At 37.9% G+C, this 461,373-nt stretch carries 467 protein-coding genes, 2 tRNA genes, 1 other RNA gene, 11 pseudogenes, 2 riboswitches and 1 other annotated feature (2 of these 484 cut by a window edge); of the genes and pseudogenes, 63 read left to right on the top strand and 418 right to left on the bottom strand.

The window, feature by feature from the left end; genetic code table 11:
* From H9L19_RS07975 to H9L19_RS07925, 11 genes are all read left to right on the top strand, one after another.
* Window positions 1–233, top strand: partial view of a polysaccharide deacetylase family protein gene (locus H9L19_RS07975; protein WP_187529121.1) — the end only. The gene continues 643 nt to the left of window position 1, outside the view; the window shows 233 of its 876 coding nt (coding positions 644–876); its start codon lies beyond the left edge, outside the window; it ends in the stop codon at window positions 231–233.
* Window positions 234–276: 43 nt separating this feature from the next.
* On the top strand, window positions 277–633 hold the full coding sequence (locus H9L19_RS07970; RefSeq protein ID WP_187529120.1) for a hypothetical protein: 357 nt from the start codon (window positions 277–279) through the stop codon (window positions 631–633).
* An 8-nt stretch (window positions 634–641) separates the two neighbouring features.
* Window positions 642–1,730, top strand: a complete 1,089-nt coding sequence (locus tag H9L19_RS07965) for a hypothetical protein (RefSeq protein ID WP_187529119.1) — start codon at window positions 642–644, stop codon at window positions 1,728–1,730.
* Complete coding sequence (locus H9L19_RS07960) at window positions 1,720–2,985, top strand: lectin-like domain-containing protein (protein WP_187529118.1); 1,266 nt, start codon at window positions 1,720–1,722, stop codon at window positions 2,983–2,985. The genes H9L19_RS07965 and H9L19_RS07960 overlap by 11 nt, the downstream gene beginning before the upstream one ends.
* Before the next feature lie 29 nt (window positions 2,986–3,014).
* Complete coding sequence (locus H9L19_RS07955) at window positions 3,015–4,460, top strand: collagen binding domain-containing protein (protein WP_187529117.1); 1,446 nt, start codon at window positions 3,015–3,017, stop codon at window positions 4,458–4,460.
* Between the two features lie 101 nt (window positions 4,461–4,561).
* A complete protein-coding gene (locus tag H9L19_RS07950) occupies window positions 4,562–5,224 on the top strand; it encodes a Pr6Pr family membrane protein (RefSeq protein WP_187529116.1) in 663 nt (220 codons plus the stop codon).
* A gap of 248 nt (window positions 5,225–5,472) precedes the next feature.
* The gene (locus tag H9L19_RS07945; RefSeq protein WP_187529115.1) at window positions 5,473–6,540 is read left to right on the top strand and encodes an ABC transporter permease; all 1,068 of its coding nucleotides are present in this window, start codon (window positions 5,473–5,475) and stop codon (window positions 6,538–6,540) included.
* A 4-nt stretch (window positions 6,541–6,544) separates the two neighbouring features.
* On the top strand, window positions 6,545–7,216 hold the full coding sequence (locus tag H9L19_RS07940) for an ABC transporter ATP-binding protein (RefSeq protein ID WP_187529114.1): 672 nt from the start codon (window positions 6,545–6,547) through the stop codon (window positions 7,214–7,216).
* Window positions 7,217–7,292: 76 nt separating this feature from the next.
* Entirely contained in the window at window positions 7,293–8,432 is a 1,140-nt protein-coding gene (locus H9L19_RS07935; RefSeq protein WP_187529113.1) for a DUF3114 domain-containing protein, read from the top strand.
* 64 nt (window positions 8,433–8,496) lie between these two features.
* Complete coding sequence (locus H9L19_RS07930; RefSeq protein WP_187529112.1) at window positions 8,497–8,964, top strand: NAD(P)H-dependent oxidoreductase; 468 nt, start codon at window positions 8,497–8,499, stop codon at window positions 8,962–8,964.
* A 106-nt stretch (window positions 8,965–9,070) separates the two neighbouring features.
* The gene (locus H9L19_RS07925) at window positions 9,071–9,313 is read left to right on the top strand and encodes a GlsB/YeaQ/YmgE family stress response membrane protein (protein WP_187529111.1); all 243 of its coding nucleotides are present in this window, start codon (window positions 9,071–9,073) and stop codon (window positions 9,311–9,313) included.
* A gap of 249 nt (window positions 9,314–9,562) precedes the next feature.
* Here the strand turns inward: H9L19_RS07925 and H9L19_RS07920 are convergent, their stop codons facing one another.
* A complete protein-coding gene (locus tag H9L19_RS07920) occupies window positions 9,563–10,435 on the bottom strand; it encodes a helix-turn-helix domain-containing protein (RefSeq protein WP_187529110.1) in 873 nt (290 codons plus the stop codon).
* Window positions 10,436–10,586: 151 nt separating this feature from the next.
* Here H9L19_RS07920 and H9L19_RS07915 point away from each other — a divergent pair, with 151 nt between their 5' ends.
* The 11 genes from H9L19_RS07915 to H9L19_RS07865 all read left to right on the top strand — a co-directional run bounded on the left by H9L19_RS07915 (window position 10,587) and on the right by H9L19_RS07865 (window position 21,481).
* Window positions 10,587–10,757: a type II toxin-antitoxin system RelB/DinJ family antitoxin gene (locus tag H9L19_RS07915; RefSeq protein WP_243198175.1), complete on the top strand. Its 171-nt coding sequence runs from the start codon at window positions 10,587–10,589 to the stop codon at window positions 10,755–10,757.
* A 333-nt stretch (window positions 10,758–11,090) separates the two neighbouring features.
* A complete protein-coding gene (locus H9L19_RS07910; RefSeq protein WP_187529109.1) occupies window positions 11,091–11,813 on the top strand; it encodes an ABC transporter ATP-binding protein in 723 nt (240 codons plus the stop codon).
* The gene (locus H9L19_RS07905; protein WP_187529108.1) at window positions 11,813–12,901 is read left to right on the top strand and encodes an ABC transporter permease; all 1,089 of its coding nucleotides are present in this window, start codon (window positions 11,813–11,815) and stop codon (window positions 12,899–12,901) included. The genes H9L19_RS07910 and H9L19_RS07905 overlap by 1 nt, the downstream gene beginning before the upstream one ends.
* A gap of 27 nt (window positions 12,902–12,928) precedes the next feature.
* Window positions 12,929–13,558 (top strand): TetR/AcrR family transcriptional regulator, encoded by a 630-nt coding sequence (locus H9L19_RS07900; protein WP_187529107.1) that lies wholly within the window; start codon window positions 12,929–12,931, stop codon window positions 13,556–13,558.
* Between the two features lie 254 nt (window positions 13,559–13,812).
* On the top strand, window positions 13,813–14,157 hold the full coding sequence (locus H9L19_RS07895) for a hypothetical protein (protein ID WP_187529106.1): 345 nt from the start codon (window positions 13,813–13,815) through the stop codon (window positions 14,155–14,157).
* 308 nt (window positions 14,158–14,465) lie between these two features.
* Entirely contained in the window at window positions 14,466–15,041 is a 576-nt protein-coding gene (locus tag H9L19_RS07890; protein ID WP_187529105.1) for an NAD-dependent epimerase/dehydratase family protein, read from the top strand.
* On the top strand, window positions 15,038–15,493 hold the full coding sequence (locus H9L19_RS07885; protein ID WP_187529104.1) for an RrF2 family transcriptional regulator: 456 nt from the start codon (window positions 15,038–15,040) through the stop codon (window positions 15,491–15,493). The genes H9L19_RS07890 and H9L19_RS07885 overlap by 4 nt, the downstream gene beginning before the upstream one ends.
* A gap of 239 nt (window positions 15,494–15,732) precedes the next feature.
* The gene (locus H9L19_RS07880) at window positions 15,733–17,943 is read left to right on the top strand and encodes a hypothetical protein (RefSeq protein ID WP_243198174.1); all 2,211 of its coding nucleotides are present in this window, start codon (window positions 15,733–15,735) and stop codon (window positions 17,941–17,943) included.
* 179 nt (window positions 17,944–18,122) lie between these two features.
* The gene (locus H9L19_RS07875; protein ID WP_187529103.1) at window positions 18,123–18,992 is read left to right on the top strand and encodes a helix-turn-helix transcriptional regulator; all 870 of its coding nucleotides are present in this window, start codon (window positions 18,123–18,125) and stop codon (window positions 18,990–18,992) included.
* 14 nt (window positions 18,993–19,006) lie between these two features.
* A complete protein-coding gene (locus tag H9L19_RS07870) occupies window positions 19,007–20,341 on the top strand; it encodes a glycoside-pentoside-hexuronide (GPH):cation symporter (RefSeq protein WP_187529102.1) in 1,335 nt (444 codons plus the stop codon).
* A 402-nt stretch (window positions 20,342–20,743) separates the two neighbouring features.
* Complete coding sequence (locus H9L19_RS07865) at window positions 20,744–21,481, top strand: class I SAM-dependent methyltransferase (RefSeq protein ID WP_187529101.1); 738 nt, start codon at window positions 20,744–20,746, stop codon at window positions 21,479–21,481.
* Between the two features lie 178 nt (window positions 21,482–21,659).
* Here the strand turns inward: H9L19_RS07865 and H9L19_RS07860 are convergent, their stop codons facing one another.
* Window positions 21,660–22,421, bottom strand: a complete 762-nt coding sequence (locus H9L19_RS07860) for a (S)-acetoin forming diacetyl reductase (protein ID WP_187529100.1) — start codon at window positions 22,419–22,421, stop codon at window positions 21,660–21,662.
* A 317-nt stretch (window positions 22,422–22,738) separates the two neighbouring features.
* Window positions 22,739–23,380 carry a phosphoribosylglycinamide synthetase gene (locus H9L19_RS07855; RefSeq protein ID WP_187529099.1) on the bottom strand — a complete coding sequence of 214 codons (642 nt, stop codon included), beginning with the start codon at window positions 23,378–23,380 and terminating at the stop codon, window positions 22,739–22,741.
* Between the two features lie 672 nt (window positions 23,381–24,052).
* On the opposite strand from H9L19_RS07855, the gene H9L19_RS07850 reads away from it, so the two are divergent.
* Window positions 24,053–24,610, top strand: a complete 558-nt coding sequence (locus H9L19_RS07850; protein WP_205160211.1) for a Crp/Fnr family transcriptional regulator — start codon at window positions 24,053–24,055, stop codon at window positions 24,608–24,610.
* A gap of 88 nt (window positions 24,611–24,698) precedes the next feature.
* Window positions 24,699–25,286, top strand: coding sequence for an NAD(P)H-dependent oxidoreductase (locus tag H9L19_RS07845; protein ID WP_187529098.1), 588 nt, complete (start codon window positions 24,699–24,701; stop codon window positions 25,284–25,286).
* A 598-nt stretch (window positions 25,287–25,884) separates the two neighbouring features.
* On the opposite strand, the gene H9L19_RS07840 is transcribed toward H9L19_RS07845, so the two are convergent.
* The 3 genes from H9L19_RS07840 to H9L19_RS07830 all read right to left on the bottom strand — a co-directional run bounded on the left by H9L19_RS07840 (window position 25,885) and on the right by H9L19_RS07830 (window position 29,623).
* Window positions 25,885–26,169, bottom strand: coding sequence for a hypothetical protein (locus H9L19_RS07840; protein ID WP_187529097.1), 285 nt, complete (start codon window positions 26,167–26,169; stop codon window positions 25,885–25,887).
* Window positions 26,170–27,911: 1,742 nt separating this feature from the next.
* The gene (locus tag H9L19_RS07835) at window positions 27,912–28,181 is read right to left on the bottom strand and encodes a TMEM175 family protein (RefSeq protein ID WP_243198173.1); all 270 of its coding nucleotides are present in this window, start codon (window positions 28,179–28,181) and stop codon (window positions 27,912–27,914) included.
* Between the two features lie 575 nt (window positions 28,182–28,756).
* Window positions 28,757–29,623, bottom strand: a complete 867-nt coding sequence (locus H9L19_RS07830) for a hypothetical protein (RefSeq protein WP_187529095.1) — start codon at window positions 29,621–29,623, stop codon at window positions 28,757–28,759.
* Window positions 29,624–30,334: 711 nt separating this feature from the next.
* Here H9L19_RS07830 and H9L19_RS07825 point away from each other — a divergent pair.
* Entirely contained in the window at window positions 30,335–31,492 is a 1,158-nt protein-coding gene (locus H9L19_RS07825) for a DUF2075 domain-containing protein (protein ID WP_187529094.1), read from the top strand.
* Between the two features lie 297 nt (window positions 31,493–31,789).
* Window positions 31,790–33,940 (top strand): cation:proton antiporter, encoded by a 2,151-nt coding sequence (locus tag H9L19_RS07820; protein ID WP_187529093.1) that lies wholly within the window; start codon window positions 31,790–31,792, stop codon window positions 33,938–33,940.
* Window positions 33,941–34,137: 197 nt separating this feature from the next.
* Here the strand turns inward: H9L19_RS07820 and H9L19_RS07815 are convergent, their stop codons facing one another.
* The 4 genes from H9L19_RS07815 to H9L19_RS07800 all read right to left on the bottom strand — a co-directional run bounded on the left by H9L19_RS07815 (window position 34,138) and on the right by H9L19_RS07800 (window position 37,731).
* Window positions 34,138–34,785 (bottom strand): hypothetical protein, encoded by a 648-nt coding sequence (locus H9L19_RS07815; RefSeq protein WP_187529092.1) that lies wholly within the window; start codon window positions 34,783–34,785, stop codon window positions 34,138–34,140.
* Between the two features lie 90 nt (window positions 34,786–34,875).
* Complete coding sequence (locus H9L19_RS07810) at window positions 34,876–35,268, bottom strand: MucBP domain-containing protein (protein WP_187529091.1); 393 nt, start codon at window positions 35,266–35,268, stop codon at window positions 34,876–34,878.
* A gap of 31 nt (window positions 35,269–35,299) precedes the next feature.
* Entirely contained in the window at window positions 35,300–36,520 is a 1,221-nt protein-coding gene (locus tag H9L19_RS07805) for a MucBP domain-containing protein (RefSeq protein ID WP_187529090.1), read from the bottom strand.
* 281 nt (window positions 36,521–36,801) lie between these two features.
* Complete coding sequence (locus H9L19_RS07800) at window positions 36,802–37,731, bottom strand: helix-turn-helix transcriptional regulator (protein WP_187529089.1); 930 nt, start codon at window positions 37,729–37,731, stop codon at window positions 36,802–36,804.
* A gap of 84 nt (window positions 37,732–37,815) precedes the next feature.
* Between H9L19_RS07800 and H9L19_RS07795 the strand changes: the two genes are divergently transcribed.
* On the top strand, window positions 37,816–38,445 hold the full coding sequence (locus tag H9L19_RS07795) for an FMN-dependent NADH-azoreductase (RefSeq protein ID WP_187529088.1): 630 nt from the start codon (window positions 37,816–37,818) through the stop codon (window positions 38,443–38,445).
* Window positions 38,446–38,595: 150 nt separating this feature from the next.
* Here the strand turns inward: H9L19_RS07795 and H9L19_RS07790 are convergent, their stop codons facing one another.
* The 16 genes and pseudogenes from H9L19_RS07790 to H9L19_RS07720 form a co-directional block, all read right to left on the bottom strand.
* Window positions 38,596–39,777: an iron-containing alcohol dehydrogenase gene (locus H9L19_RS07790; RefSeq protein WP_187529087.1), complete on the bottom strand. Its 1,182-nt coding sequence runs from the start codon at window positions 39,775–39,777 to the stop codon at window positions 38,596–38,598.
* A 212-nt stretch (window positions 39,778–39,989) separates the two neighbouring features.
* A complete protein-coding gene (locus H9L19_RS07785) occupies window positions 39,990–40,223 on the bottom strand; it encodes an SDR family oxidoreductase (protein WP_187529086.1) in 234 nt (77 codons plus the stop codon).
* 35 nt (window positions 40,224–40,258) lie between these two features.
* Window positions 40,259–40,342: pseudogene (locus H9L19_RS08345) on the bottom strand (oxidoreductase); the annotation flags it as partial.
* Between the two features lie 19 nt (window positions 40,343–40,361).
* Window positions 40,362–40,766 (bottom strand): cupin domain-containing protein, encoded by a 405-nt coding sequence (locus H9L19_RS07775; RefSeq protein ID WP_187529085.1) that lies wholly within the window; start codon window positions 40,764–40,766, stop codon window positions 40,362–40,364.
* Window positions 40,753–41,091 (bottom strand): carboxymuconolactone decarboxylase family protein, encoded by a 339-nt coding sequence (locus tag H9L19_RS07770; protein WP_187529084.1) that lies wholly within the window; start codon window positions 41,089–41,091, stop codon window positions 40,753–40,755. Before H9L19_RS07770 ends, H9L19_RS07775 begins: the two co-directional genes overlap by 14 nt.
* Before the next feature lie 189 nt (window positions 41,092–41,280).
* On the bottom strand, window positions 41,281–41,721 hold the full coding sequence (locus H9L19_RS07765; protein WP_187529083.1) for a MerR family transcriptional regulator: 441 nt from the start codon (window positions 41,719–41,721) through the stop codon (window positions 41,281–41,283).
* A gap of 9 nt (window positions 41,722–41,730) precedes the next feature.
* A complete protein-coding gene (locus H9L19_RS07760) occupies window positions 41,731–42,375 on the bottom strand; it encodes an NAD(P)H-binding protein (RefSeq protein ID WP_187529082.1) in 645 nt (214 codons plus the stop codon).
* A gap of 40 nt (window positions 42,376–42,415) precedes the next feature.
* Window positions 42,416–43,261: an MFS transporter gene (locus H9L19_RS08470; protein WP_338061929.1), complete on the bottom strand. Its 846-nt coding sequence runs from the start codon at window positions 43,259–43,261 to the stop codon at window positions 42,416–42,418.
* Window positions 43,194–43,733, bottom strand: coding sequence for an MFS transporter (locus tag H9L19_RS08465; protein WP_338061917.1), 540 nt, complete (start codon window positions 43,731–43,733; stop codon window positions 43,194–43,196). The genes H9L19_RS08470 and H9L19_RS08465 overlap by 68 nt, the downstream gene beginning before the upstream one ends.
* Before the next feature lie 18 nt (window positions 43,734–43,751).
* Window positions 43,752–44,621 (bottom strand): aldo/keto reductase, encoded by an 870-nt coding sequence (locus H9L19_RS07750; RefSeq protein WP_187529081.1) that lies wholly within the window; start codon window positions 44,619–44,621, stop codon window positions 43,752–43,754.
* A gap of 173 nt (window positions 44,622–44,794) precedes the next feature.
* Window positions 44,795–45,781, bottom strand: a complete 987-nt coding sequence (locus tag H9L19_RS07745; protein WP_187529080.1) for a mucin-binding protein — start codon at window positions 45,779–45,781, stop codon at window positions 44,795–44,797.
* Between the two features lie 302 nt (window positions 45,782–46,083).
* Entirely contained in the window at window positions 46,084–46,800 is a 717-nt protein-coding gene (locus tag H9L19_RS07740; RefSeq protein WP_187529079.1) for a glycerophosphodiester phosphodiesterase family protein, read from the bottom strand.
* 2 nt (window positions 46,801–46,802) lie between these two features.
* Window positions 46,803–48,134 carry an ABC transporter substrate-binding protein gene (locus H9L19_RS07735; RefSeq protein ID WP_187529078.1) on the bottom strand — a complete coding sequence of 444 codons (1,332 nt, stop codon included), beginning with the start codon at window positions 48,132–48,134 and terminating at the stop codon, window positions 46,803–46,805.
* Window positions 48,135–48,170: 36 nt separating this feature from the next.
* Window positions 48,171–48,989, bottom strand: coding sequence for a carbohydrate ABC transporter permease (locus H9L19_RS07730; RefSeq protein ID WP_187529077.1), 819 nt, complete (start codon window positions 48,987–48,989; stop codon window positions 48,171–48,173).
* A complete protein-coding gene (locus H9L19_RS07725) occupies window positions 48,986–49,867 on the bottom strand; it encodes a carbohydrate ABC transporter permease (RefSeq protein ID WP_187529076.1) in 882 nt (293 codons plus the stop codon). The genes H9L19_RS07730 and H9L19_RS07725 overlap by 4 nt, the downstream gene beginning before the upstream one ends.
* A 3-nt stretch (window positions 49,868–49,870) precedes the next feature.
* Window positions 49,871–50,971, bottom strand: a complete 1,101-nt coding sequence (locus H9L19_RS07720; RefSeq protein ID WP_187529075.1) for an ABC transporter ATP-binding protein — start codon at window positions 50,969–50,971, stop codon at window positions 49,871–49,873.
* A gap of 319 nt (window positions 50,972–51,290) precedes the next feature.
* On the opposite strand from H9L19_RS07720, the gene H9L19_RS07715 reads away from it, so the two are divergent.
* Window positions 51,291–52,544, top strand: a complete 1,254-nt coding sequence (locus H9L19_RS07715) for an acetate/propionate family kinase (protein WP_187529074.1) — start codon at window positions 51,291–51,293, stop codon at window positions 52,542–52,544.
* A 67-nt stretch (window positions 52,545–52,611) separates the two neighbouring features.
* Here the strand turns inward: H9L19_RS07715 and H9L19_RS07710 are convergent, their stop codons facing one another.
* The 4 genes from H9L19_RS07710 to H9L19_RS07695 all read right to left on the bottom strand — a co-directional run bounded on the left by H9L19_RS07710 (window position 52,612) and on the right by H9L19_RS07695 (window position 57,387).
* Window positions 52,612–53,520 carry a GRP family sugar transporter gene (locus tag H9L19_RS07710; RefSeq protein ID WP_187529073.1) on the bottom strand — a complete coding sequence of 303 codons (909 nt, stop codon included), beginning with the start codon at window positions 53,518–53,520 and terminating at the stop codon, window positions 52,612–52,614.
* A 21-nt stretch (window positions 53,521–53,541) separates the two neighbouring features.
* On the bottom strand, window positions 53,542–53,964 hold the full coding sequence (gene rbsD, locus H9L19_RS07705; RefSeq protein ID WP_187529072.1) for a D-ribose pyranase: 423 nt from the start codon (window positions 53,962–53,964) through the stop codon (window positions 53,542–53,544).
* A 10-nt stretch (window positions 53,965–53,974) separates the two neighbouring features.
* A complete protein-coding gene (gene rbsK / locus H9L19_RS07700; protein ID WP_187529071.1) occupies window positions 53,975–54,907 on the bottom strand; it encodes a ribokinase in 933 nt (310 codons plus the stop codon).
* A gap of 707 nt (window positions 54,908–55,614) precedes the next feature.
* A complete protein-coding gene (locus H9L19_RS07695; protein WP_187529070.1) occupies window positions 55,615–57,387 on the bottom strand; it encodes an oleate hydratase in 1,773 nt (590 codons plus the stop codon).
* Between the two features lie 276 nt (window positions 57,388–57,663).
* On the opposite strand from H9L19_RS07695, the gene H9L19_RS07690 reads away from it, so the two are divergent.
* Both H9L19_RS07690 and H9L19_RS07685 read left to right on the top strand, forming a co-directional pair.
* A complete protein-coding gene (locus tag H9L19_RS07690; protein ID WP_187529069.1) occupies window positions 57,664–58,371 on the top strand; it encodes an AzlC family ABC transporter permease in 708 nt (235 codons plus the stop codon).
* The gene (locus H9L19_RS07685) at window positions 58,358–58,684 is read left to right on the top strand and encodes an AzlD domain-containing protein (RefSeq protein WP_187529068.1); all 327 of its coding nucleotides are present in this window, start codon (window positions 58,358–58,360) and stop codon (window positions 58,682–58,684) included. Before H9L19_RS07690 ends, H9L19_RS07685 begins: the two co-directional genes overlap by 14 nt.
* A gap of 156 nt (window positions 58,685–58,840) precedes the next feature.
* On the opposite strand, the gene H9L19_RS07680 is transcribed toward H9L19_RS07685, so the two are convergent.
* The 115 genes and pseudogenes from H9L19_RS07680 to H9L19_RS07110 form a co-directional block, all read right to left on the bottom strand.
* Entirely contained in the window at window positions 58,841–60,694 is a 1,854-nt protein-coding gene (locus tag H9L19_RS07680) for a Cna B-type domain-containing protein (RefSeq protein ID WP_187529067.1), read from the bottom strand.
* Window positions 60,695–60,872: 178 nt separating this feature from the next.
* Window positions 60,873–61,313 (bottom strand): GtrA family protein, encoded by a 441-nt coding sequence (locus H9L19_RS07675; RefSeq protein ID WP_187529066.1) that lies wholly within the window; start codon window positions 61,311–61,313, stop codon window positions 60,873–60,875.
* Window positions 61,314–61,498: 185 nt separating this feature from the next.
* Complete coding sequence (locus H9L19_RS07670) at window positions 61,499–62,329, bottom strand: Cof-type HAD-IIB family hydrolase (RefSeq protein WP_187529065.1); 831 nt, start codon at window positions 62,327–62,329, stop codon at window positions 61,499–61,501.
* A gap of 100 nt (window positions 62,330–62,429) precedes the next feature.
* Window positions 62,430–62,576 (bottom strand): annotated as a pseudogene (locus H9L19_RS07665) (pyrroline-5-carboxylate reductase dimerization domain-containing protein); the annotation flags it as partial.
* A 55-nt stretch (window positions 62,577–62,631) separates the two neighbouring features.
* Window positions 62,632–63,474: a C40 family peptidase gene (locus H9L19_RS07660; RefSeq protein ID WP_187529064.1), complete on the bottom strand. Its 843-nt coding sequence runs from the start codon at window positions 63,472–63,474 to the stop codon at window positions 62,632–62,634.
* Window positions 63,475–63,584: 110 nt separating this feature from the next.
* Window positions 63,585–64,196, bottom strand: coding sequence for a sugar O-acetyltransferase (locus H9L19_RS07655; RefSeq protein WP_187529966.1), 612 nt, complete (start codon window positions 64,194–64,196; stop codon window positions 63,585–63,587).
* Window positions 64,197–64,385: 189 nt separating this feature from the next.
* On the bottom strand, window positions 64,386–65,315 hold the full coding sequence (locus tag H9L19_RS07650) for a glycosyltransferase family 2 protein (RefSeq protein WP_187529063.1): 930 nt from the start codon (window positions 65,313–65,315) through the stop codon (window positions 64,386–64,388).
* Between the two features lie 176 nt (window positions 65,316–65,491).
* On the bottom strand, window positions 65,492–65,641 hold the full coding sequence (locus tag H9L19_RS07645) for a hypothetical protein (protein ID WP_187529062.1): 150 nt from the start codon (window positions 65,639–65,641) through the stop codon (window positions 65,492–65,494).
* Between the two features lie 427 nt (window positions 65,642–66,068).
* Entirely contained in the window at window positions 66,069–66,809 is a 741-nt protein-coding gene (gene trmD, locus H9L19_RS07640; protein WP_187529061.1) for a tRNA (guanosine(37)-N1)-methyltransferase TrmD, read from the bottom strand.
* Window positions 66,799–67,317, bottom strand: a complete 519-nt coding sequence (rimM, locus tag H9L19_RS07635) for a ribosome maturation factor RimM (RefSeq protein ID WP_187529060.1) — start codon at window positions 67,315–67,317, stop codon at window positions 66,799–66,801. Before rimM ends, trmD begins: the two co-directional genes overlap by 11 nt.
* A 23-nt stretch (window positions 67,318–67,340) precedes the next feature.
* Entirely contained in the window at window positions 67,341–69,575 is a 2,235-nt protein-coding gene (locus H9L19_RS07630) for a YhgE/Pip domain-containing protein (RefSeq protein WP_187529059.1), read from the bottom strand.
* Window positions 69,576–69,805: 230 nt separating this feature from the next.
* Window positions 69,806–70,135 (bottom strand): DUF7671 family protein, encoded by a 330-nt coding sequence (locus H9L19_RS07625; protein ID WP_187529058.1) that lies wholly within the window; start codon window positions 70,133–70,135, stop codon window positions 69,806–69,808.
* Window positions 70,136–70,197: 62 nt separating this feature from the next.
* Window positions 70,198–70,470 (bottom strand): 30S ribosomal protein S16, encoded by a 273-nt coding sequence (gene rpsP, locus H9L19_RS07620; RefSeq protein WP_187529057.1) that lies wholly within the window; start codon window positions 70,468–70,470, stop codon window positions 70,198–70,200.
* A gap of 127 nt (window positions 70,471–70,597) precedes the next feature.
* A complete protein-coding gene (locus H9L19_RS07615) occupies window positions 70,598–71,206 on the bottom strand; it encodes a non-canonical purine NTP pyrophosphatase (protein ID WP_187529056.1) in 609 nt (202 codons plus the stop codon).
* 128 nt (window positions 71,207–71,334) lie between these two features.
* Window positions 71,335–72,798 carry a signal recognition particle protein gene (ffh, locus tag H9L19_RS07610; protein WP_187529055.1) on the bottom strand — a complete coding sequence of 488 codons (1,464 nt, stop codon included), beginning with the start codon at window positions 72,796–72,798 and terminating at the stop codon, window positions 71,335–71,337.
* Window positions 72,799–72,802: 4 nt separating this feature from the next.
* Window positions 72,803–73,144, bottom strand: coding sequence for a putative DNA-binding protein (locus tag H9L19_RS07605; RefSeq protein WP_187529054.1), 342 nt, complete (start codon window positions 73,142–73,144; stop codon window positions 72,803–72,805).
* On the bottom strand, window positions 73,134–74,372 hold the full coding sequence (gene ftsY, locus H9L19_RS07600; RefSeq protein ID WP_187529053.1) for a signal recognition particle-docking protein FtsY: 1,239 nt from the start codon (window positions 74,370–74,372) through the stop codon (window positions 73,134–73,136). Before ftsY ends, H9L19_RS07605 begins: the two co-directional genes overlap by 11 nt.
* Before the next feature lie 27 nt (window positions 74,373–74,399).
* Entirely contained in the window at window positions 74,400–77,942 is a 3,543-nt protein-coding gene (gene smc / locus H9L19_RS07595) for a chromosome segregation protein SMC (protein WP_187529052.1), read from the bottom strand.
* A 13-nt stretch (window positions 77,943–77,955) separates the two neighbouring features.
* Window positions 77,956–78,651 carry a ribonuclease III gene (rnc, locus tag H9L19_RS07590; RefSeq protein ID WP_187529051.1) on the bottom strand — a complete coding sequence of 232 codons (696 nt, stop codon included), beginning with the start codon at window positions 78,649–78,651 and terminating at the stop codon, window positions 77,956–77,958.
* A 300-nt stretch (window positions 78,652–78,951) separates the two neighbouring features.
* Entirely contained in the window at window positions 78,952–79,161 is a 210-nt protein-coding gene (locus tag H9L19_RS07585; RefSeq protein ID WP_420855811.1) for an acyl carrier protein, read from the bottom strand.
* Window positions 79,162–79,218: 57 nt separating this feature from the next.
* A complete protein-coding gene (plsX, locus tag H9L19_RS07580; protein ID WP_187529050.1) occupies window positions 79,219–80,259 on the bottom strand; it encodes a phosphate acyltransferase PlsX in 1,041 nt (346 codons plus the stop codon).
* Window positions 80,260–80,440: 181 nt separating this feature from the next.
* Entirely contained in the window at window positions 80,441–81,685 is a 1,245-nt protein-coding gene (locus H9L19_RS07575) for an oligosaccharide MFS transporter (protein ID WP_187529049.1), read from the bottom strand.
* A 12-nt stretch (window positions 81,686–81,697) separates the two neighbouring features.
* Window positions 81,698–82,666, bottom strand: coding sequence for a glycoside hydrolase family 43 protein (locus H9L19_RS07570; RefSeq protein ID WP_187529048.1), 969 nt, complete (start codon window positions 82,664–82,666; stop codon window positions 81,698–81,700).
* A 189-nt stretch (window positions 82,667–82,855) separates the two neighbouring features.
* The gene (gene recG, locus H9L19_RS07565) at window positions 82,856–84,889 is read right to left on the bottom strand and encodes an ATP-dependent DNA helicase RecG (RefSeq protein WP_187529047.1); all 2,034 of its coding nucleotides are present in this window, start codon (window positions 84,887–84,889) and stop codon (window positions 82,856–82,858) included.
* Window positions 84,890–85,402: 513 nt separating this feature from the next.
* Complete coding sequence (locus H9L19_RS07560) at window positions 85,403–86,782, bottom strand: NCS2 family permease (RefSeq protein ID WP_243198170.1); 1,380 nt, start codon at window positions 86,780–86,782, stop codon at window positions 85,403–85,405.
* A 470-nt stretch (window positions 86,783–87,252) separates the two neighbouring features.
* Window positions 87,253–87,894, bottom strand: a complete 642-nt coding sequence (locus H9L19_RS07555) for an ABC transporter permease (RefSeq protein ID WP_187529046.1) — start codon at window positions 87,892–87,894, stop codon at window positions 87,253–87,255.
* Entirely contained in the window at window positions 87,895–88,827 is a 933-nt protein-coding gene (locus tag H9L19_RS07550; protein ID WP_187529045.1) for an osmoprotectant ABC transporter substrate-binding protein, read from the bottom strand. It abuts the gene before it with no gap.
* Window positions 88,824–89,462: an ABC transporter permease gene (locus tag H9L19_RS07545; RefSeq protein WP_187529044.1), complete on the bottom strand. Its 639-nt coding sequence runs from the start codon at window positions 89,460–89,462 to the stop codon at window positions 88,824–88,826. The genes H9L19_RS07550 and H9L19_RS07545 overlap by 4 nt, the downstream gene beginning before the upstream one ends.
* Entirely contained in the window at window positions 89,459–90,610 is a 1,152-nt protein-coding gene (locus H9L19_RS07540; RefSeq protein WP_243198169.1) for an ABC transporter ATP-binding protein, read from the bottom strand. Before H9L19_RS07540 ends, H9L19_RS07545 begins: the two co-directional genes overlap by 4 nt.
* Before the next feature lie 183 nt (window positions 90,611–90,793).
* A complete protein-coding gene (argS, locus tag H9L19_RS07535) occupies window positions 90,794–92,479 on the bottom strand; it encodes an arginine--tRNA ligase (protein WP_187529042.1) in 1,686 nt (561 codons plus the stop codon).
* Window positions 92,479–92,820: a hypothetical protein gene (locus H9L19_RS07530; protein WP_187529041.1), complete on the bottom strand. Its 342-nt coding sequence runs from the start codon at window positions 92,818–92,820 to the stop codon at window positions 92,479–92,481. Before H9L19_RS07530 ends, argS begins: the two co-directional genes overlap by 1 nt.
* An 89-nt stretch (window positions 92,821–92,909) precedes the next feature.
* Entirely contained in the window at window positions 92,910–94,442 is a 1,533-nt protein-coding gene (murE, locus tag H9L19_RS07525; protein WP_187529040.1) for a UDP-N-acetylmuramyl-tripeptide synthetase, read from the bottom strand.
* Between the two features lie 7 nt (window positions 94,443–94,449).
* Window positions 94,450–95,688: a bifunctional folylpolyglutamate synthase/dihydrofolate synthase gene (locus H9L19_RS07520; protein WP_243198168.1), complete on the bottom strand. Its 1,239-nt coding sequence runs from the start codon at window positions 95,686–95,688 to the stop codon at window positions 94,450–94,452.
* Between the two features lie 237 nt (window positions 95,689–95,925).
* Window positions 95,926–97,500, bottom strand: a complete 1,575-nt coding sequence (locus tag H9L19_RS07515) for a hypothetical protein (protein ID WP_187529039.1) — start codon at window positions 97,498–97,500, stop codon at window positions 95,926–95,928.
* Window positions 97,501–97,812: 312 nt separating this feature from the next.
* Window positions 97,813–98,706, bottom strand: coding sequence for a zinc metalloprotease HtpX (htpX, locus tag H9L19_RS07510; protein ID WP_187529038.1), 894 nt, complete (start codon window positions 98,704–98,706; stop codon window positions 97,813–97,815).
* Between the two features lie 13 nt (window positions 98,707–98,719).
* Window positions 98,720–99,289: a LemA family protein gene (locus H9L19_RS07505; protein ID WP_187529037.1), complete on the bottom strand. Its 570-nt coding sequence runs from the start codon at window positions 99,287–99,289 to the stop codon at window positions 98,720–98,722.
* A gap of 46 nt (window positions 99,290–99,335) precedes the next feature.
* Complete coding sequence (locus H9L19_RS07500) at window positions 99,336–101,063, bottom strand: phospho-sugar mutase (RefSeq protein ID WP_187529036.1); 1,728 nt, start codon at window positions 101,061–101,063, stop codon at window positions 99,336–99,338.
* Window positions 101,064–101,188: 125 nt separating this feature from the next.
* A complete protein-coding gene (locus tag H9L19_RS07495) occupies window positions 101,189–103,786 on the bottom strand; it encodes a GW dipeptide domain-containing protein (protein WP_187529035.1) in 2,598 nt (865 codons plus the stop codon).
* 134 nt (window positions 103,787–103,920) lie between these two features.
* A complete protein-coding gene (locus H9L19_RS07490) occupies window positions 103,921–105,612 on the bottom strand; it encodes a GW dipeptide domain-containing protein (protein ID WP_187529034.1) in 1,692 nt (563 codons plus the stop codon).
* Between the two features lie 41 nt (window positions 105,613–105,653).
* Window positions 105,654–106,103, bottom strand: coding sequence for a hypothetical protein (locus H9L19_RS07485; protein ID WP_187529033.1), 450 nt, complete (start codon window positions 106,101–106,103; stop codon window positions 105,654–105,656).
* 229 nt (window positions 106,104–106,332) lie between these two features.
* On the bottom strand, window positions 106,333–107,262 hold the full coding sequence (locus tag H9L19_RS07480; protein ID WP_187529032.1) for an aldo/keto reductase: 930 nt from the start codon (window positions 107,260–107,262) through the stop codon (window positions 106,333–106,335).
* Between the two features lie 14 nt (window positions 107,263–107,276).
* Window positions 107,277–108,671 carry an NDP-hexose 2,3-dehydratase family protein gene (locus H9L19_RS07475; RefSeq protein WP_187529031.1) on the bottom strand — a complete coding sequence of 465 codons (1,395 nt, stop codon included), beginning with the start codon at window positions 108,669–108,671 and terminating at the stop codon, window positions 107,277–107,279.
* 56 nt (window positions 108,672–108,727) lie between these two features.
* Complete coding sequence (gene rfbC, locus H9L19_RS07470) at window positions 108,728–109,303, bottom strand: dTDP-4-dehydrorhamnose 3,5-epimerase (RefSeq protein ID WP_187529030.1); 576 nt, start codon at window positions 109,301–109,303, stop codon at window positions 108,728–108,730.
* A 2-nt stretch (window positions 109,304–109,305) separates the two neighbouring features.
* A complete protein-coding gene (locus H9L19_RS07465) occupies window positions 109,306–110,136 on the bottom strand; it encodes an NAD-dependent epimerase/dehydratase family protein (protein ID WP_187529029.1) in 831 nt (276 codons plus the stop codon).
* A gap of 45 nt (window positions 110,137–110,181) precedes the next feature.
* Window positions 110,182–111,222 carry a dTDP-glucose 4,6-dehydratase gene (rfbB, locus tag H9L19_RS07460; protein ID WP_187529028.1) on the bottom strand — a complete coding sequence of 347 codons (1,041 nt, stop codon included), beginning with the start codon at window positions 111,220–111,222 and terminating at the stop codon, window positions 110,182–110,184.
* Between the two features lie 25 nt (window positions 111,223–111,247).
* Complete coding sequence (locus tag H9L19_RS07455; protein WP_187529027.1) at window positions 111,248–112,198, bottom strand: glycosyltransferase family 2 protein; 951 nt, start codon at window positions 112,196–112,198, stop codon at window positions 111,248–111,250.
* A gap of 10 nt (window positions 112,199–112,208) precedes the next feature.
* Window positions 112,209–114,425: a hypothetical protein gene (locus H9L19_RS07450; RefSeq protein ID WP_187529026.1), complete on the bottom strand. Its 2,217-nt coding sequence runs from the start codon at window positions 114,423–114,425 to the stop codon at window positions 112,209–112,211.
* Window positions 114,425–115,246: a glycosyltransferase family 2 protein gene (locus tag H9L19_RS07445; RefSeq protein WP_187529025.1), complete on the bottom strand. Its 822-nt coding sequence runs from the start codon at window positions 115,244–115,246 to the stop codon at window positions 114,425–114,427. Before H9L19_RS07445 ends, H9L19_RS07450 begins: the two co-directional genes overlap by 1 nt.
* Window positions 115,239–115,643, bottom strand: coding sequence for a GtrA family protein (locus tag H9L19_RS07440; protein ID WP_187529024.1), 405 nt, complete (start codon window positions 115,641–115,643; stop codon window positions 115,239–115,241). The genes H9L19_RS07445 and H9L19_RS07440 overlap by 8 nt, the downstream gene beginning before the upstream one ends.
* Before the next feature lie 36 nt (window positions 115,644–115,679).
* The gene (gene rfbA, locus H9L19_RS07435; RefSeq protein WP_187529023.1) at window positions 115,680–116,561 is read right to left on the bottom strand and encodes a glucose-1-phosphate thymidylyltransferase RfbA; all 882 of its coding nucleotides are present in this window, start codon (window positions 116,559–116,561) and stop codon (window positions 115,680–115,682) included.
* Between the two features lie 54 nt (window positions 116,562–116,615).
* Window positions 116,616–118,304, bottom strand: coding sequence for a DAK2 domain-containing protein (locus tag H9L19_RS07430; protein ID WP_187529022.1), 1,689 nt, complete (start codon window positions 118,302–118,304; stop codon window positions 116,616–116,618).
* 34 nt (window positions 118,305–118,338) lie between these two features.
* On the bottom strand, window positions 118,339–118,701 hold the full coding sequence (locus H9L19_RS07425; protein WP_187529021.1) for an Asp23/Gls24 family envelope stress response protein: 363 nt from the start codon (window positions 118,699–118,701) through the stop codon (window positions 118,339–118,341).
* A gap of 158 nt (window positions 118,702–118,859) precedes the next feature.
* Complete coding sequence (gene rpmB / locus H9L19_RS07420) at window positions 118,860–119,060, bottom strand: 50S ribosomal protein L28 (RefSeq protein WP_006845517.1); 201 nt, start codon at window positions 119,058–119,060, stop codon at window positions 118,860–118,862.
* A gap of 104 nt (window positions 119,061–119,164) precedes the next feature.
* Entirely contained in the window at window positions 119,165–119,866 is a 702-nt protein-coding gene (locus H9L19_RS07415) for a thiamine diphosphokinase (protein WP_243198165.1), read from the bottom strand.
* 37 nt (window positions 119,867–119,903) lie between these two features.
* Window positions 119,904–120,560: a ribulose-phosphate 3-epimerase gene (gene rpe, locus H9L19_RS07410; protein ID WP_187529020.1), complete on the bottom strand. Its 657-nt coding sequence runs from the start codon at window positions 120,558–120,560 to the stop codon at window positions 119,904–119,906.
* 77 nt (window positions 120,561–120,637) lie between these two features.
* Window positions 120,638–121,552, bottom strand: coding sequence for a ribosome small subunit-dependent GTPase A (rsgA, locus tag H9L19_RS07405; protein ID WP_187529019.1), 915 nt, complete (start codon window positions 121,550–121,552; stop codon window positions 120,638–120,640).
* Between the two features lie 8 nt (window positions 121,553–121,560).
* The gene (pknB, locus tag H9L19_RS07400) at window positions 121,561–123,534 is read right to left on the bottom strand and encodes a Stk1 family PASTA domain-containing Ser/Thr kinase (RefSeq protein WP_187529018.1); all 1,974 of its coding nucleotides are present in this window, start codon (window positions 123,532–123,534) and stop codon (window positions 121,561–121,563) included.
* Window positions 123,534–124,277, bottom strand: coding sequence for a Stp1/IreP family PP2C-type Ser/Thr phosphatase (locus H9L19_RS07395; RefSeq protein WP_187529017.1), 744 nt, complete (start codon window positions 124,275–124,277; stop codon window positions 123,534–123,536). The genes pknB and H9L19_RS07395 overlap by 1 nt, the downstream gene beginning before the upstream one ends.
* A gap of 35 nt (window positions 124,278–124,312) precedes the next feature.
* Window positions 124,313–125,680: a 16S rRNA (cytosine(967)-C(5))-methyltransferase RsmB gene (gene rsmB / locus H9L19_RS07390; protein WP_187529016.1), complete on the bottom strand. Its 1,368-nt coding sequence runs from the start codon at window positions 125,678–125,680 to the stop codon at window positions 124,313–124,315.
* Window positions 125,673–126,626, bottom strand: coding sequence for a methionyl-tRNA formyltransferase (gene fmt, locus H9L19_RS07385; RefSeq protein ID WP_187529015.1), 954 nt, complete (start codon window positions 126,624–126,626; stop codon window positions 125,673–125,675). The genes rsmB and fmt overlap by 8 nt, the downstream gene beginning before the upstream one ends.
* 9 nt (window positions 126,627–126,635) lie before the next feature.
* Window positions 126,636–129,056, bottom strand: coding sequence for a primosomal protein N' (gene priA / locus H9L19_RS07380; RefSeq protein WP_187529014.1), 2,421 nt, complete (start codon window positions 129,054–129,056; stop codon window positions 126,636–126,638).
* A 114-nt stretch (window positions 129,057–129,170) separates the two neighbouring features.
* On the bottom strand, window positions 129,171–130,361 hold the full coding sequence (locus tag H9L19_RS07375; protein WP_187529013.1) for an acetate/propionate family kinase: 1,191 nt from the start codon (window positions 130,359–130,361) through the stop codon (window positions 129,171–129,173).
* A gap of 102 nt (window positions 130,362–130,463) precedes the next feature.
* Complete coding sequence (locus tag H9L19_RS07370; protein ID WP_187529012.1) at window positions 130,464–131,468, bottom strand: class I SAM-dependent methyltransferase; 1,005 nt, start codon at window positions 131,466–131,468, stop codon at window positions 130,464–130,466.
* A 252-nt stretch (window positions 131,469–131,720) separates the two neighbouring features.
* Window positions 131,721–132,230, bottom strand: a complete 510-nt coding sequence (locus H9L19_RS07365; protein WP_187529011.1) for a prepilin-type N-terminal cleavage/methylation domain-containing protein — start codon at window positions 132,228–132,230, stop codon at window positions 131,721–131,723.
* A 176-nt stretch (window positions 132,231–132,406) separates the two neighbouring features.
* Window positions 132,407–132,820: a prepilin-type N-terminal cleavage/methylation domain-containing protein gene (locus H9L19_RS07360; RefSeq protein ID WP_187529010.1), complete on the bottom strand. Its 414-nt coding sequence runs from the start codon at window positions 132,818–132,820 to the stop codon at window positions 132,407–132,409.
* The gene (locus tag H9L19_RS07355; RefSeq protein WP_187529009.1) at window positions 132,807–133,130 is read right to left on the bottom strand and encodes a competence type IV pilus major pilin ComGC; all 324 of its coding nucleotides are present in this window, start codon (window positions 133,128–133,130) and stop codon (window positions 132,807–132,809) included. Before H9L19_RS07355 ends, H9L19_RS07360 begins: the two co-directional genes overlap by 14 nt.
* Window positions 133,124–134,134, bottom strand: coding sequence for a type II secretion system F family protein (locus H9L19_RS07350; RefSeq protein WP_187529008.1), 1,011 nt, complete (start codon window positions 134,132–134,134; stop codon window positions 133,124–133,126). Before H9L19_RS07350 ends, H9L19_RS07355 begins: the two co-directional genes overlap by 7 nt.
* Window positions 134,134–135,027, bottom strand: coding sequence for a competence type IV pilus ATPase ComGA (gene comGA, locus H9L19_RS07345; protein WP_187529007.1), 894 nt, complete (start codon window positions 135,025–135,027; stop codon window positions 134,134–134,136). The genes H9L19_RS07350 and comGA overlap by 1 nt, the downstream gene beginning before the upstream one ends.
* A gap of 128 nt (window positions 135,028–135,155) precedes the next feature.
* The gene (locus tag H9L19_RS07340; protein ID WP_187529006.1) at window positions 135,156–135,881 is read right to left on the bottom strand and encodes a YebC/PmpR family DNA-binding transcriptional regulator; all 726 of its coding nucleotides are present in this window, start codon (window positions 135,879–135,881) and stop codon (window positions 135,156–135,158) included.
* A 128-nt stretch (window positions 135,882–136,009) separates the two neighbouring features.
* Complete coding sequence (locus tag H9L19_RS07335; RefSeq protein ID WP_187529005.1) at window positions 136,010–137,122, bottom strand: CAP domain-containing protein; 1,113 nt, start codon at window positions 137,120–137,122, stop codon at window positions 136,010–136,012.
* 328 nt (window positions 137,123–137,450) lie between these two features.
* The gene (glpK, locus tag H9L19_RS07330; protein ID WP_187529004.1) at window positions 137,451–138,941 is read right to left on the bottom strand and encodes a glycerol kinase GlpK; all 1,491 of its coding nucleotides are present in this window, start codon (window positions 138,939–138,941) and stop codon (window positions 137,451–137,453) included.
* A 61-nt stretch (window positions 138,942–139,002) separates the two neighbouring features.
* Window positions 139,003–139,191 (bottom strand): 2-hydroxymuconate tautomerase, encoded by a 189-nt coding sequence (locus H9L19_RS07325; protein WP_187529003.1) that lies wholly within the window; start codon window positions 139,189–139,191, stop codon window positions 139,003–139,005.
* 47 nt (window positions 139,192–139,238) lie between these two features.
* Window positions 139,239–140,162, bottom strand: a complete 924-nt coding sequence (locus H9L19_RS07320) for a YitT family protein (protein WP_187529002.1) — start codon at window positions 140,160–140,162, stop codon at window positions 139,239–139,241.
* A gap of 25 nt (window positions 140,163–140,187) precedes the next feature.
* Entirely contained in the window at window positions 140,188–141,558 is a 1,371-nt protein-coding gene (locus H9L19_RS07315; protein ID WP_187529001.1) for a DEAD/DEAH box helicase, read from the bottom strand.
* Between the two features lie 9 nt (window positions 141,559–141,567).
* Window positions 141,568–142,509, bottom strand: a complete 942-nt coding sequence (locus tag H9L19_RS07310; protein WP_187529000.1) for a DHH family phosphoesterase — start codon at window positions 142,507–142,509, stop codon at window positions 141,568–141,570.
* Window positions 142,510–142,587: 78 nt separating this feature from the next.
* Window positions 142,588–143,709: a DNA polymerase IV gene (gene dinB, locus H9L19_RS07305; protein ID WP_187528999.1), complete on the bottom strand. Its 1,122-nt coding sequence runs from the start codon at window positions 143,707–143,709 to the stop codon at window positions 142,588–142,590.
* A gap of 58 nt (window positions 143,710–143,767) precedes the next feature.
* Window positions 143,768–144,106 (bottom strand): preprotein translocase subunit YajC, encoded by a 339-nt coding sequence (gene yajC / locus H9L19_RS07300; RefSeq protein ID WP_187528998.1) that lies wholly within the window; start codon window positions 144,104–144,106, stop codon window positions 143,768–143,770.
* A gap of 20 nt (window positions 144,107–144,126) precedes the next feature.
* Entirely contained in the window at window positions 144,127–145,278 is a 1,152-nt protein-coding gene (gene tgt, locus H9L19_RS07295) for a tRNA guanosine(34) transglycosylase Tgt (protein WP_243198240.1), read from the bottom strand.
* 72 nt (window positions 145,279–145,350) lie between these two features.
* A complete protein-coding gene (queA, locus tag H9L19_RS07290; protein WP_187528996.1) occupies window positions 145,351–146,397 on the bottom strand; it encodes a tRNA preQ1(34) S-adenosylmethionine ribosyltransferase-isomerase QueA in 1,047 nt (348 codons plus the stop codon).
* Entirely contained in the window at window positions 146,394–147,413 is a 1,020-nt protein-coding gene (gene ruvB / locus H9L19_RS07285) for a Holliday junction branch migration DNA helicase RuvB (protein WP_420832609.1), read from the bottom strand. The genes queA and ruvB overlap by 4 nt, the downstream gene beginning before the upstream one ends.
* A 12-nt stretch (window positions 147,414–147,425) precedes the next feature.
* The gene (gene ruvA, locus H9L19_RS07280) at window positions 147,426–148,019 is read right to left on the bottom strand and encodes a Holliday junction branch migration protein RuvA (protein WP_187528995.1); all 594 of its coding nucleotides are present in this window, start codon (window positions 148,017–148,019) and stop codon (window positions 147,426–147,428) included.
* A 70-nt stretch (window positions 148,020–148,089) separates the two neighbouring features.
* Window positions 148,090–149,445, bottom strand: a complete 1,356-nt coding sequence (locus H9L19_RS07275) for a Na+/H+ antiporter NhaC family protein (protein WP_187529961.1) — start codon at window positions 149,443–149,445, stop codon at window positions 148,090–148,092.
* Window positions 149,446–149,736: 291 nt separating this feature from the next.
* Window positions 149,737–151,254 carry a hypothetical protein gene (locus tag H9L19_RS07270; RefSeq protein ID WP_187528994.1) on the bottom strand — a complete coding sequence of 506 codons (1,518 nt, stop codon included), beginning with the start codon at window positions 151,252–151,254 and terminating at the stop codon, window positions 149,737–149,739.
* Between the two features lie 401 nt (window positions 151,255–151,655).
* Complete coding sequence (gene dprA, locus H9L19_RS07265) at window positions 151,656–152,531, bottom strand: DNA-processing protein DprA (protein ID WP_187528993.1); 876 nt, start codon at window positions 152,529–152,531, stop codon at window positions 151,656–151,658.
* A 47-nt stretch (window positions 152,532–152,578) separates the two neighbouring features.
* Window positions 152,579–153,340 (bottom strand): ribonuclease HII, encoded by a 762-nt coding sequence (locus H9L19_RS07260; RefSeq protein WP_187528992.1) that lies wholly within the window; start codon window positions 153,338–153,340, stop codon window positions 152,579–152,581.
* The gene (ylqF, locus tag H9L19_RS07255; protein WP_187528991.1) at window positions 153,327–154,205 is read right to left on the bottom strand and encodes a ribosome biogenesis GTPase YlqF; all 879 of its coding nucleotides are present in this window, start codon (window positions 154,203–154,205) and stop codon (window positions 153,327–153,329) included. The genes H9L19_RS07260 and ylqF overlap by 14 nt, the downstream gene beginning before the upstream one ends.
* A 14-nt stretch (window positions 154,206–154,219) precedes the next feature.
* Window positions 154,220–154,441: a YozE family protein gene (locus tag H9L19_RS07250; protein ID WP_187528990.1), complete on the bottom strand. Its 222-nt coding sequence runs from the start codon at window positions 154,439–154,441 to the stop codon at window positions 154,220–154,222.
* Window positions 154,441–155,040 carry a YpmS family protein gene (locus tag H9L19_RS07245; protein WP_243198164.1) on the bottom strand — a complete coding sequence of 200 codons (600 nt, stop codon included), beginning with the start codon at window positions 155,038–155,040 and terminating at the stop codon, window positions 154,441–154,443. The genes H9L19_RS07250 and H9L19_RS07245 overlap by 1 nt, the downstream gene beginning before the upstream one ends.
* Entirely contained in the window at window positions 155,040–155,909 is an 870-nt protein-coding gene (locus H9L19_RS07240) for a GDSL-type esterase/lipase family protein (RefSeq protein ID WP_187528989.1), read from the bottom strand. Before H9L19_RS07240 ends, H9L19_RS07245 begins: the two co-directional genes overlap by 1 nt.
* A 121-nt stretch (window positions 155,910–156,030) precedes the next feature.
* On the bottom strand, window positions 156,031–156,879 hold the full coding sequence (locus tag H9L19_RS07235) for a DegV family protein (protein ID WP_187528988.1): 849 nt from the start codon (window positions 156,877–156,879) through the stop codon (window positions 156,031–156,033).
* A gap of 21 nt (window positions 156,880–156,900) precedes the next feature.
* On the bottom strand, window positions 156,901–157,767 hold the full coding sequence (locus H9L19_RS07230; protein WP_187529959.1) for a DegV family protein: 867 nt from the start codon (window positions 157,765–157,767) through the stop codon (window positions 156,901–156,903).
* Window positions 157,768–158,056: 289 nt separating this feature from the next.
* Window positions 158,057–159,349 (bottom strand): alkaline phosphatase family protein, encoded by a 1,293-nt coding sequence (locus tag H9L19_RS07225; RefSeq protein ID WP_187528987.1) that lies wholly within the window; start codon window positions 159,347–159,349, stop codon window positions 158,057–158,059.
* A gap of 22 nt (window positions 159,350–159,371) precedes the next feature.
* Window positions 159,372–159,788, bottom strand: coding sequence for a MarR family winged helix-turn-helix transcriptional regulator (locus H9L19_RS07220; protein ID WP_187528986.1), 417 nt, complete (start codon window positions 159,786–159,788; stop codon window positions 159,372–159,374).
* A gap of 152 nt (window positions 159,789–159,940) precedes the next feature.
* A complete protein-coding gene (locus tag H9L19_RS07215) occupies window positions 159,941–160,540 on the bottom strand; it encodes a hypothetical protein (protein WP_243198163.1) in 600 nt (199 codons plus the stop codon).
* 325 nt (window positions 160,541–160,865) lie between these two features.
* The gene (locus tag H9L19_RS07210) at window positions 160,866–161,168 is read right to left on the bottom strand and encodes a metal-sulfur cluster assembly factor (protein WP_187528985.1); all 303 of its coding nucleotides are present in this window, start codon (window positions 161,166–161,168) and stop codon (window positions 160,866–160,868) included.
* A 45-nt stretch (window positions 161,169–161,213) separates the two neighbouring features.
* Window positions 161,214–162,647: a Fe-S cluster assembly protein SufB gene (sufB, locus tag H9L19_RS07205; RefSeq protein WP_187528984.1), complete on the bottom strand. Its 1,434-nt coding sequence runs from the start codon at window positions 162,645–162,647 to the stop codon at window positions 161,214–161,216.
* 23 nt (window positions 162,648–162,670) lie between these two features.
* Complete coding sequence (gene sufU / locus H9L19_RS07200; protein WP_187528983.1) at window positions 162,671–163,099, bottom strand: Fe-S cluster assembly sulfur transfer protein SufU; 429 nt, start codon at window positions 163,097–163,099, stop codon at window positions 162,671–162,673.
* Window positions 163,086–164,315 carry an aminotransferase class V-fold PLP-dependent enzyme gene (locus H9L19_RS07195; RefSeq protein WP_187528982.1) on the bottom strand — a complete coding sequence of 410 codons (1,230 nt, stop codon included), beginning with the start codon at window positions 164,313–164,315 and terminating at the stop codon, window positions 163,086–163,088. Before H9L19_RS07195 ends, sufU begins: the two co-directional genes overlap by 14 nt.
* Complete coding sequence (locus tag H9L19_RS07190) at window positions 164,308–165,102, bottom strand: SufD family Fe-S cluster assembly protein (protein WP_187528981.1); 795 nt, start codon at window positions 165,100–165,102, stop codon at window positions 164,308–164,310. The genes H9L19_RS07195 and H9L19_RS07190 overlap by 8 nt, the downstream gene beginning before the upstream one ends.
* On the bottom strand, window positions 165,103–165,882 hold the full coding sequence (gene sufC, locus H9L19_RS07185) for a Fe-S cluster assembly ATPase SufC (RefSeq protein ID WP_187528980.1): 780 nt from the start codon (window positions 165,880–165,882) through the stop codon (window positions 165,103–165,105).
* A 372-nt stretch (window positions 165,883–166,254) separates the two neighbouring features.
* On the bottom strand, window positions 166,255–167,589 hold the full coding sequence (locus H9L19_RS07180; RefSeq protein ID WP_187528979.1) for an FAD-dependent oxidoreductase: 1,335 nt from the start codon (window positions 167,587–167,589) through the stop codon (window positions 166,255–166,257).
* 136 nt (window positions 167,590–167,725) lie between these two features.
* Entirely contained in the window at window positions 167,726–169,195 is a 1,470-nt protein-coding gene (locus H9L19_RS07175; RefSeq protein ID WP_187528978.1) for a HAMP domain-containing sensor histidine kinase, read from the bottom strand.
* Window positions 169,196–169,212: 17 nt separating this feature from the next.
* Entirely contained in the window at window positions 169,213–169,902 is a 690-nt protein-coding gene (locus tag H9L19_RS07170; protein ID WP_187528977.1) for a response regulator transcription factor, read from the bottom strand.
* Between the two features lie 248 nt (window positions 169,903–170,150).
* Window positions 170,151–170,912 carry a YibE/F family protein gene (locus tag H9L19_RS07165; RefSeq protein ID WP_187528976.1) on the bottom strand — a complete coding sequence of 254 codons (762 nt, stop codon included), beginning with the start codon at window positions 170,910–170,912 and terminating at the stop codon, window positions 170,151–170,153.
* Window positions 170,909–172,045, bottom strand: coding sequence for a YibE/F family protein (locus H9L19_RS07160; RefSeq protein WP_187528975.1), 1,137 nt, complete (start codon window positions 172,043–172,045; stop codon window positions 170,909–170,911). The genes H9L19_RS07165 and H9L19_RS07160 overlap by 4 nt, the downstream gene beginning before the upstream one ends.
* Window positions 172,014–172,988, bottom strand: coding sequence for a primosomal protein DnaI (gene dnaI / locus H9L19_RS07155; protein ID WP_243198162.1), 975 nt, complete (start codon window positions 172,986–172,988; stop codon window positions 172,014–172,016). The genes H9L19_RS07160 and dnaI overlap by 32 nt, the downstream gene beginning before the upstream one ends.
* Entirely contained in the window at window positions 172,989–174,296 is a 1,308-nt protein-coding gene (locus H9L19_RS07150; protein ID WP_187528974.1) for a DnaD domain protein, read from the bottom strand.
* A 27-nt stretch (window positions 174,297–174,323) separates the two neighbouring features.
* Window positions 174,324–174,914, bottom strand: coding sequence for a dephospho-CoA kinase (gene coaE / locus H9L19_RS07145; RefSeq protein ID WP_187528973.1), 591 nt, complete (start codon window positions 174,912–174,914; stop codon window positions 174,324–174,326).
* Window positions 174,915–174,931: 17 nt separating this feature from the next.
* A complete protein-coding gene (gene mutM / locus H9L19_RS07140) occupies window positions 174,932–175,756 on the bottom strand; it encodes a bifunctional DNA-formamidopyrimidine glycosylase/DNA-(apurinic or apyrimidinic site) lyase (protein WP_187528972.1) in 825 nt (274 codons plus the stop codon).
* Between the two features lie 238 nt (window positions 175,757–175,994).
* Entirely contained in the window at window positions 175,995–176,876 is an 882-nt protein-coding gene (locus tag H9L19_RS07135) for an aldose 1-epimerase family protein (protein WP_243198161.1), read from the bottom strand.
* Window positions 176,877–177,151: 275 nt separating this feature from the next.
* On the bottom strand, window positions 177,152–178,054 hold the full coding sequence (gene xerC, locus H9L19_RS07130) for a tyrosine recombinase XerC (protein ID WP_187528971.1): 903 nt from the start codon (window positions 178,052–178,054) through the stop codon (window positions 177,152–177,154).
* Window positions 178,051–180,198 carry a type I DNA topoisomerase gene (gene topA, locus H9L19_RS07125; protein ID WP_187528970.1) on the bottom strand — a complete coding sequence of 716 codons (2,148 nt, stop codon included), beginning with the start codon at window positions 180,196–180,198 and terminating at the stop codon, window positions 178,051–178,053. The genes xerC and topA overlap by 4 nt, the downstream gene beginning before the upstream one ends.
* Window positions 180,199–180,559: 361 nt before the next feature.
* Window positions 180,560–181,222 carry a tRNA (guanosine(46)-N7)-methyltransferase TrmB gene (gene trmB / locus H9L19_RS07120; protein ID WP_187528969.1) on the bottom strand — a complete coding sequence of 221 codons (663 nt, stop codon included), beginning with the start codon at window positions 181,220–181,222 and terminating at the stop codon, window positions 180,560–180,562.
* The gene (locus H9L19_RS07115) at window positions 181,206–182,273 is read right to left on the bottom strand and encodes an ABC transporter permease (protein ID WP_187528968.1); all 1,068 of its coding nucleotides are present in this window, start codon (window positions 182,271–182,273) and stop codon (window positions 181,206–181,208) included. The genes trmB and H9L19_RS07115 overlap by 17 nt, the downstream gene beginning before the upstream one ends.
* Window positions 182,274–182,275: 2 nt before the next feature.
* The gene (locus tag H9L19_RS07110; protein ID WP_187528967.1) at window positions 182,276–182,971 is read right to left on the bottom strand and encodes an ABC transporter ATP-binding protein; all 696 of its coding nucleotides are present in this window, start codon (window positions 182,969–182,971) and stop codon (window positions 182,276–182,278) included.
* Window positions 182,972–183,104: 133 nt separating this feature from the next.
* Between H9L19_RS07110 and H9L19_RS07105 the strand changes: the two genes are divergently transcribed.
* Window positions 183,105–183,539: an HIT family protein gene (locus H9L19_RS07105; RefSeq protein ID WP_187528966.1), complete on the top strand. Its 435-nt coding sequence runs from the start codon at window positions 183,105–183,107 to the stop codon at window positions 183,537–183,539.
* Window positions 183,532–183,783 carry a hypothetical protein gene (locus H9L19_RS07100; protein WP_187528965.1) on the top strand — a complete coding sequence of 84 codons (252 nt, stop codon included), beginning with the start codon at window positions 183,532–183,534 and terminating at the stop codon, window positions 183,781–183,783. The genes H9L19_RS07105 and H9L19_RS07100 overlap by 8 nt, the downstream gene beginning before the upstream one ends.
* Window positions 183,784–183,931: 148 nt before the next feature.
* On the opposite strand, the gene uvrB is transcribed toward H9L19_RS07100, so the two are convergent.
* From uvrB to H9L19_RS07045, 11 genes are all read right to left on the bottom strand, one after another.
* On the bottom strand, window positions 183,932–185,944 hold the full coding sequence (uvrB, locus tag H9L19_RS07095) for an excinuclease ABC subunit UvrB (RefSeq protein ID WP_187528964.1): 2,013 nt from the start codon (window positions 185,942–185,944) through the stop codon (window positions 183,932–183,934).
* Window positions 185,945–186,032: 88 nt separating this feature from the next.
* On the bottom strand, window positions 186,033–187,802 hold the full coding sequence (locus H9L19_RS07090; protein WP_187528963.1) for an ABC transporter ATP-binding protein: 1,770 nt from the start codon (window positions 187,800–187,802) through the stop codon (window positions 186,033–186,035).
* 15 nt (window positions 187,803–187,817) lie between these two features.
* Window positions 187,818–188,432, bottom strand: a complete 615-nt coding sequence (locus H9L19_RS07085; protein WP_187528962.1) for a MarR family winged helix-turn-helix transcriptional regulator — start codon at window positions 188,430–188,432, stop codon at window positions 187,818–187,820.
* Window positions 188,433–188,560: 128 nt separating this feature from the next.
* On the bottom strand, window positions 188,561–189,196 hold the full coding sequence (locus tag H9L19_RS07080) for a YfbR-like 5'-deoxynucleotidase (protein WP_187528961.1): 636 nt from the start codon (window positions 189,194–189,196) through the stop codon (window positions 188,561–188,563).
* Between the two features lie 113 nt (window positions 189,197–189,309).
* Window positions 189,310–190,500, bottom strand: a complete 1,191-nt coding sequence (locus H9L19_RS07075) for a CamS family sex pheromone protein (RefSeq protein WP_187528960.1) — start codon at window positions 190,498–190,500, stop codon at window positions 189,310–189,312.
* A 78-nt stretch (window positions 190,501–190,578) separates the two neighbouring features.
* Window positions 190,579–192,588, bottom strand: a complete 2,010-nt coding sequence (gene ligA / locus H9L19_RS07070) for an NAD-dependent DNA ligase LigA (protein ID WP_187528959.1) — start codon at window positions 192,586–192,588, stop codon at window positions 190,579–190,581.
* Between the two features lie 22 nt (window positions 192,589–192,610).
* Window positions 192,611–194,899, bottom strand: a complete 2,289-nt coding sequence (gene pcrA / locus H9L19_RS07065) for a DNA helicase PcrA (protein WP_187528958.1) — start codon at window positions 194,897–194,899, stop codon at window positions 192,611–192,613.
* Window position 194,900: 1 nt separating this feature from the next.
* Window positions 194,901–196,034 carry a THUMP domain-containing class I SAM-dependent RNA methyltransferase gene (locus tag H9L19_RS07060; protein ID WP_187528957.1) on the bottom strand — a complete coding sequence of 378 codons (1,134 nt, stop codon included), beginning with the start codon at window positions 196,032–196,034 and terminating at the stop codon, window positions 194,901–194,903.
* A 138-nt stretch (window positions 196,035–196,172) separates the two neighbouring features.
* Window positions 196,173–196,541: RNase P RNA component class B (gene rnpB, locus H9L19_RS07055), an RNA gene on the bottom strand.
* Between the two features lie 22 nt (window positions 196,542–196,563).
* Complete coding sequence (gene gpsB, locus H9L19_RS07050; RefSeq protein ID WP_243198160.1) at window positions 196,564–196,923, bottom strand: cell division regulator GpsB; 360 nt, start codon at window positions 196,921–196,923, stop codon at window positions 196,564–196,566.
* An 86-nt stretch (window positions 196,924–197,009) separates the two neighbouring features.
* Window positions 197,010–197,579 (bottom strand): SLOG family protein, encoded by a 570-nt coding sequence (locus tag H9L19_RS07045; RefSeq protein ID WP_338061915.1) that lies wholly within the window; start codon window positions 197,577–197,579, stop codon window positions 197,010–197,012.
* 73 nt (window positions 197,580–197,652) lie between these two features.
* Here H9L19_RS07045 and recU point away from each other — a divergent pair, with 73 nt between their 5' ends.
* Window positions 197,653–198,264, top strand: coding sequence for a Holliday junction resolvase RecU (gene recU, locus H9L19_RS07040; RefSeq protein WP_187528956.1), 612 nt, complete (start codon window positions 197,653–197,655; stop codon window positions 198,262–198,264).
* 14 nt (window positions 198,265–198,278) lie between these two features.
* Window positions 198,279–200,561, top strand: coding sequence for a transglycosylase domain-containing protein (locus H9L19_RS07035; RefSeq protein WP_187528955.1), 2,283 nt, complete (start codon window positions 198,279–198,281; stop codon window positions 200,559–200,561).
* Window positions 200,562–200,651: 90 nt separating this feature from the next.
* On the opposite strand, the gene H9L19_RS07030 is transcribed toward H9L19_RS07035, so the two are convergent.
* From H9L19_RS07030 to H9L19_RS06690, 69 genes are all read right to left on the bottom strand, one after another.
* Window positions 200,652–201,845 carry an MFS transporter gene (locus tag H9L19_RS07030; protein ID WP_187528954.1) on the bottom strand — a complete coding sequence of 398 codons (1,194 nt, stop codon included), beginning with the start codon at window positions 201,843–201,845 and terminating at the stop codon, window positions 200,652–200,654.
* A gap of 67 nt (window positions 201,846–201,912) precedes the next feature.
* Complete coding sequence (locus tag H9L19_RS07025) at window positions 201,913–202,731, bottom strand: amino acid ABC transporter substrate-binding protein (RefSeq protein ID WP_187528953.1); 819 nt, start codon at window positions 202,729–202,731, stop codon at window positions 201,913–201,915.
* Window positions 202,728–203,369: an amino acid ABC transporter ATP-binding protein gene (locus H9L19_RS07020; RefSeq protein ID WP_187528952.1), complete on the bottom strand. Its 642-nt coding sequence runs from the start codon at window positions 203,367–203,369 to the stop codon at window positions 202,728–202,730. Before H9L19_RS07020 ends, H9L19_RS07025 begins: the two co-directional genes overlap by 4 nt.
* A gap of 15 nt (window positions 203,370–203,384) precedes the next feature.
* The gene (locus H9L19_RS07015) at window positions 203,385–204,029 is read right to left on the bottom strand and encodes an amino acid ABC transporter permease (protein WP_187529953.1); all 645 of its coding nucleotides are present in this window, start codon (window positions 204,027–204,029) and stop codon (window positions 203,385–203,387) included.
* Window positions 204,030–204,590: 561 nt separating this feature from the next.
* Window positions 204,591–204,824: a hypothetical protein gene (locus tag H9L19_RS07010; protein ID WP_187528951.1), complete on the bottom strand. Its 234-nt coding sequence runs from the start codon at window positions 204,822–204,824 to the stop codon at window positions 204,591–204,593.
* 363 nt (window positions 204,825–205,187) lie between these two features.
* Window positions 205,188–205,820: a hypothetical protein gene (locus tag H9L19_RS07005; protein WP_187528950.1), complete on the bottom strand. Its 633-nt coding sequence runs from the start codon at window positions 205,818–205,820 to the stop codon at window positions 205,188–205,190.
* A 128-nt stretch (window positions 205,821–205,948) separates the two neighbouring features.
* On the bottom strand, window positions 205,949–206,332 hold the full coding sequence (locus H9L19_RS07000) for a hypothetical protein (RefSeq protein ID WP_187528949.1): 384 nt from the start codon (window positions 206,330–206,332) through the stop codon (window positions 205,949–205,951).
* A 931-nt stretch (window positions 206,333–207,263) separates the two neighbouring features.
* On the bottom strand, window positions 207,264–207,881 hold the full coding sequence (mreD, locus tag H9L19_RS06995) for a rod shape-determining protein MreD (protein ID WP_187528948.1): 618 nt from the start codon (window positions 207,879–207,881) through the stop codon (window positions 207,264–207,266).
* A 173-nt stretch (window positions 207,882–208,054) separates the two neighbouring features.
* Window positions 208,055–209,218, bottom strand: coding sequence for an IMP dehydrogenase (guaB, locus tag H9L19_RS06990; protein WP_187528947.1), 1,164 nt, complete (start codon window positions 209,216–209,218; stop codon window positions 208,055–208,057).
* A 91-nt stretch (window positions 209,219–209,309) separates the two neighbouring features.
* Window positions 209,310–209,407, bottom strand: a riboswitch (purine riboswitch).
* 167 nt (window positions 209,408–209,574) lie between these two features.
* Window positions 209,575–210,795, bottom strand: a complete 1,221-nt coding sequence (locus tag H9L19_RS06985) for an MFS transporter (RefSeq protein ID WP_187528946.1) — start codon at window positions 210,793–210,795, stop codon at window positions 209,575–209,577.
* Between the two features lie 63 nt (window positions 210,796–210,858).
* A complete protein-coding gene (gene glyS / locus H9L19_RS06980; RefSeq protein ID WP_187528945.1) occupies window positions 210,859–212,928 on the bottom strand; it encodes a glycine--tRNA ligase subunit beta in 2,070 nt (689 codons plus the stop codon).
* Between the two features lies 1 nt (window position 212,929).
* Window positions 212,930–213,856, bottom strand: coding sequence for a glycine--tRNA ligase subunit alpha (gene glyQ / locus H9L19_RS06975; protein WP_187528944.1), 927 nt, complete (start codon window positions 213,854–213,856; stop codon window positions 212,930–212,932).
* Window positions 213,857–214,669: 813 nt separating this feature from the next.
* On the bottom strand, window positions 214,670–215,440 hold the full coding sequence (locus tag H9L19_RS06970; protein WP_187528943.1) for a hypothetical protein: 771 nt from the start codon (window positions 215,438–215,440) through the stop codon (window positions 214,670–214,672).
* Between the two features lie 599 nt (window positions 215,441–216,039).
* Window positions 216,040–216,150 carry a replication initiator protein A gene (locus H9L19_RS08520; RefSeq protein ID WP_187528942.1) on the bottom strand — a complete coding sequence of 37 codons (111 nt, stop codon included), beginning with the start codon at window positions 216,148–216,150 and terminating at the stop codon, window positions 216,040–216,042.
* 416 nt (window positions 216,151–216,566) lie between these two features.
* Complete coding sequence (gene pepF / locus H9L19_RS06960) at window positions 216,567–218,375, bottom strand: oligoendopeptidase F (protein ID WP_187528941.1); 1,809 nt, start codon at window positions 218,373–218,375, stop codon at window positions 216,567–216,569.
* Window positions 218,376–218,432: 57 nt separating this feature from the next.
* On the bottom strand, window positions 218,433–218,900 hold the full coding sequence (locus H9L19_RS06955; RefSeq protein WP_187528940.1) for a hypothetical protein: 468 nt from the start codon (window positions 218,898–218,900) through the stop codon (window positions 218,433–218,435).
* Entirely contained in the window at window positions 218,897–219,475 is a 579-nt protein-coding gene (locus H9L19_RS06950; RefSeq protein WP_187528939.1) for a competence protein CoiA, read from the bottom strand. Before H9L19_RS06950 ends, H9L19_RS06955 begins: the two co-directional genes overlap by 4 nt.
* A 230-nt stretch (window positions 219,476–219,705) precedes the next feature.
* A complete protein-coding gene (locus tag H9L19_RS06945; RefSeq protein ID WP_420832608.1) occupies window positions 219,706–220,098 on the bottom strand; it encodes a PTS lactose/cellobiose transporter subunit IIA in 393 nt (130 codons plus the stop codon).
* A 36-nt stretch (window positions 220,099–220,134) separates the two neighbouring features.
* Window positions 220,135–220,452 carry a PTS sugar transporter subunit IIB gene (locus tag H9L19_RS06940; RefSeq protein WP_187528938.1) on the bottom strand — a complete coding sequence of 106 codons (318 nt, stop codon included), beginning with the start codon at window positions 220,450–220,452 and terminating at the stop codon, window positions 220,135–220,137.
* 195 nt (window positions 220,453–220,647) lie between these two features.
* Window positions 220,648–221,370 carry an adaptor protein MecA gene (locus H9L19_RS06935; protein ID WP_187528937.1) on the bottom strand — a complete coding sequence of 241 codons (723 nt, stop codon included), beginning with the start codon at window positions 221,368–221,370 and terminating at the stop codon, window positions 220,648–220,650.
* A 155-nt stretch (window positions 221,371–221,525) separates the two neighbouring features.
* A complete protein-coding gene (gene spx / locus H9L19_RS06930) occupies window positions 221,526–221,918 on the bottom strand; it encodes a transcriptional regulator Spx (RefSeq protein ID WP_187528936.1) in 393 nt (130 codons plus the stop codon).
* A 186-nt stretch (window positions 221,919–222,104) separates the two neighbouring features.
* The gene (locus H9L19_RS06925) at window positions 222,105–222,242 is read right to left on the bottom strand and encodes a hypothetical protein (protein WP_187528935.1); all 138 of its coding nucleotides are present in this window, start codon (window positions 222,240–222,242) and stop codon (window positions 222,105–222,107) included.
* 37 nt (window positions 222,243–222,279) lie between these two features.
* A complete protein-coding gene (locus tag H9L19_RS06920; RefSeq protein ID WP_243198159.1) occupies window positions 222,280–222,819 on the bottom strand; it encodes an MscL family protein in 540 nt (179 codons plus the stop codon).
* Window positions 222,809–223,285 carry a methylated-DNA--[protein]-cysteine S-methyltransferase gene (locus tag H9L19_RS06915; protein WP_187528934.1) on the bottom strand — a complete coding sequence of 159 codons (477 nt, stop codon included), beginning with the start codon at window positions 223,283–223,285 and terminating at the stop codon, window positions 222,809–222,811. The genes H9L19_RS06920 and H9L19_RS06915 overlap by 11 nt, the downstream gene beginning before the upstream one ends.
* 2 nt (window positions 223,286–223,287) lie before the next feature.
* Window positions 223,288–224,031, bottom strand: coding sequence for a DnaD domain-containing protein (locus H9L19_RS06910; RefSeq protein ID WP_187528933.1), 744 nt, complete (start codon window positions 224,029–224,031; stop codon window positions 223,288–223,290).
* Window positions 224,032–224,140: 109 nt separating this feature from the next.
* A complete protein-coding gene (locus H9L19_RS06905) occupies window positions 224,141–224,980 on the bottom strand; it encodes a YitT family protein (protein WP_187528932.1) in 840 nt (279 codons plus the stop codon).
* Window positions 224,981–225,149: 169 nt separating this feature from the next.
* Window positions 225,150–226,109 carry an L-lactate dehydrogenase gene (locus H9L19_RS06900; protein ID WP_187528931.1) on the bottom strand — a complete coding sequence of 320 codons (960 nt, stop codon included), beginning with the start codon at window positions 226,107–226,109 and terminating at the stop codon, window positions 225,150–225,152.
* Between the two features lie 194 nt (window positions 226,110–226,303).
* On the bottom strand, window positions 226,304–227,035 hold the full coding sequence (locus H9L19_RS06895) for a CPBP family glutamic-type intramembrane protease (protein ID WP_187528930.1): 732 nt from the start codon (window positions 227,033–227,035) through the stop codon (window positions 226,304–226,306).
* Between the two features lie 856 nt (window positions 227,036–227,891).
* Entirely contained in the window at window positions 227,892–228,299 is a 408-nt protein-coding gene (locus H9L19_RS06890) for a protein-export chaperone SecB (RefSeq protein ID WP_187528929.1), read from the bottom strand.
* Entirely contained in the window at window positions 228,299–228,607 is a 309-nt protein-coding gene (locus H9L19_RS06885; protein WP_187528928.1) for a hypothetical protein, read from the bottom strand. The genes H9L19_RS06890 and H9L19_RS06885 overlap by 1 nt, the downstream gene beginning before the upstream one ends.
* A gap of 47 nt (window positions 228,608–228,654) precedes the next feature.
* Window positions 228,655–229,239 carry a hypothetical protein gene (locus H9L19_RS06880; protein WP_187528927.1) on the bottom strand — a complete coding sequence of 195 codons (585 nt, stop codon included), beginning with the start codon at window positions 229,237–229,239 and terminating at the stop codon, window positions 228,655–228,657.
* 93 nt (window positions 229,240–229,332) lie between these two features.
* Entirely contained in the window at window positions 229,333–229,713 is a 381-nt protein-coding gene (locus tag H9L19_RS06875) for a hypothetical protein (RefSeq protein ID WP_187528926.1), read from the bottom strand.
* Window positions 229,714–229,828: 115 nt separating this feature from the next.
* Entirely contained in the window at window positions 229,829–231,064 is a 1,236-nt protein-coding gene (locus H9L19_RS06870) for a GH25 family lysozyme (RefSeq protein ID WP_187528925.1), read from the bottom strand.
* A gap of 4 nt (window positions 231,065–231,068) precedes the next feature.
* The gene (locus H9L19_RS06865; RefSeq protein ID WP_187528924.1) at window positions 231,069–231,323 is read right to left on the bottom strand and encodes a hypothetical protein; all 255 of its coding nucleotides are present in this window, start codon (window positions 231,321–231,323) and stop codon (window positions 231,069–231,071) included.
* The gene (locus tag H9L19_RS06860; RefSeq protein WP_187528923.1) at window positions 231,320–232,339 is read right to left on the bottom strand and encodes a hypothetical protein; all 1,020 of its coding nucleotides are present in this window, start codon (window positions 232,337–232,339) and stop codon (window positions 231,320–231,322) included. Before H9L19_RS06860 ends, H9L19_RS06865 begins: the two co-directional genes overlap by 4 nt.
* Window positions 232,339–233,394 (bottom strand): hypothetical protein, encoded by a 1,056-nt coding sequence (locus tag H9L19_RS06855; protein WP_187528922.1) that lies wholly within the window; start codon window positions 233,392–233,394, stop codon window positions 232,339–232,341. The genes H9L19_RS06860 and H9L19_RS06855 overlap by 1 nt, the downstream gene beginning before the upstream one ends.
* Entirely contained in the window at window positions 233,394–234,290 is an 897-nt protein-coding gene (locus tag H9L19_RS06850; RefSeq protein WP_187528921.1) for a phage distal tail protein domain-containing protein, read from the bottom strand. The genes H9L19_RS06855 and H9L19_RS06850 overlap by 1 nt, the downstream gene beginning before the upstream one ends.
* Window positions 234,287–236,875 (bottom strand): tape measure protein, encoded by a 2,589-nt coding sequence (locus H9L19_RS06845; RefSeq protein WP_187528920.1) that lies wholly within the window; start codon window positions 236,873–236,875, stop codon window positions 234,287–234,289. The genes H9L19_RS06850 and H9L19_RS06845 overlap by 4 nt, the downstream gene beginning before the upstream one ends.
* Window positions 236,876–237,097: 222 nt before the next feature.
* The gene (locus H9L19_RS06840) at window positions 237,098–237,580 is read right to left on the bottom strand and encodes a hypothetical protein (RefSeq protein WP_187528919.1); all 483 of its coding nucleotides are present in this window, start codon (window positions 237,578–237,580) and stop codon (window positions 237,098–237,100) included.
* Window positions 237,581–237,583: 3 nt separating this feature from the next.
* Window positions 237,584–238,243, bottom strand: coding sequence for a major tail protein (locus H9L19_RS06835; protein WP_187528918.1), 660 nt, complete (start codon window positions 238,241–238,243; stop codon window positions 237,584–237,586).
* Between the two features lie 11 nt (window positions 238,244–238,254).
* Window positions 238,255–238,632 (bottom strand): HK97 gp10 family phage protein, encoded by a 378-nt coding sequence (locus H9L19_RS06830; RefSeq protein ID WP_187528917.1) that lies wholly within the window; start codon window positions 238,630–238,632, stop codon window positions 238,255–238,257.
* Window positions 238,626–238,970 (bottom strand): hypothetical protein, encoded by a 345-nt coding sequence (locus tag H9L19_RS06825; RefSeq protein ID WP_187528916.1) that lies wholly within the window; start codon window positions 238,968–238,970, stop codon window positions 238,626–238,628. Before H9L19_RS06825 ends, H9L19_RS06830 begins: the two co-directional genes overlap by 7 nt.
* Window positions 238,971–238,977: 7 nt before the next feature.
* On the bottom strand, window positions 238,978–239,280 hold the full coding sequence (locus H9L19_RS06820; protein ID WP_187528915.1) for a phage head-tail adapter protein: 303 nt from the start codon (window positions 239,278–239,280) through the stop codon (window positions 238,978–238,980).
* Window positions 239,277–239,609: a phage head-tail connector protein gene (locus H9L19_RS06815; protein WP_243198158.1), complete on the bottom strand. Its 333-nt coding sequence runs from the start codon at window positions 239,607–239,609 to the stop codon at window positions 239,277–239,279. The genes H9L19_RS06820 and H9L19_RS06815 overlap by 4 nt, the downstream gene beginning before the upstream one ends.
* A gap of 63 nt (window positions 239,610–239,672) precedes the next feature.
* Window positions 239,673–239,849, bottom strand: coding sequence for a hypothetical protein (locus H9L19_RS06810; protein ID WP_187528914.1), 177 nt, complete (start codon window positions 239,847–239,849; stop codon window positions 239,673–239,675).
* A 12-nt stretch (window positions 239,850–239,861) separates the two neighbouring features.
* A complete protein-coding gene (locus tag H9L19_RS06805; protein ID WP_187528913.1) occupies window positions 239,862–241,187 on the bottom strand; it encodes a phage major capsid family protein in 1,326 nt (441 codons plus the stop codon).
* 15 nt (window positions 241,188–241,202) lie between these two features.
* Window positions 241,203–241,754: an HK97 family phage prohead protease gene (locus H9L19_RS06800; RefSeq protein WP_243198157.1), complete on the bottom strand. Its 552-nt coding sequence runs from the start codon at window positions 241,752–241,754 to the stop codon at window positions 241,203–241,205.
* A 1-nt stretch (window position 241,755) separates the two neighbouring features.
* Complete coding sequence (locus H9L19_RS06795; RefSeq protein WP_243198155.1) at window positions 241,756–242,901, bottom strand: phage portal protein; 1,146 nt, start codon at window positions 242,899–242,901, stop codon at window positions 241,756–241,758.
* A gap of 14 nt (window positions 242,902–242,915) precedes the next feature.
* Window positions 242,916–244,619 (bottom strand): terminase TerL endonuclease subunit, encoded by a 1,704-nt coding sequence (locus tag H9L19_RS06790; protein WP_187528912.1) that lies wholly within the window; start codon window positions 244,617–244,619, stop codon window positions 242,916–242,918.
* A gap of 154 nt (window positions 244,620–244,773) precedes the next feature.
* Window positions 244,774–245,097 carry an HNH endonuclease signature motif containing protein gene (locus H9L19_RS06785; protein ID WP_243198154.1) on the bottom strand — a complete coding sequence of 108 codons (324 nt, stop codon included), beginning with the start codon at window positions 245,095–245,097 and terminating at the stop codon, window positions 244,774–244,776.
* Complete coding sequence (locus tag H9L19_RS06780) at window positions 245,090–245,581, bottom strand: helix-turn-helix domain-containing protein (protein ID WP_187528911.1); 492 nt, start codon at window positions 245,579–245,581, stop codon at window positions 245,090–245,092. Before H9L19_RS06780 ends, H9L19_RS06785 begins: the two co-directional genes overlap by 8 nt.
* Window positions 245,582–245,845: 264 nt before the next feature.
* Window positions 245,846–247,354 (bottom strand): collagen-like protein, encoded by a 1,509-nt coding sequence (locus H9L19_RS08420; protein WP_187528910.1) that lies wholly within the window; start codon window positions 247,352–247,354, stop codon window positions 245,846–245,848.
* A gap of 18 nt (window positions 247,355–247,372) precedes the next feature.
* Complete coding sequence (locus H9L19_RS06770; protein WP_187528909.1) at window positions 247,373–247,969, bottom strand: hypothetical protein; 597 nt, start codon at window positions 247,967–247,969, stop codon at window positions 247,373–247,375.
* Between the two features lie 305 nt (window positions 247,970–248,274).
* Complete coding sequence (locus H9L19_RS06765) at window positions 248,275–248,682, bottom strand: DUF722 domain-containing protein (RefSeq protein WP_187528908.1); 408 nt, start codon at window positions 248,680–248,682, stop codon at window positions 248,275–248,277.
* Window positions 248,683–248,692: 10 nt separating this feature from the next.
* On the bottom strand, window positions 248,693–248,911 hold the full coding sequence (locus tag H9L19_RS06760) for a hypothetical protein (protein WP_187528907.1): 219 nt from the start codon (window positions 248,909–248,911) through the stop codon (window positions 248,693–248,695).
* Window positions 248,911–249,369, bottom strand: a complete 459-nt coding sequence (locus tag H9L19_RS06755) for a hypothetical protein (RefSeq protein ID WP_187528906.1) — start codon at window positions 249,367–249,369, stop codon at window positions 248,911–248,913. The genes H9L19_RS06760 and H9L19_RS06755 overlap by 1 nt, the downstream gene beginning before the upstream one ends.
* 32 nt (window positions 249,370–249,401) lie before the next feature.
* On the bottom strand, window positions 249,402–250,310 hold the full coding sequence (locus tag H9L19_RS06750; RefSeq protein WP_187528905.1) for a DNA-methyltransferase: 909 nt from the start codon (window positions 250,308–250,310) through the stop codon (window positions 249,402–249,404).
* A complete protein-coding gene (locus H9L19_RS06745; RefSeq protein ID WP_187528904.1) occupies window positions 250,310–250,510 on the bottom strand; it encodes a hypothetical protein in 201 nt (66 codons plus the stop codon). The genes H9L19_RS06750 and H9L19_RS06745 overlap by 1 nt, the downstream gene beginning before the upstream one ends.
* A 9-nt stretch (window positions 250,511–250,519) precedes the next feature.
* The gene (locus tag H9L19_RS06740; RefSeq protein ID WP_187528903.1) at window positions 250,520–250,987 is read right to left on the bottom strand and encodes a DNA N-6-adenine-methyltransferase; all 468 of its coding nucleotides are present in this window, start codon (window positions 250,985–250,987) and stop codon (window positions 250,520–250,522) included.
* Window positions 250,988–250,989: 2 nt separating this feature from the next.
* Entirely contained in the window at window positions 250,990–251,226 is a 237-nt protein-coding gene (locus H9L19_RS06735) for a hypothetical protein (RefSeq protein WP_187528902.1), read from the bottom strand.
* Window positions 251,220–251,357, bottom strand: a complete 138-nt coding sequence (locus tag H9L19_RS06730; protein WP_187528901.1) for a hypothetical protein — start codon at window positions 251,355–251,357, stop codon at window positions 251,220–251,222. The genes H9L19_RS06735 and H9L19_RS06730 overlap by 7 nt, the downstream gene beginning before the upstream one ends.
* 207 nt (window positions 251,358–251,564) lie before the next feature.
* Window positions 251,565–251,849, bottom strand: coding sequence for a hypothetical protein (locus tag H9L19_RS06725; protein ID WP_187528900.1), 285 nt, complete (start codon window positions 251,847–251,849; stop codon window positions 251,565–251,567).
* On the bottom strand, window positions 251,849–252,697 hold the full coding sequence (locus tag H9L19_RS08335; protein WP_243198151.1) for a DNA replication protein: 849 nt from the start codon (window positions 252,695–252,697) through the stop codon (window positions 251,849–251,851). Before H9L19_RS08335 ends, H9L19_RS06725 begins: the two co-directional genes overlap by 1 nt.
* 11 nt (window positions 252,698–252,708) lie before the next feature.
* Window positions 252,709–253,146 (bottom strand): single-stranded DNA-binding protein, encoded by a 438-nt coding sequence (gene ssb, locus H9L19_RS06715; protein WP_187528899.1) that lies wholly within the window; start codon window positions 253,144–253,146, stop codon window positions 252,709–252,711.
* Window positions 253,112–253,822 carry a putative HNHc nuclease gene (locus H9L19_RS06710; RefSeq protein ID WP_187528898.1) on the bottom strand — a complete coding sequence of 237 codons (711 nt, stop codon included), beginning with the start codon at window positions 253,820–253,822 and terminating at the stop codon, window positions 253,112–253,114. Before H9L19_RS06710 ends, ssb (H9L19_RS06715) begins: the two co-directional genes overlap by 35 nt.
* Window positions 253,823–253,831: 9 nt before the next feature.
* On the bottom strand, window positions 253,832–254,473 hold the full coding sequence (locus H9L19_RS06705; protein ID WP_187528897.1) for an ERF family protein: 642 nt from the start codon (window positions 254,471–254,473) through the stop codon (window positions 253,832–253,834).
* A complete protein-coding gene (locus H9L19_RS06700; RefSeq protein ID WP_187528896.1) occupies window positions 254,470–255,135 on the bottom strand; it encodes a hypothetical protein in 666 nt (221 codons plus the stop codon). The genes H9L19_RS06705 and H9L19_RS06700 overlap by 4 nt, the downstream gene beginning before the upstream one ends.
* Window positions 255,136–255,166: 31 nt before the next feature.
* A complete protein-coding gene (locus tag H9L19_RS06695) occupies window positions 255,167–255,418 on the bottom strand; it encodes a hypothetical protein (RefSeq protein ID WP_187528895.1) in 252 nt (83 codons plus the stop codon).
* Window positions 255,415–255,633, bottom strand: a complete 219-nt coding sequence (locus H9L19_RS06690; RefSeq protein ID WP_187528894.1) for a helix-turn-helix domain-containing protein — start codon at window positions 255,631–255,633, stop codon at window positions 255,415–255,417. The genes H9L19_RS06695 and H9L19_RS06690 overlap by 4 nt, the downstream gene beginning before the upstream one ends.
* Window positions 255,634–255,775: 142 nt before the next feature.
* Here H9L19_RS06690 and H9L19_RS06685 point away from each other — a divergent pair, with 142 nt between their 5' ends.
* Complete coding sequence (locus tag H9L19_RS06685; RefSeq protein WP_187528893.1) at window positions 255,776–255,940, top strand: YjzC family protein; 165 nt, start codon at window positions 255,776–255,778, stop codon at window positions 255,938–255,940.
* A 24-nt stretch (window positions 255,941–255,964) separates the two neighbouring features.
* Here the strand turns inward: H9L19_RS06685 and H9L19_RS06680 are convergent, their stop codons facing one another.
* The 3 genes and pseudogenes from H9L19_RS06680 to H9L19_RS06670 all read right to left on the bottom strand — a co-directional run bounded on the left by H9L19_RS06680 (window position 255,965) and on the right by H9L19_RS06670 (window position 257,217).
* Window positions 255,965–256,114 carry a hypothetical protein gene (locus tag H9L19_RS06680; RefSeq protein ID WP_187529971.1) on the bottom strand — a complete coding sequence of 50 codons (150 nt, stop codon included), beginning with the start codon at window positions 256,112–256,114 and terminating at the stop codon, window positions 255,965–255,967.
* 4 nt (window positions 256,115–256,118) lie between these two features.
* A complete protein-coding gene (locus H9L19_RS06675) occupies window positions 256,119–256,304 on the bottom strand; it encodes a hypothetical protein (protein WP_187528892.1) in 186 nt (61 codons plus the stop codon).
* A 221-nt stretch (window positions 256,305–256,525) separates the two neighbouring features.
* Window positions 256,526–257,217 (bottom strand): annotated as a pseudogene (locus H9L19_RS06670) (BRO family protein).
* Between the two features lie 90 nt (window positions 257,218–257,307).
* Between H9L19_RS06670 and H9L19_RS06665 the strand changes: the two are divergent.
* Entirely contained in the window at window positions 257,308–257,583 is a 276-nt protein-coding gene (locus H9L19_RS06665) for a hypothetical protein (protein ID WP_187528891.1), read from the top strand.
* Here H9L19_RS06665 and H9L19_RS08415 read toward each other — a convergent pair.
* Complete coding sequence (locus H9L19_RS08415; RefSeq protein WP_276509295.1) at window positions 257,580–257,702, bottom strand: hypothetical protein; 123 nt, start codon at window positions 257,700–257,702, stop codon at window positions 257,580–257,582. The genes H9L19_RS06665 and H9L19_RS08415 overlap by 4 nt on opposite strands.
* A gap of 11 nt (window positions 257,703–257,713) precedes the next feature.
* The gene (locus H9L19_RS06660; RefSeq protein ID WP_187528890.1) at window positions 257,714–257,935 is read right to left on the bottom strand and encodes a hypothetical protein; all 222 of its coding nucleotides are present in this window, start codon (window positions 257,933–257,935) and stop codon (window positions 257,714–257,716) included.
* 286 nt (window positions 257,936–258,221) lie between these two features.
* Here H9L19_RS06660 and H9L19_RS08330 point away from each other — a divergent pair, with 286 nt between their 5' ends.
* From H9L19_RS08330 to H9L19_RS06640, 4 genes are all read left to right on the top strand, one after another.
* Window positions 258,222–258,416, top strand: coding sequence for a helix-turn-helix domain-containing protein (locus H9L19_RS08330; RefSeq protein WP_243198150.1), 195 nt, complete (start codon window positions 258,222–258,224; stop codon window positions 258,414–258,416).
* Between the two features lie 138 nt (window positions 258,417–258,554).
* Complete coding sequence (locus H9L19_RS06650; protein ID WP_187528889.1) at window positions 258,555–258,965, top strand: hypothetical protein; 411 nt, start codon at window positions 258,555–258,557, stop codon at window positions 258,963–258,965.
* Between the two features lie 56 nt (window positions 258,966–259,021).
* Window positions 259,022–259,699, top strand: a complete 678-nt coding sequence (locus tag H9L19_RS06645) for a putative holin-like toxin (RefSeq protein WP_187528888.1) — start codon at window positions 259,022–259,024, stop codon at window positions 259,697–259,699.
* Window positions 259,700–259,851: 152 nt separating this feature from the next.
* Window positions 259,852–260,949, top strand: a complete 1,098-nt coding sequence (locus H9L19_RS06640; protein ID WP_187528887.1) for a site-specific integrase — start codon at window positions 259,852–259,854, stop codon at window positions 260,947–260,949.
* Window positions 260,950–261,110: 161 nt separating this feature from the next.
* On the opposite strand, the gene asnS is transcribed toward H9L19_RS06640, so the two are convergent.
* From asnS to H9L19_RS06625, 3 genes are all read right to left on the bottom strand, one after another.
* A complete protein-coding gene (gene asnS, locus H9L19_RS06635) occupies window positions 261,111–262,406 on the bottom strand; it encodes an asparagine--tRNA ligase (RefSeq protein ID WP_187528886.1) in 1,296 nt (431 codons plus the stop codon).
* Between the two features lie 45 nt (window positions 262,407–262,451).
* The gene (locus H9L19_RS06630; RefSeq protein ID WP_187528885.1) at window positions 262,452–262,964 is read right to left on the bottom strand and encodes a cell wall elongation regulator TseB-like domain-containing protein; all 513 of its coding nucleotides are present in this window, start codon (window positions 262,962–262,964) and stop codon (window positions 262,452–262,454) included.
* A 104-nt stretch (window positions 262,965–263,068) separates the two neighbouring features.
* Entirely contained in the window at window positions 263,069–265,918 is a 2,850-nt protein-coding gene (locus H9L19_RS06625) for a helicase C-terminal domain-containing protein (protein WP_243198149.1), read from the bottom strand.
* Window positions 265,919–266,091: 173 nt separating this feature from the next.
* Between H9L19_RS06625 and mvk the strand changes: the two genes are divergently transcribed.
* The 5 genes from mvk (at window position 266,092) to H9L19_RS06600 (ending at window position 270,810) form a co-directional block, all read left to right on the top strand.
* Window positions 266,092–267,048, top strand: coding sequence for a mevalonate kinase (gene mvk, locus H9L19_RS06620; RefSeq protein ID WP_243198148.1), 957 nt, complete (start codon window positions 266,092–266,094; stop codon window positions 267,046–267,048).
* 2 nt (window positions 267,049–267,050) lie between these two features.
* On the top strand, window positions 267,051–268,040 hold the full coding sequence (gene mvaD / locus H9L19_RS06615; RefSeq protein WP_187528884.1) for a diphosphomevalonate decarboxylase: 990 nt from the start codon (window positions 267,051–267,053) through the stop codon (window positions 268,038–268,040).
* Window positions 268,037–269,095 (top strand): phosphomevalonate kinase, encoded by a 1,059-nt coding sequence (locus H9L19_RS06610; RefSeq protein ID WP_187528883.1) that lies wholly within the window; start codon window positions 268,037–268,039, stop codon window positions 269,093–269,095. The genes mvaD and H9L19_RS06610 overlap by 4 nt, the downstream gene beginning before the upstream one ends.
* A gap of 1 nt (window position 269,096) precedes the next feature.
* A complete protein-coding gene (fni, locus tag H9L19_RS06605; RefSeq protein WP_187528882.1) occupies window positions 269,097–270,143 on the top strand; it encodes a type 2 isopentenyl-diphosphate Delta-isomerase in 1,047 nt (348 codons plus the stop codon).
* A 115-nt stretch (window positions 270,144–270,258) separates the two neighbouring features.
* Window positions 270,259–270,810 (top strand): TetR/AcrR family transcriptional regulator, encoded by a 552-nt coding sequence (locus H9L19_RS06600; RefSeq protein WP_187528881.1) that lies wholly within the window; start codon window positions 270,259–270,261, stop codon window positions 270,808–270,810.
* Window positions 270,811–270,881: 71 nt separating this feature from the next.
* On the opposite strand, the gene H9L19_RS06595 is transcribed toward H9L19_RS06600, so the two are convergent.
* The 7 genes from H9L19_RS06595 to H9L19_RS06565 form a co-directional block, all read right to left on the bottom strand.
* Window positions 270,882–271,775 carry a YitT family protein gene (locus H9L19_RS06595; protein ID WP_187529944.1) on the bottom strand — a complete coding sequence of 298 codons (894 nt, stop codon included), beginning with the start codon at window positions 271,773–271,775 and terminating at the stop codon, window positions 270,882–270,884.
* A gap of 83 nt (window positions 271,776–271,858) precedes the next feature.
* The gene (locus H9L19_RS06590; RefSeq protein WP_243198147.1) at window positions 271,859–272,839 is read right to left on the bottom strand and encodes a peptidylprolyl isomerase; all 981 of its coding nucleotides are present in this window, start codon (window positions 272,837–272,839) and stop codon (window positions 271,859–271,861) included.
* Between the two features lie 154 nt (window positions 272,840–272,993).
* Window positions 272,994–275,465 carry a carbamoyl phosphate synthase preATP-grasp domain-containing protein gene (locus H9L19_RS06585; RefSeq protein WP_187528880.1) on the bottom strand — a complete coding sequence of 824 codons (2,472 nt, stop codon included), beginning with the start codon at window positions 275,463–275,465 and terminating at the stop codon, window positions 272,994–272,996.
* Window positions 275,462–276,547, bottom strand: coding sequence for a carbamoyl phosphate synthase small subunit (locus tag H9L19_RS06580; RefSeq protein WP_187528879.1), 1,086 nt, complete (start codon window positions 276,545–276,547; stop codon window positions 275,462–275,464). The genes H9L19_RS06585 and H9L19_RS06580 overlap by 4 nt, the downstream gene beginning before the upstream one ends.
* Window positions 276,548–276,612: 65 nt before the next feature.
* The gene (pyrR, locus tag H9L19_RS06575; RefSeq protein WP_187528878.1) at window positions 276,613–277,128 is read right to left on the bottom strand and encodes a bifunctional pyr operon transcriptional regulator/uracil phosphoribosyltransferase PyrR; all 516 of its coding nucleotides are present in this window, start codon (window positions 277,126–277,128) and stop codon (window positions 276,613–276,615) included.
* Between the two features lie 4 nt (window positions 277,129–277,132).
* Entirely contained in the window at window positions 277,133–278,053 is a 921-nt protein-coding gene (locus tag H9L19_RS06570; RefSeq protein WP_187528877.1) for an RluA family pseudouridine synthase, read from the bottom strand.
* Window positions 278,043–278,423 carry an EbsA family protein gene (locus H9L19_RS06565; RefSeq protein WP_187528876.1) on the bottom strand — a complete coding sequence of 127 codons (381 nt, stop codon included), beginning with the start codon at window positions 278,421–278,423 and terminating at the stop codon, window positions 278,043–278,045. The genes H9L19_RS06570 and H9L19_RS06565 overlap by 11 nt, the downstream gene beginning before the upstream one ends.
* 82 nt (window positions 278,424–278,505) lie before the next feature.
* Between H9L19_RS06565 and H9L19_RS06560 the strand changes: the two genes are divergently transcribed.
* A complete protein-coding gene (locus H9L19_RS06560) occupies window positions 278,506–278,892 on the top strand; it encodes a ribonuclease HI family protein (RefSeq protein WP_243198146.1) in 387 nt (128 codons plus the stop codon).
* 52 nt (window positions 278,893–278,944) lie between these two features.
* On the opposite strand, the gene H9L19_RS06555 is transcribed toward H9L19_RS06560, so the two are convergent.
* Both H9L19_RS06555 and H9L19_RS06550 read right to left on the bottom strand, forming a co-directional pair.
* Window positions 278,945–279,592: a DNA alkylation repair protein gene (locus tag H9L19_RS06555; protein ID WP_187528875.1), complete on the bottom strand. Its 648-nt coding sequence runs from the start codon at window positions 279,590–279,592 to the stop codon at window positions 278,945–278,947.
* Window positions 279,593–279,894: 302 nt separating this feature from the next.
* A pseudogene (locus H9L19_RS06550) lies at window positions 279,895–280,706 on the bottom strand (alpha/beta hydrolase).
* Window positions 280,707–281,011: 305 nt separating this feature from the next.
* On the opposite strand from H9L19_RS06550, the gene H9L19_RS06545 reads away from it, so the two are divergent.
* Window positions 281,012–281,269 (top strand): zinc ribbon domain-containing protein, encoded by a 258-nt coding sequence (locus tag H9L19_RS06545; protein WP_187528874.1) that lies wholly within the window; start codon window positions 281,012–281,014, stop codon window positions 281,267–281,269.
* A 211-nt stretch (window positions 281,270–281,480) separates the two neighbouring features.
* On the opposite strand, the gene H9L19_RS06540 is transcribed toward H9L19_RS06545, so the two are convergent.
* From H9L19_RS06540 to H9L19_RS06515, 6 genes are all read right to left on the bottom strand, one after another.
* Window positions 281,481–281,708, bottom strand: a complete 228-nt coding sequence (locus tag H9L19_RS06540) for a hypothetical protein (protein WP_187528873.1) — start codon at window positions 281,706–281,708, stop codon at window positions 281,481–281,483.
* A gap of 156 nt (window positions 281,709–281,864) precedes the next feature.
* Window positions 281,865–282,500, bottom strand: a complete 636-nt coding sequence (locus tag H9L19_RS06535; protein ID WP_243198145.1) for a TSUP family transporter — start codon at window positions 282,498–282,500, stop codon at window positions 281,865–281,867.
* Window positions 282,501–282,834: 334 nt separating this feature from the next.
* A complete protein-coding gene (locus H9L19_RS06530; RefSeq protein WP_187528871.1) occupies window positions 282,835–284,379 on the bottom strand; it encodes a glycoside hydrolase family 43 protein in 1,545 nt (514 codons plus the stop codon).
* Between the two features lie 11 nt (window positions 284,380–284,390).
* Window positions 284,391–285,764 carry an MFS transporter gene (locus H9L19_RS06525; protein ID WP_187528870.1) on the bottom strand — a complete coding sequence of 458 codons (1,374 nt, stop codon included), beginning with the start codon at window positions 285,762–285,764 and terminating at the stop codon, window positions 284,391–284,393.
* Between the two features lie 440 nt (window positions 285,765–286,204).
* Window positions 286,205–286,288: transfer RNA gene (locus H9L19_RS06520), tRNA-Leu, on the bottom strand.
* Window positions 286,289–286,377: 89 nt separating this feature from the next.
* Entirely contained in the window at window positions 286,378–287,751 is a 1,374-nt protein-coding gene (locus H9L19_RS06515) for a DUF2130 domain-containing protein (protein WP_187528869.1), read from the bottom strand.
* Window positions 287,752–287,995: 244 nt separating this feature from the next.
* On the opposite strand from H9L19_RS06515, the gene H9L19_RS06510 reads away from it, so the two are divergent.
* On the top strand, window positions 287,996–288,697 hold the full coding sequence (locus H9L19_RS06510) for an IspD/TarI family cytidylyltransferase (RefSeq protein ID WP_187528868.1): 702 nt from the start codon (window positions 287,996–287,998) through the stop codon (window positions 288,695–288,697).
* 7 nt (window positions 288,698–288,704) lie between these two features.
* Entirely contained in the window at window positions 288,705–289,757 is a 1,053-nt protein-coding gene (locus tag H9L19_RS06505) for an NAD-dependent epimerase/dehydratase family protein (RefSeq protein WP_187528867.1), read from the top strand.
* Between the two features lie 78 nt (window positions 289,758–289,835).
* Here the strand turns inward: H9L19_RS06505 and H9L19_RS06500 are convergent, their stop codons facing one another.
* From H9L19_RS06500 to H9L19_RS06455, 11 genes are all read right to left on the bottom strand, one after another.
* Window positions 289,836–290,342: an antibiotic biosynthesis monooxygenase gene (locus tag H9L19_RS06500; protein WP_187528866.1), complete on the bottom strand. Its 507-nt coding sequence runs from the start codon at window positions 290,340–290,342 to the stop codon at window positions 289,836–289,838.
* 21 nt (window positions 290,343–290,363) lie between these two features.
* Window positions 290,364–291,098, bottom strand: coding sequence for a CPBP family intramembrane glutamic endopeptidase (locus H9L19_RS06495; RefSeq protein WP_243198144.1), 735 nt, complete (start codon window positions 291,096–291,098; stop codon window positions 290,364–290,366).
* Between the two features lie 194 nt (window positions 291,099–291,292).
* Complete coding sequence (locus tag H9L19_RS06490) at window positions 291,293–292,135, bottom strand: Cof-type HAD-IIB family hydrolase (protein WP_187528864.1); 843 nt, start codon at window positions 292,133–292,135, stop codon at window positions 291,293–291,295.
* Window positions 292,136–292,221: 86 nt separating this feature from the next.
* Window positions 292,222–292,923, bottom strand: a complete 702-nt coding sequence (locus tag H9L19_RS06485) for a glucosamine-6-phosphate deaminase (protein ID WP_187528863.1) — start codon at window positions 292,921–292,923, stop codon at window positions 292,222–292,224.
* Between the two features lie 290 nt (window positions 292,924–293,213).
* Window positions 293,214–293,348, bottom strand: coding sequence for a YdcF family protein (locus tag H9L19_RS08410; RefSeq protein WP_276509294.1), 135 nt, complete (start codon window positions 293,346–293,348; stop codon window positions 293,214–293,216).
* A gap of 129 nt (window positions 293,349–293,477) precedes the next feature.
* Window positions 293,478–293,798: a hypothetical protein gene (locus H9L19_RS06480; RefSeq protein ID WP_187528862.1), complete on the bottom strand. Its 321-nt coding sequence runs from the start codon at window positions 293,796–293,798 to the stop codon at window positions 293,478–293,480.
* A gap of 116 nt (window positions 293,799–293,914) precedes the next feature.
* A complete protein-coding gene (locus tag H9L19_RS06475; RefSeq protein ID WP_187528861.1) occupies window positions 293,915–295,321 on the bottom strand; it encodes a PTS sugar transporter subunit IIC in 1,407 nt (468 codons plus the stop codon).
* Window positions 295,322–295,487: 166 nt separating this feature from the next.
* Window positions 295,488–296,873, bottom strand: coding sequence for a glycoside hydrolase family 1 protein (locus H9L19_RS06470; RefSeq protein WP_187528860.1), 1,386 nt, complete (start codon window positions 296,871–296,873; stop codon window positions 295,488–295,490).
* A gap of 25 nt (window positions 296,874–296,898) precedes the next feature.
* Window positions 296,899–298,353 (bottom strand): 6-phospho-beta-glucosidase, encoded by a 1,455-nt coding sequence (locus H9L19_RS06465; protein WP_187528859.1) that lies wholly within the window; start codon window positions 298,351–298,353, stop codon window positions 296,899–296,901.
* 130 nt (window positions 298,354–298,483) lie between these two features.
* Complete coding sequence (locus H9L19_RS06460; RefSeq protein ID WP_187528858.1) at window positions 298,484–299,581, bottom strand: DUF871 domain-containing protein; 1,098 nt, start codon at window positions 299,579–299,581, stop codon at window positions 298,484–298,486.
* 52 nt (window positions 299,582–299,633) lie between these two features.
* Window positions 299,634–300,911 carry a PTS sugar transporter subunit IIC gene (locus H9L19_RS06455; RefSeq protein WP_187528857.1) on the bottom strand — a complete coding sequence of 426 codons (1,278 nt, stop codon included), beginning with the start codon at window positions 300,909–300,911 and terminating at the stop codon, window positions 299,634–299,636.
* 277 nt (window positions 300,912–301,188) lie between these two features.
* Here H9L19_RS06455 and H9L19_RS06450 point away from each other — a divergent pair, with 277 nt between their 5' ends.
* Window positions 301,189–302,070 carry an AraC family transcriptional regulator gene (locus H9L19_RS06450; RefSeq protein WP_187528856.1) on the top strand — a complete coding sequence of 294 codons (882 nt, stop codon included), beginning with the start codon at window positions 301,189–301,191 and terminating at the stop codon, window positions 302,068–302,070.
* Between the two features lie 148 nt (window positions 302,071–302,218).
* Here H9L19_RS06450 and gloA2 read toward each other — a convergent pair whose 3' ends face one another.
* Window positions 302,219–302,599, bottom strand: coding sequence for an SMU1112c/YaeR family gloxylase I-like metalloprotein (gene gloA2 / locus H9L19_RS06445; RefSeq protein ID WP_187528855.1), 381 nt, complete (start codon window positions 302,597–302,599; stop codon window positions 302,219–302,221).
* A 969-nt stretch (window positions 302,600–303,568) separates the two neighbouring features.
* On the opposite strand from gloA2, the pseudogene H9L19_RS08530 reads away from it, so the two are divergent.
* Both H9L19_RS08530 and H9L19_RS08320 read left to right on the top strand, forming a co-directional pair.
* Window positions 303,569–303,634, top strand: a pseudogene (locus H9L19_RS08530) (hypothetical protein); the annotation flags it as partial.
* 177 nt (window positions 303,635–303,811) lie between these two features.
* On the top strand, window positions 303,812–304,168 hold the full coding sequence (locus tag H9L19_RS08320) for a ribonuclease G (RefSeq protein ID WP_243198238.1): 357 nt from the start codon (window positions 303,812–303,814) through the stop codon (window positions 304,166–304,168).
* Window positions 304,169–304,971: 803 nt separating this feature from the next.
* On the opposite strand, the gene H9L19_RS06435 is transcribed toward H9L19_RS08320, so the two are convergent.
* From H9L19_RS06435 to H9L19_RS06365, 15 genes are all read right to left on the bottom strand, one after another.
* Window positions 304,972–305,295: a DUF2255 family protein gene (locus H9L19_RS06435; protein ID WP_205160248.1), complete on the bottom strand. Its 324-nt coding sequence runs from the start codon at window positions 305,293–305,295 to the stop codon at window positions 304,972–304,974.
* A gap of 119 nt (window positions 305,296–305,414) precedes the next feature.
* Complete coding sequence (locus tag H9L19_RS06430; protein ID WP_187528853.1) at window positions 305,415–306,002, bottom strand: TMEM175 family protein; 588 nt, start codon at window positions 306,000–306,002, stop codon at window positions 305,415–305,417.
* A 557-nt stretch (window positions 306,003–306,559) separates the two neighbouring features.
* Window positions 306,560–306,793 carry a hypothetical protein gene (locus tag H9L19_RS06425; protein WP_187528852.1) on the bottom strand — a complete coding sequence of 78 codons (234 nt, stop codon included), beginning with the start codon at window positions 306,791–306,793 and terminating at the stop codon, window positions 306,560–306,562.
* A 359-nt stretch (window positions 306,794–307,152) separates the two neighbouring features.
* Window positions 307,153–307,368, bottom strand: coding sequence for a hypothetical protein (locus H9L19_RS06420; RefSeq protein ID WP_187528851.1), 216 nt, complete (start codon window positions 307,366–307,368; stop codon window positions 307,153–307,155).
* 449 nt (window positions 307,369–307,817) lie between these two features.
* Complete coding sequence (locus tag H9L19_RS06415) at window positions 307,818–307,979, bottom strand: hypothetical protein (RefSeq protein WP_187528850.1); 162 nt, start codon at window positions 307,977–307,979, stop codon at window positions 307,818–307,820.
* An 18-nt stretch (window positions 307,980–307,997) separates the two neighbouring features.
* Window positions 307,998–308,747, bottom strand: a complete 750-nt coding sequence (locus tag H9L19_RS06410; RefSeq protein WP_187528849.1) for a type II toxin-antitoxin system death-on-curing family toxin — start codon at window positions 308,745–308,747, stop codon at window positions 307,998–308,000.
* A 193-nt stretch (window positions 308,748–308,940) separates the two neighbouring features.
* The gene (locus H9L19_RS06405; protein WP_187528848.1) at window positions 308,941–309,420 is read right to left on the bottom strand and encodes a GNAT family N-acetyltransferase; all 480 of its coding nucleotides are present in this window, start codon (window positions 309,418–309,420) and stop codon (window positions 308,941–308,943) included.
* A gap of 167 nt (window positions 309,421–309,587) precedes the next feature.
* Window positions 309,588–312,200 carry a DEAD/DEAH box helicase family protein gene (locus tag H9L19_RS06400; RefSeq protein WP_187528847.1) on the bottom strand — a complete coding sequence of 871 codons (2,613 nt, stop codon included), beginning with the start codon at window positions 312,198–312,200 and terminating at the stop codon, window positions 309,588–309,590.
* A complete protein-coding gene (locus tag H9L19_RS06395; protein WP_243198142.1) occupies window positions 312,200–313,942 on the bottom strand; it encodes a site-specific DNA-methyltransferase in 1,743 nt (580 codons plus the stop codon). The genes H9L19_RS06400 and H9L19_RS06395 overlap by 1 nt, the downstream gene beginning before the upstream one ends.
* Window positions 313,943–314,360: 418 nt before the next feature.
* Window positions 314,361–315,134, bottom strand: coding sequence for a GH25 family lysozyme (locus tag H9L19_RS06390; RefSeq protein WP_243198237.1), 774 nt, complete (start codon window positions 315,132–315,134; stop codon window positions 314,361–314,363).
* A 67-nt stretch (window positions 315,135–315,201) separates the two neighbouring features.
* Window positions 315,202–315,735 (bottom strand): hypothetical protein, encoded by a 534-nt coding sequence (locus H9L19_RS06385; RefSeq protein ID WP_187528845.1) that lies wholly within the window; start codon window positions 315,733–315,735, stop codon window positions 315,202–315,204.
* A 309-nt stretch (window positions 315,736–316,044) separates the two neighbouring features.
* Window positions 316,045–316,590, bottom strand: coding sequence for a hypothetical protein (locus H9L19_RS06380; protein ID WP_187528844.1), 546 nt, complete (start codon window positions 316,588–316,590; stop codon window positions 316,045–316,047).
* Between the two features lie 132 nt (window positions 316,591–316,722).
* On the bottom strand, window positions 316,723–317,307 hold the full coding sequence (locus tag H9L19_RS06375; protein ID WP_187528843.1) for a hypothetical protein: 585 nt from the start codon (window positions 317,305–317,307) through the stop codon (window positions 316,723–316,725).
* A gap of 32 nt (window positions 317,308–317,339) precedes the next feature.
* Window positions 317,340–318,182, bottom strand: coding sequence for a hypothetical protein (locus tag H9L19_RS06370; RefSeq protein WP_187528842.1), 843 nt, complete (start codon window positions 318,180–318,182; stop codon window positions 317,340–317,342).
* 389 nt (window positions 318,183–318,571) lie between these two features.
* Window positions 318,572–319,213: a hypothetical protein gene (locus tag H9L19_RS06365; protein WP_187528841.1), complete on the bottom strand. Its 642-nt coding sequence runs from the start codon at window positions 319,211–319,213 to the stop codon at window positions 318,572–318,574.
* Window positions 319,214–319,670: 457 nt separating this feature from the next.
* Here H9L19_RS06365 and H9L19_RS06360 point away from each other — a divergent pair, with 457 nt between their 5' ends.
* Entirely contained in the window at window positions 319,671–320,321 is a 651-nt protein-coding gene (locus tag H9L19_RS06360; RefSeq protein ID WP_187528840.1) for an MrcB family domain-containing protein, read from the top strand.
* A gap of 266 nt (window positions 320,322–320,587) precedes the next feature.
* Here the strand turns inward: H9L19_RS06360 and H9L19_RS06355 are convergent, their stop codons facing one another.
* The 22 genes and pseudogenes from H9L19_RS06355 to H9L19_RS06255 all read right to left on the bottom strand — a co-directional run bounded on the left by H9L19_RS06355 (window position 320,588) and on the right by H9L19_RS06255 (window position 331,174).
* Window positions 320,588–322,420 (bottom strand): retron Ec67 family RNA-directed DNA polymerase/endonuclease, encoded by a 1,833-nt coding sequence (locus H9L19_RS06355; protein ID WP_187528839.1) that lies wholly within the window; start codon window positions 322,418–322,420, stop codon window positions 320,588–320,590.
* Between the two features lie 256 nt (window positions 322,421–322,676).
* The gene (locus tag H9L19_RS06350) at window positions 322,677–323,090 is read right to left on the bottom strand and encodes an ArpU family phage packaging/lysis transcriptional regulator (protein WP_187528838.1); all 414 of its coding nucleotides are present in this window, start codon (window positions 323,088–323,090) and stop codon (window positions 322,677–322,679) included.
* Between the two features lie 360 nt (window positions 323,091–323,450).
* Window positions 323,451–324,020, bottom strand: a complete 570-nt coding sequence (locus H9L19_RS06345) for a hypothetical protein (RefSeq protein WP_187528837.1) — start codon at window positions 324,018–324,020, stop codon at window positions 323,451–323,453.
* A gap of 236 nt (window positions 324,021–324,256) precedes the next feature.
* Entirely contained in the window at window positions 324,257–324,772 is a 516-nt protein-coding gene (locus H9L19_RS06340) for a DUF722 domain-containing protein (RefSeq protein WP_187528836.1), read from the bottom strand.
* Between the two features lie 126 nt (window positions 324,773–324,898).
* Window positions 324,899–325,096: a hypothetical protein gene (locus H9L19_RS06335; protein WP_187528835.1), complete on the bottom strand. Its 198-nt coding sequence runs from the start codon at window positions 325,094–325,096 to the stop codon at window positions 324,899–324,901.
* 2 nt (window positions 325,097–325,098) lie between these two features.
* Window positions 325,099–325,317, bottom strand: a complete 219-nt coding sequence (locus H9L19_RS06330) for a hypothetical protein (protein WP_187528834.1) — start codon at window positions 325,315–325,317, stop codon at window positions 325,099–325,101.
* Window positions 325,314–325,658, bottom strand: coding sequence for a hypothetical protein (locus H9L19_RS06325; protein ID WP_187528833.1), 345 nt, complete (start codon window positions 325,656–325,658; stop codon window positions 325,314–325,316). Before H9L19_RS06325 ends, H9L19_RS06330 begins: the two co-directional genes overlap by 4 nt.
* A gap of 11 nt (window positions 325,659–325,669) precedes the next feature.
* On the bottom strand, window positions 325,670–325,825 hold the full coding sequence (locus H9L19_RS06320) for a hypothetical protein (protein WP_187528832.1): 156 nt from the start codon (window positions 325,823–325,825) through the stop codon (window positions 325,670–325,672).
* A pseudogene (locus H9L19_RS08315) lies at window positions 325,818–326,432 on the bottom strand (RusA family crossover junction endodeoxyribonuclease). The gene H9L19_RS06320 and the pseudogene H9L19_RS08315 overlap by 8 nt, the downstream one beginning before the upstream one ends.
* Window positions 326,419–327,273, bottom strand: a complete 855-nt coding sequence (locus H9L19_RS08310) for a DNA replication protein (RefSeq protein ID WP_243198140.1) — start codon at window positions 327,271–327,273, stop codon at window positions 326,419–326,421. Before H9L19_RS08310 ends, H9L19_RS08315 begins: the two are co-directional and overlap by 14 nt.
* An 11-nt stretch (window positions 327,274–327,284) precedes the next feature.
* The gene (gene ssb, locus H9L19_RS06300; protein ID WP_187528830.1) at window positions 327,285–327,716 is read right to left on the bottom strand and encodes a single-stranded DNA-binding protein; all 432 of its coding nucleotides are present in this window, start codon (window positions 327,714–327,716) and stop codon (window positions 327,285–327,287) included.
* Complete coding sequence (locus H9L19_RS08405) at window positions 327,682–327,990, bottom strand: putative HNHc nuclease (RefSeq protein WP_476756212.1); 309 nt, start codon at window positions 327,988–327,990, stop codon at window positions 327,682–327,684. The genes ssb (H9L19_RS06300) and H9L19_RS08405 overlap by 35 nt, the downstream gene beginning before the upstream one ends.
* 22 nt (window positions 327,991–328,012) lie before the next feature.
* Window positions 328,013–328,393 carry a putative HNHc nuclease gene (locus H9L19_RS08400; protein ID WP_250779590.1) on the bottom strand — a complete coding sequence of 127 codons (381 nt, stop codon included), beginning with the start codon at window positions 328,391–328,393 and terminating at the stop codon, window positions 328,013–328,015.
* A 9-nt stretch (window positions 328,394–328,402) separates the two neighbouring features.
* A complete protein-coding gene (locus tag H9L19_RS08450) occupies window positions 328,403–328,867 on the bottom strand; it encodes an ERF family protein (protein WP_338061912.1) in 465 nt (154 codons plus the stop codon).
* A complete protein-coding gene (locus H9L19_RS08445; RefSeq protein ID WP_338061911.1) occupies window positions 328,860–329,030 on the bottom strand; it encodes an ERF family protein in 171 nt (56 codons plus the stop codon). The genes H9L19_RS08450 and H9L19_RS08445 overlap by 8 nt, the downstream gene beginning before the upstream one ends.
* A complete protein-coding gene (locus tag H9L19_RS06285; protein ID WP_187528829.1) occupies window positions 329,027–329,473 on the bottom strand; it encodes a hypothetical protein in 447 nt (148 codons plus the stop codon). The genes H9L19_RS08445 and H9L19_RS06285 overlap by 4 nt, the downstream gene beginning before the upstream one ends.
* 9 nt (window positions 329,474–329,482) lie before the next feature.
* Window positions 329,483–329,692, bottom strand: a complete 210-nt coding sequence (locus H9L19_RS06280; RefSeq protein ID WP_187528828.1) for a hypothetical protein — start codon at window positions 329,690–329,692, stop codon at window positions 329,483–329,485.
* Window positions 329,693–329,724: 32 nt separating this feature from the next.
* Complete coding sequence (locus H9L19_RS06275; protein WP_187528827.1) at window positions 329,725–329,976, bottom strand: hypothetical protein; 252 nt, start codon at window positions 329,974–329,976, stop codon at window positions 329,725–329,727.
* On the bottom strand, window positions 329,954–330,187 hold the full coding sequence (locus tag H9L19_RS06270; RefSeq protein ID WP_187528826.1) for a helix-turn-helix domain-containing protein: 234 nt from the start codon (window positions 330,185–330,187) through the stop codon (window positions 329,954–329,956). The genes H9L19_RS06275 and H9L19_RS06270 overlap by 23 nt, the downstream gene beginning before the upstream one ends.
* A 271-nt stretch (window positions 330,188–330,458) precedes the next feature.
* Complete coding sequence (locus H9L19_RS06265) at window positions 330,459–330,728, bottom strand: ImmA/IrrE family metallo-endopeptidase (protein ID WP_187528825.1); 270 nt, start codon at window positions 330,726–330,728, stop codon at window positions 330,459–330,461.
* A gap of 32 nt (window positions 330,729–330,760) precedes the next feature.
* Window positions 330,761–330,952 carry a hypothetical protein gene (locus tag H9L19_RS06260; protein ID WP_187528824.1) on the bottom strand — a complete coding sequence of 64 codons (192 nt, stop codon included), beginning with the start codon at window positions 330,950–330,952 and terminating at the stop codon, window positions 330,761–330,763.
* A 9-nt stretch (window positions 330,953–330,961) separates the two neighbouring features.
* Window positions 330,962–331,174, bottom strand: a complete 213-nt coding sequence (locus H9L19_RS06255; RefSeq protein ID WP_187528823.1) for a hypothetical protein — start codon at window positions 331,172–331,174, stop codon at window positions 330,962–330,964.
* A gap of 98 nt (window positions 331,175–331,272) precedes the next feature.
* Here H9L19_RS06255 and H9L19_RS06250 point away from each other — a divergent pair, with 98 nt between their 5' ends.
* A complete protein-coding gene (locus tag H9L19_RS06250; RefSeq protein ID WP_187528822.1) occupies window positions 331,273–331,605 on the top strand; it encodes a hypothetical protein in 333 nt (110 codons plus the stop codon).
* Here H9L19_RS06250 and H9L19_RS06245 read toward each other — a convergent pair.
* From H9L19_RS06245 to H9L19_RS06235, 3 genes are read right to left on the bottom strand one after another with little or no spacing between them, the layout of a single operon-like run.
* Window positions 331,595–331,849: a hypothetical protein gene (locus tag H9L19_RS06245; protein ID WP_187528821.1), complete on the bottom strand. Its 255-nt coding sequence runs from the start codon at window positions 331,847–331,849 to the stop codon at window positions 331,595–331,597. The genes H9L19_RS06250 and H9L19_RS06245 overlap by 11 nt on opposite strands.
* A gap of 43 nt (window positions 331,850–331,892) precedes the next feature.
* Entirely contained in the window at window positions 331,893–332,669 is a 777-nt protein-coding gene (locus tag H9L19_RS06240; RefSeq protein ID WP_187528820.1) for a phage antirepressor, read from the bottom strand.
* A 12-nt stretch (window positions 332,670–332,681) separates the two neighbouring features.
* Window positions 332,682–332,885, bottom strand: a complete 204-nt coding sequence (locus H9L19_RS06235) for a helix-turn-helix domain-containing protein (protein WP_187528819.1) — start codon at window positions 332,883–332,885, stop codon at window positions 332,682–332,684.
* Between the two features lie 248 nt (window positions 332,886–333,133).
* Between H9L19_RS06235 and H9L19_RS06230 the strand changes: the two genes are divergently transcribed.
* Together H9L19_RS06230 and H9L19_RS06225 are read left to right on the top strand one after the other, a co-directional pair.
* The gene (locus tag H9L19_RS06230) at window positions 333,134–333,478 is read left to right on the top strand and encodes a helix-turn-helix domain-containing protein (RefSeq protein ID WP_187528818.1); all 345 of its coding nucleotides are present in this window, start codon (window positions 333,134–333,136) and stop codon (window positions 333,476–333,478) included.
* 1,215 nt (window positions 333,479–334,693) lie between these two features.
* Entirely contained in the window at window positions 334,694–335,059 is a 366-nt protein-coding gene (locus tag H9L19_RS06225) for a DUF805 domain-containing protein (RefSeq protein WP_187528817.1), read from the top strand.
* Between the two features lie 320 nt (window positions 335,060–335,379).
* Here H9L19_RS06225 and H9L19_RS06220 read toward each other — a convergent pair whose 3' ends face one another.
* Window positions 335,380–335,724, bottom strand: a complete 345-nt coding sequence (locus H9L19_RS06220) for a hypothetical protein (protein WP_187528816.1) — start codon at window positions 335,722–335,724, stop codon at window positions 335,380–335,382.
* A 539-nt stretch (window positions 335,725–336,263) separates the two neighbouring features.
* On the opposite strand from H9L19_RS06220, the gene H9L19_RS06215 reads away from it, so the two are divergent.
* The 4 genes and pseudogenes from H9L19_RS06215 (at window position 336,264) to H9L19_RS06200 (ending at window position 339,260) form a co-directional block, all read left to right on the top strand.
* Window positions 336,264–336,944, top strand: coding sequence for a hypothetical protein (locus H9L19_RS06215; RefSeq protein ID WP_187528815.1), 681 nt, complete (start codon window positions 336,264–336,266; stop codon window positions 336,942–336,944).
* Window positions 336,945–337,028: 84 nt separating this feature from the next.
* Window positions 337,029–337,763 carry a DUF4236 domain-containing protein gene (locus H9L19_RS06210; RefSeq protein ID WP_187528814.1) on the top strand — a complete coding sequence of 245 codons (735 nt, stop codon included), beginning with the start codon at window positions 337,029–337,031 and terminating at the stop codon, window positions 337,761–337,763.
* Window positions 337,764–338,186: 423 nt separating this feature from the next.
* Window positions 338,187–338,276: pseudogene (locus H9L19_RS08515) on the top strand (hypothetical protein); the annotation flags it as partial.
* A gap of 57 nt (window positions 338,277–338,333) precedes the next feature.
* Window positions 338,334–339,260 (top strand): tyrosine-type recombinase/integrase, encoded by a 927-nt coding sequence (locus H9L19_RS06200; RefSeq protein WP_187528813.1) that lies wholly within the window; start codon window positions 338,334–338,336, stop codon window positions 339,258–339,260.
* Window positions 339,261–339,455: 195 nt separating this feature from the next.
* Here the strand turns inward: H9L19_RS06200 and H9L19_RS06195 are convergent, their stop codons facing one another.
* From H9L19_RS06195 to H9L19_RS08505, 56 genes and pseudogenes are all read right to left on the bottom strand, one after another.
* Complete coding sequence (locus H9L19_RS06195) at window positions 339,456–339,698, bottom strand: type B 50S ribosomal protein L31 (RefSeq protein WP_187528812.1); 243 nt, start codon at window positions 339,696–339,698, stop codon at window positions 339,456–339,458.
* A 130-nt stretch (window positions 339,699–339,828) separates the two neighbouring features.
* Window positions 339,829–341,664 (bottom strand): translation elongation factor 4, encoded by a 1,836-nt coding sequence (lepA, locus tag H9L19_RS06190; protein WP_187528811.1) that lies wholly within the window; start codon window positions 341,662–341,664, stop codon window positions 339,829–339,831.
* Between the two features lie 143 nt (window positions 341,665–341,807).
* Window positions 341,808–342,164: a 50S ribosomal protein L19 gene (rplS, locus tag H9L19_RS06185; RefSeq protein WP_187528810.1), complete on the bottom strand. Its 357-nt coding sequence runs from the start codon at window positions 342,162–342,164 to the stop codon at window positions 341,808–341,810.
* A 156-nt stretch (window positions 342,165–342,320) separates the two neighbouring features.
* Entirely contained in the window at window positions 342,321–342,929 is a 609-nt protein-coding gene (locus H9L19_RS06180) for a nitroreductase family protein (protein WP_187528809.1), read from the bottom strand.
* An 84-nt stretch (window positions 342,930–343,013) separates the two neighbouring features.
* Complete coding sequence (locus tag H9L19_RS06175; protein WP_187528808.1) at window positions 343,014–344,534, bottom strand: carboxypeptidase M32; 1,521 nt, start codon at window positions 344,532–344,534, stop codon at window positions 343,014–343,016.
* Between the two features lie 10 nt (window positions 344,535–344,544).
* Window positions 344,545–345,498 (bottom strand): 3'-5' exoribonuclease YhaM family protein, encoded by a 954-nt coding sequence (locus tag H9L19_RS06170; protein WP_187528807.1) that lies wholly within the window; start codon window positions 345,496–345,498, stop codon window positions 344,545–344,547.
* A gap of 38 nt (window positions 345,499–345,536) precedes the next feature.
* The gene (locus H9L19_RS06165; RefSeq protein WP_187528806.1) at window positions 345,537–347,828 is read right to left on the bottom strand and encodes an ATP-binding protein; all 2,292 of its coding nucleotides are present in this window, start codon (window positions 347,826–347,828) and stop codon (window positions 345,537–345,539) included.
* Entirely contained in the window at window positions 347,818–349,020 is a 1,203-nt protein-coding gene (locus tag H9L19_RS06160; protein ID WP_187528805.1) for a metallophosphoesterase family protein, read from the bottom strand. Before H9L19_RS06160 ends, H9L19_RS06165 begins: the two co-directional genes overlap by 11 nt.
* A gap of 72 nt (window positions 349,021–349,092) precedes the next feature.
* Entirely contained in the window at window positions 349,093–349,431 is a 339-nt protein-coding gene (locus H9L19_RS06155) for a YlbF family regulator (RefSeq protein WP_187528804.1), read from the bottom strand.
* Window positions 349,432–349,448: 17 nt separating this feature from the next.
* On the bottom strand, window positions 349,449–351,539 hold the full coding sequence (locus H9L19_RS06150; protein WP_187528803.1) for a transglycosylase domain-containing protein: 2,091 nt from the start codon (window positions 351,537–351,539) through the stop codon (window positions 349,449–349,451).
* On the bottom strand, window positions 351,539–351,997 hold the full coding sequence (locus H9L19_RS06145; protein ID WP_187528802.1) for an arginine repressor: 459 nt from the start codon (window positions 351,995–351,997) through the stop codon (window positions 351,539–351,541). Before H9L19_RS06145 ends, H9L19_RS06150 begins: the two co-directional genes overlap by 1 nt.
* 105 nt (window positions 351,998–352,102) lie before the next feature.
* Window positions 352,103–353,905 (bottom strand): FtsX-like permease family protein, encoded by a 1,803-nt coding sequence (locus H9L19_RS06140; protein WP_187528801.1) that lies wholly within the window; start codon window positions 353,903–353,905, stop codon window positions 352,103–352,105.
* A gap of 19 nt (window positions 353,906–353,924) precedes the next feature.
* Window positions 353,925–354,680: an ABC transporter ATP-binding protein gene (locus H9L19_RS06135; RefSeq protein ID WP_187528800.1), complete on the bottom strand. Its 756-nt coding sequence runs from the start codon at window positions 354,678–354,680 to the stop codon at window positions 353,925–353,927.
* 169 nt (window positions 354,681–354,849) lie between these two features.
* Window positions 354,850–355,104, bottom strand: a complete 255-nt coding sequence (rpsT, locus tag H9L19_RS06130; protein WP_187528799.1) for a 30S ribosomal protein S20 — start codon at window positions 355,102–355,104, stop codon at window positions 354,850–354,852.
* 49 nt (window positions 355,105–355,153) lie between these two features.
* A complete protein-coding gene (gene rpsO / locus H9L19_RS06125; RefSeq protein WP_187528798.1) occupies window positions 355,154–355,423 on the bottom strand; it encodes a 30S ribosomal protein S15 in 270 nt (89 codons plus the stop codon).
* Window positions 355,424–355,775: 352 nt separating this feature from the next.
* On the bottom strand, window positions 355,776–356,798 hold the full coding sequence (gene holA, locus H9L19_RS06120; protein WP_187528797.1) for a DNA polymerase III subunit delta: 1,023 nt from the start codon (window positions 356,796–356,798) through the stop codon (window positions 355,776–355,778).
* Window positions 356,767–359,028, bottom strand: coding sequence for a ComEC/Rec2 family competence protein (locus H9L19_RS06115; protein WP_187528796.1), 2,262 nt, complete (start codon window positions 359,026–359,028; stop codon window positions 356,767–356,769). The genes holA and H9L19_RS06115 overlap by 32 nt, the downstream gene beginning before the upstream one ends.
* Complete coding sequence (locus H9L19_RS06110) at window positions 359,025–359,459, bottom strand: helix-hairpin-helix domain-containing protein (protein ID WP_187528795.1); 435 nt, start codon at window positions 359,457–359,459, stop codon at window positions 359,025–359,027. Before H9L19_RS06110 ends, H9L19_RS06115 begins: the two co-directional genes overlap by 4 nt.
* Window positions 359,456–359,707 (bottom strand): hypothetical protein, encoded by a 252-nt coding sequence (locus tag H9L19_RS06105; RefSeq protein ID WP_187528794.1) that lies wholly within the window; start codon window positions 359,705–359,707, stop codon window positions 359,456–359,458. The genes H9L19_RS06110 and H9L19_RS06105 overlap by 4 nt, the downstream gene beginning before the upstream one ends.
* A 70-nt stretch (window positions 359,708–359,777) precedes the next feature.
* Entirely contained in the window at window positions 359,778–360,659 is an 882-nt protein-coding gene (locus tag H9L19_RS06100) for a DUF4097 family beta strand repeat-containing protein (RefSeq protein ID WP_187528793.1), read from the bottom strand.
* A gap of 12 nt (window positions 360,660–360,671) precedes the next feature.
* Window positions 360,672–361,313 carry a DUF1700 domain-containing protein gene (locus H9L19_RS06095; RefSeq protein ID WP_187528792.1) on the bottom strand — a complete coding sequence of 214 codons (642 nt, stop codon included), beginning with the start codon at window positions 361,311–361,313 and terminating at the stop codon, window positions 360,672–360,674.
* The gene (locus tag H9L19_RS06090; protein WP_187528791.1) at window positions 361,306–361,650 is read right to left on the bottom strand and encodes a PadR family transcriptional regulator; all 345 of its coding nucleotides are present in this window, start codon (window positions 361,648–361,650) and stop codon (window positions 361,306–361,308) included. The genes H9L19_RS06095 and H9L19_RS06090 overlap by 8 nt, the downstream gene beginning before the upstream one ends.
* Window positions 361,651–361,777: 127 nt before the next feature.
* Complete coding sequence (locus H9L19_RS06085) at window positions 361,778–362,083, bottom strand: DUF1292 domain-containing protein (RefSeq protein WP_187528790.1); 306 nt, start codon at window positions 362,081–362,083, stop codon at window positions 361,778–361,780.
* 1 nt (window position 362,084) lies between these two features.
* A complete protein-coding gene (locus tag H9L19_RS06080; protein ID WP_187528789.1) occupies window positions 362,085–362,375 on the bottom strand; it encodes a DUF1292 domain-containing protein in 291 nt (96 codons plus the stop codon).
* Between the two features lie 16 nt (window positions 362,376–362,391).
* Window positions 362,392–362,850 carry a Holliday junction resolvase RuvX gene (ruvX, locus tag H9L19_RS06075; protein WP_187528788.1) on the bottom strand — a complete coding sequence of 153 codons (459 nt, stop codon included), beginning with the start codon at window positions 362,848–362,850 and terminating at the stop codon, window positions 362,392–362,394.
* Window positions 362,847–363,098: an IreB family regulatory phosphoprotein gene (locus H9L19_RS06070; protein ID WP_187528787.1), complete on the bottom strand. Its 252-nt coding sequence runs from the start codon at window positions 363,096–363,098 to the stop codon at window positions 362,847–362,849. The genes ruvX and H9L19_RS06070 overlap by 4 nt, the downstream gene beginning before the upstream one ends.
* 33 nt (window positions 363,099–363,131) lie before the next feature.
* A complete protein-coding gene (gene alaS, locus H9L19_RS06065; protein WP_187528786.1) occupies window positions 363,132–365,780 on the bottom strand; it encodes an alanine--tRNA ligase in 2,649 nt (882 codons plus the stop codon).
* A gap of 295 nt (window positions 365,781–366,075) precedes the next feature.
* Window positions 366,076–367,263 (bottom strand): multidrug effflux MFS transporter, encoded by a 1,188-nt coding sequence (locus H9L19_RS06060; protein ID WP_187528785.1) that lies wholly within the window; start codon window positions 367,261–367,263, stop codon window positions 366,076–366,078.
* Window positions 367,264–367,310: 47 nt separating this feature from the next.
* Window positions 367,311–368,684 carry a magnesium transporter gene (gene mgtE / locus H9L19_RS06055; protein WP_187528784.1) on the bottom strand — a complete coding sequence of 458 codons (1,374 nt, stop codon included), beginning with the start codon at window positions 368,682–368,684 and terminating at the stop codon, window positions 367,311–367,313.
* Between the two features lie 12 nt (window positions 368,685–368,696).
* Entirely contained in the window at window positions 368,697–369,602 is a 906-nt protein-coding gene (locus H9L19_RS06050; protein ID WP_187528783.1) for an RluA family pseudouridine synthase, read from the bottom strand.
* Window positions 369,602–370,413: pseudogene (locus H9L19_RS06045) on the bottom strand (NAD kinase). Before H9L19_RS06045 ends, H9L19_RS06050 begins: the two are co-directional and overlap by 1 nt.
* Complete coding sequence (locus tag H9L19_RS06040; protein ID WP_187528782.1) at window positions 370,394–371,047, bottom strand: GTP pyrophosphokinase; 654 nt, start codon at window positions 371,045–371,047, stop codon at window positions 370,394–370,396. The pseudogene H9L19_RS06045 and the gene H9L19_RS06040 overlap by 20 nt, the downstream one beginning before the upstream one ends.
* Before the next feature lie 131 nt (window positions 371,048–371,178).
* Window positions 371,179–371,742, bottom strand: a complete 564-nt coding sequence (locus H9L19_RS06035; RefSeq protein WP_187528781.1) for a DsbA family protein — start codon at window positions 371,740–371,742, stop codon at window positions 371,179–371,181.
* Between the two features lie 253 nt (window positions 371,743–371,995).
* Window positions 371,996–373,177: a UDP-galactopyranose mutase gene (glf, locus tag H9L19_RS06030; RefSeq protein WP_187528780.1), complete on the bottom strand. Its 1,182-nt coding sequence runs from the start codon at window positions 373,175–373,177 to the stop codon at window positions 371,996–371,998.
* A 47-nt stretch (window positions 373,178–373,224) separates the two neighbouring features.
* Window positions 373,225–374,124, bottom strand: a complete 900-nt coding sequence (locus tag H9L19_RS06025; protein WP_187528779.1) for a glycosyltransferase family 2 protein — start codon at window positions 374,122–374,124, stop codon at window positions 373,225–373,227.
* 12 nt (window positions 374,125–374,136) lie between these two features.
* Window positions 374,137–374,916 carry a DUF4422 domain-containing protein gene (locus H9L19_RS06020; protein ID WP_276521765.1) on the bottom strand — a complete coding sequence of 260 codons (780 nt, stop codon included), beginning with the start codon at window positions 374,914–374,916 and terminating at the stop codon, window positions 374,137–374,139.
* 93 nt (window positions 374,917–375,009) lie between these two features.
* Entirely contained in the window at window positions 375,010–375,222 is a 213-nt protein-coding gene (rpoZ, locus tag H9L19_RS06015) for a DNA-directed RNA polymerase subunit omega (RefSeq protein WP_187528778.1), read from the bottom strand.
* Window positions 375,219–375,836: a guanylate kinase gene (gene gmk / locus H9L19_RS06010; protein ID WP_187528777.1), complete on the bottom strand. Its 618-nt coding sequence runs from the start codon at window positions 375,834–375,836 to the stop codon at window positions 375,219–375,221. The genes rpoZ and gmk overlap by 4 nt, the downstream gene beginning before the upstream one ends.
* A gap of 74 nt (window positions 375,837–375,910) precedes the next feature.
* Entirely contained in the window at window positions 375,911–377,593 is a 1,683-nt protein-coding gene (gene recN, locus H9L19_RS06005) for a DNA repair protein RecN (RefSeq protein WP_187528776.1), read from the bottom strand.
* 15 nt (window positions 377,594–377,608) lie between these two features.
* A complete protein-coding gene (locus H9L19_RS06000) occupies window positions 377,609–378,058 on the bottom strand; it encodes an arginine repressor (protein ID WP_187528775.1) in 450 nt (149 codons plus the stop codon).
* Window positions 378,045–378,893, bottom strand: coding sequence for a TlyA family RNA methyltransferase (locus tag H9L19_RS05995; protein WP_187528774.1), 849 nt, complete (start codon window positions 378,891–378,893; stop codon window positions 378,045–378,047). Before H9L19_RS05995 ends, H9L19_RS06000 begins: the two co-directional genes overlap by 14 nt.
* Window positions 378,894–378,895: 2 nt before the next feature.
* Window positions 378,896–379,756, bottom strand: coding sequence for a polyprenyl synthetase family protein (locus H9L19_RS05990; protein ID WP_243198137.1), 861 nt, complete (start codon window positions 379,754–379,756; stop codon window positions 378,896–378,898).
* Between the two features lie 2 nt (window positions 379,757–379,758).
* On the bottom strand, window positions 379,759–379,977 hold the full coding sequence (locus H9L19_RS05985; protein ID WP_276521764.1) for an exodeoxyribonuclease VII small subunit: 219 nt from the start codon (window positions 379,975–379,977) through the stop codon (window positions 379,759–379,761).
* Window positions 379,967–381,235 carry an exodeoxyribonuclease VII large subunit gene (xseA, locus tag H9L19_RS05980; RefSeq protein ID WP_187528773.1) on the bottom strand — a complete coding sequence of 423 codons (1,269 nt, stop codon included), beginning with the start codon at window positions 381,233–381,235 and terminating at the stop codon, window positions 379,967–379,969. Before xseA ends, H9L19_RS05985 begins: the two co-directional genes overlap by 11 nt.
* A complete protein-coding gene (locus tag H9L19_RS05975) occupies window positions 381,220–382,110 on the bottom strand; it encodes a bifunctional 5,10-methylenetetrahydrofolate dehydrogenase/5,10-methenyltetrahydrofolate cyclohydrolase (protein ID WP_187528772.1) in 891 nt (296 codons plus the stop codon). Before H9L19_RS05975 ends, xseA begins: the two co-directional genes overlap by 16 nt.
* 121 nt (window positions 382,111–382,231) lie before the next feature.
* A complete protein-coding gene (locus H9L19_RS05970) occupies window positions 382,232–383,587 on the bottom strand; it encodes a DEAD/DEAH box helicase (RefSeq protein WP_187528771.1) in 1,356 nt (451 codons plus the stop codon).
* A gap of 38 nt (window positions 383,588–383,625) precedes the next feature.
* On the bottom strand, window positions 383,626–384,618 hold the full coding sequence (locus H9L19_RS05965) for a Gfo/Idh/MocA family protein (RefSeq protein WP_187528770.1): 993 nt from the start codon (window positions 384,616–384,618) through the stop codon (window positions 383,626–383,628).
* A 248-nt stretch (window positions 384,619–384,866) separates the two neighbouring features.
* On the bottom strand, window positions 384,867–386,237 hold the full coding sequence (rlmD, locus tag H9L19_RS05960; protein WP_187528769.1) for a 23S rRNA (uracil(1939)-C(5))-methyltransferase RlmD: 1,371 nt from the start codon (window positions 386,235–386,237) through the stop codon (window positions 384,867–384,869).
* A gap of 100 nt (window positions 386,238–386,337) precedes the next feature.
* Window positions 386,338–387,648 (bottom strand): bifunctional folylpolyglutamate synthase/dihydrofolate synthase, encoded by a 1,311-nt coding sequence (locus tag H9L19_RS05955; RefSeq protein ID WP_187528768.1) that lies wholly within the window; start codon window positions 387,646–387,648, stop codon window positions 386,338–386,340.
* A gap of 189 nt (window positions 387,649–387,837) precedes the next feature.
* Window positions 387,838–388,326 (bottom strand): ATP-binding cassette domain-containing protein, encoded by a 489-nt coding sequence (locus H9L19_RS05950; protein ID WP_187528767.1) that lies wholly within the window; start codon window positions 388,324–388,326, stop codon window positions 387,838–387,840.
* 3 nt (window positions 388,327–388,329) lie between these two features.
* Window positions 388,330–388,695: an ATP-binding cassette domain-containing protein gene (locus H9L19_RS05945; protein WP_187528766.1), complete on the bottom strand. Its 366-nt coding sequence runs from the start codon at window positions 388,693–388,695 to the stop codon at window positions 388,330–388,332.
* Window positions 388,696–388,697: 2 nt separating this feature from the next.
* Entirely contained in the window at window positions 388,698–389,378 is a 681-nt protein-coding gene (locus tag H9L19_RS05940; RefSeq protein ID WP_187528765.1) for a hypothetical protein, read from the bottom strand.
* A gap of 3 nt (window positions 389,379–389,381) precedes the next feature.
* Window positions 389,382–390,344 (bottom strand): YdbT family protein, encoded by a 963-nt coding sequence (locus H9L19_RS05935; RefSeq protein WP_243198134.1) that lies wholly within the window; start codon window positions 390,342–390,344, stop codon window positions 389,382–389,384.
* Between the two features lie 12 nt (window positions 390,345–390,356).
* Window positions 390,357–390,482 (bottom strand): annotated as a pseudogene (locus tag H9L19_RS08510) (hypothetical protein); the annotation flags it as partial.
* A gap of 210 nt (window positions 390,483–390,692) precedes the next feature.
* A complete protein-coding gene (locus H9L19_RS05930; RefSeq protein ID WP_187528764.1) occupies window positions 390,693–391,130 on the bottom strand; it encodes a PH domain-containing protein in 438 nt (145 codons plus the stop codon).
* Window positions 391,127–391,315 carry a helix-turn-helix domain-containing protein gene (locus tag H9L19_RS08505; RefSeq protein ID WP_187528763.1) on the bottom strand — a complete coding sequence of 63 codons (189 nt, stop codon included), beginning with the start codon at window positions 391,313–391,315 and terminating at the stop codon, window positions 391,127–391,129. Before H9L19_RS08505 ends, H9L19_RS05930 begins: the two co-directional genes overlap by 4 nt.
* A gap of 246 nt (window positions 391,316–391,561) precedes the next feature.
* Between H9L19_RS08505 and H9L19_RS05920 the strand changes: the two genes are divergently transcribed.
* Entirely contained in the window at window positions 391,562–391,714 is a 153-nt protein-coding gene (locus tag H9L19_RS05920; RefSeq protein WP_187528762.1) for an aureocin A53 family class IId bacteriocin, read from the top strand.
* A 139-nt stretch (window positions 391,715–391,853) separates the two neighbouring features.
* Here the strand turns inward: H9L19_RS05920 and H9L19_RS05915 are convergent, their stop codons facing one another.
* Together H9L19_RS05915 and trhA are read right to left on the bottom strand one after the other, a co-directional pair.
* Entirely contained in the window at window positions 391,854–394,511 is a 2,658-nt protein-coding gene (locus H9L19_RS05915) for a valine--tRNA ligase (protein WP_276509292.1), read from the bottom strand.
* A 65-nt stretch (window positions 394,512–394,576) separates the two neighbouring features.
* Window positions 394,577–394,783 (bottom strand) — a binding site (T-box leader).
* A gap of 240 nt (window positions 394,784–395,023) precedes the next feature.
* On the bottom strand, window positions 395,024–395,680 hold the full coding sequence (gene trhA / locus H9L19_RS05910) for a PAQR family membrane homeostasis protein TrhA (protein ID WP_187528760.1): 657 nt from the start codon (window positions 395,678–395,680) through the stop codon (window positions 395,024–395,026).
* A 335-nt stretch (window positions 395,681–396,015) separates the two neighbouring features.
* Here trhA and H9L19_RS05905 point away from each other — a divergent pair, with 335 nt between their 5' ends.
* Entirely contained in the window at window positions 396,016–396,777 is a 762-nt protein-coding gene (locus H9L19_RS05905; RefSeq protein ID WP_187528759.1) for a hypothetical protein, read from the top strand.
* A 60-nt stretch (window positions 396,778–396,837) separates the two neighbouring features.
* Here the strand turns inward: H9L19_RS05905 and H9L19_RS05900 are convergent, their stop codons facing one another.
* The 19 genes and pseudogenes from H9L19_RS05900 to alr all read right to left on the bottom strand — a co-directional run bounded on the left by H9L19_RS05900 (window position 396,838) and on the right by alr (window position 414,518).
* A complete protein-coding gene (locus H9L19_RS05900) occupies window positions 396,838–397,761 on the bottom strand; it encodes a hypothetical protein (protein WP_187528758.1) in 924 nt (307 codons plus the stop codon).
* 143 nt (window positions 397,762–397,904) lie between these two features.
* Window positions 397,905–398,351: a universal stress protein gene (locus tag H9L19_RS05895; protein ID WP_187528757.1), complete on the bottom strand. Its 447-nt coding sequence runs from the start codon at window positions 398,349–398,351 to the stop codon at window positions 397,905–397,907.
* A gap of 90 nt (window positions 398,352–398,441) precedes the next feature.
* Window positions 398,442–398,717, bottom strand: a complete 276-nt coding sequence (locus tag H9L19_RS05890) for a hypothetical protein (protein WP_187528756.1) — start codon at window positions 398,715–398,717, stop codon at window positions 398,442–398,444.
* A 380-nt stretch (window positions 398,718–399,097) separates the two neighbouring features.
* Complete coding sequence (locus H9L19_RS05885) at window positions 399,098–400,093, bottom strand: acyltransferase family protein (RefSeq protein WP_187528755.1); 996 nt, start codon at window positions 400,091–400,093, stop codon at window positions 399,098–399,100.
* 13 nt (window positions 400,094–400,106) lie between these two features.
* A pseudogene (locus tag H9L19_RS05880) lies at window positions 400,107–401,392 on the bottom strand (replication-associated recombination protein A).
* Between the two features lie 98 nt (window positions 401,393–401,490).
* The gene (locus H9L19_RS05875; RefSeq protein ID WP_187528754.1) at window positions 401,491–401,712 is read right to left on the bottom strand and encodes a hypothetical protein; all 222 of its coding nucleotides are present in this window, start codon (window positions 401,710–401,712) and stop codon (window positions 401,491–401,493) included.
* Entirely contained in the window at window positions 401,712–403,283 is a 1,572-nt protein-coding gene (locus tag H9L19_RS05870) for a peptide chain release factor 3 (protein ID WP_187528753.1), read from the bottom strand. Before H9L19_RS05870 ends, H9L19_RS05875 begins: the two co-directional genes overlap by 1 nt.
* 360 nt (window positions 403,284–403,643) lie before the next feature.
* Window positions 403,644–404,354, bottom strand: a complete 711-nt coding sequence (locus tag H9L19_RS05865) for a hypothetical protein (protein WP_187528752.1) — start codon at window positions 404,352–404,354, stop codon at window positions 403,644–403,646.
* Between the two features lie 66 nt (window positions 404,355–404,420).
* On the bottom strand, window positions 404,421–404,888 hold the full coding sequence (locus tag H9L19_RS05860; protein ID WP_187528751.1) for a low molecular weight protein-tyrosine-phosphatase: 468 nt from the start codon (window positions 404,886–404,888) through the stop codon (window positions 404,421–404,423).
* A gap of 224 nt (window positions 404,889–405,112) precedes the next feature.
* Window positions 405,113–406,297, bottom strand: a complete 1,185-nt coding sequence (locus H9L19_RS05855; protein ID WP_187528750.1) for an aminotransferase class I/II-fold pyridoxal phosphate-dependent enzyme — start codon at window positions 406,295–406,297, stop codon at window positions 405,113–405,115.
* Window positions 406,298–406,427: 130 nt separating this feature from the next.
* Complete coding sequence (locus H9L19_RS05850) at window positions 406,428–407,297, bottom strand: NAD(P)-dependent oxidoreductase (RefSeq protein WP_187529935.1); 870 nt, start codon at window positions 407,295–407,297, stop codon at window positions 406,428–406,430.
* A gap of 74 nt (window positions 407,298–407,371) precedes the next feature.
* The gene (locus tag H9L19_RS05845) at window positions 407,372–408,451 is read right to left on the bottom strand and encodes an aspartate-semialdehyde dehydrogenase (RefSeq protein WP_187528749.1); all 1,080 of its coding nucleotides are present in this window, start codon (window positions 408,449–408,451) and stop codon (window positions 407,372–407,374) included.
* A 78-nt stretch (window positions 408,452–408,529) separates the two neighbouring features.
* Window positions 408,530–408,706: a dihydrodipicolinate reductase C-terminal domain-containing protein gene (locus H9L19_RS08395; RefSeq protein WP_338061909.1), complete on the bottom strand. Its 177-nt coding sequence runs from the start codon at window positions 408,704–408,706 to the stop codon at window positions 408,530–408,532.
* Complete coding sequence (locus H9L19_RS05840; RefSeq protein ID WP_276509291.1) at window positions 408,670–409,275, bottom strand: 4-hydroxy-tetrahydrodipicolinate reductase; 606 nt, start codon at window positions 409,273–409,275, stop codon at window positions 408,670–408,672. The genes H9L19_RS08395 and H9L19_RS05840 overlap by 37 nt, the downstream gene beginning before the upstream one ends.
* A complete protein-coding gene (gene dapA / locus H9L19_RS05835) occupies window positions 409,268–410,146 on the bottom strand; it encodes a 4-hydroxy-tetrahydrodipicolinate synthase (protein WP_187528748.1) in 879 nt (292 codons plus the stop codon). The genes H9L19_RS05840 and dapA overlap by 8 nt, the downstream gene beginning before the upstream one ends.
* Window positions 410,139–411,299, bottom strand: a complete 1,161-nt coding sequence (locus tag H9L19_RS05830) for an N-acetyldiaminopimelate deacetylase (RefSeq protein WP_187528747.1) — start codon at window positions 411,297–411,299, stop codon at window positions 410,139–410,141. Before H9L19_RS05830 ends, dapA begins: the two co-directional genes overlap by 8 nt.
* 34 nt (window positions 411,300–411,333) lie before the next feature.
* A pseudogene (gene dapD / locus H9L19_RS05825) lies at window positions 411,334–412,043 on the bottom strand (2,3,4,5-tetrahydropyridine-2,6-dicarboxylate N-acetyltransferase).
* Between the two features lie 67 nt (window positions 412,044–412,110).
* Window positions 412,111–413,397, bottom strand: coding sequence for a diaminopimelate decarboxylase (lysA, locus tag H9L19_RS05820; protein WP_187528746.1), 1,287 nt, complete (start codon window positions 413,395–413,397; stop codon window positions 412,111–412,113).
* A gap of 8 nt (window positions 413,398–413,405) precedes the next feature.
* Complete coding sequence (gene alr / locus H9L19_RS05815) at window positions 413,406–414,518, bottom strand: alanine racemase (RefSeq protein WP_187528745.1); 1,113 nt, start codon at window positions 414,516–414,518, stop codon at window positions 413,406–413,408.
* A 165-nt stretch (window positions 414,519–414,683) separates the two neighbouring features.
* On the opposite strand from alr, the gene H9L19_RS05810 reads away from it, so the two are divergent.
* On the top strand, window positions 414,684–416,048 hold the full coding sequence (locus H9L19_RS05810; protein ID WP_187528744.1) for an aspartate kinase: 1,365 nt from the start codon (window positions 414,684–414,686) through the stop codon (window positions 416,046–416,048).
* Window positions 416,049–416,144: 96 nt separating this feature from the next.
* Here H9L19_RS05810 and H9L19_RS05805 read toward each other — a convergent pair whose 3' ends face one another.
* The 40 genes from H9L19_RS05805 to H9L19_RS05610 all read right to left on the bottom strand — a co-directional run.
* Complete coding sequence (locus H9L19_RS05805) at window positions 416,145–416,993, bottom strand: aldo/keto reductase (protein ID WP_187528743.1); 849 nt, start codon at window positions 416,991–416,993, stop codon at window positions 416,145–416,147.
* 96 nt (window positions 416,994–417,089) lie between these two features.
* Window positions 417,090–418,469 carry a sugar porter family MFS transporter gene (locus H9L19_RS05800; RefSeq protein WP_187528742.1) on the bottom strand — a complete coding sequence of 460 codons (1,380 nt, stop codon included), beginning with the start codon at window positions 418,467–418,469 and terminating at the stop codon, window positions 417,090–417,092.
* Between the two features lie 9 nt (window positions 418,470–418,478).
* Complete coding sequence (gene araA / locus H9L19_RS05795) at window positions 418,479–419,903, bottom strand: L-arabinose isomerase (RefSeq protein ID WP_187528741.1); 1,425 nt, start codon at window positions 419,901–419,903, stop codon at window positions 418,479–418,481.
* A 38-nt stretch (window positions 419,904–419,941) separates the two neighbouring features.
* The gene (locus H9L19_RS05790) at window positions 419,942–420,643 is read right to left on the bottom strand and encodes an L-ribulose-5-phosphate 4-epimerase (protein WP_243198132.1); all 702 of its coding nucleotides are present in this window, start codon (window positions 420,641–420,643) and stop codon (window positions 419,942–419,944) included.
* A 24-nt stretch (window positions 420,644–420,667) separates the two neighbouring features.
* Window positions 420,668–422,266, bottom strand: a complete 1,599-nt coding sequence (locus H9L19_RS05785; protein WP_187528740.1) for a xylulokinase — start codon at window positions 422,264–422,266, stop codon at window positions 420,668–420,670.
* Between the two features lie 185 nt (window positions 422,267–422,451).
* Window positions 422,452–423,531: a GntR family transcriptional regulator gene (locus H9L19_RS05780; RefSeq protein ID WP_187528739.1), complete on the bottom strand. Its 1,080-nt coding sequence runs from the start codon at window positions 423,529–423,531 to the stop codon at window positions 422,452–422,454.
* A gap of 197 nt (window positions 423,532–423,728) precedes the next feature.
* Window positions 423,729–423,801: transfer RNA gene (locus H9L19_RS05775), tRNA-Lys, on the bottom strand.
* A 309-nt stretch (window positions 423,802–424,110) separates the two neighbouring features.
* On the bottom strand, window positions 424,111–424,251 hold the full coding sequence (locus H9L19_RS05770; RefSeq protein WP_187528738.1) for a hypothetical protein: 141 nt from the start codon (window positions 424,249–424,251) through the stop codon (window positions 424,111–424,113).
* Between the two features lie 214 nt (window positions 424,252–424,465).
* Window positions 424,466–425,881, bottom strand: coding sequence for a pyruvate kinase (gene pyk / locus H9L19_RS05765; protein WP_187528737.1), 1,416 nt, complete (start codon window positions 425,879–425,881; stop codon window positions 424,466–424,468).
* 236 nt (window positions 425,882–426,117) lie between these two features.
* Complete coding sequence (locus tag H9L19_RS05760; RefSeq protein ID WP_187528736.1) at window positions 426,118–426,888, bottom strand: ABC transporter ATP-binding protein; 771 nt, start codon at window positions 426,886–426,888, stop codon at window positions 426,118–426,120.
* Window positions 426,878–427,783 (bottom strand): ABC transporter permease, encoded by a 906-nt coding sequence (locus H9L19_RS05755; RefSeq protein ID WP_187528735.1) that lies wholly within the window; start codon window positions 427,781–427,783, stop codon window positions 426,878–426,880. The genes H9L19_RS05760 and H9L19_RS05755 overlap by 11 nt, the downstream gene beginning before the upstream one ends.
* Before the next feature lie 3 nt (window positions 427,784–427,786).
* On the bottom strand, window positions 427,787–428,788 hold the full coding sequence (gene trpX / locus H9L19_RS05750; RefSeq protein ID WP_187528734.1) for a tryptophan ABC transporter substrate-binding protein: 1,002 nt from the start codon (window positions 428,786–428,788) through the stop codon (window positions 427,787–427,789).
* A 268-nt stretch (window positions 428,789–429,056) separates the two neighbouring features.
* The gene (locus H9L19_RS05745) at window positions 429,057–429,611 is read right to left on the bottom strand and encodes a folate family ECF transporter S component (RefSeq protein ID WP_187528733.1); all 555 of its coding nucleotides are present in this window, start codon (window positions 429,609–429,611) and stop codon (window positions 429,057–429,059) included.
* Window positions 429,612–429,652: 41 nt separating this feature from the next.
* A riboswitch (THF riboswitch) is annotated at window positions 429,653–429,808 on the bottom strand.
* 259 nt (window positions 429,809–430,067) lie between these two features.
* Window positions 430,068–430,742, bottom strand: coding sequence for a beta-phosphoglucomutase (gene pgmB, locus H9L19_RS05740; protein ID WP_187528732.1), 675 nt, complete (start codon window positions 430,740–430,742; stop codon window positions 430,068–430,070).
* A complete protein-coding gene (locus H9L19_RS05735; protein ID WP_187529933.1) occupies window positions 430,729–431,757 on the bottom strand; it encodes an aldose epimerase family protein in 1,029 nt (342 codons plus the stop codon). Before H9L19_RS05735 ends, pgmB begins: the two co-directional genes overlap by 14 nt.
* 63 nt (window positions 431,758–431,820) lie before the next feature.
* Window positions 431,821–434,076, bottom strand: coding sequence for a glycoside hydrolase family 65 protein (locus H9L19_RS05730; protein ID WP_187528731.1), 2,256 nt, complete (start codon window positions 434,074–434,076; stop codon window positions 431,821–431,823).
* Window positions 434,077–434,114: 38 nt separating this feature from the next.
* Entirely contained in the window at window positions 434,115–435,881 is a 1,767-nt protein-coding gene (locus H9L19_RS05725) for a glycoside hydrolase family 13 protein (protein ID WP_187528730.1), read from the bottom strand.
* A 27-nt stretch (window positions 435,882–435,908) separates the two neighbouring features.
* Window positions 435,909–437,273: an SLC45 family MFS transporter gene (locus H9L19_RS05720; protein WP_187528729.1), complete on the bottom strand. Its 1,365-nt coding sequence runs from the start codon at window positions 437,271–437,273 to the stop codon at window positions 435,909–435,911.
* Between the two features lie 518 nt (window positions 437,274–437,791).
* Entirely contained in the window at window positions 437,792–438,772 is a 981-nt protein-coding gene (locus H9L19_RS05715; protein ID WP_243198130.1) for a LacI family DNA-binding transcriptional regulator, read from the bottom strand.
* A 144-nt stretch (window positions 438,773–438,916) separates the two neighbouring features.
* Window positions 438,917–440,863 carry a threonine--tRNA ligase gene (gene thrS, locus H9L19_RS05710; RefSeq protein ID WP_187528728.1) on the bottom strand — a complete coding sequence of 649 codons (1,947 nt, stop codon included), beginning with the start codon at window positions 440,861–440,863 and terminating at the stop codon, window positions 438,917–438,919.
* A gap of 406 nt (window positions 440,864–441,269) precedes the next feature.
* Window positions 441,270–441,719, bottom strand: a complete 450-nt coding sequence (locus H9L19_RS05705; RefSeq protein WP_187528727.1) for a flavodoxin — start codon at window positions 441,717–441,719, stop codon at window positions 441,270–441,272.
* Window positions 441,720–441,781: 62 nt separating this feature from the next.
* On the bottom strand, window positions 441,782–442,339 hold the full coding sequence (locus H9L19_RS05700) for a YehS family protein (protein WP_187528726.1): 558 nt from the start codon (window positions 442,337–442,339) through the stop codon (window positions 441,782–441,784).
* Window positions 442,340–442,367: 28 nt separating this feature from the next.
* Window positions 442,368–444,308 (bottom strand): DNA mismatch repair endonuclease MutL, encoded by a 1,941-nt coding sequence (gene mutL / locus H9L19_RS05695; RefSeq protein WP_187528725.1) that lies wholly within the window; start codon window positions 444,306–444,308, stop codon window positions 442,368–442,370.
* 45 nt (window positions 444,309–444,353) lie between these two features.
* The gene (locus tag H9L19_RS05690; RefSeq protein ID WP_187528724.1) at window positions 444,354–444,884 is read right to left on the bottom strand and encodes an ECF-type riboflavin transporter substrate-binding protein; all 531 of its coding nucleotides are present in this window, start codon (window positions 444,882–444,884) and stop codon (window positions 444,354–444,356) included.
* Window positions 444,885–444,947: 63 nt separating this feature from the next.
* Window positions 444,948–445,826 carry a matrixin family metalloprotease gene (locus H9L19_RS05685; RefSeq protein ID WP_187528723.1) on the bottom strand — a complete coding sequence of 293 codons (879 nt, stop codon included), beginning with the start codon at window positions 445,824–445,826 and terminating at the stop codon, window positions 444,948–444,950.
* Window positions 445,827–445,872: 46 nt separating this feature from the next.
* On the bottom strand, window positions 445,873–446,343 hold the full coding sequence (locus H9L19_RS05680) for a hypothetical protein (protein ID WP_187528722.1): 471 nt from the start codon (window positions 446,341–446,343) through the stop codon (window positions 445,873–445,875).
* Window positions 446,344–446,638: 295 nt separating this feature from the next.
* Complete coding sequence (locus tag H9L19_RS05675; RefSeq protein ID WP_187528721.1) at window positions 446,639–447,013, bottom strand: DUF1093 domain-containing protein; 375 nt, start codon at window positions 447,011–447,013, stop codon at window positions 446,639–446,641.
* 165 nt (window positions 447,014–447,178) lie between these two features.
* Complete coding sequence (gene groL / locus H9L19_RS05670; protein WP_187528720.1) at window positions 447,179–448,801, bottom strand: chaperonin GroEL; 1,623 nt, start codon at window positions 448,799–448,801, stop codon at window positions 447,179–447,181.
* A 48-nt stretch (window positions 448,802–448,849) separates the two neighbouring features.
* Entirely contained in the window at window positions 448,850–449,125 is a 276-nt protein-coding gene (locus tag H9L19_RS05665) for a co-chaperone GroES (protein ID WP_187528719.1), read from the bottom strand.
* Between the two features lie 119 nt (window positions 449,126–449,244).
* Window positions 449,245–449,883, bottom strand: a complete 639-nt coding sequence (locus H9L19_RS05660) for an HD domain-containing protein (RefSeq protein WP_187528718.1) — start codon at window positions 449,881–449,883, stop codon at window positions 449,245–449,247.
* A gap of 137 nt (window positions 449,884–450,020) precedes the next feature.
* A complete protein-coding gene (locus H9L19_RS05655; protein ID WP_187529931.1) occupies window positions 450,021–451,685 on the bottom strand; it encodes a formate--tetrahydrofolate ligase in 1,665 nt (554 codons plus the stop codon).
* Between the two features lie 138 nt (window positions 451,686–451,823).
* Window positions 451,824–453,092, bottom strand: a complete 1,269-nt coding sequence (gene purD, locus H9L19_RS05650) for a phosphoribosylamine--glycine ligase (RefSeq protein ID WP_187528717.1) — start codon at window positions 453,090–453,092, stop codon at window positions 451,824–451,826.
* A 53-nt stretch (window positions 453,093–453,145) separates the two neighbouring features.
* A complete protein-coding gene (gene purH / locus H9L19_RS05645) occupies window positions 453,146–454,675 on the bottom strand; it encodes a bifunctional phosphoribosylaminoimidazolecarboxamide formyltransferase/IMP cyclohydrolase (protein WP_187528716.1) in 1,530 nt (509 codons plus the stop codon).
* Entirely contained in the window at window positions 454,672–455,262 is a 591-nt protein-coding gene (purN, locus tag H9L19_RS05640) for a phosphoribosylglycinamide formyltransferase (RefSeq protein ID WP_187528715.1), read from the bottom strand. Before purN ends, purH begins: the two co-directional genes overlap by 4 nt.
* Window positions 455,250–456,335, bottom strand: coding sequence for a phosphoribosylformylglycinamidine cyclo-ligase (purM, locus tag H9L19_RS05635; protein WP_420855806.1), 1,086 nt, complete (start codon window positions 456,333–456,335; stop codon window positions 455,250–455,252). The genes purN and purM overlap by 13 nt, the downstream gene beginning before the upstream one ends.
* Window positions 456,336–456,347: 12 nt before the next feature.
* Window positions 456,348–457,862, bottom strand: coding sequence for an amidophosphoribosyltransferase (gene purF / locus H9L19_RS05630; RefSeq protein ID WP_187528714.1), 1,515 nt, complete (start codon window positions 457,860–457,862; stop codon window positions 456,348–456,350).
* Window positions 457,847–460,078, bottom strand: a complete 2,232-nt coding sequence (gene purL, locus H9L19_RS05625; protein ID WP_187528713.1) for a phosphoribosylformylglycinamidine synthase subunit PurL — start codon at window positions 460,076–460,078, stop codon at window positions 457,847–457,849. The genes purF and purL overlap by 16 nt, the downstream gene beginning before the upstream one ends.
* A gap of 1 nt (window position 460,079) precedes the next feature.
* The gene (gene purQ, locus H9L19_RS05620) at window positions 460,080–460,760 is read right to left on the bottom strand and encodes a phosphoribosylformylglycinamidine synthase subunit PurQ (RefSeq protein ID WP_187528712.1); all 681 of its coding nucleotides are present in this window, start codon (window positions 460,758–460,760) and stop codon (window positions 460,080–460,082) included.
* A gap of 2 nt (window positions 460,761–460,762) precedes the next feature.
* Window positions 460,763–461,011: a phosphoribosylformylglycinamidine synthase subunit PurS gene (purS, locus tag H9L19_RS05615; RefSeq protein ID WP_187529929.1), complete on the bottom strand. Its 249-nt coding sequence runs from the start codon at window positions 461,009–461,011 to the stop codon at window positions 460,763–460,765.
* 43 nt (window positions 461,012–461,054) lie between these two features.
* Window positions 461,055–461,373 carry the 3' portion of a phosphoribosylaminoimidazolesuccinocarboxamide synthase gene (locus H9L19_RS05610; RefSeq protein ID WP_187528711.1) on the bottom strand. 401 nt of this gene lie beyond the right edge of the window, so only the last 319 of its 720 coding nucleotides appear in the window; its start codon lies off the right edge, out of view; its stop codon occupies window positions 461,055–461,057.

Here is a 461,373-nt window from a genome sequence, read left to right as displayed (position 1 = left end):
GCCAGGATGCCATGTTATTACATCTTGGGCGTAAAGCTGACATTTTTGCGTATCCATATGGCGCACCGAATCAGTATTTGTCTAACTATATGGCGGATCATGGCATTGTATCGATGGTGACATTAGATGCAGGTATTGTTATTTCAGGAAGTAATCCTAAAATGCCACCTCGGGTTTTAGTAAACGATCAATCATGGCCAAATTTTGAAAAATGGATAAGTGATGATAAATAGTGATACTATTGAAACAGTATGCAAAATAAATACTTAAACAAAAATGAATGGAGAAATTATGGAAATTGACAATTTTTTTCTAAATAGTCGCGACATCGAAAAAGTTCAATTAATTGAGTTTCTTCTTAAAATAAATGAAAGCATTATCGAATTTGACACCATTGCAACTGAGATGTTCTTATCTGATTATTTGATTAAACAGGCGGTTAAAGACATTAATCTGGATGCACTCAGTATAAATTTACCTGTACTGTTAGAGGTTAAGAAACGCACAATTATTAAAAAACCATTTTTATCACGATTCATCAATTTACAATTACGAAAACTGTATTTTGAGCACTCTGAGAATGCTATTTTTTCCTCACATCAATCATTGCTGAAGAAAAAATTACGCCTGTAAACTTCCAAGTGGAGTACGGGTGGAGCGAAAGCTATTTCTTCACAGTTAAAAAACAATTAAAAGATTTCTTGAAGGTCAATCAAATTGATTTTAGTGATGATATTTCCAATGAACAGAAGGTACGTAACGTTTATTTTGTTTATGAAATATTACGATCTTATGATTTTAATTTAAATTCATGGGCCGACATTAAAACTAGTCAAAAAATTAAATCTCGTGCTTTTGTGACATATTTAATTCAAAATCAGCTCATCGACGCACATTTTGAACGGCAAGTTGAATCAATGTTGATGATCATTGATCTGTGCCAATATCAACAAATTGGTGTTGATGAACTCTTAATAAATTTAGATGCATCCAGTGTTTGGCATGATGTAGCAAAGCACTTAGAGCATTCCAACAGCATTCAATTCATTATTTTCTTCTTGCTCTCAGAAGATTTCTTACAAATTGATCGGATGAATGAGCTTGAACTGACATCATCTTTAGTTAATGTGTTTGAACGCGTTTTTTCACACATGGCACGCACCCAACTACAAGAAGCGCAGCCGGTTGGTAAGATTAAAAAACAATTGTTTTTAATCTTATTAGCGGGCTACCTCCGACCAAATTTTGTAGAGTACGATATGTTCCAACTTCGTAAACGCTACTTTATTGACAATTCACCCGTTGCTTTCTATATTGCCGATTCGTTACGTGAACATTTTCAAATAGAAACGCAGAGTACCGTATCAATGCGAACATTCATTCGTTTGTGCGTTTTGCTCGAACAAAATGAATTATTACCAGAAAAAAACAACATTTCAGTTTACCTGAGTTTTTCGGCCGGTACTGCATTGACGGAGTGGCTGGCGACTCAAATTCGTTCATTCCAGTGGATGGATGTTGAGGTGACTAATGATCCAAATTTAGCAGATATTATTTTGTCTGATTATATGTTTACTGACGAAACTAAGAAACGTACAATTATTTGGTTAGAGCCACCAACTCCTGAAGATTGGTATTTATTCGGTGAACAGGTCATTGAGATTAAAAAGGATAAAATGACATTGTTCTTACAAGAAATGCGAGAGAATGAGTTAAATTATGAAGTATAAACCATTAACATCAATGTTAGCTGGTGGCATATTGATGGCTACCGTTTCAAATGAATCAATAAGTGCTGAAATTAATAATCAAGCTTTACGTACAACAGATCAATATGGCATTGCGAATCAAGTGAGCGAAAATGATTATCTTTTGACACCTGGTCAACCTTATCAGCATGGGTTAATTAGTTTTAAATATCCTTTCGATCCACAGTCTGATTTTCATTTTAAGGGCCGTATTTCAATTGATGACTTGAATCATCGTTGGATTGGAGATGGTATCTCTTTCTTCTTTAGTGGTGAACATCCAAGCGACTACTACACACAAAGTCGAGGTGAGGGCGGACGTCTTGGTATTCCCAAACAATCTGGGGTAGGTTTTAAATTAGATACTTTTTATAATTGGGTAGACGGCGATTCCTATGAAAAAGATCCAGATATTTTTCAACATTCATCTTTTGGTGGATTCTATCAAGTGGATTCAACGGGTTACATCACTAATGTTCACAGTACTGATCAAGCATTTACGTGGCCGCATGAAGATGAACAAACAGTTGAAATCAATTATCAAGCCGAGCAAAAGCGATTTATCATTCATGTTGGCCAAGCATCATGGTCACTGGATGTCCCTAATTTCCCAGAGAACCGCGCATATTTTAGTATAACTGGTGGTACGGGTGTGAAGTATTCTACACAGCGTGTTTCAGTCGATGAACTTGACTATCAAACCATTTCGTCACAAGTAACGGTTCATTTTGTCGATGATGCTGGCTTAAAAATTAAGAGTGATGAAACCTATCGAGGATATCCTGGTGATGAGTTCAGTATGCCGACAAGACAAGTTGATGGCTATGACGAAATGAGTGGCCAACCATCTGGTTTGCAATTTACGGATTCTGATCAAGAATTAACGCTGCATTATAGCAAACAAGTCAGTGAAGTGGTACAGAAGCCCAGAACACCTATTGTTTTGGCACCTAAGCAAGATGAACAACCAAAAAAAGTTGAGCAAGCACCAGAAAAAATTGATACACCGGAACAAAAACAACAAATCGTTTTATGGCAACCGTATCGTACATCAAGCTTACAGGCAGTAACTGATAATACAGCAAACCATCAATTGATGGTTCAAGACAAAGGTAGTGATGTTACCAATAACCAAAGTCCAATAAGTGCAGTGTATCCACCGAATATTTCAGCTAATAATGGTGAGTTTGCACGAACATTATATTTATTAGCTTCAAACATTTTAATTGCCCGTTAGTTGAAACTATTAAAAAGGAGTAATAACTCATGTTTAATCATAAAATTAATCGATATACTGTCACGTTGTTGGCAATATTGACTGTGATATTTGGCAGTATAACCCAAATTCCAAAACTTGCTCATGCTGCAAGTGATTATGGAGACACGTATATCACAAAAGCAGAATTAGTAGATGAGAATGGCAACCCCAAAACCGATTTTAGTCAATATGATTCGATGCAAGCAAATTGGCAATTTAACTTACCCGCAGGTACAAATATTAGTGCCGGTGACACAATGACGGTTACTATTCCAAAGGAACTCACGCTTTCAAATGATGTTAATTTTGATATTAAGGATGCAAAAGGAAATGTCATTGGGCATGCGGTTGCAGATCATACAACTGGTAAAGTCACCATTACGTTGACTGATTTTGGGGCACAGGAAGCTAAAACATCAGGCATTACTGGGTCATTTAAAGTCTGGGTGAATTGGAATATGACCGAAATAAGCCATGAAACTACCGTTCATCTTGATTGGGGGAATGCTGGATCAACTGATGTAAATGTCGATACCGGCAATACAAAACCTGACACGGACGAAAAAATTGCTAAGTGGGGATGGTACGATGATAAGGATTCAAGTATTATCCACTGGCGCGTCCGTTTAAATTATGCAAAGGTTCAAATTGACAATGCTATTTATACTGATCAGATTGGTGCTAATCAAGAACTAGTTACTGGATCAATCAATGCTTACCATGTGGTTTATGCAGCAAATGGCGTTGATTTCACCGTGATGAATAATATTCCGAATCAATCTATTTTTGAAGATAGTTCATCTAAATTCCATATTGATTTAGGATCAATCGATGATACGATTGTCGTTGACTATGAAACTAAAATACAAGACGGCGGAGCAGCCAACAGCTACGAGAATTATGGTGAATTATCTGGTGATAATATCACGACTGAAGTGACTGACGTATATAGTCCGGAATACGGTGGTAGTGGTCAAGGTTCAACATATACTAAAGTTGCTGGTAAAAAAATTTGGCGAGATAATGGCAATGCCGCCAAGTTAAGGCCGGATGCTATAACTGTTGAATTACATCAAAATGGGAAAGTTATTGATCAGCAACGTGTTTCAGAGCAGACAAATTGGCAATATAGTTTTGAACATCTAGTTGCACTTGATACAAATGGATTACCATATAACTACACAGTGACTGAGGTAGAAGTTTCTAACTATTCAAGTCAACAAGTTGGGACAGATTTTATCAATACATTAAATGTTGTACCGACTACTCCAGTTCAACCAAACACGCCAATTAACACAGTACATCAAGCGCCTGCAAAAACGATTGCATTGCCTCAAACCGCTAGTCAATCATTGAAATCTACAGCTCAAGTATTGGCATTTGTTTGCCTATTTGCTGGCTTAATCTTAGCAAGTGGGTACGGTGTTTACTGGTTAAAAAAGAAAAATATCTAAATGAATTTTAAAGCAGGTCTTTATGATCTGTTTTTTAATATATTTAATTAGTCAAATGGTATACAATATCATTGTAATTATATTTCATTAGGAGAATTTAAATGCAGTACTATCGAAAGTTTATGCTATTATTCAGGATATTAATTGTTATTTCAAGTGGCGTAGGTGTCGCGTACGAAATAGGAATTTTTAAGGGAATTTTTAATTGGGATGCCTTGTTATACTACACGGTGTTAAGTAACGCGATTATTTTTGGTGAATTTGTATATTTAGTCATTAAAAATATTAAGTCTCAAAACAAGATTTATAATTTGCGAGAAAATCAGATGGGGGCGTTCATGTTGATGATTATGATCACCGGCTTGATTTTCAATATTCTACTGGCTGGACGAATTGAGGCAAACACCTATGCACCAGATATCATTGCCAATTTTCTTGTGCATACGTTGACACCATTATTAGTATTTATTGACTGGTTAATTTTTGTTGCGCACCAAGCAAAATACCAGTTAAAGCCAATTACGTGGACTGAAATTCCATTAATTTATCTTGCCTTCATCATCGTTTACGCAGAGGGAACACATCGAAACATCCCAGGAACTAATAGCCCATATCCATATTTTTTCATCAACATCCAGAAATATGGTTTGAAACAGGTTGCATTAAATGTTTTGGTTATATTCATCGTCTTTTTATTCATGGGTTATTTGTTAAAGTGGCTCAAAATTGGGCAAACAAAATTTATGCAAAACCGGCAAAACTAGACGTCAATTCTAATGCCGTCAAAAAGATGCACTTAAAAACATTTTCGTTTTTAAGTGTTTTATTTTACTATCAAACGGTTACGTTTTGATCGCCATTCATTAATGTCACACTATATTTGAAGTACGCGCCTTTAATAATGTAAACGCTATCTTTTTGTATATTTAAAACATATAATATACTTGTAAAGTCTTTGCAATAAATATATTGATCACTGCAATAATTCTTTAATCAATGAATGGAGGCACACATGTTTTTATCGATACGAGAAATTCGACATAATAAATTTAGATATGGGTTAGTCATTACCGTTATAATGCTGATTAGCTATCTTATTTTTATTTTAAGTGCACTGGCATTAGGTTTGGCTAATCAAAACACAGCTGCTGTAGATGCATGGCAGACAAACTCAGTGGTAATTAGCCAAGATGCGAATGTCAATCTTAATCAATCATTGTTAAATCAAAAACAGGTTGCTCACTATCAAGAGAGTGATAATGAAAACGTTGCGTTGGTTGCTACGGCACCGGCTGTTGCAACTATCGACAGTAAACGATTGTCAGTTAATTACATTGGACTAAATTTTTCGGAATTTATATTTCGTAATTTGACGCTTGAATTTGGTAAGTGGCCGTCAAAGAGCAATGAGGTCATTGTCTCAGATAAATTAAAAAATAATGGTGTCAAATTGCATCATCAAATGCATATTGGACAATCGCATCAAATCTATGAGGTTGTCGGTTTTGTGAAAAATGCAGAATATAATATCGCGCCAATTATTTATGGCAAGTTAGAAAATTGGCATTTAATCAAAGGTGTTAGCCAACAGTTTGTTGGAAGCGGGATCATTTCAAAAAAAGTGTTATCGGTTAATGAAAAACCACAAAATACGGCAATTATTTCAAAGCAGACGCTAATTAATAAAATGCCCGGTTATGTCGCGCAAACGACCACGTTTATTTTTATGATTGGATTTCTAGTTGTGATTTCATTGATTGTTGTCACAATATTCTTATATATTTTAACAATGCAGAAGAAGCAAAATTTTGCTGTTTTGCGGGTACAAGGTATTCCTGTTCGTTACTTAATTAGTAATACGCTGTTTGAGACACTGTTTATTATGATTGTCTCAATTTGCATTGCCGGTGGTTTAGCTGCTCTAACTGGATTATTCTTGCCTCAGAGCGTGCCCATGTACTTTGATACACCTTTATTAACTGGTATTGGTTTAGCCATTATCATCACTGGAACAATGGGGGCTTTAATCCCAATTCGAATTATTTCAAAAATTGAACCAATCAGTGCCATTGGAGGATAGACATATGCCAGTATTAGAATTACACCATGTATCAAAAGTTTTTGGTCGAGGTATCAATCGGGTTGAGGCAATCAAGGAAGTTGATTTTACAGCAGAACTGGATGAAGTGACACTGATTATCGGGCCCTCTGGTTCTGGAAAGAGTACATTATTAACATTACTCGGTGGCCTACAGATACCAACTACTGGCGAAATCAAGATTAATGGTGATGTCATTAGTAATTTATCTGTCAAGTCACTTGAAAATCTACGTTTATCTCAAATAGGATTTATTTTACAGAAATATAATTTGGTGCCATTTTTACAAGTGAAGGAACAATTTTCGTTAGTGACGAAAGTGAAGCCGGACCATAACTTAGACAATGTAACATTCAACCATTATCTTGAGCGATTAGGCATTACTAATCTTTTGGAAAAATATCCCAGTGAATTGTCTGGTGGCCAAGCGCAATGGGTGGCCATCGCACGAGCATTATTTGCCGACCCAACCATTATTTTGGCTGACGAACCAACCTCAGCACTGGATAGTGAACGGGTTGAAGAAATTGGCGCTTTATTTGGTTTAATTGCAAGTCGTGAGCATAAAGCCATTGTTATTGTGACTCACGACTTACGATTAAAGAAATATGCTGATAAGATTTATAATTTGGTGGATGGAAAACTATCACGTGTATGATGGCACAACTAATTGGGCTAAGATTAATTTAATTGGTTATACTAGCAATATAAAATAAAAATAGGATGTATGAGATATGGTTCATCCAGATGAAGGCCAAGGCGTAAAAATAGATAATTCCTTAGCACAAATAATCGATTTACTTAGTAAAGAGCAGCGAACACGCATTTTGCTACAAGGTTATGCACTTAAATGGTTAAAGCAAGGATGGCATCTCGATTCAGTAAGGCGTTACTTCAAAGAATTACAATTTAGAAAGCTAAAGTCAATTGATGTGTTAATCCAGACACTTAATATTACTGATAGCGAGTTGTATCTTGTTGGATCGATCAATTTTATGCTTTTTTGGCAAAACTGGCCGCTACAAAACAAAAGCCAAACTGCACGCCAAAAAATCGAATTACTATGTCAGATAATTCGAGTGCCATTAGAATTAGCATCGGAAATGATTCCCACGCAAAACCTTTTACGTCGATTTTCTGCCACACTAGCACCACATCATTCATTTTGGCATGATTTGGCAAAAACAGTTCAACTTGCATATCCAGCGCCCAACACATTAAGTCAGGATAAATTGGGACAAAAATTGCATAATTTACGTTATGTAATATCTTTACAGCAAGCCGAATATGTTCGTCATAATTTTGCTTCACCAATGCGCAGCGATCGAGAAAAATTATTAATCTATTTAATTACCCAGCATATCAATTATTCAAGTGATGAATCAGATCGTTTGCATCAGAAAAAAGCGAATTTTGGATATGGTGAGTTTCCGGATGGCTATGCTAACGGTAACTACAAAATTGTCATTGATTTTCATAGTGAATTTATTTTAAATAGCTTCGGTCAATTTCAAAATGAATTAACTATGATGAATGATAATACTGTGAATGGAATTGTGAATGGTGCAAGCTTTAATTATGCAAATGCAAATGATATAACACATCAACGGTTGGATGTGTTAATTCAATCCGTTGATCCAAAATGGCGACGGGATTTACTTGAAATCAACCATTTTCGTGCACCACAGCTCAGTCAAAATCAGTTTTCATTTACCAGCCGAAAAAGTTTGTATCAAATCAATGGTCGCTCCTCAAGAGCAAACAGTCGGTACTTAAAAAGAAAATTTCAATGGTGCTTTACTTGGATGAAATGCCAGGAACGCCTACGCCAGATTTTTGAATATTTACGGTATATTATGGTATTAAATAAATAAAAAAGAATACGTTATAATTAGATGAGAACATTGAGATTGTAATTTATAAATAGGGAGAACAATAATGACAAATTTTCAAACGGTGGTATTGAATGCCAGTCAAAATCGTATAGGACATTCAACTGACTTTGCAAAACAAATACTTAGTGGTATCGAATTTTCGCAAATTAATTTGGTGGATTACCGGGTCTATCCACTTGGGCAAAGCTTTCAAGATGATCAGTTAGATGAAATTGTGATGCAATTTAAATCAATTAATAACCTAGTCATCACAACACCGGTGTACTGTTCAGATATGCCAGGTACTCTGAAAACATTTATTGATCGTACTGTTGATAAATACCGAGAGCAGTTTTCTCAAATTAAAGTCACATTATTAGTCCAAGGTAATAATCCAGCAGCTGTCATATCGCCGATTACTAATGTTGTTGCTAATTGGGCTGAACGGACAGGCATGCAATTTATTGGCGCCGTGATACCAGAAACGACTGAGCAATTACAAATAAAAATTAAAAGTGAATTACGCCAATAGGAACAAACGTTAAGTACGTTGTGCGTTACGTTGAAAACGTTTACATATCATGGTAATATGATAGATAATAAATGATAATTGCTAACATATGAATGGAGGTATTATTATGTTATGGTCAATTCTTGTTGGTGCACTGATTGGAGTAATTGCTGGTGCACTTACTAATCGGGGTGAATCAATGGGCTGGATTAGTAATATTTTAGCCGGCTTAATAGGTTCTACTCTTGGTCAGTGGCTTTTAGGTAGCTGGGGCCCCAGCCTCGCAGGCATGGCGATTGTGCCGTCAATCATTGGGGCAGTCATCTTGGTGTTGATTGTGTCAGCGATATTTGGCGTAAAATCTAAGTAGAATTTAGTGAATGTGGTGTCTTTGTGAACATCACGGATGAAAACAGTTGAAACGTGCTAATTTGGTAATTAGTGCGTTTTTTATTTGATGTAATTTGTATGATAATAAACGAAAGCGGAATTTAATAATGAAAACACTTTCATGATATCTGTAATATCAATATGTTACTATGTATATACATCCACCGGCACACTGTGATCGGTGGTTTGTCCATTTTCTGAGGTATTCAGGTTGATACCGCAAATGGTTTTAGACAATTCTGTCTAACATTGCACCGTAGAATGCGGATAAATCGGAATAGTCTAAACTTGCAAGTAGATCGACGGCTCGACGTGCTTTTTTATGACCCGCTGTTTTTTGACCTGATTTGATTTGTAATATGCCACGTAAATAGACGACAAGAATTTTATAAACCGCACCTTCATAGTAGTCAATCAAATCCGATAGTTGATTCAAATAAGATTCTGCACGCGTTAATTCATTTCTTTTAATCAATTCAACAATCATATGAATGAATAGGGAACTAAAAACACTTCTTCCACGATCATAAGACTGATAAAGCGTAAATGATTTCTGTGCTTGAGAAAAAAATTGATCTTGTAAAACAGGTTCAAAAAGCGACAGCGTATTTGCAAGAATTTTTATCTCCTCAAGTGTCCATGTTTGAGCTGTAAATAAAAAACTCTGAATTAATAACAAATCGTCTGGATTAATAATCCTTGCCGGTTGAATAAGCTTTGAATCTGATAACGTTGCGTTAATGATTTTGATTCGAGCTTTAACCAAAGCACTTCGAACTAGACCAATGGGTGTCTGTTGCGTTTGTAGGACAGCTAATAAATGTGACAATTGCTTTATATCATATGAGCGACCAAATTTTTCATGTTCATACCATAAATCTGTCTCTAATGATGAATTTGTATCTCGATAAAGAAAGAAAAATTCATCTAGGTTCATATTAAGCCGTTGGATAATTTTTTCAAATAAATTGATAGTTATATTATGTTTACCTTGCTCAAAACCGATAGCGTAGGATTTAGAGATGATACCTGTATACAAATCCTTTTGACTTAGTCCCTTACCAATTCTAATTGATCTAATTGTTTTTCCATAACGATTCATATAACGACCTCGATTTCTTATGCGTAGGAAACTACGGGCAATTCTGATTCATAGACTCATTGGTCTTATTTATCGTACTAAATCTTTAATTAACGATATTGTATGTAAAATCTATTATACACGTGTGTGAAAAATATTTATTAGGGGAATCATGATGGACCAGAAATTAATTCAATTCAGAATGGATAGCGATGTTGCTGAAAAGGCAAACGACATATTAAAAACACAAGGGCTGAACGTCCAGTTAGCAACAAAAATTTTTTTAACGGATATCGCAAATACTGGAAATAGTCCATTTTCGCATCTTTTTGATGCAAAATAACGATGCATTTGAAGTGTAAAGATTGATTTCGTATTGCCTATTAGTCGCATCTATCCTGATTATCGACCGATAAACTTAGTAAATGTCATAATAAGTAACAATCAAGTTATGTATCAGGGGGAGAGTAACTTGAGACATTTGTTAGATGTCAAAGTGAGCGCTCAAACAATCAACTTTTGAATGAGTCTACTTTAAGATAAGATGACAATTTTATATATTTAGCCATGACAAAAGTCATGGCTTTTATTTTTTTTCAAATTACTGGCCATGTAACAAATAACATGCTACAATTTAGTGAGTAATTACTCACTCACTAAAAAGACGGGTTTGATAATGACAAAACAAATGATTGAATTAACGAATATTCATAAACATTATAGTGATCAAATTATTCTTGATAATGTTTCATTTCACCTGAATTCAGGTGAAATTGTAGGCCTCATTGGTCCAAGTGGATCAGGTAAATCCACGATCATCAATATTGCACTTGGGATGATTAAAGCCGACGAGGGACATGCGACTGTCATGGCAGAATTGATGCCAAATCGAAAAGTATTGGCTGATTTAGGCTATATGGCACAGTCAGATGCACTTTATGAAACCCTGTCTGCTCGCGAGAATCTCAACTTCTTTGCAGATATGAAGGGTATTTCACGTGGTAATCGTCAAGCGGAAGTCACACGAGTAGCAAAGGTCGTTAATCTAATACCATATTTGGATCGAATGGTGAGCCAGTTTTCTGGCGGTATGAAACGTCGATTGTCACTTGCAATTGCCTTACTGGGTGACCCACAAATATTGATTCTTGACGAACCGACTGTGGGAATCGATCCGGCGCTTCGACGTCAAATTTGGTCGGAACTACAATCGATGCGGGATAAAGGACACGCCATACTAGTGACAACTCACGTCATGGATGAAGCAGAATTGACAGATCGTGTTGCACTGCTACTAGACGGGCGCCTTATTGCAAATGATGCGCCACAGCATCTGGAAACACAATATCAAGTTAATTCCATCGAAGAAGTATTCTTAAAAGTAGAGGAGACAAACTGATGAGATTTTTATCAATAACAATTCGCGTCCTTAAAGAACTTTTGCGGGACAAACGGACACTAGCGTTAATGTTTTTAGCACCTTTACTTGTACTGACTTTGATGAAAGTTGTTTTTAATACTAATTCACAGGTTAATGTCCAAATCGGTGCCGTTAATGTTGAACAAACATTGATTCATCAATTGAATTCGGGGAAAGGCGTACATGTAAAAAAATATTCTGACCAATCAAATGCAAAGAAAGCGATCAATCAAGAAAAAATTGATGCGTATATGGTCAATAATAAGAAAAAATTTACGGTGACATACGCTAACATTGATCCGTCAAAAACTGCTACCATTAAGAATGTTCTAAAATCCGCTATGATTATGAATCAGATGAATAACTTACAAGCGCAATTACCTGCAGGTCAGAAGAATAATAATTCAGCTAATGTTTCGCAGACAAAGGTTTTTAAGAATATCTATTTATATGGCAATGCCAAGACAACATACTTTGATAAAATACTACCAATTTTAATGGGCTTCTTTGTCTTCCTGTTTGTTTTTCTTATTTCTGGGATGGCGCTTCTAAAAGAACGTACAACTGGCACATTGACCAGACTCTTAGCGACACCTGTTAAACGCTCAGAAATTGTCTTAGGTTATCTGTTAAGCTACGGAATTTTAGCTATTTTACAGACACTCGTCATTGTCACATTCACAATCTTTATTTTAAATGTCGAAGTAGCTGGGGCATTAGGCCTAGTTATGTTAATTAATATTCTGTTAGCTCTGGTTGCATTGTCATTTGGTATCCTAATGTCAACGTTTGCTAAATCGGAATTTCAGATGATGCAATTCATTCCCATCATCGTCGTGCCCCAGATTTTCTTTTCAGGCCTGATTTCATTAGATGGCATGGCAAATTGGTTGCAGTGGTTTGCCAATATTTTGCCAATGAAATATGCTGGTGATGCTTTAAACCAAGTAATTATGACCGGACAGGGATTGACCAACATTTGGTTTGATTTGTTAATTCTGCTAATATTTATAGTAGGCTTAACTTTTATTAATATTGTGGGCCTAAAGCGGTATCGCCGCGTATAGATTATTATATTTTAGATTGGGGCGTATATGTCAGAAAAAATTTTAGATGATTATTCTAAGTGGATGGTTGATGATAAAATGCCCGCTGGCAAGCAGAAAGTATTATTAGCGGCAATCAAGTTATTTGCTAAATATGGGTATGATGGTACGTCTACAGCTAGTATTGCTCAAGAGTCCGGGATGAGCGAGGCAACCATCTTCAAATATTTCAAAACTAAGCGATTGTTATTAGATGCCGTTCTTGATCCATTAATTAATCAATTGATTCCTATGTATGCAGATAATTTTATTAACCATCAATTACCATTAAATGGATCGTTCGCTCAAACAATTAATGAAGCAATCCGCAATCGTCTGGCCTTTGTTTATACCAATCGTCATATACTAAAAATTTTAGTCAGCGAATTGATGGTCAATGATGTATTACTTGGGCAATTAAAGACTAAACTCGCACCAATTGTTGATAACATGCTAAATATAGCCGAACAACTAGGGGCACATAGTGACTTAGATACAATCGATATTTTGAGATTAATGACTGGTCAACTTGTGTTTGAGTTTATTCGGATGACAAGACTCGCACCAACTGAAGCATACGATATTAATACGACAGCTGACAAAATTGCACAAAGTGTTCTGCGCAGTTTGTCGGATTAAGTAAGGCTTTGTATATAATCAATACACTATTGACTTTAAAACAGGGCGGAATTATACTACCCATATCAATTAAATATCGCAATATCAAGAGCTGGCGAGTGGTTACACACTTTGACCCAGCAGCAACCTACCGATTCGGCAAGGTGCTCCACTGTAAACGGATATACGTATCGAGTTAAACCGCGTTCGTATTTCCGAATGCGGTTTTTAATTGGTAAAATTCTGTCCACGTGACGTTAAACGGGAGTTTTGCCATGAACACAAAGGAACTAAACCAACAATTACGAGGTATGATGCTAGCACAATTTGGCGTTGATCGCGTTCTCACAGTTACTGATTTGAGTAATGATGATTTGCATGCAATGCGACAATATACAACTGATGAAATCCTAATCGAACAGATTGATTTGTACATTGTTAAAAATGACTATGTAGAATTAATTAATAGTATCGATACGTATCAACATATTAACCATATCAATGGTATGGGCGTCATGCAGGAACGTTCAAAAAAACGGCATATTATTGAAAGATTTGCAAAAGAAGGCACGGCGGATCAACAAAAAATTGCAAAGAATGCGCTGAAAAATATTAAATAAATGGTATTCATTACTATGACTGTAGCTAGGATTCGTTATGTCGGATTTTTTGATTGAGTCAAATTCTTTTTAAGACAATTGAACAAAAATAATATTTCGTATTAAATAAAACCTTTAAGTGGATTAGAAAAGCAAATTTAAAAGGATTCTGCCAACTTATGACAAAATAATGTTGAGATTCCATTTATGCTTAATAATATATTGATTTGGCAATTAACATACTTAGATATACTTGAATTTGACATTCGTTATCCGTGGAATTATAATTTCTATGGATAGCATTATTTAAAATAAGGAAGTAATTAAATATGACAAATGTCGTTCTATTAGGTGGTACTGGCTATATTGGACGTGAAATAACACGAGCATGGTTAAAGCGTGATCCGCAGGTTAGTTTCTTTATCATTTCTCGAAACAACGTAAACAATTTCAACAACCGTCAAATTCAAGTCATTCAAGCAGATTTGAGTAATACAGCGCAGATGATTGGACAGTTACCAAAAAAAGTTGATTATATTATTGATTTGATTGGGCGACCCGAAAAAAATAAAAAAGAATTAATTGATATTAATGTCAAGCCAGCTCAGATGATGTTGCAACTAGCCAGACATTATCAGGTATCTGCAATGGGTATAATTGGTGGTAAATTAGGCCCTAAATCATTCACTGACATTAAGTCTGAAATCATTGAGATGCTGCAAGCATCAGAAATACGTTTAAGTGTTGTAGAGCCAACGATTGTCTATGGCGGTGGTCGAAAAGATAATATCACTAAAATGGTGCCAATTCTCAAATTCATGAGCAAATTTTCAAAAAAATTTAAACCAATTAAGGTGTCAGTTTTAGCTAACCAATTAATAGATGACTTGGTGAGATTGCCATGAAATTACCAAAAGATTTTGAAATCAGCATATTTGTTTTAATCGTTTTGGCGACGCAAATAAATCATACGAGCATTAAAAGTACTCGATTAAGCGAACTTTTGCTCATATCTGACTCTTCATTAAAAAAAACGTTACGCAAATTGGTCGTGGCAAAGCTCATCGAGTCAAATGCATCAAAAGACGGTGGTTATACACTATTGAAACGTGCAGATGAAATAGCCCTCGCTGATATTCTACTTGCAATTGAAGATACCCCAGTTATTCAATTTACCCCATCAAATCTAGCAAATAAGGTCTTTCAGAACCAAAACCACATCAATGAGAGCAAAAAATTCATTTCACAAGTATTATTATCTGCAGAAAAAAATTATATCCAAACTTTAGGTAACGTATTCTTATCAGAATTATTGGAAGCGGATGCCTTTCAAGCTGGTAAAGTTGAGTGGCACTAATGGCTTAATACAACACTAGACTCATGTAAATAATAAGAGGTCATTGTGGACTACACAATGGCCTTTTTGTAGCACATAAACGACTAGTCACAGAAGCGGTTTAGGTGTTAAGCAAATATTAAACGCAGGATACGAATAAATTACTTTGTGTTAATTTGAATAACTTTTGTTTGTCATTACCAATGTAAGCGCTATCAAAATAATGCTAGAATATATTTCATAGTCATCAATATGGAGGTATGACAGTGATTGAAAATGATAAGATACAATTAGAAGTTGCTAAAGCAGGGTACATTAAATCATTAATCATGAAAGAAGACCAATATCATATGAATTGGGTCATTGACAATCAATATCTGAAACAAAATGATTACAATGATTCAAATAAATTATTCGGCCAGTTTAAGTTGACGATTGATGGAAATACGTTTGAAAGTTATCAAATGGGCCCTCAAATTTTGCAAAACAATCAAAATATCAGTGTGATTTACACGATTGAAAAACTTGTAAAAGTTGAATTCGATTATTTTTTGGATCAAGAAGGGCAGTTAGTGTGGACCATTAAGCTAATCAATCTGACAAGCAGTGCCTTGACTGTCAATTATTTTGGCGTGTGGATTTCGTTTGCTTATATCATGTTCCGTGACAAAAATGTTGCACGTAATATGCATCAATCAACAGCTGTTTTCCCATCGATTTCAACTAACTTTACAAAACTTAATCTTGTCAGACGTGATAATGCTGGAATGAGTTTGGGACTATATCAAATCAAAGGTGAAACAAAATCTATTGGTACTTATTGTGATTATGACAATAAATTTTTCGAGAATGTATCGCCTTCCTTAGACGGCATGTTATTTCATCAATTGATATTGGCAGGTGGTTATGATGAAAATAATAATCCGAACGACTGGATATATAGCCAAAGTGATATCACCCTTGGTCCTGATGAATGTCAAGTATGGCAGTATGTTATGAATGTTAATGATAATACTAATGAATTTTACAAGAACGCAAAAGCTGCACATCACCCAGTCATTGTGTTTGATCCGTTGAGTATAATCGGCCAGGAAATTCATATCAAAATTGATAGTGCCGAGCGTCGGGTAATTACCGTTAAAAGTATTTCTGGTAGAAACGGTCAAACAAAAAGACTGCTCAATCAAAATTTGGTCAAAAAAGGCACTGACAATTTTGAGTTGACATTTGTCTCAGATCAGTTAGGCGAGCATAAAATCGAATTTACTTTTGACGATGGTACTTCAGACTTTATTGTATTGAATGTAATGCCACCATTGGATCAACTACTTGAAACTAGGGTTGATTATCTATCAACTCATTCTTATTTAGGGCCAGATGGTGAAGTACCATATGCGTTTACGCCAGTTTCCAATCAAGGGGAGTCATTAGGAAAATTAAATTTAATTCTTAAAAAGAATTTATTAGGTCAATTAAATATACAACAAGTCCAACAAGTCGAAGCAAGTGCTGTTCACTATGTTAAACAGAAATGGTTTCAAGATGGTGATTTAAGAACACCTGCATTCCTATATGGTAGCTTTTACCGATGTATGGATTTTGAGTATATTGGACACCTTTTCTATCTTTTGTCAGAATTTGATGAAGACGTATTACAAATCAATCAACCTAATACGTATTTAAAATGGGCAGCAGACGTTTTTGAATTGCGTGTTGATCCCGACTTACATGAAACAGACAGAGGTAAAGAAGAAGCGCAAATGCTAGGTGTGTACTTTTTATATATTGATTCACTTTTAAATAAATTAAAGGCGCACCATTTAACCGATGAATATCATAAGATAAATGAACTTTGGACAAAAACAACGCGAAGAATTGCTAGTCAAAGTAAAACATATAACGCTGCAATTACCGAGCATTTCTATGACAATGCTGGATTTGGCCCAACTGCTGGCGCAATGAGTTCAGCTAAACAAAAAGAAAGCGCTGAATTGTATGGCGAATTATTGCTAGCAAACATCGGTATTTCGAATGACTTTAGAGCACAAAATCCGGATCGCTGGTGGGAAGCATTAAGCTATATGATTCATTCGTTATGGGGTGGAATTACGTCAGCCTCGGCGTATAAGGTCTTTGAGTTGAATAATAACATTGAATATTTAAAAGCAAGCTATCGCTCACTACCAGGTATTTTGTATTGTTATGACAATAACGCAACCGCAACGACACCCATTTCGACTGGAATGGCCGCTTCGACATATTCAGTTGCTGGCCCACATATAAATCGGCCAGATTTGTCTCGTGCGCGATTTGGACAAGCTACCTTCCACCAAGATGGTGGCATATTCAAAAGACTCTTTACTGGAAATGAGAAAACATCTGATTGGGATATGGGGAAGAACTTGTTGCATATCTTGACGGCATCGGTCAAAAAACTTTTGTTATTTATGAAGATAATGACCTTCAGGTGATTAATGGAACTTATTCTTATCAGAATAATCAAATTATTATAACTAGCTTTACGCCATACCAAGCAGAAGTTTATTTAATAAAATCATCGATGCTAAAGAAAATTGGAATCACAGATAATAATCATCAAATTAAAATTAATGAAGATGAGCTGAAATAGGTTGTTCATTTGGAGGGCTTTATGGAACAAAAAATCATTTCGATTGCTTTACCGCCGTTCCCAAACTTTATCGAAGGGAATCTAACCTCTTTTCAAGCTGGACAGATGCATCCTGATCGAAACAAATTAGGGTACTTTGATTTAATTTTTGTAAAAAAAGGACAATTGTTCATATCTGAAGCTGGATTAAATTACACAATCAAGCAAAACGAGATGTTCATTCTATTACCTGATCAACATCATTACTCATGGCAGGCGTGTGAAGAAAAAACTGAATTTTTTTGGATTCATATTTATACAACTGCCCAGTGGGAAGAAAGTAATCGGCCTAAACACTTTACTTCGATGCTACCAATTCCTGATTTACATTTCCATCAGAGAAACTACACGCTACATTTACCAAAACAGGCTGAAATTCTCGACCAAGAATTGATTTTCGAATTATTACTGCAAATTCAAAGTAGTACTGAAAAAACAGACGTAGATGCAATTTGGCATACTGAAGAATTATTTTTGAAATTCTTAAAATATATAGAAAATGAAGGCTTTACAAAAGATCGTGTTACAATTTTGGCCGAAAAAATCCATTTATATTTAGAAAAAAATATTTGTCGGCATTTAACTAATCAAGATATTTCGAGTCATTTTCATTTGCATATCAATTATTTAGCCCGTGTTTCAAGACAAATTTATGGAAAAACACCATTAGAAGTGCTAGATGATTTAAGAATTGAAGTCGCTAAAGAGTATTTAGTAAAAAGTAATGTATTGTTAAAAAGCATTTCAACTATTGTTGGGTATGAATCATATATTTCGTTTTCAAATCATTTTAAAAAAGTTACGGGATTATCACCTCGCGATTTTAGAGAACATTATCGTGAGAAAGTTTAAAGGAGCGGAAAAAAATGAATCAATCAAAATTGCGTTTAAAAAACATATTGGCATATGCCAGCACAGATACTGCTGGGAATCTATTGTACTGCACATTGACTAGCTTTATATTATATTTTTATACTGATGTTTTTGGTATTTCGGTTGGAATGGCAGGTATGATCTTATTGGTTGCGCGAATCATTGATTCGTTTGATGCACCTATCTGGGGTTTGATTATTGATCATACGCATTCTAAATATGGTAAAAGTCGTCCGTGGTTCCTATGGCTGGCGGTTCCATTTGGTATTTTTTTAGCTCTATCATTTATCACTCCTGACATCAGTACTAGCAGTAAGGTCATATATGCATTAATTACCTATTTAATTACAGGTATCATATACACTGGTATTTCAACACCGATTACGTCAATTTTACCCAACTTAAGTAATGATTCAGACGAACGAATCAAACTCAATTCATATCGAATGATAGGTGGAAATATTGGCTACTTCGTCACAGCATCATTCACTTTACCATTAGTGGCATATTTTGGTGGTGGTAATGATCAAAAGGGGTTTATGATTACTGCAATTGCGTATTCAATCATTGGTACATTCATGTTTTTGTTCGCTTTTGCAAATATGAAAGAAAATAATATCGAAACAAAGGAAACTAAAAGTATCCCCGTTAAAGATAGTTTTAAAGCCATGCGTGGTAATTGGCCATGGGTCATCATTGTGCTAGCTAATATTATGTATTGGCTAGGTAATACAGTGCGAACGTCAACCGTCATTTATTATGCAGAGTATAATTTAGGTCATTTAAACTATGCGTCAATTTTAAATGGCTTGGTACTTGTTCAAGTGCTTGGTGTTGCCTTAATTCCATTTTTAGTCAAAAAACTGTCAAAAAGCAATACATTAATTCTTGGGTTCGGGATAGCTGCGACTGGCCAACTATTAATGGGCGTAGTAGGGAATAATTTTGCCTTAATTGTTACGACCTGGATTCTAACATCACTTGGAACAGGGATTGCAGTTTCAATGCCGTTTGCCATGTTGTCAGATACGGTCGATTATGGTGAATGGAAAACAGGTATCCGTTCAGCTGGATTCTTAACAGCGATTGGAAGTGCATTTTGCATCAAGATGGGCTCTGGGTTAGGTGGTTTTTTACCATCAATGATTATGGACAAGACAGGTTATGTTGCCAATCATATACAGACAGAAATGGCTTTAGTCGGCATTAAAGTATCCTTTATTATTGTTCCAGCCGTCTGTTTCTTGATTGGTGCTTTGATTATGTTAGCGTATCGTAAATATGAAAAACAAGAAAAGTTAGTTAAATCAGATTTATTAAATCGATAATATTTGAAAGGATTCAACAGTTCATTTTGAATCCTTTTTTGTGATGTACAAATAATCTTTATTTATGAAAAAGAAAGATTAATCATCACCTTGTTTTCCGCTAGTTTCAGCCAGAGCTGCTTTTTATGCCTACATTCTCATCTGTTTCAGAACAAATAGAATAGACAGCGTTTTTCAATTAGAAAACATGCGTATAAACTCAATTTCGAGTGCTTATCAAATTAAATTGTTAAAGATATACATATAAAATATGAATAAAAATTTTATATTAGCCCTATCGAATACCAATTATTATAGAATAAGAATGAAGTTATATTGGTATTAGTTAAATTATGAATGTTGAGTTAAATTATTAAAATTTATAATAAATTGTTATGCAGCAATGAAAAGGAGAGTATTAGTTTGAAAAAATTAAGAGAGAGTGGATTAGATGCGCCATTAGTTCCAACGCTATATATATTGACAGGTCTAATTGTCCTATCATTTGTTGCGATGTTCCATCAATATAATGGGTATCTTTGGACAATTCTTTATGGTGTTCTAATGATCATAGGAGGCATCATTTTTATCAATACGTCGATTATCGGCAAAAAGAAAATATGGGCATCTATCATTGAAGAAGAATTACCTGAATCGGCATATCATGTGTTGGATTTGGGAACTGGCCACGCAAATGTTTTATTACAACTCGCTCATAAGTTATCACGAATAAAAAAATCAATGGGAATTGATATATGGCATAGTGCAGATCAAAGTGATAATAGTGCTGAAAATACTCTTAAAATCGTTCAAGCAAGTGGCTTATCCGAACAAATCACCATTAAAACAGCAGATATGTGTGAGCTTTCAATTTCAGATGAGTCATACAATTTAGTCGTATCTAGTCTAGCATTTCACAATATCAAGCCAAGTTCAAATCGAAAAAATGCATTGTTAGAAGCCCTTCGTGTCTTGGAAGCAGGTGGGAAAATCATTATTGTTGATACAGGGCATAATAAGCGAGAATACATGAATATTCTACGCACAGCAGGAATGGAAAACATCAAGTCAAAAACATATGGAATTAATGGCTGGTGGACTGGACCGTGGATGCCAACTTATTCAGTTATTGCTTCGAAAAAAATCAATACCACAAAATAAACTCAATGTTGGTAGCCTATGTTTAAAGGTTTTCACAATGTATATGATTTAAATTCTGGAGTCACTAGCAATTAAAAAATATAATAATAGCTTTAAAATATTTTCTAAATAAACTAAAACAACCGGAGGCTTGATTACTACTAATCTCCGGTTGTTTTTAAATTAATTCATTTTAAAACTAGTGGAATTGCATACCACCGTCAACGATTATGGTCTGTCCAGTAATATAATCTGAATCTGATCCTGCAAGGAATGAGACAACATTAGCAACATCAGAAGGTTCTGATAGACGCTTTAATGCGATATCCTTTGCAAATTGTTGCATACCCCAATCGTCATCTTTTCCAGCATTCTGTCCAACTTCATGGGCAATATCAAACATCATTGGTGTTTTAACAATTCCAGGTGCGTACGCATTGACCGTAATATTTTCAGAGGCCAAATCACGTGCAGTGACTTGCGTGATTCCACGAACTGCAAATTTTGTTCCTGAGTAAAGTGCTAATTCGGGATTACCAACAACACCTGCTTGTGATGTCGCATTGATAATCTTTCCGCCGTGACCTAGTTTTTTAAACGCCTCATGTGCGGCCTGTGTTCCCCAAAGTACGCCACCAACATTAACGCCATAAACTTGTTTGAATTGTTCCTCAGTAATTGTGTCAATCGGTGTTGTAGGACCCAATCCGGCATTATTAACTAGGACGTTCAGGTCACCTAACTTTTCAACGGTTTCATGAACAACTCGGAACATATCATCACGCTTTGAAACGTCAGCTTGAAGTGCAATCGCATTTGGCCCCAAATCTGCTGCAGCGACTTGAGCCACATCAATTTTATAGTCAACCAACGCGACTTTAAAATCATCTTCATACAAACGTTGTGCAATCGCCAAGCCAATTCCTTGGGCTGCACCGGTAACAATCGCAACTTTTGCCATAAATATATCCTCCCTCGATATATATAAAATATGCAACTTGTAAACATATACAATTGTACGCGTCTTTAATTAATTATGCGAATGACTTTTAAGTAATCAAAACATAATGGTTTACATTTCATTTGAAATCAACATCAGTTATTTATCAATAGAGGAGAATTGAAAAATGATAAGCTTTAGAAATTTTGTTTTTTATAACTTTTGCATCTTTATAAGTCATGTTGACAGCCTTCAAAGTAGCAACGTATGTTAATGATTGTATACGAAAAAAGTTTGATGTATTTACAATCATCAAACTTTTCATGCAATATATAACGCTATTCAAAATTCACGGTAACGGATAAATCTTTTGCCGTTGAGGTAAACAGAGTAGTGTAGTAGTCTCGGGCTGATTCCTGAATCATTGTCGTATAGGTTTTTAGGTAATGTGCTTGTTTATCATTCGAAAGTGCTTGAGATACAAGTCGACCTGTATCAACATTTTTGGTTGTGGCACTTAGAATATTGCCACGGCTATCATACAACTGATAAGGATTTTTGGCGTCCAAATCAACCCCAATGACATCAAATTTTGGAACCATAATGGCTAACTTTTTATTTTGCTCATCATAGTTGATTGTCACTGGTTTTTTAATGCCTAATTTGGCATCATAGTTGAGAATAATGATTGCTTTCTTCTCTGTTAATGGTACACCAATTTTAGTCCAAGGTATTTTGAGATTGTTTTGCCTTGTTTCAATATCCTGGATACCAACATTTAAAAAGACATGTTGATCAACCTTTTCTAAATTTTTAACCATCGTCGCTGTTGATGATTGGCTAGTCTGAAAACCAGAATTTTTGCCATTGAGAAACGTATTCACCGTGAATCCAATGATTAACCCAAGCAATAAAAATATAATAGTCAGTACTGCTGAGCGATATCTTTTTGGTTTATTAATGTTTTGTCTCGATTTCATGTTCTAAGTCCATTTCGTATTCGTTTTTATGTTGTAAGCTAAATTTCGTACAAATAAGTAATAGGGAGGTAAAAGATTATCTATGCCATGTGTTCTAAAATATAAAAATACGCTGGCCAAAATATCAGTGGTTGCTATCAACTCACAATCATTCTATCGGCAATCAACATGACAAATCAACAGTTGATACATTTATATTTAATCCATTTTAATTTCATACGCTATATATAAGTATACAGGGTGTACAAGTCGATTTGTGCTTTTTTTAAAACCGATGTCCCCTGGATAACTATCGAAATCAGTGTAAGATAGTTTAAAGCAGTATATATCATTTAGAATGGTGAAACCTATTACGACTAGACTTGTTTTACATAATCTATCCAGATATAGTTTGTGAAAAGATGTAGTAACTGTGCCGAGTAAAAATCAAGAAAATATTCTAATAAGGGACGTGAAAAAATACAATAGGACCGGTCTATATAACAGGTATTATTGTATTTTATTTTTTTGATTCGTTTATTTAATTTTCCCGGAAACAATACAATGAACATATCATTGGTTTAGGCGCACAAGCAATACCACTTTTTTATACACAGATATCAGATTGGTTAAAATTGGGTTAGTATTAATAAACAACAATTAAACAATATATAACTAGGAGCATTTGATAACATGGTACAACTCAATAATGATAAATTAAATGAATTATTTGATATTGCGAATAATCATAATATGATTTCAACAAAGAATATTATATCAAAAGAAATATTATTATCTGAAGGAGATATATCAAATTCAATATATTTTGTCGACTCTGGTTTGCTAAGACTCTGGAATAATAATGACGGGGTAGACATCACTCTTCAATTTTTCTTTCCAGGCGATGTCGTCTCTTCATTCGAAAGTTTTTATTTCCAAAAGCCTAGTAAATTTAGTCTTGACGCCGTTGAAAATTCAACCATATATTTCATTTCACACAATGACTTTACTACGCTTCTAGATAGATATCCCGACCTATATGAAAATCTTTTCCTCGCGATAAGTCGTCGTTTTATTGACTATACAAATTATTTCTTTTCTCGCATTAAAAATAACCCTGAGCAAAGATTTATAGAACTATCGGAACAAAATCCATTGATTTTCAAACAAGTGCCACATTACTATATAGCGTCTTATTTGGGTATTACACCAGTATCATTGTCTCGAATAAGAAACCGCCTAAATAAGTAATATTAAAATTAACAAATGTTAATGAAGTTGGATTCATATGAATATATACTAAGTTTTGTTTATTCATTTCAGAACGGAGAAATATCACATGAAAACAGTAATAGTTTATAATCATCCATATGAAAAGAGCTTCAATCATGCCATATTAGAAGCAACCATGCGTGGACTAAAGCACAGTGAAAATGAAATTGATTTAATTAATCTCGATGAAGATAAATTTAACCCAGTTATGGAAAAAGAGGATCTTCTTGGTTTTGTAAGGCATTCAGCTGTCGATGACCAAGCAGTTGATTATATTAATCGATTGCAAAATGCAGATAATTTAGTGTTTATTTTCCCTATTTGGTGGGAATTAATGCCAGCAATGATGAAAGGATTCATAGATAAAGTAATTTTTCCAGGTGGGACATTTGATTATACAAAATCTGGTTATGGCATGATCTCTAAACTGAGCAGATTAAAGAAAACAACTGTTATCACTACAATGAATACCCCAAAAGCACTTTATAGGATGATATTCAGTAATGCCATTCAACGTTCCTTAATTAGGGGAACACTTAAAAAAAGTGGTATGAAAAATATCACTTGGCTCAGTTTTAATATGATTAAATCGAGTTCGATTAAAAGAAGGACATCTTGGTTAGTGAAAGTCGAAAAACACTTCAAAAACATATAAATTTTTGCTGCTTTTCTATAGTGCTATAGTGCCTCACAAGAGCAAAGTTTAGTATAAGATAAGAACTGATACATTTAATGACAATAGCAAGAGCTTAGAGTATTTGTGGGTTAGTAATATTTCACAAAACAGCCCCGAATAAATTCTTTATCTGAGGCTTTTAATTAAGTATAAACAAATCTTTAACATTAATTTGACAAAGACCAATGATTTCTCGACAGCTTAGTTTACATAATATATATTATCAAGAGCTTTAACTTTTGAAGTCTTTAAATAATTTTCCAACCCTGAGTTCTATTTTTATATCTTTTTTAATTTCTTCGCGATGTTCCTGTTATCGTAATCTTATTTAGCATATGGTCCTTTTATCTTGCTTTATATAAAATCATGTAGCTAACCTAAAGTTTTATTAACTGATCTAAGCATAACGTATTTAGGCTAAACATCATAACATGATTTGCTGTAGCAGCTTCCCTTGCAGAATAGCTAAGTGAACCACCACGGCCAGCCACACCAAATGCTGAATCAACATAGCCTAAGCACAATCCCGGCGCACCATATACATAGAGGTTTGGTGAAACTAATTGTGTCCCACTAGCTACCGTTTGTTGAGTAGCAGGTGTAGCGGAGCAGTAGCTTGTGTTTGAGGCTTTACAGCAACAGAACTCGCAACTACTGACGATTCAACTTCACTTGATATTGAACTTTCAGATGAAGATGAACTTGATGAAGAACTTTCTTTTTTAACAGCCTTTTTCATAGACTTCTTAACCTTATGAGAAGCTGATTTAGCAGTGTCTACACTATTTGAATGTTGTGCAACAGCAACGCTAGTACCAGTAACGCCTAACACAACAACAGCAACTAGTGATCCAATTACCACCTTTTTTATTTTTAATACTATTTAAATTCATAATACATACCTTTACATTCTTTATGCTTACATATTATCAGAAAAAAACAATTATTGAAATGTCTGCTGGTGAACTGCGCTCATCTCGTGGCTTGCAATCACACTTAATTGAACAATTTGAAAATATCCCCGATATATATTCAATATATCGGGGATATTTATTACCTTATTCTAAAATTAAATTCATCAATAATATCCATCGATATTTTGATTGGACTGGTAGCTGCCATTTTTTTGGTAAATAATTCTCGATCTCCAATAATATAAAACTCCTTACCTACAACACTTCACATTACTTGTTTTGTGAATCAAACGATAAACTCCACGATTTAAATATTAAGCAGTACATAACAATAAGCAAGTTATTGCAAAACTATTTAGAGAAGCTTCGTTTCAAGACCTACTAAATTTTCCCAATCAATTTGCTGGGTTAATTTGAATCCAGCTTTAGAGGTCCGATTCATCTATTTATTATTTAATTATTCACTTCTCGTTAACCCTAGGTTAAATGTTTTTTACATACATATCATCAATTATCCCTGAGCTATTAATTGCAAATCTTCCAAAATTACAACTATACCTAATCTAAGTACAATGTAATAAGCAAATAGATATGAAGTTAATGCCTGTATTATAAATATAGTCATTACGTCGACATAAGGTATCCGAATTTCAATCGAATAATTTTGTTTAATGTGTTTGAATTTTCTAATATCAAACCGTATCAAACCAAATATGGTGAGAGCTACGACTAATACTGATAGCAAGATACCTATAATTTCATGGTTATGCTTTATTTGAATTATCAAGAACTGTATCAGTAAATAACAAATTAGAATTAATCCGACCTGTGACCACACTGTATTCCTCACGTTTAGCTTTTTTCCTAATCCTTTAATTGGATATTTATTTTTACAATTTATGTAGAAAATTATAATTGACGCTACAATGATATATATCCACGCAAAGGGTAACGAAAATGAAATCAGTGACTCAAACATATATTTTAATACTTCTCCATTATTTTTAACGCTTAAAAATCTCCTAGATTTCACATAGAATCATCTGCTAGACAATAGACATCTAGTATATTCTACCTCTCCCAAAATATTTAAAGAGGACTTTCCTATATTATCACAAAAAATACACATCATATCAGGCATCTGATTTGTAACCACTAATCTATGGCTGTTGAATTTATCTCAGTTACGATAACTCAGTATTACAAAATACTAACCAATACTATGCGGCAATCAGTGCATTCACCTAGGATTTACACCGCATGTTTCTTTTCAACATGTCATAAAGCCTCACGGGTTAGACCTAGTCCGACTTGTGAGGCTTATTTTAGTATATTTGGTTTTAACTCAACCTATGATTTTCTATTCAGAATAAAATATAATTCATATACTACTATTGTATCAATCGTTTAACTGATTATTTTTACTTAGTGACGACTTAATAAATAAAAATATAACAGCAACAAATACAAAAATTGGCATAGAAATGGGATAACATAGCACAGCAATAATTAATCCAACTACTTTTATGCCTAAGTCAATCGACATATTCCTTAAGTACGTTTTAATGGCGCCGTTTCTGTCCAAAGTTGCATATTGCGCAACATTAGATACACTAACTAGAATAATGATAATACCATAAATAGCAGCTGCAAAATGATTGTTAGGATCCATGGTTAACGCTTCTGTTGCCTACGGAATGAGCGAGGTAAAAAATAACATGATAATTGTAGCCCAGAACGTTTTATCTTGTATTTCATCAATATTTTCAAATCGTTCATGACTACCGACCCACATCATACCTAACCAAAAAAATGATACGAAATAAGCAAAAAAGTCAGTTCTTAGTTCCAACAAAGTTGACAAACTTATATGCTCTGGTTTAGGAAACTCCAACACTAAAAAGATCATAATAATTGGAATCATTGCATCTAAAAAGGTAATCATCCGTTCTTTTTTCATTTTCAAATCCGCTCCCTTATTCTCAGTAAAATCAAATAAATATCATTAAAGATAATTCATTCAAAATTAATTATATATGACTACAAAACAAATGCCCTTATACAGATTAATGCATTTTATTTAAAATGACTTTCATCATACTGTATGACATTTATCAGAAACAATGTATCAACACAGAATTCTTCGATCAAACATTTTATCGATGAATTCAGCTGGGATTATTTGAATCGCTTGTAAAGATTCTCAAGAATATCACGCAAAACAACATACAACTCTAAAATCAAACTAAAAAGCCCGCCAAATTGGCAGACTCAGGTCAGCAAAAATTAAATAGCATTGCTTCAAACTAAATTCTATTTTCTATGTTCAAAGTTACGAAACAATGGTCCCCATTTTTAAGGGTTCCTATAGATAGCTACTATTAAAAATATGAATGCGACAATTAGCAAAAAAAGGCCAGATGGGATATCGATTTGAACTGAAGAAATTGAAAACCCTATCCAAAAGATTGCTTTTTCCCGAGAAGTAATTTTGCTTGACAGTATCCTTTTCATCATTTCGCACATCCTTTATTTCTAATAAGCTACCTTATTACCATTCACACCCACCCATCGTCCTGAACTATTGTAATCACATGACCATCCTAAATAAAAATCCATATGCATTGCATTTAGCCCACCAGGCCAATTGTTTGGTGTTCGCTTGTCTGAACCGTCTGCTTTGCTCAGAGCAGATTGCGGTGTTCCCCAACTATCGTTATAAAAATAATCATAAAAACGGCCACCCTTAGTTGTTGTAACTGTCCCAAACCCACGATCTGTAGTTTTATCATAAGCATTTTTGAGGTTGCTTAATTCATTTTTAATGGCGGATAAACCAAGCCCATCAATACCCACTACACCCAGTACGCCAAGTATTTGTCTAATCGGATTACCAGCGGCAAATCCTGCTACACCAGTGATAAGCATTGCAGCTGAAATATTATCATACATCTTCAATGAGTTTTGATAGTTATATCCAGCAACAGTTATTCCAGATTGTCGACCATTTTGCCATGACCACCCATTCCCAGTCTGCAAATAGTCTGGCGCAACCGCATTGATGGCTGCTCCAACTAAAGGCCGCATATTTTCTTTCAAATCATCATTTTCATCGAATAAATAATTGTTCATCACATTCCATTTTCCATCTACTAATGGCATTAATAATTTAGATCCATCAATGATTAAAGTCTTTTCTTTAGAATCTAGTAACAACTCTGCACGATCCCCCTTATCATCACCTGTTGCGTCTACCAGGTCACAATCTTTTATCTCTACAGTATGACCATTAATCATTGAATATTCATGAGTTCGCATTTCATCAGCTAAAATTGGCAAAGCGCTTGTTAAAGCTGAAATAAAAACAACAGTAGTCATTAGTAAATAAATATGTTTATTCATAGTCTATCTCCATTCTTATGTATCAGTAGCCTGTCACAACATTTTCAACTCACAATAGTAACAAATCATCTAAACTAAAATCACTATTGTAACGTCACTTTATCTTTAATAAATTATCAACGCAAGCAAACTCTACATCTCTTCTAAAAAGAGTCGAACAAAGTTCATATTTTTTCATCCTATCCGATTACTCTACTAAAGATTGCATTTTGTCATAAGTAAAGTATTGACCATGCTAAGCAGATAAGTTGTGCATTTCACAGAAATTTCTGGAGAAAAAACTAGAGCAACATTGTATCTATATCAGGCCGAGGATAATTATATTATGCTTATCCTCGATAATTCAGTGTTATGCTAGGCTATATCGAGCGTACGTATGTTGAATTTGTTAATTTGAAACAATCTAGGGCTACCAAACTTTCTAAAATTGATACAGGTCAAACATATAAACTACCGATTCATCCAACAAAAATGACTTAATATCAAGCGTTTACCAACAAGATGCTCTTTTTGTTCGACCAGTGCATGAAATTATCCCTGAAGTTTCATGGTTTGGGAATCACTATTTAATTTCCACCTCACTGCGATAATTAATATCCACCTTTGCACATTATTTCATCAATTATCCTCCCCGATACCAGTAACTATTACCCAACAGCATTTATTCGTGGTATTCTCAATACAGCTACTTATAAGAAGGATATATTTAAAATGAATCAAATACTCAAAGAACAATTCCTAATTGATACCTTATCTGACGATCAAGAACACATCATTGATGAAATGAATGCGTATATTGCAGATGCCATTAAAGCTAATAGTCATTCAGCAGCTATTATTAATGGTGCGGCTGGGACAGGTAAATCAGTTGTCTTGATGCATCTTGTTGCCAAATATATGGCAGACAAAAAATATCGCACTGCTTTGGTGGTTAATCACCCTGAACTATTTAAGGCATATAAAGATTTGGCAGCCGATATGCCGGGTATCAATCAACGCGATATCACACGTCCAACCCCATTAATTAATAAAGCCCAGGAAAAGAACTGGCAATACGACGTAATCTTTGTTGACGAGGCGCACTTACTCCTTTCAAAACCTGAGCCATACATGCACTATCACGGAGAGAACCAGCTAGTTGATTTAATGAATTTAGCCAAATTCGTGGTTGTCGTTTACGATTTTGCACAAGTCTTTCAATCAAAAATGTACTGGTCACCAATGCTAGTCAAAGCCGCAATCGGTGATTATCCATACAAAGAATTTGATATGAATTTCCAATATCGTATGATTACCAGCGACGAACAAACGGCATGGATGGATCATTTAACTGCTGAGCAAAGAATCACACCCTTCCCCAATAACAGTGAGTTCGAATTTAAAGTCTTTGACACTGCCGGTGAACTCTACCAAAATATTATTGAAAAAAATAAAACAGTTGGTCTCAGTCGAGTGGTTGCAACTTCTGGTTTTCCACGTATTGATGGACGGCACAATGTTGAAATGGATTCATTTTCACTACCTTGGGACGAATGGGATCCACAACGTACACATTGGGCCAAGCGTGAGTCATCAATCACTCAAGTTGGTACTATTTATACGCTTCAAGGTTTTGACTTAAACTACGTTGGTATGATTATCGGTCCATCCTTTGGTTATGATGAAAAAACGGATTCAATGACGATTATCCCCGAAAAATATTCACACAAAGAAATTTTCAAAAAGCGCAAAGATATCACATTCACAACGGATGAATATAAAGAATTCATTGGCAACGTCTTAAATGTTTTAATGAAACGTGGTAAATATGGTTTATACCTGACAGCTTATGATGACGCCTTACGTCAGCGGCTCATGAAATTAAATTAGTTATCTATCGTTTAGAGAATCTTAATCAAAAAAGTAATTTGGTCTACCGGCTCATTGAACACCACGAGACATCACAAAAACTGAAATATTGCGATATCGATATCAACTTGTCGCATACACTTAATTAAAAAGAGCTAGTCTATTCTGCCTGATAGACTGGCTCTTTTTTGAACTATTTGCGACAAAAACATCTAATCAGCGATGGTAATAAGGTCAATTATTGACCAATTTGAGAACTTATCAAATTCAATGAAATCCTATGCTATTATTGAAAAAAACACTTGAAAGACACCAGTTATGGACAATATATACGCTGTTGCAACAATCTTTTGTGCAATGATTGTTGCCAACTTAATTAGTCAAATATTTCCCAGAATACCACAAGCTTTTTTTCAAATCTCCATCGGCATGGCACTACCTTTTCTGCCATATTTTTCAAAGTACATCATCGAGTTACATTCTGAATGGTTTATGTTAATTGTCATTGTGCCTTTGATTTTTTTTGAGAGCTATCGTACTCCACTCTATAATATTTCTGCAAATATTTTTTCAATTTTAAAAATCACTTTTTTTATGGCCGCAGTATTAATCATTTCGATAAGTCTGATTGTCCAAAGCACTTTAGGCTGGCCTCTTGTATTTGGTATTATTCTCGCCGCCATTATTACACCGACTGATGCAACATCGCTAAGCGCTATCAGTGGTGACAAAAATATTAAATCCAATATTGAACGAATACTGGGGCTGGAATCATTGTTCATAGAAACGACGTGCCTTGTCATTATGTCCGTCGCTGTGCAATATGTTGAAACCCAAGAATTAAACATTTTTCATGGCATTTCTCGTTTACCAAGCGCCATCATTGGTGGCATCACGATTGGATTTATTAGTGGTACTGTTATGATTTATTTACGTCAGTTCATGATTAGAAAAAAAGCAACTGATTTATCCACTCACATGATGATTCAACTATTAGGGCCACTTGCCATCTATCTCTTTGCCGAACATCTCCATTGTTCTGGTTTTCTTGCCGTAGTTGTTGCCGGCATTTGGCATAACACTGAGCGCCATCGTGGTGATTTTGATTCAGCTAAATTAAACAACTCAATTTATCAAGTTTGGCAAATACTCACTAAAATTCTAGGCGGTGTTGTGTTTATTATGCTAGGCATTAGTGTGATTAGCATTGTTAAAATATACCACGAATTTAATACTGTTCAGTTAGTCACTCGAATTGCACTTGCCATTTTAATTTATGCCACAATGCTAATTATTCGTTTCATATTTATCATCAGTACCAATCGCCTAGAAAATTCAAAAGATAATCTCAACGAAGCACTACTTTTCTCACTAGGCGGTGTCCATGGTACAAAAACCATTGCACTGGCCTTGGCAATTCCAATCATGATTGATTCAACCCATCGCTTTCTTTATCGAGATGATATTCTGCTCATTGCTATGATTGTTGTCTTGCTCAGTTTAATTGTTCCAGCATTGTCAGTTTCGTACTTCACCACACAAAAATGTTTAAATTATCAACAAGAAGAAATATATGCTGTTCAAACACGAATGGTATCCTCAGCGCTTAATTATGTCAGTGAGCTACCGATTTCAGATGTGTTAAAACAAAGCGTATCAAACCTACTCACTTTACAAATCGGTTGGCAACCGAAACACTGGTTCGCAAATGATTGGAATCAAGCTTTTAAACAATTACAGACAGTTCGACAAACTGCAATTGATGCCGCTCTCGAAAATAATGCATTGTCGGGTGACGCAATTATCATTTGTCACAAATTATTCAAACATAATGGAAAAGATAAAACACCCCTGATCGCTCAAGTGAGATGGTATTTATGGATAATTTACTACTATTTTAGGCACTTGATGGATGGTACAAAAAATCTATATCAGCGTGATTTAAAGCGTGTTCATCATTTAGAACATCAATTAAAAAAATATCAGAAACAAATAACTGCGTTAAGCGTCATGAATCAACGTCACCGGCGATTACGAGAAAAAATTGCCTGGGCCAATAAAAGACTAGCATACTACCATTATGAAATCGAGCAAAATAGCGATAATCCAATGATGACTAGTTACCTTATCGACAAACGTTGGAAAGATGCTTTTAACGAAATAATGGCCATTATTAATCCTGCTGTAGATGCCTACTTAACCCAATTATCAGCCCAAAATACAGATCCAGTTTTAATTTTTGCACTGCGCGAAAGGAGCCGTATGGATTCTGACATTTTTGATCCAAAGTTAAAGCTATTAACCAATGATGAGTATGAACTATATGCCATGGTACTTGAGGAAGAGCTAATATATTTAATCAATAGTAAAAAATCTGGCTTAATTTCAAAAACATTAGTTGATGAATTGTGCAGTCAAATCAATGCCTTACAAAACTTATTGTCGACACTCAAATTAGATGACGAATAAAGAAAAATTGGTCATTATTTTCTGATGGATTCCTGATATTTTACCAACAAACGTCCATTTGAGATTTTAATCATTATAATATTTCCTGAAACGCAATCACATGCCACTATTAAATATATTTTCACTTTGATACTGTACTTATTAAATTAGAAAAACGCCGTCTTATTCAAGATAGCGTTTTTTCGTGGTAACCATATTTATTTTAGCTTGATATGAGCTGCTATTTGATTCACGGTTCCTAAATCACCCACGTCATAGTAATCTTGCCAAATTTTTGAAATAGCTTTTTTCTGACCGATGGGTTCCGCTATAGATTGCGGAGCGTCACTATCTAAATGATTATCAACAACGTAATAATATATCGCATCTCCGTCACGTCCAAAAGCATAAGTTTGGGCCGGAACACCGCCTACGCCTTGAATATCATTACCTAAAACTGACAACACTTGATCGGATGACCGCGTATTTTCTGCAAGTGCCGTATTAACATACGATAATGTGATTTCATTCGTGTCTGACAAAGCCATATTTCTAATTGAGGTCCCAATCGTCGTTTGCGACGGATAGCCATTCAGATACCAACCATCTGGTGCACCTAAAATAATTAAGGCGGCACGTTGCTCTACAGTTAGCAATTTGACGGCCTTTACAGCATCTACATGCCCCATAGTATTTGACTGGGTAGTTTGACTTTTTGAACTTTTAACTTTATCTATACTTGACGTTGAGGTTTCTAAATTACTCCGGTGAGCTTTAACTTGTGATAACAAGTGATGAGAAACGATTCCTAACGTCACAGTAACGATAATCATAACAATCAGGACACCCCCAACCATTACTGTCATTTGGTTGAGCCGCTTACTACTTCTTTTTTTCATGTTCTTTAATGTATCCTTGTAATCGCGTTATTCCAAGCATTTGTAATGATTGTGAGCTTATAATCGTTTTTTTACTATCTTAAAAATAATAGTCAATAGGTCTACGCTAAATATCAATCCTATTCCGAGTAACATCATCCATGCTTTTGTCCCCACAGTTTGAGGTAGGGTTAACAATTTACTGGAATGATTTGAAGTATCTGAAGTACCATGGGGCATTGTTTTATGCAACTCATTCATTTTCCCATCTTGTTTAGTATCTGGCAAGGTATAAACATAAGTGACGGTTTGTGCTGTTTTCGAAAAAGCACCTTCAACATTGCCAATGATTGATTCTAGTTTATACTTTTCAAGCTCCGGGTCACGCTTTATCTTATTGGTGTCATATTCTTCACCAACATTTCCTGATAAAATAATTGGATTTACTAACGCTCGACCAGATTTGTCCACATAATTAACAACTTATTCATCAAAGTAATTCTCACCAGATACGTCTCACTATCTCTATCAAAAGTGTCATAAAACTAATTAAGACACCTACAAATACTAGTGGATTTTGTACAGCAGTTGGCGGTAGTTCACCCTTTTTTGATGAATTTACTGAATGTGATTCTGTTATATTTTGCCCTTTATTCGTCGGTTGATTTGTAGATTGCTGATTTTGTGCATCATCTACACTGTATCGATAAGTTATAGTTTTCGGTTGATCCGTGTACATGCCCTCAGAGTCACCAACAACATCAATTAAATTTAGTCCATTAAATTTTATTGCTTGACTACTATCCAATTCTTTACCAGATTTTGACTGATATATTGAACCAATACTTCCAGTTAGTGTGATCGGATCAATAATATTCTCACCGTCATCAGTCACGTAGTTAACTGTAACTTTGCCATGATCAACAAATGCGAACGGTAGTCTAGTCGCAAACAAGGCACTCATATCAATTAATTCATTGCCATGTCGATCAGTAAACAGTCCACCTTGACCAATAGTTAGATTCAAATAGGCCTGATCTTTCTCTACGGTCATCGTAGGACTAAGCTTTGCTAATTCTTTTACATCACTGGTATTAAGCAACATAAAAATCGTTGGTAACATTGGTGTTGCAAATGAATCAATCACATTTTCATCACCTGAACCAAGAATAGCATCTTGTTGCTTCATAATTGGTTCATTAACGCCCATGGCGATATATTTGTTACGGTAAGTCGTTTCATATTCGTTTTTGATGTCTTCTGCATTTTTAATGCCCGCTTTAAACGCACCTACACTTTGAAACAGCCATGCTTGTGTTTCATTCTGCAGAATTAATTTATCCATGGTAACGTCGGAAGTAAATTGCATCACATCCCGAATTTTTTTATTTTGATTTTTTTCAATGAAATCTGTAGGATCATCAAGTATATTTTGAATAAAAGTAACCATTCCGGGATCATCAACCATTGACAGATACTCATTGGCATTATCTTTCGTCAAAATATGCATCTCATTTGGATTTTGTGGATACGATAATTCGAAATACGTCAGCGTATCATCAACATATTTAGTACCAAAATCTATTCCAATACCTGCAATGTGATGGCTTCGAATAGTTGCAGCGCTAGCCTTAAGGTTGACATCAACGTTGTTTTTCCCATTCAACGTCCCTGAAATGACAGAAGTAGCCAATGCAATAAAAATATATTTAAAAAGTTTCATGATATTTCCCCAAAGTAAGATAATGTTTAATATTCATCCGCCTAAACATAAAATAAGGTCCGTACCCTATCAAACTAAATTATACCTTAAAAACACAATTAATTACTTTCTATATATAAATATCAGAAAATACATATTCTAAAAATAAGTTTTATCAATCAAATGGTAGTACTTTTTAAAAAAGCAACGTTATTATTTTCGATGCTTTCCCATATATTCTTACATGCCTCCACAATGACATCCCCAATCAAAATTCAAAACGAAGTTCAGTAGAATCGCACTCACGCCTGACGTTTTAACATCTCAGCCACAACATCAACATACTTTTGGCGTAATGGCTCAGGCGATATTGATTTGATTTCGGTACCAAAACCTACCAAATAATGTGCCATATAATTTAATTCAGATTGATTATAACCACCGACAATATAGTATTGACTGTCTTGAGAAATCAACTGCATATTTGGATAGTGATGTCTCAGAAATAATTCTTGTCCGAATTGTGTGACTTCAATTCGAAATGATTGATTGTGATAGGTTGACTCATACACTTCTTGACGTTGATTAAGTTCTATCAATGTGTACCGTTGTACATCAAGCGCTACCACATTCTCAAAATAGTCCACGCGATAGGTACCCCACATGTCATTTTGATAATTGATGCCACTCGCAAACCAAATACCATCGCGATAGAATAGTTCGTTAAATTGTACCTGTACTCGTTTAGACCCATACTGTGTATCAGTCAATTCTAACGCCTTTTCAGCAATAATTTGCTGAGCAATTAGTGCTAAATTAAGGTTCTCTTTCACCGGTGCTGTTTGCCAATAATGTAATACACTCAGCAATTTATCTAACTGTTGTTGTTGCCCTTCTGGCAATGTTGCTAATAATTTGTCTCGGATTTGACTAAAAGACTTATCAAACGGCGTCTCTGATATTTTTTCAAGGCTTCGAATCGCATAAAATATGGCATTGATTTCATCAACATTAAAATTAATCGATGTTAGAAGTTGTTGTTTAATCAACCGATAGCCGCCATAACGGCCAGGTGCAACATAATATGGTAGCCCCATATCTTCTAATTCTTCAACATCACGAAGTGCCGTACGCTTGGATATCTTAAATTCTGCCATTAAATCTTGCACATTGAAAGCTGACTTGTCTCTTAGATAAATTAATTCTTGATTTAATCGCTCTGCTTTTTTCAATTTTCATCTCACTTTCATTGATGCCGCATTTTGTCACCAATAACACATATAGTTATTATATCAAATAGAAAGCGAGTTCAAATCATGAACACATTACTCATCAATGCCCATCCAGATTTTAATCATGAAGGACATTTTTCCTTGCGATTACAAGCAGCTTTTCAAAATAAATTCAAACAATTCTTTCCTGATGATGAACTTACCATCTTTAATCTCTACGATAATGAAGTACCCACAATTTCACAAAACGAACTTTTGGCGGCTTGGGACGACAATAATGCTAATGTGGCAACAATTTCAACTGAATTGATGAGCGTATTTAAAGCGCACCATCGGATTGTTATTGTCACGCCTGTTCACAACTTCAATATTCCTAGTCGCCTAAAAGACTACATTGATAACCTAATGATTGCGCGTGAAACATTCAAATATGTAGACACGCCAGATTTAAATGGTAAGGTTTCTCGGGGCCTCATGCTTGATGATTATCGCTTATTAGTGTTGATGGCATCAGGTTCAATCTATACTGAAGATAATCTTTACAAACAGATTGATTATGTCCCCCAATATTTACAAACCATTTTCCAAGAAATGATGGGGTTTCATGATTTCCAAATTGTTCGCGCCGAAGGTACCGCAATTCAAACACCACAACATGTCATGACTACCGCCTTATCAGATTTAAATCAAAAATTTGACACATTTTACAGATAAAACACCCCTACCTAAGCGTAGTAACACGCCAGAAAACAAAATTGACCGGAAAAGTGCGATATCATATCGCAACCTTTCCGGTCAAATCAGCCTCTTAAATCTAATCCTCATTTTTAATGATTTGATTTTATCCGGCTTTTTTGTTTATCGTTAATTAAAATTTTCATCAGTCATAGAGGCTTCAAATAGCTTCACAACATCTGTTACTTCAAGTGGTACAAAGGCGGCATGATTTAACTGTCCAACCTGAACGGCACTCTTGGCCATCGCAAGGAAATGTTGATCATCCTTAATATCAACACCCGGCAATGTTGTTGGTACTTGTAGTGACTTGACCCAATCATATGTGGCTTGAATGGCGTCTTTAGCCACTTGTTCATCGGCCCCAGTTAACTGCCATACATTGCGTCCAAATTGGGCAAAACGTGGTAATGTTGCGTCATTTAAGATATATGTCATCCAACGTGGCGTTAAAATACCAAGCCCTACGCCATGTGTAATATCATAATAGGCTGACAACTCATGTTCAATAGGGTGTACTGTCCAACTATTTTCAGTCCCGACACCAACAAGCCCATTCAAAGCCATGGTTGATGACCACATTAAAGCAGCGCGTGCATCATAATTATCGGGTTCTGCTAAGGCAATTGGTGCATTTTTAATCACTGCCCGATACAAACCTTCCATCAAACCAGATGTGACATCGTTTGCTCCTTGATCAAAGTACTGCTCAGTCAAATGACTGAATATATCGATGGCACCCGCAGCAGTTTGCCATGATGATACTGAATAAGTTAATTGTGGGTCTAAAAATGAAACAGCCGGTGTATTTGGTCCAAATGTACCTAGCTTTTGGTTCGTAGCTGGATTTGAGATTACCGATCCTTGATTCATTTCCGTACCAGTTGCAGAAAGTGTCAAAATATCAACAATTGGTAATTGTTGCAAATCGGCACGCTTCTTTGAATCAATCACTAAATCCCAAGGGTCACCTTGGTAGAATTTAGCAGATGCAATCACCTTTGACGCATCGATGACAGAACCACCACCAACGGCTAAAATGACATCAATGTCGTTTGCTTGTACCAATTTCTGACCAGCACGGACAGAGTCAATCTTTGGATTTGGTTCAATGCCTGATAATTCAGTCACCTCAAGACCATCTAAGGCTTTAATAACCCGTTGGTAAAGTCCTGACTTTTTAATTGATCCACCACCAAATGTTAGCAAAACTTTCGAACCAAATTTTGCGACAGCATCGTGTAATTCAGTGTCAATATGATTTTTCCCGAAACGGATGTCAGTTGTATTTTTAAATTGAAAATCATTCATGTGATTTATTTCCTTTCTATAACTCTATTCATAATTTTAGCACAAACAATACTATTCGAACGTAGCTTAACGAATCTGAACGAATTCAAAATGACATGATAAGACACTAAATCAAGAAACAACATCCCGCTTTTTACCAGACACCAATCAGTATATTATCGTCTGGTTCTCATTCCAATTAATGCATTCGGATCAAAAACCTCACTGTATGCTTACATCACTTGGTTACTTGGACGTATGACAACCTCATTCCAAGCAGCATCTTCTGGCAAATCAATTGCCTGTTTAATCGTCAAGGCAACTCGTTCGGCAGAAATACCATATTGCGCGTAAAAATCTTCAAAACCAGCCTTCATTTCTGCATTGGTTACCGAATCCAAGAGATTGGTATTAATTGCACCTGATGAAACAATTGTCACACGAACATTATTATTGGCTTGTGCCATTTCCTCACGTAATGATTCGCTTATTGCGCGGACAGCCCGTTTTGAGCTAATAATTTTGCTGTTGCCGCACCAATACCAGATGAAGCACCCGTAATCACGATTACCTTTGATTCTGTCATTTGTTTTAATTCTCCTTGATTATAATGCTTGATACCATTCGTCGCTCACTGGTTCTAACCACTCAGGTGTTCCGGCAGTCAACGCAATGTGTTCAAACCAGCTATCAGCTTGTGCGCCGTGCCAGTGTTTCACACCTTCACGAGTCACAATAACATCGCCAGCCTTTAATGCTTGCGCTGGTTTCCCTGCCTCTTGATACCACCCATGGCCTGCCGTCACTAATAAAATTTGATAACCATCATGATGAATATGCCAATTGTTGCGTGCCCCTGGTTCAAAATCAACCGTTCCAATACCAACTTGACCATCTGGACTATCTGCTAATAATTTCAAATAAGTATCACCTGTGAAAAATTGCCCATAAGGATTAATTTCTCCAGCACCAAAAATTGCGCCTTGTCGTAAGTTTTTATTTGTTTCCATTTTCGGTCTCCTCATAAATATGCTTAGCGATATTGAAAGCTGACCACGCTTTTGGCCAACCAACATAAAATGCCAATTGGGTAATCATCGCGACAACTTCGACTTGTTTCAGCCCATTTTCTTTTCCTTTTTGCATATGAAATGGTAATTGTTCAAATGCGCCCTGCGTCACTAGTGCCGTAATCGTCATCAGACTACGATCACGTGCTGACAACTCTGTCTCTTGTGACCATACTTCGCCAAAGAGCACATCATCATTCAAATGTGCAAATTGTGGCGCAAATTCACCTAACATGTCTGCGCCAGCTGTTATTTTATTAGCCATACTTACTGCCTTCTTTCTTTCAATTCATCTTTAATACAAATTAACAATAAACCTTGAAGTGCACTTTAAGGCAAGCCTTTTTTCATTAAAATATCTTTAATAAAAAAACTCTCAGTGTATATCTCACCAAGAGTCCTTCAATTTCTTAACTAACAATAAAATAAAAGTACAGCATTTAAAAATGCTTCACTACACACGATCAGACCACAAGGCCTCTTTTTGATTACGCTTAGTCATCTCATGTTGTTTTTCTAGTAATTTCAACTGCTCTTCAGCATCTAGCATATGATCATAAAAATGATCGACTTTGAATTGTAAATATCCAATTGTCGCTTCTAAATCATCACGTTTTTCTTTAAGAATACCAATTTGTTCAACTAAGATGGCTTTTTGCTCAGCCTCATGTTGAGCTGTATCGTCCACTAATTCCACATATCGTTTAATGGCGTCAATTGACATGCCAGCACTACGCATATTTTTAGCAAAGGTAATGCGGCGAATATAGAATTCATCAAAATCACGCACACCGCTCGGCTTTCGATCAACCGTTGGAATCAATCCAACTTGCTCATAATAGCGAATCGTACTCGACTCAACCCCTGTTAATTCACTTGCTTCTTTAATATTCATTCATATCTCCTAATACCAGCTTGGCTTGGGTAAGCCTTCACTGCCTGGTTCCCAAAGGCCAACACTTACCCGAATATCGCGTTTGGAATCATCCATCAAATCCAACACATACTGCACAATCGCTTGTCGCGTAATTTGCGCACCTGTAAATGGTTCACCCTTATACGACACAACATAGTCAGTTTTACCAGCCTGGTTATACAACCAAGTCATTCGCATATAAGTATAATCTAAATCCGATGCTTCCAAAGTTTCAATCATCGCGCCACGCTCACCAATTGGACCAACCATTTGACGATTCCATTTTCCAAATGCGCCAGTGACTTCATCGTAAATGCCAAGCACACCTGCCACAATTAGACGCTTAACACCGACATAATCCATGGCCATAAGTGTTTGTTGAACTGATTGGCCATGATCCGTGTTTAAATAGACGATATCTGCATTAGAAACTGCAGATTCCAGGACCTTCGCGTCTGAAAAATCGCCTGCAACCAATGTTATCCGGTCATCAAATTGCATATTAAATGCCTGTGCTAACCGAGTGTCTGCTTGACGCGCAAACAAAACTAGTTCGGCGTCAGTTTCATCCAATAACCGCTGAATTAACAGTCTTGAGATCTGTCCAGCCGCACCTAAAATTGTAATCTTCATTGCTCTTCCCCTTTTAATTTCACTTTTAATTATATAATATTTATTTTTTTGTATGGTAGGTGACGTTAATTCCAATTATCAATGCAATTAACGTAAAGAACGCCATTATCCATAAACTCACATGTAAATTACCCTGCACTAATAGCATGACTGACAGACCAATCGGACCACCGATTTGATGCATCGTATTCGTCACGCCTGATGCAATGCCGGCTAGTTCCGCTGACGTATCAACAACCCCCAATGCCGTTACCGGTGCTAAAATCAGTCCTTGTCCTAAGCCAATGACTAGCATTGGTAATGCAATCGCAATGACGTAGCCTTGACTAAAATCCATCCAAGCCGTCCATGCTAATCCAACTAGCAAGAATAATTCACCAAAAACGAGCGTTTGGTTAGACCCAAATTTTGCTGTAATATCTGGTAGGCGCATAGCGACAATAAAATTCACCAACGTGAGTGGCAAGAAAGCCATTCCTGATTGTAACGCAGTAAAGTGGTACTGCGCTTGCATCATTTGTGGCAATAAGAACCAGTAAGGCAACATTGCCATCATAAATAACAAACGCATCAAATACGCACTGGTTCGATCACGGTTTTTGAATAATTCTAATGCCAATAATGGTTGTGATGTTCGATGCTCTTGATATACAAATAGCAACAGCATAACGATACCAAAGACTACCCAAAGCATTTGAATTCTATCACCAACTAAACCGTAGACGAAACTAATTAAACCAATAATCGAGAGACTGGCCCCGATGATGTCTATCGGTGGCTGTGATTTATGGTTCACTGAATCAGATGGAATAAACCGGCTAGTTAACCACAAAAGCATCAAAGCAACTGGTACATTGATTAAAAATCCTGCCCGCCATGAAATCATGGTGGTTAGCCAACCACCAATTAACAGACCTAAGCTCGACCCAATACCACCATTGCCCATAATAAGCAATCGCTCGACTGCGTTGTTCACCCTGATACGCATCCATCATTAAGGCTAGGGTCGAAGGCGCTAAAATCGAAGAACCAATTCCTTGGACACCCCGCAAAAAAATCGTGAATATAGCTTGTTGTGACCATGCGATTAATAATGACGATAGGCCAAAAATCATTAGTCCCAATATGAAGATTTTCTTGCGTCCAATCAAATCGGACAATCGACCACTAAGTAACAAAAAACTACCAAATGTCAGCGTATAAGCATTTGAAATCCAAGCCAACATCATTTGATTCAACTGTAAATCTTGTCCAATCGCAACACTAGATGTGAAGACAATCGAGTTATCCATCAAGATTAAAAAATAAGCAATCAGCGCTATCGGTAATACGATACCAAATTTATTTCTACTTTGCATATAAACGTTTGCTGACCTCTAATTTGATTCTGTATCTTGCATACGCTGCATAAACCACTCAACTTGCTCAGGTGCATCATGGTCAAAGAATGCAGATTCGTTCAAATCAAGCGCTGCAATATGTGCCATATCTGTTTTGGTTAATTCAAAATCAAAAATAGCAATATTTTCAGCCATGCGTTCTGGTTTTGTTGACTTTGCAAGCGCAACAATCCCCCGCTGCATCAACCAACGTAAGACAACTTGTCCCACTGACTTGTGATATTGATTACCAATTTCTTGCAAAACTGGGTTTTTGAATAAATCTTGACGACCTTCAGCAAATGGCGCCCAAGCTTCGACTTGTACATCATATTTTTGATGCCAATCTTGATCATGTTGCCTTTGATACCATGGATTAACTTCGATTTGATTGACCTGTGGCTTCACTTGATTGAGGCCTACAAATTCAATCATTTTAGCTGATTTAAAATTGGAAATACCGATTGAGTTAACCAGGCCTTCTTTCTGCGCTGATACGAGTGCTCGCCATGCACCATAAATATCCCCATAAGGTTGATGAATTAAATACAAATCTAGATATTCAAGTCCCATGGTTGCTAAGGAATGCGCAATCGTTGCTTGTGCACGATCAAATGGCGCTTGTAAAATAAACAATTTTGACGTGACAAATAATTCACGTCGTGTCACAAGACCCGCATCAATAGCTCGTTGAATGCCCTCACCGGTTTCGCGTTCATTTCCATAGACTGCGGCCGTATCAATCAAACGATATCCAGTCTTAATAGCCTCATATACTGCATCAGCTGTTTGTGTCGGTTCAATTTGATAGACACCAAAGCCTAATTGCGGCATCTTTTCACCATTATTTAATGTCAAATAATTCATGTTGTTCTCCTCGCTTTCAATTAACAAACTCTATTAAAAACCTTCAAGTCGACTTTAAGTCAAGCCTTAATTAATTATTTTTTTTAATAAGAATCAATCTGATAATTTAACAAGATAAGACAGAAAAAAAGCGTCCTTAGACGCTTCTGGTTTAATATCATACAAAGATGGTGTCATTTTGATTTTTTCAACCATGGCATTATCCAAACAATGGCCAAGCTCATCACTAAACTCAATAATAAATAAATGCTGGTTTGCCAATGATTATCTTGACCTGTTTGTGGTAAAGCCACAGGATTTGATGTTTCTTGTTCGCCTGCATGTTTGAATTGAACAACCTGTTCCTTCTCAGACACAGTAGGTTTTGTATCCGTCTGGTGATTATTATCGACAGGCTTTGAGTAAATAATGGTTTTATCAATGTCTTCACTATCATGCTTGACATGTTGAATAGTATCAATCTGCGTGTAATCTGGTGTATACCCCGGAATATCAGGTGATTGTACTGCACCAAATGAATCCTGTGGCTGACCTTGCCAACCCTGATCTTGGACAATCGCACCAGTGACATTATCAATCGTCATTTGGTGGGTGAATTTGATTTCATTAACTTGATTTGGAGCTGCAATGCTGCCATCATCATATAGATAATGAATCGTCTCCTTCACTGTATCGGTCAGTCCCTGTTCATCAACCCCCTCTGGCCACTTAACTCCTTCAGGATATTCTGGATTAATTGGTTCGCCTGGGACTTGAGGATGTTCCGGATCGATAACAGTCACTGCATGCTCAAGATGAACAGTGTATTGCTGGGTTTTTTCGGTATACACAATTCCATCATCAGGAAAATCATTTGATACCAAACGATAACCTTGTGCCATATATGCATTTATGGGATAAACAGCAAGATAATCGCACTGATTGCCAACTGGTCCAATCACTGTTTCGACATACAACAATGCCCCCGTTGTGTCATCGATAAAGGTTACCTCGGCTTTACCAACTTTAACCGTATCGCGCGTTGTATTTTTGACCTCGTTGTTCTGATGAATTTGACTACTTGCTAATATCTCCCCCTGGGAATTTAACATCATACCACTCATCATACTGACCATCAATGATCCTACAACAATTTGTTTCGTATTCTGCGTAAATTTCATTCTCTCCCCCAAAAAATAAATCCCTTTTTATGTGTTCACTCAATACTTAATAGTTTCTCAATGAGAATCATCAATATGCATCCCTTCACGTTCAGTCATCATTGAAATCCCCCTTTCAAAAATGATTGTTATGTCGTGCACGTTTTGATGTTTGGCCCCACCCAAACACGTGCAAATCAACGTTTCTAACATAATTAATTATATCACAATGTAAGCGTTGTCAAATATTTTATTATGGCTTTTGTATTTTTTATTGTAAAAAGCGCACCACAAATGTGATGCGTCAACTGCCAAATATGACCTTATATTTGCTTTCTAAATTGTGCTGCCAATTCAAAATCATCTGTAAAAATTCCAGCGACTTTTTTGCCCATTATTTTTTTCATTGTGTCTGCCGAATTAACCGTCCATAAACGCTGTTTAAACTGTGAACCAAAATACATTGCCTGCCACTTTAAATGTAATGCATCGAGTTGGTATTTTTGTATGAAAAAATCAGGATTCTGAATTTCTTGCTCGCTTAAATACGCCGTTCGCTGTATTGGACTTAATAATTTCACACGTTGTAACGTCGCAAGATTAAATGATGATATTGTTGTCCGCTGAGTTAAATCAAACGCTGTTAGTATTTCCAAAACTTGTGCTTCAATCCCTGGGTACGCAAAACGATCCGTTTTCAACTCAATATTAATAACCGTTGTTGTATTTTTAAAAATGGCAAGTACCTCAGCTAAGGTTGGAATGGTTTCAAAGTGGCTCATTTGTTGATGCTGCCAATTTGGATCATTGACTAAATGAAATTGTCGTAATTCAGTCAATGATAGATTTTTTATAAAGCCTCGTCCATTAGTTGTTCGATCAATACGTTCATCATGCATCACTACCGGAATCAAATCCTTTGTTAGCTGAACATCAAATTCAACGCCCTCACCGAAGTTAGCCACATATTCAAAACCAGTGAGTGAGTTTTCAATGAACTTAGCTGGTATACCACGATGCCCGAAAATGGTCGTTATCATCGCTATTGATCTCCTGTCTGTTCATTCGCCGTTTTAATGTCACGGGTCGTTTGCGAATTTGCTTTCTTTAACTCGTCCTTAACTGATTTGCCATTGGTAACATTTTCCATCGCGTTTTGTACATTAATCCGTTCTTTGCTCATTGAGGTAATTAATGCACCCGAGCTCGCTATGTTTAATTTAGTTGCTTGCAATTGATTTAGTGGTGCAGCCAACATCGGACTTGTTTTAAAGGCATCCTTTAAAATTGGTTCTTGATATGCCTTCTTATTCACAGCAAAGTAACCTGTATCAACTGACCATTGTGCCTGGGTTTTAGCTGAGGTAGCAAATTCTAAGAATGCCATAGACCCTTTTTGAGCCTTAAATGACTTACCTTTAGCTTGCCAGATGCTAGCCCCACCAATTACGACCCCATTTGATTTTTGACTTTGTGGATGTGGTAAATAGGTGACCCCGACATTGAATTTAGCATCCTTTTTTATGCTTCCAAGCGAAGCTGATGAATTCATGAACATATCAATTTGACCCGACGTAAAACCAGACAATTCACTATCACCGGCATTTGCACCTGTCCCATAGTCGACCAATGCTTTGTTATCTGCGTTGGTTTTTACCCAGTTTAAGATATTTTCACCCGCTTGGTTATTAAAAGTTGCTTTAGTCGCTGTTATTTTGCGACCATTACCATGATTGACCAAGTTTTGGTTCTGATTTGCTAGTAATTCTTCAAATAGCCACCCATACGGCAAAATTGATAAGCGAGCCTGACCAGACTTTGCTTTTAGTTGCTTGGCAGCTGCCGTTACTTGTTCAAAAGTCGGATTTTCTGGCAAATTATCAATGCCAGCCGCCTTAAAGGCGTCCTTATTATAATAAAGAACCGGTGCACTAGAATTGAATGGCATTGAATAGAGTTTATGATCAACCGTATAATAATTCAAAATATTCTTTTGAAGTCCTTTTGTTTGAAAATGATACTTATTAATCAACGTTTGCATGGGCTCGATCATACCTGATGTTGCTAACTGTTTCGTTGAAATTTCATTTGATTGAAAAAGGTCAGGTGCTTTCTTTGTCCCACCGACCGATAAAAACTTAGGCAGAGCTTCAACATACTGGCCTTGAAATTCTGACACCACGCGATATTTTTGTTGACTGTTATTAAAGTTATGAACCACACGTTGAATTGCTTTCTCGTTCTGTCCGGTCATTGAATGCCAAAAGACGATCTCTTGGCGTTTGTGGGTGGCGGCTTCTATTGGCACAACTGAAGCAGCTGTTGCTCCCAAAACAGTTGCTAATGTAATATATTGACTCATTTTCTTAATCATAAGATCCCCCTAAATATTTGTAACGATTGATAGCCATTATTTAACGACACCACTCGTTAATCCTGATTTAAAATAACGTTGCCCACAAAATATAATGATTAATGTCGGTGATACAGCAACCATCGTTGCCGCCATAATCAAACCCCAATTACTAGCAGTATCCTGTGCCCTGAGTTGGCGTAGTCCAATTTGTACAGTCCGCACTTTATCATTAGTTGTTGCGACAAGTGGCCATAAATACATATTCCAATTTGACAAAAAACTATATAGCCCAAAAGTTACTAACGTCACCTTCGAATAAGGCAGTACAACTTTATTGATAAATTGAAGATGCGTTAGTCCTTCCAATTGACTTAATTGATACAACTCATTTGGCAAGCGCTCAAACCCCGTTTTAATCATAAAAATTCCAAATGCAGACGCCATAAATGGTAATCCCATTGCGGCATAACTATTTAATAAATCCAAATCGCGCATCGTGTTAAAGTTTGGAATAATCTGTGCCTCAAACGGTAACATCATTGTACTTAAGCAGATGCCAAAGATGAGGCGTTTAAAACGGAATTTTAAAAATACAAAAGCATACGCAGCCGAAATAGCACAAAGCATTTGCCCGAGCATTACCAATGTTGAAATAACTAAGCTATGCCATAAAAATTGCAGCATAGGTGTCTCAATAAATACCTGACGATAGTTTACTAATGTAAAATGCGTTGACAGTAAATGTCCCTGCATAATCAACTGACTAGGTGTAAAACTTAATAATCCGCCAAGAATTAATGGCATTAAAACAATGCCAGTCCCGATACTGATGAGCGTTATTTGCAAAAATCGTTTCAGTTTGTTTTTTTTCATTTACTTCGTCCTTGCCGTTTTTGACGCCACCAAAATTGAATGAGCGTCACGATCATAATGATGAATGTCAAGACAATTGACTGCGCGCTTGCTCGACCGACATTATGATTCACAAATGCGTCTTGATAAATGGCATACACCATCAAATTCGTATGGAAATCAGGTCCACCAGCCGTCAAGATATCGACTTGCCCAAAAGTTTGAAAAGCGTTGATTAAAGTAACAACACTAACAAAGAAGACGGTGGGTTTCGTCGCTGGCAACGTGATTTTCCGTAGCGTCAACCACCATGAGGCCCCGTGTAGATTGGCTACACGATATAAATCATCCGGAATCGACTGCAATGATCCTAATAAAATTAAATATGCAAAGCCGAGATTCATCCAAGTTGTTGTCCCAATAATTGCAATTAATGACCATAATGGATCGGACAACCAATTGATTGGTGATAAATGTAATGTTTTCAAGCTAATACTAAATAAGCCACTTTGTGGATTGAAAATAAATAGCCACAGAATTGAAGCCACGGTGACAGAAACGCCCATTGTTGACGAAATCAACGTTCGAAAGATATCAATCCCCAAAAATTTATCTTTTGTTAATAACGCCAGGCCATACGCGATGACAATCGTTAAAATAGTCGTAAAACAGACGAATATTAAAGTCACCATTAACGATGTTTGAAAACTATCTGCCTTCAGTAAATGAATGAAGTTTTCGAAACCAACAAATTTAATTGGATTACCAGCTAAATCAGTTAATTGAGAACTTAAAAAAATGGTTTTTAACATTGGATAACCCATAAAAGCAACCATAATCGCAATCGTGGGTGCTAAAAGTAACCATGCAAGATAATGACCGCGAATGCTCGATTTCATCAATTACCCCACGCTTTCAACCAGATTAGGTAACAACATACGTGTGCCATTTTGATCAAAAAACAACATGTTGTTTAAATTCAAACGAATCATGACTGAGTCAGATACTGCTAACCCTAACTGCTGATGGACTTTAATTCTTAATCGTTCTTTTGAATCCAACACAACCACCAAATTTGTACCATCACCGAGGGGCTCGATTTGCTCGACCGTACCGCTCAGACCACCACCATTTGTTACTGTTTCAAGCGTTACTTGGATATTCTCTGGTCGAATCCCCAAAATTGTCACTTGCTCGGTTTGATCATCAACCACTGATAGTTGACACAGCGGATAGCCATTGTCTAAACATAAGGTTTGATGCGCCAAACGGACACGTAATAAATTAATCGCTGGATTACCAAAAAAGTCAGCAACGAATGTTGTCGCTGGCGCATTATACAAGTCTAATGGTCGCCCAATTTGTTCAATTTTTCCGTTATTGAGTAGCATAATTTGATCACCCATCGTCATTGCTTCAGTTTGATCATGTGTCACATAAACCACTGTTAGCCCTAATTTTTGCTGAATTGCTCGAATTTCTTTTCGCATTTCAGCACGTAATTTTGCATCCAAATTCGATAACGGTTCATCCATCAAAATAATGTCAGCATCTGAGACCAAAGCGCGGGCTAAAGAAACGCGTTGCCTCTGACCACCTGACAAGAAACGTGGATATTTTGCTTGTTGTTCAACCAAACCAACCAAGGTTAGTGCAGACCGTAATTTTTCCTGTTGAATATTTTTCGGTACGTGTCTAGCAGATAATCCGAACACGATATTTTCAGCTACCGTCAAATTCGGAATTAATGCATAGTTTTGAAAAACCATTGCCAAATGACGATCTGCTGGTTTTTTATTAGTCATATCGTGCCCATTAATCAAAACTTTTCCAGAATTAATCGGAATAAAACCAGCAATTGCATTTAAAATCGTGCTTTTCCCGGATCCTGATGCCCCAACTAAAATGTAAAATTGGCCAGTTTCAATGGTTGCACTAATTTCAGTCAGCACTTCCTCACCATTGGCGTAAATCTTTTTTAAACTTCGTAATTCAATCGTCATTTCATACCTTCCCCAATATAGTCATCGATGCTATCACTCGTTAACTACTTCATTATAGAAATTGTATGTAAATATCTGACTGGTTTTTTGTAAGTGTTTATTGTCTAGCTCTCGATAATGTAATGATTATGTATTCATTTAAAATATAGATTGACATTATTACAGTGTATCAAATTAGATATTGAATATGCTTGCTGGATTTCTTACGTCCTTCTTAGCTAAAGAATGAATTGCCAAATGTAATGTAACCGTTTTCATAATTGATAATATCATGCTACAATAATCAGACATCCATGCTTACAAATGAAGGGGAAATGATATGACAAAAATAATGGCCGTTAATGCTGGTAGTTCATCTTTAAAATTCCAATTATTAAATATGCCCAACGAACAAGTACTCTCAAAAGGGATCATTGAAAGAATTGGTATGATGGATGCTAAACTATCGATTCAATTTAGCCTAGACATAGAACCAGTCGATCAGGACCGTTTAAAAGACGGCTCACTCACTACAACAAAAAATGGCGAGCAAAAGTTTGAACAAACATTACTTATAAAAGATCAACATGCTGCAATTGAATTGATGCTCGATAAATTAACTGCTTTAGGTATCATCCGTGAAGTCAATGAAATTTCTGGCGTTGGTCATCGCGTCGTTGCAGGTGGTGAATGGTTTAATCATTCAGTGATTATCACGGAAGACGTCTTAGAAAAAATCGACCGTCTGGCCGCCTATGCGCCATTACATAATCCTGCGAACGCAATGGGGATTAGGGCTTTTCATCACTTGTTACCAGATGCATTGTCGGTAGCTGTCTTTGATACCTCATTTCATCAGACGATGCCTGAAAAAAATTTCTTGTATAGTTTACCTTATGAATTCTACACGCGATATGGTGCTAGGCGCTATGGGGCACACGGTACGTCACATCGTTATGTCACTGAACGCGCTGCTGAAAAATTAGGAATACCGCTCGAAAAGTTTAATGCCATTTCTTGTCATCTCGGTGCTGGCGCATCAATTACTGCCATTAAAAATGGTCAATCATATGATACGTCCATGGGCTTCACGCCACTGGCAGGTTTGACCATGGCGACACGCGCTGGGGATGTTGATCCTTCATTACTTTATTACATTCAAAAACATGAAAACCTAACCAATGATGAAATGTTGCACCTACTCAATTCAAAATCTGGTATGTTAGGTATTTCAACTTTATCGAGTGATATGCGTGATTTAGAGGATGTACAAACAACCAACCCACATGCAAAATTGGCCTTAGACATTTTCTATGACCGGGTCATTCGATATGTCGGACAATATTTTGCGACATTAGGTCGTGTTGATGCCATCATTTTTACAGCTGGTATTGGTGAAAACGACCCAGTTACGCGAGCAAAAGTACTTGAAGCCATGTCATATGCGGGTGTTCACCTTGATCCAGAAGCTAACAACGTACGCGGTAAAGAACGTATCATCACTGCTTCTAATTCAACAGTGACTGGTCTTCTCATTCCAACAAATGAAGAATTGATGATTGCCCGTGATGTCTTTTCCCTTGAAAATCATTAACAACTTGATTGGGATACAAAAAAAGGTCAAACAAAGTTTGACCTTTTTTACTACATTATTAATGCTTTTATAGGAACGCTGTTACTGATGCGGCAACTAAAATTGCAACCAATCCAATTGAAATCACAAACCATTCTTTCTTGGTTTTTGGCGTCTTCATAACGATGATACCAGAAACGGTAGCTCCGACGATTGACACTTGTGACAAAACAAAGCCAGTTGCTAATCCGAGCATATCCTTTTGTGCTGACACCAAGTAACCAAGTGCTGCCATTGCAAAGAAGAAACCAGAAAAGATTTGCTTATACGTCACTTTTTGAGCAAAAATATTATTATGATTCTTAGCTAATTCAACCAATCCAAGGATCAAACCAAATCCAGCCATTCCAATTGCTTGTGGGAAGAACATATGCAACCCATCAGTCCCATGTGTATATTGTGGCAAAATACCATACAAAGAGTATCCGATTTGGGCAATCAACAAAACGCCAACGGCTTTAATAATTAACTCTTTGTTTCCGGCAGTTTTCTTTTCTTGATAAGTCGTTAAGTACGCCCCAATCAAAATTACGATAACTGCTAAGGCACCATATACTTTTGAGCTAACTGATGCCCAGTTGTTAAGCATAATAACACCCCAAAGGACGTTAGCCGTAATTTGGAAAGCAGTTGAGATAGGCATTGCCTTAGCTGATCCCAATGGATTTCCATCATGGTCTTTCATACCAAAAGCAACAATCGTCAAAAGGTTTCCAAAGGCCCATGCGGCACCTGATGCAACAGACAACCAGAAGTTAGCCCCAGTTGGCACTGCAAGATGTTGAACCAGTACCAAAACAATTGACACAATCAATGTACCAAATGTTGCGCCCATTAACCCCTGAACAGGTTTACCACCAAATTTTGAAACTAATGTTGGATACGCACTCCAACCAATCATTGCCAAGCCGGCAAAAAGTAACCCAACTGTATTCATCTATTTATTCCCCTACTATTTCTACTTAATGGCTTCGCCAACAAAGTCAACGTTAGATTCTAAAACAATATTTGAAAATGGTGTAATTTCACCTGTACGAACTGTTGCAATATTATTATCATCGCGGCTCATAGCTTTCAAATCATCGTGATGAACCCATGCAATTTCAACATCAGCATCTAACAATGCTTCAATCGCCTTTAATTGCTCTGGATTTTCAGTTTTAATTTCTTCAGCGAGATAAACTTTTTGTACCTTCATCTCAGATAAAGTGGCTGCCAATACATCAATAAACAATGGCAACCCACGAATAACAGACAAATCGATTTTACGACCATCATCACGAACAGGAAGTCCTGAGTCACCGATCGTCAACCATTGTGTATGTCCGATCTGTGAAATAGCAGCTGATAATTTTGTGTTTAATAAGTTTGTCTTACGCATCTCAATCTCCTTAATGTGCAGCAAGTACTGCTAATACTTCGTCTTCAGTTGGAATACTTGGTTGTGCACCCGCACGTGATACCGTCAATGATGAAGCAGCTGCACCATAGCGCATTGCTTCAGCCAAGTTATCCAAATTAGCGTGCAAACGTGTTGCTGTTGCACCAATAAATGTATCACCCGCAGCTGTTGTATCAACAGCATTGACTTTGAATGCTGGCACAACGCCATGGTCACCTGACTTGTGCATGTAGAATGCACCATGTGATCCAATTGTGATAATCACGGTTTGGATACCACGTTCAAAATAGTACGCCGCATTTGCCAACATTGATGCCTCATCGCTCACTTCAATTCCAGTCAAGAGGAATGTTTCGTGCTCATTTGGCGCAATAATATCAGTCACTGCTAATAATTCGGCAGGCAATCCACCATGCTCAGGCATTGGCGCAGGATTCAAAATCGTTTTAACCCCGTTCTCACGAGCAATCTTAAACGCTTCAATGACTGTTTCAACAGGTGTTTCCAATTGTGCAATCACAAATTCAGATTCAATAATGGCGGCTGCACTTGCTTGTACATCAGCAGTTGTCATGTCAGCGTTTGCCCCACCGTAAATATGAATAATATTGTCGCCTGTCTCTGCTGAAACAGTGATGTAGGCTTGGCCTGTCTCTTCCGTCTTTGAACGTAAAACATACTCAGTGTTCAAATGCTCTACGTTCATATTCTTGGCCATGTCAAATTCCATACCAACTTTGGTGATCATATTTGTTTGAACCCCAGAGCGTGCAACTGCAACTCCTTGATTCAAACCTTTTCCACCCATTGCATCAACCATGTGGTTTGGTGTATGCAATGTTTCACCACTAGTTGCAAAGCGAGGAACGCTAACAACCTTATCGATATTTGTTGACCCTAGAACAGTAATGATGTGTGCCATAATATTTTCCTTTACAAATAAATTAATTTTTTCACTAACCGTTAAATAAAATGATGCTTTAAAAAACGAACTTTATCAGTATATGATGTCAATTTTTATTTGTAAATTGTTTACATGCAAATTAAGAAAGCCTTTTCATGCTTGTTACACGTGCAGTTGCTGCACATATTCGACGTTTTATTATCGAATTCTCATTTCTCTCGTTTTAAACTCACAAAAATGATTTTGTATCAATTAACAGCGTATTGCTTCTATATGTGATTTTATTAACAATAATCTCTAAACGTTGACATTCTGCTATTTTCAATCATAGCTCTCAGATCGCATCGCCACTAACTTCGCGCAATTATTAGTCAATCAATGTAAATTTTTTTCTATACATATTTATAAATATTAGAATATATAAAATTTTATCATTTATAACTTATATTCATGCTTTAAGCACCGTTTAAATAGCTGTTAAAACGTTTTAAAAACATTAAAATAAACAAATTTAGTAAAACTTTAGTAAAACGTTTTATCAGTTGTTAAATTAGGATTTACCAAGATTAACTCTCAATAGCACTTTTTAATTCTAATTCGGTTTTCAATTATGTATCTCATAATGCAATTCGATATATATCAAAAAAAGCAGTCATGTGGTAGCACGTTGAAAGTTAGAATAACCTTCCCGTGATATCACAAAACTACTCATGTTATTACACTGTTTACATCAGACTCGCTTCTTTTAGAAGTTCCTCAATCCAAGTCCCTTTGATTTTCTTGGTACCAATTTTTTGAATTAATTTTGGAATCGGTAAATCAATTTCATTTAATGGTTTTTGATCGTTTAAATAATAAACTGATCGCAATAATTCACGAATATCATAAATCGAATTAAATACTTCTGGTACACCTCGTTCAACATCTAACAAAGTATAGACCGCCTCCATTGCTGTTCGCACAGAATATTCAGTTGTGAAGACTGTGTCCCGTGATGGCGATTCCGCAAAGTTACCGATAAATGCTAAATTAGTTGATCCTTCAGGCACAACTGCTGGTCGATCACCAGCAACTCGAGGCATAAAGTAACTCGTAATAAATGGCATGTAGACAGGCACCGTATTTATCGATTTTTGCTCAGACAGTGCTTTGATTTTTGCTTCTGGTACACCAAGATGATACAACAATTCCTGTGTGATTTCCTCACCTGTGCAATCAACAATTGCTTTTTTGACATAGTTTCCAGGTGTATCTGAATACAGCCCATAAATCCAAACCGTAATATCTTGATCTGATTGTGCTTTAAAATGAGGCTGACGATGAATGGCGAAGCTCAGTAGCCAATTTGAATCGGTCACGGTAATAATTCCACCAGTATTCACCTTATGATCATGCAAATCGCGCTTTGTTAAGCGTTCAAAATACGCATCAACTTCAGGATTCTTAATGGTTGCAGTCGCTGAGACAAACCAACTCTTCTCCGGTAGATTGTCATAAAAGACTTCTGGATGGCCGAATTCATTCGATTGTGCAGCCAAATTCTTCCACAATTGCCAACTACCACCTAACTCGTTTGTCGCTGGTGCTGGTGTATCGTGATCACCGTAAGTTGAACTCTCTGTAATGGATCCGTTTGTCACAAATACCAGATCGTTGCCTGATAGCTCAATGGCTTGCGACTCCCCAGAAACGTCAAGTAAGATGCGTTTGGCTTGTTTATGTCCAGCTTGTATTTTAACTTCGACATTAGTCACTGTTGTTGCATATTGAAAATCAACTTGATGGTCAACGAGATATTTAATAAGTGGTTTAACCATTGATTCATATTGATTATACTTATTGAACTTCAGTGCCGAAAAATTTGGTAGCCCATCAATATGATGAATAAAACGCATTGCATAGCGCCGCATTTCTGCAGCTGAATGCCATTTTTCAAATGCGAACATGGTTGACCAGTAAAGCCAGAAGTTACTCGTAAAGAATTGATCAGAAAAGTAATTTTCAATCGTTTGTGCCCCTAGTGCAGACTCCGGTGTCATGATCAATTTGATAATCTCACTCGATTGTTTATCCAAGCCATATTCGCCGTCGTTGGGTAAACGGTTACCACGTTGATAAATTAAACGACAATTTGAACTGTTGGGGTCATCTTTATCTAACCAATAGAACTCATCAAGATAACTGGCTCCTGGTATTTCAATTGACGGAATTGAACGGTACAAATCCCATAAACATTCAAAATGATTCTCCATTTCTCTACCACCACGGGTGACAAATCCTGCATCTGGTCGATTAACGCCATCCAATGATCCACCAGCTAGTGGCAATTCTTCAAAAATATGAATTTTTTCACCAGCCATATGACCATCTCGAATTAAAAATACCGCTGCAGCGAGACCAGCTAAACCAGAACCCACAATGTACGCAGATTTATCCCCAATATTTCTTGGTGCACGTGGATGTGCAAAGGCTTCAAAATTACCATTACTATAATACATATCGATCCCCTTTCGACGTTGGTGAAAATCAGCTACAAAATGCAAACGCTTTCACATATTTTATTATACGCCTTTATCAATGTCATAATCGAATATATTCACATATAAAACGAGGTTTTTTTATTGTTTTAAAATTTCATATGAATTTAAATTGACAAAACAATGTGATATCCGTAGCATTACATTCTAGAAACATACTTGATGTCTATCGTTGTTCTATGCGGCCCCAACCGGGCCACTTATCATTCTTTCATTATTTAGTAGGTATTTTATATTATGAATCATAAACTAGATGCCAAAACAGCATTCTTTGATACTTTACCAACAGTTTTTGGTTACATCGGCATTGGGATTGCCTTTGGTATTGTTGGTAAAGCAGCCGGACTATCACCATTTCTAGTCTTATTATCCTCATTAATTACGTATGCTGGCTCTGCCCAGTTTATTTTAGTCAGTATGTTGGCAGTAAATAGTCCCATATTAAGCATCATTTTTGCCGTTTTTCTGGTTAATTCACGTTTTATATTGATGGGGTTGACAATTGCACCCTATTTTAAAATGGAATCCACACACAGAAACTTTATTCTCGGTCTATTGCTAACCGATGAAAGTTTTGCTTTAGGGATGAACAAACTGAACTATACCGATAACAAATTAAGTTTTGCCTGGCTCAATACTGCAAACATCATGGCTTACATCGTTTGGGCCCTTGCAACATTAGGTGGCGCTTTACTCGGTACTTTAGTTACTAATCCACAGCAACTTGGTCTAGATTTCGCACTCATTGCTATGTTTATTGGTCTCTTATATTTACAACTCATCAGTGACAAATCAATTCATTTCAACTTACAGTTAATTGTGATTGCCGTTGTCTTTATCCTAACTTTTATCGGTCTCATTTTCATTCCTAGTAACTTATTGATTTTAATCGTGACCCTAGTGGGTTGCGGAATAGGAGTAACCATTAAGCATGCCTTCTTTTAATTTTATTTTGCTGACCATCGTTGGATGCGGTATCGCAACTGGTACTTCACGCGTCCTGCCATTCTTACTATTAAAACGATTATCACTCTCGCCACAAGTATTAGAATTTCTAAGTTTCGTACCTTTAGTAATTATGTCTGTCTTGTGGTTTGAAAACCTATTTACCCAACATTTAGGCCACGTGCCAGAACCAAATTTGGAAAATATGTTAGCTTCACTGCCAACAGTTATCAGTGCTATTATTTCAAAAAGCCTGTTAATCGTAGTTATCGTTGGCATTATCTCATTAGCCATCATCCGATTGTTGAGTTAATTCTTAATAAAAGAGCACGCCCGTTTACTACGGGCGTGCTCTTTTTATCGATTTTTTATTCAAGACTTTTCATTAATATCTGACATAACTACAATGCCACATATTAGCCGAAGTTTATCGACCTATTGATCGATTTGAAATACCTTTTTCATAAGGTCAGCGCCTTTGTTTCATAATCAACATACCATAAATGATACATGAACCAAGCAATACGATAGACATGAACCGCCCTGATTGAATACCCGTTCTAGGCAATTCATTACCTTGGTAGTTTGTTTGTTGCAAGTCATTGATTAATGGTGATATGCCAGTGGTTGAATCGCAAGATGCTTCTGGTTGGATTGGATCAACGTCTTTTTCTCTCAATGAATCAATCATCAATGTATTAATAAAATCATTCCCTAACTGTGTTGTCCGATAATGTGGTACTGGTTCTTCTTGTACCCGATACTGATAAATGTGCCCGTTCATATCATATTGATCTAAATTATTAAAACGATATTGCCAATTATCAATCTGACCAATTGACTTGGTATCAACTTTTTTCCCATTTCGATATAAATCAATCAAAACCGATTGGGGCCGTAAGCCATTCTCATCATCATTGTCGCGCCAAGTTTTTGTGCCTGAGATTGATGTTTGACCCATTAATATATTTTGAAAATCGTTGCCATTTTTAACCGAACGATAGTGTTCAACTGGTTCCTCGACAACCGTATAATGATATTCAATGTTGTTATCATTATATTTTTTGAGATTATTAAAATGATATTGCCAGTTTTCACTTTGACTAGTAGTCGTTGTGGCAATTTGTCGATTATCTTGATACAAATTGAATGTAACATTTTCTGGTCGCAAGCCTACAGCATTATCATTATCCGCCCAACTTTTAACACCATTGATTGCAATTCTCTTTTTGCCTTCGATATCACCATCTACATTTGCATTTTTAACGATACAATTCGATTCACGTCCGCTAACTGCAGGTTGATTATATTCCCGATACCAGATTTGACTATTATTCTTAAATTCTGGTTGGTCAAAGTAATCAATATCTGTTAGATACATAATGTTAAAAGTGCTGCACATGACCAAAGATGCCGGAAGAACAACCACAATTTTTTGCGCTTGCTCGTCAATTGAAATACCAGCACCTGGATATGCAGTCCGGAACTTCGTTAATGCGTCTTTACCCACGAAATGAGCTGTTCTGGCCCCTGTGATTTGAATATCAAAACTATCCTTTTTCAACGTTTGCCCCGGTTGAATTTGGTCAACTAGATAAACTTGATCACTGACATAATGCTTTTGATTATTAACATTTAAAAACCAACGAACATGTTTCGTATCATCGGGTTGCATATCACCAGATTTAAAATAAAATGGACCAGAGGTGCCAGAAGCAGGCTTATCAACAGTGACTTGGCTCACTTGATTACCACCCTTAATGGTAAAAATACCAGTATTTTTATCACAAGTGTTTGTAACATTTCTGCCACGAATATCAAATTCAATCCAGCCAGTGACATTATCCAAGCCATTGATCTCATCATTAAAAGTCACTGTCGCCTGATTATCTGTCACATTGACTTGCCCTAAGATACGACCATCTACTGTTAAGTCCATTGTTTTTAGATAACCCTGACCGTAGATATTACCCACATTTGGCCAAGAAATTGTCATCGTATCGTGACCGTTAATTTTCCCAATTCTATCGCTAAACCTTACACGAACGGTTGTTTTTTGCCCATCACTTACCAGACTTTGTGTCAACGAAATGTCTGAAATCCGGTCACTGACGTCAACCGCAGATTGTGCACCCGTGCTTGTTAAAGACTCAGTCTGGGCCAAGTAGTCTGTTAATCCAGCAGTATTTGTTGTTAATTTTGTTTGCTGCTGTACTTGCCCAGATTTTCCACTATTCGCAACAATGTTCATTGGTGCAACTAAAAAACTACTCAGCACAACAAAAAAAGCTAAGCAAATACTTAGTTTATAATTAAATTTCATTCAATACTCCCCAAAATGATCAGACAAATCTCTGATATATTATATTCTGTTTTTTGTCTACAATTGTGCTTCTAACGTTCCCAATAGTTTATGCAAACAAAAAATGCCTTAATAATTATACTATAATTACCAAGGCATTACATTATAAATCATTACAGAACACACATAATATCAATAATTAATCTGAACTACTATCATGTTCAATCCGTTCCTTTGCACGAAAAATGATGAATTTACTCAAAAAATAATTGCTAACAATCACAAAAACATTTTGAATAATATTCCAGACAAAGTCATTTTGGTGTAATAGGCTAACACCAAAGAACATAATCGCCCATCCGATAATACCGGTCACCACTCGCGCAATATAAAATTGAATAATCTCTTTCACTAAATTTTGGAACCCTACTACTTTTGAGTGAAAAACCCACACTCGATTAGTCAGGTAAGCAAAAAAGACTGCCCAAAACCATGCGACCCAATAGGATACTTGATATGGTGTGTTCATCGCATGTAAAACGCCATAAACAATAATGTTGACGACTGTCGTTGCAACCCCAAAAACTAAATATAAAATTTGGCTTTGATACCGATTGAACATATTAACTAAAAATTTCATGTCACGTCCTTCTATCTTTGTTAAAAAAATTTTCTTTAGGATGATCATCCCACGAAAAATACGAATAATGACTATATAATTGTGTACTTATTTCTTCCACATTTAAATATACAGTATAATTCCTTTTCATGTTTCTTAAGTAGTCGGCATGAACGTGACACAAGGTATCTAGCTTTTACAGACTTTTACTTCAATTCCAATTTATTAATAATTGTATCCAACACACCATCATCGTTATTCGAAGCGCTTGCTTTTGGAAAGCGTTCTAACAAATAAGCATCTCCATTCGGCATTGCATGAGGAAACTCAGCTAGTTGCATCATTTCTAAATCATTTAATCCATCGCCGAATACCATTAACTGGCTTGCATTCAATGCGTAATGATTTAACAACAATTGTAAGCCATTTGCTTTGTTCGCTCCGCCTAACATAATATCAATTGAGCCATGACCAGAAGTCGTCACATGTAAGTCATCCCCAAATTCCTGATTGATTTTTTCAATCAACTCAGGCACTTGCTTTGTCATCAAACTAAAAGTCACTTTAATAATCTGTTCCGTTGCAGGAATGTTTTCAAGTGCTGCAATATAAGTTAAATTCGGGTAATACCATGCCGTCTCAGCTTGTAAGTGTCCAATATCTCGATCATCTTCCAACATATAGGTCTGACTTAATCCATTAAATATTAAGCCCTGTTCCCATTGAAATTGTTGTTGTTTCAAAAAATTTGTCAGTTGCGTTAATTGGGCTTGCTTTAATGCTGCTAATCCAATTTGCGTTTGGTTCTGCGTCACAACTTGAGCCCCATTATTCACAACATAATCGAAGCGGCCTTTAAATCTTGAAAAGAACGCATCAACTTTTGGTTTGTCATTGCCAGTCGCGATAACAAAGCGTTGCTGTTGATTAGCCAGTTGTTCTAATACCCAATCAAATTTATCGAAATTAACATGACGCTCATCATCAAAAAAAGTGCCATCTAAATCCGTTGCAATCAATTTAATATCATTAATCAATGTACTTTACCCCTCATTCGTTTTGAATACTATTGATTATATTTAAAAACGTCCAATATGTAAACGTTTACACATTGGACGTCAAAAAATTCAAACTTGATTAATCTTTAGCCATTAGATCATAATCTTTTTTAATCGTCGCATCAATACCTTTAATCATAGTTGAAATAAATCGCTCATCTTCTAATGCAAATAATCCTGCTACCGTTGTCCCACCTGGTGATGACACACGATCAATTAACGTCCATTATATCAAACCAACCAATAAAAGCTCGTTCCAGTTTTGTCACGAGCTTTTATTGCTATTCGTTAATTTCTCGACGAACCGTTCCCGGTTCAAATAATCCTGCCCAAGTGAGTGTCGTCGAAGTTTTAAGATTAATGACATCGTTCAAACGACTGATAGCGACCCCGTTTGTTGCATTAGCATCGTGTAAAATAAAGCCACCACCTAAATATATTGCGACATGTTGTCGATCAACATCATATTCATCGGGTGTAACTAATAAATCACCGCGTTGTTTCTCGTTCCATGTCACGCCCTCACCAGTTTGTGCCAATAACGATGTTGAGGCAGCATACTGATAAACCAAAGGCTGTCCCGCTTTTCGATAAAACCATGCGACAAAGGATGAACAATCAAATTCATTTTTTGCAATGGAATCAGAAGTGCGCCCGCCACCATAATGGTACTCACTCTTGCCGATTAGTTGGCTACCTTTTTTTATCACAGATTCAATCGTGCTATTTTGTGAGACAAGTTGTGCACTTACCTTCTGATAGGCCAATTGTTCATCTTCAACCCCGTTTTTTTTGAAATAATAATAATAACCATCAATCGACTGTAACCCAAATTGCATCTTGCCAGTTTTTGGATCAAAATAATATTGTTTCTTATTTAAGGTTTGCAACCCATATATTTTTTGCTTGGTTTTAACATTAATCAAATAACGTGATCCTTGAATTACTTGAATTTTCACCTTATTCCCATCTAATGTGAAATATTGTAAATTGGGTTGCGCGTCTACCTCATGCGTCTTCAGCCAAAAAGCACCACCAACTATGAGCACAATTGTCACAGTGACACGAATAATCCAACGATTAATGTGTCTTTTCCGATGTTTGCTTAACCGTGATGCCTGCATATCACTCTCTCCGCCTCAAATCCTTATTTGTCAGGTTACATTTCAACAATGTAATATACTTTAACAAAGCAAACTTTACCTAACCTAAAATAAGTCTTTCTGATTCAAAATTACGCTGGTAAGGTTTTGATCTGACGAGCTGGATTTCCTGCAATCATGACATTATCACCAAAACTTTTCGTGACGACACTTCCAGCGCCAACAACCACATTATTTCCCAATGTCACGCCCGGCAAAATAATAACTGCTCCCCCAAACCAACAATCATCACCAATTGTGATCGGTGCGTCATACTGCCAACCGTCACGCCGAAGTAACTTATCAAACGGATGATGATTCGGTGTATACAACGCACAATTAGGCCCAATGAAGCAATGTGCGCCAATCGTTACTTGGCCTGCACTCAATATTTGTAACCCAGCATTAATAAACGTGTGTGCCCCAATTTTCAAACGTTTCGGATACTCAATCGTTCGAACTGGAAAATATACCTCGGCTGATTCAGATAAATCAGGCACTAACGTCTGCAATGCAGTCGTTGCTAAATCAAAATCTTGATTAGCTAACACATTTATCTTTTGAATTGCTTGCGCACTAGCCTTAACGGTTGCTTGTAATGTCGGTTCTTTTGCATACTGATACCAATCACCATCCAATAGTTTTGCCTGAATGTCTTTTTTCTGTAATCGTGTGCATTCTTTTTCATCTAATACCCGAGCCATCATTCATTCTCCCTTTTGAGATTTATACATATAATTATGGCATGATTATAACACGAATCGTATTTATACGTATATATAACGTGTTTCAAACTTCACAATCTGTAAAAAAGCTTGAACCAGAATTAGTCTAGCTCAAGTCTTTAGATAATTATTCAGTACATTTCTTAATTTTAATTACTGGTAAATATATCATTCGCTGTCTTTTATAAGATACAACGGTCGTTTTTTCACCTCTAGATAGATTTTTGAAATGTACTGTCCCACAATCCCCAAACTTAATAATTGAACGCCACCAAGACCAAGCATGATAACCACCATGGATGGCCAACCAAATGCTGATGTATTAGGCACCACTATTGCCCTGATAAAGACGAATATAGCACCAATCACTGATAACAAAAAAGTAACTAGTCCCAAAATCGAAACAATGACCAAAGGGGTTTGAGAAAATGCAACGATACCATCAATGGAGTATTTAAAGAGATTCAAAAATTGCCACGAAGTCTTTCCAGCAACACGTGCCTTATTTTCATAAGCAATGTACTTTTGTTTGAAGCCAACCCATGTAAATATTCCCTTAGAAAAACGATTGTATTCATTCATTGACAAAATAGCGTTAACAACTTGGCGCGTCATGACACGATAATCTCTTGCGCCCTCGACTATATGATTATCTGATGTATGATTAACTATTTTATAAAACAATTCACTAAACCAAGCTCGAATCTTCGGCTCACCATTTCTAGTTTTTCGCCGAGTCCCGACAACATCCCATTCTCCAGATATAACACCCGCCAACATGTCTGGTAACAACGCAGGTGGATCTTGTAAATCAACATCCATAACTGCCACATAGTCTCCAGTCGCGTATTGAAGTCCACAGAATAGTGCTGCTTCCTTACCAAAATTTCTTGAAAATGAAACATAATGTACGTCACTATCTGTTGACTGTAATGACTTAATTGCCAAAATTGTGTCATCTGTAGACCCATCATCAATGAACCAATATTCAAATTCAATATCGGATAGTTGTTCGCTTTGAATTTGAGTCACAGCTGAGTAAAATAATGGGATTGATTCTTGCTCATTTAATACTGGAATAATAATTGATAATTTCACTGCCTCTGCCTACCTTATTTATGAAAACACTAATACTAGTAACATCAATAGATTAAAAAATCGTGGTAATCAAAATGATATTTCCAATTTTTACAACTTTAAGGTCATCTACCACAATAATCATTCGATTTTCATCTATTAACACAACAACGGCATCTGTCTTGAATATCAAAACTTTAAACTGACAATTGATTATTGGCTTTACTGACTTGACCATTAACGTAAACATTATATTTACCATTATAGCTCAAAACAGCTATAAGAATAGTTGTAACCTTATTAATAACGCGAAATTGATACGTAGTTGAATGATAATTCGTGCTCATCGACTTATACCGCATATTCATATCTACCTGATGATTATAAACAGAATTTATAATTCAAATTCCTTTTTCTGGTCACTTTAAAAAATAATCAATGACATTAACAAAGTTGAAAATCATTACGCCTTTTTTAATCTCAAAATCCGATTTATTTACGCTTTCGATCTCAATTAGTACAAAATAATTTCTAGGATTCTTAATAACATGTGAGTTGAATTTTGACTTGATTTAATATCAAAATAATTAGTATTATAAAAAGGAAATATAATAACTTATTCTCAATTGCCGTTGTATCACTGAATGTTTTGAGGTTGATTCCAAAAAAAATTAGCAATTAGTATCAAATAACGAATGTTATTTCAAAATACACACACAATTGAATACTCAGCACTATTGAAAAAAGGGCGATTTGAAATCACCCTTTTTCTTACTATTCATTTAGTTGACTTTCTGCCTTAATTTCATTCAAAAGTTTCTGTTCTTCAGCTGATAATTGATAATTCTCCAATAAATCAGGTCGGCGTTCATATGTGCGACGTAATGATTCCTTTAACCGCCATGATTTTATATGAGCATGATGCCCGCTCAATAAAACGTCTGGCACTTTCATGCCCCGAAATTCAGCTGGACGCGTATATTGCGGATATTCCAGTAGTCCGGTTGAAAATGAATCGTCAACAGCAGACATCTTATCTCCTAATGCTTCGTCCAGTAGCCGAACAGTGGCATCAATCACCACCATTGCCCCTAATTCACCACCAGTTAAGACAAAATCTCCCAACGAAATTTCATCTGTCACCAATGATCGAATACGTTCATCATAGCCTTCATAATGACCAGCAATGAATGTTAAATGCGATTCTTGGGCCAATTCTTCTGCCACATGTTGGTCAAATTTTCGACCAGCTGGATCCAAAAGAATCACCCGCCCACGATCGCCAGCGGTGGCTTCAACATGTGCCATCGCATCAAAGATTGGTTGTGGCATTAACAGCATTCCCTGTCCACCACCATAGATAACATCATCAACGTTGTGATGTTTGTTCGTTGTAAAATCACGAAAATCAATCACATTAAAGTCAACCAGGCCACGTTCAATAACTTTCCCCATAATTGACTCGCGCATTGGAGCAAACATTTTTGGAAAGATACTTAATACATCAATTCTCATCTACTTGCCACTCTTCCAATACATTAACATAGGCAACACCCTGATTTAAATCAATTTCAGTCACTACTTGTTCAATAAAGGGTAGTAATAAGTCTTTATCATCTTCACGTTGAATCACCCAAACATCATTGGCCGGTAGTTGCAAAATCTCTTTTACTTTTCCTAACGTCTGACCACTATCATTATCTTTGACTGAAAGCCCGACAATTTCATGGTAAAAATATTCATCATCAGCAAGTTCCTGTAGGTCTTCGCCATCAATTGAGAGGCTTGTCCCCTTAAATTTTTCAATCAAATTAATATTTTGATAATCAACAAAACTCAATAGAATAAATTGTTTATGCTTACGAACGGTTGCTATTTCGACTTTCACAGCTGGTGTTGTATCAATAAACAATACCTGTCCTTTAACAAAACGTGACTCTGGAAAGTCCGTCGTGGCAATCACGCGAACTTCCCCTTTTATTCCATGTGTATTTACAATATCGCCTACTTTATATCGGGCCATAGATAACCTTCTCCTCGATTAAATTACTCACCCGTTACATCGCTCAAACGTCGCATCTGCTTAACATGTGATAGATAGAATAAGACCATCAATGCTAAGGCAACAAGCGTGACACAGATCATTACTATTATATCAGGTAATGCTGAATCACCGATCATCATTGTTTCACGCATTGCATTGATTGAATAGGTCATTGGCAAATATGGATGAATCGCTTCAAAGAAATGATTTGATAATTGAATTGGATAAGTTCCGGCCGATCCACTCAGTTGGAGCACCAAGGCGACCATTGCTAAGAACGCACCAACCTTTCCAAACCAAACATATAACATGCTGACGATTGCCCCACTCATGACTGATGTTAGAACAATAACACCCCATGTTTGTCCAACATAAATTGGGTCTAACTTCAAAATCAGTAATGATAATCCGTAAAGAATTGAACCCGCCAAAACAGAAAATACCAGCATCAAACCAACTTTAGTATTAATCCAGTGCCAAACATTTTTAATCTTAGCTCTTGGTGTGACAAGATCCATCATGAGATTAAAGGCTAACATACCAACGAACAAACCAACTGAGAACATATAAGGTGCCATTCCAGTACCATTGTTTGGTACATGATCCCGTTCAACATGTTTACCATCAACAGCCGATGTGAATTGGTCGATATTCTTCTTACCTGTTGGTAAGAGCTTTAATTGCTTAATACTGGCTTTTAATTTATCAGCTAATGTCTGATTTCCATCGTGAACTTGATCCAATGCTGGTCCGATTTGTTTAGCACCAGTACTCAATTGATTAACACCGTCATTGGCGGTCATTAAGCCAGCTTGTAGCTGTTGTGCTCCACCATTCAAAGCTGAGCTATTTGCATTCAATGTGCTTAGACCACTGTTAAGTTGGTTAGCCCCAACTGCCAATTGATTAATTGCACCTGGAATCTGCGCTAATTGATTCATTTCACTGTTGACTTGATTCAAATCCGTATTTTGAATGATTGGTAAGACATTCAGCATCAATGAGATACTATCCTCAACTAATGTTAATTTTTGTTTAACGTCAGCCATTGCTTTTTGTAGCTCAGGATCATCATATGCTTGGTCAACTGTGTCTTGTAACTTCTTAATCTGATCATCAGACAAACCCGCTTTTTTACCCTCGGTTGCAATCTGTTGCTTAATAGTATCGCGACTATTTTCAATTTGCGTTTGAATCTTAATTAATTCAGCACTTAGTGTGTCAATATCTTTTAACACTTGTTCAATTTTTTCGATTTCTTGATTGAGATCAGTGCCCGCTGGTAAATCTTGTTTGACTTTATCAATACCATCCGTTATCGTCTTAAGACTTGATTGAATTTTACTTAACTGCGTTTCAACATCAGACGATTTCATGGCTTGATTTAATTGGTTTAATCCATCAGCCAATTGCTGTGACCCACTATTAGCTTGACTAACGCCATTGGTATATGTTGCTAGTCCAGATGATAGTGTTGAAGAACCGCTTTGTAACTGACTAGTCCCATTTCCCAGTGTTGCCAGCCCATTAGTCAACTGATCAGTCCCAGCCTTAATTTTTGTCGTGCCATCAGCTAACTGTTGATTTGCTGATGCCGCTTGACTCAGTGCCGGTGTCATCTTTTTTACTTGTTTGATGATTGTTTTTGTATAGCTCTTAAGCACTTCACTAGCAACAGTGTTTTTAATCTTTTCTGCGCCGCTAGAAGTCAATTTACCAGCGATAAAACTGTGTCCAGATGACGTTTCATAGACCAAATCCAACTTCTTAGGTGACCTATCTGTAATAGTTGTCACATTTTCAGAAAAATCTTTTGGTATTGTGACAACCATATAGTATTTGCCGCTTTTTAGCCCACTTGCGGCCTTTTTAGCCGTTGGGAATTTAAAATCCATTGCCTTTGACTTTTTCAACTGTGCTGCCAAATCCGCACCAACCGTTAAATCTTGTCCTTGATAATTAATTTCATGGTCTTGATTGACAATTGCTACTGGTAAATCGTTTAGCTTACCGTACGGATCCCATAAGGACGTTAAAAACGTCACTGCATAAATTGATGGTACAAACAATAAGACTACCGCAACAACCATTAAAAATGGGTGCGCCTTAAAATATTTCCATTCTCCTTTTAACATTGATTCCCTCGCTTTTTTGTTTAAATCGTCCAAGCCATCGTTAAAATCATTTTGAATGCTTGATGATAGAATGACGTTTTCCCCACTCTCTGTCTTCATCATGCAAACTACTGGACCATTATTATGTAAACGTTATTTGATTATAAATAATGATAATAAATGTATTCTTAATATAGCATCGTAAGATTTACTGTGTAAGTACATAATATAACAAATTTTCATGACGATTTTCAAGTCATGCTTGACTTTTTTCGGATTATTTCGTGAATTAACCATTTAAGTTCAACATACTCATTCAATATTTTATTTAATCGCCAATCTGATGTCACTAATTATGAATTTGATATTAAATCATTATACGCTGACAATATTGAATCGTACACTTTTTCATCAACACTATTTTGTAAGAAACGTCCCATGGTTGCAAACTGATGACGATCATTAAAGCCCAAGTCTTTAACTATAACCAACATGACTGTTAATTGATTCTCGGTTAAAAACAATTGCCCTGGTTTTCCTAGTTTACCTTTAGTATGTTTTCCAACTCGCCAACTATGAAAATCAGCTAATGATAGTGTGGATTTCTCAGGAACAAACTGACCATTACTATTTTGTTGCATGACAACGCCAATTAGTTGTGCTGTCGGATACTTTTTTGACATGTTACCCTCAATTTATTTCGACTTACGTAATAAAAAAGCACCCAGTCATGGATGCTTTTTTATTACTTTGAGAACTTTGCTTCGTGGAACTTCTTCATGATACCAGCATTTGATAACAAGTTCTTAACTGTATCAGATGGTTGCGCACCATTGTTTAACCAAGCAACAATTGATTCTTCATTTAATTTAACTTCAGCTGGCTCAACCAATGGGTTGTAAGTACCAACTGTTTCAATGAATCGACCATCACGTGGTGAACGTGAATCTGCAACAACAACACGATAAAATGGGCGCTTCTTTGATCCCATACGCTTCAAGCGAATTTTAACAGCCATATTTAATTTCCTCCAGTATTTTTCTACTCTTAATATATTAACAGACAAATTTGCTGGTGTAAAGTGTTTTTCCTTTACACATTAAAATTAATGATTCTAACTTAGATAAAATCCATTATTTCAAGGCCTATGACTTAGGCCATTCAGTATGATTAACTAAATATTGATGTAATTTTATCACTGCTCGACCACGATGAGAATAATGGATTCGCTCCGCAATAGACATTTCAGCTAACGTCAAGCCATTTTCCGCCATGACAATGGCATCCAATCCGGATTCATTCCCCCTAGGCGCCATTGCTAAAGATTCACCACCAGTCGTTGTAATTTCAACATAATCATTCTGTGGCGTGATTAATGTAAAATAGGCAGCTAAATATGCCTTGCGAGACGTACCTGGCAACAGTTGTGCTAACACATAGCGATTAATCTCGCTATCAGTCTTCAACTGCTGTGATTTAAACTCGCGCATCGTTGTCACACCAAAATGATCTGGAATTGCCGGAACAAAGAGCGCCGAATCATCAGCTAAAACAAATTCGTCTGGAAGCAATTGATGAATGGCACTTGATTTTTGAGCAGCATTCACCTTCATGTTATCTGTGGTTTCCACCGGAAATTCAATCCTCGCATGTAAGTCACGATAATTAACCGCCGTTATTTTAAATAATTGCAAATACTGAAGGATTTCTTTCGTTTTATGCGTATTATTTGATGCAATTACTACTCGTGTCATCTGATTGACCTCTCCATTTTAACGTTATTTATAGACGATATGCCTTTAAATAAGCGTAGCTTTCAAATGTCAAAAGAACTCAAGTTGTTAACAAACCGTGCATGATAGGCCATTCAAAATTTGCTAAATTAGCGGCGTTTCTTCTTATTTTTTTGAATTTGACGTGCCATCCGCTTCATTGCCATATTCTGCATCTTTTGACCAAGTCCTTTACCACCCATTGAAGGCATACCAGGCATTCCACCACCCTGCAAAGCACCCATCATCTGTTCCATTTGAGCTGTATTACCATTCATCGCTTTACTCATCATAGTCTTCATTTCGTTAAATTGCTTTAACATGCGATTAACCTCGACGATTGGCCGTCCAGCACCTGCCGCTAAACGACGACGACGTGAGGGGTTAATGATTTCAGGTTGTTCACGCTCTTGTGGTGTCATCGACATGACAATCGCTTTAATATGATCGATTTGTTTAGGATCCATTTGAGCTTGCATAGCCGCTACTTGTGGATTGTTTGCCATACCAGGCAGCATTTTCATAATTGATTCAATGCCACCCATATTACTAACTTGTTCCATTTGGTCAATAAAGTCATTGAAATCGAATGTATTTTGACGCATCTTTTCTGCCTGTGCAGCAGCTTTTTCTTCATCAACGTCTTTTTGTGCTCGCTCGATCAACGTCAGCAAATCACCCATGCCAAGAATACGTGAAGCCATACGATCTGGATAGAACGTATCCAAATCAGTCATCTTTTCACCTTGTCCAACAAATTTGATTGGTTTTTGGGTCACAGCTCGAATTGACAAAGCTGCTCCACCACGAGTATCACCATCAAGTTTTGTTAGGACCACACCAGTAATACCGAGTCGATTATTAAACCCTTCGGCTGTCTCTGTAGCGTTTTGTCCAGTCATTGCATCTACAACCAATAATATTTCATTTGGTTCTGCAATATCTTTGATATCTGCCAACTCTTGCATTAATGCTTCATCGATTTGTAACCGTCCAGCCGCATCAATAAAGACATAATCCGCTTTGATTTCATTTGCTCTAATTAGCCCTTGTCTAACAATTTCTCGTGGATCAGCATCAGTTCCCATTGAAAACACAGGGACATCAATTTGCTGTCCCAATGTCTCTAATTGATCAATGGCCGCTGGACGATAAATATCAGCTGCGATCATTAATGGCCGAGCGTTTTTTTCATTTTTGAGTTTTAATGCTAATTTTCCTGCAGTGGTCGTTTTTCCAGCACCTTGCAGTCCAACCATCATAATAACCGTCGGAATTTTAGGTGATTGGTTCAACGGAACATCCTGTTCCCCCATCATTTTTGTCAATTCGTCATTCACAATTTTAACAATTTGTTGGGCGGGATTTAACCCTTCGAGAACTTTTTCACCAGCCGCTTTTTCACGAACATCGCGTACAAAGTCTTTCACAACCCCAAAATTGACGTCCGCTTCCAATAATGCCATTCGGATTTCGCGCATCGTATCTCGTAAATCCGATTCAGAGACCTTTCCCTTACGTCGCAAGCCACTGAGTGCAGATTGAAGACGTTCTGTTAATCCTTCAAAAGCCATAATTTTACTCCTCTTCTATTGTTACTAACTGCTCAATCATCGATTGTAATTGTAGATCGGTCGGGTATTTTTCTTGTGTATACGCTGCGATTTTTTCAGCAATCACTTGACGTCGTTGGTAGTCTGAAAATAATTGTAATTTTGCTTCATAGTCTTCAAGTAATTGTGTACTACGTTTTAAATTATCATACACAGCCTGGCGTGAAACAGCAAACGTCTCAGCAATTTCACCAAGTGAATAATCATCAGCATAATAAAGCGTTAAATAATCATTTTGCTTATCGGTCAATAACGTGCGGTAGAAATCAAAAAGAATGTTTAACCGCGTACTTTTTTCAATCTCCATCTCGTATCTCCAATAGCTGACCAAACAGGCTCTTTGCAAAATCATTTGCAACAAACGGCTGTAAATCATTCACTTGCTCACCCAAACCAATCCACTTAACTGGTAAATGTAATTCATTACGGATTGGTAATATAATGCCACCTTTGGCCGTACCATCTAACTTAGTTAGTACAATACCGGTAACATCAGTTGAGTCTTTAAACAATTTCGCTTGTTGAAGTGCATTTTGTCCAGTTGTTGCATCCAAAACTAATAGCACTTCTGCTGGTTGTTCAGGTAATTCACGACTAATAATGCGCTTCATTTTTTCCAATTCTTGCATCAAATTAACATTATTTTGTAAGCGGCCTGCGGTATCAACAAACAAGATATCGGCCTGTTGATCAATTGCCGCACGAACACCATCATATACGACTGAAGCCGGATCTGAATTTGGTGCGCCCGCAACGACTTCAACACCATCGCGTTCTCCCCAAACCTGCAATTGTTGCGTAGCACCTGCTCGGAATGTATCCCCAGCCGCAAGGAGCACTTTTTTACCTTCACCTTTATAACGCGCTGCCAGCTTACCGATTGTTGTGGTTTTTCCAACGCCATTCACACCAACAAACAAAATAACAGTTGGTCCATTTTGCGCAAAATGCATAGCCGTATCTTCGTTGATGCCCTGTGCTTCGTAATGGTTCACTAATTTTTCTAAAATGACTTCTGATACTGCTTGTTTACTCTTTGCATTTTGTAATTTAACCTCATCACGCAATTCATCTGTTAATTGCAATGCGGTTGCTGCCCCAACGTCTGCTTTAATTAAAGTCTCTTCTAGATCATCAAAAAAGTCTTCATCGACACTTCGAAAATTGGCAATGAAATGCTGCCAACGTGATGCCCAAGACTTTTTAGTTTCATCTAGTCCTGAGTCTAATTGCGATTGGCTTTCTGTTTCTGTTTCTGTTTCTGTTTCTGTTTCTGTTTCTGTTTCTGTTTCTGTTTCTGTTTCTGTTTCTGTTTCTGTTTCTGTTTCTGAGTAAGTATGACTGATTTCTGCTTCTACGCCAACTGTAATATCATTTTGAGGTTTATCAATTTCTTCTGATTGAACAGTCGGTACCGTTTGTGCTGGATATAATGTTTCCACAGTAATCGATGCATGATTTTGACGTTGATTTCGCGCTGTTTCAATCGCATCATCCACTGAGAAAGCTTTCCTAATTGAATCAAATAATCCCATGTTATCCACTCACTTTCTATCCAATTTCTAACTATCAATGGTTTCCAAATTCACAGAAACCATCGTTGAAATACCAGGTTCCTGCATTGTAACACCATACAATACATCTGCATGATTCATCGTCCCTTTACGGTGGGTAATGACAATAAATTGTGTTCGTTCGTTTACTTCATGCAAGTATTCGGCAAAACGATCAACATTAGCTTCATCCAAGGCAGCTTCTGTCTCATCCAACACAGCAAAAGGTACTGGTCGTACTTCTAAAATGGCAAATAACAAACTGATTGCCGTCAGTGCTTTTTCTCCACCTGATAACAAACTCATTTGTTGGAATTTTTTTCCTGGTGGCTGGGCCTTGATATCAACACCTGTCGTCAATAAATGCTCTGGGTCTGTTAATTCTAGGACTGCTTTCCCACCACCAAACATCTTTTCAAAAATATAGGTGAAGTGCTCAGCAATTGCATCAAATGTTGTCTTAAAGCGTGTTATAACTTCTTGATCCATTTCTGACATTGTCGTCTGTAAATTATTCTGCGCATCTAACAAATCGGCCTGTTGTTGATTAAGGAAATCATAACGTGTTTTTACTTCTTGATACTCATCAATGGCACCAATATTGACTGTTCCAATATCGTTCAAGGTTAGTTTCAACAGTTTAAGCTGTGTTTTCAAGTCAGTCGTATCAATTGTTTGCATCGTTTGTTTTGAGTCATCATAAGTTGTTTCATATGTCTGAAGTAACAAACTCTCATTTTGTTTAATTTTTTGTGCCAATTCAGCCTGACGTGCTTTAACATCAGATAACGCCTGTAAATTCTTTGTTTGTGAATCTTGTACCAGTTGTAAATTAGCTTCTGCAATCTCAATAGATTGTACGACTTTCGTCAATTCGGTTCCTTTTTCGGCAACCGTTTCTTTTACTTGCGCTAAGTCTGTTTCCAATTTGTCGAGACTAATACTGATTTCAGATTGTCGATCGGTCTGATTGCTATCAAGTGCAGCCAACTGTTCATGCAAACTTTCAGCTAACGACGTTTCTGCTTGAATTCGTTCATTAATATCGTCTAAACGAACGCGAGCATTATCTCTTCCGGCTTGAACCGTTGCTAATTTAATTTGTAATGCCGTAGCTGATTGCTCAGCTGCAACAACCTTAGTTTGTAAATCAGTGCGTTGTTGCGTTAATTCATCCAGTTGGGTTTGTAACCGATGAACTGCTTGATCATGCATTTGGATTTGCTGACGATTCTCCGTCACTCGAGTCGCGTGGTCAATTGTTCCATCACTGGATTGTTTAATTTCAAACTGCATGGCCTCAAAGTCTCGAGACATTTGATTTGCCACATTCTGTGCGAGATGTAATTCACCGGCAGCTGCCTGTACTTGTTCATTGCACGCGGTCGCTGCTTGTTGTAAAGCTTGAAAATTTTGGGTTACTTCCTGTAACTGTTGTTCTAGCTGACGCGTTTGTGCCTCATACGTTGTTGTTGTTTGAGAAAGCTGTTTCAACTCAAGCGTTAACTGATCAATCTCCGTTTGTTGTGCCAAAAGCCCATTACCCGTTTGCCGATTAGCGCCACCAACCATCGAACCACCCGCATTAATGACTTGGCCATCTAGTGTAATCACTCGTACGCGATGTTGAAGACGATTAGCAAGCATTTGAGCATGATCTAAATTGCCAACAATCAACGTTGTCCCTAACAGATTTTGGATAATAGCGCGTTGTGTACTTGCTACTGTCACCAAATCGGCTGCAACACCAATAAAGCCTGCTTGATTTTGCGCCAACTGTATCTGTTGCGCAGATAGATGCCGTGATTGAATCGTCGAAACTGGCAAAAATGTCACGCGCCCCAATCTTTGACGTGTCAAATATTGAATGGCGTTTTTCGCAGTTTGTTCATTATCAACTACCACACTCTGCAATGCGCCGCCTAAAGCCGTTTCAATCGCTAATGCATTACTTGCATCTAGTTGAATCAATTCGGCCACAACGCCTTGAATGCCGGTGAATTGGTTTTTAGCACGCATCAAATTTTTCACGCCTTGAAAGTAACCATCATAACTTTGCGATAATCTTTGTAACGACTGCAAGCGTGATGTCGCCCGTTCTTGCTTTTCTAACGCGTCAAACCAATTTTTACGGGCTATTTTTTGATCGTGCTCAAGTTTTTGTCCCGCTACCTTAGCCTTTTCAATCTCATTTTTCTGAATCGTATATTGTTGACTTAATGTTTGATAACGCGTTTCTTTTTCACTAATTGAAGTTGCCTGTGCTGCATTTTTGGCCTTTAAATCGGATAATTTCAGATTTAATCGTTCCAAATTAGCATCATTTTGCTGATTAGATTTAGTTAAATAAGTCTGTTCATTTTTGGCCGAAGTTAAGGCTTGCATAGCGTCCACGAGTTTATTCCGAACTTCTGAAATAACTGCCTCATGTTCTTCTAATACCTGTCGATCAGCGTGCTCCGTTGTCGTTTCAAGCGTTGCTTGCGCAGTATGAACGTTTGCATCTTCTTTTTCAAATTCAATTTGTCTTTGTTTTTGATTATTTTGTAATTCTGTTAGTATCTGCTGGACCTGTTCCAGACGCATTTTTAAATCACGTCCAGACTGTGTTCGATTAGCCATTCGCTCAGCTTCAAGTCGCTTCTCACCGGTTAATTGTTCAACCTTTTGAGTCAGTGTGACAATCTGCGCCTGATACTTATCTCTCAATGTCTCAAGAGCTATTCTTTGCACTTTCAATTCTGATAATGCGTGGTTTTGTGTCTCTAACTGCTGCTTGCCATTTGAATTTTGTTGCTCTAATTCAAGTAGTTGTTTTGCAATCTTGGTCTGATCTAAAAACAAATCATCTAATTCAATGACCAATCGTGCCTGATCTAATTGGTCAAATTTTTCTTTAGTGGTTAAGTAGTCTGATGCTCTTGATGCTTGTTGCGCTAGCGGTTCAATCCGGTTCTCTAGTTCAAATAATATATCTTGGACACGATGTAAATTATCGACTGTCTCTTGTAGTTCCTTTTCGGCCTGTTCTTTATTCTGCTTATATTTATAGACACCCGCCACATCCTCAATAATCGAACGTCGCTCAATTGGCTTAGCAGAAAAAATACTTTCTACTCGGCCCTGAGAAATAATCGAGAAACTCTCACGTCCAAGTCCTGAATCCATAAATAACTCATGTACGTCACGTAAGCGTACTGTCTGACCATTAATTTGATACTTAGATTCACCCGAACGGTAAAGCGTTCGCGTAATTCTAATTTCAGAATATTCAGAATTTAAATAATGGTCGGTATTGTCGAATGTGATTGAGACTTCTGCCCGGTTCAATGGTGCTCGTGTATTTGTACCACCAAAAATAACATCTGCCATTTTGTCACCACGTAACCCTTTAGCAGATGTCTCGCCCATCACCCAACGAATCGATTCGATAATATTTGATTTACCCGAACCATTTGGTCCGACAACACCAGTTATTCCTGGCATGAATTCAATTTTTGTGCGATTAGCAAATGATTTAAATCCACTAATCTCAAGTGTCTTAAGCTTCATTCTAAATTCCCGACTACTTCGTTAAATTTTGATAAGCGATGCGTGCAGCGGCCTTTTCTGCATCCTTAGTTGATTTTCCGGTCCCTTCAGCCAATTTCTGACCATTAAGGGCAACAGAAACAGTAAACAATTGTTCATTATTTTCAATTTGCTGTTCAGCAATTTTTTCGTAATTAATATCAACTGTCCCATTTTTTTGCAATAATTCTTGCAATTTTGATTTATAATCCACAAACCGATCATAGAACCCAGTTTCAATTTTTGAAAAAAAGACCAGATCTAATAACCGCATGACCACTGCTTGTCCTTGATCCAAATAAAGTGCGCCAATGAATGCTTCCCATAAATCTTCAAGTAAAGATTCACGATTCCGCGCGCCTGATAATTCTTCTCCTCGTCCAAGTTGAACATATCGATCTAAATGTAATTCACGTGATAAGGCTGCAAAAGAGCGCGTCTGAACCATTAAAATTCGTAATTCAGTTAAACGTCCCTCATCCCAATCGGGATATTTTTTGAATAAATAGACCGCTGATGATTGTTGCATGATGGCATCACCTAAAAATTCCAAACGTTGATAATCACGTCCTTGATATTCAGGATGTTCATTAATATAGTTGGCTTGTGTTAGTGCTTCTTCTAAAAGTGCTAAATTATTAAAATGAATATCGTATTTTTGTGCGATTTCTGCTTGTAACTGAGCAAACATTTTCACTCTCCCTCATTTTGATACTTAGTTTAGTATACCAAAAAACCAAGCGCATTTGCGTTTGGTTTCTTTTAAATCAACTTAATTCAGCGCTAATAACCTGTAATTTTTCGATCAACGAATATTTGCCAGTCTAATCTGTCAATCATAAATACACTTTGTGATTACCGCATTAGTCCGCAAATCAATGAATCTAATCATTATCGTTTTTAATGTCATCCACTGATTCTGCGATAATGCAGCATTGTAGTTCAAAAAAAGCTATCAACTTTCCTGCTTTGATAGCTACTTTTAAAAGATTTATTTACTTTGGTGATTATAGATATAGTCAACTGTACTGTTGATTGTTACCAACGTTTCAGCTGCTTCATCAGAAATTTCGGCACCAAATTCGTCTTCCATTTCTAACACAAGTTCTACAAAATCAATTGAATCGGCATCAATATCTGTTAAGAAGTTTAAATCTCCAGTAACTTTTTCAGGCTCTAATTCGAAGTGATCGGTCACGATTGTTACAACGCGGTCATAAATTGCTTTTTTTTTCCATTTTTCTATCCTTTTAACTTTCTATTCCTCTGTCTCACGAGCAGCTAAATCATCTTTATGCGCAGAAACAAATGTTTCTACTTTTTCAATGAGCTGGGTTTCTAACATAGTATTAATTTGTCGCATGGTCCCGGCAACAGCTTCAGGCCCAGATGCGCCATGTGTCTTGACTACAGGTGCTTTAACCCCTAACACTACTGCCCCGCCGTATTGCTCAGGATCTAAACGGCCGGCAACTTGTTTTAACGCTGGTTTTAACATTGCGCCACCTAGTTTACCAATAACCCCAGCATTCATGATTGTTTGCTTAATCATTTTCATCAATGACAACGCCGTTCCCTCAATCGCTTTGAGGGTCGCATTACCGGAGAAACCATCCGCAACAACGACATCTGCTGGTCCTTGTAATATTTCACGGGATTCGACATTCCCGATAAAATTAATAAAGCCAGCTGCACTACCAGATTTCAACAATTGATGTGCCTCTTTATGCACAGCATCGCCCTTATCTTCTTCACCACCGTTGTTCAGCAATCCAACGCGTGGTGTCGAGTAACCGAGGATTTCTTTAGCATAAAACGACCCCAAAATTCCATATTCATAGAGATGCGTAGCCCGATTTTCAGCATTTGCTCCGACATCCATCATGACAAATGAATCATGATCGCCCGCCATTGCTGGTAAAACTGTCATCAATGCTGGTCGGCTAATGCCCTTAATACGTCCGACTAAGAAAATACCGGCAGCTAATAAAGCACCCGTATTACCTGCAGAAAACAACGCATCAGCCTGGCCAGATTTAACAGCATTTGCTGCAAGTACTAAAGAACTTTGTTTACGAGACCGCACTGATTTTACAGGTTCGTCAGCCATTGCAATGACATCATCAGCTTGCATCACTGATATACGCGTGTCATCTTGAATTAATGGCAAAACTTTATCTGTTTGACCGTATAACAAAAATTCAACGTTTGGTAACGAATCACGCGCAATTTCAATTCCTTGAACGATTGCTTCCGGTGCATTGTCACCGCCCATGGCATCAACCGCAATTTTAAACATGTCACTCACCTTTGTTTTTATAATTTAGTATTCTACAATTCTAGCACATTGCCTCAAACTTAACCTAATAAATCTAAAAAACAATATCTTATGCTTACTGCTAGCCACTACTAAAATATCCAATTAAAAACCATGTTGTGTCGCCCACAGCATGGTTTTTTAACTGTAATTTTGATTTTCACTATTCCATACTAACTGTTGTTTGATTTTTAATTCGATCTTTTTCCAGGAAAATTGCCGCAAAGATTGTCACAACCAAAACGAAGCTCCCCATAATGAGGTATGTGGTTTGAAAGCCAAGTGAATCATAGAAATTTCCAGCTAGTGCCGAAAACGCGAAAACAGACACTTGTTTCATAAAGTTAGCAGCTAAGGCATAAACTGTTGCGTAGAGCTTATTATCAAAACTACCAGCGATATATTTCATAATTGATATTAATACAAGTGGCATTTCAAATCCTGCGAGCAATCGCAAAACGACGATAAAAATCCAATTTGGCGCTAGTGCAGTTCCAATAATGCGTAAGGCAGTGATAAAGCCATAAATCAGTAAGCCATTCCGTGCACCAATTTTATTAATCAAATACGGCATTGGAATCATCAAAATCATTTCGATGAACATTTGAATTGTCGTCGTGTTTGAATAAACGGTGGTCGCAGCACTAACAGAATGGAAAAATGTCTGAAAGAAAATAACGAATTGTTGATCAAAGACGTCATACAATGCTGAAGCACCCATATAAAAGATGCCTAATACCCAGAAGTTTCTTAATTTAAAGATGTGCCGTACATCACGCATTGAAATTTTTTCTGACGCATCTGCGATATGCGTTGAATTATCATCATTAATCTTATCAAAAAATGCGAACATGATGATGGCAATCAATGCCGTCACTGTTGCTGCCCAAAAAATCGAGTTTGGTTGCCACAAAAAGAGTCGACCGCCGACAAAGGCTGCCACTGCACCAGCAACAGATCCACCAATTCGAGAATGGCCAAATTCAAAATGATTTGTCACTGATGCACGTTGAATGTACTGCTCAATAACTGAAACACCACCATTTAAAACAAAAGATAAATAAATACCGGTTATAATTGCAACGACAAATGAATTTGTTTCATCAAGAATTGGCATGAATAACCATTGAAAATATGGCCCAATTAATGCACCTGCACCTAAGATAATAAAGACAAGTGTTTTCTTCATCACCAATCGGTCTGAAAAATAGCCAAAAATCGGTTGAAAAATCAATGACATAGCAGCCATCATCGAGAAGATAATCCCAGCCTGACTCCCATTTAATTTAGCAACTTGTTCTAACCAAAGCGTTAGATAACCCGCTACGATAGCCCAAATAAAGAAATACGAAAAATGTGAAATTGGAAATGACCAGAACATTCCCTTATTTTGTTTTGAAGTTTCCATGTGTTAGTCCTCCTATTCTTCAGTAAAACGAACTGGTTTACCAAAGACGGGTACCCCAGATTCATCATAGTCAAATGCTTGAACCATTGTGTGCCGATTCGGATCATACAATGGATCGCCCTTAATATCTGAATAATTTCGGATATGATAGACTAACAAATCGGTCTGGCCATCTTCAGATACTGTAAAGGAATTATGACCGGGTCCCAGTAAATGATGTGCCACGTCAGATTGAAAGACCGGTTGACTTAATTTGTGCCAACTATTCGCATCAAGTAAGTCTGCGTTTTCATCGGCAATCAGCATCCCCATACAATAGTTTTCATCCGTTGCACTTCCAGAGTAGGTTAAGAAATAACGACCATTTCGATGTAGAATTGCTGGTCCTTCATTCACAGCAAAAATACGTGTTTCCCACTCAAATTCAGGTTTAGACAATAATGTTGGCACTGATTTCAGCGTCCAAGGATTGCTCATTTCCGCGATATACAAATTTGTATTCCCAAATATTTCAGGATCCTTTTGCGCCCAAATATAATAAAGTTGATCTGCTCGTTGAAGCACCGTTGCATCTAATGCAAAAGTCGACATCGGCGTCTTAATCTGCCCTTTTTCGACCCAGTCTTCTTCTGATCTCATTGGATCGTCATTTAAGCATTCCAGCGCAAACATACGGTGTTGGAACATCCCATTGTCATCAAAAGCTGTGGTTTCAGCAGCTGCAAAGTAAATATACCAGGCATTATTAATAAAATGGATTTCTGGTGCCCAAATGAGCTCACTTTCTTCGCCACTATTGCTCTCATGCTTACGCCAAATGGTTCGTGGCATGGCATGTGCCAGACCAGCAATTGTTTTAGAGCGCCGTAGTTCAATTCTGTTATAAGCTGGTACTGATGCTGTGAAGTAATAATACCCATCTGAATGTCGATAGATAAATGGATCAGCACGTTGAATAATTAAAGGTGCATAGTTTGTCATGTTTTCTAACCCTTTGATATATATTATTATGATAATAGCAATGTAAACGTTTACAAAATACAGTTTAAAATATTCTTCCGTATAAATCAACCCCTGATTTTTGATTTGTTCGTTTTTAGTACGTATAAATTTACGAAACGTTACAAAAAAAACAAACTAGGCACCTAGTTTGTTTCTCACATGTCTTAATTAATCAAAATGACGATATGCTGCCATTGTCTCAGATAAATAATTGACTAAATGCGTATTTTGATCGGCGGTATCCCAACCTGGCGTACTCACAATTTCAATCGCAGACTGTTGTGCAGCATTCATCATGACCATATCTCTCACTGGATCGCCCACCTTAAATTCCGGCACGCCCGATTGTCGGTTACCCAAAATATCGCCTGAACCCCGCAATTCTAAATCTTTTTGTGCCAAGACAAAACCATCTGTAGTTTCGACCATGGCTGTCATCCGTTCAATGCCTTGTTGTGTTTTGGGGTCGGCAATCAAGAACGTATATGATTGTCGCTCACCTCGGCCAACACGCCCTCGTAACTGATGTAATTGCGCTAACCCAAATCGATCTGCGTCTAAAATCAACATCACAGTTGCATTCGGGACGTCGACACCTACTTCAATAACGGTCGTAGCTACCAAGACTTGAAATTCATTTGCCTTAAATCTCGCCATCACATCATCTTTTTCTGCATTAGCTAGACGACCATGTAATAATCCCACCTGGTAATCAGGTGCAAAATGTTGTAATAATTCTTCATAAACTGCAAGCGCATTTTGTACATCTAACGTCTCTGATTCTTCAATCAATGGTGTCACGACGTATGCTTGGGCTCCATGTGTTAATTGGGTTCGTATAAATCGAATCGCTTCTTCAAACTCATTGCCCCGTAACCACTGTGTTTGAATTGGTTTCCGACCTGCAGGTAATTGATCAATAATTGACACGTCCATTTCACCATATGCAGTAATAGCTAAGGTTCTTGGTATTGGTGTTGCGGTCATAGCTAAAATATCAGGATTCATCCCGATTTTTCGCAATAAAGCGCGCTGTTTAACACCAAAACGATGTTGTTCATCAATCACTGCTAAGCCTAAATTATGAAACGCGATGTCTGGTTGAATCAGTGCGTGCGTCCCAATTAAAATATCGACAGCCCCATCACGAACATCTTCTAGAATTTGTCGCCGAATTGAAGCTTTCGTTGCACCAGTTAGAATTTCCACCCGGACTTCTTGCGGTTGAAAAAATTGGCCTAATGTTTTTGCATGTTGTTGTGCTAATATCTCAGTTGGTGCCATCAATGTTGCTTGCATCCCTGCCGTGATCGTGGCATACATTGCTAAAGCTGCGACTACGGTTTTACCAGAACCAACATCACCTTGTAATAAGCGATTCATATGAATTGGCCGTTTCATATCTAATACAATTTCATTGACCACCTTTTTTTGCGCAGTAGTTAACTCAAAAGGTAGCGTGGTGATAAATTGTTTTAAGCGTTGATTATCAAACTGAATTGCACGGCCTTGATTCTTTTTGTCCATCATTTTTAGGACTTGCAAGCGTAATTGAAATAAGAAAAATTCTTCAAATGACGCACTGCGGCGCGCAGTTTGTGCTTCCTGTCCATCTTTTGGCACATGCATGCCAAAAATCATATCGTGTTTATTCAGTAATTGATAGCGACGCCGAATATTTTCGGGAATTAAGTCAACAATTTGATGCTGATACTTACCTAATGCTTGTTCAATCAATGCTTTGATTGTTTTTTGTTGTACCTGTTTTGATGATGGATATGTCGCTTCAAGTTCATCTTCACGACCGTGTGTCAATACTTTTATACCAGATAATGACTGGCGTGCTTTCTGATAAGTACCATACACAGCAATCTCTTCACCTAAGTGAACACGGTCTTGAATCCATGGTTGATTAAAAAAAGTCACCATAATGTTATCATGTTCAACTAACACTCTGAAATTGACTCGCATTTTCCGATAACCAAACCGTGAAACCACTGGTTCCGATGAAACGACACCTTTGAAAGTCACCTTTTCACCGTCGGCAGTTATTGCTGGCGTCTTGACGGCCAAATCGCTGTAGCGGACTGGATAATAAGTGAGTAAATCATAAATAGTAAAAATACCCAACGCATTTAAAGCCTGTTCTCTTTTTTCACCAACGCCACTCAAGACACTAATTTGATCATTTAGCGTCTGCATAAGTTATCCTCCTCGCTTCGTTCTCTATTTGTTATTATACAAGAAAAACAAGCCTAGATTAAACTGGCTCTGAATAATCAATTCGATGCCACATAAATAACTACCATTTTGAGTTATCCGCAAACGATACCAACAGTCCTTTCTTGATGCCTATCATTGCATTGAACATTTTTAACCACACTACCGGGTAAATCTGTATCAAGCGTATGATAACTATGGCAAATACTATACTATCAACACTATCAACCATGCGAAACATGAAAACTAAACCGTCCACTCATTCGGGCAGACCACCAAGATTCTGTTAGCAATGATTACTAACAGATCACCCTTTGCCATTCGCACTTAAACTGAATATACGCCTTACCCAGAACCATTTAAGCGTCAGCATTAATATAAAAAACCGATTAGAAAAATTCGGGCTATACCGTAAATTTTTACTAATCAGTTCATTAATTCATCGTACATATATACGTTAATCAGGAAAATGCCTGTTTCACGGCATTAAATTATTTAATTATTCACAGCCAATGAAATAAAATTCAATAAGAATAGTAGCGATACAACCCATAAAATAGGGCTAATTTGTCGCCACTTTCTCCGGACAACCTTAACAACAATAAAGAAGATAAATCCTGCTGCAATTCCGTATGAAATTGAGTATGAAAATGCCATAAATGCAGATGTGAAGAAAGCTGGAATGGCAATTTCAATATCATTCCAATCAATCATTTTGAATTCATTCATCATCATAATACCAACAATAATGAGAATCGGTGCGGTTGCTGCCGTTGGAATGACACCAACGAGTGGTGCCGCAAAAATAGCTAATAAAAAGCCTGCTGCAATAACAACTGACGTTAAACCGGTTCGACCGCCTGCTTTAATACCTGAAGCCGATTCGATAAACGTTGTGGTATTTGATGTCCCAAAAACACCCGCCATCATTGTCGCAAAGGTATCCGCAACTAATCCACGGTCCATCTTAGATTTAAACCCACGCCCTTCATAAAATTCGCGTTGATCTTTTTCTGAGAAAATCCCTGTAGTCATACCAGTTCCAATAAAGGTACCGATTGCATCAAATAAGCCAGACAAACCCATTGAGAACACCGTCAAGATAACTACTAAAATGTGTTTAGGCGTCGTGAACATTGACCACAGGCCATCACGGCCTAATCCAGCACCAAATACTTGTCCAAATTCATGAAATGTTTTTTGAAATGATGCCATGACATCCATATGTGTGTTGGTAACACCCATTGGTATCCCAATCAAAGTTGTTACGCCAACTGAGATCAAAAAGGCACCTGGCACATTTAATACAACTAGCACAACCAAAATAATCAATCCAATTAATGCTAATAACAGTGCTGGTTGATTAAAATTTGCAATTTCTGGGGTTGTACCGCCATTTGCAAGAATTGAACTAATTGTCTTTGCCCCTTGTCCCACATGGAAAGGTGCGCCATTTAGCTTAGTAATATTTGCAGGATCCACAATAAAATTTAAAAAGCCAGCATTTTTTAAACCAATATATGCAATAAACAACCCAATACCAGCAGCAATGGCATGTTTTAATTGTTCTGGAATACCTTTGACAATGGCCGAACGCAATTTAGTCAGCGTGATAATAATATCAACAACACCAACCAAAAATACCATTCCCAATGCCTGTTGCCATGTAAATCCTAAACCAAAAACAATGGTATAGGTAAACATTGCTTGCATCCCGATTGATGGTGCTAAAGCATATGGCAAATTCGCAAAAAGGCCTGTAATTAATGTACCAACAACTGCTGTAAAAATCGTTGCCAAGAACACACCTTGACTAGGCATACCAGTTAATGACAAAACTGCTGGATTAAGGAAAACAATATACGCCATTGCCACAAAGGTTGTTAATCCCGCAATGACTTCTGTTCGAACCGTTGTACCATTTTCTGACAGCTTAAAAAATTTTCTAACACCCCAACCACTCCCTTAAAAAAATGCGTCTTAACGGGTAACAACCACATTAAGACGCAATTAAAGAGAAAACGACGCAGAAAAGTCTTCTGATCTCACGTCGCCCTCAAACCCATTGCTTTCCATCTTAAGTCTGTGGCGAAACACGTTAACGACAAAAAATATTTGAAATAATAGATTTTACTCTACCCCTAACTATTTCCCACGTCAAGAAATAAATCATTTCTCGAGTGACTCGATAATGCATACTTATTCTCAATCAATTAACATTGAATTTGATAATATTAATTAAATCATCAGCTATTTAAGTTTTACCGTCGATGGCATCATACATAATTAATCTGGGAATTGAGATAAAAAAAGACTAGACACGTTAGCCTCAACGTCTAGTCCGTTTATACTTGTAAGTACTGTGTTAATTTCTGTATCAAAAAATCACCGAGCACAGCAATAATAATTGTTGGTAAAACACCAGCAATAATAATGACGCCACCATCACTTGCATTTAACCCGCGAATAATTAAATCCCCCAATCCGCCACCACCAATGAATGCACCTAAAGTTGCGATACTAATCGAAACAATTAATGCATTCCGAATACCAGTCATAATGGCGGGAAGTGCCATTGGTAAATTGATTTTTAATAGGATTTGCCAACGCGTCATCCCCAAACCTTTACCAACATCTTCCAAGCTTTTAGGAACTGCCAATAGCCCAGACAAAGTATTGCCGATGATGGGTAGCAGTGAATACAAAAAAATCGTGATAATAACAGTTCGGCTACCTAATCCAAAAACAATCATCAACAGTGACATCAGCGCCAAGCCAGGCATAATCTGTAATAAATTAGTGATTGTAATAATCCCTGCCCCAATTTTCTTAAAACGCTGCGCTAATATGCCAAGTGGTAATCCAATGATAACAGCTAACATAACGCCATCAAAGGTCATCAATAGTTGCCGTCCCATAGCTTCTAAAATTGACATGCCATTGACGACATAATAGTGAAAAACTTGTCCAATCAATCCAGTTGTCATTTATTTACCCCCTTGAAAGTAATTATTTTCCATTAAATAATCATGTGCCACTTTCTCAGGTGCTAATCCTTGATGATCAACTTGATAATTTAATTTTTGCATTTCTTCCAAGTTGATTTGTCCAATTAGCTTATTTAAAGTAGCTTTCAGTTGTGGCTGACGTTTAAGCAGCTCATTTGACACAACCATACTAGTATCATATGCTGGGAAAAAATGTAAATCATCTTTTAACATCACAAGATGACTGCTCATAATACGGCTATCAGTTGAGTATCCCATAGCAACGTCAACATTGCCTTTAGAAACTGATGGGTATACTAGACCAATCTGCATCGGTAAAATACGCTTAAAATTCGTCTGGTATTTCTTTACAAATGCATCATAACCATCCCCTGACTTCTCAAACCAAGATGAATCAACGGCCATCGTTAATTTTGAGCTAACTTTCGCCAAGTCACTGATTGTTTTCAAATGATATTTTTCTGCAACTTTTGGTGTGACCAACAGAACATATGTGTTTGAAAAGCCATATGTATCAAACCAGGTCTGATTAAAGCGCTCAGTAAATGCTTTCTTTACAACTTTCTGTGCTTCCTGTTGATTAAAAATTGCCGGTTGATTCAGCGTTGCCGCAATTTCGGTACCTGTATACCGAGTAGCTGAGATATCAATATCACCACGTAGCATCGCTTGATGTGCAACTGATGATGACCCCAGATTGTTAACCATCATTGTTTTTTGTGTCGAACGATGTGTCATTAATTCACTGATAATATTACCAACAATTTGAGACTCAGTGGTATTCATGGTTCCAATTTTAATAACTTCATTTTTGGACTGACGTTGATTGGAAAATAAATTCTGACTGGCCAGTAAAACACCAATTCCAATTGCAAACAGCCCCAAAATCACCCATTTCTTTTTTGTTTTCATGCAATCACCTCATCAACGTGGAAACGTTTCACCAAAATTCGAGTTGCTAGTTTTAGCAAAGAATCTGCAAAAATTGCTAGAAGCATTAGTGGCAATGTGCCCAACAAAATTAACTTGGGATCATACAAATTTAGGCCGGCAAATATATAATCACCTAATCCACCTGCACCAATGTAAGCTGCCAAAGTTGACCAAGAAATAACGTAGACAGTTGATAGCCGAATCCCCTGCATAATCAATGGCAATGCTAATGGTAGCGATACTTTTATCAAACGTTGGAGTGGTGTTAAGCCTAAGGCTAAGGCTACATCGTTGAGACTGGCCGGTACCTGTTGAATCCCAACAACCGTATTCTGTAAAATCGGTAGCAATGCATACAACGCTAATGCAAAGATGGCCGTTTTAGCACCAATCCCCATAAATGGTACAAGCAATGCTAATAACGCAAGTGAAGGGATTGTTTGTAATGTAATCACAACCGGCATGACAATTCTAGCAACTCGTTTATTGCGACTGACCAAAATACCAAGGGGCAAAGCAATTAAAATCCCCAAGCACGTTGCGATGATTACTAACCATAATTGCTGACCAATCTTATTAATGACTGGTATGAAGTGTTCATTCAAAAAAGTCATGACTTCACCTCATTTTCATTGATTGGCGTCCCCCAAACCGTATTGTACATTAACTCAACTAAATTTCTTCGGGTCACTAGCCCTAATAAAACATGTTCTTGATTAACCACTGGAATATAGTTCAGTTCGTTTTGCAATAATCGTCCGACAATACTTCTAAGTAAATCATCACTGTATACTGATTCAATGTCTTCTGAATATATATCCGCAACTCTTGTTGCATGTCCAAATGATTGATCTAACATTGCCAAGCTCATAACGCCTAACAAGTGATGTGTCTCATCAACGACTAATAACGTATCAACAGATCGCTGTTGCATAATCTCAATTGCTTGACGAATCGAAGCACTTGGTAGTACCGTGGCCGGTTGCGTTTTCATCAATTCGGTAACGGTCATCGTCTGTTGTTGTGCGGCCAATAAGCGCTCTTCTCCAATCAACTTCGCAACAAATTCACTGGCAGGGTGCTGTAAAATCTCGTTTGGTGTCGCATACTGAATTAATTGACCGTGGTCCATTACCCCGATATGCGTTGCTAATTTTAGTGCTTCGTCCATATCGTGCGTCACAAAGATAATCGTCTTCTTTAACTTCATCTGTAACTTTTTAACTAATTGTTGGACATGTTCACGCGTGATTGGGTCCAAAGCACCGAAAGGTTCATCCATCAAAATAATATCTTGCTCAGCTGCCAGGGCTCTAGCGACACCAATCCGTTGTTGCTGACCACCCGAAAGCTGGGCCGGAAATCGATCAAGAATCGACTCATCTAAATCAACAAGTTTAATTAATTCAGTCGCCTTTTCTTCTTGACGTTCCTTTGACCACTTTAATAAACTTGGCACTAACATCATATTCTGCCTAATTGTCATATGTGGCATTAGCCCAATACTTTGAACAACATACCCAATTTTTCGACGAAGCGCAATGGCATCCATTTTTTTAATATTTTGGCCATCCAAAATCAATTCACCTTTGGTCGGTGTGACTAACCGATTAATCATTCGTAATAAGGTCGTCTTACCTGATCCAGAAGTACCGATGAGAACGATAAATTCACCAGCGTCAGCTTCAAATGACACATCATTCACGCCAATCGCACCATTTTGATAACGTTTTGTAATGTGCGAATATTTTAAATAACTCATAAGTCCCCTTCCTATGAAAAGTGACCAATCAGTCAAATCTTTCTGACTCATTGGTCAGTGTTGTCATACCTACTCTATCACTTTTGTCATTCAACTGTCAAATTCCGTAAAATTCATGTAACGTCATAACGATGCAAAAAAGAAGGGATTCGGATGAACCCCTTCTTTCAATACAACTATAAACTACATTTCTACTGGTGCTTTTACGCCAAGTAATCGGAGTGATTCCGTCAAAACTTGTGAAACAGCTAAAACTAAGGCTAATCGTGCGTTTCTTTCGTTATCATCGTTTAATATCTTCGAATTCGCATAATATTTATTAAATGTACGTGCCAGATTTAATACATACTTAGCAATCACTGATGGTTCACGATCCCGCCATGCACGACGAATAACCGCTTCAAAATCGGCTAATAGCTTTTCAGTTTCCCAAACATGTTCATCCGAAATTGTTAATTGGTTAAAGTCAATTTCTAATTGACCAGCTTTCCGTAAAATTGAATGTGCTCGTGCATTAGCATACTGAACATATGGTCCAGTATCCCCTTCAAATCGGACGACTTCTTCAAGCTTAAAGTCGAAATTCAAAGTTCGTTCATTCATCAAATCATGGAAAACGACTGCGCCAGTACCAACTTCATGCGCAATTTTTTCTTTATCGGCTAATGATGGATTCTTTTCATCAATTTGTTGTAAGGCTAATTGAACTGAATCATTTAACACATCTTTAAGCAAGATAATGCGCCCTGAACGCGTTGATAACTTTTTGCCATCTACCGTAATCATACCAAATGGGATATGCTCAATGTCATCTGCCCATTCGTACCCCATCTCCTTTAAAACAGCTTTTAACTGTTGGAAATGTTCTCTTTGCTCACCACCAACAACATAAAGTGATTTCACAAAGTTGTAGTTTTTCTTACGGAAAACTGCGGCTGCTAGGTCACGTGTCATATACAACGTTGCCCCATCAGTTCGCTTAATCATAGCAACATTCAAACCATAGTCATCCAAATTGACGACTTGCGCACCTTGCGACGTCACCAATTTATTCCTTGATTCAAGTGTTTCGATGACACCATCCATTTTGTCATTATAAAATGCTTCCCCATTAAATGAATCAAATTGGATATCTAATGTATCGTACAAATCCATAAATTCTTTTAATGATTCATCACGGAACCATTGCCACAATTCATGTGCCTCTTCATCACCATCTTCAAGGCGTTTAAACCATGCACGACCTTCGTCATCCATCTCAGGATGCTCCTTGGCTTCTGCATGGAAGCGAACATAATACTTTACCAAAGTATTAATCGGATCCTGACTAACCTCTTCAGCTGATCCCCATAACTTATAGGCAACCATCAACTTACCAAATTGAGTTCCCCAGTCACCCAAATGATTAATTTTAATTGGCTGATACCCATTAGCATTTGCAATCTCAGCCAACGAGTTTCCAATAACTGTTGAGCGTAAATGTCCCATAGACATTGGCTTGGCAATATTTGGCGATGACATATCAATTGTCACGTGCCCGGCTTCACCATCCGTATTATGTCCGTAATTTTCAGTCTCCAGCACTGTCTTGAGGACAGTCGCCCCAAAATTAGCTTGATCTAAGAAAAAGTTGACATATGGGCCATTAGCCACAACTTGTTTAAACGGCTTAACATCAATTTGATCAACCAAGTTTTCAGCAATCACTTGTGGTGCTTGATGCAATTGCTTTGCCAAAATAAATGTTGGGAAAGCAAAATCACCCATTGCCGTGTCTTTTGGAACTTCAATTTTTGCACTAATTGCGTCAAGATCTACTTCAGGTAAGGCTTGATGCAGCGCATCAGCAACTTGCGCTTTATAATTCATTATTCTTCCTCCTCTTCAGGCTCATCAACTTGAACTTCTGATCGGATTGATTCAGGTAATTCTTCTTCATCTTCATCTTTAGGTAAATCACGTGGTGCTGGATTATCAGTCTTTACAAGAATCTTTGTCTCAGACATACGTGTAATCGCACGACGGTTATATTCAACTACCGTTGCGTCATCCTCTGGATCGTTTTCGGTGATCATAACCAATAGGGCATGTTCGTAAATTTTTTCAACAATCCCTTTAAATTTATGTTCAAAATTTGCAAAAGCCGGTGCTTCAACGTAATCTCCTAAGTCAAATTCAGATGTATTCACTGCAGGTTCTTTCTTTGCCATCACGTATTTCCCCCTTTTATTTATATTTATAAAATAATTAAGTCTTGCAAAACTAGCAAGTCAACCTGCCAATTATACCAAAAAAATGCCTATTTTTCTAGTTTATCAATGATATCGCACGCAGCCTGCCAGTCATTTTTATAAGGTGTATCCACCCCATTTACTTTTTGATATTCATCCAATCCCTTTGCTGCTAATACAACCACATCTCTTGGACCTGCAGCAGTAATTGCTGCTGCAATTGCTTTTTGACGATCCATCTCTCGCATCACTTTAACATCAGAGCGTGTAATATAAGCTTGAATTTCATCAGCAATCGTATTGGGATCTTCATATTGTGGGTCATCAGATGTCAAATAAACAATATCCGCACCTTCATTGGCTGCCTTTCCAATTCCTGGACGTCGTGAAACGCCTTTGTTACCCGGTGCCCCGACAACCAACATTAATCGATCAACAGATTCGTTTTGTCGTACGAATTGTAATAGTGCTGTAATAGACGCATAATTATGCGCATAATCGACATAAATCGTACCATGTGCGTGACTTGTTAGCATTTGCATACGTCCAGGGACCCTAACCGTTGCTAATCCAGTTTGAATCGCCTCCACATCAGCGCCCACTAAACGCGTCGCAATGGCGACCGCAGTCGCATTACTTTCATTAAAATCACCTGGCATGTCTAGTTGATAGTCTGCGACAAGATTTAAGCGCTTAGCTTGTGGGTCCACTTCTCTCAAACGAAATGTTGAGCCTTGAAGATTAGACGTTAATGTCTCAAAAGCAATATCAGGTTTTAATTCTTGACGCTCATCATCTGATCCATACAACCATATACCATCACGTGGCAAATCAAGTGCCGCACGTTCAATTAACTCATGAAAATGTTGGGTTTCGACATTTAAAATAATTTGTTCAGAATGGTCAATTAGCATCATTTTGTGTTGGAGATAATCTTCGAAAGTTGGATGTTCATTTTCGCCAACGTGATCGGGCGAAATATTCAAAAAAATACCAACATTATATCTCAAACCATAAACGCGTTGCATTTTATATGCTTGAGATGAAACTTCCATCACCATATGTGTCATGCCATTATTAACTGCTTCTCGCATATAGCGATATAAGTCAAGTGATTCAGGTGTCGTTAAATGTGCTCGATAATGATACTCTGGTGCATTACCAGTAATAATGCTTAGCGTAGAGGATAGGGCAACTTTGTTGTCCGTCGAGGCTGATAAAATTTCATAAGCCATATAAGCCGCCGAAGTTTTACCTTTAGTACCCGTAATTCCAATCAATGCCAATTGATTCTGTGGATACTCATAAAAAGCCATACTTACAACACTCATTGCCATCGCAACGTCATCAACAACCCAAGTTGGCAACGCTTCGAATGATTGTTCAAATGTCGATGGTGCGACAATTGCTCGCACACCCTTTTCAATCGCACTTTGCAGATATTCGCTCTTAAAATTTCCTTTAATAAAGAGCAACGTACCAGTTGTGACATCATTACTATTATAGGCAAGATGTTCAATCTTAAATTCTGAGTTTGGCGCAGCTTTTAGTAGCGCTTCAGATTCTAATAAATGTGTTATTTGTTCAGATGATAATTCCATGTGCTTTTTACACCTCGTCTTCATTGAAAATTGCATGTAGTGTGAAAAACGATCCCGTCACAACAATTAATGATTTAGATGATTCTCGATTCCGACGAGCAAGTTGCACCGCAGCACTTGGATCATCGGCAATTTCAACGTCAACATTCGCATTCATGACGACGTATGCAGCCAATTCATCAGCAGTCATAGCCCCTTTTTGGTCTGGTGTGACAGCAATAATAGTCGCCGCAACAGCAGTTACTTCATCAATCATCTCATGCGCGTTCTTATCATCCATTAATCCAAGCACAAAAGTGGGTTTAAAGGGTAAGTGCCAAGCACGAATCGCGTTTGCTAAAGCACGCATTCCCTCTGGATTATGAGCACCATCATACAAAATGTTGCGGTCTGCATTATACTCCATGCGACCTGGAATTGACACGTGAGCTAAGGCCGTTGCTGTTCGATCTTTTGCCAGTCGAAAGCCCTTTGAGCGTAACAGGTCAATGACTTGAACGACTGTATTTAAATTATTCGCTTGATAATTTCCTGTGAGTGATAGATATAAATCTTGAAGATCATTAATATTTAAATGTAAACCTTGCGGTTCACTCGATAAAACCGTGATGGTTGGTGTTTGAAGTGGATTCCAAGTTGCTCCTGCACTAATTGTTTTGTTCTTTAATATCTTCAACACATCTAAATCTTGTCCAGGATAACTCACTACGAGAGCACCCGGCTTAATAATCTCAGCTTTATCTTTTGCAACTTGAACCAAAGTTTTCCCTGTAATCCCAATATTATCTAATGATATTTTTGTGAAAACAACCATGTATGGATTTAAAATGGCGTTTGTTGCGTCGATATGACCACCACGGCCAGCCTCTAAAACAACAAAATCACTTTCACGCTTGCCAAAATAAACTAGCGCTATCAAAACCCACCATTCAAACTTGCCCAAGGTTGAAAAGTTACCACCATGTTTTTTTACTTGTGTAATGATGTCTTTGACAATGCTCACAACGTCACTCATCGCTATAACTGCCCCATCCATGGTAATCACATCACGATCATCATTGACAGCAGGTGCCGAAAAATGGCCCACTCGATAGCCATTCTCATTCAATACATTTGCTAACATCGCGCCCGTCGAACCTTTACCATTCGTACCAGCAATATGAATAATCCGTAATTTAGTATCTGGATTTCCAAGCCACGATAAAATTTCACGAATCATCCCTACGCGCGCTAATGAAGGTGTCACAGGGGCATAGCGTTAATTTTTAAAATAATTTTTTGATACTCTTCTTGATCGGTCATCTTGCTCGTCCTTGATTTATAAGTGCATAACAAAAAAACTGCTATTTATGGTTAATTTTACCATAAATAGCAGTCCAACATTTTACAATATTCAATTATCTTTTGGAAATTTCCAACTAAATATCAGGTTTGATAACAGTCAAAAAAATCACACGTTTTCTAACCCTAACTGGCAATCAGATTAACGTAATTCGTCAATCATTGCGTCAATAATTGCATTTTCTGGATGTTCATTAGCTAACCACGGTGCTGTATTTTCAACTTGGTATGGTAATAACGGATCCGGTGTGTCGAGCAACGTCATAACTTGTTTCAAAGCCTCTTCAAAAATAGGCTGTCGATGTACGCCACGAATCAGTTGTTCTCCAAATTCTGTCAATTCAACATGCGCCTGATTCTCCAAGTAAACAATTGGTTTCCTTAAAATTTGTGCCTCATAAAGCACTGAGATGCCATCTGTCAAAATGACATCACCCGCTGCGACAGCAGAATAACTTTCCTGATGAATAAAGTAAGTCGTATTTGGCAATGCTTCCCACTTTTCCAAGAAAGCCTCGAATTCTTCGAAAGTTATATCTCCCGTTCCCGCTTCGATCACTGCCGGTAAACTTGGATGTGGATTTAACACAATCGAGATTTCTGGATGGGCCTTAGCCCATTCATAAATCATTTCATAATTCATATCAAATGTGCCAAAAGCAAACCACTCATTCCCAATCGAATGATGCGGCATCCAAATGACCTTCTTAGCTTGTGTTTCTACTGGCCAATGAGGCGCAATGTCTCTAATCTGAATTGCTTTGATTGACCCAATTGGCGCGAAAACATCTTCTGAAATAAATGTTTGTGCTAATAATTTTTTACTTTCATTTGTTAGCTCATTTGCCACAAAGTATCGCCATATTTTTTCATAATAATCTAGCATGAAAAATGGTAAATCGATATTTGGGGTTTTTACTAAATTTTCAGTAATCACATACGAAATATGTCCTACGCGTGTCCAATATAATTGACGAATTGAGAATTCACTCGGGAAATCTTGATCCCACTCTGATTGCCTAAAAATAAATTCAGGTGCCCAGTCTTTTAATCGGGCTGCAACATCGTATGAATTGGATCCCTCTGTTCTCACAAAAGGGATTTCTAAATGGGTCAACTTAGTTTCTAATAATTGACGTGTTTCAGCTTGTTCTTGTCCCCTAAAAATGCGATTCAACGTAACAACTTTCACCTCAAAGCGTTCATCATTTTGCAAAGCACGAATTAATGGAATTGACGCATCCAAGGTTTCAACCGCGTTTAAAATGAACCCAACGCGAATCAAGCGATGATGTGTGACACTCATACTGCGTCTAGAAGCATCAGTCACTGATTGTTTTAATTCAAAAAAACGTGATTTTACAAAGGCTGTTTGTTTAGCTGTTAACTCATCTGTTGCCGTTACCAAACTGACTGGCCGCAACTCGTGTTCAATGACATCATCTAAAATAAAATTCCCAATCATCGGTTCCTGTAAACTATTAGGTAATGTATAACTCGTAGTCACTTCTTGTTCATCGTTTAAGAATAATAACTCACGGTCATTCAACCGCCAATAATATTCATTGCGGCTATCTTCATTAACCCCAAAATGAATTCGTCCATCTTCATTCAAATGTAGCGAACGCGTGTACGGATTATGCCCACGTTGTCCAAAAGCAAAATAGTGTTCTGTCAAAAAGGCGAACCAATCCACGTGCCTATTAAAAAATCTCATTTCATTTCCTTTACCAATAACTTATTTATACGCAAGAAATTTAATCTCAATGTCAATGTTCATCGTTTAAGAATTAACTACTTGTATTTGGCAATCAATGCCTCATCTATCTCAATTCAACTTATTAGTTTCAAGTGTTCAATTTATGCATCACTTTGAACATTATCAACAGATTTAATAATATTAATGTACCATACTTTTAAGATGAATAGACATCAATAGATTGATATGACTTTATCTATAGGTGAACAAAATTTTAATTTCCAACATCAAAAAACGCACATTACAAAGACGTAATATGCGCTAAATGGACTATAGTTGTCGTAAAGCAGCGATTCGTTTATCCATTGGCGGATGAGTCGCAAATAATTCATTCATGCCATTTAATTTCAATGGATTACTAATGTATAAACCAGCACTGGAAGGTGCAACATTCTGTTCTGACATTGGTTCACTATTAGAAATTTTTTGAAGAGCTGATATAAGCCCTTCCGGATTTCTTGTTAATTCAACAGCACCAGCATCAGCCAAATATTCTCGATTTCTTGAGATGGCAAGCTGCACAATACTTGCCATAATTGGCGCTAGAACCAGCACTAGTAACGATAAGATGATACCAACAACATTATTACTTTCGCGATCATTATCACTACGACGTCCACCACCCCAAAACATAAAATTGGTACCAAAATTTGCCAGTAATGCAATGGCTGAGGTTAACGCTACAGCAATTGTCTGCAATCTAATGTCGTAGTTACGGACGTGTGTCATCTCATGTGCCATAACACCTTCAAGTTCACTTCGATTTAATCGATCTAAAATACCTGTTGTAGCAGCAACAGCTGCATGTTGTGGATCATTACCTGTCGCAAATGCATTCGGTGATGCATCATCAATAATGAAAACACGTGGCATCGGCACTTGAGCCACAAGCGCCATGTCTTCAACAATATGCCATAATTCTGGGTTTTCATCAGGCCCAGTTAGTTCATGTGCATGATTCATACTCATGACAACGTCAGTAGATTGACCATACATATAACCGGCATAAACAATACCAACAACTAATGCAATGACAAGCCCTGTTTCAACTGAACGCCACATAAAATAACCAAGCGCTGCGCCTACCACTGCCATAAACAAGAAAAAACCAACAAACAAGCCAATTGTTTTACGCTTATTTTTAGCAATCTGATCAAACAGCATGCCTTAACACTCCTTATAACCCGTTTTCATCAAAAGATACAACTGGTGTCTTTTTTTCTTCTTCTGGTGTTTCTAGGAACGTTGCAGGTTGAAAATGTCCTAGATTAGCCACAATAGAGGTTGGGAACATCTGTAGTTTTGCATTGTAAGTGGCCGTTGTTGTGTTAAACAATTGACGCGAATATGCAATCTTATTTTCGGTATTAGCTAACTCTTCCATTAACTTTGCGTATTGTTGGTTGGCTTTTAAATCAGGATATGACTCTGCAACTGCAAAAATTGATTTTAAGCTTGAAGATAATTGATCAGAAATCTGCATTGTTGCATTCTGGTCATCACTAGGGGCTGAAACTAATTGATTTCGTAAGCTAATCACTTTCTCTAGAGTACCTTGTTCAAATTTTGCATAACCCTTAACGGTTTCAATCAAATTCGGAATCAAATCATTCCGCCGCTTCAATTGCACATCAATTTGAGACCATGCTTCTTTTGTATTCATACGGCTTTTAATTAAACCATTGTAAATACTGATATAAGCTATCACTAGCACCACAACTACAGCAACTAAAATTAATAATGTCATTGTCTGTCTCCCTATCTAAAATGTCGTCCTTTACAAAGCAATCCGACTAATCAATATATTCTGAAATTGTCGCCTGAATTGCAGCTAATTTATCATTTGCGACTTGTTCTGTTTCACCCTTCGTACCAACGTAGAATTTAATCTTAGGCTCTGTTCCTGAAGGTCGTACGGCAACCCAAGACCCATCAGATAGCCAATACTTCAGCACCTCAGCCTTTGGTAATGTAATTTGTGTAACTTGACCTGTTGCAACATCTTTATCAGTCGCATTGGCAAAGTCTTCCACACGAACAACTTCGATCCCGCCAAATTGTGCCGGTGTTTGTGCACGGAACTTTGCAATCAAGGCTGCAATTTTGTCTTTTCCATCAACACCAGCAAAAGTTAATGACTTCGTATTTTCAACAAAATATCCATATTGTTGGAATAGCTCTTGGACACCATCGTAAACAGTCTTTCCTAATGACTTATAGTATGCTGCCACTTCCGCCATAAGGACGGTTGCTTGAATTGAGTCCTTATCGCGAACAAATGGTTTTACTAAGTAACCGTATGACTCTTCAAAACCAAACAAGAATGTGTGTGCGGCAGTTTGTTCATAATTTTGAATTTGTTCAGCAATATACTTAAAGCCCGTCAAAACATTGATTGTCTCAACGCCAAAGCTTTCAGCAATATTTGCCGCAAATTCTGAAGAAACGATTGATTTAACTAATACACCATTTTCTGGCAAAGTACCCGTCGCCCGCTTGGCAGTCAACAAATAGTGCATCAGAACCGCACCAATTTGATTACCAGTCAATAACACATAATCGCCAGACGGCTGTCGCACTGCGGTTCCCATACGATCAGCATCTGGATCAACCGCAATCACGACATCTGCTTTTTCTTTCTTAGCTAATTCAATACCCATTGCCAGTGCTTCTGGGGCTTCAGGATTTGGTAATTCAACCGTTGGAAAATCGCCATTTGGCGCCATTTGCTCTGGTACCATCATAACATTTTCAAACCCAGCGTTACGCAAGGCTTGCCCAGCAATTAACGCACCCGTACCGTGCAAAGGAGAATAAATCAATTTCATATCCTTTCCAACGGTATTGATTAATTTCTGGTCAACAGAAACAGTTTTTAATTCTGCCAAATATGCATCATCAACTACCTGACCGATTACTTGATATAACCCTGCTGATTTTAGTTGTTCCAACTCACCAACTGGCACGTCAAACATATTGGCTTGACGAATTGATTCAGTAATAATATCTGATTCCTTCGGTGGCATTTGTCCACCATCTTCCCCATAAATCTTATACCCATTATAGGCTTTGGGATTATGTGATGCAGTAATCATGATACCAGCATAAGCGTGCAAATACCGAACAGCAAATGATAACTCTGGTGTCGGCCGTAATGCTTCAAAAACATACGCTTTAATACCATGCGCACCCAACACTCGTCCAGCTTCAGAAGCAAATTCTGCAGAAAAGTGCCGTGAATCATATGAAATCGCTACGCCACGAGCCTTAATTGATTCATCATTTAAAGAATCAATTAAACGTGCTAAGCCTTCTGTTGCTTGGCGAACCGTATAAATGTTCATGCGATTAATACCTGCACCCAACAAGCCACGCATGCCGGCAGTACCAAAACTTAATGGTGCATAAAAAGCATCTTCCTTGGCTGCATCATCATTTGCCATTTGTTCTAAATTTGTTTGTAAGTTTTTAGGTAAGTCAGTCTTATTTGCCCAAACTTGATAATTATCTTCCCAAGACATTTTATTATCTCCTATCACTTTTCATCGTAATTAATTTAATCTCTTTCAATAGTATACCATAGCATTTTTTTGCTTGTTTTCAATCAAAAAAAAGCACCTAGAAATTTAACTTTCTAGGTGCTTTTTTAGCCAACAATAACACAACTTTTGTCAATAAATACAATCGTATTATTTAATTTAAATTCAATCCAAACAATATCAGGTGCATTCGAAGTCACCAACTCTGCAATCACTTGTATCTTTTGACCAGAATACTGATTTGCCCAGCCATAAAAAGTTGAACCAGGTACCAAATAAGGTTGGTTAGCATTAATTCCCTGTCCGCTTGATTGATCTACAATTATTGTTGCATTGTAGTTAACAACCTTGCGATTAATAACCGTTACTTCTTGATTTTGTTGTTGAAGCAACAGCGTTTTATCCATAAACACAGTTGTACCATTCAAATTAAATTGTACCCAAGTAACATTATCTGTTGTCGTAATTTCTTTTGTAACTGTAATTAGCTTCCCATCATAATCACGTGCCCAACCAAAGTGTTGTGAACCTGCAACATTATATGGTTGTACGGTGTCAATACCTTGATTACTATTTTTAGCTTGAATCGTAGCCGTATAATTGACATCAACTGACTGTGTAATCGTTGCATAGCGTTTCAAATTGGCTATGTCTGTATACACTGTCTGCCCATTCAACTTGAATTCAACCCACGTGACGTCATTATATGCCGTTCTAATTTCAGCGGTCACTGTAATCTCTTGATTTTTATACTGTCCAACGTACCCAAAACGTTGTGACCCATCAATTCGCCAAGGCTTAACTGTATCAATTCCAGCAGTAGCATTATCACCAATTATTTTGGTTGTATAATTCACTGGTTTATATGACACGATATAATCGTTTTGACTAATACTTGCCTTATCCATATAGACACGGTGACTATTCAATTCAAATTCAACCCACGTCACATTTTGATGTGACGTTTTTATCTCATTGACAACCTTGATTTCTTGACCCGCATAGTCACGCGCATAGCCAAAGTGTTGTGAGCCTGCAACTTGATAAGGTTGGAATTCATCGATACCAGAGCCGCTATTAATGCCGTCAATATGAGCCGTATAATTCACTGGTTTGGTTTCTAAAATGAAAGCCCCTGGTTTAACCAAATCTTTTTGCATATATACGGTTATGCCATTCAAATTAAATTGTACCCAAGTAACATTATCTGTTGTCGTAATTTCTTTTGTAACTGTAATTAGTTTCCCATCATAATCACGTGCCCAACCAAAGTGTTGTGAACCTGCAACATTATATGGTTGTACGGTGTCAATACCTTGATTACTATTTTTAGCTTGAATCGTAGCCGTATAATTGACATCAACTGACTGTGTAATCGTTGCATAGCGTTTCAAATTGGCTATGTCTGTATACACTGTCTGCCCATTCAACTTGAATTCAACCCACGTGACGTCATTATATGCCGTTCTAATTTCAGCGGTCACTGTAATCTCTTGATTTTTATACTGTCCAACGTACCCAAAACGTTGTGACCCATCAATTCGCCAAGGCTTAACTGTATCAATTCCAGCAGTAGCATTATCACCAATTATTTTGGTTGTATAATTCACTGGTTTATATGACACGATATAATCGTTTTGACTAATACTTGCCTTATCCATATAGACACGGTGACCATTCAATTCAAATTCAACCCACGTCACATTTTGATGTGACGTTTTTATCTCATTGACAACCTTGATTTCTTGACCCGCATAGTCACGCGCATAGCCAAAGTGTTGTGAGCCTGCAACTTGATAAGGTTGGAATTCATCGATACCAGAGCCGCTATTAATGCCGTCAATATGAGCCGTATAATTCACTGGTTTGGTTTCTAAAACGAACATACCTTGCATAGCATAATCTTTTTGCATGTACAATATTTGCCCATCTAACGAGAATTCTACCCAAACGACGTTAGTGTTGGATGTTGTTAATTCACGTTTAATATGAATAATTTGACCTTTATAATCACGTACCCAACCAAAATGTTCCGAACCTGGAATGAGATAGGGCTGATTTTTATCAATTCCTGCACCACTATTATTATCGATAATTTTTGCATCGTAATTCACATCACGTGCATACGTAATATAATTACCATCAACTAATTTATCAAAACCATTCTGTGAAATTAAGTCAATTAGTTTACTACCATAATTCGGATCAGTCGCATACTTACCTACTAATGCTCTTGCAGCATCTTGATAAGTTTTTGCATTTTCTTTCCACGATTGTGAGTAATAAGCGTGATTCCAACTTAATCCATTTCTAATTAAACTACCATTGTCATCCATTGATTGCTCAGGTGAAGGGTATTTTCGAAACTGTGCATTGACGTAATAAATATTTCCGTTTGCATCATACTCGGCAGTCCGCATAGTCACATACTGCCCATTATAAGTTCCTTTGATACCAAAAAAGTTATTTGCCTGTGTTGATAAAGCCGATTGTCCCCAACCAGATTCAAGCGCAGCTTGTGCCATCATGACTGATCCCCAAGTATTATACCTTGTCGCTGATGATCGAACACCTGGTGCTACCCAATTCTTAAAATTGCTAATCGTATCGGCTTGAACGGTTGGCTTAAATAACCCAAGTATCACAGGTAAGAGAAATAATATCAACAAGTATTTCAGTGGTGATATATTATGTTTACTTTTCATTACAACTCCTTTCTTTCATTTCCTACAGCTAGCTTATCATTATCACATTAAAAATTAACTATACATTAAATGCAGAATCGAATTGAACTAAACTAATCCGTTCATTACTCTTTCTTATTGAATGTCACATAGTTTTAAACTATCAAAACTCTTTTATCCATAAATACAGTTGTACCATTCAAATTAAATTGTACCCAAGTAACATTATCTGTTGTCGTAATTTCTTTTGTAACTGTAATTAGTTTCCCATCATAATCACGTGCCCAACCAAAGTGTTGTGAACCTGCAACATTATATGGTTGTACGGTGTCAATACCTTGATTACTATTTTTAGCTTGAATCGTAGCCGTATAATTGACATCAACTGACTGTGTAATCGTTGCATAGCGTTTCAAATTGGCTATGTCTGTATACACTGTCTGCCCATTCAACTTGAATTCAACCCACGTGACGTCATTATATGCCGTTCTAATTTCAGCGGTCACTGTAATCTCTTGATTTTTATACTGTCCAACGTACCCAAAACGTTGTGACCCATCAATTCGCCAAGGCTTAACTGTATCAATTCCAGCAGTAGCATTATCACCAATTATTTTGGTTGTATAATTCACTGGTTTATATGACACGATATAATCGTTTTGACTAATACTTGCCTTATCCATATAGACACGGTGACCATTCAATTCAAATTCAACCCACGTCACATTTTGATGTGACGTTTTTATCTCATTGACAACCTTGATTTCTTGACCCGCATAGTCACGCGCATAGCCAAAGTGTTGTGAGCCTGCAACTTGATAAGGTTGGAATTCATCGATACCAGAGCCGCTATTAATGCCGTCAATATGAGCCGTATAATTCACTGGTTTGGTTTCTAAAATGAAAGCCCCTGGTTTAACCAAATCTTTTTGCATATATACGGTTATGCCATTCAACTTAAACGACACCCACACAACTTCAGTATTTGACGTTGTCATTTCCTGCGTAATATGAACTAATTGATGATTATAATCTTTAGCCCAACCAAAATGTTCCGAACCTGGAATGAGATAGGGCTGATTTTTATCAATCCCAGCGCCACTTGAATTCTCAACAGAAATTGTCGCCACATAATCAACCGGTCTAGCATAAGTCACATGCGGGGTAATTTTATTATATACGTTCTCCAATAAGGACTCATAATCATTCATTGTATACGTTGTACCATAGAACCTAGCTGCCATGTCCGCCCAATATCCATCTGGATCTGTATGATTTGTACCGCCAAGCTGTTGTGAAACCATCGCATGGCTCCACACTGTATTTCCGAGACTAGGTCTCAAATTATAAGTCGCTAAGTATCGGGACTGAAGAACAGCCAAATTGAATAATTCTTGAGCAAAAGCCTCTTTTCCTTCAACCTGAACTTGCTCAGTTTGAATAAAACGTCTATTTCCTTCTGCACCTGCTCCCCATGACTTAAATGATGGATTCGCAATTTCAATCGCACTTGAATCATCTACAAATGAATGAACAAATGCCGATTCAGCATGACCTAACATATAATTAATTTCATTCCAAATTGCGTTAGGGTTATTTTTATCACTGCTATTTGCTGTTTCATGAACCAAAACACCTTCTGGACTGCCATGTCGATAATTCATATCAACACCTTCCCAATTCGGATTGTTCAACCATTGTTGAATATAATTGGAACTATTTTTCGCCTGAAAATTCTTCGAATAGATATAATCATTAACACTGTTCGCGCTAACGTTTTCTTGTTGTGTCGTTTCAAAGCCGACGATACAACCTGTAAAAAGTATGACATACTGCCATAGTTTCATAATACTAATCTCCTACTTACACTTAACAATAACTAGACTCCTCAATCAAAATAATGAGGATATATTGACTTAATGGCCGACTTATAATCCAAACTGGATTGATTAGCCTTATCAATTACTTTAGCTATATCAAGGTCTGAAAAATCACCATCGTTAATTCCTTGTGCACGAATTTGATTTCTAGCTTCCTGAACATTTTCTTTTGTGATGCTAATACCTGATGTTGATTTCATTAAAGTTTCTAGTTCTGATGAGGCTTCACTAGCTTCACCACCAGAAAGAAACGACGATGATGATTTATCTGGCAAATTCTTGTCGGTATCTTTGCTAGTGACATTCGACTTAGCCTTTTTACTTGAATTTAATTCAACCTGGTGTGAACTGCTAGCTTGGTCTTGCCTATTATCACGAATTGTGCCAATCTTATACGCCCCACCGACTGCGACAATAATCAAAATTAGTTTGCACAAAATTTTTTTTGATGCTTTCATTTTTACTCCATATTCATAAATAATAATAACTATAAATTCGTTAAAAATATAACACATTTTAATTTAGTTTTGCAACAAAAAAAGCCCTAAAATACCCATCTAAAAGCATTTAGAACCATGTTTTTTCCTTTTTGATTATACTGGATGAATTATTCGTGTAACAGCACACATCCATGTAAGCATACAGCTAAAACTCGGAATGCTCATTTTACTGTCACAGGCATCAAACTCATAACACTTGATTGCCAGCCGATTGATATAAATCATACCACTCTTGTCGCGATAATTTAATTTCACTGCCTTCAGACATCTCTTGAATGTGCGTATTACTCATTGATCCAGAAATAACTTGCATTTGACTCGGATGACGTAAAGTCCAAGCGATAGCCACGGCGCTTTTATTCGTGTTGTGCCTGTCCGCAATCTCTTCAAGTTTTTTGTTTAAAGTTACATATTCAGGATTATCGATGAACACGCCACCAAAATAGCCAATCTGTAATGGAGACCACGTTTGAATTGTCATTTTGTGAATCCGACTATAGTTTAAGATGCCACCATCATGACTTGCCGCCATGTCTCCTGTCATATTAACTCGCATACCTTCATCGACAATGCCTGAATGCATCAAACCAAATTGCAGTTGATTTGTTACCAATGGTTGACTAATAGCTGTTTTAAGTAAATCAATTTGTCCAGAATTTTGATTTGATACCCCAAAATAACGAACTTTACCTTGCTCAACTAGGATATTAAATGCTTCAGCCACCTCAAATGGTTCAACTAATGCATCGGGTCTATGGAGCAAAAATACATCCAAGTATTCTACTTGTAACCGTCTTAATTCTTCTTCCACTGAATTAATTATCTGACGTGTTGAAAAGTCCACTCGATTACCACTTGGTGTTCTTACGATACCACCTTTTGATTGGATAATTACTTGATTCCTACTAATTCCACTTGCTTTTAACGCCTGGCCCAAATTTATGGAAGACTGTCCTTTACCATATACATCAGCAGAATCAAAAAAATTAATACCTTGATCTAACGCAAAATTGACAGTTTCCAAGTTTTCACTAGCGTTACGATTTCCCATGCGCATCGCACCTAACCCAACTTTGGAAACATTCAATTCAGAACAACCCAATGTCATATACTCCATAACTTCATCCCTTCTTAAATCATTAACATTGAAAGTAAATTACGTAATTGTATATTTAATACATTATTACTTTGGATTAAATAGTTCAAGGCACTGTAACTAACCCAAATATAGTTTTCTGGTAATGATTGCAAATCATCATTTCCAATTTCCATAATTACATTTAAGTTTTGTTCGTGGTAAAAACGGCCGCCCTCTTCAGAAAGCATAACGTGTCGCAAGATGCGATCGTTATGTTCTAGGTTATCCAAATATAATTTTTCAACATTGTTGTGCGCTTCACCACGTTCAAGTGATTCCCATTGAATTGTCGGTCCTAATTCAATAGCATCCATTGTCCCAATTTCAGGCGTTAACTTAATCAAAATTTCTTTTGTACCGTGATGATTTCGCAAAATAAGTCCTAATTCTGCAATACCTTCAGCAACAATCAAAGGTTGCGTCCAACTTGTAATTTCACGACCTTCAATTGCAACCTCAAAATAACCCACGGAGAAATTATCACTAGTATAACTTTTTATCCCGTTCTGATTAAGTCGCCAAGACTTCATCTCTGATATAGGCACTATTCGGGTCCAGCAGTTTGTAAACATTTTATAATCATTTATTTTTTTTGTAATCTGAGGTAAATAATCACTAGGTTCACTAATAAATATAGAGTTGAACATACTTATATCTGTAAATGTTTCCGATAAAAGTTCCAAATCTTTATCAGAATAATGACGCGTTTGAAAAGGAATGCCAGAAATAACCGTACGTGTATCCATATTGATAAGATTAGGCTCGTCTAACATTTTTTTAATTTGTCCTAATGTCATCCATTTAAAATTTGGTAACAATTCAATCTCATCTTCAACAAAAACAATCATATTTCGGTTACGTTTCTTATAAAAACGTCCACTTTGTTCTGACTGAATTTGATCATAAAGAACTTGATAATTCTCAGAATTTAAAAAATAATCCAGATATGCCGGCTTTTTCCCACCATGTTTTGCAGTGAAATTGCTTTTTGTTGCTTGAATAGTTGGCGACAATTGCACAGCATTAATATTACCAGGCTCAATTTTAGCTTGCATCAAAAAATTAAGAACCCCATCAACTTTTTTAATAATCATTCCCAAAAAGCCAATTTCAGTTTGTAAGATGATTGGTTGCTCTTTTACTAATTCTTGATCTTCAAATAGTTGAATACCAGAAATTTGAAAAAAACCATGATTAACATTCGTAATATAGCCGTTCTTTTGATCATGATACCAACTATTCGATTGATCCAAAGTAATTGGATTTACCTCAACAGTTGTTTTTTTATTCCGGTCTGTAATCCAATTAAGAATATCTTGATACGAATTAACATTGCCTTCTTCACATTGCCAAGACCTTAGAATGTCTTGTGTTAATTTTTCTGTCATCAAAGTCTCCATATCTTCAAAATAAGGATGGAGCTTAATGTTCCATCCTTTTACCTTTAAATTTCACCATAAATTGCCGTAATACCGGCATCTACATAGTTTGGATTGTGACGGTCTTTATCCGAAAGAATCATTTTCTCTGGTGCAATTGGCCATTCGATGTTAAACATTGGGTCATCAAATGCAATTGGTGTTTCAGATTCAGGCGCATAGTAATTATCAACCTTATAAGTAAAGTTAACATTATCAGACAATGCCAACCAACCATGAGCAAATCCCCGAGGTACATATAATTGACGGCCATTACTCTCAGAAAGAATAAAACTTTGCCAATGTCCAAATGTTGGTGACCCTTTTCGAACATCTACTAATACATCGTAAACAACGCCGGTAATAACACGGACCAGCTTAGCCTGAGAATGTATACCATCCTGAATATGCAATCCACGTAGAGTACCAGCATTGGCAGTGTACGAATGAAATTCCAATACAACATTGATATCAATTCCTGCAGATAATAAATCTTTAACCGAATAATCTTCAGTTAGAAAACCACGACTATCACCAAAATATGGCTGTTCCAGTATTTTAACATCCTGAAGTTTTGTATCTATTACATTATATTTTGTCATATTCAATTTTCCTCATTCATAATCATGTTAAGTTTTTGATTATTTCCCCAAATTGCCTTTGGATCAAAAGGACGATCTGGAAACTTACCATAAGCCAATTTAATTGTCAGATTATTTTCTTTAATAAAACGTTCGACTCGACTTGACAAAGAAACTGGTTCTCCTGAGGAAATATTAATAATGCCATCAATATCATTTTGACTAACCACATGTGCAACATAATTAGCAAAATCAGCATAGTCTAAGAAATCATACTGTGTTTTGCCTGATGTAAATGGAAATTCAGAATCACCATTTTCATCAGCCTGATATAATTTGGAAAAGATCGAATTACCATACGCTGTGTTTTCAACAATATAATACGCCCGTAACCACTGCATTTGAACGCCAGCTTGGTTCGTCACAATTTTTGTATAGTCACGTAATGCATTTTTTGCAATTCCATAAAAATTCATTGGATTGGTTGGTGTTGTTTCATCAACGCTTCCTTCATGAAACCCAATTTCATGCATTGTACCCATAATGGCAACCTTTTTAATACCACCTTCAACAAGTAACTTGATGAAGTTAGCATGCAAGGCCAAGTCCTCTAAATGTGTTTCCGCATTTAGCACAAATCCATTACGATACGCCAGATGTAATACAGCATCTGGTTGCCCAAAGAAATTGTATGGATCGTCGACAGAAAACAAATCTGCATCGACTCTCTGTGCTAAATCTGTCACTAATTGTGTTGAGCGATCAGTTGCAACAACCTCATTGCCTAAATTTAATAGTTGAGAAACAATGCCGCGACCCAAGAAGCCATTCGCACCGGTAACTAAAATTTTCATTCTAAGACCTCTTTTTTGAACAGAAGCTATGCCGGATTCCAACCATTATTGATTGTTCTTAGCATACTTTGCTTCAACTTCATCCTTTTCTGCTTTCCACCAAGACTCATTTTCAGTATACCATTCAATTGTATCCTTCAAGCCCTTTGAAAAATCAGTATATTTTGGTTCCCATCCCAATTCTTCACGGGTCTTTGTTGCATCAATCGCGTAACGCAGATCATGACCAGCACGATCCTGCACAAAATCAAAATCGTCCTCTGAATGCCCCATATCAGCTAATATCATGTGCAGCACTGTCAGATTATCCTGTTCCCCATTGGCACCCAATAAATATGTGTCCCCAATTTTTCCATTCTCTAAAATAGCCCAAACACCTGTCGCATGGTCATATGTGTGAATCCAATCACGTACATTTTTCCCCGCGCCATATAACTTTGGTTTGATGCCACTTAATATATTTGTAATCTGCCGTGGAATAAACTTTTCGATATGTTGATATGGACCGTAATTATTAGAAGTATTAGAAATAGTAGCTTGTAATCCAAAAGAACGGACCCATGCTCTCACTAATAAATCTGATCCTGCTTTAGTAGACGAGTATGGGCTTGATGGATTATATCGCGTTACCGGTGTGAATTTCTCACCCTCACCTTCACCATGTCCGGGTAAATTTTCTCTTAATGGCAAGTCGCCATATACTTCATCTGTCGACACATGGTGGAAACGAACATTATACTTTCTTGCTGCTTCAAGTAAGGTAAATGTGCCAATCAAATTTGTTTGAATAAATGGTGCTGGGTTCTTTAATGAGTTATCATTGTGACTTTCAGCTGCATAGTGAATAATTGCGTCTGAATTTTTAACAAGTTCATCAACTAAAACAGCATCAGCAATATCTCCGACAACTAGTTTGACACGATCAGCTGGTAAGCCAACTAAATTAGCTTCATTTCCGGCATAAGTTAACTTATCTAATACAGTGACAAAAACATCTTCATGTTCTGCTACAACGTATCGAACAAAATTAGCGCCAATAAATCCGGCACCACCAGTAACTAAGATGTTTTTATATTTTGAATTCATAACATGATCCTCTTCAATGCAAATTTTATTCAATTACTTCTGAAACAATATATCTAGGCCGATGTTTCACTTCCATGAAAATCTTTCCAATGTACTCACCAATAATACCAATAGCAACCAATTGCAGTCCGCCTAATGCCCATACTGATAACATAATTGTTGGCCATCCCAAAGATGTATGTCCTAATAATGCCCCAATAAAGACATAAAGTGTTGCTAAACAACTAATAATAAACATAACAATGCCGGTATTACGAACAAAAGTAATCGGTGCGACAGAGAACGATGTAATACCACTCACCGCAAATTGCAACATTTTACTTAGTGGATACTTGGTCTCACCGGCTTCACGCTCAGCTCGTGAATAAAATACTTGTCCTTCATTCATTCCTATTAACGGAAATATACCGCGTAAAAACATTTCCCGTTCCGTATATTCACTAAAAATTGCTAACACTTTTTGATCAATCAATCTAAAATCGGCGTGATTAGGAATTGTTTGTACACCAAACCAATTCATAATCTTATAGAATGATTCAGCTGTCCATCGTTTAAATGCCGTATCAGTTGTTCGATCCCCTCGAACACCATAAACAATGTTTTTACCATCTTGTGCTTGTTTTACCATTTCAACGATAGCATGTGGATCATCTTGTAAATCAGCATCAATCGTAATTGCGTAATCAATATCTGTTCCTGTAACATATTCCATTCCAGCAATTAAAGCATTTTGATGACCAAAGTTGCGACTAAATCGGATGCCCTGTACACGATTAAACTTCTCATGCAATTGTTGAATGAGAGCCCATGTTTGATCCTGACTACCATCATTGACATACAGTATATGACTATCAACGGAAATCAATCCATCTTTTACCATTTCTTCAATTAAATCATTTAATATCATTGTCGTCTTTTCAATTACTGGTTCTTCATTGTAGGCCGGTAAAATAATTGAAATCTTTTGCCAGTTCATAATCACTTCCTCATTTCTCAACTAAGTATCTTTTATTTAATTTCCAGGAGAAACTTTTAACTAATGCTAATAAAATTATCATTCCAAATGATACAGCAATTAGGATACATGCAATACTAAATCCAGGTGCATGATATTTCACCTCAATTGTTTGCTCTTTATTAGATGCATTAACATTTATAGTTAACAGATATTTCCGCAATGCACTTCCTACATTTGCATGGCCTTTGCTAATTTCATACCCAGGCCAATTCATTCTTGATAACACAACTTGCGTCGCCTTATTACTAGCAGGCACACGTAAAGTAAAGTTTCCATTATTTTGTTCTTTATAGGTGACATGATTTTGACTCGTCCAAACAACTGAGCCCGCCTTTTCTACTGAATGATTTCTCGTAATAACAACTAATTCATCATCAACATGATTAATATGCCAGCCCTCAGGAATTATTTTTTTATTAACAATATCTGAATAAATATGATCAGTTGTTGATTTCGATATACCAACCGTTCTAATTGACAGCAAATCAACTATTTTCTCATGTGTTTTCTTATCATATGAAAACAACTTTTTATAAGTGCTATTCGGAACAAAAGTCGGGTCACCACTACGAACATCCTCAGCAAATGATTGAAAACCTACTGGGGAATAAACATTAATAGATGGTTTTTGAGCAATGTACCAATTGTTTCCGACAATTGTTTTTTGCGAATTACCAAGAACTAGTGAGTTTCCTACGAAATACTTAGCTTGCTCATCAACCTTTTCCTTAGTTGTTGGCATATTAAACTTAGGATAATGGTAGGTTACGACAGAATTTTCTGAATTAACATCAGCGGCTCGTCCCACTACTCGTTGCTGAATTAAAGTCACAGAAGCTGTGAGCAAAATAGCTATAGTTATGAAAGCGCTAGTTGCATATCGAGAGATTTTTTGTGCATGCCCATCGATAATCCACGTCATCAATAACACACCAATAAAGATACCAATATTTGTGAATAAAATGGTTTTTACTCTTTCCGGTGTGCTTGCATATTGAAGGTATCCCCCTAATAAAGAAAATATAGAGAATGCAACAACTCGCCTACGTGAAAAGACAATCCCCATTTGAGATATAACGACAGCCACAATAATAATTGTAAACTGTCCAAAATATGCAAAATGTCTAATTGGAAAGCGTAGTGGTCCAATGGCACTTGGTCCAAACAAAAATATAAAACTAATTATCGTTGGAAAGCCTAATTGTAATAAATCTGCCTTATGTGTCTTAATAAATTGAGATAATCGACTTAAATTAACAAAAGACACAAAAAGAAGAATCCAACTTATATAAGTCAAAGGCATATAAGTAACATTCCCAGTAGCCCACCATGTGCTTAATTCTGGATAATGAACAGGCGAATAAGCGGTCACCAATTCTCCTAAATTAGGTGACAAAAAGTTATCATTAACAATATCCGTAGCACTACGCATAGTAACATGCGAAACCAAAATGCCTGGTAAATAAACTGCAACTGCAATCAATCCAAGTGGGATACCGATTAATATATTTCTTCTTAACGTCTGCCAATCTTTTAAAACTAATGATTGGATAATGATACCAAACATTACAGCAACCATCATTAATGTGCCAAATACATAGCCTATCGTGATAATCGAGTATCCCACGATGAACGTCATTACAATATATTTTCGTCGAATTAAGAACTGTCGTAATGCAAGCCAGAACCAAGGTAACATAGCAGACACAAGTAAATCGGTTACCCACGATCCTCCACCCGCAAAAAGTGTAAACCCAACAAAAGGCGCCGTGATACCAGCCAAAAAAGCCCATTCACGTTTTGCACCAAATGACGTAGCAAGTTGTCGAACCCCCATTGCAAAAACAATTAACGTTATGACCTTTAGAAAACTAATCGTAAATGCAAAATTATTTGAATGATAAACCGCCAACCCGATAAGCCATTGCAATGGGCTAAACGTCCCCCATTGACCTTCAGCTAAATAGTTACCAGATCCTTGTGCAGCTATATTTAAAACTGGCAAATGACCATTGGAAATTTCTCTACCAACCTCGTACCATTGTCCCGCTGCTGCGCGTTGACTGTCGTCTAAGAAATAAAAATCTTTAAAAAAAATCAAAGGAATCAATGCTATTAAAAAGACCGAGACGATAAAAATCAAATTATAAATCCAACCTGATTGCCGTTCTTTTCTCATATTCATTACTCAATTCTCCTCAATTTAAACACCATGCCTCGTGCAAATTGCATTAAATCAGCCATAATGTTCCCACGAATCACAACACTTTTAGTAACTATTTCAGGCCATCTTCTTGCCATATCAGCATTCATATCCTTCACATTTTTAGCTTGAACATCTTGCAAGGCAGCTGTCCATTGACCCGAGCTTATTCTAAACTTGACACCAACCTGACGATCTGGAACAAAATCACCGAATGCTAAAACATGTAAATATGTTTCTAGGTCCATTGTATATGGCCTAGTGAAATCCCATCCCCCTGCTTGATCAAAAGCTGATTTCAACATAGTTACGCCACCAGGCTCACCCAGAACATTAATGCCCGAAGCGATAACTTTCCGCATCACAACCGCACCAGGCATAGGATGAGATAGTCCCATTAAGCCCCATGATTTTTTAATCACTTGATTGTTTTCATCAATAATTTCTCGTAGCGAGGCTGTAACTACTGAACCAGAGTGCGATTCCAGTAAGTCAAATTGTCGTTTTAATATTCCAGGTAACAAAACATCATCAGAAGGTAATAATTTAATATATTTACCCATTGCTTGATTGGAAACAAAAGTAAAGTTTTCTTTAGCCGCCCCTTCAGGTGCATCAAGTACTTTTAAAACATCGTACTTTTGTTGCAAGTTATTTAAAATTTCACGTGATCCGTCTTCTGGACCTTGTAACGAGACAATCACCTCAAAATCAACACCCTTTTGAGTCAAAACCGATTGCACTGTCTCTTCTATAAAATTACTAGATTTGTACGCTGGAATGACAACCGATACATCAACCATTCTGGTTCCTCCTAAACGAAAACATTTTGTGTCCGACATAACTTATAACCGTTGTCACAAGTAAAATAATAAATTGTGCAATTAACGGTTCCATGTGTAGTAAATTTACAAATAAAGGCAAAGCAACTAAGTTAATACCATAACCAACTGCATTTACCATAGTAAATCGGAAAAGATCACGCCAAAAATGTCCCTTAACTTTAAATGTCAAAGTACGATGCATCCAATATGCAACAAAAAGTGAAATAACTTGCGCGATAACTAGTGCATACATATATCCACCAGATAGATTTTTTAGCAGTCTTTCAAATAACGCAAAAAGGACGAATCCAAAAACTGTATTGAATCCGCCAACTGCTAAAAAGCGCACCCGCTCATCCCGCAAAAATTTTTTCATTAATTCTTCTAATTTCAACTTAGTTCTCCAAGCTACCTATTTACCCATCATTTCTTCATTAACGACCCGCAATAGATATTGTCCATAATCATTTTTCTTTAAAGGTTGTGCTAATTCAAGTAGCTGATCCGCAGAAATATAATTCATGCGATAGGCAATTTCTTCTAGGGAAGCAACCTTTAGATTTTGTTGTTTTTGAATAGTTGCAATGAAATTTGATGCTTCAAGTAGCGAATCATGTGTGCCAGTATCCAGCCATGCATAACCTCGGCCCATTAATTTAACATCGAGTTTCCCTCGATCCAAATACTCTTGATTTATTGTTGAAATTTCAAGTTCTCCCCTATCAGAAGGCTTCACTTTTTTTGCAATCTCAACAACATCATTATCATAAAAATACAAACCAGTTACTGCAAAGTTGCTTTTTGGTTTCTTTGGCTTCTCTTCAATTGAGACAGCTTTTTGTTCCGCATTAAACTCGATTACTCCGAAACGTTCAGGATCATGTACTTGATAACCGAAAACAGTCGCACCGTCGGATTTTGAAGATGCATCCATCAACATTTGAGACAGCCCAGCACCATAAAAAATATTATCTCCAAGAACTAACGCCACAGAATCCTGACCGATAAATGTTTCACCAAGAATGAATGCCTCGGCCAATCCATTAGGTTGTTCTTGAATCATATATTCAATGTTTAACCCCAAATTATGACCATCTCCAAATAAATCCTCGAATTGCGAAATAAATTCAGGCGTAGAAATCAATAAAATATCACGTATTCCTGCCAACATCAAAACCGACATAGGATAATAAATCATTGGCTTATCATAAATTGGTACCAATTGTTTACTCGTCGCTTTAGTAATTGGATATAGTCGCGTTCCAGATCCGCCTGCTAAAATAATACCTTTCATTTCAAGTACACCCCTGTCTAATTATTAATAACATTTTTTAATTCACTGATCTTACTACTCAACTGAAATAAACAATGGATACAATGGCTGTCCGCCATCATGAATCTCAACTTCAAGTTCATCATCAATTTCATTGATTGCTTCTGCTAACTTTTCAGCTTGCGCCTGACTTGACTCTGCACCATAAATAATGGTGATAATCTCTGATTCATCGTCTAGCATTTTATGCATTAACGAAACAGCAGCTTGATCAATATTAGCCTGAGGTTCAGCAACCACAATGTTGCTATCAAAAATACCAATCGCATCACCAGAATGAATCTCAAGTCCATTTAACGTGGTGTCACGTACTGAAACCGTCACTGAGCCCGACTTAACCTCTGTCATTGCTTCGGTCATGGTCTCAGTATTCTCGGCCAGATCAGCATCTGGATTAAAGCCAACTAACAAGGCCGTTAAGCCTTGTTGAATTGTACGGCTTTTAATTATCTCAACTGGTACGTCTGCAATCTGCTTTGCCTGATCCGCCGCCATGAAAATATTAGAATCATTAGGCAAAATGATAACATTGCTAGCACCACTTTTTTCGATAGCCGCAACAATATCTGCAGTGGATGGGGCTTGGCTACCGTCAATCACAAGATTAGCACCTGATGATTTAAATAATTCAGAAACACCATTACCTGAAGCAACGGCAATAACAGCCATTTCAATTGGTTCAGCATTAATCTGCTTACTTTCTTCACGACGGGCCTGGTTAGCTGCTTCTGCTGCCTCTGCTTGTTGATTACGCATATTGTCAACTTTGGTTTTCCGCAATGAACCATACTTCAAGCCCCATTCAAAGACTTGTCCAGGGTGTTCAGTATGCACATGGACTTTTACAACCTCATCATCGTTAATGACTAACAATGAATCACCTAATTCGGCCAAATAGTTATAGAAAGTTTCATAATCAAATTCATTTTCAAAAGTCGTACCAATGCCAAGGTCCACCATCATTTCAGTACAATAACCATATTCGATGCTAGCGGGATTAAGTTCTCCTTGAACGCCAGTATTGTGCATTTCTTTAATCATCGCTTCAAGACCAGCATTATCTACTGCTTGATGATTAACTTCTTGGCCTGAAAGAACTGCAAAGAAAGCTTCAAGAACAATGACCAATCCTTGCCCCCCAGAATCCACAACGCCTACTTCCTTCAAAACAGGTAGCAAATCTGGCGTTGTTGCTAACGCTTTTTCAGCAGCTTCATAAGCAGCTTGGGCGACAATTACAACATCATCAGATTTCTTTGCTACCTGATTAGCCGCAGATGCAGCCTCTCGGATGACAGTCAATATGGTCCCCTCTGTTGGTTTCATCACAGCCTTATAAGCAGTTTCTGCACCGCCCATCAAGCCGTCCGCAAAGCTACGTGCTGATAATGTCTCTTGATCTTTCACCGCATGCGCAAAGCCACGGAAAATTTGGGACAAGATAACCCCAGAATTACCACGGGCTCCCATCAATAATCCTTTTGATGTTGCTTGTGCTAAAACACCTAATTTAGTGTCCATTTCATCGCGTTCATATTCAGCGCCAGATGCCATTGATAGTGTCATATTTGTTCCAGTATCACCATCTGGCACTGGGAACACATTCAACTTATTAATTTTATCAGCATTATCCTTTAACGCATTTGCTGCCGCGTTAATCATTTTACCAAATTCAATATTGGTAATTTCTGTAACAACTTCCACAGTTTTTTCCTCCGAGATAATCGGGTATTATCTTTTATTCGCCCAGAACACGTACACCCTGAACAATCACATTAACTTCTTCTGCAACGATGCCCAACATACTATTAAGATCATTTTTCACACGTGCTTGTACACTTTTTGAAATTTCTGAAATTTTCATGCCATATCCAACAATAATATGCACATCAACTGTAACTGCATTATCTTGTTGACGAACAACAACACCTTTGGCAAAGTTGTCGCCACTTAACGCTTGGTTTATCCCATCACGTAGTGGATTTTGACTTGCCATACCAACAACACCATAATTATCAGTTGCTGCGCCACCAACAATTTTTGCAATGACGTCATTCTCGATTTGAACAATACCTTGTTCAGTTTGAATTTTTACTGCCATGTCAATGACCCCCTAAGAAATTCATAATATCTATTTTACCACAGATTTAAGTTGCACTAAATATGCTATAACTCAAAATTATTCCCTTATTAACAGAATAATTAGATTCTTAAAAAGAAAAAGCCACCAAAATTGGCAGCTACAATCTTATTTGCGTTTTAAACTCGTTCAATTGAACCGTTCTTCAACCCAGCCTTTAAAGTACGGGCTGATAAGTAAACTTTCTTAGGTGCTGCTCCGTTAATTTTAACGGTAACCTTTTGCAAGTTTGGCTTCCAGCTACGACGGCTTGAGTTAAGGGCGTGTGAACGTTGGTTTCCAAAGCGCGTACGCTTTCCGTTGACTGCATCAACTGCCATGGTGTGACCCTCCCATCTTAAGCTCTCTATTTCAGTGCTTTTATTTACTTGAATAATATTAACAAAGCCAGCCACAATATGCAAGTACTTTGTGTAAAGTATTTTTACTTTACATCATTTTTTTGCTGTGACAGGTCACCATTTTCAGCATCTTTCGACTGAATAACCGCAATCATACCAGATTCAAAAGAAAAATGATTAGTGTCCCCCATGAACTCATTCGACGACCAAGACATTGGATTACCGCTCCAATGTAATGGATATTTTTCATCAACTAACACCAATTCTTTCGTTGGTTCAAGTACCATAAAGCCTAAATATTTCATGTCAGATAACTTATGAATGACATGGTTTCCAGGTAAATAAAACGTAATGACATTTGATCGGTCGATAATTTTCACTTTTGAGGCTATTTTCTTAAAATGCGCCTGTGTAAATATAAACAGGTTTGATAATAAGTGGTCAATTCGACCACCAGTTGCCCCGTAAATTTCAATTATATCCGGTGCATACTGACTTTCTACCGCGGTCAAAAGGGCTTGTGTATCAGTTTGAATTTGATCAGTCTTAGCAATGAAATTGGTTAATTGATTTAAAACCGCTTGCCGTTCATTCGTTTGAATTGAATCAAAATCACCTAAAGCTAGCACTGGCGTGATGTTCATCTTCAATAATCGAAGTGCACCTCGGTCGGCAGCTGCCCATGGCCCTTTTAATTGACCGTTTTTCAACTCATCTGGCCATTCGCTTTTCGGACCACCAACCAAAAGACGCATAATTGGCACTTTATCAATTAATGCTTCCAAATCAGTTACTTCCCTTCTACACAATGCTAAATAGCGCTTACTTCGTTACTGCCTTCAAACGTGCAACTTTGGCTGCAGGGTCAACTTGATCAAAGACATACGAACCAGCAACGGCAACTGTCGCCCCTGCCTGATAAGCTAACACAGTCGTTTCATCATTTGCACCACCATCAATTTCAATATCGAAATCAAGACCATGTTCAGTCTTATAAGCAGCTAATTGCGCAATCTTATCCACAGTTTCAGGTAAGAACTTTTGCCCACCAAAGCCAGGATTAACAGTCATTACCAAAACTTGGCCAACCATGTGTAATACAGGTTCAATCACTGAAACTGGGGTTGCAGGGTTAATAACAACTTCGGCTTTCACCCCATGATTATTAATCATTTGTAATGCTCGGTGCAAATGTTGCGTTGCTTCATAGTGCACACCAATGATATCAGCACCAGCTTCTGCAAACACATCAATATAACGTTCAGGTTGTTCAACCATCAAATGAACATCCATGACCATCTTTGAAGTCTTTTTTAACGCTTTAACCCAATTTGGGCCATACGAAATAGATGGTACAAACATACCGTCCATCACATCAATGTGTAAATATTCCGCACCTGCTGCCTCGACAAGCGCCACATCACGTTCCAAATTCAAATAATCAGCCGCCAAAATTGATGGTGCAACTTTAATTGACATATATCTTTCCCCATTTCCTTTTTAAAACAAAACACCCTTAGGAGAGAATCCTAAAGGTGTTCTCACAATTTGAAACCTTAATGTTTCTTATCGTGTTTATTATATACCGGACGACGCCCTTCAATCAAATCATAAAATAATTTGTAATTGTCATAACGACTTTGCATGATTTCACCCTGTACCACTGCCTGTTTCACTGCACAATCTGGTTCATTTAAATGCACACAGCCACGGAAACGACAATGTTGCGCAAAAGCACTAATATCACGGAAATAATGGGATAATTCACGTGCTGGCATATTAAAGACTTCAAACGTTGAAAAACCAGGCGTATCCGCCACCCAACCTGCACCAACGGCCATCATGCTCACTTGTCGTGTAGTATGTTTACCACGACTTAAGGCTTGTGATACTTCATCGGTTTTGAGCTCTAATTCAGGCACCAAATGATTCAGTAAAGTGGATTTACCTGCACCCGTTTGCCCCATTACCACGCTAAATTTATGATCTAGCATGGTTTGTAGTTGTGCTAGACTATTTTCCGCAAAGGCTTTTTCGGGCAGAATAACTTCATATCCTGAATTTCGGTAACCAATTGCAACTCGTTCTAATTCTTGGAATTCGTCCGAGGTTAATAAATCAGTTTTTGTAAAATAAATAATTGGCTCGATACCATCAGATTCTAGCGTAACTAACTGTCGATCTAAAAGATTGTCAGAAAAATCAGGCATTTTAACTGCCGTCACCAATATGGCTTGGTCAATATTTGCGATTGGTGGCCGCACAAGACTATTCCGTCGCCGGTCAATAGCTAAAATATACCCCTCTTGACCCGTTTCAGCAGAAAACTCGACGAAATCACCTACCAATGGCGTCATTCCTCGCTTACGAAAATTACCACGTGCACGTGTTCGCTTCATTTGACCATCATCAGTCAAAACATCGAAAAATCCAGCCAAGGATAAATGAATTTGTCCATGAAAAGTTGTCATCAATTCTCCTAATTACTCGTTTTTGTTTTAGCAGACACAGTAACCGTTAACGTGTTACCCTTTGGCATTCGATCACCACCAACAACACTCTGACTTGTAATCTTCCCAGCATCCGCTAAGGATGTCACGTCAGATTTAGCTTGTATATTAACCCCATTCTTTTGTGCCCAATCATTAACATTATCTAGTGTTTTACCACTAAAATCGGGTACTTCAACTGAATCAGATCCCGTAGAAATCGTAATCGTCACCACGTCTTTATCAGTTATTTTCGTTCCAGACTTGACTGACTGACTGATTACATGGTTCTCCGCAACTGAATCAGAAGCCGTTTCGTTAAACGACACAATAACCCCATTATTCTTAGCCCAGGTATTCACATAATCACGTGTTTTATTGCTAAAGTCCTCAATCACAACCATTTTTTGTCCCTGTGAAACCGTAAATGTTACCTCCGTTTTACTTGGCGCAACATTTTCTTCAGCATCAAGACTTTGAGAAATGATATACCCTTCAGGCACATCATCACTATACTGTTTAACTTCTTTCACTCGGTAACCCTTTGTTCGAAGTTTAGACGCAACCCGTGAATATTTTTCACCTGCATAATCACCAAACCGAACCTTTTTTAAGCCAGTTGACACATATATATCAACCTTACTACCAGTAGTTACTTTTTGCCCGGCCTTAGGATTTGTCTTGATTACATAGTCTTTTTTGACGGTTTCGCTTGACTGATAATACACCGTACCGACTTTCAACCCATCTTGCTTTAACGCTAATTTAGCAGCGCTGACATCACCACTAGAGAAATTAGAAATCGTCACCTTATCGGGTGTAAATGCACCAATAAGCAAGAATAGCGCTAATACAGCTGCAACGCCCCCAATTAACCACCATAAGAACCGCAGTTTAGACTTAGGTTTACCGTTTTTTTTCATCTTAATTGGCCGGCCTTTTTTATCATACTTAATGATATGACCATATTTATCGCGTTTCACAGGTTGATCAGATTTTGCAGTCTTCACACTTTGATGTTGCTCAGTTTCGTTCATTAAGCTAGCCGCAGCTGCCCCAACAACAGTTTCGGGTACAATCTTGGTTGCCCCACCTGCAACTTCGGGCTGTTCATCTGTACTGAATCGTGGTTCGCTCAAACGTTCAGGTGACATAACCGTTGATAAATCATCGCGCATTTCTTCTACTGAGCTATAACGATTGAGTGCATTCTTTTGTGTTGCTTTCAGAATGACATTTTCTAATGCTTGCGGAATTCTTGGATCTGTATCACGGACAAATGGCATCGCTTCAGTCGAATGCATTAATGCAACACTGACTGCTTCCGGTGCATCAAAAGGCACTGTGCCAACCAACATTTCATACAGCATAATTCCTAAAGCATAAATATCGCTCCTAGTTGTTGCCATCCCACCCTTAACTTGTTCTGGCGACATGTAATGGATGGAACCAATCGCAACATCTGCCTTAGTTAATCCTAAACTTGATTGTGCTGTCGCAATACCAAAATCAGTGATTTTTGCCCGACCATCATGATCAATTAAAATATTTTGCGGCTTCAAATCTCGATGAATAATATTATGACTATGTGCCATAGCCACACCAGCCAGAATATCTGACATAATTTCCAAAGTTCGCGTGATAGTTAATGGATGATGACTTGAAATATATTGTTTCAAATCTTCACCTGCAACATACTCAGTCACTAAATACTGCAATTGATTTGTTTCACCGAAGTCGTAAACCTGAATAATATTTGGATGAACTAATTCAGTCGAAGCAGCAATTTCATTAACAAAACGCTGACGGACGCTGTCATCATCTCTTAAATCTAGTCGTAATAATTTGACGGAGACATCTCGATCCAAAATCTGATCATGTGCTCGATAAACGTTAGCCATTCCGCCTTCGCCGAGGGGCTCAATAATTTGATATCGACCAGCTATCAACTCGTTTGGTTGCATTATTTATTTCCATTCCCTTCTTGAACACCTAATAGAACAGTCAAATTATCAGGTGTACCATGATTGTTTGCAACTGCAATTAATTTAGCAACTGCGACCGATATGTTATCTGATTCCTGAATAATTTGAACAATCTCATGGTCTGACACTGATTTGCCCAAACCATCGGTTGTTAATAACAATAAATCACCCTCTTCAATGCTCATATTTCGCACATCTGGTTTAACCTCTCGATTAGCCCCTAATTGACGTGTAATCATATGCCGTCCAGGATGATTTTTTGCCTCTTCAGTGGTAATTGCACCACGACGAAGTAATTCACTAGCCAAGTTATGATCTTGCGTCAACTGTAGAATACTGTCGCGCCGTAAAAGATAAGCTCTTGAGTCACCTAAATTTGCAATAACTAATGAATTAGGTAGAATGACTGCTAAAACTAGCGTTGTTGCCATACCTCGTAATGTTCGGTAGCGATTAGCCGTTTGTAAAATAGTTCGATTTTCTTGTGCTGTTTGCTCAAATAGCCAAGACTTTACGTCATCGATGGTGACGATATCAGTGTTTACCCAATCATTTCCAATATGTGATACAGCCATTGTCGCAGCAACATCCCCTGCATTTTGCCCCCCGACACCATCAGCTACAATCGCTAATTGAAGCCCTTCTTGGTTAACAAAAACATCAACATAATCTTGATTTTCAGTTCGCTCAGTGCCACGATCGGTTGCAAAAGCAAGTTTCATAACTATTCCTCTCTAACCGCAATATATAGTACATATTACTGATTTTTTCTTAAAGTTGCAATAAAAAAGCCATCAGAATCGTAATCGTCTGGAAATATGTGTAACATTCCCCGTGCATCGATACCTTTCAAATCAAAGGCAGTCTTAGTTTCGCAAATTTCAAAATCAGGATGTTGTGCCAAGAATTCATCAATGACATCTTCATTTTCAGATTTGAGAATTGTACACGTGCCATAAACTAGCATTCCGCCTACCTTCAACGTTGGTGCCACTGCATTTAAGATGTCAACTTGGATTTGATGCAATTTCTGGCTATCCGCATAGGTTTTTTCATATCTAATTTCAGGCTTACGTCTGAGTAAACCAAATCCTGAACAAGGTGCATCAACGAGGATAGCATCAAATACATTATCCACAAATTTAGTTGATACTTGTCTGGCGTCTAATTTTTGAGCAAATACGCGATCAGCCACTTTCAGGCGCTCAGCATTTTGCATAATTAATTGTACTTTATGATCATGAATATCAAGTGCATCAACCCGTCCACCAAGCTCAGCTGATAAATACGTTGCAATTTGAGTTGTTTTTCCTCCAGGCGCAGCTGCCGCATCGAGAACCACCGAATTAGGTGTCAAACCTAAATTAGGTACCATCAACATTGCCGATTCATCCTGTAATGTCACTAACCCATTAATAAACGCTTGAGAAGATGCAACGTGAGCATGATTTAACCGTAATGCATCAGGCGAGACCTGAGATGGTGTTACTTCAAAACCCTCTTTTTTTAATTGCTCAGTAGCCAACTCTGGTGTTGTAAGCGCCAAATTGACTCGAGCCGATTGTGCAGGGGCTTGATTAATTTTCTCAGTGATTGAAACTGTCTTTTCCATTCCAAGCTCTAACTGCAATTGATTAATCAACCAAATTGGGAGTGACGCCTGAATTGATAAACGTTCAATTGGGTCCTCAATTTCATTCAAATCAGCTAATCCTTGACGTTCAATTGCGTGCAATACACCGGTTACAAATTTTCGAACACCATCATGTCCACGGCGTTTTGCGATTTGAATTGCTTCATCAAAAATTGCATGTGTTGGCACTTTATCCAAATATTCCATTTGAAAGACTGCACTCATCAACAATTCTTTGACCCAAGGATCAATTTTTCCCCGAACAAATGGGGCCAACCAGTATTCTAAAGTTAAACGATGTTGAATCACGCCATAAACAAGCGTTGTTAATAAATGGACGTCCCGTTCATCTAGTTTTGCGGTTTGAATCACTTGATTCAATTGAAGATTTGAGTACGCACCTTGACGCACTTTCTCTAACGCGCGAATAGCCATTGCACGTGCGTTAGTCATCTCCCAAGTTGCAATTTTTGTATTATTCCCTTTACTCATTTGTTATCACTTGCTCACCTTCAGTAAAATTAGCATGGCCATTTAAATAGGCAGATATCGGCATTTTTGCTTTTCCGGCCGGTTGAATTTCATCTATCGCAATAATGTGTCCATCACCAGTTGCCAACCACAATTGCCTTTTATCTTTTTTTACGACACTGCCTGCAGGAAGTGTCGTGGTTTCATCAATCAAATGTGCTTTTTGAATTTTTGTCCGTACATTCTTGATCATAGTATGTGCAATTGGTGCTGGATATAGCGCACGAACTTGATTGATAATTTGATTAGCTGATTTTGAAAAATCGATTATTTCTTCATTTGGTTGAATAGTTGGCGAAAAAGTTACCTGTGTTATATCCTGTGGCACTGCTTCATTAGTACCGTCGATCAAACTGGGCAGCGTTTTAAGCAGTAAATCCCGACCTAACACCGATAACTTTTCAAATAATGTCCCAGTATTATCTTCAGGCTCGATCGGTAGTTCAGACTGTGCCAACACGTCACCAGCATCCATCTCCTTAACCATATACATAATTGATACACCAGTCTTGGCATCCCCATTTAATAATGCATATTGAATGGGTGCGCCACCACGATATTTTGGTAGTAGCGATGCGTGAACGTTAATTGCGCCAATTTTTGCAGCATTTAATAGTTTAGCTGGTAAAAACTGACCATAAGCCGCCGTAATAATAATATCAGGCTCAAGGGCGATCATTTGTAACAACTCATCAGAACCACTTAATTTAGCTGGTTGAAATACCGGTATATTAGCAGCCAACGCTGCTTCTTTCACTGGTGATGGCTTTAATACTCTTTTCCGACCCACTGGCCGATCTGGTTGCGTTAACACAGCAATTACTTCATAGTCGTTGTGTGCAACTAGTGCTTGTAGGATACCAACTGAAAATTGCGGTGTCCCCATAAAAATTATTTTTGTCTTCATTATATTCCCTCATATTAAACTTACAGGTTCCCGATCAATCGCCAATTGAATACCATCCTTTGACAAATTTTGAGCATCCGCCATCAGTTCTGTTAATGCTTTTTCTAAACCTGTATCATGTTTAAATTTTATTAGTATTTGATAATAATATCTGTTCTTCATTCTACGAACAGTAGTCGGCGCTGGTCCAAAAATAATCGTGTCGTCTGCTATTTTATTTCGTAACCACTCAACCAATTGATATGCGGCTTTAGCAACTTGGTTCTCAAATTGATGCGATATTTTAATCTGAACCGAATAATAATATGGTGCATAGCGCCAAGTATGGCGAATTTGCATTTCTTTACTAAAGAAGCGTTCATAATCCTGTTGTTTCGCAAGCGCAATCGCGTAGTGCTGCGGATTATAGGTTTGAATGACGACTTCGCCTTTTTTATCGGCTCGACCTGCGCGTCCTGAAACCTGGGTGATTAATTGAAAAGTCCGTTCACTCGCCCTAAAATCAGGCAAATTAAGTGTTGTATCCGCGTTTAAAATACCAACTAACGTAACATCTGGAAAATCTAAACCTTTCGCTATCATCTGCGTTCCGACTAATATATCGGCTTTTTTTTGGCCAAACTGTGTTAGCAAGCGATCTGTGGCGCCTTTTTTTCGTGTCGTATCAACATCCATTCGAATAATTCTAGCATTAGGAAAACGAATTTGTAGCTGTTCTTCAACTTTTTGAGTGCCCGTACCATATGGCCGAATGCGATCTGACCCACACATTGGACATTCATTTGGTATTGGCTGATTCGCACCACAAATGTGGCATTCTAATCGTTTCGTATCTTGATGCACCGTCATGGCCAGATCACAATTTGGACACATCGGAACAAATCCACACTGCCGACACATCAAAAAATTGGCATATCCGCGACGATTTAACATTAAGACACTTTGTTCATTTCTATCAATTCGATCCCCAATTTTTTTGAGTAATTGATCTGAAAAGATATCGTCACCACCCTGCTTAATCACGTCACGCATGTCGACCACTTCTGACGTCGGTAACGGGTTAGCCAATGCCCGATGTGTCAAACGTAGCAAAGTGTATCGATTACGCTGCGCGCGCGCGCGGCTTTCCAATGAGGGCGTTGCTGAACCTAGTACCACGACTGCATTGTGGTATTTTGCCCGCAAAATCGCTACATCTCTAGCATGATACCGCGGATTTTCTTCTTGTTTATATGACGATTCATGTTCCTCATCAACAATAATAATTCCAATATTATCAAGCGGTGCAAAAACTGCTGAACGCGCACCAATCACAACCTGAGCCTCATGCCGTTTGACTCGTCGCCACTCATCATATCGTTCACCATCTGATAAGCCAGAGTGCATGACGGCCACCATTGAACCAAACCTCCCTTTAACTCTGTGCACCATTTGTGGTGTCAAAGTGATTTCAGGAACTAACATCAGAGCCGTTCGATTTTGTGATAATACTTGTGCAATCACTTGTAGATATATTTCAGTCTTACCTGATCCCGTCACACCTTCCAATAAAAAGACGTGGTTAGTCTGCCCATTGACCGCCGCCACGATTTGATCATATGCATCCTGCTGCTCAGAATTCAGCGTCAAAGGGGTCGTCTGTTTAATTGGTTCAACAAGCTTTGGTATTCGATACGCTTCAACTTCCTCAATCTCTACCCAACCTTTTTGAGCTGCGACTTTAATATCATTGGCAGTCACACCCGCTTGTTTTTCAAACTGTGTCGTAGACTGAGGATTCGAACCTAATTTCATCAAATAGGTCAACAATCGGGCTTGTTTTTTTGCTGTTGCCCGCAACGCATGTCGTAACTGATCATACTCATTTGTTGACAGAAGGGGCGTTATCATACGCACAAGTTTGACCTTGGCACGATTGTCAACTTGATAAACAACATCTAAAACACCTTGTTGTTGATAAGCCTTTAATGCCGGTAGTAATGCCATATCAACATCACCTGCATTAAAATCAACCAAATCTCGATCAGCAAACATAGCTTGCACTTCAGGTTGTTTCAAAGCATCTGGTTGATTAAGTCGAAGTTGTTTTGAGTATTTTGCTCGCATAACATTTGGTAACATGGCTTGATACATACTTACCATGAATACAAAATTTCGATTGGCTAATTCATTACCAAGTTGGATGAGTTCGGGTGTTAACACTGGATTTAATTCAATCACACTAATGACTGGTTTTAATTGCGCCGTTTCTGTTGATTCATGCACAGTAACAACAAAGCCTTGAATTTGTCGATTACTGTTTCCAAATGGCACGACAACACGCATACCTGGTACCAAGATATTTATTAACGACTTGGGAATCAAATAGGTCCATGGTCGATTTGTTTGCATAGTTGGCACATCAACGACTATTTCTGCAACTTGCATCAAATCACCTCCACTTTTAATAAATATTTTGTTAATTCGAATTTTTCACTTGTTATATTATAACAGATACAAATCAACAAAAAAGAACGGCTGGTAATCCTGCCGCTCTTAATTTAATTAATGTTGCGTTTTCAATGCTTCAACATCTCGAGCAATCATCAGTTCTTCATTGGTTGGCACGATCAAAACCTTTGCTGAAGAGTCAGCCGCTGACAAATCAGTTTCTTCACCGAAGACCTGGTTCTTAGATTCATCAATCTTGATTCCCATGAAGTTCAACTTCTCGATGATGTGTGCACGTTGTTCAAATGAGTTTTCACCAATACCACCTGCGAAAACAATCGCATCAACGCCACCCATTTCAACAATGTACTGACCAATATATCGAAGAATACGATTTTCCCACATGTCAATGGCTAATTTAGCATGGGTATTCGTCTCTGCAACAGCCTTTAAGTCTCTTAAATCTGCAGAAATCGTTGAAACACCTAACATACCAGACTTTTTGTTCAATATATCTAACATTTGCTCATTTGTTAGGCCTTCACGTTCTTGAATGTAATAGACCAAAGATGGATCAACATCCCCAGTTCGCGTAGCCATCATCACACCTGCCAATGGTGTGAATCCCATTGATGTGTCAAATGATTTACCATCTTTAATCGCGGTGATTGATGAACCAGCACCCAAATGCAAAGTAATCATTTTCAAGTCTTCTAGTGGTTTACCAACCATTTCAGCCGCACGCGCCGAAATGTATCGATGTGATGTCCCATGCGCCCCATATTTACGCGCACCATATTTCGTATAGTACTCATAAGGTAATGGATATAGATAATTTTCTTGTGACATTGTTTGATGGAATGCTGTGTCAAACACGGCAACTGCAAGTGCATTAGGCAACAATTTTTGGAACACCTTGATGCCAGCAATATTAGCCGGTTCATGAAGTGGTGCATAATCAATTAACTTTTCTAACTTTGCCATCACGTCATCATCGACAATCACAGAATGATTGTACCATTCACCACCAGCAACCACACGATGACCAACACCACTAATTTCATTCAAATCTGCAATCACACCGTGTGCTTCAAATTGTGTTAACATGTATGAAATTCCGGCTTCATGATCTGCAATATCAAGAATATTTTCAAACTTTTCACCGTTAAACTTAAGTGTGAAAATAGAGTCCCCTAACCCTATCCGTTCAATTTGTCCTTTTGCAATCACCTTTTCTTCAGGCATTTCAATCAATTGGAACTTCAATGATGAAGAGCCAGCATTAATTGCCATTGTCTTAGCCATATTTCATATTCTCCTTTAATTTACTGCACAATTTAAGGCAATCACAAAGATTGCCTGATATTCTTTCTATTTTACCACGATTAAACTATGATAACTCAAGTTTTATTGTGATTGTTGATTAGTTTGTGCCCATGACTTAAATTCAGTGATGAATCGAGCATTACCTGAACGATCAGTCAATTCAGGTACTTTTGCTAGTAACGCAGGATGAGCCTGTTGTCCTAACGCTCCTGGTTTCTGCAGTACCAACAAGGCTTTTTGACTGCTTGTATTTGCAAAGAGTTTATCTGCAAACTGAATGAAAGCTTGAAACCAAACATTATCTGTTTGTAACCATTTCAATAGCTCTGAGGCCTGATCAGACTCAAATAAATTGGTAGGTACTAATAGAAATGTCCAACCACCAGGCTTTAAACTTTTGATAGCTTTTTCAATCATCAAATGGTGGCTGTATGTTAATGTGCCCGACGCCACAGCAACTTGAAAGTCATCCGACGATACCGATTGCGGATAAAATCCAACAGGCAAATCACCAACGACGATATCAAAGTCATGAACATCAGTCGCGGTAACCACATCTTCATATTTAAGTTGCCACTTTTGATCTAACAATGCTGACATACCACTGGCTAATGTAATTAACGTGTCGTCATTATCAACACCGACAATTTGTGTTGTCTCATTTTCGAGCACCTGTTGAATTGTAGCCACTAAATTACCCGAACCGATACCAATATCTAATAGATGCTGTTGCTTTGATTTTTGGACCAATTCTTGGATAAAGAAGCCAACCCACATGCCAATTGAATCAGGTGTAATTTGATAATTAGCTTGTAATTCATCACGTAACATTGTACCAACGATTAAAAATTGCAAGACTTGCCTTTTATCTTGCCCATTCAATTGTTCAAATCCAGAATGTGTAATTTCTTTAACAAGGGTTTGTCGTTCCTGTGCGTCTAAAAGTTGCAATGTTTCATCATCTTGCCCTAGCATTTGACTAAAAATAACGATCAATGTATCAATAGCTGATAAATCCAAACGCGTTTCAATTGTTTTTTGTAATGACTTCAGTGAATTCACTGTATTTTCAATTTGTTCAAACACAATATTTCTCCTTTGATAACTCATAGAGATAAGTGTAGTCATTTTTTTAGTTTATAGCAATACCAGCAACGTCCCATTTCATGCTCATGTATCAACTGTTGATAAATTTTCAGATTACTTTGCATAACGCGCAATCGTTGTTGACTGGCATAATATTGTTTTTGCTCCCAACCAACGTAGATACTAATTAGTATAAGTAGTGTGGCGATTAATAAACAAAATGATGCACTCAGACACCCTTTCCTTTTCTTTTTAGTCTTCCGCCACCACTGGTAAAGAAAATGTCCGTGGTATTTCTTGGCATAACAAATCAGATTGCTTATTCCTTCCCATTTCTAATCGATTAAAAATTGGCCTTTGGTATTTAAATATCACATCATGTTTTAGCGTCTGTTGATTATATGTCCACTTTGTTACATGTATTCCGTTCAATACTGGCAAATGCCCGCCTTCCGAACTAACTAGAGATAAGCCATTAGGTCGATTTACCAAATAATAATACTGACGTTTTGCAAGAGAATACAATTTAGCCTCACCAAACGATTGTTTCTGTGATTGATCAACATATGCAAAATCAAACATAAAGCCATTTAAATCATCGACAAATCGATCAACTCTTCCAGTCGATAATTGTGTCATAATTCTGGTTGTCAACTGATTTACACTTCGCATTAGGATAATCACTGTATGTCCGATGATACCCATCACCAATAATGCAGCCATGCATTCTACCAAAGTAAATGCTTTTTTATTTTTCAACATGCAGCATAATCCATTTTGAACGTGCTTCACAGAGTTTTTCTTGGAGACGGCGTCGCTCAAAATTTTGATGATTTTGACGTGTAAAATATATTTCATTTATTTCATAATACACAGCAACACTGCCACAGATACAAGCAAATGCAACAATACAATCTAATAATATATAACCATGTCGCCTAGTCAATTCTAAATTCACCCCATCCAAACGAAAAAATGATTTTCTTGTATTCATTTGTTTTACTATGTCTAAACACCATTGTCCCGGGACTGACCCATCCTTGATGAGTGATACTAATTTGACCACGAATTGATACCCAACCTGTAGGCAATTGAATCCGTGTCAAACCATCTGTAGATCGTAAATAGGCTTCTATACTGTTGTGCCGACAATAAATTTTCTGTGGCCGACCACACCAACGTAAGCGATCAACTTCCAATCGCAAATCTTGGGAAAAACGATACCAATTTTGACCTGATTGATTGACTGAAAATAATAGTATACTACCACTCATAACTGAGACCAGAATCAAGACAACCATAGTTTCGATCAGCGTGAAGCCAGCTCTCTTCAATATCTTATTTTTTTTCACGAGTATTCACATCACCGTTGTCATCAATTTCTAATTTCAAGGCAAGCATACGCTTGCCTTGCTCTTGGGTTAAATATTCTCTAGCAATTAATTTTTCTTTTGTCACCGGTAAATCATCAGGATGCGCAAGCTCGAACAAATTAATTTGTCCCCGAATCGTTTGCTGCATGGCAGATGCTTGATATTGATTTGCAATAGCTTTGATTCGATTAATATTTGGCAGCATCAATAACATCAGTAACCCAACAATAAAAAGTGCTGTTACGACTTCAATTAACGTAAAACCCGCTTTTTGATACTTTTTTACCAATTGCTTATTTCCCCCATTTGTACATACATAGGTAAGATGTAGATAAGATATAAAACAAGAATGCAAGCACCTATCAAGATAAAACAAAACGGTTGCAAGCATGCCAAACAACGTTCTATTAATTTATTAAGTTGCATTCTCTTAATTTTTGCCAACCGCAAAAAATCCTGTCCTATCTGAATTTGAGATTTACCAGACGACAAAATTGTTTTTGCTTCATGTGGTAACAGTGGCATTGAATCAACACATTGAATGACAGTAGCACCTTGTTTTAATTGTTGATGTGCGCTTTCCCCAATTAATGTTAGCAAGGTATCATTCTTCGATTGTCCAATGTTTTGCACGATTTGCGCAATTGATATACCTGATTGCAGCAATATACCTAAATTAAATGTTAAATGATAATCAAGAACTAACTTAATATAGGTTTTAAGTATCGGCATTTTCAATAAAAAAAGCCATCGATTTAACAGCGATTGACATCTTATTTTTACTACTACCAAATAGGTTACCAACGTCAACAAGCCACAAAAGATAAGACATGAATATTCCATCGCTTGAGACGATTGACCAAATAACCAATGTTTTGAATTCAATGCAAACAGCACGCTGAATCCCCCCGCAATCATCAAAACCAAAATAATAAGACAACAGGGGTAAATTAACAATGATTTAAGCTTTTGTTGTTTCGTCTGCTGTTCAAATTCATGTGTGCTAATTTCATTTATTAATGCTTGTAAATTACCATGTAAATTTACAAAATTCAGTTGTAAATTTATTTGTTTACTCACGTAATTTGACAACGCAATATCAAATGTGTTTCCTAATCTCATAAGCGCTATAATCTGCCGAATATCAGCGTCATAACTAGGTAATAATTCGCTAACGCTACATAAAGCCACTGGTAAGGTATAGCCAGAACGCAATAAATCATTTAGCGTTTCAAAAAATAATAATTGCCGTTTATTAGACCATTTATGTGATTGTTTTTTAAACATTGTCATCACTTCTCAATCATTCGAATCACTTCACTCGCATCATGATATACTAAGTCACCAATTGCTTGACTAGGTATCACCGAACTTAGTAATTTCTGATAGCCAATACCGATTAATACATACCGTAAATTTTCGTTCTCAACACCCAGCTCAATCATTCGATGCCAGACACCTGTTGCCGAATCGGCATGAACTGTGCTTAAAATCAAATGTCCACTAAGCGCTGCCTCAACAACTGCTTTCGCCGTTTCTCTATCGCGTATTTCGCCAATAATCAATATTTCCGGATGATGCCGTAACGCTAATTTCATTAATTGACCATATGTCATATTAGCCCCCATATTCACTTGTAGTTGAAGGAAATCAGGCGCGTCAATTTCAACAGGATCTTCGATTGTCATGACAAATTTACCCTCGCTTGTCGCTTGGACAGCATGATACAAAGTGGTCGTTTTACCTGCTCCCACTTTACCGCTTAACAAGATCAATCCGGATTTTCTGGTTTGAATGTGAGCTTTTAGTTGTTGAAGACCATTCATATTTACCCAATTAATTGCGATTTGATGTGTTTGATAAATTAAACGTACAACCACCGATTCATGCCCCTTAAAATCTCCGACACACGACACCCGACAGCTATACTTAGCTTCACCAATTTGACATACCATGCGACTTGCTTGTGGTCGTCTTGTTTCAGTGATATTCATCTGACTTTGAAATTTTATATGTCGTATCAACTGCTCCCCTTGTGGAAAATCAAGCACCATTAACGTTTCTATTTTATCTGTGACAAAACAATTAATCAGATATTCTAAACGACGAGGAATAATATACAAATCACTTGCTTTATATTCAATTGCCTGTGCAATAATATTCAAAAAAACTTTCTCAATCGACATATTCATCTCCCCTTTAGCATACTAATAAAGAGAGGTTAATCAGTAAAATGTCACAAAAAAATCCCTCGCAACAAATATCAAGTTAAACTACCCGATTTTGTTGTTTAGGATTCTCTATTTCAATTATTTTATTCAGCTGTTGTATAAACTGCCGACACATCATCGTCAGCTTCTAATTCATCAACAAGCTTTACCAAAGACTCAGCCTTATCTGCAGGTACTTCCATTGGATTATCAGCAACCATTGTGACTTCGTCTGAAGCAAAGACATAACCTTTTTCAGCGAGAGCATCACGAACCGCTGGGAACGACTTCGGATCAGTATAAATTTCAAATTGATCTTCATATGTCTTCATATCATCAGCACCAGCTTCAAGCATATCCTCAAACAATTGATCTTCATCCACTGCTGGCGCATCTTCACCACGAGAAATTTCCAAGTAGCCTTTACGTTCAAATTGGAAAGACACAGAACCTGACGTTCCCAATTCACCACCAGCATGTTTAAATGCTGACCGGATATTTGAAGCCGTTCGATTGGTATTATCAGTTAACGCTTCAACTAATACAGCAATCCCAGCCGGTCCGTATCCCTCATACGTCAATTCTTGATAGTTTGCACCACCTGCACCAGAGGCTTTATCCAAGGCACGTTGAACGTTGTCCTTTGGCATATTAGCCGCTTTAGCTTTTTCCATTACCAAACGTAAGCCTGGGTTACCATCTGGATCAACACCACCAGCTTTAGCAGCAGTATACAAATCACGTGATAACTTCTGGAAGATCTTTCCACGTTTAGCATCTTGGGCGTTTTTACGTCCTTGAATATTATGCCATTTACTATGTCCTGACATTTCAAAAACCTCTTTTCAATCTTTTTGACAGTTTATTATTTAATCATAAATCAAATAAGCATTAATTTCAACGCTAATCATCATAAATAGGTACAAAAAAGTCTCGAAATATTTCGAGACTTTTATCATTAGATATTTGAAAAATTAGTACCGTTGGAAATACCAACAATAACATCACCACTGACGGCAAAGCCAACTTTTGTTGTGTCTGGACTTAGAAGCCAACGTCGATGTCCAAGATTATCTGTAATCATACCAACAGATGCATCGTCGATATTCCAGGCATTAATAACTGGCGCACCGGCAGCCCATTGAATGGCAATGACTTCAGGACCGGCAGCCCAACTCCAGTGATCATTTGGAATTGAACCAGTCGAGTTAACAAGATTTGCTCGTTGTTGCGCAGTAGCAGCTAATCCTGCATCCCAAGTCACAGCCTTCAAGCCCTTAGAAGCACGTAAAACATTTAATGCATCAAATGTCGCTTTTTGAGCTGAAGATAATCCGTCAGCCGGTGTTGTCGTTGACGGTGCTGATGATGATTGAGCTGGTGCTGATGATGACGCAGCCGGTGCTGATGATGACGCAGCTGGTGCTGATGATGACGCAGCCGGTGCTGATGATGACGCAGCTGGTGCTGACGATGATTGAGCTGGCGCTGATGATGATTGAGCTGGCGCTGATGATGAATTAGCACCAGGTAACATAATAACTTGCCCAATTTGCAACGCTGTGGCGTCAATGTCAGGATTAACAGCAATTACATCTTCAACAGATAACCCAAAACTGGCGGCAATACTTCCTAATGTGTCCCCATCTGCTACAGTATACTTTGTTTCCCCAGCTTTCAATGCTGCAGGTTGTGCTGATTCGACTGCTGCTGATTCTGCAGGCGTTAATGGTGTGGCCTCAGATGAAGCAACACTTTGTGCGCTAGAATCGCTGTCGCTAACAGCTGAAGCTGGTGCTGCAACAATCGTTCCTTCTGATGTAGCGATCTGTACAGCAGCTGTCACAGCCTTAGCAGCTGTTGACAGAACAACAGATTCAGTCGTTTTAATTCCCTTATCTTTTGAAGTGGTTTCCTTCACCGCTGATGTTGACGTTGCTTGGTTGATCGCTTGATTATCGGTTGACTGTGTCAAATTCTCCATTGCTGCTTGAACAGCTGGAATTTGAGTTGTTGCAGCAACACCTAATGCGCCAACTACACCCAATGCAATTTTTTTCTTATCTGCCATATCTTGTTCCTCTTTCGTGTATTTAAGCATGCTTAAACTTTTCTTAACTTTTAATATCCTAATCATACAACAAAATGGTGCCGTTTAGAGCGAACGTACGTTCGCTCTAAATTAATATAGTTTGATTTCACAATCATAAATATATCCCATCAATAATTAACATGTGACGTTTTCTTTTAATTTTTCAATTAGTAGTGATTAGTTGCCGATTACACCCGTTACATTTGTTAGCCATTTGTTCATTCAAGATCAATGCATATTTAAAAGTTTCTTGTTGTCACGAAAACGTAATAAACCATTAACTCCAACGTAACGTTTTTAGTTATATCTAGGGGAACACACTTACGGTTTTTACTGCTTTTTGCCATCCAAGATAGTTTTTTTGCATCATATGTTCAGAATCAGCATGTTGTTTGATGTGAATCATTGCTTGATTAATCGGTAGTTCATTTTGTGCAGGCCAATACCCGCTTTGCAATCCTGCTAAAAATGCAATCCCAAGGGACGTCATCTCTAAATTAATTGGCCTTGATACCTTCATTTGAAGTAAGTCTGCTAAAAATTCGTGTAAATAATCATTAGCTGACACACCACCGTCTATCACAAGTTGTGATAGAGCAATACCAGTATCTTTTTGCATTGCTTCTAGAATGTCGCGTGTTTGAAATGCTAATGATTCAACCGTTGCCCGTACAACATCAGCATCATTTGTCATCCGAGTAATACCAAATGCAGCGCCCCGGGCCGATTCTTGCCAATGTGGTGCACCCAACCCGGTAAAAGCTGGTACTAGATAAATTTGTTGGTGTGCTGCAGCTCTTGATCGATAGGCCATATCAGATGACGCCTGCGCATTATCAATCAATTGCATTTCATCTTTCAACCATTGAATCGCCGAACCTGCACTAAAAATAGATCCCTCTAATGCATAAGTCACTTCACCATGAATTCCATATGCAATTGTTGTTAAAAGACCATGCTTTGACTCTTGCGCTGTCTTCCCTGTATTCATCATCATAAATGCGCCAGTTCCGTAGGTGCTTTTCACAGCCCCAACCTCAAATGCTTGGTGCCCAAACAACGCTGCTTGTTGATCCCCAGCAATTGCGGTAATCGGAATTTTTACCCCATTCAATTCAGTGCAACCAAAATCATCTGCAGAATTATAAACGTCAGGTAATATTTGTCGTGGAATTTTAAGTTGTTCAAGGACATCATCGTCCCATTGTAACGTATGAATATTGAACATCATCGTCCGTGATGCATTTGATACATCTGTTCCATGAACTTGTCCCTTTGTTAACTGCCATAAAAGCCATGTATCCATGGTACCAAATAGTACCTGTCCATTGGCTGCCTTTAATCTTAAATCTTCTATCTCGTCAAACGCCCATAAAACTTTTGTTGCAGAGAAGTAAGAATCCAACCAAAGCCCTGTTTTTGTATGCAATAATTCAGTGATATTTCGTTGCTTTATTTTTTGAGTGATTTTTTCAGACTGGGTCGACTGCCAACCAATTGCAAAAGAAACAGGTTGCCCGGTTTCTTTATCCCAAATAACTGTTGTTTCACGCTGATTAGTGATACCGATTGCTTTAATAGCATTAGCTTGAATCTCAGCTCGCGTTAACACATCTTGCATCAACCATTTTGTATCCTGCCAAATTTGATTAGCATCATGTTCCACCCAACCTGTATGTCTTCTAATTGTGGGACAAGCTAACTGAGATATTTCAACTATCATTCCTTCATGGTCATACAAAACAACTCGCGTACTTGTTGTCCCCTGATCAATGACCATCACGTATTGGTTTTCCATTTGCTTCTCTTTTCATGTCATAAAAAAAGGCTGAGTAAAACTCAGTCTTCTAGTCCTAAAATTATTTGGCGTCAGACTTTAAAATACCACCATCCATATAGCGATCCTTTTTCATCTCATTAACAATCACTTTAATAGCATCACGTGGTGCACCTGTGTTCTTTTCTACTGCATCAGTGATTTCCGTCATCATTGCCTTCAATTGCGCATTTGAGCGCCCTTCTACTAATTCAACATGAATAAATGGCATTTTAATTCTCCTTATAAATAAACTTAAATTTTAACTATTACCTATCATTAATTATGCAAATTATCAGATAAATGGCTTTGTGCTGCTAACTTTTCCATTCTAATTTGATGTTGCAAATCCTCATTAACAAAGTTATTTGATACATTAATCGTATTTAAAATATTAATGAATGCATCCGGGTCAGCCTCTTTGGCTAATCGTTGCGTATCATTAAGTTCATAACGAGAAAGTACCATCATGAGTGTTTTTGAAGGTCTCTTCGTGTATGCCCCAACAGAATCCAAAATGGTGATGCCACGGACCACATTAGCTTGCAAATTTTCTATCACTTGATCTGGTTTCTTAGTCACGATTAGTGCGGTCAATTTTTGATGTTTTGTATAAATGCTATCCACAGCTAGTGATGTGGCGTAAATACCAATGATAGTATACATCGCATTTTGCCAACCAATAAAGAATCCAGCAATAATGACAATCACACCATTGATAAACATGCTCACAAAGCCGATTGACTTACCTGTTCTTTTTTGAACAATTGCAGCAACCACATCCATACCACCAGTCGAAAAGCCAAGCTTGAAAGTGATCCCCATCGAGACACCCACTAAAACACCACCAAATAATGCTGCAAGAATGGGCTCATGATTAACAACACTCACTTTAGGCAAAACAATTTGAATAACGGAAGCTAATAAATTATTTAGAAAACTAATAATAACGAAACGACGACCTGCCCAAAACCAACCCACCAAAGCAATCGGAATATTAAACAGCAAAATCATTGTTCCAACTTCAACGTTAATATGAAATACACCAAAGAATAAACTAAGTAGCTGGGCAATTCCATTAAATCCAGCAGAGAAAATCTTATTGGGAATGAAAAAGAAATTCATTGCAATCGCAATTAAAAATGCACCTAATATAAATCCGCCGATAAGCACAGCGTAATTTTTAATTCGTGTAAAGTTCACGCAACCTTACCTCCCCAAATATTTATTATTTTCCACGTACCTTATCAGCAGCTTGCTTCTTTGCCTTTCGATTTGCCCGTAATTCTTCACGATCTGCTACGCGCTTTTTAAAACGTGCATCTTTAGCAATCGCCTTTTTAATTTGACGTTTATACCCAGGCTTAACATGCTTCTTTTTTTTCTTAACCATTCCAATCATTGTTGGATCGAGTTTAACTGTTGAACGATTTCGCTGAACACGACGACGACGATCAATACCTTCTTTTAACTCACCTTGACTATAGTTTCGAGGTTGAAATTCAATCCCCATTTTTTCAACAGCTGCTACTCGGTCTTCTTCGTCAGGATTGTAAATTGTAATGGCTGTCCCTGGCTGTCCATTCCGACCCGTCCGTCCGACACGATGCACAAAGAATTCTAGCTCTGAAGGAATACCATCATTAATCACTAGGTCAACACCCGGAATATCAATACCACGTGCTGCTAAATCAGTTGCAACCACGTATTGATAGTCTAGACGTTGAATTGCCGCCATTGTACGCTTTCGTTCACGAGGTTGAATATTTCCGTGAATTTCAGCAACCTTAAGCCCTTGTTTTCGCAAGTAACCTGCCAATTCCTTCGCACGTTCCTTGGTGTTAGTAAATACCAAGGCCATATACGGATTTCCCATGGTTAATAAATTATACACGACTTCGTCTTTACTTTTACCTTTTGTACCTACTAAAAGATTCTCAATGGTATTAGCAATTACCGTCTGACTGGGAATCTCTTCCACAATTGGATTATTCAAATATTTCTTTAAAAACGGCTGTAATTTTTGCGGAATCGTGGCTGAAAACACCATCATTTGTAAGTCGGCCGGTAACGCACCAGCAATGGCATCAACATCAGGCAAAAAGCCACCGTCAAGCGTCATATCCGCTTCATCAATAACCAAACTATGGGCAGTATGAATGTTTAAAGCACCGTTTTTATATAAGTCTAAAATTCGACCAGGCGTTCCAATCACGAGTTGTGGTTGGCCATGTTCCAATTGAGAAGCTTGACGACTTTTATCAGTTCCACCAACATAATAGCCAATCTTTGGTTGATGATCTTCTGGAAATTGTTGCGCAATTTGCTTCGCAGCCAGTTGAATTTGCATCGCTAATTCTCGCGATGGTGTAGTAATGATCGTTTGAACAGTTGAACTTTCAACATTAATTTTCTCAAAGATTGGAATTAGAAACGCATGCGTTTTTCCAGAACCTGTTTGAGACTGTCCAACCACGGAACGACCTTGTAAGATCACAGGAATCATTCTTTCTTGCACTGGAGTTGGTTGATTAAAATGAATTGCCTTAAGTGCTTGATAAATTTCTGGTCGCAAATTGTAATCAGTAAATTTCGCCATTAGTTAACCTTATTCTTTCTTTAATATCGCATCCACTTCCGCGATTATAGTTTGTATTTCATTTTCATCTTGAGCAAGTGCACCTGAAGCAAATGGATGACCGCCACCACCATGCCGTGCCGCTACTTGATTGATGACTGTTTGACGCGAACGCAGCCGTACTCGGAAGAAACCTTCTTCTTGTTCTTCAAACACAATCCAAGCCTTTGCCGTGTTAATTTTACCCAAAAGTGGTACGACAAAAGCCGTTCCAAAATCACCCAGGTTAAATTTTTCAACGGTATCATGCTTTAAAATAATATAGTTCAATCCACTTTCTGATAGTGTCATATTTTCAAAAACATAGCCTGACATGCGAGCAGCTTCAATCGAAATGGTATCCATTTGTTGATTGATTTGAGACCAATCAAAATTAAACGTCATTAATTCAGATACAATGGCCATGGTTTGACTATTAGTCGCATAAAGGAAACGGCCAGTATCTCCGACGATACCGTTATAAAGGAATGCAGCGCCAGAATCCGATAATTTTAATTCGTTTTTAAAGGTTTGATAAAATGAAAAAATCATAGCTGACGTCGATGATGCACCTTCAATCACCCAATTAAAGTCACCGTATGGTTCTTCATTTGGATGATGATCGATTTTTATCACTGAATCGCCCTGATGCCAACGTTGATCATCAATTCGAGGTGAATTTGCCGTATCGGTTACAATAACAAGTGCATTCTGATAGTCTTCATCAGGGACTTCGTTCATAGCACCCATCCATTCAGCACTTAGTTTCATCTTACCAACAAGTCGAACATCTTTTTCTGGAAAAGATGTCTTAATTAACTCAGCAAGTCCAAATTGCGATCCAAATGCATCAGGATCAGGTCTTTGGTGTCGATGAATGATGATTTTATTATGTTTTTTAATTTCCGCAAGAATGCTCGTTTGAGCCGTCATATTCTATCTCAATTCTCTTTTATTTCGGTGCCCATTTGCTGCACATCATTAGGTAAATTATAGCACACAATAAGTTCACTAATCAGTGCCATAAAGGTCTAATGTTAAATTATCAAATGTCATGGGTGCCAGCGAAGTCATGGTCAATCCTAATAATCTAATGGGCTGTTCATAACCACCTAGAGCCTCCCAAAGTGATTCAGCCAATTCAAAATACGTCGTTGCATCATTTTGAATGAACTCCGGTAATGTTTCACGCCTTGTTTCAGTTGTAAATGACTCATCTCGCACCTTTAAGACAATCGTCTTGCCATGCATCTGTTGTTTTTCTAAACTATGCACTAACATACTTGATAACTCCTGTAACCGGTCAAAGACACTCTCTTCAGAATTTAAAAACGGTGCATACGTTCGTTCGTTACCAATCGATTTTCTTTCACGCTGCCATGCTACTTCTGAGTCGTCTACACCCCGAATCCGACGATAAAATTCATACCCCATTTTTCCAAAATGATCCATCAATGCACTTTGATCCATCTGAAATAAATCATATCCAGTTTGAATGCCTAACTCATACATTTTAGGCGCTGTCTTGGCCCCAATGCCTCTAATATCTTTCACAGGTAAGGGATCTAAGAATTGTCGAATATCATCAGGTAAGATCATCGTCAAGCCCGCAGGCTTATTGTGTTCAGATCCTAACTTCGCCAAAAATTTATTAAAGGAAATACCGACTGAGCATGTCAGGTGTAATTCATTGTAAATTGACTGTTGTAAATGATGTGCTAATGCGATGCTTGAAGGAAAAAACAGCTTGCTGTGTGTCACATCAAGATACGCTTCATCAAAGGCGATCGGTTCTACCATGTCAGTATATCGATGAAAAATCGCATGGACTTGCTTTGACACAGCTCGGTAAATTTCAAAATTTGGTCGAATAAAACGTGCATTGGGTGCAAGCTTTAGTGCCTCGGCTGCGCTCATAGCTGAATGAACTCCCAATTCACGCGCCTGGTAGTTGGCTGTTGCCACAACACCCCTACCACCATTTCTGCGAGGATCACTGGCTAGAATAATCGCCTGACCTTCATAATCTGGGTGATCACGCATTTCAATTTGTGCATAAAAAGCATCCATATCAACATGAATTATCTGCCGATTCGTATTCAATTGAAGTGAAATTTTTAATAAATCTGCCATTTTGTACCACGTCCTACTCAAAATAAAAGAGGCCGAGATTTTCTCAGCCTCATTTTAATTACTCAGCATCCTTATCAGCAGCTGATGTTTCTTGCTCATCATTCACTGGCGCATCTACATTTTCAGCTGGTGTTGTCACGTTTTGTTTAGTCACAACAGTCCGAATAGCTGAACGGTCAAATGTTAAGAAAACGCCATCTGCATCAAGTGTGAACGTCTTCTCATCTAATTGATCAATCACACCATGTAATCCACCAATGGTCACAATTTCAGACCCTTTTTGAACTGAATTTAGCAACTCTTGACGTGCCTTTGCTGCTTTTTGTTGTGGTCGAATCATCATAAAGTACATCAATGCGATGAAAGCGATGAAAATTAAAATAGTTTGTCCATTCATGGTTTAGAACCCCTTTAATATTAAAATAATCGTGCATTGGGTTTATTATACCCGTAATTTTCAAGCACGTCTTGGCGGAAGTCCAACAAGTTATCATCATAAATTGCCCGACGCATATCCTCCATTAACTTTAACAGATAACGAAGATTGTGAACAGATGCAATATTTTGACCGTACAACTCATTGGCTTTAAATAAGTGATGTAGGTATGCTTTGGTAAAGTGTTGTGAACCAAAATCTTCAGTTTCTTCATCAATCAAACTAAAATCATCTTTATATTTACCATTTGTAATAACGATTCTACCCTGTTTTGTCATTAGTGTACCATTCCGACCAATCCGGGTTGGTAACACGGAATCAAACATATCGATACCACGAATAGCTGAGTCAATCAACGAATCTGGTGCAGCAACCCCCATTAGATACCGAGGCTTATCTTTTGGTAACCAAGGCATTGTGAAATCTAAGACACGATTCATCTCCTCCTTTGTTTCGCCAACTGATAAGCCACCGACAGCATATCCCGGCAAATCCAGATCAACCAATCCTTCCGCAGACAACTGACGTAATGCCTTAAACCCTGCACCTTGGACAATACCAAATAGTGCTTGTTCTTCAGGCCGTTGGTGTGCTATTTTTGCACGCGCCGCCCATCGTGTTGTTCGTTCAACCGAGTTTTTCACGTAATCATAAGACTCAAAATATGGAATTGCTTCATCAAGTTGCATCATAACATCAGAGCCCAAATTGTTCTGAATACGCATCGCAACCTCTGGTGACAAAAACATTGGTGAGCCATCAACGTGATTCCTAAAATCAACACCCTCTTCTGATATTTTATTATTATTTGAGAGTGACCAAACTTGAAACCCACCCGAATCGGTTAATATTGGACCATCCCATTGCATAAACTTGTGTAAGCCACCCGCCTTAGCAATTAAATCATCTCCTGGACGTACCCATAAATGATATGTGTTAGACAAAATGAACTGTGCGTTAATTTCATCTAAATCACGTGGCGATACGTTTTTGACAGATGCCTGCGTCCCAACTGGCATAAACATTGGCGTATGTACAACGCCATGACGCGTATAAATCCGACCCAAACGAGCACCTGTATGCTTTTCAACATGTAAAAGTTCATAAATAACCGGTCGTTTAGGGTCATGCAAATATTCTTCTTTTAAAGGGTACTGATCAATTAAGAATTGATCAAATTCACTAATTTGCCGCATATTTTCTCCTTAATGATGGACATACATCGCATCTCCAAATGAAAAGAAACGATATTTTTCTTCAATCGCATGTTGATACGCATTTAGGATTGTCTCACGACCAGTAAAGGCTGCAACTAACATCACAAGCGTTGATTTTGGTAAGTGGAAATTGGTAATGAATGCATCAACAGTCGTCCATTGATAACCCGGTTTAATAAAAATATCTGTCCAACCTGAGTCCGCTTCTAATTTGCCATTAAATTTTGAGCCGATTGTTTCTAGCGTACGGATTGATGTCGTTCCAGTTGCAACAATTTTTCCACCATTGGCATGGACTTCATTCAATGTCGCAGCTGCCTCAGACGTCAATTGATAGAACTCTGAATGCATTTTATGTGCATCAATATCGTCTTCTTCAACTGGACGAAAAGTTCCCAAACCAACATGCAGGGTTAATTCAACTAGCTTGACACCCTTATCAGAAACCGCCTTCAATAACTCCGGTGTCCAATGTAAACCAGCTGTTGGTGCAGCAGCCGAACCATTAACCTTTGAATAGACCGTTTGATATCGTTCTTGATCTTCCAATTTTTCTTTGATATACGGTGGCAATGGCATTTCACCTAAAGCTTCTAATATTTCAAGAAAAATACCATCATAATGGAACTCAATCATGCGACCACCATGTTCTAGCTCACCAACCACAGTCGCCATTAATTCACCATTCCCAAATGAAATTTCGGCACCGACCGGATACTTTCGTGATGGCTTGACCAATGTTTCCCAAACATCCCCATGATCTTGTCTCAACATGAGTACCTCAACATGACCGCCTGTCTCTGGACGAATACCATGTAACCGTGCTGGCAAAACTCTTGAATTATTCATAACAACTGCATCACCAGGTTCTAAATAATCAATAATATTGAAGAAATGACGATCAGTCATCTCGCCAGTCGTTGCATTTAACGTTAACAAACGTGATGTATCGCGTTTCTCAAGTGGTGTCTGTGCAATCAACTCATGTGGTAAGTCATAATCAAAATCTTCCAACGTATAGTGTGGTGTAGTCATTTTTCCCCTTCTTCCTTATCGATAGGTATTTGTAAATGTTGATATGCGGCTGGGGTCACAACGCGGCCACGCGGCGTTCGTTGTAAAAATCCAATTTGTAACAGATAAGGCTCATACATTGATTCAATTGTATCAATTTCTTCACCAATATTTGCTGCCATGGTTTTCACTCCAACTGGACCACCGTGGTAGTAATTAATCATCGTTAATAATATTTTTTGATCAACTTGATCCAAACCTGCACTATCAATTTTCAGTAAATTCAAAGCGTAGTTAACTAAATCAATATCAACTACGTCTTTATTCTGTACCATTGCGAAGTCTCTCACTCGACGTAATAGACGATTTGCAATCCGTGGTGTGCCATGTGATCGACGCGCGAGTTCAATCGCGCCAGTATCTGTTATTGTCATCGCAAAAATTTTAGCTGAACGCTTAATAATATCAGCTAATTCTTGCTCAGTATAATAATTCATATGTTCAACTATGCCAAAACGATCACGCAATGGTTGAGATAACATACCCCCACGCGTAGTGGCACCAATTAATGTAAAAGGTGGCAAAGGAAAACGAACAGGTCGCGATGACTCACCATCACCAACAATAATGTCGACATAATAATCCTCCATCGCCGAATATAGCATTTCTTCCACATTGCGTGGCAAACGATGAATTTCATCAATGAATAAGACATCTCCTGGCGCTAGCTCATTTAAAATCGCAAGCAGGTCCCCTTGCTTTTCAATCACTGGGCCAGTTGTCGTTCGGAAATTGACCACCATCTCATTAGCGATAACTGCTGCCAGAGTCGTTTTTCCCAAGCCTGGTGGTCCATAAAGTAAAACATGATCAAGTGGTTCTTCTCGTTGTTTGGCAGCTTGAATATAAACTGATAATCGCGCTTTCAACTGTGTTTGCCCAATATATTGGTCTAACTGTGTCGGACGTAATGACTGTTCAAGTTGAATTTCATCACTATCAAGTATGTCATGATTTAAGACATCATCATTCATCATTTACTCCCGTCCTTAAACTAGTAACTTTAACCCTGCCGAAACATATTCTGCTGTCGTCAAATCAGGCTGTCCAATCAGTTTTTTCTCAATTTTTTCAACTTCACGTTGCCCATAGCCTAATGCTTGTAATGCTTCTAACGCATCCGATAATGCTAAATTATCTTCCTTAGGTGCAACAATCGGTTCATCAATTCCTGTCAGGTCAAATGGCAGCTTTGCTATATTATTTTGTAAATCCAATACAATTTGTTGGGCCGTCTTTTTACCAATGCCCGGAAACTTAACTAAATAAGCCACATCGCCATTAATAATCGCTTTAATCAGTCCTGAATGATCAGCATTGACGAGAATTGCCAATGCACTCTTTGGCCCAATTCCTGATACATCTAATAATTTTTGGAATAATACTTTCTCATCGGACTTCTTAAATCCATATAATGTGATGTCATCTTGCCTAACAATCTGTTCAATAAAAACCTGCTCCGTTTGACCAATGACAAATGAATATGGATTTGAAACAACCACCCGATAACCAATGCCTGATACATCAAGTACAATAAACTTTGGTGCAATGGTTGTGATAACACCTTTTAGATATTCATACATTTAAACACCTCATCTAGAAATAACTTCTCTAATTATAGCAAAAAGGCGGTCATTTAACCGCCTTTTGCCATTAATCTTTATTCTTTTTCAAGCCAATGCCTGTCCATGCCGAAAGTAATGAGAATATTGGCGAAAGGAGCGCAAAGAAAACATATGGTGCAAACGATGAAACTGAAACGCCGAGCGTTTGTGCAGCAAAACTACCAGCAACACCCCAAGGCACTAAGTAATTGATAACGGTGCCTGAATCTTCAAGCGCTCGTCCCAAAGCTAACCTTGACAAACCAACGCGATCATATGCCGTTTTCCATAATTGACCTGGTAGAATCGTTGCGAGGTATTGCTCACCAATCATAAAGTTCGCAGTAATTCCTGTAATGACCGTACCAGTTACGACACCTGCGCCACTTTTTATATGCTTAACAATTGGTGCCATCACAGCTTCTAATATTTTTTGTTCTGTTAATAAGCCACCTAACGCCAGCGCTAACATAATAATGATGACCGTTGGCATCATTGACATCATCCCGCCACGATTTAGCAATGCCATCAGCGTTGGATTATGTGATGATGTCTTAAAGCCTTCTAATAACGTCTGACTCAAATCAGCCGCATGATGCGTTGTCATAAATGCTATACCCGAGACTCCGATATTGACTAACAACGTTGGAATAGCCGGGATTTTTAGCCATGCCATAATCATCAATAATCCCAAAGGTATAATTGCCCACCATGTTGGATGCAACAAGTTCGCTAGACCAGTTAATTTGGACACACTCCCACCTTGATGATTAAATCCCATCAACAAGAAAATAATAAATGTTCCTAATAACGCTGGTAATGTTGTCCACATTAGATTTTTAATGTGTGCAAACAAATCTTCCTCAGCGATGGACGCTGCCAAGTTAGTTGAATCTGACAATGGTGAAGACTTATCTCCAAAAATGGCACCTGACAAAACTGCCCCAGCAACTACAGCTGGATTAAAGCCCAACGCGATACCAACACCCATCAAGGCCACCCCAACAGTTGCTAGAGTTGTAAAAGCTGAGCCAATCATTGATCCTACCAAAGCAGTTACTAATAGTGCACTAGGCAAAAACCAAGCCGCATTAGAAATTTTAAAACCAATCCACAGCATTGTTGGAATGACATTCGTTGCCATCCACAATCCAATCAACATCCCAATCAATAAGAATAAAAAGAGTGGCGCAAGCCCCGTTTTGAGGCCAGACAAAATGTCATTTTGTATTGCCTGCCAAGAAATTCGGCGCATTTTACTAAAAATGACCACAACTAAGAGACTTGTGACAAGTGGCACAATTGGTGACAAACCTAAGCCAATAATTCCACCACTAAAAATAACAATTAATAACGCCAATAACCCAATCGCCCAACTTAATTTTGGTATCTGTTTATTTTCCATAATCATTTCCCATAATCCTAAATAAAAAAGTCCCAACTGCGTTCTAAACCGAACACAGTTGGGACGAAAAATCAGCTTCGTGGTACCACCCAAATTTATTCACGCCAAAAACGTGAACCTCTTTAGCTATTGAGTTGTTAATATTTCAGTCAATATACCTGCACCACTCACAGCAACCGTGGCTTCTCTTACGTATAATACATTGCCCTACTTAATATTTGTAAGTTTACAAGCAAGATACTATTCTGTCAACCTAAAACAACAAATAAGTTTAATCCCAACAAAATACCATCAGTATTCGTTTGTTACACTGGCAACTTTGTCAGACTTAGAATTCAGAACAAAAGCAACTGTCATCGAAAACAACATAATGGAAGGTAACGCATAACTTTCTTGAACCTCCCAAATTAAAACATAAAACAATGTTAATGCAAGCGATGACAGATTAAAGAACAACCAGGGCATATTTATCACGTTGTTTTTCAACGATCTTAACGCAATTACTAGATTGATAACAAGAATTACCAAAAAAGAACTACTTGCTAATAACGATGCCACTGTGACGAACATATTGTATTTAGTCGATGTTTCACGACCAATACGTTGTCTAAAGTAACCCAAACTGAAATCCGACCGCCAACCATATAGCGTATTTACCTTATCAAAATATAAATGTAACGTCTTATACAATCCGGCATTTTTTATTGCCTTGATTGTCTGTTTCTTTAGATAGGCATTTTTTTCTTGTTTAGTCTGCTTGTAATACAAAACGTCTCTTGCTTGTGGTGTATTTCTACCAGGTGCTTGGTAATTATACGCTAAAAAAAACCACGACGAAATAGGTAACTGATATTTTTCCGTCAACGTTGAATTACTTTGGTATCCCGTATGCTCAGACACTAATTTTAATCCCGCATTAAATGCAAATAACATCGCAATTGCCAATGTCGACCAAATGATTAACTTTAAAAATTTTGTACGATAAACCACCACCATTATTCCTATTAAAATAAAATATGGGATAAACATATTCGGCCGTGCCACAATGGTGAACGCTAATAAGAATAAAAATAGTCCGCCATGAACCCATCTATTTTTCCCACTTGTCAATTGATAAAATGCGACAAAGGAACCAACCAACGTAGTGATTGCAATTTGTTGCGTATATAATTCGCTAAAGAAAACTGATAGCATTGGAGTCATCATTAATGTGATTAAAAGAAAAATATTGACACCTTTTCGACTAACTAATTTCAATAATAAATACGTCGTCATTATAATAGTCATAATTAGCAGTATATTGCCAATTAAATTACAAAGCATTTCAAAATCATTTAAATTATGAATTAAATCCATCGTCATAAATGGACTAGTGATGATATACGTCAATGTTACAATATTAATGTTATTTACAAATTGATGAAAATAATTTCGCCAAGGTAAATGATTGAACAAATCGTATGCTTGACTAGTAACCACTTTGCCATCAAAAACTGGCGCAATTCTTAAATGAAAACTAACATATATAGTTACGCATAGAATACCTAATACCAAAAGTATAGTTATCCACCTCTGATTAAAAATACTAATTTTGTTGCCTAAAAAAATTAGTAAGGATAACACACCACTGATGATAATAACCGACAATCCAGATGCTAATTTTGTCCCATTAAAAGCATAATTATACGATATAAGATTTCCAGATAACATTGTCGAGACTAGAATTATTCCAACTAATATTAAGACACACCAGACTAAAATTTTAGTCCACCAACTATGTTCACGCATCTCATATTGACTCTTTATCATATTACAACTCACTTTTCCGTTTTAAACTAATATAAAACATTCTTTTTTTGAATGTTACATTTCAGTTTAACATGTTCCGTGGTAAATAATAAAATGCTTTCATTATACTTCATAAATAATGTTTTATTAACATGTGTAACCAACAAGCTCAAAAGATGACTACCGATAATTCACTGACTAAATCTGACAAAAATCAACCCAAATCTAGTACTCACATCTCTGAGCTTCAAAAATACAGGCATAGATGCTTTCAAAAAATGATGCTGGACATACTGACGTTAACTAATCAATTCCAACAACTTAGCATCGCTGACAGAATGTCAAACAAAAACTCTCTCTTTCGATTTCTCTTGATTAATACACTGTCTTGTTTCTTAGATATTTAGCTAATAAGCACATGTCTACAACCATACTGTGCCTGCCATAACTACCATGACATCAGAAACAGATAAGACTGGTTGGGCCCCCGCCACAATCAACTCATTACAGCCTTGAGAGTGACTATCAGTAATACGACCAGGCACGGCCATAATACTTTTGTTTTCTTTCAACGCCAGCGCGGCAGTAATTAAGGAACCTGATTTTGCCTTTGCTTCAACCACTAATAGGTTTTTCGACAAAGCGGCGATAATTCGATTTCTTTGTGGGAAATGATGCTTTCGACAGCCCATTTCAGGTAAGTATTCACTTAAAATCAAACCATTTTGCGCAATCGCTTTTTGCAGTGCGACATGTTGTCTGGGGTAATATTGATTAAGACCAGTACCGATCACTGCAATGGTTTTGCCACGATGTGCTAGTGTACACGCGTGTGTTAATCCGTCAATTCCTAACGCTAAACCTGAAATAATTGTCAAACCTGCACTGGCTAAATCAGGTACCCATGAACGAACAACCTGTTCCCCATACTTAGACGCGTTTCTTGTGCCAACAATACCTAATATTGGGGTATTCAATAATGAGATATCCCCTCTGTAAAATAATACAATTGGTGGTATATCACTTTCCCGTAAAGCCTCTGGATAAATGGCATCACAAATTACCACAGCAGCATGCCGCTTCAATTTTGTGAACGCCATGCCGTCGTTTTGCTGAGACCACTGCTTGATTTGATGGATTCGCTTTGGCGTATATTTCCCAGCTGAGAAAATCACATTCAACATTTCATGCTCTGGAATTTCTAGCATCGATTGAATATGTAAATAGATTAAAAATCTTGATTCAATATTCAAACCCGGAACCAACATTAACCACAATAAAAAATCACGTTGTTTCATAACAAGTATTCCTCCTACTAAATAAGGAACCGCCACAACGTGATTTGTTACATTATTTTTTTAACCGGTGCAAAAGTTTTCCGATGAATAGGTGTAATTCCCAATTCTGTCAAAGCAACCAAATGTTCTCGTGTACCATAACCTGCATTTTGCGCAAAATCATAACCTGGATAGCTCAGATCATATTGTGCCATTAATTCGTCACGGTATACCTTTGCTAGAATACTGGCCGCACCAATACTAATACTGCGGTCATCACCCTTAATTAAACTTTCCTGCGGTATATCAAATGGTAACGACATTGCATCAACTAATAAACCATCAATAGGCTGAGATAAATGATTAACTGCCTGAACCATTGCTAACCGTGACGCTTCATAGATGTTGATGTCGTCAATTACCTCAGCATCGACAATCCCATATGCAAAATCCACAGCCTGTACTTTAATTTTTGGTGCGAGTAACGCTCTTTTTTGTCTCGAAAGTTGCTTTGAATCATGCACCTCAAGTAAATCAAAATTTGGATCAATAATGACGGCTGCTGCGACAACTGGTCCAGCCAATGGTCCTCTACCAACTTCATCAACACCGACCAATGTCTGGCCAACTTGCCAAGCTTGTTTTTCAAACTTCAAACGTTCATCAAATTTCCCCTGTGCAATTGCTTGTCGTTCCACTTGTCGATAATAACGTGTTAATAGCTGCTGTACTCCCTGACGATTGTCAATTGCAAACTCAGCTAATTGTTTTTGACTTGGATTCTGATTTAAGATTTGTTTGATTTCAACAATTGTTTTATTTTTGTTCATCTTGCACAATACCGATATTGTCAGCTGGCATCTCAATCGTATAAGGACCTAATTTACCACGTCGCAATTCAAGTAATAGCCGCTCACCACCACGATTATAATCATCTTTAAAACCAAGCTTTTTGGTGATCGTTAATAATATGTCAACATCTGATTGTTGCGTCCATATATCCGCTGGTAATTTATAACGTTCGGTAATAGCCGTTGGGTTATACGTACGCATAAATTTCAGCATCACTAAAGCAATATCATCCACGTTAATTAATTGATCTTTGATTGCACCCGTAATCGCGAGGTGCTGTCCAACACGCTGATCATCAAATTTTGGCCATAATACACCCGGCGTATCCAAGAGTTCTAAATTAGTCGGCGTTTTTAACCATTGCAATTTTTTCGTCACGCCTGGCCGATCGCCTGTAATTGCCACATTTTTCATCACCAAGTGATTTAACAATGTTGATTTACCAACATTTGGAATGCCAGCAACCAACGCACGAATGGCCTTGTCTTGTACACCTTTGTCAGCAAGTCGCTGCCATTTTTCTGCTAAGACTTCACGCGCAGCCTTGGTGATAATTTGCGGTGTTTTTCGATCACGTGAATCCAATGCGACAACTGCTAGTCCCTGACTTTTAAAATAATTAATCCATGCACTTGTTCGTGCTGGATCAGCCAAGTCAGTTTTTGTCATAACCAGCAATCGTGGTTTATCACCCAATACATCATTGAGCTCAGGATTCCGTGATGACAACGGAATTCTTGCGTCAACCAACTCAAAAACAATATCGACATATTTCATATTATCCCGCATCAAACGAAATGCTTTAGCCATATGACCAGGATACCATTGAATAATTTGTCCCATATTTTCCTGCCTTTCTATTCTTCTGATGCCAAATAAAGACGCCATGCCGCGTCAAATATGTCCATTGACAATAAGTAATTCCCATTTTCCTCTAAATAACGTGAGAGACTATCAAAATCATCACTTTGCTTTGGAAACGCTTGATCATAAAATGCGTTGTTTGCAAATTGTTTCACTTCATCATGAGTAACTGGATCGCGCTGTGTCATTAACCATTGATAAAACGATCGTCGCATTAGTTTGATAACCCCGCTCTAAAAATAAACTGATTTTTTTCCATGTTTATTTTTTCTATCTTAAATTTCAGACCTGATTGATTTGGTATCTGATTTAAATTAATTCGAATCGTCTGGTCATGCGCATTGACCGTCACCCATTTTGGTAAGTCTAAATGGTCACCTAAAGCACTCATGACATATTTAACGGGTAACGGTAACTGGCCCACTGCAACAGAATCAGCATGTAATAATAAATTACCATTTTTAGTCACACTCGGAGTCATTTTCATCCCATAGTCAACGTGTTGTCCTAATAACCTTTCAGTACCATAAACCATCATTGATTTTTCAGCCATCTCAAATCTAAATTTACCTTTTAAATCAGGGTCATTATTTAGATACTGATTTAACCAAGCATTTAAATTTGTTTTAGTCATTCTAACTTCCATTGCAGCATCAGCAATATTTGGCTTAACATCCTTGGTGCCTGCTTGATTCTGTGGCAAGAGTAACAATACGATTGAAAGCAAAACCACTGCAATCAGAGTCCCACCAATCCCCCAAAGAAGGCCTTGATTTCTAATTTGTTTTTGTTCTTTTGTAAATTGATGACGCATTATTGATATAACCAATCTTTCTTATGTGCAAGCATCTTTCTAACAAGTGCTTGGCTCATTTTGTCATAGCCCTTATCATTTGGATGATAATGATCTTCTTCAGTAATATATTGATTTTTTTCTTTTTCAGGTGAACTCAGCGTCTTTTCAACGACTTTATTCTTAGTTGACCCTTGGAATGCCAAATCTGCTTCTTGTACGAGCTTCTTCTGTGCCTTTTTATTCTGGTACTGACCAAATGTTAAGGTCTGATAAATTGACACGTAATAAGCATCTTTCATATTAGTGATTACTTTTTGATTAATGCCATTGTACAACTGCACAGCCTGATTTAAATCACTACGATTTGCCAAGTAAACATATAGTGGATTGTAATTACCGAATAGAAATAGTGGTGCATGCCGATTAGTTTCCCGAACAAAATCAGTTAATTTCGTAAGTTGTTTTTGATAATCACTTTGATTATCAGAAAGTTGTGTTAAAACATCAGTCTGTTTTTTCGTTTTCATTAATTGAAACAATGCTTGTTGTAAATCATTGCCACCTGCTGTCATCACGATTACATCCGCTTTTTTTATCACCCTAATTGCACTTGGATTATTTTTAATACGTTTTAAAATCTGATCTGAACGATCACCAGCTTTACCATAGTTAGTCGTTTTAACTGACAAATGATACGTTTGTTGCAATAATTTAGCCGTTCTTTTTTCATAACCGCCCTGATTAGTTGTATCACCCACACCCTCAGTTAGTGAATCGCCAATTGTTACAAGGTTAATTTGTGTTTTTTGCTTTGCTTTAGCGGCAACATTTGGTGCCACCAAACCCATAAGTAATATGGTCATCAAAAAAACAACTCTTTTTTTCATGAATGCCTCCTTCATTAATCTAATGGTTTCAATTATATCAGAAATCCCAATCGAGATATTAAAACCTTGTCATCTCATCAGTAATAAAAAAGACTAGTTGTTTCCACTAGTCATTGATTATTTAAAATGCTTTTAAATAGCTAAAGCCAAACGCCCCAACCCCTGTATGTGTCGCTACCGTTGGTGTTGTCTGTTGCACCATCAATTCGGCATCAGGAAATTCTTCGCGCAAGCGTTTAGCAAATGCTTCAGCTTCATCTGGAATACCTGCATGCGACAAACCAATCATTTGAATACCATCTGTATCATGCATTTGGTTCAAGATTTTATCTAAATAATTCTTGGTTGTCTTTGAACCACGCCCTTTGACTTCAGCTTCAATTTCACCATCTACAACATGTGCGCCAATTTTAATATTCAATAAACCACCAATGAACCCGGTTGCTTTTGAAATTCGGCCACCTGCAGTTAGATTATCTAGTGAACTTAACGTTAAATAAAGTTCAGTATTTTCGCTTGTTTGTTCAATATCAGCTAGAATTTCAGCCACACTAGCCCCGGCTTGTGCCATCCGAGCTGCTCGAATGACTTGGAAGCTTTGGGCCCGATCAATGAATTTAGAATCAACGGGGTGAATACGCTCACTATGCACCAATTGTGCGGCCTGTTGAGCTGTATTAAAGGTACCTGATAGACCAGGTGTCAAATGAATGCTGATAATTTCACTATCATCATCTAATAAACGCTCGTATTCATCCGTGAACACACCAATTGAAGGGGTTGATGTTTTGGGTAAATTCTTAGCAACCGCCATTTTATCCATAAAATCTTCTCTAGTAATGGTGACACCATCTTCATACATCACATCATCAATCATAACCGTCAATGGCACAACTGTAATTTCTAATGCTTCAATTTCATCAGTCGTTAATACTGCGGTTGAATCCGTTACAATTTTCACTTTTGACATCGTCTCAATTTACTCCTTTGTTTACAAACTCTCTGGATCGCGCATCCATGCGAGTGCTAAAGCACCTTGACCTAGGTGTGTCCCAATAACGGGACTAAAATACGAAAGTTCAAATTCTAGTTCAGGATATTTTTCTTCTAATTCTTGACGCCATTTTTCACCGGCAACTGGATCATTGCCATGAATAACCAAAGGTATGATTGGATAATCCGCTGCCAATAGGGCCTGATTAAATAATTCTTCAACGCGTTTTTGTGCTTTTTTCATTGAACGTACTTTTTCAAACGGTACGATGTAATTTGATTCGTCATCAAAGGTTAAAATTGGCTTTACTTTCAGCATTGTACCAATAACCGCACCAGCATTTGATAGGCGTCCGCCGCGTACTAGATTATTTAAATCATCAACCACAAAATATTCATCAATTGATGCACTTAATTGATCAAGCACATCAATGATATCTGCGACAGAATGTCCCTCTTGTGCCATTTTAGCAGCTTTTAACACCTGCCATCCCATTAATCTAACTGTAATTTTAGAATCATACGGAATGACCTCTAAGCCCTCAATTTTATCATCGATTGACTTAATGTTATTCACAAATCCAGAAATTGTTGATGCCAGATGAATCGACAATACCTGGTCATAACCATCAGCCTTCAATGATTCATACATCTCAAGTAATTCACCAATTGCTGGCTGTGACGTTGAAGGAAATGATTCCGATGTCTTGAGCATATCGTAAAACTGTTTCGTAGTAAGATCTTGCCCCTCTTTGTACACTTTACCATCCAAGATAATTGGAATTGGAATCACCTTGATTCCATATTGTGCTGCTTCTTCTTTTGTAATTGTTGCCGTTGAATCCGTCACAATCGCAATTTTCATAGTCAATTAATTCACTTTCTATCTAAAACACGTCTATTTAAGACATATAATCTAATTATTCATAATAATATTATACGCTTATCTATTATTAGTTCATAGACAGAAAATCAATATTTTTTACAATTGCCTCTCTCCATGCAATATAAAACCTTTTATCAGCAGCATTCTAAACAAACGAAACAATGAAGAAAGTCAACTTGAAATACGTGACAACTATCTGCCAAAAATTACAAAAATGCGATTGTCCCAAAATAGACATACAATGATAAGCATACCACAATCATCACACTTACTTGAAAATTTCCGAAATCACGTGCCCATCAATGCTATTTGTAAACTTTAATCCAAGCATTGCGGCCATTGTCGGCCCTTCATCAGTTAAATCAACATCTAAATCTAATCTTTGCTGGGCCTTGATATCTGGACCTGCAAAAATAGCAGTTGTCGCATAATCTGCATGCGTTGGTAAATAACCATGCGTCGCTTTATAACGATCAGGTTCACCCGCCAATAGCATATCGTTTGTCACTTCTTCCACAATTGCTGGACGATGTGTTTCATCGGTGAAGTAATATCCGTCCGCCGCCTCAACCATCAAGCTAGCCTGTGGATCAGCACCTAATTCAACTAATTCCGCATGTTCAATAATCAAACGAATACCTGGGACAGTTTTGATTGTATGGCGCACCACATCTAATAAGGTCCCATCTTTAATATAAATATAACTTGCGCCATCAACATGCTTCGCCAAAACTTGCCAATTACGTCGCACGCGACCATTGTTCGTTCCTTGTAACCATCCCATGGCTTCAAAACACATATTCAAATGAATCATTTGATCAACATTCATTTGGTAATGATCCCCAACGACCATAAAATCAGTTTCATCGAAAATATTTGCCTTTTTCGTTGCCGCCACTAGCGTCCCAACATGTTGATCTAATCGATCTAAGGCGTCGATTGCCTGTTGTGATCGCACACCATAGCGATGGCGATGGGCATCTAAGTCAACAAGATGAATAAGGGTCAAATTAGGCCGATGATTAATCAGTGTATCAGCGGCAACTGCGGTCACAAATTGATCCAACTCAGGCTGCTGAATACCACGTCTTAAATGACCATATTTTCGTTCCATACCCAATAGAAACAAAGGGGTACTCGCCTTAAACGATGTTAGATATTGGTTCGTCCAAATCCGATTCGGAAATATCTCTGCAATATGCCAATTAATTTTTGCTCCAGCAGTTACTGGCCACAGAAAAGCAGCCGTCGTTAGGCCTGCCTCGCGCGCTAAATCGTAGACCGTTGGTACCTTAATTTGTTTAGCGTACCAAAACCAATCTGGCGAAATACGTTCAGTCTGTTTCAACGTCGCATCGATAATGCCATGTTTTTTAGGATAAGTACCTGTAATAATTGAGGTATGCGATGGATAAGTCACACTGGGATAAACACCCTGAACTTTTCGAACCCAAGTGCCACGATTGATCAAAGCAGCCAAATTTGGCAAAAACTGTAATCGGTTTTTTACATCCGAAAAACCAAGTGCATCTAATGAAATAACAACCACATGTTTGGCCATGATAACCCCTTTTGTAGACACCCTACTTTAATTTAGTGACCGATTTATCCAAACGATTCAATAGAATCTGTAGCATCGACTTTTCCTCGGTCGCCCACAGAGAAAAAACCTGTTTTTCTAGGTTATCATATGCTGATTGAACGTTAGATAACACCGCTTCGCCTTGATCAGTTACTTCGTAGATGAGCTGCCGCCGATCATGTCCGACAGCAACATGATTAACTAATTCTTTTTTTACTAACGAATTCAATTGACGGGACAATGTTGAATTGTCTAAATGGGTTTCCAAGCTCAGTTTATCCTGCGTGTCAAACTGTTGGGCAACATTTGCCAACAATTGCCACTCCGCTATGGTCACATTTTGTGCCATTGTGATTTTTTTTAGTACTTGCTGATAGGATTTATCAGTATCTCTCAACGCTTCTAAAATCGGTTTCATTTTAGATTCCTTTCGCTACTCACTAGGCAAAACTCAGAATATTAATTTAGTTTCTTTTCTTAATTATACTAAATTAATACGTTCATGGTTAATTTCGCCTATTTTTAAAAATACGTATGCGCGATTGATTGATATATATCCTTAAATACCGTTTACATCTCTACCTGTGGAACTTTTTTTCGGCAAATCAAAATATATATGATAGCGCCCGTCATGATTATTACCCAGATGACAGGTACAAAGACTGTGTTAAATGTAACCGAACTAGCCGCAAAACAACTTAATAACATCGAAATATCATTCCAAACATAAAATGCAATGCTTTCAGAATAAGGTGACACTTTAATCTTTCTAAATGTCGGAATAATTGCGAGCGCCTCAATTACTGCTAAGATAACGAGCAAAACGCTCTCGCTCATTAATCCTAAACCAGTAAGAATTACTGGCCCTGCAATTCCTGACATCATCAGGATAATAAAGGGCCAATCTAAACCATTTTCACGACTCGTTTTTAATCCTTTGATCCCAAAATATGTACAAAATACAACCGTAAAAACCATTGAAGTTGCCCCAAAACCACCATGATGTCGTAAAATGATAATCACTTCAATCAAGGAAATTAATGCCCACAAGAAAAAAGTTGGCGAATTTGGTTGAAATTCGCCTCGCTTTAAGGCCTTCAAAGCCGGTACATTACGATAAATAATCGCAAGCATGGCTAAACCACCAAAAATTGCTCGTAAATCTTCCATTAGTCTGCTAGTCTGCCTTTCAGATTCATTAAACTATTGCTTCAATCATAACAAATCCATAATCGACATTTAGCTTTTTCACAATTCATTCAAAAAACGTCTTAAGATTCAACAAAAACTTTAAAAAAACGTTGCATTCAAATTTGAATGCAACGCTGAGAAAAAGGATTGGGTATAGAAGCTTTTGCTCCCATATCAATATTGTAAAAGGATTCTGTCATAAAAATATAGAATTCATAATTAACTAACAAACTATTTAATTTTTGGTCATTTATTCTATCTAAAACATCCTAAAAATAAGATTTTTCCGATAAATAGGATATAGTCAATGGATCCCTAACAGCAGCCTTGCATATGGCGTCATCCGATCTTTCGACCACGCTGGTTCAAAAACAACATGCAAATCAACGCTCTTGATTCCTGGTACATTTAATACGGCACGCCGGATTCGTTTTTCTAATAAATCACTCAAAGGGCACCCCATCATTGTCCAAGTCATCGTAATCATAACCGCATTTTCGGATACTTTCACTCCATAAATCAAACCTAAATTAACAATATCACAACGTAATTCTGGATCTTCAACCATAGTTAAAGCATGCCAAATATTATTTTCTATCTCGTTCATGTGCCTACTTTCTCAGTTATAAAAGAACTCGCTCACTTTCAAAGTCTATCCGACACTGCCGGCCATTTCAAATTGCATCAACCGATTCAGTTCCACTGCATATTCCATTGGTAACTCCTTAATAAACGGCTCTGCAAATCCCATAATAATCATCGCGGTTGCATCGCGCTCAGAAATACCACGACTCATGAAATAATTAAGTTGCTCAGCTGATAAGCGTGACACTTTCGCTTCGTGTTCCAATGTCACTTGCCCGTTATTCACCTGATTATAAGGAATTGTATCAGCGGCTGATTGCGCGTCCATTAGAATGGTATCACATTCAACATGGGCAGTGGCACCAATCGCATCTTCAACAAAACGAACATCACCTCGATAATCTGTCTTACCACCATCGTGAGCAATTGATTTAGAAATAATTGATGACGATGTATTCGGCGCATTATGTATCATTCGTGCGCCAGAGTCAAGATGAATTCCTGCACCAGCCACAGCAATTGATAACATTGTGCCCCGAGCACCACTTTCTTGCAAATAGACTGCTGGATATTTCATCGTTACCTTCGATCCAAAATTACCGTCAATCCATTCCATCGTTGCATTGCGATACGCATACGCTCGTTTTGTTTCCAACGAATAAACATTATCTGACCAATTTTGAATGGTTGTATATCGACAATAAGCATCTTTTTTGACGACCACTTCTACCACTGCAGCATGGAGTGCATCGCCTGAATACATTGGTGCTGAACACCCCTCAACGTAATCCACATGTGCGCCTTCATCAACAATGATTAACGTTCGTTCAAATTGACCTTCATTCGTTGTGTTAATTCTAAAATATGACTGGATAGGCACATTAACATGAACGCCCTTAGGAACGTAAATAAACGTCCCCCCTGACCAAACTGCAGCATTCAGTGCTGTCATCTTATTATCAGCTATTTTAACAATCGTACCAAAGTATTCACGCACTAATTCAGGATATTGCTGGAGTGCAGAATCGGTGTCCATAAAAATAATACCTAGAGCTTCAAATTCAGCCTTCATTCGTGAATAAACAACTTCTGATTCATACTGAGCGGATGAACCCGCAAGCCACTGGCGTTCTGCCTCTGGCACGCCCAGTCGCTCAAAGGTGGTTTTCATTGCTTCTGGTACATCATTCCAATCTCGGTACTTATCCCTAGCAGGTTTATTGTAATAATATATTTCATCAAAATTTAAAGCCGACAAATCTGGACCAAAGGCTGGCATTGGCATTTTTAAAAATTGTTCATATGCCACTAAACGGTACTCAAGCATCCATTCAGGCTCGTTTTTTGCCGCAGAAATAGCTTTGATCACTTCAACAGACAGGCCCTTCCCAGTTGAAAATACTGGTTCAATGTCATCCGCATATTGTAACTCATCTGCTGCTTTTTTTTGAATTGCTTGCCTAGTAGCTGACAACTCAGCTGTTCGTTCAATTTCTGCCATATCAATTAACCTCCATATTAATTTTATAAACAAGCACTGAGCGTATGCCAGGCTAACGTGGCACATTTAATTCGCGCTGGAAAATTCTTCACACTTGAAAAAACTTGGGCATCACCTAATAAATGGCTATTTTGTTGTGCCCATTCTTCTCCCGTCACTAAATCAAAAAACGATTGACATAATGCTTTTGTATCCTGTACTGATTTTCCAATCACTAATGTTGTCATAATCGATGCTGACGCCTGACTAATCGTACAACCACTACCCTGCCAAGCAATTTGACTAATCACACCCTCTTTCACCATCACCTGAACTGATATCTGATCACCACAACTTGGATTACTACCTGACTGAGAACATGTAAATGTGGTTAATTCACCTTTGTTCTGCGGATAGCGACTGTGTGTCAACAGCACTTGCCGATAAAGTTGATCTAATTTAGTGAGTGCCATTAAAGTATGCCTCAACTTCCTTAATACCAATGATTAATCGATCAATATCTGCTACTGAATTATAGAAGGCCAAGCTCACCCTCAACGTACCATTCAAATTCAAAGCCGTCATCAGGGGTTGTGCACAGTGATTCCCTGCTCGAACCGCAATTCCTAACTGATCAAATGCCGTTGCAGCATCATGCGGATGAATATTATTAAAATTGAATGATACAATGCTTGTTCCCGTTGTGCCAATGACACTAATTACTGGTATCTTGGCTAATTCCTGACGCAAATAATGTGTCAATCGCTGCTCATATTGCATAATACGTGTGAGGTCCAAATGCTGCAGGTAAGAAATGGCAGTCCCTAATCCGATTGCCGCAGCAATATCAGGTGTCCCCGCCTCCAAACGCCAAGGTAATGCTAAAAATTTTGTCTGATTTAATCGCACTTCACTGACAATGCCGCCCCCAACTTCAAACGGTGCAAACTGATCCAACAAATCTCGTTTACCGTACAGAATACCAATGCCAAGTGGCGCATAAAGCTTATGCCCTGAAAAGACCATAAAATCAATATCTAGCGCTTCAACATCAATTGGAAAATGAGCAATTGCTTGAGCTGCATCACCGATTACCAGTGCACCATATTGATGCGCAAGAGTTATAATTTGTTTCATATCTGGACATTGCCCAGTCACATTTGACATCATTGTCATGGCGACAATTTTCGTCTGAGGCGACAATAGTTGTTCATACGCATCTAAATCTAAATGACCGTTTTTATCCACGTCAACAACTCGCAGAATAGCACCACTTTTTTTTGCCAAACGTTGCCATGGTAAGAAATTGGCATGATGTTCTAAAATCGACACAATTATTTCATCACCTGGTTCAATATGTAATGGGCCATCGTTACTTGCTAACCAATTTATTCCTTCAGTTGTCCCTTTTGTAAAAACAACTTCATCGATTGAATGGGCATGGATTAATTGTTGCACTTGATGTCGAGCTAATTCATAAGCATGTGTTGCCCGCTCTGATAAAGTATGAATACCGCGATGAATATTACTATTATCATTAGTATAAAAATCAACCAACGCATTAATGACCGCTTTCGGTTTTTGTGTTGTTGCCGCATTGTCAAGATACACTAATGGTTCATCATTAATCATCTGATGCAACGTTGGAAAATCATCCCGAATGGCTAAAAAAAACGCATCTTCATTCATGATTCAACTGCCTTTCAATTTCAGTGTAAATCTCATTTTGCCAGCCTTGTGGCAAATGATTAATTGTCTGAGTGATGAAGCCGCGTGTCACCAGTCGCTGTGCGTCATCAAGCGGAATACCACGGCTCAATAAGTAATTGACCTGGTCTTGGTTGACTTGACCTACTGAAGCTGCATGGCCTGCCATAACATCATCTTCATCGATTAATAGAATCGGATTAACTTCTCCGGTGGCCAATGTATCAAGCATTAACAGCCTTGATGCTTGCTGCGCATCAGAACCTGCGGCACCTTTTTTCACATGACCAATACCATTAAATGTAATTTTAGCTGTGTCCATCGCAATCCCTCGCTGTTGAATATGACCGATAGTATGCCGCGCATCATTAATCACTTGATTCGTTATTTTAAGGTATTGATTTTGTTTAACCACACCAATCACTGACGCATTCGTCTGCGCACCTTCACCAGCTAAATGGGTTGTCATATTAATGCCAACATGTGCGGTTCCTAAAACAAGCAATAGCATATTAACTTGGCTATCTGCAGCGATTGTAACATCAATTGTTAATTGTTGCGTGCCATCACCTTGATAATACATGATGAGGTCACGTTTAACACGCTGCCCAATAGTGACCTTTATGCTTTGTTCGTCAGTTTGTTTGATGTTAATACGCATTGGTCGATTCGAATCTGATGACACGACCAATTCTGAATTTGCAGCTGATAGCACCGCAACTTGTTGTTGCTGTATACTTTCATCTGAAAAAAATGCTTGCTCTGCCATTTAAATATCCTCATCAGTCAAAATGATATCTAGACCCAATTGATCACGTAATCCTGCATAACCACTTGCTTCTAATGCCTTTGCTAAATCCGCATCACCAGTTGTTACAATGCGTCCATCCATCATGATATGAACAAAATCAGGTACAACGTAATCAAGGAGTCGCTGATAATGGGTAATCATCAGTGCACCAAAAGTTGTCTTTCGCATATGATTAACACCCTTTGCGACCACTTTTAACGCATCAATATCTAACCCAGAATCAATTTCATCGAGAATTGCAAATTCAGGTGCAATCATCAACATTTGTAGTATCTCATTTCGTTTCTTTTCACCACCAGAAAAGCCCTCATTCAAATAACGTTCAGTCATGTCAGACGTCATTCCCAACAATTCACTTTTTTTTGCTAATTCTGTTATAAACGCCATAATACTAATTGGCTGGTCAACTGGTCGCCGTGCATTTATAGCGGCTCGAATAAAATCCGAACTAGTCACCCCAGGTACTTCAACCGGATATTGCATAGCCAAAAAAAGACCTGCTCGTGCACGTTCGTCGATTGTCATTTGTGTGATATCTTGCCCATCCAAGCTCATTGTTCCAGCCGTAATTTCATAATTTGGGTACCCCATAATGACTTGTGACAAAGTAGATTTTCCTGTCCCATTTGGTCCCATAATTGCATGAACTTCCCCTGTTTTCAAAATTAAATTCACACCTTTTAAGATTTCTTGATTATCAATTGCGACATGCAAATTCTCAATTTTTAATTCACCCATTAATTCGCCCCTATTTTTATATTATTAGTATATACAATCATACCGCGTTTCAATTTCATTTTTGTGAAGAAATTAAATATATCTTGTCTCAATTTGACTCATTTTAAAATTTCAGTATCCTGTGCTTAGCTCCACCAGAAAAATTGATCTACAGTCAATAAATCGTGTCATACCAATTCATTCGCATTGACAGAATTTGTTTGACATATGTACGACGTTAATATGACAACTAAACGGTTACTCATATATAACCTCATTTCATTTTAGACAATCAAAAAAGCCTGTCAATCTCGAATGAGACTAACAAGCTTTTTTAATTTAAATGACTCAACAACGCCTAAAGCCTCTTTGATTAGTCACTCAATGTTTTCCTTATTCAGCTGCAGCAGCCATTGCCACGGCACCCAAGAAATTAATTGGTTGGCTGAAGTTTGGTTGGAATAAGAAGTCAGACATTGCCAAATCATCAATCGTCATCTTATTTTGGATTGCAAGTGACAAAGCATTAGCTGTTTGTGAAATATCATGCTTTGAGTAGAATGACCCACCAAGAACTTGACGCGTCTTTTCATCCCAAGTCAACGTGGCGCGAACAGGTGTCGTTGTCAACATGAAATCAGGCCGATAGTCTTGTTCAATCGTGATTTCTTTAATTCCAGTAATACCACGTGCCTCAGCTAATTGTTGATTCAATCCAGAAGCAGCCATCGCATAACCGTACAATTCAACAGCTGAAGTTGATTGTGTTCCTAAATAAGCCACTTGTGGGGTATTGATGTTCTTTCCAACTAAAATCCCCTGACGGATAGCATTAGTGGCAAGTGGAATGTAATCATCCTTTTGTGTTGGATTATAGAAAACAGTAGCTGAATCACCAGCTGCATAGACATCTTTGACAGATGTTTGCATATACTTATCAACAATAATCGCACCATTTTTTATCATATCAACTTGTCCAGTAAACAAATCAGTACGTGGCAAGAATCCAATCCCTAAGACTGCGATATCAGCCTCATATACGCCCTTGTCTGTTGTGACCTTAACACCAGTTTCAGTTTCTTCAAAACTTTTAACCATTTGTCCCAAAGCCAATGTCACTCCGTGTGCCTGATATTGTGCTTCAACTTCATCAGTAATATCTTTATCGAAGTTTTTAGCTAACACACGGTCTAATCCATCAATCAATGTCGTCTTGATATTATTAACAGAGAATTGTTCAGCCAATTCGGCACCGATATAACCAGCACCAATCACAATGGCACTTTTAGCTGACTTGGCAGCTTCTTTAATTGCCTTAGCGTCATCCCAGTTTTTGCACTTGTAAACATTTGCCCCATCAATACCAGGAATTGGTGGCATAACAGGCTTTGACCCAGTTGTGATCACAATCTTATCAAACGTCTCAGTTTTCGATTCATTTGTTTTCAGATCAACAGCTGTCAACGTCTTAGTTGCCAAATCGACGGCTGTCACATCATGTTGCATCTTCATTTGAATGCCATCAGCTTGCATTGCTGCAACTGAGTCGTAAAACATCTTCTCAGAAGATGACACGTGATTACCTACCCACAAAGCAATTCCACAAGACAAGAATGACACAGTATCATTACGTTCAAACACTGTAATCTCTGCATCAGGATTATTCTTCAGAATTTCACGTGAAGAAAAAATACCAGCATGTGTACATCCAATAACTGCAACTTTCATAATTAAGGCCTCCAAAGTATAATAAAACGCTTACATTGCGTATGACTACATTATACAACGTAAGTGAAACAATTAACATTATTTTTACTCACTAATTGAAAGTAATTGACATTTTGTAAGCGTTTTGATTGAATTCTTATTTATTTTCTTTGATTGGTAGCGTAATTCTAAACACAGAACCATGTCCTAAAGCCGATTCAAGTACGATTTTCCCACCATATCCCTCAATTAATTTTTGTGCAATACTCAACCCTAAGCCGTTGCCACCTTGCTTGCGGGAACGAGCCTTATCAACGCGGTAAAAACGATCAAAAACATGATCAGCATCCGCTTGACTAATTCCCTCACCAAAATCTTGTACCGCAATTTGCACTTGAGCAGGTGTTCTTGAGATTGAATAATGTATCTCTTTTCGCATCTGTGAATATTTAACCGCATTATCAGAAAGAATAATCATAATTTGTTCTAAATGATCTCGCGACATATTAACGATGGTACGTTGCTTCAAATCATCATCAAGCATAAATAAGAAATCACCATGAATCATCTTAAAATTATTAAAGACGGTTGTCACGACTTGCTTGACATCAGTATCGCCATCTTTAAAAGATAACTCAACCTGATCAGCACGAGTTAAATCCAACATTTCTTGAACTAAACCTTGCATGCGTGTCATTTCTGTTAATGATGCAGCAATGGACTCGTCCAACACCTTAGGATCATCCTTCCCCCAACGATTCAACAATTCCATATGACCTTTAACAATTGCCACTGGCGTACGTAACTCATGTGAGACATCTTCCACAAATTGATGTTGAGCCAAGATAAAACGTTGCATTCGATCCAACGTTTGATTAACTAATTCCGCTAAGTCGGTCAACTCATCATGTCGACGACCCTCGCTCTCAATTCGTTTTTGCGATTGCGGATCAGCCTGCATGGCGTTGACGACAGCTCGAATACTTTCGACTGGTCGCAACAGATAATCTGCCAGCCAATAGCCCCACAATGCAATAAAGATTAATCCGAGCAACATCATTAATATGATAATTAAATAAATATGCTTGAAGAGCGTGTTGAAGCCGATTAAATGATTCTCTATGACTACCGTTCCCATGGTGTCACCGTTATGATCATACAACGGTACGCGGCCAATCAGCATCACTTTACCAGCAATTACTTTTTGCTGAACTGATTGTTTGCCAACTGCCTGTGCTTTAATTTGTTTGCCATCAATGGGATAAACTCGAGCATCATTTTTGTTAAATACACTAACATTAAAATCAGGCCGCACCAGTGATGCAAATCCTGTATCATTCCCTATTTCGTCAATGCGCCCCTGAGGCCGTAATGCTGCATCAATCGTTGCTGGCAACAATTCATCTTCCGATAAATTCTCTAGTCGCCGCTCGACTAATTGCAATGACTGTCGCACTTCATTTCTTTCATCTAGTAACATTTGCTTTGAAAAAGCAATCACAATCATATAACTAAAAGCAATAAAAATTAAAAAAACACCAACAGCCGAGCCAAGAGCCCACTTCCACTTTAGTGACATCCCTTTAACTTGCTTTGGTGTTTCTTCAACAATGGTTAGTCTATCCATTGAATTATTCCTCACATTTACTGACGCATTACATAACCAGTACCACGAACGGTCTGAATGTATGATGCTCGTGAATCATTTTGGTCAATCTTGTTTCTCAGATAACGAATATAAACATCGACAACATTGGTTTCAACGTTATCATCATATCCCCAAACTTTGGCAAGTAAATCTTCACGTGATTGAACCACATTAATGTTTTCCATCAAAATCAACAATAATTCGTATTCCCGCTTTGTCAGGTTGATAATTTCATCGCCTCGACGTGCAATGCGATTTTCCTTCTCAACGACAAGGTCACGATATTTAACAACGCTTTGATGGCTCGCATGTTCCTCGGTTTCAATATTAATTCGCCGTAGTAATGCTCGAATACGGGCCAGCAATTCTTCAATCGCAAACGGCTTAACGACATAATCGTCAGCGCCATAATCCAACCCAGATACCCGATCAATGACAGAATCACGAGCTGTCATCATAATAATTGGTGTATTTTTAGCCTCACGTAACCGGCGAGCAACTTCCAAACCGCTTAATTCAGGCAACATCAAGTCTAACAGGATTAAATCAAAGTCCTCCTGTAGTGCCGCTTCTAGTCCTGTACGGCCGTTATCTGCAGTAAATGTCTCATAACCTTCATGTTGTAATTCTAGCTCAACAAAACGTGCCAAATTTACTTCATCTTCAATCACAAGGATCCTACTCATACTAGTCTCCCACCTAACTTTAGTATTCTGTTTAAATCTTCAAATTTAGTAACTTACTCATTCTAGCATAAAATTCTAATTTTTATCAAGGATATCCCGATATTATCGACTTTTTATTTCTTAACATCCGCATTTATTACAGTCAATTTGGACATCAAAATCTCATGTTTTTAATATTTAAATGGCGTAAAATTGCGATTAATTTCATAATCGTGCCGCATCTACCAAAAAAACACAAAATATATAAATTAATTATTTTTGTCTGTTTTTTTATATTTAAGCCGAATGAGTATCAGCGTAATTGGTAAAACTAAGATGATACCTAAAAATGCGTACAGCATCGACAGCATTGTCGCGACGAACAGTTTATTATTAATCACATCCGCAAAACTATAATTCAACTTAACAAACATGATTCCCAAACTTAAAAAATCGGCCATAAATCCAAAAAGAACTGTATTCACTGCTGTCCCAATAATCTGTTCTCCTAAATGCTGTCCCATTTGTAATTGTTTTTTTATTGGCATATCGGGATGATGTTTGGTTAATTCAAAGAACCCAGAAGCGATTGCAACAGCAGCTTCAGCAATTGCCCCCAAGGTTGCTAGCAGTGCCGCTGCCATACCAATTTTAACAAAACTCACTGCTACCTGTAGTGTTAGCCCTTCTAATTCTTCTGAATTTTCAACGGCAAACCCTTGTACCTCATTAAGACTTTGCATCGGAATAATAATCACCATCAAAATAACCATCACAATAATACTGGTTTGTACGGCCGTTAAAATCGTTTCCTCATCCGCGCCGGTACTTAAAATTGTCACCATTAAAACGATAATACTACAAGTCATTAAGACCACAAAAATATTGAAGCCCCAATTAATCAAAATGATCATGACAAACAAAACACCGAAGTTAATCCATAGGCTCAAAAACGCGCCTGCGCCTTTTAACCCACCAATTAGCACCATCAAGCTCAATAAAATCAAAGCTAAAAGCAAATTAACTGTCATTTATTTTCCCTCACTCGTCGTGCAAACCAGTTATCAATCAACACCCATAAAATACCTGCTGGAACAGTTAAAACAATTCCAATGGCACTAATTAATGTTTGTGTCATCCCTAACGCCATATTCATGTCATACGTGTACCCAATGTTATTGCCATTCCGAAGATATAAAATGGCCATTGGAATCTGTGCTGCAATAAAAATTAATAATAACACATTAATCAACGCACCAAATATTTCCTGACCAACATTTCGGCCAGCCTGAATCAAGGTTGTCGAAGTCACATTAGGCGTTTCTTTTTTTAGCGTAAACAATGTCGCAATCATATCGGTCGATTCGTCCATAACCGCACCCAAGACACCCACTAAGGTCATTGCAAAGAACATCGGTCCCGGTAATTGCGTGATAAATTCAAGTAGTTCCAAATGAAGACCATGCTTGCCAGTAATCCAAAAAACGAGCATAGCAAGGCCCAATGCCGCAAGCGTTGCTGTCATTACCGTTGCAAAGATAACCCAAGTTTGTCGATTTCTAAATCCCATTACTAAACCAAGCGTTAAAATAGCTACAAAAATCGCAAAGCCCAGAAACAAAATCACAATCGCACCCGAACCAAAATTAACATCAAACCAAATCGTTAAACTAAAGATGATAGTATTCAGCAAAACCGATAGAATTGTCAGCCGACCAGCACGGCGCATGAGAATCATTAAGGCACCAAAAATAAAAGCCAAAAAAGGTAGCCATGTCGCATCACGCTTTACACTTTTGAACCCCCATGCTTGATGACTTTGATGGTCTAAAAATATTTGCATGCCAACTTTGAGTTGTTGATTTAATACCTGACTCGTGTCATACGTATTTGATATCGTTATTTGTGATTGATGGCGCCGATTTAATATTTTCACTAATACTTGCTGATCAGTCACAGTGGCATGATTGTCATACGTATCCGTCGTATGATTTTGTGCTATTTTTTTGACACTAATAACCTGTCCGACAGGTTTTTGATAAAACCACGCATCTGAACGTAGGGCAAAATAAGCGCCTAGCACTACCACACCCAGTATCAACCAAGGTATAAGACGGTGAATGATTTTATTCTTATTTAGCTTCAAGTCGACGATTTGGTCCATTGACCGGCACTTCCTTTGATAGATACATAATTCGCTGCATCAAACGGGCAGCCTTAACAGGTTCCACCCCTTTGTTAGACATCGCAAAATGTTCTTCCTCTAATTGTTTCATTGAAAAATTAGAGGTGAAGAACGTTGTTAACCCATTTTGCATGCGATAGTCCAATACAACACCTAACACATCATCTCGAATCCATCCAGAGCCATCCGTTTCAGCGCCAATATCATCTAAGACTAATATTTCCGCAGTTCTCATATCTGAACGTACATCGTCCATCTTCTTACTAGGGTCATTTATAGCCTCTTTCATATTGGCTGCAAATGTTGGATAGTGAATCAACATAACTTGGATATCATCAAACGACAATTGATTTGCCATTGCACCAATCAAATAGGTTTTTCCAACACCATACGGTCCTTGCAAATATAGTCCTTGATGAAAATCTTTAGGATTTTCAACATAAGCTTGAATAAATTGTGCGACTGCCATCACAGCGGCTGTCATACCCGCATCACTTTGACTAAAATCATCCATCTGTGCGTTTTTCAGTTGCTTGGGCATCCCAATGGATTGCACACGACTTGCAGCACGTAATTTTTTATGCAGATTAATCGTAGCTTCCGTCGCACGATACTGAACGACAACTTGCCCTTCAACAAATAACAATTCTGGTGTATAACCCGGATGAACGTCTGATTGGCCCGTTTTACTTTTTTGACGTTGTAAGTAATATTCATAAATTGTCGCTAAATCACGTTCAAAAATATCAGATGACAATTCAGGTTGATGCGCTTTAATAAAAGCGCTGATTTCGTTGTCTGATAGAATTTCCGATTTAATCTTTGAATATTCAGCCTGCATCTTAGGCTGTTGCATAATGTCTTGCATGGCTTGCCCAACATCGTTTGCAGTTTTGGGGAATGGTATTTTTTTCTCTGACACTTATTTGCCCTCTTTTTCTTTGCGCTTGGCTGCCATATTGGCTAACATCCGATTTAAGTCAACTTGTTCTGATTGAGATATTTCAACAGTTGGTTGATGCGCCCAATCTGGTGTTGTTTCCCGAACTGGTACCTGACGTTGGCGTGTTGACCCTGTTGTTCTTTGATGGCGTTGATTTTTATCGCGTTGCTGAATATATTTAATCACATCAATTGGTGATTTCAACTTAGCTTGCGCCCAATCCGTGTAGGTTGCCTCTAATAATGCCTTGGATAAACTGGTCCGTTTCTCCTTGACAGCTAATACATACAGTTCCATATTGATTACTGATTTTGGTAATTTATCATATCGCATCAACTGTTCAATGGCATGTTGTTCGCTTGCCGTTACAATACCGCCCATCTGTTCACGAATGTCTGCTAGGAATTCTAACGGGCTCATCTGATTTGCTTGATCAATCAGTCGATTATTGGTAGATGGCTTTGCTTTTTGGGGTTCAGACGTCTCCACAGCTTCAATTGAATGAGCCGTTTCATTAGTCATCTGCTTTTGCTGGAAATCTACCGCTAACTGACGTGTCATGCCAGCTATATCAATCGTTTGGTTCGAAGTCACATGTGCCTGAATAATACGAGCCAACATCATATCATCTAAATTATACAATTGTTGCATGAGCATTAGTTCTGATTCATACTTTTTCAGTTCAGTCCGACTGACACCAAAACTTTGTAATAGATTCGTCAATAAATCAATATCAATTTGGGGCCGATTAATGTCTTTTGCCAATTCAAAACCTGTTGGTTGTTGCTCTATTGGCTTCATCTTAAAATCAGAGCTGAAATTTTCCTCATTGACCACATCAAAAAAACCTTTTGACACATCTTTACCCGTCACTTCTGGTGGTTTAATTAACATGGTGTCAGATAACCGATCAAATGTTTCTGCCCCTAGATATGAGCGCAATAATTGCACGAGTAACCGATCATTTAAAAAATTTGCCGCTGACAGTGGTGAAAAAATCATATACACCCACTGCACTGTCGTCGTTAGTTCTTGGGCAAAAGTTTTTATCAGCCCATAGCCCTCTAATTTACTCCGTGCTTGTAAAAATTTGGGGGCGGATAAATTCATCTGGTCAATCAACGCGGTATGTTCATGTAATTCTGAATCTGTACCAAGTGTGCCCAACAGCGTCAGATACAGCGTCAATGCTTCCATACCAATGAGTGGCAAATATAGATTTGTTAATACTTGCACCTGCTCATTTTCAAGTCGGCTTTGACTGATTATTCGATATTTTTGTTTCATGTCAAACGGCATAAGGCACGTCCTCTCTTATTCAAGTTCATGTAAAATTTCATCAATGCGCTGGTATGTCTCTGACACAGTCTGTCCATTATCAATCACATAATCAGCCAATGCCATTTTCTCCTGCATTGGCATTTGTGCATCTAATCTCTTTTGCGCATCAATCCGACTCAACCCATCCCGTAACATCAATCGTTTAATCTGCGTATCAATTGGCGTCGTGACAACAATGACAGGCGAAGCATTTAAGGCATTATGCGTCTCAAATAGCAATGGTACTTCAAAAACAATCAATTGCGCCCCATTCATTTCTGCTTTTTTCGCCTTTTCTTGCATCATTTGATGAACCCTTGGATGAATGATTTGATTGAGTTCGGCTAACCGATTGGCATCGTTAAAGACAATTTCACCAAGTTTCTTCCGGTCCAATGTACCATCTGCCATCAACACGTCAGCACCAAATTTTTGCACAATTTCCTGTAATGCTGGCATACCTTGTGCAACGACATCTCGTGCGACTTGATCAGCATCAATGACTAAAATTCCTTTTTGGCGTAAATAATTTGCAATGGTTGACTTACCTGTCGCAATCCCGCCGGTTAATCCTAGCTTAATCATTTATCACTCCTATTTAACTAATGAAGTATTTGACATACTGGGCAAAAAGTTGTCCCGCGTTGCGCCACTTTTATTTTAACTAACGTTGCACCACAGCGGTAGCACGGCTGTCCAACTCGGCCATACACCTGCAATTCATTTTGAAATTCTCCAGCGTGTCCAAACGCGGTAGTAAAGGAATGAACCGTCGTTCCATGATGATCCGTTGCGCGTGCCAACTCTTGAATAATGCACATTCTTAACGTTTCTAATTGTTCTATATTGAGCGAATTAGCTGGTTGTAATGGGTGAATTTTTGCCTGCCACAGCGTTTCATCAACATAAATATTTCCTAAGCCAGCAATATGACTTTGATCTAGCAAAAAGGGCTTAATCGCCGTTTTATGTAAAAATTCTTTTTGCATGTATTCAAGCGATAAAGTATCGGCTGTTGGTTCAGGACCGATTGTTGCTAACCCGGCCACCCGCATCACATCTGAATTAGCCACTAGTTTCATGCGTCCAAATTTTCGCGTATCACGATAAAACAGGTCAACAGCTTGGTCCAAATGAAAAGTCACTAAATCATGTTTCCCCGGCTGCGTGCCGGCCGGAACAGTATAGTACGCCCCTTCCATTCTCAAATGTGAGACTAACGTCTTCTCGCCACTTAAACGAAACAGCAAGTACTTACCACGACGATCAATTTTTTCAATTGTTCGCCCAGCTATCTGTTGATTAAAAGCCGCCGTATCTAACCCAACAATCTTTTCCCAACGAACTTCGACACTTTCAATGATATGCCCCACGACTAATTGTGTGAGGCCTCGCCTAACGGTCTCAACTTCTGGCAATTCTGGCATGATATCCTCCTTAATCATCAAGGCTGCGTTTGTTATTCTGCACGGCTTAATTCATTTATATTTGCGTCTATATCCTGTCGTGCGGCAACTGACTATTACTTCATGATTCTTGTTTATATTTTACCATTTATACATGCAATGACCATAGTGATTGCAGACTACCTAATCAATATCAACGTCACGAGTTACAGCAAAATAAAAAGGCAGTCAATATGATCAACTACCCGTATCAGTAAATCTAGAAGAAGCGAATTGAATACGAACCTCGTTGTGTCTCGCCCGGATTAATTTTATTAATTGCCATCTTATTTTCAATATTGCCTGTCGCATCAATTGTGTCTGCTATTCCCCACCATGGTTCCAAGCATAGAAATGGCGCCGACACATCAGCCTTCGTCCAAATACCAGCATATTTTGCATTATCAATGTTCATAGAAATACCGTGATGGTGCGTTGGATGCATGATTTCAATTTGAACTGGCTGCTCATTCAAAGTGATAATAATTGCGTCATTTAAATAATCCGAGCGTTTAACAGGAAGTGACTGATGTGTGTCCAAAGAAGTCAAACGTTTTGGATCAACAAATGGCCCATTTAGCACCTGTCGTTCGTATATTTTATTAGGCTTGATAGTTATTTGATAGTCTTCAAATGTCTCACCAGATTGCAATGGTACATTGAATCCAGGATGTCCACCAAAAGAAAATGGCAAAATTTTGACATCGGTGTTAGTCACTAGATACTGAATATTGATAATATCCGTTGCCAGTAGCTCAAAAATCACATCGAACTGAAACTCAAATGGGTAAACAGCCAATGAAGCTTCTGAAGCCTGCAACCGTAATCGCACTTGACTAGGTGTTCTATTAACTACGGTAAATTCAGAATCACGTGCAAAACCATGTTGATTCAAATGATACGTCCGCTGCTTGTATTCATACTGGTTATCTTTTAACCGACCAACAATTGGAAACAGATTAGGTGCATGGCGACCCCAAATTTTGGCATCCGCCTGCCACATATATTCAATTTTAGTTTGTTGATTAATAACGCTAATTAATTCAGCACCATGCTCATTAATTGTTGCTTTTAAGTGTCCATTTTCAATACTTATTGTCACAATTCTCGCCTCCGTGAAATCGCTTTCAGATATAGTTATAGTGTACCAAAAAATGAACCAAATGACATATCTAACCTGCTCAGTTTGGTATACATTAACTCCATTTTTTCCATAATAAGCGCATTAAACAAAACTGGCCGGAAAACTCCGATACAATACCGAAATCTTTCCAACCAGTTTAACTCTTAAATTCAATTTCAATTTTTGAGGTTCAGGATACCTCGACAAACGTTATTTCTTTCCAATTTGCCATGCCAAAATCCATCATACAAATGTTAAGCGCGCGGAAAATAATGCCGATAACTTTCTTGTAGCCGTTCGCGACTAACGTGCGTATAAATTTGGGTTGTACTAAGACTACTATGTCCCAATAAGGCTTGTACATGACGTAAATCCGCCCCATTATTAAGTAAATCAGTTGCAAATGTATGCCGAAACATATGTGCAGTGACATTTTGCGTCACTCCTGCTTTTTTTCCTAATTGCTTCAAGATATATTCAATACCGCTAACTGATAATGGATTACCCTTTTGATTGACCAGTAAAACAATATGTGGTGTGGATGCCTTTGTTAAAAACATTGGTCGTACGGAGTCTAAATATTTTGTCAGTGCTTGCGCCATGTATTTACCGTACGGCACAATGCGCATTTTATTACCTTTACCAGTAATATGCACGACTCGTGGCCCTGTATCGATATCTGATAGCTGCAAGTGAGCTGTTTCCGATACACGCGCACCCGTACCGTATAAAATTTCTAACAACAACTGATTACGAACGCCTAATGCCGTCTGATCAGATTGTGCTGTTTCAAATAGCTGTTTCAATTCTTGTTCATAAAAATAGCGTGGGAGATGCTTCCCCGTTTTATGCAATTGGACGCTTTGTAATGGATTTTCTTTTACAATTTGATTTGAAACTAAAAACTCATAAAAACTGCGCAACGCACTCACTTTACGTGCAATAGTTCTGTCTTCATCGCCACGATCATACAAATACGTTAAAAATATACGGATATCTAATTCGGTTACAGCTTCAAGCTGCTTTTCTTGCCGTGTTGTTTGCAAAAAATGGTGCAATTCTTGAATATCTGACCGATAAGCACGGATTGTGTCAGCTGAATACTGACGTTCTGCTTTTAGATATTGTAAATATAACGTTAGACTATCTTGAATCATTTCTTAGCAACAGCTTTCTTGGTCGAACGCTTACGAGAGGTGCTTTTTTTTGCTACGGCTGTTTTCTTTGCAGTTTGATCCGCATTTCCTGCCTTTGGTGTTGTACCGTCTGCTAATGTATTCTCGTTTGGCTTATCCCAAGACGTGAAATCACAATCTGGATAACGTGAGCACCCATAGAAAGTTCGACCACGCTTAGTTTTTCGCTCAATAATTTGTCCTTGATGACATTTAGGGCAAAGTAACCCGATTTCTTTAACAATTGTTTTCGTATTCCGACAGTCTGGGAAACGTGAGCAAGCAAAGAATTTACCGTAACGTCCTAACCGCTCTAACATTGGTGCGCCACAAATCTCACAATTTTCTCCGGCTAATTTATCCTTTACAACCATTTTCTCCATTTCAATTTCGGCTTTGCCGAGTTCTACTTGGAATGGTTGATAAAATTCATCAACGACCTTCACCCAATTTTCTGTACCAGTTTCAACATTGTCTAGTTCACCTTCAATTTTAGCAGTGAATTTCAAATCGGCAACATCTGGAAAATAAGCCCGTACCGCGTCTTGAACCATTTTCCCAATCTCTGTTGGAATAAACTTTTTTGCATCCAGACGCACATATCCCCGAGCTTTAATCGTTTCAATTGTTGCAGCATATGTTGATGGCCGACCAACTCCAGCTTCCTCTAAAGCCTTAACTAAAGCCGCTTCTGTGTAACGAGGTTTTGGTTGCGTAAATTTTTGTTCTGGATTAATAGTCGCCAAAGTCACTGTATCACCAACTGCCATTTCTGGTAAAACATTATCTTTAGCCTTGGCTGCCGGATAAGCTTTTGTATACCCAGCAAACTTGGTCGTTGCACCATTGGCTCTGAACATAACCCCATTTTGAGAGATTGTGACTCGAACACGGTCAATAATTTCTGGCGTCATTTGCGATGCAACAAAACGTGACCAAATTAATTGATACAACTTAAATTGATCATTTGTTAACTTGTCTTTAATTGACGCCGGCGTTCGAAAGACAGATGTTGGTCTTACCGCTTCATGGGCATCTTGTGCACCTTCAGGTAATTTACCTTGGACTGGTTTCGTAGCTGCATACTCACTCCCATATTCAGTGTGAATAAAATGAGCGGCATCATTCTTGGCAATTGATGAAATTCGAGTTGAATCCGTTCGCATATACGTAATCAAGCCGACGGTGCCTTCTTTACCACCTAAATTAATTCCTTCATACAATTGCTGGGCAGTCGACATTGTTCGCCGGGTTTGAAAGTTTAATTGCGTATTCGCCGCTTGTTGTAATGTTGACGTCGTAAAGGCGGGGCTTGGATTGTTCTTCCCTTCACTTTTTACAACATCATCAACATTGAAATCGGCGTTTTGATCAATCCGTCGCATAATCTGCTGAACGGTGGCATTATCTGGAATTTTTGCAACCTTTTTACCATTTAGGCCAAAGAAACCAGCCTTGAATTTCTTACGCGCTTTTTTAAATTCCGTTGGTATTTCCCAATATTCTTCTGGTTGAAATGCTTGGATTTCATTTTCACGATCGATAATTAATCCCAATGCCACTGACTGAACACGCCCTGCACTCAAGCCTTTTTTGATTTTCTTCCATAGTAATGGCGAAATAGAATAACCGACCAATCGATCCAAAATACGGCGTGCTTGCTGTGCATCCACCAAATCCATATTGATTTTCCGTGGCCGTGTAAAGGCATCCTTAACCTTGTCTTTTGTAATCTCGTTGAATACAACTCGATTTTCATCAGATGAAATATCAAGGTCAAGAATATGTGCCAGATGCCAAGCGATTGACTCTCCTTCTCGATCCGGGTCGGAAGCTAAATAAACATGTTTTGCTGCCTTGGCTTCTTTCTTTAAGCCTTTGATGATATCACCTTTACCCCGAATATTAATGTATTTCGGATCGTAATCATGCTCAGTGTCAACACCCATTTGTGACTTTGGTAAATCTCGAATATGACCAATACTAGCAACAACCTTGTAATTTGTTCCTAAATACTTTTCAATCGTTTTTGCTTTTGAAGGCGATTCAACAATGACTAAATTTTTTTGTTTCTTTGTTGCCGACCGCTTTTTGGTTGGCGTTTTTTTTACTTTTTCTGTCACCACGCACTCAACCTCATTTCATAATTTTGTATTTTCCTACTATATAATGTGAATCTAAAATTTACTATAACTTTTTAACAACTTTTTCGCAACTCACAAGTTAATTGATTAAATCAAACCACACCAAGCCATAATTTTTCAACTTGTTAGTAAATTATGCTTGATGTTGCAATTAAAATACCATTAATTGCCATTTAACAGCACAAAGTAATAAAAAACAGACTAAGGATTACACCAAGTCTGTTGTTATTCTGTCCAAGTTATTCAATCTTTTATTTTCAAATTTCAAGGATGATTGCCAGCACCCAGAATTAAGTTTTATCATAAAAATAGTAAAAAATTAGGCAAACATCAACTTATTATTTTATTCAAATTGACCAATAAATTGATAGATAGGGAAGCCGGCCGTTGAGAATTTTTCTTCATATTCAGTTGCCACATTATCTTGCATTTTTTCTTCATCTGCATGTAAATCAAGTGAAATTCCTTGAGCAACAAATTTAACACCGAAATTAGCAAAACTATACAATGAATATTCAAATAAACCACGATTGTCGGTTTTAAATGCCAACTCACCACCGCTTGGTAATACCGTCTGATAGCCCGATAGAAATGACCGATATGTTAAACGACGCGTTTCATGCCGTGTTTTGGGCCACGGATCAGAAAAATTAAGGTAAATCTTGCTGATTTCACCATTACTAAAGTACGTCTCTACGCCTGCACCATCGCCAAAAATAAATTTTAAATTAGGTAGTTCATGCTCATCCTCGAATGCTTTACGCGCAGCAACTGCCACAGCTGATTCTTGAATTTCCATCCCAATAAAATTAATTTCGGGATATTTTTTAGCCATGCCAATAATAAATTGACCCTTACCAGTCCCAATTTCTACTTGAATCGGTGCTTCATTAGAAAAGATGGACTGCCAATTTCCCTGTAAGCCAGTTGCTCGATCTTGAGTAATGACTAATTCATCATGCTCATCTAACCAACTACTCGCCCATTTTTTATTTCTTAAGCGCATTTATATTTCTCCTTCTGTTTAACTGATATTTTGGATATAGCAGACTTAATACGATAGTCACAACTACTAACGCGATCAATTCTAACAACGCCCCATGAGTAAAAATCATCACAATGATGTCTAGCAAGGCAATTGCCCACAACCACGGTGCTGTTGTCCGAATATATTGTCGTTCTCGTTCTTTTGACGTCGTCGGATACAATCTTTGAAAGACAATCTGATCATGCTGCCGGGCTATTGGAATCAATTGAATGGCCAACAAATAAATAAAAACCGTCAAGAGTCCAAAACGAACCCAATGTTGCGTCAGAATTGCTAATAGCAAACTTACACTTGAGATTGTCGCCCAAACATTCAAAAAGACGACATGTCTTAGAAAGGTTAATTGTAACAGATTTCCTCGTTGAGGCCGAATTATTTTTTCTAACCATTGCCGTTGTTTAATTTGATTACCCGCACCATGTAAATCAATGAAGGCGTTAAAAAATGAGTCAACTGTCGCTCGACGATTATTTTCAGATTCAACTAGACTTGACCAATTGACTAAATTTTCCGCCCCATCTCGACCTTGACCAAATTGCATCAGATGGACGGCACGTTGCCACATTAAATAAACTTTTATCAGCACTATTCCGCCTGAAAAAGCAAGGCAAACCAGAGTAGAAAAAGCATAGAGATGCATCATCATCGGCCATAGTAACAGGAGTAAAAAGAATTCAACAATACCTGCAATAAACAACGAGTAGCGTGTGCCCTGTCGAACTAAATCGCGAATTTTTTGTTCATCAGCGAGTAAATAAATTGGGTCAGCTGGTAACAAAAAATTAGCCGGTTGACGGTTAACTAATAGTGTCAATCCCAATACAACTGCGAACAGGCTTTGTGTCCAGCCATTGACTGCTAACGTTGTTAATAGCCGTTGGTACGCCATTGCCGCACCACCTAATGCAATTAACATGGCTAAAATTGCATGGTCATTAAACACATATCGACCTAACATGAAATATCGTTGCCACTGTTTTGAAAGTCGGCTTCTGAAAAAAGAATTCATTGTTAGCCCTCACTCACTAATTCTGGCACTGATTGTTGAAATTGATTCATTGGGCCTTGTGCAGCCACCTGTCCATCTTTTAAATAAACAAATTGATCAGCATGATCAGCTAAAGTTGCAATAACATGGGTCGTTATCAAAAAGGCCGTCCCATTATTTTTGCGTTCATCAATCAATTGTAATAAGTCCTTAACCGCAACCACATCTAATCCTAGAAAAGGCTCATCAATAATAAAAAGTTTAGCATCAGTAATGAAAGCCATAATAATCATGACTTTTTGTCGCATGCCTTTTGAAAAATGAACTGGAAACCAATCTAATTTATTATCTAGTCGAAATATTTTTAACAGTTTTTGGGCATTTTCCCAGGCGCTTTGTTGATTTAGCCGATAACTATTAATCGTCACATCAAGATGCTCTCTCAATGTTAATTCAGGATATAAAACTGGTTGTTCAGGAATGTATGCAATTTGTGCCTTATAAGCAACTGGGTCTTTTTTCAATTGATAATTATTTAAGGTAATGTTACCTGATTTCGGTGCAAGTAACCCAATAATATGATTGATCGTTGTTGATTTACCAGAGCCATTCAGCCCAACGAGTGCCGTTAGTTGGCCAGCTGCGACAGAAAATGTAACGTCTTTTAAAACGTTCAATTGACCATACCCACCTGATACGTGTTCAACTTGTAATGTCATCTCTTGTACGACCTTTCTGAATACAGTTTATCTTTCAATTTTACACTATTTCAACTACAATTTCAGATTTTACAATAGTCGCCAAAAATTTGCGTTATAATTAGAGTTAATTAAAAATCTAGGAGAAATACACATGGCAGACATATTTGACAAAATTTTAATCGGTGACATCCCTGCTTTTAAAATTTATGAAGATCAAGACGTACTTGCATTCTTAGATATATCACAAATCACGCCCGGACACACTTTAGTTATCCCTAAGGCAGACCTCACCGACATTTTTGATTACAACGAAGCAGATGCCGCAAAAGTGCTGTCAAAATTGCCACGTGTTGCCCGTGCGATTAAAGCCAGCAATCCTGAAATCGTTGGGTTGAACATCGTCTCTAATAATGGCTCTGGCGCTGGTCAAATTGTAATGCATTCTCATTTTCACTTGATTCCACGTTATCGAAATGACGGCTTCAAAATTACTGAATTTAATCATGCCGATCAATATTCAACTGAACAATATGAGGCACTCGCTCAAAAAATTAGACAGCACCTGGAGGCAAATACAAATGAATGATAACTACTTCCAACAAAAGCAAACGCAATTCACAACCTTTAAAACATCACTGATTAATCTGAAAAACACATTGCACAATTTGGGACATGCTAAAAATCGGCTAGAACAAACTACTATTGATGCACAGAATGCAATGCAAGATTTGACAGTCAATTTAAAAATCATGCAAACTAAAAATCAACCACATTTGCAACGAATGACTGAAACCATGACGCATTTACAACAAACGTTGCACAAAAAATAATGCCAATGTGATGGCTACATACTCATTCTAAATGCAACATCAATTGTACATTTAATGGTCTATTGTATTTAAATATAAAAAGCTAATCCAACGGTCAAACGCCCGTTGGACTAGCTTTTTTTGTGCCATAAATGTTTACATCAGATAATTACTTGCCGATTTGTAACTTGAGTTCCATCACAGCATCTCGTAAATTAGCAGCGTCTTCAAAATCAAGTCGTTTTGCAGCTGCGCGCATTTGTTCTTCTAGATTAGCTAACATGGCATCTTGATCAGCACGTGCCATATCTTTAAATGCTACTTCCGTAAATGAAGTCTGACTGTCTTTATCACTCACTTCATGTGTCACAGCAATCAAGTCACGAATTTCTTTCTTAATCGTATGTGGCGTAATATCATGTGCTCGGTTATATGCAATTTGCGTTGCTCGTCGACGCGCTGTTTCGTCCATTGCGGCTTGCATTGAAGCAGTGACATGGTCTGCATACAATATCACATGCCCATTCTCATTTCGTGCCGCACGTCCAATGGTCTGAATCAATGACCGCGTATTTCTGAGGAACCCTTCCTTGTCGGCATCTAAAATAGCGACCAATGATACCTCTGGCACATCGATTCCCTCTCGCAAAAGGTTAATTCCAACGAGCACATCAAATTTACCCAAACGTAAGTCACGAATGATTTCTGTTCGTTCCAAGGTTTTAATATCTGAATGTAAATACTTGACCTTGACGCCAACATCCTCTAAGTAATCAGTTAAATCTTCCGACATTTTCTTAGTTAAAGTCGTTACGAATACACGTTCATCCCGAGCGGCGCGTTTATTAATTTCATTCAATAAATCATCAATCTGACCATTAACTGGTCTAACCTCTACTTCTGGATCCAGTAAGCCAGTTGGTCGAATGATTTGCTGCGCTACTGCAGATTCAGGCACCCGGTCCGTTTCATAATCACCTGGGGTTGCCGACATATAAATAATTTGATGAACATGCTTTTCAAATTCTTCGAGACGCAATGGTCGATTATCTAACGCCGATGGCAGTCTAAAACCAAAATCAATCAACGTTTGTTTCCGCGCCCGATCACCATTATACATACCACGTACTTGTGGCATAGTCACATGCGATTCATCAACAATGATTAAAAAATCATCTGGGAAAAAGTCTAACAGCGTGAATGGTGGTTCCCCTGGCTTCCGCCCATCCATATGGCGGGAATAATTCTCAATGCCACTTGTAAAGCCCATTTCTCGAATCATTTCGATGTCATATTCAGTACGTTGTTTAAGTCGTTGGGCTTCAAGAAGCTTACCACTTTCCTCTAACTGCTTCAGCTGTTCATCCAACTCAGCTTGAATGGTCACCAAGGCCCGTTCCCGAATTATTTCATTCGTCATAAAATGTGTCGCTGGGAAAATAGTAATTGTATCAAGATCTGAAACGATTTCACCAGTCAGACTATCAATTTCACGAATGCGGTCTACTTCATCTCCAAAGAATTCAATTCGAAGCGCCTTTGCATCAGATGAAGCTGGGAAGATTTCAACAACATCGCCTCGAACCCTAAAACGCCCACGTTGAAAATCAATATCATTTCTCTGGAATTGAATATCGATTAAATCACGCATCAAATGATTTCGCTCTAATTCATCACCGACTCGAATATTAATGACATGATCCCGATATTGATGTGGATCTCCTAATCCAAAAATCGATGACACTGATGCCACAACAATTGTGTCATTGCGTGATAGCAAAGAAGAAGTAGCCGAATTTCGTAATTTATCGATTTCGTCATTAATGGATGAATCTTTTTCAATATAAGTATCGGATGAAGGCACATAAGCCTCTGGCTGATAGTAATCATAATACGAGACAAAGTACTCTACCGCATTATTTGGAAAAAACTCTTTAAACTCACCATAAAGTTGACCAGCTAGCGTCTTATTATGTGACAACACTAAAACCGGTTTATTGGCTTTTGCAATGACTTCTGAAATTGTAAATGTTTTACCCGTACCAGTTGCTCCAAGCAAAACTTGTTCTTTGATACCATTTTTCAACCCTGTGACTAATTTTTCAATTGCTTTAGGTTGATCGCCGGTTGGTTGATATTTTGAAACAATTTCAAATGACCGGTCTTCTTTTTTTGTTATCATTGCCTTTTCCTCGAAATATAAAAATGGACGATATTGACTATCGTCCATTATACGCTACATTACATTAAGTTTAAACTAACAAAACGCACTATTGTGTCACGATTTGTTCATTGACATATTCAGCATATAATTCATGCGTTGCTAACAATTCTTGATGTGTGCCTTGACCAGTAATTTGACCATGTGCCACAAAATAAATTTGATCTGCATCAACAATAGTTGACAAACGGTGTGCAATTACCAAAGTCGTCCGGTTTTTCATGAGTTTTTCTAATGCTTTTTGAACCATGGCTTCAGATTCTGAATCCAAAGATGCCGTAGCTTCATCTAACATCAATAACTTAGGATCACGAAGGAATGCCCGTGCGATAGCTAAACGTTGCCGTTGACCGCCTGAAACTTTGACCCCACGTTCACCGACTTGCGTGTCCAGTCCGTCGCTCATCGCCTGCACGAATTCATCCGCATAGGCCATTTCTAAGACATCCCACAGTTGCTGATCTGAATAGTGACCAGTTAGACCATAAGTGAGGTTATCACGAATGGTGCCTGCCATAATCGCAGAATCTTGTGAAACAAAACCAATTTGGCGCCGCCAAGCTTTGAGTGAAATTGTATCAATTGATTTTTCACCCAATAATATCTCTCCATTTGTGGGGTGATAAAAACGTTCTAATAATTGAAAAATGGTCGATTTTCCACCGCCAGAAGGACCAACGAATGCAACCACTGTATTAGGCTTTGCCTCAAATGAAACTTGCGATAATATCGATTGATCATCTTGATATTTAAAGTCAATCTGATTTGCGACTAATGTTTGACCTTCAATATTAATGTCCTCTCCAGCTGCCAAATCTTCCACTGGTTCGTCTAACAAGGTAATTAAACGTTGCGTTGCCCCTTGAGTCTTTGAGAAAGTTGTTGCAAATGTACCAACTGTAGCTAACGCCGGCATAATCTGAAAGAGATACATAATAAAACTAAATAACGTTCCCATGCTTGATTCGCCACGTGATACGCGCAAGGCACCAACAACCAAAATCAGGACAAATAAACTCATCATCACAAGCGTCATAATTGGGCCAATGACACCATCAACAATCGCCTCACGCTTACCAAATTTAAATAAATTATCAATTAAGCTCTGACCATGTTTAAGGACATAACTTTCAGCACCTGATGATTTTACTAAGCGCATTTCAGAAAGCGTTTCTTGAGAAGAACCAGTGAATTCGGCCATGGCATCTTGGGTACCATGCCCCACCTTTGCAGCAAAAATCATGACTGGTGTCACCAATGCGGCCGTAATCGGAACTGCAATCACAATCCAAAGAGCGAGATGCCAATCAGTTGCAAACATCAGAACAACTGCACCCACCATTTGAATTGAGCTTGTCAAGAAACCAGGTAAAGCATTGGCGACTAATGTCTTGACCTGATTTGTATCATTTGTCAAACGCGAGGTGGTTTCACCAGATTTAACTTGGTCAAAATAACTCACCTTAAAAACAACTAACTTATCCCATACGATGCGTCGTAAATTCCGAACGAGCTGTTCACCCGCAACACCTGTTAAAAAACTTCCAATTGCTGATACAATTGCCCCACCGACAAATAGCATTAAAACAATCACAATTAATCGTTGATTGAGTTGATGTCCGCTGGAGAAAGAATTAATTAATTGACCTGAAAACTTAGGCGCAAATAAATTTAAAATCACACCACTAATGGCCAGTAAAAAACCCGGAATCATTAAACTAAATTTAGGGTGCGCTAATTTAATGATATGCCACAAACCAGCCGCACTGGCCTTCGGTTCATTTCGATCTGTTCGGCTAACGCCATGTTGTCTTGCCATACTTGATTACCTCACCTATTTTAAATTATCATTAAAAAAATCATGCCATGGTTCATCGTGTCCCATGTGTCGCCTTGCATGTTGCATACCTCGAGCCATATGCACATTCATCCGCCGATTATTCTTTTGCAAATGTGCAAATAATTGCCGTTGCCTCGGATCCATATGCTGAGTCATCGCTTTGATAAAACTTTCAGAACCTACATGTTCATTCAGTTTGACCAAACTTTTAGTGAATTGCTCCCGTTCTTTTGCATCAAAAACGCTGAATAAGTCACGTTCAAAATCTTCACGCTCTGCATCTCGTTCTTCTAAATATTGCCGACCAAGATCAGTAATTTGTACTAGTACAATTCTGGCATCATGCGCATCCTTTATGCGTTCAACATACTCATCAGTCACTAATTTTTTAATCAATTGCGTCACCGACGCTGGCCGAATAGCTAAAATGTCAGCGATGGTACCGGCACTGATGGGTTGCGCTGACGTACTCAATATCCGCAATAGACGCCGACTATTGTCAGGCCGACTAAACTCATCTCGCCCCAGATTATTAATCATGGCGGTAAACCAAATGCTAGGTTGACGGGTTAATCGCAAAATTTGATCAAATAATTCTTGATTTTCCATAATAAACCACCCTTTTTATTTTGTTTTATAACTTTCAAACAAAATAAATATTAAAACGTTTAGTTAGTTTTGTCAACATAAAACAAAGTAAATATTTATTAAAAAAGAGCTATCGCTAGCTCCTTTTGCTATTCAGCATTAAAAATGGCAATATAAATGCGTTGCAACCGTTCTGATCCCGGAAATTCCTCTGCTAACATTTCTGGTAGCACCTGACGGATAAAATATGCCGAGCTCGGCATATCACGAAAGGCGTAAATTGTTTCCAGACTTTCCTTATATATTTCCATAAATACTGGCTCAGGATTGCCCTTTTGTAATTCACCAAAAGCTTCATAAAGTAAGTCAACCTTATCTGCAACGGAAAGAATTCGGCCTTCTAAACTATCATCTTTGCCTTCAGTTAATCGTCGATGATATGCTTCTCGATACTCGACTGGAACTTCCATGCGAATGAAATTATCGGCTAATGACTCTTCAACGTCAGCTAACATATGCCGTAATTCAGAAGATGCATATTTAACTGGCGTCCGAATATCGCCAATAAAACGTTCGCTAATATCGTGATTTAATGCCTTTTCATACAACAAACGCCAATCAACTGCATGCCCATGTTGTTCTTCAACATCACCCAAAAATTGTGCGACTTGTGTGACTTTCCAAGAATGTGCTGCCACAGAATGTGGAAAATACTTAAAATAACCTGGCGCACGATTAATCATTTCTAATTCGCTAAGGCCTGATAAATACTGATGAAATCCCATTGTTTTTTCTCCCCCTACTTTTAGGTATTTTTATATACTTTACACACCTCGATATAGAATTGCAAGAAAAAAACAATCAAAAATAGAATCACTTCTACTTTTGATTGCATAAATTAATACGAGCTTAAATTAATCACTTCATACGTTTTACTATTCGCTTTTTGAACTAATAATGCTTGAATGCCACTGACAGTACTGATTCTAATTTGAACTGGTACGTTGGTTGGTAAAAAGTTTGGTGCTGTTTGTGCCAAATAATTGGCGAAACTATTGATTTCTGTTTGTGAATAAAATTGTGTTGTAATATCAACATGCAACCCCATTAAATTTTGACCATCATATTGCGCTTGCGCCGTCACATATGATAAATTTGGGAAAAAGCCTTGAATCGTATTTTGAAAATTAACAAAATCCTTGTTGAGATTCGTAGCCACACTTTTGACATCTGTTGTATTATCTTGCATTGGTAAAACAATATTGGCATATTTTAAATCGGTCCAACCACTCAATGTTTCACCTGATTTTGATTCCGCCCAACTATAGAAACTACCACCAGTTAAGCTATCATCAGGTGACTGTGCGTAGGCAGCAATCACGATTGGTGTGTCTTTTGAAACGCCACTCATCTTTCGATAGCGCTTGATAATTTCAGCAGCCATTTCTTTACCCTTAGCAATTCGCGTAGCTGCATCAATTTTTTGCGTAAAATTGGCACCATATTGTTCTTTTTGATAGGTGTCAACTGTATTCATCGCAATTCCCAAGACAATCCCACTCAATTTGAGATTATCTCCATCTTGCGTCATGAAATCTTGTTCTTCAATCGTTTGTAAGTAGATAGGATTACGACCATCATCTGTCTTACCATTATCTTCAGGATTGAGGCCTTCGGTATTTGTATTAGACTGTCGCGCTAACCATTTTGTGGCCGTACTGGCAGTTAATAATTGGCCTTCTTGGAAGACATATGACTTAGGTGAAAAATGGGCTTTTGAAATGGTCAATAGGCCGTTTTCAAAACTCTCAGTATTAAATTGATTATCATTCATACTGGCCGTGATACCACGTGCTTTCCCAACTAAATAATTACCGTCCTTGATAACTGACTTATATTGATCACTTGACGCTGTACCAGTCAATGTCACGCCTTTTTTGGTTGTCACTTTATTACTGACTGTTGTTTTATTTGATTTTGTAGATGTCACATTAGACGAGTTTTTGGCATAAAAATTGCCAAAAAATACAAGCGCACTACCCAAAATAAAAATAACAACAAGCGCACCAATCCATTTAATATAGCGCATGATAACTCCTTCATTTTCTGATCATTAATACTAATGATTAGGCCAATACCATTAAACCCTGACATGTTTACCTAATCTCTATTCTTCGTTCATGGTATCACGAAATTCAGTCTCAGACCATACTGTAACACCCAATTCTTCAGCTTTAGCTAGCTTCGAGCCTGCTGCTTCACCAGCAATTAATATGTCTGTGTTCTTTGAAACTGAACTACTAATTTTAGCACCATGTCGTTCTAACCATGTCATAGCTTCATTTCGAGAAAACATCGTTAATTTACCAGTTAATACAATTTTTTTATTTTCAAAATTTTCGTTCAACTCGCGCGTTGGCGCGATATATTGATCGTTAACGCCCAATCGCTTTAATGCTTGAATCAGCGCCACCACATGCTTGTCTTGGAAATATTGGGTCAGATTATCACCAATAACCATCCCTAATCCAGGAATATCAGCGATGTCTTGTGGCGTCGCTTGCATAATATGATCAAGGTTCTCAAAATGCGCTGCAATTTGCTGAGCTGCTTTTGCACCAACAGTTCGGATGCCTAATCCAAACAGCAATAATTCTAAAGAATTTTGCTTAGAGTCTTCAATCGCTGTCAAAAGATTTTGCGTCGCTTTTTCACCAAATTTTTCAAGCGTCAATAACTCATCAGCCGTTAGTTTATACAAATCAGCAACCGTATGAATCAAATGCTGATCTAATAATTGCTGAATAATTTTTGGCCCAAGGCCATCAATATTCATGGCTTGACGTGAGGCAAAATGAATCAGTTTCTCTTGAATCTGTGCCGGACAAAAAGGATTAATACAACGTAAGGCAACCTCATCGTCAAGATGAACTAATGTTTCACCACAAGCCGGACATTTTGTTGGAATCTGGTACGGTTTTGCTGCTGTTTTAGGCCGCGAATTTAGCTGTACCTGACCAACTTCTGGAATAATATCGCCTGCTTTGTGTAGCGTCACTGTATCGCCAATACGAATATCCTTATTCAATAAATATTCTGGATTGTGTAATGACGCTTTACTAACCGTGGTGCCAGCAAGTTGCACCGGATCCATGATTGCTGTTGGCGTAACGACACCTGTTCGTCCAACCGTCCAAATTATATCTTGAACGAGCGTCAATTTTTCTTCAGCAGGGAATTTATATGCAATGGCCCACTTTGGAATTTTAACAGTCGAACCTAAAGTCTGTCTTAATGCTAATTCATTGACTTTCAACACAATCCCATCAATCCCGTATGCCAACTGATCACGATTTTGGGTATATTTTTCAATATATCCTTCTAATTCATCAATATCCGAAATCACTTGATTTGATGTATTCACTGGTAGGCCAAGGGCTGCTAATCGAGTTAACAACATGGCTTGTTGTGTCACGCCCAATGTTTCCTGAGCATCAACTACATGGTACATAAATCCGGCTAATTGCCGAGCCTTTGTAATTGATGCATCTAATTGCCGTAGTGAACCAGCCGCTGCATTTCTGGGATTTGCAAAGGTTACCAATCCATCTTTTTCACGTTGCCCATTTAATTGCGCAAAAGCCGCTTTGGGCATATAAATTTCGCCTCGGACTTCAATGGTTACCGGTTCTTTAAGCTGAACCGGAATATTTTCAATCTGCAAAACATTAGCTGTAACGTCCTCGCCAGTATTACCATTACCCCGAGTGGATGCTTGAATGAGTTGCCCATTTTCATATTGCAAACTGATCGCAAGGCCATCGATTTTAAGCTCAGCATTATACACTAGCTGTTCACCAATAATATGTGCAGTAGTGGTCATCCACTCAGTCAACTCATTAACAGAAAAGACATCTCCTAATGACAACATTGGCACAGGATGTGGCACCTTAGGTAGATCATTTTTAATTCTGGCCCCAACTTGTTGGGTGATAGAATCAGCTAATTTTAGACTTGGATATTGTGTCTCTAATGCTTCCAAGCGATTATATGCTAAATCATAGACAGCGTCTTCCACCGATGGGGCATCATTTTCATAATATTCTTGCGCCCATCGCTTCAGTTTCGTTTGTAATTCAGCGACCTCAGCCTGAAATTTTGTCAATTCATCAGCCATGATTTTTGACCCCCTTTTTTTACTAAACCCTCGTAATTGGTGCAAATGCTGCTAATAAGCGTTTAATACCCATTGACTCAAACGCCACATCTAATTCTTGATCTTCACCAACACCATTGACTTTAACGACTGTACCAACGCCCCACTTTTTATGACGAACTTGATCACCAATTTTTAGTGCTCCCTGACTACTAGTGTCATTTGCAGGTCGATTGACTTGCATAAATGGTGCTGGACGTTCGATCTTTGACTTTTGCTCTCGCTGCCGGCCATTAAATGTCGTCTCTGTTGCTGTTTGTGTCCGTCGTGCAAACGGTAGTTTTTTATCGAGCGCTTGCGTTTGTGATAACCGATCGGAATACGCTACTGTGATGTATTCTGAGGAAATTTCATCAATGAATCGAGATGGCATATTCGATGTCGTCTTACCATATAGCATACGACTTTGCGCATTTGTGAGATATAATTTTTCTTTAGCACGTGTAATTCCAACATATGCCAAACGCCGTTCTTCTTCTAATTTTCCTGGTTCAACAATTGAGCGGAATGATGGGAATAACGACTCCTCCATACCGATAAGAAATACAACTGGAAATTCAAGCCCTTTGGCCGCATGTAAAGTCATTAAAGTGACATTGTTATCATCTGCATCTACATTATCAATATCAGAAACTAATGCTAATTCACTCATAAAATCAACATATTTTGATACTGTTTCATCAGTTGGTTCATAATTCTTATCAAATTGTTCTGTAACCGTCAAAAACTCATCCAAATTTTCTATTCGATTTTGATTTTCAGGCGTCGGCGCTACTTTTAGTGTCTTAACATAACCCGTCTTGTCATAGATTGATTGTGTCAGATCAGTCAACGACAAATCAAAATTTTCTTGTTCGCTGAACTGCTGAATCATGGTCGCAAAATCACTCAATTTATTTTTTACGCGTGATTGCAGTTCATTACTTAAATTAGCATTCGCCGCTGCTTCTAGTAATGACCAATCATTAGCAGCAGCGAATGCTCTAAGTGCAGCTAGTGACGTATTACCAATGCCACGCTTTGGTTCATTCACAATTCTCAAAAAGCTTTCATTATCAGCAGGATTCGTCACTAATGACAAATAAGCCAATATATCACGAATCTCTTTTCGATCATAAAACTTTGATCCGCCTACCATCGTATACGGCATGTTAGCCTTAACTAATGCTTCTTCAATACCACGTGATTGTGCGTTGGTTCGGTACAAAATAGCAAAATCACGATAGGTCTTATTTTGTTCTTGAATTAACTGCGTGATTTGACTGATAACATAAACTGCTTCTTCTCGATCACCTGATGCACGATAATAAGTAATCTTTTCACCAGCACCATTGTCTGTCCATAAATTTTTAGCGATACGTTCATCATTATTGGCGATTACTGCATTTGCAGCATTCAAAATCATTTGAGTAGAACGATAATTTTGCTCTAACATGACTTTTTTCGCGCCTGGATAGTCGTTTTCAAAATTCAAAATAATTTGCATGTTGGCGCCACGCCAACCATAAATACTCTGATCAGAATCACCGACAACGGCTAGATTTTTGTAGCCATCGGCTAATAATTGAATCAATCGATATTGCGCATCATTTGTATCTTGATACTCATCCACGTGTATATATTGAAATTTCTCTTGATAATATTGAAGGACCTCTTCATTTTTCTCAAGTAACTGGATAGCTAACATAATCAAATCATCAAAATCGACACTCTGAGCATTACTTAATTGTTTTTGATATTCAAAATAGGCTTGCGCCACAATTTTAGAAAAACCATCATTGGCCATTTGTCGTTCGTAAATTACAGGCGTTTGCATGGCATTTTTCGCATTTGAAATCGCACCAAGTACTTGCCGCGGATCAAACTTTTCAATGTCGACGTTTTGGTCTTTCAAAATTCGCTTGACCAGCGTCCTTTGTGTACCTGCGTCAATAATTGTGAAATCACGTTTATAGCCTAACTTATCAATGTCCCGCCGTAGCATCCGCACAGCCATCGCATGAAAAGTAGAAATCCAAACTTTATCAGCATCGACTGACCCAATCAAAGTTGCAATTCGTTCTTTCATTTCACGTGCTGCTTTATTCGTGAAAGTAATCGCTAAAATTCGCCAAGGTGCAATTTGTAAATCCCGCACAAGATGTGCTACTCGATGAGTCAAGACACGTGTTTTACCAGAACCAGCACCTGCCATAATTAGGAGTGGGCCTTCAGTTGTCTCGACAGCTTCAGTCTGTCGTGCATTCATACCCTCTAACAAATTGCTAACCATTTTATCGTTCCTTTCTACCCCAATACTGGTACAAATCGACCTTTAATGCACCATTGTATAATTTTCGTTTTTTCGTGGCTTTTTGCCCATAAGCTGTTTCAAAGCCCTCATCACTCGTTAAGATATATTTTGACCACGTCGATAATCCTTGATAAACATGTCCCATTTCAGCATACAAACGGCGTGCAGTCTCTTCATCGCCTAAACGCTCACCATATGGAGGATTGGCGACTAGAACACCATTTTTCTTCGTGGTTATCCAATCTTTAGCCGCTAATTGCTTAAACGTGATATCTTCTCCAACCCCTGCGGCGTCAGCATTTGCTTTAGCAATTTCAATCATATTTTCATCAATATCAAAACCACTAATATCTAATTCAACATCAAAATTGATTTGCTTTTGTGCGGCTTCTTTTTGCGCCTTAGCGATTGTTGTATCAAACATGTCCCAATGAACGAGATCAAAATCTCGATTGAGACCAGGTGCGATATGACGACCAATCAATGCAGCTTCAATCGGAATAGTACCTGAGCCTGTCACTGGGTCAACAAATGGGTTATCAGTAAACCAATGCGCCAAAACAACCATCGCGGCTGCCATCGTTTCTTTTAATGGGGCGCCACCTTTTTCGGTTCGATAGCCACGTTTGAATAACGAATCACCAGTTGTATCAAGCGTCACCATCACATGATTTTTATCAACGGCCGTTTCTAAGACGTAACGTGCCCCAGTTTCAGGTAAGTGTCCTCGCGTATTATATGTGCCTGACAAACGATCAACAATCGCTTTTTTGGTAATACTTTGGACTGTCGGTACTGAATGTAAAATTGACTGCTTAGAACGGCCATTAACCGGGAAAACAGCGTCATATGGCAAAATATCTTCCCAAGGAAAACGTTTAACACCTTCAAATAAGTCATCAAATGTTCGTGCATCAAACTCTGTTAACACAATCTTAATCCGATCAGCAACCCGTAACCATAAATTGGCACGATATGCGTCAGCAAGTGTCCCTTCAAAAAAAACGCGGCCGTTTTCAGTTTGCACTGCATAGCCTAAATCCTTTAGTTCTTTGGCGACTAGCGCTTCTAATCCAGCACCCATGACAGCCATTAGCTTATATTGTCTATCCATTTCATTCTCCTCATCAAATTACAACAACAGGTTATACTTTCAAGCTTTATCATTAGCACCACAACCATAATTTGGTCTAAATCTTCATTTGTTAAAAAATAAAGCCGACACCCTAAAGTGTCGGCTGCCGGATGTGTCAGCTATAAGCCATGTTTTGTTCTACTTAAAAATTGGCAATTAATTAAGTAGTGGTAATCATCTATCTCAGACAATTAAGTCTCCCCGATCATCGTTTCAGTTCACTAGATCAAGCGCCCCTACCAAAGTTTGGGTTGCCCGCTCGAGGGGTTTACCGCGTTCCATCCAATATATTTCTACACTGGCTCGTTTCTGTGGCACTTTCACAACTACTCAACCATAGTTACCTTTAGGTCTTTCATTGGCCGTCAACCATTTCTGGCTGCCTAGCCTTATTTTTTCAGCTAGCACGAACACTACTGACATCACAGTCAGTGCGAGCATGGACTTTCCTCATGTTACATCAGCAACACGCAATTACCCACCAACACATCATAGAAAATTATACACCTTATTGTGCTTCGTTTCCACTTTGATTTTGAGCAACTTCAGCTGGTGTACCGAAAACACGTCGTTCCAAATTAGATAATCGCTTAAGAATATCCATATTGCTATTAGCTGCTGGTGCAATCACGCTGGCAGTACTATGATTAACGTTTGCGTTAGCACGTTTCGTTAATTCAGCAATTTCGAGTTTCTGCTTTTCAATTGTTGTTTCTAACTCTTGGATATTATTCTCATAAGTTTGATAATCAGCCATCAATTCATCCAAATAACTATCAACATCTTTAGGATTATAGCCTTGAATGGCGGTTTTTTTGAAATCCTTATTAAAAATATCTTCAACTGTATGACGCACTTTTTCCATCATGCTGCTCCTTTAAGTTCGGTTAATATATTTATTTTACCAGTTTCTAGCCAAACTTTCATCCGTGACTCAATAATCTATCGCGCATCTTACCAATCATTTAAACTTTCTGCGTATTCATCTGCATATTCCTGGAGGCGATCAAAGTCGATTTGAGTAACCGGATAAGACATTGTTTTTGAATATTGTTTCATACCTTGAAAAGCATAACGGGCGGTACTTTGTGTCGCTTGTTCATCAAAAAAAATAAGCCCGCAATCTGTGTGATTTAACATAAAATTTTGATAACTTTGGAGTTGTCCAGCATTTGAATATTTTTCTTGGCTGACATAACCGACAAAATCCACCTGATCGCGCCAAAGATTTAATTGCTGTTGATTCTGGGAATTCCATTGTGCACCAAAATCAGTAAATGGAAGCATCATAGCCACTTTCAATTCAGGATAATCAGGCTTTAAGGTCATCGCTGCTTCAATCGCTATTTGTTCGATTCCTAATTGACCACCTGTGATTACCCACTCAAGGCCATCCTCAATTTGTTGTACCATTAATCGCTTTAACGCATACAATAAAACTTGTTTTTTAGGATCTTTATTACCAAATAATCCCAATTCGAAAGCTTTAAACCCCGTTATCCATATCCTTTGCATTTTTACCATTCCATTCTTTATTTCATTATTAGCTCGCATTTTGGTATAATTATATCGATTATCTGAGAAATGAGGTACTCTTTTGACAATTAATTATCCAAATGGTCGACAATTTGTGCCACCAGAGAATGTAACGTCGTTACAACAAAACTTGACGGTTTCTCAAAGTAATCGCGGTATGTCACTTGAACGTGAGTTAAATCAAGCAAATAGCTACTATCGCACGCACGGGTTGGCCAATATTCATAAAAAACCAACCCCGATTCAAATCGTGAACGTCAATTATCCCAAGCGATCAGCGGCCAAAATTACAGAAGCTTACTTTCGACAAGCCTCAACAACTGACTATAATGGGATTTATCAAGGAAAATATATTGATTTTGATGCTAAGGAAACTAATCAAACCACTTCTTTTCCCCTCCAAAATGTTCATTCCCATCAGGTGAAACATTTGGCCGAAATTGTCAAATTAGGTGGTGTCGCTTTTTTAATCATTCGCTTCACTCGTTTACGAGAGGATTTTGTCCTACCTGCTAGCATCTTAATTGATTATTGGCATAATCAAGCTGATGGACGAAAATCAATTCCTTATCAGATTATTGCGACACACGGTAAAAAAATACCAAATGCTATCAACTTAACGTTACCTTATTTAAAGGCCGTTGATGAATTAATTAAAGAACAGAACATTTAAGGAGACTATGTTTTATGTCTGATCAACAACTATCGCGCGCTGCTCGAAACGGCCGTCAGAAAAAAACGACTAAAAAAAATCATTCAAAGGCTTTTAAAATCACTCGTGCAATCTTGCTAACATTAGTCGGCCTCGGTGTCGTGGGCACCGTAATTGGTGGCGCAGTATTCGCTTTTTGGGCCTCATCAGCACCCAAAATAACTAATCAGCAATTAGTTGGCACATCTCAGTCAACAATGGTTGATGCCAATAATAAAGTCATTTGGACTAGCGGTAACCAAAAACGAGAAATTGCACAGCAAGCCGAGTACCCAAAACTCATGAAAGAAGCTGTGGTTGCTATTGAAGATCGTCGTTTTTATCAACACGGTGGTGTCGACCTGAAACGTATTATTGGTGCGGCCTTTGCAAACGTTACTGGTTCATCACTTGGACTTCAAGGTGGTTCTACACTAACGCAACAATTGGTTAAACAAACTGTCTTCTCATCAGCGGTCAGCGATCAAACGTTTAAGCGAAAAGCACAAGAAGCATGGCTCGCAACGCGTATCGAAAAAGAATATTCAAAAGCACAAATTCTAACACTTTATATGAATAAAGTTTACCTAGGTAATGGCGTTTATGGTATGAAGACTGCTGCGCAATATTATTTTGGAAAAGAGATGAAAGATCTCTCCGTGCCACAGATTGCATTGATTGCTGGGTTGCCACAATCACCGTCAGGCTACGACCCTTACACCAATCCAAAAGGTGCCAAATATCGTCGTGATCAGGTCTTACAAGCGATGTCAGAATCTGGCGCTATCACGAAATCAGAAGCTAAAAAATATCAACAAGTCCCTATCGATGATGGTTTACTAACCGAACACACTGATGAACAAGATTCCGAACAAGTCAGAAAAGTATCTGATTCATACATTACTTCCGTCCTTAGTGAATTAAAGGCAAAAAAATATGATGTCAACAAAGACGGATTAACAATCAAAACAAATCTCGATTTAGACATTCAACAAAAGGCCTATGATGTGGTCAACGCATCAGCCAGTAATCAATATGGTATTCCTTATCCAAATGATGAGGTACAAGCCGCATTAACCATTACGGATCCACAAACTGGTGATGTGATTGCTCAAATTGGTAATCGAAAGCAAGAAGGTCTGAGCCTAAGTAACTTGGCGACTTCAACTGGCCGCTCAGGTGGATCAACGGTTAAGCCACTCGTTGATTACGCGCCTGCAATTGAAAATCTTAACTGGCCAACTTATCGCGCGGTTGACGACTCAACATCATTTAAATATGCTGGAACCAGTATTTATGCTGGTGATGCCGGTATGTCAAATCTTCAACCTTATTCTAAACAAAGCGGACAACCTTATGTCACTATGCGCAATGCCCTTTCACGTTCGTTAAACGTTCCGGCATTACATACCTTACAGGGACAAAGTATTTTACCTAACGGTGGTACTGATGAATTTGTCGGCTATTCAAACGCAACTGCCTTTTTGAAAAAGCTTGGCATCGACGTCTCGTTAGAAGGTAGCTCAGCCATTGGCTTTAATATTTCAACTGAACAAGCTGCTACAGCCTTTGCGGCTTTCGCAAACGGTGGCATGTATTATGCACCAGCGTACATCAATACCATTACAACTCAAGACGGTAAGGTGCATAATTTAGAAAGCACTGGTAAACGTGCTATGAAAACTTCTACCGCTTTCATGATGAATAGTATGCTTCAATCAGTATTAACCTCAACAGGTACCTTTAGTTTAGGCTTCCAAAATTACGTCCACAGCAGCTATGTACAAGGTGCTAAATCTGGAACGGTCGCATATGCGTCTGATTCTGGCTACCCTAGTTCAGCTGCGACTGACCTCTGGTTCACTGGCTTTACTAAGTCTGCTTCAATCTCAGTTTGGACTGGTTATAAAGAACCAAACAAAACAGCAACACCGCTGAATGGTCTAACTGGGACAACTGCCCACCTACCAAATGAAATTTATGACACCATTATGCAATATGTTATGCGTCGTGATAATCGTGATGGTTCTGATTGGAAACAACCAAGTACCGTCAAAAAAGTGTCAAAATATGGTAAAACAGAATATGAAGTGAGTGGTAATGCCAAGTTTACTGATCCATTTGCTAATCGTGTCCGTGGTAACTATGTTTATTCAAGTTCATCATCGACAAGTAAATCATCATCAAGCTCAGAATCAAGTGAGTCTTCATCTTCGTCTTCTGAGCCGGCGTCAAGTTCGGCACCAAGTGTCTCTTCATCAACGCCATCAACTCAATAAAGAACTCTCTCACATATTTAAATTATAATTCAATATAAAAAGTCTCCCACGCCAAATCAATTGCGTGAGAGACTTTTTTGATACATATATTTATTGTTCATAATGCGTTGTGAAGCGATAACCCCACATCACCATAATCGCGACACCGATTAAGGCCAAAAGCACAATACCCGCTGCAGCAAAGAACATCTGATGGTAACCACTGTGTTCAATCATCAGGCCACCAAGTAAAGGCCCAAAGGCGCGTCCAGCAGAAGGTGCAGCTGCTGCCCACCCTTGAAAACGACCTTTTAACCCATTTGGTGTCAATTCATTAATTAGTGCGGGAATCATTGGAAAAGCAGTTGCTTCGCCAAATGTTGTAATAATCATTGCAATGGCAAAGCCGGTAAAATTATTGACAAACGGTAATACAAGGAATGCTAACCCAAAGAAACCGATACCTCCAAAGATTTGAATCCACATTGCTCGCCGAGAAGCGACTAAATTCAATCCATTCATTGTGAGCTGGATGGCTGCAATTAATAAGCCATTAATCGTCCACAACATTGAATATTGCCAAAGTGGTAATGATAAAACATCCGACATATAAACAGATAAATTACCTAACCACTGCGAATATGAAATCCAAAGAATACCAAGACCAATAATAACGGTCCAAATCAAACGTTTATTCCAGACTGATAGTTGTTGGTCCAAACTGATTTTTACATCTGCTTTTGTTCTGGCAATTGAGAAGTTAAAATGCCGTCGAATAATCCAAAACAAAAATGAATACATTACCAATGAGATAACAAATAACCAAATAATCCCAAATGCGTAAATTGGACCAACAATCGCTGTCGCAAAAACCATCCCAAAATTAGCAATGAAATATAACATATTAAAAACATAGCGCCCATCACGATTATTAATCTGCGTACCATACGAGTTAATCGCAGCGGTATTCCACCCACTAAACAAGCCAGTAACGACTAAAATTAAAGGATAAACTGGCCAACTATGCCAAATAATAAAAGCTACTTGGGCAACGATCATCACGCCAACCCCAATTTGAATTAAAACAAATGGCGCGAACCGATCAAATAAACGTCCTGAAATGACACTACCAATCATCTGCCCTAAAGCATTGGCTAACATCACCCAACCAATTACAACCAATGTCTGATGTAATTGATCATGTAAATAAATTGACGTTAGTGGCCAAATAAAACCCAACGCAAAACTATTAATAAAACTTGCTGTCAATAGCCATTTGAATGACATGGCTGTTTTTTCTTGCATTTGTCCCAAACCTCTTAAAAAATATGAATTATCAAGATTATACCTTATAACTTATATTCTATCTTAATTATTTTTGATTAACCGTTCCAAAATACTTCTTTGAAATATTATCTAGGGTTCCGTCTTGCGCAAACTTTTTAAGTTGTGCATTGACTTTCCGGCGCAGCGTCATATCTTTTTTCCGGAATCCGACCGCAAATTGCTCAGCTGGATAACTCAAATCAAGAATCGCAAATTGATCTGGGTCCGCCTCGTGCGCCACATAGTAACGCGCAAAATCACTATCAATCAAAACTGCTTGAATCCGACCAACTTGCAAATCAGTCAATGCTTTATCAAAAGTATCATACTGAACAGCACTTTTAACAAAATTTTTCAAAACTTTAGGTTGCGCGTCATAAGTTAACATACCAGAAGAACCAGTTTGTAATCCTAGCGTTTTCCCTACCATATCCTGTGGTGTCACAATTTGATTCGTCCGCATAGTCACCAAGACTTGTTTATCTGAATGGTATGAATTTGAAAAAGCTACTTTTTTTTGCCGATCTGGTGTAATTGTATACCCATTCCAAATCATATCAATGTGGCCTGTTTTTAACTCAGTCTCTTTCATAGACCAATCGATTGGTTGAAACTTAACTTTAAAGCCCAAAGACTGAATCGTCTTTCGAGCTAAGTCAACATCAAAGCCAACTAATTTTCCATTTTTATCACGAAATCCCATTGGTACAAATGTATCATCTACCCCCACAACAAGTTGTTTATTAGCTGTGGTTTTAGCCCACGTATCCGATTGTTGATGAATGCGAAAGAAAATTACGCCGCCAATCACAATTAATATCAATGCTACGACACTATTCCAAAAAAACTTTTTTTGTTTTGTCATCCTAGATTCACCTCATGTCCAAAATCGAGCGTTTCATCTGCAATGGTTTGTGCAAATGCTAAATCGTGTGTCACCACTAACTGTGTCACACCTTTTTGTTTCAACTCTGAGATCACCGTTGCGACACGCTGAGTTGATTCCTCATCCAAACCAGATGTTGGTTCATCATAAGCCAAAATACCAGGATGCATCGCTAAGGCTCTTGCGATCGCCACACGTTGCTTTTGACCCCCAGACAGTTGGAACGGATATAAATCTGCCTGCTCTGACAAACCTAAATCGGATAATAACTGGCTAGCTTCGACTTCGGCTTCTCGCTTTGTTTTTTTAGCAACTGTGATTGGCGCCAACGTGATATTTTCTTTAACCGTATAATTTGGAAAAAGATTAAAATCTTGAAAAATAACCCCTACTTTTGCATTCAATCGATGACCCGAAATATCTAATAATTCATCATCTAATTTAATAGAACCAGAATTAGCAGGTAATAAACCAGCGATAATGCGTAAAAATGTTGTCTTTCCAATACCTGATGGTCCAACAATTGTCAATACTTCACCTGGTTCAATTTTTAAACTCAGATTTTTAAAAATAGTACGTTCACTGTAAAATTTACTTAAATTGGTTATTTCGAGCATCTTAATGCCTCCGTTCTAACGATAATAGTTTAATTTGTTCTCAATTCGACGCATAATCATAGTTGCAACGATGGTTAACAATAGATACAAAACACCGACTAATAAATATGGAATCAAGGTGACATCTCGTGCTGCTGCAATATTTCCAGCTCGCATCAAGTCACCAATTCCAATCACATAAACCAATGATGAATCTTTAACTAAATTAACAACTTCATTTCCCACCGATGGCATTACAATTTTTGTTACTTGCGGCAGAATTATTTTCTTCATGGTCTGCCACGGCTTAAAGCCCAAAACCTGCGCACCTTCATATTGTCCTTGCGGGATACTTTGTAACCCACCACGGAAAATTTCAGCAAAGTAAGCCGCATAATTCAAAATAAAAGTCATCACTGCTGCTTCAAATCTAGGTAGTGTGGCGATATGTGCTAGGCTTAACCCGTAATAAACAAAGACAATCTGCAATAATAACGGGGTACCTCGCATAATCCAGATATATGCATTCATGACCCAACGCAATAGAAAAATTTCTGAACGTAAAGCCATTGCAACCAAAACACCTAACGGAATTGCGCCCAATAAGGTGAGTGCAAAAACACCAACAGTCATTTTTAATCCAGTAATCAAACTTGGCATAATTGACCAAATATAGTTCATCATCATATCCTCAACATTTCTTTTTAAATGCAAAAAGTCCTCAGGCCATCGAATCGATGACCTGAGGACGATAAAAATCGTGGTTCCACCTCAATTTTACTAAACATTACTGTTCAGTACTCATACCCCAAATAATATTTGGCGCACATTGATAACGAAATGACCCGTGAACATGATGTTCCGACTAATCATAGGTGTGGTTCGAATAAGGGGCTTGATTGCTTCTCAACTTCGGCGCAACTCTCTTTGCAAACAACCTTATCTACTCTTCTACTCAAAATCAATTTATGTTGTAAGAATAAGCGAAACCACCATAAATGTCAACTATATATGTTCGATAGGCTGTGGCGACATTTAACTAAAAGTGGCTTTCCCATGGCATAAAGCGATTTTATTACTAACAAATGAAACAAATCGACCGGCAGGCAATGATTCTTTTTCAACTTGACCCCTTGCATCATCAACATCATTACGCGGGTGAATGACCCACATTATTAAAAAGCCCTTGATGAAGCAATAAAAAATAGAAATGTGCACATTATGCTTGCAGTGTTTCGATCTTTAATCAACATTCTTAACACTACCAACGTCTACCCAAGTGCCATCTCTATGATAATCACAAGACCAACCGTCATAAAAAGCTGTCGAAATACCACCTAATTCTGACCAATGTGCAACTGTTCTCTTACCTAAATTCGAACTATTAGCAGTATCCCAAACGCCAGGTACCATTTTTTGATTCACCGCCTTTTGAAGCGTCGAAACAGGATCATTACACCAATAGTCTGACTTCAAAAGAGATTTTAATAAAGTTCTCCTTTTTTCGGGTAATATATGGTCGAAATATTATCTGCTGCCATTCATTTTGTTGCCGAAATTGGTAATAAAGCTAAATATATATATGCCTTAACTGAATCTTTATAGTGCCATGCGGCCGTATTTTTTTAGATTGTATTCGTTTTAGAAAAAATTTTTTAAGGTTCAATAATATTCACACCAGCTTTTGCCAGTATGTACGTTACGTGATTTAAATCAATCGTACTCCCACTGGCATACCCAAAACCCGTACTCATCTGTAGTACCAGCACGGCTAGCCAACATACTATTTTTGTTCATTATTTATCCTCGAATCATTATGTATACCGATATAGCACAAATTTATTTATGCCCCTTACCTACTCCTGCCCACGCAGCTCCTCTTGTAGTGCCCGCATAATCACACGACCATCCACCATAAAAAGCTGTCGGGATATTTCCTAATTCAGACCAGTATTTAACAGTTTTTTCCCCTTTGTTCCCGCTGTTTGGGGTGTCCCACACAGTGGGAATGCCCTCAATTTTACACGCACTTTTTCGATCGGGAAAAGAATCGTTACACCAAAAATTTTTCTTTAAATTGCTGGTGTTTTCAAAACCTGCAACGCTCAATTGTAATCCAAAACCATTAGAAATGGCATATTTGAATAATGCTTTTAAAGTTGTATTATTTTTACTATAATTATTAACTATTCCCTTTTTTGCAATTAAGTTAATGGAATTATCTGATAACTCATTCAAATAATTGTATGCATCAACACTATGTTGGTAACTCCATGCTAATGTATTCTTATATTTTACATCTGCTTGTGGAAACTTTTTTTGTTGTTTTATAGCTGATTTTGCTGCCAAACATGGCAATAAATAATCACCCTTAAATGAACTACCTTCAACAGATGGATTTACTAGCCCGAAATAAGTCAAAGATAAACAAAAAACAATCAAAATAAATTTTTTTAATTTTTTATTATTCATAATAAGCCCTCAAATAATTGATTCGCATTTAATTTTTATTTATGTCCTTTACCAACACCTGCCCAAGCTGCTCCTCGAGCAGTGCCAGCATAGTCACAAGACCATCCACCATAAAAAGCCGTTGATATTCATCCTAATTCAGACCAATGTTTCACAGTTATTTTTCTTTTATTTCCACTATTTGCTGTATCCCAAATATCAGGTGCCGACGGAACATTCACTGCAGCTGACTGAGTTGGATACGAATCATTACACCACCAATTTATTGACCCAGAGGCTGGATTTATAAAACATGCATTGCTTATTTGTAAACCAAATCCGTTATCTGTAACCCAGTCAAAATATGCTCGCACAATTGTATTTTGTGCTGGTGTTAACGATGCAGCAACACCGCCACCCACACTCACAGAAATAACCGCTGCTGTATTATTATTTAAATAATTAAATGTTCTCAATGAATTTTGATAACTCCATGCAAGCGTTCCGTCAATACGACTATCAGCAGTCGGCATAACACCAACGCTACTTGCACCTCCGACAATATTTACATCACTTTGTTTTGCATCAGCTTTATTTTCAAATACTGAACTACCATCTATTTTTTTAACCTTAACTATTCCTCTAGCATCTTCATCTTTGTATTCTTTAATATAATCATTAATACCTTTTTCTCTAAAGAGGTTCCCACCGTCAAATGTATTATTTGAAGGTTGTGCTTCATCAGCTTTAATTAAAGATACAAACTAAGCAGACAACAGCAACAATGACAACCCCGAAGCCACTCCACAACTCAACAATTTGGCTTTTTTAATCTTGAACATAAAAATCTCCTAAAAATTAAATATAGCACCAGTATCTCGCACAATTAATTTAAACCTTAGCACCCATTTCACAGCCCGTAAATAACATTCATGAACCTTTCACAAATCCAACGTAGAAAGTTCATTTTAATTACGTTTTCTTCCGAAAAACCGGACACAATCAGCAACGCATGTTCGCTATTATTTAATTGCTTGATAGTATTTTACTTTCAGTGCCTTTCAAAAAACGTTTAATTTTTAAATTCAAGCAATCTGATTGAGCAAGCTTTCTAGCCACATCAAACCTATATCTTTTCCCCATTTACAACTGGATGAATCCTGTGTTTGAGCCATTTGTTATCTTCAAATTTCCTTTTCGGAATCAAACCGCTATGAATTTGACGGACATTTGCCATCTTTCTTGATATAGGATTAATCAACAACTGCAAAATATAAAAAAAGAACAGATTACTCTGTCCTTTAAAGCATCTGCACACGAATATTATTCGTCTGATACAAATACTGAATGCTTATGATTATTTTCTAACACAAAAAGATACAAGCTGTTGTTTATGGCAATGGTACTTCTCGCTGATTTTATTTCAATCGATTGCTCAAATAATCGTCACATCCAACCATTACCTTATCGAGATGAACGCCTTTTTAACGGCATTCGGTCATTAATTTGTCGATCCTCAACATGATAACTCGCAAGATTTGGTTCTCGGGCACCCTGATACACCCAGTTCAAAAATGTAAATGTCAAAATGAAAATTATCATATTGACCAAAATTGACGGGAACATGTGAAAAATAACAAAATTTTGTAAATTCATATTTGCCACATTAATTACCCCAAAAGCCAGATAATCATACACTAGATAGACACTAAGAACCATAAAATATATAGCCATTTCCCATAGATATGACTGCTCAAAATAACGTTGAATCCATTCTGCAAACCAAACAACCAATGGGAAGCCAATCATTGATACGCCAACATAGCCAGTGAAATATAAGTCATATATTAAGCCAATAATGAAGGCCGTCATAAAAACACTACTGCGCTGCTCAGGCTGTGTTCTAATCACACCTGATAAAATTGGCATTAACAAAACTAGCAACACAAGATATGGACTCGCAGACATTGGTAATCGATATAAAATTTGAGCGCCATGTAAGGCAATTGCACCATCTACTAGCAACGCCAAAAAAGCTAAAATAGGATGCAACCATGAGACGCGTAAATACTTAAAGTACATGCTTTCCCCCATCAATTGATAATATCTTTAGTTTATCATGAATAGCAGATGTTTTTTACAATTTTCTTCAATTCATTGAATTGAGCTCGTTCATCATCATAAATAATTAGATTTATCATAACAAAATAAGCGTCATCCAAAAGGATTGACGCTTATTTTGTTATAACTCATGTTTAGTAATTTGGTGCCTTAGCAGTTATTTCGACATCATGTGGATGTGATTCGATTAATCCTGCACCAGTAATTTGAACAAATTGACCTTTTTCAATTAAGTCATTAATTGAACCAGCACCCGTATATCCCATACCTGAACGAAGACCACCAATAATTTGGAAAATCACATCAGCTAATGTCCCTTTGTATGCAGTTCGTGCTTCAATACCCTCTGGGACCATTTTATTAGCTTCATTGATTTCACCTTGGAAATAACGATCTTTTGAGCCATTTTCCATGGCCGCAATTGATCCCATACCACGATATGACTTATATTTATTACCATTTTTTTCATCTTCAATGACATCACCGGGGGTCTCATCAGTTCCAGCTAACATTGAACCAAGCATCACAGCATTTCCACCTGCGGCAATCGCCTTAACAATGTCACCAGAATATTTCATCCCACCGTCTGCAATGATACTTTTACCATTCTGTGCTGCAACTGCACTCGCTTCTAAGATGGCCGTAATTTGTGGCACGCCAACCCCTGCAACGACCCGTGTTGTACAAATTGAACCAGGACCAATACCAACTTTTACCACATCAGCCCCAGCATCGTACAAGGCTTGTGTTCCCGCACCAGTTGCCACATTACCAGCAATGATATTGATTTGTGGGAAAGTGGTCCGTACCTCGCGTACCTTCTTCAAAACCCCTTCAGAATGGCCGTGTGCCGAATCAAGGACAATTGCATCGACCCCAGCTTGATACAATGCTTCAACCCGATTAATCGTGTCTGAGGTGACACCCACTGCACCAGCAACTAATAAACGTCCCTCATTATCAGTCGCAGCGGCAGGATTCAAGCCAAGATCAACTGGTGCCGCCTTGACTCGTTTAACTTCGGCTGCTTGTTGTTCGATTAGCATATTCTTATGAATAACGCCCATGCCACCCAATTGTGCCAATCTGATTGCTAAACGTGACTCAGTTACTGTATCCATTGCGGAAGATAAAACTGGAATGTTTAATCTCAAAGTAGGTGTTAAATTTGTTTGTAATGACACTGAATTTGGTAAAACTGCGGATGCTGCTGGCACCATTAACACATCATCAAATGTCAGTCCCAACTGCACTACCTTATTAGCAAAACCACCTTGCGTCACACCATTCAAAACCATGAAATAAATCCTCCTAAAATAATATCCTGACGAAATTATAAAAAAACACACTGGTGGTATGACTACCACAAATGTGTTTCGAAGGTTTGAAGTTCAAAAAGCAATTGCGGATAGTCACCACTTTTGGGGGTGCTAGAAACTCTCGGGCCATTTTCCCAAGTATATATCTGCAAAACTGTTATTTTTTTATAAAAGTTATTGTTACTTATGATACTGCATTCTTAATAAATGTAAAGCATTCTTTTCCAGTTCAAGCTAGAAATAATTATTCAAATCGTCAACAACAACATTTAGAACGTTTTTATAAGAGATTTATCATTTTTAGATTTGAGCCTAGTCGATCAATCCGTGTGATATTATGCGATACCATCCTCACGTAATTGTCGCGTATTGTATCTAAACCAAATACCGTTAATACCAATGATTAGCCCAGAAATAATGAATACGCCTCGATAATCAAAGAAACTAGTGGCCACTGCACCGATAATTGGTCCAATCACAGAGCCCATCGCCTGATAACTTTGATTATAGGCAAACATCCGACTAACAACCTCATGCGGTGCTGTCTTCGTAATCAATGTCTGCAATGCAGGCATCATCGTTGAATCTGAAATGCCAATGAAAAAGCGCAAAGCGGCCAGTTGCCAAACGGCAGAAACCCATCCCATTGGTAGGAAGACAATAAATGCTAATCCAAAACCAAACATCATAACTTTGGATGTCCCTAATTTATCACCCAAACGGCCGAGTCGTGGCGCTGCAATCAACGCGGCAACACCCGGTGTGGCTGCGACAATCCCAGCCAATAATGCGGTGTTTGACCCGTGATGATTTAATTCACGTACAAATAATGCAAGAATTGGGTTAATCGATTGATTGACAGTCATAATCATCATGGTTGTAAAAAACAAGCCCTTCATCACACCAGGATATTTCAGTGTTTTAAACACAGCTTGTCGTGAAAGCGTTTCGCCACGTTTGACCGGAACAAAAACTTCTTTCACTAACAGCAAAACCAAAATCGTCGACAACAGAATTAAGCCGCCTGTTAGCATGAATGAATAGCGATAACCAAATGCATCAGCCATCATCCCACCAAATAACGGACCTAATAAGGTACCAGCAGTAGATCCGGTCATCATGACTCCCATTGCGTAGCCTGATCGTTCTAATGGTGTCTCAGATGCTATGAGGGCATTCGAATTAGAAATAAATCCACCAAATGCCCCCTGAAGCGCGCGCAATAACATGAGTTCCCAGACATTACTAACTGCACTCATGCCAATAAAGACAATACTCATCCCAATTCCAGCACGTAAAATCATCTTTTTGCGGCCTTTTAAATCCGCTAATTTCCCCCATAATGGCGAAACAATCGCCATCATGAGGAAACTAATGGCAAACGTAGCACCAGAGTACAAACTCAATTCTGATTTTGTGAAATTGCCTAGTGTATCAATATACAATGATAGAAACGGATTGACCATACTCAAGCCTGCGCCTGTTAAAAATACTCCAACCCATAAGACGTACATATTACGTTGCCAAATAGGAAACTGTTCCAATTTTTTAAGCATGTCCATCTCACTTTCTTTATTGACCTAACAAGAACTATCAAACACAGTTCAAGTCAACCTTGCTTACTTAACTTGTAACGCCATCAAATTTGCATAACGATGCGCTTGTTGGGCAATTAAATTAAGTGTCCGCAAACGATTTTGTTGCAACTCAACATCATCTGTCATAACCATTGTTTCATCAAAATAGTGATTAATACTTGGTTGAAGTGCCCATAAATGATTTTGCCATTCTTCTGGTGAATTGATAGTCATTTGGCTAACATCACTAAACAACTGACGTTCAGAGTCGTTCTCAAATTTTTCAGGTTCAACTTCACCTTGAATTGTATTTTTATTAGTTAAACGCAAAACACGTGTTAAGGCTTCAACACCCTCACGGAAATTGGCATCACTGCTATGTGCTTGTAATACACGCGCTGTCATGATCATGTCACTTACGTTAGCGCCTTGTGTCTGCACCACGGCTTCAACAATGTCGCGTCGAATATCATTTTGCAATAGCTTTACAATACGGTCCTTCAAGAAATTAATGACCGTTTGAATATTATCTGGTAATACTGTGGCAATATTATCAGGCAATCCCAAATGATCTGGCGCTTGTTGTACATCATCGACAAAAGTTGTCAAAATTTGATTCAGGTCAAGTTCCCATTGATTTGCTGAAATAATATTAACAACACCAGTAGCTGCACGTCGTAATGCATAAGGGTCATTTGAACCGGAAGGTACCATGTCGCCTGCAAAGAAGGCCAATAATGTATCCAACTTGTCAGCCAAAGCCAATATTTTGCCCAAAATCGTGGTTGGCAACTCCCCTTCAGCCGTGGTTGGCATATAATGTTCGCGAATGGCCGTTGCCACAGCAGGTGTTTCTCCAAAAATGAGCGCATATTTCTCACCCATCACACCTTGTAATTCATCAAATTCGCCGACCATACCAGTCATTAAATCAAATTTATAAATATCGGCTACACGCGCTAATTGTACTTGCTGTGCTTCATCTAAATTCAATTGTGACGCAAGCGTCAATGCAATAGCTTTTGCACGATGTGTATGATTAGCAACTGACCCTAATTTCTCATGGAATGAAACAACTGATAACTTTTGATTATAGAAGGCAATATCATGTTTTTGGTCTTCATGATAGAAAAACTTTGCATCTTCTAGCCTGGCAACCAAGACCTTCTCATTTCCTGCAATAACGTTTTGAAGATACTGGTCATTTCCATTACGAACAGAAATAAAATGTGGTAATAATTCACCATTCATATCGACGACATGGAAAAACCGCTGATGCGCCTTCATTGATGTAATCAACACTTCATCTGGTACTTCTAAATAACTAGCATCAAAACTACCTGAAAATGCTGTTGGATATTCGACGATATTGTTCACTTCTTCTAACAATTCGTCATCAATAACAACTTGCCAATCATGCTGTTTTGCAATTGTTTCAACCTGCTGTTGTATCACCGCTCGACGTTCAGTAGCGTCAGCTAACACAAAGACGTTTTTTAGATCTTCAACATAATCCAACGCATTTTGGATATCGACCGACTTTCCTAAGAAACGATGTCCGCGGGTTTGACGTCCAGTTGCAACATCTAAAATCTGGAATGGAATAATCTTGTCGTCTAATAATGCAACAAGCCAACGAATTGGGCGAACATATTCAAAAGTATGTCGTCCCCACTTCATAGTCGTTGAGAATGTCATGGCTTCAACAACTTGTTGCATACCAACTAGCACCTCTTCAGCAGACTTTCCAGTTTCATGACGAGTTAATGTGACAAATTCTTGTCCATTAAAGGTTTTGAAAACAATATCATCAGTTCGCATACCTTTACCACGCGCAAATCCCTCGGCTGCTTTAGTAAATTCGCCATTTGCATCTAAAGCCGCCTTTTTAATCGGCCCCTTCATCTCTTCTTCAATATCGGCCGCTTGTTTTGCAACATCGGTCACAATAACCGCCAAGCGGCGAGGTGTTGAATAATGTTGAATTTCGCCATATGGTAATCGCTCGGATTCAAAAAAATCGGCAACCCGTGTGACTAACTGATTAATGGCAGGCGTCACCAAATGTGCGGGGACTTCTTCAAGACCAATTTCTAATAAAAAGTTTGCCATTTTAATTTTCCTCCTCAACGATTGGTAAATACTTTGCTCGAAGTGCTTCGTCTTTTAGGAGTGGGAAACCTAATTTTTTCCGTTCGTCAATAAAAGCACGTGCGACTTGTCGAGCCATTTTACGAATACGGCTCAGATATTTTGCACGTTCAGTAACGGAAACCGTTCCTCTCGCATCTAACAAATTAAATGTATGTGATGATTTTAGAATGTAATCATATGCAGGATGGACGAGACCAAGGGTTAGTAAACGCGTTGCCTCAGCCTCATACTCATCAAAATGACGTAATAGCATCGCTTGATCTGATTCCTCAAATGAATACATTGAGTGTTCAAACTCAGGTTCTTTAAAAATGTCACCATAAAGTACGCCATTTCCCCACTCTAAATCGTATACGGTTGGCACGTTTTGAATATATGACGATAACCGTTCCAAACCATAGGTAATCTCTGAGGTGACTGCATCAACTTGAATACCTCCAACTTGTTGGAAATAAGTGAATTGTGTGACTTCCATCCCATCAAGCCAAATTTCCCAACCAATACCAGCTGCACCCATTGACGGGTTTTCCCAATTGTCCTCAACAAAACGAATGTCATGTTCCAATGGGTCAATTCCCAAAGTCTTGAGTGATTCTAAGTATAATTCCTGAATATTATCTGGCGAAGGCTTCATCACAACTTGAAACTGATGATGTTGGTAAAGTCGATTTGGATTATCGCCATAACGACCATCAGCTGGTCGGCGTGACGGCTCAACGTATGCAGCATGCCATGGTTCAGGCCCGTTAGCGCGTAAAAAAGTATATGGCGACATCGTCCCTGCACCTTTTTCTGTGTCATATGCTTGCATTAACATCGCACCTTGTGCCGCCCAAAATCCTTGTAATTTCAAAATAATATCTTGAACCGATAATTTTTCTGTCATTTTATTTCCTTTCACTAATAGCTCATCCAACTCAATTCCGATGCAATATAAATGATTCTCTAATCTTAAACAAGAAAAAGCCCCTGCATTAATCATGCATAATACACGATTAATGCAGGGACGTTATAGTTATCTAAAACGCGGTTCCACCCTGCTTCCGAATGAATTCGACAGCTTTTATTTATCTAGTTTTTTGAATAGCTCCCCACGGATTAACTCGACCACATCCCATTAACCGTGGCTTTCTTAACAAGTCTCATCCGTTTTTTCTACCCAAACTTTACGAAAGTAAATTATAGACCTAATTTCAAATTTGAGCAACTAATCAATCATAGTTGTATGTGTCGGAAATTTAGTTAAAGCTCATTATCCTTACATCAAAGTTTTTTAAGAATATAAAAAGGATAAAGTTAGTCCTGCTAATCTTTGGCCTTTATTTTACTCTTTTAAATTTATAGAATTAAGTTAATGATTTGAGCAGGTTCAGTGCTTAAATTGTGAAAGTTGAGCCAGCGCTGTTGCGGTTCAATTTTTTTGTAACTTACATGTAGCATAAATAGAAAGTGCTTCCAAATAATTTCACCAAAAACCGTTAATAATTGGATTTATTTTTAAAGACTATATTCACTGAAATATTTAAAAGCCAACAAAGGAAATTCAATCTCTATTTCCGATTGACGTAATCATACACAATAATACAACCTGCAATAGTCATAATCACCACTCCAGTCTTATTATATCCCTCTGCTAAGATAATGATTCCTGGTACAAGAAAACAATAGTATAGCCATCTTAATTTCTTATTCATAATAATTAAGCCCTATTATTGTTTGGGTTCCTATTTGTTCCTACCCAACGACCACTTGTTGTATAGTCACATGACCAACCACCGTAAAAGTCTTTCTTAATCGCCGCAGCTCCTCCAGGCCAATTAGAAGGCGTACGTTTATCTGAGCCATCCGGAACTGATAATGCAGCTTGCGGAGTTTGCCAACTGTCATTGTAAAAATAATCATACAAACTAGCAGTATTTACATTTTTAGTAAGAACAGTTCCAAACCCACGGTCTGTTGCCTTATCAAAAGCATTCCGATCTGGTGCTAGAAAATGACTGTTGATATAACTAGTTCCTTTACCTGTAATTAATCCAATTACAAATCCAGCAACTGGTCCTACAAACAACGATGGTAACGCAACAGTCACATCAACAAGTCCCATTGCAATACCCAAATTATCATACATCGCAATTGATTTTTGATAATTGTATCCCACCACGATTAAATTAGATTGTTTTCCACTTTGCCACGACCAACCATTGCTCGATTGTTGATAATCCGGCGTAACAGCTTGTATTCCTCCTGTAATATGATAACCGTGATTTGTCCTCAATATCCCATTGATATCTCTCAAGCTATTTTTTACTTTATTCCACTTTCCATCAACAAGTGGTACAAGAGCAGTCGCACCATCTATAATGGTATTACGTTCCTCTGTTCCCGTACTAACTTCTGAACGATCACCTTTAGTCTCAGTTGCATCGACGATGTCTTTATCCATAATAGTCACTGATTTACCATTAGTCATTGTATATGTATTGCTTGCAACATCATCAGTAAAGCCGGCACAATCGGAACCAACACCGAAGATACTAAAGTGAATGTAGCCAAAAAAGTTGAAATATATTTCTTCATGTAAAAATCTCCATTTTTCTTGAATGTAATATTACATTCACAACAAGAAACTAAAAAACAACCTAATACGTCAATCAATCACCTTATACACTGAATAACAGACACGATCAGTAAAAACAATTTAAATATTAATTAACGCTTAAAAAGAATATTAATGTTTAAGAATAAATTAAACAAGTAGTTTTTACATTTGTTCTCAAAAAAAACTCGCAAATTTCACACCATTTTCTTTCGTCTGATTTCTCGGACATTTATCACCTTGTTTTTGTTCGATTTTCAGGAAGTTTTAGTATTTGATTCACATTTACGAATAGCCTTGCTTACCGAATTGTTTCACTTCATAAAATTGATTAACTATTTCAATACTTGAGCTTTTGTTTTAAAATCATCTAAATCAAAACTACACATTAATAGATAATCTAAACGTTGTTTGATTTTACTTTTATAAATTGATTCTGCTTGCCACAATGCATATTTTTGGTGCGTATTTTTTTAGAAATGTTCACTGATTTTTTTCCCTTCTTGATCAACCCATCTGTTATTGATTGAAAGCTCAAAACGGTCTTTCAAAATTTCATAGGCTAATTTGGATTTTACTCCCATAGATTGATAAAAACTGTTGTTTTCAAAAAAGAATTTTAGGATTCAAAAAAATCTTTCGCTCGATTCAACTTACTATGATGTTATACGCGCCATTATTCAACCATCTCTCAAAAAACAGAAAAAAAGAACAGATTGCTCTATTCCTTAAAACGTTTAGATTATAGGATTTCTGGGTTTTAACTAAACTCTAAACACTTACATCATAGTTGAGGCATGACAAATTTCTCATGTCAGTAACCGATACTGATTGCGACAAACATTTCATACAGAAAAATAACAATGATTTTCTCATCGGCCGGTGCAAACCAATAACATCTCCTATTTGAATTGATTGTCAACCGGAAAGAAAAGGATATCCTAAGCTATCCTTTCATTGACCAACATTCTTGGAAGCAATATTTGATCTATGTTCTTGACTATGCCAAGTCATCTACCAATTGTTCAAACTCATTTAGACGTTCTTCAAAAATACGATATGTTTCACGCAGATAATCTGGCTTTGTCATATCTACGCCAGCTTGTTTCACAATATCTACCGGGAAATCTGATGATCCTGCTTTTAGAAAGCCTTTATAGGCTGCAACACCCTCTGGTCCGTCATGCAAAATTTGTTCTGAAAATGCAGTTGCTGCTGCAAAGCCGGTCGCATACTGGAAAACATAAAAATCGTAGTAGAAATGCGGGATACGCTCCCATTCATGAGCAATCTCAGTATCAACTGTCAATGCTGGTCCATAATACGTTTGGTTTAATTCTGCATATGCCTGATTTAGTACATCTGCTGTTAAAGGCGTCCCAGCTGCGTCCTCTTCGTGCATCCACTGCTCAAATTCAGCAAATTGTGTCTGTCTAAACATTGTGCCTTTCATACCATCCAAAAATTGGTTTAAGACATAGGCTCGTAATGCCTTATCTTCAATTTTATTCAACAAATAATCAGTCAATAAATTTTCATTTGTCGTTGATGCAATTTCAGCTAAAAAGATTGGATAATCACCATAATGATATGGTTGATTTTGCCTTGTTTCATAGCTATGCACTGAATGTCCCATCTCATGCACCAATGTATGCAGATTATTGAGGTTATCCACCCAATTTAAGAGAATAAATGGTTTTGTATCATATGAACCACCAGAGTATGCCCCGGACCGTTTACCTTTATTTTCCACAACATCAATCCATCGATTATCATACGCTTGGTTCACAACATCAAGATAGTCCTTACCCAATGGTGCCAACGCTTCTAAGGCTTCGGCTTTAGCCGTTTCATAATCAATCTGATAATCAGGTGTCCCTAAAATTGGTGTGTATAAATCATACGAATGTAATTCTGATAAACCAAGCAATTTTTTACGAAGTGCCACATAACGATGTAATAGTGGTAAAGCCCGATGTGTTTCCTCAACTAACGTGTCATAAACTTTTTCAGGTACAAAATTTTGCGCCAATGCTGCTTCACGTGCTGAAGAATAATGATGCACCCGAGCCAGATAATTTTGTTGTTTTACATGACTACTAATTAACGTGCCATACGTATTTTGCAACTTAATATACGCCTCATAAAAAGTGGTAAACGTATTCTTTCGAACCACGGGGTCTACCGACTCTAGCAAGCGACTATAAACACCATTGGTTAGTTTTTCTATCTCGCCCTCATCGTTTTCCACTGTACCAAATTCAATATCAGCATTGTCAAGAATGCTAAATGTATTTTGGGAAGCATTGAAAATGTCAGAAGCCCCCGCTAATAATTCTTCTGACTCACGAGAAAGCACATGCCCTCTTTGTATTAAAATAGCCTTAAAATAGTGCTTAAAATCGTTTAAGCGCGGCTCGTCCGCAAATAATTGCTTTATCTCACTATCAGTTAAAGCAACGATAGCTGGATCAAAAAAAGCAATTGCTGCAGATACTTTAGCTGCCAAAGCACCTGCTTGTGCGTTCAAGCCCTGATAAAATGTGTTGGTTGTATCTTGGTCAGCCTTCATTGACGCATAAACATAAACTTTTTCTAATTGGCGCATCAATTGCAGACCATATGTTAATCCATCATATAAATCTTGACCACTTTGAGTCACTTTTTTAGCATACTCATCTGATGATTCAGTCGCTAATTCAATTTTATCAACGGCATCAAACCAGGCTTCATCTGATGGGAAGATTGTTGATAGATCCCATGTCTTTTCTGTCGCTACTTCATCGCGCGTTGGAATTTGCTTCACCATAAAATACACTCCTTCGATTTCTTAATTGATTTAATGATAATTCTATCATTATTTCGGTTACTGTGTGTAAAACTCAATAAAATCTGTGAAGCACTTTTGTTTGTCTTGATAATCTGAATACCATTTAGGTTGTATTCGTAAGAAAAACAAACCATTCTGATACCGAATAATTTTTTGCCTCAACCACTGCCACAACACAAATTTCAGCCAAAGCAACTGCACTTGCCAAACATCCTCCGAGGCAAATTGATACCATCTATTTTGCCTAATGACCGTCAGTAATTGGTCAATTGATTTGGCCCCACCTTCTAAAGCCAATAAGACTGATAATTTCGTCAGCCAATGATCATTTTTTAATCCACCAGGTAATTTTTCAAAGTTATGAACACACCAAGGAACTCCTGTGAGAATGCGTCCTTGTTGACAGACTTTTTCAGCCAATGAGCGCAAGCTTTCTTCCGAACGCAGTAAGCGTAATTGAATTTGATAAATTTGCTTTTTTACTATTTTTTCGGGTGTCATCATTTGATTTTTGCCGTTAATTCCATCAACTTGCGACCATTCTTGCCACTGTAAATCCCCCCAGATGGCTGAGATACCCAGTAATAAAAGCCCAAATGATTCTGCTGAATTTGAGCGAATTTCGCCATCGTTGTCTGCCTTAAGTTCTGCTTCTGATATGGTGTACCCAGAATCCAAAAGACCTGAAGCCCAATTCTGGCATATCCAGTATTTCTTTTCTTAATTGTTTCAAAGCTAATTGGTGCACATTGAAATTCAATAATAAAACACCGTCCCTGGCTCTCAACAACCAGATCTGGTCGCTGTTGAATAGCGGGTAAAAACTTTTCAAGGGTCACTTGATACCCCAAACTCACAAAATAAGTATGTAGCTGTAGTTTACCAAATAGATGCTCAACCGACTCACCCTCACTCATTGCACGACACGTCATTATCTGCACATGTGAAAAATGCTGAACTCTAATTTGTCCAAGTCGTAAACAAACCCTTTGTCGACAAGCTGGACAAAAATAATTTTGTTTTTTCTGCGCATCTCTTGCTAATATCGTATTACCAGTTACATCGACAGCAGTTAACATAAATCACCTCAACTTCTCCAAACTTGTTCACTAAGAATAAAGAACCAAAAAATAATAAAATATAACATTTTATTTGTCATTTGCTGCCACATAAGTTTTCGATGACACGCACTCCCCTTCGCTTCATTTCTCACTATTCAATTAAAAACCATGACTTTCAGCTAACCACTGATCGTCACGGTTTCTTATATAATCTTAATTTTTACCGAATAAATCGACATCGTCCAGAATTAGTCAGCAAGCTTTCGATACAATGCGACCATCTCAATCGCTAATTCCCGTGTTGCGATACCGGTCATCACATGATCTTGGGCATGCACCATATAAATATCAATCGGAACATTTTCACCTTGAGCGGCCTGAGTTAACATTTCAGTTTGGGCGTCATGTGCCAATTTATCTTCTGCCATCGATTGAGATAAAAATTCATCTGCAGCTTCAAAATCACCTTCACGGGCAGCCTTAATTGCTTGCAGTGCATAACCTTTTATTGAACCACCATGCATGATTAACCCCATCACGGTTGACATTCGCGTCTCATCTTGCATCGGATGACTAGCTAATGCCAATTGTGCTTGAATTTCAGCCACTTTCTCTGTCAACTGCTCAATCGTAGTTGCCATATTACCCTCCATTTTGTCTCGTCAAAACGTCAAAATTTACACCATCAATTTCTCAGCAGCCTGCAGCACATTTGCGCCTTTCATCATGCCGTAATCCATCATATTAATGACATCCATCGGAATACCAGCAGCGTCTGTTTTCGCCTTAATTTCATCTTTCATATACCCTACTTGAGGGCCAAGCAAAAGCACATCAGGCTTGTGATTTGCAATTTGATCATCAATGTCTGACGTTGATTTAGCAAAAATCTCATAGTCTTTACCATTCTCTTTTGCTGCTTCTTCCATTCTTTGAACCAACATTGACGTTGACATACCTGCTGAGCACGCTAACATAATTATTTTTTCTGCCATTTGATTTCTCCATTTCTGATTTGTGTCCAATATTATAATTTAATTGTAATGATAATCTCATTAAATTGCAAGCGCTTACATCAATGTGAGTGATTATCATTCTTCAACTCTTTTATTGTATTCAAAAACTATGAAAAAAAAGGCGAGGAATGATGACCATCCTCGCCTAATTTATTGAATATTTTGTAAAAATAATTATTTAAAGTAACTTAAAATTTGATCTAAAGCATTTGCGTCGAAAATAACTTGACCATGCTCAGCTAATACCTCTGCTGCAACTGGCGTTAACTTGCCAAATTCTCGGACAATGGCTGTAATATTTTTAATTTCATCAATGTCGTACGTATCATCAAAAATAAATTCCAAATAATACGAATTTTCATAGGAAATCAAGCGGCTTGCAGCTGCAATATTTAACGCTTGTGCCAATAAAATCAAGCCCTCAAAATCATCAAATTTAAAAATGATTTCGTTTGGAATCACGCTTTGTTTTCCAGCAGCCTCCGAAACAATTTTATCATTTTGGGTCTTATCATTCCCAATCGGCTTTTTCGTTCGTCGTGATGTATCACTGTCCAATAACTGTGACAGCAATTCCTCTGACACATCATCATTGACTTCTTTATCGGTCTGATCACCTAAAATGTTATTAATTAAATTCGTTGGTATCTGATCTTCAGAAATATTCTTTGAAATGAACATTTCTAGGCCATTCCGATTTGGCAAAACCTGAAATGTCACAGCATCATTTTGTTCAAAATCATGGTCAATATCAACTTCTTCTAAAATGCTGTAGAAGAACTTTTCAATTGCCTCTTGATTGCCCAATAATTCTACAATCGAAATACTACGTTCAGTTAAATCGTCATTGGTAACCAAGACCCTTATGGTATCCTCATTAATACGTTCCATTTCCATAAGTGCTGCCTCCTTTAAACCAATCTACTTCATCTATCTATCCTCTATTATATACAAAAAGACATTAAAAAAACAGACGAATGGTCATGCGTACACTTGTTGACCTTTGCAACTGTCCTAAATTCAATAACTTCCCGCATTATCTGCGTTTCATGTCACGCCAATAAAGTCAATCGTGCTAATTCGGCTTGGCGTACTTTTCGAGGTAAGAAACAGCGAATTTCGTCCTCATTGTATCCAACTTGTAAACACTTGTCATCTACTAACAGTGGTCGTTTGATTAATGCTGGATATTGTTGAATCAAATCAATCATTTCATTCAACGTTAAATCATCCAAGCGAGTCTTCATATCACTAAATAATTTTGACCGTACAGAAATAATTTCTTCAGTACCACCTTCTGTCAAACTCAAAATGTGTTTTATCTCTTCACGAGACATCGGGTGCTTCATCATGTTTCGCTCAATGTACGGAATATCATGCATTTCCAACCACGCTTTTGCTTTTCGGCAAGAGGTGCAACTTGGTGAAGTAAATAATGTGACCATAATCGGCCTCCTTATCAATCTAAAATACTTATTTACATCCCATTTCTCTTTGATGTCATTATAACTATTAATTTGTGAATATTTTATCATTATTTTTATGAATAAACAATTAAATTATGAGTATTTTCAAAGCTTTTCACATCTATTAATACATCTTAGTCAATGACAGTTCAAATTAGTTGCTGCCTACGCTTCTAAGAACGCCTGAACCGCTTCTGGTGAATCCATTAATTCAACGTGAATCAAACCACGCTTTAATTGTAATTCCACCTCATTAGTCAATCGTGTTGCACGCTTCTTTGCTAATTTATCAGATTTTTTCATTATGATGCCTACCTTCTTTTATATTACAAACATTATATCATTGATGATGTATGTCTTGATGCCCTTTTTCAAGTTCAATCAAACTGGCCAACAATTCATTAGTTCTAATTTGTTCTTGATGCAAACGTTTTGTTTCAATTAATGTGGCATTATAGCCAAATTTCTCAGTGGGATTTCGAGCTAAAAACGTATTTAAAATCCGGATAAAGAAGAAAACTGAAGCAGCGATTAAAAGCATCGTGATAAACGACTTACTAAAATCTCCAAAAGGAATCACAGATGCGTCCATTGTATTTTTTTGAATCCAAATTTTAAAAAATGTATACACGCCTCCAAGCAGTTCAACAAAATTTTGTACAAAGCTAGAAAAGGCATTTCCGACAACCACACCAATTGCAAAGCCCGTCACTTTATCTCCAGTTAGAAATGACCTGAATTCACCAGCAATTTGGCTATCCATCACTGTATCACTCAATGTATTAACTGCACCTACACTGTCTAACAGTTGATCAGGTAATACTGACTTAATTTTTTTTCGATTAATCATGGCGTCCTCCACATTAATTTTAATTTTCATGTCTTAATAATTCGTTTTTCCATTTTTCGCCATAGCGGTAACGCCCCGTTCCGCCTGCTTTCGGTACTATACGGTGACATGGAATCATAATCGTTAACGGATTCTTTCCAACTGCTGTTGCAACGGCTCGGATCGCATTCGGCTTTTTAATTGCGAATGCCACATCTTGATATGTTATTGTTGTACCTACTTTGACTGACATTAAAAATTGCCAAACTGTTCGCTGAAATGGTGTCCCCTGAAGAAAATCAAAAGCCACATATGAGAAATCTACCTCTCGATTTTGCGCATAGCCTAAAAAATTTATCATGGCGTCTACGGATCCTGGTTGGAGGTCTAATGCTGGATAAAACAGGTGAAACTCTTCAACCGCATTTTCTGCCAAACTAACAAAAACCAGTTTTGAATCAGATTGAAACAAGGTAATCTGTCCTTGAAAAAATGGCTGTGTCTCGTAATAGACCATATTTATAACTGCTCCGGATTGAGATCTAATAAATCAACATCCAACGGAATATGCGTTTTCTGATTGGTCGGTTGATTCTTTTTTATTTGATAAGCCTTTCGACGTTTTGAATTTGCAATCACATCTTGTTCAGAGCGATAATTTAATTTGGTCCAATTTACCAAAATCGATTCAATATAGCGCAAATTCAAAGCCTGATTTAGAACTGCCTCTTTAATTGCTGCTCGAATTAATACTGGTAAAAAGTGATCAACATCAAACCAATTAATGACTGTTTCCAATTCTGTTGGTGACAATTGACGACCAAACTCACGCTCAATTAATTCAAATATTTCCGAACGCTTGGGCTCATCACTGAATACGGTGACTGGATTTTGATCCACGCGATCCTGCGCTCGGGTTGCGTTATCACTTGGTAATTTTAACAATAGGTCATAAAGCGGTTGAAAGTCGAGCGTCGTGACCAAGCGCTGTTGTTCGTCATGCTTATTTTCAAAAACCACTAATTTTTTAGCCCGCATCGATTCAATAATTGAAAATACTTTTCGTGCATCAGTTCCCATAAAATGAGCAATTTTTTCCGTACTTGGTTCATAAAATCCGCGATCTAACATCGCTTTAATTTGTATATACACCAACAATTCTTCATCAGACAAACCAAGTTCTCGATAATGCTGTAACAGCATAATGCTGATATCAACCATGCCCACATTTAAAAATTTTTTGATTTGTGAATTTTCAACCATTATTTTTTCCTCTGATTTAAAAATGTATCAGTTTCCTTTTTTATTGGTAACCTTTTCCCTTTAATTTTGACCATTACTTTGAAACGGTAATTTCACTCATCCTGCTTAATTAATAGCCTAGGCGCCCACCATGTACTTCTGTCACATTGGTCGTCACAATAAATGCATTCTCATCAATATCGTGAATCTGCCGTAACATATGGGCATAATTTGAACTATCAACCATCACCATTAACATCGTTTTATTATCATCAGTATAACCACCCCGAACGTCATATACGGTCATACTAATATTTTCAGCTAGCAACATTGCCTGAATATCATCTAATTTGTGATTGCTCATAATTTGAACCTGACGTTTCAAATCTAGTCCAGTTTCAATATATCGCATGATAATTGATGTAACAACCAAAGAAAACGCAGCAAGGAAAAATGCATTGGTACCTGAAACGAACAAATTAAAAAAGGTCACCAGCATGTCAATCCCAAGTAATGATAGTGCAGAATTAATCTTGAAATATTTTTTTAAGATCATCGGCGGTACTGTCGTTCCACCACTTGATGCCTCTAATCGATAAAGAATGGCAATGCCCGCTGCAAAGACAGCACCACCAATGATAACCGCTAAAATCGCGTCATCAACTAGCTGAAAACTTGGCGTAATATATAATAATATCGGCAATAAAAAACTACCAAAAGCAATGTTACGCACCGTATTACGGTCTAAAAAGATAGCTGCTAACCCAATCATTGCAATATTAATGATTAACACCGTTAGAGCACGATTGAACCCAAAAGCCGCATCTAATAAAATCGCGATACCCGTGGCACCACCAGCTGCAACATTAATCGGTGCATAAAAAAAATTGATTGAAAATGCTATCATTTCTAAAGCAACAATCAAGGCCAAAATACGAAACCAACTCTGTTGTGTTAATCTTTTTTGCATTTTTTGTCCTCAGTTCATTCATAGTTATAATTTTAGTATACCTGAAAACATGCTAACTCGACGATCTTAATCAAAGAACATAACAAAAACTCACAAGTTGGACTTCTCCAATTTGTGAGTTTCAGTTCAAGTTCAGCAGTAACGCCAACCTATTTTCTCAATTAACCAATTAATTCAATTCACCTAAACGTTGGAAACCACCCTCGGCAATTTCTTTTAGCGTTGCAGCTGAAGCTTGCATCTTAGCCAATTCATCAGCAGACAACTGTGTCTCGATGACATTTTCAATACCATCAGCCCCGATAATAGCAGGTGTTCCGATATAAATATCGTTCAATCCGTATTGACCAGACATCCATGCCCCAACTGGCAAAACTGACTTTTCATCACGTAAGATGGCCCGTGTGATACGTGCCAATGCTGTTGCAACACCATAAAATGTTGCACCCTTACGTTCAATAATAGCGTAGGCCTTATGAACAACAGCGTCCAAAATTTCCTCTAAGTCCGCATCAGTCACACCAGCTTCAGCTGCCCAGTCCTTCAAGGGACGACCAGCGATTGTTGCCTCATCAAAATTAGCAAATTCTGAATCACCGTGTTCTCCCAAAATATAGGCATGAACTGAACGTGGATCAACGTTGAACTTCTTCCCCAAAGACACACGCAAACGAGAAGTATCCAATGATGTCCCTGAACCGATGACGCGATTCTTAGGGAACCCTGAAAACTTTTGAACAGCTAATGTCAAAATATCAACTGGGTTTGCTGCAACCAAGAAGATACCATCAAAACCAGCCTCAACAATTGGACTCACAACGGCTTTGATAATTTTTAGGTTTTTATCAACCAAATCGAGACGAGTTTCACCTGGCTTTTGTGGTGCACCAGCTGTAATCACGACAAGATCAGCATCACGAGCGTCTTCATATGAACCAGAATAGACATTCTTATTAAACGCCCAACCAGCAGCGTCCTCCAAGTCCATGGCATCGCCAACAGTACGTTCCTTCGCAATATCAACAATGACCAATTCTTCGGCCAATCCTTGTTGCATCAAAGCAAAAGCATATGATGATCCAACAGCCCCATCACCGACAAGAACTACTTTTTGATGGTTCTTAGACATAATAAATCCTCCACTATTCTTTAAAAAACTGACAATATTCCAAAACTAAAGTATGAACGTTTTGTGATTTTTTGTCAAAGTTTGTATGAACACTCAACGTCGGATAATCTACAACTTTTCACACTGTAATTTAATAAAACAAGCGTTATTTAATCTAAACAAATAAGTCCAATGCTTCAAATTTCGATGATTTTCTAATGAAAAATTATTGGTAATGAAATAAGTAACATGTCGTATATATAATGCAATGAAAACGGAATTAAAATATTCTTTGTTCGAATATATAGCCCCGTAATAAAGAAGCGCAAGGCGCCAATCATTAGCATCATTTGCCAAATGTGCCAACTATATGCTTCAAAGTGCGCCAAACCAAACAAAATCATTGAAAATAGCAAGCCAAGGTAAATACTTAAATCTCGGTTCATTTTATATGTTTGAAAAAATAACGCTGTAAAACCAATAAACACTGGAATTGCAAATAATTCCTCACTAAACAGGCCAAAAAAATTATTTATGCCCTCAATGATGATTGAATGATTACCAACGGACTGTTCAACAGCCAAGTTGTTAGCCATCGGCAAGTGAAAGAAGGTCATCACATGACCAATTAAAATATTATAGATAAAAATACTAATAAACGTTAACAACCAAATTAAAAAATTCCCTGTTAATCGGCCTTTAAACAATTCATTTATCTGCCGACCTAGGATTAACCATAAGCTACCTGTCAACGCTAGAAATGGTGACAAACTATAAGTTATGAAATTCATAAATTCATTTGTGATTGGAAACTGAAAACTCAGGTAAACCAAAGCCATAAAGATGACAGTTGGTACCACAATTAATAATAATGCTGTTTTGGTACTAATTGAATTATCAATAATTGGCAGTTCTGTCTGGCCTTTCTGTTTTTCAAAAAAAGTCATAGTAATCCTTCCCCCAATACATTTTAATAGTCTCATTTTATCATTTCACTTACTTTTAGTACATTTAAAATTAATTATACATCGAAATATATTTCAAACGCATAGTGTATTCATGTTCATCACAAAGCAATATTCATTATTGATTACCGGAAATTATTGATAAATTCAGGTCATTGACGTCCTCACCCTCATTTACAAAACAAGAAAATTAACGTTCAGATTCCAAAAGGCTGCCGTTATACGGCCATTCCACATATAAACTTAATTGTACTGAGTCGCTTGCAAATATTCAGATAAAAAACATAAACGATTATTATTTAAATAATATAATTTAATATCTTTAACCATCTTGTGCAAAAATGGTGCGAATTTTTAATGAATTATCACGAAAGAAAACGAATTATAATGCATAATAAAAAGCCGTCTATCGTTGGTATATAGCCAACGACAGCGACTTAACAATGTTTTACGGACGCAAACGATTCATAGTACGTGGGAATGTATAAACGCTATTATAAAGCCTTTTTGACGATTTTTGGTGCAAAATTGGTGCAAAAGGTCTAACTTAATAACAATATTTTTCAAGACCAGCATCGAATAACGTCGTCATTCTGCCTTAAACGGTGTTTTTATTTTTTCAAGGTCATCAACAGTAGCCAAGTTGCACTGACAGGTCAAAACATACTACGATAATTCAGATGATTCTATTATTATTTCACAATCATCTTATCTTAATTTTATTCATTATCTAATAGCCAAGCGTTCTAAGATTAAGTAAATAATAATAAGCTATAACAAATAGTAATAATACTATTTGTTATAGCTTATTTTTAAACACATATGAATTAATTGACATCTAATTTTGAGAATTTGTTTCTCTCAGATCTGCATTTTCAAGATATTGAATCATATTTATCGTTGGTAACGTTACTGCCTCAAATTCTGATATCGCAGTAACTTGGGCTACAATGGTTCTTAAATAGGGAAATAAAATAGCCAGAGCATTTGCTCTAAATGCTTTAAACCCAATTCCATCTGAATCCTCTGAGTCCACATAATCAAATTCACCTTGTATAAGTACATTGTACTTAAAGGGGAAGTCGTTCGTATTGTTTGTACCTAACTTCACACTCATATGAGTACCATTAATTGAAAAATCATGTCCAATATTAAACTCATAATTTTGATCGTCTTTGACAAATTTTTCTTTCGCTTCAAAATTCATCCTCAAAACTTTAAAACCATTAAATTTAAATGCTGCCATTATGCTGCAACCTGCTCCTGTTTGTCTATTTCTACGAATCCAAATGTAACTTCTTCATGATTCCAATTAACTATATTAGGCACTTCAGAAGCGACATGCATCTCAAAATCTTCCACATCTTCAACTCTGTGTAGCTCAACTTTTACATCATCCGAAAATAAAAGTTCATTAAACAAATCAACCTGTTGAAATTCGGATTTCTTAATTTCAAAAAAATCTTTTAAAATTACATCAAGAATTTGTGAATTTTCAAAATCTTTTAATTGATCTTCTGTAATTCTAGGGGCCTTTACCTTTGAAATTGTCATAATTGCCTCCTCATAAATTCAAATCATTATCTAAATCTAGATTAACTTTATGATATCATAATTTCATTTAGCTGTGTTGTTTTAATAACGCCGCTATTTTTTATAACTACGACCGTTGAGTTTGGAATCTGTCCACCATGCGAATTTGTCTCATAGCTTTCTATATCTTCCCACCTATCTTTAACCAAATAATCGGCTAAACTACTTAAATCAGCATACTCCCAGTAAACATCTAATAATATTCCGTCTATGTTATGTCTATTAGCCACACTTGTCCCCACATTGTCTTTTTCCAATTGAGCAACTCTCTTATCAATTACTTCTCTTAGAGCTTTTTTTGCTTCAACAAGTTTATCAAGTTCTTCTTGGTCATTCAGGTTCCAAACCCTTGATTCGTCAACATCAGGTATTTCTATTTTAATTATACAATTTTCGCTATATCGTCTGTATTTTTTAGCATACATTTTAGCAGCATTTTCCGCACTTTGCTCATATTTATCATTATCTAAAAATGTATATACCCCACGTCCAAGATCTCCTGGCCATTTCGTATTTCCAGGCATGGTAAACCCATTTTTTAATATGGAAGCCTTTTTACTCAATTCTGTTCCATGATATAGTTCCCAATCCATACTGCTACCCCTGACATCGAATACAAAACAACTAATTATATACGCATATTTGTCAAACAGTCAACATAACTATAGTCTTTAAATTTTATTTAATCATTTTATTATCGCCCAACGAATATTATTCATCTCAATTTGATGATTCCCGACAAATATATCAGTCTCGCCATACCCCTTAACAACGCCATGAATTAACTGTGGTACAAACTCATCTTGCCTTACACGTTCCTGTATGGCTACCATACGCCCCTTTGAGTATGCATCGAATAACACCTCACCAATCTCAACCATACTCATCTCTGGCATCCACCCCTGTTCGTACGCTTGTTTACGTGCAAGTCTATTTTTCTCAGCATCTTCCGTATGGTCAGATAAATAATAACCTTGCCATTTAACCATTCCCCGCTCTTTATAGTCATTTTCAAAAAAACGTTTTGCTCTTATTAATGTTTCTTGATTGATTGTTTCTTGATTCATTACGTATCTCCTTTTATTAGGTTTAACTTAATATAGTATAGTTTAAAACCAATATTTTTCAAGCCAAAATAAAAAAGCCCACTCAATAGAATTAACTACCGGGTGGGCTTAATTATTAATTTACATACGCAGACTTCAACCAGACTGGCTCGCCGTCAATACTTAGTTTCACATATGCTCCGCTACGTTCTAACACTTGATAGTTACCATTCAATGTAAAGAATTCAACCACGCCGTTATTACCATGAATTGATTGGTCTGATAACCGATTACCAAATCGATCAGTCATCGTAATTGGTGTAGCTGGAATATAGTTATTATAGTCAATCGGTGCAACTGACATATCGTTATTCACACCATACCATCGACCTTGCCATACTTGCCAACTGTCTAATACATAAACGTTTGAGAACGATGCAGTAGCGTTGCCATCGTCCAGAATTTCAACGTCTTTAACGTTTACCCATGAGTAAATATCATCAAGCAATACACGGTTGCCATCGCGTTGAATTACCTTGTGCGCTACTCCCTTAATGTAGTCTGGAATCAATTCACCAGTAGCATAATGACTAGCGCCAAAGTTTACCTTCACAGTTGTGCCAACATCAATTTTCTTTTTACTGGTATCATCAGCGCCTTGTCCTGCGTCAATAGCAGGGGTATCCGTATCGGGTTTACCCTTTGTATAACCATTATCAGTAACCCCTGTTAAATCAACGTTACCATCTAATCCACCAGCAATATATGTTGATGTAAATTGGAACACTTGCACGTTTTTGAAGGATGGGAAGTAGTTATAATTTGGCTCTGGTGTGACTTCATAATTTGGATATTCTGCAAGCCACAGTCCGTAACTATCAGCGATACGATTCAAATCAGTGTTATTGACCAAGAAATTTTTATATCCATACAATAATGGTGTATATCCAGCATCTTTAATGCGTTGCAGAGCATACAGAATTGTATCTGTATTTTGCCAGCCAGATTCAACGTCAAGCGCTACAATCGAACCCTTAGGTGTTTGAACCTTTGGTAAAAAGTAATTTAGCACATAATCAGCTGTGCCGTTATCCGTCACATTCTGCCACCAAATATAAGTGTGTGCTCGCTTGCCTTGTGCAATACTTGACTGCACTTGTGTCTTATACGTTGATTGGTCATATATTGCACCTGTGTAGCCCCCAATCTGCGAGATTGAGAATTTATCGTGTGCATAACCAAACTTACCATAGTCACCTTGATATACAGCCCAATCAACGCCATGGTCTCCAACGGCCGCACTAACTGGTGCTGTGAACCCGAAAATAAAAAGGGCTGCAAGCAGTCCCTTGAAAAATTTATTGATTTTCATTCTATTATCCTTTCTTGCTTTGCAACTTATCAAGCTCACTTTTGAGCATGGTATTTTCAACTTTTAATTCAGCATTCTCTCGTGTTAATTTCATCACGTCCTGAATCAATTTATCGACCTTTTTATTCAAATCACGAATGCGTTGGTCATTATTCAATTCATTTGTTTTTTGACGGCCAATCAGGTAATTAATGACGATTGTGAATACACCACCAATACCAGTAACGACCGCCAATAAAACTTCCGTACTTACATTCATTCTGTTTCTCCGTTATCTGGCACACCAGCGTCCCACACAGCTGGATTAGTCACTAGATAGTGCCCAACATAGAAAGTTCCTTTAGTATTATTACCTCGTGCAATAATATGTCCATCCCCTTGTAACGACAATATCCCTGTGAATGTCCCCCCTGAACTTTGTTCAATTGAAATAGCCGATATACCGCTGAGCCATTCTGGTTTCATGAGCGGAATATTTTCAGCACCCATAATATCGTATCTGTCCCCGATATCATACTTAGACGCTGGCGTGTAGACATTAACCATATTCCCGACACGATTGAAATAGAAATCCACAGCGAATGTCTTAACTACAAATTTCTTAGAATATGCATCGACATTAATCAATTGCCAGATGCCATCTACATTAGATGGGAATGAATCTGTAGATTTGTGCGTCTTCAACGCTTTGAACATAGGATTATCCAGTTTACCAGTTTCTAGAGTTCCCATTGTTCCGAATGTAATCAGATCACCGCTTTCATATTCAATGTTCGGCTGCCACACTTTAACGTTCGCAGGTTTTGAAAATACATCAATCAGACTTGTTTTTTCTTGTACAAATGTCACGGCTGACGTTGTCGATGTGATCGTTCCCAAGATGAAATTGTTAATCATTTCATCATTGTTCAAGTCACCCGAAATAATGTTTGTTACAAATTCAACTTCAACCTGATTATTAGTGACAACATAGTCATAATTACCCGGTGTCCCAGTTGATTCATTCTCTTTTGTTAAATCAATAGTGATTGATAGATAACCACTCACGTTTGCTGGAATCGAAATTGCCTCCGGTTCAGTAATTCTAACCATCCGTCCCTGAATTAATGCTAAGCCAGTTCCTACAGTCAAATTCAAACCGGTCGATGTCACAGACATTTCATCCCCGAAGCCTTTCAGAATGTGTGATTGATCACCTGCTAACGAATCGTACAAAGTTGCATCCGCTTTTGCAGTTACTTTTGCTCTATCAAATTGATACCCTTCAATTGTCATTATTCATCCTCCAATAAATCAGATAGTGACGAACGCACATTACCAAACATAAACGTGGTGAATGCATTGTCGCTTTTCATAGTCCAACCAGTAAGTACCGATTGATAAATTGTGTTGTCATACGTAATTGTGGCCAACGCCCCAATCGAATTAAAATCAGCAAACTGCACTAGCTTTGATTCGTTTCGGATTGAAACGTTAATCTCATGTGCATACGTTGATGCCTTTAATTCACTTTCAGCTATCTCTTGATAACTTGGAATTTCACCTGTTTCATCATCCTTATAACTTTCATAGATAACGCCTTTTGATAGAACAGGCACGCGCACATTGTCATCGATTGACTGCGTTAAATCACCGCCACGCGTTAAATACCAACTTGAAAGAATTTTCGGTACCGTTGGTGTACTATCAATCGAATAGATGATTAAATTATTCGTACCAGTATCAGCAGGGCTAACAGATACATCCCAATCAACAAAATCAATTGAATTATTCTTTAAAGCTAGATTTTTGGTTGATTTCGATAATCGACCAGAAATACCGTTTGAACTCAATTGAAATGTCAAAATGTTTCTGTATTTTTTGAACATATGAGTAAAATAACTCAGCATGTTTTTTACTTTTACGGCATCTTCTTGCTGGTATGACCATGCTGAAGCATCACCATCAACTTCTATTTCAGAAACCGCACCAAGTGGCTGATTTTTTGAATTGTTGTTCTTAATCAAGGCTGCTAGATGCGCGTTAATATCCTTACCTGATCCCGGGCGCATGATAATGTCGTAATTTAACCCTGTTTGCATCAACCCAGTCTTTACTTGACCATTCTCAAACGCATTAATAATACCGATATAGATTACATCAGCGGTATGCAATCGCTTTGCAATAATAAATTGACCTTCAACAATTGGTCCGTTATCTAGCAATTCGAATGTCGATTGTTCTGATGATATATAGTCATTGTTAATCTCCCAATTGTATGAAGTAGTCACGTGTACGGTATCAAAATTTCCATCACTGGATAATACCCAGATTCCTAGTGGTGTACTCATTAGACCACCAGCCTTTCTTCACGGTACGTATACTCAACCTTGGCGCTGCCAACATCAAAAATCAGTGTGCTTTCACCCTTTGGAATATTAACGAAGTTAGATTTCGTATAATCTTGTGCCGAATACACATTTGACACAGTTCCATCGATTCCAATAAGCTCAACTCGTTCATTCTGCGGGACGGATGAAACCACTAACGTGTCACCTGCTGGAATATCAATAAAATACCTGTCACTAAACAATAATTCACTATTTACATGCAATTCCCATGCTGGATTAGTAACTGGACCATGAATAATTACAGTCAGTGGACTTCCAGTTGATGCACCTAAATAAACACTTTCATTCTTGATATGGAAATATTTATTGTCAGTGCTTGCCGCTGGCTCTTCATACACATAATCGTATGCATAGAATCCAGTATTATTCTCTGACGAATTATTGATATAAATCTTTCCATCGCCATCTTGATCAGAATAAATGACACTATTCCCGCTCATTTCTCGATACCAAGGCGTTAATGATTCGAATGTGATTTCTTCATCTATCACATTCCATTCGTTAATTTCACTTTTCGTCAATTCCTTAAAATTCACATCCTTCAAAAAAACACCTGCATCAGTTTGATACTCAATCTGAAGCGGTGTTAAATCTAAATATTTAATGAAATTAGAGTAATCTTGATATGCATTACCACCATTAGCGCCAAATAGTACGTTAAATTTGATTGATGTTTGGTCTGCACCGATGCCTATACCAACGAAATTAGCATTGGCACCATAATATTCATTGCTCATCGACAAGCCAAGTCCAGTGGGATTATAAGCGAACGAATTTAAATCATTCAACTGTTTTCTTTCACCCAGCGAATTAATTAAATTAAATTGTCTAATCATCGTCTGAATACCCTCCTTACCATTGCTCGCTCAATATCACGTGCAATATCTTGACCGTTTGCATTATTAGCAGTTACATTGATGTTCAATGACGTACGAGCACCCATATTATTAGTAACCTCTGGAACGCCCATTGATTTAACAGCAAACAATCCGTGCGCATTGATTGCACCCGAACCATTAACGCCATCCATACCTAGATTTAATGATCCAGCCGACTTACCTAATATCTTATCGATAACTTTACCAACTACACCACCAACTGATTTAATAGCATTCGAGACAGCATTAGAAATTGCACTACCCAAACCAGACAAACCATTAACAATACTGTCAATAATCTTACCGCCCCATGTAGAAACCGTCCCAATGATGTCATCCCATACGCCAGAAATATATCCGCCAATTTTGCCAAACGTGCTAGTAATTGCGTTCCAAACACCTGATACAGCATTTTTAACAGAATTCACAATACCATTCCATGCACTTGATACACCATTGGCAATTCCGTTCCATACGCCCGATATAAAATTACCAATCGCACCGAAAACGTTTGAAATTGTTGATGAAATTGAATCAACGGCCCCTTTAATGAAATTAACAATTCCATTCCAAACACTAGATATGACATTACTAATTGTAGTGACAACACTTGTGATAGTGGAAACTAGTCCATTCCACCCATCAGAAACAAATTGAACAATACCGTTAATTACCGTCTGAATAACGTTTAATATGCCATGCCAAACATTACTGATGAAATCACCAATTGATTGAAATACGTTTTTAACTCCGTCAATAAATGACTGAATTGCGGGTAATGCGGTGTTGGTAAACCAATCAACAACACTCTGTATAGCATTCTTTATTGCATCCCATACTGCTTTTACAATCTGTTGACCTGTTTTTGTTTGAGTGAAAAAATAAACCAATCCAGCGACTAACGCTGCAATCGCAATAATAATCAAACTTATGGGATTGGCATCCATAACAATATTGAATGCTGTTTGGACTGCTGTCGCTATTTTTACAGCGGCTTGCCAAACTTTGATCGCAGTGGTCCACAATTTAAATCCAGCAACAATGATAGCAATTCCAGCAGCCAACGGTTTTAACCAATCACTATTTTTCTTTACAAAATCTACAACTCCTTTGATTGCGTCCTGAATAGCTTTAAATGCATTTTTAATGTTGTCAGAACCCACCGCTTCAATTATGCCTGCAATTGTTTTAACAATCTCAGTTTTAACGTTCTGCATTGTCGTCTTGATTCCACCAGAACTATCCTGCGCAGATTTTGCAAGAGATTGCATACCTGCTCCGCCCTGTTGGTCTAAGTTAGTAAATGATTTGTTAAAATCCTCAATGGAAACACTGCCATCACTCAAGCCACTTTTTAAGTCTGCCATTGACATCCCCATTGATTCAGCAACCTTATTCATCAACCCTGGCATTGATTCATTCATACTATTAAAGTTTTCTGCTTCAACTTTTCCAGCTGAAAGACTTTGCTGATATGCTCTTGAAAATTGGTCCACAGCTTCGCTACTGCCTTGAGCAAATACCATCGCAGCATCATTTGTTGCTTGAAACAAATCAACAGATTGGTCTAGATTTCCAGTTGCTCCAACATACCCTTGAACCGCTGAAACAGCTTGATCCATAGTCGTTGGCAGTCCTTCAATAGACTTTGCCATTTTTTCGGTAGCACCTTTAGCATCAGTAGCACTAAATCCAAAATTTTGAAGTACCTTAGGAAATGCATCCATTGTATCAACACGTGAAATTGCTGCATCAAGACTTCCAGACACAGCATCCATTCCTTTTTGCGCAATTTTAGCTGCACCACCTGCCACAGCACCCCAACTAAACTTTTCTTTCAATCCATCAGACTTATTGCCTGAATCAGTGGTTGCATTCCCAACATCTTTGACGGATGCTTTGAGTTCATCAGCTTCTACTTCTGCCAAACTAATGTTTCTTGCATACTCTTTCCACTCTGCTGAATTTACATCCTGATTACCAAGTTGAGACTGCTCTTTTCGCAATGCCTCGACTTTGCTGCCGGCTAATTCAACTTGTTTTGCTAGCAGTTGTTGTTTATTTGCCAATAAATCCGTATTAGTTGGATCTAATTTAAGTTTCCGATTAACAATATCCAATTCAGATGCCACATCACTGGCTTCTTGTTGAATTGTCAACAATCCACCGGGTTGTAATCCAGAAATAGTTTTATTAGTAGACGCTATTGCTCGATTAACAATTTGCATCTGCGCTTCAGTCTGTCCGATTTGAGTTTGCAATTTCTGCCACTCAGCTGTACCTACCTGTTCTTTTCCCAATGCTGCTTGTTCGTTTTTCAACTCTTGAACCTTTAAAGCACCTACACGAGCTTGCTCTTGTAGATTCTCTAATTTCTTTGTTGCTGTATCTATGTTTCCTGGGTCAAGTTTAGATTGCTTATTTAACGACTGATAATCTTTTTTCAACGTGGTCATTGCTTTATTAATTCCCTTTATGGAATTATCGAACTCGACAGTATTCGCTCCAAACTTGACGTACAGGCCTTGAAATTCTTGTGCCATAAATTCCTCCTTTCTATATGTAAAAAAGACACACGATATGTGTGTCTCTTCGTCAAACAATATTCGCATTGACTTCCGCGCTAGAAATCTTTTTTGGCTTTCTACTTTCTTCATCCTCGTTTACCACATCAAGAATATTTAATAAATAATTCAGATGTTGATTTTCTGCCCATTCAACAGATATAGATGACAAAATAACAGCCCGATATATTTCAAGCGCATTTATTTTTTTGACGCTGACTTAGTTGTTTTTTTCTTTGATGTTTGATGCTGCGATAGCATCTGAAATACCTCAATAAACATCTCAACATTGACTAATGACATAAGCCACATACTATTCTCTGCTTCATCCGCCGTCACTTCACTTTGAACTAATACACCATCCTTGGTCTCAGCAAATAGTACTGGCAACAATTCAATCAAAAACGTATTGATTTTTTCGTCTGAAAGTAATGGTAGGATTTGCATCATCTGTTCTTGTGATACTTCTTCCGCATTAACTTTTTCGAATCCTGTAAAATATTCCGACATCGCTTGAAGTGCCTGATTATAATCAGAAAAGAATCGCCGCCCAGTACGCTGTTCATATAATTTCAACGTTCGTAACGTATACACGAAACGAACCGTCTCTTTTCGCTCAACTTCATTCTCGTTTCCTCTATCATCGACCGCAATATCTAAAAATGTAACGATTTTTTTAAGCATCAATTAGCCCTCCGCTGGCGTTTCTGGATCACTTGGAATCTTTGTGTCTGGTAATATAACCTGTTGATATGCCAAATCGAACAATGCCGCGTTCTTTTCATCCTTTGTGATTGTCATCACTGTGACGGCCTTACCATCGCCATCAATTACAGCTGGATTTGGTGACGCAGTCACAGGAATTTCGAATTCTTTTGGTTCAGCACTATCCTCATCTGTAGCTGTTTCTGCTGTTGGTGCAGACGCTTTAACGTTGTAATAGATAGTTAATTGTTCCGTCTCTCCACCGAACTGGTCTGTGATTGTTTCAACGAATTGCCATACAAAGTTTCCAAATGTTCCAGTGTCAATAAGTCCACCGTTTTCAGTTTCCTTATAACCCATGTGATCAATTGCAAATTGACGTGGGAATTGGTACGCCTTAATTGATCCCTCTACCGCTTTTGCACCTGTTAAACGGATATGCTCTAAATTGTCAGCGTAGTATGGATTAGAATCTTGCGTAGTTTCAAAACTATTAGCTCGTAATCCAGTAAAAATTTTAGGGGTCCCAAATTGTGTCTCACCAGCTGAATCATTTGTAATTTTCGCAAAGGCTCCCCATGAATTACCATGCGTTGCAGTTCGCTTGTCATATTTCTTGGTTGTAGCTACATCATTTGCCATGTGTAAATCTCCTATTCTGGTTTAATAATAATTTTGTTTAAGTCGTTTAAGTACTTAGCCTTAGCCCTGTTATATGCTGGCCTAATATGCTCTCTTGGTGACATAACACCAGTGTTTTTACCTGATTTTGTAGTACGCTTTGCTGTACCAAATTCAAGCAAGTGCGTTAATGTGGCATCCTTACCATTGTTATAAATGGCTACTGTCTTACCACCATTAATCAACTGTGAAGTCCACCCAGCTTTATAGCGTCCAGTAGTTCCTGTTGGTGAATTATTGGCAATATCCGCAGCCGCGTCTTTACCAGTTTTTTCAAGAACTTCTTTGATGCCACTTGTAAGGTCAATTTTCAAATCATAAACATCAATTGAACCTGATCCCATTACCATTCACCCCCCGTAAATATCTCAACACGATAATGAGTTGCATAATAATCAGAATTTATATCCTTTATATCGAATGCAGCAGGCTCAACATTGAAATTATCGACCATTAACTGGCTGATATTATCAAGCTTTCGCTTGTGATAATGGCTAACCTGTAACAATGCTTTCCTGATATGCACTTGGTCATCAGCATAAACGGTTGCATTAGGACTAAGTCGAAAATAGACGATGAAATTATCAGGACTATCATCAGACTCTCTGTCTAAATAATTAGCTTCTGCATGCAAAGCATTCTGACTTAGAATTTTTTGCACTTCTGCACGTGTAAAATACTTTTTCATAAGCACCTCACATCAACTCGCCAAGTTCAAGTACTGCAAAGTGAGAAGTAATATCTGGTACAAGTGATCTAATCTTGTACTTTGATTTTTTCCACTCGACATAATCAGCGTTCATTGATACATCCTCACGGATAACAAAACGTGCCGAAATTGGCATACCGTCTTTTAAGGCTGTATCACGGCGTGTTTGAAATACATTCTCTTGTTCAGCTTTCACTCGCTTTGAAGTGAATTCTTTTTCCCAAACACCGGGCTCAACTTCAACCATCTCTGAGTAGAAAATCCTTACTGATGTTCGCGTTGATTTCATGATTGCCCCCGATCATATTTGATTTTCAATTGATAAAGTGAATCTTCCATATCTGATTCAATCCATTGCTTTGTTGCAGCCGGTCCATTCATTAATGACCTATCAAAACGTTGCAATACAAATAAATTAAGCCACGATAAAACAGTTTGATAATCATCTTTAACTGCATCCCATGGCTCAGTATCTAAATCAATCTTAGTAATTGGGATAGCATTATTTTTCAAGTAATTAATTCCGCTATTTGCATGCTGTAGTAATTGACTATCAAAAATATCTTCGTCCGAATCCATTTCAAGAAGTTCTTTCAAATCGTTTAATACGGTCATCATTCCTCCTTTATGGGCTTCTCACCCCATTTGAATGTGTTTAGCCATTGTCGCTTAATACGTTCGCTATTCGGCATCTACTGGCTCAATAAAAGGCCCCAATGTACCGTCTGCAAGTTCATATTCTGAACTTGTCAAATCAGCAATTCGAGCCTTTGTTTTCTTACCTGTATATTTGTCACCGGGATAGTAGATTTTTCCATCTAACTTATCCTTGAATGCCGTTAATACGTTGTAAACCATATTATTCACCTATTAACCTTCTGCGGGGTCAGATTCTTCTTGCTTTTGAGTATTCTTAGTACCACCGCCAGCTGCTGCCTTAGCTAACAATACGGCACCTGACTTTGGCTTCACCAATGCTCCACCTGAGTAGATTTCTTGCAAGTACTCATGCTTATTCTTGGCCAAAATAAAGTTATCGTAAGAATCAATCGTGCTATCTCCGACAATCTTATATGCGTCCCCCACATATTCAACTACCATAGGTGCACCGTCAGTACCTTCTTCGAACCAATCAGGTGTGAAGATAGCCTTAACACCCAATAATGCAGCAAAGTCTGTACCAACTGGATATGCCAAATTACCATTAGCATCAAGAGTAGTCTTCATTGATGCCAAAGTACGACGATTCATAACCAAATAGCGAGAACCTTCTGCTGTGATTTCAGCATCAAGATTAATTAAATCGACAAGCAATGCTGCATCTGTACGCGTCATCTTAGCTGTGTAAGCCGCGTCTGCATCAACCACCGCTTCGTATGATGTAACCTTATCATCAGCATCTTTTAATCGGCCATCACCGATAATAGCTGCACGTTCCAATTCCATCACAATACGTTGTGGCAATTCTTGCAAAACATACTTAATAATTGCACCAGTATCTTGATTCTCACGTAATGTTTCGCGATCAAGTGTGATGTACTTGTAAATGTATTGCGCACGAATTGTCTTGTCAGACAACGTAATGACTTGCTCTTGCTTGTCTTTTCCACGCTTGTGTCCATTAGCACGTCCGGTCTCGTCTGTAACCGTGTTATAAGCCTCACGGTAAACAGTAAGCCCTGTCTTTGACAAAGTAGCGAACAATGAACCTGAATTCTCAAATGCATCAGAAATTGCCGTTACAACAGCTTGTGGCAAAATTGATTCTGGATTAGTAATACCCTTGGTAGCAAGATTCTTTTCCCATGCCTTTGCCACGTCTTCTTTATCAGCCCCTGCATTCTTGGCGATAATATTAGCGAAGTCTTCCATTGCAGCCTTAGACTTCAAATAGTCTTTGGCTGGTGTAATAGTCTTATTCTTATCTTCGGCCATCTTTTGTTTCCCTTTCATAGCTAATGATTTCATTTCTTCCTCAACCGTTTCAGCTTCGGAATCAACATCTTGCAATTCTGTTTTTGCTGCTTCCAAGGCAGTATTCACTGTTTCTTGGTCCTTTTCGATTTGTGCGATTTGGTCCTCAGCAGTTGCTTCCTTAACCTTGATTTTCATGCCATCTAATTGCTTTTCATATCCTGCAATATCAGACATTAATGATGTTTGCTTTTCGCGTAATTCTAATAGTGACTTTTTCATGTTATTCTCCTTTAATTAAAAACGTGCCAGTGCTTCTGACTTACGCTTTTCAAGACGTAATGCTGCTAGCTCTTTCCTGTCTTCTGCATCAAGTGACTTTACTTCTTCAATCACAGCCATTTCATTTGCTGGAATGGTCACAACTGAACCCTCATAGACATCTGCTTGTTTAATCTCCCAGCCACCATATGGACGTTCAGCATCGATTGGATCATAGCCTTTAATGGCCATACCAACAGACATTGAATCAAGTGCGCCCATATCAAGTAGCTCTTTGACTCGATTAGCTTCTGGATCATTAAGATTCAAAGTGCCTTCAACTTTCAAACCGTGGTCATCGCTCGATAATTCGAGTTTCCCAATTACTTTATTGCGGTCATGATTGAATAGCATCGGTACAATTGAATGCTTTTTGATACTGTCATCAAACGCACCCTTGTTAATGACATCTCCATCACGATCAGCATTGCCATAAGTGGATAAGTAACCCTTAAAATGAAAGGCTGCATCACGCTCTTCAGGTGACACAGCCTTAACCATCATTCCTTTATTTCGTAAACCTGCCATCTTATTCCTCCTTTCCAGAATGCAGTGCCTCAATCGGTATCGCATTCTTATTAGTCTCAAATGTATCGCCGCCTTCGTAAGCCCCATAACCAAACATTTCACGGATTTCATTTGAGTTGAAGTTACCAGAATACTTTTGCCTAAACGCAAAATCATTCAAGTCCTTCAAACTTGCAATATCGAACATATCAATATAGACAAGCACTTTTTGTCCTTGCCTACGTGCTGTTTTAGTAAATATCTTTCGATTAATCTCTTCTGAAATTACCCGGGTATAAACTTTAACAACACTCTGATAATATGCTCGATACTGTTCTTCGTTATAATCAGCTGTAAAAAGTTTTTCGTTAATGCCGAAAGCGTTATAGAGTTGAGATTTTAAGAACTCCAATTCATCAGCACTAGCAGTTCCACCATACGTCTGTGATAATTCTTGAAATTCTTCACCCTTTTCAAGATACGAAACACCACCATCTTTACCCGTGTCATAGAATGCGGTTAATCGTTTATTCATTCTATCTTCGATGTCATCAGTTGCCGCTCGTGTTGGTAAATGGAGTAAACCACGAATGCCTGAATTATCATTCAACTTACTTGATAATGCATGTAAATTGTCGTCAATCAACTTAGTAATTTCGCCTAATTGTGCACTGATATTTTGCTTAGGATTTTCAAATATCCAAATATCAGCAATATTTACCACCTTACTAATTTCATCAACCACAATATTTACCGTACCATCTGGATTGAAATTAGCATTGCCTTGCACTCGTTGCAATTTAACAAGCGTTCCTTTTTCATAGACTGGAACTACAATAGACACTTGATTTTGTAGCATATCTCGAATAACATTCGACCAAAAGACAAACGGCGCTTCATATTCATTTGGCGATAACGTCAATACATTAGATAGGTCACTAAATTCAAACCATTCCATGTTATCTGCTGCATTCGAGTTCCGTGTCACTCTGATGTGCTTAAACTTCATCATCGCCACATCAGTAGCAATTTTGTTGTAGATATTATCAAGATAGATTGAATTACGTTGCCAATAACTACGACGTCTATGCACCTCATACATTGACCTATGATTAATCCCTAGCCCAGAACCCCGTATCCGTTCTAAGAAGTCCGTAAAATATCCCATGCTAATCACCTCCATTAGCTGTAGTAGTATTCAAGATCGTCTTTGTTTTTCTCATACGTGATGAAAGCAATCAACTGTGACATAAATACGTCAATCTTGTTCTTCGCTTTCTCTTTGTTTGGAAAAATATTGCCAGCACCATCAACTCGTACCACCACATTCAAGTGATTCCAAGTAGCTACTGGGTCATCAAAGACAATCTTTTCATTACCGATTAGCTGCTTATAAATTTTCATGGGTTGACTGAGTGTCTTAGTGGTCATCGAAACGTTATGTGTGATCTCGCCATAGCTATCATTGAACATACCGTGTAATTCAGCTGCATTCCAATCATCATATCCAACGGCCATTGGTAGAATGTTATGTTCACTCATATAACGCTGAATATCGTCAAAAATAAACGATTGTTTGTTAAACGCTTCTTCATGCAAAATTAAGTAACCCTGTTGCTCCCATTCAAAATACTTATCACGCTGTTCCTTTGGCAATTTCTCGACATTGGTACGTGGCATATATTTCCGATTCACAAATTGAAATGCATCCCCATCTTTAATCATGAATGACACCGAGCTAATATCATTGACTGCCGACAAATCAATGCCAATAATCGCTAACGCTGGCGAACCATCTTCACCATCAAATAACTCAGGTTTAAATTTATCCCTGTTACCCTTTGTTTCCTCATTTACGAAGTACGCTAGATAATTATTCACTGGTAGATTAAACGTCTTAGCCATTAGCTCAGCCTGCTGTGAAGGGTCATTTCGTGACATCTCAATGTCTGCTGCAATTGTTTCTTTTTCAGTTGTGATTCCCAACAGTGGCATTGATTTTTGCCACATTTTCGAATCGTGAATCTCTTCAGGATTATCCAATTGATAAATAAAAGGCATGACCGAATCGTTATCAGTCTTGCCTTCTAAAATATCCATCCAAATTTTGAAATACCTATCAAATAATCGTTCACGCTTTGTTCCGTTTGTTGATAAATACCATGTCTGCCAATTTTTACGCTTCTTTGCCGAACCGTCATTGACAACCTTGATGAAATCATCATCATAGGTGTGCACCTCATCAAATATATTAAAGTGTGCATTAGTTCCATCCAGTGATTCATAGTCCGATGTCTTAATGTTCATCAATGAGTTTGTTGGCTCATATAGAATACCTTGCTTTGTTGATCGTAGTGAACCAGATAACACCATCATATGCAGTAAGCTATTTTCATTAGATGTCATTGCACGGCTAGCATTGTACAAGAAACCAGCTTGTTCACGATTATATGCCAGCAGCTGCACGTCAGCACCATACTCACCATCCATTATTTGACCAACCATAGCAATTGCACTGCCTAGTGTTGTTTTACCTGAACCACGAGCCATAATTACTGGTATCTCATGAATCAATCGGCGTTCTTCAACTGTTTGATATTCTTCCATCGTTTCAGGATTAACTTTTGTCACTTCTGCATCATGATAGAACCCCCAAGCGACTTCAAGCCAAACTTTTTGCGGTAATGCTAGTTTTAATTTGCCATTACCACCTTTTGTCTGGCTGGTTTCATTCTCGATGAACTTTATTCGCCTATCAACTTCATTTTGCTTGAACTTATACTGCTCTTTAAACCGTTCAACACGTTTAATAGCTAGTTTCACTGCTCTTCCAACGACTATATCGCCCTTTTCAATCAGTTCAACATACTTATCGAAATATCGCATGACTTTGCGCCTCCTTTCTTTGCTTTTTTACATGGTCAAAATAGCCAAAATACAAAATTTCAAAAATTTCACGACCAAAAAATATAGGAGAGAGTTTTGCGTGCCTGAACAACCGGTATGATTGACCTCAACGTAAATTCTCAACCCGGGGGGATTAAAATAAATTAATCTTCCGTTCATCATTTGGTTCGAAAATCATTTTTTCTTTTTTTCCAAACGTTTTAACGTTGTGTTCCTCAATGCTTAGCAGTTGTAAGTTGTCAGGGTTCAACGTTATATCATCATCCATATAGTTATCTGGTGTAATAGGTATGATGTGATCCACAATCGACTTGCCTTTGATTAACTTGCCACTCATATCAGAATGCATTCGTTTGTCTGTTCTTACTTGGTTGCGTAACTTACGCCACTTAGATGAATTATAAAAATCTCTTTGCCACTTCAAAAACCATTCAGGGTATTGCCGATAACTATTCATTGCTATCACCATATCCTGCTAGTCTATCCTGTATCATCTTGCCTAAGTCTTCTGATGATGATTCAGCATGTATGTCAGCTTCTATCTTCTTACCCCTTAGAATAGATAACTCATGTTCGTCCTTATTCCATTGAGTAGGCAATCTATTCTTTAACGCCCAGATAATTGCCGTAGTATCTGCTGGTACAAATCGCGTCTTTACTTCTCTAAGCTCTCGAACTTCATTCTGCTTATCGATTACTTCACGCACTACTACTTCATCAATGAATCTATCTCGTAGCTTAGTGAACAATCCATCTTCTGCAACGTTAGCCAATGCCGTTCTTAGATTAAGTTCTTCATCTGCTAATGCCTGAGCAAACTCTTCATGTGCTTCCCTGTAATTCTTTAATGTGGTTAAACTGATTCCCAACTCTTTGGCAATCTGACTATACTTAGCACCAGCCCGCCTCAGTTGTTTCACATCTTCCAAGTGAGGTTTCACTAGGCTGTCATATTTACTTGCCATAGTTACACACCTCCTTTGTTACTAATCACTAAATCCTATTGTTTTTCGGTTGTCTGCTTTTTGTTATACCTTTGAATTCGACTCCACTTTGACTAATTTATCTATGTTGCATTTAACTAGTTCATCAATTCGAACTTTACTACCATACGATTCTGAACGTCCAAGCTTATATGCTTCTAATACTAGTTGCAGCATATCCGTATTTACATTTTCGTTTGCCATATCATTCTCTCTTTCAGATTATCTTTGTTTAATATCGTCAACCGGACCCGGAACAATAACATGCGGATATAGTATCTCAATCCCACGGCTTTGATTCTTAACTGCACCAAGTGATTCAATTTCCGCTTCAGTCCAAATACCCATCTCATACATCATTTTGATAACAACGTACTGACGATTGTACTTGTCATCAGCTACTCCGAAAGTTGCTATTGTAAAATCATACTTACTACTGTCATTCATTGAATTCTTTAATGTGTAATTGTTGGAGAAATAATTAAATGAACTTCCACTACCAGCCTTGAATGTGTCTATTGTTATATATCCACGTGCAGCTTGAATGAAGTTTGCTGCGATTACTTGTCCTGCAATTTTTCCATCATCTAACGATACTGGGTGCCCATAACCATAGATTGCTGCATTGTCTCCGTAGTCATTTAGCGTCAACACCATTCCATTATCAAACTTAATTTTCCACGGTTTAGTGCTCGTATCTAAAACCCAATTCATCGGCGGCAATCTATCTGGAACTTCTGCGCTTTTCTTCCATGTCAAACCATATGCATCATAAGATAGGTAATAGTCATCTCCCACTTGAATAGGTGAGGGATAATCTGGCATTAAGAATCGATTACCCAAGTCATATACAACCACATTTCCGTAATCATTCAAATTAGTAATCTGTAGCATTATTGAAACTACTACTGACTCTTGTGTCATATTTAAGAATAATGTTTTACCACCGACAGTATACACTTCAACAACTGCTACAAATTGTCCGATATTCATTCCGGAGTTATCATAGCTACCTTTATCATTGGTCTGATAAACAGGTAACGTTGGTTCAATACCCATTGTGGTTAAATCATCCGCTGTTTGTACACGGTTCCAATTATCGGGTGCATCCTTACCATCAGTACCGTCTTTACCATCTGCTCCCGGTTTTCCTTCAGGTCCTTGTGCACCAGTTGCACCATCTTTACCGGGCAAACCCATCTCGCCTTGTGGTCCGGTATCGCCCTTATCCCCTTTGGGGCCGACTTCTCCCTGTGGGCCCTGTTCCCCACGATCACCTTTATCACCCTTGGCACCTTGTTCAATATCACCTACTACTTCATCAATGTACTTCTTTGCTTCACTCAACACAAAATCAAATGTAAGTTGTGGAACTAAATCACCGTCTTGATTCTTTGTATTCTGTTCTACTACAAATCTTGCAAAGCCTTCATCAGGATAAATAGACCTATCGCCATCTTCATCAACATTGAATTCGATGTAATACGTATCAACTGTTAGCTGCTCTAAGAATTCATTTGAGAAATCAACACGTGCAACTCCGTTCACTACTTCAACTTCAAACTCAAACAAAAAGCCACTAGCATTCTTAACTGATGCTGTGGCCTTAGTTGCTTTAATTCTCTTGTCGTTCTTTCGTAGATCGAAGTCGATAATTGTTTCCGTATCTGTAATCTTAGTATGTAACTTATTGTCGCTTACTTGTATTCTCTTATTTCTACCAACTATCATTACGCGCTCCGTTCGCTATTATTCAATGTTTTTTATATCCTTACCAATGTCATCTACGAAATTTTGTACTTCGGTTTTTGCTTCCGAAAATATATCTAATACTGCATCAGCATCTTTCTGTCTGTCTGCTATTTCTCGTATCATTGCGTCTAGAGAATCATTTATTGATGAAATTTTTCTGAACATTACATCATCTTCGTTTAATAAGATTTTTACTCTTAAAAAATATGTGTTTTTTGTTTGAAATAATGATGTTTTCATTCGAATAAATTCAGCTTCTCTAGTTTTTGTTGTCGTTCCTTCAAGTCTCTCAGACATAACAACATCAACAAATTTATTGGTATATGAATATATATTCGCAACAAAGTCAATTATCGCTGTCTGAATTTTTTCGTTATTTTTCTTTTTTATATCTCTATCATGCTCCACTCTTGCAAGATGATCAGACCAATAAGCGTTAACAACTAACCCAATTGCGGCGATTAATACGGAAAGTCCAACCCATTGAAAATGTGTACCATAAGAACTGGTCGAGAACCAGTAGTCTCTTAACTGAGTGTTATTCCATGCTGCCTTAATCCACACAATTCCAATATATGTTTCAAAAAAAATCATAACCCACCTCCAAGGATAGATTATACCAAAATAAAAAGCCACCATCCGAAGATGAGTGACTATCTGCCCCATGTTGTACGAGGTCTTTCACTTGTCCACTTGTTCCGTTCAAGCTACAAGCTTTAATGTAGTAGGTAAGGATTTGCACCTTACATGATCACTGCCGAGCTCCTGAGATTTGTGCGCACGTCTCCTAAAATGGTTATGATCTAACTAACTCTCAATTAGTATGCGTCTACCTATTCCGCCACTACCACACGAATCGTTTTATCAACTATTCGATAATACAATATTAGCACCGTATTTTAGCCCAAAACGGGCATTGTTTTTAAATCTTTTTTTACATTGAATTTAAAGTCGTCTCGCCAGCGCCTTGCAGTGCGTTCATCAACGTATTCACTAAATGCAATCATCTGCCATGTAAGATTGTTTCGATAATGATTTGATATTGCTCTCTTGTGTTCTGGCAAAAGATTATCATAATACTTCGATATGACATTCTCTTGCGTAATTAGCACTTGTAATTCGACATCTTCGTCTTCTCTAATCATTGCAATAGCATTTGGATCATTGTATTTATTTTGGGCCCGACCACCACCAACATTTTCATCCTGCTCACTAGAATGATTAATCTCGATTTTCCTAATTGCGATATTCAAATCTAGCTTGCCTTTAAAATAATCAGTCAATAATTTGTCAATCCTATCTGCCATTGACCACTCCTTATTCTTCCACATAGTATTCGTATGCAATCGCCGAATTTCCTGACTTTACATTTACCATGCCAAGGAATCTGGCAGATTCATGTTTGAGTAACCACTTATTCAGCTCTACCACGTTATATAAATCAAATATTGCGACTTGTCTTTGAACATGAGGATAAGGAAACGGACGAATCGGTTTCGCAGATACCGTCCCTACAAACTTAGTTTTTCCGAACATTATTTATTCCCCTTTGTTTTTAAGTCAGTAATAATGGCCGTATCATTATCACCAATGTATAACGTAATTTTATTTGCTGTGTCATTATCAACGAGCGTAAGATTTCGTCCCTTATGATCGAATCCAAAGTTACCTGTATAAGTGTAAGTCGTTTCACCCTTATAATTTTGAATATCAATGCGCCTAATTTGCTTATGCGCATATTCAATTTCTTTGGCTTTCTTGTCTTTGTTGTATTGTGCTGAATGAGTGTAATTATAATACTTTGAACTGATACCCAATCCAACCGCAGTAATAAATCCAAGTACCCCAATAGCCAAAATAACTAGTCCGATTTTTTTTGCTAACTCACTACCACTGAAATAAACAAAATATCCAATCAATCCCACAATAATGGGTACAGCAATAATAAAAATCCAAATCCAAAGCGATAGCGGTGTTGGTTCAATATGAAACATAATATTTTCCTCTTTTCTAGTTTATATGATTGTTAATATTCCATGCCATCTGGCAATTTTAATCCACGTTTATTAAGATATTTGAGCAATCTCTCGCCATCTTTAATCTCAAGTTTGAATAATGTTTCGTTAATTCCAATCTCATCTTTAAAATAATGGTGCTGACTATCACAGACCGCATCCTGTTTTTCATATGGACTTGCAACTTTCCACCACAATCTAATACGATTAGTTGCTATTTCAAAATAATCAGTATCAAGTTCGATGCCAATAAAATCACGATTCGTATTTATCGCTGCGATACCAGTTGAACCACTACCCATCACATTATCAAGTACAGTCTCACCATCATTGGAATATGTTTTAATCAACCATTCCATCAATTCAACGGGTTTTTGAGTTGGATGCAATTGTCCCTTTCCAACCTGATTTCTCATTGTCAAAATATCCGTTGGATGTTTCATATTACTTTTTGTACTAGCTGTGTTATTTGTCGTATTGAAATGTCCATAGATTCTATTTTTCGCAGTTCCTGAAGTTCCACGACTATGTGATGGCCCACTTCCTTCAGTTTTTTGCGAATTATACGTTGGTAATTTTTTATAGAAAACTAGGATATTCTCATGTTGTTTCAGCGGCATCCTATTTGCATTTAAAAATCCAGTGGTTCGCACCTTATTCCAAATGATTTCATATCGAAACATTTTCGGATTACTCATGACAAGTTGAGAAGTAAATGGCTGTTGTGAAAACAGAACAATTGCTCCATCATCTTTTATTAATCTGTTGTACTGCTCCCATAATTCATCAAACGGTATCATTATGTCCCATTTAGCTTTCGTTACCTGATATGGTAAATCGGCTAGTATCATATCCACTGAACGAGATGGTAGTTTTGCCATCTCTTGTAACGTTTCACCCTTGATTAATCTATTCACCATTACTCTGAATACCCCTCATTATCAATATGACTAATCAAACTCTGTGCATCATCAATCGCACTCGATAACTCTTCACTTGCTGCTGCAATCCGTACAAGATTATCTTCATCAACTGGAATCCCCATTAATTCAGAATGTGCTGCCTCGACATCTTCAAGTGCCTGCCTGATTTGCTCTTCTTCATCTGCTGTTCGTTCCATATCACTCACCTATAAATCATTCTTTAAATATGACTTTCCATTAAAAATTACAATTGCTGATGGAAATGGTGCAGCATCTTTTGCAATGCCATCGACTTCAAATTTCAAGCGACCTCTGATGAAAATTACTTCAGCTTTATTAAAAATATAATCATGCCAGTAACTCGTGTCTGTTCGCGCTGGGATTATGAATACAATCTGTTCAGATTTCTCTAGCGATGTCTCATATGCTTTTTGAACCCATTTACTCAACTCTCTGCCATATGGTGGATTGCAAAATAAATTACCCTCCAATAATGACCAGTCAACGTTCAACGAATTCTGTTCAGGTGAAATAAATTTCTTGCACTTAGCATTATCAGACCGAGCTGCCAAATCATACGTGAAATTATATTTTTCGTTTAAATTATTAAATAACTCTGTCGGCGTTTCCCAGTCTTGTTTATTCGATGTAAATAATCCTGAATTTATTGTCACGGTTACCACCACCAATCAACTAGAACAATCACAACAACAATTCCAGTGAGAACTAATGCAAGTTCAATTAGCCAAGCAAATACGCCAATCAACCCAGTGATTAATCCAAGTTGAATCCAGTAAAACCCGATGAAAGGTAATACCCAAACTAATGCAATGTACACCATCAACACAGCTAAGCCGGCAACTGCAACCAAAATTTTCACTGCCAGATTATTCAATAATTTGTCTCTCACCATAGCCTTGGATCCTCTCCATACATAATTTCTAATCGCGCTTTATTTGCTTCTTCTGGCTCGTTCGCTTGAAACTCTGCCCAGTCCTTATATCCGCGAAAACGTGCTTCTTCTTGCTTACGTTCTTCAATCATTATTCATCCACCTCGACTAATACTTGCTAATTACTAACGTTTCCCTGTTCAACGATTTTAAACATTTATCAGCTTGTTCGAATGTGGAAAACTTTGTCGCCTCAGAAAAATCACTAGTGTAATGCCAACCACCTTTATTTTTATCGATCAAAACATACGGATGCGGCATATCAATGAAAGCATATACATTTTCAATAAACCAATATGTCATGCTTCCACCTCTATCACTTCAAAATCACCAACCGCCCACTTTTCCGCTTCTTCTCGTGTATCAAACATGTAGGCATTGTCAATTGCGCTTCCCCGCTTATTATCTAACTCGTATACTGGTACATCGATTTCAAAATTATTGGTAGTCATAATAAACCACCAATTACCTGAGACATCTTGCACGTTCGATACAACAACGTACTTAACGTTCATTTCTCTCTGTTCATCAACAATCTCAAAGTGTTCATCAAACTTAGACTGTGTTAATTCAATTTTTTCCATCACTTATCCTCTTTCTGCGCCTTACGCGCCTTGTCTGACATCTGAGCCAGCATCACGTCTAACTCTGCCTGTTCAGCTGCTGAAATCTGCTGTGTTGGCTGATTATTCCAATCAGGTTGTGTCTCTCGAACTGGTAATTGTCGTTGTGATGACTTTGCCTGTATCGTGTAGTCATCGTTCCAACTTCTTTGATTAAAGAATGTAGATCCATGCTTGATATACATAACTGGTGTACCTTCTGCTTTGATATAAGCCTTGTACGCTTCGATACCTGCTCTTATCTGTTCAACAGTGTCACCATCTTTAATTGCTTTATTGAATGCTTTCTGAGCAACGCTCTTCCCTTTTTTATTCGGATACATTTCCCATAGTTTTTCGAAATCTTCCGAAAATCCAATTTTCGGTGCTTGTATATCTTTACTATCCTTACCTAACCTATCCTTACCTAACCTTACCTGTGGTGACGACTCGTTGACGACACGTGCACGTTCCGTAGACGGTTCGTTGACTTGGTATGCGCCATTGGCGTCAACACTGAGTTTCTGGCGTTCTTCCTTATACATTGTTTCGTTGTATGTGTCTTTACGAATGTAATTATGAATACGCCAATCTTTAATCACTACTACGCCGCTATCATCAAATGGAATCAAGAACTGTTTAGCAATTAAAATCTTTGCATCATCACCAGATGCGCCAATCATTCGCATGATGGTATTCACATTACTTACAAACCCATCGTCATCAGCATGCATATTCAAATGAAAATATAAAGCCTGTGTAGATAGTGGCATTTCTAGAAACGCATCTGTATCAGTTACTTTCTTGCTTATCATTCTTCGTTGAGCCATCTCTTACTCCTTTAGAAAGGCAAATCGTCATCAGTGATATTCATCTCATTACCACCAGAGAACGGATTGTTGTTTGTAGGTTGGCTGAATGGATCATTGTTGTTCTGCCCCTGCTTGTAACTTTCTGATTCAGCCTTTGTTTCTAGCAAATCAAAACTCTCAACAATCACTTCCGTCTTGAATACGGTTTGTCCTTCTTTATTTTGGTAGCTGCTCGTTTGTAAACGACCTTCAATCGCAACTCGTGCACCTTTGTGTGTGAAGTTAGCAAAGTTCTCAGCAGCCTTTTGCCAAATCGTTGCATTAAAGAAATCTGTTTCTCGCTCACCGTTTTGATTCGTACGGCGGCGGTCAACCGCAATACTGAATGATCCTACTGCTGTTCCTGATTGCGTATAGCGTAATTCAACGTCTCTAGCCAATCGTCCTACTAGTACTACTCTGTTCATCGTCAATCTCCTTCATTCGCTTGTATGTCATGATTCCTAATCTGTTCAATGTTTCTGCGTCCAACGTCACGCCTTTAACGTGATACTGGTCTTTAAATGTCAGCCACCCCATTTGATGGGCCAGTTGATGATGCTCACGGCACAATGCAATCAATAGCCGCCCGCGATGGTCCACCTTACGTCTGTCATTTCCCATTCCGATTGCATCAATGTGATGCACGTCTGCGTGTCTACCACATAGCACGCAGGAGCGATATTTGAGCGACTGATGCATGTAAGCGTCTAAATCGTCCTGATAGTCCAGACCTGTTTTTTTAAGCTGTATGTGCTCTTTTAAAGCTAAATCCAGAAGGAATGTGATAAATTCTCTGGCAGTTGTCATATCGACACTCGCAAAACTAAAATATTCGTGTCCTGTTTCAAATTCAAAAAGAAACTTCATCAGTTCTTTTATTTCTTCAGGTCCATATCCTGCCCAGTCCGAAATGTCACCCATAATCGCATATGCTTTTTTACGCTGTGTCTTACTAATCAATCGACCATCTGGAATGTTAATATATGCTTCAGGTTTCTCTTGCATTAGTAACCGTGAGACTTCACTAGCTTCTTCTAAACTTTCTAGTGACAAAGTAACTACATTACCGCTAACGTTTGTCACTCGTCCCCAAAAATCCATTTGCTACTCCTATGATTCTGCGATCGTCTTTAACCATTTGATTATGGTCTGTTTATTAGCGTCATCTAACGCATCAAACGCTTTTAAATTCGCCACTTTAAACGTATTATTCAATGCTGAATACACGGCTGCTTCTGTTTGTCCTTTACTTTCTTGAAGCTTTTTAACCCACAAAGTGAAGTAGCTATTCAATTCGTTGTGCGGTTTCTGATTGTTGGTTTTTGATTGTGTTCTATTCGATTCGTTTTGCTTTGCATACTCGTTGGTATCAGCATCCTTGCTATCGTCAATTAAGAACAATCCATTCAATGCATACTTGCGCGCATATGAACTTGTTGAACCTGTCACTTGGCTATCGTCCATACCTTTTTTCACTGCTGATTCACGAGCGTATCCCGTTACCACAACGAATTGTGTAGCATCTTCAATGTCGCGTAGTGTCGCCGTCGCATTGATGTATATACGATCACCAATCATTACCGGTTCATCTGTCAGCGTCAACGTTGTACCCTGTTCTTTCAGCAAAGGTTTAACAGCTTCCAGAATGTCCTCAACGCTACGGTAATTGTAATTACCAAACTTATTTTTCTGATTTTTTGGTGCTCTCAAATCAAACTGAATCGCTAATAGTTTTTCCTGAATATTCATCATTCAGCCTCACTTTCAATAATGACTTTTTTCTCGAATGGACTAACTACCAAACGAACTGAATATTGGTTTGTTAGATGCGTTACTCGGTCAACGAACTCTTGCCAGTTGTCTTGACTGACTGCGATTGCTGGCTCTTGCACAACTGGTTGAACATTGTCAGTCGTTGTAAGTTCATCGTGTTGCATTGCTTCTAACGCATCTTGTGCACGCTTGAGTTCCTGTTGTTCCTTTTCACGCCGTTGCTCATCAATAATCATGTCTTTAATCTTTGAGCTTGGATTACCCGCAGGTGTCCATAACTTTTTATCCGATGCAAAGCGTTCTGCCATGCCATCGGTATCAGCTTCTAGTCCGAACTTATCATTCAGAATATCTAGTCGCTTATTATTGTTTTCTTCGCTGTTCCATTCTTGCTCAATAGCAATCACAATGTTGCCTTTCAACAATTTAGCTTCTTTTTCCAAGTCCAATGCTGGCTGTATTTGCCTATTGAATTCAGTTTGAGCTGCTTTTTTAAATCGGCTTAATGCCGTAATAATCTTATTAACTTCATCCTTTTTATCCAGATTTGATTGGTCGGATGTGTTAATCGCTTTAATCTGTTCAGATAGTTGTGCCGGTGTAAATAAATCTTCACTAACCGTTATCATTTGTTCATTCATGTTATAATTACCTCAGGGATTAATGGATGGACTAGTTTTGCTGGCAGGCGACTAGTCCTTTTATTTCGTCCTCATAAATAACCATTTCTGATAATATTCGGACTGCATCATTTGCATTGATTACACGTTGACCACCAATAATCGAATTACCTTGAACTCGACCATTGAAAATCAAAATATGCTGGCGTTCACCATTTTTCACAAATGATTCAGGTGCAATGTACACGCCTAAGTTATTTTTAGCAGCAGTGACAATAATGTTAATTGCTGTTTCGGCTGTCATAAATTTTTACTTTCCTCACTTTTTTTAAAATCATTCATATCTATATCCAACACTTTTGCAATTTTAATTGCCGTTGATAGCTTAATATCAATCGGCCTTCCGTTCTTCATTTTATCTATCGTACTGTTACTTTTTATTTCAGCGTTTTTCATAAGCCAGTACCAAGAAACACCTTTTAAATCAACGTATTTCCGTATTATTTTCGATATATTCATTCGTAACTCTCCGTTATATTTTTCGTTCGAACATTTGCACATATCTCTTTTGAGAGATATAATTATCTACATAGAAATGAATGTATTTGTTATCGATAACAATCAACCATTTCTATAATTCAATTTGAAAGGAGAACCGCTTATGTCAAATTCAATTAAACCTGGCACTGACAACCAGAAGCCAGGTCACTATGTTGAAGTCGGACCACGTGGCGGACGTGTGTCTGGTGGTCATAATGCGACAATCGGTCGTGGTGATCGCTTGCCACCTACCACTAAGCCTGGCAACGGTTGGCGTCGAGGCTAGAATTCTAAAATGTCATAGTTGCTGCTATGGCATTTTTGTTTGTCTTTTTCCATTCACATAATATCGTTTACTAAATTGATATGACCATTTGAAAAAATTAATTTGAATCCAAGAAACATAAACTTCATTCATTTGTTCATCCATATATCGAGTCATATAATGATTCATTTTCATCACCCTACTTTCCTAGCTCATTCAGCATCACAAACGTGTCATTTAATCGCGCTTCACGTGCTTCTGCATACTCCGCAAATATCTTTCGATTGCGGGCCAGCCGTGTTACTTCTTCAATCGCTGCATAAATTAATACTGATACCAGCAAAATTGATATACCTGTTCCAGCTGTTAATACATAATTCATCATTTTATAAACCCTTTCTTACCACTCAGGCAATTTCAAATACCTCTCGAAATCTGACCTTAGATACGATGGCCGATGCGTTGGCGTTCGATTAGGAACATTTTTTATAAATACTTTGCTAGGACGGATTATTTTATCGAAATAATCACGGCTCCATCCTGTATCCTCAAGAATGTCGTTAATTCTCATAACTGAATGTAATTTATCCATTCAATCACTCCCCCCTATACATCTAGTTCGACTTGCTGGGCTTCTATTAGTGCTACTGTTGACGGGCTCCATGTATCAATAAAATTGATTACTCTGTCGAAGTCCTTACTCTTAATTCGTGACCGATTAAGTGCGCCTGTATATCGTTTAATTTGACTGTTTAGATCCTTAAATAGTGGCCCAAGTTTAATGTTTGTATGCACATCCGAAAATGTGTGCACTCGATTTCGAACTGCTGTAGCAATCGAGTTATAATCACTCGCATTAATCACTGCATTCTCTTTGATTTCAGTTACATCATCTTCAAGTTTTGTAACTCGCTTCTGAGTATCAACTCCACTCTCTAAAGCTAATTGCATCTTTTGTTCTAATGTCATTGGTGCAGCATAGCTTCCAGTTTTACGAATTGATGGTAATACTTCAGTTGTCACCCACTTCTTAAATCGCTTTGCCGATTCTAGCTTCGACCCAAAGATTAGTGAGTAAACGCCAGATTCATTTATAACTGTCATATTTTGAATACCACCGGGGTCTGTATTTCACCGACCCCTTTATCTTCGATATCTACATGTTGCTTTAATGCATCCGCAGTTCTCTTATATCCCAAAACATCCGCTACATCCTTACCGACAAAATACGGTTCATTATCAATTACTACCGTTCGAACATTCATCTGTTCGAAATTAAATACTGTTACATTTTCCATTTAAACTTCTCCAATCTGTTATTGGCCCTCTCATTTGTTATGATTATTAGAAAAGGAATATTTATAATGCTTTTCACTAATTTCATTAACTTGCGCTGGTTACACTCCAAAAAATCTGAAAAACTACTACTACAGTCAGACGTTGATTTTCTGATACGCCATAAGTACATTGTTGAAGATTTCAAATTAATCGAAACGGAACCCGGTGTTTTAGATCACATGCCATTAGGTAATGGTAAATTTCGCATTACTGATGCTGGAGTAGATTACTTACATCAAATTGAAGAAGTAAACTGGTCATCACTCCGTTCTTGGATCGCATTAGTAATTAGCATGATTCTCCTGGCACTTAAATTTATCGGCTAATAATATAACTCAACTATCAAAGCAATAATCGACAATATAAGCGCAAACCAACTAGCAAAATAATTTGGTTTGTGCGTTTTTTGTTTCTTTAAGCCGAATTCATCTCTTTCAGGTTTCATATACTTTTCTCCTATTCAGCAAAATTCAAAATGTTCTTCATCTCCTGTACATATTTCTTTTCAGATTTAGTAAGCTCTACATCGTTTTGCATCTTTTGAGTTAGTGAACTCAAATAAGAACCTTTTAACGATGTTCCCTTACTGTTATAAATCTGACTTGCTAACCATTCCCATGATCGATTCATGTTATTCAACACGTTATCAATTCGAATGTATAAAGCACTTGAAGCCATATATTCGTCCTCCCTCTATTTATTTTGTTAATTGATTTAATAATTTTATTTACAAAAAGTACAATTCGTTGTACTATAATTGCATAACAAATAAGCCGATAAAAAACATGTATTTATCTTATATAGCCTGCCAGCTCAAGATTAACGTTTTGTTTTACGGTCTCTTTTATGAACAAAAATAATTAAATAACTTAACAAATATTATAGTACAACCTTTTGTAATTTATGTAAAGGATTAATTTCAATCTATTGTACTTTTTATTGATATTAGTATGGAGAGATTTTTATGACCCTTTTAGAAAATACCAAAAAAATGGCGAAAGAACGTGGACTTTCTCTAACAGATGTCGCCACTAAAGCTGGAATAGCCCAAAAATCAATATACCAATGGAATAGGGTAACACCTAAAGCCGACACGTTAAAAGCAGTTGCCGACGTACTGGGGTATCCACTGACTTTTTACTTGGAAATACTGATGTAGTTGCTAATAACAACCAACCTTCTCAATATCAATCCGATTTAAAAGAAGTGTTTGACAACAACCCCATTCTTTCTTTTGATGGAAAAGAAATTCCAGAAGCTGAGTTAAAAATTATTCGTCGTATTTTGGAGGATATGGATGACTAGTGATTTAATTGATTACCTATTGACGTATTGTATTAATAAGAAAATAGATGTTAAATTTACCAATAAATTAGATGAGTCCACGCCCGACATTTGTTACCCAAAACATCGAAAAATAATTATTAACAAAAACTACAACACGATCATTTCCATCGCTTTTCGACTAGCACATGAAATGAGCCATATTCTATATGGTGATAGTGATGCGCAGGGTGTATATGCATTCTCACCTTTAAGTAAAAAATTTGAAGAACGTCTAGCTCACGAAAATGGAATCGAATTAATAGCGAGATATGTATATAGCGACACACCAGTTGAGAATCGAAACTATTTGAATTTTATGTATGAATTTGGTTTACCATCATCATTCGAAAATACTGTATCTGACATCGTGAAAAAAATTTAACTTACTACGTCCAATCATGAATGACGTTAAAAGCTGATTTTAAGGAGTTATGTATTATGACTGTATTTGGTGCTCTCTTATTACTTATAGCTATCGGTATGCTAATTGTTATAGGGGTCAAACTAATCATAGATAAAGCAAAAAAAATCGAAGAGGTTAGTGCAAAAAACAAGCGCACTATGAAAATAACTTTCATTCTAGTTATCGCAGGTATTTTGTTTATGATAATCGGAGTGTCTAACTCATCAAAGACCTCGAATAAGTCAGATACGGAATCAACTAAAAGTGTTAGTGACAAAAAAATGGTTTCTAAGTTTAACAAATTATTAGTAGATCATTTAACCGAAGACAAAGGATTTGCCACCGGTAAACTAGATGAAAATGGTAAAGAGTTACCTGATGGTCAAACCAAAGAACCAAATATTAACTTTGCATGGTCACTTTACGTGAACAAAATTGAGTACAACTACGCCGGTACAGAAGCCATCAAAGTTTACTTAAGTAAGGATGCTATTGATACATTAACTAAATCAGAGATTTTAGAGGTCGCAAAAAAAGCACAATCCGCTGCTGCCTCTCAAATATTTATGGATAACAAGATGGTTAAATTTTTCGATTTGAATACGAAAGACAATAGCAATTTAACATTCACAGTTGTTACTGATGCATCTGGAAAAGAAATTGGACGTTCTTCCGCACTAGATAACTCATTAACATTAGATTCATTTAAATAAAAAAATCACATCCCCCTATCGCCAAACAGTAGGATGTGATTTACCCAAAAAGTACTATTACTAGCTCTTTTCTGTATAAATTATACCACAGACCTGAGCATGTCTTTAAACTGCTCTTAAAACGATAGGAAGGTTAGGTTTAAACTAACATTATGGCTATTTATAAAACCAGTGCAGGTTGGCGTGCCGATTATACATATAAGGATGCCAGTGGAAAATATAAAAAGAAATCAAAAACAGGTTTTAAAACCAAGAGATTAGCAGATGAATGGTTAACCAAAGTTAAAAATGATTCTGAGAAAATTAAAAACCCTTACCATGATTGGAATTTTGTTGATTATTTCGATATGAATATGAATCTTAAAATAGATTCCGGAATTAAACCTGCAACCAAAGATGCATGGCGAGCAGTTAGAGAATACATTGTTATTAAGTATTTTGCAGATATAAAAATAAGCGAATTAACTCGTGAAAAATATCAACGATTTCTAAACGAATATTCTATCGGACACACTGCTAATACTGTTAAAAAAAGACATCAAATTATTAATTCTATTATTCAACAAGCCTTTCATGATGGCATAATTTCGATCGACCCTACCTATAATGTAAAGATAACAGGCACAAAAGATAGCAAAGATGCGTCAGAAAAATTTCTAGAAGCTGACGAATTAATAAAGTTAATTGAGTATTTTAGTCAGGAAAAACGGCTGTCTGATAATTCTGCTCTTTCATCATTCATGATAGTTTTAATTGCGTATTCTGGATTACGAGCTGGTGAAGCTCTCGCACTTACTAGAGATGACATAAATTTAGAAAAACAAACAATATCAATTAATAAGACAAAAGGACGCGACGGAATAAATACCACACCAAAAACTAAAAATTCAATCCGTGAAATTAAAATGCCTAGCAACTTTTTTGAGATATATAATTTATTTATCTCTCATAAACACACATGGAATAAAAATTACGAGTTATTTGACGGAAGGAGAATAGCTTCGAATCCGAATAAAACTCTTGAGCTTTATGAGTTAAAGAACAATTTCAAAAATATTGTTTCTATACATGGATTAAGACACTCTCACGCATCCTATTTGCTTTCTAAGGGAATTAATATTGCTTACATTTCAAAACGTCTAGGGCACGCTAATATTGCAATTACACAAACTATTTATATTCATCTATTAAACGAACAAGCATTAAAGGAAGAACAAAGAACAATTAATATGCTCAATAATATGATCTAATATCACTAAAAATTTGGTGCGAATTTGGTGCGAATTTTTTAAAATGGTGCGAATTTGGTGCGAATTTTTAATGAATTACCACGAATTAAAACGAATTAAAACGAATAATAAAAAGCCGTCTATCGTTGGTATATAGCCAACGATAGCGACTTAACAATGTTTTACGGACGCAAACGATTCATAGTACGTGGGAATGGAATGGCCTCTCGAATGTGTTCCTCACCAGTAATCCAAGTGACTGCACGTTCCAATCCAAGACCAAATCCTGAATGTGGCACTGATCCATATTTACGCAAATCAAGGTACCATTCGTACTCTGATAAATCTAGTCCCTCTTCTTCGATCCGTTGCTTCAAATAGTCATAATCTGTATCACGTTCAGATCCACCAATAATTTCCCCATAGCCCTCTGGTGCTAACAAATCAGCAGAAATAACAACGTCATCTCGAGTTGCATGGCGCTTCATATAGAAAGCTTTAATGGCTTTAGGGAAATTGAGGATAAAGACTGGGCTTGCAAAATGATTTGCCAAAAATGTCTCTTCTGGCGAGCCAAAATCAACACCCCACTCAACGTCAAAACCATTATCTTGTAGGAGCTTGATGGCATCATCATATGACACACGAGGATATGGCAATTTCGTATAGGTTGCAAGTAACGCCTTATCTCGTCCTAGCAAGTCTAATTCATAGTCATTGCGATCCAAAACAGCTTGAATCAAATAGGCGATATAGCGTTCTTGTACCTCTAATGACGCTGCTTGATCCATCCAAGCCATTTCAGGTTCAATCATCCAAAATTCAGTCAAATGACGACGTGTTTTTGACTTTTCGGCGCGGAAAGTTGGGCCAAATGTAAATACTTTCCCAAATGCCATCGCACCTGCTTCAGCATATAACTGTCCAGTCTGTGACAAATAAGCTTCAGTATCAAAATATTGTGTTGAGAACAATTCTGTCGTACCTTCTGGTGCAGATCCGGTCAAGAATGGGGCATCAACCTTAATAAATCCTTCTTTATTGAAAAACTCATATGTTGCCGCGATAATTGTATTGCGAATTCGCAATACAGCAAACGGTTGAATATGTCGTAAGTAAAGATGACGATGATCCATCAAAAAATCAGTCCCATGCTCTTTGGGCGTAATTGGGTACCCATCAGACTCACCAACGACAACCAAATCCTTAACGTCCATCTCATACCCAAAAGCGGAACGCTCATCAGCTTTGATAGTACCAGTCAAATACATACTGGTTTCTTGCTTGAGTTCTTTAGCTTTGGCAAAAATATCTTCACCAACTTCCTCTTTTACAACAACTGCTTGCATAAAGGCCGTACCATCACGCAATTGTAAAAATTGAAGTTTTCCAGAACCACGCTTATTGCGTAACCATGCACCAATGCGTACATCTTGACCAACATAATTTTTAACGTCTTCTAAACGAATTGTATCCATTTTTTTCCCCTTTATTGTTCTCCAATAAACAGACTCATAACCAATTTATAAATTGCGAATGGTCCGAACTACTTTACCATTTGAAAATTGAATCGTAATGAAATTTAACATACCATTACGGTCGATAAATTTAACTTCCCATACTGGTACATGCTGATACAGACTCATACCTACATTTGTAATTTTTTGTGGTTGATATTGCCTAACCACTTTTTGTTTAATTTGCTGATATGAGAGGCCATCCGACATATTAATGACCGTCATTTTCTTCGTTTTTGCCGAAACAATGACCCCAGTCGTTTGTCCTTTTGAATTTTTACCAATCAGTGTGTAATACGTTTTTTTACGACTACTCCAATAAAATTGATCAACTTGCTTTAACTTTTTCTTTTGCAATACCAATTCACTGTAAACTTTGTTTGCATGATTAATTGGTCGCAAACTGGTCGCAATCACACTGTAAACACCTAACAATACGACAAATAACCCAATAATGATGCCATATAACCAATGTCTTATTTTGTTGCGCCGTCGAATTGCATTTTGACGTGCCTGCATTATTTTGGCCCCCATACTTGCTTGTTTTACCTACCCTAGGCTCGGCACATTTAACTCAGTTAAGAATATCAAATTTAAGTTATGAATAAAAGTATTTCTATCAATTAATTCAACTCATTGTTTTGATTATTTGCTGTGATTGAAAAAAACTGTGCTAGTTGTGCTTGAAGTGCTGATGTTTCAATTTCTAATTGTGGCATATCCTGGGGCAACATATTTCGCATCGTTTTACCATATTGTTTTTGAATAATTCGCTTATCAAAAATAACGATCACACCTCGATCATTCTCCGAACGAATTAGTCGGCCAATTCCTTGCCGTAATTTCAAAATTGCCTTGGGTAGAATGCTCTGATGAAAGATGCTTTGTCCAGTATTTTTCAACAATGCATCCTCGGCCTGTTGTAAGACCGTATTAGGCTGATCGAATGGCAGGCGCGCAAGAACAACAAGTTCTAATGCGGAACCAGGTAAGTCCACGCCCTCCCAAAAACTCATTGCACCAAGAATCATGACATGCGTTTCACTTTGCATTCTTTTCAGAAGCTTTGAGCGCGTACCTGAAATACCTTGTGCCAAAACAGTTGTTTCACTCTTCCTATAGCGGGTATCGTTCACGATTGTGTGATAAACCCTTTGTAACATCTCATTAGATGTAAACAGAACAAGTGTATTTCGATTAACATCATTCATTATAATCAATAATTGCTCACTTAAATAACGCACAAATTCTTCATCTGAAGGTAATGGGGCATCATTTACCATAAACAATGCAGATTGCCGTTTATAATCATAAACCTCTTTGAATTTCTCGCTGACTGCAGTGTCATGATTGAGATTTAACCGTGTATAAAGATAACGTGATTTAGTCGTCGTAAATAGCGTTGCGCCAGTAATAAATGGTGGCATAAAGTTCGGATAAATTAATTTTTTGAAATAATCCTGTGTATGCAATAAACCACCTGCGAGCTGTAAACTAAGATTATTTTGGCCATGATTGTCGGTGATCCAAAAAACAGTGGCATCAGGATAATTGATTAAATCATCTTGAAATTGAAATAAAATCCGTCCATTCTCCACAATTGACGATAGCATCCGTCGAAAATCAGCTAAGCTTTGTCGCTCATTAAGACTAAAGACATCCTGACTGGCCACGAATTTGGCCATCATGTCTTGCTCAACCTGATCCAGCAATTTCAAATGTTTTTTAATTGTTAGCATAACGTCTTGATGATCAACAAAAAAGCGCGCTAATGCTTGGATATCAATCTGATGTTCCGTTCGTCCAGCTGTTGCTGGCGTATGGTAATTCATCACAAACCGCCGATAAATTGCTTGTTGAAATTCCGGTAATACTCGTTCTAATTCAGTTAACTGTTGATCAAATGTTTGCCGTAAGTTTTGACCCCCAATAATCCGTTCAAAAACACCTCGAATACTTGGTTGCACATGACTATCTAATAATTCTTTAGCCATTTGAACTCGGCTTAACCAACTAGAAAAAGCCAACTGATGTCGACTCTGATTAACCACAACGTCCGGTAAACTTTGGGCTTCATCAATGACCAAATAAGGCTTATTCACTGCATCTATCCACAAATGCATCGCCTGGGTAAGATATGCGTGATTAACCACAAGAAAAGTCGCATCTTTTGCAACGATATGCTGTCGCTTTTCAAACTCATACTGATAAAATTTCGATGCTTCAGGATTATTGGCCGTTTGTGATAATTGCGCCATAAATTCCGGTCCAATATTATTTAAATTCAACTCATCAAAGTCACCCGTCAACGTTTCCGTTAGCCAGACTAATATCTGTGCTTTAGCAAATTGCATCGCAATCGAACCTTCATCACGGAGCAATAAACGTTTAAAACTTTGTAAATTTAAATAATTTCGTGTGCCTTTGAGTTGTGCGCCCCGAATATCAAAAGGAACAACAGACTTAAGTTGTTGGTTGATAGTCTTTACGACCTGATGTTGCAAGGCAATGGTTGGTACCGTAATCACAACCTGCTTATTTGTCATTGTTGCCAGATATGCGAATGGCATTAAATAACCTAAAGTCTTACCCATACCTGTTGGTGCTTCGATAATCAACGCATCATCACCAGGTGTATGTACCTCGTCTCGATCGATGTAGTGATCAAAAATCATGTTCATCATTTTAGCTTGATCGGCACGATAAGAGAGCTCTTTAGGGTACAAATTTTCTTTTTCTATCTGCTTTTTGGGGTAATGGGTTGTTGCTGGCCGTTTATGTTTTGATGGCGCTGAAAACCGTCTAATTGCCAATCGATCCACAACAACCAGGTTTTTAGCTAATGGTAAAGGATTGGCACGATTAATTTCAAGTGCCAAATCAAAAATTTGTTTTGTTTCGCGCGGCAAAACAAGTGGCAACTCGACTAACGATTGTAAAGTTATCATCGGCAATGAAGCCGCTTTATCAATTGCTGCGATTAATAACATGCCAGTTGCAACTGCGTCACTGTCTGCACGATGTGGATTGCTATGTTCAATATGTAGTAACTGCGTCAAGTCACTTAGCCGATAGCTAGACGCTGTTGGCCATAAAATTTGAGATAAAGTAACCGTATCAATGGCTTGATTAGTTAACTCAGACAACCCAACTCGTTGAAATTCAGCATTTAAAAATGGTAAATCGAAATTAACATTATGTGCAACAAAAACAGTATCAACTAACATTGCATGCAGCATTTGCGCCACATCTTCAAAATAAGGAGCTGATTTGACCATACGGTCCTCAATATGTGTTAATTTTTCAATGGCTGTTGGAATTTGAACTCCTGGATTTATTAAAGTTGAAAATTGATTGACAACTTTTTTATCTTGCACAAAAGCGACCGCAATTTGGATAATACGGCCAGTCTTGTTCTGTGTACTCGTTGTTTCTAAATCAACAACTGCATATGTCACCTGTTTTTTCACCATTTACCACCATAAATTTTTCTAATATTTAATATTATATCATGATTAATATCGACCCTCTCCGCTGTTTTGTGTAATCAATCATGGAAAGACCGCGCCCTAATTCGTAAAATCTAGTAAAATAGAATATATCTCATTTTATTAACTGAATTAATGAGTGAAAGACACTTTTAGAAATGGTGGCATTTAATTTGAAAAAAACAGCAATTGGAAAGAGTCACGCTAAAGTTATTCTAATGGGCGAACATGCCGTGGTTTATGGTCAGCCAGCCATTGCCCTTCCCCTTCCTAACCTCACATTCACTGCCCAACTTACGACACGTGCGACTGGCCAATTAATATTGGCACCAGCATATCAAGGTTATTTATCAGATATGGCAGAAAACTACGAAGGTCTGCGTCAATTAATTACGCGTTTACTTGACTTCTTTGATGCCAATGATATCGGCTTTACATTAAAAATCACTTCACTGATTCCACAAGAACGTGGGATGGGTTCATCCGCCGCCAGTGCAATAGCTATTACGCGTGCCTTTTACGATTTTTTTGACGCTAAATTAACAAATGAGGCGCTACAAAATTGGGCGGCAATTGAAGAAGGTATCACCCATGGATCACCTTCTGGGATTGATGCTGCGACCGTTGCCAGCCAAGTGCCAGTTTGGTTTATTAAACACAGTCACCCCGAAGCAATGGCATTCAATTTCGACGGTATTTTAATTTTGGCAGATACAGGCATTCATGGTCAGACAGGTCTTGCGGTTTCAGTGGTGCGTAATAATCTAGTCAATCAACCTCAAAGTATGCAAAATCACATCACTGACCTTGGTAAACTTACCCTATCTGCCAAAGACACCCTCGCCGACGACAATATTGAATTGCTTGGTACCTTAATGGACGATGCGCATAGCCATTTAAGAGCACTAGGCATCTCACACCCAAAACTAGAATTGCTCGTTTCGGCAGCCAAAAACGCTGGGGCGATTGGGGCAAAATTAACCGGTGGTGGTATAGGTGGCACAATGATTGCCCTAACTGATAACCAAAAAACTGCTAAAAAAATCATCGCTGCCTTAGAAACTGCTGGCGCAAAAGAAATTTGGATGCAAAACTATCAACAGCATCAGGAGTAATTATGACGACATATACAGCAAAGGCGCACACAAATATTGCCCTCCTCAAGTACTGGGGCAAAGCCGATTCGCAATTAATCATCCCCACAACCACTTCAATTAGTCTCACATTAGATGAATTTTATACTGAAACTGCTGTCAATTTCGATGCATCACTGACATCTGATGACATCTATATCAATGATGACCAAATAACCGGCGCAGCAGGTCAAAAAGTCGTTACCTTTCTCAATTTAGTTCGACAACAAGCTAATATCACCGATTTTGCAGTAGTTCGTTCTAATAACCATGTCCCAACAGCAGCTGGATTGGCCTCCTCTGCTTCGGCTTTTGCAGCACTAGCTGGTGCAGCATCAGCTGCAGCTGGTATTTCAACCGATTTAACCGACCTATCTCGTTTAGCGCGACGAGGATCTGGTTCTGCTAGTCGATCAATTTTTGGCGGTTTCGTCCAGTGGCAGCGTGGAAATGATGATCAATCTTCAGTCGCTGAACCAATTCAGCAAATAATTGATTGGCCAATTCAGTTAATTACAGTCGTCATTTCTGATCAACCAAAAAAAATTAACTCGCGAAGTGGTATGCAAAATGCCATGCAATTTTCACCAGACTATCCAGCATGGGTTAAACGCACAAATGCAATGGTGCAGCCCATGCAACAGGCTATTCAAAATCACGACTTAGAAATGCTAGGGCACATGGCTGAAAGAAATGCATTAGAAATGCATGCCCAAAATATGATGGCAAATCCAGCCTTCAATTACCTGACTGATCGGTCTTGGACGATTATTAATACTGTCCAAAAATTGCGTCGAGAAGGCATACTTGCATTTTCAACAATGGACGCTGGTCCCAATGTTAAAATTATTTCAGATCCTAAAGATACGGAAACAATTATTCATGCACTCCGTTCTTCGGTACCCGACATTCAATATCAAATTGCTACGCCAGGGCCTGGTATCACCATTCAACAAGGAAATCATTTGTCATGACAGTAATTAAAATCCCGGGTAAATTATTTTTAGCCGGTGAGTACGCAAATACTGATCCTGGTCAACCCAGTATTGTTTTTGCAGTCAATCGATTTATCACATTTGATGCACAACTGAATACTGAGCCGTTAATTGTTGTGACCAGTGATTTACTTGGATACAGGCAATATCAACCAGATGAATTATTTAACTTATTACCTAATGACGATTGGCGACTCATTCAACAGAGTTTATCTGTTTTTGCGCAATTCATGATGAACTGTCAGCAATCAATTCAGCCATTCAAATTAAATATTTCTAGTGATCTAACGATTCATGACCAAAAAATTGGTCTCGGGTCATCTGGTGCGACTGTCATTGGGATTATTAAATCTCTTTTCATCTTACATCAAATGCCACATTCGCCACTAACGATTTATAAATTAGCGGCTATTGTGCTGCACAGTCTACCTAATTTTGTCAATGGGTCGATGGGGGATTTGGCTGCAGCAGCATTTTCAGGCCTCATATATTACCAAAAGTTCGATCATGTCTGGTTGACAACACAACTTCAAACACAATCAATCGCATCAATCATTACAGAACAATGGCCTTGCCTAGTTATTCAGCCATTAATTTGGCCAACTGATTGGCACATAACCATTGGTTGGACGCAAAAGCCTGCGAATACACAGATCCAATTGAACCAAATTACGACACAAGACGAGACTGAGTCGACGTTTCAAACCGCGTCAGCTCGAATTGTGAAGCAGCTAGTTGCGGCAATTAATACCACCAATTGGTCCCAAATGGCACAGGCATTGATTGATAACCGGCAGCTGTTATCAACTTATACACAAGCTCGACATATCCCCTATCAAACGCCAAAACTGGTACAACTCATGCACAGTGCTGACCGAATACATGTCCCCAGTAAAATTTCTGGCGCAGGTAACGGAGATAACGGTTTAGCAATCGTTCAAACAGCATGGCAATTATCGGCCCTACAAAAAGCTTGGCAGGCACATCATATTATGCCATTACCATTATCAATTTATACAGAAAAAGAGGTTTAATATGGAATCAGCACATGCTCATCGAAAAGACGAACATTTGGCCGTCGCTGAGGCAGAATATCGAAAAGAACCCGCAATTTCATCGCTTAATCAAGTTCGTTTAATCCATCGTTCACTACCTGAAACTGCACTCAATCAAGTGTCACTCACAGTTGATGACAATAATTTTCCGCTTAGTTCGCCGTTTTACATTGAAGCCATGACTGGTGGCAGTCAAAAAACGGGATTAATCAATGAACAATTGTCACAAGTTGCCAAAGAAACCAACATTGCCATGGCGGTTGGTTCACAAAGTATCGCATTAAAAGAATTTGATACTATTGCCACTTTTGAAAACGTTAGAAAAATCAATCCAGATGGCTTTATTATCGCTAATTTAGGCGCTGGACACACAGCATACGAAGCCCAACGTGTTGTCGATATGATCGGCGCCAATGCACTTGAAGTTCATGTAAACGTCACACAAGAAATTGTCATGCCAGAGGGTGATCAAAATTTCATCTGGTTGGAATCATTAGGTGAAATTATCACAACCAGTGCTGTCCCAGTCATTATTAAAGAGGTTGGCTTTGGTATGGATCAAACAACAATTCAACAACTTGAACAAATTGGTGCTAAATATATTAATCTTGGTGGCCGATCAGGTACAAATTTCGCAAAAATTGAAGATCGTCGTAATCGATCACTATCGGTCGAGCAACCTTACCAATTTCTTTATGACTGGGGACAGACAACCGCTGAATCATTGCTGGAAGCACGGTATGCACATGCATCAATCATCGCAACCGGCGGCATTCAAACACCTTTGGATATTTTAAAAGCACAAGTTTTAGGTGCCAAAGCAGTCGGCGTCGCTGGTCACTTTCTGCATACTTTATTGTCAAAAGACGTTGACGCCTTGATTGCAGAGGTTACACTCTGGCAAGATCAATTACGACAACTTTATGCCATGGTTGGTGCCAAGCAAGCAAGCGACTTAACTCAAGTTCCCTACATTTTAAGCCCAGAACTCTATAACTACGCGCAACAACGGCATTTAATTAACTAGCTTTGAACATTAATAATTTCTTAAGGCAACTACAGATTTCTAAAGAGTCATAAGCAATTATGGTGTTACACTCGTGAACTGGAACAGAGCACTCATTTCTTTGTATACTCGTAGTATGAAAAATATGTTAACTGAAAGCATCCGTCAGCAAACGGATGATCAAATAATTGAAGCAACGCTAACACTCTTACAAAGTCAATCTTATGACCAACTTGCTGTGACCGAGATTACACGCAAGGCAGGCGTGTCACGGATGGCTTTCTACCGTCACTTTGGAACCAAAGAAGCTGTAATTAGCGCCATTGTTAATCAATTAACTACTGATTTTGCAAACGAGGCGCAACATTTACCAAACGACTCAAAAAAAGTAGCCGAAGCTTTCTTTGAATTTATTCAAGCCAATGCAATGGCTATTGCTGTGCTTTTAAATGCTGGTTTGCGTGAACAATTCTATCCACCATTGCGTGATATTTTGCATCGTCTGTATTCAGATATTCTACGTGAACAAGCCACAAATGCGGCAGCTGTAGACTACGTTTCAGATTTCACAGCTTCTGGTATGCTAGCCATTGCAATTCGTTGGATTTCAACTGGTATGCAAGATTCAATCACATCATTAGCGACTATCGCCAAAGAAATGACTGACGCACAAGGTGAATTTCTATAAAAAACCGACATGCCATCGGTTGCAATAAACCCCTTAAGTTGGACTTATACCAACTTAAGGGGTTTATTTTTTTACTTTAAGCCAAATAATCGCTTCTTACGTCGCATAAACGAGAATCCTTCGCCTAACGTTTCGGTTGTTTCCACCATCGTTACAAATGCTCGTGGATCAATCTCAGATACAATCGCACGTACTTTTTGAACCTCAGTTGGATCAACAACCGTATATAACACACGTCGAAATTCGTGTGAATACCCGCCTTCAGCATGAAGTAACGTTGTACCTCGTTCTAGTTCATTCATAATAGCCTGCGAGATTTCCGCATCATGCGTGGTAAAAATCATAAATGCACGTGCTGAATACCCACCTTGTTGCGTCAAATTAACAATTCTTGCAAAGACAAACGACGCAATTAATGTGTACACCATTTCTGGCACATTAATATATACCAGCGAAGCAGTCAACACCACTGCATCTAAAATAAACATCGTTCGTCCCATTGGTACTTGCCATCGCTGTTCAAAAATACGAGCAATAATATCAGTCCCACCTGTTGTACCACCAAATCGATAAACAAGACCTGATCCTATCCCCGAAAAGGCACCAGCCAGCAATGCGGAAATCAACATATCATGGTTCAAATCAAATTGTACTGGCATACGTTGCCATAACCACAGCCAAAAGGACAATGAAGCAATTCCAAAAAACATATAAACAATATCACGTCGGGCTAACATTTTAAAACCTGCTAGCACTAATGGCACATTCAAAATAATATTCATATATGCAGGGTTAATACCAAATAACGCACGGGTAATCAATGTAACACCCGTGATACCACCTTCAGCCAAATGATTAGGAATATTAATATTCACTAATCCCCATGCATATAATGCCGTACCAATAATAAAAATCAAGAAATCTATGGCGCGCATCTTTTGATGCGTCAATGCATTTGCTTCCATTGCCATGCCTCACAATATTGATAATTTATTGAGTTAAAAACACCATATAAAAAGCAAGGCTAAGCGACCTTGCTTATCACACGTTACTTACTTGATGAACTTGATGAACTTGATGAGCCTGATGAGCTACTTGTACTTGTCTTAGCAGTTGATGCTTTCTTAGAATCAGACTGACTTGATGTTTTCTTTGTAGCTGATGAAGACTTGGCTTGTGAAGCCGAGTTAGCAGCTTCAGTATATGTCACAAGAGCTGACTTGAGATCCTTGTCGGTAATATTAACCTTAGCTTTGTTTAATTGTTCACCAACAAACGCAGTCATTGCACTCGTATCTGTGGCTAACTTCTTATCTACCAAGATATCCTTCATCTTGCTCTTTAATTGCTTGTATGACTTCTTGGCCGTACGTGAATTCATCTTGATGACGTAGTAAGCATCAGATGTAGCTGTACCAGTCGTGGCATCAGTCGTTCCAGCAACCTTAACTGGAGTCTTAGTATATTCACCTTTCTTCAAGGCAAAAGCAGCTTTCATCACATCAGCACTAACTGTCGTGGCGCTAGCCGTTGAATCAAACGCAGCCATCTTTCCACCATTAGTTTTAGTTGTTTCATCCGTCGACTTAGCTTTGGCTTCATCTGCGAAATTCTTACCATCATTTAAATCATTAATTACAGCCTTCGCATCGTCTTCAGATGCCGTTTTAATCACTGAAATTGAAACATTCGGTGTGTAGTCCTTATATGCTTTCTTTAATTGAGCCTCAGTAAATTTTTGATTAGCTTTATAGGCTACTTTTTCAAGCGCTGACAAGTACAAATTATCCTTGTACGTTGCTGTTGTCATGCCACTTTGAGACAAAGTTGATTCAAAAGATTCGCCATATTGTTTTTTGGCTTTATTATATTGTTTATCAATTTCTTTTTGGTCAACTTTATCAGCATAATCTTTTGACAAGACCTTTTTAATGACTAAATTAGCAAACGTTTGTTTACCTTCTGGTGTTGCTTTCAAGGCTGAATATAAGCTCTTTTCTGATACAGAACCTGCATCCGTTGTTGCCACATTTTTACCGCCTGAAAGGCCAAAAACTACTAACCCCCGGCTACTACAACAACGGCAATTAATGCCCAAATTTTTTTCATGAATTCACAATCTCCCTATACGCATTTTATTCTAATTATTTTATCACAAATCTAACCAAAAAACTTTTTCCGAACTAGTTAATCCGTTCAAAAGTCGCCCCCATCGCAAAGCGACCATTATCAATTAACGCATTAACGTGTAAATGCTCATCATAATCAGGATCAAAATAAGTCAAACGTGCCGCATTAATTCGCCAAGGCACCGTTCGCCAATGTGTCACTAAGAACTGATCTGACTCAGTTTGACGCTCAGTTAAATAGCGTACAACGAGTCTAATCCAGTTAATGCCCGTGATTTTACTCAAAAAGGCAATATGTGTGAACGGCATTGGTCGAATATCATCGGCTGAGATGGCATCATCAATTGGCCAACGATCAACCACTAATTGATACATGCCAGCTCTGGAGATATTCAACGTTGGCTTTGGCAATGATTCATACAATGATTCCGTTAACACTTGCTGATCAATTACAATCCCACCGTTATCTTGATGTGCAAGTGCGATTGGATGTAATTGATCGCCATCCCAAAAATAGTTAATGACAGTTTGTTCATAATTTTCAGATAAACTACTTGGTAAATATTTCTCCTTAGCAATCACATTAACAATGACACCCATTTCACGTAATTTCGCAATTAATTTAATGCGATTACCTGGAATAAAGACATACTTGGGCTGTTCAATTTCTAGAATGCTCATAACATCTGATAATTCAAGTGGTTCATAATAATGTTTATCTGCAATTTGCGGAATGAATAATAAGTCGTGCGGATTATTATTCATCGCAATAGTTTTGATCCCCAACGTTCGTAATTCAGAAGCGACCGAGGCCATAGCATATGAAGCTGCTGCCCCATCTCCTAATCGAAAAGCGCCTGTTCCAATCACAAGTGCTGATTCGTCACTCAAACGATGACTCTCATTTTCAGTTTCAAAAGTACTATAGTAATGCGAAGTTGCTTCCTCAAATTCACCTGCCGATGGGTCAAACGCTTTAAACGTAGGTAAAATATTTTTATCCCATCGATACCGACGAACATTCTCGTACTTATCGTGCCATAATTTAGCAATTAAACCATCACTTAACCCATAATATTTTGCATCTTTTAATGCTTCTTCATTCCAAGGATTAGCAACGACATTTGTTTCTATTTGCATAATTCGACGTAGTTTATAAAAATAAAATGGATCAATTTTTGTCACTTCAGCCAATTCATCGACAGTATACCCTCGCCGTAGCGCTTCAATTAGAACAAGAATACGATTATCGCGGGGATGAATAATTTGTTCAACCAATGCATCATCTGACAGTGAATTCATCACTGTTGGTGAAAAATTCCGGTTATTAAAATGAGCTGCTCGAATCGCTTTTTCCAAAGCTTCTTCAACGCTACGACCGACACCAATTGTTGCGCCCACTGATTTTTGAATTGTATCCAAACGATGATCCGTTACAATCCAATCAGCTTCTAATTCCCCAAAACTAAATACAGGGAAGCGCATCACCACGTGATCCATCACCGGTTCTAGTAACGCCGTATTTTGGGCATAAATCTGAGGTACATCAACTGAATCAAACGTCTCACCAAGTAACAGACCAGTCATCACTGGTACCAGAGGATAACCGGTGGATACCATGATTAATGCCGCTTGTCGGTCAAAGTACGGTGTCACACGCGTCACAACATAAGTTTCAGTTTCTGGATTGACCGCAAAACGAATTTCAGCCAACCCAATCATTTTAAAGCCGCGCATAACCTGAAAAGCTGAATGACGCAGTTTTTGGACGATTGGATCAGGTAACGTTTGCAAAGGGGTCACGGCAATTGAATCTGCCGTATGGATACCAACTGGGTCCATATCCTCAACGCCACCAATCATCAATGCATTATCTTTAATATCCCGCATTGCGACAATCGTAATTTCACGATAGCCACCAATTCCTTGATCAATATTAACTTGATGTGTTAATGACCGCTCTAATGCCGTTTGAACGGTTTCTTCCAATTCCTCTGCATCATCAGCATGCAACCGTAATGTTTCGCCACTCGGGGCAACCGGTCGCACAACCACTGGAAAATTAAAATCACGAACCGCATCAAATGCTTCCGACACGCTAGCAACCAATCTTGTGCGAACACCCTCTTCGCCAATCTGAACCAACCGTTCTTTTAATACTTTTGTATTTTGAGCTGCTTCAATCACTGGAACAGATAAGCCCAAAATTTTTGGTGCGTCACTACCTAAAGCAACTAAAATTTCATGACTCAATCGAATGGCTGTTAGTCCGCCAATTGAGGCCATAATGCTCGTAATCGCATATTCTTGAATGATGTTTAACAAATTAGGCAAGGTTAAAGCGGTCAGAATCGGCGTAATATCTGTCCGTTCAATTGTGAAATTATATGGATTGTCATCAACTAAGAACACATCATGGCCACGTTTTCGCAACATCGATACCATTTGATAACCCGCGGTATCGCTTTCAGTTTCACGACCAAAGTCATTTGCTGATCCGCCAATAATTAATATGCGTTCACTCATGCAAATGTGCCTCCTTTACGCGCTGAAACCATTTCCATAAATTCAGCAAAAATATCAGTCGCTTCGTACGGACCAGGCGCAGCATCCGGGAAAAATTGAACCCCAAAGGCAGGAAAATCCCGATGGCGTAACCCCTGAATAGAATTATCCATCAAATCCACATGCGTTACCATTAAAGATGCACCCGCCAAATTATCTCGATCAATTGCATAGCCAGCACCTTGATTGGCAAATAGGATTTTACCCGTAATTTGCTCCCGAATGGGATGATTCATCCCATGATGTTCAAAATTCAAAGGAATTAGTTTTGCCCCATTCGCCAGAGCAAATAGCTCATGTCCAAACCCAATCCCCAGTAAGGGAATTTCAGCTTGCACGGCTTGAATTAATTTAAATAAGTCAGGAGACATTTGACGCGGGTCACCTGGCCCAGATGACAATACGACCCCATCTGGATCTAAATTAACTACTTGTTCAAGTGTGGTGTTATATGGCAAAACGGTCACATTTGCATCAAAATCACGTAAATTTCTTAGAATACCATTCTTCAAGCCGAAATCCAAAATAACAACATTAGCCCCACGGCCTGGATTAGCATATGGTTTGGGCGTTGAAACTTGTGAGACCTGTTTTGTCGTCAGCACCATCGCATTTAATTGATCAAAAGCATGTTCATCTGGTACATCAACAATACTGGCTTTTTGCGTGCCAGTTTGCCTCAAATGTCGCGCTAACGCACGGGTATCAATCCGAGAAATACCAGGTATATTATGCCGTTGCAAAAAAGAATCGAGACTCATTTGCTGTAAGCGATTCGTTGACACATCGGCTATTTCTCGTGCCACAACACCTTTAATGGTTGGAACAACACCTTCATCAGCGCGATGATTAATACCTGCCGCACCGATTGTCGGCGTTGTAAACATCACAATTTGATTATGGTAAATCGGATTTGTGATAATTTCTTGATACCCTGTCATCGAGGTATTAAATACAATTTCTCCAAAGGTTGTCGCTGGTGCGCCGAAGGCCTCCCCTTCAAAAATCGTTTTATCCTGTAAAATCAGGTAACGCTTGACCATGATGGCGACTCCTTTCCAAAATAAAACCTAATTGGTGACATCTCAATTCTTAATTCTTGGGTGAATTAAATAATTTCAACCGAATCTAAACCATCTATCTCAGCCATCTTAACTTTAATACGTTCAGACGCAGCCGTTGGAATGTTTTTCCCAACAAAATCAGCCCGAATTGGTAATTCTCTGTGTCCACGATCCACAAGTACCGCTAAGTTCACTGCAGCCGGTCGTCCATTATCCATCAGCGCATCTAAGGCAGCTCGAATTGTCCGACCCGTATACAAAACATCATCAACTAAAACAATGCGTTTATCGTCAATCGATACACCTAAATCACTAACCCGTGAGATACGTTCATTTGTGTCATCGCGGTAAGTTGAAATATCTAACTCGACAACTGGAATTTCTGCATTCTCTAATTGTTGCAAACGTTCTGCAATTCGTTGTGCTACAAAAACACCCCGTGTCTTAATTCCCACAATAACTAAATTATTAACACCTTTATTTTTTTCAATAATTTCATACGTAATACGTGTCAATGCTCGTTGCATTGACATTGCGTCTACAATTTCTTTTACTGTCATTAATTTAGTCCTCACTTGTCTGATTACTATATGGCTCTAAATCAGCTAATACATCATTAAAATCTTGTGGTAATGGTGCTTCAAAAATCAATTCTTTACCACTAGTTGGTTGCGTTAACCCTAATGTATGTGCATGTAGATATTGACCATTTCCTGGTAACGTCTTTTTAGGGCCATACAATGGGTCACCTGCAACAGGATGCCCAATATATGCCATATGCACACGAATTTGATGTGTCCGCCCAGTCTCTAATTTGACTGACAACAAAGTATATCCAACATAGCGCTTTAATACTTTAAAATGTGTGACTGCCTCGCGCCCATTTGGTACAACTGCTTGTTTCTTGCGATCGCTGCTTGAACGTCCAATGGGGGCTTTAATGGTACCAGAATTTTCTTTAAATTCACCATGAACAAGTGCGATATACTCACGTAGATTTTTTTTTTCCTTCAAATCCGCTGACAAAGCTTCATGGGCTTTGTCATTTTTAGCAACCATCAACAAACCTGATGTGTCTTTATCAATACGGTGCACAATGCCCGGCCGAAAAACACCATTAATCTGTGACAAGGGGGTATGATACATTAATGCATTCACTAATGTGCCATTCTCATGCCCAACTGATGGATGAACTACCATGCCCTTGGGTTTATTGACAACTAATAAATCATCATCCTCATAAATAATATCAAGCGGAATGTTTTCCGGCTTTAAATCAATGACAACTGGATCTGGAATAGTCACCGTCACTTCATCCCCAATCACAGGTGTGTACTTTGGCTTTTTTAGCTGACCATTAACAGTTACTAGTTCTTGCTTAATCCACTCACTAATTTGTGACCGTGAATGTTGTGGTAAATAACTTACAATGGTCTTATCTAACCGACCAATCTTTTCATTGACGATAAACGTCTCACTTGTCATCTTGTTCCCCTAATTTTTCTTTTAATAACTGGCGCATTTTTGTAGACAATAATATGTTATAAGCATCATCATTGTAATCAAACAATACCCCGTGACGCGTAAATTGCACGTGCTCAACTTCACTCAAACGAACTGATAATCGACTCGCACTAAATAACTGTGTTAAATGTATATATTGTTTATCCACAATAATTTTTCGCCTTAAAATTGCGATTGTTAATGTGATCAAAAAAACAAATAATAACGTGACCGACCAAACATTAATATGCGTCACTTCAAGCTGCATGATTAACGCTGCTAGTCCTATCATCAAAATCCAAGCCCAATTAACCATTCCGACCATTCCAGCCGGTTGATAATGTCCCTTCATTATTTGTCCTCCTCAATTATTTTCTATATAATAATTTATCATCACTACCTTAAAATTATACCAGAGAATCGAGGTAACAAACATGCTCATCAAGCTCTATTCAGATGCGGCGACACGCATGACCGACCAAAAAAGTGGTGCTGGAATTTTAATCATTAAAAATCAAACTCAAATTCAAATTCATCAACCATTACCTGATCATATCGATAACCATCAAGCTGAATTCCTGGCTGCCATTGCTGGTTTTAAAGCACTGATCGATTATTGTGATGGCTCAGAAACAATTATGTTTTTTACAGATTCTCGGATTTTAAGTGACAGTTTAGGTAAAGAATTTTCCACTGCCTATCCAAAATTATTAATTGAATTGATTCATTTACAAAATAATTATCCACTTGTCATCAATCAATGGGTACCTGAAAAAGAAAATCAGGGTGCCCACAAACTGGCATGGCAAGCTATCCATTAAAGATGACTCCTTCGGCTATTGATATGGCAACTTTTCCTGCTCAATCAATCGTTTAATGTGAGAGATTTTTGGTTGCCTCTCGTACGGCCAAATTTGATAATAAGGGGTGTTGCGCAATAAAAGTAGTCACCCATTGGGCATCAGTCTTGGCATACTCTCGCAATGCCCAACCAATTGCTTTTTGAATAAAAAACTCGTCCGTTTGAATGTCATTTTCTATTGCAGTGCTCAAATAAACTAAATCTGTTTTTTCCTTAAATTGTAATTGCAACGTAATCGCAATCCGACGTCCCCAAAAGCTATCATGCGTCAAATAATATTGCGACCAATACGCCCAAATTTCTGGTTGATGTCTTAAAATCAAACCAATTATTTTACGTAATGTATCAATTGAATCCCACCAAGGATGATCGTCAACAAATTGACTAATTTCATCCAACGTTTGTGCCCCTAATCGGCGATAGTTATGCACTAGAATATCCATTGCAATTAGTTGGTATTCACGCTCCGGCCGTTGCCAATAACCATTCACTTGCTCTAAAATAAGGGCCTCAGACCATGATCGACTGGCCTTGAGTAACGGTTTTGATAACGTTCGTCGTTCTGGCGTTTTCACCCCTAAAAATCTAAAATTTCCCTTCATATAATTTTCCATCGGAATAATATTTTCAGGATGGGTTGGTAAAACCAGTTTATTCATTGATTCAAATCTCCTAAATCTATACATATCATTTGTCATTTATTTTAACATGTTAATTTTTAGGTGTTGACCGGCTTGCTACTAAAAAAACCGAGTGCCTGGAGGCTGACTCGGTTTTCTCAAGAACATTGCTGTTCTCCGCATAATTTAGAAATGTAAATCGAGGCATGTCATGTCTACATGTAACCGTTTACATTACTAATGTACCACTATCTATATAGATGTCAATGCTTAAAATAATTTACATACATACGTACTAAAGCAAGAAAAAAATATTCATCCCCTATAGCTCCAAAGATTCTCTACCGTGTTAATCTTTCCTCGTGTTGATACTGAATCGGTAACCACGACAAAACCCGGTCAATCTGTTGATTCCAATAATACCATTCGTGCTTTCCTGGCCCTTTCTCATAGACAATATCATATTGAAGCGCTTTTAGTTTAGGTACCAAAATTTCATTCGTTTCTAGTAAAAAATCTTGTGTTCCAATCCATGCGAATAGCTTGGGACGTAGCACCTCCCTTTGCGCTAATGCCAACAAATCATTTTCAGAATCTTCAAAATGAGTCAAATCGCCAAACACACCTCGCCAATACTGACTAATTTGCGGACTCGACTTTTCTGATAACAAGCGTCGATAGGGTTCAATTTCCCCACCAACTAATGCCCCAGACAATGACGCAGCGTAACTATACCTTTGTGTTGTGAATGCAATTTTAAATGCACCATACCCCCCATTGATAAGCCGACAATAAAATTCTTCTCTCTCTTTTTGGATATTTGCGGAAATAACGTTGCAATTTTTTCTGGTAATTCATTTGCTATGGCATCATAATAGTTCATACCATACGTTGTATTCGTATACCATGCCATATCCGTCGCTGGCATCACAATGGCGACACATGTTCGTTCGACAAGCCGTTCAATATTCGTTCGCCGCGTCCATGTCGTCTGATTTTCAGACATGCCATGTAGTAAGTAGATGACTGGTATATCATTCAACATATCGGGTGTCCACAGCGGGTTACGATCTGATAATTCTGGTAAAATAACAACCATTTCACGTGCCATATGTAAAACTTCTGAATAGTAATTGACTGATAATAGTGCCACAACAAGCCTCCCTTGATGTAAATCATATAATTAGAAGTAGTGTACACCTTGAATACAGAATCAACCAATGATTCAACTTATCATCAAGTATACGAACAATTAACGGCATACAAATTAACCATGTCACCCGATTCTCATCTAGTGCTAATTTGTTTCAATCTAGATCACGATTTTCATCAGAATGATTTTTTTCATATGTATATTTAAATATAATAAGGAATAATTGACGAGATTAAAGCATACATAGAACATCAACAATGTTACAATAAGCTCAACATATTAAAAAAACATTAAGGAGCTTAATCATGGAAAAATTCTGCCAAAGTTGTGCTATGCCTCTAACAACCGATAATCGAGGCACTAATCAAGATGGTACATTGAGTAATACTTACTGTCATTACTGCTTTCAAGACGGTCAATTTACTCAGCCTGATTTATCATTTGAAGAAATGCTGGTTATTGGAAAAAAGGGCCTTGACGCCAATGAAATGTCAGCGATCAAAAAATTCATTCTAAAAGCATCTTATCCAATGATGCTTAAAAAAGTTAGCCGTTTCAAATAATTTTTGGGATTGACTGTCCATGTTGAAAAGTATCACTGACAATTGACTTTTCCAGCAATCATTTCTGAAAATTATCGATTAAAAAAGAAAATAAATCACCAATTAAGTAATAAAAAGCAACTTGAACCGGTTTAAACATCTACCGGGACTCGAGTTGCTTTTCTTAGTTAGTGATAATACAATATTCAATTCAGGCCTATCTTATTGATACTTAGGAGAGTGCTGCCCATCGTAAATTACTCATCCTGATGGGCACATCCCCAACATAGATATCTTTTTCACCATATCCGCGAACAAGTCCAGAAATAACTTCTGGGAGTAGTTGATTCTCCTGTCTTTGAGTTTGAATTTGCACCGGTGATTGGTTTAAATAAGCAGTATACAAGACGCTGCCAATGGCCATCATCGACATGGCTGGAATTTGTTTTTGACTTTTCATGGCTTTTCAAGCTTTCTGTCATTCAGACTATTTATTTGCAATCTCAACTATTTCAACGTGCATATGTATAGTTAGATTTAACCTAATTCATTATAGATTAAACTTAATTTGTTTGCAAACTAACTTTATCAACTTATTCTAACGACTGCCCATGATTTAAAACAACATTATCCCGCCAATAACAATAAAAAAATAGAGTAAATACTGAGTTAATTGTTTGGGGTTAACATATTTGACGGTTAATTCAGCAAATACCGCCACAATCATTAAGCCCGGAATCAGACGTAACAAAGTCCAAAAAACTGTTGCATCCCATAATCCAGATAAACCTTGTCCAATAATAATCACCAGACCAACAATACCAAAGTACGTTTGTAAATTAGTCCGTAAATATTCAGGCGACCAGTTCTTCAAACGGCCGTATATTGCAATTGGTGCACCATGCGTATTAATAGCACCACCCAAAAAGCCCGAAACCACACCAACAAATACACTTGATAGCCTGATTTCTCGATCAGACACTAATTTAGGCATCAGGTTAATCACCCCATAAAAAATGAGCAACAGACCTATCCCCTTTTTTAATAGCACCACATTTCCAAATTTCAAAAACAACAGTCCTATCGGCACACCAAAAACGGCACCAATGAGTAGGCGCCAAATTAAATGGCCATCAATTAATTGATAATTCTGAAACATCGTTGGCAAAGCCAACACAAAGCCAATAATACCAATGATTGCCATCGCATGTTGTGGATTATATGCCAATAGTAGCAATAACGGTGTAGTCACCAAAGCTTCCCCGAAACCGAAAACACATCTCACAAAGGCACCTAATAAAAAAATAAGATAAATTAACATACGTAAATCATACCATTCACCAACCAAATAAATATTTTGGTTCTTTTTTATTATGCTGTATTCTGACTTACTTCGTATTCAGAAATTGTAGCTCTAACCATCGCCTACCTCTCGCGATAGCATTTAAAACATGAAATCCATAATCGCCGTTGATAATAACAAAAAGAATCATTTAGCACGTTTTATGCTAAATGATTCTAACAAGAAAATTCATTTTAGATTTTGATATTTATTCTACGTATAAGAACTTCATTCACGTCAAAAACTAAGTCCATTCTGAGTATGAAACATTTTGAATATCACATAGATTTTGCTCTGGAATTAATTTCTGTAGCTCCGTTGCATATAAGCCATACATAACGCCGGTAAATGTATTCGTAACCTCGGGCGCCAAGAACAAACTTTCTGCAATGCCCATATCAATCATATTCCCATTAATTAACGCACCAAACTTATAATCCGTTGAATCTGAAATTAATTTTAATGCGATATTGTCTGTGCTATTAATTGGCACCTTTTTGATAATCGTGTCTAGATACCCAATTGTTCTCCTAAATATAAGATAATAGTCACCTTGCTCTTTAACGATGCCTAAATCATAGTGGAACCTTTTTGACATATAAACGGTGAGCCCAGATTCAGAATCGCCAGTAGCTGATTGATTAATTGCTAGATTAATTGATAAATTCGTATTAAACTCAGTCTGTCTAAATCCTACAAATGTGATTGAATCATCTGTTGATAAAGAATTTGTCGCATTATTTAAGGCAAGTCCCCGGCTAGTGAATGAATAATTTTCAAAAACTGGATTTCTCAGATAAACCCAATTTTTAGGTATCATATTTGTCTGAGTAAAATCAATATTAAAACTGTTATTTTTTTCTTGTTGCTCATTCGTCAGCATGCCTTCCATAACGGTATTAACTGCTCGACTATTAATAAATGTCGGCCACCCTTCTTCGTCCCATTTTAACGGCACAAGCATCGTTTCGCGGCCTAAATGATGATATTTTGAATGGCCTCTTTGTGCCCGGACACCCAAACATACAATCCAAGGGCGATTATTTTGATCAACAATTAGGTCGGCATGGCCTATACATTGAAGGGTATTTTCGATACTTCTGTTCGAAAGAATTGGATTATCCTTATATGGCATGTATGGTCCATTCACATCTTGACTTCGGAATAATGTCACCATATGTGCATATTCCGTTCCACCTTCAGCCAATAAAAGATAATAGTATCCATTTAGCTTATAGATATGTGGTCCTTCAGGGGAAGCACCCCCTGTACCTGCACAAATTAATTTTCTTTCAGATAATAAATTACCATTTTCTAAATCAATTTGTGCCTGATAAATTCCTGACACCTCATCTGTAAAGAAATTCTCGGTACCTTGAATATAGACCTTGCCATCATCATCAAAAAATAGTGACGGGTCGATACCACCCCATTCTGGTACAAGAATTGGTACTGACCAACCTTCATATGGATTCGAACTACGAATAAAGAAATTTTCTCTAGTTGCTGCATTCGTCACAATCACATAAAACATACCTTCATGATAACGAATCGTTGGCGCAAATATGCCACCAGATGATGGACTTCCCGTCAAATCAACTGCACTTTCATTTTCCAAACAATTACCAATTTGTGTCCAATTAACTAAATCAGTGCTATGAAACAACGGAATTCCCGGTGTATAACCAAACGATGAATTAACCAAAAAATAATCATTTCCTCGCTTACAAATACTTGGATCCGGGTAAAAGCCTTTGATAATTGGATTCGTATACGTTTTTATAGCCATTTTCTAACCTCTTATTCAGCATTACGGACATCTAAATCTGACATAATTTGAGGATAAATTTTATCTAAATCGTAGAAATACAAAATAACCATCTGCAAGACACTAAACGCCATTGGTACCCAGATATATAAGAATTTAATTCCCTCAATTGCACGGTCTGATTGAACCGCCGTTCCACTCTTATAACCAAAGTATGCAAGGCACCAACCTACAATTGCTGTAGCCAAACCGGCACCAACCTTCAATCCAAAGCTAGATGCACTAAATACAAGTCCCTCTGTCCGGACACCTGATTTCCACTCACCATATTCAACGGTATCTGATAAGAACGCATATGATCCTGCGCCCAACATACCACCACCAATACCTAAAATAATACTTGCAACAATAATTACAATTGGACTTGTCAAATCAATCAACATCACAAGTCTTCCAATGACAGCAATTCCAGATCCTGCCATGACGACATTTCGCTTACCAAATCGTTTAACCAATGGCGCACAAGCTATGGCAAGCACCAGAACACTCGGGATACGTGAAGCAATTGAAATCACACCAATGAATTCTGCATTTTTCATGACGTATGTTGTGAAATACAAGGCAACACTGCCACTAATTCCCATATTTAAGAAAGCCATAATTAAAAGAATCGTAATGAGCACCCAATATTTATTAGAGAACAGTGCCTTCAAGCCTTGTTTCAAAGGCACATTTTCATTAGATTTCTTTGCCTCTGTAACCCGTTCAGTACTTGCAAAAAAAGTCCAGAAATATAAGAAGATTGCGATTACACCAAAGATAATGAAAGTAATTAGCCATCCCATCTTTCCATTACCAAAAGCCTTAACCATTGGTAATGTAACAGTAAGCACAAGCAAGCTGGCAATCGTTGACACGACTGTCCCAATAATATTCAACAACGCACGTTCATATTGATTTTTGGTCACTAAGGCCATTAATGTCGTTGCAGGAATCGTGATAGCTGTGTAAATTAAATTAACTAACACGTATGTCACCGTCACATAAATGAACGTTCCTGATGGCCCCAAGTCAGGCACAGCGAACAACATCATAAAACTCAGCCCAAATGGTATAGCCAACCACTTGATCCATGGCCGAGCTTTTCCATATTTTGATTTTGTTTTATCAACAATAATACCCATCACAATATCCGCACCACCATCAAGAATTCTGACAAATAACATCATCGTTCCAATGGCAACTGCTTCCACGCCAATCACATCAGTGTAAAAGAATAAAATATATGATGTCAACGCGGTCCATAACAAATTACCGCCAAATCCGTACGCGCTAACTCCAATTCGCTCTCGCCATGACAACGAGACTTCGAGCCCGCTATTCTGTTGTTCGTTTTGAACTGCCATAATACCTATCAATTCCTTCATAAAAATAAATTTTGAAATGAAAACACAAATTTGTAAGCGCTTTCATTACAAAAAATATAATATCATTTTTATTTTGAATGTTTAATACCTTAATTCTCTTAAAATAGTCCCTAATCCCGACAATCAACAGACTGGCTCCAATTGCTACTCACTAATCATTGAGAAAAAACATCCCTCACTTCTTTCTTCTTGCTGAATTACATTTTGCCTCTAGCAATGACGCGTTAAATACGCCCATAATAGAATAGTGCACATAAATTTATCAAGAATACTTAACAAATTTATAGTTACTGCTGATAAATTGAGATTGATAATCAGTTGGCATACTCAACAAGATATAAAAAATTACTACAAAAAAAAACACAACTCCTTAAATGCCTATCTAAAAGCATTTAAGAGGTTGTGTTTTTAATATGAGATGCCATCGACAGGAATCGAACCTGCACGGGAATACTCCCACATCGACCTGAACGATGCGCGTCTGCCAGTTCCGCCACGATGGCAATCAATAACATAATCAACTATATCAAATTTTGATGTTATCGTCTATGTTAAGTTAGTCATCAATCTCATTGTCTAGCCTACATTTTACTTAATTCAAATCTTGAATTTCTTCAAATTTTGCCCGCATGGTTGGATTATGGCGTGTTAATTTTTTTACACTAACGTCATCTAATTTGTTATTAGCGAGTCGAAGCTGATTTTCCGAGGTCGTTAATGACCGTTTGACTGCTTCCATTCGAGCAATTGCTTTATCAATTTCATCAATTGCACTTTTAAAGTTTTTCGATGCACTCATATAATTCTTACCAAAGGCATTCTTAAAACTCGTTAAGTCTGTTTCAAAATTAGTAATATCAACATTTTGCGATTTAACTTGTTCTAATTCTTTCTTTGCTGCGACCGTATTTAATGCTGCGTTTCGCAGAACGCCAATGAATTGAATCAAGAATTGTGGTCGAATGACGTACATTTTTTCATAATCGGTTACTTGCACAATTCCGGTATTATATAAGTCACTATCTGCTTCTAACATTGATACTAATACCGCATACTCTGTCTTCTTTTCTAATCGATCTTTATTTAATTCTTTAAAGAAATCCGCATTCTTATGTTTAGTTGCCGTTGTATCGGCCTCATTTTTCATATCAAACATAATACTGATAAATTCAACATTATCTTGTGACTCCCTAAAAATAAAATCACCTTTCGAATTTGTTTCAGATAATTCATTATCTTTTTCAAAATAAGCATTCGGAAAAGCAAATGGTTTAATTTTGTTAAATTCATTTAACGCATATTGCTCTAGACTTTCACCAATTTCTTTAGTCGATTGACGCGCTTTAAAATCTTTATAGAACTCAACCTGTTCATTAGCCGCTTTCAGCCGCGCCTCATATTCAGTCTTTAACGTTAGAACCATTTGTTCCTTTTGGGCCAATTCGTCATGAACTGCTGTGTCTTTTTTCAACAATTCATTCTCTAATTCAATTTTGTTATTTTGTTGAAGTGTTTCAATTTTTTGTTGTAAACGCTCAATTTCTGATTGCTGTTTGCTAGCAGTTTCTTTGAAATCTGCCTCTTTTTGAATTAATTGATTTTTTACTTCTGACGCATTTTTTTGTTGAACAATCTCAATTTGTGCTTTTAATGCCTCAATCTCTGTTTGTCGATTATTTAATTCATCTTTTAAAGTTAATTCTTTTTGTGCTAGTTGATTTTTAACCTCAAGTTCATTTTGTTGATTTTGCACATCCAACGCAATTTTTGTCTGCTTGTCTTGCTGGACCTGCCACTCGTCTTTTGCTTGGACGAGCTTATCATCAACAATTTGTGCAATTTTATCACTAATAATACTAGTATTGATGTTTTGTTCGTCTGTTAAGTCAATTATGTCGCCTTGTTTAGCATCTTGATCTAAAATTAGCTCCGTTTGTGAACCAATATGAAAATTAATTTTTGACATTTGTTTTTCTCCCCTTATTCCCATTATTATATCAAATCATTTTCTTCGCTAATAAAATTCCATTGCATTAGTTGACAGTATTTGAACATCATTTTTTTCTTCCCCACAATATGATAACCTTAACTAGTGAGCAATAACACAATATAAATTTTCGACTCAAACAGATTCGAAATGACCATAATTAAAACACAAAATATAATATACAACCATAGCAATAATTTATTTATTAGAAATGAGGTAACGTATGATTACAGCAGTCATCATCGCCGGTGGATCAGGTAAGCGAATGGGACAAAATATTCCAAAACAATTCATTACTATTAATGACAAGCCAATTATTATCTATACGCTCGAATCATTTGAAAATCATCCGTTAATCGATGAAGTCCTAGTTGTTGTTAAACAAGGCTGGGAAGAAACGCTATTAAGCTATCTTGAAAAATACCAATTATCCAAAGTTAACCATGTTATTGCTGGCGGTGATACTGGTCAGCAATCAATTAATCATGCCGTACAATTTCTTAAGCCAATCAGTAATCCAGATGATATTATTGTCATTCATGATGGTATCCGGCCACTCGTTGATGACTTTGTACTCTCTGACGTTATTGTCAAAGCGCAAACGTATGGTAATGCTGTTTCTTCACTCCCATATAATGAACAAATATTTATCAAAGATACTGATGATACAACTTCAAAATATATTGATCGCAATACGCTACGTCGGGTAATGACCCCACAGGCCTATCATTTCGAACAATTAAGCAATAGCTATGACGAAGCTATCGCCAAAAACATTGGCATGAGCGACTCTTCTTATACGAACACAATGATGGCCGATTTAGGGCATACACTCAATTTTGCAGCTGGTTCTGAAAAGAATATTAAGCTGACAACGCCCGATGATTTAGAACTTTTCAAAGCATTTCTAAAAATGAAAGAATAGGCACCCTATGTTAATAGATAATCAACAATATTATCATGAACTTGAACTCATTAATCGTTTGCCATTAACGTGGTCAGAAATTGATCATCACACCTTCTTGATTGCTGGTGCCAGTGGTCTCATCGGCTCATATCTCGTTGATTTATTAATGCAACGCAATATCACGCAATCAGCCCAAATCACGATTATCGCCGTTGGTCGTAACTATGATAAATTAGTCACTCGTTTTAGTCATTATATGAATACGCCTAACTTTTCGATTTTAGCCACTGACATTACAAATCCGATTACTCTCAATCAAAAATCTGATTACATAATTCATGCGGCAAGTAATACACATCCTAAGGCATATGTGACTGATCCAATTGGCACAATTATGACGAATATCGTCGGTACAAAAAACATCTTAGATTATGCTGTTAAATCAGCGGCCAAACGAACATTATTTTTGTCTTCAGTCGAAATCTATGGTGAAAACCGTGGCGATACACAAAGCTTTGATGAACAATATTTAGGCTATATTGATAGCAATACTTTACGAGCTGGCTACCCTGAAGCCAAACGTGCCAGTGAAAGTTTAGTTCAAGCTTATATTCAAAAATATCAAATTGATGCAATTATCCCCCGACTTAGCCGAACGTTTGGCCCTTCAATGCTGATGACCGATTCCAAAGCTGCCTCTCAATTCATCAAAAATGCGATTCATCAAGAAGATATCGTTCTTAAAAGTGATGGCACACAATTATTTTCATATACTTACGTTGCTGACGCTGTCTATGCGCTACTCTACCTATTAACAAACGGCGTTAGTGGCGAAGCCTATAACATCGCTGACTCCACCTTTAATATTCAACTTAAGGATTTAGCCAAAAAAATTGCAAATGTAGCGCACCAGTCCGTCATTTTTGATTTACCAGACCAGGCTGAACAAAAAGGATTCTCTAAGGCACACACTGCCATCATGTCCTCAAATAAAATCAACGCGCTTGGCTGGCGACCACTTTTTTCACTCGATACAGCTATTCAACACACAATCGATATTTTAAAAAATCAAGCGTAACATAAAAAAGATGTTTTTCTTCCAAATTTGGTTTCTCAATTGAGAAATCGCCTTAGAAGTTAAACATCTTTTTTATGGTTATTTTGTTAAAGTTGCAAAACTAAATTGTCGTGACCGTAAATTATATTTACTACTATTTGAGCCAGTATATCGCTGCATTAATTCAGCCATCACTGGTTGAAATTTGTCAGCCGCTTCCTTCGTTACCCACGTTGTGAGTATCGCATAGTCAAAACTATTAGGCACTTGCAATAAATAAAAATTAATGAGACCTTCTTGCTGACGTTGTAGCTTCGCAAAAGCGGGTGCCCGCCGGATAAATGATTGTGCTTCATCATCATTTAAAGTCAAATATTGCCACTGCATCATACCGCGTAAATCTTCATCAGGTATCAATTGCATTAGAACTTCATACGTTGTACCCGCTACAAATAAATTAGTCGATTGCGCATTTAATTCAATCAATTGAAAACGATTAGGATCTTTCATATCGACTGTCAAAAAAAGACGTCGGTCTAAATGTGCTGCTTGAATTGTCTTTAATACCTCACGTGAACCAAAGGTTGTATGAATGAATTGTGTCATCGTTATCCCCTCCGTTATCATTTAAACCAAACTACTAAACATAATGATCATTGCAATCGTATTATTCATGAAATGAGTCAGCATTGAATACTGAATTTGATGCGTTTTCTTATAAACAACTGCTAAAATAATGCCCATAATTGAATATTGGATAAAAGCAAACCATTGAAATGATTGTAAAGCAACATGGAAATAGCCAAATGCAACCCCTGAAATGAGAACATTTGTCCACCACCAACCACTGTCCTTAAAGAAATAATTCATCACGATTCCACGAAAAATTAATTCCTCCAATAATGGCGCTAATACGATTGCTAATAAAATTAAAAATACACGCGCACCGAGACCTTGTGTGGCCATCTGGTTGAGTGCTACCTGATTATCCGCTGTTTCAATATGTTGTGTCATCGCAGTTTGAAGCATTGCTAAAACAATACTGCCGGCAATGATTAAGCCATAACCTTTAAATACCCAGGCAACTTTTGAACCAACAAGTTGGTGTAAGCGTGTTTTTGGCGCTTTAATGCGAACGAATTTGAGCATTATTTGAACTGCAATCACCAATAAGACGAGAAATACAATGACTAATGTTAAGATTGGTAGCCATGAGTTTTCCTTGATATGCAATAGTTTTGCGGGTGTTTTTAATGCCAATAGACCAGCCGTTTGGATAAAAATATCGAATGCTAACCCAATAATCACAAAAATAAATCCAAATCCAGCACTAATTCGCCAATTCGAGTTTTGATTAATCACTGATTTCTTGCTCCTTTTTTGTTTCTCTAACATTAGTATACGCTATCACAAATGTTATTAACGTTGATAACAAAATAAATAGGAGTAAAAACCCGAGAATGGTCCCCCACATAGGTAGTCCTAGCCACCAAACTAAAACACTCCAACCAAAAAACAAACCCATTGTTACAAAACTTATTAAAATCAGCCAGATTTTATTCATGATCATCCAATACAAATTGCTGTAATATCTCAGCTATTGCCCCCTCATTATTACTCTTCTTGGTGATTAACTGCGCAACAGATTTAATGGGTTCGATGGCGTTTTGAACTGCAACCCCTAAACCAGCAGCATCAATCATTGACTTATCATTGGCGTTATCCCCCACTGCCATGATTTCTGACTGTTGAATTCCCAATAGTTCACCAAGTTGAAGGGACGCACTTCCTTTATCCACACCTTTGGGATTAAATTCAACATAGCGATTTGATGAATAAGTAGCAACCACATTTTCGGCACCAACAGTATCACTCACTTCGGTCATAATGACATCACGCACTGCTTGATCTGGGTGTTCAAAAATGACTTTCATAATCGGCGCTTCTGACTTCAAAAATGATAGATCTGTTGTATCCACTAATTGATATGGCACATGTCGTTCAGCCATATATGCTTGATCAGTTTCAGAAATATTATAAATAAATAACTGGTCGACGGTGTAAATATGGACATCAATCGCTGAATTTATTTTAATACCTGCGGAAAATATTTTTTGAGCCAAGTCAAACGTCATCGCACGAGTGGCAATCACTCGATTCCCCTTATTTTCAACAATGGCACCCCCATTGTATGAAATAACGTATTGTTGTGCCTGATCTTTTAAGCCTAGTGTCTCCAATAGTGCCTGAACCGACTTAAATGAGCGCCCAGTATTTGGAACAAATTTAAAGCCTTGACTAATAGCCTGTTTAATCGTTTTAATATTATCGGGATTAATTGACCCATCATCATTCAACAATGTTTCATCTAAATCGGATACCAACATCTTATAAGTCATCGCATTCTCCTCAATGAAATTATTACTTTCATTATACTAAAAAAGTATTTTCAAAACAGATTTCTTGAAAATACCTTATCTCATTTCTATAATTGGCTTGCTGAATCAGCATCCAAAATGACTGTTACATTTGCATGCTTTTGCAAAATAGACGCTGGCACATTTTCTGTCACTGGGCCATTAATCATTGATGCTACTGCGGCAGCTTTATTTTGACCATATGCAACAATCAAAATTTGTTTAGCATCCATAATTGACTGAATGCCCATTGAATAGGCTTGCTTAGGCACTTCATTTTCATTATCAAAAAAACGTGCGTTTGCTTCAATCGTTGATGCAGTTAATTCAACTTCATGTGTTGTTGAATCAAATGGGGTACCGGGTTCATTAAATCCGATATGCCCATTTTGTCCCAACCCAAGAATTTGTAAATCTCGTGGATATTCTGCCAAAATTGCATCATACTTTTTAGCCTCGTCTGCACCATCAGGGTTCAACCCGTTAGGAACATAACTTGCTTTAAATGGTTTCTTCGAGAAAAAATGCTTATCCATGAAATAGCGGTAACTTTGGGGATGTGTGCCAGAAATGCCTTTATATTCGTCAAGGTTAATCGAGATTTTATCAGAAAAATCCAAATCACTTGCCGTAATTTGATCATAAATCGAAATTGGCGTTGATCCAGTCGCTAATCCGAAAACGTTTGCACCCTGAGCTAACGCATCCGCAAATATTTGTTGTCCTAAACGGCCACCAGCCAATTGATTTTCAACAATTTTAATATCCATAATAATGTACCTCTCTTTATTGGTATAGACCAATTATACACCATCCGCGGCTTTTTGAAAAGATACTCTCCTTTTGTTCATTTAAATTGACCAAGCCGATCAGTCAAATTTAATGACGTGTGCTAAAACTATCAACCTTTATGGATCACACTGTTAATCATCAAAACGCCTCAATCAACCATTATTAATTATGAATTTAAAAACCAATATCCAAGTAGATAAATCCCGTTTAAGATTACGAGAGTCAGAATATGACGCCAACGATTTAAGACCAGTAATGCAATAAATTCTCATAAACTAGCATTTTGCAAGATATATAATGGTGTTCTACCACCAATACCTTGGTAATTAAATCCAAAACATCTTGCCAAAGCAACTGCTCTAAAGACGTGGTATGAATTAGTTGCAATTGCAATATTTTTCATGCTCGTTGGCAATTTCTGTGCTTAATATACCAGGTTTTGATACGTACTTTTCCTGTCTTGTTCAAGTATGGTATTTGTGATATCAAAATGATGTGCTTGAGCCCACGCTCTCACCGTTATCGACGAATTTTATAAATTATGTGCTACCCGCTTATAAACGACAAAATTATTAATTATCATACTTGGAACACTTAAAATGCCTAACAGAAATATGCCCAGGATCATCATCGCTATGAGGATGATTGGTGTTTTTAAATATGTCATATCTTGACCTAAGATAGCACTCGTAAAAATGAATTGGATTACTAGTAAGTTAAAACTACTCCCGACTAATAAGCGTCTAGCTTCCAAATAATAAACAGCTAAGAAGATAAATAAATTAATTCCTAGCATACTCATTAAAAGGATATTAAATAAATTATTCATAATATGCCTGCGCTTTCTGTTCATTTACTTCACTATTTTTTACCAAAGTATCTAAAGGAAGTTCATATGCTGTAAAACAAAAGCACCTATTTGGCTAATAATGCCCGAATAAGTGCTTTTAAGTAACAGCCTATGATTTCTTATTTGACTTCATTTTCCTGTTCTAACGCTGCTTGCTCTTGTGCGAATAGGATTTTATCGTAATGCGCAGCGAATGGGAAATACACGGCTGTTGACATGACAAGCGTAATTGTTTGCCAAACTGCCATTTTCCAACCACCGATTAAGAAACCTGAAATAATTGGTGGTGTCGTCCATGGTGCTGCAACACCATTAAGCGGTGGAACGATGCCCGACCAAATCACGAGATAAGTTGTTAATGCAACAATTACTGGTGTTAGGAAGAATGGAATGGCTAACATTGGATTCAAAACTAACGGTAAACCAAACAAAAATGGTTCGTTGATATTAAACAATGCTGGGACAGCTTCAATTTTTCCAATTGAACGGAGTTGTACCGATCGTGCCCGCCATAATGTAAAGACAACCAATCCAATTGTGATTCCAGAACCAGTCAAATTAATAAAATTATTATAGAACTCATTTGTTACAATGTGGGCACCATGATCCAAAGTTAACTTTCCCGCCTTATACAAGGCAGCATTATCAAATGTATTTGGAATCAACAAACCTGATGTAATGGCTCCCATGATAAGCCCACCATGCACACCAAAGAACCAGAAGAATGGTACCAAGAATGCGATAATCAAAGCCCCTGGTAATGAGTCAGAAATGTTTTGGAGTGGCATTTGAATTAGGCGATAAATTTCACTAAGCAAATCTGTTGATAATACTTTGTCAAAGAAGGCATACACTAACATGCCTACCGTAATAATAATTCCAGCTGGAATCATGGCCGTAAATTGACCCGCAACATTTGAAGGTACTTGATCAGGTAATTTAATTGCCCAACCTGCTTTTAACATTTTTGAATACGACCAACCCACTAGGATACCAATCAAAATTGCCCCAATCATACCTTGACCACCAAGCCAAGATGTATTAATAACACCACCCACATCAGACTTCAAAAATGTCTGCACCACATGTGGTAATTTATCAATCTCATTCGTATAACTGTACAAAGCGCCACCTTTAGCCGTTGCGGCAATTAATGGATTTTTTACTGCCAAATGTTGCAACAGCAAAAAGACAGAAAATGACGTTAGTCCGGCCGGTAGTGCTTCGTAGCCCTCATCACGAACATAGCAATAAGCAATTCCAATCGATGCCCAGACTGCCAAAATACCAAACGAGACATTATTCGCCTGAGAAAAGAAAGCAGCCCAGCCAGAATCTGCGAGAACTTTGGCCAAAGGCGGATATGGAATATTTGATAGGATCAAGAAAATTGACCCAATAATGATGAATGGCAAGGCATAAACCATCCCATTTTTGAGCGCATTCATCGGCTTGGTATTAACCACCTTCATTATCGGCGTCAATACATGCTGATTCAACCATGTTTCTTGCGTCGTTTCATTCATAATTTTGCTCCTATTCATTAAATTAATACACAATTAGCCCACCATTTTTTGCAGGTTATATTTTATATTTACGCGTTTATCGCGTCCCTCGCAAGCGTTTTCATTATCTATTGCTAATTACTTCACATAAAAAATATATTTGGTCTAAATGCCTCATTGTTAGGTCTTAAAGATCCAAATTATTGCCATTATCTGCCAAAACCTTTTGCAACCAATAAAATGACTTTTTGGGTACCCGCTTTAAGTCTTTCAAATCATGATTTGTTCGATTGACATACACGACACCATAGCGCTTTTCCATATCAGCATGTGAGCTCGGAATATCGATTAACCCCCATCCCAAATAACCCAGAACTTTGGCCCCATCAACGAACATGGCATCTTTCATCGCCTGAATATGCGATTGATGATACGCAATTCGATAATCATCAACTACCATATCTTTGCCGTTCCAAGATTCTCGCCAACCAATCCCATTTTCAACAGGGAAAATTGGTACACCATAGCGAGAAAATAACGTGGCAATCACATTTCGAAAACCTAATGGATCAATGGTCCACTGCCATTCATTCGCAGTCAAAAAACGGTTTTTTTCATTTCCAAAATTTAAATATCGATTTGGTGCTGCGTCTGAAGGAATCTTATCAGCATTAATCGTATCTGTTCGGTAGTAACTAAAAGCTAAAAAGTCCGCCTTTTGTGCTGATAAAATCAGCTCATCACCAGCTTGAAAGTCCCAGTCAATATGATGATTAGCTACATATTGCATGACCTCATTAGAATATCGACCATTCGCAAAAGCCGAATTTAAATTATGATTCAAAAATTCATCAATTTGTCGATTGGCAAAAACATCTTCTGGCTTGGAAGTAGCTGGATAACATGCTGCAAAAGCCAACATGCCACCAATTTTTAAATCAGAGTAATTATCATGAATAAATTTATCGACCTGTGCATGGGCCAACATCGTATGATGAAAAATTCGATACATATCTGATAAACTACGATTACCATGCATATAGCCTGAGATTTCAAATACTTCGTCTGTAAAATATAGATTGTGTTCATTAAAAGTTAGCCAGTACTTGACTTTGTCAGCGTACCGACGAACGACCATCTCTGAAAAACGAACGAAAGCTGCCATGACGGTTCGAGATATCAACCCATTATATTTTTCGGCTAATTTCAAGGGCATATCAAAATGGTACAAACAAATCATTGGTTCAATTTGTCGCTCTAACATTGCATCAATTAAGCGATCATAATACGCCAATCCCGCTTCATTAAAATTGCCATCACCATCTGGACAAACTCGTGACCATGATATTTGGACCCGATACATGTTCATATGCATCGTCTGCATCAAATCCAAATCTTCTTCATATCGATGATATTCATCAATTGCATCATGCCAATTCATTGTTGTAGCCGTTTCGGGTCGAATATCATAGACTGATAACCCTTTACCATCTTCTTGCCATGCACCTTCCGTTTGCATTGATGATACTGAATTACCCCAGAAAAAGTCACGAGGCATTTGCTCTTTTCCCATTATTCACTCCTTCTTTTCACTACCGTCAATCAAGTACCGCGCCATTCGATTGAATCACTTGTTGATACCATGCAAACGAATCTTTTCGATAACGCATGCCGGTCCCATGTCCCAAATCGTCAAGGTCAACATAAATAAACCCATAACGTTTGGCCATTTCGCCCGTTGATGCTGACACAATATCAATGCCTGACCATGGACAATAGCCAATCAATGGGATTTTATCCAATACAACTGCTTTTTTCATTGCTTTGATATGATCTCGAAAATAGGCAATTCGATAATCATCATGTACTGACCCATCCGTTTGTAATTGATCGTATGCGCCAAAGCCATTCTCAACGATAAACATTGGCTTATGCCAACGGTCCCACATCCAATTCATGGCGTAACGTACGCCAACTGGGTCAATTTGCCAACCCCAATCTGATTTTTGCAAATAAGGATTATCTCCATGATTTTTCTCCTCATCATAAAACAGCCATTCATCTCCCGTATCTGTTACTGTCCATGACATATAATATGAAAATCCAACGAAATCAACCGGATATTCAGCTATAATTGTTAAATCCTCGTCAGTATAATCAATGGCTAAGTCTTTATGCTGCCAATAACTCAATAACCAATTAGGATATTTACCGGTTGCATGTACCTCACCCCAATAATACCGATTTTGCATTGCACGTTCGGCCATCATAATATCTTCTGGTTTCGAAGTCGCCGGATAAACAGGGTTGAAGGCTATCATGCAGCCAATCTGCAATTCAGTATTAATCTCATGCGCCAACTTTGTTGTTAAAGCTGACGCAACAAGTTCATAGTGCGACGCTTGATACATGAGTCGTTCTGCTTGGTCGGATGGATAGTCTTTTAGGCCTGAATTTTGTAACATCGGATGGCTATCTTGCCATGCCATCTGATTGTTGATTTCGTTGAATGTCATCCAATATGTGACACGATCCCCATAACGACGTAAAACTACCTCAGCAAAATTTAGCCAAAAATCAATTAATTTTCGATTACGCCATCCACCATATGTTTTCACAAGATGATATGGCATTTCAAAATGTGACATTGTCAGTACTGGTTCAATCTCATGTCGCAACATATCATCAATCATGTCATCGTAAAATTTAAGTCCTGCTTCGTTTGGTTCACTTTCATCACCATTGGGGAAAATTCGCGTCCAAGCAATCGATGTTCGAAAAGCTTTAATCCCTAATTCAGCCAGCAGTTTAAAATCTTTCGGATAAGTATGATAAAAATCTATTCCACGATGATTAGGGTAATTGCCATTCGGCAATACGTCATCCGTCACGACCCGTCGACCACCCGTTTGAATCTTTTTATTTTCACCAGCAAGCATGACGTCAGCAATGGAAACGCCTTTACCGTCTATATCCCAAGCACCCTCCAATTGATGTGCCGCAACGGCAACGCCCCACAAAAAATCATCTGGCATCTGATATTCTGTCCGCATGTCATTCCTCCTTTTACAATGATCAATTAGAACTCTCATATGAACACAATTGTTCATCTTCTACATTAGCGAATAACTGCGCCAAAAAAGCTCAAGAATCATGCCTTTCTTGAGCTTTTTTTATGTTTTTTTAGCTGTCTGTTATTGTATGCAGACGAAATGATTGCCATGGTTTCAATTGTTGCAACAATGGCAAATCACTCGGCCTGATTCTACCAACGACGTTATGTTGTTGGCCTATATTTGGCCGTGTCTTTAACGCAATTTGGGTTTCATTTTGATACTGTCCAGCATTGGAATTACCCACTGTAATATCACCAATATCAATATCATTGGTTTGCCGTGGTTCATTCAGTTGATTTCGATAAACAATCCGGGTCATAGTTGAACGAATCATATAGCCCGAATAATCCCCTCGATACATATGCGTTGACTCTAAAATAATTTGTTTTTCCAATGTCGTTGCATTATCATTAAAAGTAACGGTTAAGCTAGGTAGCGGCTCGAAATAAGCTGACGCGACAGCCTTCAAGTCTTCAATATCAACTAACGAACTCGCAATTAAGATATCATCAATCACCCCCAACATTTTTAACCACCGCACTTGCGTTGAAATAGGCATCATGCGCTGTATTTCGGCGCTAACCATTAAATTTGAATTGGGCCATGGTCCCACAGCCCCAGATGCTGTATCCACAAATGCGGCCGTAGTTAGATGATACTTTTTATATTGTTGTGCAGTAGCAATAAAATATTGACTATCCAATCCCGTAAATGACTGTGGATAAAAATTATGCGAACCCATGATAGCTGCCGCATTTGGGCTGAAATCCTGAATCAAGTCAATATAATGCTGGCCTCTTGAAATATTCAATTCAATCTTAATCCCATATGGATTTTGCGTCATTCTTGCCTCTTCCATACCTGTGAAACCTTCATCTAATCGAATCGCTTTCGCTCCGATTTGGTCAAACAGTGCCAAATCTTGATAACTAATATTTAACTTATCAAATAAAACCGGGCTAATATCAATTGTCGTTTCCATATACAATTGATTGCCGTAATGGATAATCTCCTGATATTTATCTAAAGTCTCTTGGGGATTGTCTGCAACTTCCAACATCGACGTGAAAATACGCCGATAACCTAAATCTGCGGCCTGTTTCACATACGTTTTCATTGCCGTCATAGTCATTTTAGATGGATAAATGGCGATTCCTAAGCTCATAGGCGACCTCCTTCTTAAAAATACAGTTTTCTTATAATATGAGCGTTCTCGCCTAACTTTGCTCTAACTTGACTTCATCATTATCCATGACCTTGACGAAAGGTAGATAAAGTAAAACATCAATAATAATCAAGACGATTTGTAAGACCGCCCCCGAAATATGTGACCCAGTCGCAAGAAAACCTGACAATACTGGTGGCATGACCCAAGGAATAACGATACCAACTGTGGCATGCACCAACCCAGTAGACATTGCAATAAAGGCAATAATCGCATTGACAACCGGCGCCAAAACAAATGGAATAATCAATTTGACATTCAAGACGACCGGTACTCCAAACATTGTTGGTTCATTAATATTGAAAATACCAGGTGCTGTAATCAATGGCTTCATCATTTTTAACTTAGCTGACTTCGCAGTGATTAGAATGGCAATTACCAAGCCAAAGGTTGCCCCACCGCCACCTAAATACACAAACATATCCATAAACGGTTGTGTCACGATATGCGGCATAACAGCATTGGGATTGGCTTCATAAACTTTCAAATTTTGCGCCATCATTCCCAGCCAAATTGGTGACATGATAGCCCCTGTGACATTACCGCCATGCACACCAACGAACCAAAATAATGACGTTAAAATTGTCACCACTAACGCACCCGCTAAGGAACCACCAAATGCCGTCAAAGGTTGCCCCAACAATACTTGCAAAATTTGGTGAATATTATGGAATGGTGTCGCAGCTAATAAGGCATAAATACCACCCCAGCCAACAATAATAACTGCCCCTGGGATTAATGCTGCAAATGATGCAGCAACTGCTGGCGGTACACCGTCGGGCATTTTAATCTGAATATTTCGTTTAACAAAAATAGAAAATATTTTTGTTGAAACTAGAGCGACTAGAATAGCAGCAAACAAACCAGCTGCCCCCAAATAGCCAAATGATATTCCTGTGGCATCCTTAGTAATTAAATCTGGTGTAACTAAGATAAAACTAGCCAGAGACAAAATCCCGGCTGAAGTTGGATCTACTTTTAATGATTGCGCGTAACGATAAGCGATACCAAAAACCGAAACAACGCCCATCAGTCCAAACGTCGCATTGACGACCTTGACTAACCAATCAAACGCACCGGTATCCATTAACCAATTCTTAAAAGCATCAATCGCAAAGCCATTAGCCAATAACATGGCTGCTGAGCCAACAATAATTAACGGCATTGCCATAGCTATTCCGTCGCGAATAGCTGTTAATGGTTTATTATTTGCTAACTTAGCACCTAATGGTGTTAAATATTTTTCTAAAAATGTTGTAATACGCATCATATTGCTATACCTCCCCTAATATTGGACTAATAGGTCCTAAATTCAGGATAATGTGAATTCTTTGCGAAAGTAAGCGTTTTCATTGAATTTTTTGTGAAGTTTATTTCATATTTTCATACGTTTTCATCCAACAACATTGAAACAACTAACGCTTCCCATAAAAACATCAACAAGTTTTTCGACAATCCTATATTTCCCTAATTATTTAATATGCCCTTCTATATATGCTACAATGTAAAATGTAAGCGTTTACACATTAAAATAGAAAGGCTCTCCTATGGCAAAATCATCAGTTGAATTATTAGATAGTCTGCCCACGCGCGCCAAACTATTCTTCAATTCCTGTGGTGTTAAGCAAACATTCCCTTTTGACACCTTTGAACACACACCAAACCAAAATTATGTCATTCAATTTATCCAGTCTGGCGAAGGTTATGTTTTTTTTAATCATCAGCGCTATCAACTCAGACCCGGCACTTGTTTCCTAGTAGCGCCCGGTGATTCGATGATGATTTTATCAAGTTTAAATCGACCGTTAACTTACGGTTGGTTGTCATTTAGTGGCACAGATGTCCAACATATCGTACAAAATCAGAAATCATTTAGCCCAAATTATATTTTTAACTCCGTATGGCTTGAAACCTATGTAACACTGATTGATCAAGCACTCAAATTTGATAAATCACCGCAACCATCCCAACAAGATTTAGATTATTTGATGACTAATTTCATCAATACTTTCATCACTGATACGCTTGAAAATGAGCTTCAGCCTTTGTCAGTAACTTTTTCATCTTATGCACAACAAGCACAACATTTCATAGAACAGCATTATTGTGAAGACATTTCAATCGCTAATATTGCAGACGCCATCAAAATTGACCGTTCCTATCTGTCTCGCCTCTTTCACGATCAATTTGGTATGGCGCCAAAATCTTGGCTAATTGGTATTCGTTTTAACCGTGCATGCCAATTACTCCAAAAAACCAATCTTTCGATTGCACAAATCAGCGATCGTACTGGCTTTAACAGCCTTTGCGTATTTAGTCGTGCTTTTTCCAAAATATTTAACATGACGCCAAGTGACTATCGAAAATTATCCGGTGAATTCGCACAAAACCAACATCAAACACTTACTTTGTCCGAAACACTCATTTAGTTAACAAAAAAATAGGTTACTTATTACCTGCCGACCGGCAGGTAATAAGTAACCATTTTTATCATATATATTATTAAACTGATTAAATTTTGAAATTTTTCATATCATCTAGTTACTAATATTTGTTCATCAGCTATCCAACAATTAGTCATTCATGAATCTCAAGTGGCAAGCCATCTGGGTCTGTAAAAAAAGTCATTCTTTTATTTGTATAATCATCAAGCCGGACTGGCTCAGTCAAAATGCCTTTAGCATTAAGTAATGCGACAGTTTCAGGTACTGAATCAACTCTGAAGGCTAAATGTCGCAAACCCAATGCTTCTGGATAACTTAACCGCTTTGGTAAATTACTTTGAATAAAAATTTCCAATTCTTGCTCTCCAAAGCGTAAGTCCAACTTGATATCCTGTCTATCTTTTCTAATGTGCTCACGAATAATTTCAAACCCTAATTTGTCCACATAAAAATCAATCGTCGCATCATAATCGGATGCATTAATCGCCACATGATGTATATATTGAAATGCCATAATTACCTTCCTTAATGTTGACTAATATCAATTATTTTAATCATTTAATTAACCCATGTACACTCTTTTTTCATACAAACCTAGTGATCGCGACAAATTGATTCGTGATCAGTATATCGGCATGCATCAGAACTGATAAGTATATCCTTAAAAATCAACAACCAATTTACTTGAAAATTTGAATGAGATTTTATCCTCAAAGCATACCATCAATTATCTTCTATGGCTAAAAATAAATATGTATATTAATTTATTTTTTAATAAAAACAACATCGAATTACATTCTATTGTTATACTTTTAAATGAATGCATATCTTTTTTTTCTGAAATGATTGTTTTATTGGGTCATATTGGATTGATTTGATTTACAGAAAACGGCCTGTTTCAGATTCCAGATTGAACATGCCTGGCAATCCCATTCTTTATCCTCATAACCAATTATATATCGATTGAAGATTTAAATAAGTTAAGCAATAACACTTATTCCTAATCGACCATCATCAAATCAGCACAGATTTGTAAACAATCAACGTCCTGAAAACACAACGAAAAGAGGCTCTTTACTATGAAAAAAATCAATGTCCTAATTGTCATTGCCGCACTTATCCTAATGTTTGTTTCCCTTATTAGTTGGATTCTTAACCAACAAACCTTTGCAATTATCAGTTCCAATCTAGGCATTGTGATACTCGCAATTATGTATCTTTGGGATAATCGAAATAATTTTATGCAATAAAGTGCCAAAACTTCTGACAATAAAATTGTTTTGAACACTTATCACATCAATGGTAAGTGTTTTCAAATTTAATTTGGGTACGCTTTCTCATCTTTTATCGGATATCTACGATGTTTTTTCAAAATTTTTAACCCGTCAACTATGGTGGTTGGTGGTAAATACGTGCAATCCATGATCCACGTTAAAAGCATTTATTATTTTAGCAATTACGCTATTTTACAGGAGATTATACTATGGCTGAGGTTTTATGCCCCGTATGTGAAACTAATAAATTAACATTGATGACATCAGAAAAATTATCTGATGGTAAAATTTGTGCATCATGTTTGTCAAAATTAGGGTTAACGCCAGGTACGGTTGGCAATTCAACATTACTAAAAGATATATCGGTTTCTAAAGCTCAATCGTTAATTCAAGGCAATATTAAATTGAAACAAACTAACGCGTCAAAGATTCCTCGTGTTGCTACCGATGACATCAATCCTACCCCAACATCTAATATCCCAGTACCTGACGAAATTAAGGGCTGGAATTGGGGTGCTTTTGCATTTAGCTGGCTTTGGGGAATTGCCAATAAGACATATCTACCACTTTTGACGCTTGTCCCTATTTTTAATATCGTTTGGATTTTTGTCGTTGGTGCAAAAGGAAACGAATGGGCTTGGCAAGATGGCGACACAAAAGACATCGCAACCTTTAAGGCAATTCAAGACACCTGGAATCGTGCGGGAATCGCCAAATTAATCCTAGTCGTTTTCGGTATCGTCGTATATATTTTATTTTTAGCTTCATTTATTAGTGCCATCACTTCATATTACACATACGGATACTAAAAAATTTTCCACATGATAACTCTATGGCACAAATAACCCACTTTTTTTGTGGGATACATATCTTTTGCTAAGTCGCAAAGGAAGTTTCATTCTGATCGAAATGTTCGAAGCAAGACTGGAAATGGTAGCCCTCCCTATAGTTGCATTCATATTAACTATTTTCTCATGTTTCAACACGATCCTACAGTCATGGTCACCGATATTATGTCTGATGTCTCGATAATGACTGGCTCAGCTACGCACTTCCATTTCTTGTTCACAAAAAAAAGTTCTAAAGAACGCTCAGCTGGTACGGCTATCATCTGGTTAAGTCTGCTTTCCGCATTTTATTTATGGCCACTATTATTAATTTACGTCATTGGAAATGATAAATGTAAAATATTTGTCCGCCGATTAACCAACATTTGTCTGATAATGTTAGGTATTTCACTAGTTGTATATTTGTTGATGCAATTCATTCAATAACCATTCCAATTAGATGCAGATCGATGTTTAAATTCCTTATAATAGCTATTCATAGTTATTATAAGGAATTTAAACAAAACAAAAAACAGAAGGTCTTCTTCATCTCACGCTATCGTCATTCTTTTTTCTCTTTAAAATGTAGATTTCTATACTTAAGCAGCTATAAGCCTTTAACTAATTGGATTAAATCAATGTCTTTTTCATGTTTGTTGGTACACATAGCATGAATTGAATTTATGGTGCTTAATTTTACAAATTAAAAAGCAACAACTTATGTCATTGCTTTACTACGCGTTCAAAGTATCAACTCCTTTGTGCGCTAAGATTAAAAATGTTTTCTATGATGCAGGAATCACTCGAACGGTTGCTGTACGTGGTCCATTAGGTATTTTACTAATCATAATCTGCGTTGAATCGTGATCTTTTTTGTCATATTTTTCAATATAAGCTTGATCTATCGCCACCATCAAGGCTTCATTTTCCTTATCTGAAATTATCTCAAAATCAACTACGTATTCTTCACCACCGATACTTATTCTCCCGGACTTTTGCGCTTTTGCAGCCTGATACCAACGAGAATTCTGTCCATATCCAGCACGACTATACAGATTATTCTCCGTGACAACCGACCAGATATACGTCAAAGTACCTATCGTTTTCATATCATCATGATATGGTGCAATATGTCAATCATCAAGTTTTGAAAATTCTAATAATTTTTTATCCGTCCACATACTGCGAAACCCTTTCTTTTAACACAATTGAAATTAAAGAAAATATGTTAATCATTAAATAATTGGTCTGATTCACTTGAAATAGCTCTAATTACGATTGGTGCTTGAATAACAAACAGGCCAAAAATAATTGGCGGGAATACATATACACCCAATCCCGCGATTAACATAATCAAGAAATAATATTTACTCGATAGTAATTTGTAAACTGGCATATTGTAAATCATTGTCGCGATTTCACGGTCATTCTCACTTGCAATCGCTTTTGATAAAATCAAGTATGCATACAACCAGATTGCATAAATAATTAAATAAAAGATTGCCGGTTGCCAATGCATAATATATTTACCAAACCAGGCAGTTGAAACAGGAAATAACGACGACGTAAACATCCACAAATTATTTGCCCAGAAAATTTTCTTGGTAATTTTATTTGCGATGCCAAACATATAATGGTGGTTATACCATGCAACCAAAATATAAATAAAACTAATGAGATACGCAATAAAATTTGGCAGTGACTCTGCTAGATTATGCCATGTATATCCTTCTGGAACCTTTAACTCTAATACCATGATGGTTAAAACAATAGCGATAACTGCATCTGTAAATGCTTCAACTCGACCTTTATTCATAAACTCTCCAAATCACAAAATTAATTTATACATACATTTTACAATAATTATCATGCAATTTAAATTTAATTTAATGGTTAAAAAGTAAAATAACTTTCAATATTATTTAATCCACGATGACGATTAATTAGAGCACTCAAATATCTAACTTTATTCACTTAAAAATTTAGTCTCTTGTCCCTCCCAGTACGCCCCAGTCATTTATTAGCATTGTCATTTAAAAAACAAATTGTGATAAATCATTGGCACAGACGCTAAAGTCATTCGAGAACATATCAAAATTCCGCCCAAGAAAGTGGTTCAAATTTCCTGCAAAAATAAGTTATAAAACCTGCAAAAAAATAGGGAAAACAAATGAATTTACAGGAATAAAAAAGAATAGAAATATAAAGAAAAACCCCATTGTAACGGCGTTTGTACCGTATCAATGGGGTTATAAACGATTTCTAATTATTTCAAACCGTACTTCTTGTTATTTTATGGTATTGGCTATGTAAAGGGATTTAATAGGATATAGGTGGAAAAAAGGTGCCCAAACAAAAATACACTAAGTAGAATCAACTATCTAGTGTGTTTATTTGTTTACGTCGTTCATTGATTAAATTTTGCAGTTCATTTAAATCTTCGCTGGTTGCCTGTTTTTTTGCGAACGAACGAGCAGTTGATCGATTTCGCAAATATCTAGCTCGTTCTCTATTTTTTTCTTGCCACGCTTTATTTGCTTCATTCTGAGCCGTAGTAGATGGTTCATCATACTTCTTGGGGCGCCCTAATTTATTCTTTTCTTCCACAACTATCACCTCATTTTTTAATTAAATAGTTGATACAAATTGACTAATAATGAAATGATCGCCATTACTAATGCTAAGTAACTAATGAATTTCACTTTATTATTCATACTTAGATTTGATATAATGAAAGTACACGAAAGGCGGGCTACTTATAGCCCTTACCTTTTATTATTTAAACAAGTTTATCAATGCTGTTATTAGTGAGATGATTGCCGTTATCAGACTAACCTTTTCAACATGTGATAGCTTGTTTTTATTTACGCGCTTTTTCATTAAATCCCTCCTTCCCTCATTCAATATGATAATTATACCATCGATATTATATAAAAAAGGTATCAATTTAATGATACCTTTTCATCCTAAATAGTTTCGCGTCGTTCATCTATCAGGTTTTGCAATTCATCCAAATCATCACTAGTCGCCAAATTTCGAATAAATGATCGCGCTGTACTTCTGTAATTCAAATACTTTGTATACTCTTTATTCTTTTTTCTCCAGTTGTTGTTTGCTTCATTTTGGCTCACTTTTTCATCAGCATCCTTTTGGGGCCGTCCTGCATTATTTTCGATTGTCATTTACTGCCCCCAAAATAAATAGAACCATTCCAACATTCGTAATCGCAGAAATGGATTCAGAATGAACAAACCAATTACCAACTATGAGAATAAGTAGAATAATTAAGAACCACTTGTTTTTATAAAAATTTGTCATGTTATTACTTAGCATGTTAGAATTTAATTACACGAAAGCAAGGGTATTTCTACCCTTACTTTGTTATTTGTCGTCGTCTTTCTTATTCTTTCTAAGTTGTTGAACTATCGCAATTGTTGACACAACTTGGAATAAGATTTCGGCGACTTTTTTAATATCGTCTAACATTACTTTCTCCTTTCTATATATATTATACATACTCTTATGAGTATTGAAAGTCAACCATTTTTACCTGCTTAATTCACTTATTTTTGACAAAATAAAAAAGCCATTATTAACAAGATAATGGCTTTTTTACTAATTGTTCTATTATTTATTCTGTAGCTAATTGTTCTAAAGCTTTTTGTACTGATCTGTTATTTAAAACTCGCTTAACACTAGCCTGAAGTTTAACTTGTGATACACTATTCGATTGACTACCGTTATGAACCATGGAATTAAGTAACTTTTCATTTGTCTTAAAATTTTTGCTCATAATTTTATCCTCCGAAATTTATTTTATAAACGCTTCTATATATCTTATCATAAAATCAAAATTCATTTCAACATTATTTTTAATAAACTTTTCAATATCTGTAATTGTTAATTCCTTATTAGCAATTCTTTTTGTTACCTCATAAAGAATACTATTGTCACCAGAAACTGTAGCTACGTTATGATTAGAAAAACGATATCCATGTACATCTAAATAGCTTAGCGCTGCTAACATTGCTGTTCTTTTATTGCCGTTATGAAATGCCTGTCTCTGTGCTATTTCACACCATAAATTTGCAGCCTTATTAATAATAGTTGGATGGGTTTCCTGTCCAAATAAAACTGAATTATACAAACTCCTATTTAATATAGATTCAAGTACTCCAGAGTCCTTGACCCCGTACATACCCAAAACTCCATCTTCTTCAAATAATTTTTGTGCTTCTGTATTTAACGATTCAAGAAAATCCACATTCATTTTATGTTGGGGTAACATCCAAAAGCTGCCGACAAGATTATTATTATCAATTTGAAACTCAACCGTTCCAGCAAATATTTCGTGACCATAGTCATCTTTTTGACTCATAACGATATTCCAAACAATATCGGCATGTTTCAAGTGCTTAATCTGACTTTTAATTATTTCACCAACATTATCACGTTCTTCTTCGGTATTATAAAATATCAATATTGGCATTTTCTTATCTATCAATTTCTGTAGGTCACCGAACTCAAATTTATTTTTTTTCTTCTTAATTCTTTTGTTCATGGTCCTATACCTCAATTTAATATTACCATACAAGAAAGATTTACTTAATAGTATTAATATAGCTCTCAATGAATTAGAAAACAATATCTTCATACCAAAATAAAAAGTATACTAAGTAGAACCAACTATCTAGCGTTTTTTTTATTTCTACTATTTTATGGCACTTCATCAAATTCGTGTGTATGAATAATACTCAAAAATTGATTACATATGTTTCCTGTTCTAATCTCTGATTTCCAATAACTATTTCTTTACAACTGACTTTTTTAGCTCCTTGTTTTTTATAAAATTCAGTAGCCACATTTTCTTTTAGCACATCAATGTAGGCACTATTCATATTTTTATCTCTCAAATATTCTAATCCTTTAGAAAATATCTCAGTGCCTATCCCTAATCCTTGATATTGTTTTAATATATATATACTTGCTATTTTATTAATTTCTTGGTTAATTTCAATTCTCATGAATCCAACTACTTCATCATTATTAGTTACTACTAAAATATACATAGACTTATCATTAATCTTATTCTCCCAAGATTTAATCCAGTCATTTATCTTCAAACCATCTAGGTAAACTTGATCAACAATCCCCTTATATGTTGTTTTCCAAGATTCATTATGCACACTTGCAATACCTAAAATGTCATTTATATTAGCTTGTCTGATAATCATAGTGATATTATAACTTTATTCACTTATTTTTGACAAAATAAAAAGCCCATTTGATATTTAATTCTATCAAATGGACTTTTTCCATTATTTAAATCAATATTGTTACCGATTATTTTTAATATTTGTTTACCACTCAAACACAAATAACCACTAAATGTATATTGACATTATGATGTGAATTTACTGATACTTTGCCGTACCTGTCTAGCGTCTCCTGAGACATAAAATTTCACACCATATAACTTAACTTGACTGTTTTCACCGATAACATCAACACTGTCAGGGGAAATACTGGTTAGCAGGTCTTCTTTCCACTGATCTTGTTCAAGTAATTGAGTACCTTTAGGCTCTATATAAATTTGGTAGATATAAGATTCATTAGCCAAATATAAGACGAAGTCTGGCAAGAAACCAGCGTAATGAGACACCTCTCCAACGAATTCATGTAGTTTCAATTGAGTATTACGCTCATCGCTACGAATTAAATAGACGTCTTTGTACTGGTTTTGCAGTACATCAATATAACCTTGGATTAGCTCAATTAAACTGCGTTCTAGTTTATCCACGATTGCATCATTATATACAAACCAAGGTGCCTTTCTATAGTCATATGCTTGAATAATTTCACTAATACCTGTTCCAGTATGATTAATAGGTATACGTTTTTGGTAATCCTGTACTGCGTCTTTGATTGGCAACGCAACAAATTTATTAGTTCCACGTTGTCGTTTATAGTTCATAATTAACATTCGCTGAATATAGTCAAGATATCTTCCAACTACTAGTAGCTGTGTCTCTCTATCAAGTGATTTCTCTGAACCAGTTGATACAGTCGCTTGTATTTCCTTTATTTGTCCTAACCAATGCAAATCATGCATGAATTCGGAAACAGATTGAAGCGTAGGCATGTATTTTTTCATAGTATTAAATCTGAAAAAAGGATTACGTGCCATGGCCTTCTTCACTAGGGCGTCATCTACCTTAACAAGACGCGTCTCATTTACACCACCAACTTGTTGCGTATCAAAAGCCGTTGCTTCTAAGGTTGCCGTCTCAATATTAACAGTAGGAAGTTCAGCAACAGGTACACCATATTTTACCAAGCCATCGTATTCATTTTCTGGGACATCCTCGACTTCGTTATAGTACAACTTACCATGTTGATACACAGGTGATTTTTTAAACGAATCTTTAACCGTTGTCGTCAAAATATCAAAGTCTTTATCATCTTCAACTTGCAACTGCATAGCCTCAAACGACTTCGTCAAATTTTCAATATATTTTTTATCATTAATAGTGTGATAATGCAACGATTCTAATATTTGCAATTCTGGTGTACTGTGATCAAACCTTCGTGTAAACGAAGTTGTCCCTTCATAGGCAAAGGGATTATATCGTGCACCTCGACCGATTAATTGCGCTTCGCTATTGGTCTGTGTAGTTGTAATTGGTTGTTCACCAATCCTGACGATATCATAAAGATTCAACACATCCCAACCTTCAGAAAGCTTAGCCACCGCAAAAATAACTCTAAATGGATTGTTTAGTTCCTCTAAAGTATTCAAATTACGCAAATCATTAAGATCTCCCAAAATACCATTACTACTTGTATCATTGACATTAATCGTATTTAATGACTGAAAATCACGTTGTAATTCCCGTACTAAGCTTCCCAAATCAGTCGTTTGATAGTATTTGAATGCTTGCCGCAATGTCGATGATTGCGTGGTTTTTATTTGATTAGTAATAAATAGAGATAAGGATTCAACAGTTAATTGATCAATAATGGTTAAAAATTGATCGCGAGCTGCTTTTGATATATCAATTTTGTTCGATTTAAATAAAATTACTGGTTTAAAATCTGGAACGCCAGCTTGACGAGCCATATGCTTACGATATTGAGATAATAGCACAGCATTAAGCATTTTTTCATCATCAGCAGCATTGGCTTGTAACCTCGCAATTTTTTTAGAATAACCGGCATCCTGAAACTGTTGTAGGTCATACTGAAAAGCCACTTTGTCGCGATATTTCTCGTATATGAAATCATTGTTTAAATCGATTGTAGCTGTAAACTCTAACTGACGATTTTCCTTATTAGATTGCCGAATACGGTCTAAAACGTACTCCCACGCTTTATTTTTTTGATCAGTCTTACTTTTTGTACCTGCTGAAAAATGGTGTGCTTCATCAGCTAATATAATAAGTTTCTGTTTCGCCAAGTCTTCATACGTCAATCCGTTTTCTCGCGGTGTATTTAACTCATTTGCTAAAGTTTGAATGGTCGTCAAACGTAAGTAAATCACCCCTGGTTCACTCTTCGTTGGGAAACGTGTAACCTCACGTAACTCAATTATTACGCCATCAATGCTTAAGGGCTGCGCAAAAAGATATTTCGGTGATTGCGCATTAAGCATATTTTCGCGCGTCTTAGCAATAACCGCATTTGTATTAACGACAAATAGAAAATTCTGATAGCCAAATTCCTGATAAAAATACAATATGTCAGCTGCCATCACATCTGTTTTTCCGGACCCGGTTGCCATATGGAATAACAATTGACTAAAACGACTAGCAACATTGTCATCCTTTTGTGTGTAATTCAAATTGTATAGGGAATGCTTTTGATAATCACGTAACTGATGCTTAAGATTGCGTTTAATATAGTCTGGATAAATAAATGAATGTCTATGTTCATCATTTTTTAAAAAGTCACTGCTATAATCTCGAATCTCATGAATAATTGGTAAGACGAGTTCTCGTGCTTTCTTTTTCGCCATTACAGATCACGCTCCTTATAGAAACTCTTGTTGAAAGAAATGTCACTCTTAGACATCAAATCTTGTACGTCACGGTCTTCCATATCACTATAAGCGTAATACAACTGATTCTTATCAATGACTTTGATCATCAGCTGCTTTTTTTCGACTAATGTCATCACTTGGAATTCAGGATCTTGCATCATCTTTTCAACATCAACTCGGAAGTCAAAGTCAGCACTACCAGCAATCATGCGATTAATGACTGCATCTAATTGTTTAGCCGTTTCTGTATGTTGGACATCTTTGAGATATCCTTGATTCTTTTCCATCAATTCAGCATAGATAAATGCGCCACCACCTTGCCAATTAACATCTTTAGAGATCCCACCTTGTTCTCCAGCAATCACCTTTTTGAGGCGCTCCACAGAAACAGTCTTAATGTAATCCATCTGTTCAATCCCGATAAAGCGACGGTTCATCTTCATGGCGACTGCCTGTGTTGTTGCAGTACCCATAAAAAAATCTAACACTATATCATTCTCATCAGTGGCAATATTTATAATTCTTTGAATTAATTTTTCTGGTTTTTGTCCAGAAAAATTTAATAATTCTTTTCTATAACGGTCAGTGGAGTATATATCATCCCACCAATCTTCTAATTTCTTGCCTTTAGCCTCAGTTTCTGATTTGTAACTTTCAGAACTGTCCTTATTCCCAAAAACTTGCCCAGAATTATGAATTCCACTTTTATGTTTGATAAATTGAATATGATATTTAGTATTATAACCTTTGCCATAATACAAAATATCATCATGTTTACGTGGAAGAAATTTATTGGAACCAGATGGTCCTGTATAATTCCAAACAATATTATTCTTAAAATACTGTTCTCCGAAAATGTTGTCCATTAATACTTTTAAATAATGAACTTCGTGATAGTCAATGTTAATAAATATACTTCCGTCATCAGAAAGTAGCTTTTTTGCAATTTGTAGACGATTAAACATAAAAGTTAACCAGCTTGAGCGATTATATTTATCATTATATGCAAAGCCATCTTGACCTGTGTTATAGGGTGGGTCCAAATATATTAATTGGACTTTACCCGCATAAATCGCGTTCAAACTATGAAGAGTGATCAAGTTATTTCCTTTGATAATTAAATTATCATCATCAAAGTCACTGATAGCTTCACCATCTAAATGTTCTTCGTCATACTTAGTAGCATTAACAAATACTTTGGGTTCCAATAATTGGTCAATTTCAGCTTTAGCGATCGTTTCATGCAAAAAAGGTTCATCAGTATCTTTTTGATCTTCTTTCGTCATACCAGCTTTTAAAACGGTATCTTTGAAGGGAAAATCTAACACAACATCAGCAGTCTCATCAATAAACTTACCACCCGCAGTAAGTCCAATTTTGTTTTCGAATTTCGTGTAGCTATCTTGCCAATACTCTTTATAGGTAAACATTTCAATAAACTGGTTGAGCTTAAAAATTTCTATACTTTCACCATTTATTGTAAGTTTTTCTGTATATGTGCTATGAATTAGTTCATCTGCTAATAATACTTTCATCAACATTGGTGTATATGCATCAAGGTCTTCTATCACTTTATTACGCCTCAAAGCACCTTTTTCTGAAAAATAAGTATTCCCAAAATCTTTTAAAATAGATTTTGTTATCTCCATAATTTTTGAATCAATCATTTTTTTATCCTCGTTTGCTAGATAATATTTGTTTAATTTCTTCAAACTCATCTAAAATTTTTTGCTAATTCGCCACTTATTTTTCATTCTTAATGATAACAGCGAGACCTAACGCAGTTATAAATTGGCAATTTTTCGTTATATTTTTTTCTTTAAAAAACACGAACTATTGTACGAATAACAATCCGTTTATCCATGATTACATGATGATTTATGAAAGATAAACGTGAGAAATCTAGCTTAAATTTATTCACTTCTTTAAATTATATACTACGGAATCTAAAAAAATATATTGAAAGAACAACATGAAGTATAAAACTTAAGAAATTTGGCTTTTTTTAATTTTTGTTCTAATAATTCTCCACCGGCCTAATTTTTATCTATAGAAAAAATGCCATTTAATTTCCGTTTTAAAAAACGTACTTATGTATAATGGCCCTTTAGAACTCAATTCTTGGGCCTTATTTTTTTATGCTGCTAATAAACAATTTGCGTCGTACCAAACCATACCAAACCCTCCATAACCAATACCTGTGCCATTAGATTCATAATCATAATTATCAATCGTTCCAGCGTTCATAGGTTGGTTGAAACGTACAACTGCCCCAGCATTCGTGTGCCAATTGTCACCACCGTCTACACGTGTAACTAATGACATAGGAATACCATTCTTAGTCCAGTCAAAATCAGAACCGTCTGACTTTGCACCAGCTAATGAGTAGTTAACCATCTGCCAGATACCTTTCACAAATTTCACAGCGTCAACTCGAATATTGGCGTTAGTTGTAAACTTATTGCCGACATTCTTAAATTGTTGAATTGCTGAATCATTTGGAACGGATGGCGCAGGTTTATCACTAACATCTTGACCAGAAGTGAAGAAATCATCATACAGTTGTGAGACGTCGAACACACCTAATGAGCTGGCAAATGCAGCCTTAGATGTCCATTGCCAACCATGCTCGGTGTTAAACCAGTTTTGACTTGCTACTGGTTCATATGGATATGAAGCTACCCAAGCTTTATCACCATCTGGTGTGACATTGATGTGCGAAGCCATAGAATAACCGGTTGAACGGTACCCACCGACGCGCATCACTTCATCTTTGAACGCCTGAACAACAGGTTGCATGGCGCTACCCATTGCCATTTGGTTGGCATTCTCAACGTCAGCAACTAATACGGCACCAACAGGTAACCCAGCCTGCTGTGCAGCTGCAACTGCATAATCTGCTTCAGCGATCGCACCAACTACTGTCGTAGACCACGAATAAAAAACGCCTGATATTTATCAGACGTTTTCAAAAAATTCAATCATAATAACCGTTGTAATATGTGTCTTCATAATCAATCTTTTTCAAAATCAATTGATCACCATCTACTCTTAAAAACCATTTTTCATAAAACCGTTCTATTCGTGTCCGCTTATTTTTTAGTGCATGGCCTTTAGAATCCACAATCTGGCCTGTGACATCTGACACAAAATAATTTCTATAGCTTCCGTGGTAGACTACACACACCATGTCAGTATATAAATCATCATCTATTTCTATACTAGTAATTTTGATATCAGTGACAATATTTTTAACTTTATTGACTTTATTCTTTTGTATTTTTTTATTTTCTTTTGCAAACATCTTTTTTAACATGGTTTGCTTAGTTTTGCTAATATCATTTTTTGAAATTCCGTCTTTAAAATCCATGAACATTTCACGGTAATAATTCACATCATAGATTGGTTTAATTAACTTTGCTTTCCAAATATCCTTAATTCTATAAATCGATACTACTAGTAAAACAATTAATAAAAATACGCTCATTCCAATAAGATTCGAATACAACATTGTACATCCACCTCTAAAGATAGATTATATCAAAAAAGGCGACAACCTAAGCCATCCCCTTTATGAATTATTCGATACTAACATGATAATACAGAACGTCTACAATCCGCCTACAATAAAACTACAGTCAGACTGTAATTCACAAATATTTTATTTGGCTCAAGTGTTGTTCACAAACAAATTGTTTCTAAATCTGTAATCGTAGTATGGTCATGCCTACAGTAGATTATTTCATCTTTGCTTCTTCACACCACGAAATAAAAAACGCCTGAGATTTATCAGACGTTACTGTTATATACAAATAAATGATTATTGAATACTTCGCCACCTGTCAAAGGCGTCTTTATCTTGTAATAGTTTAAAATACTCAATATCTCTATTTGCTATGACAGTAGAAAGCTCATCATTTTGCTTTTCTTTAATTCCACTAATTGCATCGCTTAACAAATTTGTAAGTGGTTCTCCTATACCCTTTTTAAAGTTAAAACCAATCATCTGCAAAACATTAAACGTACTTCGCGAAAGTAGAGGTTTTATTTTATTTAAGTTATCCATCATATCATCACTATCTACTAATAATTTTTCTATAGTAGGAACGACAGTCTCCGCAATAAACGTTAAATCTTCATCAGAAATTTTTTGTGCTATAAGTTCATTCTCAAAATATCCTGAAATTCTTTGCAGTTCTTGCTTATCACTCAACAATTCAGAAATAATATCCGTTAACTCGGCTATAGTCTCTTTATCATTCTTCTTGGCTTTAGAGGCCGTTATTTTATCATGGATGATAGTTGCAGTATTTCTAATCGTAATATCAGCCAATTGTGCCACTATTTTATTCGTTTCTGGATCCACATTATCACCTGCTTTATTTTTGATACATATATTATAACAAGATAAGGTAACTGTGATATATCAAAAGAAGTTTTACATTTCATTCAAATTACTTCTTCTACAAAAAACGCCCAACATTTGTCAGACGGCCTATTACTCTCCACGTTTTGCACGTTCCCATTCGTTCTTAAAGTATGTGCGAGCAACAGTCATTAACTCATTCCGTGCTTCAAAAATTTTATTCGATGATTTTTTATGGTAGTTTAAGAAATCATCATAATTTTTTAGTTGATTGTCTATTTCATTGCCATTAATCTCTTCATTCAAATCACTGAAAACCGTCTCTAATCCATCAATCGCATCATTTAATTTTTTATTATCATCTGCCGTTGAAATGTATAGATGTAGGTTAAATGCTGTCTTTGTATACTTGCTTAATTCGTCGTTCGCTTTTTGAGTCAAATCATTTAACTTTTCATTTTTATAGAATCCCGTCTTTGCAGACACTACTACTATGCCCGCGGAAATAGCACTTTCTGCATATATTCCCAAATCAGAAATAAGTGACCTGGCTGTATTCATCCATTCTATACGATTCTTAGAAATAAGATCGGCTCTAAAACTTTTCCTATTCCATATTGCGTTAAAAATTAACCCTATTCCAGCCAATAACGCTGAAATACCGACCCATTGAAAATGATGATCTCCCGTTTGAAACAAAAATTCACACCATGTCATTTATTTGTCTTCCTCTATTTACATTCACGTATTTAATTCCTTCGTAATTCCTCTAATTGACGCATTTTAGATATTCTGCTAGTTACTACAGCTTTCAACATTAATAACACACCAATAATAGCAAATATATCATCTCTATATTGATTTAGATTTTGTTGCTGTTTTGTTTTGCCAGCTCTATCTAATTTAAGACCATCTTGTCTAAGTTGGATATTTCTCGCAGATTCATCGTAAGTAACAATTGTTCTAGTTAAGAGATGTATTAATTGCCCAGCGTCATTGAAATCATCTATTTTTTTATTATAAAAATATTCATTCTTGCAGTATGTTACAAACCATTTATATTGATTTTTGTCGTTTTCTAGATTATATCTTGATCTAATTTTCTCAAATTCCGATTGACATCTCTTCAATGAACTACCTAATATCCTTTGTGGCGTTATCATATCTGCCCCTTCTTTAATCAGTTGATTGAAAAGAGAGCCAAAATTCATTTCAATCTCAGTCCATTCATCCATCTGATTTTTTTCAAAAGAAGACATTAAGGAAGTACTAGTCGATGAGAGGTTCGAAATTATTTCGAGCATGTTCTTAAGAACTTTTCTTTCATCTCGATACCTATTTATCCACAAATCATTCCGTAATTTTGTTGTTTCGCGCCCTACCTCTTCCCGAATTTTTCTCTCTTGATCTTCCTTATTTTGCTTGTTTACAATCATTGTCAATATTACACTTATCACCACAGATATTAATGCTCCTATTGGTGAAGTTTTTGAAATCAAATTAATATTATTATCAATTAATTCCATAGTAATAAACATTCCATATGAAAGTACAAGAAAAATGATAATTGTAAAGCCAAATTTTTTATTCATAATTTACTCCTTATGAATAAATTATAGCAAAGTACCTATATCAATATAGTAACCACCATAATAAAATGATAGATAGTGTAATCAAAATAGAAGACAACAAATGGATCCAAATATTGTTACTACTATGGATTACAAATAATATACTGGTTTTTGATATCACGAATGTAAGTGTTATTAATAAAATTATTCGAATTCTGCTCTTCATACTATTATCAACTTTCCTGTAAAAAAAGGCGACAACCTAAGTCATCCCCTTTACGAATTATTCGATACTAACATAATAATACGAAATGCCTACAGCCCGTCTGCAATAAAACTACAGTTAAACTGTAATCGAAATTGAACACTGTTGAAATTCCCCTTAAAGTGTCGAGTGCACTATTGTACTATTATTTATTAAAATCATTGTATGATTTTAATACTAGATTTTCTAAATCAGATATCAATTGAATTTTATCTGGGCTAACATCATATTGATTATCCTCTACACTTTTAATAATATCGCCTAATCCAGTGATCATTTTTTCGTACTTTTGTTTATACTCTGACAAATATTCTTTTTCTAATATATTTTCAGCTAAAATACTAAGTTGCCAATTATTTTTCCATCTGGATAGTAAAGAATTTACATTTTTGGAATTTGAAAGTGTATTTTTTAATTCACTATTAGTTATATTTTCATTTCTTTCTAGTTTATTGAAGTGCGTGGTCATATCAGCGTCAACAATCATTTTCCAGTGTTTGTAATCAGTTGAATGCAAACTAATATCTTCCTTCAAATTACTTATTTGGTGAAAAACAACATAGTAACCATCCCTCTTTTCTTTTTTTCTATCTCTATTATTTATCTCTCTATTAGCTTTGTTAGAGAGGTTAAAAGACAGTAATACAGCACCCAGAGTACTTATAGCACTTAGCCAATCGGCAAGATTTCCAAATCTATCCGGTATAAAAATGGCTCCTATCACTATCATGATACCCATTGATATGCTACCAATTATGTTGTTCAAAATTATTTTTTTATTTTTCATAATTTACCCCAAGAAAAAATTATATCAAAAAAGGATGACATAAATCATCCCTTTTAAAATAACTATGTATTGTTATATTAGCCAAATTTGTGCATAATTGAAGTAGGTGTTTTCTAGCGCGCCACCGACAAGGAGGAGAAAATATGAAAATAATATATAAAAAGGATCACACATGGATAAAATGATGTTCATTGTTTTATTTCTAAATGTACTTGGTGAGTTCATACTGAACCTATCAAAAGCATATAAGAATATAAAACACTAATTTATTTCAATTTCATAATTGAACAGATAGGATAGAACGCTAGGCGATTCAGGCAGTGTATTGCCTTCATCGTCAACTTTTTAGGGTATACCCTAAAGTATATCACTACTACCAAAATTTTCAAAATTACGTCTACACAACAAAAATTAAAAAATACATATAATTAAATAATAGAACATAGGGAAAAGCATAATGAATATACAAGAAACACTATTGGACGTGATGAATAACTATTCTACATGGAAAAATTTGTCTTTTCAGGAAAATCAACCTCAATCTATTAAATCTAAATCACTAAAGAATGCATTTAATACGGAATACTGGTCAACTAATTATCGAATCAAGGGCTCCGTTGGACAATTTAAAAATTGGGCAACTATACCTTGGATAGGAATATTTGATAAAGATATTACTTTGGGTGCTTCGAGCGGCTTCTATATTGTCTACCTATTCTCTTCTGACATGAAAAGAGTGTATCTTTCTCTAAATCAGGGATGGAGTTACTATGAAAAAAATATAGAGTTAAATGATAATCCTGAAGCCAATGTTAGTAATGTTTCCGATTACTGGCGTGAAAATTTGACAACTCCAAGGCTAGACATAAACATTTCAGCTGATCCAATCAGTTTAATTAATAACCAAGAATTAGTTAATACACGTTTACCTAAAGGATATGAATTAGGTAATATATTCAGTATCGAGTATAAAAAGGAAAGCTATTCGATCACTAGGATTGTTAAGTTAAATGAGCGTGCTGAATTTTTCGAAATTAGAGGTAACGAGCTTCTTAGTGAATTCGATTTAACTCCTATTAATTTCGAGATTAGTTTAAAAAAGCGTTAGAGTATTTATGCTCTAACGCTTTTTATTAATTTAAAATACACAATTAGCCTACGTGCTTTAATTTGCTCTGTTTTTTACCCTGTGGAATCATATCTACTACCAAATATCTGTTTTTTATTTTATATATATCCAATGAAATCATTAATCTGACAATAATCCAACATTCAACATCAAACATTCTTCCTTGCTCGATTTCAGTCCATTTATCTTTTAAGTTTGCCAATGCTAAAATTCTATGCTACCCGTAATGTATTTTGTCAATACATTTAATTATTTCGATTTTCTGAATCTTTAAGTATTTCTTCAATACAACTTAACGTAGGCCTAAAACCTCTAAAAATTTCAGCAGGTTTATGTCTAATGATTTTTGAAAAATCGTTCTTACTTAGCACATTCTCAAAATTATTATCTGCGTACGTTTCAAGTACCCCTAATCCAAAAACATTATTCACAACTTCGATTGGATATAATCCTTCTATTGCATATTTTTCATTTATACTCGGAACATCTTTTTTTATAACTAAAACATATAAATTATCTACTAAATGAATAAATCCATTTTCATTCAATTTTTTCTTCAGAAACTTTTTAATCGCATTTGAATTTTGTTTTTCCGACTCATATTTTTCCAATTCCTCAATTTTTTTTGACTCAATATGTCTATAAGTTCTGTCTTTAGACAGATTATTGATAAACATATTTATTGGACTTTCCAGGTCTGCGAATTCATGATCAAATAATAAAATCACTGGTTTTGATTCTCCAGATAATCCAAACAGATCGTTTTCTTTTTTTATATCATCAATTTTTCTAAATTTAATTGATAAATTTTCAAAACTATTTTCTTTAATGTAAAGATTAATGAATTTATCCATCTTCGATGCACCATCAAACCCTATTCCTAGAAAAAAATCAAATCGAGATGATGGTTTGAAGAAAGAGATATTTGGCAATAGAATATCAGAATTTTTTATTGCTTCTTTTAGATGAAGAACATCTGTCTTTCCTTCTGTAACTATTAAAGGTGTATTTCGTTGCCAAAAATTTTTAAAAAATAGAAACTGTCTATACATTCTTTCAAATGCAGAAAATTTGTCATATCTTTTCGGATTTTGAACACGAGTCATCGCTTTCTTTGTGATATCGTCTAAATATTCAATATTATTTCTTCGATTAATATCATCTATGAATGCGAGCCTTCCCTCAAGTTTTTTGATGCCGCCTTTTTTTGATTCATCATTTTCAATATTATACTTGACTCCATCAATTATGAATCTATGTGTATAAAACAATTGATTCACCATTGCTCTCGTATTTTTATAATATTCTTTTTTTACTTTTACTATTTTATTATTCACCAGACCGGTCACAGTATGTCTTACGTCCGGTCCAGCAATACGCATCTTTTTCCAATTAACTTTGAAACCATCTCTTCCAATTTGTCGTGTTAATTCCTTAATAAAATTATGCATTTGCTCTTCAGTTGAGATTTCATCATCATTAGTTGAAAAAGTTAAATCATCAGCAAATCTTGAATATCGCAAATGATATTTTTTTGCTATTTTAAGAATATGAATATCCAATGTATGACAAATTAAATTTGAAATAAGCGGCGACGTAGATGCTCCTTGAGGTAGATAACCTTTGTAACAAACTAGCTGTGCTAGCAATATCGCACATCTATGCGTGAACTTAAACTTGTTATTCTTCTCAAAGAAACCAACTACTCTACCAAAATGAATAGATGGGAAAAAATCTTCTAAATCAACATTTATAACATATTTTCTACCTCGATGGATACGAGCGTTTCTATATATTCCTTTTTCTCGATCTTTTTGATATGCCTGTGAAACCCTAGAAAATTTAATATCATGATTGTTCATATATCTTTTCAATTCTATAAGAATACAATTTTGTAAATCTGCCAAAACTTCATTTGGGACGTTGATTAATCTACTGCCACCGCTTTTCTTCGCCAAACTAAACTCAAAATATTGATTATCCACCCTATCTCTGTACAATATTTTTTTAATTTTTCGACTTGGATAATGTAAAACTCGAGCCAAATCGACGACATCATTCACTTCATTCAAATTCATAATTTTCTCCAAAAAAAAAGCCGGGACAGCTCATTACCAAACTAAATTTACGCTATTCAAATTAACTAATTAAGCGATTATCTGCCTAAAAGCTCTGAAAATACATACTTGCGACCTATTAGCCAGTTACTTCAAAACGTTCGGCCTACCATTTTTTTCAAATCCTTCGAATCAAAGGACGACGATCCAGTCCCGACTGAAAAATTGTAACATTTTATTTTACATGCATCAAATATATATTTATATATATTTCGTATTATTTGAAAACTCTAAAATCTTCAACATCGGCAAATGCTTCAGCAAACTGCAAGAACGCTTCTCTGATTATCTGATAACCCCTACTCTCAGAGTATCCTTTAAGCTCTTGAATTTCGATCCACGACATACCTTTAAAATATTTTAACTCCATAAAATCACGATGCGGAAACGTCATGCTCTTACAAGACTCTAAAACGTCGTTTAACGTCTTGTTCGCAAACGCATAATTCGTTACCTTTTCATCATTAGAATTACCAAACGTTTCTCCTGTGGGCATTCCGGTTATAATCGGGGACTTTATACTTACGTAAGAGATATGTGCCATTTGTTGTAATCTGAGAAAATCATAATCAAAAAAATGTCTTACATTTCTAACAGTTGCTTGTTCGTTAATTGCTGGTAATAACGCCAAAATTTATGCCTCCAATATTAATATAAAATTGCAAATATTTTTTGTTAAAATTCTAAACTTCAGAAATTGTTCTCGCTACGTCCGTCTACGTTGCATTTTAATATAAAATATATTCTGATAAGCACTAATAGCCCATTTAAGGATTCAAACTACGCTTACCACTTCAAACTCAAACAAAAAGCCACTAGCATTTTTGACTGATGCTGTGGCCTTAGTTGTTTTAATTTTCTTGTCGTTTTTTCGTAGATCGAAGTCGATAATTGTTTCTGTATCTGTAATCTTAGTATGTAGTTTACTATCGCTCACTTGTACTTTTTTATTTTGACCAATTATCATCTTAAAATCCTTTCAATTCAATTTTTATCGGAGTTTGATTTTCCGTATTCTTTCAACAGCTGAAATCGCGTCATTATTTTTAGCTATAATCTCAGAACAAATCTGATCAATTTTCATTAGCCCATCGGTTTCTAACATTATGTCTAAAGCAACTGTTCTCCCAAAGCTTTTCCGCTCCTCTATTGAACTATTTAGTTTCATCATTGTCGATATTAGTTCACTAATATCATTTATTGAATCCTCTGCCTTTTCGAATTTATCAATCACATATAGATCTCTATAAATCTCATTAAATGATTTACGAATGTTTTGATAATTATATATTTCAAAAATGCCATTGTTTTCATAAAAGAGAAATGCATACAGTCCGTTCCTTTGCTTCTCCGAGTCCTCAAAGCGTATGGTATTTAATTGAGCAAAAATTATTTTTAGTTCAATAGAATTCTTTTTGATATTCTTTATATATTCAATGTTCTCATCTTTTTTGAAGCCCATTTTGAACGTACCATACGCAACTCCAATCACAACAAAGCTTGATATGATTTGAGTTGCCACGGGTTTTAAAAAATCAAGTATGTGTTCTAAATAATTCATAACCTACCTCCAAAGATAGATTATAGCAAAAAAGCAACGACCTAAGTCATTGCTTTAAATGGGACCCGACCAGTAATGTAGTACCTGTTCACCTATTATAAAGAAAGCTTGAAATTATCTTTGCCAACCGGCTAGCTTTTTGTCGACCTGGAATTAATTTTGATAATCAACTAACTATTCGATAATACAATATTAGCACCGTATTTTAGTCCAAAACGCAGTGAAAATGTCAAAAATTAATTTGATAGTTTCATTCGTTCTTCAACTTTTCGTTTTATTTCACGCAAATCGCTTTCCGTAGCCATTTGCTCAATAAAATTCAACGTCTTTCTTTTGTCTAATTCATATTTCGTTTCACCTAAGAGATTAAACTCTTCAATCTCTTTGATAAATCCGTCACGCCAAAACCTTATACCACTCTCAGTCATTGAATGTTGCATCGCAATCATTGTCCACGTAGCACGTCTAAATCCATAGTGTTCTCTCAATGCTGATACTTTTTCATCACTCCAATTACTTGCAACGAAATCTAACACTCGTTTTTGATGCTTCATCAGAGTTAAATCTTTGTCTTCATCAATCGCAATCATAGTATCTTCTGCTGGTTTATTATATTTAAACTGCGTTCTACTGCCGCCAACATTTTCATCAACGCTATCCTTGATACCTAATTCAACTTCTCGCAACGCTATCAACATGCTAAGCCGTCCAGAGAAGTAGAGTTCTAATACATTTCTATATCTAATTGCCATTGAGTTACTCCTTCAATCTGTTGATTTCAACTTTTAAAAGCCTGTTTTCATTACGCAGCCTAACTAATTCCTTAGATTGAATTTCTATCTGTTTATCTTTGCCATATGAAATCGGTACTCTGTCCACTACTCTGAATACCCCCTATTATCAATATGACTAATCAAACTCTGAACATTTTCAATCGAACGCGACAGTTCTTCACTTGCGGATTCAATCCGTGCTAGATTGTCTTCATCAACTGGAATACCCACCAAGTCAGATTGTGCCGCCTCGACATCCTCCAGGGATTGCCTGATTTTCTCTTCTTCATCAGCTGTTCTCATGGTTACCACCACCAATCAATCAGGACAACAATTAAAGCGAACCCTATGAGTACCAGTACTGCCTCAAATAAATACAGAAATGTGCCAATTACACCAGTTGCTATGCTTAGGCCAATCAAGAAGTTTGCAAACACTGGCAGCGTATAGACTAACGTCATATAAATTGCCAATACAAATAAACATGAAGCAACAATCAACAATTTAATTGCTAAATATTTCATCCGTCTACCTCTACTATTTCATATCCGGGTACGCAATATTTCTTTGCTTCTTCACGAGCATTAAAACGAGTGGCATAGGTTTCACCCCATGATGAATTGATGGCAGTTACTACTTGCTCCAATTTAGACGTACTCACATTGAGATACATATGCTCCTCAGGCGCATCTCCATAAATTGAACGCACAATAAATTTAACAGTCCTTATTCCAACAGCTTCAAACGCTTTACCAGCATTCAACAATTCCTGTAGCCGATTTAACGCAGCATCATAATCTCTTCTAGCTTGTTTATAATCTTCAGTCATTTTAACTTCCACACTAACATTCTTTACTTCAGCCATATTCGTTCCTTTCAAAACTGTAAGCTCACTTCTTTATCATTTCGCATGACCTGTAACTTTGCATTTGCTGCATTTCTTGGTTCTGACATTTCAAAATCCTCCCAAGTGTTAAATCCATGTCCGATTGCTTCTCGTCTCAATCGAGTATTAAAATCTGTACTATTCATCCTTCGTTTTCTCACTACTTTCAAGGTATATATATTTCTCAGCTGCCTGTTTTAAATTTTCAGCTTTATCAATTAGTTTCTGTGCGTCTTTGTTTATATCCAATTCATAAATTTCCAACTGTAACTCGTCAATTTCAGGGTATAAGCCAGAGATGCTTGTTCTACTGTCTTTATTTCCTTGAACAAGCTCAATTATTTCGAGCTCAATCCTTGGACGTCCATATCTTTTTCTAGCTAAGATATCAACTATCTGGTTATCGTCATGCCACAATATCCCGTTCAATCCATCTTCGAAGGCCTTAATATAATTCGCTAAATCAGGCTTAGTTACCGGGAATCATTCATGCGTCTTAACGAATCGTTTCTGCCACTTAGGTGCGTTCTTAGGTATTTGCCGATAGAACGTAATTTCAAGTCTTATAGGTGCCTTCTCGTCAAAATTAGAGATATTATTCCCAATATTCTCGCCAATCATTCTCAATTGTTTTTTATAGTTTGCGGTTCTAATTGGATCATAGACTTTAACATAGTTTCCACGCTTCGCAAACCTAGGACGCTCCTGCTGCTGAGGTTCGATATCAAATACGTATTTTTCACGAAATACCATGCTTGTCCTCCGCCTCACGTCGTCTATCAGACATATGTGCAAGCATTTTATCCAGCTCTAACTGTTTCTCTGCTGAAACAATTTCAACTGGTTGGTTATCCCAATCAGGCTGTGTCTCACGAACTGGCACTTGTCGTTGTGATGGTTTAGCTTGAATTGTATAGTCATCGTTCCAACTTCGCTGATTAAAGAATGTAGAACCATGTTTGATATACATAACTGGAGTACCTTCTGCTTTGGTATAAGCCTTGTATGCTTCAATACCTGCTCTTATCTGTTCAACAGTGTCACCATCTTTAATTGCTTTATTAAATGCTTTCTGAGCAACATTCTTCCCTTTTTTATTTGGATACATTTCCCATAGTTTTTCGAAATCTTCCGAAAATTCAATTTTCGGTGCTCGTATATCTTTACTATCCTTACCTAACCTATCCTTACCTAACCTAACCTGTGGTGACGTCTCGTTGACGACACGTGCACGTTCCGTAGACGGTTCGTTGACTTGGTATGCACCATTAGCGTCAACACTGAGTTTTTTGCGTTCTTCCTTATACATCGTTTCGTTATATGGGTCCTTACGAATGTAGTTATGAATACGCCAATCTTTAATCACTACTACGCCGCTATCATCAAATGGAATCAAGAACTGTTTAGCAATTAAAATCTTTGCATCATCACCAGATGCGCCGATCATCCGCATGATGGTATTAACATTACTTACAAATCCATCGTCATCAGCATGCATATTCAAGTGAAAATATAAGGCCTGTGTGGATAAGTGCATTTCTAGAAAAACATCTGTATCAGTTACTTTCTTGCTTATCATTCTTCGTTGAGCCATCTGTTTCTCCTTTAGAATGGCAGATCATCATCTGTGATGTTCATCTCATTGCCACCAGAGAATGGATTATTTGCAGGTTGGCTGAATGGATCATTGCTATTCTGCCCTTGCTTGTAACTTTCTGATTCAGCCCTTGTTTCTAGCAAATCAAAACTCTCAACAATCACTTCCGTCTTGAATACGTTTTGTCCTTCTTTATTTTGGTAGCTGCTCGTTTGTAAACGACCTTCAATCGCAACTCGTGCACCCTTATGTGTGAAGTTAGCAAAGTTCTCAGCCGCCTTTTGCCAAATCGTTGCATTAAAGAAATCTGCTTCTGGTTGCCCATCAACTTTCTTACGCCGGTTTACTGCGATACTAAATGATCCTACTGCTGTTCCTGATTGCGTATAGCGTAATTCAACGTCTCTAGCCAATCGTCCTACTAGTACTACTCTGTTCATCGTCAATCTCCTTCATTCGCTTGTATGTCATGATTCCTAATCTGTTCAATGTTTCTGCATTTAAGGTCACGCCTTTTACGTGATACTGGTCTTTAAATGTCAGCCAACCCATTTGATGAGCATGTTGATGATGCTCACGGCACAATGCAATTAATAGCCGTCCGCGATGGTCCACCTTGCGTCTATCATTTCCCATTCCAATTACATCAATGTGATGCACATCTGCATGTCTCCCACATAGCACGCAGGAGCGATATTTGAGTGACTGATGCATGTAAGCGTCTAAATCGTCCTGATTAGTCCAAACCTGTCTTTTTAAGCTGTATGTGCTCTTTTAAGGCGAAATCCAGAAGGAATGTAATAAACTCTCTGGCAGTCGTCATGTCGACACTAGCAAAACTAAAATATTCATGCCCTGTTTCAAATTCAAAATGAAACTTCATCAATTCTTTTATTTTTTCAGGCCCATATCCTGCCCAATCCGAAATGTCACCCATAATCGCATATGCTTTTTTACGCTGTGTCTTACTAATCAATCGACCATCTGGAATATTAATATATGCTTCAGGTTTGTCTTGCATTAGTAACCGTGAGACTTCACTAGCTTCTTCTAAACTTTCTAGTGACAAAGTAACTACATTACCGCTAACGTTTGTCACTCGTCCCCAAAAATCCATTTGCTACTCCTATGATTCTGCAATCGTCTTTAACCATTTAATTATGGTCTGTTTATTAGCATCATCTAACGCATCAAATGCTTTTAAGTCAGGCACTTTAAACGTATTATTCAATTCCACATACACTGCTGCTTCTGTTAAGCCTTTTTTCTCTTGAAGTCTCTTAAACCATAAAGTGAAATAACTATTCAGGTCATTGTGCGGTTTTTGATTACTAGTTTTAGCTTCTGTTTTATTCGATTCATTTTGATTTGCATACTCATTTGTATCAGCATCTTTATTGTCATCAATCAAAAACAAACCATTTAGTGCATACTTTCGTGCGTACGAACTTGCTGCACCTGTTATCTGCATCTCATCCATACCCTTTTTGGTATCGGATTCCCGTGCATATCCAGTCGCAACAATAATCTGTTTCTCATCTTTCGCATCTCGTAATGTTGCTGTGGCATTAATGTATATACGCTTACCCATCTCCCAACGTAAGAGTTACTTCCTGCTCTTTTAACAATGGCTTAACGGCTTCCAAAATATCTTCAACACTTCGATAGCTGAACTTACCGAAATCATTTTTCTGATTCTTAGGTGCTCTCAAGTCAAATTGAATCGCTAATAATTTTTCGTAAATATTCATCATTCAGCCTCGCTTTCAATAATGACTTTCTTCTCGAATGGACTAACTACCAAACGAACAGAATATTGATTTGCTAGATGCGTTACTCGGTCAACGAACTCTTGCCAGTTGTCTTGACTGACTGCAATTACTGGCTCTTGCGCCACTGGTTGAACATTTTCAGTCGTTGTGATTTCATCATGTTGCATTGCTTCTAGCGCATCTTGTGCACGCTTGAGTTCCTGCTGCTCTTTTTCGCGCCGTTGCTCATCAATGATCATGTCTTTAATCTTTGAGCTTGGATTACCCGCAGGTGTCCATAACTTCTTATCTGATGCAAAGCGTTCTGCCATACCATCGGTATCAGCTTCTAATCCGAACTTATCATTCAGAATATCTAGTCGCTTATTATTGTTTTCTTCGCTATGCCATTCCTGTTCAATTGCAATTACAATATTGCCTTTCAACAACTTAGCTTATTTTTCCAAGTCCAATGCTGGCTGTATCTGCCTATTAAATTCTGTTTGAGCTGCTTTTTTAAATCGGCTTAATGCCGTAATAATCTTATTAACTTCATCCTTTTTATCCAGATTTGATTGGTCGGATGTGTTAATCGCTTTAATCTGTTCAGATAGTTGTGCCGGTGTGAAGAAATCATCACTAACCGTTATCATTTGTTCATTCATGTTATAATTACCTCGTGGTATTTAAGGGTGGACTAGTTTTGCTGGCAGGCGACTAGTCCTTTTGTTTCGTCCTCATAAATAACCATTTCTGATAGCATTCGGACTGCATCGTTTGCATTGATCACACGTTGACCACCAATAATAGAATTGCCTTGAACTCGACCATTGAAAATCAAAATATGCTGGCGTTCACCATTTTTCATAAATGATTCAGGTGCAATGTACACGCCTAAGTTATTCTTTGCAGCAGTGACAATAATGTTAGTTGCTATTTCGGCTGTCATTAATCTCACTCCCATCTATTTTTTTAAATTCATTTAAATCAATTTCTAACGCATTCGCTATTTTAATCAGGTTTATGCTTGACACCCTATTGTTAGGATTCTCCTTAAGTCGCTCAAATGTTCCCCAGCCTATACCTGTGATTTTCCATAGCCTATACCATGTGATACCAAGCTCATTTATTCTGTTTTTGATTATTTCAGAAATATACATATTCATTCCTTTCTTCAGTTGTACCTATAATAAAATCAGGTTATAATTAACTCTAGATTTAATCCTATTTGCATCAGATAACACTCAATAATAATTAATCTCAATTTTTTAATAAGGAGGATCATTATGCCGAAATCATCTAGTCGAAAGACAACGTCCGCAAAAGTAGCTACTAAAGCTTCAAAAGCTCTACGTAGTGGAAAGACAAATAAAACAACCAAAACTTTAGCTGCTAGTGCACTTTCTCAAGCAAAAAGTCATAAGAAATGACTCATATATTTAACCAATTTGGTAACTCTAATGTATTAGGATTACCATTTTCTTTTAGAATTAAATACAATAATTTCCCTATTGTTCTAGCCATATCTTCTGTATGATCCTTGTATCCAGATTCAAACAAAATCGCGTGAGTCATTTCGTGAACTAAAGTTTCAATTTTACGATCATGATTTAGGGATTCCTTTAAATAAATGGTATTTGTTGAATAAACCGTTAATCCCCAAATATATTCGTCATTATCGACTACCTTCACAATTTTCACTTCATATGGTGTCCCAACAATTTATATAACCATTATTTTGTCTCCCCTAATTCATTAAGCATCACAAACGTGTCATTTAATCGTGCTTCACGTGCTTCTGCATACTCCGCGAATATCTTTCTATTGCGGGCCCGACGTGCTACTTCTTCGATAACCGCGTAAATACCAATGACTGATAGAAACCCAATGATAGTAGTCATCGGTACTAATACATAACCACTCATTTACTCCTCCTAATATTTATTCAAACGATAAAATCGCTCCACATCACTTCGCCGCCATTCTGGAAAACCATCAGGGTTTTGATTAACACAATTTCGCAACCACTCTGATTTGGACGTTTCTTTGTAATAACGATAATCGCTCCAGCCCATAATGGCTCTCACATCAAATCTATTCATAAGTTGATAGCCGCGATCCATTAAATCTGATGTCTTTTTATACATGATTCACTTCCTTTCATTACTTCTTCTTATTTTTTGATAAAATTTATTTACTAGCTCATTTGCTTTGTCCTACAACGAATATGAAAAGAGAATTACTTATGACTTCAGATACAGAAAAACTTCTAATATTGATTTATAATCAATACAAATCTAAAGTGAATTCTGGAACAGATAAAACAAAAGCTAAAATATTTGGTAACTATTCCACTCTTCACGATTCGCTTAATTTAAATATGTCAACTGCCGATACTATAGACTCTATTAACGAACTCTCCACCTTAAACTATTTGACCGTTGTGTACGGAAGCGATGTACCATTTATCATTACCTTAAATAATTCCGGCATAGAATACGGAGAGAAGAAATTTTCAGATGATATAAAGAACATTCTTAGTTGGGCGCGAGAGATAGTATCCATTCTTAAGCCTTAACTTCCTGATTCGTTGCAACATTCAAAATTTTTTCGGAAACTTGATTAAAAATATCCATCTGAATATCATCATTTTGTATCGGCCTATTCTGCTTTAATTCTGTTAAAGCACTAGAATAGGTCTTGTTGTTTTGTAAAAGTGAATCAACAATCTCATCAGAGTATTCATTAATAATTTTTTTAATGGTATCTGAATACGTAATGATTTTATTGAATACTTCAATATCATTCGTTTTTCCCGTCATATCCCCACTCCTTCCGCATTTTTTAAACGTTCTCACACCATATCTATGCCACATCGTCTCGTTCGATGGTCGGCAATATACCTTTGTTTTTTAACAATGTATAAATGAATACTCGACCTTTTTGTGTCCATTTTGTATTCATGACCACTTTGTCTTTCCCGACTATTTGGGAGATATCCTGCGTTTCACTGAACGTATATCCGTGGTTTTTGTGCTTTGCATACATCAACCACTGACCGCCAACTTTATGCTGAACTCCCAGTTCATGTAATTTGGCATTCGTCCGTTGTGCTGACCAACCATAATCTTCAGCGATTTGGCTAATGGTTACTAATGACTTAGACTTCATAATTCGATCATAGTAGTCTGCTTTTGGTCGGCTCTCAGCAACCTGCTGTTGCAACATTAATTTCTGATTTCGCTCTTCTTTCAATTGAGTAGCTAAACTAATCAACGTATCAGGATTCGTTAGCACCTCCTCAATCTTCTCGTTGGTCAAATAAGCACCGTTTTTACGAATTGATGGTAGGACATCAGTTGTCACCCACTTTTTAAATCGCTTGGCTGAATCTAGCTTGGAACCAAAGATTAATGAATATACACCAGATTCATTAATAACAGTCATATTTTGAATTCCGCCGGGGGTCTGTATTTCACCGACCCCTTTGTCTTCAATGTCCACATGTTGCTTTAATGCATCCGCAGTTCGCTTATATCCCAAAACATCTGCAACATCCTTACCGACAAAATACGGTTCGTTATCTATTACTACTGTTCGAACATTCATTTGTTCGAAATTAAATACTGTGACACTTTCCATTTTCATCTCCTCCTATAACTTAATTTTCAAAATCTTGGCTACCTGTCGCTGAATCTCAATGTCTTTCGGTGTCGTATTTCCCGCCAATGCTCTTGAAATTTGTGCTGGCGCTACATCTAATATTCGTGCTAACTCAATTTGTTTCATATCGTTTTCAAGTAATGCTTTTTTGAATTTGATACGCAAGTCAGCTACTGCCATCTCTAATTCACTCATTTTTATCCTCCTTGTATTAAATTCATCAAGTTATTGCAAAACTTATAACAATGGTATAAAATTAGTGCATAAGAAAAGAAACAAATAATACCTCTATACCAGTCATCACTCGCCAAAGTATATTTCTGATATGGTTTATTTTTTGTTAACTAATTACTTGATGAATTTATAATACCAATGTTATAAAAAACGCGCATTTTTTATTCTGTTGGTGTAAATTTCTCATAATTTCATAGTGAGGAAACTACATGTCAGTCTTTGATAATATTAAAACAGTTGCAAAAGAACGTGGACTCAGTCTACAAGTAACAGCCGAGCGGGCCGGTCTATCAAAAAACGCAATCTATCAATATAAGAACGGAAAAAATCCATCTTTAGAAACATTAACCAAAATTGCAGATGTTTTAAACGTCTCTACAAATAGACTAATTAATAATTCTGATGACAAAACTATTCAACCAAATGTTGAAACAGATAATAGTATCGAAGGCATCAAAAAAAGACTCGTTTCGTATGGTGGTCATCCTGTTACTGATCATGATGCAAAACTCATTAAACAATATCTCGATACCTTGTATGAAGGTCGTGAGTAGATCAAAGATGAGTATATTTTTGATGATTTAAAACATGATATTGAGAGCATAGGATATCAGGTAGAAACCTCATTACCCCTTCAAAATGAAGCATATACTGACACCGATGAGCACATTATATATCTAAGTAGTATCAATGGTTCTCTATACGCTTTAGCTGAAGAATATATTCACGCACTACACCATCATCGCAGACTATCCTTCACTGACTACGATGTAACTAATCCAGATGAACGTGAAGCAGCTCCCCTAGCCATTCAATATCTTAAAAAGCGTTGGGATTACTATGAATATAGTAATAACTTGTTGGATTTTGTAAACTGCACTGGCGCAAACGAGCACCTAGATCTTGCTGCCAATTTATTTAAAACTAGTATCGCAAAATAAACTTACGCGCTGAACAACCACGTAAACAGATTGACAACAATCAATCTACTAATACGAAAAGAGATGAATATTTTGAATAAATCTGTATTTTGACTTGTCTTATCCATAGTATTGACGATATTAACTGCTATTTCCGTACTCGTAGCTATCTATACAAGAGGCGAAATGATCTCATTTAAGATAGCCAATGGAACGTTTAAATTAGAGAAACCGACATTTATCCCGTTACACTTTATGACTATCTGGTCCATAGTTAAGTTTAATGCTGCTAAAAAAATAGAAAAAGATGATTATCGTTCTGAACATCTACGTTAAAAGACTGATTGAAGCAATATAATTAGTCACCCACTTCTTCCATACTCATGAATTGGTTCGACACTGCTCATTATTTAGAATCAATGCTCACTGACCGATTAAAATTTTCAACCAATTAATTAACAAAATAAAAAAGCTCTGCCGAAGCAGAGCCCAGAAGCTACTTAAATAACTTCTTTAATGCGTCAATGATAAATGGTGTTATTACAGCCACAATCAATGACAATAACGCTGCAAGCAACGTATCGATTACATGGAACATACTACTACTATATGCCTCCAATCTAGTGCCTATTGTGAAGCTGGCACCAAATAAGTGTAGCACAAAAAATATGTATAAAATAAAAACCATCAGGCGCTTCACTTCCTGGTGGTTTATAGACAGAGGCACATAACTTCTATCCCATATAATCTACACAAAGTATAACATATAACTCTATTTCTTGCATTTAAACGATGTCAAACTCTAATACGTGCTGAATATCCACGCTAAAAGGTTTAAGGAGAAAGCTTATGATTACATCTTATAAGAAATTCTGGAATAACTTTCTGGATGCTTCAGGAACAGCAAGTCGCTCTGACTATTGGTGGCCAGTAATTATTAATTTCGTTTTGGGAGCTCTGATTGTTAATTTCATTCAAGGACTCACAGGACACCCAATCACCGAAATTTATAATGTTCAAGATTTGACAGTTTCTATGATTCGAAACGTTGCTATCATTGTTCTTTGGTTCGCAAATCTAACGGTGTCAATCCGTCGGCTTCACGATACTGACCGTTCAGGTTGGTGGGTTTTAATTTCGATTATCCCATTCATCGGGACTATCTGGAAAATTATTTTGATGCTTCTACCTTCTAAGCCTAGTCGTTGGAACTAAACTTAATTCCCACTTTATTGTGGGATACATACACGCCGAACATCCACGTTAAACTATTCATTTTAATGGAGTATCAAATGGGTAATATTATTGCAATTATCGGATTATTTTTATTCCTTCTATGGCTCTATGTACAAAATTCAAAAAAACTAAGCGTGTCACCCCAAGTAAAATGGGCATTATTAGTACTCAGTGTCACTTTGTTTTTTCTTGGCGTTCGTATAACTCATCAACATTAGACTCTATACACCGGTACCCACAATTCTGTGGGATAGATACATACGTGCCAGGCATCCACGTTAAAAGGTTAATTAGGACAGTTACATGATAGAAACTAGTGGTCTGATTACATTATTAGCAGGAACACATTCTGGTCCTGAGGCAATTCCTCTTTTAATACTTGTTCTGAACTTTTTGGCATATGTAGAGATTAGCTCTAATTCAAAATTTTCTAGAGACAAATTAGCAGGAAATGTGCAGTACACAACACTGAATCGATCTCTTTTTTGGTTTAGCATTTTAGGTGGCGGAGTTGGTGCTATTGTCGGAGCTGTACGTTTCAAAATATTTTTAAATAAACCAATTTTTTGGCTCTGCTCTTTAATTGGTTCAATCATAGGAATATTGATAGTCTCGATTACCTTGAAATTTTTAATACTGCCCATATATTTCTAACATTGAATGACAAGTAAGCATCCTTTTTCATAGCTTACAAAAAAACATCAAGAAGGAGTGCAGATGCTATCAATATGTAATTTCTTACTTGTTAATAACAATTATTTGGAGTACCAAAAATGGCAAAATATGACCACTTCTATCTATATTTAACAGGGTCTCTAATTCTCACCGTTATCTTCATATTAATCAATAAGTTAATTGAAAAAATAATCAAAAATGTAAGTATAAGTGCATGCAGATGGCTTAGATATATTTTAATATTTTTGACGTTTGTCCCGTTCTCAACAATTTATTTTGAAATTGGAATTCAAGGTCAACACGTTACCCCGTTGATTTTCGTAGTATCCCTTATTTCTACAATTTTATTAGGATACACAGCATACGCATTAAAAATATCAGTACGTATTCAAGATAACAAACATATTAAACTCCCCAATAATAAATCGCGAAAACATAATAAATAAAATTCACCCAATTAAGTCCAATCATAAACGACGAAAAAGTTTATTTTAAGGAGCTATGAATTATGACAGTATTTGGTATTTTACTGCTACTCATTGCGTTAGTTACGTCTATCGTATTAGCAGTCAAACTAAATAAGAATAAAGTAAAAAAAGTGAATGATATGAATAAACAAGATAAGCGGACATTAACGATAGCACTTATCTTCCTGATTATCGGGATACTATTCGTGTCAATTGATAGCTCAAATTCAAACAAATCAGCAACTAAACCAAGCATCAACAAAAGAGAAAAAGTAAGTGATAGACAGATAATCTCTAAGTTCAATGAGTTGATAGCTAATCATCTAAGCGAAGACCAAGGCTTTGCAACTGGTAAACTCGACGAAAACGGAAAAGCATTGCCAGAAGGTGAAACACGTGAACCAAACACAAATTTTGCGTGGTCAACAACTATCAATAAAATTGCATACTATGATGCTGGTGGTACAAATGGAATTAAAATTTATTTAACCGCTGACGCTGCAAATGTTCTAAACAAACCAGGAATTCTTGCAGTTGCGAAACAAGCGCAATTCGCAGCAGCTTCTCAAATATTCATTGATTACAGACTGGTCAATTTTTTTGATTTAAGTACTAAGGATAATCCAAGTCTGCCCTTTTCAGTTGTTTGTGATCAATCTGGAAAAGAAATAGGTCGTTCTTCTGCGCTAGATAAGTCATTAACATTGGATTCATTCAAATAAAAAGCATTCCCCTTTCTTTGTATTGGGAAATACATATTACGTGCCAGATAATCACGTTAAAAGGTCTATTTTAAGGAGTTATCAATGGGATTCAGATTCAGAAAAAGCATTAATCTAGGCGGAGGCGCTAAACTTAATTTTAGTAAATCCGGTATCGGTTGGAGTTTTGGTAGTAAAAATTTTCGTTATACAAAAAAAGCAAGTGGCGGTACTAGGACAACATCATCAATTCCAGGAACAGGAATCTCATATGTCAAGGATTCATCGAGTTCTAAATCAAACAATTTGAATCAACTGAATAGAGTATTGAAGAATGGCAATACCAATAACTGGTGGTTCTGGTTTCTAGTCGGTATTATATCTTTATTAGCGAGCTACTTTATGGGTCAAACCAGTGTCATATTAGGTGTTTTGTTACTTATCATCAGTGGATATATATTTATAAATTCAAGGTTACTTAAAAAAGAAAAAAATAAAAACGCGTTTTGGATATTGCTTATTTCAATTTCACTAATCGTTGTAGGCACGATTGGCTATTCATCTCAACACTCGCCCGCCCCAACAAAATTAGACTCCATAAGCTCATCATCTACAAGTAATACTACAGAAGATGATGAAAGTGAATCTATTGCGTCTTCGATATCTGAATCGGAATCAATAGCATCTGAATCTGTATCTGTATCAGTTTCAATGTCCATCGCAAGTTCCGAAGCTGAAAGCTCAAAAGCTGCTGAATCTGCTGCTGCATATCAGAGTTCAACTCAAGCATCCGCAGCAGCATATGCTGCTCAAACTCAGCCAACTAATCGCTACTGGTAGTCGTTGGGCAATTGAGAATGGATATACCTGGGCGCAACCCGAAAAGGGCACAGTCACATTATTGCACCAGGTGTCGCATTACCAGCTGGATATTATTGGGAAGTTGGCCATTAATATAAAAATATCTGTTTAACAAAAATTTTTCTTTATGTATCTTATGCTTTCACTTTTCTTATTTACTTCTGCTCTTGAATCCTCTCTTGTAAAAAAATTGAAGAATGGTAAAAACACGAATTGTTGAATTCATCATATCAATATAATTTGAACGACTAATAAAAAAATCACATCCCCCCGTCGGCAAACAGTAGGATGTGATTCACGTAAAAAGCACTATCACTAGCTCTTTTCTGTATAAATTATACCACAGACCTGGGCATGTCTTTAAACTGCTCTTAAAACGAAAGAAAGGTTAGGTTTAAGCTAATATCGTACGAAAAACGCGGGAAAACTTGGAGGTCCATTATCTCTTATCGTGATAATCAAGGAAAACGGAAACGTGCAACAAAGTCAGGATTTAGAACAAAAAAAGAAGCAGAAGAATATACGATTGATTTTAAAAATAAACAAAAGATGAGCGAGAATGATATTAATAAAAAAATATTATTCCCTAATTATTTTGATGAGTGGATTGCAAAATATGAAAAATCAGATGTAGCAAGACAAACATTCATAACGCACTACTCTGCTCAAAAAGAAGTGAGTGAATATTTTGAAGGTATAAAGATTTCCGATATTACTAAGAATGTTTTTCAAAAATTCTTAAATGATTTTGCAGAAACTCACGCCAAATCTACTGTTAGAGGCTTGTCAGTAAATGTTGGAATGGTTCTTAAGGATGCTGTATCAGAGGGTATATTAGACAAAGACCCTACTTTTCGGGTTAAAATTAACGGCCACGCGTCAAAAGATAGTAGCCAAAAATTTTTAGAAGAATCAGATTTTAATAACATGGTTCATCATATTGAGAATTATCCATTAAATCGATGGTTAATGATTATTTACACTACTGCTTTATCCGGCATGCGTATAAGTGAAACCTTCGCATTAACGATGAATGATATTGATTTTAGAAATAACACAATTAGTGTTACTAAATCCAAGACGGCTCATCGCCCCTTTGAATTTGTTAAACCAAAGACCAACTCGTCTATTCGTCATATAGAAATGCCTAATAAATTTTTTGATCAGTTGAATAGATATATTTCTGAGTGTTCTCCACTTGATGAACATATTTTTGGAGAAACTAGTGATACAAGAGCTGTAGGAAAACATTTATCTTCGCTATTAACTTCAATTGGAGCATCAAAAATAATTTCACCACATGGATTACGACATACTCATGCGTCTATTTTGCTTAACCATGATGTCGATATAAAATACGTTTCCGCTCGCCTAGGACATTCAAGCATATCAGTAACTCAGAATGTCTATACTCATCTTTTAAGCAGCAAAAGAGATTTGGAAGCTGGAAGAACGTTAGATATTTTAGGTCAATAATATAAGGGTGCCCAACAAATAACTTTTTTAAAAGGGTGCCCAAGTTTAAAAAATGCACTCAAAAGTTCCCAAAAGGTGCCCTAATTTAACGACAAAAAACAAATTATCATGCGCAGTCACAACCTTTTTATATAAAGAAAAGCCCCATTGCAACGGCGTTTGTACCGTAACAACAGGGTTATAAACGATTTCTAATTATTTCAAACCGTACTTCTTGTTAAACTTGTCAACTGCACCGTCAGCTTGAGTAAACTTAGCCTTACCAGTGTAGAATGGGTGTGAATCTGATGATGTTTCAATACGAACCATTGGGTAGGTTGCGCCTTCAAAATCAACTGTTTCATTTGTATTAACTGTTGAACCAGCTAAAAACTTTGCACCAGTAGTTGTATCAACGAATACAACGTCACGATATTCTGGGTGAATTCCTGCTTGCATGATGTTCTCCTTATAGCCCTGGCCTCTCTCAATGATTTGGACCAGAGTCAGTTTTATTAACTAAATTATTGTACCACATTTCATTGGGCTTGTATAACATTTCATGAGATTTAAAACAGGTATCGTTACCCTATTTCTTTGTTTCTTCATCGCCTGTCTTCAAAACAGCCATAAATGCTTCCTGTGGCACATCAACAGTCCCGACAGACTTCATTCGTGCCTTACCACGCTTCTGCTTATCCAATAATTTTGCCCGTCGATCCGGATCACCTGTATGAATTTTTGATGTCACATCTTTCCGGTAAGCTTTAATGGTTGAACGTGCAATAATTTTTGCACCAATGGCAGCTTGTACCGGGATTTCAAAATTACGACGTGGAATAAGTTCTTTTAATTTCGCCGTAATAATGCGTCCTCGTTCTTGTGCAAAATCTTTGTGCACAATAAAACTTAACGCATCCACTTTTTCACCATTCAAAAGAATATCAATTTTAACTAAGTCAGAACGACGATAGCCAGCTAATTCATAATCTAATGATGCGTATCCTCGAGTTGAAGATTTTAACTTATCAAAAAATTCAAAGATAACTTCTGATAGTGGTAGAAAATATTTAACATTGACACGATTTGCATCCAAATAATCCATGGTATCAAATTCACCACGTTTACGTTGTGCCAAATCCATTACTGCGCCAACATAATCATTTGGTACCATAATCTGTGCATGAACAAATGGCTCTTCAATATAATCAATTAGTCCCGGATCCGGTAGTTCTGATGGATTGGCAACCTCTACTTTAGTTCCGTCTTTCATATAGGCATGATAGGTCACTGACGGTGCAGTTGTAATCAAATCCATATCAAATTCACGTTCGAGACGTTCTTGAATCACATCCATATGCAACATACCCAAGAACCCAGTTCTAAACCCAAATCCGAGCGCCTGGGACGTTTCTGGTTCGAATTCTAATGATGCATCATTTAGTTGCAATTTCTCAAGCGCTTCTCTTAAATCATTATATTTTGCGTTATCTGACGGATATAATCCCGAATATACCATCGGAGTCATAGGCTTGTAACCCGCAAGCGCTTCACTTGCGCCATTGGTTACAGTAGTTATTGTATCACCCGGCCTTGCATCACGAATGTTCTTAATTGACGCGGCTAAATAACCAATATCCCCCGCCATCAACTCATCTCTTTTAATCGGATAAGGTGAATTAACACCAACTTCGGTCACTTCATACTCAGCACCCGAATTCATAAAACGAATTTTATCGCCTGGTCGTACAACACCATCCATTACGCGTAAGGTTAAGATAACCCCTTTGTACGCATCGTATGATGAATCAAAAATCAGCGCTTTTAATGGTGCTTCTAGGTCGCCTATAGGTGCAGGTAGCTTATGCACAATTTGTTCTAATAATTCAGGAATACCAACGCCTTGCTTCGCTGAGGCGAGCACAGCATCAGATGCATCTAAACCGATTACATCTTCAATTTCTTTTCGGACACCCTCTGGGTCAGCTGCAGGCAAATCAATTTTATTAATCAGAGGTAAAATCTCCAAATCGTTATCCAATGCTAGATAAACATTCGCTAACGTTTGGGCTTCAACCCCTTGTGCAGCATCAACAACCAAAATTGCGCCATCAGCCGCAGCTAGTGAGCGTGAGACTTCGTATGAAAAATCTACGTGACCTGGTGTATCGACTAAATGAAAAATATAAGTTTCGCCATCGTTTGCCTGATAGTGCACCTCAACGGCGTTCATCTTAATCGTAATACCACGTTCTCGTTCTAAATCCATGGTATCTAAAAGCTGAGACTGCATATCTCGAGCAGCTACAGTATGTGTGGCCTCTAGTATCCGATCAGAAATCGTTGATTTCCCATGATCAATATGAGCCACAATACTAAAATTACGGATATGTTTTTGGCGCGCCTGCATTTCTTCAATATTCATTTTGCGCTCCTTTATTTATTCTCTATATTTAATCTATTATACGTGAAATAATGCCGCTCTGCATCTATTAACAAAATGCAAAAATTATTTAATGCAACAAAAAAACTATCCGAACTATCGGATAGTTTTTTATGCTGTTCAAATTAACCGCGACGAGCTTCTTTGATACGAGCTGCTTTACCGTGCAATGCACGCAAATAGTACAACTTCGCACGACGAACACGACCGTAACGAACAACTTCAATCTTATCAACACGTGGTGAATGTAATGGGAAAGTACGTTCAACACCTACACCGCTCGAAATCTTACGAACAGTGTAAGTTGCTTGGATACCAGCACCCTTACGCTTGATTACAACACCTTCAAACAATTGGATACGTTCACGTGATCCTTCGACGATACGTGCATAAACCTTAACTGTATCTCCGGCACGGAAATCAGGGACATCACTCCGTAATTGTGATTCAGTCAACTTTTCTAACAATGCATTTTGACGCATATCAAATCTCCTAATCGACATTCATTAATCATCCGACCAGCGGAACATCGTTAATATGGCTTTTCAAACCAGATATAAATATACCAAATTTGAACCATCATTTCAAGTAAAAGGTATAAAATAACCCATAAAACTATGTCATTCAATTAGGAATGATTATTTTAAAACTTTGAAACGATCGTCATCTGCCAAATATGTTTTCTCTCCTGCCGGTGCTTCAATTGAACCAATAACAAATTGTGACCGCAACCGCCAGTTAGATGGAATGTCAAATGCTTGTGCAAAACTATCGTCAATAAGTGGATTATAATGCTGAATTGTGCCACCTAAACCTGCTTCTGTAATGGCAAGCCACGTCGCATAAGTTGCAATTCCATGCCCTTGTTCTGACCAATCATAAAAATTATCCGCATACAACGCAAAGTCATTTTCAAATTGTTTTACAACGTCCGTATCAGTATAGAACAATACAGTTGCATAACCTGCTTTAAATCCATTGACTTTGTTTTGGGTCGCTTCCCATGCTGCTTCATCTGGTACCTCTGACTTCAAACGATCAGCAACCAAATCCCAAGCCTGATCATGCTTCTCACCAAATAGAATGACAGCCCGAACAGTTTGATTATTAAACGATGTTGGTGCTTCTTTAATTGCCGTTTCAATTAATGAAACTAATTGATCATCACCAACCGTTACTTGCTTTCCCAATGCGTAAATTGAACGTCGCTTGGCTTCCAAATTCAAGAAATTCTCTGCTAATGTCATGATATTAATCTCCACTTTCTTTAATTGGTTTATTGCTAACATCATTAAGATTACTATTTTACTTACAAAAAGTAAATAGAATAATCAATCCACTTTTACTTGATAAACTTTTTCATACCGTTTTCGTTGTAAATCAAGCCAATAATTTGGATTTAGCGGCTCTCCTGTCGCTGTCAATAATATATCACTTGGCGATTTCGATGCACCATATTGCCAAATATGATTTCGGCGCCAATCAATTAATGGCTGATAATCACCTGATTGTAACAAACTAGAGATATCCAGCTCCTTATTCATTGCATATCTAAATTGCGCAGCGTATAAATGTCCCAATGCATACGATGGAAAATAGCCAAAACTGGCATCTGCCCAATGGATATCTTGTAAGATACCTGTGACATCATCTTCTGGTACAACACCTAAATATGTTCTATATTTTTCTCGCCATAGTGCTGGTAACTCTGATACATCCAGGTCATCATTAAAAATTGCTTTTTCAATTTCATAGCGAATAATAATGTGTAATGGATACGTTAGTGGATCGGCCTCAGTTCGGATGAGTGTTGGTTCTGTTTTCATCCAACCATCATAAAATTGTTCGAATGAAATATCTGCCAGTACATCACCAAATATATCCTGTAGTTTAGGGTATTCATGGTACCAGAATGCTTCATCCTGTCCGATTATCACTTCATTGAACAAAGACTGTGATTCGTGAATACTCATCGCAATCCCCTTATTAAAGGGCGTATAATCCCATTTTGAATCGACATTCTGTGCAAACATACCATGACCAGCTTCATGAAATAAACCAAGCACAGCCATTTTGAAGTCCCTATCAGACCAGCGTGTTGTAATACGTGCATCATTACGGTTCATATCCTGCATAAATGGGTGTACCGTATCATCTAATCGCCCACGTTCAAAATCAAAACCGAGTCGCTGAATGGTCGGCTGAATATATCGCAATTGCAAGCCTTTAGGCACTGAGCGATGCAAAAATTGGTTATCAGGTGTTTCCCCATTTAATTGAAGTTCTTGTTGTAAAGCACCAAGACCCTGCTTTACTTGATTAAAGATAGAATCTAGTTTTTTAGTCGTTAGGCCCTGTTCGTACTGACCCAATAGTACATCATAGGGTGTTTGCTCATCCGTTTGCCATAAAGGAATCAGTTGTTTTGTCATATGAATGAGTTTTTCAAGGTACGGCTTAAAAATCGCATAATCATTTTTTTCTCGTGCAGCAGCCCACGCATCTTGTGCCATAATTTTTAGACGTTCAAATGCAATATAATCGTCTGCAGGTACGTTAATCACATACTTAATATCATGTGAGAAGCGCTGAAATAAGGCTTGATCATCAATACTAAGTGTCGATTGATTGTTTGGTAACTGATAATAATCTAATAGCGCTTTCGCTTTCTTACCTGTCGTGACTTTCAAATAACGTTTTGTTAAATATGCCATTAATTCTGCTCGAAATTCGCCAGATTTAACAGGCATTCCCGTCAACTGATCCCAACTTAAAAGAGCCATGTTTTCTTCCAACAATGCTTGTTCTTTCAACAATTCATGTAAATCATCACCTGTCAGTTGCTTCGCCATATATCTAACCTCACTTTTCAGTTGGTTTATAAATTGATCGATTATCTAACGCCCATGATTTTGCCCCAAATTCACCAGGATTCGTCTCCGCCAATGCATTATCAAAACTTTGTATATTGGCATCGAGTTCATCAAGTTGATGTAGGATATTTGCTTCTTTAATCAACGGACGTACTGGTGACCCATATTCTAGCTGTCCATGATGCGCCAAGATAACATGCCGTAAGACTACCATATCTTCACTAAACAAGTCCAAGTTTAACTCCTGTGCTGCCAAAACAATCTGTTCATCAATTAGCACGATATGACCAATTAAATTACCAGGAATTGTGTAAGTCGTTGCAATTGGTCCGGATAGCTCGATTACTTTCCCTAAATCATGTAGAAGTGCACTGGCTAGTAATAAACTACCATCAACATTTGGGTATTGTTTAACGACAGATTGCGCTAATCTAGCAATCGATAGTGAATGGAAGCCTAATCCACCAGCAAAGGCATGATGATTTGATTTCGCTGCCGGATACGTAAAGAACTGTTCATGATACTGGTTCAAAAGAAATCTCACGACTCTTTGCCATGTTGGATTTACAATTTGAAAAAGTAGTGCATTGACTTCTTCCTCCATTTCCTTTGCTTTCATTGGACCTGAAGCCATATAATCTGCCGGATTATTCGGCTCGCCTAGAGTTGTTGGACGAATTTCAAAGAATTTTAGTTGGGGCTTATCACGATATTCTTGTCTAACAGCCGAAATTGCAACAACTTCGCCCACCTTTAAAGCTGCAGCTTCGTTTTCAGTTGTATCCCACTTCATACCCGAAATTTCCATTGATCGATCTGCAACCGTAATTGCTAAGTATGGTTTACCACTATTAGTAACCCGTGTATCAATTTGTTTTAGCAATACAAACCCGTTTATATTTTCATCAACTTGATAATCTCGAAGTTGTTTTGAATCACTCATCTTATTCACGCTCCTTATTACTTAATATCATCAATTAGTTACACTCTATTCTCATGCTGTCTCACATTTAGATCAATTACTCTTTGATATTGACCGCGATGGGCAGTAAAATAAACAACTTGATAACCTGCTTGCACAAACTCATCTAATATTTGATTAATGCTCTCACGGCGATGCACATCAAAGTCAACAAAAGCATCATCAATTAATATTGGGAATTGAAATTTCAACTCTGATTGCTTGATAAAGGCCAACCGGAGTGCCACATATACTTGCTCCGCTGTTCCTTTAGATATATCAATCAGATTAACCAATTCACCCTGAGATGTGACAACACGCAATAATGTTTTTGTATATTTAATTTCAGTATACCGACCCTGTGTTAATCGTGCCAAAAATTGGTTTGCAATTTGAATTAAACGCGGTAATTGGTCACCAATTGCTACATCCAATGTCTTTTGAATCCAGATGCTTGCAAGACGATGTACAAAATAATCTTGCAACATTTGAATCACTTCTGTTCGTTCATTATTAAGTTTTTGCTGTGCAAGGCCAAGTGCCCCATCTCGACCCAACTCCTGCCATTGATAATTCAGTGCTGCTAATTGTTGCTGTTGCGCATGTAGTTGTGTTGTTAATGTTGATGTTTCATCGCTTAATACTGACGTCTGATTTAACTTTGCCATATCTTCCGGTGCTACGTCTACCAGCTGTTGTTCAATCATGCCATACTCATTTTTTAACTTTTCAGTTATTTGATCATATGCTAACCTATCCAACAATTCTGCCTCATCTTGTATTCCTAATTGTGTGAAATACGTTTGAATCTTAGTCTCCAATTGTAATTGTTCAACTTTTTGACGTGTCTGCTGTTCACGTAAAACGTTAATCTCAGCAAAACGTTGTTTGATTTGCAATAAATCATTTGATTCATCTAACCAGTGAATCTGTTGCATATTATCTGTTATTACTTGATTAATTTGTTCCAATTGCTCATCAACTCGTAGAATTTGTAGCTTCAGATCTTGAAACAAGCGCAAGTCAGGCTGCATTTTTAAAATATCCTCAACTGGATAATCCACATGTACTGCTGTTTTTTTAATCAACCATTGTGCACTGAAATAAGAAATAACACCGATAATACCGCCAATGAAAGCAATTGCTGATTTCTGCAAAATCATGCCACCGATACACATTATCAAGCCTATCACTAGGCCAATTGTTCGTTGCTGAGAATGACTATTTTGTTGCTTTTGGCGTTCTGTTAAGCGCACATATTCTGATTGAGACAACGGTTCTGGTAAAGTATCCATTGGATAATGGCTTAAAATCAAATGTTGTTGATCGACCTTTGTTTCTCGTTGATGATTTAGTTTCTGTCTTTGATCAACCAATCGATCAATATCAGAAATTATTGTTTTTGTATAGGTCAACTGTTGATCATCTACATGTGTTTGTTGACCCACAGTTTGCAAATTTTTTTGCTGGGCTAACAATTGCGTCACTTGATTAACTTTGCTTTTATCAAGTGGCGCCAATCGTTGATCCATTTCTGACTTAAGCGCCTGTTTCTTTTGAAAAATCGGCTGCTGACTAGCTAACTGCTTCATTTGTAATTTTTGTTCTTGCACTTGCTCAATTTGACGTGATAATTGTTTCACTTGCTCATCAGCGGCCTGCCTTGCCAAATTAAGTTGCGCCATATCTGGTGCCGTCTGTAAAGCCTGTAAATAATTTGTCTCATTTAATTCTAAATGGGACAAAGCCATATTAATCGGACGTTTGGCAGTCTTTGTCGTTCCCATTTGCAATGCAGTTTCTTTTTCCAAGCTGGTCGCAACGGTCAACCATGCTTCTGCTCCTGGCATCACCATACGTCGTAAATGATCATTTAAATCAGCCGGTTTTAAACTATAAATTTGCAGTAGACTTTCTTGATCAAAACTATAAATTGCTGAAAATATTTCGCGCGTTAATGGGCCTAGGATTTCTGTCAATTTTTGTTCTGGATTATCTTCATGTACTTGATTAGCACAATCAATCACTTGTAATTTTGAATCGGTTCGCCCAAGACGTTCAATTTCAAAAAAGCCCTGATTAGTTTCAATAATCAGACTACCGCCATAGATGTTGTGTCCTTGATTCTCAAAGGTTTTGATCTTGTTTGATCGTGCCTGTGGATATCCAAACAGAACACCACTAATAAACTGATGCAATGACGTTTTTCCCGCTTCATTTAATCCAAAAACAACCTGTAATCCTGAATCAAATTCAAAGGTTTCATCCGACCACCGACCAAAACTCTTTATCTTTGCCTGTTTAATCCACACGGTACAAGCCTCCTTGAATTTGACGGATAATTTCTTGAACCTGTTCGCCCATATCATCCATTGTTTGAGGCCGACTAAAATAATCAAAAACTGCTAAATTTTGTACAATATTCAACCCATTTTTTTGTAAACTATCCAAAGATATTAACTGATTAAATGTATTTTCCCAATATTCATCAGCAATCACTGGCATTTCATTTTGAGCCCTAGCCATTTCAACATGTATTTGATAAACAAAGTATTGGTCCTCTCTTCTAGAAGCAACATTCATTTGATGTTGAAATTGTGGAGAACTCAACAACTGTATCAATTGCCAATTTTCCGTCTTGATTGTCAAATTAATAAGCGTTAAATCAGTATTTACTACTTTCGTCATCTGCTCTCGAATTTGCATCACAAAATCTGTCAGTGTTAAATCTTCATTCATGGTCACAGTTTGTTCACCCCAAACAATTGGTGCTGCAGCGATAAACTCTGGCACTAACCACCCTTGTGAATTCTCTGATACCAAATAAAACCCTTTTTCGCCATTTTCTTTGCGATTCAATCCTTGCAAGCTACCGGAATAACCAATAAAAGGGTGACTTTGTAATGTTTTTCGTATATGAATATGCCCAAGTGCCCAGTAATCATAATGCTTTTCATTCATCTCACTTATACTAAATGGTGCATAGTCACCCTGACCATCTTGTCCAAGCTCACCATGATACATGCCAATATGGTACTTATCTTGCCCTTCACTAGGAAAGTTAGTAACCATTGCGCTATGGATATGCTGTTTAGCATAACTAAACCCCGAAATTGCAACCGTTTCTCCCTGTTGTGTCACCATGTGAAGCGTCTGGACTTCATGTGATAAGACTGTCACATTTTCAGGCAATGACATTTGAGTCGCAAAATCAGTAATATAATCATGATTACCATAACTAAGAACTACTTGAATGCCTACGTCATTCAAGCGATTCATTTGTTCAATAAAAAATAACTGAATTTGGGGATTGACTTGATGTGTATTGTAGATATCACCCGGCAATAAAACAAAATCAACCCGTTTTTGAATCGCACAATTAATAAGGTTTTGAAATGCAGTCAATGTCGCAACTTGTAATTGACTCAATACCCAATCGGGTACATCAGATAATCCAACAAACGCGTTGCCTAGGTGTAAATCTCCTGCATGAATAAATTTCATATCTTGTCCTATCTTTCTCTCTAGATAAAACAAGGAAATGATTGCGTTGCAACCATTTCCTCATTCATAAATTTAATTATACAACTCAGCAATTGGCTTTGTAATAATGGCATTAATTTCTTGTAACAATGCATTCAAAGCACTTTCAGCCTGCATCAATGCCGTCAAAGTTTCATGCTTTTCCATTTCTGACGCGACAGCTTGCCAACTTTCAATTTGTTCAGCACTCGGTTCAGCACCTGTTTGTACTAACTCTTGAATAGCCTGCTGCTCAGTTTGAAACTTCGTGAATACTGCTTCAGCCTCAGCATCCTGATGCATAGCAGTCACAGCATCACGTAAATTTTTATATTGTGCCGTTTCCACTAAATCGCTTGCGACACCGTTAACATTATCATAAATATTAATCATTATATTTCTCCTAAATTCTATTGACCTAAAATACCTTGAATACCATTCCAAATGGTTTGGGCGCCCTTTTTCAGGGTATCACCTGCCTCTTTTGCACCTTTGGAAATGTTACCCATGATATCTTTAATATTACCAGAAACCCCATCTTTTGTACTATTACTTTCAGAAGTTTGTTCTTTTTGTTTTGTGCGAACACTTGTGACATCAAAATCAGTCTGTGCCGTGTTTGGAATAATCTGTTCAAGAGATTTCTTCATTAATGGACCCGCCGTCGCACTAAGATAGGGTGAAATTGATTGACTGGCGTTATCATAGCCAGTCCATGTCACGTTCACAATATCAGGTGTATATGCAATTGCCCACGAGTCAGTCGCTACCGTTGCATTATTTTCTTTTCCAACCGCTTCTGTAGTTCCAGTCTTACCAGCAACGGTATAGCCCGTCGGATCAGCAGCGACACCCGTTCCATTGGTATATACGCCTAACATCATGCTCGTCATTTCATTAGCCACCTTTTGTGACCATAAGCGTGTCTGCTTTGGTTTTACGGTATCCACAATTGTTCGGCCACTTGCATCAACTATTTTCGTAATAAAGTGTGCATCAGACATTTGTCCGCCATTAGCAAAACTAGTATATGCTTGTGCCATCTGTAGGGGCGAAACACCCTTAGAAAGTCCGCCTATAGCCATCGCATAATTTTTATCAGCTTTTGTTAATGGTAATCCCGCTTTAATACCAGCTTGATAAGCAGTATTTAGGCCAATTTGTTCCATCACCCATACCGCTGGAATATTGTACGACTTCTCTAATGCTATATACATAGCCACATCATCAGTGGTTACATCCCCATAATTTTTAGGTGCGTAATTATTTGTACCAAAAGTCATTTCATGATTGGGCAATTTTGAATCATAAGAAAAGCCACGGCTTAACGCTGGTGCATAGTCTACGATTGGTTTAATCGTTGACCCTGGTTGTCTTCTAATTTGTGTGGCGCGATTAAGACCACGGAAAACATGTTCACCACGACCGCCAACCACAGCGCGAACACCACCCGTACGCGCATCTAACACCACGGTTGCCCCCTGTGAATCATTGCCAATTGGATTCAAATATGGATTGGCATAATCATCTTGTAGATTACTCTGATCTTTTTGGTTCATGGTGGTATAAATTTTGTAACCATCTTTCATGATATCTTGTTCTTTAAGATGGTACTTATTCACCGCCTCATCAATAACTGAATCAAAAAAATAAGGATATTCATAACTAGAATTGTCAACTGCATGATTCGTCGCATTAATCGGTTCAGCTTGTAATTGATTAGCAACCTGTTGCGTCATTTTTTTATAACTCACTAAATTTTGTAACACTTGATCTCGTCGGGCTTTTGCAGCCGATGGATAATTTAGTGGATTATACCCATTAGGCGACTGTAACATTCCAGCCAGCATCGCACCTTGCGTTTGACTAAGTTGACTAGCATCAACACCAAAATATTTTTGTGAGGCATCTTGAATACCCCAAATACCCTCACCAAAATAAGCGTTATTTAAATACATGGCTAAAATATCATGTTTGGAATAAACTTTTTCAACTTGAACTGCTAAGAACAATTCACGAACTTTACGAATCGTTGTCTGTTCTTGTGATAGAAATGCATTTTTAACCAATTGTTGCGTTAGCGTTGATCCGCCCGATACCGCACCATTACCTGTTACTTTGTGCATGGCATTCAGAATTAACGCCCTACCAATACCCGTAATTGAAAACCCATACTCGTGATAAAAATTTCGATCTTCAGTAGCCAGAACAGCATCCGTAACATTTGACGATATTTGAGCATATGACACATATGTCCCTTTCTCACCAGAAAGGCTACCAGCTTTATTGCCGTTAATGTCATAGATTTGAGTTGTATTACGTAAACGCGCCTTTAAATTAGTCACATCCGTCGTCTTTGCTTCAAATGTTCCAATGATACTAATTATTAAAAAAACACTTAAACAAAAAGCAACGAACCAGCGGGTCAGCTGAAATCGTCGCCAGATTGGTCCTAAACTTTTTGCCCACTGTTGCTTTATCTTAACCAATAATTTTTTCATTACCCTAACCAATTTCTAAATTGATCCGCTAGACTAATTGCTGCGGCCACTGATGGACTCAAAATATGGATTGTGTCGTGTCCAGCGACCGTTGAAACGACTTCTGCTAAATTCGCATTATCAATCAATGCTGCTAATCGATTGCCATTTCCAGGTGTCGTTGAAATTGATGTAATAAATTCCACACGAGTAATACTCTGTGCCATATTTTCAATCCCTGACTGTACATCAGATTGTTCAACAACTGGTACTTCTTGGATAACTTGATATCGACTTTTACCAGTTTTATCAGCTCGTCTCACAACACGTAGTTCTTTAATATCTCGTGAAATGGTAGCCTGCGTTACATCGTAACCACCATTCTGTAGGTATTTCATCAGATCCTCTTGCGAATCAATGACCTCATGTGCCAAAACATCTAAAATCAATGCTTGACGTTCTTGCTTCTTTAATGCCATGGATTTCTCCTTTATATTTACTAGTACTACAATTATACTATCTTTTTCATCTTAATATAGTCTTTACAAAAAACAACTTCAGCTTACGCCAAAGTTGCTTACAAATTATTTCTGCTTTCCAAGCACCAAACTACGATATAACCAAACTGTAATCATGTAATAAATCGCATAGATTACGCCTAATAACATGACTGGTATCCAAAAATGATAATAAGGTTGTAACAAGATAACTTTAAACATTTGCAGACCAAATACGACATGAATTAAACCAAGGATAGCTGGCAAAATAAATAAGTAACCAATTTCCTTTGCAATCGCCTTCGCCATTTCGGAACGTTGTGCGCCAATTTTATTAAGCATTTCATAGCGCCGAATATCATCTGATGCACCAGAAAGAATCTTAAACATCAATGTACTTGCCATCATTGCTAAGAATGATACACCCAAGAAGAAGCCCATGAATTCTGTTCCTTTTGATAATTCATTCAAAAAATTCATATTTGCATATCGACTATAGTACTGATTTGAATCGATGTGATTCTTCTTGATTTCAATTTGATCTATTTTTCGCCATATATCCTGACTAGCATTAAAATCAGCACTTTTCACAGTACGTGTTACCTGAACTTCTGCCTGTAACTGATTAAACGAATTAACATCTACCAATTTAAATTCAAATGGTTCAGCTTGCATATAATAGGGATAAAGTTGCATCAACGTTTCTTCCCAACGTGGCGTTAATGTTAACGTCACTAAATTTTCAGCTGCTGGTTTTTTATATTTATTATTCGCCGTCAAAGTCGGAATATTTTTCATTAAATCATCAACTTGATAGTAGACAACATGATCAACCACTTTATACCGATAATTATTATATTTGGTTTGCGCCCCTGTCTGACTTAACAACTTTTTTTCAACACCATTAGGATTCTGAAGAACTGCATCATAATAATAACTTTTTTCAGTAATTAAATCTGCGTTACTTTTAAAACCAAGTCCAACTGTCACGCTCCCCAATGCCAAAGCTAATAGCATCGTCACGACGGCTAACATGCGTGAGTATTGTGTCATTCGAAATTCAATTTGACCGTAAGTAAAACCTGTTAATCCGCGCTCAATAGTATGTTGACGATGACGAAGTCCAGCAATAATACGGGGCACAAGCGTTGCATAAGTCAAATATGTTCCAACCGGAATTGTCACCAATGCGATTCCAACGCCATTTAATTTCATATCACCCGTTCCAACTTGGTACAGTGCCAAGTAACCGGCAACCAATAAGAGAATTGCCAACCCGAACATTCCCCAATTCAACACTTTTTTAACGGGCTTACGTTCGGTCTGTTTACCACCTTTTAATAGGTTGATCAGTTTCATCTTACTTAACATGCCTGCATTGACAACTGATGAAACAAAGAACAATACCGTGAAGAATAAAACTGTTATCACAATCGAAGGGACATAGAAAGCTGTAAACGCATGCGATTGAAACGACAAGGCCTGCATTAATACATGACTCACTATCGCTGATAACCCAGTGCCTAAGATTAAGCCACTCATGATAGCAACCACACCAATTAATAATGTCTCACCAAACATAATTTGCGTGATTTTGTTTTTTCTAGCACCCAGCATCATATACATCCCAAATTCACGTTGTCTTAAGGAAAGCAAAAATGAATTCGCATAAATAATATATACTAACGTAATAATTGCTAACAAGACTGACCCTAGGTGAAATATAATGGGCAAAACACTAACTGACGATGTACTTTGAATAAACGCCTTATTCATCGCGATCGTTTCAAACATATAAAAAATAGCAACGGAAAAGATTAGTCCTGAGAATAAAACGATATAATCACGACGCCGACTTTTCATGCCAGATAAGGCTAACTTCATTAACATACCAATTTCCCCCAAAAAACTAATCTTGTCCAAGTTGTGCGACAACATTCAAAATGTCCTGATAGAACGTTTCATTGCTCTCATTTTGACCCTTATTCAACTCTTTATAAACTTGTCCATCTTTAATCAACAACAGACGATTGGCATAACTCGCACTCATCGCATCATGCGTGACCATCAAAATTGAAACGCCCTGGTTAACATTCATCTCTGTCATCGCATCTAACATACTATGTGCGTTTTTCGAATCTAATGCTCCAGTAGGCTCATCCCCTAAAATAATAGCTGGATTGTGTACCAACGCCCGCGCCGCAGCTGTTCGTTGCTTTTGACCACCAGAAAGTTGTTCTGGGTATTTATCCAATAAATCTGCAATGTCTAAAATCAAAGCCACACGATCCACTGCCTCTTTAATATTGGCTGCTTTAACGTTTTGTAATGACAACGGCAAGGCAATATTTTCACGAACAGTTAAATTTTCTAATAGATTAAATTCTTGAAAAATGAATCCAATTTCTTTTGCTCGGAAATCAGACAGTTTGCGACCAGATAAATTTGCAATTGATTTACCACCAATTTTTATTTCGCCAGATGTTGGTACATCTAGAGTAGAAACTGCATTCAGCAATGTTGATTTACCCGACCCTGATGCACCCATAATTGCCACAAATTCGCCTTTTTCCATTGTAAAGCTCAAATTATTTAAAGCAGTGTGTTGGTTTCCCTCTTTTTCACCATAAACTTTTGTTAAATTTTTAACTTCTAAAATATTCATTATCTATTCCCCTTTATTGTTTTCAAAACAATGATATACGATATATAACATTAACACTTATTTATATTATACTGTATATCATATTGTGTCAACAAAAAATAAGCTTTTCTCTACAAAATAAAAACCCATGAGCTAACATAAATCTAACTCATGGGTTTCTATTTTAAATTTATTTATTTAATAAAGCTGACAAACGTGACTTATCACGTGATGCTTTATTCTTAGCAATCAAGCCCTTTGAAGCAGCACTGTCGATTGCTGATGAAGCAGCAGCGAATAACTCTTGCAAGTTATCAGCCCCTTCTTCAACGGCCTTGCGGAACTTCTTAACTTCAGTACGGTAGGCTGAAGTTTGTGCGATATTCCGCTCGCGTTGTACTTTGTTCAAACGAGCACGCTTAATTGATCCTTCAATAATTGGCATGTCTATTCTCCTTTGATGATATATGTCTTACAGTGTCTACGTGTTAAAATTAACGACGCAAACCAAGCTTTGCGATCAAGTCACGGTAACGTGCAACATCGTTATCACGTAAATAACGTAATAAGTTACGACGGCGACCGATTTTCTTCATCAATCCACGTTGTGAGTGGAAATCATGCTTATGTTCAGACATATGTCCGTTCAATGAGTTAATGTCAGCAGTCAAAACTGCAACTTGTACTTCAACTGAACCGGTATCACCTTCGTGACGTGCGAACTCCTTCATGATTTCTGTCTTTTGTTGTGCAGAAATTGCCATTGGAATTATCCACCTTTCATAAATAAAATGTCGCCCAATGCCGAGTAATTCGACGGTGAACCGTAAAAACACAGCATTAGGTCGTGTGCAAAAGTGCACTTAAATATAATAACTGAATTTCATGAAATATGCAAGCATCAGCCAGTCAAGTATTTTTAATCCCAATTCAACTAATCATCGGGCTTTTAACCATAGTGCCAACTTTGATCAGATAAATAAAATCGATTTTTGAACACCAGCAGCAAAACATCATCTCATTGACGTATCGCAGCTCGGTAACGCTTTTTTAAAATATGACACAACGTAATCACTTTTGCCGATAGCCAGATCAGTGCATTAACTATCCGCGTCATTAGGCTGTAATGGTTTGGTAGCGAAGAACAAATAATTCAAATAATAGTTCTGGGTCCCTTGCTGTCCGCTTGAGTTGCTTTTCCATATCAACTAGCCCTAAATATGCCTGTGCGATATTTTTATATGCTAATTTACGACCTGTTTGGCGCGCTAATTTAACTCGATAAGGATGTACTTTTAACGCAGTCGCTGTCCCTTGTTCACTCGTTGTCGCTGCTTTAACCTGTAATAATAATCGGAATTGAGAGAGCATCGCCCCATGTAAGCGCAGAGGCTCCTCACCACTCACTAATAATTGATGATACAAATTAACTGCTTGTGAGAGCTTTTTTTGCAGTAGTAAGTCAATTAAATCAAAAATACTCTCATTCAACGTTTTCGTCACGCTAGCCGAAACCATGGTTTCCGTAATTTTCTTATCATTAACCGCAAACAACATTAATTTATCAAGTTCTGACATCATCACAGTTAAATTATAATTTGTTAGCCGACCAAGTAGTTGCTGGGCCTCATTTGTCATGTCATAACCCGACGTACGTAAACGATGTTGAATCATTCCTAAAATATCTTTTTCTGTTAATTCCCCAAAAGCTAGGTGTTGACTCTGCTCTTGCAATCGTTTAGTCACTTTTTTACGTCGGTCTAACTTATCATACGGCGCAAAAATAACTAACGTTGTTTGTGGTTCAGGATGATCCAAATACAATAATAGTTCGTCAACCTGATGTTCAATTTTGTATCGATTTTGTTCACCGGATAAAAAAAACGCATTATCGATAAGAACCGTTCGTTTATCACCAAAAAAAGGCATTGACCGCGCATCATCTAATGCCACGCTCAAAGGCACCTCGTGCATATCAAATTGCGCTAAATTCATCGCTTGATCTTCTTTTGGCACAGAATTGACAAATAACTGTCGCGCTTGATCTAATAAATATTGGTCAGTTCCCTGAATCAGATACACAGGTGCGGTTTGTGCGTCACTCAAATCATTTTGAATTGTCTGTAATGTCACTGCCATTATAAAGCGTCCTCCACCAACTTGTTCCAAAAAACCATGTATATTCTACCATACCATGCTTTTGTGTATTGTACACTAGCATTTTTCTATCTCTAGCCTTTTGTAATACAATTTGACTTGGGTGACGATAACGATTATTCTGTCCAGCTGACACAATACCAATTCGAGGACGCAATTGTGATAGCCATTTATCTGACGTGCTCGTTTGTGACCCATGGTGACCAAATTTCAGCACGTCAATCTGAGGCACATCATAATTTTGCAAAATTCGTTCTTCACCAGCTTGGTCTAAGTCACCCGTAAATACCATTTTTAGTGGCCCAAATTGCCCAATTCCCGCCAAAGAATGTTCGTTTTCACCTGTTCCCTGTGTTAAGGGGTGGATAATCTTTAATTGTGACACTTTCTGGTCTTGGTCAGTAATAGCTCGAATATTCAATTTTAATGGACGCGTCATACGACGGAAATTATTATCATGTTCCATGCCTGAAGGGACAATCACCTCGTTAATTGGCATCGCCTTAGCTAATGCCCCTAAATTACCAATGTGGTCCCAATCCTTATGAGTTAATACCAATTGATCAATCCGGCTAATACCAAATCCACTGAGATTTCGTAATAAATCCTGTGCTGATTTCGATTGATAACGCAGCCTTTTAATATTATTCGAATCCGGCATCATCCTCGTACCACCAGTATCTAGTAGCATTATCTGACGTTTAAATGGCATGACAAACAAAGTCGAATCACCTTGACCGACATTGATAAAAATAACACGCCCACAAAATGTCCTTCCAGCCAGACACGTAAGTAGTATTAAGTAACCGATGATTTGAAAAATTCTGACCCTATTTACCATCTCTAATAATCGTACTGTCAAAAACACCAATATACCCGCGCTCAATAATGAAATTGCGCCAAAATTTAAATTACCCGGTACTTGTCCAACATTTGCAATTAAGAATTGACACCATTGTATCAATTGATTCGCAATCGTCACAATCAATATCATGTTGAATTTAGCGGCTAAAATGCCAATAACTAAAACTGGTAAAATTACCCATGTGAAAACGGGGACAGCAACCAAATTCACCAATAAAGCCAACGGATGCCATTCATAAGTATGATATATCAAATATGGAACAATCATGACACCTAATAGCAGGCTTACCTGCCAATCCGGCCGATCATCTACCCATAATAATCCAAACGCTAAAACATAAGATAACTGTCCGCCCAAAGTCTGTAAAACGCCTGGCTCAATGACAACGCCAAATAATAATGACCAGCCAAATAAATCATAACGAGATAATTTTAACCAGTGCATTTCTCGCCAAGTATTCAATATAGCTAGGCTGATGGGACGAATGAGTGAGATTACACCACCAGCAAACAACCATAAACCAACTAGTCCAATTTGGAGCATCATGAGATTGGTTTCTCGAGCGATTCCTACCCAACGTCCAAAAGCACGCCAGCTACGATAAACCAACATAACTTGAAATCCAGAAATACTAAACAAATGTACAAGTCCCGCTGTTCGAATACCACGATTATCATCATAAAAATCTGGTCTTGTAAAGCCTAACAACAAGGTTTCTCCATAATCGCGCAACCCATCTGGTAAGCACTCAAACCAAGAAACTAATCCAAAGTGCCAGTCTTTAATACCACTTAAAATCCAATCTCGAAGCGATAATTTGGGCTGTGAATTAGTAATCACACCTGACCTAAGCCGAATCACATACTGAATATTGCGATAAGCCAACATTTGATAAAAGTCCATACTATGGCGATTATTTTTGCGCTGCGGTTCGTTAATTTGGCCAATACCCTGTAGTTTAAAACTCGACTTCATTTTTTGATACTGTTGATAAACTGCTTGATCATCTATTTGCCAGATTAAATAATAATTTCGATGACAATATCTAACGCGCCCAGTCACACGATGGTCTCGGCTATTCAAATCATCAGGGTGAACGGTCAGCGTCATCGCACGTGAGATGCTTTCGGGTTGTTGCTGATACGCATCGTAGCGTTGTATCATCGCTACGCCAAAAACAAGCAATAACACAACGCACATAATCTGAAAGTACCGTCGAGACAACTGACAGTATGCAACCCAACTAAACCAAAGCAACGGTAGAATACACCACCACTGATGCCATCGTAGAATGCTATGGGCCAATACAGCAACAATTCCAATGATTAACCACTGACCTTGTCTCACGGGACATCAATCAGCTCAGAAATCTTGGCCAACGTTTTATCACCAATGCCTGAAACAGTTCTTAAATCTTCAATTCGTTTAAATGCGCCTTTTGCTTCACGAGTTGCAATAATATCGGCCGCTCGTTTAGCTCCAATGCCTGGTAAGTTTTGTAATTCAGCTAATGTCGCTTGATTTAGGTTAATTAATGACTGTTGCTTTTCTCCCCCGTTCTCCCGTTCATTACTGATACCAGGTAAAGGAAAAATTTCAGGTACCACTTCTTCTCCATTTGGAATATACAATACTTGTCCATCAGTCATTCGAGCGGCAAAATTAACCCGATGTGTTGCACTTGTGGATTGTAACCCACCAGCTGCTTTAATCACATCATTCACAATCACCGGTTCAATTAATTGATAAACACCAGGTTTCAATACTGCACCTTTCACATCAATCCAAATGCGTTTTTTCGATCATTACTAGCTAAAGTATTCGTTGTTTTCACGACGGTTGTGACATCCGAATACGGTTTACCCAGCGTTTTTTTATGCTCACTTGTTGATGTAATCAACGTCGGCCCTTTTGAAATGGGATTTTGAGCCAACCACCAATAAATGATTAGTCCGATTAAAACGACACAAGCAACAATGACCGGCATAAAAATATGCCGGTAACGAATAAAACATGATCTGAGCATACAATTTCCTCCACACTAATAAGGAACAGTATTGCAATAAAAAAACGTCGATTGCTCGACGAGTTTTTATTTATGATTCAGATAAATTAGAAATGGTCACATTACCTTCTGAATTAGTAATTTGCAATTTATTTTGGTCTGACGCCCCAAAAGTTGTATGTTGTTGCATTTTTCCATCTTGGGTTGAACGTGTCGTATTTTCTGATTGAATCCCACTCAATTTAATTTCACCATCACGATTATCGGCGGTAATCATCAAATCTGAGTTCAAACCTGAAAGATTGATATCGTCATTTGAAGCCTCAATCTTACTATTCCCCAAGAAGTGTCCACCAATGCTTCTAAACGGTCCGTCCTGATTAACGAAATTCGAATCTGTAAATTGACCACCCTCAACCCGGGTTCCAGCTTGTGTATTATTAATTGTTGCATGATTAAAGGTCACATCATCTAAAATAAGTCCCGAATCATGTTGATTAATATCGGTATTTTCTAGTACCGATAATTTTTGAATCATAATTGCGCTGGCGTTTGAATTAATCGCCAATTGCCTGACAGTCATTTCTTTAGGAATCGTTAGTGTGATATGGCGTTGCTCGGTATTAATCACGAAGCCGTTCTCATTGTCACGTTCACTGCGCACCGTCATTTGAAGTTCGTCACCAGTCTGTGTTAATTTAACTTTCTCATTTTGATCAAGGGTCGTTTTTAATTTAAGCGTTGAACCTTGAACAATGTCTAAATCAACATTTTTGACATCAATCTTTAAACTCTGAAATGACTTAATTGCGTAATTTGACTTAGTCGTCATTTTTTGAATCTTAAACCCTTTATCTAGCGTAATATTATTTATTTTTTGATGGTTTCCAAAATAACCAATTCCCATTGTCGTTGCACCAATTAGCATTGCACCGAGGCCGATAATTGCTGTGATTTTTAATCCTTTATTCATCCTTAGGCCCTCCTATTGTTTCAACTCTGGCCGACGTTTTAACGTCAGTGACCCAATCCACTTGACTAATCGGTAACCTACCCAACCAATCCCATAAACAATCCAAATGACCACTGGAATACTCAACACAACCGTACCAAGAATTAGAATACCACCACCAATCATAAAGAGCGCCATCATCAACCCTTGTCCCAGGATATTCACACCAGCCACAATCGCAACGCCACCCAAAATCGCAGCACCAATAAGTAGACCAGCAATGATGAAAATTAATGCAATCACCATGAAAATCGCAGAAATGAAACCTAAGATCATTACAATAGCAAGTGGAATTAAAATAGGAGAGGCAAGCACGCCGAGTAAGATTAGCCAAGCAGCATGCCAATGGCTACGGGTTGTGGTAGCCGATGACTGTTGAATAGATTCATCACTTTCAGTTCCACTCTCATGTACCCATCCCATTGCATAATTGGCATTGATTTGCCTTGCCAATGTTTTAGGGTTACCAAATTCTGCATAAATTTGATCACTTGACATCTCAGCATCCAAGAATAGTTCTTCATAAAAACGATACGTATCTTCACGTTCTGAAACTGGTAAAGGTTTAAGATAACGGCGTAGTGTTGTTAAATACGTCTTGACTTGCTCATTCATTAATTTCACCCGTTTCCCCTTCTTTTAAAGGCACATTTGTAAATAATGCCTCAATTGCATGACTAAATTGTAGCCAATCGGCTTTGATTGACGCCAATTGTTTTTTTCCTGCATCGGTAATTTGATAATAACGTCGATTGCGTCCTTCAAATGGCTCATCATATGTTTCTAAAAAATCATTTTTTTGCAAGCGTCTTAAAACTGGATACATTGTGGACTCACTGACATCAAGATATTGCTGTACCTGTTTTGTAATGGCATAGCCATACAAATCTTGTTCATCTAACAATGCCAAGACTGTCCCATCCAGCAATGCTGTTGGTACTTGAATGCTCATAAAAAGCTCCTTTTTAATTATTCTAAAATAATTGATTTAATAATTTATATATTATACCAAGTATAATATTGTGTCAACTTAAACTGAAAAGAAAACCCTGATAAATAATCTTATCGGGGTTTTCTTTTTATTCAGGATTGATTTGTGGGTCATCAAAAAATGTATTGATCATCTCAGTTACCATTTCCCATTCATCATCAGTCTCAATCGAAACTAAAGCTTCTTCAGGCGCACTTTTAATCAACGTTTCATCGTATATAAAAGCTTGCACTTCCATATCCAAATCGTCATCTTCTTCATCTACCGCATCATCATTGTAAAGTACAATATACGTTTTGTTGAACTTTGTATCTTCTTCAAAGCGAAATAGCTCTTTAAACGTATAAGTGTTCCCTTCGTCTTCAAAGGAAAAGACTTGATTATCGTCTACCATTCTAGTCCTCTTCGTTTTCTTCAAGCCATTGATTTAGGCGTTCTTCAACCATACGCCATTCATCCTCGTCTTCGATTTGATCAAGAGTACCTTCAGCCGCAACTTCTGTATCCGCAATATCTGAACTAAAGGCTTGAATATCAACCTCATCCTCATCTTCAGTGCCAGCCGCAACCACATAAATATAACGCTTATTATATTTTTCAGTTTCGTCAAAAGCAAATAAAATATCAAATAATTCTTCGTTACCTTTTTCATCAATCAATGTAATGACATCTTGTTCTTCATCCATGGTAGTTCCTCCATAATTAATCAAAGGTCATCTTAGTGCCGCTTGCGTTCACTAGTTTTCCTTTTCGATCTAAATAGTTTTGCAATATTAGCGCCGCCGCTAACTTATCAATCACTTGTTTACGTTTGGCTCGTGATGTGTCAGCTTCCTCCACCAACATGCGTTCGGCCTCTACTGTGGTTAATCGTTCATCTTGAAAATCAATAGGCAAATTGAAAGTATCTTTTAACAGCTCACCATATGCTTGTGCTGCTTCGGCTCGAGGACCTAAAGAATTATTCATATTCTTTGGCAAGCCCAATAAAAAGCCAGTCGGATGATGTTGTTCTACCAACGCTTTCATCCTTTCAATTCCAAATTCACCCTCATCTTCATTAATGCGAATAATTTCTAATCCTTGAGCTGTCCAGCCCATTGGATCAGACATCGCAACGCCAACCGTTCGTGATCCAACATCTAATCCAAAAATGCTCATTTGCGTAGATAATCCTTTACCAAAGCTTCAATAATTTCATCGCGTTGATAACGTCGAATCAAATTACGCGCATCATTTGTTCGTGGAATATAGGCCGGGTCACCAGATGTAATGTAACCTACAATTTGATTAATTGGGTTATATCCTTTTTCTTCCAATGCACCATACACAATTTCTAACGTCCGACGAATATCTTGTTCATCAGCATCTTCAAAGTTAAATACCGTTGTATTATCATTAAAACTCATGGGAAAACTCCTTCCTATTTCAAGGCGAATTAATTACTTACTCAATAGCCATTGATTAACTTGCGCAAAAGCGTCAGCAATACCAGCAGGATTCTTCCCCCCAGCTTGAGCTAAATCTGGTCGACCGCCACCGCCACCGCCAATGGCTGGTGCAATCGCCTTGATTAAGTCGCCAGCCTTGATACCCTGTGCAATGGCATCTGGTGCTACGGCAACTAACAAATTAACTTTCTCACCAAGATTTGCAGCTAAGACCAAGACATCAGATGGTGTCGCTTGTTTCCAATTATCCGCTGTTTGCCGCAAAACGTCCATTGATTCGACTGACATTTCTGTCACAATATATGAGTAGTCGCCGGCATGTTTCACATCTTGAAAGGCATCTGCAGCTGCTTGATTAGCTAGTTTAGTTTCTAACGCAGCTACCTGCCGCTCTGCTTCTTTTAAATCAGACTGAAGTGCTTCAATTTTATCAGGTATCTCTGATAATTGTGGCGCTTTAACTAACAAGGCCGATTGCTTTAATAGAGCATCATGCGTTTTTACATATTGCATTGTACCTTGTCCAGTGACCGCTTCAATTCGTCGAACACCTGCTCCAGTACCACTTTCACCAATAATCTTAAACATTCCTAACTCAGCTGTTGAGTCTGCGTGAGTCCCACCATCAAATTCGACATTATAGTCGCCAATTGAGACAACTCGAACGACTTCACCATACTTTTCAGTAAAGACAGCAACCGCCCCTAACTTTTTTGCAGACTCAAGATCAGTTTCCACCCATGAAATTGGCAAATTCTCAATAATTTTTTGATTGATTAAATCTTCAATTGCTTGCAATTTTGCCTCTGGAACAGGCCCATTATAACTGAAGTCATATCTTAGACCGTCTGCTGTTACGAGTGATCCAGCTTGAGTTGTATGCTCACCCAGAATATTTCGTAAAGATTGGTCAAGCATATGTGTTGCAGTGTGGTTTTTTGATACAGCAACATGATATGCCCGATCAACATCAAGCTGATATACTGTGTCAATATTTAATGGCTGTTCGACCGTCAACGTGTGCAGATGTTGACCATTCGGTGCAACTTGAACATCAGTCACCCGTGCAACAACTTGCCCATTTTGATCACTGACCTTCCCTTTATCAGCTACTTGACCTCCCATTTCAGCATAAAATGGCGTAACGTCAAAGATTGCTTGAATCTCACCGGATTGCGCAGTTGTGAGCAACTGGTTATCTTGAATGATATTCACTAACGTGGCCTGTGGGACTGATAACTCTGACCAACCAACATATTTTGAATCAGTTTTCAAATCCGTCAATAATTCGTTTTGAACACCCATTGAAGCAGTATTTGTCCGTGCTGCACGGGCACGTGCTTGTTGTGCTTGCATGGCTGTGTCAAATTCTGCACGATTAACCTTTAAGCCTGCTTCAAGTGCAGCTTCCTCAGTTAATTCATATGGGAAGCCATAAGTATCATACAATTTAAAGGCGACTGCACCGTCAATTTCACCTGTTGAAGCCTTTGCTTCTGCCATCACTGTGTCCAATAATGAAAGGCCGTCTGACAGCGTTTTGTTAAATCTAACCTCTTCGGCTTCGATAATTGAAGCAATATAGTCCGCATTGGCATTAATCTCTGGATAATATGAGGCCATAATTTGACCAACAACAGGGACCAATTTTGCCAAGAAAATTGAATGAATACCTAATTTACGGCCATGTAGAACGGCACGTCGAAGCAATCGTCGAATAATATATCCACGACCTTCATTCGAAGGTAAGGCACCGTCACCAATCGCAAATGTTACCGCACGCGCATGATCAGCAATCACCTTAAACGAAATATCTTTTTGTTCATCTTCACCATATTTGAAACCGTCTGACATCTCTTCCGTCGCATGAATAATGGGCAAGAATAAGTCTGTTTCAAAATTTGTTTTTGCATGTTGGAATACTGATACAACACGCTCTAATCCCATTCCCGTATCAATGTTTTTATGCGGTAATTCCGGATACTTTGAGTTATCTGTAAGACCTGGTAAATGATTATATTGTGAGAACACAATGTTCCAAATTTCAAGGTAACGCTCATTTTCGCCACCAGGATAGTTTTCTTTTTCATCTTCGGCATCAAACTCGCTACCACGATCATAAAAGATTTCCGTGTCAGGTCCAGAAGGGCCTTCTCCTATATCCCAAAAATTATCTGGTTCTTCATACAAATGATCTTTAGGTAATCCAACGACCTCCAACCAGATTTTTTTTGCCTCTTGATCATTAGGATACACCGTTACGAATAACTTATCAGGATCCATACCAAACCATTCTGGGCTAGTCAATAACTCCCAAGCCCATGGAATCACTTCTGGCTTGAAATAATCACCAATTGAGAAATTACCCATCATTTCAAATAACGTGTGATGACGTGCAGTATGCCCAACATTTTCAATATCATTTGTTCGAATTGATTTCTGTGCATTTGTAATCCGCTTGTTATCTGGGATAACCGTTCCATCAAAGTATTTCTTTAACGTAGCCACACCGGAATTAATCCAAAGAAGTGTTGGATCATCTTTTGGGATGAGTGACTGTGATGGTTCAATACTGTGCCCTTTGCTTTGGAAAAAGCGGAGAAACATATCTCGTATTTCAGCTGAAGATAATTCTTTCATTTTGTTAACCTCGCCATTATTTATTTCTAAAAAACAGACTACCACTGCATGTTAGGGACGACTGACTCGCGGTACCACCCTAATTGCAATGATTGTCTGTATCATTACCTCTTAATTATGTTTAAAGTTAGTCTCATATGGATCACAAGATTAACACCTGATTTCAGGTAGCACTAAATACTTCGTAGCATTGTTCGCATCAACCACAATGTTTCTGAATTCTACGGCTTTTCATTTAGCATGTCCTTACTGAAATTATACCATATACCACCTATATAGCAGTATTTCAAGCATATTACATTTTTCTCTGGACTGAATTCAAATACAGCACCATTGCTAGTAATTGCACTACCAAGATAATCACAACTAGCGGAACATATGAACGCGTCCCAAAAATACCAACTAATGGTGACATCACGCCACCAATTGCATACCGCATCATCCCTAATAGTGCTGATGCAGCTCCCGGATTAGCATGCTGATCTTTCATCGCTAATGCCGTCGTCATCCCCTGAATGCCACCAATAGCAGAAACAATCATAAAAAATGCAATTAATACAACGACCATTGGCTTTGCCATGAATAAACTCAGTGCTAACAAAATACCACCCAACAAGCCATACCCAATAAAAATGCCTAATGTCTTTTCTTCTCGCCAGCGATTAGCTAACCAACCAGCAAAAATTGTCATGACCGCGATGCCTAAACCATTAATCGCATAAACAATCCCGAACGTCGTGACATTCAAATGAAAGATGTTTTCCAAAACAAATGAAGAGCCAGAAATATAAGCAAATAAAGCAGCCATCATTAATGTTTGGAGAAGCATATATACCATAAACTGACGATTTGCAAATAACTGCTGATACACATGCCGCATTTCCACATTTGTCGCTGTCGACTGGTCAACTGGTTCTCTTGTTTCAGGTAAATAAAATTGAACCGCAAGAAATAAACTGATTCCCAACCCAGCTAAAATCCAAAATGTCATCTCCCAATTAAACATTGCAACAACAATTCCGCCTAGGACTGGTGCAATAACCGGAAAAATACCATTAATTGATTGGTTAATCATAACGTTGTTGGTCAAATCACGACCAGAAAATGAGTCCGTAATGACTGCCAACGACAATACGATGCCAACTGAACCCGCTAAGCCTTGAAAAAACCGCATTAAAATTAAGATCCAAATATTGCTTGTTAGAACAATTGCAATTGATGTTAATGTAAAAATCAGCGTCCCTATCAAAAGCGGTCGACGTCGGCCAATGCGATCAGACCACGGACCAATAACTAATTGTCCGAGCCCCAACCCGACCAATGAGGCAGTAATTGTCAGTTGTGCCAGCGATGCACTGGTATTTAAATCCTTTTGTAATTGCGGCAGTCCAGGTAAATAAAAATCCATTGAAAATACTGCAAATGCGCTCAACACACCTAAAATAAATATATGTGCTGCGTTTAATTTAACCTTCTGTGTCAAATTCTTTCCTCACTCTTTTAACATTGAGCTAACCCACTTATTTACGATCAATGCCCAATAAAATGCGTAATAAACACCCCAGCGATATTAAAATAAATGATAACTGAGGTCAAATCACTTAACGTTGATATAAAAGGACCTGATGCAACAGCTGGATCGACATGCATAGCATCCATAATAATTGGAATAAATGCCCCCGCCAAATTTGCAACCATAATCGCAATTGCCATGGCTAACCCGACAGCCAAGCCTAATAAAACGTTTGATTTCCATAGCCAAACCACTCCAAAAATAGTCGTGCCGGCAATTAAGCCTATCAATGCGCCAATAAATAATTCAGTAAAGAACATGCGAATCACGCTACGCTTTTCATCCAATGTTATTCGACGAATGGAAACCGCTAACGCCTGGGTTCCCGCATTTCCAGCCGTTCCAGTAATTAAACTAATAAATACTGCCAAAACTGATGCTTGTTGCACCATCGCATCATAACTATTAATAATTGACGCTGTTCCCAATCCTAGAAACACCAAAATAATTAACCATGGAATTCTCTTAATAACTGACATCATTGGACTTTCTTCCAAATCCAAATCATTCACACCAGCCAAGCGACCATAATCTTCTGTACTTTCAGCTTCAATAACATCCACAATATCGTCGACCATGATAATGCCCAACATCTCATTTTGTTCATCCACAACTGGCATAGCCAATAAATTATAATCAGCCATTAACCTGGCAACTTGTTCTTGATCCTCAGTAGGTAAAACAGTGACTAAATTACTTGTCATTACCTCTGAAACCAGCTCATCATCTGGATGGATAATGAGATTACGTAAAGAAATAACACCAATCAATCGTTTACGCTCAAGCACATAAATATACGATATTTGCTCAGACTCAGAAGCTGCTTTTTTCACCAAACTCATAACCTGACCAATTGTTGATGTTTGTGAGACCTCAATATACTCGGTCGTCATCAAGGCACCAGCAGTATCCTCATCATAATCAAGTAAATGCCTTAATTCACCCGCATCCTCACGTGACATCTGCTTAAGGTAGATATCTTGTTCAGGCTCAGAAATTTCATCCAATACATCGACTGCGTTGTCAACATACATTTCGTTAAGCATATTGGCTGCATAACTGGGTGACATTTCTTCAAGCAAATGATTCACATCAACTTCATCAGAATCCAGATGATCAAAGACATTAGCTAATTCATCCAAAGTTAACCACTCAATCACTTGTTGTCTCAATTGTGGTGTTAAATTCAAATAAATTTGAGCCTGATCATAATTATGTAACCCAAGAAATGTTTCTCGAAAGGCATCAATGGCACCCTGCTTTAGGTCGTCAGTAATCTGAGTCACCAACGGTACAATTTCATCACGTACATTTCCAAAATCAGTTGCCATAAATCACCTCATTTATTTATCTTGTGGCACATACCCCTGCATGACGTTGATCATATCTTCTGGAACTGGTGCCTCAAACTGCTGAACAATTTGTGAAAATGGATCGAACCAACTAATCCAATACGCATGTAGCATTTGTCTCACTGCACCCCGGTCCATTGGTCCACCGTAAATTTCGTCGCCGACTAGTGGATGCCCGAGTGCTTTAAAATGAACCCTAATTTGATGTGTGCGTCCTGTATGTAATTGCACACGAACCAATGTTTGATTATCAAATCGCTTGATCACCCAGTATTCGGTTTGTGAAGGTTTACCATCTGATCGAACTTCACGCCGAATGAAATCATCAGGTACTCGTCCAATGGGCTGATCAATCATTTGATGTTCATCAGCCAACACACCATCAACTAGTGCATAGTAACGTTTATCAACTGCGTGCGTTTTCAAAGCTTTATCTAACAATCCGTGTGCAAATCGATGCTTTGCTAAAAGGGCAACACCTGAAGTAAAACGGTCTAAACGCGTTACCACGTGCGGCACTAAATCCTGAGCGCCTTCACGTTGCAAATGACCTTTCACCCGATTGACCATTGTTGTTTCACGATCGGCCTTACCAGGAACCGACGTCACGCCAGCTGGTTTATCAACAACCAAATAGTTATCATCTTCGTAAATAACCGTAATCGGTAAGTCCGAAAAAGGTAAAATCTCATTGCTTTCTTCATGTGGCATAATGATCGTAATTTTTTGACCCATTTTAATCTCATCAATCGTTCGAGCGGGGCGACCGTCCAGTAATAAATGCCCACCGCCTCGTTTAATAATGCTAAACATGCGATGAGAAACACCACGTTCTGCTAAAAATTGTTTGATTTTTAGTCCCCCTGGTTCTTGTTTCTCCCAACTAAAAGTAGCCATTAATCAATTACCTCATCCCCAATAAAACTATCCCTCACACGATGCCAAAAACGTGTATGTCGATGTTCAGCAAAAGCAATTTTCTCTTTTGCAACTCGAAACTCCAGCCACTCAATGTCAGTCGTTGCCTGACTCAAATGATCGTACGTCAATGTGACACCATTATCGACATTTAACGGTACAACACGAATCGTTTCATCCGGTCCAATGACTAATGGTGAGCCCAACGTTCGAAAGACACGATTATTAATTGATGCAATTTCTGATAATTGAATACTAGCTAGACTTGGGTGCATAACAGCCCCCCGTTGGCTTTATTATAAGCAGTTGAACCAGTGGGCGTCGCAGCTGTCAGGCCATCACCCCTAAAACGTTCAAACCGTTCACCATCTAAATAGACATCAGCAACCAATGTCCCTTCAGGTTGTTTAATTGCTGCTTCATTTAATGCCAAAAAATTATTCTTTTTCCCATCTGTATACTGAATTGTCATTTCTAACAATGGATAAGAAATTGTTCGTCCTTCATAGGTTAATAAGGAATCCACTAGATGATCAATTTCAAATTCTTGCCAATCCGCGTAAAAACCAAGATGCCCGGTATGGACACCAATAAACCGCGTATGATCCAACTGATCCACATAATGATGAAAAGCTGACAGGAGTGTACCATCGCCGCCAACTGTAATGACGACATCTGGTTTGGCATCATCAAAGACAAATGTATCTGGATAGCGACTTAGCAATTTACTTAAAATATTGCCAATCGTTTGCGATTTTGTACTATTATTTTTATAAATTGAAACCTTCATCAATCACGTCATCCTTTTTTGTATGATTACGAAGTGCATGTTGAGATTCACTAATTTCTTGATGCATTTCCTGAAAGAGTGCATCAACCTTAAACGTTAATTCAGCAACTTCATGTAGTTTATCGGCCATATCATCTGGATATTCACCAGCATATTTATAATTAATCGCGTGTTCAATAGTTGCCCAAACATTCATTTGCATCGTGCGCACTTGAATTTCAACTAATATTTTCCGTTCACCTTGTGTTGTTTGAATCGGATATTCAACAACAATGTGGTAAGAACGATACCCCGACGGTTTTGAATTCGTCACATAGTCTCGCTCTTCTAAAATCACCATATCTGTTCTCTCGCGAATTAAATCTACAACACGGTAGATGTCATTTGTGAATTGGGTCATAATCCGGATGCCTGCTAAATCCTGCATATCTTGTTCTAGACGATCCATATCTACGTGCCTTCGCACAGCTTTTTCTTTAATTGCTTCAACCTGTTTCACACGCCCCGTCACAAACTCAATTGGCGTTTCAACCCCATTTTGTGCGTATTGATCGCGGAGGGCGCGAAATTTAACTTTTAATTCTTCAACTGCTTGCATATATGGTTGTAAAAATTTTTCCCAATTCTCAATCATTTTGTCGTCCTCTTATCATGATGCCCACTCAAATAGATTCGTGGCCATCGTTATCTTGTTTCCATTATACAATATCCAAGAAAAAAAGCTGGTTCAATCCCCAGCTTACCGATAAAATCCTGTTTACAGTCTCATTCTTGACAAGCATTTGATGATACGCGAAAAATACGATTTAAATCATCAACTTGCACATCCGTATATCGTTCTGCGCTATCATCACGACTTGAATCAAATACCACCAATGTATTGCTATTTTTAACACCCATGTCATGCGAAATTCGTTGATCCATTTGTAATGCTTTTTTTAGAAAATCACTAGTCAAGTCTTGATTAAATGTTTCTAAATCAACATTTGCTTCAATCAATGCACACCGTACAATACTATCATTGTATGCTTTTGCTGCCAAAACTTTTTCTTGTAAGATGATGCTTAATCGCCGGCCAACTTTTTTACCTTGAAAATGAGCTGTCTTCATCACATTGGTCATTGCGTCATTAATATATACTGCCTCACGTGCCGAAATATTTTGAATTAAATAATCATCCTTATCTAACGTTGACGTTGAAAAACGCATTAAAGGTATTAAATTAAGTCGGGATGTAACGGCCAAATCTGCTTGTAAATCAACTATATTCCGGTTTAAATCCAAACTGCGTTTTGAAAATGCACTGATGAATGAATATATTTCTAGCATTTTAAGCATCACCTCGGTTACTTCAAATATATTTATATACATTATATCAATATTATTAGTTGGTGTTATCGATAACACACTAAATATAACCGCTTTTAAGTTTAAAATCAAAAAAATTGCTCACTCATCACATCATTTATCTCAAATGGTTGCTCATCAATACCGTTCTAACACTAGTATTCACACGATTTAAATAAAAAAGAGTTCTGTACCAGTACTTTGGCATTAGTGAACTCTTTTTATTGCTATCTAATTATTTTTCCGTATCGTGTGCAAAATTAAAGTCAGCAGAGACCCCAAATTCTTGTCTCACATCATTTAATGCAGCATTGATAACTTGGTCCATATCAAAATAACGGTATTGCCCTAGTCGACCACCAAAGAGAATTTTATCTTGATGTTCACGCGCTTCTTTAGCATAAGATTTATAGATTTGCATATTTTTTTCATCATTAACTGGATAATATGCTTCTTTTGTTCGATCCCATGTTTGTGGGTACTCACGCGTAATAATTGTCACATCGTCATCTGCCAAACCGTCAAAGTGTTTCCACTCCATGACACGGGTATATGGTGTTTCTGCATCAGTATAGTTAATAACTGCGTTTCCTTGATAATTATCTGATGCCACGACTTCGTGTTCAAAACGAAGTGAACGGTACTCAAGTTCCCCAAATTTATAATCGAAGAATTGATCAATCATACCCGTGTAGACAATTTTAGGGAATTCAGCCAAGTATTCATCCTTGTGTGCAAAAAAATCAGCATTAACTTGTACGTCAATTAAATCATTATGCATAATCATGTTTTCAAAGATTTGTGTGTAGCCACCAACTGGAATTCCTTGGTAACGATGATTAAAGTAATTATTATCGTAAATAAATCGAACTGGAAGTCGCTTAATGATGAATGCAGGTAGTTCCGTTGCTTGACGTCCCCATTGCTTTTCCGTATAACCCTTAATTAACTTTTCATAAATTTCAGTTCCAATCAACGAAATCGCTTGTTCTTCAAGGTTACGAGGTGCACGTCCACCCATAGCTGCCATAGCATCAGCCTTTTGTGCATCAATTTTTGCTTTAGCTTCAGCCGGTGTTTTTGTACCCCACATCTCGTAAAAAGTGTTCATATTAAATGGCAAATTGTACAAAGTACCTTTATAATTTGCAACCACTTGATTTTGGTAGCCATTAAAGTCAGCGAACTGACGAATATAATCCCAGACCTCTTTATTATCTGTATGGAAAATATGTGCGCCAAAATCATGAACGGTAATCCCATGTTCAGTGTGTGTGTACATGTTACCACCAATATGTGGCCGCTTTTCAATAATCAGTGAACGCTTTCCACGTTTTGCAGCTTCATAGGCAAAAATTGAACCATAAGGCCCTGCACCTACCACTAAATAATCATATTTTTTATCGTTCAATGTCATTATTTTCTCCTCACCTTATCGGTTCTAAAATACCTGATACCAGTTTATCATATTTTTTGTTCGTTATTAATGTGTTCCACTAGCGGCTTAAAATGCCAGCCTGCTTTAACACCAGCAAATAAAACCTTAAGGCGTTGACCACGATGATCAATCCCTGGTTTGAGCATCACTTGCAAAGCCTCTAACAAAATACGCACATTTGACTTCACATGCCCAACAAAATGTCTTTTTGCCCCATAATACACTTTATTTCGATACGAATAAAAATATCTAGGCAAACGATCTAAAGAATCAGTCATAACATTCGAGCCAACATTACTTGCCATTTTATGTGTAACCTTTGCTGCTGGAATAAAATATCCTGGCGCAACTCGCGCCGCACGCTCTGTATACTCGATATCATCGCCCCAAATAAAGAATTCCGAAATTGGCAATCCAATTTCAGCCACGATTTTACGAGACATGAGTAGACTGACAAAAGTTGCATTCATCAATTCTTCTGGCTGAGTTGCGTCTTCTGGAATTTTTTTCATCCGGTTTTTAGGCGCAGGATTATTCATTTTTGCACGATGACCATCAGTCCAACGAACATCTGAAGCCAAAAAACCAAAATCATGCGCTAGTTGCGCAAACGCTAATAAATTAGTCAAAGTATCCGCATGGGGCATTGTATCATCGTCCATTAACCATACAAAATCATCGTCTGTATTTGTCATAAAATAACGAATACCACGATTAAAGCCACCTGCACCACCAATATTTTCATCCAAACGAAGATAATCAATCGTATCGCCTAAACTCGTCAAATATGCCTGCGTATCAGCATTGGAATGATTATCAACCACGATAATATGTTCAACCGGTGTAGCCGAATTCTGTAATGCGGCAATTGCCTCTTTTAACATCGGTAAGCGATTATATGTCACAATAACTGCGCTTGTCGTCATGTTGTTCCCCTTTTAAAAATGTGTCTTTGCTTGTTGTCGTTGCCCAAAATGCCGTTTTAAAAAATGCCACCCTTTAACTAACCAATTCGTTTTTTCCGTTGTAACTACGGGAAACTCCTGATAAGTCATCTGATTTTTCAAGAGCCAAACGTCCATGAGACGTTCTCCCAAGAACCCTAATGCCCGTTGATCTTGCCCAGTTAACTCTGAAAAATCGATTCGCTGCTCAACCTCAAATAAAACACCAAATAAAAAGTCCGTATACTGTTGAAAGGCCCTTTGTTTCATAATGAACATATTAAATAGATGCGCTTTTTTGGCGTGGCGTATTGTCTCAAAAGCCGGTATGTAATCCGGATATTTTTCTTGAATGACTTGGTACATCACATCATATGGCAAACGCGCGTGTGCATTTAAATAATGTTGTTCTTGCGTCTCAATCACATAATTACGCTGCCTTGGCAGCAAAACATCGACTTGTGACAAAGCTTTTGTTATGTCGTTATCAGTCAGCAAATCGCGATAACGATGTCCCATTCGGCGCCCTAAAAAACGACGATAATGTGCCAAACCAATCACATCTTGAGATTGTAAGTTATGTTTTGCCCAATACGTTGCCGTTAATTCATTATAAAATGAATTAACGGCTGAGATATTTTCACCCGTATTATCTAGAGTAAACCGCGGTATGTGTGACTCGTGTAAATCAGCACCAACCTCAATCGGTTGATAAATCTTATCTTCTGGCATTGGGTATGCCCGATGTGCTGCAACTAAGATTGTAATTTCCATGTTCATCCCTTCACTTTTCGACCAATTACAGGAGCTTAATTTATCCAGCAACTAAAAAAGACAGGTTTTAGCCCGTCTCTATCATTTCACAAATTAATCAAATTCACGTTCATTTGGATCAACAATGACATTACCAGCTTCGATTTCTTCAAATGCTTGTCCGATTGGCTTGACTGAGTCAAACTTAGCTAACGTTGGTAAGCTACCCTTTTCCAATTCATGGGCGCGCTTTGCACCTAATGCGATCAACTTATACCGTGAGTTTACTTTTTCGAGTAGTTTGTCTACAGATGGATATAAAATCATTTTTCTAACTCCTCTATCATTTCAATATATTCAGGTAATACGCGATTAACGCGCAACCGTTCAACTTTAACGATATCTTTAATTCGTCGGACGGCTAATGCCACTTCGTCATTAACAACGGCATAATCATAATTCGCCATCATTCTGATTTCAGATGTTGCAGCACCAACCCGTCGTTCAATCACGTCTGGTGCATCGGTCCCACGGCCGACCAAACGTGCCTTTAACGCCTCAAGATCAGGCGGTGTTAAGAAAATATATGCCCCTTCAGGCATCTTTTCCTTAACTTGTAACGCACCTTGCACATCGATTTCTAAAAAAACATCATGGCCTGATGCCAAAGTTTGATCAATAAAACTTTTTGGTGTGCCATAATAATTACCAACATATTCGGCATATTCAAGCATATTATCATCTTGAATATTTTGCTCAAATATTTCTCGACTCACAAAAAAATAATCTTCTCCATCAATTTCCCCGCTACGTGGCGAACGTGTTGTCATTGATATTGAATACGTAAAATCAATGTCTGGTTCTTCAAATAACGCTTTGCGCACAGTCCCTTTCCCTACCCCAGAAGGGCCGGACAGCACAATTAAAACACCACGTTTCATGGACGTGCACTCCTTTAGCTTTATTAATCTTAATAATGGTATTAATCATACCTGTTTTTAGCGGTAAATTCAACTCACATTTCATGCTTTTGCGCTGAAAGTAAATCCCGTGCATTCTGACGTGCAGCTTGAGTGAGATTGTCGCCTGACAACATACGCGCTAATTCTTCAACGCGCTGCTCATTATTCAAGGGTACAACGGTCGTCATTGTGCGACCATCAGTCACATGTTTTTCAATTAACCAATGTTGATTTGCTACTGCTGCAACTTGAGGTAAATGTGTGATTGTCAGTACTTGAGATTGTTCAGCAATTGTCGCAATTTTATTGGCCATCGCTTGTGCAACCCGTCCAGATACGCCTGTATCAACTTCATCAAATATAATTGATGTGATCCCTTGATTTCTAGCAAAAATCGTTTTTAAAGCTAACATCATCCGACTTAATTCACCACCAGACGCTATTTTAGCCAATGGTTTTGCTGTTTCACCAGGATTCGTTTGAATATAAAATTCAATACTTTCTTGACCACTACTTACCAGCGCTGGTTGTAATTGAAACTTCACCGAGAAAACAGCTTTCTCCATATAAAGATCACGTAATTGTTCATGAATAACAATTGCCAGTTCATCGGCGGCAGCTTGCCGCTTTTTAGTCAATTCATCTGCTAATGTCTGCGCTTTTGTCTTAAGTAACGCCACCTGTGTTGACAACGTCTCTAGATCCACGGTATCGCCACCCATTGCTGTCAATTCATTTTCAATCTTGTTTTGATAAGCTAACACATCTTCAATCGTTGCACCATACTTATTTTCAAGCGTTCGAATTAAATTCAATCGATCGGTAACTTCTTGCAGGCGTTCAGCATCAAAAGTCATGCTGTCTCGAACTGACAGAATGTCCGAAGAGGCTTCTTGTAACTCAAAATAGGCATCTCGAACATTCTGAGCTAGGGTTTGATACCGGCCACTAAGTTCCTCAATGGTTTCTAAAGCAGACATCGCTTTTGAAACAACGTCCAAGCCATTGCCATCCCACTCACCAGCTAAAGCTTCATGGGCTGTCGAAAGCGCTTCTAAAACATCTTGAAAATTCGAAAGCTCTTGAAATTCTGCCGTTAAAGTTTCTTCTTCCCCACTAATAAGTTGCGCATCTTGTAATTCATTAACTTGGTACGTCAACATATCTAATCGTTGGGCGAAAGCCTGTTCATTAGCTTGACGTTTATTGAGTGTTTTTTGCAATTGCTGATATTCTTGATATGCCGCACCATACTTAGCTCTTAAAGGCAAAATGACCTTGGCTGCGTATTGATCAAGTAGTTCCCCATGACGTTCAACACGCATTAACTCCTGATGCTCATTTTGCCCTTGAATATCCACTAAATGCTGACCAATCTCACGTAGAATGGTTGCTGTAATCAATGTACCGTTAATTCGAATGACATTTCGCCCATTTAAATGAATTTCACGACTGATAACCAATTGCATATCAGTTAATTCGATCCCATAACATAACAACGTTTGCTCTAATTCTGGTGATGAATCAAATGCGAAAACACCTTGTAAAACAGCTTTTTTCGCACCTTCTCGAATAAAATCTGAAGAACTACGTCCCCCAACTAACAAACTCACCGCGTCAATAATAATCGATTTACCTGCGCCGGTTTCACCAGTTAAGACCGTCATTCCTTGCTCAAAGCTCAACTCCAATTGTGATATAATCGCAAAATCTCTAATCGATAGTTCTTGTAGCATGCGCTCACCTCTGAATTATTTTAATTGACGTAATTTTTTTGCAAATTCAGCCCCAGTTGTTTTCTCGGTTGTAATGATTAGCACCCCAGCGTCATCACCAATGATACCAAAGACTTCAGGAAAATTGACTTCTTCAATGGCTGTCTTTATCGCCGGCCCAGTTCCTGGTACGACTCGAATCATGACCATATTAGCTTGAACGCGCAAGGTTGTACTTTTTTCAACCATAATCGCTCCAATTTGCGATAGATAGTCAGCGCCATTCATGAGACCATAAGCAAAACCACCAGCGTCCAATGGTACCTTGACTAATTGCATACTTGCAATATCTCTTGAAACGGTCGCTTGTGTGACATCCCAACCACGGGCATTGAGTAATTCAACGAGTTCCTCTTGCGTTTGTACTTGAACTTCATTGATAATTTGCTTAATATCCGCTTGTCGTTCAGTTTTATTTCTTGCCATTTTCTTCCCCTTGATGTGCATTTAACTGCATATGTGCTGCCTCAACAACTTGTTCCCTAGTTCTAGCATCAATGGTTTTCATGCCCCCATCTAATACCAAATGCGCAATAAATTCGATATTTCCTGAACCACCTTTAATTGGCGAAAAATCCAATCCAACAATACTAAATCCTGCTAACTGTGCGAAGTCAGCAACCTGATTAATCACTGCTAAGTGTGTTGCTGCATCCTTAACAATACCATGTTTGCCAACCGCTTCACGGCCTGCTTCAAATTGTGGTTTGATCAACGTTGCCACCGAACCACCTTCAACTAAAATGTTTGATAATGGCTCTAAAATCAAACGTAATGAAATAAATGAGACATCAATTGTGGCCACTTCCGGTTGACCATCTTTAAAATCTGCCTGTTTTGCATAGCGAAAATTAGTGTTTTCCATAACAATCACACGTTCATCTGAACGTAACTTCCACACTAATTGATTTGTTCCGACGTCCAGCGCATAAACTTTCTTAGCCCCATTTTGTAAGGCTACGTCAGTAAACCCACCTGTTGACGAACCAATATCTAATACCGTTTTATCTGAAACGTCGATCTCAAAAACAGTCAACATTTTTTCTAACTTAAACCCACCACGTGAGACATATGGCATTGGGGCACCTTTCAAATGGAGTTCGGTTGTCACAGCAATTTTTTCGCCGGCTTTATCCATTCTCTGCTCATTTTCACCTAATATTTCACCTGCCATAACTGCTCGCTTTGCCTGCTCTCGCGAAGTAAACAAGCCCTGTTGCACTGCCAAAACATCCACTCGCTCTTTTTCAATTCCTGCCATCACTATTTTTCCACCATATCATCAAAATATGCCAAACTTGACATCAATAAACTAACATCAATCCCTGTTTCATCTGTCAAATCTGCCAAAGCAGCTTTTGCTAATTGAACATGTTTCGTTAGATACTTCTTTGCGCCTGCTGCACCTAAGAGCTGCAGATAAGATTGCTTATTCTCATCGTCATCCTGGTAGCCATCTTGTAAATCATCTTTAATTTGAAAAGCTAACCCAAATGCTTGTCCAAAATGAACCAATTGTTCTTGCGTACGACTTGATACATCAGCCATGACGCCTCCCGCAACCATCGAATAAGCTAAAAGCGCTCCCGTCTTTTTAAGATGTAACTGCTCCAAATCAGCTAATAATAATGTGTCACCATTGGTTGCCGCCATATCCGCTATTTGACCAGCAACCATACCTTGACCGCCAGAGGCTTTTGCCAAGCTCATGACTAAATCCGCCTGCTGATCTGGTCGCAAATTAGGATCAATTAACCACTGAAATGCCAATGGTTGTAAAGCATCACCAGCCAAAATAGCAATCGCCTCACCAAATGCAATGTGTGTTGTCGGTTGCCCACGTCTTGTCTGATCATCGTCCATTGCAGGTAAATCATCATGAATCAAGCTGTAGGTATGCATTAACTCAACCGCACTTGCCGCTTTGACTATCTTTTCCGGTGCCACGCCAAATGTCTGGCTAACAGCCAATGTTAACAATGGGCGTAAGCGTTTGCCACCTGCTAATACTGCATAGCTCATTGCTCGTTGTAAATCGCCAGCCACAACATCTTTCAATAACTCATGCTCTAAGGTCATTTCAATCAAAGGGTGATACTTATTTGAAAAATTTTTAAAATCCACAACTAGTCCTCAGCTTTAAAATCAGCAACTGTTCCGTCATCATTAACAATTTTGGTAAGGTTCTTTTCAGCTTTTTGCAGTGTTGCCGCAAGTTCTTTTGAAAGCTTTGTTCCCCGCTCAAACTCAGTCATCGCTTCTTCTAATGGCACCTCGCCCTTTTCAAGACGACTTACAATTTGTTCTAACTCAGCTAAATTCTCTTCAAAACTTTTATTGCTCATTATTTTTTCTCTTTTCTGTCACAACCGCGCTCACATCCCCATCAGCTACCCGAATCTTAATTTGCGTATCTATCTCAAGTGCATCAACCGTTCGAACAACCTGTTCATCTTGTGTTACCACACTATACCCACGTGCCAAGACCGCTAACGGACTGACTAAGTTTAATGCATTAACCAATTGACCAAATTTTTGTCGATTTTGAACTAATTTTTGCGTTGCACTAGGTATCAAGCGTTGATTTGTTAGTGCTAACTGATGCTGTTTAAGACTTAAAATTTGCTGAAAATTTTGTTCTAACTGATGTTTTGCAATATCTAATCTTTGACTAACACCTTCATATAAACGTGCAGGGCTTGTTAATACAACACTACTTTGAACACGTTTTAATCGCTCATCCATTTGTTGTAAGCGATGCGCCATTAAAGTCGTTAGACGGCCTTGCAAATCAACATTAGTTTGCCAAACATCAATGAGTTGCATTGGCGTAGCTAATTCTGCCGCTGCGGTCGGTGTCGCCGCGCGTTGATCAGCAACAAAGTCAGTAATCGTTGTATCAGTTTCATGACCCACTGAACTAATGATGGGCATTGGCATTTTAATTAGCTCACGTGCTAGTTGTTCATCATTAAATGCCCATAGGTCTTCAATCGAACCGCCACCTCGGCCAATAATTAGGACATCATAGTCTTGTATAGCAACTTTTTGAAGTTGTTTAATAATACTGGGTACAGCACCTTTTCCTTGAACGACCGCTGGATATAGAAAGATCTGAGCGATTGGGTAACGCCTTTGGACCGTTGTCATAATATCTCGAATGACTGCACCACTTGGCGAAGTCACTACTGCAATCTTTTGCGGAAATTTTGGTATTGGGCGTTGTAGCTGATTAAAAACACCTTCAGTTTGTAATTTATTTTTTAATTGTTCAAATTGAAGTGCTAATGCACCCACGCCATCTGGCATAATTTTATCGACTAAAATTGAATAATTTCCCGAAGGTGCATATAAATCCAAGTGGCCAATAATGTTGACTTGCATGCCGTCAGTTAATTCAAATGGGAGTTGATTAAACACCCCTTGAAACAAGGTAACATTGATAACCGCGTTATCATCTTTAAGTGAAAAATATTGGTGGCGAGGTCGACGCCTAAAATTTGAAACTTCGCCTGTTAAATACACTTGCTGCAAATACGGATCTGCAGTGAATTTTCGTTTTAAATATTTTGTTAATGCGGTAACTGTTAAATAATCTGCCATTTGTCCGCCAATTCTATTTGATGATGCTGTGCAGCTAACTCAACCGTGGTTTGTAATAAGGTAGCAATCGTCATGGGGCCAACGCCCCCAGGAACCGGTGTAATTGCACCAGCAACCGCTTGTGCAGAAGCAAAGTCGACATCACCAACCAATTGCCCATCAGATAACCGATTAATACCAACGTCAATCACTGTCGCCCCTGATTTTAAATCGTCACCTACTACAAGTCCGGGGATACCGGTTCCAACAATGACAATATCAGCCTGCTTCAAAAGTGAACGACGTAAATCGTCTGGTGTATATCGATGTAATAGCGCTACACTTGCATTAGCGGCTTCAAGTAACGATAGCATTGGTTTCCCTACCAAAATCGATCGGCCAACAACAACCGCCAACTTTCCTCGTAATGGTACATGATGAGCCATTAATAAAGTCATAACACCCTTTGGTGTGTTCGCAACTGGATAATACTCGTGTCGGTTCGCATACAATTTACCGATATTAATTGGATTAAAACCATCAACATCCTTTTCTGGACTAATTGTCTCTTGAACAAGCTGCTCATTGAGATGATTTGGTAATGGACTTTGAACTAAAATCGCATCTACTTGATCGTCCTGATTTAATTTTTTAATAATTGTCAAAAGCGACGCTTCAGTTACATCTGCGGCCAAACGAATTGTTTGATGGGCGATCCCGACTTTTTGCGCTGCACGTTCTTTATTTCGTACATAGATTTGACTTGCTGGATCATCGCCAACGATAATTACAGTCAAGCCCGGAACGATACTTTTTGTTTTTAACACCTCGACTTGCTCTGCCAATTTTTGTCGAACAAGCTGTGCGATTGCTTTACCATCAATAATTTCTGCCATATCGTCCTCCAGCTACACATCATCAAATTTTATGCATTCTTATTGCATAATTTTAACATAAAATAGCCTTAAAAAAACGACATTTTATGATTTTTCACAAAATATCGCTTAATTCATCGTACTATTCTTTTCGCCGTGGCTTACCTTTATCTTTTTGATGCCTACGTTTTGCCTTTTTTTGCTTTGCTAAACGAGCTTGCCGTGGCGAAATTTCATCGTCATCCTTTTTTGGCGAAACATGTCCTTTTAATGTGGGTTTAGAATGAACACTCGTTTTTTGACGCGATAACGTCTTCTCTGATTTAACGCTTTGTTTCACGTCAGTAGCTTGTTTTTGATTTATCGCCTTTGAATGCCGTTCTTTTGACGCATTTTGTGATTGCTCAGCCGGACCAACTTGCCCTAGTAACTCCGAAAGCGTTATGACCTGAATATCAACCTGAATCTGACGCTTTAAATCACGCAAATCGTGATCGTTTCCAAAAGTGACAACCACACCTTGATGCCCCATTCGGCCAGTTCGTCCAGCACGATGCGTATACGTTTCACCATCTCGAGCCACATCAAAATTAAGTACCGCTGGTAAATCTTGAATATCCAAACCACGTGCAGCCACGTCCGTTGTTAATAGAAACTTAGCTTTGCCATTCCTAAAATTAGCGAGTGCGGTTGCCCGGGTGGAACTCGAATCGCCACGAACTAATGTAGCCATTGCAACATGTTCATGTGCCAAGAAGCTAGCCGTCGTTTTCAAAGCCTTAGTTGTATTGAAGAAAACAATAGCTTGAAAATTTTTCCGACTGGCTAGTTGTCGTAAACGTTTATTTTTTTGATCATTGGCAGTTGGCATAAATGTATGTGTAATCGTGACCGGTATCGTGACATCTCGTTGGTCAATGCGCTTAAACACACGTTCAAAAATTGTTTCAGCCTTGCCAGCATCTAATTCAGTTGCACCAAACAAGGCAACCTGAATCTCACTATCCGCGATTGATTGCCAAATGTCCGTAATCTGATCAGCCGTTTCTTCTCGTAATAAGACATCAGCTTCATCAACAATTAGCGTCCGTAAACGTTGTAGCTTTAATTTACCATTAGCCACTAATTCATGAACTCGACCAGGCGTTCCAACCAGTACCTCGGGATGTTTTTTCAAACTATCAATTTGACGTTTGACATTGGCACCACCGGTAACTGCTAAGACTTTCAAGCCTAAAATTGATGCCCATTCCCGCATTACACGTGTCGTTTGCATCGCTAATTCCTGTGATGGCGCTAAAACTAATAATTGTTCCCCATCACCCGGTACAATTTTGGGGAGGATTGGCCACGTAAATGCCAATGTTTTTCCAGTACCAGTTGGTGCAAGCGCATCTATCGACTGTCCTGTCACCAAATCATCTGCGACAGCTAGTTGAATCGGCGTTAGTGTGTTAAAGCCAACTTGTTCGAGATGTTCTTCAAATCTTGAATCCATTCATAACCACCGTTTACTCTCTTTTTTATGTCTCTTTATTAATCAGTCGGGAATTGAATCCCCGCTGATTGTCGTAATTTCGTCAATACCAAGTTAACCCGCTGACTCAAAAGAATTAGTTTATCATAAATCACTTGGTTAGCTTCAGGGTTCAACATAATGGCAGCAAATTTTTCAGCTTCAGCAACCATTGGATTAGCCGGTGCATGCTGTCCTAACTGAACAATTTCTCCTTGTCCATCATTATACTGAATGTCATTTAGTTCAGCGATATTATCAATTGTAATCGTATCACGATAACCTAAAATTTCTGATGCCAAGTATGAATTTGCACCTTTACCAAAAATCAATGTGACATCAAAGTCATCATATCTTAAGATGACAGTTCCCCGACCATCAGAACCAGTTGTCAACATTGTCGCAAAATAGAATTGTTCTTTTGGCAAGCCAAACAATTTAATGGCCGCATAAAGTGGATAAATACCTAAATCTGTCAACGCCCCTGCCGAAAATTCTGGGGACAAGACATTTGGCACCTCACCTGCTAAATAGGCATCAAATCGTGAAGAATATTTCTCATAGACCAATGTAGCCCCTGAAATATGTGGCATTTTTGCGACCTGCGCCTCAATTGCTTTGAAATTATCTTGATGAACATGGCGTGCAGCTTCAAATAAATGCTGTTTTGGGTGTTGTTGCAACAAAGAATAAATTTCTTCATATTGCTGTACATTGTCAAACGCTGATTTTTCAACGATGACCTCAATACCAGCGTTCAGCGCTGCTTTAACTTGTTCGAAGTGCAGCCGATTGGGTGACGCAATGTATACCACTTCAATGCCACTTTGGAGAAAGGTATCTAAATTCGTAAAAACGGGTATTTCATGTGAAAATTCGTTAGCAAATGCCTCACCAGTCGTTTGATGTCGTGAATAAACTGCATGCAACTGATATTTTTGTGTTTCCATTGCTGCTTCAACAAACATTTTGGTAATCCAATTCGTCCCAATGATCCCCAACTTTAATCCCATGATAATCCTCCAGTCGTTATTACAATGTGTTACCTAATTATAACATTGATTATTCATTCGAATTCTTATGGCATCAATTTTCAAAAGAAAGATATATTATTCATGTACCTTACCACTCATCGAAAAAATAAATACCGTTATACTTTTAACGCATGAAAAAACGTCATTGAATACTAATCATTTGCCACAACAATGACCGATTAACATTCAATAACGTCATTCATTTTATTTACTAGAACAAATCAAGACTACTTTTTCAAGAAAACAGTGACTGATTCAATATGCGTTGTTTGTGGGAACTGATCAATTGGTTGAACGGCACCATCAATTTGATAACCAGATTCAATCAATTGCGCCGCATCCCGTGCAAGCGTAGCAGGATTACATGAGATATAAACAATCTTTTTTGGCTGCATTTCCGTCGCAGCGGTAATCAATTCAGGCGTCAATCCTTTACGTGGTGGATCAACGAAAATGACATCAGGTTTGACATCTGCCGCCTGCCATTCAACCATTTTCTCTTCTGCTTTACCCAACTCAAATTTGACGTTATCGATACCGTTAATTTTTGCATTACGTTTTGCGTCCGCAACGGCACCCGGTACAATTTCAACGCCGATAACTTCTTTAACCTTATCAGCAACTGACAATGAAATGGTTCCGATTCCAGAATAAGCGTCAATCACCATTTCATCACCAGTCAATGCCGCTTTTTCAACTGCTAAACCATATAGCACTTCTGTTGTCTGTGGATTAACTTGATAGAATGACATTGGTCCAATTTCAAACGTTTTACCAAAGAGCGTGTCTGAAATATAATCTGCACCCCACAACGTTTTATTCGTCTTACCCAAAATAACGTTAGTCTTTTCTGAATTAACATTTTGAATGATTGACTTTACTTCAGGCAAGGCTTGCTTAATCCCTTCAATTAACAATTCTGCCACTGGTAGTTTATTACGACGCGTCACAATGACAACCATCATTTCATGACTGTAATATCCACGACGAACCATAACCGTTCGAATTTCACCAGAATGAGTCGCTTCATCATAAGCATCCAACTGATAGCGGCGCATGAGGTCGCGAATCACGACAATTGCCTTATCAATTTCTGGATCTTGAATATAGTAATCTTCAATTGGTACTAGGATATGCGAGTTACGCCGGTAAAATCCGGTTGTCAGCTCACCCCGAACAGTTCGAACTGGGACTTGAGCCTTATTCCGGTAACCGATTGGATTTTCCATCCCAATGGTTTCATTGACTGGCACATCAATATGCATTTTTTTAAACAATTGCTCGATTTGATTTTGTTTAAATCGTAACTGAGCTGCATATGTCAAATTTGCTAATGGGGCGATTCCCGTTGTTAGCGTTGCTTGATCAACATTATGGTTACGATCATCTGATTCTTTTAAACGTTTGATGACACGTCCAAATGCGAAATTTGTTTGAACCTTGGTAATCCCCACACGAACAACTTCGCCAGGAATAGCATCCACTACGAAAACTGGAAAATCTTCGAATTTGACGACGCCCATTCCTTGGTACGTTAGATCAACAACTTCTGCTTCAAATTCTTGATTTTTGATTACTGGGGCTTTAAATTTTGCCATATTAATTTTCTCTCCTCAAATGGTATTGTCGACAACTCATTTGCAACCTTTCTATCATACCATTGAACCTCACTTTGAGCGAATACATTTCACTAATCATTCACTTTTTTTGCATCAACCACGTTCGAATCTCCGATACAAAATATAGCGAACCTGAAACAACAATCATATCCTGAGCTAAATCCATCTCACTGATTATTGTTTGCACGCCAATGTGCCAATCATCAAAAGTCGTTACTTTTAACTCTGGAAAATCAATTTGAATTTGATGTGGATCGATTGATTCTCGTTGATTTGGTGCCTGAAAACCAACAACACTTAATTTCACACCAGAAATTTGCGCTAACTCGTGCAACATCAACGGATAATTTTTATCAGCTAATACCCCGACCATCAAATAAATCGTTCGATTGCTAAAATGCGTTTGTAAAGTTGACGAAAGTGCTGCGATCCCCGCTGGGTTATGTGCACCATCTAAAACGATTAATGGCTGCACACTAACTTTCTCAAATCTAGCTGGCCATTGAACCGTTGTCAACGCTTCTCGCATGTTCGCGACATTGATTGATCGCCCTAATGCTTGCATCACGACCCAAACAGTCTCAATTGCAACTGCTGCATTATCCTGTTGATAATCGCCCATTAAATCAAGAAAAATATCGGCTATCTCACCATACCGATCTGAGAAATCAAAACTTTGTCCCCAAGGACGTTGAATTTGACCATTTGAACTGCTGAAATCTTGACCTAACACGAATAGTTCGCCCGCCGCTTGCTGAATCACAGCTTGAGCTGCTTCTGGTAATTTTCCAATAATCGTAGGTCGATTTTTGTGAATAATACCGGCCTTTTGCTCAGCAATTTCAGGCATTGTTTGCCCAAGAATTTTTTGATGATCTAAGCCAATCGTTGTAATCACTGAAACCAGTTTATCCTTAATGATATTCGTCGTGTCCCAAGTGCCACCAATGCCGACTTCTAAAACAACGACATCCACATCCTGTTCAGAAAAATACACAAACATAGCTGCCGTCAACGTTTCAAACTCAGTTGGGCCACCATCAGTAAAGGTGGCATCCATTTGTTGCAAAATCGGTTCAATGCGTTGCATAATCCGCGTTAGTGTTGCGTCTGGAATTGGCTCGCCATTGATTTGAATTCGCTCATTAAATCGCATGATAAATGGTGACGTAAATAGGCCAACATTTAACCCATGTGCCTGTAGCATTGATGCTGTCATTTTGGCAACCGAACCTTTACCATTGGTACCGGTAATATGAATGTATTTTAGCCCTTTTTGTGGGTTACCCAGTTGTGCGAGCAGGGCTGCAATCCGCGCAAATGTATTTGTTTTTTGCCATTTATGCCGGCCATGAATTAATGCAATTGCCGCTGGATAATCATCAATCATTATTCGCTACCTTCATTCAAATGTTTTTCTTATCATATCAAAATTGATAACATTCGTTAAGTACTACCAAATGAATTAAAGATACTGCATTTCCAGTTTTTCATCGATGCCTATTCAATTATCAGCAGTTAAAAAACGCTATCAAGCACTAATATTGACATACTCGTTGGTCTCACAAAAAACATCAACTTAATCTGCTGCAAAAAGAACATCTTTCAGTTTCTTATTGGATTGATAAATCTCAATCAGAATTATGTTATTGAATACCAGTGACTTTAAAAAACAATTCATCGCATTTATATTTGAGAAAGCCATGACAATGACATTTTCGTGAATATAGTAATCATTTTCTGCGCTTTCGTCTAAATATGCAGCCATTTTCTCAATCGATTGAGGTACTAATACATATTCAACCGTAGCATCATGACGTGAATAACTTAAAATCTCTTTGACCGTACCCGCTTGTTCTATCACACCTTGATTAATGAAATAAATATAATCACTAGCTTCCTGTAGTTCCTCAATGTTATGCGAAGTCAACAAAATTGCTGCGCCTCGGGACTTAATTTCTTTTATTATTTTCATCATTATTACAGCGGATTCTACATCGACACCAGATGTCGGTTCATCAAAAATAAATGTGTCATAATCACCCAAACAAGCTTGAATAAAATTCACTTTCTATTTCATCCCAAATGAATACGATTTGATCTTGTTGTCCAATTCCTCAACAATACCTAATCTCTTCACCATACTTAAATAATCAAAAGTCCCTTTTCTTTTAATACGTGTCATATATTTCAAAAACTGCCGTCCCGTCATATCACGATATAGATTATCGACATCTGGCATAACGGATACATCTGCATTTAAAATACTACCCGCATCAATTTCAAAATAATGACAAACACAGCCAATTAATGTTGATTTACCAGCACCATTTTTCCCAATTAATGCGGTAATCCTCCCATTATCAACCTTAAGATTGATACCATTTAAAATTTGATTTCCATGAAAACTTTTATCTAATCCTTTGACCTCTATCATTACTAAACTTCCTTTTTCGTCAATACAAACCATCCCAGTAACCCGAATATTATACTCAAAGTCACTAAAATTAATCCGCCGTTAGGATTATCTATATATTGGTATGGCATCAAATAATCTAGGAAATGAAAAAAACTATGTCCATCAATTCTATCAGCAATGTATACAATTAATGACCCAATACCAATTAGCACACCAATAAAATTTGCAGTTTTAACCTTTGAAAATGAACTCGACACAAACATCACGACACTAGAACAATATGCAAAAAAGCAGGCTGTTTTGCCAAACAATCCCCAAGGAATGAGAAACTGCATTTTTAAAAAAGAAACAATAACAATTGACGTGATGATAAGAAAGATAAAATAACTAAATATTGCTAGCCACCGTGCAATATAAATCAACTTTCGGTCGAAATATGGTAGTATCAATCGAATCGTACCAGATTCAATTTCAGACGCTACAATGCCTGAAAAAATCATCATCGAAAATATAAAACCAAATAACGCAAATAATGAAAATAAGCTCGTATAGATTGAAGAATCACCATTTGGTAAAGCATCTTTTACATTCGCCCCAAACTCACCAATAAAGACCGACAAACTGACAATAAAAGCGACTACAATGATGCTCTTAAATGTCAACAACTCTCTTCTAATCTCACACCATATAAGTACTGGCATAGTTCACCTCTTTCGTGTAATCACCCTAAAGTGTCTTAAATGGTCTAAATAGATAGCCACCTCAGTCAAAATAAAAGGGCCAATTTCAACTTGTCTAATCCATTCGATTTGTTTTCGTTTAACAATATACGCAGAATGTACAAACATACCGAAATGATATTTTATATAGTCACCATCAATTTCGAGTTCCCTCTGAAAATAACTCAAAAGAATAACTAAAATCAAAAGTAGACAAATAACAAGCAAATTGATCAGACTGCGCTTTATATCAAAAAATGTAATGAGGCTAACCACGCCTAGGAGTATTAGTAGACCTCCTACGATTTTCAAGGCTCTTTTATTTTTATCCCCCAAATCAGGACAAGGCCATCCACCCAGAATCTGGCTTAATAACTGTGCAACACCTTCATCTGATGTATATGGCAACACCTCATTGATTTTTGTTTTTGCATCTCCCAGGTTATGTTTTGAAAGCACCTCGACTGACGATAAGTTCAAAATATGTTCGCTAACAGTTTTACTAATATGTAATCCTAAGACATCTTTTTTATTCAAATGTCCTTGGTTGGTAGCAAGGACACCATTTGCAATGTCAATCATTTCATCATTGAATTTTAATTTGAAATTCCGATAATCTAGATATTGCTTCAACAAAGCTGAGCTCACAAACAAGATCACCAATCCAAGCTCTCCAATCAACTTATTCAATTCAGACTTATGTAAGAAAAAAGATGGTAATTTCTGTATCCCAACGACATTTAACAAGGCCTGGATACGATCAACCAAAACAAAGAAAAATAAGTATTTTGGTGATAATAATGCCGCTTTAACCAAATTTTTCAATTTTAGAGGCTTGATTTCCTGAAATTCTGATGCATTGTCTTGCTTTGACTGTATAGAACATGCATCTTTTTCAATAAACGCCGTCAAAGTATTAACCTGGCTTTGAGATATCATTGGTAACATCAGCTGACTATTCTCCCCCAAACCAGCCGTCTGAATCGACGCTTGCCAAAGGCCAAAGGGTTTAAAATACCACAATTGTCGACAGTTCAAGCCAATAATGTTTTTTACATTCATTTCCAAATGGTTTTTGTCAAAAATACCTTTTTTGACAATTATTTTTTTATTTTCAAGCTGGTAATTAAAAAAAAGCCGTAATTTATTAATTCATACAATTTATACAGGATAAATAACATACAAGATATATGTAAAACATTTTTTAATGTCCCCATTGGTAACTCGCGTATAAATTGGGTATTCAGTAAGTATATTGTCAAGATTTCAACAAATTTTTGAATAACGATTAATTTACTATTTTTTTGCATATACTAACCCCAGCTGTTCGATCAACATTGAATCAGATTTAACCACTGGCGTCGCATATGTTAACCCCGTTGTCCTAATTTGAATCATCGTCAACCCAAACCATTTTTGAACCATACTTTGCTTATAATTTAATGCAAATATTTTATCCCGATAAATGACTAATTCTTTATGTATCCAAATACCTTGTTGAATGCCAATCTGAGAGTCAGTAACTCTCATCCGATAAGCACGTCTCATTAATAATCGTTTTACACCGTTGCCAACATCTAAACAGAAAATGCCAAATATACCAAAGTGGAGTACGGCAATTGATTTAAAAAAATATGCCACACAACTAATGATAATTAAGCCAGAAAACATTGAAAATATGCATCGGGTCAATTCATAGTAAACGACTTGTTTATTAACTGATAATTGTATCAACTTAACCCTCCCGTATTCTCATTTGCATTCTCAATTAAAAATTTTTCAATTGAAAGGCCGTATAAATTGCACAATTCATACAATGTGTGAACATCTGGAAGCGAGTGGTTATTTTCCCATTTAGAGAGACTTTGTCGTGATAGATTTAGTCGTTCAGCCACCTGTTCTTGCTTAAAATTTTTCATAATTCGTGCGCACTTTAATTGATTACCCAGCATATAAAACATCTCCTAAAAATTTAATATTTGTTCATTATCCCCCCCCCCCGCAATGAAGAAATTATGCCTATTCTGTGCATTTTTGTATTAGGCCTAATCAAATCAATGTCTCAGTTCAATGACATTTGTCAGTGTTTTAGTGCACACAAAACGACTACTACTAGTTACACTAATAAAGTAATCATGATTAACAAAAAAACGAGGTAATTTTATATGGCTGTAATATTAGACGCACTAGCTGCTGCTGGGTCAACGGTATTAAACTGGGGGAAAAACAATATTGGTACCATCATCAAATGGTTAAATGCTGGCCAAGCTATTGATTGGATTATCAACAAAATCAAGCAAATTCTACATATTAAATAATCAGACTATCCAGTTTTTCATCGATATTTGTCTATTCTTATCAATACACCACTAGAACATCAAAAAATGACTGCAACAAATTAATGTCGCAGTCATTTTTATTATTAAAACTGATCAATCTGTCACATAAATTAAGCGTCTACTTCGCAGCGTTTAATTCAGTGAGTCGTGTTTGAGTTGCAGCTAATTTTGTCTGCCAATCAGCCAACTTCTCACGCTCGGCGGCAACAACCGACTCTGGTGCAGATTGAACAAATTTTTCATTTCCTAGTTTACCCTCAGCCCGCTTAACTTCACCTTGGAATTTTTTAACTTCACCTTGTAAGCGATTAATTTCATCCTCGAGATTAATTAATTCAGCAAGCGGCACAAAAATTTCAGCTCCAGAAATAACCTGTGTCATGGCTAAGCGTGGTACGGATACCTCTGGTGCAATTGTTAATTGCTTAGGCTTAACAAACCGATTGATGTAATCAACGTTGCTTTCAAAAATACGTGTTAAGTTTTGATCGCTTGTCTGAATCAAGACATCAATCTCAGTTGACATCGGTGCATTCGCTTCAGTACGTATCGTTCGAACTGCAGTAATCAAGTCCACAAGGCTCTGGAAATCAGACTCTGCCGTCGAGTCATCCAATTCAGCTTGAACCGTTGGATAGGCTGCGCTAGTTAGAGAATCACCTTCATGTGGCATTTCAAGCCAGATTGCTTCTGTTACGAATGGCATAATTGGATGCAATAGACGTAATGTTTGGTCTAATACATAAGCCAAAACAGCTTGAACACGGCGCTTTGCTTGTTCATCAGAGCCATTTAGCGTTTCCTTGGTCATTTCAATATACCAATCAGCAAAATCATTCCAGATAAAGTTGTACAACGCACGGCCTGCCTCACCAAACTCGAACTTATCGAAATTCTTCGTAACCGATGCAACCGTTGAATTCAAACGAGTCAAAATCCACTTATCAGCTAACGCCATCTCTTCACGTGCTGGCAAAATAGCTTCGGTTGTTTCATCTAAGTTCATGATGACATAGCGTGACGCGTTCCAGATTTTATTAATGAAATTCCACGCAGCATCCATTTTTGTGTATGAGAAACGTACGTCCAATCCAGGCGTTGACCCAGTAGCCAAGAACCAACGTAACGCATCAGCGCCATACTTCTCAATCACATCCATTGGATCAATCCCATTCCCCAATGATTTCGACATCTTACGTCCTTCTTCATCACGAATCAAACCGTGAATCAACACATTTTGGAATGGTCGACGTCCAGTAAATTCTTTTGATTGGAACATCATCCGAGCCACCCAGAAGAAGATAATATCATAGCCAGTCACTAACGTGTTTGTTGGGAAGTAGCGTTTAAAATCAGGGGCATCCGTGTCAGGCCAGCCCATCGTTGAAAATGGCCAAAGTGCTGATGAGAACCATGTGTCTAACACATCAGTTTCTTGTTCCCAATTTTCAATATCAGTTGGCGCGTTCTCACCAACATACAATTCGCCCGTTTGTTTGTGATACCACGCTGGAATCTGATGTCCCCACCATAATTGTCGTGAAATCACCCAATCATGAATGTTTTCCATCCATGATGTAAATGTATTTTCAAAACGTGGTGGATAGAAATCAACCCGATCATCAGATTGTTGCATAGCCAACGCTTGTTCAGCTAAAGGTTTCATCTTAACAAACCATTGCGTTGATAAGCGTGCTTCGACTGGCACACCAGTCCGTTCTGAATGACCAACTGAGTGCGTATAAGGCACTACCTTAAGCATCCAACCATCTGTCTGTAAGTCAGTCGCGATTGTCTTTCGGGCCTCATCACGGTCCATCCCCACATACCGGCCAGCACGTTCATTCATCGTACCGTCTTCATTCATCGTATTAATTCGTTCTAACTGGTGGCGATTGCCGACTTCAAAATCATTTGGATCATGAGCAGGCGTAATTTTAACCATACCTGTTCCAAAATCCATTTCAACATAGTCATCAGCGATAACTGGAATTTCACGATCAACTAATGGTACCCTCACTGTTTTCCCAATAATAGATTGATAACGTTCATCTTTAGGATTAACTGCTACCGCTACATCACCAAACATTGTTTCAGGACGGGTCGTTGCAATTTCAATATAATCTTTACCATCTAACGTTGTTTCGTCAGTAAATGGATACTTCACATGATAGAAAGCACCTTGTACATCTTTGTATACCACTTCAATATCTGACAAAGCCGTTCGTGCCTTAGGATCCCAATTAATAATATACTCACCACGATAAATTAATTGTTTATTGTAAAGAGTCACAAAGACCTTTTTGACAGCATCAGACAGTCCCTCATCCAACGTGAATCGTTCCCGATCATAATCTAAAGAAAGGCCTAACTTACCCCACTGAGCTTTAATTGTTGCAGCATATTCGTTTTTCCAATCCCAAACCTGATCCACAAACTTTTCACGCCCTAAGTCATAACGCGAAATACCTTGTTCAGCTAAACGTTGCTCCACTTTTGCTTGCGTGGCAATCCCCGCATGGTCCATTCCTGGCACCCATACAGTATCAAACCCTTGCATCCGTTTTTGACGAATAATCATATCTTGCAACGTTGTATCCCAGGCATGTCCCAAGTGCAACTTACCTGTCACATTAGGCGGTGGAATCACAATCGCATATGGCCGAGCCTTATCATCGCCAGAAGGCGTAAAACGTTTTTCGTTCACCCACTTATCATACCGACCAGCTTCAACTGCCTCAGCGTTATATTTTCCAGGCATATCAATTTCACGCATTATCATTCCTCATTTCTTATTTTATCGTTAGCAATTAAAAAGCCCCAATGAAGACCTATTGTCTTCATCAGGGCGTCATCAACGCGGTACCACCTGATTTGGGAATCATTTAATCCCATCTCATCCTCCTTAACGCGGAATACGTAATAAACTACTGAAATTCATCTATTAAGCGCCTTAACTACATTCGATTGGAATTTTGATGTGTTTCCACCAACCACACACTCGCTAAACAAAAAATCCAATTTACTCCTCTAAGGCTTAACCATGTTGTTATTATACGTGTATGTCGCAATGTGCACAAGTTTTTTTATTTGCCACAAGCTACAACATCAATCTATGATTGCGATTTGATAAATCACCAATTTATTTTTTATTTCTTGCACTTACTTGCCACGATACTATCTTCATTTAAGCCATGGCACACTAAAACCGATAAATTTTCTATTTGCTTCAATCACACCGACTCAAATGCAATTAAGTCTGCCCAATGGTCAATACAACGCAGCATCCTATGCAGCGAACAATGTAATATACACGCTGGCATACATTAATAGTGTAGCTGCCAAAACAAAGAAGTGCCAAATCAAATGACTTGCTGGGTGTTTTTTCATATAGACTAAGGCACCAACTGAATAGGTTACCCCACCAACCACTAATAGCCAAAATGCTGAGTGCGGGATTGCTTGCCATAAAGTTGGAAAGACAAACGCCATCATCCAACCCATAATTAAATAAATGGTTGTCGACAGCCATTTGAAACGTCCGACCAAAAATACATCATAAACAATACCACCAATTGTCAGTAACGCTAAAATTGTCCAGATAAGATAACCTGTCGTATTATGCATGGCAATCCAAACAAATGGCGTATACGTACCAAGAATGACCAGGTAGATGCCCGAATGATCGAAAATTTGAAACAGTCTTGCGGCCTTTGTGAAAATCAAGGCATGAAACAATGTTGATGCCAATAAGAACGTTGTCAATCCGATGATGTAAATGACAATGGCTGACCGTTCAAAACTATTCATATGATGAATGCTGCCCTGTACTAACAAGACAACCGATGCAATAACAGCCCAAATAAACCCAAGACCATGCGTCACACTATTAAGTACTTCATATGTAATCAGTGCACGCCGACTAACCTGAACATTTTCAAACATGGCAATTCCTCCGATTCACTTTGCGCTAATTATAACCGGATTCAAATAGAATTGCCATTATTTCACACATTGTTCATCTTTTGGTTGTCATCATTATGTGTGTGTATCAAATAATCAGCCCATCATTTACCATTTACGTGGTCCCTGCAAATGATTTTAGGCCTTTATTTATTTTCTTTCCGCAGCAGAGACTATTTTTCCTAGTTTACACCAACTTTTAGTGGTTTGATTTTAGTTCAAATTGGTAGCATTGCACACGATACCAGATTTATTCTCATATCAGAATTTCACTAAGTTTGTTACAATTATTAGGAAAGTATTTCTAGGAGGACCATATGTTTCGGACTTATAAAAGATTTTTTATTACTGCCATCGCAACAATCGGTGTCATTCTGATTTTAATCGGTGCTAATTTTGTGATTGACCACCATACATCAAATCGGACACAAAATGCCCAGCACCAACAAAATAAACGTGCTCAAAGTACCACTTCTCGCACATCCAGTGCTAAAGATTCATCTGCTGCAGAGGTGTCTGCTGCCAACGATAATCCAAATTCTGTTGCTGCCTCAACGGATAAAAAGGTCGTTCAAAAAAGTAACTATTCAGCACAAGTTCAAAAAATGTTGACCAATAATAAATTAGATATTAAGGTTCAAACGATTTTATTAAAAGATCAAACAGTCACAATTATCTTTCAAGATGACACAAAACAAAAAGACCTAAGTAATTACTTAGACACTTATGCTAAAGCTGGTACTTTAGCCCTTCAAGCAGCACTTCATAACAATACAGAAGATGTCAAGACGGTTCGAATTGCACGCCAAGTTGCACTTCAAAATGGCTCACAATTTGCAATTGCCTCATTGTGGCAAGATGACCAATTGAAAAGCGCTGCTGATTTAGATGCATCAAAAATTTCCGCCTCAGAATTTTCAATGAAAGCAACTCGTTATTCATTGGGTGGCGCTATCTGGTCTTCATTTAACCAAGAACAAAAAAACGCTTATAAGAACCATATTTCCGGTGGTAATGGTGACGACAACCAAGACTTTAACACTTGGCTCAGCAGCTCAATTGTTAAAAAAGACAAATAGTATCATTCCACATAAAAAGACCGCCAGATTAATATCTAGCGGTCTTTTTACGAACTAATTTTATCCCCTAACGAAAAGCCAATGGAAGAATCGCATAATTCCTCGCCGTGGTTTACGTGCGGCGCGTGATTTAACTTCTGATTCAACTTTTTGATTTGACTCAGTGTCTGCTGCCACTGTTTCAACTTTTTCTTTAGTTGGTTGTAACACCTCAACGATAACCGTGTCTTTACTCAATACATCAGTCGCAGCCGTTACAATCTCAGTTTCTTTATTAGCGGCGGCTGCCTTTTCATTGATCGCCGTTGGCGTTGGCTGAAGCGTCTCCACAATTGATGTCACAAAAGCCTCAGAGGCCGCAGCTTTGGCCATTAAAGCTTGATCATGTGCTTCCTCTGCGGCCCGACGTTGTTCTGCTTCTGCTGCATAACTTGTGATCATGTCATCCGTTAAAATTGGGATGGTCATTGTTTTCGTCGTCACACCCAGCTCAACAGGAACATCAATTTGTTCCCCTGTCTGTGGATTTAATGCAACAACCTTAATATCTTCTGGTCGTAACGCAATTGGCATTTGTAATTCGAATTCAAAATTTTCATCGACAACAACTTCAATCGGATGCACATTTTCGGGCGTATGCACCTCAATAAATAACCCAGGTTGATTGACTGAACCAGTCAGTTTACGCATAATACCTTGTGTTGACAAGACAGCGGTAACAATCGCCTTTGGTGCGACCACATGTAATGTCATCTCTGAACGACTATCCAAGTCATCACGCAAAACCGCGATGACACGAATATCACCAAACGCCTTCTTGCGTTCCAATTGCGCAATAAAAGAACCATTTGCATCAACCTTTGGTTGAATCGTCGAATCATCATTCAAGTTAATCGTCACAATCGCATCTGGATTGCCAACTGAACCAATAATGGTCACGCCATTACGTTTATTTAATGCTGTTGCTGTTAAAGGTAATTCCATAATACATCCTCTTTTGTGCGCTAAAGCGCCTTTATACCGTATTTATATATTACTATCATAAGATAATTTGCACAATTTTGCACAAAAAAAAAAGTAAGACGACAAGTCTTACCTTTCCTCTTACTTTCTTTATGCAAACTTAATTACTTTGCTCGAACAATCAACGTATCCACCTTAGCTGAACGCGTCACATATTCAGTGACTGAACCGATCAATAACCGTTCAATGGCATTCAACCCAGTAGCACCCATCATAATCAAATCAATATTAAGTTTTTCAACTGCTTGATGCCCAATAATATCTTTTGGAGATCCATATTCAATGGTGTATTCAACATTCTCTACACCCGCATCTTTTGCCTGTTTCAAATATGCATCTAACGTCTTTTTCGCAGTTTCTGCAACTTGTTCCACCATTGACGTTTTAAAATCAGCGACATTTTGAAACGCACGTGTATCGATAACATGCAAAATATGCAAGAATCCATTGTTACGTTTCGCCACAGCAATGGCCTTTCCCAAAGCAGCTTCAGCTTCCTTTGAACCATCAACAGGTACCATAATGTTTTTGTAATTCAATTCAGTTGCCATAACTTAACCCTCCATGTTTGATACAAATTTGTTTATATGTCTATTATACCGCATTTGAAAACCTTTTCATGAAAGATATTTGAATTATTTTTATTTAAAAATTTTTTGACTGATAATCATTGCCAAAATAGTGGTTGTTAAGGTTGCTGAAACCAAAAAGCCGGTTACTGGCCACGGGGCATCACCAAAGACAATAATTGACCAAAAAATCCCAAGTCCCATGAGAATAAACCAAACGCCAAAAACAATTGCGGTGCCTTTAATTTGTTTTTCACTCAAGCCCATCAAGTCCCGTCGTTTAACAATCAAACCTATACCTAGCCCTAAAATTAAAATAGCAAAGACAATTTCAACTGCGATAATCATTCATCTCACCCCTTTTCACTGCTTTTCATTTTTTGTCCACGTTTTGTGTACCAACGCTGATAATCATCACTATCTTTCAAAAATAAAACCTGCCCAGATAGACCAGGCAGGCTTGCGAACACTCATATAACGCCGTTGGCAGATTCGTCATAGTTGGCTCCTAAATATAAGAAAGTGGGTACTAAGACAGCGATTGCAGCTACCAAATGTAAAGGCATGCTCCGCCGGCTTTCCGCTATTCCCTTTTAAGAAAGTTGTAAAGCAACATCATGATAAAATGAATCACGCGTACGTTTGAGGAATTCGCTCTAACCAAATTATACAACACAAAATCATTTTTGTAAGTTAAATTTCAAACAATAATGCCTTGCACAGTCTCATTACCACAAACGCCATCGGTTTGGATAAAAAATATAATTAAGCCACGTATATTTTTCGGTTTGACGCGCAATCCACACTGAAAAACACCATGTGAAAACTAGTGTCAACCCAAGAACTAACCAAAAATTATTAACCCCAAACTTAAGCAATATCGTTCGAATAATCGATGCGCTAGGCGCATGAACAAGATAAATAATCATTGACCAAACGCCATACTTTGAAAAATTTGAATACATGTAATTTGAATGATGCTTGGCAAATAAATGGAAACCAACAATGATGCTCAATAATTTCGATCCAAAATCAAACCCATGAAACATATTCGTATTATACCAAGTAGCAACTAGTAACACCTGTGCAATCAACCATATCATCAACCCCAATAAAGCCCAACGAAAAATAGTATGGCTTGTATACAAATCCGGATACTGATAGCACAACCGTCCAATATAGAAAGGCAGTGTCCACATCAAGACGAGTTGGATAACAAGTGGCATCGCAATTGTCATACTTAAGCATAAACCAATCAAATACAAACTTATTTGCCAACCTGCACGGACTTTTAACATATCCAGTAAACTAACAAGCACAAAAATATAAAATAAAACGAGTAAGAACCAAAGGTACCCAATCGGTTGCCAAAAAATTCCCAATAAACTTTGCCAAGCATACAATGTGTGTACACGCCCCTGATTGATATGTTGAAGACCTACAAAAATAATTGAAAAAATAATATATGGAACTAGTAGCCCTATTGCTTTATTCTTGATACGTCTTCGCCAATCTCCCCAGTTGGCGGCTTGATGATACAAATACCCCGACAGTGCGAAAAAAATTGGCATCACAAACGTAAAAACGATGCCCATGATTGTGGTTAAGAAACCATAATATTCTGGATACAACTGCGTCTTATAAATTCCTTCAATCACATGAACGAAAAAAACAAAAAATATTGTGACCCCTTTAGCGTAGTCAATCCATTGTATTCTTGCCATTTTATTCCCTCGTTCAATTCAATCCATCACGTTGTGCATGCTGAAGTTTCTCATACTGTGCCTTATAAGTTTGTTCAATTTTAGAATTTCCTTTTGGTTGCCAGTATGCTGTACCAACCAACTTATCAGGCAAATACTGTTGAGCAATCCAGTCACCCTGGTAATCATGTGGATATAGATACCCCACACCATGGCCTAATTTTTCCGCACCAGAATAATGTGCATCTTTCAATTGAGCCGGTATATCACCATTGCCACCTTTTCGGACATCCGCTAACGCTGCATCAATCGCCAAATATGCAGAATTAGATTTCGGCGATAATGCCAATTCTATGACTGCATTAGCAATTGGAATTCTTGCTTCAGGAAAGCCTAACTGTTCAGCGGTTTGAATAGCTGAAATAGCTCGTTCGACGGCAGCTGGATTCGCAAGACCAATATCTTCATAAGCAATGACTCGTAAGCGCCGTGCAATAATCTGTAAGTCACCCGCTTCAATCAAACGAGCCACATAATGAAGTGCGGCATCCGCGTCACTGCCTCGAATTGATTTTTGCAATGCCGAGATAACGTCATAATGTGCATCACCATCTTTATCCGCAGTTAATGCTCGACGCTGAATACTCTCTTCAACAATCGCCAAATCAATATGAATGACTTGGTCACTATCTGCTGGGGTTGATTTAACAGCCAATTCTAACCCATTTAAAGCTGCTCTTAAATCGCCATTAGTGGCATAAACTAATTGTTGACGTGCATTATCATCCAATTCAACCTGATACAGCCCCAAGCCACGTTCTGAATCAGCCAGCGCACGGTCGATTGCCGTGAGCATATCTTCTTCTTGTAACGGTTGGACTTCAAAAATTTGTGTTCTTGAACGAATTGCAGGATTGATCGATAGATATGGGTTTTCCGTTGTCGCCCCGATTAGTACAATTTGTCCACTCTCTAAATGCGGCAATAAAAAGTCTTGTTTAACTTTGTCAAGCCGATGAATTTCATCTAACAATAGAACAACCGTGCCAGACATCTTAGCCTCTTCCGCAACAATTTGTAAATCTTTTTTACTGTCTGTCGCAGCATTTAACATCCGAAACGCATATTGCGTTGATCCAGCAATAGCACTAGCAATACTTGTCTTACCAGTACCAGGGGCCCATATAGAATCATTGAAGACAACATTTTGGCTTTGACCATCCGATTGATAATCTTACCTTCACCAACTAAATGTTGTTGTCCAACAATTTCTTCAATCGAGCGTGGTCGCATACGATATGCTAATGGTTGTTGTGCCATCTCTACCCACCTTTCAATATTTTCTTCTAAAACCTGCCATTGTTTCATAGGCATAGTATGACAAAAGGCTCAGACAAATTGCCTCAGCCTTTAATTTTTTAAAATTTACCACCCAATAGGGTAACTACACCACTGACAAAAACAAATGCAACATATGTTCCAAATAACCAATGCAATGCATTAAATAATTTCGGAAATGAACGAAGCATCGTATGACCTGTTAAATACACGCCAGTTGGTACACCAAAAACCAATATCAGGGCAAACCCAATCATTGCAACTGAGTTAGTTTGCACCATACTTTCAATAAACCTTGTCATTATAACTTAGCCTCCAATGTGACATCTGGGTATTTATCTGCAAACCAACGCTCTGCAAACATGTTTTCAAACAAGAAGACAGGCTGGTCAGCCCGATCTCGAACCAACAGATTTCGTGACGAAGCCATTCTAGGATCTAATTGGTCAGATGAAATCCAGCGGGCAATTTTTGGCCCCATTGGCTCCAAAACAACTTCACTATTATATTCATTTTCCATTCTAAATTGGAACACTTCAAATTGTAGCTGACCAACAGCTCCAAGAATATAATCACCCGAATCCCAAGCCGTATACATTTGAATAGTTCCCTCTTGAACAAGCTGTGTGACACCCTTATGGAATGACTTTTGCTTCAACACATTCTTAGCGCGCACATGCATAAATAATTCAGGTGTAAATGTCGGTAATTCTTCGAATGTGATAGCCGGTTTACCAGCATAAATCGTATCACCAATTTGGAAATTACCGGTATCATAAACTCCAATAATATCACCGGGGACGGCATTTTCGACATTTTCTCGTGAATCAGCCATAAATTGTGTGACATTTGATAACCGTAATTTCTTACCTGTTCGTTGCAATGTCACATCCATACCACGTTCAAACTCCCCCGATACAATGCGAACAAAAGCAATACGGTCACGGTGATTGGGATTCATATTGGCCTGGATTTTGAAGACAAAGCCAGAAAACTCTGGATTTGTCGGCTCAACAATCTGATGATCAACAGTCTGTTTTGACGAAGGTGCTGGCGCAAATTTGAGATAAGTTCGAAGAAATGTTTCTAGTCCAAACCCAGCTAAGGCCGAACCAAAGAACACAGGGGTTAATTCACCCTTCAAGACTGCTTCTTCATTAAAGGCATTTCCTGCATCTTGTAATAGTTCTACTTCTTCTTGCGACTCTTGCCAAGCAGGTGTTTGCTGCAAAGCATTAGCTTGAGCTAAATCAGTTCCTTCAGCATTTAGCGGCAAGAAACGTTCAGACTCATTTGCTGGTCGATAAACTTCAACCTGATGATGATATAAGTCAAACAAGCCAGCTAAAATCTGTCCTGAACCAATTGGCCAATTCATCGGGTACGCATTAATCCCCAATGTTGTCTCTAACTCATCAACTAAATCCATCGGTGGACGCCCATCGCGATCTAACTTATTGAAAAAGGTAAAAATAGGAATGTGGCGTTCTTTTACAATCTCAAATAGTTTTTTTGTTTGTGGTTCAATTCCTTTTGCTGAATCAACGACCATGATAACGGAATCAACTGCCATCAAAGTCCGATACGTGTCTTCAGAGAAGTCCTCATGGCCTGGTGTATCTAGAATATTAATTCGTTTTCCATCAAAATCAAATTGTAAAACAGATGAGGTAACCGAAATACCACGTTTCTGTTCGATTGCCATCCAGTCTGATTTTGCAAAATTCCCCTGTCGACCTTTGACGGTTCCTGCTGACCGAACAACACCACCAAGGAGCAACATTTGTTCAGTAATTGTTGTTTTCCCCGCATCAGGATGCGAAATGATGGCAAATGTTCGCCGTGTCATAATTTCTTCTTTTAAATTTGCCATAATGTTGCTTTCTTTTTGTATGTTTATAAATTCTTAAATATCTTTAAGTTAAGTTTACCAAATATCTCATTTATTTATATCACATCTATGTAACAAATTAAAGGCGATTAACCGGATAATGTCGCTTTTAATCTCAGTTAACGCATCGCCTGAAAGACTAAAAATCAAATTCAGTAAAAGTGACAGTGTGTTACCTAAAATGTTAGGCATTTCATCACTGATATGCTTTTTCAAGCATTTTATTTAGTTTTAACGAAGTAAATTGACAATCAGAAATCGTTTTTCATATTAAAATATTAATGCATTAAAAAAGGTAATCCCATTGGATTACCTTTTTTTACCATTAGTTAGTCAATCTGATTAATGCGACGTTCCTGCCCATCCACCATTACTATAGGCCGTCTCAAGTGATGTTTGATTCAATAGACTCATCGCCATCACTCTTTTGATTGTTTCATCATCATATTGATCAACATTATTAAATGACGCCTTCAGTTCACTTCGTGCTGCCGCAACATCACTGGCCGAAAATTGATAAGCATTTGCTAAATCACCATGATTAATCGCTTCACTCGAAGAACTAGCCTCACTCCAATGCGATGATGACTGTGTATCGCTCGACACACTGGCCTTCGAACTATCTTTTATTTTATCATTGGCCGTTGCACCTGCTTCTGTTGATGATGCTTTTTTGACCTGCGTAGCTTTTTTGTGCAGCGCTTCCAACTTAGGCAATACTTTTTTGATTTGACGATTAATGCGTTTTAATCCGTCATCAACACGCAATGCGGCTTGATATTGTGACACTGCACTTTGATAATCTTTCTTCTGACTAGCCTTATCTCCTGCTATCAATAAATTAAGTTGTTGTAACGCTGTTCTTGACTCTGCAGAAGGCGCTTTTTTCTGTACATTAGTATATTTGCGCTTCGCGGCTGACCATTGTTGACCGTCAATCGCTTGATGAGCCGATTTCAAATCACTTGAAATCTGTTGTCGATTCATAATCGTCAGGCCACCGAATACGAAGACACCAATCAACATCACAGCCAATACAATTTTAATCACCATTTTTTTCATGACATTACCTACTTCTAAAATTTAATAGAACCATTTCAACTCAGAATTTATTTATATCTATAGTTCGTTTTCAATCTTATCTAACCACTTTGGTAGCGTTGCCATCAAGTGTTGATAGGTATCGTCAAAACGTTGGGTATACCAAGGATCAGGAATTTCTGTCCCCATCCGATCCGGTAAAATATCATATGCTAAACTAATTTTGTCTTTTGCTAATTGATTTGGCGCTATCTGTCTTAAATGCCGTAGATTATGCTGATCCATCGTAATAATATAGTCAGCCCATTCAAAATCACTTGGTGTAATCTGGCGTGCTCTAATCCAATCAAATGGAATGTCATGTTGACGTAATATTTCTTGCGTGCCCAAATGTGGCCGTTTACCAGTTTCTTCATTTGACGTGCCGGCAGAATCGACCTCAATTTGATCAGCCAATTGACGCTGACTAATCATTTGGACAAAGATGGCTTCCGCCATTGTTGAACGTGCTATATTTCCCAAGCACACAAATAAAACATGTTTCATTGATCTTTTCCTTTATTTTCAGTAGGCTTCATCACACCCTCAATTGCACATATTATAAGCTATCTCAAACAAAAAGACCACCGTATACAAACAGCAGTCTCTTTGTTTTAAGAAGTAGGTGTGTTATGAATAAATGTCAAATGGTTTACCATCCCTTTCAACAAAGATAATCATAACCGTTGACACTTAATCTAAAATTAAATTGAACCTAAACAGACCTTAACTTAATGTGTTGTCTCCAGTGCGATATATTGGGACAAGCGATTGACCGCCTCTTGCAAATCTTCGAGTGATGCCGCATATGATAGCCGAACATACCCTTCGCCCCCTGCACCAAACATCGAACCAGGTACAATCCCAAGTTTTACTTTTTCAGCGACGTCATAAATAAAAGCAACATCGTCTTGATTGAGAAAATCTGGAATTTTAACAAACATATAAAAAGCACCACCAGGCGCAACTGCTTCAAACCCTAGTTGTTGTAAACCACTTAACAATAAATCTCGCCGTTGTTGATAAATGTCACGCATTTTAGTTGCATCGTCTTGTCCATGCTTCAAAGCTTCTTCTGCTGCAGCCATCATTGGTCCAGGCGCAGTGGTAACTAGGAATTGGTGCATTTTACCAATATGCTTCATTAATGCAGCCGGTCCAGTAACATAACCTAACCGATAACCAGTCATTGCATGCGATTTTGATAAACCAGAAATCAAAATTGTTTGCTGTGGCAAAATTTCAGCAATTGATTGATGCTCGCCTTCATAGACTAATTCAGCATAGATTTCATCTGAAATAACAAGCAAATCATTTTCAGCAATAACTGTCGCAATCGCTTGGATTTGTTGCGAATCATATGTTACTCCGGTTGGATTACTAGGATAATTAAACATCACACCTTTAACTTTTGGATGGGTTTGTAAGGCATATTTCAATTTTTCTGGCGTTAAGATAAAATCTGGCGCCGTATTAATACCAACTACTTCAACACCCATTGCCTGAGCAATGGCTTCATACATTGGAAAAGTCGGTGTAGGAATAATAATCTGATCACCCGGGTTAAATAAGCCGTGCATGGTTGCATAAATCGCCTCAGACGCCCCCACTGTCACTAAAACTTCAGTTTCAGGTTGATAAGATAATTGAAAGCGCCGCTTCAAATAAGCTGCGATTTCATTTCTAAGAGATAAATGTCCCCATGCAGGTGCATAATGTGAATCATCATCATCGATGGCCTTTTTAGCCGCTGACTTAATATGATCTGGCACTGCAAAATCTGGTTCTCCCAATGTCAATTTTAATATGCCAGGGATTGTTGAGAAATTGGCATCAATTTCTCGGATGGGTGATGGCAAAATAGTAGCTAATTGATCATTTTTCATCGTTGCAAGCGCTTCAATGACTTTTGGCATGTCAAAAATCCTCATTTCTAAATATTGGTTCAATTATAACAAACCATGAACTTTAATTGATATAAAAAGATTTAAAATCGTATAGACGTTATTTTTTGCGCTTCAAATAATACAAATGTTCGTTTTTTCATCACCTAAAGGCTAGCCATAGTTTAATCAAAGCTTGTGTGCCAGCGTCTCCCATTTTCAAATCGTTAACCAACTTAGTATATAACGCCTCCGCTAAATCGGTCGCAGGTAAAACAAGCTCTAATTTTTGTGCTTCATCTAGGGCGATACGTAAATCTTTAAGTAAATGCTTCGCATAAAAACCAGGTTCAAAATCATTTGCCAAAATACGAGGTCCATAATTATCAAGCGACCAATTTTGTGCGCCACCCGCACTTAGAGTTGTTAAGACACTGTTCAAATCCAAGCCAACCTGTTTTGCATAAACCAATGTTTCAGACATGCCTAACATCGTGGCGGCAATCATAATTTGATTAGCCATCTTCGTGTGTTGTCCAAATCCAGCTTCCCCGAATCGTTGAATCTTCTTTGCAATCGCAGAAAAAATGGGCAGAGACTGTTGATAGGCCTTCTCATCGCCACCAATCATCACAGTTAATGCCCCATTTTTCGCGCCAACATCCCCGCCTGAGACAGGTGCATCCAATACAGTAATTTCATGTCTTAAGCCATCCCGAGCCAATTTTTTCGCTAAGGTTGGTGTCGAGGTTGTCATATCAATCATAATTTGACCCGCGTGCCCATTAGCCAATAACCCATCGTCACCATAATAAATTTCTTCAACATCGTCAGGATAACCAACCATTGTCAAAACAACGTCTGTCTCAGCAGCTACTTGGGCTGGTGATTCAGCCCGGACTGCGCCATTGTCTAAAACGAGCTGGGCATGGGATTTTGTCCGATTAAAGACAATAATTTCCCCAAAAACAGGTAATAAATTATTGATAATCCCTGTTCCCATAACACCAGTGCCAATAAATCCAATTTTCATCATGCCCCCCATATAAATGCAATCTGTCTTACGTTTATTGTGCCATATTTAGTTCATCTTTGCCTAGAGGACAATCAAAATAAGCTGTTTTCAGGTACTGTCACCAAATTTTTGGCTACCAATTGTTCTGCAATTTGAACGGTATTCCAAGCGGCCCCTTTTAATAGATTATCTGACACCACCCACATATGAAAATGGCGTGCATTCTCCAAATCACGCCGAATGCGTCCTACGAATGTTTCCCGATGGCCTTCTGCTAATAATGGTTGCGGATAACGCTGATTTTTAGGCTCATCTATCACCCTTACCCCTTGTGCAGTTGACAAGGTCGTTCGAATTTTTTGAGGATCAGCCTGCGCGTCAACCACTTCAAAATAAATTGCTTCTCCATGTCCAATGACAACCGGTACTCTAACCGCTGTCCCAGTCACCTTAATTTCAGTACTAGTTGAATCACCACAAAGTATCTTTTTAGTTTCCCGTATCATTTTATATTCTTCATGTGTATAGTCATCTGATTCAAACACGTCAATTTGCGGCAACAGGTTAAATGCCAGTGGATAATGTTGCTGGTCATTTTTAACTGGTAAACGCTCGGCGTGCATTGTTTCGTGTTTTAAATATGCTGTCGTTTGTTGCAATAATTCATCAACCGCGGCTTGACCAGCACCCGAGGCTGCTTGATACGTTGAAACAATCACTTGCTTCAAACCGTATGCTTTTTGAATTGGCGCCAGTGCAACCGTCATCTGAATTGTTGAACAATTCGGATTGGCAATTAAGCCACGATGCGTAGCCAACACGCTCCCATTCACTTCTGGCACGACCAACGGCACTTGATCATTCATGCGCCAATATGATGAATTATCAATAACAACTGCTCCACGTTTTATCGCCTCGGGCACCATTTTTTTTGAGACTTCACCCCCCGCTGAAGCAAGAACGATGTCAACCTTTTCAAATGCCTCAGGTGTTGCTTCTTCAACAATATATTGCTTTGACTGGTAAGTGATTCTTTTACCAATTGATTTTTTAGATGCTAATAATTTAATACCTGCAATCGGAATTGTTGACTGCATTAATTGTTCCAATATTCGTGTGCCAACTGCCCCAGTCGCTCCCAAAATGGCAATTTGATAACGTTTTGTCTCCAATTTAAGCCCACCCTTTCTGAACGAAATATTACATTTTCAGTACAATTTATAGTCTGAAATGTTGATGATATCCTGCCATCACAGCACGTGTTCTAGTCCTAGTTGAATACCAGTTAATTGATTGACGCCTTGAATGGCTTTCAAAACACCAGGAACAAAGGATTCGCGCGAAAAGCTCGTTTGTTTAAGTTGCAAGGATTCACCAGAATTGCTAAAAATCACTGTTTCTTCGGCAACATATCCTGGTAAGCGCAAAGCATGCACCGGAATTCCCGCAATATTTTCTCCCGAGCGACTGATGTCTGCACTGGTTTTGTTTGGTATGTTAGCTTTTGAACGTCGGCAATCATTTGTGCTGTCGCTTTAGCTGTTCCACTCGGTGCATCCTTTTTATTGACATCATGAATTTCCATAATTTCGACATCTGCATAATACTGAGCAGCTTGTTTTGCAAATTGCATTAACAAAACTGCCGACAACGAAAAATTCGGCACAATCAACACCGCACGCTCATGGACAGTAACTAAATCGGCTAAAGCTTGTTGCCAAACATCATAATCGACACCGCTTGTGCCAACTACAACATGCATTTGGTGCGTCAGAGCAAATTTTGCGTTTTCAATCGCAGCCTCTGGTACACTTACATCAAGCCAAACATCGGCACTAACATCAATTTGCTCCAGTGTTGTAAAAACCGGCACCTCTGTTACACGTTTAGTTTGAGAAAGAATGCCCACAAGCATGATATCAGGCCGTTTTTCTAAAGCCTCAACAATTGAACTGCCAAGTTTACCAAAACCACCGGCTACGATTACTTTAATCATGCGTTTCTCCTAACAAAGTCACAAGTTGTTGTGTTTCATCTGCGTTCATTGGTAAAATCGGCAATCGTGTTTGATTGATGATATCACCCCGCAAGCCCAAGATGGCTTTAACTGGTGCGGGTGACGGCCATGCAAATAAAGCATTCATTTTAGGCATCAACAACCGCTGAAGCGCACCAGCTTTTTCAATATCACCATTATCTAACGCTTGAAATAATTGGCGCATTTCCAAGCCATATAAATGACTTGCTACCGAAATTGTGCCATTGGCGCCAACAACCCGCGCGCCTAATGTTTGTGCATCTTCTCCGGTATAAATATAAAAATCATCGGGTGTCTGTGCCACTAAGAACGCAATGTCATCTAATGTCGTCACCTGTTTAACCGCATTGATATTTGAATGTTTTGCTAATGTCAAAATTGATTCATTCGTTAGTCCAACAGCTGAGCGTCCTGGAATGTTATACAACATCAAAGGTACAGCTGAAGCATCGGCAATGGCTTCAAAATGAGCAATCATACCAGCCTGTGATGGCTTATTGTAATAAGGCGTCACTGCTAACAATGCATCAACGCCTGAAATTTGACTGACCGCCTTTGCCAATACCATTGAATGCCTCGTGTCATTGTCACCGACATTTGCAATCACTAATCCACGTTTAGCAACATATGTCGCAAAATGAGTGTATAGTGCAATCTTTTCTGCATCACTAAGCGTCGGTGCTTCACCCGTCGTACCACCAACCACGAAGGCCTGTGTACCAGTCGCCAATAGTCGATCGGTTAATCGGTCTAACGCTGGATAATCAATGGCTTTGTCCGTAGTGAATGGTGTGATAATCGCTGTCACTAATTCAATGTCATCATACATACGATTTGCTCTCCATTCGATGTGCTAGAAATGCAACACTGGCATCAACGCCAATCTTTAAAGCTGATTCATCAGGCGTCATTTTCGCATGGTGCAATGGATGCGCCATATCACCTACACCCAACCAAAACATCATGCCTTTAAACTTTGACATTAGAAAGCCAAAGTCTTCACCAGTCATTGCTGGCTCCGCGACTTCAAATTCAAACGAACTTTGCGCCATAAATCTTATAAAATCATTTACCAACTCAGTATCATTTTCAACTGCAAGATAACCACTTTGTTCGATTTCGACTAAGACTTCAACTGCAAACATGGTCGCAACGCCCTTTGCAATTTCTTGTACCCGCTTAAACATCACTTCAATGTCAGATTGTCTCAACGTCCGAATCGTGCCAGTCAAAACAGCTTGATTCGCAATGATATTACCCGCTTCACCAGCCTGAAAAGTACCAATCGTGATGACCCCGTTATGCACTGGATCCAAACTTCTTGAAACGATTGTCTGTAATTGCGTCACAAGTGCACTTCCAGCAACAATTGCATCTAAACCTTTTTGTGGATAAGCTGCATGTGATCCTCGCCCGCTTATTGTAAAACGAACCTCAGCTGCTGCCGCAAACAAAGTGCCTTGACGAGTAGATAACACACCAGTTGCTAACGCTGGTTGATCGTGAAAAGCATAAAATTCATCCGGTTGCCAAATACCTTGAAATACGCCAGCCTCATAGACTTTAATGCCACCACCAATTGTTTCTTCAGCTGGTTGGAAAAAGAACACCATATTATCACGTGGTTGATTATCAGCAAAATGAGCTAAAATTCCCATTGCAATGGCCATATGCATATCATGACCACACGCATGCATCTGACCAATATGTTGTGAGGCAAATGGTAGTTGAGTTGCTTCTAAAACTGGTAGGCCGTCCATATCAGATCGCCAACCAATAGTCTTATCCGGCGCATATCCTTGTAGTCTCACCATGATTGCGGTTGGTACATCCGGAATTTGTTTGATAGTTAGCCATTGTTGATTCAATTGTTCAATACATGTCATTAAATACTCATGCGTTTTAAATTCTTGCATCCCCAATTCGGGAATTTGGTGTAATTCACGCCTTATTTCAATCAATTTTTCTTCTTGATATACCATTCCAAACACCCTCTTTCTCAACTAAATACCAGCTTTAATCTAATTGACGTAATGCTGCAACTAGTGCGGTTTTTCCCATTGTTTTGGCATCAATCGCCTTAATGACTTTCGCTGGCACCCCCGCAACGACTGTGTATGGCGCAACGTCTTTGGTTACAATCGCACCTGCTGCTACGACAGCCCCCTGCCCAATTTGCACACCTTCAATCACAACCGCATTGGCACCAATTAAAACATCATCAGCCACAATCACTGGCTTTGCAGAAGCTAGCTCAATCACACCAGCTAAAACCGCACCGGCGCCAATATGTGATCGCTTCCCAACAATCGCTCGACCACCTAACACAGCCCCATATCAATCATGCTGCCCTCACCTATTTCAGCACCAATATTGATAATTGCCCCCATCATGATAACTGATTGACTCCCGATTTTAACGTGTGCCCGGATAATCGCGCCCGGTTCAATCCGTGCATTGACATCTCGATAATCTAACAGTGGCACAGCGGAATGACGCGCTACCAGTTCATAGTGACTGCGTTCAATCGAATCTTCTGCGTCAACGAACGCTTTTATTTCGGCATAATCGCCATAAAGGATGCCGGTCTTGGTTTCAATAAATGCTTCAATGGTGTCTGGGATAACTAATTGTGCTAAATCACCAGCAATATTCACTTTTACCGGTGTCTTTTTTTTTACATTTGCAATATAATCAATCATATTTTCAGCATTCATCTCTGTCATGTCACCACTCCTTAAACTTTTGTGTATTAAAAATGCACTAAATTGTTAGTGCACAGCCTCGCAATCGCTATTGATAATGATGATCATAGCGAAGTAAATCAGCAGCATCTTGTCGTTCAACCACCAACTGTGCCCGACCATTCTCGACAAAGACTACAGCAGGTATCGGCTGACGATTGTAATTTGATGCCATTGAATAGCCATACGCACCCGTGGCAAGCATGGCGATAATATCCCCTGAATGCGTTTCAGGAAGTACTTGAGATGCCACTAAAATATCACCTGACTCACAGTACTTTCCGGCAATCCGAACCGTTTGTTGAAGTGGTGCCAATGGTTGCTTTGCCAAAATCGCTTCATATTTTGCCGCATATAATGCCGGTCGGATATTGTCCCCCATACCACCATTGACAGATAGATACGACCGTAGCCCTTCAATATCTTTTCTGGCACCAACTTCATACAAGGTTATTCCTGCTTCACCCACAATCGCTCGCCCCGGTTCAATCCAAATCTGTGGCATTGGCATGTCCAACTCGGCCGTCGTAGTTTTAATCGTTTCAATAATTGCTGACAACATTTCGCTCATTGGTCGTGGCGAATCCTCATCAGTATATCGAATGCCAAAACCACCACCAGTATTAATCACCTGAGGTACAAATGACCAACTTTGCGTAATCTCAACCAAACGTGTAGCAAGTGCAACAAAGCCATTAACTTCAAAAATTTGTGAACCAATATGCGCATGAATACCTAAGACATTGATATAGGGATGTCGACTTGCCGCCTGATAAGCAGCTTGCGCTTGACCACTATCAACATCAAATCCAAATTTCGAATCAGTTTGACCCGTTTGAATATATTCATGTGTATGAGCTTCAATACCAGGCGTAATTCGCAACAAAATATTCTGTTTTTGTTCACGCGCTGTTAACTCAGTCATTAACATTTCCAGTTCATGATAATTATCCACAATAATTGTGCCAACCCCAGCATCAAGGGCCAAGCGTAATTCAGCCAGCGATTTATTATTACCATTAAATGACACATTTGCCAATGGAAAACCGGCATTTTGTGCAGTCACGATTTCCCCACCAGAAACCACATCAAGGTGGATGCCCTCAGATTTCGCAATTTCATAAATGGCCGTCGTGGCGAAAGCTTTTGACGCATAACTCACAACTGCATCAACATCTTTTTCAATGAAAATTTGTTTAAAATCACGCATGGCTTGTCGTATCTTTGACACATCATAAACATATAATGGCGTTTGATACTGTGCTGCTAAGTCTGTTGCGCGTAACCCACCAATCACCAATTCGCCCGTATCATCAACATCAAAAGTTTGTTGCATATCGTCTCCTATTCTACAAGCTGGCGTGTTAAGCGTGCCTGAAAAGCCGTTGTTAAGTACCAAGGATCAATGTCAGTATACAAGGCCATATCTTCAATCGTCCGTTCCAAATCACCATTTTTACCAATAAATGTCACTGTCGATCCAATCGGCATATCTTTCGGTAATAAAATCATTAACTGATCCATTGCAATTTGACCAACAATTTTTGCCTCAACACCGTTTACTAAAACCGAATAACCACTTAAGCCAGGATTAAGACCATCACCATACCCAATCGGCACCGTGCCAATCCAATCACCAGCCTTTGTTAGATACCGATGACCATACGAAATACCTGCTCCTTCAGGCATTTGTTTACAAAAAACAAGCTCGCTTTCTAAAGTTAAAACTGGTTGCAAATAATCGTACGCCTTAATTTCACCACGTGAGGGCTCTAACCCATAAATCACTGAACCCACTCGGACCATTTCAGTCGACAATTCATGTGTATGATAGATTGCCGCACCAGAATTAGCTAAATGGACCATGGGTGGCATTTCAATTGAATCAGTCAATGCATGCCAAACCTGTAGTTGTTGTTTGAAATATTGATCATCGGCAACGTCAGCATCCGAAAAATGAGTCATAATTGCCTGATATGTCAATTGTTCTGGTGCTGAATGAATCAATTCAATCGCTTGAATCAATTCAGCTCTTGAACGAAAACCAATCCGACCCATACCAGTATCAACTGCAATGTTCACTAACAATGGCCCATCACCATTTAATAATTTTTGTGCCGCAACTAGCCAACTCACATCACTCACCGTGGCCATAATGTGTTGTTTTGCCATTTCAACGGCATATTGAACTGGCACAATCCCCATAACAAGGATAGGGACATTAATCCCTGCTGCCCGTAATGCCAACGCTTCATCTAATACGGCTACACACAACCCATCAATCCCACTTGCAACCGCACCTTTGGCCATCTCTAACAGACCCAAGCCATAAGCATTTGCCTTAACTGCTAAAAAGATTTGTTTGGCTTGCGTTTGATTCCGCACAGCCTGTATATTATGCAAAATTGCCTGCTGTGAAATTTTCAAGCGTGTCGGCCGTGTATTTGCAACTACCATCACTTATTCCCCCATGTCATCCTCAAACCTATGAGTTATTATCTCAGATAATTCTAATTTTTTTATGTCTTTCATTCTGTTAGTTTTTGAAGATATTGTCAACCTTGACAAGACCAACGGTTTCCGATTAAATAAAGGCACACTGACGGTTGGAGGAATTGATTGATGAAAGTAGTGAAATTTGGCGGTACTTCTTTAGCAAACGGGGCACAGTTAGAAAAAGTAATCCGTATTATGCAGGCTGACTCATCACGGCAAGTCATGGTAGTGTCGGCTCCTGGTAAACGTTTTTCAAATGATCAAAAAGTGACCGATTTAATGCTCTCATTTGCAAAAATTGTGCTCGCGGGTGCAGAAGATTCTCATATAATTCAAACAATCGTCAACCGTTACTTAGAAATTGCTCATTATTTCAAAATAGAGACAACCGAATTGAAACTAACACTCAATAAAAAATTAATCGCTCTCAAACAGCAACATTATCCTAATTTTGATTATTTATATGCAGCATTCATCGGTCATGGTGAATATTTAAACGCAATGGTCATCACTCAAATCCTCAATCATATCGGTTGCCACGCCCGCTTCATGTCTCCAAAAGCACTGGGGCTACAAACAACCGGTAGCCCTTTAGCTGCCACCTTAGATCCACGCTCATATCAGCAAATGGCATGGTTGACGCTTGATCCTCAAGAAATTATCGTTGTACCTGGTTTTTTTGCTTATGATGATCAAGGCTATATGACGACATTTAAACGTGGTGGTTCTGATATTACCGGTGCCATTTTATCCCACGGACTAAAACCAACCCTTTACGAAAATTTTACAGATGTCTCCTCAATTTTTATTGCCAGTCCAAAAATCGTGTCACACCCAATGCCAATCAATCATCTGACTTATCGGGAAATGCGCGAATTAGCCTACGCAGGTTTTTCGGTTTTAAGTGATGAAGCCATTGTGCCAGTGATTCAAGATAGTATTCCCATTCAAATTAAAAACACCAACGCACCCGATGCCGATGGCACCCTCATTGTGCCTCAACGAACCAATGATTTATCACTTCTTCCCATCACTGGCATCGCAAGCGATACCAGATTCGCCGCACTCTACACTCATCGCTATTTACTGAATTCAGAAATCGGCTTCACCTTAAAACTACTCAACATTCTCTATCGTCATCATATTTCTTACGAACATATGCCTACCGGGATTGATGATTTATCAATTATCTTTGATAAGCAACTTTCTTCACCCGCACAATTTGCCGCAATGCGTGCTGACATTGCACGGGAACTACACCCTGATATTCTTGAATGGTATGACGATTATGCCGTCATCATGGTTGTTGGTGAAGGTATGGCTAACAATCCACATATTATCAATGACATTTTGACCCCCCTCAGCCAGAACAACATCAAAATTAGTATGATCAATCAGGGTGCCTCTCGTATATCAGTCATGCTAGGCTTACCCGTAAATCAAGCACAGCTCGCAGTGCAAACTATTTATTATCATTTTTTTGGTCAATAACAAGTCATATTAATTTGCTATGACAAACAAATCAACATCATAAAAGCCCTATCAGGCCAAGTGGCATTACCTGATAGGGCGAATTTGTTTTATTTGTTAATGTGGATACTGGGCGCCGCGCTCATAAACCAACTCTGGTTCCTGACTGATACGTGTATAACGTTCCAAACCATAAAGCGCATTGACATCCTCGGGTGCCAATTCAAAATCAAACACGTCAATATTAGCCTGCACGCGCTCGACTTGACTTGACTTTGGAATCAAAGCCGTCCCATTTTGTAAATGCCACCGAATCACAATTTGCGCCGGACTTTTTCCGTATTGTGTGGCCAAACGTTGAACCAAAGGATCATTTAATTCACCACCACGACCTAGTGGCGCCCATGCCTGCGTCACAATTTGGTTTTCTTGATGATATGCTTGAATCGCTTTTTGCCCAAGATATGGATGAACTTCAATTTGATTAACAACTGGCATTTCATTGGCCTGAGTTGCTAAGTATTGCAAATGGATTTGTCCATAATTCGAGACCCCAATCGACCGAACCATACCTTCAGCTTTGGCTCGTTCAAATGCGCGCCAAGTGTCAAAAAAATGTTGATGCAAAGGCCAATGAACAAGTAATAAATCCACATAATCCATCTGTAAGGCTTTTAACGATGATTCTAATGAACGTAGGGTTGCATCATAACCTTGGTTCTCCTCAGCAATTTTTGTTGTCACAAAAATTGATTGACGTGCTAAACCAGCGTTTTGAAAGGCACGTCCCATCATTGCTTCATTTTGATACATTTGAGCCGTATCAAATAAACGGTAGCCAGCCTGGTAAGCACCAGCAACAAGTGTTTGAATCGTTGATTCGTCTGTTACTTTATACATACCAAGTCCAAGTTTTGGCATCTGATTACCATCTGCTAACTGATAAAAATCTTCAGCTGTTAACATACTATCTTTTCCCCCTGCTTAATTATATTTTTGTATTATTTTATTATGCCACAAAAATGACGCATGTCAGAACATGCGTCATTTTTATTTTGAACTTTACCGATTAGCGCCTTCTTGCTCAATTTCCTCTAATGTCCGACCATGTGTTTCAGGCACACAGAAACGAACAAAGAGAACGGCAATGATTGAAATCACCCCAAAGATTGCAAAGACTGCGTCCTGTGCCATGCTGGCGGTCATGATTGGGAATAATAAACCAACCAAGAATGAACCAATCCAATTAAATGATGAGGCCAATCCGGAAGCGCGGCCACGAATTGCGAGTGGGAAGACTTCACCAACCAACACCCATGTCAATGGCGCCCAAGTAAATGAGTAGAACGCCACAAAGATTGACAAGAATACAACAATCATCATTGGTGGGAAATGGTTAGCCCCAACTATCATATTTAATACCGCTGGCATTAAGAACGACAAAGCCATCGCTGTTCCACCAACCATTAACAATGTTCGACGCTTGAACTTTTCTGCAATCACCATGTATAAGATCGCACCAAGGACAAGAATAACACCTTGCACAATTGGCCAAAGTAATGCGTCTGAAGCCGCTTGACCGGTTGCCTTTTCAACAATTAATGGAATATAGTAGAAAATCGCATTGGCACCCATAAACTGTTGGAAAGCCGCAACACCAATTCCGGCGGTGACCAAATAACGATATTTACTTGAGAATAAGGTTGCCAGTGTCACGTTTGATTGTGCATTGGCTTCTTGTGTTGCCATTGCTTGAATTTCTTCTAATTCAGGCTCAATTTCATCTGTTGATCGGATGTACGACAACACTTGACGTGCAGCATCAATTTGTTTTGACTTCACCAAGAATCGAGGTGATTCTGGTAAACGTAAAACACCTAAGAACAGAATAATCGCTGGTACAGCTGCTAAACCAAGCATCAAACGCCATGCGATCCCATGAGGTAATCCTTTTAGCAGAAAATCAATAATATATGACAATAACATACCTGAAACAATCATCAACTGATTTAAGCCAGACAAGCGACCACGTAGCCGAGCGGGCGCCATCTCAGACATATATGAAGGTACTAATGCTGAAGCTGCACCAACTGCTAACCCTAGTAACACTCGAGCAATTAGCAACCATGCAACCGCCTTATTGGGTGAGAAACCAGCCATAATTGCGCCTAATGCAAAGACAAATGAAGCAGCCAAAATCATTTTCCGTCGGCCCCACTTATCTGACAACTGACCGGCCAAGACACCACCAACAATTGCCCCCAACATCAATGATGACGTAATCCAACCGACAATTGAAGCATCATGTAATGCCCAATCGTGTTGTAGGAATGGTAACGCACCCGTCATGACACCAATGTCATACCCAAACAAAATACCACCAAATGCGCCAAAGAAATAGATGAACCCACTTGGGATTCGTTTTGTTTCCCGCTCAGTCATGATTATCTCCTATTTAATGTCTACGTATGTCAAGTCAAACATCCGACTCAAATCTGTTAATTGCTCTGCATCAACACTAAAACTCAATGTTGTATGATGACCACCACCAACTGTCATCCAGCCTTCAGCACCCGCCTTCAAACCAGACTTTGGTGTCCATAATTGCTTTGCGACTGGCAAGAATGGTGTTTCTGCCTCCGGCTTATTTCCGATAACATCATAGCTCATCAACTTAAATTCATCACCGTAGTCTGCTAATGTCACATCAACTGCTTCACCAGTTTGACCGGTAAAGACAAGTCGTGCAGGGTCATCTTTACCACCAATATCCAATGGGTGAACTTCAACTCGTGGCTTATCACTAGCAATGGTTGGGTCAACTTCTAACATGTGTGAACCAAGAATGGCCTCATGTCCAGGACGTAGATCAAGCGTATAGTCTTCCATAAAGACGGTACCTTGATTATGAGACACAATCTTTAACAAACGCGTCAAGGCTGCAGTCTTCCAGTCACCTTCACCCGCAAAGCCATAACCATCAGCCATCAACATTTGTGCGGCAAGGCCAGGCAATTGCTCTAATCCGGCCAAATCTTCAAAGTTTGTTGTAAAGCCTGTGTAACCCTTATCGTCCATAAATTGCTTAATTGCCAAATATTCACGCAATTGATACTTGACGTTATGCTCAAACTTTTCAGCTGAATTTTGTCCCTGAACATAATCATACTTGCTCTGTAAGTCAACATATAATTGATCAACATCTGCATCAGATACAGCATTAACGTATGCGACAAGGTCAGCAACACCCCAGTAATCAACTGTCCAACCTAATTTAATTTGAGCTTCAACTTTATCCCCGTCTGTAACGGCAACATTACGCATCTTGTCAGCAAATGAAACAATCTTAATTTTAAATGATTCATTATAACCAACAGCGACGTCCATCCACTTACCAATTTGTTTTTGAACCGCTGCGTCTTCATAATGTCCAAAGACAATTTTATTTTTAATACCCAAACGCGCGTTGATGAAAGCATATTCACGATCACCGTGGGCAGATTGATTCAAATTCATATAGTCAAAGTCAATTGAATCATAAGGAATCTTATTCAACATTTGCGTAGCGAAATGTAGCAAAGGCTTTGTTAATAGTTGTGTCCCACGAATCCAATTTTTAGCAGGTGAGAATGTGTGGGCCCAAGTAATGACACCAGCAACCTCATCGTGATAATTTGCTTCTTTCATGGTCTCAGTAATATTTTCTGCTGTCACCCCAACGGTCTTAAATTCAACTGGGTAAGGCAAATTACCAGATGCATTCAGAGCGTCCACTAACTTTTTTGAATCAGCTTCAACTTGCTTTAAAACCTCAGGTCCGTACAAAAATTGTGACCCAGTAACAAACCAAAACTTGTAATTTGATGTTTCTAACATATTCTTTCTCCCTTTTAATACGATTGTGTCATTTATACTTAGTTACCTTGGCCATAATAGGCATTGGCTCCATGTTTGCGGTAATAATGTTTGTCTAATAAATATTGTGGTAGTTGCAAATTTGCATGTGGATTTAACTGTAATGAGTGGTAATCCATTTCAGCAACTACCTCCAATACTTTGGCATTATGAACCGCATCATGTGCGTCCTTACCCCAAGTAAATGGTCCGTGTTGTCGAACCAAGACTGCTGGTACAGCCATTGGGTCGAGTCCTCGTTTAGCAAACTCACGGGCAATAACTACACCCGTATTGAGTTCATATGCCGATGTGACCTCTTTTTCTGTTAGTGCAGACGCTGCCGGTACGTTGCCATAAAATGTATCAGCATGTGTCGTCCCAAATGCTGGTAAATCAAGCCCAGCTTGTGCAAATGAAACGGCCCAAGGTGAATGCGTATGCACCACACCTCCAATTGCCGGAAATGCGTTATATAAATACATGTGGGTTGGTGTATCACTACTTGGATTCAAATCACCCTCAACGACATTCCCCTTCAAATCAACGACGACCATATCTTCAGGCCGTAATTGATCATAATCAACGCCTGATGGTTTAATCACAAATAATCCTTTTTCACGATCAATTTCGCTGACATTGCCCCACGTAAATGTGACCAAGTCATATTTTGGTAAAAGCATATTGGCGTCATAGACGCGTTGCTTCATTTCTTCAAGCACGATTGATTCCTTCTCTCTTAATAATTAGTATTTCAATGTAGCGACAGCATGTGCTTCAATCGGAAGTCCGGCTTTGTAACGCACCATGAAATTATTAAATCCGGCAACATCACGTGCATCCGGTGCAACTGTTGAACGTTCTTGATCCATAAATACCTTTTGCTCTAGGAAATCTGCCAACGTTAAGCCGGATTCTGAAGCAGCAAATTCAGCTAGAATTGCCATTCCCCATGGGCCACCCTCACTTGCAGTCTTCATAACTGTCACAGGTGATTCCATCGCAGCCGCTAACATTTTTTGCCCAACAAGTGGTGTTTTGAAAATTCCACCCTGTGCAACAATCGAATCAGTTGCCACATTCTCAGCCTTCAAAATATCCAACCCAATTTTTAGGGCACCGAATGCTGAGTAAAGGTTCGTCCGCATCAAATTACCAATCGTAAATTCACTATTTGGCATTCTTGCCAAAACTGGGCGACCTTCACTCATTCCGGTGATATTCTCACCGGAATAATAACCATAGGCTAGGAGGCCCGATGTGTCTGGGTCAGCTTGTAACACACTATTGAACAATGTGCCATATAATTCATTTGGCGATAATGTGACACCAATTTTATTAGCAAACTCATTGAATAACGCTGCCCATGCATTGATATCAGAACTCGAGTTATTAGCATGCACCATCGCAACAGCAGAACCATCGGGAGTTGTCACCATATCAATACTGGTATGAAGTTTTGATAACGCTTTTTCCAAAACAATCATGGCAAAGACCGATGTCCCAGCCGAGACATTCCCGGTACGTTGCTTCACTGAGTTTGTAGCAACCATACCTGTGCCAGCATCACCTTCAGGCGGTGCCATCACTGCTCCGGCCTGCAAATTACCACTAACGTCCAATAATTTAGCTCCTGCAGCTGTCAATTGGCCGGCAGTCTCACCTGCTAATTTAATGGTTGGTAAAATCTCAGGTAACGTCCAGTGGTATTGTTGAACTGATTTCAAGCCATTAAATTTATCAAGCATATCTTGATCATAATCATGACTCAAAGAATCAATTGGGAACATGCCCGACGCATCACCTATACCCAATACCTTTTCACCAGATAACATCCAATGAACGTAACCCGATAATGTTGTGATATAGTCAATATCTTTAACATGACTTTCTTGGTTCAAAACAGCTTGGTACAAGTGTGCAATACTCCAACGCTCAGGAATATTAAAATTAAACAAATGTGTTAACTGCAAGGCTGCTTCTTCGGTTAACGCATTACGCCAAGTCCGAAAAGGTACTAATAATTCACCATCGGCTTTGAATGGCATATAACCATGCATCATCGCGGCAATCCCTAATGATCCAATCTTAGTCAACGTCAGACCATACTGGTCCTTTATTTGTCCAGATAAATTACTGTAAGCATCTTGCAAACCTGACCAAATAGCATCTAATGAATAAGTCCAAATACCATTCTCAAGTTGGTTCTCCCAACCATGGCTACCCGTTGCAATGACGCTATAATCGCTTGCAACAAGGACTGCTTTGATATTTGTTGAGCCAAACTCAATCCCCAAAGCAGTCGTCCCTGCTTGGATTTCTGCTTTTATTTGTGTTTTTTCCATCAATCTATCTTCCTTACCGAAAAATTATGAAACCGTTTACAAAGAATATTGTAAAATATTGTTACGTATAAATCAATACTTGTTTTAGATGTTAGTACGTATAAATGGATGAAATCCTCACAATTTGCACTAAAAAAAGCTGTTAGACTAGGCCTAACAGCTGATATGCCGTATTAATTTTTATTTTACTCAGTTCGATCAGCAACGCTCTCTCGGGCAACAAAGTTTGGCTCATAATTCAACGAAGCAACTGTTTCACCATTAATAGCTTGCAACAATAGCTTAGCTGCATCACTTCCCATATGTTCTTTCTCATGTGTCATCGTTGTTAGTGGTGGCTGAATGTATGAACTCAACAAATAATCATCAAATCCAATCACAGAAATGTCCTCAGGAATCGCTAACCCCATTTCACGCACTAAATCATAAATTTGAATGGCCAATTGATCATTATAAGCCACAATTGCTGTAATTTCAGGATTAGCCTCTAAGTATTTTTCAACTTTCTTTTGTACTAGGTTAATCGGATCAGATGAACGATACATAATTGTCGCTGAATCCAGTGCCAAATCTGGGCGCTGTTGGTAAGCATGGATGAACCCATTCATCCGACGGACACCTTGCAAATCATCTACTTGAAACACACCCAGTATTTTTCGATGCCCTTTTTTGAACAAATAATCTACCATATGTTCTTCAGCAATCTCATCGTTTTGCTTCACAACTGGATGTTCTAGGCCTGGATAAATGGCATTAATAAAAACGATTGGAATGTTCAAAGCAGCAAAGCGCTCGTACAAATCCATATTTTCTTGATTCGTAGCACTTTGTGTCGGCTCAACAATCAACCCGGCAACATTATTATCAAGCATTGATAATAAGGCTTGACGTTCACGACTGGGCTGATTGTGTGTATTAGCAACCAATAGTGAATAACCCTGTTTTGAAACCGCTCGATCAACACCACTGATAATATTTGGAAAAATATAGTGGGCAATGTGCGTGGTAATCATGCCAACTAATTTTGTACTTGTTGTTGCAATTGGCGTACTCCGCCAATCATCAACGAACATACCGCCACCTTGAACTTTATAAACATAGTTATCATTTTCAAGATCAGCAATGGCCCGACGGACAGTAAATCGAGAAACTGAGAACTGAGCCATTAATTCTGATTCTGTTGGTAATTTTGCGCCAACCAAATAATCGCCAGTGACAATTTTTTCCTTTAGCTGATTCCGAATCATTTCATATTTTGCAACCATACTGGTCCTCTTTCATTTGCTTTTGTACATACTATTATATCATCTCGCAACAATATGAATCGCTTGATTGACCAACCAATTGTCACGTTAATCTAAAATTATCCATATAAATGTCATACTATTTCAAGTTTTATACAGTACAACTTAATTTTTGAAATAAAAAGACACCCAACAATTGTCGGATGCCTTTCCAGTAGTGGACAGTCAGGGGCTCGAACCCTGGACCCACGGATTAAGAGTCCGTTGCTCTACCAACTGAGCTAACTGTCCATGTCTATTACAACAGAAATAATTATACACGTTATGAGTGATAATTGCAATCATTTTCTATCAATGAACCTATCAAATGAAATTTCCTCAAACCTGCTTGGCACCAATTTACGCCTTCACTTGTAATTAATATTTTCAACTAGACATCAACTAATCGCATTCATCATCCAAAACACCAAATGCCATCCCCACCGATGATCAATAGGTAGCTTAATCCACAACACGGCACAACAATACAAATAAAAAGGACGCCAATCTCAAATTGACATCCTTTGACTGGTTTTATTTAAGCGTCTGGTCAAGCATTACCTACATAATACCATTTTCTTTAGCTGCTTCAATTAAATCTAATTCTTTAGCGGCTTGAACTGGGATGGCAGTCCCTTTGACTGTAATGCTATCAATACCTTTTTTTTCAAGCAACTTCTTCAATCGATTCTTTTGTGACATCTTCCTTACCTCCACGACTTTAATTGCGTTAGGTTATTGGCCCAGCGTGATGTCTATACTTCAATTTTAGCACGCTTTACAGTTGATGACACACTTATCTTCTCTCATCAGCTAAATATCAATTAAGCATCAAGTACACGATTTTTCAAGCGTCATTTCTATCAAAATACATCAAAAAAAGATGCTATTATTCAATAGCATCTTTTTAATTAAATTAGATTGTTTGAATTGTCATCAAGTTAGTTGATCCAACTTCTTGTGCCACACCGGCAACAACGATGATTGAATCTCCAGCCTTTGCAAGACCTTGCTCAACAGCAAGCTTCTTAGCAGATGCAATAATTTCATCAGTATTTGCTGGCGTGTCAGCAATAACTGGTTGAACACCCCAATAGATCTTCAAAGCTTTTTCAACGCGTTCGTCATAAGTCAAAGCCAAGATGTCAGCGTTTGGACGGTACTTTGAAATCAACTTTGCTGTGTATCCTGACTTAGTTGAGGCAACAATAGCCTTAATGTCCAACTTGCTTGTTGCTTCAGCAACAGCAGCAGCAATTGATTCAGTTGTATCAGCTGAATCAAATTGGTTCAAGTGGCGACCATTCAATGCCAAAGCAGATTCTGCCTTTTCATTGATACGAGCCATTGTTTGAACAGCTTCAACTGGGTAATCACCATTAGCTGATTCTCCAGAAAGCATTGTTGCATCAGTTCCGTCAAATACAGCGTTAGCAACGTCAGAAGCTTCGGCACGTGTAGGACGTGGGTTCTCTTGCATTGAATCAAGCATGTCAGTAGCCGTAATAACAGGCTTTCCAGCAGCGTTCATCATGCGAATTAAGTCCTTTTGAACCAAAGGTACGTTTTCTGCTGGAATTTCAACACCCATGTCACCACGAGCAATCATCAAACCATCAGAAACTTCCAAAATTGCTGGGAAGTTGTCAATACCTTCTTGTGATTCGATCTTAGGGAAGATCATCACGTCTTCTTTACCAGCAGCCTTCAAAAGGGCACGGATATCCTCAACGTCTTCAGGCTTACGAACGAATGAAGCTGCGATGAAGTTAATGTTTTGTGACAAACCAAAGTTAATATCATCAGCATCTTTTTCAGTGATACCTGGCAAGTTGATTGAGACACCAGGCGCATTAACACCCTTACGTGATCCCAACAAACCATGGTTTTCAACAACAGTTACCAATTCGCGATTAGCTTCATCCTTGTCAGTAATCAAGAAGTCAAGCTTACCATCATCGAACAAAACGTGTCCGCCAACCTTAACGTCGTCATAAAGACCAGGGTAAGTAACGGCAACCTTTTCTTTTGTTCCTTCAAGAGAATCGTCCATAGAGATGCGAACAACATCACCAATGTTGAATTCGATCTTACCAGTTGATTGAACAGTGGTACGGATTTCTGCACCCTTTGTGTCAAGCAAGAATCCAACTTTGATTCCAGTCTTCTTTTCAGCTTCACGAACAGCGTTCATACGACCCAAATGTTCTTCGTGATCTCCGTGTGAGAAGTTGAAACGAACAACGTTTGCTCCACCCTCAATCAACTTAGCAATTGTCTCGACGTCACTTGAAGCAGGTCCAAGTGTTGAAACGATCTTTGTCTTCTTCATTTTAAGAAAAATCTCCTTTTGTCTTGTCTAGGTTCAATAACCCTAACTGCCTTATATTTTACCTGTTTTCAGAAAAATTGTAAAACATTTTTCACGTGTAAACGGTTGCAATTTTTATCTGATGTGACAAATTCCACAAAGTATTGCAACTCACGTTTTTAATACAATTCTCTTTTTTATTACCAATTTCTTAACATTAGTCAAATATCATTTATTAACCCGATAATTGCTCAATTTTAATAGCGATTAAAGTGCTGCAACAACTCTGGTACTATTAGCTTTGATTTATCACTTCCTGAAATATCTAAATCAATTTGTCCCGCACTCATCACAATCACGCGATTACCGTAAGTTAATGCATCTTCTAAATTATGGGTAATCATCAATGCTGTTAAATGATCAGCCTGAATTTGTTTATCGGTCACCGCCATCAATTGCGCACTAGTTTTGGGGTCGAGGGCTGCCGTATGTTCGTCTAAAAGAATCAATGCTGGTCGGCGCCGTGTAGCCATTAAGAAACTCAAAGCCTGCCGTTGTCCACCTGATAAATCACCAGTAGCAACATCTAAGCGTGTAGCTAACCCATTCCCCATTTGGTCGGCTACTTTTGCAAATGCCGCTTTCTTTTCAGGCGTTAGTCCGCGATTTTTTAAACGTCTAGTTTGTCCCCGACGTTCAGCCAGTAATAGATTCTCTGCCACGGTCATTCGCGGCGCCGTCCCAACTTTAGGATCTTGGAAAACACGTGCTAGGATAGCCGTGCGTTGCGTTTCACTCAAATGTGTGACGTCTTGTCCATCAATCAAAATTTGGCCTGAAGTTAACATTAATGACCCGGCAATCACATTGAATAAAGTTGATTTACCGGCTCCATTTGATCCTAGAACCGTGACAAATTCACCTGCTTCAAGCGTAAAATTCACATGGTCTAATATTTGTTTTTCCTCTGATGTGCCTGGATTAACAATAACCGTTGCCTCGATCAATTCTAGAATTTTATTTACCATGTTGTGCCACCCCATTCTTCAAAACTTTACTTAATTGAATTTTCTGCTTTAATTGTGGCAACAATAATGCGAGGCCAAGGATTACAGCACTAAACAAATTCAAATCGTTGGCATTAAATCCAGCATACAAAACAGCGACCAAGACAAAACGATATAAGATTGAGCCAATAACAATTGTCATTAAGCGTTCGCCTAACGTCATCTGCTCACTAAATGCGACTTCACCAATGATAATCGAAGCTAATGCCACGACAATGATACCAATTCCCATATTAACATCAGCAAATCCGTTATTTTGGGCCACCAGTGCGCCACCAAAGGCAATTAATGCATTTGAAATAATCAAACCCATCGTGGTCATTGCATCGGAGTTAATCCCCATTGAACGTGCCATAGCCGGATTATCACCAGTTGCAATAAAAGCCTGTCCAAGCTCAGTCTGTAAAAACAACGCCATACCACCAGTAATCAGCGTAATTAAAATCAATCCAACTAAGACCGTCGGAAAATTAGTCGGTAAGAAGTCTAGCCACTTGGCATTGAACAAAGTTGTCATGCCAAGCAATGACTTGTTAGCTTGACCCATAATACGCAAATTGATCGAATAAATTGCTGTCATTGTCAAAATTCCAGCGAGAAGAATTGGAATTTTGCCCTTGGTATACAACAAACCAGTGACTAAGCCCGCGATGCCACCTGCAAAAGCAGCAATCAACGCAGCCAACAGTGGATTCATTCCCATTGTAATCAGGGTTACTGATACAGCAGCACCGAGTGGAAAAGTCCCCTCAACTGTCATATCAGGAAAATTTAAAATACGAAATGATAAAAACAAACCCACACCAAGTGTCGCCCAGATTAAACCTTGACCAATGGCCGAAACGATAATTTCCATAATTTATTTACCAATACTTTCTATATAATGTGCACGTTGGTCCAATGTATCTGGAATTGTAATTCCTAACTTTTCAGCCTGCGCGCGATTAATAATCAAATCACCTGTTTTCATGAAATCAACAGGTGTTGTTGCCGGTTCTGCCCCATCTAAAATTTTAGCAACCATTTTCCCAGTTGCAATACCAATTGCTTTTTGATTAATCGATTCTGATGCCACCCCACCTTGTTTAACCATCGTATCAACGGTTGGAAAGACTGGCACCTTGGCAGCATCGGTATTTTTAATCAATGTCGACATTGCGCCAGCAATTGTATTGTCAGTTGGCACAAAAACCGCATCAACATTGTGACCAGCTACCATTTGCAACGAAGTCTGATTCAAATCGTTAGATGACGCAATGCTATACATCTTAACCGTTAGTCCTGCTTGTTGCGCGAGATGTTGAAATTTTGTAGCCTCGGTGGTTGCCGAATCATCTGATGACGTATAGATAACACCAATCGTCTGCATTTGTGGTAATAGTGTTCGCATCATTTTTAATTGCTGCTCTAACGGTGCTTGATCCGAGACACCCGTCACATTTTTTCCAGGTCGTGCGTAATTTTTTACCAATTTTGCACTCACGGGATTGGTTGACGCAGAAAAGACTACCGGTCGATCGTGAATCGTATTCGCAATGGCAACAGCGGCTGGTGTAGCAATCCCCACAGCAACTGCGGTATGCTCACTTTCAAATCGAGATGCCATTGTTTTTAGATTTGATTGGTCGCCTTGCGCATTTTGAAAATCAATTTTTACATCGCGCCCAATCCGATAGCCATTGTCTTCCAACCCAATTCGTATCCCTTGATAGATTTGATTCAATGCTGGGTGTGCCATAAATTGCATGACACCAACTGTTGGCACTTGATTCGCCTGTTTTTTCTCTATAACTGATTGACCTGCCGCAATTGCCAGGATCACCCCCAGCCCAATTACCGTACCTACTATTTTTTTATTCATCTACCCGTTCCTCAATTCATCACAGCATTAACATAAAAATAAAAAGCCTACCCAGGTGCTCTTGCCTGTGTAGACTTTTCCATTAACAGAAAATTATCATCACAGATTCGATTGCACCGGAAAAGTGCACGTCCGAATCTGCGTTAACAGTCCGGTCGCGTTAAAAACGCCACCAACCATTTAATTGTGTATTCACATTACTCATAATAATTTCCTACCTTTTCTATTTAACAAAGTAAATCTTATCAAACGAATTTGTACACGTCAATCAAAAAATTCGTTGTCGTAACTGCTCTAAATTTTTATTGTTTAAAATCGCATAACTAATTATGACTTCAATTGGCCACATAATGGCATTTTTCGCAATTCTTGTCCAAACAATTGGCGAATTGATCGCCTCAGTCAAGGAATGAATTGGAATAAAATGATACAAACTCAATAATGTTGTATTTAGAATAACGTTTGACAATAACAATTGAATAAAAATCGTGATTATCAGTCGTGACCATGATAGGTGTATCCGATTATAATACGACCAACCAAAAATAAATGCATTTAATAAAGCAATGAGTGCAAATGGAAAAATATAAGGCTGTCCGCTCATCAGGTTGGTCAAAAAATCCATGATAAACGCAACTGGGAGGCCCCACCATGGACCAAACCATTTCGCAATCATACCAATAATGATGAAAGTAAAGCTAATTTTTAAAAAAGCACTTCCAATCGAAAAACGCGAGATGACCAATTCTAATGCCATTAAAATACCTAATAATGCAATTCCTTGGATCCGCAACGGTGGCAACTTCAACGCTAATGTCTTCATTTTGAAAACACCTCCCAATATAGTGGAGGGTTATCACCTATGACAGTGAATGCGACATTTATACCGCAAACAACCTTATCCATCAGTCTCCGGCCCAGTATCATTTCCCAAGCCGTCAACTGATTTTAAATGTTATTTTTCGTCCTCAACTCACATTCCGTTTTTGAGGCACTTAACGCATAAACATCTACCCTGTTTAATTTCTTGTCTTAGCGACTTGAAATCACTTCGTATTATAAGCGCTTTTTAACAAAAAGTATATGTTATCAGGATACTCAATCTTTTTCACCAAGTTTATTTTACTCACGTAATAAAAAAAGAATCACCTTGGATTCTTTTCCACCACCATTATCTTTTAATTGCGACGTTGTCGATAAATCAAAACACCGACTAGTGTTGCCAATCGCATTAATCCTAATCTTTCTTTGATAGTTCTCAACTTGTTATCTAAATTGTTTAGTCTGTCATGGCTTGTTCAATCGCTGTCAATGACACCTCAACCGTTGTAGCAAAATTCAATGTTGCTTCTTGCAACACTGATTGCTCACCAATGCCTAATGACACTTCACCAGCCCCATTAATTGAGCGGATACCAGCTGCAGAGTCTTCCAATCCAATGACTTGACTTGGCTGAAGTTGCAAAATTTCAGCTGCACGGGTAAATATTTCTGGATCCGGTTTACCAGCATGCAACGTTGCCGGATCAACGATACCAACAAAGTATCGCGTTAAGCCTAAGTGTTCTAGAATCATTGGTGCATTCTTAGATGCTGATGCAACTGATAGCTGATATCCCTTTGCAACAGCCGATTGAATGAAATCTGCCATCCCCGGCAAAATATCGTTTGGCGTCAACGTCGCAATTAATGCTTGATAATTTTTATTCTTTTTCTCCGCTAACATCTCTTTTTCATCAACAGTATAAGTCCTAGTTTTAGGCCCATGATCCAAAATCATTTGCAACGAATCCATTCGGCTAATCCCTTTTAGGCCTTCTGCTAATTCTGGCGTCCACGGTGTCCCAACTTCATCAGCCGTTTGATGCCACGCTTGGCCATGAAAGCGTGCGGTATCAGCAATCACCCCATCAAGATCAAATGCAAAGCCCTTAATGTCACTAAATTTTGTCATGCTTGTTTACCTCTTTTATCTTGTATTTGACGGTATATGTTTTTCGCACTTTAGCAGGTAAAACGATATCACCAAAATCAGGCTGTGAAATCGCATCCGGCAATGTTTGTGCTTCAATCGCTAGTGCCGTGACTGGTGCCGTTTTTTCCCACTCTGGCGTGTGATATAAAGCATCAGGATTCACAGTAAATAGCACAAGACCATTACGGTCAGAATGAACAGCGAGTTCAAGTGTTCCGGCAGCATTTCGCAACTGCAATTGGTCAGCGTCCAATGTTGGTGCAACCACAAATGCGTCATCGTACTGCGCTGATTTGAGATGATCAATGTCTGTCCCAATCGCTTTAAATGTACTAAAGTCAAATGGTGTGCCAATATTTTTTTGTAACTCACCAGTTGGTATTTTCTGATCGTCGACCACCACATGCAAATCTGACGCCATTTTCAATTGATGAGTCAAGACATTCGTGCCTGCTCCGTCCAAATTAAAATAAACATGCGTCATTGGATTGAACAATGTAGTTGCCGTTGATTCACCGGTAAACTTAATGGACACATCATCATCTTCATCCAACGTGTACTTAACTTCTGCCTCTAATTCACCTGGAAATTCATCGCTAAATGTATGCGTAAAAACGACTGACGCGGCAGATGACGTCTCAATTAACTTGGCCGACCAATTCACTTGATCAAATCCATTCACACCTGAATGCAAAACATGATTGCCCTCATTAGCCGTTAAATGAAATGGCTGATTAACTGTTAACTCGTAATCGGTCTGCGATAGTCGTCCGCCAACGCGACCAATTGTATTACCCAAATGAAACGGGTTGTTTAAATAATGTGCTAAATCATTGAATTGAATCAACCGTTCTTGACCAAAGGCGCGATATGATTGCCATGTTGCCCCGTACGATAAAATGGTGATTGATGTGCCTGCCGTGTTCGTCAGCGTGTATGCCATCACTTTTTCACCACTTGTTAGCGACCCAAAATCGCTATGCGTCCCCTTCATCATTAACCTCCTTGTCAGAAATAGCGGCGTCAAAAATGACCCCGCTATTTTCAAAGCATAAATTTACTGTAATGCTAAATCTGAACCGTCTAAATCAATCACAATTGGGTCACCAGAAATCAATTCAACCGTTGTTATATCTTTCGTCACTTGCACTTCAAGCACATGTCCACGGAATACCAAGCGGAAGGCATACGACGTCCATTTCTTAGGTAAGAATGGTGCCAGATGTAGCTTACCATCGCGCACCCGCATACCTGCAAAGCCTTGAACAATGGCTAACCAAGAGCCAGTCATGGCCGTAATATGCAAGCCATCAGCAGTATCATTATTATAATTATCCAAATCCAACCGAGCAGCACGTTCATACATTTCAACCGCTTTGTCCTCTAGTTTAAGCTCGGCAGCCAAAATTGAGTGAACTGACGGTGATAGTGATGATTCATGTACCGTTAATGGTTCATAGAATTCAAAATTATTCCGCTTTTCTTCCTCCGTAAATGCATCTGGGAAATAAAACATCGCATGCAAGGTATCTGACTGCTTAATATATGGCGAACGTAAGATATGATCCCATGACCAATGTTGATTAATCGGCCGTACAGCTGGATCCAATTCTGAGACTGGAATCAATTCTTTGTCCAAAAATGTGTCATGTGCCTCAAAAATATGCTTGGTTTCCCCATTGATTTGAACATCGGCTTGTGGCAAATACATCTTGTCGACAATGTCTTGCCAATGTGCCAACTCGTCTGTTGTAATCGCTAATTTTTCCTTCTCATCTGCATTAATTTGGTCATAATTTTCAAGCGCATACTTCAAGACCCATTGTGCCATCCAATTAGTATAGAAATTATTATTGACATTATTTTCATACTCATTGGGACCAGTAACACCATGAATCATATACTGACCTTTTCGAGCTGAATAATGTACACGATCCGCCCAAAAACGTGCAATATTATATAGCACTTGTGCACCATCACCCTCGAGCCATGAACGATCGCCTGTTATGTTTGTATAATTGTAAATCGCATAGGCAATTGTTGAATTACGATGGATTTCCTCGAAAGTAATTTCCCACTCATTATGTGATTCAATCCCATCAAAGGTCACCATTGGATATAAGGCACCGGCTAGCCCTTGTTCTTTTGCGTTATGGAAAGCACCATCCAATTGGTCAAATCGATATTGCAACAACGACCGCGTCACCTTTGGATCCGCAACCCCTAAATAAACTGGGATAGCAAACGCTTCGGTATCCCAATACGTTGCACCACCATACTTTTCACCAGTAAAGCCTTTAGGACCGATATTCAAACGTGGATCATTTCCATAATACGTTGAGAACAATTGGAACAAGTTAAATCGAATTCCTTGTTGTGCTGCATCATCCCCATTAATTTGGACGTCCGCTTTTTCCCAACGTTTTGCCCATTCTTGCGTATGTGCTTGGTAAATGTCACCATAACTGTGGATCATCACATCGTCTAGCAGATGCTCGCCCGCTTCAATTGTTTCAATGAGGCTATTATAATCTCGTGATGTGGTCACAATCACTCGTTTTTCAAAAGTAACTGTCCCATCAGTTGGCACTTGAATGGTATAACGGTCAGTAACCTCCCACTCATTTTTTTGTTGATGAATCAGTTCACCACCAACGAATGCCTGCCGAGCAACAACAGTAAATTGTGGTACGCCAAAGTCATTTGAAATTGTTTGCGTAGCAATAAACGAGCCATTCTCTGAATTATCAGCATCCAGAACTTGCCAGAATTGCTCATCGTAATTACTATCTTCATTCACAACGTCAGCATCAATACTGGCATCAAATGTAATCTGATGCGTCTGACCATCAACTGAAGAAAATGAATAATGCAAATCAGCGAGTTCTTTTGTGGCTGCCGAAATCAAACGAGTCACAACAAATTTCACACCAAAGACGGTAAATGTCCGAATCAAAATGCCCTTTTGCATATCCAGAGAAATTTCAAAATCATTGACCATATTTTTGGCTAAATCAACCTGTTGACCATCAACTGTTATATCAGCTTTGACAAAATTAAGGGCATTGATTGCCTTCCCAAAATAAAGTGGATAACCGTTTTTCCACCAACCAACGCGGGTTTTATCGGGAAACCATACCCCACCAATATAAATACCTTGGTGTGTGTCGCCAGAATAAACTTCTTCAAACATACCACGCATACCCATGTACTCATTACCTAATGAGGTCATCGATTCTTGTATGCGTTTATCCTCTGGATTTAAATCATGTGAGGTGACTGTCCAAGGATTTACTTCAAAAATTCGCTTCATTGCTTATTCTCCTTTTACTTTGATTTACTGTTTTGTCACTAAAATTGATAAACGACAAATTCATCTGGTCTTAAAACGTTATTATCTGCTAACTGGCTGATAATAACTGGTTGTTGTTGATAGTTTGTTAAATCGAAATTCTTTTGACCGTGATTAAACAATCCAAGTAGCTGTTCTTGCTCACCAATTCGGCGAATACCAATGACATCATCAGTTTGATGCGTCCATTGCAATGTTCCCGCACTTAGGACGTCTGAAAAAGTTCGCCGAACTGCAATTAATTTTTGGATAAATTGGTAAAATTCAAAATCTTGATATTTCGAATCCCAGACCATTGGTTTACGGTCATCAGGATCATTTTCACCTGTCATCCCATACTCTGTCCCATAATAAATTGATGGCACACCCGGTTGTAAGAAGGTAAAAGTTAGCACTTGTTTTTCAAGAGCCATATTCTCATGCACAAGTGTCTTAAGCCGTGGTGTATCGTGAGAATCTAGAGCATTAAACATCATTTGATTAGTCGAAGCACGATAGTGCATCAACTGATCATTTAATTGATTGATGAACGTCTGCACGTCAATCCGATTATGAACAAAATAATCTAAAATCGATCCAGTATAGGCATAGTTCATAATGCCGGTTAATTCGTCACCATTAAGCCACGCCTGTGCATTGTGCCAAATTTCACCTAGAATGTAGAAATCAGGCTTAAGCGTGGTCGTTGCGGCATGAAAAGCTTTCCAAAAATGATGATCAATTTCATTTGCAACATCCAATCGCCAAGCATCAATATCAAATTTTTTAATCCAATAAGTGGCAATATCAATTAAATACGCCTGAACCTCTGAATTTGCCGTATTTAATTTTGGCATGTGGGGCGTATAAGCAAATGTGTCATACGTGGCATCTCCGGCAAATTCGAAATCATTCGTTGGCGTGTACGTTGCTGGAAATTCGTGAATGTGGAACCAGTCCGCATATTTTGAATCAGCTTGATTTTCAAGTACATCTCGCCATTGCGATGCCTGGTCGCCAACATGATTAAAAACGGCGTCCAACATCACGCGAATCCCTCGCTCGTGCGCGGCTTGCACCAATTTTTTAAATAATTGATCATCACCAAATTCTGGGTCGATTGTGTAGTAATCTTCTGTATCGTATTTATGATTTGATGGTGCTTTAAAAATTGGATTAAAGTAAATGCCATTCACACCAAGCGCTACTAAATGGTCCAAATGATCTAAAACGCCCTGTAAATCACCACCGTAGAAGTCAAAACGGCCAGGATGATCAGTACTATCCCAAGGCTTTGTCCCCGCTGGGTCATTTTGAGGATTCCCGTTTGCAAAACGTTCTGGGAAAATTTGATACCAAACCGTTTGCTTAACCCATTCCGGTGCCTTAAACCGATCAATTTCTTGGAAATAAGGCATCCTAAAATACGTATTCATATCGTCCAAAGTTTCTGGATTTGCTTGTCCGAAACCTTTGTCATTTAATAACACTTGTTCCCCATCAGTCGATTGAATGATGAAAGCATAGGCCAACCGACGTTTGTCAGCTGAAATACTGATTTGCCAATAATCATACAGTGAAGTTGATAATATTTTCGTCATCGCTTGTGGTGCATGATAAAATTTGTCAAATTCCAAATTCCCCCATAATGTGTAAGGATCCCCCGCAATCAACTGAACGGACGCAATGTCATCTTTAGCGGTTCGCAAACGAATATGCATAGTTGTTGCATCATACAGATAGGCCATCTCACTTTCAGGCCGATGATAAATCGCACTTAAATTCATAGCTTGCCTTTCTACATTGGAAATGATTTATCCTAAATCGCCATGTTCAACTGATGTCTCTTTAATCACCCAAACAGCTAGCGCACCAAGGATGAAGAGAATACCGGAAACAGTAATCATATGTGGCATGTAGTTACCCAACAATGGATATAATGCAAATGAAGCAACTGAGGCCACAATTTGTGGTAAGCAAATCCATGAATTAAAGAGTCCCATATAAGTCCCGTCATGCTTACCATCAAGCGCATTGGTCAAAATCGTAAATGGAATAGCATTCATCGTGACCCACGCAATGCCTAAGAAGATAAAGGCTACGGCAGAAAGTGACTTAACATGTGTGGTAGCTAGCATAAAGAATCCAATGGCACCCAACACTAATCCAATTGAGTAAGCTGGCTTACGAATCTTATTATTGAGCTTTGTAATAATCAACCCCCAAACAATGGCGGCAACGGTTTCGATAGCTGATAAGATACCAAACCAATTTCCTGCATCTTGGAACCCAGCAGACGCTGCATTAGTCGTATGCCAAATATTTTGAGCAACAGTTCCAGTACCGTATGTCCAAAGATATTGGAATCCAGCCCAACAGAAGAATTCAACCAAGCCCAATGTCCAAAATACTTTTGGCGCCTTCGCTAAAATTTGGAATAAATTTAATTTTTCTTGTTTTTCTTCAAGTCCATGATACTGCGCATATGTTTTAGGATCATATTCGTCCACCTTCCAAACTGTGAAGGCCGCAGAAATTGCTAGAATGAAGGCACCAGTATAGAACGCCCATTTAACTGATGGTGGTAATTGTCCGGCAGCAGCCACATTGGCGACACCAATTGCGGTAAAGAAGAATGGGAACAAATTAGCAACAACGCCTCCGATGTTTCCCCAAATTGTCTGCCATGACCATGCCATATCTTTTTGTTCATCATTAACCATGTCTGAAATCATCATTTTGAATGGTTGCATTGACATATTTGATGACAAATCCATAAATAGGATGGCTACCGCCCCAAACCATAAACCAGTTGACGTTTTAAATCCAAATGACCCAGAATTAGGCAATAAACACATGACTAAAATAGCAACAAATGATCCAAGAATAAGATAAGGTAGTCGACGCCCAATCTTTGGAATCCAAGTCCGATCTGAAAAAATACCAACTAACGGTTGTACTATCATGCCAGCGAGTGGTGGCAAAATAAAGAAAAAGCCAAGTTTCGTTGGATCAGCGCCAAGCGTTTGGAAAATTCGTCCCATATTGGCACTCTGCAGTGAAAATGCCATCGACGTGCCTAAATTACCAAAAGTCATCAACATCAGTGTTGAGATTGCTAAGGTTGGTAGTAATTTTTTACCACCGCTTTTAGCAGTTACATGTCCGTCTTCAGCCATAATAATATCTCCTCCAAAAATTGTTTGATTATAATCTGTAACCGCTTACATTTCATAATATAAACCATTTCCTTTCTTTGTGCAAGTGCTTGCACAAAAAGAATTGCATGTTACCGTTATCATATTAACTATTAATTGTGAATTTTGACTCACATAACGACTTAGTTGATTGTTTGTCAAACCGCACACTAGAATGCACTTAAAACACAAGTTTTCCCTATCAAAACACACAATCATCAGTCGTCCGCTGATTGAAGCCAAACAAATCAAAGATGAACGGCGCACAAACTTCCCCCAACGCACGCAAACCGTTAGCCTTTATATGGTTGACTCGCTCGCGTTCATTGCTAACAAGTTAAATTATGATGTCCCCTTTTACCTCGCATTTTTATTGCTGGTAATTTCCTACAAGCATCTTGTAACGGTCAAAATTTAACCGCCTTTTGCAGCAACACTAAAAAAATCCCTGACTTGGATTAACACCAAATCAGGGTAGTTATTTAAACACATTTTTTTAATTATATTTGAGGCAGGCGATAAGGGACAATAATGTGTTGCTGATTTTGTTCCTCTGAATTGGTCGATTGACTAAATAACAATTCAACTGCCGCGGCACCCAAAACTTTGGGTTGAACATCAACCGAATAAAAATGACGACCACTTAATTGCACATATTCTGATGCATTAAAGGCGATTGTGGGTAATTTAGGATGCGTTGGTAAATGTGCTTCAGCTTGTTTTTGTGCTAAAAAACCGAGTTTATCATCTGTCGCAACAATCCCATCAACTTGAGTGACTTGTTCAAAATAAGCATGTAACTGTTGTTTTTGTTCACTGAAATTCTCAGATAATGTCAAGACTTGACCCTGAGGATTTGCTTGATGATAACCTGTTTCACGGTTCTCTTCAAAACGCCAATCGCCAGTTGTTCGCACAAATACTGGTGATTTTAATTGATAGGCTTGCATCAATAATTCAGTCGCGGCTTTGGCTGCAGCAATATTATCATTATCAACATATAACGTATCTTGTAATGATTGCGGTTCGCCCGTTACCACTACTCGCGCATGATATTCATTTAATAACTGCGTAATTGGATCATGGACCGCTGTATACAATAAAATAAATCGCCTGACCTTGCCAGCTTCGACCATCATTTTAACGGATTCATAGACCTCACGCCATGAATTTCCCGTTGCAGTGGCTAATAAATAAGCCTTTGATTGGAGCTGTTCATTGATACCAAATAATTCGTGTAGGACGAAATCATTGCCAGAAATCTGTTGATTTTGTGGTGGAAAAACGACGCCGACCGTATTACTCTCAGTAGCCATAAGATTTTTGGCCGCAAAGTTAGGCGTATATCCCATATCTTGCGCTAATTTTTGAATTCTGTCACGCGTTGCCTGACTAATTCGTGGTGAATCGCTTAGGGCTCTGGAAACTGTTGACATTGATACATCTGCTTGTTCAGCAATATCTTGAATTGTAATCATCATGCAACCACCTTTCACCAATCATGTGCTAATTAATTCTGCTAATGTTTATATTATAACGTATTATCTGTTTCAAAATTGGCTAGCTTTCATCGTCGAAAAATAAAAATGACGTATATCTGATGTATACGTCATTTATTCATATTTTTAAACAGTTGTTTTTGAATGATTAGCAATATCTGCCATTAACTCATTTTCAAAGTCAGCATATGATTTAGTTGTCGTTTCCAATGAACCAAAACGACGAATTGTCACTGAATCATGATCTTTTTCTTCATCACCAATCACCAAAGTATATGGAATCTTCAATGATTGGGCATCTCGAATCAAATAACCTAATTTTTCGTTTCGACCCTCAAACTCAGCGCGAATACCTTGATGCACCAATTTGTCTACAATTGATTGAGCATATTCAGCATGTGCTTCACGATTCACTGGAATCACACGCACTTGATGTGGTGCCAACCATGTTGGGAAAGCACCCTTATACATTTCAATCAAATAGGCTGTAAAGCGTTCCATCGTTGAGATGACACCCCGATGAATCATCACTGGTCGGTGTTGTTCACCATCAGCACCCACATAGTGCAAGTCAAAGCGTTCAGGTAGCAAGAAGTCCAATTGAATTGTTGACAACGTTTCTTCACTACCCAAGGCAGTTTTAATTTGAACGTCTAACTTTGGTCCGTAGAATGCCGCTTCACCTTCAGCTTCAAAGTAATCTAGTCCCATATCATCCATGGCTGATTTAAGCATCTTTTGTGACTTGGCCCACATTTCATCATCATCAAAATACTTTTCTGTATTCTCAGGATCACGATATGACAAACGGAAACGATAATCTGAAATATTGAAATCAGAATAAACATCAATCATCAAATCCAAAATCTTCTTGAATTCATCTTCAATTTGGTCAAGCATCACAAACGTATGACCATCGTTTAGGGTCATTTCACGGACACGTGACAAACCAGTCAAAGCACCTGATTTTTCATAACGATGCATCATACCCAATTCAGCGATTCGTAATGGTAACTCTTTATATGAACGTGGATGATGCTTATAAACCTGAATATGTGATGGACAGTTCATCGGACGCAATTCGAGGAATTCACCATCCCCCATGTCCATTGGTGGGAACATATCGTCATGGTAATGATCCCAGTGCCCAGATGTCTTATACAATTCAAGATTAGACAAAATTGGCGTATAAACGTGTTGGTAACCTTTTTCAAGTTCGCGATCAACAATATAGCGCTCCAGTGTGCGACGAATTGCTGCCCCGTTTGGCATCCAAACTGGCAAACCTGACCCAACATCTTGCGAAGTAAAGAACAAATCTTGTTCAGCACCAATACGTCGGTGATCACGTTCTTTTGCTTCTTCACGTCGTGTTAATTCAGCTTGCAAATCATCATCTGTCCAAAATGCTGTACCATAAATACGTTGCAACATTGGATTTGATGACTTACCACGCCAGTAGGCACCTGCAACTGATGTCAACTTAAAGTGCTTAATCCAACCTGTTGATGGGACTAGCCCACCACGATCTAATTCAATATGTTCACCTTGAACAGCGATTGAGATTTTTTCATCTTCTGGCAGATCATTAATCAATTCCACCTTATATGGATCTGACTTAAACATGGCCAAAGCCTCAGCGCGTGAAATCACACGTGAAACGATGGGTAAGTTCTCATCCACAATTTTATGCATCATTTTTTCAATTGCTGGAAATTCTTCAACTGAAACCTGGCCTTCGGCATTATCGGTGTCATAGTAAAATCCATTATCGATTGCTGGCCCAACCCCAAAGTGCATATCAGGATGCATTCGCTTCAAAGCTTGTGCAAGCAAATGGGATACTGAATGCCGCAATAATTGCAACGCCTCATCCGTATCTTTAGTAATCAATTCAAATTGACCATCTTCATTAATCGCATCATGCATACCAACATAATGTCCATTTAGGCGACCTGATACTGATTTCTTAGCGAGTGACTTCGAAATACCGGTTGCAATTTCCAATGGGGTTGTACCAGCTGGGTACGCCTTAACCGCGCCATCTGGAAAAGTCATACTAATTTCTGCCATGTGAGACTCCTTGTTTACCATTTTATTTTTCAATTCGTTAATAAAATAAAAACGTCCCATTCAAACCTTTAGATTTGAACGGGACGTTTAGCACGTGATACCACCCGAAATTCGCTATGTTGAAAAACATCAACATAACCTCATTTCTTCCTTAACGCGGAAAACGAAATTGGTTGCCCAATCCACATCAAAAGTAGTATCCTATACGATCTCATCACTGTCTCTCATCATCACAGTGTTGCTACAAAAAGATTACGCATAAAACATGTCTTTATCAACGTATTAATTATAGTTATCATTATAATCACTTTATTCCATACTGACAAGTGTTAACCTAATTGTTCGCCTGACTTGGCATCATGGCGCGTTCGTTAATCGGAAGCGACCGATTATTTGTGAGTTATTCTTATTGTGCTGCCTTAACCAAAGCTTGTGCAAATTGGCGCAATTCTACTTCGGCCGCATCATTTGGACTCAAATTAACTTTAACACCCGCTGCGCCTTCAATGGCACCAGTCAAGGCAAATTTTGCCCCCATTTTATCAACCGCCACACCAAAATCATCACCGTAAAATGTATCCCCCGAACCAGCGACACCATAAACCAGGCCAGATAAATCGACTTGTGATAAATCTTCATAAAAATCTAATGCTTCATCCGCCAATGACCCTTTATCAAAGGTATACACAACGCTGACCACAATATCTGTTTCGGTTGGATTAATATCGAGCGCATCAACATCCATGATTTCTTCTTTCGTTGTTGTGACACCCAAATGTTGTAATTCATCAATAATGATATCGGCGACATCTTCATTATTTCCTGTCAAGGTTGCATATAAGACACGTGCATTCATTTGCTGTCCTCCGTTAATTAACTAATCGTATTGACCGACCGGTATTGCTAAGCACATACCCGTCAACCATTAATATCTGCTTTTTTAATGTGGCTTGCTGATTTTTTAACCAGTTTATCCTCACTTGTCGCTTGTGGTCGGTACTGTAATGTCATTCCTTTAAGGATATTACGAACATACCGATCTCCTGCTGCTTTATAATTACGATGATCTGGGCGCCGAAGCACCGCACTTAACTCAGAATTTGACACTTCAATCCCAGCAGAATCAAAAAAACTTTGATAATCATCACTTGTATATGACATCGCAATTTTTAACTTTTTGAGCACCACATTATTAATACTTGCCTCATCAGTCATATCCAATGTTGGCTTTATCACTTGACCTTGCGTATCTTTTTTATGCCCGCGTTGTGAAATGATCAAACCATTCATAAACATCTCGAGTTCTTGCATGGTTAAATGTTGATCACGAGGTGTTTCTTTTTCTTGTTTTGCTAACATGCGATTCAGCATCACCTCATCAACCGTCAAACCACCAAATGCAAATATTTTAATTAAATCAGGCTTTTTAATTGATAACGCATAGCGTAGTCGAATCAAAATGTCATTATTATTCATATTTCTCCTCTTTTTTATCCCATAGCGATTAAAATGGATGATTATCATACTCAATCCATGATTCATGCGAATCCTGAATTCGTTTAAACATTTTTTCCATATCCGTATTACTAAAACTGACAATTACTGGACGACCATGTGGACAATTATATGGATTTTGCGTCTGCCGCAACTGTTGAATCAGGTCACGTGCTTCAACATCATTAATTTTCCAATTTGCCTTAATTGAACGTTTACATGCCATCATTATGGCTGTTCGTTCACGAAAATCAGCTAAGCTCAATTCACCATCACGTAACAGCCAATCGACCATCTCTTTGATGGTTGCTTCTTCTTGTCCTTTTACAAACCAGCCAGGATGCTCATGAACAATCAGCGAATTGCTACCAAACGGTTCTAGATCTAGTCCCAAGGCCATTAATTCCTCATGGTGGCTTTCAATCTGGAGCATGTCGACGGTTGAATATGACAAGACAATTGGCACTAACAACTTCTGTAGTTCCAAACCTTGTTGTGTTAGCGTCTGGCGATAATATTCATATTTAATTCGCTCTTGCGCAGCATGCTGATCAATTAAATATAGGCCATCTTCAGCCTGCGCAAATAAAAATGTACCGTGCATTTGGCCAATATAGTCTAACGCTGGAAACGTAGATACTGGCTTTCCATCACTCGTTTCCGACTTTAGTTCAAGTCGTGTTTGCTGACCAGGTAACATCGTTTGCTGACCATCCCCAAACGGATTAGGTGCTGATTCAGTACTATATTTTTGCTTAAAACTTTGAACAGCCTCAGTCGTTAATGCTGCTGAATTTTCTACGACGACTGGTTGAAGCGCCTCCGAATGAAAAGATGTTGCCACATCGTCACTCGCCGTCAAATTTGACCCCTTATATGGTGATGAGACGTCATTGAGTTGTTGGACGAAGGCTGGCATATTCTCACTTCCCAAATAATTTTCATAAGCATCCGGGATTAAGTTGGTCTGTTCAAACTTGTCACGTACTGCCTTTTCAATCAAATTCATCAATTGTTCTTCTTTACTGAGCCGAACATCAAATTTTTGTGGATGCACATTCACGTCCACCAAATTTGGATCCATTTCAATTTGAATAACTGCCATTGGGAAACGACCAACCATCAAACGAGTCCCGTAGCCTTTGACTAAGGCCTTTGTCAAGCTGTAATTTTTAACGTAGCGTCCATTAATCAATAATGTCATATAAGAACGATTAGCCCTTGTCAATTCAGGTAATGAAATCAAACCTGTAACCTTAAAATCATTATCTTGAATCGTAATGTCCGTCATATCACGAGCAACTGTCACACCATAGACTGAGCTAACGACTTGTTGTAAGTTACCATTACCTGTTGTGCGTAAAATTTCCTTTGCTTGGTGACTAAGTCGAAATGAAATTTGAGGATAGCTAAATGCTAGCCGATTGACAATGTCGACAATTTGCGATAATTCTGTCGCTTGTGATTTCAAATACTTCAATCGTGCGGGTGTATTATAAAACAAATCAGTAACAATAATATCAGTCCCTTGACGCGCGCTTGCGCCTTGTTCCTCAATGATTTCACCACCACGTAAATGAACTTCATAGCCTGATGAACTTCCAGCGGTCGCGGTAATCAAACGTACGTCAGCGACTGACGCAATTGACGGCAGCGCTTCACCCCGAAACCCAAGTGTCATCACTTTAAATAAGTCTAAACGTGAGGTGATTTTAGATGTCGCATGTCGCAAAAATGCGCGTTTGACTTGATTAGCTGGAATTCCCTGCCCATTATCAATTACTCGAATTGATTTCACACCTGCATCTTCAACCAAAATATCAATCTGTGTTGCCTGCGCATCAATTGCGTTTTCGACCAATTCCTTAACCACTGAAGCTGGCCGTTCAATCACTTCACCAGCTGCAATTTGATTGGTTAGATTCTCTGATAATTCAACAATATCAGCCATTTTCCCCTCCTAAAAATTTAATTTTTAGTTTTCTGTTGCATCTTTTCAGCGTTGATGCCGGAAAAAATAATTATATGCAACTAACATCAAACTACCAAAAATGGCAATCACACCAAAATTAACCACCACCGCCGTCAAGCCTTGAACAAAGGCACTCTTTAGTGTTTCACCATAAATTAAGATGTCACCAAGCGGGGCAATCACACCCCATGCGATTAAGTTGGCTAGTAGTTGCCAAATATTAAAATACAATAATTTTTGACGGGTCAATGTCCCACGAACAAGGTCTAACCGCTGCGTTGCTAAGCCTAGCAACAGACCAAATAAACCATCTGCGATCACCCATGACCACCAAATACCACCTAAAATAACACTGTCATGTAATGCGTGCCCAATAAGTGCAACCAATAGGCCGATAATAGGCCCAAATAAAGCTGTAATGAAAGCCAACCAAGCTTCAGCAAAATTAATTTGTGTCCGGACAACACCTGTACTCATTGACAACGCGCTCATCAAACAAAAGAATAATAATGTGCCACCTAAAAGCGCTAAAAACACACGAACTATCTTTTTCATTATTATCAATAATCCCCCACTTAACAGTCATCAATTTTTATTTTATTTTTTTAATATCAAACGCTATTCCGTTATCTCATCATTAATAACAATATAGTTTGCTGGTATCGCCTGATTGCCTGAAAAACGTTGATACTCTGTTTTAAAAGCTGTTTCAAAACTCATCGCATTCAACATTTCAGGGTGCATTGCAATTTGTTGAATCGCCAATACTGAATCGATTTCGATCTTAGAAGGCTTTCTTTGATCATGAATACCAACCATTGGCGACATCAAATCGTTGGCAGCGCCTTGATGCTTCAAGCCAAAGGCATGTCCCATTTCATGGGCAATTGTATGGACCGCCTCAGCTTGGTGAATTGATTGAATTTTTTTGGCACTTACCGGTCCAACCACGCCCCCTGATTTATAATCTTCCGGTTGAATTTCATTGGACCGCCAAACCGTTAATGCGTGATTAGAAATCCATAACATATTACCACCAATGGTTGTGGTAGCGAGAATTTCATGATTTGAATAACTTTTAACCCCCACCATGATTTGAAAATCTGCATCGACGGGCCATGTTCCGACATCACGATTTTTTGCTTGGCTGACCGTTTGATTTGTCACCTCAATCACTGGTGCGCCCAACGCGTCATTCCAAATTTTAGTAGCTTGAGTAACCCATTTCACAATATCACGATCACGGCCAGCAACAATCTGATCTGAAAAGACTAATTTCATTTTTCCACGCGTACTTAAATCCCAATGTGGCACACATGGTAATTGTTCTTTTGGCGTCTGAACACGTTTAGCTGCATGTGCAATATACTTTTTTTCTTGTTGAATTTCCGTTCTAGCTACTGACAAATTCATCACATAACGAATCGTATTGGGTAAGACCAAAATAACCAAGCAAAGAACAAAAAGCACAATACTCAGCCGCGTGTATCTCTGCATGGGTCGTCTCACTCGTTTGGACATGCTTGTTCACCTCAACGCCAATTTATTTTGATTCTGTTTCTGTCGAATCCACTGGTTCTTCGTAATTGTTGATAACTGCCAACTCACGATCATAAAATGCCGCAATTTTTGCCATCACTGACTCTGAATCATCCAAATAACTTTGTACTGATGCAGCCAATTCAATTCGCATACCTGAGCGACTAACCTTTGGATTTTCAACAAACATATACAAATTAACATCGCTCAATGGTTCATCAACCACAATTTTGCTGATTTGATTAGCATAACGTAATGGTAAATTAATTAAGCTTGTCTCTAGCCAAAGTTGAATTGGTTCGTCGCCGCTAATAATAATCTGTCCGCTAGCAATCTGATTTTTATGCACTTGTTGGGTCATAAAATCAAATAGCGAATCTAATTGAATCGTTGCCTGATCTTCCGCTGTCCAAGCACGCTGAACGATTTTTTCTGATTTAATGATTTCAATCAAATCATTTCCTGTTAATTGCATATTATTTGTCCTTTTAACTTTATAGATACTTCATTTTAACATACAAATGCCAAATCACTTGGCATTGTGCGTTGTGATTCAAACCAGTTATTAATCCGATTGATTAATGAAAAAATACGAGTTTCCGTTTTATCACACCGTGCCACAGATTCTTTCCAGATAATACAGCCACACTAATTAGAATTAATCCCTTCAATTTATATCTCAGAGTGTCCAAAAAGCTTATCAACAAGACAACGTTGCATATACATTTATTCTCAAACAAAAAGCGCTTGATTACTCAAGCACTTTGTTCTTAAATCTGATTCAATATCTTCTGGTCTACTTTTGACTCATTAATATAGCTTGGTCCTTTGACAACACGTTTTTGACTAACTTCAGCCTGAATAATCTTTCCCGGTTGAAATGGCTTTGGATCAGTCCCCATAACATCAGTCTGAACCGTTCGTTTTTCACCATTTTTGGTCACATATTTCATCTGATATTCATACACGTATATCCCAGTTATTTCTTTACCAGAATCATCTTTAGCCACCTTTTTTTGAGGAATAGTCTGACCAATTCGGGCATACGCTGTTGTCGCAGCATAGGTTTCTGAATAATAGTGATAGCCAAAAATGCCTAATACACTCACAATAATAATTACCACACCCAATCTTAAACGTTTCATTTTTTCATCCCCTTTACCTGTGCTTATATTATATTATACGGTATATAATATTGTCAATAAATAATTTGTTTATTATCATTGCACCACAAAAAAAGTCCTGAAAGTAATACCAACTTTCAAGACTATTATTTTATGCAATATTTTTGTCTTGCTAAACAATTAGACTTACATCATGCCTGGCATACCACCTTGTGGCATGGCTGGCGCAGCTGTTTCTTCTTTGGGCAACTCTGCAACAACAGCTTCAGTTGTTAAGAGTAAGGCAGAAACAGATGCTGCATTCTGCAAAGCTGAACGTGTAACCTTTGTTGGATCCACAATTCCAGCCGCAATCATGTCAACCCACTCATCAGTTGCTGCATTATATCCAAAGCCCACAGCTTGTTCTTTCAACTTATTAACAATCACTGAACCTTCTAAGCCAGCGTTCTCAGCAATTTGACGAACCGGCTCCTCAAGTGCGCGTTGAACAATGTTGATACCAGTTTGCACATCACCACTTTCATTCAAGGCTGCAACTGATGAAATAGCATTTACCAATGCGGTACCACCACCAGCAACAAAGCCTTCTTCAACAGCAGCGCGGGTCGCATTCAAAGCATCTTCGATGCGATACTTGCGTTCCTTCAATTCGGTTTCAGTCGCGGCACCAACGTTAATCACAGCAACGCCGCCAGCTAACTTAGCCAAACGTTCTTGCAACTTTTCACGATCAAAGTCAGATGTTGTTTCAGCAATTTGATTCTTAATCAAATTGACACGGTCAGCCAATTGGTCCTTGGCTCCTGATCCTTCAACAATGGTTGTGTTATCCTTTGAAATTGTAACCTTATTAGCTTGTCCCAAATTCTCAATTGTGACATCCTTCAAAGCCAAACCAAGATCATCGGTAATCACTGTACCACCAGTTAAGATTGCGATGTCTTCAAGCATCGCCTTACGACGATCACCAAAGCCAGGTGCTTTAACTGCAACAACATTAAACGTTCCACGCATCTTATTCAAAACAAGGGTTGGCAAAGCTTCCCCAGTAATGTCATCAGCAATAATTAACAAGGCACGACCTTGCTCAACAACTTGCTGTAAGACTGGCAAAATCTCTTGAATATTACCAATCTTCTTGTCAGTAATTAAGATATATGGATTTTCAAGGTTAGCTTCCATCTTTTCAGTATCAGTCACCATATATTGTGACATATAGCCACGATCGAATTGCATTCCCTCAACAACATCAAGCGTCGTCTCGATACCCTTTGACTCTTCAATCGTAATAACCCCGTCGTTACCAACCTTTTCCATTGCCTCAGCAATCAAGGCACCAACTTCTTCATTTGCAGCAGAAATTGAGGCAATCTGGGCCACTTCTTCTTTTGTCGAAACAGTCTTTGACATCTTATGCAAGGCGTCAACGGCCGCCTTCGTTGCTAATTCAATTCCGCGACGAACGCCAACCGGATTAGCACCAGCGGTCACGTTTTTAAGACCTTCATTGATAATAGCTTGCGCCAAAACTGTGGCAGTAGTTGTTCCATCACCAGCAATATCATTGGTTTTAGAAGCCACTTCAGCCACTAACTTTGCGCCCATATTCTCGAAATGGTCTTCCAATTCGATTGACTTAGCAATGGTTACCCCATCATTAGTAATCGTTGGTGCACCATAACTTTGTTCAATCACCACATTGCGTCCCTTAGGTCCAATGGTTGTCTTAACTGTATTTGCAAGTTGATCAACACCTGCTTGCATTTTTGAACGTGCATCTTCTGAAAACTTCAATTCTTTTGCCATTTTCAATTTCACCCTCCCAAAAAGTTTAGCTTATTTGAATATATTAAATTACAATACTGCGATTAAGTCTTTTTCGTGTACCACAAGATACGTTTCACCGGCATTTTTAACCTCAGTGCCGGCATACTTATCAAATAGTACTTCGTCCCCAACTTTAACAGCCGTAGGGGCTTGTAAATCACCGATGCTCTTATCTGAAATAGCAACGACTTTACCAATGGTTGACTTCTCTTGCGCATTTGAAGCAATAACAATACCACCAACCGTTTGTTCTTGTTCTTGCTCAACTTGTAGCAAAATGCGATCTCCTAATGGTTTCAACATGATACGAATTCCTCCTTTGATTTTTAGCACTCTCATTTATCCAGTGCTAATTTACAAATACTATTCTAGCACACTGGTATTTTTTTTCAACTAGTTTGCCAATTATTTTGACATGATGTTTACGCCCGTCCATGCCATTCATCATCAAATTCATTTAAAAATGCCTGCATAAACTCTGTTCGATGCTCAGCAATCGTCTTTGCCTTAGGCGTATTCATTAAATCAGTCAATTTGAGCAACTTTTCATAAAAATGATTAATCACTGATGAATTTTGTCGATACTGATCATGATCTAAGTGCTCACGAGCTGCATCATTTGGGTTATACATCAAGTGACCTTTATGACCACCATAATAAAATGTCCGCCCAATTCCAATTGCCCCAATGGCATCTAATCGATCCGCATCTTGGACAATTTGGCCATTAAGCGTCAGTTGATAACGTGTTGTCAAATTTTTTGAATATGACATATGGGTGATAATATCTAAAATTTCAGCTATTTCCGCTGATTCAATCTGCCAATCACGCAGCTTTGCTCGAACCTTGCTAATTGCAGCATTTACGTCATCAACAACCTTTTCATCAATGACATCATGCAATAAAGCCGCCAACGAAACGATTTCAACATCAGCTGTTGGCATATCTTTTGCTAACATGAGGGCATTTGTTAATACGCGTTCAATATGAACATAATCATGCCCCGATTGTTCCTCCAATAATTCTTCCCGTACAAATTCTTTCGCCAACTCTAAATTCATCTTTTCTCCTCCATCATTACCTGTCTTATTATCTCATATTCTTGACCAGCACAAATTTGACTCTGCATCTTCATTCTACATATCAATAAAAAAGCATTACCGAAATCGATAATGCTTTACTTCACTCTGATTCTGAATTAAAACAATCCAGTAATCGTCCCATCACGATTAATGTCAATATCATATGCCGCCGGATGCTTTGGTAACCCCGGCATTGTTAAAATCGACCCCGTCAATGCGACCAAAAAACCAGCGCCAGTTTTAGGTACAAATTCTCGCACATGAATCTTAAAGTGCTCTGGTGCACCTAATTTTTTAGCATCATCCGATAACGAATATTGCGTTTTTGCGACAATAATCGGTAACTTATCCCAACCAAATTTTGAAAACTGTTGTAATTGCTTTTGCGCTTTATCTGAGAGTTCAACGCCATCGCCACCATAAATTGACTGCACAATCAAATTCAACTTTTCAACCGCACTATCATCTTTGGCATACAATGGGGTGAAATTTTTAGGCATATCAGTTGATTCAATCACTGCTTGTGCTAATTCAGGTGCACCGGCACCACCGGCTTCCCACACATTAGCGACATAGGCTTTAGCTCCTTGTGCCTCGGCATACGCTTCAATCGCCTGGATTTCTTCTGGTGTATCAGTTACAAAGCGATTAATCGCAACAAGAACTGGCACCTGATATCTTTGCATTGCTTTTAAGTGTTGGCCGAGGTTCAAAAGTCCTACTTTTAAGGCTTCGACATCAGCTGCCGCCAAGTCACTTTTCGCCTTGCCACCATGCATCTTCAGGGCCCGAACCGTTGCAACAATCACGATTGTATCCGGTGTTTTTCCTAATAATGGCACCTTAAAATCAAGGAACTTTTCACCACCCAAATCAGAACCGAAACCAGCTTCAGTCACCACATAATCTGCTAATTGCAGGGCTGTTTTGGTCGCTTGAATGGAATTTGTCCCCTGCGCAATATTGGCAAATGGCCCACCGTGAATCAATGTTGGCGTATGCGCTAACGTTTGTACCAAATTAGGCTTAATGGCATCCTTTAACAACGTAGTTAAAGCACCCGCCACACCCAAGTCCTTGACAAAGACTGGCTCGCGTTCATAAGTGTAGCCAACAACAATGGCCTCAATCCGTCGCTTCATATCTTCCAAATCATGGGACAATGTTAAAATTGCCATCAATTCAGAGGCAACTGTAATATCAAATCCATCTTCACGCGGCACCCCAGAGGTTGCTCCGCCTAATCCAATTGTGACATGCCGTAATGCGCGATCATTCACGTCCAACACGCGTTTCCATAACACGCGTCGTGGGTCTAATTGATGCGGATTTCCTTGATAGATACTGTTGTCAATCAAAGCTGCCAAAGTATTATGCGCACTCGTCAACGCATGAAAATCACCCGTAAAATGCAAGTTAATATCTGCCATCGGCACAACTTGGGATTGTCCGCCACCCGTTGCACCACCCTTCATTCCCATCACTGGGCCAAGCGATGGTTCGCGTAAAGCAATCATCGTTTTTTTACCTGCTAACGATAACGCATCAGCCAATCCGACTGTCACCGTTGATTTACCCTCCCCAGCTGGTGTCGGGCTAATCGCAGTCACTAAAATTAATTTACCTAATGTCTTTCCCCGCACAATATTCGGATTCAGTTTAATCTTTGCCTTATCACGACCATAAGGTTCAATTTCATCAGCTGTTAACCCAACTTGTGCCGCAATCTTTTCAATCGGCCAAATATCAGCATGTTGTGCAATTTCAATGTCTGTTGCCATCATTCACGCCATTCCTTTCACTTGTCGTTACCATTGTATTATTATCTCACATATATTTTCACCTCAATATAAAAGGTGAATCGAAAATCAACTATACGTGCATTATAAAACTTGCTGAATCATCAATGCAACGCCTGCTTAGATCTTAGTGACTTCATGATTAACTGCCTGATACCCAATATCTGTTCGATATTGAAAATGTTTCAAATCAAGCGTTTGTAATTGTGAATAGATGATTTCTTGTGCTTGACTAACGGTTTCACCTGCCGCGACAAAAGTGAGTAATCGACCACCATCACTGACATAGGCATCATCTTTTAAAGTCAACGCAGCCGAATCTACCTTAACTTGATGATTTTCAAGTACTGGCACCGTGATTCCTTGTGACCCAGATGCTGGGTATTTCTCACCAGCCAATACCACACCAATGTATACTTGATGATGTTGCCAAGTTACTTGGGGTTGAATACCAAGCATGAGTTCATCAATCATGATATAAAAATCGGAATTTAATTGTGGCAAGACCACTTGTGTTTCCGGATCTCCCAACCTGACATTAAATTCAATGACTTTCGGTCCCTGTTTTGTGAGCATCACACCAGTATAGAGTATCCCATAAAATGGTATCCCATCAGCCTTCATCCCCTCAATCGTCGGCATCACTAGCTTTTCAATGGCTGTCATCCGCACATCATCAGCAAGCCAAGGCACTGGACTATAAGCACCCATACCACCAGTATTTGGCCCTTCATCACCATCTAACAAACGTTTATGATCTTGTGCAATTGGTGCGTGAACAATCCCGTTTTGCCCAACAAAAGAAAAAATAGAAAATTCTACCCCCTCCAGATATTCTTCGACCACTAACGTCGCATGAGGTGCTTTGGCATAAATCCCAGTTAATTGTTGCATTAACTGATCGTTACGTTGAAAAATCTGAACACCTTTCCCTAATGCCAGCCCATCTTGTTTAATAACAATTGGTAAGCCAAAACGTTCTACTGCCAGCAATGCTTCATCTAAAGATTTAACAGTAACTGATTGTGCTGTTGGTATATGATATTTAGCCATCAATTCTTTGGCAAATGTTTTTGAACCTTCTAATTGTGCCGCCGCCTGCCGTGGGCCAAAAATTGGCAAATCATGTTGTTCAAAGTAGTCCACAATGCCAAGTGTCAACGGTTCTTCTGAACCAACAAAAGTTAAATCAATCCGCTCTAATTCTGCAAAATCAGCCAAGTCTCTAATCATCTGAACTGAAATTGGCACTAATTTGATATTTGGCGTCATTCGCATGCCGTCATTACCAGGTGCAACAAACACTTGATCAACTTGTGGACTGCGTAAAAATGTTTTTGCAATGGCATGTTCACGTGCACCAGATCCGACTACAAGTACTTTTTTCATAACCCATTCTCTCTTTTTAGTAAAGGTGATTGTCATCAAACAAGCTACTGGCTTTAATGTCTAAAATGACGATTACCCGAAAAGACCAAAACAATTCCTAATTCGTCAGCCTTATCAATTGACGCCTGATCCTTGATTGAACCACCCGGTTCAACCACTGCGCTAATGCCATGCTCAGCCGCATAAGCGACTGAGTCATCGAATGGAAAGAAAGCATCCGATGCCAAAACCGCATCCGATAAATCAGTGGTCACCTTTAGCGCATTTTTGATAGCATAATTGACCGAGTCAATGCGATTAGGTTGACCAGCACCAATCCCAAGTGTTTGCCCGGCCTTTGCCACAACAATTGCATTCGACTTAACGTGCTTAACAGCTTTTTGTGCAAATACCATTGTTTTTAATTGTTCCGCTGTTGGTTGCACTTTAGAAACTACTTTTAAATCAGACAATTCTTCATGTGTTAAATCACGTTCTTGTGCAACAACCCCACCCAATACAGCAGTTAACTCAATTTTTTGTGGTATATCGGTTGTAAATGGTAATTGCAAAATACGCAAATTCTTTTTCTGTGCCAAAATTTCATAAGCTGCATCAGAATATTCCGGTGCAATAATAACTTCTAAAAAGATGTCATGCATTTTTTCAGCTGTGGCTACATCAACCGGTCGATTCAAAGCCACAATCCCACCAAAAATCGATACTGGATCCGCTGCAAAGGCACGATCCCAAGCTGCTTCAATTGTTTCTCCTTGCCCAATACCGGCTGGATTCATATGTTTAACTGTGACAACCGTTGGTGCTTCGAATTCAGCAATCATGCGTAAAACAGCATCAGCATCGCGGATGTTATTGTAAGATAATTGTTTACCATGCAGAATCTTTGAACTAAAAATTGAGTACGCTTCAGGGATCGCACTGCGATATGCGGCTGCTTTTTGGAATGGATTTTCACCATATCGCATTGGTTCAAACAATTCGAACGTTGGGGTTAATTGCTCTGGAAACTGCTCGTCTGTCAAGTATGCCGCAATCAAAGCGTCATAGGCCGCAGTATGTTGGAAAACTTTCTTTGCTAAGTATTTATGAAAGGCTAAATCAGCCGTCTGCGTCTGTAATTTATCTAGCACAGTGTCATAATCGATTGGATCCGTTACAGCAAGCACCGACGCAAAATTTTTAGCCGCAGAACGTAACATTGAAGGACCACCAATATCAATGTTTTCAATGGCTTGTGCTTCTGTCACGTCTGGTTTTTGAATTGTAGCTTTAAACGGATACAGATTGACAACCACCAAGTCAATTGGTGTTATATCGAATTCAACTAACTTATCCATATGTGCTGCTAAATCACGCCGCGCTAACAACCCGGCATGTACACGTGGGTGAAGCGTTTTAACACGTCCGTCTAACATCTCAGGAAAACCAGTCACCTCATCAATTGGAATGGGTGCCAAGCCTGCGTCTGCTAATGTTTTAAGGGTACCACCGGTCGAAACTAATTCATAACCTAATGCAACCAGCCCTTTGGCAAATGCAACCAAACCGGTTTTATCTGAGACACTTAATAATGCACGCTTCATTTGATAAATTCTCCTCTTTCTAATAACATCGCTAATGTTGCTGTGTATAATTGATGTTCAACTGCATGAATCCGAGCTTCAACATCTATTAGCTGGTCATCAACTGCGATTACAACTGGTTGTTGAGCAATAATTTTTCCTGTGTCCATCCCAGCATCAACATAATGAACCGTGACACCTGTGACACGAACGCCATAATCAAAGGCATCTTGAATCCCATGAGTCCCAGGAAAACTTGGTAACAATGCTGGATGAATATTGATAATTCTCCCTGCGTATGGGGTCAATAAAGTCTCAGTAAGCAGGCGCATGTAACCCGCCAATAAAATACCATCCACTTGATCTTGATTCAATTGGTCTAAAATGGCTAATTCTGCTGCTTGTCGATCAGCAAAGTGTCGGTAGTCAACCAGTGTATAAGGAATCCCTAGCTGCTTTGCTTTTTCAATTGCACCAGCATTTTTCTTATCTACAATCAAACGAACAATCGTTGCTGGCAATTGTTGTGCCTGTATTGCCTGAGCCAAGGCAACAAAATTACTACCTTGACCACTGGCGAAGACAGCTAGTCGAGTTATGCGTGCCATGGTGCCTCTCCTCTAAATTCAACGTGCTTTTCATCATGCTGTCGCTTTTGGATTGTACCAATGACATAGGCATCATCTGTTAGCCTTGCCAGTACTGATTTAACAACGTCGGGCTTAACAATTAGAACCATGCCCAGCCCATTATTAAATGTCAATAACATATCTGATAAACGTAATTGACCAGCGGCCTGAATCTGATTGAAAATTGGTAAAATTGGCCAACTCCCCCAGTTAATTTCCGCCTTTAAATTTGTTGTGTATGCCCTTGGCAAATTTTCGACTATCCCTCCGCCAGTAATATGTGCAATACTCGTAATCAATTGTTCATCAATCAAAGGCTGTACCATTGGTCCATACAACTTGGTTGGTTTCAGTAGTTCAGCCTGATCTTCGGTTGAGAGCTGATTAAATTGATTTGGTTCATGTAAGTTAAACACTTGGCGTACTAACGAATAGCCATTTGAATGAATACCACTAGATGCCAAACCGATGAGCACGTCGCCAGCTTCGACTGCTGATTTTTGTAATAATCGTTGGCGCTCTACAATCCCAACCCCAAATGCCGCTAAATCATAGTGATGCGGTGCATATAGCCCCGGTAATTCAGCTGATTCACCACCAATTAATGCCACACCAACTTGCTCGCAAGCAGACGCAATCCCACCAACAATCTCGGCGGCAATCGCTGGTCGAATTTTATCGACTGCTAAATAATCCAGTAAGAATAACGGTTTGGCCCCCTGTGCTAAAATATCATTCACGGTCATTGCCACTAAATCTTGACCAATTGTGTCATGCTTATTGGCAGCAATTGCTAATAATAGTTTGGTCCCCACGCCATCTGCCCCAGCAATTAGAATCGGATCATCATAGCCTTGACCAATGGCAAAAGCTGCGCCAAACCCACCTAGTCCAGACAATACATTTTGGTTATAAGTTCGTTGGACACTCGCTTTCATTCGCGTTACGGCTTCATTCCCAGCTGCAACGTCAACGCCAGCCGCAGCATATGCATCTTGGCTCATTTCTACATTTTCACTCAAGTCCCAAATTTCCTTTCGTTCATTTTGCATGTGGCAACCAATTTACAAACGTTGACCAGCAATCGACCGCACTTGCGTTGGTGAATACATCGTTGTTGGTTCAGGTAAAAAATCAACCAGCCCATTTTGTACAAACGTGGTTAATGTTTCTTGATAATCATAGATTGGACTCGGATAATGACCATCAAAATATGCGGTGGTCAAACCACTACCTTCGCCAAAATAAGGTAAATCAATCGCTTTGACCAAACCATCAACTGAAAGAAACTCCAAAGAATCCGCGCCAATAATCTCACACATTTCAGATTTTGTATGATTAGCCGCCATTAATTCATCGGTTGTCTGCATATCGACACCATAAAACGCAGGAAATTTAAATTCAGGTGATGCCACTCGAACATGGACTTCACTAGCACCAGCTTCACGTAGCATATTGATAATGTATTTTGATGTCGTTCCGCGGACGATTGAATCATCAACTAAAACTACCCGCTTACCAGTAACCACCGCTTGATTGGCGGTGAGTTTCATTCGAACCGCACGTTCACGCCGTTCTTGTGTCGGTTCAATAAACGTCCGAGCGACATATTGATTTTTCACTAATCCCATTTCATTCGGTAATCCAGCCGCTTCGGCATATCCCATCGTGGCGGACAAAGCCGAGTTTGGTACACCGACCACAATATCAGCTGCAACTGGCTGTTCTTTTGCCAAAGCTGCGCCCATTTTTTTTCGGGCATTGTGCACGTTTACGCCATAAATATTAGAATCTGGTCGAGCGAAATAAATATATTCCATCACATCAATATTTAAGGTTGTTTGCATGGTATATTGTTCAATCTGAATGCCCTGATCGTTAATTGTAATCAACTCACCGGGTTGAACATCACGAATAAATCGTGCCCCTACTGTCGCTAAAGCAGCAGTTTCAGATGTCACCACATACTTACCGTCAGCCAATTGACCTACCACAAAAGGTCGAAAACCATGTGGATCTAGGGCAGCATATAAGGTGTCAGCGGTTAACAATAAGAAAGCAAAGCCACCATGCAATTGGTTAAGCGCTGCCTTTAGCTTATCAACAAAGTGCTTTGATTTTGACCGTCGAATTAAATGTAATAACACTTCGGTATCTGAAGAAGATTGAAAAATCGCCCCTTGATCCTCTAACTGACAGCGCAATGTTTTGGCATTGGTGATATTACCGTTATGAGCCAAGGATAGTTGTGCATCCGAAAAGTTGGCCATCAATGGTTGAATATTTTCAATCCCACTATTCCCAGCCGTTGCATATCGCACATGCCCAATTGCTGCCGTTCCCTTTAAACGTTCCAAACGCTTAGGATCATGAAAAACATCGCCAAGAAGACCCAGTCCGCGTTCTTGCCAAAGTTGGCCGCATTGATTAGCGACAATTCCAGCACCTTCTTGTCCACGATGTTGTAAAGCATGCAACCCGTAATAGGTCATATTGGCAGCATCTGACCGGCCCCAAACACCAAAAATACCGCATTCTTCATTCAAGCTATTTTGATTTTCAACTAGGCTAGCAACCATGAGATAGCCTCCATATAATTTTCTTCAGCAACTTTTTTATTCACAGTAAAACTGGTATCCACCGCATTGAAATTAAATTCTGGTGTCCTTGTCACTTCTCCGATGAGTTGTGCGTCACTACCAGCGAGACGTTCGAAATCAGCTTGATTTGTTCTTGATACAGTGACAATAAATTGACCATGTGGTTCAGCAAAATACAAAGCCACTGGCTTATCTAGTGTCACTTCAAATCCAAATCCAGTCTGATTTGCAGCTTCAACCAAGGCAACAGCCAGACCACCTTCTGCGATATCATGCGCACTCTTAATCATGTCTGATTGAATCCCTTGCAATACAATTCGTTGCGCTTGAAGTTCGGCATCATCGTCAAATTCAAGTAACGCACCATTAATCTGACCGGTTAACATTTTCTGTAATTCAGAACCATTAAAAGCCGGTTTACTCTGACCAATCAGATAAATTAAATCGTCAGCATGTTTAAAGTTAATCGTTGTAATATCTGCTTGACTCGCATGCAAACCGACCATACCAATCATCGGCGTTGGATAAATTGCTTCATCGTTAGTTTCATTATAAAGCGACACATTTCCTGAAATGATGGGTGTATTTAAACGTTGGGCAAAGTCGTTAATCCCCGTGCATGACTGATCAAATGTCCAATAAATTTCTGGATCATCTGGATTACCAAAATTCAAACAATCAGTCACACCAATTGGTTGCGCCCCAGTGGCAACAATATTCCGTGCTGCTTCAGCAATTGCCATCTTGCCACCCTGATAGGGATCAAGGTAAACAAATCGCCCATTGACATCCGTTGTCATCGCTAAAGCCTTTTGTGTCCCACGAATTCGGATAACTGCAGCATCTCCACCAGGTTGAACTACTGTATCTGTTCGAACCATCGAATCAAAGTGTTTAAATAAATCAGCTTTTGACGCAATTGTTGGTTGCTTCAGTAGAGCTAGTAAGGTCTCTGCCGGGTCATCAATTACCGGCTCGTATTGATGTGTTGTCATTTCTAGTAAGTATTGCGGTTTAACTCGAGCCATATTTTGTTTGGGTGCGGATGTTAAAAAATTCACGTCCAAATCGGCAACAATTTCACCCCCAAATTCAAGCAAGTAGCGCCCATTATCAGTAACCTCACCAACTACGACTGCATCAAGTTCAACCTCAGCAAAGATTTTTGCTACTTCAGCTTCGTGTCCTTTCGCAACAACTAATAACATGCGTTCTTGCGATTCTGACAACATTAATTCATATGGGGTCATGCCAGTTTCACGTTGTGGTACTAAATCCAAATGCAATATAATCCCCATACCAGCTTTGTCTGCCATCTCAGCAGAAGATGATAAGATACCTGCTGCACCCATATCCTGAACACCAATAACAACATCCCCATGTTCTGCAATCACTTTTAGGGTGGCATCCATGACCAATTTCTCCATAAATGGATCACCCACCTGAACAGCTGACCGGTCTTGTTCATCATCCGTATTAAATTCAGCTGAAGCAAAAGTTGCCCCGTGGATACCATCACGACCTGTTTTTGCACCAACATACATCACTGAATTACCAGTACCTTCAGCTTTACCAACATGCATCAATGCTTGATCCAATAAACCAACAGCCATAACATTAACTAAGGGATTACCTTGATACACTGCATCAAAGCCAATTTCACCTCCCACAGTTGGAATACCAATTGCGTTACCATATCCAGCAATGCCAGCAATAATACCATGTACCAACGATTGTGTCCGTGGATCATTTAGTTCTCCAAAACGTAATGAGTCCAGAACCGCAATGGGTTGGGCCCCCATTGAAAAAATGTCACGTAAAATACCGCCAACTCCAGTTGCTGCCCCCTCATACGGTTCAACTGCTGAAGGATGATTATGTGACTCAGCCTTAAACACAACCGCCTGACCATCACCAATATCGAGAATCCCGGCACCTTCACCTGGGCCTTGCAAGACACGTTCATTTTGAGACCAGAACTTACGTAACACCGGCTTAGACTTTTTGTATGAGCAATGTTCTGACCACATTGCTGAAAAAAGACCAGCTTCAGTATAATTTGGCAGGCGCCCCAAGGTTGTCTCAATCAAATCATATTCAGCATCGGTTAACCCCCACGCACGATATATTTTCTCAGTTTTAACTTGCTCAGCCGTTGGTTCAGCCGTCATTGGATTAGCTAATGTTTTTGTCATTTTATTTACCCACCACTTCTAATGCAAGACTTGCGATAATACTTTTGAAAAAGCCACGGCCATCCGTTGCGCCTAATAAGGCGTCAACAGCGCGTTCTGGGTGTGGCATCATGCCTAGAACATTGCCTGTCCGGTTGGTTATCCCCGCAATTTGATCAACTGAACCATTCACGTCAGTTTGATATTTAAAAATCACTTGATGATTTGCGTATAATTCAGCAATTGTCTGTTCATCTGCATAGTAGCGACCTTCACCGTGTGCAATTGGAATCATAATTGGCTGTTGTTGTTTTGCGTAAACTTGTGTAAAAACGCTAGCATCGTTTTCAATCAACAAGGGAACCGTGTCACAAATAAAGCCGGGCACCTTATTTGCCATTAATTGTCCAGGTAACAAGCCAGCTTCAGTTAAAATTTGAAAGCCATTACAAATACCAACAACAATTTTGCCCTGTTCTGCTGCAGCAATCACCGCTGCCATGACCGGTGCAAAGCGTGCGACCGCACCTGAACGCAAATAATCACCATACGAAAAGCCACCCGGTAAAAAGATTGCGTCATACTCAGATAAATCCTGTGTTTTTTCAGAAACAATATCAGCTTCAATATTAAAATCTGTCAATGCATAATACATGTCAAAATCACAATTTGATCCAGGAAACCGAACCACCGCTGCCTTCATCGTTAAACCTCCGCCAATTCAAATCGATATGTTTCAGTATTATGATTAATTAACAATGCTTCCGTAAAAGCCTTAACTTCAGCCGCTGCAGCCGACTCATTATCAGCAGCAAACATAATTTCGAAATACTTACCTTGATTCACTCGTTCGACAGTTTGATAATCTAAACGATGTAACGCCGATTTAATCACTTCACCTTGTGGGTCTAAAATTGATTGTTTATATGTGACATAAATTTTTGCTAAATACATATTTTCACCTTTCACGATAAAACGTTATCAACAATTGTTATCTTTAAATCGTTTTTAAACGATCCAAAATTTCTGCATAAACCGTTGTTAAATCACCAGTATTCTGTCGAAAAACATCTTTATCTAATGATTGATGCGTCTGACGATCAACAAGTCGCATATTATCCGGCGATAATTCATCGGCCAATAATAAATTGTGTTGTGCATCATAGCCAAGTTCAATTTTAAAATCGACTAAGTCAATGCCAATTTGGTCAAACAATTCAACTAAATGTGTATTAACCTGTTGTGCAATTTGTTGAAAAGCTTGAATTTCTGTTTCATTCGCCAATCCCAAGGCAATCATTTGTGATGCGTTCAAA

It is taken from the genome of Weissella diestrammenae (assembly GCF_014397255.1).
Taxonomy (GTDB): Bacteria; Bacillota; Bacilli; order Lactobacillales; family Lactobacillaceae; genus Weissella; species Weissella diestrammenae.
The sequence above is the reverse complement of the archived record's forward strand: the minus strand, read 5'-3'. Positions and strand labels throughout refer to the sequence as shown.

Coding starts and splice junctions, on each gene's coding strand:
- holA (WP_187528797.1), bottom strand. CDS start 356,798: ATGGCAGTGACATTACAGACAATTCAAAATGATTTGAGTGACGCACAA.
- H9L19_RS05655 (WP_187529931.1), bottom strand. CDS start 451,685: ATGGCAACAGACATTGAAATTGCACAACATGCTGATATTTGGCCGATT.
- H9L19_RS07815 (WP_187529092.1), bottom strand. CDS start 34,785: ATGACAGTAATGGTTGGGGGTGTCCTGATTGTTATGATTATCGTTACT.
- H9L19_RS05700 (WP_187528726.1), bottom strand. CDS start 442,339: ATGAATAATAATGACATTTTGATTCGACTACGCTATGCGTTATCAATT.
- H9L19_RS07735 (WP_187529078.1), bottom strand. CDS start 48,134: ATGATTAAGAAAATGAGTCAATATATTACATTAGCAACTGTTTTGGGA.
- H9L19_RS06500 (WP_187528866.1), bottom strand. CDS start 290,342: ATGACACAATTCATTCATACAACCTTTGGTTCACGTGAGGTATTAAAG.
- H9L19_RS06865 (WP_187528924.1), bottom strand. CDS start 231,323: ATGAATGTAAGTACGGAAGTTTTATTGGCGGTCGTTACTGGTATTGGT.
- H9L19_RS05805 (WP_187528743.1), bottom strand. CDS start 416,993: ATGTTAACAGCTGAAGATTTTTATCAGTTAGCAGATGGTAATCAGATG.
- H9L19_RS06560 (WP_243198146.1), top strand. CDS start 278,506: ATGCTCATCAAGCTCTATTCAGATGCGGCGACACGCATGACCGACCAA.
- pknB (WP_187529018.1), bottom strand. CDS start 123,534: ATGCAACCAAACGAGTTGATAGCTGGTCGATATCAAATTATTGAGCCC.
- H9L19_RS06135 (WP_187528800.1), bottom strand. CDS start 354,680: ATGAATATTTTAGAAGTTAAAAATTTAACAAAAGTTTATGGTGAAAAA.
- argS (WP_187529042.1), bottom strand. CDS start 92,479: ATGAATTATAAAGCGCAAGTTGCTGATGCGCTGCATCAAGCCTTACCT.
- lysA (WP_187528746.1), bottom strand. CDS start 413,397: ATGCAACAAACTTTTGATGTTGATGATACGGGCGAATTGGTGATTGGT.
- H9L19_RS05735 (WP_187529933.1), bottom strand. CDS start 431,757: ATGAAGGGGACGCATAGCGATTTTGGGTCGCTAACAAGTGGTGAAAAA.
- trmB (WP_187528969.1), bottom strand. CDS start 181,222: ATGCGCTTAAGAAATAAAAAATGGGCGAGTAGTTGGTTAGATGAGCAT.
- H9L19_RS05830 (WP_187528747.1), bottom strand. CDS start 411,299: ATGGTATATCAAGAAGAAAAATTGATTGAAATAAGGCGTGAATTACAC.
- H9L19_RS08415 (WP_276509295.1), bottom strand. CDS start 257,702: ATGAAACCTGAAAGAGATGAATTCGGCTTAAAGAAACAAAAAACGCAC.
- H9L19_RS06355 (WP_187528839.1), bottom strand. CDS start 322,420: ATGAATTTGAATGAAGTGAATGATGTCGTCGATTTGGCTCGAGTTTTA.
- mreD (WP_187528948.1), bottom strand. CDS start 207,881: ATGTACTTTAAGTATTTACGCGTCTCATGGTTGCATCCTATTTTAGCT.
- ruvB (WP_420832609.1), bottom strand. CDS start 147,413: ATGATGAATGATGATGTCTTAAATCATGACATACTTGATAGTGATGAA.
- H9L19_RS07550 (WP_187529045.1), bottom strand. CDS start 88,827: ATGAAAACAAAAAAGAAATGGGTGATTTTGGGGCTGTTTGCAATTGGA.
- H9L19_RS07875 (WP_187529103.1), top strand. CDS start 18,123: ATGGAACAAAAAATCATTTCGATTGCTTTACCGCCGTTCCCAAACTTT.
- H9L19_RS06545 (WP_187528874.1), top strand. CDS start 281,012: ATGGAAAAATTCTGCCAAAGTTGTGCTATGCCTCTAACAACCGATAAT.
- H9L19_RS06705 (WP_187528897.1), bottom strand. CDS start 254,473: ATGATGAATATTCAGGAAAAACTATTAGCGATTCAGTTTGATTTGAGA.
- H9L19_RS07225 (WP_187528987.1), bottom strand. CDS start 159,349: ATGGCCAAACATGTGGTTGTTATTTCATTAGATGCACTTGGTTTTTCG.
- purD (WP_187528717.1), bottom strand. CDS start 453,092: ATGAAAAAAGTACTTGTAGTCGGATCTGGTGCACGTGAACATGCCATT.
- H9L19_RS07230 (WP_187529959.1), bottom strand. CDS start 157,767: ATGAAAATTGCGATTGTGACGGATTCAACGGCAACAATTACAAAAGAA.
- H9L19_RS07005 (WP_187528950.1), bottom strand. CDS start 205,820: ATGAATAATAAAAAATTAAAAAAATTTATTTTGATTGTTTTTTGTTTA.
- H9L19_RS07785 (WP_187529086.1), bottom strand. CDS start 40,223: ATGGCACAAGCCAATAATAATGTTCGTGTGACAATTGTTTCATCAGGT.
- H9L19_RS06395 (WP_243198142.1), bottom strand. CDS start 313,942: ATGAGTTTGAAGAAATTAAACAAATATTATCTAGCAAACGAGGATAAA.
- H9L19_RS06200 (WP_187528813.1), top strand. CDS start 338,334: ATGAGCGAGAATGATATTAATAAAAAAATATTATTCCCTAATTATTTT.
- H9L19_RS06155 (WP_187528804.1), bottom strand. CDS start 349,431: ATGATTAATATTTATGATAATGTTAACGGTGTCGCAAGCGATTTAGTG.
- H9L19_RS07715 (WP_187529074.1), top strand. CDS start 51,291: ATGACAAAAATAATGGCCGTTAATGCTGGTAGTTCATCTTTAAAATTC.
- H9L19_RS06860 (WP_187528923.1), bottom strand. CDS start 232,339: ATGACAATTGAAGGGTATCAATTTGATAGAGCAAAAGTAACTGCAAAA.
- xerC (WP_187528971.1), bottom strand. CDS start 178,054: ATGATTCAAGATAGTCTAACGTTATATTTACAATATCTAAAAGCAGAA.
- rimM (WP_187529060.1), bottom strand. CDS start 67,317: ATGGCCCGATATAAAGTAGGCGATATTGTAAATACACATGGAATAAAA.
- H9L19_RS07760 (WP_187529082.1), bottom strand. CDS start 42,375: ATGAAGATTACAATTTTAGGTGCGGCTGGACAGATCTCAAGACTGTTA.
- H9L19_RS06365 (WP_187528841.1), bottom strand. CDS start 319,213: ATGAAAAATAAAAAAATAATTTTGAACAACATAATTGGTAGCATATCA.
- H9L19_RS08470 (WP_338061929.1), bottom strand. CDS start 43,261: ATGATTTCATGGCGGGCAGGATTTTTAATCAATGTACCAGTTGCTTTG.
- H9L19_RS06760 (WP_187528907.1), bottom strand. CDS start 248,911: ATGTTCGGAAAAACTAAGTTTGTAGGGACGGTATCTGCGAAACCGATT.
- H9L19_RS06330 (WP_187528834.1), bottom strand. CDS start 325,317: ATGAAATATTTAGCAATTAAATTGTTGATTGTTGCTTCATGTTTATTT.
- mvaD (WP_187528884.1), top strand. CDS start 267,051: ATGACGACATATACAGCAAAGGCGCACACAAATATTGCCCTCCTCAAG.
- rplS (WP_187528810.1), bottom strand. CDS start 342,164: ATGCGTCAAAATGCATTGTTAGAAAAGTTGACTGAATCACAATTACGG.
- H9L19_RS07570 (WP_187529048.1), bottom strand. CDS start 82,666: ATGACAAACTATGCACCTTTAATTATTCAACGTGCTGATCCATTTATC.
- H9L19_RS06710 (WP_187528898.1), bottom strand. CDS start 253,822: ATGGATTTTTGGGGACGAGTGACAAACGTTAGCGGTAATGTAGTTACT.
- H9L19_RS06880 (WP_187528927.1), bottom strand. CDS start 229,239: ATGGATTGGGAACTATATCATGGAACAGAATTGAGTAAAAAGGCTTCC.
- H9L19_RS05920 (WP_187528762.1), top strand. CDS start 391,562: ATGGCTGTAATATTAGACGCACTAGCTGCTGCTGGGTCAACGGTATTA.
- H9L19_RS07910 (WP_187529109.1), top strand. CDS start 11,091: ATGACAAAACAAATGATTGAATTAACGAATATTCATAAACATTATAGT.
- H9L19_RS07685 (WP_187529068.1), top strand. CDS start 58,358: ATGCCTTCTTTTAATTTTATTTTGCTGACCATCGTTGGATGCGGTATC.
- H9L19_RS06830 (WP_187528917.1), bottom strand. CDS start 238,632: ATGGTAATGGGATCAGGTTCAATTGATGTTTATGATTTGAAAATTGAC.
- H9L19_RS06180 (WP_187528809.1), bottom strand. CDS start 342,929: ATGACATTAGCAGAGAATTTCTTGAATTTGGAAGCCAAGCGACGTTCA.
- H9L19_RS07000 (WP_187528949.1), bottom strand. CDS start 206,332: ATGCCGACTGCTGATAGTCGTATTGACGGAACGCTTGCATGGAGTTAT.
- H9L19_RS05665 (WP_187528719.1), bottom strand. CDS start 449,125: ATGTTGAAACCATTAGGAGATCGCATTTTGCTACAAGTTGAGCAAGAA.
- H9L19_RS06100 (WP_187528793.1), bottom strand. CDS start 360,659: ATGAATAAAGGATTAAAAATCACAGCAATTATCGGCCTCGGTGCAATG.
- H9L19_RS07850 (WP_205160211.1), top strand. CDS start 24,053: ATGGTACAACTCAATAATGATAAATTAAATGAATTATTTGATATTGCG.
- H9L19_RS07945 (WP_187529115.1), top strand. CDS start 5,473: ATGTTTTTATCGATACGAGAAATTCGACATAATAAATTTAGATATGGG.
- H9L19_RS07315 (WP_187529001.1), bottom strand. CDS start 141,558: ATGGCGAAATTTACTGATTACAATTTGCGACCAGAAATTTATCAAGCA.
- H9L19_RS06750 (WP_187528905.1), bottom strand. CDS start 250,310: ATGGTGAATAGATTAATCAAGGGTGAAACGTTACAAGAGATGGCAAAA.
- plsX (WP_187529050.1), bottom strand. CDS start 80,259: ATGTTTAAAATTGCGGTTGATGCCATGGGCGGTGACAATGCACCGGAA.
- H9L19_RS07160 (WP_187528975.1), bottom strand. CDS start 172,045: ATGGACCAAATCGTCGACTTGAAGCTAAATAAGAATAAAATCATTCAC.
- pyk (WP_187528737.1), bottom strand. CDS start 425,881: ATGAAGAAGACAAAGATCGTTTCAACACTTGGACCTGCTTCAAGTGAC.
- H9L19_RS06420 (WP_187528851.1), bottom strand. CDS start 307,368: ATGACAATCGAAAATAATGCAGGACGGCCCCAAAAGGATGCTGATGAA.
- H9L19_RS06940 (WP_187528938.1), bottom strand. CDS start 220,452: ATGGCAGAAAAAATAATTATGTTAGCGTGCTCAGCAGGTATGTCAACG.
- H9L19_RS06645 (WP_187528888.1), top strand. CDS start 259,022: ATGACTGTATTTGGTGCTCTCTTATTACTTATAGCTATCGGTATGCTA.
- H9L19_RS07845 (WP_187529098.1), top strand. CDS start 24,699: ATGAAAACAGTAATAGTTTATAATCATCCATATGAAAAGAGCTTCAAT.
- alaS (WP_187528786.1), bottom strand. CDS start 365,780: ATGAAAGAATTATCTTCAGCTGAAATACGAGATATGTTTCTCCGCTTT.
- H9L19_RS06905 (WP_187528932.1), bottom strand. CDS start 224,980: ATGCAAAAAAGATTAACACAACAGAGTTGGTTTCGTATTTTGGCCTTG.
- H9L19_RS06470 (WP_187528860.1), bottom strand. CDS start 296,873: ATGGGAAAAGAGCAAATGCCTCGTGACTTTTTCTGGGGTAATTCAGTA.
- H9L19_RS05895 (WP_187528757.1), bottom strand. CDS start 398,351: ATGGCAACTGAATTGAATTACAAAAACATTATGGTACCTGTTGATGGT.
- H9L19_RS06725 (WP_187528900.1), bottom strand. CDS start 251,849: ATGGAAAAAATTGAATTAACACAGTCTAAGTTTGATGAACACTTTGAG.
- araA (WP_187528741.1), bottom strand. CDS start 419,903: ATGTTAGAAACATCAAATTACAAGTTTTGGTTTGTTACTGGGTCACAA.
- H9L19_RS07695 (WP_187529070.1), bottom strand. CDS start 57,387: ATGTATTATAGTAATGGTAATTTTGAAGCCTTTGCACATCCACGTGCA.
- H9L19_RS07350 (WP_187529008.1), bottom strand. CDS start 134,134: ATGACAATGTTTAAAAAACAATCACATAAATGGTCTAATAAACGGCAA.
- H9L19_RS08335 (WP_243198151.1), bottom strand. CDS start 252,697: ATGGCTCAACGAAGAATGATAAGCAAGAAAGTAACTGATACAGATGCG.
- H9L19_RS05685 (WP_187528723.1), bottom strand. CDS start 445,826: ATGCAGAGATACACGCGGCTGAGTATTGTGCTTTTTGTTCTTTGCTTG.
- H9L19_RS07115 (WP_187528968.1), bottom strand. CDS start 182,273: ATGAATTCTTTTTTCAGAAGCCGACTTTCAAAACAGTGGCAACGATAT.
- H9L19_RS07105 (WP_187528966.1), top strand. CDS start 183,105: ATGGCAGACATATTTGACAAAATTTTAATCGGTGACATCCCTGCTTTT.
- glyQ (WP_187528944.1), bottom strand. CDS start 213,856: ATGACAGAAAAATTATCGGTTCAAGATATTATTTTGAAATTACAAGGA.
- H9L19_RS06240 (WP_187528820.1), bottom strand. CDS start 332,669: ATGGAAAGTGTCACAGTATTTAATTTCGAACAAATGAATGTTCGAACA.
- H9L19_RS07790 (WP_187529087.1), bottom strand. CDS start 39,777: ATGAATGATTTTCAATTTAAAAATACAACTGACATCCGTTTCGGGAAA.
- H9L19_RS06650 (WP_187528889.1), top strand. CDS start 258,555: ATGACTAGTGATTTAATTGATTACCTATTGACGTATTGTATTAATAAG.
- H9L19_RS05675 (WP_187528721.1), bottom strand. CDS start 447,013: ATGAAACGTTTAAGATTGGGTGTGGTAATTATTATTGTGAGTGTATTA.
- H9L19_RS07310 (WP_187529000.1), bottom strand. CDS start 142,509: ATGACGGCTCAAACGAGCATTCTTGCGGAAATTAAAAAACATAATAAA.
- H9L19_RS06890 (WP_187528929.1), bottom strand. CDS start 228,299: ATGGCAGCATTTAAATTTAATGGTTTTAAAGTTTTGAGGATGAATTTT.
- H9L19_RS06140 (WP_187528801.1), bottom strand. CDS start 353,905: ATGTTAATGAAGTTAGCCTTATCTGGCATGAAAAGTCGGCGTCGTGAT.
- H9L19_RS06515 (WP_187528869.1), bottom strand. CDS start 287,751: ATGTCAAAAATTAATTTTCATATTGGTTCACAAACGGAGCTAATTTTA.
- H9L19_RS05945 (WP_187528766.1), bottom strand. CDS start 388,695: ATGATAGAGGTCAAAGGATTAGATAAAAGTTTTCATGGAAATCAAATT.
- H9L19_RS06255 (WP_187528823.1), bottom strand. CDS start 331,174: ATGTATAAAAAGACATCAGATTTAATGGATCGCGGCTATCAACTTATG.
- recG (WP_187529047.1), bottom strand. CDS start 84,889: ATGCAGACGCTAAATGATCAAATTAGTGTCTTGAGTGGCGTTGGTGAA.
- comGA (WP_187529007.1), bottom strand. CDS start 135,027: ATGTCGATTGAGAAAGTTTTTTTGAATATTATTGCACAGGCAATTGAA.
- H9L19_RS07555 (WP_187529046.1), bottom strand. CDS start 87,894: ATGACAACTGGATTGATTGGACAAGTTTTTCACTATTATGTCGTCAAT.
- ruvX (WP_187528788.1), bottom strand. CDS start 362,850: ATGAGCATTTTTGGATTAGATGTTGGATCACGAACGGTTGGCGTTGCG.
- H9L19_RS08330 (WP_243198150.1), top strand. CDS start 258,222: ATGACCCTTTTAGAAAATACCAAAAAAATGGCGAAAGAACGTGGACTT.
- H9L19_RS06795 (WP_243198155.1), bottom strand. CDS start 242,901: ATGGGATATTTTACGGACTTCTTAGAACGGATACGGGGTTCTGGGCTA.
- ligA (WP_187528959.1), bottom strand. CDS start 192,588: ATGGCTGATGAATTGACAAAATTTCAGGCTGAGGTCGCTGAATTACAA.
- H9L19_RS06790 (WP_187528912.1), bottom strand. CDS start 244,619: ATGCGATATTTCGATAAGTATGTTGAACTGATTGAAAAGGGCGATATA.
- H9L19_RS07890 (WP_187529105.1), top strand. CDS start 14,466: ATGACAAATGTCGTTCTATTAGGTGGTACTGGCTATATTGGACGTGAA.
- purN (WP_187528715.1), bottom strand. CDS start 455,262: ATGGCACGCATAACTCGACTAGCTGTCTTCGCCAGTGGTCAAGGTAGT.
- H9L19_RS06510 (WP_187528868.1), top strand. CDS start 287,996: ATGATTACAGCAGTCATCATCGCCGGTGGATCAGGTAAGCGAATGGGA.
- H9L19_RS06430 (WP_187528853.1), bottom strand. CDS start 306,002: ATGAATAAAGGTCGAGTTGAAGCATTTACAGATGCAGTTATCGCTATT.
- H9L19_RS05860 (WP_187528751.1), bottom strand. CDS start 404,888: ATGAAACATGTTTTATTTGTGTGCTTGGGAAATATAGCACGTTCAACA.
- H9L19_RS07690 (WP_187529069.1), top strand. CDS start 57,664: ATGAATCATAAACTAGATGCCAAAACAGCATTCTTTGATACTTTACCA.
- purF (WP_187528714.1), bottom strand. CDS start 457,862: ATGGTTGCTAGCCTAGTTGAAAATCAAAATAGCTTGAATGAAGAATGC.
- glyS (WP_187528945.1), bottom strand. CDS start 212,928: ATGGCAAACTTTTTATTAGAAATTGGTCTTGAAGAAGTCCCCGCACAT.
- guaB (WP_187528947.1), bottom strand. CDS start 209,218: ATGGTTTTGAATGGTGTGACGCAAGGTGGTTTTGCTAATAAGGTAGTG.
- H9L19_RS06245 (WP_187528821.1), bottom strand. CDS start 331,849: ATGACGGGAAAAACGAATGATATTGAAGTATTCAATAAAATCATTACG.
- H9L19_RS05905 (WP_187528759.1), top strand. CDS start 396,016: ATGTTTCGGACTTATAAAAGATTTTTTATTACTGCCATCGCAACAATC.
- rpe (WP_187529020.1), bottom strand. CDS start 120,560: ATGTCAATTAAAGTTGCACCATCAATTTTGGCGGCTGATTATTTGAAT.
- H9L19_RS07425 (WP_187529021.1), bottom strand. CDS start 118,701: ATGGCAGTAAAAATTCAAACTGAACAAGGTATTGTTCAAATCGAGAAT.
- murE (WP_187529040.1), bottom strand. CDS start 94,442: ATGGAATTATCATCTGAACAAATAACACATTTATTAGAATCTGAAGCG.
- H9L19_RS07675 (WP_187529066.1), bottom strand. CDS start 61,313: ATGAAATTTTTAGTTAATATGTTCAATCGGTATCAAAGCCAAATTTTA.
- H9L19_RS05745 (WP_187528733.1), bottom strand. CDS start 429,611: ATGAAGACATTAGCGTTGAAGTTGCCACCGTTGCGGATCCAAGGAATT.
- H9L19_RS07375 (WP_187529013.1), bottom strand. CDS start 130,361: ATGGCTAAGACAATGGCAATTAATGCTGGCTCTTCATCATTGAAGTTC.
- H9L19_RS05720 (WP_187528729.1), bottom strand. CDS start 437,273: ATGGCTGAAGACGGACATGTAACTGCTAAAAGCGGTGGTAAAAAATTA.
- rbsK (WP_187529071.1), bottom strand. CDS start 54,907: ATGGCACACATCATTACTGTTCTAGGGTCAACAAATATCGATAAGGTT.
- H9L19_RS06985 (WP_187528946.1), bottom strand. CDS start 210,795: ATGCTTAAAAAATTGGAACAGTTTCCTATTTGGCAACGTAATATGTAC.
- rsmB (WP_187529016.1), bottom strand. CDS start 125,680: ATGAGTAAAGGGAATAATACAAAAATTGCAACTTGGGAGATGACTAAC.
- H9L19_RS06900 (WP_187528931.1), bottom strand. CDS start 226,109: ATGTCTAAGAACCATCAAAAAGTAGTTCTTGTCGGTGATGGGGCTGTT.
- H9L19_RS07605 (WP_187529054.1), bottom strand. CDS start 73,144: ATGGAGATTGAAAAAAGTACGCGGTTAAACATTCTTTTTGATTTCTAC.
- H9L19_RS06465 (WP_187528859.1), bottom strand. CDS start 298,353: ATGCGGACAGAATATCAGATGCCAGATGATTTTTTGTGGGGCGTTGCC.
- H9L19_RS06145 (WP_187528802.1), bottom strand. CDS start 351,997: ATGGCATTAAAGAAGCAAGAACGTCAAGCATTGATTTTAGATGTTTTG.
- H9L19_RS05760 (WP_187528736.1), bottom strand. CDS start 426,888: ATGGTAAATAAAATTCTAGAATTGATCGAGGCAACGGTTATTGTTAAT.
- H9L19_RS06035 (WP_187528781.1), bottom strand. CDS start 371,742: ATGCTAGAAATATATTCATTCATCAGTGCATTTTCAAAACGCAGTTTG.
- H9L19_RS05940 (WP_187528765.1), bottom strand. CDS start 389,378: ATGCCAGTACTTATATGGTGTGAGATTAGAAGAGAGTTGTTGACATTT.
- H9L19_RS06945 (WP_420832608.1), bottom strand. CDS start 220,098: ATGGCAACTACGATTGAGCAGTTGACAGAGAAAGTGGCTGAAATTCAA.
- H9L19_RS06745 (WP_187528904.1), bottom strand. CDS start 250,510: ATGGAACGAACAGCAGATGAAGAAGAGCAAATCAGGCAGGCACTTGAA.
- trmD (WP_187529061.1), bottom strand. CDS start 66,809: ATGAGAATTGATGTATTAAGTATCTTTCCAAAAATGTTTGCTCCAATG.
- rlmD (WP_187528769.1), bottom strand. CDS start 386,237: ATGGCAAAATTTAAAGCCCCAGTAATCAAAAATCAAGAATTTGAAGCA.
- H9L19_RS05770 (WP_187528738.1), bottom strand. CDS start 424,251: ATGTCACAAAAGAATCGATTGAAGAAGTTGCTTGAAAAAAAAGGTATT.
- H9L19_RS07540 (WP_243198169.1), bottom strand. CDS start 90,610: ATGAGTTATTTAAAATATTCGCACATTACAAAACGTTATCAAAATGGT.
- H9L19_RS06170 (WP_187528807.1), bottom strand. CDS start 345,498: ATGAGTGATTCAAAACAACTTCGAGATTATCAAGTTGATGAAAATATA.
- purQ (WP_187528712.1), bottom strand. CDS start 460,760: ATGAAGGCAGCGGTGGTTCGGTTTCCTGGATCAAATTGTGATTTTGAC.
- mvk (WP_243198148.1), top strand. CDS start 266,092: ATGGTGGCATTTAATTTGAAAAAAACAGCAATTGGAAAGAGTCACGCT.
- H9L19_RS05915 (WP_276509292.1), bottom strand. CDS start 394,511: ATGCGTGAAATTGATATGCCTGGAAAATATAACGCTGAGGCAGTTGAA.
- alr (WP_187528745.1), bottom strand. CDS start 414,518: ATGGTAGTTGCAAATACACGGCCGACACGCTTGAAAATTTCACAGCAG.
- H9L19_RS07195 (WP_187528982.1), bottom strand. CDS start 164,315: ATGAATGAAGATGCGTTTTTTTTAGCCATTCGGGATGATTTTCCAACG.
- H9L19_RS07950 (WP_187529116.1), top strand. CDS start 4,562: ATGCAGTACTATCGAAAGTTTATGCTATTATTCAGGATATTAATTGTT.
- asnS (WP_187528886.1), bottom strand. CDS start 262,406: ATGGATACAATTCGTTTAGAAGACGTTAAAAATTATGTTGGTCAAGAT.
- H9L19_RS07210 (WP_187528985.1), bottom strand. CDS start 161,168: ATGAACGAGATAGAAAATAATATTTGGCATGCTTTAACTATGGTTGAA.
- H9L19_RS07880 (WP_243198174.1), top strand. CDS start 15,733: ATGACAGTGATTGAAAATGATAAGATACAATTAGAAGTTGCTAAAGCA.
- rpmB (WP_006845517.1), bottom strand. CDS start 119,060: ATGGCAGTTGATGCAGTCAACGGAAAGCGTACGCGCTTTGGAAACCAA.
- H9L19_RS05810 (WP_187528744.1), top strand. CDS start 414,684: ATGAAAGTAGTGAAATTTGGCGGTACTTCTTTAGCAAACGGGGCACAG.
- H9L19_RS05970 (WP_187528771.1), bottom strand. CDS start 383,587: ATGGATTCAAGATTTGAAGAACATCTCGAACAAGTTGGCTTTAACACA.
- H9L19_RS06925 (WP_187528935.1), bottom strand. CDS start 222,242: ATGAAAAAATCTGATAAATTAGCAAAGAAGCGTGCAACACGATTGACT.
- H9L19_RS08420 (WP_187528910.1), bottom strand. CDS start 247,354: ATGATAGTTGGTAGAAATAAGAGAATACAAGTAAGCGACAATAAGTTA.
- H9L19_RS05725 (WP_187528730.1), bottom strand. CDS start 435,881: ATGAATTTAAGTGCGATTTATCATCGGCCTGAAAGTGAGATGGCCTAT.
- H9L19_RS06800 (WP_243198157.1), bottom strand. CDS start 241,754: ATGGCAGGTTTACGAAATAAAGGAATGATGGTTAAGGCTGTGTCACCT.
- H9L19_RS05935 (WP_243198134.1), bottom strand. CDS start 390,344: ATGTTACCAATGATATCTCAAAGCCAGGTTAATACTTTGACGGCGTTT.
- H9L19_RS06685 (WP_187528893.1), top strand. CDS start 255,776: ATGTCAAATTCAATTAAACCTGGCACTGACAACCAGAAGCCAGGTCAC.
- H9L19_RS07090 (WP_187528963.1), bottom strand. CDS start 187,802: ATGGCAAGACAACATGGCGTTAGCCGAACAGATCGAAATGAACCGAAG.
- H9L19_RS06700 (WP_187528896.1), bottom strand. CDS start 255,135: ATGAATGAACAAATGATAACGGTTAGTGAAGATTTATTTACACCGGCA.
- htpX (WP_187529038.1), bottom strand. CDS start 98,706: ATGCTGTTTGATCAGATTGCTAAAAATAAGCGTAAAACAATTGGCTTG.
- H9L19_RS05900 (WP_187528758.1), bottom strand. CDS start 397,761: ATGGAATTACCTTTAACAGCAACAGCATTAAATAAACGTAATGGCGTG.
- H9L19_RS07325 (WP_187529003.1), bottom strand. CDS start 139,191: ATGCCATTTATTCATGTTGAATTAGTAGAAGGGCGCTCAAATGCGCAA.
- H9L19_RS07445 (WP_187529025.1), bottom strand. CDS start 115,246: ATGGTTGATGTATCGGTTGTCATTCCAGCGTACAAATCTAGTAATTTT.
- H9L19_RS06000 (WP_187528775.1), bottom strand. CDS start 378,058: ATGGCAAGAAATAAAACTGAACGACAAGCGGATATTAAGCAAATTATC.
- H9L19_RS05780 (WP_187528739.1), bottom strand. CDS start 423,531: ATGGTTGCAAAATATGAAATGATTCGGAATCAGCTAAAGGAAAAAATT.
- H9L19_RS07165 (WP_187528976.1), bottom strand. CDS start 170,912: ATGACAGTTAATTTGCTTTTAGCTTTGATTTTATTGAGCTTGATGGTG.
- H9L19_RS07340 (WP_187529006.1), bottom strand. CDS start 135,881: ATGTCAGGACATAGTAAATGGCATAATATTCAAGGACGTAAAAACGCC.
- H9L19_RS07955 (WP_187529117.1), top strand. CDS start 3,015: ATGTTTAATCATAAAATTAATCGATATACTGTCACGTTGTTGGCAATA.
- H9L19_RS06970 (WP_187528943.1), bottom strand. CDS start 215,440: ATGACTAATGGTAAATCAGTGACTATTATGGATAAAGACATCGTCGAT.
- H9L19_RS05730 (WP_187528731.1), bottom strand. CDS start 434,076: ATGAAGCGAATTTTTGAAGTAAATCCTTGGACAGTCACCTCACATGAT.
- H9L19_RS06770 (WP_187528909.1), bottom strand. CDS start 247,969: ATGATTTTTTTTGAAACATATATTGGAATTGTGTGGATTAAGGCAGCA.
- H9L19_RS07920 (WP_187529110.1), bottom strand. CDS start 10,435: ATGAATCGTTATGGAAAAACAATTAGATCAATTAGAATTGGTAAGGGA.
- H9L19_RS05705 (WP_187528727.1), bottom strand. CDS start 441,719: ATGAATGCACGTGTCTTATATGCAACCTTGACAGGAAATAATGAAGAT.
- H9L19_RS07110 (WP_187528967.1), bottom strand. CDS start 182,971: ATGACATTACAAGTTGAACACGTATCAGGTGGGTATGGTCAATTGAAC.
- ylqF (WP_187528991.1), bottom strand. CDS start 154,205: ATGGGACAAATTATTCAATGGTATCCTGGTCATATGGCTAAAGCATTT.
- H9L19_RS07085 (WP_187528962.1), bottom strand. CDS start 188,432: ATGGAAAATCAAGAATTATTTGATCAAATTTTGCGATTAACCCGTCAA.
- H9L19_RS07035 (WP_187528955.1), top strand. CDS start 198,279: ATGTCTGATCAACAACTATCGCGCGCTGCTCGAAACGGCCGTCAGAAA.
- H9L19_RS07615 (WP_187529056.1), bottom strand. CDS start 71,206: ATGACACGAGTAGTAATTGCATCAAATAATACGCATAAAACGAAAGAA.
- H9L19_RS06095 (WP_187528792.1), bottom strand. CDS start 361,313: ATGAATGAGCAAGTCAAGACGTATTTAACAACACTACGCCGTTATCTT.
- H9L19_RS06275 (WP_187528827.1), bottom strand. CDS start 329,976: ATGACAGCCGAAATAGCAACTAACATTATTGTCACTGCTGCAAAGAAT.
- H9L19_RS06085 (WP_187528790.1), bottom strand. CDS start 362,083: ATGGTAGACGATAATCAAGTCTTTTCCTTTGAAGACGAAGGGAACACT.
- H9L19_RS07450 (WP_187529026.1), bottom strand. CDS start 114,425: ATGAATATGAGAAAAGAACGGCAATCAGGTTGGATTTATAATTTGATT.
- H9L19_RS07740 (WP_187529079.1), bottom strand. CDS start 46,800: ATGATAACGACCATTTTCGGGCATCGTGGTATACCAGCTAAGTTCATT.
- H9L19_RS05955 (WP_187528768.1), bottom strand. CDS start 387,648: ATGATTGATGATTATCCAGCGGCAATTGCATTAATTCATGGCCGGCAT.
- trhA (WP_187528760.1), bottom strand. CDS start 395,680: ATGTTTGAAAATGTTCAGGTTAGTCGGCGTGCACTGATTACATATGAA.
- H9L19_RS07175 (WP_187528978.1), bottom strand. CDS start 169,195: ATGGATAGACTAACCATTGTTGAAGAAACACCAAAGCAAGTTAAAGGG.
- H9L19_RS05870 (WP_187528753.1), bottom strand. CDS start 403,283: ATGGCAAATTTAAAAGAAGAAATTATGACACGGCGAACATTTGCCATC.
- H9L19_RS05890 (WP_187528756.1), bottom strand. CDS start 398,717: ATGATTATCGCAGTTGAAATTGTCTTTGCTATTTTAATTTTAGGGCTA.
- H9L19_RS06570 (WP_187528877.1), bottom strand. CDS start 278,053: ATGACAAGTGAGACGTTTATCGTCAATGAAAAGATTGGTCGGTTAGAT.
- coaE (WP_187528973.1), bottom strand. CDS start 174,914: ATGATTAAGCTAGGATTAACCGGCGGGATTGCGACAGGTAAGTCAACC.
- H9L19_RS07215 (WP_243198163.1), bottom strand. CDS start 160,540: ATGGAAGATTTACGAGCAATTTTTGGTGGTTTAGCCATGCTTGCGATT.
- H9L19_RS07245 (WP_243198164.1), bottom strand. CDS start 155,040: ATGCGTCATCAATTTACAAAAGAACAAAAACAAATTAGAAATCAAGGC.
- H9L19_RS06195 (WP_187528812.1), bottom strand. CDS start 339,698: ATGCAAGCAGGAATTCACCCAGAATATCGTGACGTTGTATTCGTTGAT.
- ruvA (WP_187528995.1), bottom strand. CDS start 148,019: ATGTATGAATATCTAAAAGGTGTTATCACAACCATTGCACCAAAGTTT.
- H9L19_RS07720 (WP_187529075.1), bottom strand. CDS start 50,971: ATGACGATTGAATTACGAAGTTTAAAAAAGATTTACGCCAATGGTGAG.
- H9L19_RS05785 (WP_187528740.1), bottom strand. CDS start 422,266: ATGGAAAAAACACAAATAAAAGCAGAAATCCAAGCAGGGACGACTGCT.
- H9L19_RS06875 (WP_187528926.1), bottom strand. CDS start 229,713: ATGAATCAAGAAACAATCAATCAAGAAACATTAATAAGAGCAAAACGT.
- H9L19_RS06600 (WP_187528881.1), top strand. CDS start 270,259: ATGAAAAATATGTTAACTGAAAGCATCCGTCAGCAAACGGATGATCAA.
- H9L19_RS07630 (WP_187529059.1), bottom strand. CDS start 69,575: ATGATGAAGACAGAGAGTGGGGAAAACGTCATTCTATCATCAAGCATT.
- H9L19_RS06640 (WP_187528887.1), top strand. CDS start 259,852: ATGGCTATTTATAAAACCAGTGCAGGTTGGCGTGCCGATTATACATAT.
- H9L19_RS06675 (WP_187528892.1), bottom strand. CDS start 256,304: ATGATGAATTATGTATTAACAGCTGGAACAGGTATATCAATTTTGCTG.
- H9L19_RS06405 (WP_187528848.1), bottom strand. CDS start 309,420: ATGATTATCAGACAAGCTAATATAAATGACATTTTAGGTATTGCAAGT.
- H9L19_RS07795 (WP_187529088.1), top strand. CDS start 37,816: ATGAACACATTACTCATCAATGCCCATCCAGATTTTAATCATGAAGGA.
- H9L19_RS06450 (WP_187528856.1), top strand. CDS start 301,189: ATGGCAAAATCATCAGTTGAATTATTAGATAGTCTGCCCACGCGCGCC.
- H9L19_RS06040 (WP_187528782.1), bottom strand. CDS start 371,047: ATGATTGAGAATTGGGAAAAATTTTTACAACCATATATGCAAGCAGTT.
- rnc (WP_187529051.1), bottom strand. CDS start 78,651: ATGTTTGCTCAGTTACAAGCAGAAATCGCACAAAAATACGATATTCAT.
- H9L19_RS06610 (WP_187528883.1), top strand. CDS start 268,037: ATGACAGTAATTAAAATCCCGGGTAAATTATTTTTAGCCGGTGAGTAC.
- H9L19_RS07915 (WP_243198175.1), top strand. CDS start 10,587: ATGATGGACCAGAAATTAATTCAATTCAGAATGGATAGCGATGTTGCT.
- purH (WP_187528716.1), bottom strand. CDS start 454,675: ATGAAGCGTGCATTATTAAGTGTCTCAGATAAAACCGGTTTGGTTGCA.
- H9L19_RS06410 (WP_187528849.1), bottom strand. CDS start 308,747: ATGAACAAAAGAATTAAGAAGAAAAAAAATAAATTTGAGTTCGGTGAC.
- H9L19_RS07235 (WP_187528988.1), bottom strand. CDS start 156,879: ATGTCAAAAGTGAAAATTGTAACGGATTCAACCGCAGTATTAACGACT.
- H9L19_RS05680 (WP_187528722.1), bottom strand. CDS start 446,343: ATGCAATTAACAGGAAATGATTTGATTGAAATCATTAAATCAGAAAAA.
- H9L19_RS05875 (WP_187528754.1), bottom strand. CDS start 401,712: ATGACAAGGTTTATTGAAAGTATGGTGCAAACTAACTCAGTTGCAATG.
- H9L19_RS06885 (WP_187528928.1), bottom strand. CDS start 228,607: ATGACAATTTCAAAGGTAAAGGCCCCTAGAATTACAGAAGATCAATTA.
- glf (WP_187528780.1), bottom strand. CDS start 373,177: ATGACATTGAACGATAAAAAATATGATTATTTAGTGGTAGGTGCAGGG.
- H9L19_RS06400 (WP_187528847.1), bottom strand. CDS start 312,200: ATGGCGAAAAAGAAAGCACGAGAACTCGTCTTACCAATTATTCATGAG.
- gmk (WP_187528777.1), bottom strand. CDS start 375,836: ATGAAACGTGGTGTTTTAATTGTGCTGTCCGGCCCTTCTGGGGTAGGG.
- H9L19_RS07020 (WP_187528952.1), bottom strand. CDS start 203,369: ATGCTCGAAATAACCAATTTAAGTAAATTTTACAGTGAACGTACTATT.
- H9L19_RS07710 (WP_187529073.1), bottom strand. CDS start 53,520: ATGAATACAGTTGGGTTACTTTTTGCCGGCTTGGCAATGATTGGTTGG.
- H9L19_RS06595 (WP_187529944.1), bottom strand. CDS start 271,775: ATGGAAGCAAATGCATTGACGCATCAAAAGATGCGCGCCATAGATTTC.
- H9L19_RS05850 (WP_187529935.1), bottom strand. CDS start 407,297: ATGAAAATTGGATTTATTGGCACTGGTGTTATGGGAACAGGGATTATC.
- sufU (WP_187528983.1), bottom strand. CDS start 163,099: ATGGCACTCACTAAATTAGATCAACTTTATCGGCAAGTGCTGTTGACA.
- H9L19_RS07970 (WP_187529120.1), top strand. CDS start 277: ATGAATGGAGAAATTATGGAAATTGACAATTTTTTTCTAAATAGTCGC.
- H9L19_RS06455 (WP_187528857.1), bottom strand. CDS start 300,911: ATGATGCGTATTACAACATTTTTAGAAAAATATTTAACACCATTAGGT.
- H9L19_RS06680 (WP_187529971.1), bottom strand. CDS start 256,114: ATGAAAATGAATCATTATATGACTCGATATATGGATGAACAAATGAAT.
- H9L19_RS06815 (WP_243198158.1), bottom strand. CDS start 239,609: ATGATGACCGTATTAAACGATTTGAAAGAACTTCTTGAAATGGATTCG.
- H9L19_RS07275 (WP_187529961.1), bottom strand. CDS start 149,445: ATGGAAAATAAACAGATACCAAAATTAAGTTGGGCGATTGGGTTATTG.
- H9L19_RS07455 (WP_187529027.1), bottom strand. CDS start 112,198: ATGAACTGGCAAAAGATTTCAATTATTTTACCGGCCTACAATGAAGAA.
- H9L19_RS06250 (WP_187528822.1), top strand. CDS start 331,273: ATGACTTCAGATACAGAAAAACTTCTAATATTGATTTATAATCAATAC.
- H9L19_RS06080 (WP_187528789.1), bottom strand. CDS start 362,375: ATGGATGAAGAACAAGATGTCATTACATTGATTGATGAAAAAGGTAAC.
- H9L19_RS06105 (WP_187528794.1), bottom strand. CDS start 359,707: ATGCTCAGATCATGTTTTATTCGTTACCGGCATATTTTTATGCCGGTC.
- gpsB (WP_243198160.1), bottom strand. CDS start 196,923: ATGATGGAAAAAGTGCGTCATACAGTTGAAGATATTTTTAATAAGGAT.
- H9L19_RS07900 (WP_187529107.1), top strand. CDS start 12,929: ATGTCAGAAAAAATTTTAGATGATTATTCTAAGTGGATGGTTGATGAT.
- H9L19_RS06050 (WP_187528783.1), bottom strand. CDS start 369,602: ATGGCTACTTTTAGTTGGGAGAAACAAGAACCAGGGGGACTAAAAATC.
- H9L19_RS06730 (WP_187528901.1), bottom strand. CDS start 251,357: ATGATTGAAGAACGTAAGCAAGAAGAAGCACGTTTTCGCGGATATAAG.
- H9L19_RS07625 (WP_187529058.1), bottom strand. CDS start 70,135: ATGTCAAAAAAGTATCCGACAGCACAACTAATTGGCGTTGTCATGCAA.
- H9L19_RS06565 (WP_187528876.1), bottom strand. CDS start 278,423: ATGAAGGGACATTATCAACCGGCTGGAATGGTCGGAATGGTTAATTGG.
- H9L19_RS05715 (WP_243198130.1), bottom strand. CDS start 438,772: ATGATGATTACAATTCAAGATATTGCTGAACAAGCAGATGTATCAATG.
- H9L19_RS07075 (WP_187528960.1), bottom strand. CDS start 190,500: ATGCGCTATATTAAATGGATTGGTGCGCTTGTTGTTATTTTTATTTTG.
- H9L19_RS07500 (WP_187529036.1), bottom strand. CDS start 101,063: ATGTCTTGGGAAGATAATTATCAAGTTTGGGCAAATAAGACTGACTTA.
- H9L19_RS08505 (WP_187528763.1), bottom strand. CDS start 391,315: ATGAAAAATTTTAAGCAAGAACAGGTGGCTGAACGACTAAATCTATCA.
- H9L19_RS07860 (WP_187529100.1), bottom strand. CDS start 22,421: ATGGCAAAAGTTGCGATTGTTACCGGTGCAGCCCAAGGAATTGGCTTG.
- gloA2 (WP_187528855.1), bottom strand. CDS start 302,599: ATGGCATTTCAATATATACATCATGTGGCGATTAATGCATCCGATTAT.
- H9L19_RS06345 (WP_187528837.1), bottom strand. CDS start 324,020: ATGAATTATTTAGAACACATACTTGATTTTTTAAAACCCGTGGCAACT.
- H9L19_RS06835 (WP_187528918.1), bottom strand. CDS start 238,243: ATGGCAAATGATGTAGCTACAACCAAGAAATATGACAAGCGAACTGCA.
- H9L19_RS06385 (WP_187528845.1), bottom strand. CDS start 315,735: ATGTTGTATTCGAATCTTATTGGAATGAGCGTATTTTTATTAATTGTT.
- H9L19_RS08310 (WP_243198140.1), bottom strand. CDS start 327,273: ATGGCTCAACGAAGAATGATAAGCAAGAAAGTAACTGATACAGATGTT.
- H9L19_RS07490 (WP_187529034.1), bottom strand. CDS start 105,612: ATGAAACTATGGCAGTATGTCATACTTTTTACAGGTTGTATCGTCGGC.
- rfbA (WP_187529023.1), bottom strand. CDS start 116,561: ATGAAAGGTATTATTTTAGCAGGCGGATCTGGAACGCGACTATATCCA.
- sufC (WP_187528980.1), bottom strand. CDS start 165,882: ATGGGTGAATTAAAAATTGAGAATTTGCATGTCGCAATTGATAATCAA.
- dapA (WP_187528748.1), bottom strand. CDS start 410,146: ATGTATGATGACATTGAATTAGTGACAGCGATTATCACACCATTCACT.
- H9L19_RS06505 (WP_187528867.1), top strand. CDS start 288,705: ATGTTAATAGATAATCAACAATATTATCATGAACTTGAACTCATTAAT.
- H9L19_RS06485 (WP_187528863.1), bottom strand. CDS start 292,923: ATGGATATTAAAATTGTTGAAAATCAATTGGCTGGTGGCCGTTTAGGA.
- yajC (WP_187528998.1), bottom strand. CDS start 144,106: ATGAATGGACAAACTATTTTAATTTTCATCGCTTTCATCGCATTGATG.
- H9L19_RS06585 (WP_187528880.1), bottom strand. CDS start 275,465: ATGAGTGAACGCATATTAATTATTGGCGGATCAGCAAATGACTTTGGT.
- H9L19_RS07680 (WP_187529067.1), bottom strand. CDS start 60,694: ATGAAATTTAATTATAAACTAAGTATTTGCTTAGCTTTTTTTGTTGTG.
- H9L19_RS06955 (WP_187528940.1), bottom strand. CDS start 218,900: ATGATGACACCCGAAAAAATAGTAAAAAAGCAAATTTATCAAATTCAA.
- H9L19_RS06805 (WP_187528913.1), bottom strand. CDS start 241,187: ATGAAAAAGTCACTATTAGAATTACGCGAAAAGCAAACATCATTAATG.
- H9L19_RS07940 (WP_187529114.1), top strand. CDS start 6,545: ATGCCAGTATTAGAATTACACCATGTATCAAAAGTTTTTGGTCGAGGT.
- H9L19_RS07775 (WP_187529085.1), bottom strand. CDS start 40,766: ATGGAAACAAATAAAAACTTACGACAAGGCGCAATTTTTGGTGCTGGA.
- recN (WP_187528776.1), bottom strand. CDS start 377,593: ATGCTACAAGAACTATCGATTAGAGATTTTGCGATTATATCACAATTG.
- rbsD (WP_187529072.1), bottom strand. CDS start 53,964: ATGCGTAAGACAAACTTATTAAACACAAAATTATCAGCTGCTATTTCA.
- pepF (WP_187528941.1), bottom strand. CDS start 218,375: ATGGTGAAGCAAATTCCAACGCGCGATGAAGTAGCGACAGAAAAGACA.
- H9L19_RS07485 (WP_187529033.1), bottom strand. CDS start 106,103: ATGAAAGCATCAAAAAAAATTTTGTGCAAACTAATTTTGATTATTGTC.
- H9L19_RS08520 (WP_187528942.1), bottom strand. CDS start 216,150: ATGGGAGTAAAATCCAAATTAGCCTATGAAATTTTGAAAGACCGTTTT.
- rpsT (WP_187528799.1), bottom strand. CDS start 355,104: ATGCCAATTATTGAAGGATCAATTAAGCGTGCTCGTTTGAACAAAGTA.
- H9L19_RS06870 (WP_187528925.1), bottom strand. CDS start 231,064: ATGAAAATCAATAAATTTTTCAAGGGACTGCTTGCAGCCCTTTTTATT.
- H9L19_RS07750 (WP_187529081.1), bottom strand. CDS start 44,621: ATGAATTATTTGACATTAAATAATGGTGAAAAGATGCCGCAATTAGGC.
- H9L19_RS06530 (WP_187528871.1), bottom strand. CDS start 284,379: ATGGCTATAAAAACGTATACGAATCCAATTATCAAAGGCTTTTACCCG.
- H9L19_RS06765 (WP_187528908.1), bottom strand. CDS start 248,682: ATGGCAGATAGGATTGACAAATTATTGACTGATTATTTTAAAGGCAAG.
- H9L19_RS06270 (WP_187528826.1), bottom strand. CDS start 330,187: ATGTATATTTCTGAAATAATCAAAAACAGAATAAATGAGCTTGGTATC.
- H9L19_RS07885 (WP_187529104.1), top strand. CDS start 15,038: ATGAAATTACCAAAAGATTTTGAAATCAGCATATTTGTTTTAATCGTT.
- fni (WP_187528882.1), top strand. CDS start 269,097: ATGGAATCAGCACATGCTCATCGAAAAGACGAACATTTGGCCGTCGCT.
- H9L19_RS07725 (WP_187529076.1), bottom strand. CDS start 49,867: ATGAAATCGAGCATTCGCGGTCATTATCTTGCATGGTTACTTTTAGCA.
- rsgA (WP_187529019.1), bottom strand. CDS start 121,552: ATGACAACTTTTCATGGACAAATTCATTTATCCTTGGCTGGATTTTTC.
- H9L19_RS06525 (WP_187528870.1), bottom strand. CDS start 285,764: ATGGCAGTTCAAAACGAACAACAGAATAGCGGGCTCGAAGTCTCGTTG.
- H9L19_RS07480 (WP_187529032.1), bottom strand. CDS start 107,262: ATGGAGTATATGACATTGGGTTGTTCTGAATTGAATGTTTCCAAAGTT.
- H9L19_RS07080 (WP_187528961.1), bottom strand. CDS start 189,196: ATGGGATTTCATCAGTATTTATCAGGCCTTAGCGAATTAGAAATGATT.
- H9L19_RS07250 (WP_187528990.1), bottom strand. CDS start 154,441: ATGCGACGATCGTTTTATCAATGGTTAATGACACAGCGCGATCCAGTT.
- H9L19_RS05865 (WP_187528752.1), bottom strand. CDS start 404,354: ATGGTGATTAAAATTGTATTGGCTGTGATGTTGATTGGTGTCTTCGTA.
- H9L19_RS06820 (WP_187528915.1), bottom strand. CDS start 239,280: ATGAAATCAACGCGAACATCAGTAAGGATTTTCTACTCAGAGATGGTT.
- H9L19_RS06475 (WP_187528861.1), bottom strand. CDS start 295,321: ATGAATGAAACGACGCAAGAAACATGGTTGAATCAGCATGTATTGACG.
- pgmB (WP_187528732.1), bottom strand. CDS start 430,742: ATGACAAAATTTAGTGACATTAAGGGCTTTGCATTTGATCTTGATGGG.
- H9L19_RS06320 (WP_187528832.1), bottom strand. CDS start 325,825: ATGAATAGTACAGATTTTAATACTCGATTGAGACGAGAAGCAATCGGA.
- H9L19_RS06695 (WP_187528895.1), bottom strand. CDS start 255,418: ATGACAGCCGAAACAGCAATTAACATTATTGTCACTGCTGCTAAAAAT.
- H9L19_RS06230 (WP_187528818.1), top strand. CDS start 333,134: ATGTCAGTCTTTGATAATATTAAAACAGTTGCAAAAGAACGTGGACTC.
- H9L19_RS06020 (WP_276521765.1), bottom strand. CDS start 374,916: ATGGAAATTACAATCTTAGTTGCAGCACATCGGGCATACCCAATGCCA.
- H9L19_RS06480 (WP_187528862.1), bottom strand. CDS start 293,798: ATGAACAGAAAGCGCAGGCATATTATGAATAATTTATTTAATATCCTT.
- H9L19_RS06810 (WP_187528914.1), bottom strand. CDS start 239,849: ATGGTTTACAACGTATTAACGGCATTCAAGGATAAGTTAGATGGAAAA.
- trpX (WP_187528734.1), bottom strand. CDS start 428,788: ATGAATAAAAAAATAGTAGGTACGGTAATTGGGCTGGGGGTGATCCTG.
- H9L19_RS07395 (WP_187529017.1), bottom strand. CDS start 124,277: ATGAAACTTGCTTTTGCAACCGATCGTGGCACTGAGCGAACTGAAAAT.
- mutL (WP_187528725.1), bottom strand. CDS start 444,308: ATGGCTGATATTGTTGAATTATCAGAGAATCTAACCAATCAAATTGCA.
- H9L19_RS06415 (WP_187528850.1), bottom strand. CDS start 307,979: ATGAGCAAAAATTTTAAGACAAATGAAAAGTTACTTAATTCCATGGTT.
- H9L19_RS06090 (WP_187528791.1), bottom strand. CDS start 361,650: ATGAGCATTCAAGTACCAACAGCATTGCTGGATGGGACAGTCTTGGCA.
- H9L19_RS07765 (WP_187529083.1), bottom strand. CDS start 41,721: ATGAATATTAAAGAAGCAAGTGAATTAACAGGGGTTGAGTCGAGTACG.
- rfbC (WP_187529030.1), bottom strand. CDS start 109,303: ATGACAAAATATAATGTAATAGATACAAAACTTCAGGATGTTAAAATA.
- H9L19_RS06340 (WP_187528836.1), bottom strand. CDS start 324,772: ATGGCAATTAGATATAGAAATGTATTAGAACTCTACTTCTCTGGACGG.
- uvrB (WP_187528964.1), bottom strand. CDS start 185,944: ATGATAACAAAAAAAGAAGACCGGTCATTTGAAATTGTTTCAAAATAT.
- H9L19_RS07505 (WP_187529037.1), bottom strand. CDS start 99,289: ATGACATTATTAATTTTAGTTGCTGTAGTTGTGGTGCTAGTGATAGCT.
- H9L19_RS07060 (WP_187528957.1), bottom strand. CDS start 196,034: ATGGATAGACAATATAAGCTAATGGCTGTCATGGGTGCTGGATTAGAA.
- H9L19_RS07515 (WP_187529039.1), bottom strand. CDS start 97,500: ATGAGATTTTTTAATAGGCACGTGGATTGGTTCGCCTTTTTGACAGAA.
- groL (WP_187528720.1), bottom strand. CDS start 448,801: ATGGCAAAAGAATTGAAGTTTTCAGAAGATGCACGTTCAAAAATGCAA.
- H9L19_RS05800 (WP_187528742.1), bottom strand. CDS start 418,469: ATGACTGAGCGGGAAACAAAACGAATCCCAAGTGGGTTCATCTATTTC.
- H9L19_RS06840 (WP_187528919.1), bottom strand. CDS start 237,580: ATGCTTAAAAAAATCGTTACATTTTTAGATATTGCGGTCGATGATAGA.
- H9L19_RS08410 (WP_276509294.1), bottom strand. CDS start 293,348: ATGAAAAATATTGCAATTGCAACTAATTCATACCACGTCTTTAGAGCA.
- H9L19_RS06630 (WP_187528885.1), bottom strand. CDS start 262,964: ATGCAGGCACGTCAAAATGCAATTCGACGGCGCAACAAAATAAGACAT.
- H9L19_RS06755 (WP_187528906.1), bottom strand. CDS start 249,369: ATGTTTCATATTGAACCAACACCGCTATCGCTTTGGATTTGGATTTTT.
- H9L19_RS05985 (WP_276521764.1), bottom strand. CDS start 379,977: ATGAGCAATAAAAGTTTTGAAGAGAATTTAGCTGAGTTAGAACAAATT.
- H9L19_RS06025 (WP_187528779.1), bottom strand. CDS start 374,124: ATGACGACAAGCGCAGTTATTGTGACATATAATCGCTTACCGATGTTA.
- H9L19_RS07475 (WP_187529031.1), bottom strand. CDS start 108,671: ATGACAGAAAAATTAACACAAGACATTCTAAGGTCTTGGCAATGTGAA.
- ssb (WP_187528899.1), bottom strand. CDS start 253,146: ATGAACAGAGTAGTACTAGTAGGACGATTGGCTAGAGACGTTGAATTA.
- H9L19_RS07015 (WP_187529953.1), bottom strand. CDS start 204,029: ATGAACTATATTTGGTCAATTATGCCAAGTTTGATTACTGGATTAAAA.
- H9L19_RS05690 (WP_187528724.1), bottom strand. CDS start 444,884: ATGAAAAAGATAGTTCGTGTGTTTTTAGCGCTTTTAGGTGGCACATTA.
- H9L19_RS07825 (WP_187529094.1), top strand. CDS start 30,335: ATGAATCAAATACTCAAAGAACAATTCCTAATTGATACCTTATCTGAC.
- H9L19_RS06915 (WP_187528934.1), bottom strand. CDS start 223,285: ATGGTCTATTACGAGACACAGCCATTTTTTCAAGGACAGATTACCTTG.
- H9L19_RS06375 (WP_187528843.1), bottom strand. CDS start 317,307: ATGACATGGTGTGAATTTTTGTTTCAAACGGGAGATCATCATTTTCAA.
- thrS (WP_187528728.1), bottom strand. CDS start 440,863: ATGGCAGAAATTAGTATGACTTTTCCAGATGGCGCGGTTAAGGCGTAC.
- H9L19_RS07260 (WP_187528992.1), bottom strand. CDS start 153,340: ATGAACAAAAATAAAACAATTGTTGAAATCAAACAAATCTTAAATCAG.
- rfbB (WP_187529028.1), bottom strand. CDS start 111,222: ATGAATTCAAAATATAAAAACATCTTAGTTACTGGTGGTGCCGGATTT.
- H9L19_RS05975 (WP_187528772.1), bottom strand. CDS start 382,110: ATGGCAGAAATTATTGATGGTAAAGCAATCGCACAGCTTGTTCGACAA.
- H9L19_RS06895 (WP_187528930.1), bottom strand. CDS start 227,035: ATGACTTTTTTTGAAAAACAGAAAGGCCAGACAGAACTGCCAATTATT.
- H9L19_RS07925 (WP_187529111.1), top strand. CDS start 9,071: ATGTTATGGTCAATTCTTGTTGGTGCACTGATTGGAGTAATTGCTGGT.
- H9L19_RS06215 (WP_187528815.1), top strand. CDS start 336,264: ATGACAGTATTTGGTATTTTACTGCTACTCATTGCGTTAGTTACGTCT.
- H9L19_RS07440 (WP_187529024.1), bottom strand. CDS start 115,643: ATGAAAAAATTTTTGCGGGATGAGCGGGTGCGCTTTTTAGCAGTTGGC.
- lepA (WP_187528811.1), bottom strand. CDS start 341,664: ATGAATATTGAAGAAATGCAGGCGCGCCAAAAACATATCCGTAATTTT.
- H9L19_RS08405 (WP_476756212.1), bottom strand. CDS start 327,990: ATGCATCAGTCACTCAAATATCGCTCCTGCGTGCTATGTGGGAGACAT.
- sufB (WP_187528984.1), bottom strand. CDS start 162,647: ATGGCAGAAATTGAACGAACAGCTGAGTTGTCAGCTACTAGGCAAGCA.
- H9L19_RS07575 (WP_187529049.1), bottom strand. CDS start 81,685: ATGGAAACTTCAAAACAAAATAAGGGAATGTTCTGGTCATTTCCAATT.
- H9L19_RS06160 (WP_187528805.1), bottom strand. CDS start 349,020: ATGAAATTTATTCATGCAGGAGATTTACACCTAGGCAACGCGTTTGTT.
- purS (WP_187529929.1), bottom strand. CDS start 461,011: ATGTATTTAGCAAAAATTTATGTCACATATAAACAATCAATTTTAGAC.
- H9L19_RS07170 (WP_187528977.1), bottom strand. CDS start 169,902: ATGAGTAGGATCCTTGTGATTGAAGATGAAGTAAATTTGGCACGTTTT.
- H9L19_RS07905 (WP_187529108.1), top strand. CDS start 11,813: ATGAGATTTTTATCAATAACAATTCGCGTCCTTAAAGAACTTTTGCGG.
- H9L19_RS07935 (WP_187529113.1), top strand. CDS start 7,293: ATGGTTCATCCAGATGAAGGCCAAGGCGTAAAAATAGATAATTCCTTA.
- queA (WP_187528996.1), bottom strand. CDS start 146,397: ATGACTACACCACACTATACGTTGGAAGATTTTGATTATGACTTACCA.
- H9L19_RS06660 (WP_187528890.1), bottom strand. CDS start 257,935: ATGGCTTCAAGTGCTTTATACATTCGAATTGATAACGTGTTGAATAAC.
- H9L19_RS07220 (WP_187528986.1), bottom strand. CDS start 159,788: ATGAAACCGATTTTAGAAGCGTTGAGAGATACTGATAAATCCTATCAG.
- H9L19_RS06335 (WP_187528835.1), bottom strand. CDS start 325,096: ATGAGAACAGCTGATGAAGAAGAGAAAATCAGGCAATCCCTGGAGGAT.
- dinB (WP_187528999.1), bottom strand. CDS start 143,709: ATGGCAGATTTATTAAAAATTTCACTTCAATTGAATACGAATCGGCAG.
- H9L19_RS06540 (WP_187528873.1), bottom strand. CDS start 281,708: ATGAAAAGTCAAAAACAAATTCCAGCCATGTCGATGATGGCCATTGGC.
- H9L19_RS06225 (WP_187528817.1), top strand. CDS start 334,694: ATGATTACATCTTATAAGAAATTCTGGAATAACTTTCTGGATGCTTCA.
- fmt (WP_187529015.1), bottom strand. CDS start 126,626: ATGAAGACAAAAATAATTTTTATGGGGACACCGCAATTTTCAGTTGGT.
- H9L19_RS06555 (WP_187528875.1), bottom strand. CDS start 279,592: ATGAATAAACTGGTTTTACCAACCCATCCTGAAAATATTATTCCGATG.
- H9L19_RS06070 (WP_187528787.1), bottom strand. CDS start 363,098: ATGAGTTTTAATGATAATACAACGGTATTTAACTTTGAAGATGCTGAT.
- xseA (WP_187528773.1), bottom strand. CDS start 381,235: ATGGCAGATTATTTAACAGTTACCGCATTAACAAAATATTTAAAACGA.
- glpK (WP_187529004.1), bottom strand. CDS start 138,941: ATGGAAAACCAATACGTGATGGTCATTGATCAGGGGACAACAAGTACG.
- H9L19_RS06910 (WP_187528933.1), bottom strand. CDS start 224,031: ATGGTTGAAAATTCACAAATCAAAAAATTTTTAAATGTGGGCATGGTT.
- smc (WP_187529052.1), bottom strand. CDS start 77,942: ATGAAGCTTAAGACACTTGAGATTAGTGGATTTAAATCATTTGCTAAT.
- H9L19_RS07240 (WP_187528989.1), bottom strand. CDS start 155,909: ATGAAAAAAAGAGTTGTTTTTTTGATGACCATATTACTTATGGGTTTG.
- H9L19_RS07270 (WP_187528994.1), bottom strand. CDS start 151,254: ATGATAAAGAGTCAATATGAGATGCGTGAACATAGTTGGTGGACTAAA.
- H9L19_RS07025 (WP_187528953.1), bottom strand. CDS start 202,731: ATGACAAAACAAAAAAAGTTTTTTTGGAATAGTGTCGTAGCATTGATA.
- H9L19_RS07180 (WP_187528979.1), bottom strand. CDS start 167,589: ATGAAAGTTGCAGTTATTGGATGTACACATGCTGGTATTTTTTCTTCA.
- H9L19_RS06690 (WP_187528894.1), bottom strand. CDS start 255,633: ATGAATATATCGAAAATAATACGGAAATACGTTGATTTAAAAGGTGTT.
- H9L19_RS07730 (WP_187529077.1), bottom strand. CDS start 48,989: ATGAAAAAAAACAAACTGAAACGATTTTTGCAAATAACGCTCATCAGT.
- H9L19_RS07645 (WP_187529062.1), bottom strand. CDS start 65,641: ATGAGCACGAATTATCATTCAACTACGTATCAATTTCGCGTTATTAAT.
- H9L19_RS05995 (WP_187528774.1), bottom strand. CDS start 378,893: ATGGCAGGAATTGAAAAAGAGCGAGTGGATGTTTTGGCAGTGCAACAG.
- H9L19_RS08400 (WP_250779590.1), bottom strand. CDS start 328,393: ATGGATTTTTGGGGACGAGTGACAAACGTTAGCGGTAATGTAGTTACT.
- H9L19_RS05660 (WP_187528718.1), bottom strand. CDS start 449,883: ATGAATTTAGAGTTGGCGAAAGAATTTGTACGGGAAGAATTATTGGAG.
- H9L19_RS07770 (WP_187529084.1), bottom strand. CDS start 41,091: ATGGCTAATAAAATAACAGCTGGCGCAGACATGTTAGGTGAATTTGCG.
- H9L19_RS05965 (WP_187528770.1), bottom strand. CDS start 384,618: ATGGGATTAAAGTTGGGGATCATTGGGACGAATTGGATTACCAAAATG.
- ffh (WP_187529055.1), bottom strand. CDS start 72,798: ATGGCTTTTGAAGGATTAACAGAACGTCTTCAATCTGCACTCAGTGGC.
- H9L19_RS06580 (WP_187528879.1), bottom strand. CDS start 276,547: ATGGTCAAGCGTTACCTGATTTTACAGGATAAAACGATTTTTGAAGGG.
- H9L19_RS07855 (WP_187529099.1), bottom strand. CDS start 23,380: ATGAAATCGAGACAAAACATTAATAAACCAAAAAGATATCGCTCAGCA.
- H9L19_RS05755 (WP_187528735.1), bottom strand. CDS start 427,783: ATGGAAATTATCGTTTCGGCCATTGGTCAAGGTTTAATCTGGGCGACA.
- H9L19_RS08445 (WP_338061911.1), bottom strand. CDS start 329,030: ATGATGAATATTTACGAAAAATTATTAGCGATTCAATTTGACTTGAGA.
- ftsY (WP_187529053.1), bottom strand. CDS start 74,372: ATGGGATTATTTGATTCAATTAGGAAAGCTTTCTCAGTGGATGATGCG.
- H9L19_RS07830 (WP_187529095.1), bottom strand. CDS start 29,623: ATGAATAAACATATTTATTTACTAATGACTACTGTTGTTTTTATTTCA.
- ssb (WP_187528830.1), bottom strand. CDS start 327,716: ATGAACAGAGTAGTACTAGTAGGACGATTGGCTAGAGACGTTGAATTA.
- H9L19_RS06850 (WP_187528921.1), bottom strand. CDS start 234,290: ATGATTAGACAATTTAATTTAATTAATTCGCTGGGTGAAAGAAAACAG.
- pyrR (WP_187528878.1), bottom strand. CDS start 277,128: ATGACAGTAAAAGAAATTGTAGACGCAATGTCAATGCAACGAGCATTG.
- H9L19_RS06360 (WP_187528840.1), top strand. CDS start 319,671: ATGAATATACAAGAAACACTATTGGACGTGATGAATAACTATTCTACA.
- H9L19_RS06280 (WP_187528828.1), bottom strand. CDS start 329,692: ATGAATGAACAAATGATAACGGTTAGTGATGATTTCTTCACACCGGCA.
- H9L19_RS07030 (WP_187528954.1), bottom strand. CDS start 201,845: ATGCAAGAAAAAACAGCCATGTCATTCAAATGGCTATTGACAGCAAGT.
- H9L19_RS06935 (WP_187528937.1), bottom strand. CDS start 221,370: ATGGAAATGGAACGTATTAATGAGGATACCATAAGGGTCTTGGTTACC.
- mutM (WP_187528972.1), bottom strand. CDS start 175,756: ATGCCAGAATTGCCAGAAGTTGAGACCGTTAGGCGAGGCCTCACACAA.
- H9L19_RS06175 (WP_187528808.1), bottom strand. CDS start 344,534: ATGGCGAAGCAACTGACAGGTGATGATTTACATGAATTGTTGAAAGAA.
- H9L19_RS06625 (WP_243198149.1), bottom strand. CDS start 265,918: ATGGTGAAAAAACAGGTGACATATGCAGTTGTTGATTTAGAAACAACG.
- H9L19_RS06825 (WP_187528916.1), bottom strand. CDS start 238,970: ATGAAAAAGTATTTTACACGTGCAGAAGTGCAAAAAATTCTAAGTCAG.
- purM (WP_420855806.1), bottom strand. CDS start 456,335: ATGCAAAATGAACGAAAGGAAATTTGGGACTTGAGTGAAAATGTAGAA.
- rpsO (WP_187528798.1), bottom strand. CDS start 355,423: ATGGCAATTTCTGCACAACAAAAGACAGAAATCATGAAGGAGTTCGCA.
- H9L19_RS07805 (WP_187529090.1), bottom strand. CDS start 36,520: ATGAAACTTTTTAAATATATTTTTATTGCATTGGCTACTTCTGTCATT.
- H9L19_RS07660 (WP_187529064.1), bottom strand. CDS start 63,474: ATGCAGGCATCACGGTTAAGCAAACATCGGAAAAGACACATTAATCGT.
- H9L19_RS06785 (WP_243198154.1), bottom strand. CDS start 245,097: ATGAATAGTTATCGGCAATACCCTGAATGGTTTTTGAAGTGGCAAAGA.
- H9L19_RS07465 (WP_187529029.1), bottom strand. CDS start 110,136: ATGAAAATTTTAGTTACCGGTGCGAATGGCTTCTTGGGTCGCGGCATT.
- H9L19_RS06435 (WP_205160248.1), bottom strand. CDS start 305,295: ATGAAAACGATAGGTACTTTGACGTATATCTGGTCGGTTGTCACGGAG.
- H9L19_RS06490 (WP_187528864.1), bottom strand. CDS start 292,135: ATGACTTATAAGATGTTGGTATCCGATTTAGATGAAACATTGTTGAAT.
- H9L19_RS07835 (WP_243198173.1), bottom strand. CDS start 28,181: ATGAAAAAAGAACGGATGATTACCTTTTTAGATGCAATGATTCCAATT.
- H9L19_RS07190 (WP_187528981.1), bottom strand. CDS start 165,102: ATGGCAGAGCAAGCATTTTTTTCAGATGAAAGTATACAGCAACAACAA.
- H9L19_RS07820 (WP_187529093.1), top strand. CDS start 31,790: ATGGACAATATATACGCTGTTGCAACAATCTTTTGTGCAATGATTGTT.
- H9L19_RS06370 (WP_187528842.1), bottom strand. CDS start 318,182: ATGAATAAAAAATTTGGCTTTACAATTATCATTTTTCTTGTACTTTCA.
- rpsP (WP_187529057.1), bottom strand. CDS start 70,470: ATGGCTGTTAAAATTCGCTTGAAGCGTATGGGATCAAAGAAGCGCCCA.
- H9L19_RS08450 (WP_338061912.1), bottom strand. CDS start 328,867: ATGGGTAAGCGTATATACATTAATGCCACAGCAACATTACGAGATGCG.
- H9L19_RS06920 (WP_243198159.1), bottom strand. CDS start 222,819: ATGAAAATTAAAATTAATGTGGAGGACGCCATGATTAATCGAAAAAAA.
- H9L19_RS06735 (WP_187528902.1), bottom strand. CDS start 251,226: ATGGTGAGAGACAAATTATTGAATAATCTGGCAGTGAAAATTTTGGTT.
- H9L19_RS06150 (WP_187528803.1), bottom strand. CDS start 351,539: ATGAAAAAATTATTGGTTAAGATAAAGCAACAGTGGGCAAAAAGTTTA.
- H9L19_RS05855 (WP_187528750.1), bottom strand. CDS start 406,297: ATGCCAAAAGTCATTGAAGCGCTTGCAACGATGAAAAATGATCAATTA.
- dprA (WP_187528993.1), bottom strand. CDS start 152,531: ATGAAACAACGTGATTTTTTATTGTGGTTAATGTTGGTTCCGGGTTTG.
- H9L19_RS06845 (WP_187528920.1), bottom strand. CDS start 236,875: ATGGCACAAGAATTTCAAGGCCTGTACGTCAAGTTTGGAGCGAATACT.
- pcrA (WP_187528958.1), bottom strand. CDS start 194,899: ATGGTTAGCAATTTGTTAGAGGGTATGAATGCACGACAGACTGAAGCT.
- rpoZ (WP_187528778.1), bottom strand. CDS start 375,222: ATGATTTTATATCCATCTGTAGACAAACTACTCGAAAAAGTAAACTCA.
- H9L19_RS06855 (WP_187528922.1), bottom strand. CDS start 233,394: ATGAGTACACCACTAGGAATCTGGGTATTATCCAGTGATGGAAATTTT.
- H9L19_RS07960 (WP_187529118.1), top strand. CDS start 1,720: ATGAAGTATAAACCATTAACATCAATGTTAGCTGGTGGCATATTGATG.
- H9L19_RS05885 (WP_187528755.1), bottom strand. CDS start 400,093: ATGGCAAGAATACAATGGATTGACTACGCTAAAGGGGTCACAATATTT.
- mgtE (WP_187528784.1), bottom strand. CDS start 368,684: ATGGCAACTGATTTTGGAAATGTACGTGATGAAATTGTACCGTTGGTG.
- H9L19_RS07100 (WP_187528965.1), top strand. CDS start 183,532: ATGAATGATAACTACTTCCAACAAAAGCAAACGCAATTCACAACCTTT.
- H9L19_RS05840 (WP_276509291.1), bottom strand. CDS start 409,275: ATGATTAAAGTAATCGTAGCCGGTGGTTTTGGTAAACTTGGCAGTTCA.
- H9L19_RS07655 (WP_187529966.1), bottom strand. CDS start 64,196: ATGGCTCGGGTATTAGATGAAAAAGAATGCACACGATTACAGAAAAAA.
- H9L19_RS06460 (WP_187528858.1), bottom strand. CDS start 299,581: ATGAGCTTAGGAATCGCCATTTATCCATCTAAAATGACTATGACGGCA.
- H9L19_RS07870 (WP_187529102.1), top strand. CDS start 19,007: ATGAATCAATCAAAATTGCGTTTAAAAAACATATTGGCATATGCCAGC.
- H9L19_RS06210 (WP_187528814.1), top strand. CDS start 337,029: ATGGGATTCAGATTCAGAAAAAGCATTAATCTAGGCGGAGGCGCTAAA.
- H9L19_RS07150 (WP_187528974.1), bottom strand. CDS start 174,296: ATGAAACAAAAATATCGAATAATCAGTCAAAGCCGACTTGAAAATGAG.
- H9L19_RS07365 (WP_187529011.1), bottom strand. CDS start 132,230: ATGTTGAAAAATAAAAAAGCATTTACTTTGGTAGAATGCATGGCTGCA.
- H9L19_RS06235 (WP_187528819.1), bottom strand. CDS start 332,885: ATGAGTGAATTAGAGATGGCAGTAGCTGACTTGCGTATCAAATTCAAA.
- H9L19_RS06950 (WP_187528939.1), bottom strand. CDS start 219,475: ATGTTAACTGCTGTCGATGTAACTGGTAATACGATATTAGCAAGAGAT.
- H9L19_RS06220 (WP_187528816.1), bottom strand. CDS start 335,724: ATGGGCAGTATTAAAAATTTCAAGGTAATCGAGACTATCAATATTCCT.
- H9L19_RS07495 (WP_187529035.1), bottom strand. CDS start 103,786: ATGAAAAGTAAACATAATATATCACCACTGAAATACTTGTTGATATTA.
- H9L19_RS08465 (WP_338061917.1), bottom strand. CDS start 43,733: ATGCAAAGTAGAAATAAATTTGGTATCGTATTACCGATAGCGCTGATT.
- spx (WP_187528936.1), bottom strand. CDS start 221,918: ATGGTCACATTATTTACTTCACCAAGTTGCACCTCTTGCCGAAAAGCA.
- H9L19_RS06325 (WP_187528833.1), bottom strand. CDS start 325,658: ATGGCTGAAGTAAAGAATGTTAGTGTGGAAGTTAAAATGACTGAAGAT.
- H9L19_RS07545 (WP_187529044.1), bottom strand. CDS start 89,462: ATGACTTTTTTGAATGAACACTTCATACCAGTCATTAATAAGATTGGT.
- H9L19_RS06260 (WP_187528824.1), bottom strand. CDS start 330,952: ATGAGTGGTTATGTATTAGTACCGATGACTACTATCATTGGGTTTCTA.
- H9L19_RS07895 (WP_187529106.1), top strand. CDS start 13,813: ATGAACACAAAGGAACTAAACCAACAATTACGAGGTATGATGCTAGCA.
- H9L19_RS07930 (WP_187529112.1), top strand. CDS start 8,497: ATGACAAATTTTCAAACGGTGGTATTGAATGCCAGTCAAAATCGTATA.
- H9L19_RS07530 (WP_187529041.1), bottom strand. CDS start 92,820: ATGGCAAAGAAAGAACCTGCAGTGAATACATCTGAATTTGACTTAGGA.
- H9L19_RS07045 (WP_338061915.1), bottom strand. CDS start 197,579: ATGGTAAAAATGCAAAGGATATGGATAACGGGGTTTAAAGCTTTCGAA.
- H9L19_RS07335 (WP_187529005.1), bottom strand. CDS start 137,122: ATGGCAGATAAGAAAAAAATTGCATTGGGTGTAGTTGGCGCATTAGGT.
- purL (WP_187528713.1), bottom strand. CDS start 460,078: ATGACAAAAACATTAGCTAATCCAATGACGGCTGAACCAACGGCTGAG.
- H9L19_RS07745 (WP_187529080.1), bottom strand. CDS start 45,781: ATGAAATTTACGCAGAATACGAAACAAATTGTTGTAGGATCATTGATG.